The sequence below is a fragment of the Arthrobacter crystallopoietes genome, from assembly GCF_017603825.1.
Lineage (GTDB): Bacteria > Actinomycetota > Actinomycetes > Actinomycetales > Micrococcaceae > Crystallibacter > Crystallibacter crystallopoietes_B.
Genome location: NZ_CP072014.1, coordinates 620,532 through 1,081,904, shown reverse-complemented (window position 1 = coordinate 1,081,904; position 461,373 = coordinate 620,532). Strand labels below are relative to the sequence as shown.

Genomic DNA, 461,373 nt, shown 5'->3' with positions numbered 1-461,373 from the left:
AGGGTAGACCCGCTGATGCGCGTGACGCGGTCCAGGATTTCCCCTTTCGCCGCGTGCACCCGTTCCCAGATCGAGCCGCCGAAGCCGGCCACCAACTGCGGGTCCTGCAGGACCCGGGTCAGCGAAGGAATGCCGATCGGCAGGGCCAACGAGAGCGCCAGATAGCCCTGGTCGTCCCGCCAGCTTGCCCGGATGAGCGCGGGGGAAACGCCAAGGACCTCCCCGGCCACGCCCTGGGCGGTGCTGGTCAGGGCCTGCGTGCTGACGCGGTTGTGGCCGGCGAGCCGGCGCTCTGCTCCGCGGGCCGGGACCGCGGCATCAGCGGCTGTCATGAAGAGGAGCGGCGTCCGGTCAGCGCGTCGCGGACACCGCGCAGATCGAGTTTGCCGTCTGCGGCACGGCCGATCAGGGCGCCGACAGCCAGGAACACGGCCATCAGCAGGAAGCCCCAGAATTCGAATACCAGTGCCGCCCAGGCCAGGGCTGCGCCCACGCCCATGCCGACTACGGTGTTGCTCATTTTTGGCCTGCCTCCAGGTTCTCCGACGGCCCTCACGGTGCCGGCTGCCTGGCGGATTTCTCCGCCGTCGTTTTCGGGTCATTGAGGCCGGGCACGTGAACGTCGTTGATTTCCACATTGACTTCAATGACATCCAGCCCGACGAACTGCTCCACGGCACTGTAGACCGCCGCACGGACCTTCTGCGCGAGTTGCTGCAGCGGCACACCGTACTGGGCCACCAGATTGATGTCCACGGCTACCTGGGTCTGCCCCACCTCCACGCGGACCCCCTGGCCGATGTCGCTGCCGCCCACGGCATCGCGCAGCGCGCTCAGTGCACGGGCGGTGCCCGAGCCCAGTGCGTAGACACCGCTGACGCTGCGTGCCGCCACCGCGGCGACCTTGGCTACTGCAGTATCCGAGATCGTTGTACGGCCGGGTGCCTCCGGACCCACGTTGTGCAAGGCCGGCTCCTGGAGGGCAGGGTTGGGGATGGCGGGCTGGTACGCCGGCGGTTGACCTGCCGGATTCTGATTCTCCACCTGTTCTCCCATCGCCGTGCGTTCTCTTGAAGCAAGCCTAACGCGTATGGCCGACGGCGGGAGCGCCCGATTAAAAGGTGCAGTTGGACTTCAGCCACTCCTGGATGGGCTCTACCGCTTCCCGGAATGATTCGTCGTCAAAATCGGTCAGGTCCTCGTGCTTGGCCAACTCCGCTTCGACGTCGTCCAGCTCGTCGTGCAACTCGGCCGGCGCCTTGTCCCGCAGATCCTCGACCTCTGCCTGCAGTTCGTCCAGCCGCGCCTCATCCACGCCCGCAATAAAGCTCAACGGCGCCAGCATCAAGACGGCGACTTTGGCCGCCACGGCCGTGCAGGCTTCGGTCCTGGTGCCGTAACTTCCCCATTTGCCAGGGTCCTTGGACGGCGCGGAATCATCGGGACCGCTGCTGGAACTGTCCGGGTTGTCCGGGGGCGTTTCGCCGGCCCGCAGGCCGGTTTCCCCGTCGCCGGATGTTCCAGAGCCGAAAGCGGACGACGGCGGCTGTCCGGTTTCCGTTTCAAGCGATGAGTCGGGTTCGCCCACTCCGGGCGACGTTAGTCTGGCCGAGGTCTCGGACGGAGACTGGGGGAAGGCGGTGCAGGCAGTCAGTCCCACTACGGCCGCCGTGAAGATGACCGCGGCCTTCGCCAGGAACAGTCCTGCCCTCCCAAATGAAAATAGCGCCGTACCCACGCAAACAGGGTACCGGGCCACTCTGTGAAGACCATGGGAACGTTTCAGCCGTGCTGTGCGGACAACCCCCGGTGATCCGGGGCCCGAATGCGGCGGGGGCGGGGCGGCGTTAAATGAAAGAACCCCGCGCTTCGGAGAAGGCGGGGATCTAGGTGGTGGCTCCGACCGGCGTCGATCCGGTGACCTTTCGATTTTCAGTCGAACGCTCTACCAACTGAGCTACAGAGCCTGGGAACATCTGACGATGATCACCGTTGACTTTCTAAATCACTCTAGAAAACCAGAGCGACCCTGACGGGACTCGAACCCGCGACCTCCGCCGTGACAGGGCGGCGCGCTAACCAACTGCGCTACAGGGCCTTGCTTTTTTGCCAGCATTCATCTTACCAGTCTTTTGAAGCGGTCTTGACCACCTTCTGCTGACTGGAAATCAGCTTACTGAGTACCCCCAACGGGATTCGAACCCGTGCCGCCGCCGTGAAAGGGCGGTGTCCTAGGCCGCTAGACGATGGGGGCCTTAGGACCACTTCGGATTGTTACCCGCTGTGGACTCATAAAACTATAGAGCCTAGATCCGGATTTTCCAAAACGGGTTTTTGGCACAGGTAGAGTCGTTACGTGCCGATGGAAATGTCCCTGCCGGATTTCGAGGACGCGGTCAACGACGCGATCGATCAGATTCCGGACAAGATCGCCCGCGAGATGAGCAACGTGGGCATCTTTGTCGAGGAGGAATACACCCCGCAGCCGTGGGAGGATCCCGAGACGGAACTGCTCGGCCTCTACGAAGGGACACCCCTGACGGAGCGGGACCAATGGTGGGACGCCGGCTCGCTTCCGGACCGGATCCTCGTGTTCCGCGGACCGATCCTGCGGATGTGCGAGAGCCGCGACGAGGTCATCCACGAGGTCCTGGTCACCGTGATCCACGAGGTGGCCCACCATTTCGGCATTGCGGACGAGCGGCTGCACGAGTTGGGGTGGGGCTGAGCATGGGTCACGGCCACGGACACAGTCACGGCCTGCCCGCTTCCGGCACCGCGACCGCCAAGCACCGCAAGAAGCTCATCTGGGTGGTGGCCATCACCCTTGCCGTGGTGGTCATCCAGGTTATCGGCGCATTTATCTCCGGCTCCCTGGCGCTGCTGGCGGACGCCGGCCACATGCTTTCCGACGCGGCAGGTGTCTCGATTGCCCTGATGGCCGCATGGATTGCCACGCGGCCACCCTCGGACAAGCGCACCTACGGCTACCAGCGCGCCGAAGTCCTGGCGGCCCTGGCCAATGCCGTGGTGCTGATCGTCATTGCGGTCATCATTTTCCTGGAGGCGCTGCGCAGGTTCGGGCAGACGCCGGAGATCCACACCGGCGCGATGCTGCTCACCGCCGTGCTCGGCGCCGTCGCAAATTTTGTCTGCCTGCTGATCCTCCAGGGCGGGCACAAGGAAAGCCTCAACGTCCGCGGCGCCTATCTGGAGGTGCTCGGGGATCTGCTGGGCTCGGTCGCGGTGATTGCCGCCGCCGTCGTTATTGCCTTGACCGGCTTCGTCCAGGCGGACACCTTCGCCTCCATCCTGATCGCCGTGATGATCCTGCCGCGCGCTTGGAGCCTGCTGCGCGACGTCGTCAATGTGCTGCTTGAGGCGACGCCCAAGCACGTGGACGTGGCCAGCATCCGCGAGCACATCATGAGCGCCGACGGCGTGGTGGACGTCCACGACATCCACATCTGGACTATTACGTCCGGCGTCCCGGTGTTTTCGGCACACGTGGTGGTGGCCGACGAGACCCTTCATGCCGAGGGCATCGACCGCGTGCTGGACCGGCTTTCCGGATGCCTGGGCAGCCATTTCGACACCGAACACTGCACGTTCCAGATCGAACCGCTTTCCCACGCCGACCACGAAACCCGCCACCACGACTAAGGTTCCTGGCGGCCCGTCCACAGCGGATCTCCCCGGCAAAGGCACTTCTTGTGCTGCGACACGCCCGACGTAAATGAGGCAAAACTACACGGTTGTTACTAGTGTTTTGATTGGGACTCATGTTGCCAAAGTGACCAGGGATGCATATTCTCAAGGAGTTGTGAATGCAGCCCGGTCTCCCGTTCGGCCTTCTTGAGAGGCCCGAGACCGCCTCGATCCCGTGATCGACCGTTCCCGAACGTGTGCATTCACTGCACACTCGCAGCTAGGGGACCGCAACGCATGGGGATGTCACCAGGACGCTCTGCCTGTTCAAAACGCACGACGCCGGTGCGCACCATTTCGCTGGCGGCTGCCACTGTCGCTTTACTCGCCATGGCCGGCCTGCCTCCGGCCGCCGCAGCACCCACCGGGGAGCTGCCGCAGGTTTCGGTATCCGCAGTGCAGATTCCCGCCAGTCCCGCTCTGTCCGACAAGGACATTGAGGCGGCCAAGGGGGACGCCGATGCGACGAAGGCACTCGTCGAACGGATCGAAGAGCAGCTGCGCGCGGCCAGCGGGGAGCTGGAGAGCGTCCGCTACGAGACGATGCAGTCGCAGAACAACTACAGCACCGCCCTGCTCATCCAACAGGACCGGACCTCCGAACTGGAGGACGCACGCGGCAAGGCGAAGCAGGCCGGTGAATATTTCGAAGCCGTCCAGGATCAGGTGGGCCAGCTGGCGGGAGAGCTGTACCGCAATGGTGGCGTCAACCCGGGTTTGGGCTCCCTGCTGGCCAGCGCCGATGCGGACGAGGTGCTCTACAAGGCCTCGACCCTTGGTGCGCTGTCCGACAACCGGTTCCAAACCCTGACCTCCGCCCAGCAGGCAGCCCAGCTGTGGACAGCCTGGGAACTCCACGTTTCGGAAGCCGAAGAAGCCGCCCAGGACGCGGCTGCCGCGGCCAAGGCCGCGGAGTCCAACGCCAAGGCCGCCAGCACGGCCCACGAACAGCTCGTCAGCAAGCAGGAGGTCCAGCGCCAGGTCCTGCTGGACCATCTGGCCGAACTCCGCGGCACCAGCGTGGCCGAGGAGAACCAGCGGATCGCTGCACTGGAAGAAGCCGAGCAACAACGCCAGTTCGCGGCTCTGGTGGCCGAGTCCGAACGTCAGGCAGCCGCGCAGCCAGCAGCAGCCGGCAACATTCCGGCCTCCGGCAATACCGGAAGCCCGGCGCAGACACCCGCGATGGTCGTTCCGGCCGCGGACGGCATCACGCCCGCTCCGGCGGCACCGGCTCCCGCCGCGCCCAGCACCTCACCGGCGCCTTCCGCACCGGAGGCTCCCCCTGCCCCACCTGCTCCCGCTCCCGCACCTGCACCGGACCGGGCACCGGAACCTGCGCCCGAGCCCGAACGCGCGCCGGAGCCAGCCCCGGCGCCACCACGCGCACCCGCACCGGCACCCGCACCCGCACCCAAGCCTTCGCCGAAACCGGCTCCGCCGAAGCAGGAGCCGGCTCCCGCCCCCGCACCGAATTACTCCATGGCGCAGACCGCGATCAACTACGCGACCGCCAAGGCGTCAAACAAGAAGTCCTTCTACGAATGGGCCGGAAACGGACCGTGGGGGTTCGACTGCTCCGGTCTGACACAGCAGGCCTTCGGCACGGCGGGCAAGTGGATTCCGCGCACGGCCACGGCACAGTACGACCAGGCACCGCACAAGGTTTCGCTGGGCAATCTGCAGCCCGGTGATCTGGTGTTCTGGGGCACCGAAGGAAACTTCTGGCACGTGGCGCTCTACATCGGCGGCGGCCAGGTGGTCCACGCCATGAACCCGAACGACGGCTTGCGCGTCACGCCCATCGGCTACATGTACGGCAAACTGCATGGGTACGGAGCGCGCTGGACCTAAGCAGGGGGAGCTACGAGCAGGGAGGATCACTCCTCCGGCATCGGGCCGAATTTCCTGCGGTCGTCGAGCCGCGGATCATGGGCGTCCGGGACTACCATGACCGGGCCCTTCGCGTGATGCAGGACTCCCTGGCTGGTGGAACCGAGCAGCATACCGGCAAATCCACCGCGTCCGCGTGTACCCATTACCAGCAGTTCGGCCGTCCGCGTGGCTTCGATGAGCAGCTCCACGGGAGAGCCGTCCTGGACCTCGCCGCTGATCTGCAGGCCGGGGAAGTGGCTGCGCAGCCAGGCGACGCCGGCGTCCAGCTGTGACCTGAGGTCCGCGTACAGCGCTTCCCGGTCCAGCGGCGCGGGTACCCAGGCCAGCGAACCGGTGAACGGCGGCAGTGCGCAGATGACACGCAGCGGCCTGCCCCAGCGCGCGGCCTGCTCGGCCGCGACGAGTGTGGCCATGCGCGCCTGCTCCGAGCCGTCGACGCCGACCAGGACAACCTTTTCCACGTCGTCGGGCCTGACCGGTGAGTCCTTGGTCTTGGGCAGTTCGAAATCCACCCCTTCGAGCCGCGGAGCGCAGGCCAGCGGAATGGTCACCGAGGGGCAATGGGCGTGCGCCGGGACGGCGCTGCTGACCGAGCCCAGCAGCCGGCCCATGAAGCCGCCGCGTCCACGCGTACCGACAACTACCAGCTCCGCTTCTTCGGACAGCTCCAGGAGCACCCCGGCGGCGTCCCCGGTTTCCACCGTGGCATGGACTTCGACGCCGTAGCCGTCGACCTTCTCCACGGCCTGCTGAAGTACGGCTTCCGCGCCTTCGCGGATCACCGCGTCATCCAAGGTGGCGTAGCCGGCATCCATGCTCGAAGCGGCGAAGACGGGAACGGTATAAGCGGTGACGACATGCAGCGGGGTCCGGCGTTTTTGTGCCTCCTGGGCTGCCCATACCAGTGCACAGTGGCTCTGGTCCGAACCGTCCACACCAACCACGATTCCGCGGGGCGTTCCGCCGTGGCTGGCATTACCGGGTGTTGCGTTTGTCATTGCTCCCGCCTCCCTCGAATAAGGCAACCGCTCCGTTGCCATCTACTCTCAGCTTACTCCCAGAGAAGCCTCTTCTCAGGGAGGGCAAATTTGGATAGGCTTCGAGAAATCGCTGTCGAGCTCTCACTCGGCCTGTGACCTGTGCCCGATGCGGATCCCGCCGCCGTGGCACTCTCCTACCCGTTCGAGGAGGCTGTACGGTGAGTGCTGTGTGCCCCGCAGACGTACCGATCGAGTCCACCACCACAGTCGTCATTGGTGCCGGCCTGCCTGGCCTCGCCGTGGCCAGTGAACTGAGCAGGCACGGTGTCGCCTCCATTGTCCTGGAGGGCATGGGCACGGCCGGCAAGCGCCGGAGTGTCATGACGGACTCGGTATCGCTGACGGAACGCTCGGAACTGCTGCGACTGCTCCGCGGCTACGCCACCAGCCACCGGCTGGACGTCCGTCCCAGCACGATGGCCAGCAAACTGAGCCGGGACCGGCAGCAGAAGTGGGTCATCCATACGGAGCAGGGCATCCTGCAGGCGGAGTCGGTGGTGCTCACGGACTGCCCGCAGAACCAGGTCCGCCGGTTCCTGCGCGGTCTCGGCCTCAGCCTCGGCAAGGACCTCCGGACATCATTGAAGTCCCTGGGCCTCTACCTGGTGGGTGTGGCCGATCTGCTCACGCCCAGCACCCGGGAGATTGTCCGGCAGGCCAAACTGGTCGGCGACGCCATTGCCGGCGGCCGCATGCTGACCGCCTGAGCTACTCGCCGCCCTTGCCGAGGCGGCGCTTCGCCGTCACGCCGATGACGACGCCAAGCACCACGAGCACTGCGACCATGCCAAGGACGCTCCACGGAACCGTCTGGCCGGCTACTGTGACGCCCGCCGGCCCGCCCGCCGGATTTTCTTGCGTCTCGATCGGCTCGGGCGTTCCCGCACCGGCCTCTGTACCCGCGCCGGCACTGGCACTGGCACCAGCACTGGCACCTTCTGTGCCCTCTGCGCCGGATTCCACAGTGAAGGTGAAGTTGCCTTCAATCGGATGGGCGTCGGATGACACCACCCGCCACACCACGGAGTATTCGCCCGCAGGCGCATCGACCTTGATCGGCTGGCTGACTTCGGTATCCGTGATCTGCACCTCGCCGTCGGCCCAGTTGGTTCCCGTCGAATCCTGAATCTGCACGACGGAACCCAGCGCCACGGGCACGTTGCTGAAGGTCAGTGTCAGCTCCTCGGGCATGGTCTCCACCGTCGCACCGTCTTCCGGGGTGTGCGAGAGAAGCTCGTCGTGGGCTTGCGCCCCGGCGGCGGGAAAGAGTACGAAGGCGGCGGCCACCAGCACAGCCGTGACTAACCTAACGGCTGCGGAGGCACTCAGGAGAAGCTTTTTCACTCCACCAGCCTACGTCGAGGGTTAGGATTCATGGGAAACGCGCCATCCCAACACTTCTGCGGAGGACCTCTCCATGCCCCGACAGGGAAATGTACAGACCAAACAGGGCTTCCTGGCCAAGGTGGACACCTATTTTGAGATCACCAAAAGAGGTTCCAACTACTCGCGTGAAATCCGCGGTGGTCTGGCTACCTTTTTTGCCATGAGCTACATCGTGGTGCTCAATCCGCTGATTCTCAGCGGCGCAGACTCGAACGGCGATGAACTCGGTGGTGCCCGCGTGGCTGCGGTCACCGCGCTGGTGGCCGGCGTGCTGACCATCGTCATGGGCGCCTGGGCGAAGTATCCGTTTGCCCTCGCGACCGGCCTGGGTGTCAATGCGTTCGTTGCCGTTACTGTGGCCAGCAACCCGGGCCTCACCTGGCCGGATGTCATGGGTCTGGTCGTACTCTCCGGTGTCACCATGCTGATCCTGGTGCTGACTGGCTTCAGAACGGCCGTCTTCAGGGCTGTTCCGGCGAGCCTGAAAACTGCCATCGTGGTGGGCATCGGCATGTTCATCGCGCTGATCGGCCTCGTCAACGCCGGCTTCGTCCGGCGCGTCCCCGACGTTGCCGGCACGACCGTACCGGTGGGGCTGGGCTTCGACGGCAAGCTCGTGGGCTGGCCCACACTGGTCTTCATTTTCGGCCTGGTCCTGACCATGGCTCTGGTGGTGCGCAAGGTCAGAGGCGCCATCCTGATCGGTATCGTGGCCGCCACCGTCTTCGCCTTGATCGTGGAGGCCGTTGCCCGTCCCGGTTCCCAGGGCGCCGGGGTGCCCACCGGCTGGTCGCTTGTCACGCCGAGCCTGCCGGACTGGAGCGCCCCGGACCTGAGCCTGATCGGCCAGGTCAACATCTTCGGCGCCTTCAGCGAACTCGGCGTCACGGCCGCCAGCCTCCTGGCCTTCGCCATCCTGCTCAGCATCTTCTTCGACGCAATGGGCACCATGGTGGGCCTGGCCAACGAGGCCGGCCTGACCGACAAGGAAGGCAACATTCCGCACGTGGACCGGGTGCTGCTGGTCGATGCGGCCGGCGCCATCGCCGGCGGTGGAGCCTCGGTCTCCTCCAACCAGATCTACGTTGAATCCGGCGCCGGGATCGGGGAAGGCGCCCGGACCGGACTGGCCAGCATCGTCACCGGCCTGCTCTTCGTTGTCGCCATGTTCTTCACACCGTTGATCTACCTGGTGCCGTTCGAGGCGGTCGCCCCGGCACTCGTCGTCGTGGGTTTCATGATGGTGTCGCAGGTGGGCCGGATCGACTGGTCGGACTGGGGCGTGGCCCTTCCGTCCTTCCTGACCTTCACCCTGATGCCGTTTACCTATTCGATCGCCAACGGTCTGGGTGCCGGGTTCATCGCCTACGTCATCATCCGCGCCGTGCAGGGCCGTTCCAAGGACGTGCATCCGCTCATGTGGGCAGTTGCGGCGGCATTTGTGATCTTCTTCGGGATCGGGCCGATCGAGCAGCTTCTGGGCGTGGCCTGAGGGATTAAAACCGAGATGCCGGGGCTGGGCCTAACTTGGGGGGATTAGGCTTCAGCTCCCGGCATCCGGCACCGGATCAGGTCCGGTTGAGCAGACAGGGTGCTCCAGCCACCATCCATAGTGTCGAAGCCGATTTTGTCCCCGGTCTGCCTCCGAAGAGTTCACCGCAAGCGGCTCCCTCCCGGGCCTATACGGTCTCCCATAGACCGTTCGTTTCCTAATGTAATACAGACCTGCTGACAAGTCACAACATTCGGTGAAACGATCCTAATTCGTTGCCGGGTCTTGCAGAACGGCAAACCCTCTGGAAAACTTAGCCACTTCCTCACGGCCCCAGAGCTGGGCCGGAACTGCGCCGCCCAGCAGGGCCCGCACAAGCTGCGGGTCGTCGCCGAACGGAATGTCGCTGCCTGCGATGATGACGTTGCCATAGCGCCGCCCTTTAAGCATAGGCGGGTCGGCGATGACCAGGGTATGTTCGAAGACGCTGGAGATAGTGGCAGCCTCGGCGCGGGCGCGCAGCAGCTGCGGGCTGTCCCCGCAGTTGACCAGATAGATTCCACCCGGCGCCAGCACCCGGCGGGCGGCCTGGGTGAACTCCAGCGTGACCAGGCCGTCAGGGGTCTGGCTGCCGGCAAAGACGTCCCGGATGATCAGGTCCCGGCTGTTTTCGGACAGCGATTCGGTGACCTCGCGGGCTTCGCCGACGCGGATACGCACCAGCGGTGCCTTGGGGATATCGAACCATTGCCGGACCAGCTCGGCCAGTTTGGCGTCGATTTCGACGACGACCTGGCGCGCGTCCGGGTAGCGCGACGCGAGGTAACGCGCCATCGAGCAGGCCCCGCCGCCTAGGTGCAGTGCGCGCAGGGAACCCGTTGCCGGCCAGTGCGATTCGATCAGCGCCGCCATCCAGCGCATGTACTCGAAGTCGAGCCGCTCGGGCTCGCCGATCACTACATGTGAGGACTGGACCCCGTTAATCTTCAGCAGCCAGGCGTCCGTTCCGTCGGCGTCCCGGACCAGTTCGGCCACGCCGGAGGAAATCTCGTACCGGCCTTCGGCGGGCCCGGCAGCAGCAGCGGCGGGCTCGGGGTTGCGGCCGCGGTTGCGCCGTCCCATCAGCCGTTCCGGTCGGCGAAATCAGGCGCAGTCATACCGTTGATCGTAAGACGTCCGCCGCTCCGGCCGGAAACCCGCCTACTTCACAACCGCGAAAGCGAAGCCGTCCCAACCCTTGGAGCCGATGGTCTGCACGGCCGTGGCATCCAGCCGGTCATCGCTGCCCAGCAGCGCCAGCGCATCACGTGTGCCGCGGATGGCCGCCGCCTCCGCGTTATCCCCGCCCGCGCCTGCCTGGTCCGCATCCAGTACGCTGCCGCCGCGGACCACGTTGTCCACCACGATCAGGCTGCCGGAGCGGGTCAGCTTCAGCGCCCAGTTGACGTAGTTGGCGTTGTTTTCCTTGTCGGCGTCGATGAAGACCAGGTCAAAGGGGCCTGCGCCGTCAGCCTCGAGCTGCGGCAGCGTGTCCAGTGCGGCACCCACCCGTATGCTGACCTTGGCACCGACGCCGGCCCGTTCCAGATTCTCCCGCGCCACCTCGGCATGGCGCGCCTCGTACTCGCAGGTGACCACTTCGCCGTCGTCCGGTAATCCCCGCGCCAGCCACGTGGTGCTGTAGCCGCCCAGAGTGCCGATTTCCAGCACCTTCCGGGCCCCCGTCAACCGGGCCAGCAGCATCAGCAGCTTCCCCTGCGGCGCGGCCACTTCGATGTGCGGCAGTCCGGCGGCCGCGGTAGCGTCACGGGCCGCCGTCAGCGCCTCGTCTTCGCCGACCAGCGTGGCGGTAAGGTACTCCTCTACCTCCACCCAGCGCTCTTCCGGCCCGGCGTTCATGCGCGGTCCTGTTCGGAGATGGCTGCTTCCAGCCGTTCCACCTTGCCGGTCAGTTCCCCGTAGTAGCCGGGCCGGATGTCCGCTTTCAGGACCAGCGAGACCCGCTCGCCAAACTGTCCCACGGCTTCCGTGGCCCGCTTGATGACGTCGAAGACCTCGTCCCACTCACCTTCGATGGTGGTAAACATGGCATCCGTTTTATTGGGCAGGCCCGATTCACGGACGATTTTCACGGCGGCGGCGACGGCCCCGTGGACCGAAGCGTCGTGCGGTGCGGGCCCTGCGGCGGGCGCGCCGGACGGAGAAACTGAGAAGGCTACAAGCATGAGCCCAGTCTCGCACAGCCACCTGCGGTGCAACAGGCTTTGCCGTCGCAGTAGTCCGCGGCGGCCGGCTTTGGCAGGATGGGGTGGACCACACTTCCCCGGGAGGCACCTTTTATGCTGATCCTCGTCATCAACTCCGGCTCCTCGTCGCTGAAGTACCAGGTGCGCGAGGTCCCCTCGGAGACCAACGCGGTCCATGCCGACGGCAGCATCGGGCAGATCGGCGACGGCGAAATCCGCGACCACACCGATGCCCTTGGGGTCATGGCCAAGGAGCTGGACCGGCAGCTCGGCTCCCGCAGGATTGATGTAGTGGGCCACCGGGTAGTGCACGGCGGCGAGGACTATAACCGGCCCGTGCTGATTTCGCCCCAGGTGCTGGAGACCATCGAGCGCCTCAGCCCGCTGGCGCCGCTGCACAACCCGGCGAACGCCGAAGGCATCCGTGCTATCGGCAAGAAATGGCCGGACATTCCGCAGGTAGCCGTCTTCGACACCGCCTTCCACTGCACGCTGCCCGAACACGCCTGGCGCTACGCGCTGCCCGATGAGCTGTACCGCGAACATGGCATCCGGCGCTACGGCTTCCATGGCAGCAGCTTTGAATACGTCACCGGGGAAGCGGCCCGCCTGCTCGGCATCCCGCTCGGTTCCTTCAACGCCGTGATTGCGCATGTGGGCAACGGCGCCTCGGCCACCGCCATCTCCGGCGGCCAAAGCGTGGACACCTCCATGGGGCTGACCCCGCTGGAGGGTCTGGTGATGGGCACCCGGCCGGGCGATCTGGATCCCGGGCTGGTGCTCTTCCTGCAGCAGACCGGCCGGACCCCGGACGAACTGCAGGACCTGTTCAACCACGAATCCGGCCTGAAGGCCCTGGCCGGGGAGAGCGACATGCGCAGGATCGTCGAAGCATCAAACAACGACGACGCCAAGGCGGTCCTGGCGCTGGAGGTAGCGAGCTACCGGCTGGCCAAGTATGTCGGCGCCTACCATGTTGCGTGCGGCGGCGCCCAGGCCCTGGTCTTCACCGCCGGAGTAGGTGAGCATTCCGCCGCGTTCCGCGCCCTCGCCGTCGGGCGTCTCGGCGCACTGGGCATCACCCTGGAGCGCGAGGCCAACGAGGCGGCCGACGATCCGCAGGAGGCGTGCGTGATCAGCGACGCCGGATCCGCCATTCCCGTCCTGGTGGTGCCCACGGACGAAGAAAAGGTCATCGCCGAGGCAGCTGCCGCCGTCGTTAGTCAGCGCAGTTAGCCGCCGCCGGGCTTAATCGGCGCGGCGTACTTCCGGGCTGCGCGGTGCTTCCGGGCTGCGCGCCCCGACTCAACCCTTGAGGTGTGCCCGCTCCTTGGTCGAATTTTCGATATCCGACGCCGTGGCTTCGATCAGTTGGTGCGCCAGGTCCGACAGGGCCCGTGCAGCGGCCAGTTCGTCGCCGATCTTTGGCACGTCGGAGTCGATCGGATTAAGCCGGGCCAACCCGATTCCCCGGTGATCTCCTCCACCGTCCGCCTTCAACTTGGCCTCGGCCCGCGTTTTCCCTTCAAACTCGTCGATGACGATCTCCACCGACCAGCGCTTTTCTTCCATGGTCACCGCCTCCTCTTAACACCCCCACCTTCCGACGCCATGGCAGCTGCGTCAAGGGTCCGTGGGCACAGAGTTTGCCGGTCCTGCCTAGCCCCAACCTGCGAGGCGGAGCAGGGCCGCCGCAGCGGCGCCGGCGATGACGACGACGAGGAACGGCGCGCGCAGCACCAGGGCAACCGCCGCGGCCAGCAGTGCGCCGAACCGCGCATCGAAGGTCAACTGCTGCCCGGAGGAGAAGGCGTTGACCACCGTCAGCGAGGCCAGCAGGCCGATGGTCAGCGTGGCAGCAACGCGGGACATCCGCTCGTTCTTCATCCACTTTGCCGGCACCAGATAGCCCACGAGTTTGGTGGCGTAGCTGACCACGCAGGCGACGAGAATCCAGAACCACAGGCTCATTCGGGCCTCCTCTGGTGAGTGCCGTTCTTGCCCCGGCCGCGGCTGGCCGTGGCGTCTTCGGGCAGCACCATGTGGTGGCAGTCGTGCTCGGAATACGGCTCGTCGTAGGGTTCGATGTCCGGGGCCATGCCGGCGGGAACGCGGTTGTGCGCGAACCAGCCGATAACCCCGGCGACACCCGCGGCGACCAGAATGGGAACGCCGCTCGGCAGGAAGGGGACGGCCAGCAGCGTGGCCAAACCACAGACGACGGCGATGGCGGCTGGCTCCTTGCCCTTGAGCCGGGGCCACAGCAATGCCAGGAACGCCGCCACGGCCGCCCCGTCCAGTCCCCACTGTTTCGGATCGCCCAAGGCGTTGCCCGCGAGCGCGCCGACGGCCGTGAACAGGTTCCACAGGATGAAGATGCCCACCCCGGCGGTCCAGAAGCCGCGGCGCTGCTCGCCCGGGTCGGTCTGCCCGGACGCAGTGGCCGTGGACTCGTCGATGGTGACCTGGGCGGCCAGCAGTTTCCGCCAGTGCCGCGGCGACAGCAGGGCGTTCATCTGCATGCCGTAGATCCCGTTGCGGATGCCGAGCAGCGCCGAAGCGCTCATCGCCGCAATGCCGGTGCCGCCGCCGCTGATGACGCCGATGAAGGCGAACTGGGAGCCGCCGCTGAAGAGCAGAAAACTCAGGGCCATGGTCTGCCAGAAATCCAGGCCTGACGCCACGGACAGGGCACCGAACGAGATCCCGTAGAGCCCGGTGGCGATGGCGATGGAAAGCCCCACCTTCACCGCGGGGGACTGCAAAATCTTCACCCCACCAGACTAGTCCTCCACAGGAGCTACAGAGCCTCCTGCTCGTGGCCGTTGATGGCGTCAGCGGCCCGGATAAGCGCCAGGTGCGAGAAGGCCTGCGGATAGTTGCCCGCCATGCGCTTGTTCACCGGGTCGTACTCTTCGGCCATCAGCCCCAACTCGTTGGCGTAGCCCACCAGCTGGTCCATCAGCTCGCGGGCGTCTTCGATCCGGCCGGACCGGGCGTACTGCTCCACCAGCCAGAAGGAACAGGCCATGAAGGGATGCTCGCCCGGCTCCAGACCATCCATGCCGGCTTCCGTCCGGTACCGCAGGATCAAGCCGGCCTCATCGACCAGCTCCTGCTCGAGGCGCGCCACAGTACCCAGCATCAGGTCGTCGTCGTACTTCACGAATCCCACCTGCGGGAGCACCAGCAGGGAGGCGTCCACCTCGGTGCTGCCGTAGGTCTGGACGAAGGAATTGATCTCCTTGTTGAAGCCGCGCTCCATGATCTCCTCACGCAGGTCATCGCGCAGGCCCTGCCAGTGCTCGGCCTCGCCGTCCAGCCCGTGGTCCCGCACGGCGCGCACCCCGCGGTCGAAGGCAGCCCACATCATCACGCGCGAGTGGGTGAAATACTTCTGCTCGCCACGCATCTCCCAGATGCCGTGGTCCTTGTTGTCAAAATGCTTCTCGATATAGTGCAGCAGCGCCTTCTGCAGGGGCCAGGAGAAGTGGTCTTCCGCGCCGCCCATGTTGCGCAGCTTCTCGAGCACCACCATGACCTCGCCGATCACGTCCGCCTGGTATTGCCCGACAGCGCCATTGCCGATCCGCACCGGCTTGGAATCCGCGTAGCCGGGGAACTGGTCCAGCTCCCGCTCCGCCAGATGGCGCTCACCGGCCAGGCCGTACATGATCTGGAGGTCCTCCGGGTCACCGGCGACGGCGCGCAGCAACCAGTTGCGCCATTCCAGCGCCTCGGTTTCGTAGCCGTGCGTCATCATGGATTCCAGCGTCAGGGCGGCATCCCGGAGCCAGACGTACCGGTAATCCCAGTTGCGTTCCCCGCCGAAATGCTCGGGCAGCGACGTCGTGGGAGCGGCCACGATGCCGCCGGTCGTCTCGTGCGTCAGCGCGCGCAGCACCAGCAGCGAGCGCTTGACCATCTCGTGGTATTCGCCCTGCGGCGGGAACCGCGAGCACCAGTCCCGCCAGTACTTCAAGGTGTCTTCCAGCGCCTTGTCCACGTCGATCATCTCCGGCACCGGGCGATGCGATTGGAACCAGCACAGTTCAAAGTCCACGGTTTCACCGGCTTTGACCTCAAACTGGCCCCGGTGCCGGCGGTCCTTGGCATGCGGCAGGTTGGACCCGTGCAGGACCACAGCATCCGGGCCGGCGATGCCGACAATGGATTCCTCGTCGGTGTCCGCATTCCTGACCCGGTTGACCCACGGCACCACGACACCGTATCCGAACCGGACCACGACTTCCTGGCTGATGATCACGGTCCCGGTGATGCCTTCTACCCGCCGGACAAGGGAAGCACGGCGGTCTCCCACCGGCATGAACTCGGTAATGGTGGCTTCGCCGGTATCCGTCTTCCAGCGGGTTCGGAGCACAAAGCTGGAGTCAAGGTAACTGCGTTCGACGACGATGGGGGCCCCGACGCGTTCCTTCCGTTCGGCTTCCGCCTGTGCGTCTGCGCCTGTTGGTTTGCCTTCCTCAGCATGGACGGATTCGTCGTGCAGGGCATGGGCGCCGCGCGGATCTTTGGCTTGCCCGCGGACCTCGCCACCGCGGCGCGCGGCCTCCGTGGAGCTGCCGCTTTCCGCAGCTGTCTGGTCCCGGCCCTTGCTTTGGCGGGAGACTACCGAAGTGGCAGATCCCCCGGCAGCGTCCTGGCCATCCGTGGCCGCGTCCCGGTCCCGGGCTTTCGCATCCGCGCCGCTGGCAGCGGCGTCGGGGGCGATCTCCTTGCCGGCGCCGCCGGTCCCCTCGACCTGCCCGGCGCCATGGCCTGCCGTTTCCCCTGCGGGTCCGGTCCCAAAGGCAACGCCGGTTTGCTCGCGGCTGCCGTCCGGCGCCAGCAGCCAGCGGCCGTGTTCCGGCGTGCCCAGCAGTGCCCCGAAGGTGGAGTCTGAATCAAAGCGGGGGAAGCACAGCCAGTCCATGCTGCCGTTCCGGGAGACCAGCGCCCCCGTGTGCAGATCCGATATGAGCGCGTAATCCTCAATTGGAGATGCCATTTCTCCACTCAACCACAGGCAGGAGCAGGTGTGCCACGATCTGGTTTAATCTGTGGCGGCTGTTCGCACAGCTTAGGAACCAGCCTCCAGCTGCTCCAGCTGTTGCCGCACCTGCACGGGCCGGTTGGTGGTGATTTCGTGGATCCCCAACTCGTGGCAAAGCCGGACGTCGTCCGGATCATTGACGGTCCAGACCCTAAAGCGCAGGCCCGCCGCGAGCCACCGTTCGATCAGCGGCCGGTGCGACCTGATGTAGTCAATGCCCGGTCCTGCCATCCCCACGGCCCGTTGTTCGATCAGCGCCTCGCCTTCGGATAATGCCCGCCGCAGCAGCGCCACCACGGCACCCACCGTCAGGGAGCCCATGAAGAGGGAACTCTTGATCTCTTCGGCCTCTATGTTGTCCAGCAGCTGGCACAGATGGTCTGTGGGGACATGGTCTTCCAGGTGCTTGATCGCGTCGGGGTGGAAGCTCATGAACGAGATCTTGAGGTTACCCAGCCTCGACGTCTCCGGATCCCACCCCTCCGCCATCAGGTACTTCAACAGTTCGTCCTCGAGGGTCTGTCCGAACGGGCTGGGATGCTTGAGCTCGATCGCCAGGTCGAGTGGACGGCCGGCCGCGCGCATGAGCTCGATCAACGCGTCCAGCGTGAGCAACTGGTCCGCCACGCCGCCGTACTCGGGCGGAATCGTCACGCCGCGCCACGACGAGAAGTCCAGCCGCAGCAGCTCTTCCAGCGTATGGTCGGCAACGTGGCCGGTTCCGGTGGACGTGCGGTCCAGATCAAAGTCGTGGAAGCAGATCAGCTTCAGGTCCGCCGTCAGGTGGATGTCGCACTCAAGCCCATCGGCGCCGTCGGCAATCGCCTGCAGGTAGGCGGCCCGGGTGTTTTCCGCGTACTGTTCGCTGGAACCGCGATGGGCGAAGATCTTGTGCTTCATGGTTTTCACCGTACGTGAATTTGCCGGCCTGAACCCGCTTTCACCACAACGGGCTGGTTAACTTAGCTTGACGGGTTCCAGAACTTTTTTGCCGCGGAGGCCAGATGACCACACAGCTGATGTACGACGACGGCCGCAGCGTTATCGGGGATGCCGAACGCGCCGCCGGGCTAACGAAAATGAAACGCCTGGCCACCGGAATGCTGGTGCTCATGGCGGTGATTTTCATCGTGGCGTTCGCCCTGCAGGAGCAATATCCCTGGCTGCAGTATGTCCGTGCCGCTGCCGAAGGGGGCATGGTGGGCGCACTCGCGGACTGGTTCGCGGTCACGGCGCTGTTCAAGCATCCGATGGGCCTGAAGATCCCGCATACGGCGATCATCCCGCGCAAGAAGGACCAGATCGGCGCCAGCCTGGGCTCCTTCGTGGAGGAGAACTTCCTCTCCGAAGAGGTGGTCAAAGCCAAGATCGCCTCGCTGGGGGTCTCGGCCAAGACCGGCGCCTGGCTGGCCCGGCCCGAAAACGCGGACCGGGTGGCCCGGGAAGGCGCCACGGCCATCCGCGCCGCCATGCTGGTCCTCAACGACGAGGATGTCCAGGACGTCATCGAGTCGATGGCGCGGCGGCATCTGCTGGATCCGGAATGGGGGCCGCCGCTGGGCAAGCTGGCCAAACGGCTGCTCGACGACGGCCACCACCTCAAACTGGTGGAATTGCTCCTGGACCGCGTAGCCGACTGGGTGCTGGACAATCAGGAAACGGTAGCCCGGCTGGTGGCGGACCGCTCCCCCACCTGGGTTCCCTCGTTTGTGGACTCGCTGATGGGCGATAAGGTCCACCTCGAGCTGTACAAGTTCATTGCGGCCGTGCAGGCGGACCCCGAGCACCAGGTCCGGCAGCAGCTGGACGTCTACCTGCAGTCGCTGGCCCAGGATCTGCAGACCGACCCGGACATGATCGCCCGGGTGGAGAACCTCAAGAAGAACGCGCTCGGCGATCCGGAGGTACGGCAGCTGGCGGTGCGGACGTGGGACACCCTCAAGCGCGCCCTGCTGGAAGCCGTCGAGGATCCGCAGAGCGAGCTCAGCCGCAAGTTCACCACGGCCGTCCGCGACTTCGGCAACCGGCTGGCCACGGACAAGGAACTCGCCGCCAAGGTGGACGGCTGGATTGAGGAGGCCGCCGGTTACCTGGTCCGGACCTACCGGTCCCAGATCGCGTCCGTCATCACCGAAACCGTGGAGCGGTGGGACGCCGAGGAAACCTCCCGCAAGATCGAACTGCAGGTCGGCAGGGACCTGCAGTTCATCCGGATCAACGGTACGGTAGTCGGCTCCCTGGCCGGCTTGGTGATCTTCGCCGTCGCGCACGCCATCTTCGGGTAGCTCCGCAACGGGCCCGGTCAGACGTCGTCCGGCTCGGCTCCGCGGTGCTGCCCGGTCTGCGGGTCCGTCTCGGCAGGCAGGTCCGGCCCGGGTGACGCCGCGAGATCCTCGGGTCGAGGCGGCTGGGAGGACTCAGGACCGGCATGCGTTGTGGACAGCGGCCTAGCACCCGCCGCCGTGCCTTCAGCAGCACCGCCGGATGCGCCTGCAGCGCCCGCGCCAAGCTCCTTGCGCCTGCCGGGAATCAGGTTCTTGCGCGGCATCAGGTGCTTGCGCTGGGCCAGCTCCTCCACCAGGGGCATCGGCAGGGTCAGCGGCGGCTCGCCGAAGGCCACACGGGTGGATTCGATCACGCGGCGGCCCATCATGTGGTTGCCGGCGCCGCCGACCACGGCCCCGATACCGAACGGAACAGCGCGGCCGAGCAGGGCCGTGCCCTGCTTGGCCAGGAACTTCTTCAGGAAGCGCCGCCGCATGCTGTCCATGATGGTGCCCATCATGCCCGCAGGCATGCTGGTCCCGATGACGTTGCCCCACGCCTGGCCCGGCTTGTTCCGACCGTTGGTCTGGCCTGCAAGTTCGCGGATCAGGGCGCTGCCTTCCTCGCCCATCAGGATGGCCATGACCATGGTCCGGGACCGTTCCGGGTTGTCGGTGTGGATCCCGTGCAGCTCGGCGATGGACTGTGCATAGAGCGCGGTCGCCTCCAGGAAGCCTACGGTCGCAGCGGCGGAAAGTCCCAGGGCGGCGATGGTGCCCACGCCCGGGATCAATGCGGATCCACCTACGGCCGCACCGCCGCCGGTAATGGCGGAAAGGTAGTACTTCTCCAGCTTCGCGGACAGCTCGGCGGGCGAGGCTTCCGGGTACTTGCTCCGCAGCCGGTTCAGGTTGGCCAGTACCAGCGGGCGCTGGACGTCCAGGGCCTTCATGATTCCGTTCGCGACAGCCGGTTTGGGGTTGCCCTTCTCGTCGAAAGCCGCACCGGCAGCCATCTTGACCGCCGGGTTGAATTTCCTGTTCTTCGCCACGAAGTTCTCCTTGAGGTAGCGGACATGGCCATTCGCCTTAACACTAGATCACCGGCTCCGCAGCACGCCGGGAACCGGCAATTTTCCCCCGCACGGGATCAAGATCAGTATGCTGAGGAAAGTACCGCACCATTCCTCTATCGACGCCCGCGGCCATCGGCAAGCGGGCGACAGGAGCAAGGAGTAGTTGGTTATGAGAATCGGATCTTCGATTGCCCTGATCGCCATCGGCGCCATCCTCGCGTTCGCGGTGGCCGACGTCGTCGACTTTATCGACCTGACGCTGGTCGGCTGGATCTTGATGGGCGTGGGTGTGCTGGGCCTGATCATCTCGGTGGTGATGGCCGGCACCAGCAGGCGGCGCGTGACCGAGAGCCGGCAGCTGCACGACCCGCACACCGGGGAGACCATCCGCCGCGACGACACCCGGGACAACGGCCTCTAGCCCAGGTAGGTCTTCAGGAAAATTCCGACATCGCGGATCTCGTCGTGCCCGATGTTGTGCCCCATCCCGGGATAGGTGCGCGCCGTGAGCCGGGTGTGGGCCTCCAGCCAGTCCGCCGCGTAGTCCACCGCATCCTGGTGGATCACCACATCGGCGGCGTCCCGCCCCCAGAAGAACGGCAGCGTGCCGTCCAGCTCATCCGTCAGGGTCAGCAGTTCGTTCTCCAGCACAAATCCTGAAAGCCCGACGGCGGCACGAAATGCCGTGGGCCGCAGCCGGATCAGCGTGGTCGCCATGGCCATGCCCTGGGAGAAGCCCAGCAGACTGGTACCGCTGAACTTGCCGGACGCGAGCACCGGATCCAGCCAGGCGAAGACCTTGTTGGCCGAGCTGACGACGTCGGCAAAGTCCGAGGCGAGGAACGCATCCAGCAGGAACCAGCCGTAGTTGGCCCCGACGTCGAAGTGGCCGCGCAGCGCCACCCCGGTCACATTCGCCGGCAGCGCCTCGAAGAGCGGCAGCACCCGCTCCTCGGAGGAGCCGTAGCCGTGGATCATGACCAGCAGCTCGGTGCCGGCGCGCTCGTCCTCGGGGCGGGACCATACCGCAGTCGTCATGGTCTACTTCTACCACCCGCCCGCTCAGCGCGGCTTCTTGCTGCCCAGCGCGACCAATGAGAGCACAATCCCCACTCCGCTGATACCGGTGGCGATGAACGACGCCGCCGGATGCCCGCCGGTGAGAACGGCCGCGGCGAGGGACAGCGGCAGCCACAGCACCGCCCAGCCAAGCACGCCGAACAGCGGCGCATAGCGTTCCCCGCGGGCCGTCCAGCGGTAGGCGAAGACGCCGAAGACCAGGGACAGCACACCGCCGCCAAGCATCACAACGGCACCAAACCCGCCCAGCCCCGGATTGCCAGAGGACCCCACCAACAGCGCGGTCAGGGCGTCAACCCCGATTACGACCACGGCCAGGCCTGCCGCCAGGAGCAACACGTTGCCGGCCTGGAGGAGCATCAACCTGCGGACATCTGCCCTCATGGCACCCACTGTATAAGAGCTGCCCCAAGGCTCCCGGAAACTCCCGGAGGCCCGTTTTTCTGTTTTTATGTTGGTTTTCGTTGACAAGCGGAAATAAACACAGATAAAGTCATCAAAACAAAGATCCACGTGATACCAGTCACTCCCCCTCCCGGTTCGACTTCTCGAAGGAGAAAACATGTTTGCCGCCGAACGCCACCGCAAGATCGGTGAGCTCGTGGCCGCCAAAAACCGGGCCACCGTGGGTGAACTGGCGGACCGCTTCGACATCACCAAGGAAACCGTCCGCCGCGATCTTGCCACCCTCGAACAGCAGGGTGTGCTTCGCCGGGTGCACGGCGGCGCCGTCGCGGCCGGCCGGGCCAGCACCAGTGAACAGAGCCTGGGCAGCCGCCAGCTCCAGCGGCACGAGGAGAAGCAGCGGATTGCCCGCAAAGCCCTGGAACTCATTCCCTCCGGCCCGGCCTCGCTGGTGATCGACGCCGGCACCACCACGGAGCAGTTGGCCGACCTGCTGGCCGCCGAGTCCAACGGCCAGCACGAAGACCTGCTGGTCATCACGCACGCGGTCCCCATCGCCTTCCGGATCTCCACCGGCTCGAAGCTCCAGCTGGAAATGATCGGCGGGCGGGTCCGCGGCCTGACCAGCGCGGGCATCGGCGCGCGCACGCTTGAACAGTTCGCCGCCCTGCGCCCGGACATCGCGTTCATCGGAGCAAACGGCATCGACGCCGGCTTCGGCCTGAGCACGCCGGATGCGCTGGAAGCGGCCGTGAAAACGGCAATAGTCCGCTGTGCCCGCCGCGTGGTCGCGCTGGTGGATTCGTCCAAACTCGAGGAGGAAACCTTGGTCCGCTTCGCCGGTCTTGAAGAGATCGACACCCTGATTACCGACGCCGCACCCCCGGCCGCACTGGCCGAAGCGCTCGAGGCCGCGGATGTCGAGGTGGTAGTGGCATGATCATCACCCTCACGGCCAACCCCAGCCTCGACCGCACGGTTGAACTGCCCGGCTCCCTCATCCGCGGCGGCGTGCAGCGCGCGGTGGCCGCCTCCCAGCAGGCGGCCGGCAAGGGCGTCAATGTGTCCCGCGCCCTGGCCGCTTCCGGCGTCGCCAATCTGGCCATTCTCCCCGGCGACCCCGAGGATCCCGTCATCACCGGGCTGCGGCAGGACGGCCTGGCGTACGTGGGGCTGCCCATCGGCCAGGCCCTGCGCAGCAACATCACGCTGACCGAACCGGACGGCACCACCACCAAGATCAACGAACCCGGCCCGCACCTGGACAGCAGCCGGCAGGAAGCACTCGCCGCGGCCGTACTGGCAAAGTGCGACGGCGCCGCCTGGCTGGTGCTCGCCGGTTCCCTGCCGCCGGGCGTGCCCGCCGATTTCTACGCCCGGCTCACCGTCCGCGTCCGCGAAGAGCTCGGCTCGGCCGCACCACGGATCGCCGTGGATTCATCCGGCGAACCGCTGCGCCAGGCCTTCGCCGCCGGTCCGGCCGCCGTACCGGATCTGCTCAAGCCCAACGCGGAGGAGCTGGCCGAACTTGCCGGCGTCCACAGCGAGGCCGCGTTGGAAGCAGACCCGGCACTCACCGCACAGACCGCCGCGCTCCTGCTGGATAAGGGTGCCGAGGCGGTGCTGGCCACGCTGGGTTCCAAGGGCGCCGTCCTCGTCACCCGGGAGGGTTCCTGGTATGCCACGCATCCGCCCGTCAGCGCGCGCAGCACCGTGGGCGCCGGGGATTCCTCCCTGGCCGGCTACCTGCTGGCGCACAGTTCCGGCGCGGCCGCCGCGGATTGCCTCCGCCAGGCCGTGGCACACGGTGCCGCCGCGGCAGCATTGCCCGGCACCACCCTGCCCGCCTTGTCGCAGACGACGCCGGACGCCGTCGTCGTCAGTTCGCTTTCCGTTCCCGCACCCTGACTTCAATCTTTCCCGCAATCCCAACTTCCCGTTCCACGCCCAGAAGGAAGACGCCATGTCCCACCTCATCACCGAAGAACTTGTCACCCTGGATAAGAACCTCGGCACCACCAGCCAGGATGTGATCCGGCAATTGACCGACGTGGTGCTCGCCACCGGCCGCGCCAGCGAATTCGACGGCCTCTACGCGGACGCCGTCGCCCGCGAACAGAAGACCGCCACCGGCGTGCCCGGCGGCATCGCCATCCCGCACTGCCGCTCCTCCGCGGTGCTCGAACCCACGCTCGCGATGGCGCGGCTGGCTCCCGCCGTGGACTTCGGCGCCAAGGATGGCCCGGCCGACCTGGTCTTCTTCATCGCCGCGCCGGAGGGAGCCGACAAGGAGCACCTGAAGCTGCTCTCCAAGCTCGCCCGTTCCCTGATCAAAAAGGACTTCACCGCCAGCCTCCGGGCCGCCGAGTCGCCCGCGGATATCGTGGCGCTGGTCAACGGCGCGCTCTTCCCGGACGAAAGCGCCCCTGCCGCCGCGGGTGCCCCGGCCGGGGCAGGCACTGCTCCTGCCACCGCTCCGGATTCCAGTGCCGGGGCCGCTTCAGGCGCCGGTGCATCCGGTACCGCCGCCGGCACCGCCACCGTGACCGAGCAGCACGGCAGGCACGCCGCTGCTGCCGCAGCCGATCCCAACCGACCCAAGTCCCTGGTTGCCGTAACGGCCTGCCCCACCGGCATCGCCCACACCTACATGGCGGCCGATTCCCTGGTGGCCGCGGGCAAGGAAGCCGGCATCGAGGTGCAGGTCGAGACCCAGGGCTCGGCCGGCGCGACCCCGCTGGATCCTGCCATCATCGACAGGGCCGACGCCGTGATCTTCGCCGTCGACGTCGATGTGCGCGAGAAGGAGCGCTTCGCCGGCAAGCCGGTCATCCAGTCCCCCGTCAAGCGGGCCATCGACGAGCCGGACGTGATGCTGCGCGAAGCGCTTGCCGCCGCGGATGATCCGAACGCCCGGCGCGTCAGCGGCACGGCCGACGTAGCCTCGCACCAGACCGGCCAGGCTGGCGAAAGCATCGGCGCCAAGCTCAAGCGCGCCCTGCTGACCGGCGTCAGCTACATGATCCCGTTTGTCGCCGGCGGCGGCCTGCTGATCGCGCTGGGCTTCCTGCTTGGCGGCTACGCGATCACCGATATCGCGGACACCGTGGTGCTGGAGAACAACTTCGGCAACCTGCCCGACGGCGGGCTGCTCACCTACCTGGGCGCCGTCGCCTTCAAGATCGGCGCGCTGTCAATGGGCTTCCTGGTCCCCGCATTGGCCGGCTACATTGCCTACGCTATCGCGGACCGGCCCGGTATCGCCCCGGGCTTCACCGCCGGTGCGGTTGCCGGTTTCATGGGCGCTGGCTTCCTGGGCGGCCTGGTCGGCGGCCTGCTCGCCGGCTGGATTGCGCACCTTATCGGACAATGGTCCGTTCCGCGCTGGCTGCGCGGCCTGATGCCCGTGGTGATCATCCCGCTGCTGGCCTCCATCGTGGCCTCGGGCCTGATGTTCCTGGTACTCGGCGGACCGATCGCCGGCCTGACCACTGCACTGAACGGCTGGCTCTCCGGCCTCACCGGTGTTTCCGCCGCCGCCCTGGGCATCATCCTGGGCCTGATGATGTGCTTCGACCTCGGCGGACCGGTCAACAAGGTTGCCTACGCCTTCGCCGTCGCCGGCCTCGGTGCAGGCAGCGCCGACAACCAGGCCCCGTGGATGATCATGGCCACCGTGATGGCGGCCGGCATGGTGCCGCCGCTGGCGATGGCCCTGGCCACGGTGCTGGACCGCAAGCGCTTCTCGCTGGCCGAACGTGAAAACGGCAAGGCAGCCTGGCTGCTGGGCGCGGCCTTCATCTCCGAAGGCGCCATTCCGTTCGCCGCGGCCGATCCGCTGCGCGTCATCCCCGCCAGCATGCTCGGCGGAGCGGTGACCGGAGCCCTGACCATGGCAACCGGTGTGACGTCACAGGCGCCGCACGGAGGCATCTTCGTCTTCTTTGCGATGGGCAATGTGGTTATGTTTGTGGTAGCCGTGGTGGTGGGAGCTATCGTCTCGGCCCTGGCCGTCCTGGCCCTGAAACGCTACGCAACGAAGAAGACCGCTTCGGCAGAAACTGTCGCGGCCTAGGCCGCGACAGCCTACGCTGACAGACAAGCCATCGAGTAGTTGAGCAAGGGGTACGCAATGACCAGCATTACCGGAGTAGGCGTCAGCCCGGGCCGCGTGATCGGGCCGGTACTGCAGATGCCGCCGGCCGTGGCCGAGCCGGCACCCGGTGCAGGGCTGCCGGACGGCGCCACCGCCGAAGAAGAGGCCAACCGGCTGCGCGCTGCGGCGAAGACGGTCCAGGCTGCACTGAAAGACCGCGCCGCCGTGGCACGCAAGGAGGCGGCCGAGGTCCTCCAGGCCACCGCCCTGATGGCCGCGGATCCGATGCTGCTCAAGTCCGCAGTCAAGCTGCTGGAGGCCGGCCGCGGCACCGAACGCGCCATCTGGGAAGCCGCGGAACAGGTCGCCGAACAGCTCAAGTCCCTCGGCGGCTACATGGCCGAACGCGCCACCGACGTGCTCGATGTCCGCGCCCGGATCGTGGCCGAGCTGCGTGGCGAACCGGCGCCGGGCATCCCCGCCTCGGACGTCCCGTTCGTGCTGGCGGCCGAGGACCTGGCCCCGGCGGACACCGCGACGCTGGACCCGGCGATGGTGCTGGCGCTGGTCACCTCCGGCGGCGGACCGCAGTCCCACACCGCCATCATCGCCCGCTCGCTGGGGCTGCCAGCCGTCGTCGCCGCCACCGGTGCCACCGAACTGGCACCGGGAACGGAAGTCTTCGTGGACGGCGCCACGGGCATCGTCACCCCGTCCCCCGGCGAGGCGGAGCGCGGCCTCGCCACGGCCTATGCCTCCCGCGAACCGCTGCAGCCCTTTGACGGCACGGGTACGACGGCGGATGGCCACCTGGTCCCGCTGCTCTCCAACGTGGGCGGCGGCGCCGATGCCCTGGCGGCAGCCGCGTTAGGTGCCGAGGGCGTGGGCCTGCTGCGCACCGAATTCTGCTTCCTTAACCGCGATTCCGAACCGACCATCGACGAACAGGTCGCCGCGTACAAGGCCGTCTTCGATGCCTTCCCGGCCAAGAAGGTGGTGGTCCGGACGCTGGATGCCGGCGCCGACAAACCGCTGCCGTTCCTGACCGACAGCACCGAACCCAATCCTGCGCTGGGCGTCCGCGGCTACCGGACGGACCTGGCCACCCCCGGGGTGCTGGAGCGCCAGCTGCAGGCCATTGCCACGGCGGCCGGCCAGAGCGAGGCCGAGGTCTGGGTGATGGCGCCGATGATCGCCACCGCCGAGGAAGCCGGCCGGTTCGCCGGGCTCTGCCACGTCGCCGGGCTCAAGACACCGGGCGTCATGGTGGAGGTTCCCTCCGCCGCGGTGACCGCCGGCTCGGTCCTCAAGCGCGTGGACTTCGCCTCCATCGGCACCAACGACCTGACCCAGTACACGATGGCGGCGGACCGGCAGCTCGGCCCGCTGGCGGCGCTGAACGACCCCTGGCAACCGGCCGTCCTGCACCTGGTCAAGGCCACGGTGGACGGCGCGGCGAGCCTGCAGGAATCGCCCAAGCCGGTGGGAGTCTGCGGCGAGGCGGCCGCGGATCCGGCCCTCGCCGTCGTCCTTGTTGGTCTGGGCATCAACTCGCTGTCCATGAGCGCCCGCTCGCTGGCCGCCGTTGCCGCGGTGCTCAGGTCCGTTCCGCTGGAGCGCGCCCGGCAGCTGGCCGCGCTGGCGCTGGACGCCGATACCGCTGCCGAAGCCCGCGCCGCCGTGCGCGCCGAACTGCCCCTGCTCGAAACTCTCGGACTCTAAGCACGTCCCGTCACAAAGGAGAAACCATGCCCGAACGTATCGCAACCGTAGCCAGCCGCGTTGGCCTGCACGCCCGCCCGGCAGCCATTTTCGCCGAGGCCGCCGGCGACCAGCCGGTGGAAGTGACCATCGCGATGGAAGGCGCCCCCGCCGACGAGGCCATGGACGCCTCCAGCATCCTGTCCCTGATGAGCCTGGGCGCCGAGCACGGCTCCAAGGTAGTGCTGCGGGCCGAGGGCGACGGCGCCGATGCGGCCCTCGAGGCCCTGGTGCAGGTGCTCGAAACGGACCACGACGCCGAATAACATCTGCCGCTGGCAGCGTCGCCGGGGCCGGCATTCCGGCTCCGGCAACGGCGCAGGCTCCGGTCCAATCCTGCGGCTGAATCGGAGCCTGCGCCGTGGGTTGGGGGTTGTCAGTGGTAGGACCCGCTGCTACCAGCGGACCTTCTTTTCTGCCGGCCCGCGCCTGTTGCTCGCATGCGTGGGCTTGTGGCTGTTGCCGATGCTGTGCCAGCCGGGCAGATCCCCCGGGCTCTTGGCACCCTTGGCGTCGGCGAGCCGCTTCTGCTGCTCTTTGCTCAGTTTCTCTGCGGCAGCGGGGGCAAGATGGACGTTGAGTTCGGCCTTGGCCGCGTCAGGGTTGTTGTCGATGGTGGTCATGGTTCCTCCGTTTTTTACGATGTACGCCTGAGAGGGTGCGCCAGAAGCCGGAACAGAGCCCGGCAAAAACGGGTCTTTTCATCAAAAGGTACGGGAAAAGAACTCGGAGGCACAGCCTCAACAAGCAGGATTTTCTTTAGGGCAGCTTTGGAGCCGGCCGGTACAGCGGAGACCGTCTCTACTCGAAAATCAGTGTTCCCATGCGTGCAAGCCTAACAGCGCAGCCGAAGTTCGGGTAGATTCTTCTGCAAGAGATTTGGGGGGCGCCATGACGCAGTTCGATGACCGGTACGACCCGATCTACCAGCGCGGGCACCGGATACCGGCCGAGGGCAGGCCGCAGGACCTTTCCGCGGACCCCGCGGGCCGGACAGCGCGTTACGCCGGCACCCCCGGCAAGGCGGGTAGCGCCGGCGCTGACGTCGGTTTCGCTGCAGCTCCGGCAGCCCCTTCCACTTCCTCCGACCTGACCGGCGCGGCGGGCATCTCCGAAGTCGTTCCGCCCGAGCTGGCCGGACGCGAAGAAGGGCACGATGCTGCTCCGCCCACACGGTCGAAGTTCAATCCGTTCCTGCTGGCCCTCTGGCTGCTTGGAACAGGCGCCACCGCGTTGGGCGTCTGGGCCGCCGTGGGTCCAATGGCGTTCATGAACGATCCGTTCGGCGCCAGCTCGGGCTTCGGCTCGCCGGAGTGGATGTACCTCCTCGGCGTCCTCTCGCCTGGCCTCGTTGCCGGCGGCCTGATGGCTCTCGCCACCGCACTGGCCCTCCACAGCCTGGCCTGGCAGCGCCGCAAAGGTTAGGACACCCGCCTGGCCGCCCGGTTCACGCTGGACCTTTCGGAAGCTTCAGATCCACCCAGACTAACCGGTGGTCGCTGGTCGGAAACGGAAATTCGCCGGTCAAATCAGACCCAGGCTCCCCCGGCTCGGGCCAGAAGACCCCGGCTCCGCTGACGATAAGGTTTCTGGACGGCAGCACGTAGTCGACGCGCAGGTTCCCGGGCGCCGGATGGTCCTGGAAGTCGGCCGTGTCCAGCCGTGGATCACCCAGATGGCTGATGTTGCTGGCTCCCTGGCTTCTGGCTGCCTCCACCGCTCCCCTTGAAGCGGGCTCCGGATCCTGGACCCGAGGATGCTTCAGCAACTGGTCGATGGACCCCGGCCAGGAGCCGCCGTCCCTCGGGTCCGAGTTCTGGTCGCCCAGGATGACGAACCGCTCCCCGGGCTTCAAGCCACCGCGCTGCCCGGCATCGTCGTAAATATAGTCGGCCTGCTTGCCCCCGGAGATGTAGTCCGCCCAGAAGCGTATCTCGTCATTGTTCCGCCGCCCGTTGCGGTCCTCGTCCCCGTCGAAGGACGGCGGCGTCGGATGGCTCGTGAGCACGTGGACCGTCTTGCCGCCCATCCGCACCGGCACATCCCAGTGGGACTTGCTGGAAAGCCGCAGCGCGTCCTGCGCCGCGACGGAGTAGTAGTCCGCGGGCATCAGGCTGCCCGGCATATCCCGCCAGCGGAAGGTCCGGAAGGTGCGGATGCCCGGCGTCTCGATCGGGAATTTGGACAGCACCACCATGCCGTATTGACCCTCGAATTCGCCGAAGCCGAACGCATCATCGGCGGTTCCCAGTTCGCCGTCGTTATTCAGATCCAGTCCCGAGTCAACGCCCGTGTTCGATGCGGCGGTGTAGGCGTAGGGGTAGCTCACGGGATCCTGGCCGTGATGGCTGACCTCCAGATAGTTCTTCCGGAACAGGTCAACGGCAGAATGGTCCTGGTCGTAGTCGAACTCGTTGAGCAGCAGGATGTCCGGGTTGTTCCGCTGGACCACCTCGGCAATGTTCCGCGCCTGCGCATTGCCCTGCGTGGTCAGATCCGCCACCAGTTGGCCTTCGGCCGCGCGGTTGAGGCTGGCGTTGTAGGTGGCGATCCTGACGGTGTCCTGCGGCATGTTCCCAGTATGCGGTTCGCCTGCCCGAAGAACGGCAGGCGAACCTTTGTGTCATGTGTGGGTCTTGTGGCGACCGTGGCGCGGGCTTTCCGGGTTCATCAGCGAGTGCCGGCGGCCGTAGAAAAAGTAGATGATCAGACCGATCACCAGCCAGACGCCGAACCTCACCCACGTCTCCCAGTGCAGTTGCAGCATCAGGAATCCGGAGGAAAGCACACCGAACGCGGGCACCACCGGCATCCACGGCAGCTTGAACGTGCGGTGCACGTCGGGCCGCGTACGGCGCAGCACGATCACGGCCACGCAGACCACCACGAACGCGGCGAGAATGCCGATGTTGGTCAGGTCCGCCACCGCCCGGATGGGGAACACGCCGGCCAGCAGGGCGGACGCGATGCCGGCGATCCAGGTGACCCGCTGCGGTGTGCCGTGCCGGTCCGTTGCCGCAAACCAGGTGGGCAGCAAACCATCGCGGCTCATGGAGAACCACACGCGGGTGACTCCGAGCAGGAACGTCAACATGACGGTCAGGATGGAGATGACCGCGAAGGCCGAGATGATGGTTGCGATCACCGGCAGGCCGACATTCTGGAAGGCGGATGCGAAACCGGCGGTGGGACTGATGTCGGTGTAGTTCTGCATGCCCGTCAGCACCAGTGTCGCCAGCACGTAGAGTGTCATGGCGATCGCCAGCGAGTACAGGATGGCTTTGGGCATGTGCTTCTTGCCGTCCGTGGCTTCTTCCGCGGCCGTGCTCATGGCGTCGTAACCGAAGACCGCGAAGAACACCGTGGCCGCGCCGGCGAACACCGCACCGAAGCCAGAGGGCATGAACGGCGTGTAGTTATCCACGTCGACGAAGAAGAAACCCAGGCCGATGATGAACAGGATCAGCAGGACCTTGAGTCCCACTGCAACCAGTTCGAACCGGCCGAAAGTCTTGGTACCCCGGCTCAGGATCCAGGTGATGAACAGGCAGACCACGATAGCCGGCAGATTGACCACGCCGCCCTCGATAGTGTCCGCTGTGCCCTGCATCCAGATCGGCACGTCCACGCCGATTCCGGACATGAACTCGGCGAAGTAGCCGGAGATGCCGATGGCCACCACCGCCACGATGGCCGTGTATTCCAGCAGCAGGTCCCAGCCGATAAACCAGCCGATGATTTCGCCCAAGGCAACGTAGCCGTAGGTGTAGGCGGAGCCGGCGCGCGGGATCATGCCGGCGAACTCGGCGTAGGACAGGGCCGCGGCGGCGCTGGCGAGGCCGGCGATCAGGAACGCGATCATGACGGCAGGGCCGACCGGGTCGGCGTCGGCGCCGCCGTTGGCCACCAGTCCGGCCAGCGTGAAAATTCCAATACCGATGATGCCGCCGACGCCAATTGCCGTCAGCTGCCACAGTCCCAGGCTCTTGAAGAGTCCGCTGTCGGTGTACTCGTCGTCAACCAGATCGATCGGCTTGCGCCTCAGGACCGACCGGCTGGTGTCTGGGTTGCTCATGGCCTACCTCGGGGTCGCGGGCGGATGATGCCCGGGGCTTCCCCCGTGTGCCCACAGGCAACACTGATGTGAACTGATATTAGTCCTCAGTTGGCCAGCGGACTAGGTTTCCACCCGATCCGATCCATTCAGCTGCCGAAATACCAGGGCCGCCGGCATGAGGCTTCGGCTAGGCAGCCGCCGGCCGGCGGCGCCAGTTCAGCGCGGCCGCACCCCACACGGCCAGGAAGACGGCCACCAGCAGCAGTCCGGCATGCCCCAGATCCACACTGCCCAGCAAGATAGTCAGCGGATCCCGAAGGCCTGCGACTTCAAGCAGGATTCCTGCGATGGTAATGACGGCGACGAACAGGGCAGAGACCGCGGACAGCCCGGTGACCACCATATTGAACCCGATGCGCCGCGCCGGATCCTGCACGGCGGTCCGGTACATCTTCATCATCGCCAGGCCGTTGGCAGTGTCGCAGAGCGTCATCGCCGCGGTGAAACCCAGCGGCAGCGCCATCAGTGCCAGCGGTGAAATGCCCGCGAGCGCCGCGGAGGCGGTCAGCAGCAGGAAGGCTATCGTCGTGGCGGTGTCGAAGCCCAAGCCGAAGAGGAATCCCAGCACGTAGATGTCACGGGGGCGTTTGACCCGGGAGAGCGGCTTGTCCAGCAGACGGGCAACAAGCCCCTGTGGTTGCAGGTCCCGGCCAGTGACCAAGCCACCGGCGCGCACCCGCCGGTACAGCTGCACGGTGCGCCGGAATGCGGTGCCATTGAAGATGCCGATGGCCAGCAGGAATAAGGCTGACACGCCAGCCCCGATGAGGCCCAGCGTGGTGTTGGCCGCGGAGCCTTCCTCCAGTGCAGCTGCCATCACGCTGGCGCCACTGACCACCAGGATGCCCGCCAGCAGCACAACGCTGCTGTGGCCGAAACTGAACGCGAAACCGACGCTGACCGGTGCCCTGCCCTGGGCCGCGAATTTCCGGCTGGAATTATCGATGGCGGCGATATGGTCCCAGTCATAACTGTGCTTGATGCCGGCCAGGTAGGCGGTGAGCAACAAACCCAGGGCCAGAGGGTGAGCATCCGCCAACAGCGAGTAGGCCAGCAGCCCAACCGTCGCCAGGTGCAGCGCTCCCACCGCAGCGAAGGTCGCTCCGATCCGGAGGGCCCGCGGCAGCTTCTCCCGCTCCAGGTAATGCAAACCGGTCAATGCCGTCAATCGGGCGTTCATCGTCTCTCCTTTCCGGCCAGTTCGAGGGCCGGCTTGAGTTGGGGGCGCGGACAGGCGCCTTGTCAGCAGTTTTCAATGTCAGTATTTGCGCAGGTCCAGCCTTCCCTGGCCGAACCAGCGGCCGCGCAGCAGATCGACTGCGGCCAGCAGCAGGATGTTAAGCGCGTCTGTGGAGCCCGAAAGCGCCCGCAGCACCAGGCCCGGTCCGTCCAGCAGGGAGATGCCCAACTGTCCCTCGGGGTCCAGGGGGCCGAGCACCTCGTACAGTTCGTCGACGAGGGCGGCGTTAACCCGTCGGTCCACCACCATCAGGGAGCCAAGGTGCGTGTAATCCTCCAGGAACACCATGCCGGTGACCGGAGAACCGGCCTGGGCGGGGCGGATGACCAGGTTGTCCAGCGCCAGCAGTGCGCCGTCGACATAAATGTCGCTGCGGAGCCGCACCTCGTCGTACCGGAACAAGGTCCCGTCCGGAGACCAGCCGGGTGTGACGATCTCACCCATCACCAGGGAGGCCCGCCCATCGAGCTCCACCACTGTGTGCTGGCGGTAGGACGCGTCCCGGTAGGCGATCAGCTGGTCCGGCAGGTACTCCAGGCTGGCCCCCGGTCCCAACCGGAGGCGGGTCTGCTGGAAGGCATGACTGCCCGGCGTGCGGTACACCTTCGTCGCTGACTGGGTGGTCAGGAGCAGCCGCGCACCGGCTGCGACGTCGACGTCCAGTTCATAGACGTCCCCGCCCAGATAGCCGCCGCCGGGATTGACGACGACGTAACAGACCTGCCCGGACTCATCCAGATAGTGCGGCCGGATGACGCGCAGTGCCCCTTGGTGGAACTGGCTGGTCGCAATTCCCCGACCCCCGCGCAGTCCGATTTCGAGCCGCAGCTCACCGGTGGGCCGGCCGGAGGCAACAGCCAAAGAGCCGGCAGTACGTGGTTCAGCCTGCGCGCTCATTGGATCAGATCGAGCATCAGGACATCGCGCTTCAGCCAGTCGATGACCTGGTCCAGGCCTTCGTCCGTCTTCAGGTTGGTGAAGCAGAAGGGCCGCTCACCGCGGAATTCCTTCGAATCCGCTTCCATCACGGACAGGTCGGCACCCACATGCGGAGCCAAATCGGTCTTGTTGATAATGAACAGGTCGGATTTGATCATGCCCTGCCCGGCCTTGCGCGGAATCTTCTCGCCTTGGGCCACGTCGATGATGTAGATGGAGAAATCCACCAGCTCGGGGCTGAACGTGGCGGAGAGATTGTCGCCCCCGCTCTCGATGAAGACTACCTGCAGATCCGGGTGGCGCTCCTTGAGTTCTTCAACAGCGGCGGAATTCATCGACGTATCCTCGCGGATGGCGGTGTGCGGGCAGCCCCCGGTTTCGATCCCGATGATCCGGTCCAGCGGCAGGATACCGTTGGCCGCGAGGATCTTTGCGTCCTCGATGGTGTAGATGTCGTTAGTGATGGCTGCCATCGATATGTGCGTGCTCAGGTGCCGGGTGAGCCGTTCAACCAGCTGCGTTTTGCCCGCTCCAACGGGGCCGCCGATGCCGATCTTGATGGGTTCCATAATGTACTCCTTACGTTCTGCATCCCGGCCGCCGGTGGTGTTCCTGGCTTCGGGATCGGATGGATGTCAGTTGAGGGGGGTCCGGGTCAGGACATGAACATGCGCGCACGCTGGCGTTCGTGCCGCATCTGCGCGATTTCCAGCCCCGGTGCGGCGGCGCCGAAGTCCTCCGTGTCCAGGTGTGGAATCCGCGCGACCGCGGCCAGGACGTCGTCGTGCGCCCGCCGCAGCACGCGCTGTCCGGCGTTCTGGCCGATCGGGATGGCGCGGATGGCGTTCTGCGTCAATGAGGTCACGGTGGAAAACAGGTAGGTCGCCAGCAACTCCGGCAGCGGTGCGCCGAGGTTGCGTCCGGCCAGCGCGAAGGCCACGGCCGGGTGACCGCTGCACACTCCCCGGCCGACGTCCTCGAGGTATTCGTCCAGCGCCCGACAGCCGAAGGTTTCTGCCGCAATCTGCAGCATCCGTCCGCCCATTTTGATGCCGGCCAGGCGGATCTGCCGGGGCAGCGCCTGTGCCGCGAGCATCCGGTCCAATCGTCGGATTTCTGCCCGCGAGCCGGCCTCCGTCACCAGCCGGATGGCCATTCCGTCGCTGTACGTCAGCTGGATGTGGATGAACTGCCCCAGCCATTGGCCGAAGCTGGCTTCATCATGGACCAATCCCCGGTCCAGATAGCTTTCCAGCCCGAACGAGTGGCTGAAGGCGCCGGTAGGCAGTGCGGAATCCGAGAGCTGGAGCAGCGGCAGCAAGTACGACGGCGGACGCCCGGCTAAGGCTTCCGGCTCCCCGGCCGCTGTGGCCGGCAAGTCGGAGCCGGCGGTCGTGTTGGTCATTCTGCCGCCGCTTCAGTGGGTGTGTTCGGCATGCCGGAAGGGTACCGGCATCACGCGTTCCTGGCGGGAATAGGGAACCTGTGCATGCCGGAGAAAGTCTTCGATGGTGTGGTCGTACTGAACCACCATGACCTCGGCCCGGTAGTCGCTTTCGGTGTCGAAGAACTGGGCCTGCATATGCCGGTTGCCCAGGTTGTGCGCAACCGTTCCCATCTCTTGGATGCTCCGTGGCGCAATGACCAGCACGTCGGTGGGAAGCACGGAGATGACAATGACGTTCCGCTCATCCCGGTGCAGAATGTCCCCGTCACGCAGGTCACCGGGCGTGCTGAGCCGGATGCCGACGTCCCTGCCGTGGTCGGTGGTGACCCGCTGGATGCGTTTTACCAGTTCGGCGCTGGGCAGGATTACCTTTTCTTCATGCAGTCCGGCCAGTTCGGCGGCCGGAAGTTCGTGTCTGTTGCCGATGACGCGGTCAACAATCATGGATGCGTCCTTTCAATTCAAGCTGTTGGGGATCCGTACTTCCTAAAAGAGGAAATAGCGCTGCGCCATCGGCAATACATCCGAGGGCTCGCAGGTCGCTTCCACCCCGTCCACGGTGACCGTGTAGGTTTCGGGGTCCACCTGGATGTCCGGCGTTTCGCCGTTGTGCTTCAGATCCGCCTTGGTCAGCTCCCGGATACCGCTTACCGGCCGGATCACCCGGCGCAAACCGAGCCGCTCCGGAACGCCGTCCTCAATGGCTGCCTTGGACAGGAAGGTGATGGAGGAGGAATGGACCGCGGTGCCAAGGGCCCCGAAGTTCCCGCGCAGCGTCCGCGGCTGCGGCGTGGGGATCGAGCCGTTCGAATCACCCATGATGGACTGGACGATCAGGCCGCCCTTGATCACCATGTCCGGTTTGACGCCGAAGAACGCTGGATCCCATAGCACCAGGTCGGCGAACTTGCCCTCTTCCACGCTGCCGACGGAGTCTGCAATGCCCTGGGCGATGGCCGGATTGATGGTGTACTTGGCGACATAGCGCTTGATCCGGAAGTTGTCCCCGACCTCCGGATCCTGTTCCATCCGTCCGCGCTGGCGTTTCATGGCGTCCGCAACTTGCCAGGTGCGCAGCACCATTTCTCCCACGCGACCCATCGCTTGGGAGTCCGAACTGGTGATGGAGAAGATGCCCATGTCGTGCAGGACGTCTTCGGCGGCGATGGTTTCCTTGCGGATCCGGGAGTCTGCGAACGCCACGTCCTCCGGAATATCCGGGTTCAGATGGTGGCAGACCATCATCATGTCCAGATGCTCGTCCACAGTATTAACCGTGTACGGCAGGGTCGGATTGGTAGAGGCCGGAAGCACGTTCGGCTGTCCGGCCATCCGGATAATGTCCGGCGCGTGACCGCCGCCCGCCCCCTCGGTGTGAAAGGTGTGGATGACGCGGCCGTCGATGGCGCTGATGGTGTCTTCCACAAAGCCGCATTCGTTCAGAGTGTCCGCATGGATGGCGACCTGCACGTCGTACTCGTCCGCCACCTTGAGGGACATATCGATGGACGACGTCGTTGCGCCCCAGTCCTCGTGCACCTTCAATCCGATGGCGCCGGCGCGGATCTGCTCGGCCAGCGGCTCAATGGCGCTGGCGTGCCCCTTGCCCAGCAGGCCGATGTTGATCGGAAGGTTTTCCACCGCCTGCAGCATGCGGGAAATGTGCCAAGGACCGGGGGTCACGGTAGTTGCCTTGGACGCGTCCGAGGGTCCGGCGCCGCCGCCAATCAACGTGGTGACGCCAGAGGCCAGCGCCACCGGAACCTGGTCCGGGCTGACGAAGTGCACGTGGGTGTCGATGCCGCCGGCAGTGAGGATCTTGTGCTCGCCGGCAATTATGTCCGTCGCCGCACCGATGACGATGTCCACGCCATCGGAGATCTGCGGGTTACCGGCCTTGCCGATCTTGAAGATATGCCCGTCGCGCAGGGCGACGTCGGCCTTGTAGATGCCGGTGTAGTCCAGCACTACCACGTTGGTGATGACCGTGTCCGGGATATCCTCGTCGCGTACCAGCCGGCCGTGCTGACCCATACCGTCGCGGATCACCTTGCCGCCGCCGAACACTACCTCTTCGCCGTAGCGGGTGTGGTCCTTTTCGATTTCCAGCAGCAGTTCGGTATCCGCCAATCGAATGGCATCGCCGGTGGTCGGTCCATACATTTCCGCATAATGCTTGCGGGTCATCTTGAAGCTCATCGGGCACCTTCCTCGCCGGCACCGTCGCTGGAGACCTGTTCTGCCTTTTCCACTGACCGGGCCGCTTCCTTCGCCAGCACCTTTTCTTTGGGGTTCACCGATTCGTCCACAGGATCAAGGCCGAAGTCGGTGTGGAACCCCTTGGCCGGCTCGCCGCTGTTGGGCAGGTCGATGTCGTACTCGGCCGCGATCTCGGGATCGGCCGCGGCATCGATGCCGGCCGTGCCGCCGATCGCCTCGGTTTCCAGCATCGGTGCGATCTTGCCCAGCGATCCGTTAACCCGGTCCTGCAGGCCGTAGACCTCGCGGCTGCCGGCCAGCTCAACCAGGTGCACGCTGCGGGCGTCGCCGGGTTCGAACCGAACTGCCGTGCCGGCGGGGATATCGAGCCGGAACCCCCACCCGGCCTCGCGGTCGAATTCCAGGGCGTTATTTACTTCGGCAAAGTGGTAGTGGGATCCGACCTGGATGGGCCGGTCCCCGCGATTGGTAACGTTCACGATCCGGATTTCGGTGCCTTCGTTGCACATGATCTCTTCGGTACGGAGGATGTATTCACCGGGTTTCATCGGCTCCTCCTCTCAGCGGATCGGATTGTGGACGGTGACGAGCTTGGTGCCGTCCGGGAAGGTAGCCTCGACCTGGACGTCCGCGATCATGTCCGCGACACCGTCCATGACGTCTTCCCTGGTCAGGACCGTGGTCCCGTAGCTCATCAGTTCGGCGACGGTTTTCCCGTCGCGGGCTCCCTCGAGAAGCTCGGCGGTAATCAGCGCGACCGACTCGGGATGGTTGAGTTTCAGGCCTCGTGCCTGGCGCCGGCGGGCAAGGTCACCGGCAACGACAATCATGAGTTTTTCGTGCTCACGGGGCGACAAATGCATAGAGAACTCCTAGTTCATCAAAACAAATAGGTGTCCACCCGTTATCTACAACCGGCCAGAGAATAGGCCGGGAGGTCCGTGGATAAGGCAAGAGTAGCAGAGCCGGCACCACTCGATGACCACTGGTGAGGGACCTCACCATATCCGCGCGGGACACAAAAACGACCGGCGGAATCCGTGAGGTTTCCGCCGGTCGTTTGCCGGGTGGGAGCCGGAGCGTGGGCTCCCGCCTCGGTGTACCTAAATCAGGTTGTCCGAGAGGTGGTTCGGGGTGCCGAAGCGGTGGGCGGTGATGCTGACCGCCTGCTCGTGCAGGAAGGGCAGCAGTTCCACCCGCCCGGCCTCGGTGACGGGGTGCGCGTAGACCGCCAGGTCCACCCGTCCCCCGGTTGCCTCGGCGAGCTCCTTGGCGTTCCCGCCGATCAGCCGGATACGCCCGGCAGTGAACCGGCCCGCACGAGCCAGCCACTCGGCGTCGTTCTCCGTTGTGACCTCGATGTTCTGGTCGATCACCACGGCCCGCAGCGCGGCCGGAAGCTCGACGGCGGTGGACACCTTGACCTCGGACCCGGCCAACACGCCGGCGGCCAGCACACGGACCAGCTTGGCCAGCGGTTCACCCTCGGCCAGACGGATGGTCACGGGCAGCGGCAGGTAGCGGAAGACGTTGCGCTCGGCGCTCAGCCCGCTGACGTCCTTGGCGACGCCGAACTCGCTGGCCCAGGCTTCGGCATCGGAGGACAGCGAACGTTCCAGGAACGCCGTTTCCTCGGCGGACACCGCAGTGTGGGAATTACGGGCCGCGTCGAGCAGATGGCGGGCGCCGTCGTGGGAGAGGGCCGCGGCGGCGTGGCTGCGGGCAGGCTCCCATTCGCCCAGGCCGGCCAGGTAGTTGGGGCCGCCTGCCTTGGTTCCGGCACCCACGGAGGACTTCTTCCAGCCGCCGAACGGCTGGCGCTGCACAATCGCACCGGTGATGCCGCGGTTGACGTAGAGGTTGCCGGCCTGAACGTTCTCCAGCCAGTAGTCCAGCTCGGCCGGATCCAGGGAGTGCAGGCCGGAGGTCAGTCCGTACTCGATCTCGTTCTGGATGGCTACGGCTTCCTCGAGCGTTTCGGCGGTCATGACGCCGAGGATCGGGCCGAAGAACTCGGTCAGGTGGTAGTGCGAGCCGCGCTGGACGCCGGTGCGCACGCCCGGGCTCCAGAGCTTGCCGGATTCATCCAGCTTCTCCGGCTTGAGCAGCCAGGTTTCGCCGTCGCCAAGGGAAGTCAGCCCCTGCAGCAGTTTGCCGTTGGCGGGCTCGATCACCGGACCCATCTGGGTGGCCGGATCCACCGGGTAGCCCACCTTGAGCGAGGTGACGGCATCCACCAACTGGTTGCGGAACCGAGGCGACTGCGTCACCGAGCCCACCAGGATCACCAGCGAGGCCGCCGAGCACTTCTGGCCGGCGTGGCCGAAGGCCGACTGCACCACGTCCTTGGCGGCCAGGTCGAAGTCCGCGCTGGGCGTTACGATGATGGCGTTCTTGCCGGAGGTCTCCGCCAGCAGCGGCAGGTCCGGGCGGAAGGAGCGGAACAGCTCGGCGGTCTCGTAGCCGCCGGTGAGGATGACGCGGTCCACGGCCGGATGGGAAATGAGCTGCCGGCCCAGGTCCCGCTCCTCCAACTGCACCAACTGCAGCACGTCGCGGGGGATGCCGGCCTCATCGAAGGCCTCCCAGATCGCTTCGACCATGACCGCGCCGGTGCGGCGGGCCTGCTTGGCCGGCTTGATAACGACGGCGGAGCCCGCGGCGAGCGCCGCCAGCGTGGACCCTGCGGGGATGGCCACCGGGAAGTTCCACGGCGGCGTCACCACGGTCAGCCTGGAGGGGACAAACGTGGCGCCGTCCACCGAGTCCAGCTTGCGCGCCAGCTCGGCGTAGTAGTGCGCGAAGTCGATCGCCTCGGAAACTTCCGGGTCGGACTGGTCCAGCGTCTTGCCGGCTTCGGCGGCCGCAACTTCCATCAGCCGCGCCCGGTTGGCGGCGAGCTTGTCGCCGGCCAGGTGGAGGACTTCGGCGCGCTCGGCTCCGGTCATCTCGCCCCAGGCCTTCGACCGCTCAACGGCGGCCGCGACCACCTTTTCGAGCTGGTCCGGGGTCCGCAGGGTGGCCGCCTCCACGGCGTCGATGCCGAGTGTGGAGCCGGGCACGCGGGCCAGGATGGCGCGGCCCCAGGTGAGGTTGGCCGGCAGGGACGGATCCGTATCCGGGGTGTTGCGGAAGCTGTCCCTGGGAGCCGGGGCTTGCGCCACGTTGCGGTCCTGCTGCCGCTTGGGCAGCGGAACCGCGTTGTCCAGATTGTCCAGCGAGGCGAGGAAGCGCTGCTTCTCGCGTTCGAAGAGCGCCTCGTTCTCGCTCAGTTCGAAGACGGCGGACATGAAGTTTTCCTGGCTCGCGCCCTCTTCGAGGCGGCGGATCAGGTAGGCAATGGCCACGTCGAACTCCTGCGGATGGACCACCGGCGTGTAGAGCAGCAGCGAGCCGACGTCCTTCTTGACCGCTTCCGCCTGGCCCTGGGCCATGCCGAGCAGCATCTCGAACTCGATCTGCCCCTCCACGCCGCGCTGCTTGGCCAGCAGCCAGGCAAAGGCGACATCGAACAGGTTGTGGCCGGCCACGCCGATGCGCACGGCGTCCGCGCGCTCCGGCTGCAGCGAGTAGTTCAGCACCCGCTTGTAGTTGGTGTCCGAGTCCTGCTTGGTGTCGCAGGTGGCCACCGGCCAGTCGTGCAGGGAGGCCTCGACCTGTTCCATGGGCAGGTTGGCGCCCTTGACCACCCGGACCTTGATCGGGGCACCGCCGGCGGCGCGGCGGGCCTGCGCCCACTGGGTCAGGCGCATCATCGCGGACAGCGCATCGGGCAGGTAGGCCTGCAGGACGATGCCGCCGGAGAGGTTCTTGAACTCGGGCTTGTCCAGGATCCGGGTGAAGACCGCGATGGTCATTTCCAGGTCCTTGTACTCCTCCATGTCCAGGTTGATGAACTTGGGCGAAGCAGCCTCCGCGGCCTGCCGGTACAGCGGCGTCAGGCTTTCGACGACGTGCTCGACCGCCTCGTCGAAGGCCCACGGCGAATGCGGGGCCACGGTGGAGGACACCTTGATGGAGACGTAGTCGACGTCGTCGCGCGCCAGCAGTTTGTGCGTGCCCTCCAGCCGGCGGGATGCCTCGTGCTGGCCCAGCACGGCCTCGCCGAGCAGATTAACGTTCAGGCCGACGTCGTGCTTCTTGATCTTCGCGATGGCGGGGCCGAGCTTGGCGTCGGTGGCGTCCACGATCAGGTGGCCCACCATTTCGCGCAGTACCTTGCGGGCAATGGGAATGACCACCTGCGGCATCGCCGGCGCCATGGCACCGCCGAGGCGGACCGCGCTGCGCATGTACCAAGGCAGGAAGGACGGGACCTTGGGCGCCAACGCCGCGAGGTTCCGGGCCGCCACGCTGAGGTCCTCGGGCCGGATGACGCCGTCGACGAAGCCGACCGTGAAGTCCAGGCCGTTGGGGTCCTTAAGGACGCCGGCCAGCTGCTGGGCGGAAGCATCGACCGGGATCTTGGAGGCCTCGGTCAGCCAGTGGCGGACCAGCTTGATGGCATCCTCGGCCAGGTCGTGGACCTGCTCGTCGGCCAGCGTCTGAGGCTGTGCGGCGGGCTCTTTCAGGATATCGGTCATGGCGTTTCGGCTCCTTGTCGAACGGGGCAGTTAGTACCTTCTTCCCCCAGTATGCGTCCGCCTTTCGATTAGATAAAGTGATGTTTTCCGATCATTATCCGTTGGTTATTACGAATGATAGGAGCGCCATGCTGGACGTACGCAGGCTGCGCCTCTTGCGCGAGCTGAAGATCCGCGGCACCCTCGCCGAAGTCGCCGCGGCACTGAACTTCAGCCCGTCTTCCGTCTCCCAGCAGCTCACCCTGCTGGAGAAGGAGGCCGGGGTTGAGTTGTTGCGCAAAACCGGGCGCAAGGTGCAGCTGACGCCGCAGGCGGAAGTCCTCGTGGCCCATACCGCAGAGCTGCTACAGACGCTGGAGCGGGCCGAGACGGATCTGGCTGCGTCGCTGACCACCGTGACCGGCACCGTGCGCGTGGCCGTGTTCCAGTCGGCCGCGCTGGCGCTGATGCCCGATGCCTTGAGCGCCATGAATGCCGCTTATCCTGAGGTGCGGATCGAGATGGTGCAGCGGGAACCGGAAACCGCGCTGTATGAAACCTGGGCCCGGGACTTCGACCTGGTGGTCGCGGAGCAATACCCCGGGCATGCGGCCCCGCATCACCCGGAGCTGGACCGCACCCGCCTCACCACGGACGCCATCCGGCTGGCCGCGCCGCCGCAGGGCAGCAGCCGCCGCCCCGTTTCCTCGGTGGACGATGCCCGGAACCTGCCGTGGGTGATGGAGCCGCGCGGCGCAGCCTCCCGGCACTGGGCGGAACAGGCCTGCCGCACCGCCGGCTTCGAACCGGACGTGCGCTACGAGACCGCGGACCTGCAGGCCCAGATCCGCCTGATCGAATCCGGCAACGCCGTGGCCTTCATGCCCGACCTGGTGTGGACGGGCCGGAGCACCAGTTGCGAGCTGCTGGAGCTTCCCGGCCAGCCGCGGCGAACAGTCTTCACCTCAGTCCGCCACGCCAGCGCGCACCGGCCGGCCATCCTGGCGTTCCGCCGGGTGCTGGAGCAGACTGCTGAACAGGTAGCGGGCACCTAAACTAGTCCGCGCCGCTAGGCTCCAGGTTTTCAAACAGCTGCGGCCCGCCTTTGCCAAGCGGGCCGCAGCTGTAGGTGATGGGTTATGTACTGTCAGCCAGCCGGTGTGAAGTCCGTCGAGCCGACAAACTCCGGACGCGGTGCGCCGGCGGAATACGGTTCTTCACACGCGTTCTCCACGCTGTTGAACACGATGAACACGTTGGAGCGCGAGAAGGGCGTAACGTTTCCGTTCGAAGCGTGCATGCAGTTGCAGTCGAACATGATTGCGCCGCCGGCCTTGCCTTCGAGCACGTCGATGCCGAAGCGGTCGGCGAATTCGGTCAGGATCGCCTTGTCCGGGACGCCGGCACCCTGCATCACCAGGGACTTCTTGTAGTTGTCCTCAGGCGTGTTGCCGTCACAGGAGATGTACTCCTTGTGCGAACCGGGCATGATCATCAGCGGTCCGTTGAAGGAGTAGTTGTCCGTCAGCGAAATCGAGATGCTCACGGCGCGCATCCGCGGCATGCCGTCCTCGGCATGCCAGGTCTCGAAGTCGGAGTGCCACATGAAATCCTTGCCCTCGAAGCCGGGCTTGAAATTCACGCGGGACTGGTGGATGTACACGTCCGAGCCGAGCAGCTGCTTGGCCCGGCCGACCACCCGTGGGTCATTGGCAATCCGCTTGAAGACCTCGCTGGACTTGTGCACCTCGAAGATCGAGCGGACTTCCTGCGACTTGGCCTCCACGATGGTGCGCTCGTCCGCGCGGACCACCGGATCTTCGGAAAGCCGCTTCAGTTCTGCCCGGAAGGTCTCGAGTTCCTCCGGCGTGACGAGCTGCTCGATGGTGAGGTAGCCCTTTTCCTCGTAACCGGCGAGCGTGGCCACATCCATGGGTCCCTCAGCCGCGGTTCCCCAGACAACCTTGTCTTCACGGGCCTGGACGCTGGGCTTTCCTGCCACACGTGTCGGATAAACATCAATGCGTGGTTCTGCTGTTGCAGTCATTCCTATCCTCCTCGTTTCCTTTTTTGCTACCGATAAGGAAAAAGCCCGGCCAGCTTTGGGCTGATCGGACTTTTTACCTGACCGGGGGTCTTAGTGGGCTGGTTCTTCAACCACCAGCGGGTAGACGCCGTTTTCGTCGTGGACTTCGCGTCCGGTGACCGGCGGGTTGAATACGCAGGCCATGCGCAACTCGGTGGTGGCGCGCACGGTGTGCTTCTCGTTGCCGTCCAGCAGGTACATGGTGCCGTCCCTGAGATCGTGGACTTCACCGGTGACTTCGTTGGTCAGCGTGCCTTCACCCTGCACGCAGTAGACGGCCTCGATGTGGTTCGCGTAGTGGAACGTCGACGTCGTACCGGCGTAGATCACGGTGTCGTGGAACGAGAAACCCACGCCCTCCTTGGCCAGCACCATGCGGCGGCTGCGCCAGGTTTCGGACTTCACGTCGCGGTCGGTGTCGTTCAGATCGTTCAGGTTCACAACAAGCATGGATGCTCCTTAAGTCTTGGGGTAATCTTCGGGCAGCGGCGTTGGTTAGAGCGCGCCGACCAGTTCGCGTGCACCGGTGACGGTCTTGGCAGCCTCGATCAGGATCCCGAGACCGCGCTCCAGCTCCTCGGCGGTGATGGTCAGTGCCGGCATGAGCTTGACAACTTCACTCTCGGGGCCGGAGGTTTCCACCAGCAGGCCCTGCTCGTAGGCAGCGGCTGCGATCTTGCCGGCGGTTTCGGTGTCCGGGAAGAACACACCGGCCAACAGGCCGCGGCCGCGGACGCTGGCGCCCTCGACCGTAGCGGCGAGGCGCTCCAGGCCCTCGTGCAGCTGGGCGATGCGGGCAGCAACCTGCTGCTGGAAGGCGTCGTCGCGCCAGTAGGTGTTCAGCGCAGCGGTGCCGGTCACGAAGGCCGGGTTGTGGCCGCGGAACGTGCCATTGTGCTCGCCCGGCTCCCAGACATCGAGCTCCGGACGGAACAAGGTCAGTGCCATCGGCAGGCCGAAACCGGAGATGGACTTGGACAGGCAGATGATGTCCGGGGTGAAGCCCGCGTCCTCGAAGCTGAAGAACGTACCGGTGCGGCCGCATCCGGCCTGGACGTCGTCGACGATCAGCAGGATGTCGTGCTTCTTGCACAGGTCGGACAGGCCCTTGAGCCAGGTCAGGCGCGCGGCGTTGAGGCCGCCTTCGCCCTGGACGGTCTCCACGATGACGGCGGCGGGCTTATCCACGCCGGAACCGCTGTCTTCGAGCACGCGCTCCAGCCACAGGAAGTCCGCGGTCTCGCCGTCGAAGTAATCGTCGTAGGGGATCTTGGAGCTGTTGGTCAGCGGGATGCCTGCGCCCTTGCGCTTCATCGAGTTGCCCGTGACGGACAGCGAACCCAGCGTCATGCCGTGGAACGCGTTCGTGAAGCTGAGGATGTGCTGGCGGCCGGTGACTTTACGGGCCAGCTTCAGGGCAGCCTCGACCGAGTTCGTGCCCGTGGGGCCGGGGAACATGACCTTGTGGTCCATTCCGCGCGGCTTGAGGATGACCTCCTGGAAGGTTTCCAGGAAGCGGCGCTTGGCGGGGGTCTTCATGTCCAGCGAGTGCACCACGGCACCGCTGCGCAGGTAATCCAGCAGCGGCTCAAGCAGCAGCGGGTTGTTGTGGCCGTAGTTCAGCGCGCCGGCGCCGGAGAAGAAGTCAAGGTACTCCTTGCCGTCTTCGGCGTACATGGTGCTGCCCTGCGAGCGTTCGAAAACGGTGGGCCAGCTGCGGCAATATCCACGGACTTCTGATTCAAGCGTTTCAAAAATATCTGTCATGAGAAAGAACTTCCTTCATGTGGTGCGGCCGCTGCGACCTCTCGGGAGGTACGCGAAATGCAGCCGCGGATTAACAAAATCAGAGCTGGAGCAAAACTGCGGAGAAAAAGCAGGACAAGCAGGCAATAAATACCTAGTTCAGCGGGCCAATCCGGAACAGGAATTCCGTGTCATGGCCGTCGGGGTACATGCTCCGGGTAAACAGGGGATCGCGCTCCAGCGGAACATTCCGGCGCTCGGCAAAGCTGGAGAACAGGCGCATGGATGCAGCATTGTCGTCGGTAATCGTCGTTTCAACGAAGTCGGAATCCAGCCGTGCGGCCAGCTCGTCGAGCATGGTGGCGGCGAGTTTCTGACCTCGGAACGCTTGGTTGACCGCAACCTGCCACACCATCAAGGTGCCGGGCTCATCGGGGCGCACGTAGCCGGTAACAAAACCGGCCGGTTCATCATCAATGGTGGCGACGACTGACGTTTCCGCAAAGTCGCGGCACCACAGCAAATAGGAATAGGACGAATTCAAATCGAGGACTTGGGAGTCCTTCGCCATGCGCCACAATGCAGCGCCATCATTCAGGGTTGGTTTACGGAATTTTGCTTCTAGCCTCGGACGTGTCTGGGTTTCTGCGAGTTCTTGAACCATCTATTCGACCGTAACGAGATCTGGATGATAATCAACCCGAGATGCGCGGATTTGACACGTTTTGGGCGCTCAGGGCTCTCCGCGGCCGCTTCGGCGCATTCCGCGTTTGGCCTTGTTTTGCTTGGCAATCGGCGAAATGGCGACGGCCTAGATCGCCGGGATAATTATCGTTACCATTCTGTGACATTTGCGCTGTGACAAAATCGACACATCGGAGTAAAAGGTCGGCGTCCGGGAGTGCGCGCCACCCGAAACGGCCGTTTCAAGCACCCCGGAGGTCCCTGGTTAAACGCCAGTACCCCTGCCCGACATATCGTCTGGCAGGGGTACTGCGGCGGTGGGCCCTGCGGGGATCGAACCCGCGACCCGCGGATTAAAAGTCCGATGCTCTACCAACTGAGCTAAAGGCCCTCCAGTCATCCGGCCGGATACAAGACCCGGACCAAATCGACCGTTACTTACTTTATCGCACCCATGCCCCTACAGATGAATCGCCGGTCCTCGACCGATATGAGCCGTAGGAGTATCGTCATGGCATGGACGGAAACAACGGAATTGACGTACCGCGGCCGCATAAGCCAAAGCCATTTGCTCCGTTGGACTTCGAAGGATTCACCGGCGGGGCGGACCCGGCACGGGTTTCCGAAGCAGCCCACCTGGCGGCGCAGGCACTGGTCCACCATGGCCGGGAATCGGATGACCCCGAGATCACCAAGCGGTTGGTCAAGCTGGCGGACCAGCAGGGCCTCGACGCCATTGCGGAGATGTGGGCCGAGAGTCCCGCACGGTCGCTGCCCGGCGCGCTCTGGCGGCTCTATGCCCTGCGCACCGCCACCCAGCAGAACCCCGAGCGCATGTCCGCGTTCTTCAAGGCCGGCAAGGACGTCGCCGAAGTGTCCAAGGTGGTGGCCGGTGTTGCCGAGCCTCCGGGAGCGGACGAAGTCACTAAGATGGCGGACACCATTCTGTCGGGAGCTTTCGACGGCGATTTCGACGTCGCACTGGACCGCTCGGCTGCATTCTGCCGCGTTGTGGCCCTCGGCCAGACGCACCATGCGGACGCCGCCGAACCCGCCAATGAGAACCATGCGGCAAAACTCACACAGAGCTCCCACCGTCTGATCAAGACGGCGGAGGACCTCGAAGCGGCGGCAGTTGCCTGGCGCCGCGGCGAGCTGGACTAAGCCAACAGACAGTCCCTTAGAGCCCCGCAGCACCGGCCCCGCAAGGCCGTTGAACGCGGGGCATGTTAGCCCTGTCCGGCCTGATTATCCAGCAGATTTAGCGTTTTTTCCCCGTTATTCTGCGGTGGTTGACATCGATGCTCAGGCGTAGAAAACTGAAGGTGGTGTCGAACTGTGGCAGCCCCGGGCTCCAACTTTTAGCCGCTTTGAGCGGCCATCCGCCGAGAGGCGCTCCCAGTTCGGCACCATTATTTTTGTTCACTTTCAGACGATACTCTTAGCGTTGCGGACGCCCTCAGCTCCGCAGTTTTCTTCCCCAGCTAGAGACCTTCGGTGAAACAGTGAAGCTAAGCCTTTTCCCCCAGGAGAACAAGAGCCTGGATCTTCTGACCGAGATGGCGGGTCAGATCCCCCACGGCGTCACCACGCTCTCCGAAATCCTCGGTGCCTCGGCAGATGACTACGACCGGCTGGCCGAAGAGCTGCACCAGCATGATGCCAAGGTTTTCGAGCTTCACTTCGCGCTGATGACACACGTGCGCACCAGCTTCATCACGCCGCTGCCCCGCGAGGACCTTTTCCAGATCTCCCGGTACATCGTGGAGGCCTACGAAAAGCTCGACGGCGCCGCCGAGCTGATCGCGCTGAACCGGGTCAAACGGCTTTCCACCAGGGCGTCGGAGCAGCTGGAGGTCATCGCCCGCATGTCGGAGCTGACCCGGGACGCAATGGGGCGTCTGAGTTCCCTGCTGGATCTGGATGAGTACTACGTGGAAATGCTGCGGCTGGCCAAGCGGGCGGAGCGGACCCACCGGAACTGGACCGCGGAGGCGCAGAAGGAGCTGAAGACTCCGAACTACCTGCGCCACCGGGACGTCGCCAACCAACTCGTGGAAGTCACGAAGGACTTGCGGCGCGTTTCGAACCACGTGGGCCAGATTCTGATCAAGGAATCGTAGGTGGAGCTGTTCCTGTTCGCAGCAGTCGTCGTCTTCGCCGGATCCTTCGCCTTCATCAACGGTTTCCATGACGTCTCCAATGCCGCAGCCACCGCTGTCCGCACCCGCGCACTCACGCCGAGCATCGCCGTCGTTCTCGTGGCTTTTTTCAACTTTGCCGGCGCGATGATCTCCACCGGCCTGGCCCTGCTGGTCAGCGAGGCCTGGATTGGCCTGCCTGAAGGGCCCGAGGGCCTCGGCATCCTCATAGCCGGCCTGCTAAGCGCCTGCGGCTGGGGAATCTACACCTGGTGGCGGCGGATGCCTTCCTCGTCCACACACGCGCTGGTGGGCGGGCTGGTGGGCTCCGGCGCTGCCTCCGCTTTCCTCGGTGGCCACAACATCATCGCCGGGGATAACTTCATCGGCACGCAGATAGTCTTGCCGCTGCTGCTCTCCCCCGTCATCGCCTTCGCCATCTCCTACGTAGTGGTGTTTCCCTTGACCTGGATTTCGCGCTACACGGCGCCGAAACGGGCCAACGAGACCAACCGGATGATCCAATCCATCCTCGCCGGCGCATTTGCCTTGGGGCACGGACTCCAGGACGGACAGCGGACCATGGCCGTGCTGCTGTTGGCGCTGGTCGCTGCGGGGCTGGATACCGGGAGCCGGATGCCGCTGTGGGTCCAGTTGTTCGCGGCGACCCTGCTGGCCGCGGGCAGCCTGTTCGGCGGCTGGCGCCTCTCGCACACTCTGGGCTACCGGTTGGTGAGGATGGACCCGTTGCGCGGGGCCGTGGCACAAGGCGTTAGTTCGGCGATGCTGTTTTTCGGCGGGATGGCCCTGCACATCCCGCTTTCCAGCACGCACACCATGACCTCGTCCATCCTTGGGGCCGGCGCCAACCAGCGCTTCGACGCCGTCCGCTGGCGTGTGGCCAACCGTGTTTTCCTCACCTGGGTCCTGACCGCCGTCGCGACGGCAACCATGGGCGCGGTCCTCTACCTGGCGCTGGATCCGCTGCTGTAGCTTCGGCCAAAGCACGACGGCGGCACCCGGCGGGCGTGTAACCGCCGGGTGCCGCCGTAGGCAGCTGTGCAGACCCGGTTGAACCGGGACACTGCTGGTTAGCCGAAGCGGCCGGAGACGTAGTCTTCGGTGGACTTCTCGCTCGGGTTGTTGAAGATGGTGGGCGTGTCGTTGTATTCGATCAGCTTGCCGGGCTTGCCGGTGCCGGCGATGTTGAAGAACGCCGTCTTGTCCGAGACGCGGGCGGCCTGCTGCATATTGTGGGTCACGATCACCACGGTGTATTCGGTCTTCAGTTCCTCGATCAGGTCCTCGATGGCAAGGGTCGAGATCGGGTCCAGGGCCGAGCACGGCTCGTCCATCAGAATCACCTGCGGGGAGACGGCAATGGCGCGGGCAATGCACAGACGCTGCTGCTGGCCGCCGGAGAGGCCGGAGCCCGGCTTGTCCAGACGGTCCTTGACCTCGTTCCACAGGTTGGCGCCGGTCAGCGACTTCTCCACCAGTGCGTCCGCATCCGACTTGCTGATGCGCTTGTTGTTCAGCTTCACGCCTGCCAGGACGTTGTCCCGGATGGACATGGTGGGGAACGGGTTCGGCCGCTGGAAAACCATGCCGATCTGGCTCCGCACTGTGACCGGGTCGACGCCGGGCCCGTAGAGGTTTTCCCCGTCCAGGAGCACTTCGCCCTCGACCCGGGCGCCCGGAAGCACCTCGTGCATGCGGTTCAGGGTCCGCAGGAAGGTGGATTTGCCGCAGCCGGAGGGCCCAATGAACGCGGTGACGGACTTAGCCTCAATGTTGATGCTCACGCCTTCAACGGCCCGGAAATTACCGTAGTAGACGTTCAGATCATTGACGTCGATACGCTTGGACATAGTGTTCCTTCTCTTGGACGCAGGTGGAGGCTTAGCGGCCGGTCTTGGGGGCGAAGAGGCGGGCAATAACCCGGGCGATCAGGTTCAGCAGCATGACAACCAGGATCAGCAGCAGCGCCGCGGCCCAGGCCCGCTGGGCACTCGGATCGATGTTCGTCGGCGAGGTGGGGTTCATCAGCTGCCGGTAGATAAATGTCGGCAAGGTAGTCATCCAGCCCGCAAACGCATTGAAGTTGATGCTGTTGACGAAACCGGCGGTGACCAGCAGTGGAGCGGTTTCGCCGATGACCCGGGCGATGGCCAGGGTGACACCGGATGCAATACCCGAGATCGCCGTCGGCACCACCACCTTGACGATCGTGCGCCATTTGCGCACGCCGAGGGCGTAGGACGCTTCGCGCAACTCGTTGGGCACGATCTTGAGCATTTCCTCGGTAGAGCGCACCACCACGGGGATCATCAGCACGGACAACGCCACGGCAGCGACAAAGCCGGTACGTGTGGACGGACCGAAGATCAGGCCGAAGAGCGCCGCCGCGAACAGGCCGGCGACGATGGACGGAATGCCAGTCATGACGTCGACGAAGAACGTGATGCCGCGGGAGAGCGAGCCGCCCTTGCTGTACTCAACGAGGTAGACGGCGGTCAGCAGGCCCACCGGCACCGATATGACAGTCGCCCAGAAGGTGATCAGGACCGTGCCGACGATCCCGTGGTAGGCGCCGCCGAGCACCGGGGTGCCGTTCTCGACGGTCTCGTTGTCCACCACACCGGTCATGCCGTTCATGGAGGTGAACAGGAAGTTGGAGGTCATACCGGGAAGGCCCTTTTCCAGGACCGTCCAGATCACGGAGACCAGCGGCACCAGCGCCACGATGAATGCAGCGTAGATCAGGTTGGACGCGAACCGGTCCTTGGCCTTGCGCTCACCCTCAACGGAGAGCGTGACCAGGAACCCGGCGATCACAAAGATGACGGCGGAGAACAGCGCCCAGCCGACCACGTGGAAGCCGATCAGGGAGGAAATTGCAGCGCCGAGGACCAGCGAGCCGGCCAGCACCGCCCAGATGGCCCACTTGGGCAACTGGTTCTTGGTCAGCGTGTTCTTACGCAGCGGCGAAGGCGTACGCGTAGCGGTCTGTGACATTAGTTTGCCCCCGAGAATTCTTTGTGACGGCTAACGATCCAGCGGGCGATCATGTTCACGGCCAGGGTGATGACGAACAGGACCAGGCCGGCGGCAATGAGCTCCGCCAGTCGCAGCCCGAAAGCCTCCGGGAAGTTCAGCGCGATTTCGGCCGCGATGGTCTGGTTACCGCTCTGGATCAGGCTGGCGATCAGGCCGCCGCCGGAGAGCACCATGGCAACGGCCATCGTTTCGCCCAGGGCGCGGCCCAGGCCCAGCATGACGGCACTGATGATGCCGGCGCGGGCGAAGGGGAAGACGGTCATCCGGATCATTTCCCAGCGGGTGGCGCCCATCGCCAACGCGGCTTCCTCGTGCAGCTTGGGCGTTTGCAGGAAGATCTCCCGGCTGAGCGAGGTGATGATCGGCAGCACCATGACCGAGAGCACGATACCGGCGGTCAGCATGGTCTTGCCGGTCTGGCTCGCCGGGCCCGCAAAGATCGGGATCCAGCCGGCGTTCTCCGCCAGCCAGACGTACGGGCCTACCAGGGCCGGCGCCAGCACGGTCATGCCCCACGCGCCGTAAACCACCGAGGGGATGGCGGCGAGCAGGTCGACGACGTAGCCGAGGCTCTGGGACAGCCTCCGCGGGGCGTAGTGCGAGATGAACAGCGCCACGCCAATGGAGACCGGGGTAGCAATCAGCAGCGCGATCGCGGCGGCGATGAGCGTGCCGATCACGATGGGCCAGATGTAGGTCCAGAAGCCGTTACCGCCGGTGATTTCGGCCGGATCGGCGGCGAACGTCGGAAGGGCCTGCCACAGCAGGAATACCGCCACGCAGAAAAGGACGAAGAGAATCAGGCAGCCGGCGAACAATGCAATGCCGGAGAAAACCTTATCTCCGGCACGGCCTCTGCTGCCGCTTTCTGTCAATGTGTTGGACACTTCACAACCCTTCGGGCTCCTGTTTTCTAGCGGTCTGGCTTTTGTCAGTTTTCACTGTTTTGTCCATGGGAGCAACGTCGGCTCCCTGACACGGGGATGCCCCGCTCGTCATTTTTCGACGGCGGGGCTCCCCTGCGTGCGTTGCTACGAAGCCACCGAGATGGATTCGAGAGCGGTTCCGGCCTGCTCGCGCAGGTTCTCGGAGAGCGGTGCGCTGCCCGCGGAGTCGGCAGCAGCCTGCTGGCCTTCTTCACTGATTACGTAGTTGCCGAAAGCCTTGACCAGGTCAACGGTCTCCTGGTCGGAGTAGGTGCTGCAGTAGATGTGGTAGGAAACCAGCACGATCGGGTAGGCCCCGGATTCGGTGGTGTCGCGCTTGAGGTCCAGGGACATATCGACGTCGCTGCGGCCCTCAACAGGCGTGGCAACCTCAACTGCCTTGGCGGCGGCCTCGGGGCTGTAGCCCACGAACTCCTCGCCGACCTGGACCTTGACGGTACCCAAAGCCCCGACGGCGGAAGCGTCGGCGTAGGTGATGGCACCATCGGTGGCGCTGGCGGCGGAGACGACGCCGGAGGTGCCCTGGGCGTTCTCGGCCACAATGTCTGCAGGCCAGGCGTCGGAGGGCTCGTCGGTCCAGACGTCGGGAGCGGCAGCGGAGAGGTACTCCACGAAGTTCTCGGTGGTGCCGGAGTCGTCCGCGCGGTGGACAACGGTGATGGGGGTATCCGGCAGTTCCACGCCCTCGTTCAGGGCGGCGATGGCCTCGTCGTTCCAGTTCTTGATCTCGCCGCGGAAAATCTTGGCGATGGTCTCGGCATCGAGGTTCAGCTCCTCGACACCTTCAAGGTTGAAGGCGACAGCGATCGGGGAAACGTAACCCGGGATGTGGAAGGCGCCCTCGGGGCCGCAGATCTCCTTGGACTTCTCCAGTTCTTCTTCATCCATGTAGGCGTCCGAACCGGCAAACTGCACACCGCCGGCCAGGAAGTTGTCACGGCCGGCACCGGAGCCGTCCGGGGAGTACTGGACGTTCGCTTCGGGGTTCTGCGACTGGAAGCCGGCGATCCATGCCTGCATGGCCGAGTCCTGGGAAGAGGCACCGGCCCCGGACAGGGTGCCGGAAACGCTTTCGGCTGCCGCGGCGCTGCCGGCCGGTTCCTGGCCACCGCCGGTGGCGTTGTCGGAGCCGCAGGCGGTCAGGGCCAGGGCTGCTACGGAAAGTACTGCGGCCGCGCGGCCGAAGCGGAATGCCTTCACTTTGGTTCCCTTTCAGGGTTAGCAAACGAGATGGACGAAATGCGCGGTGATGGCCGGGCGGTTTCGTACTTCTACGAAGCTATTCGTGTCAGGTAACAAGATTGGCGGGTCAAAATGAACGGAAAGTGAACAGATGCGGGCCATTCGCTAACATCGCCGCTGGTGCTGTTGCTTTTGTGATGGACATCGTATTAGGGCACGGGCCCGCGTATGCCCGTCCCGTCGCTCCGGCGACGCACAGCGGCACAGTTCCGAAGGCCGGCGGCTTCCCGCCTAGACTGAACTCATGAGTACCGGCGGCCCTCTCTCGCGAGCCCGTACTTTCCTGCGCAACCGGACCCGCGTGGGTTTCAGCCGGAGCAAAGCGTCCCTTTTTCCGGCTGCGCGGATGACACTTTGTGCCGTCGCCGCCTACGTGATCGCCGAGCAGCTCCTGGGCCACGAGGGTCCGCTGTTCGCCGCAACGGCGTCGCTGGTGGCACTGGGCTTCGCCACCGGTCCGCGTTTCCGCAAGGTCATGGAAGTAGCCATCGGCTGCACCCTGGGCATCGCCGTCGGTGATTTGCTCCTGCATTTCCTCGGCTCCGGAATCTGGCAGGCCGCCGCCGTCCTCTTGATCTCCATCCTGCTGGCGCGTTTCCTCGACAGCGGCTCTATCTTCTCCACGCAAATGGGCCTCCAGTCCGTGCTTGTGGTGCTGTTGCCGGCCCCCGACGGCGGCCCGTTCACGCGCAGTCTGGATGCGGTGGTGGGTGGGGCAATGGCGCTGATCGTGACCATGCTCATCCCCGGGGACCCGCGCTCCGCCCCGAAAACCAACCTGCAGAAGCTGCTCAGCGAGCTGGCGTCGGTGCTGCGCGAATGTTCCAATGCGCTCAGCCGCAGCGACTCCACGCTGGCCTGGCACGCCCTGGTCCGGGCACGCGCCTCGCAGAAGCTGATTGACGATGTCCGCACGTCCTTCTCGGGCGCGCAGGAAGTGGCCCGGATATCCCCCGCGTACCGCCGCCACCGCGAAGAAGTGGGCGATCTGCAGAAGTCGGCGGAGATGATTGACCTGGCGATGCGCAACAGCCGGGTCTTCTCCCGGCGCCTGACCTCTGCCATCAACCATGCGGCGATGACCGACGACGCCATCGAATCCTTCGCCGAGGTGCTGCTGGAAGCCGCCGACGCCGTCGAGGTACTCTCCGCGGGCCTGTCGGACCCGGACGGCGGGGCGCGCGAACGCCGGCTCAGCTCTGCCCGGAACGAACTGGCCGCGGTGGCCACTCGGCTGCATCCGAAGACCCTGGGCATCCAGAAGCTGGAAGGTGAAGGCCTGGTCCTCGTCTTCCGTCCACTCATGGTCGACCTGCTGGAGGCAACCGGCCTGACCCATGACGAAGCGGCAGCGTACCTGCCCAAACTGTGACCGGCCGGGATTGTCACACCGTTCCGTTAGCCTGATTCCATGAGTTCGAAGACCGCACGCGCCAAAGCGCCCGCCTACCGATGTGCCGAATGCGGCTGGAGCACCGTCAAGTGGGTAGGCCGTTGCGGCGAGTGCCAGGCCTGGGGCACCGTGGAGGAGGCCGGGGCAGTCGTCTCAAGAACGACGCCGGCCGCGGCCGTGGCGAAACCGGCGCAGCGCATCGCGGACGTAGACGCCTCGACGGCGGCTTTCCAGGCCACCGGCATCGGCGAACTGGACCGGGTGCTGGGCGGCGGGCTGGTGCCCGGCGCCGTCATTCTGCTGGCGGGTGAGCCGGGCGTGGGCAAGTCCACCCTGCTGCTCGACGTGGCGGCGCGGGTCGCCGGATTGGCCAGGGATGTTCTGTACATCACCGGCGAGGAATCGGCCGCGCAGGTCAAGCTGCGCGCCGAACGCATTTCCGCCGTCGCGGATTCCCTGTATCTGACCGCCGAATCGGATCTGGGCATCGCACTGGGCCAGATCGAAAAGACGGACCCCTCGCTGCTCATCGTGGATTCGGTCCAGACCCTGAGCAGCTCTGCAGTCGAGGGCAGCGCCGGCGGCGTGACCCAGGTCCGCGAAGTCGCTGCCTCGCTGATCAACGCAGCGAAAACCCGGAATATGACCACCATCCTGGTTGGCCATGTCACCAAGGACGGCTCCATTGCCGGGCCCCGCCTGCTGGAGCACCTCGTGGATGTGGTCTGCCAATTCGAGGGAGACCGACACTCCAGGCTGCGGCTGCTTCGTGCCATCAAGAACCGCTACGGCCCCACCGACGAAGTGGGCTGCTTCGACCTGACTGAAGAGGGGATCGAAGGACTGGCTGACCCCAGCGGGCTGTTCATGTCGACGGCGGCGGAGCCGGTTTCCGGTACCTGCATCACGGTGACTATGGAGGGCCGCAGACCGCTCCTGGCCGAGGTGCAGGCACTGCTCGCGGAGACCTCCAATGCGCAGCCGCGCCGGGCTACCAGCGGCCTTGATTCCTCCCGGGTGGCCATGATGATGGCCGTGTTGCAGCGCCGGGCAGCCATGTCGCTGCACAAGGATGACAGCTACGTGGCCACCGTCGGCGGCGTGAAGCTGACGGAACCGGCCACTGATCTGGCCACGGCGCTGGCCATCGCCTCGGCCAAAAGCAACAAGCCGCTGCCCAAGGGCCTGATCGCCTTCGGCGAGGTGGGACTGGCCGGAGAGGTCCGGCCCGTGCCCGGAATCGGACGGCGCATCCAGGAAGCGGAACGGCTGGGCTTCACCCATGCCGTCGTCCCTTCTTCCCACGGCGGGCCCGGGCAGGTGCCCAAGGGATTCCGCGTCAAGGAAGTCGGCACCGTGGCCGAGGCACTGGATCTGCTCTTCGGCGCGGGCACTGCCAGCCCCAGTTAAGCGGGCCGTACCCGCGGACGGCTCCCGCCATAGCAGCCGTCCTGCCTAACCGCGGCGGCGACGCGCGCCGCGTCGGCATATTATGGTGCCTAATGGCTGTTTCACGCGGCGTTTCCGGAACCGGAGGCCGCGGGCTCCCGCCCGACTGCACCGCGACCTACTGATCAAAGGAAACTTCATGGCTAAGAGCCCCGAGGACGCCTTGAAGGCTACCTTGGCACGTGTCGCTCCGGGCACTGCGCTGCGCGACGGTCTGGAACGGATCCTCCGCGGTCGCACGGGCGCCCTGATCGTCCTCGGCTATGACAAGCAGGTGGAGTCAATCAGCAGCGGCGGGTTCGACATTGGCATCGGCTTCTCGCCCACAGGTCTCCGCGAGCTGGCCAAAATGGATGGTGCAATTGTCTGCGACCAGGACGCTGCAAACATCATCAAAGCCGCCGTCCAGCTGGTTCCGGACCCGTCTATTCCCACGCAGGAATCGGGCACCCGGCACCGCACGGCCGAGCGGGTGGCCATCCAGACCGGGCTGCCGGTGATTTCGGTCAGCCAGTCCATGCAGATCATTGCCCTGTATGTTGACGGAATCCGGCATGTGCTTGAAGGTTCGGAGCCGGTGCTGGCCCGCGCCAACCAGGCCCTCGCCACGCTGGAACGCTACCGCGCCCGCCTGGACCAGGTGACCAGCTCGCTTTCGGCCCTGGAGATCGAGGCCATGGTCACGCTGCGGGACGTCGCCGTGACCTTGCAGCGCCAGGAAATGGTCCGGCGGATCTCGGAGGAAATCTCCCAATACGTACTGGAACTCGGCGTCGACGGACGGCTGCTGTCCCTGCAACTCGATGAGCTCACCTCCGGGCTCGGCCCCGACAGCGAAATGATTCTGCGCGACTACGCCGAGGTCAAAGGCGGCATCGAGGTCGAACCTGCCCTGAAATCCCTGCGCACGTTCAGCGCCACGGACCTGATCGATCTGGGGCGGATTGCCAGCGTCCTGGGCTTCCAGCCCGGCGTGGACTCACTCGAAGCGGTTGTCCAGCCGCGCGGCTACCGGCTGCTCTCGGCGGTGAAGTCCGTTCCGCGGGCAGTGGCAGACCGCTTGGTGGACCACTTCGGCGGCCTGCAGAACCTGATGGCGGCGAACATCGATGATCTGATGGCCGTGGACGGAATCGGCGAGCAGCGCGCCCGCGTCATCCGCGAGGGACTTTCCAGAATCGCCGAGACCAGCCTCCTCGACCGCTTTATGTAGGAGCGGGACAGCCCCTTCGCCACCGGCGCAAAGGGATGCTTGGCTCATTGCAGGTCGAACACGATTTTGTCGCTGGTCCATGGCCCCAGTTTTGCCGTCAGGACATAGGTCCCGGGCTGCGGATTGGCGTTGACTGCCTTACAGCCCGGGGCGCTCCGGTTGCGTTCCCAGGTGAACTGTGCCCGTTCGCTTTTGCCCGGCTCGATGGTCCGCATCAGTTCGCTGGTGTCCACGGCGCAGTCCTTGGACGAGAAGATGCGGTCTTCGCCGCTGGTCACCAGGAACTCCATGGCATCCGTGCCCACGTTGACCTCGCAAGCGGAGTCGCCCTTGTTGGCGACTTCGAGGATCAGAGTCGGATTCTCACCGGCCGCGTAGGCCGGAGCATCCGTGGATGCGGTCACTGAAATCTTGGACTCATCGCAGGCTGCACTGGCCATCGGGCTGGGGGAAGCAGCCGGCGAGGAAACCACCGGAACGCTGCCGCCGCCGTCGTCGTTGTCCGCTGCGGGCTGGCTGCCGCCGCCGAAGAGGCTGGCAATCCAGAATCCCGTGGCAACGAGCAGGGCAATGACCATCAAGGCTGCGATCAGTAGCGCCAGCCTGCGTCTGCGGTAGACGGCCGGGCTCGGCTTGCGGCCGGAACGTGCAGTATTCCGGGTCGCCGAGGCACCACTGCCGCGCGATGATCCCCTGCCTGTACCTGCCATACCTTAAGGCTAGAGACAGTTGCGCGGCCGGAGCTGTAACACCACGCCGAGGCAGTAAGGTATTGGTGGTCACAGACAAGGAATGCCATGCCCAACCACACGATCACTCACGCAAAACCGGCTCCGGCGCCAGGTCAGACGCGGTATCTGCATGAACAGATCACGTCCTGGTTCGCCGACAATGCGCGCGAGCTGCCGTGGCGGGAGCCCCAGTGCAGCCCGTGGGGCATCATGGTCAGCGAATTCATGCTTCAACAGACCCCTGTGGTCCGAGTCCTGCCGGTCTGGGAGCAGTGGATGCAGCGGTGGCCCACCCCTGCCGCGCTGGCCGCCGAATCCAGCGGCGAAGCGCTCCGCGCCTGGGGCCGGCTGGGATATCCGCGCCGGGCGCTGCGGCTGCATTCGGCCGCCGCAGCGATCGTGGAGCGGCACGGCGGGCAGGTCCCCGACACCCGGGAAGAACTCCTGCAGCTGCCGGGCGTTGGCACCTATACCGCCGCCGCGATCGCCTCCTTCGCCTTCGAACGGCCGGAAACGGTGGTGGATACCAACATCCGCCGGGTCCATGCCCGCGCCGTCACCGGCAACGCCCTGCCCGCGCCGTCCCTGACGTCGGCGGAAATGAAACTGGCTACAGCGCTAATGCCCGGCCGGGAGACCAAGGCATGGAATGCTGCCGTGATGGAGCTCGGAGCTTTGGTTTGCACCGCGCGCTCCCCCAAGTGCGGCTCCTGCCCGGTGCGGGAGCAGTGTGCTTGGATAGCTGCGGGGCAGCCCGAAGCGCATTATGTGCCCAAGGGACAGGCCTGGGCCGGCACGGACCGACAGGTACGCGGCGCCATGATGGCTGTGCTGCGCGAGGCGGAAACGCCGGTTCTGCGCGAGGTGCTGCTGGGCACGGTGGACCTCGTGGACCACGGCTCGGGACACGTACTCCACCTCACTAAGCTGCGATCGCTCGGCGCCAGCGACGAGCAACTGGCACGTTCTCTGGACGGGCTGCTCGCGGACGGACTCGCCGAAACAGCCGGTGCAGGTGTGCGGTTACCAAATTGAGGCTTGGCTGCAGCAGCTGCCGCTTCTAAGCTCGCAGTATGCGGCTGAACCGCTCGGAGGGAAGCTCCCTAACAACGACGGCGGTAGCCGCCTTGCTGGTCATGGTTACCGGTTGCGGTGCCTCCACCGGCTCCGACGGCCACGCCTGTACGGAAATCGGCGCAGTGTCCGGGGTCGGCCTCACGGTTGAACAGGAGCTTGCCGACGACATTCGCGAGGCGGACATGCAGGTTTGCTGGGACGGCACCTGCGAAAGAATCCCGCTTGACCTGCACCCGGGCCAGCGCACGATCGACCTGGGGTGCGAGTCGGATCAACCCTACGGAGTTTGCTCGGCTACCTCCACACCGGACGGAACGCTGACTGGCTTCGCACAGCTCGACTCGCTGCCTGCGGGCGAGGTTCAGGTCCGCACCTTCACGACACGCCAAGATGGCACGCGCGTCGAAACGGAACGGCTCTCCGTCGCGACGGAAACAGTCTTTCCCAACGGCGAAGAGTGCCCGGGCGAAGCGCAGCAGCTCGCTTTGACCCTTGGCCCAACAGGACTGCGTCCACGGTAGATCTACACGGCAGGAAAAAGGGAGGGACATGCCGCCCCTCCCTTTCCGTCATGTAGGTGATCTCCGGGTTCAGCGCTTCGAATCGCCGTCCAGGCGGTCCTTCACGTCTTCCCCGACATCCTTGATTTTGGCTTCGGCCTGATCCAGCTGGCCTTCGGCCTGCAGGTCCGGATTATCCGTGGCGTCGCCGGCCTTCTCCTTGATCTTACCGCTGGCTTCCTGAGCCTTGTTCTCGATCCTGTCGCCCAAACCCATGGCTACTGCCCTTCTTCCTGCTGGCCGCCGCCGAAGCGCTCCTGGGCACCGTCGACAGCGTCGTTTGCCTGGTCGCCGAAGCCGCCGAGCTTTTCCCCGTGCTGCTCCTGTGCGTTGTCCACTGTGTCGTTGGCGCGGTCCGCGAGGCCGCCGCTCTGCTCGCCGCCGCCCTCATCATTTCCGAAGGCACCCTTGGCTGCGTTGGTGATGTCGTCAATACCCATAGCGTTCTCACTTTCGATCGAGAGACAGTCCGATCGGGAGATCGGCCCGTCCGCTTGCTGGTTATTCCCAACATCTTCACCGTGGCACAGGCAGTAGCGGGCTGTCCACCCCTCGTGGCCGTTAGACCGCCCGGATCATCCGGGTGTTTCCCAAAGTGTTCGGCTTGACCCGGGCCAGGTCCAGGAACTCGGCGACGCCCTCATCGTGAGACCGCAGCAGTTCGGAATACACCTCGGGGTCAACTGCGGACTGGTCGGCCATGACCTCGAAGCCGTGCCGGGTAAAGAAGTCCACTTCGAAGGTCAGGCAGAAGACCCGGTTGACGCCCAGACTGACTGCCTCTGTCAGCAGTGCCTCGAGCAGCGCCCGGCCCACCCCGTGGCCCCGCCATGCCGATGAGGTGGCAAGAGTGCGTACTTCGGCGATGTCTTCCCACATCACGTGGAGCGCCCCGCAACCGATTACTTCGCCGTTGGAAGCCTCCGCGATCTTAAACTCCTGGATGCTCTCAAAATAGGCCACGGCTTCCTTCTCCAGCAGCACACGCTTGTCGGCGAGCGGCTTCACCAGACGGCGGATCTCGGCAACATCGGACGTACGCGCGGGCCGGATCGTGAAGGATGCAGTCATGGTGCAAGTTTAGGGCCCGTTTACGGTCGAATCTGCCGCCGGGGCTTCGGCCGCCACGACACTGCTTGCGGGGGCTGGGTTGTCATTCCAGACGGTAAAGGTCGGCGGCGGTGTCGACGTCGCCGCCGTCGGACTCATCCGAGCAGTCCACGATATCGATCAGATCCGTGTGGTCCAGCAGAAAGCCGCGCGCCCCGCTGTCACCGCTCGCTGTTTCCGCAGCCTGTGCCACGAGCGCCGCATCGAACAGCACCGGATGCCCGCGTTGCAATTCGCCGTCCGTTCCCCGGTAAGCCGCCGCGGTGACACGGCCGGGCTTATGGCTGTCCAGCAGCCTCCTGACGATGGCGGACGTGAGGCCGGGCTGGTCCACCAGTACGGCCAGCATGTGGAATCCCGCTGGCACCGCGGCTGCGCCCAGCCGGAAGGAGCTGCCCATGCCGCCGGACCAGTGGGGATTGTCCAACACACGGCAGCCGGACAAATCGGCCTGCCGCCGGATCTGACCGGCACCTGCTCCGAGGACCACCACAATTTCAGTGCATCCGCCGTTCCGCAGCACGGATACCAGATAGGAGACGAGCGGTTCCTGCCGGTATTCCAGCAGCGCCTTCGGCCCGCGGCCCAGCCGTGTGCCTGCTCCCGCGGCGAGCAGCACGGCGGCGGTCGGCTGGGAACGAGATGTCATGCCCTCACTATAGGCACCCGTCCACACCCCTACAGCCGCACAGTTTGCCGCAGCCGGGGTTGACGCGAACGGCGGGCCCCGGGATATCCAGGACCCGCCGGTACGACGCGTTTGTTGCTAGGAGCCCGTGCGGGCGGACCCTACTGGGAGAGCGCCGGGGTGTCCGGCACTTCCTCGATGGCCTTGGGAGCGCCGGCGCTGGAGAAGACGAACTTTGCGTTTTCGCCCTCGCCTTCGACGTCCACCCGGATGAGTTCGCCGGGCATGATCTCGCCGAAGAGGATCTTCTCGGAGAGCTGGTCCTCGACCTCGCGCTGGATGGTCCGGCGCAGCGGCCGCGCACCCATGGTCGGATCGTAGCCGCGGGTAGCCAGCAGGACCTTGGCCGCCGGCGTCAGCTCGATGGTCATGTTCTTCTCGGCCAGGCGCTTCTTTAGCCGCGTGATGAACAGGTCCACGATCTGGACGATCTCTTCCTGCGTCAGCTGCGGGAAGACCACGGTGTCGTCGACGCGGTTGAGGAACTCCGGACGGAAGTGCTGCTTGAGCTCATCCTGGACCCGGGCCCGCATCCGCTCATAACCGGTCTTGGTATCCGAACCGGACTGGAAGCCGGTCATGACGCCCTTGGAGATGTCACGGGTACCGAGGTTGGTGGTCATGATGATGACGGTGTTCTTGAAGTCCACCACACGTCCCTGGCTGTCGGTCAGACGGCCGTCCTCAAGGATCTGCAGCAGCGAGTTGAACAAATCCGCGTGGGCTTTCTCCACTTCGTCGAAAAGCACCACGGAGAACGGACGGCGGCGGACCTTTTCGGTCAGCTGGCCGCCTTCTTCATAACCGACATAACCGGGAGGGGCGCCGAAGAGCCTGGACACGGTGTGCTTCTCCGAGTATTCGGACATGTCCAGCGTTATCAGGGCGTCCTCTTCGCCGAAGAGGAACTCCGCCAGCGCCTTGGCCAGCTCCGTCTTACCCACACCGGTGGGACCGGCGAAGATGAACGAGCCGCTGGGACGGTTGGGATCCTTCAGGCCCGCGCGAGTACGGCGGATAGCCTGCGAGATCGACTTAATGGCTTCGTCCTGGCCGATGACCCGCTTGTGCAGCTCATCTTCCATGTGCATGAGCCGGCTGGACTCTTCTTCGGTGAGCTTGAAGACCGGGATGCCCGTGGAGTTGGCCAGGACCTCGGCAATCAGATCCTCGTCAACCTCGGCGATCTCGTCCAGGTCGCCGGACTTCCATGCGCGTTCCTTGTCGGCACGCTCGTCCTGGAGCTTGCTTTCCTTATCACGCAGCGAGGCGGCGCCTTCGAAGTCCTGGGCATCGATGGCAGATTCCTTCTGCTTCTTCAGCTGGGCAATGCGCTCATCGATCTCCTTCAGCTCCGGCGGAGCCGTCATACGGCGGATCCGCAGGCGTGCGCCGGCTTCATCGATCAGGTCGATGGCCTTGTCCGGGAGGAAGCGGTCCGAAACGTAGCGGTGCGACAAGTGGGCTGCAGCGTCCAGGGCGCCGTCCGTAATGGACACACGGTGGTGTGCTTCATAGCGGTCGCGCAGGCCCTTCAGAATCTGAATCGAATGCTCAACCGAGGGCTCATTGACCTGGATGGGCTGGAAGCGGCGTTCCAGTGCAGCATCCTTTTCGATGTGCTTGCGGTACTCATCCAGAGTGGTGGCGCCGATGGTCTGCAGTTCGCCGCGGGCCAGCATGGGCTTGAGGATCGAGGCTGCGTCAATCGCGCCTTCGGCGGCACCTGCACCAACGAGAGTGTGGATCTCATCAATGAACAGAATGATGTCCCCGCGGGTGCGGATTTCCTTCAGCACCTTCTTCAGGCGTTCTTCGAAATCACCGCGGTAGCGGGACCCCGCGACGAGCGAACCGAGATCAAGGGTATACAGCTGCTTGTCCTTGATGGTTTCCGGAACGTCGCCGCGGACAATGGCTTGGGCCAAACCTTCGACGACGGCGGTCTTGCCGACACCGGGTTCACCGATCAGGACAGGGTTGTTCTTGGTGCGGCGGGAGAGAACCTGCATGACGCGTTCCATCTCATGCTCGCGCCCGATAACAGGGTCAAGCTTGGACTCGCGGGCAGCCTGGGTCAGGTTGCGGCCGAACTGGTCCAGCACCACGGAACCGGCAGGAGTACCTTCCTGCTGCTGGCCGCTGGCGGAGACGGGCTCCTTGCCCTGGTAGCCGGAGAGCAGCTGGATGACCTGCTGGCGCACGCGGTTCAGGTCCGCGCCGAGCTTGACCAGAACCTGGGTGGCGACACCTTCACCCTCGCGGATGAGGCCGAGCAGGATGTGCTCGGTGCCGATGTAGTTGTGGCCCAACTGCAGAGCTTCACGGAGGGAGAGCTCCAGCACTTTCTTGGCACGCGGGGTGAAGGGAATATGGCCGCTGGGAGCCTGCTGGCCCTGGCCGATAATCTCCTGCACCTGCTCACGCACCCCGTTGAGGGAGACACCGAGGAATTCCAGCGCCTTCGCGGCAACACCTTCACCCTCATGGATCAATCCAAGAAGGATATGTTCGGTACCAATGTAATTGTGGTTGAGCATGCGGGCTTCTTCTTGAGCCAGCACGACAACGCGACGGGCACGGTCGGTAAATCTCTCAAACATCTCGCACACTCCTAGCTACTGCGTACTTTGATGCTACGTGGCCGAAAGACGATTTTGGGGTCTGTTCGCCCTAGGGATAATGACCGGCTGCAACGCAGATCCGGGGCAGGCCGCGCACCGTATGGATAAAGGGCGGACCCGGGGTCCGCCCTTTATGGAAGAGTTATCAAAATCTACTTGCCCCTGCGCTCGTGATGGAGGCGGGCAGTACTGCTAGCCGCCGTGCGCCCGCCGGTAAGCTTCGAGGATTTCGGACTGCACGCGGCCGCGCTCACTAACGGTGTAACCGTTCTCCCGCGCCCAGGCCCGCACGGCCGAAGCGTCCTGGCTGCGGCCTGCAGAAGCCGGCTTGACCTTTCCGGCGCGGGTGGGAACCTTTCTGGCCTTCTCGACATAAGTCTTCAACGCATCTCGCAGCGCGTCAGCATTCTTCGATGAAAGATCAATCTCATAATTGATTGCATCCAGCGCAAAACGCACCGTTTCATCGGCACTGCCACCATCCAGGTCATCAACCAGAATGATTTTCACTTCCTGTGCCACAGGAGCTCCTCTATATTGAAGTTTTAGTAATCCCATTGGCTTCCCCAAAACCAATTTGATTATTGCCTATCAATGAATAGCTGGCAACACGGCATGTTTCAGCTGTGCACTAAAGCGCCCGGCGATTATTCGAATCGATGTCGAAATGGAAGGTGTCGACATTTCAACGAAAGACGCTAATCGGCTTCCCACAGGTATTCGAAGGCCGGCATGCCTAGCCCGTATAACCAGTATTGTTGATGTTCATTTACGATCCGGTACATGGCCAACAAAGCTGAACTCCGAGGCACTATCGGGTCCCCGAATAGGAACAGCCGCGGCACTGGCGACGACGGGGCGGAGGCGCGCGACCGTACAGTCGGTGAATGGACCTCTTACCCGCTGCTAAATGATTAGCCCGGCGGCGAACAATATTTAGCCGCGGCACTGGTGAATATCGATCCTGCCGCTCAAGACTGACGACAACTACGGGAACAAGAATTATGGCCAGGCCTGCGGCGAACCGCAGGCCTGGCCATGTCTGCCAACTAGAGAGAGATGCTAATTACCGTGCCCCTGCTGGCCGGCCTCGTACTCGGCCTGAGCCAGGGCTTCGCGCTCCCTGCGGTCAGCGTTGAACACGGCTTTCATAGCGAAGTAAAAAATCAGGCCGACACCGGTTGATGGAGCCAATACCCACAAATATTCCAACATGATTATCCCAATTCAGGTTTCAAGAGCGGGAAGAGAATGGTCTCCCGGATTCCCGTCTGAGTGAAGAGCATGACCAGCCGGTCAATACCCAGGCCGATGCCGCCCATGGGCGGCGCTCCGTATTCCAGTGCACGGAGGAAGTCTTCGTCCAGCTGCATCGCTTCATGGTCCCCCGAAGCCGCCTTCCGCGACTGCTCGGTGAGCCGTTCACGCTGGACAACAGGGTCGATGAGCTCGGAGAAAGCGGTACCGCGCTCCATGCCGCCGATGATCAGGTCCCAGGCTTCGATGAGCCCGGGCTTGCTCCGGTGCGCACGTGCCAGGGGCTGGGCAGCCGGCGGATAGTCGTACACGAAGGTCGGCTGAAGCAGCGTCGGCTCCACGATTTCACCGAAAAGTTCAATCACCATCTGTTCGGTGTCCCATTGCGGTTCCACCTTGACGCCATGCTTTTCGGCGATAGCCCGCAATGTGCTGCCATGGGTTTCGGGCGTGATCTCCTCGCCTACAGCTTCGGAAAGTCCCGGATACACGCCCAGCCAGCGCCATTCACCGTTAAGGTCGATGGTGCCGGCGTCCGTCTCGATAATGCGGCTGCCCACGGTGTCCGCGGCGTTCAGGATCATTTCCTTCATGCGGTCGGCCATCACAAACTGGTCGGCGTAGGCCTCGTAACTTTCCAGGGTGGTGAATTCCGGGCTATGCGTCGAATCCACACCTTCATTGCGGAAGATGCGCCCGATCTCAAACACCCGGTCGATACCGCCGACCACAGCGCGCTTCAGGAAGAGCTCCGTGGCGATGCGCAGCGTCATGTCCTGGTCGAAGGCGTTCAGGTGCGTCTGGAACGGCCGGGCTGCCGCACCGCCATGGATGAGCTGGAGCATCGGGGTCTCCACCTCTACGTAGTCGCGGTTGTGCAGTGTTTCCCGGATGGAACGGATGATCGCAGCGCGGGTGTAAACCATCTGGCGCGCCTCGTCGCGGACCATCAGGTCCACGTAGCGCTGGCGCACCCGGGTCTCTTCGTTCAGGCCGGCATGCAGCACGGGCAGCGGGCGCAACGCTTTGGAGACCATCGACCAGGAATCGGCCATGACCGAGAGTTCCCCGCGCTTGGAGGAGATGACCTCGCCGCGCACAAACACGTGGTCGCCCAGATCCACCAGGGACTTCCAGCCCGCCAGCGCTTCCTCACCGACGTTGGCCAGGCTCAGCATGGCCTGCAGCCGGGTTCCGTTGCCCTCCTGCAGGGTGGCGAAGCACAGCTTGCCCGTGTTGCGGACAAAGACCACACGGCCGGAGACGCCGGCGGTTTCCCCGGTGGTCTCATCGGCCGCAAGGTGACCGTACTTTTCGCGGACCTCACTGAGAGTATGGGTCCGGTCGACACCCACCGGATAGGGCTCCACACCGCTCTCGAGCAGTTTGGCGCGCTTGTCCATGCGCACGCGCATCTGCTCGGAGACGTCCGAAGGTTCCGGGGAAGGGGTGGGGGTTTTATGTGTGGTCACGGTAGTTAAGATTACCGGTTGTGCTCCGGTGGCTCCTACTCGATCTTGCCCGACGCTCCGGCTAGCCCAGGTCGACGTTGTCGATCAGCCGCACCGGGCCTACTTTGGCGGCAATCAGCACCAGCGCTTCGCCGGTAAACGGGGTGTCCTGGCAGTTGAAAGCCAGCGGCTCCAAGGTAACCGGATCGACGACCTCGAGGTAGTCCAACTCCACCAGCCGTGCAGACTTGACCATGGCCAAGGCACCCTCGATGTCCAGCGGCTCGTGCCGGTCGGCCTGCTCCTTCAGGTAGCGCAGGCCGCGCGACAGAACCAGGGCGGCCTCGCGCTCCTCGGCGGAGAGGAAGCGGTTCCGGCTGGACAGCGCCAGGCCGTCCCCGTCCCGCACGATCGGAACGCCGACGATTTCGACCGGGAAATTCAGGTCCGCCGCCATCCGCCGGACCAGGGCCAGCTGCTGGGCGTCCTTCTTGCCGAAGTAGGCGCGGTAGTCCGCCGGAATGGGCGGCATGCCGTAATGCAGCAGTTTCGCGACCACGGTCAGGGCGCCGTCGAAATGCCCGGGCCGAGAGGCGCCTTCGAGTTTCCCGCCCAACGGACCGGATGCCACCCGGACCATCGGTTCGCCGCCGGGATAGACCTCCTCAACGGCGGGCGCGAAAACGATGTCAACCCCGCAGGAACCCAGCAGGTCCAGGTCCGCGTCCAGCGTGCGCGGGTACCGCTCCAGGTCGGCCGCGTCGCCGAACTGCAGCGGGTTGACGAAGATGGTGGCAATAACGACGTCGTTCGCCTGGCGTGCAGCGGTGGCCAGGGCGGCATGGCCGGCATGCAGGCCGCCCATGGTCGGGACCAGGCCCTGGCTCGTGTGGCCGGCATGGTGCTTGCCGGCCGCCTCGCGCAGCAGCTCCGCGCTGGCGGCATTGAGCTCGGCGTACGTGGTGGCCAGCTGGGGGCGGTTGCTCACTGGGGGTCCTCCGGAGTGGAACGGGTACTGAGAATATCCAGGATTTCGGTGGCCTGGGCGTCTTTGAGCAGGCCGCGTTCGAATGCCCGCTTGGCCGTGGCACGCGCCAGCTCCTCATACGCCTGCCGGATATCGGTGCTGCCGTGCTCGAGTTCGTACCCCAGCAGGGCCTCGCGGTGGACCCGCACGGTGCCGGCGTCGCCGCGGGCCACCGGTCCGGTCAGTGCGCCCTCGCCTGATGCCAGCGCATTTTCCAGCGAAGCCCGCATCAGCGGACCCAACAGCCGCTCCGGCTGCTCCGCACCCGCGGAGCTGAGCAATTGCGCGGCCTGCGCGGCGATGGTGACTAGGTGGTTCGAGGCGTGCGCCAGGGCAGCGTGGTAAAGCGGCCGGTCCTGCTCTTCGATCACAATGGGCTCGGCCCCCATCTCGACCACCAGGGCCTGGGCAATGGGGAGCACCGTGCGCGGAGCGGTCACGCCGAAGGCGCAGTCCGTGAGCCGGGTCAGGTCCAGACTCATACCGGTGAAGGTCATGGCCGGATGGATGGCTAGGCCGATAGCCCCCTTGGCCTGCGCCGGCGCGAGTACATTCACGCCGTGCCGGCCGGACGTATGCGCCACCAGCTGGCCCGGTTGCCAGGCGCCGGTCTCGGCAAGGCCAGCCACCAGTTCCGGCAGTGCATCATCGGGCACTGCCAGCAGCACCAGTTCGGCCCGCTCGACGATCTCGGGGATCTCCAGCACCGGCACACCGGGCAGCAGCATTTCGGCCCGCTCCCGGCTGGCCTCGGACACGGCGGAGACCCCGACGACGGCGTGCTGGGCCGCGCGCAGGGCCGCCCCCAGCACGGCGCCGACCTTGCCGGCGCCGATAACGCCGATCCCTAGCCTGCCCGGTCTAATGCTGTTCATCCTCGGCCTTTCCCTTCTCTGAGCCGGCCTGCTCCGGCACGCTCTCCTGCCGGCGTTCCAGCCAGCGCTCCGGCACACTGTGCCGCCGGGCCGCCGCGGCGCGGGCGGACTGTTCGTTGAACAGCCGGCGGGCCACCTCGATGTCCATCTGGTAGACCACCGGGCTGACCGGCCCCACCGTGGTTTGCAGCTGCAGGTCCGCCACCCGCAGCTTCCGGGCCACCGGTCCCTGGTGCAGGGCCATCGATTGGGTGCGCTCGTGCGGGACCACGGCCAGGCTCCGCACGAACCGGCCGGAACGCGCCAGCAAGGCCGTTTTCGTCACGGCGAAGCCGTTGCGCCGCCAGGTGAGGAAGGACAGCCACCGCACCCGCTCCGGGGAGGTGACGAAGCCGCCGTCGTTGTTCTGCCCCACCAGCCCGGCAGTGAAAACGCCGAACGGGTCTTCGGTGCCGGGGTCCGGGAGCACCAAGGCCAGCATCTGCATGACCTCGTCCCTGGTGCCGACTGGGAGCAGGGTGGTGCGCGCGCCCGAGTTCTCCGCGCTCACGCCGTAGCCGGCCACATTGATCTTGATCCGGTACCAATCCTTGGTCCGCCAGAGCAGCGGCTGGGACACCGCCACGGCCTGCACGCGCCCGGGCGGCACCGTCTGGGCCCGCGTCTCGAGCAGCCCGTAGCGCAGCCGGATGCCATCCGGCGACACGGCCGCGCGGAAGTTGTATGCGGTGCTGAAAACGCTCCAGTAGCCGGCCGCGACGGCGATCATGCCGGGCACCAGCGCCGACAGCAGGACCGGCAGGCCGCCCCAGTCCGCCACGTAGCCGACCGCTGCGGCCACGCCGATCACAACAACGACGACAACCAGCGCCACCGTTGCGCCCGAAAGCACTGTGGCGCCGACGACCCGCTGCGGGGTGAGCTGGACGATGGGGTGTTCCGGGGCTTCGGGCGCCTCGTCCGGATGCTCGGGGTCCAGTTCGGCGCCGGAGGCCCGGGCCAGAATGGTCGCCCGCAGTTGCTGGGCGGAAGCCAACGGCAAGTAGGCCAGCCGCACCGCGGATTCGCCGGCGTCGGCCACCTCGAACTTCAGCTCGGCGAGCCCGAAGATCCGGCCCAGCAGCGGCTGGATGACGTCGATCGCCTGGACCCGGTCCAGCCTGGCTTGGCGGTGCTGGCGGAACAGGATACCGGAGTTGACCCGGACGTGTTCCTCGGTGACCTGATAGCGCGTGAACCACCAGGACAGCACGAAGGCGCCCACCAGCAGCAGCATGACAACCAGCAGTACGACGACGGCCCAGATGCCCCGGCCCTCGGTCAGGAACCACAGGGGCTCGCCGCGGAACATCGCTTCAAACCAGTCGCGCCCGAAGAAGTAGGCGATGGCGGCCAGGGCGAGCCATCCCCGGACAAACGGGGAAACGGGGTGGACGCGGTGCCAGTTTTCCGCTCGGTCCGGAGTCAGCGGCACCTCGCGCGAGGGGGAAACCGGGCCGTTGCCCTCCGGAGTGGTCACAGCCCGGCCAGCCTTGCCTGCCCGCGCGCGGAGAGCTGTTCGCGCAGCCGTGCGGCTTCCTCTGCAGGGAGGCCGGGAATGGAGGCATTGGTCTGCGGGGAGGCGGTGTGCAGTTTGACCGAGGCCAGCTTGAAGGCGCGCTCCAGCGGGCCGACCGCCACGTCGACGTACTGCATGCGGCCGTACGGAACCACCATGAGGCGCTGGAAGAAGATGCCCTGCCGGATCAGCAGGTCCTCGTCCCGCTCCGCGTAGCCGATCGCCCTGACCTGGCGCGGGATGAGCAGGCCGATCCAGAGCTGGAGGACCAGTGCGCCGCCAGCCAACAGCCAGGCGAGCCAGGCAGGGAAGCCGGGCCAGACGCCGGTGAGCAGCAGGATCAGCGGGATGCTGAGGATGGCCAGGCTGAACAACGCGGACACGGACCAGCCGATCAGCCGCACCGTGACGTACTTGGGCGCCACCCGGATCCAGCTGATCTCCGGCGGATCGATCGGCTCGCTACGCATACTCTCCCTCGCCCTCGGCCGAACCGTCTTCGCGTTCGGCCGATTCCGGATCCTCCGGCGGGAGCTTGCAGAACCGTTCCACCATCAGACCAATAATCACCATGACCAGGCCACCGCCCATCATAGCCAGCACCTGCAGCAGGGTGGGCCCGGCCGGCCGGTAGGACAGCAGCACCAGCTGGTCAACCAGAATGCCGGCATGCCAGCCGAGCAGCAGGGCACCGGCGTAGGCGCAGGCCTGGGCGAGCACCAGCGTGCGGGCGGCCAGGATCGGGTCCAGCGGTTTCTCGCGTTTGCCGTTGCGCCAGCTGCGCACCCGCAGGCCAAGTACCAAGGTGAACACCATGATGGCGCCCATGGTGGCCAGCGAGCTCAGGTGCAGCACGGGCACCGGCAAGCCGCCGCGTGCGGTCAGGAGGTTGGTCAGCCAGCCCAGCACACCGGTGACAACGGCGATGGCCGCCAGCCAGCTGTACTTGATGGTCCTCACGACGCCACGCCCATCCGGCTCAGTGCCCTGGTTCGAAGGGCGCCAGGCCGTCCAAGTCCCCTGCGGCTTCGGCCAGTTCGCCGACCGGGACGCCGTTGAGGGTTGCATGCGAGTCCATCCAGGCCCAGGGCTGCAGTACAAAGGCACGCTCATGGGCACGCGGATGCGGGACCGTCAGTGCCTCGTCGTCGAGCTTGAGGTCGCCGTAAGTAATGATGTCCACGTCCAGGGTCCGCGGCCCCCAGCGCACCTCGCGGGTCCGGTGGTGCTTGTTTTCCACGCTCTGGCAGTGTTCCAGCAGCTGATAGGGCTCCAGGTCGGTCTCCACCTCGATCACCATGTTCAGGTAATCCGGCTGGTTCTCGGGACCGCCTACAGACTTGGTCTGTACAACCGGCGACACCGCGCAGAGACGGACATTGGGGGTGTCCACCAGATCCGCGACGGCGTGGGAGAGCGTGTCGCTGCGTTCGCCGAGATTGCTGCCAAGGGCCAAAACCGCGCGTACACTCATGGATTCTCCCGGTAGATAGTGATGGTGACGTCGCCGAACGGCACTTCGATGGGCGCCTGGGGCTTGTGGACCGTCACTTCCACGGCGGCAATGCTGAAGGCGGCCAGAACGTAACCGGCGATCCGCTCCGCAAGCGTCTCGATCAGGTTCACCGGCTCGCCCGTGATGATCTCTTTGACCCCCTCGGCCAGTTCGCCGTAGTGCGCGGTCAGGGTCAGGTCATCGGCGGCGGCTGCGGCACGGATGTCCGTGTGCAGGGCAACGTCGATGGTGAAGGGCTGGCCGTCCCGGCGTTCATGGTCGAACACTCCGTGATAACCGACGGCGGTGATGCCGGAGAGCTTGATGACGTCCATGCGGCCGGACCCGGCGGTGCCCGTCTGCACCGGCGCTACCCGGCCCAGGCTGCGGCGACCTTGACCGCGTCAAGGCTTGCACCGGAATCGTGCACGCGCACGCCCCAGGCACCATTGGCTACGGCCAGGGCGCTGATGGCCAGCGTGGCGTGGTCGCGCTCTGCCGGCGCGGCAGCCTTGCCGGCGGAAGTGAGCAGAGTGCCCAGGAAGCGCTTGCGGGATGCCCCGACAAGGACCTTGTGGCCGAGCTTGGTGAACTCCGGCAGCCCGCGCAGCAGCGCCCAGTTGTGCTCGGCGTTCTTGGAGAAGCCCAGTCCCGGATCGAGGATGATCTGGTCTTCGGCCACGCCGGCGGCCACAAATTTGTCCCGCAGTTCGGCGAGTTCGGCCACAACTTCGGCCACCACGTCGTCGTACTTGGCGGTGGGATCCACGTTGCGCGCGTCGCCGCGGCGGTGCATCAGCACGTAGGGCACCTTGCGTTCGGCGATCAGGGCCGGCATTTCCGGGCTGAAGGTCATACCGGAGACGTCATTGATGATGCCCGCGCCGGCGTCGATCGCCTTCGCGGCGGTAGCCACGTGCATGGTATCTACACTGACCAGGGCACCGGCCTTGGCCAGAGCCTCGATCACGGGCAGGATGCGCGCCTGTTCCTCTTCGGGGGTGATGGACTCGGCACCCGGACGGGTGGACTCACCGCCGACGTCGATGATGTCAGCGCCGCCGTAGAACAGTTTCAGGCCCTGGGCAATGGCCTTGTCCGCGGAGACGAACTTGCCGCCGTCGCTGAAGGAATCCGGAGTGACGTTCAGGATCGCCATCACCACGCCCCGGTCGGTGGGCAAGTCCGAGAACTTCCGGGGTGCGCGCACCTTGCGTATAACTGGCAGCGGGGAAGTTGCGGGTCCGGTTCCGGGCACTGCTGCGAGTGAATCCATAAATGTCTACCGTTTCTGCTTGTTTCGCTTATCGCCCGATGATCAGGCTCATGGCCTCTGCCCTGGTGGCAGTTTCCCTGAGCTGACCGCGGACTGCGGACGTTACCGTCTTGGCGCCCGGCTTGCGGACACCGCGCATGGACATGCACATGTGCTCGCACTCGACGACGACGATGGCACCCTTGGGCTCAAGATGCTCCATGAGGGCATCAACAATCTGCGTGGTGAGCCGTTCCTGGACCTGCGGGCGGCGGGCGTAAACCTCCACCAGCCGGGCCAGTTTGCTCAGCCCCGTCACCTTACCTTCATGGGAAGGAATGTAGCCAATGTGCGCGGTGCCGTGGAACGGAACCAGGTGGTGTTCGCAGGTGGAGTAGAACGGAATGTCCTTGACCAGCACCATTTCTTCATGATCAATATCGAAGGTGGTAGCCAGCAGGTCCGCCGGGTTCTGGTGCAGGCCGGCGAAGACTTCGGCGTAGGACTTGGCCACGCGCCGGGGCGTCTCCACCAGCCCCTCGCGGTCAGGGTCTTCGCCCACCGCAATCAGGATTTCGCGCACTGCGCGCTCGATCCGGGGCAGGTCTATGGAGCTGTCGATTTCCAGCTCGGCGATTACATCGTCGTATTCGGTCACGTCTGAAATCCTAGCCGTTGCCGCCGACGGTCCCGCCCGGGTTGGTTCCGGGAGGGTTTTCGACGGGCAGTTCGGGCAGGGCAGGATCCGGATCAACGATGACGGCTGAGTGGGCCTCCGCTTCGTCCGGGCTCTGCGCCGAGGCAGCCTCGGCCCGTTCCTTGGCGCTCATGACCGGCGGAATCTTGTGGACCGGACGCGACTCCTTGGACAGCCAGACGTCGCGGTATTCGCGCTTGCGGATGTCTTCGAAGATCTCGGCGATCTCGCGCTGGTTCAGCGTCTCGCGCTCCAGCAGGGCCAGGGCCAGCCGGTCGAGCACGTCGCGGTTTTCGGTCAGGACGGCATAGGCTTCGTCGTGCGCTGTGTCGATCAGCCGGCGGACCTCCTCATCGACCACGAAAGCCACGTGGTCGGAGTAGTTGCGTTCGTGCGACATGTCGCGGCCCAGGAACGGTTCGCCGCCGCCCTGGCCCAGCTTCACGGCACCGACGCGTTCGCTCATGCCGTACTGCGTCACCATCTGGCGCGCCGTGCTGGTGGCTTTCTCGATGTCGTTCGAGGCACCGGTGGACGGGTCGTGGAAAACGATTTCTTCGGCCACGCGGCCGCCCATGGCGTAGGCGAGCTGGTCCAGCAGTTCGTTGCGGGTGACCGAGTACTTGTCGTCCTCCGGAACCACCATGGTGTAGCCGAGGGCACGCCCACGCGGCAGAATGGTGACCTTGGTGACCGGCGCCGTGTAGCGCAGGGCCGCCGCCACCAGGGCGTGTCCGCCTTCGTGGTAGGCGGTGATCTTGCGTTCGTGTTCCTTCATCACGCGCGAACGCTTCTGCGGACCGGCCATGACGCGGTCGATCGCCTCGTCCAGGGCGCGGTCGTCGATCAGCTGCGCATTGGAACGGGCAGTCAGCAGCGCGGCTTCGTTGAGCACGTTGGCCAGGTCGGCGCCGGTGAAGCCCGGGGCACGCTTGGCCAGCGCGCGCAGGTCCACGCCGGGAGCCATCGGTTTGCCGGCCGCGTGTACCTGCAGAATGTGGTGGCGGCCTTCCAGATCCGGTGCTTCCACCGCTATCTGGCGGTCGAAACGCCCGGGCCGCAGCAGTGCGGGGTCCAGGACGTCCGGGCGGTTGGTGGCGGCGATCAGGATGACGTTGGTCTTGACGTCGAACCCGTCCATTTCGACCAGGAGCTGGTTCAGCGTCTGCTCACGCTCGTCGTTACCGCCGCCCACGCCGGCGCCGCGGTGGCGGCCGACGGCGTCGATCTCGTCGACGAAGATGATGGCCGGAGCGTTGTTCTTTGCCTGCTCGAACAGGTCGCGGACACGGGAGGCGCCCACGCCGACGAACATTTCGACGAAGTCCGAGCCGGAGATGGAGTAGAAGGGCACGCCGGCCTCACCGGCGACCGCGCGGGCCAGCAGGGTCTTGCCCGTTCCGGGCGGGCCGTAGAGCAGCACGCCCTTCGGGATCTTGGCGCCGAGCGCCTGGAACTTGCCCGGCTCCTGCAGGAACTCCTTGATTTCGTGGAGTTCTTCCACTGCCTCGTCTGCGCCGGCGACATCGGCGAAGGTGACCTGGGGCATGTCCTTGGTGATCAGCTTGGCCTTGGACTTGCCGAACTGCATGACCTTGGAGCCGCCGCCCTGCATGCGCGAGAGCAGGAACCAGAAGATGATGCCGATGATCAGGATCGGCAGGATCAGGCTGATGAAGCCCGTGAACCAGTTGTTTTCCACCGGCTGGTCCGTGAACACGTCCACGTTGGAGGCACTGATGGCATCGACCACATCTTCGGCACGGGCGGTGCTGTAGAAGAAGGTGATGCTTTTGCCTTCGTTGGCGCCGTCCTGGATGAAGTCTTCACGCAGGGTCAGTTCAACGCTCTGGTTGCCGTCATTGATGCGGGCCTGCTCGACCTTGTCATCGGTGAGCAGTTGCAGCCCGACGCTGGTGTCCACACGGGAGGCCTGCGGGCCGGCAAGATTGGGCACCACGATGAGCAGGATTGCCAGGACCAGCACAATCCAGATGATCGGTCCCTTGAAAATGTTCTTCAATTTCATGCGTCTAAGGGCACAATGCCCCGTCCCTCCTGCTGATCAGCCGTGGTGTCACCCATATAGCTATACACCGTCCGCAATAATTCACGCACGGCGGCAAAGATTAGTTCCCTCTCGGCGTACAAGCAAGCCTTTGGCTCAAGCTGGAGACAGGGATCTTGGTTTTACTCGTAGACGTGCGGTGCCAGCGTGCCGATAAAGTCCAGGTTGCGGTACCGTTCGGCGAAGTCCAGGCCGTACCCGACCACGAATTCGTTGGGGATTTCGTAGCCGACGTACTTGACGTCGATTTCCACCTTGGCCGCATCCGGCTTGCGCAGCAGCGTGCAGATCTCCACCGAGGCCGGGCCGCGGGAGAGCAGGTTGGTCTTCAGCCAGGACAAGGTCAGGCCGGAGTCGATGATGTCCTCGACGATCAGGACGTGCTTGCCCATCAGGTCGGTTTCCAGGTCCTTGAGGATCCGCACGACGCCGGAAGACTGCGTGCCCGAGCCGTAGGAAGACACCGCCATCCAGTCCATTTTCACGTGGCTGTGCAGTGCGCGGGCCAGATCCGCCATGACCATGACGGCGCCCTTGAGGACTCCGACGATCAGCAGGTCGCGGCCCTCGTAGTCCTTGTCGATCTCGGCAGCCAGTTCCTGCACGCGCTGCTGGATCTGCTCCTTGGTATACAGAACGTGCTTGAGGTCCGCCTGAACGTCGTTGGAATCCACCAGATACTCCCGTAATTAATGATGTGGCGTCACTGGGCGCGAGCCAGTTGTTCTAAAGACAAGATTGCCATAGCCGCCGCGCTCTTGCGCAACCGGGCCTGTTTGTCCGGCCGGTTCCCGCCGTACCCGGCGGTACACACTGACCATTCCGGCCAGCTGCACCGGACCGGCGGACCCCTGCCTCGCCAACAGCGATTCCGCCGCGATGAGCCGCTCGTAACTTGGGTTCTCGCCGCCCATTTCGGCCGCCGCCAGCGCGATGACCCGGTGTTTCATCGCTGCCGGCAGCACCTCGATGCCACTCCGCTCCAGTTCTATGCCGTCCGGGGTATCTATCCTGAGGCGCAGGTATTCGGTGCGTGCCTGGGCATCCAGGTAATCCGCATCCGCCCGAAGGATCTGCGCCGAGCGCCACAGTGCTTCGGCGACTCCCGGGCCCAGCTGCTGCTCCAGGAACGGCAGGATTTCGGCCCGCACACGGGAGCGCAGGAATTTCGGATCGGCGTTGGTTGGATCGTGCCACGGCTCCAGTCCGGCGAGGGCACACAGCTCTTCGGTCTGCTTGCGTCGCAGTTCCAGGAACGGACGCAGGTAGTTCCCGCGGCGCGGTGCCATGCCGGCCAGCGAACGCGTTCCGGAGCCCCGGCCGAGGCCAAGCAGCACCTGCTCGGCCTGGTCATCAAGGGTGTGGCCCAGCAGCACGGCGGCGGCCCCATGTTCGGCAGCGGCAGTATCCAGGGCGGCGTACCGCGCTACCCTGGCCGCGGCTTCCGGCCCCATGCCGGGCTGCCCGACGCTGACCCGGCGGACTTCCACCGGCGCCAGCCCCAGGCCCGCAAGCTGCGTGCGGGCACGTTCGGCCACCTCGGCGCTGCCGGGCTGGAGGGCATGGTCGACGACGACGGCGCCCACCCGGTAGCGCTGCGTCCCATCCCGCAGGGGACGGGCAAAGTACGTTGCCACCGCGGCCAGGGCAAGCGAGTCCGGCCCACCGCTGCAGGCCACCAGCAGCAATAGCGGTTCGTCGACGCAGGATACTCCCGTGCCGGCGGCGTTTTCCGGCTTATCCAGTAGCTCCAGCGCCGCCTTGACGTGGTTCCGCGCCGTGCCAACCAGCGGGTGCAGCCGCTGCTTGCGCCGCGGCGCACCGACGCTGGACCCCGTGGCCGCTGTGGAGGGTTCGGTCATGGACGGCTGAGATCCATGCGGCTGATCCAGAGGTCAGCGTTGTGGATCTCTTCCTCGGTGGGCAGGTTTTCCGCCCGGAGCCAGACCTGGTTGAAGCCTTCCATGCCCACTTGCTTCACCACGGCGCGGACAAACTTCGCCCCGTCAGTGTACTGGCGTGCCTTGGCGTCCAAACCCATGATCTTGCGGATCCAGTTCTCCAGTGCGCCACGGGTCTTGGCCCGGGCGTTGAAGCGCTGGCGGATGGTCTTCACCGTGGGCACCACGCTGGCGTCCACCTCGTCCATCACCACGTTGGCGTGGCCCTCAAGCAGGCTCATTACCGCAGTGATGTGGGAGAAGATGGCCTTTTCCTCCGGGTCCTGGAACAGGTCCATGATGGTGCCGGTGGCGCCGATGGCCACTTTCCCGCCGCCGGCGCCGGCGCCGTCGTCGTTCTTGTCTTTGCCGGACATCAGGGCCTTGGCCGCCTGCTGCAGCCGTTCGCCGAAGGTGTCGGCCTTGGCCACCAGGCCGGCGGAGAGCTTGCCGATCTGCTCCATCATGTGGTCGCGCAGCCAGGGCGCGGCCGCGAACTGCACGCGGTGCGTCTGCTCGTGCAGGCAGACCCACAGCCGGAAGTCCGCGGGTTCGACGTTGAGTTCCTGCTCGACGGCGATGATGTTCGGCGCCACCAGCATCAGCCGGCCGCCCGCCGGACCGCCGGGCAGCAGCGAGCAGAACGGATCGTACTGGCCCAGCACCTTGCTGGAGAGGAAGGAGAGGATGGCGCCCATCTGGGTTCCGGTGAGCGAGCTGCTCAGGCCCGTGGCCGCACTCTTGACCTGCTCGGGCTTTTTCCGGGCGAGCTCGGTCAGGGCAGGCTGCAGGAGCGCTTCGAAGCTGCGCGCGTTGGCCTTGGACCACTCGGCCCGGTCCACAATCAGCACCTGCGAATCCCGCAGGTCCCTTGCCGCCTCCAACCGGGTAATCCGGTGCACGTGGTCCACGGACACTTCGGAGAGATCGCGCAGATTGGCCACGGCGGCACGGATCTGCGCCTGCGGCATCTTGGGGCCGGCCGGGGTGAGCTTGGCCGCGGTGGTCGCCGCCAGGTCCCAGTTGATCAGCCTCGGCGGGGTTTCCGGAGCGGACGGGGTGTTTCCGGCGCTGCCGGTGCTTACGGTGCTGTCCATGGTGACCATCAGATCACACCTGAGCCCGGCAGGTCACCGGCCGTTCGCCCAGCGGTGAAGGAAATTTTGAACGGCTGGCCCGCGTGCCCGGGTGAGGGTGCGGGTCAGGTGCCGGCCAAGTTCCAGGGGGTCAGCGGCAGCCGCAGCCGGCCAGGACCGTGGCCGCACGGTCGGCCGCCTCGCGGGCCTGCGGCGTGGAATTCTGCAATCCGTTGGCCACGAAGGCAAAGACCAGTGTCCGCCCGTCCGTCGTCACCGCATAGCCGCTGAGCGAGGTGACGGTGTGCAGCGTGCCGGTCTTGGCGCGCACCAGCCCGGCGCCGCCGGCAGTCTTGCCCGCGAAGCGCTCCTGCAGCGTCCCTGTCAGTCCCGCAACGGGCAGCCCGTCGATGGCCGCCCGCAGGTCCTGGTTGGAACCGCTGGTGATCTCCCGGAGCACCGCCGAGAGCTGCTCCGCCGAGACCTTGTTGCCCAGTGCCAGCCCGCTGGCATCGCTGATCAGCAGGCCGGAAGTGGGAATCCCGAGCTTCTCCATGGCCTCCTTGATCGCCTCGGTGCCGCCGCCGAAGGACCCGGGTTTGCCGCTGGCCAGGGCCGTGTTGCGGGCCATGACCTCGGCAACGTAGTTATCGGATTCCTGCAGCATGTAGTTGACGTGCTCCGCCACGGTGGCGGATTCAACGGAGGCCAGCACTATGCCCTCCTTGGGTGCGGCACCGCGGACAACATCTGGCGCCACCTTGACGCCGCGCTCTGACATTTCCTCCGCCAGCGCCGCGCGGAAGGCCCGCGCGGCCGTGAGGGCAGCATCATCGACCAGCTCGCCGCTGCCGTCCGCGTTTTCCCGGCCGCCCGAGAGCGCCAGCGGATAAATCGGCGCGATCTCCCCCGCCTGGATATCGGCCGGATCCCACGCGGCGCTCAGCGTTGGCCCGGCGTAGGCCGTGTCGTCCAGCAGCACCCGCAGTTCTCCGGTGAACTCCACAGTGGCCAGCCGTTCCGCGGCGGCCCGCGCCAGCGTGGCCAGGCCCGCGCGCCCGAGGACGTCCTCCCGCTCCGACTCGCCCGCACCCAGCAGGGCATCTCCCCCGCCGCGCAGTACCAGCGTCCCGGGCACATTGCCCTGGACGACCTCGGTGGAAAACCGTGCCTCCGCGCCGAGGGTCAGCAGGGCCGCCGCCCCGGTCAGCAGCTTCAGGTTGGAGGCCGGGGTGCGTGGCTCGGTCCCCTTGCGCTCATACAGCACGTCGCCGCTGTCCGCATCGGTGACCTGCGCCGCGAAGTCCCCAGCGCCGTCGTACTTCAAAGCTTTATCCAGCGCCCCGCCCAGCACCTTCGGATCCGGCACCGGTGCGTCATCCGGCGAGTCCGTCAGGAGCTCGGCGGCGGCCAGTTTCGTCGGCGGCAGCTGGGCGTCCGGAGTACTCACCACCGGTTTGGCAGCCCCGGGATTCCATTCAAGGGCGGGGGCCAGATGCCAGGCGGCGGGAAAGGCGAGCACGGCGAAGGCCGCGGCCAGCAGCCAGGATGTCAGCAGCCGGAAGCCACGGTTCATCCTGCCCTCCCCCTGTTTGCACCTGCGCGTCTTACGGCCCTGGCGGCGGGACGGAACGCGGTTTGTGAATCGGCCGCTCCGGTTGATGTCGGACCGGGCAGCCAAGACCTATATCGTTAAGCCTAGACCGGCGCCGGGCCCTGCCCTGTCCACCGCGCCAGTGAGACAAAACACCAAGGAGACTTCCATGCAGCACGATGTGACCATCGAGATCCCCAAGGGATCGCGCGTCAAGTACGAGATCGACCACGAGACGCACCGCCTCCGCCTGGACCGCGTTCTCTTCACCTCCATGCAGTACCCCACGCACTACGGCTACTTCGAGGACACCCTGGGTGAAGACGGCGATCCGCTGGACGCACTGGTCATGCTGCAGGATTTCGACCTGCTGCCGGGCGTGCTGGTTGAGTCCCGCCCGATCGCCGTGTTCAACATGACCGACGACGGCGGCGGGGACGCCAAGGTGCTGTGCGTACCCTCCGACAAGCGCTTCGACCACATCCAGGAACTCTCCGACGTCCCGGAGTTCCTGGTCAAGGAGATCGAGCACTTCTTCACCCGCTATAAGGATCTTGAGCCGGGCAAGTGGGTCAAGGCCGAGGGCTGGTCCGACCGCGCAGCCGCCGAGGCCGAACTGGAAGCTTCCATCAAGCGCTTCGCCGCACTCGGCGACGAGTCCGCTCCGGACGAGCCTCAGGGCCGCGACGTCGAGGAAGGCACCGCCAGCAGTTCAGAGGCACAGGGCCGCTAGATTTAACCCTGCTTCGAGGGCGGTCCGGACTGTTTTCAGCCCGGGCCGCCCTTTTTGGCAACCGAAATCAGTTGATTCGGCTTTTTTGTCCGTAATACTTAGGGCATGTACGTGCTCACCATTAATCAGCGCGACTCCCGCGAGGTAGGCGATCTGGTTCCGGAGCTGATCAAATCGCTGCGGCACCTGCCAACCGCCATCGCCTTCCGGCGGTCCGTCGGGGACGAGGCCATCGGCGTGCTGGAAGACCCGAAGACGGCCATCGACGCCGCCATGATCGCCCTGCGGAGCCGGCGCTGGCATGTCGGGATCGGCGTGGGCGAACTGTTGGTACCGCTGCCCGAGGACGTTAACGAAGCCCAGGGATTCGGGCTGGTCTATGCGCGGCGCGCCGTGGAGCGGGCCCAGAAGACGGGTGAACGGGTCCCGCTGGCGGTCTCGGGACCCGACGCCGACATCGCGGCCGAGGCCGAGGCAGTGCTCCGGCTGATCGGCCAGATCGTGTCCACCCGGACCGATGCCGAATGGAAGGTGCTGGACCTGATGACTCCCGGCGCCCGGGGGCAGCAGAAATTCATCGCCGAGGAACTCGGTATCACCACGCAGGCGGTCAGCAAGGCCGTGGTCCGCTCGCACTGGGTCGAGGAATGGGCCTGCCGTCCGGCCGCGGCACGCCTGCTCGACCTCGTTTACGGACCCAAATCGCTGCCCGAGGCGAGCCTTCCATACCGCTGACCTGCGGCTAGGCCTAGACTCCGAGAAGGAGTACACCGATAACCAAGAGGAGCTGACGATGATTCCGGAGATCAATTTCTGGGCCGTGCTGGTGGCAACGCTGTCCACCATGGTAGTCGGATCCATCTGGTACACGCCCAAGGTGTTCGGCAGCTACTGGATGCGCGTGGCCAAGGTGAGCCCCAGTGGTGAAGCCAAGGACGCGGTCAAACCAATCCTGATCACGTTGGTGGTCAGCTTCATCAGCGCCTGGGTGCTCGCGGGCGCGGCGGCCATCGCGCAGGAGTTTTACGGCGGCAGTTTCCTCTGGAACACCGTGCTCACTGCGGTGATTTTGTGGGCCGGTTTCACCGCGGCACGGTTCATCACCCACGACGCCTTCGAGGGCCGGCCCGCCGGGCTGACCGTCCTGAACTGCGCCCACGAACTGGTCACCTACGTGATCATGGCGCTGATCATCGGCCTGTTCGGCATCAGCGCGGCCTAATCAAACAGCCGCTCAACCAACCCAAGCGGACAGCGCCTCAGCGACGGACTGAAACGGTCCAGGAAAGGCTTGGTACCAATCTGATACCAGCGACGGAACAAGCGCCTGAATTTAGGCGAGCAGGCTGCGCAGGATCGGGGCCGCGCCGTCTTCGTCTACTGTTCCGGTCACTTCATGGGCGACGGCGATGACTTCCTCCGGCGCCTGGCCCATGGCAACACCGCGGGCTGCCCAGTCGAGCATTTCGATATCGTTGCGACCGTCCCCCATAGCGACGGTCTGGGCCGGGTCCACCTTGAGCTGGCGCCGCAGGGTTTCCAGCGCGCTGGCCTTGGTGACGCCGTTGGCCGCGATATCCAGCCAGGCGGTCCAACCCACCGAGTAGGTCACGCCGTGCAGGCCCGCATTGTCGATGGCTTCCTTGAATTCTTCGGGCGTGTTCTCGGTACTGAACACCACCACGCGCACCGCCGATGCTTCCAGCATGGTCTCGAAGTCCACGCCGACAGCCTCAACCCCGAAGCTGGCGTCCTGGAAGCGCTCGGTCGAGAGGAATTTGCCCTCATCGTCCTCAAGGGCGAACTTGGCGGTGGGCAGTTTCGTGCGCAGGGCACGCAGTGCCGGACCCGGTTCGAAGGTGACGCGGTCGATGACCTCGTAGCCATTCTCCAAGCCGGTATCGATCCGCAGGGTCACACCGCCGTTGGAGCAGACGGCGAACCCCTTGGTCAGGCCGATGAGTTCGATGATCGGCAGCGTGGCGTTCAGCGAGCGGCCGGTCGAGACCACCACTTCATGGCCCGAATCGACCACCGCCTGCGCGGCCTCGCGAACGGCAGCGCTCATGTGCCCGTCGTGGTTCACGAGTGTGCCGTCCACATCCAGGCAGACCATTTTCCGCACCTGGTTGTGCGTCTGTGTGGAATTCCGGCCCGTATTCTTTTGCTGGTCTTCGATGCCAGCAATCGCATTATCAGCTGTAGTTGTCATTGTTCCAGTGAATCAGAGGCAAGCCCCGGAACGGTAGGGCGGCGCTCACATTGGGAATTAACGGCCGGTGAACACCGCCCGAACTAGCTGAGTACGGGCAGAACCTCGAGGCCGCCCAGGTATGGACGCAGCGCCGCGGGCACGGTAACCGATCCATCGGCATTCTGGTGGTGCTCGAGAATGGCCACAATCCAACGCGTGGTGGCGAGCGTGCCGTTCAGGGTGGCCACGGCACGGGTGCCCTTCTTTTCCTCGCCGGTGACGCGTTCACGCACATTCAGGCGACGGGCTTGGAAGGTTGTGCAGTTGGACGTGGAAGTCAGCTCCCGGTAGGCATTCTGCGTGGGCACCCAGGCTTCGCAGTCGAACTTGCGGGCGGCGCTCATGCCGAGGTCACCGGCGGCGGTGTCGATCACCCGGTAGGGCAGTTCCACCTTGGCGAGCATCTCCTCTTCCCAGGCCAGCAGCCGGGCGTGCTCCTCTGCGGCGTTCTCGACCGTGGTGTAGATGAACATTTCCACCTTGTTGAACTGGTGGACTCGGATAATCCCGCGCGTATCCTTGCCGTGCGAACCCGCTTCACGGCGGTAGCAGGAGGACCAGCCCGCGTAGCGCAGCGGGCCGCCGGCCAGGTCCAGGATTTCGTCGCCGTGGTACCCCGCCAGCGGCACCTCGGAGGTGCCCACCAGGTACAGGTCGTCATCGGCCAAACGGTAGATTTCGTCGTCATGCGCCACGTCGAACCCGGTGCCCTGCATAGTCTCCGGGCGGACCAGCGTGGGGGTAATCATCGGGGTGAAGCCCGCCGCAATGGCTTGGTCCATGGCCATGTTCAGCAGCGCGAGCTCCAGCCGGGCGCCGACGCCCTTGAGGAAGTAGAACCGCGCGCCGGAGACCTTCGCGCCGCGCTCCATGTCGATTGCGCCGAGCAGCTCGCCGATCTCCAGGTGGTCCCTGGGCTCGAACCCGTCCGGGCCGAAATCACGCGGCTTGCCGACGGTCTTGATGACCTCGAAATCGTCCTCGCCGCCGGCGGGAACGCCGTCCTCGATGAGGTTAGGGATGCGCCGCAGCAGCGACTCCTGCTCCGTTTGGGCGGCGTCCGACTCGGCCTGGGCGGCCTTGACCGACGCGGCGAGTTCCTTCACCTCGGCCAGCAGGGCCTGCTTTTCCTCGCCCTTGGCCTGGGCAACCTTCTTGCCAAAGGCGTTCTGCTCGGCGCGCAGCGATTCGTAGCGGGTAATGGCTTCGCGGCGGGCGGAGTCTGCGGAAATGACTGCATCAATCAGGGAATCATCGGCTCCCCGGGCACGCTGCGAGGCTCGGAAAATCTCAGGATTGGCGCGGAGTTCATTTACATCGATCACCTGCTAAGGGTACCGAACAACCGGCTGCCACCTCGATCCCGCGCCCGAGTGGTGCGGCTATTCTAAGAGCATCATGGAGACTCAGTGGATGGTTGGCCTCGTCGTTGTTATCGCCGCGGTGGTTTTTCTCGTGAGCTGGCTCAGTGTGCGCCACCTGCCGGCCCGGCGGGCAGCCGCGGTTCCAGGCGTGCCGGTGGAAGCCCTTGATGCCAGGGCGCAGCGCGTGGCAGTGATCCTCAACCCCGTGAAGAACGACGCCGAATTAGCCCGGGAGAAGATCCGGATGGCTTGCACCGCGGCCGGGTGGCCGGAGCCGATGGTCTTCGAGACAACAATTGAGGACCCGGGACACACGCAGACACGGCGGGCGCTGGAAGCCGGCGCCGACGTTGTCCTGGCTGGCGGCGGCGACGGAACGGTCCGCGTAGTTACCGGCGAGCTGGCCGGGACGAACACACCCTTCGGCCTGGTGCCGCTGGGCACCGGAAACCTGCTGGCCCGCAACCTCGGCATCAACCCCGGACAACTGGACGCGAACATCCTCACGGCCCTGCACGGTTCGGACCGCCGGATCGACACCGCGACCATCACGCTCGAGAATTCGGTGACCGGCAGCAGCATTACGGAGAGCTTCCTGGTGATCGCCGGCATCGGGCTGGACGCCCAGGTCCTCGCGGACACCAAGGACGATCTCAAACGCAAATACGGTTGGCTGGCCTACTCCGAAGCGGGCGTACGGAATCTGCCCGGCAAACGCAAAAAAGTCACCATCAGTATCGACGACGGTCCGGCCCACACCCGCAGTATCCGCAGCATCCTGTTTGCCAACTGCGGCAAACTGCCGGCAGGCATCGACTTCATCCCGTCGGCCACGGTGGACGACGGCGAACTGGACATCGTGGTGATGAGCCCGCGCAACGCCCTAGGCTGGATCCGGATTGCCGCCAAGACGCTGCTGCGGCACAACGCCCGGATCCCGGTCATCGACTATTACCGAGGGCGCAAGGTCACGGTGACGGCCCATGAACCGATGGGCACCCAGCTCGACGGGGATCTCTCGGGCGACGTGACATCACTGACCGTCCAGGTCCGGCCCTCCGCGCTCAGCGTGCGGGTGGATCCGCAGACCCTGGCGGAGGTTGGCGCCGCAGCCGGCAACAACCGCCGGACGGCCTGACCTTAGCTGCGGCACCATTCCACCGGTCCGGACGGTTCTAGGTGTCCTGGCCGCCAAGGTTGTACGGATCGTCGCTCGCGTCCGCCTCGTCCGTATTGTGCAGATCCTCGCCCGGGACATCAATGCCCTCGCGCTCCGCATCCAGCGGCGGCACATCCTCGAGGTTTTCGCTCTCGTCTTCCGGATTCGGAAATTCGCCTTTGGCCTGATGCTTGATCATTTCCTGCTCCTCGGCCAGGCGCAGGTCATTGCCGAGGTCACCCGCATCGCCGGAACGGAACTCACTGTTGGTCTGCTGCAACTGCTGGTCATACTGGCCCCCGTCAGCGCCGGTCTCGCTGTGCAGTTCCTCGTTGCTTTCGGTCATCGTAGGCACCTTCCGTTCAGTATTACTCGGCTCCAACTTCGATCAGCTTACTTAGCAAGTGGTGCCAACGAAAGCTCGCGGGCTTCTCAGGCCGGCTGCAGCAGGCGCTGGACCCATTCATGCGCCTCACGGAATGCTTTGTCTTGATTGTGCCGGGGCACTGCGTAAGCGCGGCCGTCGGCGCGGGGATACGACCCCAGAAAGCGGGTATCCGGACTGATCCGGTGCAGTCCCCGGACGGCGTCGGCCACGCGCTGCTCGGCGAGGTGTCCCTCAACGTCGAAGCTGAAAAAGTAGTCGCCCAAGAACTGGCCGGTAGGCCGCGACTCGATCCGGCTCAAGTTGACTCCGCGGGTGCCGAACTGTTCCAGGATTTCCATCAGTGCGCCCGGACGATCCTCGGGCAGCGGGACCACCAGCGTGGTCTTGTCGGATCCGGTGGGCTCAGGCAGCCCGTTGGGCCGGCTTACCAGGATGAAGCGTGTGACAGCATCGGAAATGTCGCCGACATCTTCTGCCAGCACGTGGAGGCCACGCTGTTCTGCCACCAGCGGCGAGCAGATGGCCGCGTCGTAGGGGCAATTATCGGCGAGCAGTCCCACAGCAGCGGCGGCGGTGGAGGATCCCGGCAGATATGCAGCTTGGGGAATATTGGCTTCGCTCCACCTACGGCACTGGGCCCAGGCATGGGTATGGGTGGAAACAGCCTTGATGTCGGCAAGCGCCAGTCCCGGACGGGCCACTAACACGAAGCGGATGGGAACCAGCTCTTCCCGCAGGATCTGCAGCGGTTCCCCCGTCGCTATGGCATCAAGCGTGGCGCTGACGCCACCTTCTACGGAATTTTCGATGGGCACCATGGCGGCATCCGCCGCACCGGTGCGGATCAGTTCGAGGGCGCCGCTGACATTGGCCGCCGGTATGCGGTGCGCCACGGCGGCCCCCGGGACCTGCAGCAGGGCAGCTTCGGTGAAGGTGCCCTCGGGACCCAGGAAGGTATAGGTACCGCTCATTACTTGACCGTCGGCTCCTGCCCGTTGTCGGAGACCATCGGCTTGCCGGCCTCGAGCCAGGCACCCATGCCGCCGTCGACATTAACCGCCGAGTAGCCGTTGCCCACCAGCCACGCAGCGGCGCGGTAGGAGCGCCCACCCGTCCGGCAGATCACATGGAGGTCCTCGTCGGGATCCAGTTCGTCGAGCCGCTCGGGCAACTGATCCAGCGGAATGTGCAGGGCGCCGTCGATATGGCCCGCCTCCCACTCGTAATCCTCGCGCACGTCCAGTACTTTGGCGTCGGCGCCGATGCTGTCCACATCCACGTTTTCCAAGTCGCTCATCGGGGAAACCTCCGCAGAAATCAGTCGTAAGACGGACTGTTTGCCGTCCTCTCCAGCCTATAGTGGGATCACGCTGTGCACCTTAACAAGACTTCCAGACAGAGGTACTGATGGCCGCTGAGCAGCCCACCATTCTGGCCACTTCGGGTGGCTACAAAGCAGGATCCCGCACCCGGTTGGAGTTCAACCACCTGGTCCACCACGCCGTCGAGCTATCCGGCGCCAGCGGACGGGCACCGAAGATCACGCACTTGGGAACGGCGGGCGGCGACCAACGCTGGTACGCGGCCGAACTCGACGAGGCCGCCCGGGTCGCCGGCTTCGAGCTGTCCCATCTGAACCTGTTCAGCATGCCCAACATCGGCAACATGGAGGAGCACCTGCTGGGCCAGGACGTGGTCTGGGTGAACGGCGGATCAGTGGCCAACCTCCTGGCCGTGTGGCGGGTCCACGGACTGGATACGATCTTCCGCCAGGTCTGGGAAGCGGGCGTGGTGCTGGCAGGTGTGTCCGCCGGTTCCATCTGCTGGTTCCGCGGCGGCACCACGGATTCGTTCGGCCCGGAACTGCGTGCCGTCACCAACGGCCTGGCGCTGCTTCCCTATGACAATGGTGTCCATTACGACTCGGAAGCCGAACGCCGGCCCCTGGTCCACCAGTTGGTCAGCAGCGGCACTCTCGGCGAAACCCACTGCACCGACGACGGCGTGGGGCTGGTTTACCGCGGCACCGAACTTTCGGAGGCGGTCACCGAGGTCAAGGGCAAACTGGCCTACCGGGTCACAGCCAAGGCCGGGGACGGCCCTGAAGCCGTAGCGGCAGAGGAACCGATCGAGCCGCGCTACCTGGGCTGACGCACACACCGCGGGTTCCGGCTGCCGGCCGGATGAGAGGCGGAGAGCGCCTGCCGCGGAACTGACGGGGGAGGTATGGATCTGCAGCTGCTACGCGATGGTTTTGTCTCCGGGCTCGGGACTGCCGTCGCGCTCATTGCCGCCGCCCTGACACTGCTTCTGCTGGCCTGGCTGGCTGCCACCATTGCCCGCCGGGTCCTCGGCGTACCGGTCGGCTGGCCGCGCTCCATGGTGGTGGGCGTGTTCATGATTCTGTCCTTCTCGGCCATGTCCAGATACCTCTACGACGCGGCAGACCTGGGCAGCGTGGACGGCAGCCAACTGAACGTTCCGGCCGCCGTCGTACTGATGTTTTTGGTGCTCGCCGTGGCGTGGGTCTTCGCGATCGGCGTCGCCGTGCTGGTAGGGCTGGAAGTTGCCTTTCCCACTGGTTCGCTGCCGAAACTCACCAGCTTCTTCTCCGGCTGGCGCGCCCGGCGGCAGCGGGCCAAGCGCTACACCGACGTGGTGCGGATTGCCTTCAAGCACGGGCTCGGTTCGCAGCTGCGCGGGCTGACGCGCAACACCCGGAACGCCGACGAGGAAGAAACGGCGCTGCACCTGCGGCTGGCCCTGAACGAGGCGGGCGTGACGTTCGTGAAGCTGGGCCAGATGCTCTCGACCCGCCGCGACGTCCTGTCCGAGCCGTACATCCGGGAGCTGTCCAAACTGCAGACCCACGCCGAGCCCGAACCATGGTCGGCAATCCGGCCCGCCATCGGCAAATACCTCGGCCGGGACCTGGACGAAGTCTTCTCCTGGGTCAATCCGGAACCGCTCGCGTCGGCGTCCGTGGCCCAGGTCCACGAGGGCACGCTGCTCTCCGGGCAGGTAGTGGTCCTGAAGGTGCAACGGCCCTCGGCGCTCCGGCAGGTGCGCCGGGACATCGACATTGTGCTGCGCATGGCCCGCTGGCTGGACCGCACCGCGCCCTGGGCCCGCTCGCTGGGCATTAACAACCTGGCGCAGGGATTCGCGGACTCGCTGCGGGAGGAACTGAACTACCGCGTGGAGCTGGAGAACATGCGCAGCGTGACGGCCGCACTGGCCGAGTCCGGCATCGAGGACGTTCTGGTCCCGCATGCCTATGAGGAGTTCTCAGGCAGCCGCCTGCTGGTGATGGACAAGCTGGACGGCCTGCCCATCTCCCACTCCCATCACCTGCTGGCCGCGATGCAGCCGGTCCAGCGCAATGGTGTCGCCGAAAAACTGCTCAAGGCCACGCTGAGCCAGATCGTGGACACCGGGGTGTTCCACGCAGACCTGCACCCGGGCAACATCTTCCTGCGCGCCGACGGCGGCGTCGGCCTGCTGGATTTCGGTTCCGTTGGGCGGCTGGATCCAGGCACCCGCCAGTCGCTGGGGACACTGTTGTACGCGGTGGAGAAGGACGACGGCGTTTCCGCTACGGACGCCCTGATCGAGCTGCTGGACCGACCGGATGAACTCGACGAACGGGCACTCGAGCGCGGCGTCGGCCAGCTGCTGACCCGCTACCGCACCGGGTTCGGCGCGCATGGCAGCCGCAGCATGTTTTCGGTACTGCTCAATCTCCTGGTGCAGCACGGATTCGCGGTGCCGCCGCAGATCGCCGCGGCCTTCCGCGCGCTGGCCGCCCTCGAGGGGACGCTGGGGCAGATCAGCCCGGATTTCGACGTCGTTGCCGCGGCCCGCGCCGAAGGCAAGCGCATCATGGGCCGGCAGTTCAAACCGGGCAACCTCAAGGACCAGCTGGAAAGCCGGATGCTGCAGCTGCTGCCGCTGCTGGACCGCATGCCGCGCCGCATCAACAAGCTGACCGAGGACCTGGAGCAGGGCCGCTTCTCCATGAATGTGCGGATGCTGGCCGATAACCGCGACCGGCATTTCCTGGACACGCTGGTCCAGCAGGTGGTGGTGGCGCTGCTGGCCAGTGCGGCGACCCTGGGCGCGATTGTGCTCATTGCCAGCGATACCGGTCCAATGCTCACGGAAAACGTCCGGATGCACGCGTTCTTCGGCTACACGCTGCTCTTTGCCGGGTTTGTCCTCTCGCTGCGGGCCGTGGCCCTGGTGTTCCGCCGGCATCCCGAAAGCACCAACCGGGACATCTGAGCCGGTACCCCGCCGTCGTAGCATGGTGGTTCGGGCTACCGAAGGGCATCTGACATTCATGAGCGATCTGCACGAACTCTCGGCACTGCAGCAGCGGGACGCCGTCCGCCGCGGGGAAGTCGGCTCGCGGGAGCTCACCGAGCACTACCTGACCCGGATTGAGGCGCTGAACCCCGAGCTGGGCGCGTTCATCACCGTCACCGCGGAGCAGGCCCTTGCCGCCGCCCGCGAGGCAGACGAGCGCCAGGCCCGCGGCCAGGAGCTGCCCCGGTTGCACGGGCTGCCGCTGGCCTTCAAGGACCTGACCGATGTGGCCGGCGTGCACACCACCCATGGCAGTTCCGCCGTTGACCATGTCCCCGCGCCGGCTAACCACACGCTGGTGGACGTCCTGCAGAGCGCCGGTGCCATCAGCCTGGGCAAGACCCAGGTGCCCGAATTCGGGCTGACCTCCTACAGCGAGAACCGGATTGCCCGGCCCGCGCGCAACCCGCTGGATCCGGCCACCAGCCCCGGCGGCTCCTCGGGCGGAAGTGCGGCGGCCGTTGCGGCGGGAATGCTGCCGTTCGCGCCGGGTTCCGACGGCGGCGGCTCCATCCGGATCCCTGCCGCGGCCACCGGATTGGTCGGGCTGAAACCGGGGCGGGCCCGGGTGCCGGCCGGTTCCTCCGGAGAGGATGCCGGGCGGCTGGTGGTCGCAGGTCCGCTGGCCCGGACCGCCGCGGACGCCGGCCTGCTGCTGGACGCGATGGTGGACGAGCCGCTCGCCCGCGCGGCCTTCGGGACGGAGCCCGGTTTCCTCCGTGCCGCGCTGCGGGCCGAAGGCAGGTTCCGGATCGGTGCCAGCACGCTTTCGCCGTTTGCCGCCAGCTACCCGCTCTGGCTCGAGCCCGAGGCCCAGGCCGCGTTCGACCAGGGCATCCGGCTGCTCGCCGGCCTTGGCCACGATGTGCTGGACGCGGACTTCCGTTACGACAACCGCTATCCGGACGCCTTCACCACCGTGTGGACCTCCTCGCTGGCCCAGCTACGGATGCCGGCCAGCCGCGAACCGCAGCTGATGCCGCTCACCCGGGCCTTCCGCCGTCGTGCTTTGAAAAAATCTCCGGCAGAGCTGGCAGCGGCGCTGGGGATTCTGGCACGGTTCCAGGAAGACACGATGGCGCAGTTCGGGGCCTACGACCTGGTGCTCACGCCGGCACTGGCCATGACGCCGCGCCCGGTCGGCTGGTACACCGCCACCAGCGCCGAGGTGGACTACATGCGCCAATGCCAGTACTCGCCCTACACTTCCATGATCAACGTGTGCGGGCTGCCGGCCATCGCCGTACCCGTGCTGACCACCCCGCGGGGGCATTCGATGGGCGTCCAGCTGGTGGGAAAACCCGGTTCGGAAGCCGTCCTGCTGGCGGTCGCCGCGCAGCTCGAAAACGTGCGCTGACCGGGGCGGATCTCCGCGCGGATGCGGGCATTTCGCAATACCATCGGTTGCAGCAGGCAACCAAGAATATGACAATGCATAAAGTTCGGTGGCAAAATGGAGTAAATGAGCCAAACCTCACAATCGGCTACTCGGCCACAAGCTACCGGCGGTAAGACATTTTTCGGGCACCCCCGAATGCTCGCCAACCTCTTTTCCGTAGAACTGTGGGAGCGCTTCTCCTTCTACGGCATGCAGGGCATCCTCCTCTACTACATGTACTTCTCGGTCGCCGAAGGCGGCCTGGGCATCGACGAAGGCATCGCCACCGGACTGGTGGGCGCCTACGGCGGCGGTGTCTACCTCTCCAGCATCCTCGGCGCGTGGGTCTCGGACCGCCTCCTCGGTTCCGAAAAGGTCCTCTTCTACTCCGGCATCATGATCATGTTCGGCCACATCGCGCTGGCCCTGATCCCCGGCACAGTCGGCCTGGCCATCGGCCTGGTCCTGGTGGCCGTCGGGTCCGGCGGGCTGAAAGCCACCGCCACCTCGCTGGTCGGCTCGCTCTACGGCGAGAAGGACGAGCGCCGCGACGCGGGCTTCTCCATCTTCTACATGGGCGTGAACATCGGCGGGCTGGTAGGCCCGCTGCTGACCGGACTGGCCCACGTCCAGCTCGGCTTCCACTACGGGTTCGGCCTGGCCGCGATCGGTATGGCCATCGGCCTGACGCAGTACGCGCTGACCCGCAAGAACTTGCCCGAGGAATCCCACCACGTGGCCAACCCGTTGCCGCGCAGCCACTTCGGCAAGGTTGCCGGAATCGGCATCGGCGGCCTGGTGGTTGTAGTGCTGGCCGTGGCGCTGGGCCTGGTCACCGCGGAGAACCTCGCCCCGATCATGGCCTGGCTGGCGATTCTTGCCGCCGTGGCCTACTTCGCGGTGATTCTCTCCAGCAAGAAGGTCACGCCGCTGGAGCGCGGCCGCGTCTACGCCTTCATTCCGCTGTTCATCGGCTCCGCCGCGTTCTGGGCACTGTTCCAGCAGCAGTTCACCGTGGTGGCGCTGTACGCGGACAAGCAGCTGGACCGCAACCTCTTCGGCTGGGAGATGCCTGCGAGCTGGGTCCAGTCGATCAACCCGGTGTTCATCATTATCTTCGCTGGCATCTTCGCCACGATCTGGACCAAGCTCGGCCCCAAGCAGCCGGGCTCCCCGCTGAAGTTCGCCATCGGGCTGGCCGTGATGGGACTGGCCTTCCTGGCCTTCATCCCGCTCTCCGGCGCCGGCGCCAACAGCACCCCGCTGCTGGCGATGGCGGGCATCCTGTTCCTGTTCACCATGGCGGAGCTGTTCCTCTCGCCCACCGGCAGCTCCATCTCCACCAAGCTGGCTCCGAAGGCGTTCCAGACCCAGATGGTGGCGCTGTTCCTGCTCTCCATCTCGCTGGGCACCACACTGGCCGGCATCCTCGCCGGCTACTACGATCCGGCGAACGAGGCCCCGTACTTCGGCTTCATCGGCGTCACCGCGATCATCCTGGGCGTCGCCCTGGCCATTGCGGCACCGTCCCTGAAGAAAATCATGGGCGGCGTGCGCTGACCCGGACCTGATCCGCCGGCCTGCGCCGGTTCTGCACCTGCGACCAACTAACGACGGCGCCGCTCGAGGTGGGTTTTCCAACTCACCTTAAGCGGCGCCGTCGCCGTTCACGTTAAGTGCTGCCAGCATCTGAGGCTTTTTGTCGAGGTACTGCGCGAGAGCTTTAACGGTGTCGCGTGCCATGGCGCCGACGCCGATAAGAGTTGCCGAAGCGGGGCCGCACCAGTCTCCGTAGCCGAGGAAGAACAGGTTGCGATGATCCGTTGAGCGGGTGGCCAGGTCTTCGCCTGTTTCAGGGATGCCGTTCCGGGTCGTCAGGTCCAAGGGCTGCAAATGCTGCAGGTCGGGCCGGAATCCCGTGCACCAGATGATGACGTCTGCTTCCAGCTGCCCGCCGTCGTCCCATTGGACACCGCCGGGGATGAACCGGGAGAACATCGGCCGGGAATTGAGCTGCCCGGCGTCGCGTGCTGCCTTGACGGCGGGAACGGCGACAATATCGCCGAAGGAGGCTACCGAACCGGGGCTGGTTTCGCCGTTGGCGACGGCACGGGCGTGGTGGGTCGCGATCTGGAACAGTGCCCGGCCATCGATGTCGTCGGGAAGGTAGTGCGGCGGTTTGCGGGTGACCCAGGTGACGTCCGCGACGGGGGCGAGGTCCGCCACGATCTGCGCGCCGGAGTTGGCGCCCCCGACAACGATGATTCGGAGTCCGGCATAGGTGTCCCGGCCCCGGTAACCGGTTGTGTGCAGCTGCTCCCCGGTAAACAGCCCGCTGCCGGGCAGCTGCGGGATATAGGGGGCGTTCCAGTTCCCGGTGGCGCTGATGACGGCACGGCTGGTCCATTGCCCTTGATCGGTGTCCGTCGCGTATCCGCCGCCGGGCTCGTGCTGCACGGCGGTGACGGTAACAGGCCGGTGCACCGGGAGTCCGTAGCGGGTTTCGTACGTGCGCAGGTAGTCCACGACATGGCGCGCGGACGGGTTGCCCCCGCCTTGCCAGGGCGGCATCTGGTATCCGGGCAGGGAGCTGTAGACTGCCGGGGAAAACAGCTCCAGGCTGTCCCAGTAGTGCTGCCAGGCACCGCCGGGCTGCTCGTTGCAGTCGAGGATCGCGAAGGTCGGGGCCGGGCCGGACCTTCCGGCGGCCGCGTCCCGCCGCAGGCGGTTCAGGTAGAACCCGGCGGCGAGGCCCGCCTGCCCTCCGCCGAGGATGAGGACATCGACATCCCGGGCTGCGCCCGATAACTCTGTCTCCTGCACTGTTGTTCCCCTTGCGTCGGCGGGTGTCGCTGCGATGGAAGCCGGCCGGTTCAGTTGCCGGCTGGGGTGCCGGTGAGCTCGGCGTGAAGCGCCCGTACCCGTCTATGAATGTCGTCGCGAACCAGGCGCATCCGTTCGATTCCCTCGATGCCGCGTACGGAGGGTTCGTCGATGTCCCAGTTCTGGTACCGCGTGCCCTCGGGTGCCGTGACCTTAGCTTCGCTGCCCAACGTAACGACGACGTCTGCACCCTGCAGCGCTTCCTCGGTGACAGCTTTCGGCTTCTCGGCGGTGATGTCGATGCCGAGCTCGGCCAGGGATTCCGCCGAGAGCGCGTTGATGGCGTTGCCGGGTTTGGTTCCCGCAGAATGCACCTCAATGGTTCCGCGGGCAAGATCGCGCATTAGGCCGGCAGCCATCTGGGATTTGCCTCCGTTTTTAACGCAAATGAACAGGACACTGGGCGTGGCGGACATTTAGTTCTCCTGCTCTGCGGAGCGGCCGTGTGCCAGACCGGTCGGAATGCCTAGGAAGGCCGGTGCCGGGGGTGCGCAACAGGAGCCCTCATCCGGGCCCGCGGCCGCGGCCGGCGTGTCGCAGCTGCCGCCGAGGTCAGTGGAGCAGACCCCTGTTTCGGGCAGGACGAGTTCGACGTTGTCGGCTGCGGTCTGGTCGCCGGCGAGGGCTGCTGCGATGGAACGGACCTGTTCGTAGCCGGTGGCCATCAGGAACGTGGGTGCCCGTCCGTAGGATTTCATGCCGGTGATGTAGAAGTCCGGCTCCGGGTGGGACAGGAGCTTCGCGCCATGCGGTTCGACGGTGCCGCAGCTGTGGAATTCGGGGTCGATGAGCGGCCCGAGTTCCCGGGGCGCTTCCACGGCCGGGTCTAGGTCGAGTCGGATTTCGCGCAGCATGTCCAAATTCGGGCGGAAGCCGGTGGCCGGTACCAGCAGGTCCACGTCCAGCTGCGCCTCGCCGTTCGGGGTGGCGCCGAGGACGGCCAGGGAGTCAGCGCTCTTGAAGCCGGTGATCGTGAATGAGGTGTGCAGCTCGATGGAGCCTGCTTCGACCAGGGTGCGGAGGCGGGTGCCCAGAGCACCGCGGGCGGGCAGTCCGTCGAGGTCCCCTCCGCCATAGAGGTTGGTGACGGAGGAGCCGCGGACGGCCCAGCTGATCCGGGTGCCCGGTTCCTGTGCGGCCAGTTCGCCCAGAGCGAGCAGGGTGTTGGCGGCCGAGTGCCCGGCGCCGACGACCAGGATGTGGTTGCCAGCGAACCGGGCGCGGTCGCAGCCGGTGGCGTCGGGCAGCGGTGCGGTAATGAAACCGGCCGCCGTGGCTTCCGCTTCTCCGGGTGCCGGGAGTCCGGCCTGCCCCAGCGGGTTGGGCGTGTTCCACGTGCCGGAGGCGTCGATGACGGCCCGGACGCGGTGATCGGTGATGGCCCCGGTGTTGTTCAGGACGCGGACCAGGAACGGGGTCTCCTCCCGGCGGCGGGAGCGGGTCTTGTCCAGACCTGTCCGGGTGACGGCAATGACCTGTGATCCGGTGTGAAGGGTGCTCTGGATCGCGGGCACCCCGGCCAACGGCGTGAGGTACTGCTCCAGGAGTTCGCTGCCGGTGGGCAGGGCTTCCGGATCCGGTTCCTGCCAGCCGGTGCCGGCGAGCAGGCGGCGGGCGGCGGCGTCGATGTTGTAGCGCCACGGCGAGAAGAGCCGGACGTGTCCCCATGCCTCGACGGCGGCGGCCGGTGCGTCGCCTGCTTCGAAGATGACCGGGGTCAGGCCGCGTTCCAGCAGGTGTGCCGCCGCGGCGAGCCCGACGGGACCGGAGCCGATAACGGCAATGGGAAGTTGCGGGTTCTCACTGCCGGTGCTTTCAGGCATGGGTGCTCTCCTCAACGAGTGCGGTGGCGATACTGTCCGAATCTTCCAGTGCGGCGAGGTAGCGTTCGGCGTCGAGCGCGGCAGCGCAGCCGGTGCCCGCGGCGGTGATGGCCTGCCGGTAGCGGTGGTCCACGGCGTCGCCGCACGCGAAGACGCCCCGCTGGCTGGTCACGGTGGTGGGGGAGTCCACCTTGATATAGCCCTCCGCATCCAGATCGATCTGGCCCTTGACCAGTTCGGTCCGCGGCAGGTGACCGATGGCCACGAAGATCCCGGTGGCGGCCAGTTGGCGCGTCGCCCCGGTAATAGTGTCAGTCAGCGTCAAGCCGGAGACCTTGCCGTTGCCGTGGATGGCGGAAACGGTACTGTTCCATTCGAAGCGGATCTTCTCGTTGTCCCGCGCCCGCTGCGCCATGATCTTCGATGCCCGCAGCGCATCCCTACGGACGACGACGGTGACGGACTTGCCGAAGCGGGTCAGGAAGAGTGCTTCCTCCATGGCCGAATCCCCGCCGCCGACGACGATGATGTCCTGGTTTCGGAAGAAGAATCCGTCGCAGGTGGCGCACCAGGAGACGCCGTGGCCGGAGAACTTCTTTTCCTCCGGCAGCCCGAGTTCCTTGTAGGCGGAGCCGGTGGCCAGGATGACCGCCGGCGCCTGGTAGACGTTCTCGCCGGCGGTGACCACTTCTTTAAGGTGGCCTTCAAGCGAGACGGAGGAGACGTCGTCGTACTCAATGGTCGCGCCGAACTTCTCCGCCTGCTGCTGCAGGCTCTCCATCAGCTCCGGACCCTGGATACCCTCGGGAAAGCCCGGAAAATTCTCCACATCCGTCGTGTTCATCAGCGCGCCGCCCGCGGTGACGGCGCCGGCAATTACGCGCGGTTCCAGCCCGGCCCGCGCGGCGTAGATCGCTGCCGTGTAGCCCGCGGGACCGGAACCGATAATGATGATCTTGTCACTGCTCATATTCGTTCGTCCTTCTGTGCCGGCGCCGCGTGGTGGATCGCGATGTGGTTAGTTGGCGTCCGGATGAGCGGCCGGCAGCAGCTCGGAGATCAGCTTTTCGATCCGACCCTTGATGTCGTCCCGGATCGGGCGGACGGAGTCCACGCCCTTGCCAGCCGGATCCTCCAGCACCCAGTCTTCGTAGCGCTTGCCCGGGAAGTACGGGCACTCGTCGCCGCAGCCCATGGTGACGACAACGTCGGAATCCTTGACGGCCTCGGTGGTGAGGACCTTGGGCAGCTCGGCGGAGATGTCGATGCCCTCTTCGCGCATAGCCTCGACGGCGGCAAGGTTCACCTGGTCCGCAGGCTGGGATCCCGCAGACCGGACCTCGATGGCGCCCTTGGCCAGGTGGGTCAGGTAGGCAGCGGCCATCTGCGAGCGTCCCGCATTATGGACGCAGACGAAGAGGACGGACGGCTTCTTGGCGGTGGAGTCGGCGCTGGTGGTCATTACTTCGTCGTTCCTTCGATGGGTGCGGAGAGTGCGGGGGTGGATGCGGGCCAGTATTTCTTTTGCGCCCAGAGGGCTACGTACACCAGGGCCACCAGGACCGGTACCTCGATCAGCGGACCGACGACGCCGGCCAGCGCCTGCCCGGAGGTGACGCCGTAGGTGCCGATCGCCACCGCAATAGCCAGTTCGAAGTTGTTCCCGGCTGCAGTGAACGCCAGCGTAGTGGTCCGCGCGTAGCCCATGTTCAGGAGTTTGCCGATCACCATGCCGGCCCCGAAGACCACGGAGAAGTAGACCAGCAACGGCAGCGCGATCCGGGCGACGTCCAGCGGATTGGACGTGATTTCGTCTCCCTGCAGGGCGAACAGCAGCACGATCGTGAACAGCAGGCCGTAGAGCGCCCAGGGGCCGAGCCTGGGCAGGAACTTGTTCTCGTACCAGTCGCGGCCCTTGGCTTTTTCCCCGATCGTGCGGGTCAGGAAGCCGGCCAGCAGCGGAATCCCTAAGAAGATCAGGACGCTGACGGTGATGGCCCAGAAAGAGAATTCGGCGCTGGTGGTGGGCAGTCCCAGCCAGGAGGGCAGCAGCTGCAGGTAGAACCAGCCCAGCGCGCCGAACGCGATGACCTGGAAAACCGAGTTGATCGCCACCAGCACGGCCGCGGCTTCACGGTCGCCGCAGGCCAGGTCGTTCCAGATCATCACCATGGCGATGCAGCGGGCGAGCCCCACGATGATCAGGCCGGTCCGGTATTCGGGCAGGTCCGGCAGGAAGATCCAGGCCAGCGCGAACATGAAGGCCGGGGCCGCGAGCCAGTTGATTACCAGCGAGCTGATCATGAGCTTCTTATCCGCCATCACGCGGTGGGTCTCGTCGTAGCGGACCTTGGCCAGCACCGGGTACATCATCACCAGCAGCCCGATAGCGATGGGGAGGGAAACATCCGCCACCTGGACCGCATCCAGCGCGCCCGCCAGGCCCGGGATGAAGCGCCCCAGCAGCAGGCCTGCCGCCATGGCGGCGATGATCCAGACGGGCAGGAAACGGTCAAGAGTTGAAAGCCGGGCGGTAACCTGACCGGTTTCGGGCGTTGCGACGGGGGTGCTCACTTAGCTCCTCGGCATGGGGATCAGTTAAACATCGACGAAAATCGATGTGTATCGATACCGAGTATGGGGGGACATATCGACGAGTGTCAATCTCTGTGCATAATGGATGACATGGCTTCCGTTACTGAGTTTGAGTCACCGCGCATCCAAGAGGACCAGGCATCGTGCTGCACCCCGGCCGGAGCGCCGGTCATGAGTGCCGAGCGGGCCGCCGCGCTGGCGGCGCAGTTCAAGGCAGTGGCGGATCCGAACCGGCTGCGTTTGATCTCGATCATCTCGGCCAGCGAAGGGGCGGAGGCCTGCGTCTGTGACCTCATGGAACCATTGGGACTTGGGCAGCCAACGGTGTCCCACCACCTGAAGGTTTTGGTCGACGCGGGCATCCTGCGCCGGGAGAAGCGCGGTGTCTGGGCCTACTTCTCGCTGGTACCGGGAGCGCTGGACAACCTGGCCGGAGTGCTGGCCGAACCCAAGTAACAACGCCGGTAGCAGGAAGCAGCAGTTAGGGGCGGGCCGCCCGAGGGCCGGAGCGGGACGTCAGAAACCGCTGGTGGCCGCGCCGATGACCCCGAAGAACAGCAGGATCGCCCAGAGTCCGGCCACCAAATAACCCATCACCAGCCCGCCGATGGCCAATCCCCGTCCCGCCGGCTCTTTGGACAGGCTGATGTGGCCCAGCACGATGGCGGCGATCTGGGGCAGGAAAAGGAAACCGAAGGTCACCACGCCGACGATCCCGCAGACCAGGGCGGCGATGCTCAGACCCTTAGGCTGAGGCTGCGGCTGGTAGTACATCTGCTGGTTGTAGCCGGGCCCGCCGTACGGATTGTACTGCGGTGCAGGCTCGGCCCCCGGGCCGGGCTGGAAGGCATAGGGATTCGGGGCGGCTTCAGGCGCAGACGGCGGGACCGGCGGATTGCCCGCGGCGCCCGGTTCCGTGTACCAGCTCGGGTGTTTGGGATCGTTGAACGGCGGCTGCTGCCCGTGGTCCGTACCTGACATGGTGCTGCTCCCCTTGATCCGCTCCGCTCAGAACAGCCTACCTGCGGGCCGCCTGCCGCTACTAGCTTAGAACTTTGTTGGGGATAACAGGGACGCGACCGCCGCCGTCGTAATCTGATGAATTTCCGGTAACCCAAGTCACTAGGGCGGCCCGATGTTTGGCATGCTGGTGCAATGGCAAACCGTGCGGGCACCTTGGCCCAACCCAGCGACCTTGTTGACCTCACCGCGCTGCTCGACGCGTATTTCGACATCAAGCCGGATCCGCGCGATCCGGTCCAGCGCGTGGCGTTCGGCACTTCGGGGCACCGCGGCACCAGCCTCAAAGGTTCCTTCAACGAGGAGCACATCGCCGCCATTACGCAGGCCATCGTGGAGTACCGCGCCGGCCAGGGCATCAGCGGGCCGCTGTTTGTCGGCAAGGACACGCACGCCCTGTCCGATCCGGCGCAGAACACCGCCCTCGAGGTCCTCGCCGGCAACGGCGTGACCGTCTGGGTGGACGCGCGGACCGGGTGGACCCCGACGCCGGCCGTCAGCCATGCCATCCTCAAGCACAACGCGGCGCATCCGGACGCCCAAGGCGACGGCATTGTCATCACCCCGTCCCATAACCCGCCGCAGGACGGCGGATTCAAGTACAACCCGCCGCACGGCGGACCCGCCGACTCGGATGCCACCGGCTGGATCGCGAACCGGGCCAACGAGCTGCTCGAATCCGGCCTGCGCGGTGTGAAGCGCATTCCCATCGGCCAGGCCCAGCTCTCCGGCGCCGTGGGCAGCTACGACTTCATGAGCAACTACGTGGAAGACCTGCCGCAGGTGCTGGACCTTGATGCCATCCGCGAAGCCGGCGTGCGGATCGGGGCGGACCCGATGGGCGGCGCGTCGGTGGACTACTGGGGCGCGATCGCGGACCGGCACAATCTGGAACTCACCGTGGTCAACCCGACGGTGGATCCGCAGTGGGCGTTCATGACGCTCGACTGGGACGAAAAGATCCGGATGGATTGCTCCTCACCGTCCGCCATGGCCTCGCTGATCGCCAAGGTCCGCGACGGCGGTGCCTCCTTTGATATTGCCACCGGCAACGACGCCGATGCGGACCGGCACGGGATTGTCACTCCCGATGCCGGCCTGATGAACCCCAACCATTACCTGGCCGTGGCCATCCAGTACCTCTACACACACCGTCCGCAGTGGCCGGCGGACGCCTCCGTGGGCAAGACCCTGGTCTCCTCCTCGATCATCGACCGGGTCGCTGCGGATCTCGGGCGCAAGCTGGTGGAGGTTCCGGTCGGCTTCAAGTGGTTTGTCCCGGGCCTGCTCTCGGGCGAAGGTGTCTTCGGCGGCGAGGAGTCCGCGGGCGCGTCCTTTGTCCGGTTCAACGGCAAGCCCTGGTCGACGGACAAGGACGGCATCCTGCTGGCACTGCTGGCCTCGGAGATCAAGGCCGTGACGGGCAAGTCGCCGTCCGAAATCTATGGTGAGCTGACCGCGAAGTTCGGGTCGCCGTCGTACGCCCGCATCGACGCTGCCGCGAGCCGGGAACAGAAGGCGGCACTGGGCAAACTCTCCGCCACCGATGTCTCGGCCACGGAGTTGGCGGGCGAAGCGATCACCGCCAAGCTGACCGAGGCGCCCGGCAACGGGGCGCCGATCGGCGGGCTCAAGGTCACCACCGAGAACGCCTGGTTTGCCGCGCGCCCCTCCGGCACCGAAGACGTCTACAAGATCTACGCGGAGTCCTTCAAGGGCGCAGACCACCTGAAGCAGGTCCAGGCCGAGGCCAAGGCGATCGTCGACGGCGTCATCTCCTAGCCCGGGCCTTAGACCGTGGCGGTGGCGAACTCGTAGTCGAGGCGGGGCAGGCGCGGGTGCCAGGCATTCTCGCCCGGCTTGCCGATATTGACCACCATGAAGGTCTTGCGGTTCAGGCCTTCGTGGAATTCTGCGTCGATACCGGCGGCATCGAACGCGCCCATGGGACCGGCGGCCAGGCCGACAGCGCGGACGGCCATGACGAAGTAGGCAGCCTGCATGTGGCCGTTGTTGTTGCCCATCACGGCGCGGAGTTCTTCGTTGCCGTCGAACATGGCCTTGCGCTCGGCCGCGTGCGGGAAGAGCGCGGGGAACTGCTCGTGCCATTCGGTGTCGAAGCTCAGGACGGCCACCATGGGAGCGGCGGCGGTCTTGGCCTGATTGCCTTCCGCCATCTGCTTGACCAGCCGCTCGCGCGCTTCGGCGGAACGGACCCAGGTGATGCGCAGCGGCTGGATGTTCATGGACGTGGGGCCCATTTTCGCCAGCTCGTAGATGGCGCGCAACTGCTCGTCGGTGACCGGTTCGTCGGTGAAGGTGTTGGCCGTGCGTCCCTCGAGGAACAGTGTGTCGGCGGCGGCGGCATCGAGGACCAGTTCGTCCTGCAGGGCGATTCCAGCGGTGCTCTGGGTTGTCATGGGGACCTTTCGGTAGGGATAGGGCGTCCAAAGGTGCCAACGCTTTTTCGGCGCCGAACCGTCCGCCATAGGACATGATCTGCGTCACGATCACTTCCGCGCTGCCGGCCATTGCGTCAGCAAACCCGCTTGAGCAGCTGCGCCGCGGACGCCGGGTAACGCCGCTGGCGGTAAAGTTTGCTCAGAAAATCCCTTATCTGCAGGAGACTCGCCATGGGTACGTTCGGTTCCACCAAACTCGGCCTCGGCTGGACGATGCACGGCGACGGCAAGCGCATCGGACCGGGGTCCGTGGTTTCTCCGCAGGAGCGGTTGAGCTGGCCGCGGACCATCGGCATCGGCGCCCAGCATGTGGTGGCGATGTTCGGCGCGACGTTCCTGGTTCCGCTGCTCACCGGTTTTCCGCCGTCGACTACCCTGCTGTTCTCCGGCGTGGGCACCATCCTGTTCCTGCTCATCACGGCCGGCCGCGTGCCGAGCTACCTCGGCTCAAGCTTCGCCTTCATCGCCCCGATCGGCGCGGCGATGAACCAGCACGGCATGGGCGGTGCCCTGGGCGGTCTCATCATGGCCGGCGCCGTGCTCTTCGTCGTCGGCCTGATTGTGCACAAAGCCGGCACCCACTGGATCCAGGTGGTCATGCCGCCCGTGGTCACTGGTTCGATCGTGGCGCTCATCGGCCTTAACCTGGCCCCAACCGCGAAGCTGAACTTCGAGCAGGGAGCTATCACCGGGCTGGTCACCGTGGCCGCCATCCTGCTGACCACGGTCCTCTTCCGCGGCCTGCTGGGACGGCTGTCCATCCTGATCGGCGTGTTGGCGGGCTATGTCACCGCGATCTTCCGCGGCGAGGTGGACTTCTCCTCCATCAACGATGCCGCCTGGTTCGGCCTGCCGGACTTCCACGCACCCGAATTCCATCTTTCCGTCGTCGGGCTCTTCATCCCCGTTGTGCTGGTGCTGGTTGCCGAAAACATCGGCCACGTGAAGTCGGTGGCCGCGATGACCGGACAGGATCTGGACCCTTACACCGGGCGGGCGCTGATGGCTGACGGTTTGGCCACGGTCCTGGCCGGTTCCGGCGGTGGTTCCGGAACCACTACCTACGCGGAAAACATCGGCGTCATGGCTGCCTCAAAGGTCTACTCCACCGCTGCCTACTGGGTGGCCGGTGTCATCGCGGTGCTGCTGAGCCTGTTCCCCAAGTTCGGCGCGGCCATCGCAACTGTGCCTCCGGGTGTGCTGGGCGGGGCCGGTGTCGTGCTCTACGGCATGATCGGCATTCTGGGCGTGCGCATCTGGGTGCAGAACCGGGTGAACTTCGCCAACCCCATCAACCTTTCGGTTGCCGGGGTTTCGTTGGTGGTCGGCATCGCCAACTTCACCTGGAGCATCGGCGAACTGACGTTCGAGGGCATCGCCCTGGGCACGGGCGCCGCGCTGCTGATCTTCCACGGCATGAGCGCGATCGCCCGGTGGCGCGGCACCGAACCGCTGGACGCGGCCGAGGATTCCGGGGTAAAACCGTCCAAGCTCGGCTGACGATGCGGCCGGCACCCTAGACCGATTCCGGCAAGACGACTAGCGTTGCAGACATCGCGCCTCAGGGTCCGGTCCTGGGGCCATCTTCAAGGAGGAAGCATGGCCAACCACGTCTACAACGTCACCGAGATCGTCGGCACGTCCCCGGACAGCATGGAGAAAGCGGTCGCCAATGCCGTAGCCGAGGCGTCCAAGACGCTGCGCAACATGGACTGGTTCGAGGTGACGGAAACCCGCGGCCATCTTAAGGACGGGGCCGTTGCGGACTGGCAGGTCACCATCAAGCTCGGCTTCCGGCACGAAGGCTGAGGCCATAGGCCGCCCGCCGGCTGCCCCGGGCTTTCCTTAGCCCGGGGCGGGCGGCAGGGTCCGGACAAACCAGGCGGCGGCCTGGCGGGCGACTTCCTCCAGCGTTCCGGGTTCCTCGAAGAGGTGCGTCGCGCCCGGGATGATGGACAGCTGGTGCTCCGCCGGCAGCCGCGCGGCAGCCTGTTCATTAAGGGCAATCACCTGCCGGTCCAGCGATCCGACCAGAAGCAGCGTCGGGGCTCTCACCTCGGACAGCGCTTCAGCCGCCAGATCCGGCCGTCCGCCGCGGGAAACCACTGAATGCACGACGCCGGGGCGCGCCGCTGCCGTGCCGAGTGCAGCCGCAGCGCCGGTGCTGGCACCGAACAGCCCCACGGGCAGGCCTGCCACTGGGGGACGGACGACGACCTCGTCCACCACCGCGGTCAGCCGGTCCGTCAGGAACGGGATGTCGAAGCGCAGGGATGCATCCACCGCATCACGCCGCTCTTCGTCCCCCGTCAGCAGGTCGAAAAGGAGCGTGGCCAGTCCCGCTCGCTGCAGCTCCCTGGCCACCTGGATGTTGCGCCCGCTGCGGCGGCTGCTGCCGCTGCCGTGGGCGAAAACCACCATCCCCCCGGCGCCGGCAGGCAGGTGCAGATCCGCATCCAGCCCCGGTCCCTCGGCTAGTACGACGATCTGTTCGTCCATGGATCAAGCATGCCAAAGCGGCGGCGGCGACACACTGGCCCGCCCCGCAATTTTTTTGGCCCGTGGTACCGGCGGGGAACGCGGAAGCCATTGTGCCCTTTCAGCAGCGGTGGTTGGCTGGAATCATGACCCAGATACCAGAAGAGAACCTCCCCGAGGACGAGCACCTTCGCCAGGACATCAACGCCACGGAACCCGAACGCGGATCCGCTGCCGAGTTCGACGGCGACACCTTCACCTCCGGCCTGACCAACGCCGGGCAGCGGGTTCCGGGGCTGAGTCCGGACGGCGAGTACGAAGCCCGGCAGGATCCCGAGCGTGAGGACGACCCGGGCCAGGACGGCTTCCTCCCGCCGGAACCCGTCCCCGAGGACTAACGGCCCGCGGTTTACGCTCCCTCGAGTGCCTGCTGCGTACCCCAGGTGACGTACTTGGCCGCCTGGGCAAAGGCTTCTTCCGGCGTGCGGGCAAGGTCCAGCAGGCTGACCGCGGCCTCCACGCCGTGCGCGGCAAGCTGCTCCGCCGTCAGGGTGATTTTCCCGGCAACAACGACGGCGGGAATTCCCCTCTCGTGCGCCCGGTCGGCGATGCCCATAGGCGCCTTGCCGTATTCCGACTGCGCGTCCATGGACCCCTCGCCGGTGATCACCAGGTCCGTGCCGTCCAGGGCAGCATCGAGACCGGTCAGTTCGGCCACCAGGTCAAAGCCGCGCTCCAGCCGTGCCTTGGTCAGGCCGAGGAAGCCTGCCGGGAAGCCGCCCGCGGCACCGGCTCCGGGGACGTTGACCTCGGCCCCGGTCTCCTGCCGCAGCAGTTCCGCCCACCGCTGCAGTCCTTCATCCAGGAGCTGCCGGCCCGTGGCGTCAGCACCCTTCTGCTGGCCGAACACATGCGCTGCGCCTTCCGGGCCGTGCAACGGGTTGTCCACATCTGCGGCAATCCGCACAGTCACGGAGCCCAGCCGCGCGTCCAGGCCGGAGGCATCGATCCGGTGTGCCGTAGCCAGGCCGGCCCCGCCGAGCGGAACCTGCGCCCCGCCGTCGTAAATCTTCAGGCCCAGCGCGCACAAGGCACCGGAGCCGCCGTCGGTCATTGCGGAACCGCCGATCCCGAGCACAACTTCCTCCGCGCCCGCGTCGAGGGCCGCGGCGATCAGCTGCCCGCTGCCATAGGAATGCGCCGCCAGCGCGGTCTGGACGGAGGGCTCGGTGAGCAGCAGCCCGGAGGCCCGGGCGGTTTCAATCACCGCGGTTTTGATGCCGCCGCGGTCCAGCATGGCCCAGGAGGCGGTCACCTCTCTGTCCAGCGGTCCGCGGACCCGGCTGGTATGTTCCTGGGCGCCGGCGGCCAGGGCGGCTTCCAGTGTCCCCTCACCGCCGTCCGCCACAGGCAAGGTCCGCACCTCGGCGTCGGGGTAGACGCGCAGCACGCCCTCCGCCATGGCCTGGGCGGCCTCCGCTGCGGACAGCGTGCCCTTGAACTTATCCGGTGCCACCAAAACCTTCATGCCTGCTCCCTCTGCGGCCAGAAACCGCGTTCGTCCATCACCTGTGCCAGTACATCCGCCCGGTCCGTCATGATTCCGTCCACGCCGAGATCCAGCAACCGGTTCATCTCATCACGCTCATTGATCGTCCACACATGCACGTGCAGCCCGGCCGCATGGCAGCGCCGCACGAAGGCCGGGGTTACCACGCGGAACCGCCCGTAGGCCACAGGCACCTGGACGGCATGCATCCGCGCGGCACGGCCCACCGCCCGGGTCAGCCCCACGCGGCCCAAACCCACCAGCGCGCTCAGCGCTACGATGCCACCGGAACTGGCGGCGGGCAAGGTCAGGCCGCGGAAGACACCGAGACGCCGCCGGTCCGAGAAGGATGTGACAAGGATTCGGTCGTGGGCCTTGTACTGCTCGATAAGCCGGGCCAGCAGCGGGCCGCCGGCCCGGTCTTTCACGTCCACATTGATCTTCAGGTCCGGCCACTCGCACAGGAGTTCCTCCATGGTGGGAATGGGCTCAACACCGCCAATCCGGACCTGCCGCAGCTGGGAAAGCGTGTGCTCGGCGATCGGCCCCGAGCCGTCCGTGACCCGGTCCAGGCTCTCGTCGTGGAAGACCATCAGTTCGCCGTCGGCGGTGGTACGCACGTCGGTTTCCACATACCCGTAGCCAAGCTCGATGGCAGTGCGGAAGGCGGCCATCGAGTTCTCATGTCCGGCCGGGGAGAAGCCGCGGTGTGCGAAGGCTACCGGCCAGGGTTCGGCACCGGCTGCAGCACCAAACGGGCTATGCAGATACGGGTAGTCCCTACTCACCTTCCGGCTCCGCCTACAGCTCCGCGAGCCGGGCTTCGAGAATCTGGGCCACGCCGTCGTCAGCGAAAGCCGGGGCCTGGTAGCGCGCGGCTCCTATCGCCTCGGGGTGGCCCGATGCCATGGCGTACCCATGGCCGGCCCACTCGAGCATCTCGATGTCATTGGGCATATCGCCGAAAGCAACCACGTCCTGCGGGTCGATGTTCAGCGACGAGGCATAGCCGGCCAGCGTCACGGCCTTGTTGATGCCAGGCTGCGCCATCTCCAGCAGAGCCACGGTAGGCGCTGAATGGGTCACCGCCACCAGATGGGACACCGCGTCCTGAACTTCGGCCAGGAACGCATCCGGATCCAGGTCCCGGCCCCGGGCCAGGAACTTCACCACCGCATCCCGTTCCGTGAGGGACTGCTCCAGCAGCATCGGCTCGATCCCATCCAGCAGTTCCACGGATCCCTGCTCCACGAAGCCCGGTTCCAGCTGGAATCCGAAGGTGGTTTCGGCCGCGAAGGTAGCGCGCGGATGCAGCCGCAGAATGATCTCGCGCGCCTGGAAGATGTTGGTGTGCGGCAGCGTCTTGGCCGAGATGACCTCGCTGCGCACCAGGTCGTAGACCACCGCGCCGTTGGAACAGATCACGGTGCCTTCGTGGCCGATCTGCTCGCGCAGCGGGTCCAGCCAGCGCGGCGGACGGCCGGTAACAAAGACAATTTCGACGCCGGCAGCAGCCGCGTCCTTGAACGCCCGGACTGTGCGGGCGCTGATTTTCCCGTCCCGGCCAATGATGGTCCCGTCCAGATCACTGGCAATCAAGCGCATACAGCCCAGTCTATGCGTCACCCGGTGTTTCAGCGGGCAAGTTCGTTCCGGGTGGGAGGATTGGCACCGGCGCGCGAAACCGTAACGGCAGCGGCGCTGGCAGCGAAGTACAGGATTTCCCCTAGGGCATCGGCAGACAGGTTCTGCAAATGCTCGCGGCTCCGGGAGCCGGCCAGCCCGCGCTCCACCAGGGCAGCCAGCAGCGCCGCCATGAAGGAGTCGCCAGCGCCGACCGAATCCACCACATCGACTTCAGGCACCGGTGCTTCGGCCGCGCCGTCGCGCACCACGCCCCACGGTCCCCGGGCTCCCTTGGTCACCACGACGATGCCCGGTCCGCGGGACAGCCATTCACGCGCCGATTCCTCCGCCGGGCGGTCCGGGTAGAGCCACCGGAGGTCTTCTTCGGAGGCCTTGACCAGATCGGCCAGCGCTACGAACTTCTCGGCCTGCCGGCGGGCGAAGTCCCGGTCCGTGATCAGGGTGGGCCGACAGTTCGGGTCATAGCTGATCAGTGCTCTCGGATGCGCGCGCTGGACCGTGGCCAGCACGGTGTGCGCGCCGGGCTCAAGCATCGCGGCGATCGATCCGGTGTGCAGCCAGAGTGTTTCCTCGAGCAGCCGGGGCAACGCGTGTTCCAGCGGCGGCAGTTCCCACAGCAGGTCGAAGGTATAGTGCGCGGCGCCGGTCCGGTCCAGGGTCGCCTTGGCAACGCTGGTCGGTCCGCCGTCGGGAGCCAATGGTGTGAGCACCGAATTGGTACGTAGGTGGTGCAAGATCCGGGCCCCGTACTCATCGCGGCCGTATCGCCCGACGAACTGCACCGGCTGGCCCAGCCGCGCGAGCCCCACCGCGACGTTCATGGGGCTGCCGCCCACATGGACACGCTGGGCAGAGGTACCGCTTGAAACAACGTCGACCAGAGCCTCACCGATAACTGTCAGCACAGTGTCAACGTAGCAGAGCGCGCGGGTCCGCGGCAGGGGTAGGGCCGGGCGTTAAGCCAAGGTCTGAAGCCTGGCGCGGATCTGCTCGAAGGCCGCCGAAGCCGGGTCGATGATGTCAAAATGGTCCCCGGGTACCCTGATGAGTTCCGCGCGGCCGCCCGCTGCCCGGGCCGCGGCCACGTAGTTTTCGGACAAGGCCACCGGCACCGCGTCGTCGGAATCGGAGTGGAAGGCGTAGACCGGGACGGGCAGCGGGACCTGCAGGAGGGGATCGGCCCAGCGGAACCGCTGCGGATCATCGTCCGGGCCGCAGCCCAGAAAGTTTTCCACTGCCTGGTCGCTCAGGCCAAGTTCCCATGCCCGCCGCAGGTCCAGCACACCGGCCTGGCTCAGCACCGCGGAAATTCCGACCGCCGGATCCGCTCCGGGCACCCCGGCGGGCAATGCCGCGCGGCCGCCGGCCCAGGCAGCCAGATGTCCGCCGGCCGAATGTCCCAGCGCCACCACGTTCTCCACCGGGAACGCCAGCCGGCCGCCCAGCTCTGCGAGCCGATCGATGCCGGCCGCCACGTCGTCGAACGTTTCTGGCCAGCCGCCGCCGTTGCCGGCGCGGCGGTATTCGAGGTTCCAGCACACGTAGCCGCGCGAGGCCAGGTCGCGGGCCGCCGGCCCGCCCAGGTCCAGACCATAGCGGGAACGCCAATAGCCCCCGTGGATAATAATCACGACAGCGTCATGCATGCGTTGGGCAGGCAGATACAGCTGGCCGTACTGGCTGGGATCCGGTCCGTAGCTGTAGCTGGTGCAGTCCATAGGCAGGACTCTAAGTGGCGGCCGTGGTGCTCACAACTCCATTGTCTCCGTTGCCCGGCTCGGCGTCCTGCCGCTGCGTGGTCCCGCGGAAGCGCATCTTCCACGGCACCGGAACTTTGCGGCCTTGTTCGCCGGCTTCGCCCTTCAGCCGGGCCAGCAGCAGATCCACCGCTAGGTGCTCGGTAGGATCCGGTCCCACCGTGCTCAGGGCCGGGTCCGAGTTCTTCCCCAGCTGCGAATTCTCCACGCCGATAATTTCCAGCTGGTCCGGAATTTCCAGTCCCTTCCAGGTAGCCGCCCCCGAGACGCACAGGGCTTCAAGGTCTGCCGTGGTGAAGAATGCGGTGGGCGGTTCGGGCAGCGAGAGCAGTTCCAGCGCGCTTTGGAAGGCCGTGCGCCAGGACCCGCCCGAGGCACGGACCAGCGAGTCATCGAGCTGCACGCCGTTCTGTTCCAAGGCGGCCCGGAACAGCTCCAGCCGCGTGCCGCGCGGACCCGGAGCCGAGGTTCCCCGGTGGATCACGCCGATCCGTTTATGCCGGCTGCCCAGGTACTCGGCCGCCTCGGCAATCCCGCCGGCGGCGTCCACCGAAAGCACATCGAAGCCCTGCGGCTCAAGGAACTGGGACACCACTACCTGGGCCACCCCGCGTTTGGCGAGGTCCAGAATGGTCCGGGTTTCATCTTCGGTTTCGGTACTGAAACCGAGAATCACGCCGTCGGCTCCACCGGAGAGCATGAAGTTCCGCCAGGCCTCCTGCCCCAGCAGGATCACCACCCGGTAGCCGTGGGCCGGCAGGATCCGGTTGGCTGTCTCCGCCAGGGCGCGGTCCCACGGCGACTCCATGTTCTCGATGACCACGGCAATCGTGTCCGTGCGCCCGCGGCGCATACCGCGTGCCGCGCTATTGGCCACATATCCCAGTTCCTTGGCCGCCTCGAGGACACGCTCTTTGGTGGGTTCGCTGATCCGGGTTGATCCGCCGCTGCGGCCGGACAGCACATATGACACTGTCGCCAGTGATACGCCGGCCTTTTCCGCGACATCGCGGATGGTCGGCTTAAATAGACTCCCCATGGTCCGTCTGCCTTCTCCCCCAACAGAATTTAATCCCCTGGCTAACAGCGTAGCCATTCATGGTTCATTTGACAGGGGTAAGGCTACGGAAACCTTTAACAATTATTGGGCCGGCAGCACCCATTCGGTGATAGCGGCCGGGTCCTCACCGAATTCGCGGGTATGCCGCAGCGACTGCATGCGCAGATCCTGCAGTTGCTGGCGAAGTCCCGTGCGGGAAGCTCCCAGGGAAGGCACGCGGTCGATGACGTCGATGGCCAGTTGGTAGCGGTCGATGCGGTTCATCATGGCCATGTCGAACGGCGTGGTGGTGGTTCCTTCCTCGACGTAGCCGCGGACGTGCAGATTGCCATGGTTGGTGCGCCGGTACGTCAGCCGGTGGAGCAGCCAGGGGTAGCCGTGGTACGCGAAGATGATGGGCTTGTCCGTAGTGAACAGCCGGTCGAAATCCCGGTGCTCCAGACCATGCGGATGTTCCTTGGCATCCTGGAGGCGCATCAGGTCCACCACGTTGACCAGCCGCACCTTCAGCTCCGGTATTTGCTCGCGCAGCAGCGCGGCCGCGGCCACCGCCTCCACGGTGGGCACGTCGCCGGCGCAGCCGAGGACCACATCCGGTTCCTCGCCGGGACGCTCGCTGCCCGCGAAGTCCCAGACCCCGATCCCGCGTTCGCAGTGGTTCCGCGCATCCTCGGGGCCCAGCCACGTCAGCGACGGCTGCTTCCCGCAGACAATGACATTGACGTAGTCACGGGAGCGCAGGCAGTGCTCGGTGACGGCCAGCAGCGTGTTGGCGTCCGGCGGCAGGTAGACCCGCACCACCTCGGGCTTCTTGTTCATCACGTGGTCGATGAAGCCCGGATCCTGGTGCGAAAAGCCGTTATGGTCCTGCTGCCAGACGTGCGAGGACAGCAGGTAGTTCAGCGATGCGACTGGCTGCCGCCAGGGCAGTTCACGATGCACCTGAAGCCACTTGGCATGCTGGTTGAACATGGAATCGACAATGTGCACGAACGCTTCGTAGCAGTTGAACACCCCGTGCCGCCCGGTCAGCAGGTAGCCCTCGAGCCAGCCCTGGCAAAGGTTTTCGCTGAGCACTTCCATCACCCGGCCGGCCCGGGCCAGATGCTCGTCCACCTCGTCGATCCGTTGTTGCCAGACCTTGTCCGTGACCTCGTAGACGTCCTGCAGCCGGTTGGAGGCGGTCTCGTCCGGGCCAAAGATCCGGAAATTCTCCGGGTTCAGCCGCACCACTTCGCGCAGCCACGAACCCAGATTCTTCATCGGGCTCACGCGCTCGGTTCCCGGCTGATCAACGACGACGGCGTGCCCACCGTAGGCGGGCAGCTTCAGGTCCTGCAGAAGCCGGCCACCGTTGGCATAGGCGGTAGCGCTCATCCGCTTGTCGCCCTGCGGTGCGAGGCCGGCGATTTCCGCACGCAGCCGGCCCTCGCCGTCGAAAAGCTCGGCCGGCCGGTAGGACTGCAGCCAGCTCTGCAGCTGGGCCAGGTGGTCGGGGTTGGTCCGGACCTCGGACAGCGGCACCTGGTGCGCCCGCCAGGTCCCCTCCACCGGTTTGCCGTCCACCTCTTCCGGCCCGCTCCAGCCTTTGGGCGACCGCAGCACGATCATCGGCCAGCGCGGAGCGTATTCCGACGCCGCTGCCTGACCCGACCGGAACTGGTTCGACGGCACGGCGGCACCTCCGTGGGCGGTAGCACCGCCGTCGTTAGCTGTTCCGCCGTCGCCGCGGTACTGCTCCTGGATCCGCCGGATCCCGCCCAGGGCCTGCTCAAGGGCGTGCGCGAATTCCTCATGGGCGCGCACCGTGTCCCGCGGATCCTGCACGGTGACGAAGATCGGCTCGTATCCGTAGCCGGTCAGCAGTGCGGCCAGCTGCTCCTGGGGCATCCGGGCCAGCACAGTGGGATTGGCGATCTTGTACCCGTTCAGGTGCAGGATGGGCAGCACCGCGCCGTCCTGCACCGGGTCGAGGAACGAGCTTGAGTGCCAGCTGGTGGCCAGCGTCCCGGTTTCCGCTTCGCCGTCGCCGATGACGCAGGCCGCGATCAGCTGCGGATTATCGAACACGGCGCCGAAGGCGTGGGCCAGGGAGTAGCCGAGCTCCCCGCCTTCATTGATGGAGCCGGGGGTTTCCGGTGCGGCATGGCTGGGGACGCCGCCGGGGTAGGAGAACTGCTTGAACAGTTCCCGCAGGCCGTCCTCGTCCTTCCCCACCTGGGTGTAGATCTCCGAATAGGTCCCCTCCAGCCAGGCGTTGGCCACGTTGGCCGGGCCGCCGTGGCCGGGCCCGGTGACGAAAAGGATGTCCTGGCCCTGTTCGGCGATCACCCGGTTCAGGTGGGCGTAAATAAAGTTGAGCCCCGGCGTCGTGCCCCAGTGCCCGAGCAGGCGCGCCTTCACGTCCTCCGGTTCCAGCGGCCGGCGCAGCAGCGGGTTGTCGCGCAGGTAGATCTGCCCGGCGGAGAGGTAGTTGGCCGCGCGCCACCACAGGTCCACGCCGTCCAGGCTCCGCTGGTCCGCGCCCGGGTTGGTGGTCAGCACTGCATTGTTCTCAGTCATGGAGCTCCTCAGGGCGTTGGTGCCGGGCGGTGTTGTCGCGACGGTGGTGCGGGCGTTGGCTTAGACCTCGACCACGACGTCGGATGGTTTCTTGTCCGGCCGGAAGCCGCGCCAGACGGGATGGCGGAGCTTGCCGGCTTCGGTCCGTTCGCTGAACTGGACCTCGCCCACCAGGGCCGGCCGGACCCAGTGCGCGTCGGAGGCGTCGGCGGCGGGAACGTCATCCAGCGGCGGGGTCTTGCGGGCCATCTTCTTCAGGCGCGCGCCCACGGCCGCCAGGTCCCGCTCGGTCAGGCCGGAACCGACGCGGCCCAGGTACCGCAGGTCCGCGCCGTCCGGAATGGCCACCAGCAGCGAGCCGATTTTGCGTTCCCGGCTGCCCTTGCCGGGCCGCCAGCCCACGATGACCACTTCCTGCGTCAACTGGTTCTTGATCTTGATCCAACTCCTTGAGCGCTGTCCGTCCGCGTATGTACTGTCTACCCGTTTGGCCATGACACCTTCAAGGCCCAGTTCCTTGCTGGTGTCCACGGCGTCCTGCAGCGAGGTGTCCAGGTCAGGCGGCACCTGGACGTGGCTGTCACCGCCGGCATCCACGGCCTGTGCCAGTATCTCGCGGCGCTGGCAGTATTCCAGCGGGAGCAACGATTTGCCGTCGAGCTGCAGCAGGTCGAAGAGCATCAGGTGGACCGGCGTCCGCGCGGCGGCCTGGTCGATCTCGCGCTTCTTGGTCAGCTTCATCCGGGTCTGCAGGAGGCCGAAGTCCGGCCGGCCCGCCTTGTTAAGGGCCACGATCTCCCCGTCCAGCACGGCCGTCTCCGCATGCACCCGGTCAGGCAGGTCCGCCAGTTCGGGGTAGCCGGCAGTCAGATCATTGCCGTTGCGGCTGATCAGCCGAACGCCGCGGTCCTCGATGATGGCGATGGCGCGGATGCCGTCCCACTTCATTTCGAACGCCCACTGGTGTTCATCGGTGATGTCCGCCGCGGAGCCCTGTGTTGCCAGCATGGGCTTGATGAATGCCGGCTCGACCGCTTTCGCCAGGTCATCGCTCTGGCGCTCGTGCGGCGTGCCTTTCCGGTAGGTCCCGGGCTTCTGGTCCTTCATCAGGTGCATCAGCCAGTTGTTCTCGCCCTTTTCCCCGCCGGTGTGGATCAGGGCATAGCGCCGCGGCGCCTCCGGTCCGCCGTCCTTGCTGAGCCCGCCGCCCTCCTTGCCGTGCAGCGTAACGATGACCTCCTTGCCGTCCCGCCACTTCTCCAAGTCATAGGTGCCCGAATCCCAAATGTAGACTTCGCCGGCGCCGTACTCGCCCTTGGCAATGCTGCCTTCGAAGCTGCCGTACTCCAGCGGGTGGTCTTCGGTCTGCACGGCCAGGTGGTTCTTGCCCGGGCCGGTGGGCGGCCCCTTGGGCACGGCCCACGACACCAGGACCCCTTCGCGCTCGAGGCGGAAATCGTAGTGCAGCCGCCGGGCGTGGTGCTCCTGGATCACAAACGTGTTGCCGCCGCGGTCCACCGGCGGAGCCGCGGGAACAGGTTCCGCCGTTTTGGCCGGGTCACGCATGGACCGGTACTTGGTGAGCCGATCGGAACCGTGAGCCACCACGCCACGGTGGGCACCGCCGTCGTTGTTTGAAGCATCTTCCCCGGCTTCCTCCACCGCCTCGGCCAGCGATTCCTCGTCCGCAGTTCCCGAGCCCATGCCTTCGAGCAGGTCCCCCAGCTCGCCGACACGCTCCAGCACTTGCAAGTAGTCCAGGTGCGCCAAATCCGGGGCGTCGAGTTCTTCCCAAGTGCGCGGCGCGGCGACCATCGGGTGGGCGCGACCGCGCAGCGAATAGGGAGTGATGGTGGTCTTGTTCCAATGGTTCTGGCTCCAGTCCAGCAGGACCTTGCCTGTGCGCAGCGTCTTTTTCATGTCGCTGACCACCAGATCCTTGTGATCCGCCTCCAGCACCCGCGCCAGTTCATGCGCGACGGCGGACACCTCCTCCGAGGTCTGCTTCCCGTCCAGCGCGGCGTACAGGTGGATGCCCTTGGAGCCGCTGGTGACCGGCCGCGGATCCAGCCCCATCCCGGTCAGCACCGCCCGGACCAGCCGCGCCACCTCGGCGCATTCGGCCAGTCCGGCGCCCTCCCCCGGGTCCAGGTCCAGTACCAGCCGGTCAGGATTGTTGATCTTGCCCCGCGCGCCGAACTTCCACTGCGGAACGTGGATCTCCAGCGCCGCGATCTGCGCCAGCCAGGTGAGGGTGGCCAGATCGTTGACCATGGGGTACACGTTGGTCCCGCTTTTGTGCTCGATCGCGTGGCTCTTGACCCAGGACGGGGCGTGTTCCTCCAGGTTCTTCTGGAAGAACACCTCCCCCGGTTTGTCCGCCGTGCCCACCCCGTTGACCCAGCGCTTGCGGGTGACCGGCCGCTGCGCGGCATGCGGAATCAGGTAGTCCGCGATGCGCGAGTAATAGTCCAGCACTTCGGCCTTGGTGGTGCCGGTTTCGGGGTAAATCACCTTGTCCAGGCTCGTCAGCTTCAGCCGGTGTCCGTCCACCGTGACCAGCTGGCGCTGGCTGGAGCTTGTCTGGGCCATAGGGTTAGTCTCGCCAATATTGTGGCCGATGGCTAGTAATTGCCAGCATGCTTGGTGTTGTATTGATCCATGAGAGCCATCTGGAAAGGGGCTGTCGCTTTCGGCCTGGTCAACGTCCCGGTCAAGCTTTACAGCGCCACGGAAGACCATGACATCAAGCTGCACCAGGTCCACGAGAAGGACGGCGGGCGGATCCGGTACCAGCGCCGCTGCGAGGTGTGCGGGGAAATCGTCGAGTACAAGGACATCGACAAGGCGTACGACGACGGCGAGCAGACCGTGGTGCTCACGGACGAGGACCTGGACTCGCTGCCGGTGGAGAAGAACCGCGAGATCGACGTGGTGGAGTTTGTCCCCAGCGACCAGATCGACCCGATCATGTTCGACCGCAGCTACTATCTGGAACCGGATTCCAAATCGACCAAGGCCTATGTGCTGCTGCGCCGGACGCTGGAGGACACGGACCGGACGGCGGTGGTGAAGTTCGCGCTGCGGCAGAAGACCCGTCTGGCCGCGCTGCGCGTCCGCGGCGATGTGCTGATGCTGCAGACGCTGCTCTGGGAGGACGAGGTCCGCGAGGCTGCGTTCCCCGCACTTGAAGAGGACGTGCGGGTTTCCGCGAAGGAACGTGAAATGTCCGCGGCGCTGGTGGAATCCTTCTCCAGCGACTTCAAGCCCGAAGACTTCACGGACGAGTACCAGGAGCAGCTGCGCACGCTCATCGAGGCCAAACTCGAGCAGGGCGAAACCCTGGATACCGAGGCGACTTTCGGCGAGGAGGGCGAGGAGGAAGGCGGCAAGGTCCTGGACCTGATGGAGGCCCTGCGCCGCAGCGTCGAGAAGAACCGCGAAGGCAAGAAGCCGGCGGAATCCAAGCCCAAGGCCGCCGCCAAGTCTTCTGCGAAATCTTCGGCGAAGGCGGAGGAGGCCAAGGAAAAACCGGCCGCAAAGTCCGCCTCCAAGACGTCCGCTTCGAAAACCAAGGCGAAAAAGGGCGCCTAGCAAGAAGCTAACGACGTACGTTCCCTACTGGCGGTAACCCTCCACTTCCTCAACAGGGCGGGCCTGGGCCTCATCGGGGTCTTCGCCGGCACGGCGCTTGGCCCGGCGCTGGCGGAGCAGGTCCCAGCACTGGTCCAGCTGTTCTTCCAGCCGTGCGAGCTCCCTTGCCCGCGCTTCTGCCTGCTCGTTGTCCACGGTGCCGCCCTCGCGGAGCTGCTGCTCCTCTTCGATGAGCTCTTCGATCCGGCGGTGGAGTTCCTGGTCCATGTCCGTTACCTCCTGCAGTAGTTGGCGTCGACTCTCAGGCTACTGAGCATTTGCACCTCAGGCCATAGCTCTAACCGGACCTACGCTTCCCCGTCGGCCAGCAGCCGGTCCACTCCTGCCGCATCGAGGATGGGCTGGCGGTATTCCTCGCTAAGCACCTTGCGCACCAGGTGTCCGTAGTCGTCGTTGTTCGAGGCCATGGCATCCGCGGCATAGGCCACCTTGAAGTTGTTGGCAAAGGCATCGGCCGCGGTCTGGGCCACACAGTTGTGGGTGGCAACGCCGGCCAGCACCAGCTGTGTTGCCCCGAAGTTGCGCAGCCGCAGCAGCAGGTCGGTTCCCTGGAAAGCACTGTCCCGCGTCTTGACCATCCGCGGCAGATTCTCATACCGCAGCCCCGGGAGGAACCCGGCCTGTTCACTGCCGGAAAAGATGAAGCCCTGGTCATCCTCGAGCATGCTCAGGGTCCAAGTGGATTTATCCCGCTCGTGTTCGGTGCACACCATCAACACGGGAACCGAAAGCTTTTCCGCCTGTGCGATGAGGCGGTTGCAGGCATCCACCAGTTCCCCCCGCCGTTCTCCCAAGGCGGGATCCTCGAAATAGGCGTTCTGCATGTCGATGATCAGTACAGCGGTATTCATAACGTAGCCCGGCCTCCCGAAACCTCTTTTGCGGTCTGTATTGAAAGTAAGCTTACTGATCTCTTGACGGAAGGCACGCAACAAGGTGGGGTGGAGTTAGCAGCGGAAAGGATCACCATGAAATCCCTTTGGCTAGACACGGCACCGGACATCGCCTCGGATTCCTACGAGCCCGGCACCGAATATGACAGCGTGATTATCGGAGCCGGCATTACCGGCTTGACCACCGCAGTCCTGCTGGCGCGGGCCGGGCACAGGGTGGCCGTACTGGAGGCCCGCAGCACCGGGGCCGTCACGACCGGCAACACCACGGCGAAGGTCTCCCTGTTGCAGGGCCGCCAGCTGTCCACCGTCACTTCCCACCACGGCGCCGGGACGGCGCGTGCCTACGTGGATGCCCAGCGCGAAGGACAGTCCTGGCTCCTGCGCTTCTGCGATGAGCACGGAATCGACTACCAGCGCCGTGATGCCTATACCTATGCCAACACGGGCAATGGCCTTGACGACCTCAAAAAGGAGATGGAGGCCAGTGCCGAAGCCGGTCTCGGGGTGGAGTTCGTGGACACCGCCGCGGAGCTGCCCTTTCCGATTGCCGGTGCCATCCGGCTGCCTGACCAAGCCCAGATCCACCCGCTTCAGGTGCTCGCCGGTCTCGCCGCGGAACTACGTGAACGCGGCGGTCTTTTGGTGGAACGAGTACGCGTGACCAACGTCACCGGCACCCGGGGAACGTCCGGGTCCAAGCAAGCTGCCGGCGGCAGCGCGGGCCGCAAACTGACCGTCCACGCGGAGGCCGGCCAGGTCACCGCGGACCACGTTGTCCTGGCCACGGGCACGCCCATCCTGAACCGAGGCGGCCATTTCGGCCTGCTCAAGCCCCAGCGGTCCTACGCCACCGCCTTCAATGTGCCCGGGCAGATTCCCGAGGGCATGTACCTGTCGATCGATTCCCCTGCCAGATCCCTGCGCACCGCCGAAAACGCCGGCCGGCAGGTCCTGATTGTGGGCGGTAACGGACACAGTGTCGGCAGGCAGCATCACACCAAAGGCCAGCTGGAAGATCTGGTCCGCTGGGCGCAGAACACCTTCCCGGGCGCGGAACTGACGCACAGCTGGTCCGCGCAGGACTATGAACCCGCCGCTGCCGTGCCCTATGTGGGCAAGCTGTCCTTCGCGGAGGACCGCATCTATGTGGCCACGGGCTACAACAAATGGGGCATGACCAATTCGGTGGCGGCCGCGCTGTCACTGACCTCACTGATTCTCGAAGGGGCCAAACCCTGGGCCCGGGAGCTGTACAAGACGCGGGTGGCCCCGCAGGATGCCTTCTCCACGGTACAGACCAACGCATCTGTCGGGGTGGAGCTGGTTAGCGGCTGGCTCAGCGGACTGGTCCGGACCTCGGAAACGGCACCGCCGGAAGGACAGGGCACGGTGGTCCGGGACAACGCCCGGCCGGTGGGCGTGAGCACCGTGGACGGCACCACCCGGCGGGTGAGCGCGGTCTGCACGCATCTGGGCGGAGTCCTGTCCTGGAACGATGCCGAATGCACCTGGGACTGCCCATTGCACGGCTCGCGCTTCAGTGCCGACGGCGTTGTGCTGGAAGGCCCAGCCACGCGGGATCTGGACACGAAGTAAGCAAGAAACCCGCCCGCCCTATCCGACGTCGGAGGGAGCCATCTTTGTGCACGATTCGTTCCCGGTTACCCTAAAGAGGATGGCTCCCCGACTTTTTCCCACCTTGGCCCTGACTTCTGCTGCCCTGCTGGCCTTGACGGCCTGCGGCTCCGACTATCCCCTAGGGCCGGAGCAGGAAGCAGCGGCCCAGCACGGATCCGATCTGACCGGAACCCTTTCGGGCGCTGGTTCGTCCGCCCAGAACGCGGCGATGGATGCTTGGCGCGCGGGCTTTAACCTGCTTCATCCCAAGGCGCAGGTCCAGTATTCCCCGGATGGTTCCGGTGCCGGCCGGACCGCGTTCCTGGCCGGTGCCGTGGAATTTGCCGGATCGGACGCCTACCTCGACGCCGAGGAGATGGAACGTGCCAAGGAAGTTTGCGGCCCCGAAGGCGCATTCAACGTCCCCGCCTACGTCTCCCCCATCGCCGTCGGCTTCAACCTGCCCGGCATCACTGAACTGAACATGGATGCGGCCACGATAGCGGGGATCTTCAAGGGCGAGATCATGCGCTGGAACGATCCGGCCATCGCAGAACAGAACCCCGGCGTGGAACTGCCTGATCTGCGCATCACGCGGGTGAGCCGCGGCGATGATTCCGGGACCACCGAAAACTTTACCGAGTACCTGCATGCCGTGGCTCCGGACGTCTGGACGGCCGAACCCAGCGATGCTTTCCCCTCGGACTTCGTAGCGGAAAACGCCCAAGGTAACACCGGCGTGGTCAGCATGGTTGCCCGCACCGAAGGCGCAGTGACGTACGCAGATGATTCTGCGGTCGGACCGCCACTGGGCAAAGTGAAACTCAAAGTCGGCGGCGATTACGTGCCCGTCAGTTCCGAGGGCGCAGCCATCGCCCTCGACGAGGCCAAGCCGGCAGAGGACCGTCCGGAGTACGACCTCGCACTGGAACTTGACCGGACCACCACGGCCGAAGGCGCCTACCCGCTGCTGCTGGTGTCCTACCACGTCTGGTGCACAACCTACGATGATCCGGAAAAGATCGAACTGATCAAGACCTTCGCCGAGTATGTCCTCAGCCCTGAAGGTCAGGCTGCTGCGGCGGAATCGGCCAAGAGCGCCCCGATCTCGGAGCGGCTCTCGGAGCGGGCCATCGAGTCGGTGGAAAGAATCAGCGCCCGCTAGATTCTGCCTCCGTCGACTCCCCCGTCTCCGGACGGCCGCGGGCCGGCTGGTCCTTGCCTGCGGCAGGATCCTGAACCGGTATATCGTGCTGCTCGGTGTATCCCGGAGGGAACCCGCCGCCGGCGGTGCCGCCATAGTAGTCCCGGCTGCCCAGGCCGTGCTCGGAGGCAGGATGATGGGTTTCCGAGCCGCCGGTCTCCACATACTGCTTGAACCGCCACAGCTCGTTACGCACCTCGCGGTGGTCCGAGCCGAGAGTGGCCCCGGCCTTTTCCAGCACCGACCCGGGATGCCAATCGACCCGCACCACCATCCGTGTGCGGCCCGGATCGAGTTCAAGGAACTCCACCGAGCCCTGATGCGGCACCCCTTCCACGGTTTCCCAGGCCATGCGCTTGCCCGGTAGCTCCTCGGTAATCTTCGTCTCGAACTCCCGCCGGACTCCACCGACCTTGGTGGTCCAGTGGTGGGTCACGTCATCCTCGCGGATGACCCGCACCACGCCGTGCATGAAGATCCCGAACGCCTCGAACCTAGCCCACTCGCGGTAGACTTCGGCAGCCGGGGCCGCAATCTCGACTGTCTGCTCGATCTTGGCCATCTTTCAACCTTCTTCTTCCAGTGGCCCCTTTGAGGTGGCCGCGGCGGGGCGGATCAGCGCCCTGCTGCGTTCCGCCCCGTCTCATCGGTATCCGGATCGGGCTCATTGTCCGGGTCATTCAGCGTTCCGCCGGGGACATCCTGAAGCGGAACCCTGGAGGTTTCGCCCAGTGCAGGATCATCCAGGAGCGGTTTGTCCGACCGCGCGGCGGGGTCTTGGATCGGCAGGTCATCCTTGTTAGTGCCTCCCGGCGGAAACCCGCCGGCCCCGGTGCCGCCGTAGTAGTCCCGGCTGCCCAAGCTATTGTCTTTCGCCCCGGTCCCGCCAGTGGACGCACCCGCTGCCCCAGCGGCCCTAACAGTTTCGGAAGCCCCGTCAGGCCCGGTCGACGCATCACCGGGACGGTCCACATGGCCGCGCCACGCTCCGGTCTCGGAGCCCCGGGTTTCGATGAACTCCTTGAACCGCTTCAGGTCGGATTTCACCTGCATCTTGTCGGCGCCGGCAGCAACTCCGGCCTTTTCGGCGAACGTTTGCGGATCCCATTCCATCTGGACGGTAACCCGCGTGTGCCCCTCGTCGAGCCGGTGGAAATCAACCGCGCCCGCATGGCTGGTGCTGTCCGTACTCTTCCAAGCGATCCTTTGGTCCGGATGCTGCTCGGTGATTTCGGTGTCGAATTCACGCTCGACGCCGGCGACCTTCATCGTCCAGTGGTTTCTGGTGTCGCTGAGCTGCCGGACTGACTGGACTCCATGCATGAACTGCGGGAAGGACTCGAACTGGGTCCACTGGTTACAGGCCACGGACACCGGGACGGCTACATCGATCATTTCATTGACACTTGCCATGATCATCCTCTTCCAGTTGGCAACTGACCTGAAACCGTCGGGCTTGAGAGTGTGGCCGCCTATTTCCAACGGTACATAACATGACCAGTACCGGCAACGAAGCAGTAAGACTACTGGGAGGATGTTCCCGTCCTGCCACAAAAACGAACGCCCGCCCCCGGATTGGGAGCGGGCGTTCGCCTCATGGGGCCGGCACGGCCGGCTGGTGCTATCGGATCAGTTAGCCGGCAGCACAAACGCGGCGTCGACCGTGATGGTGACCTTGTCGCCCACCAGCACGCCGCCGGCTTCGAGGGCGGCGTTCCAGGTGATGCCGAATTCCTTGCGGGAAATCTGCGTGGTGGCGGAGAAGCCGGCGCGGGTGGAGCCGAACGGATCCACGGCCATGCCGCCGAACTCGACGTCGAACGTAACCGGCTTGGTGGTGTCCTTGATGGTCAGCTCGCCGCCCAGCTTGAACTCCTCCGAGCTGCCCTGGACCTGGTTGGCCTTGAAGGTCATGTGCGGGAACTGCTCCACGTCGAAGAAGTCGGCGCTCTTGACGTGGCCGTCGCGGTTGTCATCGTTCGAGTCGAAGGACGCCGTCTTGACCGTGGCCTCCACCGACGATGTAGCCAGGGAATCGCCAACCACCAGCGTGGCGTCGGCCTCGGTGAACTGGCCGCGCACCTTGCTGATGCCCGCGTGGCGGACCACGAAGCCGATCTCGGTGTGGGAAATATCCAAGTTCCAGGTTCCGGGGGTGAGTTCAAGGGCCATGATGGTGCCTCCTAGGCGTAGATGCTGGGATGCCTCCCAGGGATAATCATGCATTTGCATCTAGTATGCCTCTTATTAGTTGATGTGTCAACCAATTAGGGAGACGGCCCGTTTACGGAGAGCTGCTCCGCCTACTTTCCCGTGAATTCCGGCTTCTCCTTGGCCAGGAAAGCTTTGGTTCCGATCCGGGCGTCCTCGGTGGCAAAGGCCGCCCCGAACGCCTTCCGTTCAACCAACAGCCCCTCGGCTGTCGGCAGACCTGCGGCAGCATCCACGGTGCGTTTGGCGTTGGCGACGGCGGCCGGAGACTTTCCGGCGATCTCGCGGCAGGTGGCCGCGGCGGCGTCGAGCATATCGTCCTTGCTGTCGAACACCGCGTTGACCAATCCGATCCGGTAGGCCTCCTCCGCTCCGATGGTCCGCCCGGTGTAGATCAGCTCCTTGGCACGGGCCAGTCCCACCAGGTGAGGCAGGCGCACGGTGGCGCCGAAGCCGGGGATCAGGCCCAGGTTCACTTCGGGTTGGCCGAACTTGGCATTGGTCGTGGCGTAAATGAAGTCGCAGCCCATGGCCAGCTCCAGTCCGCCGCCGAGGGCGAAACCATTCACGCACGCCATCACGGGAATCGCCAGTTCTTCAAGGGAACGTGTCAGTTGTTGCATGCTGGCGCTGTAGTCCCGGGCTTGAGCAGGGGTCATGTCGGCCATCTGCCGGATATCCGCACCTGCCGCGAAGGCCTTCTCGCCCGACCCCGTGATCAGGATGCTGCGCACTTCGGCCCCTTCGGGCGACTGCACATCCGCCACGAACTGCGTCAGGTCGGCCACCACCTGCGTGCTCAGCGCATTGAGCGCCTCGGGCCGGTTGATCACCACGGTGGCCAGCTCGCCGAGGCATTCCAGCTGGATGGTTTCGTACGTCTTCTCCATGGACTTTCCCTTCCGGATCCTTTCGGGCTAAGCCCGGCTCTGCAACAGCGCGACGGCGTCCGCCACCTGCGCTTTTCCGCCAGCGACATACCAGCGGTAACCATTTAATTGCACGACGGCGGTGTCCCCGCCTGCCGCTTCCACGAGGGCTTTGCCCGGGAGCCAGTCCCATTCCGGCAGGCCCTGCTGGAACCAGACGCCGAAGATGCCGGCCGAAGTTGCCGCCAGCTCACAGGACGCCGACCCCCAGGTACGGTACGTTGCCGCTCCCAGCACGGCTGCCATGTACGGCTCCGCCGCGGCAGGATCGCGGAGGTAGGTGTGGTGGAGGTACGCGGACGCGCAGCTCTGGTCCAACGGTGTACTCGTGGCTTCCCCGGTCCGAACGCCGTTGCGGGTGGTCGGCAGGCCGTCCCCGCCGATCCACAGCGCGTCCTCGGCGGGATGGTAGATGGCACCTAGCAGGCCGCCGTCGTCGTTCTTGAGGGCGATGGCCGCACACCAGTAGGTGCCTCCGGTAAAGAAGTTGTAGGTCCCGTCCACCGGGTCAATCACCCAGGTGCGGCCGGAAGTGCCCGTGTGGTTTGAGCCTTCCTCACCGAGGATGCTGTCCTCGGGACGGACACGGCGCAAAGTTTCCACCACCAGCTGCTCGGCCGCGTGATCCGCTGCGGTGACGACGTCGGAAATGCTCGTCTTTTCCTCGAAGGTCACCACGGCGGCGCGCATTCCTGCCGCCAGCGTGCCCGCGGAACGCACCAGCCAGGCGGCCAGCTCGGCGTCGTCAAGGTGTTCGGGGATCTCGGGTGAAGTCATAGCTCCACCCTAATGCGAAGCCAGCCGGCTTCTGCGCCCCGGCTCCAAGGAGTCAGCGGCCGCCCTTGCGCGGGCCCTTGCCCCGCGGCTTGCCGCCCTTCGCCGGGCCGCCTTTTGGCTGGCGGCCCTTGGCGAAGCCGCTCTTGCCGGAGCTGCCCTTTCCGGAGCCAGCCTTGGCCTTGCCCCCCGTTTGGCCTCCCTTTGCCTGGCCGGCCGTGCCGCCGCTTCCGCCGGCGGGCTTGCGTCCGGCTGTGGCGTCCTTTTGTCCGGCCTCCTGTTGGGCCGAGGGCTGCCGGGAGCTGTTGGCGGTGCGGCCGCGGACAATCCCGATGAATTCTTCGATGGTTTCGTTGGTCTTATCGGTAATCCATGCCACCCCGATCTGCGTTTCGGGGGCGCCCGACAGGGGCTTGTAGACCACGTCTTTGCGGTGGTGCAGCCGCGCCACGGACATCGGCAGGATCATCAGTCCGGCTCCGGAGGCCACCACTTCCACGCCGGTCTTGGCTCCGCCCATTTCAACCGGGTCCAGGAGGTTCTGGCCGTCCAGCTCGGCCAGCGGCACGTCGTCGTCGTAAAGCTCTATGTCGTGGTCTTTCGGCGCGACCACCACCGGTACCTCTGTATATAAGGGGATGACGCTCAGGCCCTCACGATCCACCGGCAAGCGCACAAAACTCAGATCCGCCCGGCCGTCCCACAGAACGGCGGTCTGCTCGGTTTCATCACAGGCGGATACGGTAAGCGGGACGTCCGGGACGCGTTCTTCCCAGCGCCGGACCCATTTCCCCGGCGTCACGCCGGGCACGATCGCGATCCTCAAGGCCGACAGCGGCGGTACTTGTGCATCCATGCGGCTCCTTCTGGCCGGCCTGTCCCGACGTTTAGTCTCTTCCGGCGCCGACCGCGCAGGCAGTCCCAGCGAGGGCCCGCACCAAGCTCTTCAACACCTTAGCCCAAGACAGTTACGCTTGAGCCATGACAAGCGCGAAATCCTCCCAGTCCATGAAACCTGCCACGGCAGCGAAGAAGCTGGGCATTTACCTCCCGGCCGCCCCGCAGGAATTCCAGGACAACCCGGTGTCGCGCGAACAGTTCAGCGAACTGCAGTCCAATCCGCCGCAGTGGCTCGAGGAACTGCGCCGCAACGGTCCGCATCCCCGCCCCGAGGTGGCCCGGAAACTCAATGTGTCCATCAGCGGCCTCGCCCGTGGCGGGGTCACCGAACCGCTAACGACGGCGGAAATCACCGAGCTGCTGCAGAACCCGCCGCAGTGGCTGGTCTCCGAACGTGCGTCGTTCGCCGCCGTCCGCGCCGAGGAACTGCGCCTCAGGGACGAGGCCAAGAAGGACGAGGCCAAAAGAGCCAAGTAGCCTGTACCGACCCCCCTCCGTCCGGCTGCCGGCGCCGCCGCGGACGGAGGGTGCGGCGGACAGCTGTCAGTCTTGGTGGAGCTGGATCAGGTTTCCGCAGGTGTCGTCGAAGACAGCCGACATAGAACCGCTGGGATCCGACTCCGGTTCGCCGGTGAACTTCACACCCTTGGCCGCGAGCCGCTCGTATTCCGCCTGCACATTGGGAACGCCGAAAACAATGGCGGCCATGCCGGCGTCGTAAACGCCCTTCATGTAGGCCTCGCCAATAGGATTGTCGCTCGGTTCCAAGAGGAGGCCGGTGCCCTGTCCCTCGTCCGGCGACTTGACGATGAATAACTGGTGCTCCGGCATCGCCATGAGTTCTTCGAAACCCAATATTTCGGTGTAGAACTTGAACGCCTCGGCGGGGTTCTGGACATGGATGCTGCACATTTTGATACGCATGCCGTGAAGACTACCCCGGCCGCAGCGTCACGGGGAAGGCACGGGAGGGCCAATACGGGGCACGGGTTAAACACATCAGCCCCGGTCCGAAGACCGGGGCTGATGTTCTGCGTGCGCGAGGGGGGATTTGAACCCCCACGCCCTTTCGGACACTGGCACCTGAAGCCAGCGCGTCTGCCGTTCCGCCACTCGCGCGCAACTTCCTTGCAGATCGTTTCCTGCAAGAACAGCGAGATCAATACTAGCCTGAAACCTGCCGAAATTCCCAATCGGCGGTTTCACCCGCCGAAAGCGGGGGGTTCCAAGGGGTGCCTCGCTGCCCGCAAGCACAGCATGTGCACCCTTGCATCTGCGGAAACACAAGGCTTCGGGCGAGGACGGCAGCGGAACATGCCTCGAGTTGAACGCGGCCGCTCGCTCTGGAACACTGCCGAAGACGGAAAAAGGGGTAGGAGTGCACAAGGTGACCTTCGCCACTGCGCGGCAACTTTCGGTGGCGGGGAAACGTTAGCGTTAAAGCCTTTTGGACCAGTCGCAAGTAGTATCGAAGTGGATAATCGTCCTACGGGCGTGCCCTCGCGGCATGCGCAGACCGCTATACCTAGGAGAGGAGGCAGCCAGTGGGCTTACTGGATAACGTTGAACGCGGCATCGAAAAGATGGTCCGCGGTGCCTTCTCGGTGGGCGGAAAAGGCCAGGTCCAGCCGGTGGAAATCGCGAGCCGCCTGCGCCGCGAGCTCGACAACCGCTCCATCACCCTGGCCCAGGGACGCACGCTTGCCCCCAATGTGTTCGAGATCCGGCTCAGCGGTTCGGATTATGCGATGGCCCAGCAATGGGGTTCCACCCTGGCAGAAGAACTGTGCGATGTGGTGATCAACCACGTGAACAGCCAGAAGTACACACTGCAAGGTGCGGTACGCGTGTCCTTCAATCATGACGACGAACTCAAGCCCGGGGATTTTGAAATCGACTCGTCAGCGGAAAAGTCCGGAGCTGCGCCGGCCTCCCAGCAGCGCAGGCCGGCCGCACCGGCGGCACCTGCCCGCCAACCCACCAGACTTCAGCCTGTCCTGGAGATCGAAGGCCAGCGCTATTCGCTGAACGCGCCCTCCATCGTTCTCGGCCGGTCATCCGAAGCGGACATCCTCATCGATGACACGGGAGTCTCCCGCAAACACCTTGAAATCCGTACGGAAGGTGGATCCGCCACTGCCGTGGATCTCGGCTCCACCAACGGCAGCTTCGTTAACGGCCAGCGCATCCATGGCCAGGAGGACCTGACTGACGGGACCGTGATTACTATGGGCCGCACCCGCATTACCTTCCGTCTGCTGCCAGCACGGGGCGGCGGCGCCTGATGGACGATCTGGTAGTAACCGCCCTGCGCTTCGGGTTCCTGATCTTGCTCTGGCTCCTCATCATCAGCATCATCTCCGCACTTCGCCGGGACCTGATGATCGGCAAAAAGGACAAGACCGGCGCCCCGACGGCGCGACAGGTGCGCAAGAACCCGGATCTGGCCGAGCAGCACGCCGCACCGCCGCGCGTTCAGGCACGCAAATTGATCGTCGTCGAAGGCCCGTTGGCGGGCAAGACGCTTGACCTCGCCGCCAGCCCGATCCTGCTGGGCAGGGCGCAGGAAGCAACGCTCGTGCTCGAAGACGATTATGCGTCCGGCCGCCATGCCAGGCTGTTCCCGCAGGGCAGCCGCTGGTTCATTGAGGATTTGGGTTCCACCAACGGAACCTACTTGGGGGACACGCAGCTCACGCGCGCCCTGCCGGTTGAGCCCGGTGCACCCATCCGGATCGGTAAGACGGTCATTGAATTGAGGCCATAGCAATGGCATTGATCCTGCGCTATGCGGCGCGGTCGGATGTAGGCAAGTCCCGTTCCAAGAATGACGATTCCGCTTACGCCGGGCACCATCTGGCAGTTGTGGCGGATGGCATGGGCGGACACGCGGGTGGCGATGTCGCTTCCGCTTCCACCGTCCTGGACCTGGTCCATCTGGACCGCAGCGACCACGAAGATCCGGCCAACGTCCTCGCCGACGAAATCCAAACCGCCAACTCCATCCTCTCGGAGCTTGTGCAGACCAGCCCGAAGCTGGCCGGCATGGGCACCACGGTCACGGCGCTGCTGCTCCACGATGACCGGCTCGAGTTCGCGCACATCGGGGACTCCCGTGCCTACCGCCTGAAGAACGGCACCTTTGAACAGGTCAGCATCGACCACACCTTCGTCCAGCGGCTGATCGATGAGGGCCGGCTGCGCCCGGAAGAGGCGGAGGTGCATCCGCACCGCAATGTGCTGATGCGGGTTCTCGGCGATGTGGACGCCAGCCCGGAACTGGATCTGGCTTCGCACCCGGCCGAGGCCGGCGAGAGGTGGCTGCTGTCCTCGGACGGCCTCGACGCCGTCGTCCCGGACCACGTCATCGAAGACGCCGTCCGCTATTCGGATTCGCTCCAGGACACGGTGGACAGACTCGTGGAGCTCACGCTCGAGGGCGGCGCCCCGGACAATGTCACCGTTGTCATGATCGAAGTAGTGGAAGCGACCGAAGAGGATCTGGCCGCCGCAGCCGTCCGGTTGAATACCCAGCCGGAGCCCGACGACGCCCTAATCGATGATGCTGCTGCCGTTCCCGCTGCCACCGCCTCCACCGGCCGCCAAAATAACGACGACGGCACGGCCGCAGCCGCGTCGGTCGCCGATGGCGCGGCGGACGCCGTAGACCTGTCCGGCAATCCGATCGGCGCGGTACGGGCCGACTTGATTCGCCGCGAACTCTCCACCCGGCCGCACGTACTGGTAGGTGCCGCTGCCCTTGCCACGGAGACCGGCCAGATCCCGATTGTCACCCAGCACTCCACCCAACGCCGCGCTGCCGCGCTGCTCACCCACAAGGCTCCATCGGCCGAAAGCCCGGCCGACGATGAACCGGAGGAATCCGTACGGCGCGGCTGGATCGTTCCCGCTTTCCTCGCCGTGATGTCCATACTCCTGGTTGCTGTCCTGTGGTTCGGCTACCTCTGGACCCAGACCCAGTATTTCGTCAGCCAGTATGAAGGCCGGGTCGCGATCTATAATGGGGTCTCGCAGAACATCGGTCCCATCCAGTTGTCCCACCTGGACACCGCCTACAACATTCGGCTGGAGAGTCTGCCCGTGTACCAGCAGCAGCGGCTGAACTCCAGCATTCCGGCACGGGATCTGGAACATGCCGAAGAAATCGTGGAAAGCCTGCGGGTCACCAGCCGCCGGAACTGTCCTGATCCCGCGCCTACGCCGACACCTTCGCCGCGCGGCGAGAGATCGACATCCTCGCCCACTCAGGCCGCGTCCCCGACGGCCTCCCCGTCGCCGGAGGCAGCGGAGTCGACGGCCACGCCTACCGCTTCCGCCGCGGGCGGGACCTCTACGCCCCAGCCGACGCCGACCATTCCCCCCGAATGCCTAGGTGGTCCCGTTGAGTGACATCACGACCGTCCCCAAGCCCCGCCGCAATGTGGAGTTGCTGCTGCTGATCCTTGCCCTCGCCGTCGGCGTCGGCGCGAACTTCCTGGTCGGACTGGACCAGGACCAGGCTCTTGACTCGGATTTCTTCGTACAGGGGTCCACGCTCATCGTCCTAGTCTTCGCAGTGCATATAGTGCTGCGCATCCGGGCAAAATATGCCGACCCGATCATACTTCCCGTCGTAACGGCCATGAATGGCCTGGGCTTGGCCATGATCCACCGGATCGACATCGCGACCGGCGACGAGGCCGCCAACCGCCAGTTGCTGTGGACGGGCATGGCCATCGGTGTCCTCATCGCCCTAATCTGGCTGCTCCGCGACCACCGCGTCCTGCGCCGCTTCACCTACATTTCGCTCATCGTCAGCGCCGTCCTGCTGATGCTTCCGCTCCTGCCCGGCATCGGCATGGAGCTCAACGGCGCGCGGATCTGGATCAACCTCGGGTTCGCCACCTTCCAACCGGGCGAAATCGCGAAGATCACGCTGGCTATATTCTTCGCCGGTTATCTATCCACGAACCGTGATCTGATCCTGCTGGCCGGCAAGAAGCTGGGACCCTTGCAGCTGCCGCGCTGGAAAGACATGGGCCCTATGGTGGTCGCCTGGCTCGTCAGCATCGGCGTCCTGATTTTCCAGCGGGATCTCGGCTCCTCCATCCTTTTCTTCGGCCTCTTCATGGCGATGATCTACATTGCCACCAGCCGGGTCAGCTGGATCCTAATCGGCCTGCTCATGATCGCGTTCGGCGGGTTTGTCGCCTTCAAGCTCTTCCCGCATGTGACCGCCCGGATCGACGGATGGCTCAATGCTTTTGACCCAGAGGTCTACAACCGCATCGGCGGCAGCCACCAGATTGTCCAAGGCCTGTTCGGTCTGGCCAGCGGCGGTTTAACCGGAACCGGACTGGGCCAGGGACGGCCGGACCTCGTCACCTTTGCCAACAGCGACATGATCATCGCCGCGATGGGTGAAGAACTCGGCCTCATTGGTTTGTCCGCCATTGTCATGCTTTATGTGCTGCTGGTCAGCCGCGGCATCCGCGCAGCCCTCGGCACCCGTGATTCCTTCGGCAAGCTGCTCGGCACAGGCCTGTCCTTCACACTGGCGCTGCAGTGCTTTGTCGTCATCGGCGGCGTCACCCGCTTGATCCCGCTGACCGGCCTGACCACACCCTTTATGGCAGCCGGTGGCTCTTCCCTGCTCGCCAACTGGTTGATCATCGCGCTGTTGCTGCTGATTTCCGACGCCGCCCGGCGGCCCGCCATGACCGGTCCGATCAGCAGCGCCCGGCCACCGCAACGGGGCCTGGCACGCATCAAGGCCCTGGGCAGCAAGCCCGCCAAGAACCAGGACCCGCACCGCACCGTGGAGGTGAAGAAGCCATGAACCAGGCCATCAGAAATACGTGGGTAGTCGCGATCGCCATGTTCGCGTTGCTCTTCGGCTCCCTAACCGTGGTGCAGTTCTTTGAGGCCGACGACCTCAATGCCAATGACTGGAACAGCCGCACGCTGTACAAGAACTTCGATAAGAACCGCGGCGCCATTCTGGTCGGCGGAGATCCCATTGTGGAGTCGGTCCCGTCTGATGACGAGTTCGAGTACCAGCGCGTCTACAACGAACCCGAGCTCTATGCGCCCATTACCGGGTTCTATTCGCTGGTCTATAGCGCCACGCAAATGGAAGCAGCGATGAACGAGGAGCTGTCGGGCAACAGCAACGACTTCTTCTATGACCGGATTCTGCAACTGTTCTCGGGGTCCCAGGTCGAAGGAGCTTCGGTGGAACTGACGCTGGATCCGGAGCTTCAGCAGATGGCCTTCGACATGATCCCCGACGGAATGAAGGGTTCCATCGTGGTGATGGAACCGGATACGGGAAATGTCCTCGCCATGGCCTCCAAGCCCAGCTTCGACCCCAACCTATTGGCCGGTCATGGTACCGACGAGGTCACGTCGAACATGGCCGAGCTGGAGGAAGTCGCGGGTCTCTCGCCGTTCACCAATCCGGCCACGCAGAGCCTCCTGGCACCAGGGTCCGTCTTCAAGCTGGTCGACACCGCAGCCGCCCTGGAGTCCGGCGAATACGACGCGGACAGTGAGCTGGACAACCCGGCCGAGCTGCCACTGCCCGGAACCAACGTCTCACTGCCCAACTTCGTCAACGGAGGCTGCGCGGCCCGCACCACCGTTGATTTCTCCTTCGCTCTGGAACAGTCCTGCAACACGCCCTTCGCGCAAATCGCCATGGACCTCGGCGAGGACGCCATTGCCGAACAAGCCCAGAAGTTCGGCTTCGGCGAGGCCTACAAGATTCCGATTCCCGTCACCGCCAGCCAGTTCCCCACCGGCATGAGCGACGATCTGCTGGCGCAGGCCGCGATCGGCCAGTACGACGTCCGCGTGACCCCGCTCCAGGTAGCCATGATGAGCAGCGCAATTGCCAACGACGGCGTCCTCATGAAGCCGAATCTTGTGCGCACAGTCCGCGCTCCCGACCTGCGGGTGCTCGACAGCCCGGAGCCCGAGGAGCTGCAGCGTTCCCTGTCCGCGGAGAACGCGGAGCTCATCCAACAGTGGATGGTCAACGCCGTGGACCGCGGCATTGCCAACGGGGCTGCCATCCCCGGCGTCGAGGTTGCCGGTAAAACCGGAACCGCCGAGCTGATGGCCGGCAGCGAGGGCAATAACTCCTGGTTCACCGGATTCGCTCCCGCCGATGACCCGGAAGCAGTCGTCAGCATCGTCATTGAAGACGTGAATCTGGCTACCGGCTCCCAACTGACTAGTCCGAACGCTCAGAAACTCCTAGAGGCGGTGTTAAATAAGTGAGGCCTACATCGGGTATCACCTTAGGCGGCAGATACCAGCTCACCGAACGTATCGCCATTGGCGGCATGGGTGAAGTCTGGAAGGCACAGGACAAGGTCCTTGGCCGTATCGTCGCCATCAAAATCCTCAAAGAGGAGTACACCGGTGACCCGGGCTTCCTGAACCGCTTCCGCGCCGAGGCACGCCACACAGCACTGTTGAACCACGTGGGCATCGCCAACGTATTCGATTACGGCGAAGAGGAGGGCTCCGCTTATCTGGTCATGGAGCTCGTTCCCGGCCAGCCGCTGTCCACGATCATCGAGCGCGAACGCGTGCTCTCGCCGGACCGTACCCTGTCGCTGATCGCGCAGACGGCGAGGGCCCTCGCCGTCGCGCATGCCCAAGGCCTGGTGCACCGCGACATCAAGCCCGGAAACCTGCTGATCACACCGGACCGCCGGGTCAAAATCACGGACTTCGGCATCGCCCGCCTCGCCGACCAGGTTCCGCTGACGGCTACCGGCCAGGTCATGGGTACGGCACAGTACCTTGCTCCTGAACAGGCCACCGGCCAGACCGCCACCGGCCAGAGCGACATCTATTCGCTGGGCGTGATCGGCTACGAATGCCTCTCCGGCTCGCGCCCGTTCTCCGGTGAGTCCCAGATCGCCATTGCCCTGGCCCAGGTCAATGACACGCCGCCGCCACTGCAGGAAAACCTGCCGCGCCCGATCCGCGCGCTGCTGATGTCCATGCTGGCCAAGGATCCCGCCGACCGACCCGCCACGGCCGAGAAACTTGCCGAGGCAGCCGAAGCCATCCGCGCCGGCAATATCCGCGCGGCCGAGGCCGCTGTTCCCGGCATGCTCCTTTTCGACGGCGGCGATGCGGCCACCAGCGCCGTTACCGCCCCGGTCCCGGCTGCAGGCACGGCTCCCACGCGGGCCGTCGACGCCGGCACCTCCCAGCTTCCTGCCGTCGGTGGTGCTGCGGCGGGCGCTGCTGCCGGCGGTGCAGCAGGTGCTGCCGCGGCTGGTGGCGTAGGCGCCGAGCGCGCCTGGACCGAAACTGATATTGACGACGACGGCGAAGTGCCGCCCAGGGAGGCCCGTAAGCGGCGCAGTCCCTGGACCTGGCCGCTGATCGGATTGATCGCGCTGATCCTCTTCGCAGTCCTCGGCGCCTGGCTGGTCCCCCTGCTCACCGGACCAGATGATGAGGCCACTCCGCCTCCGGCTGCGACGTCGTCGACAACTAGCCGGTCAGCTACCGCCGCCACTACGGAAGCCACCGAGACAACGCCGGCCCAGACCCAAGACGCTCCGACAAACACGCCGGATGAACCCTCGACGCCGGAAACCGTCCAGCTCGTTGCGTCGAGTTTCCAGGGCCGACCCTTCGACGAGGTCCGTGCACAGCTTGAGAACGACGGCTTCGGCGTCGTCGGCGATCCGGTGCAAAGCGATTTCGCGGAGGGCCTCGTGACCGATATCAGCCCGTCCGGCTCGGTGGAACCAGGTGCGACCATCACGGTGAGTTATTCCGAGGGACCCGGCACCGTCGATATCCCCGGCGGACTCTCAGGCCAGCCGGAGCAGCAGGTGCGCGAGTCCCTGCTGCAGCTCGGCCTGAATCCTCAGAACGGAGGCGAGGAGCCGAACGACGCTCCCGCAGGCACCGTCATCAGCGTAGACCCGCCGTCGGGCACTGCCGTCCCGGAAGGCTCCACTGTCACCTACATCGTTTCTTCCGGTCCCGAACAAACCCAGGAGCCGGAAGAAACAGAAACGCTCACGCTGCCGACAACCGCCCCGGACGGGGAGGGATAAGCGTTGTGAACAGTTGCGGATTGGAACATGGAAGGTAAGTACCCAGTGGAAGCGTCCCAGGTCCTGAACGGACGTTACGAGGTAGGTGAGCTCATTGGCCGTGGAGGCATGGCCGATGTGCACCTCGGCCGTGACGTCCGCTTGGGACGCACTGTGGCGATCAAACAGTTGCGTCCTGATCTGGCCCGCGACCCCTCGTTCCAGTCGCGTTTCCGCCGGGAAGCGCAGGCCGTCGCCGGACTTAACCATCCGGCTATCGTGGCGGTGTACGACACGGGCGAGCAGGAGCTCCCCGGTTCGGCCGCCCATGATGTCAAAGCACCCTTCATCGTTATGGAGTACGTCCGCGGCCGCACCCTCAGGGATCTGATCCGGTCCGGCGAACTCACAATCGAAAAGTCGATCGATTATGCTCTGGGTGTGTTGGCAGCTCTGCAATACAGCCACCGCTCCGGGATAGTGCACCGGGATATCAAACCCGCCAACGTCATGGTGACACCGGACGACCATGTGAAGGTCATGGACTTCGGCATCGCGCGTGCCCTCGCGGATTCCGCCGCGACGATGACCCAGACCCAAGCCGTCCTCGGTACCGCGCAGTACCTCTCGCCGGAGCAGGCACGCGGCGAAACGGTCGATGCCCGCAGTGACCTGTATTCTGCGGCCTGCCTGTTGTATGAAATGCTGGCCAGCCGACCTCCGTTCATCGGGGACAGCCCGGTTTCCGTGGCCTACCAGCATGTCAGGGAACTCCCGGAACCGCCCAGCAGCTTCAACCGGGACGTCACTCCCGCCTTGGATTCCGTGTTGGCACGCGCACTGCAGAAAGACAAAACAGACCGTTTCCAGGACGCCGCCTCCTTCAGCGCGGCCCTCCAAGGCGCCCGAGAAGGCATTACGGTCGCTGCCGATGAGGCCCGGACCGAAGCGATGCCCGCGCAGAGCGCTCCGACTGCTGCCTTCACAGCCGCTCCTTTCCCCGTTCCGGTAGGGACACCGGGCAGTAACGGCCCCAGCACACCCGAAGCCGGGGAATCTCCCGACGAGCAGTACGAAACCGATGGACTGGACCAGACAGGCCCCATTAACGCGTCGCCGCACACGGCCGCCATCCCGCTGGCGCTGCAGGTCGGCAACGAATCCGAAGAAGTCGATCCGGGCCGCCGTAACCGACGACGCGCCTGGACAACTGTGCTGGTGATCGCGCTGGTACTCCTGCTGGCAGGCGGCGGTTTTTACCTCTTCAACACCCTGCGCAACGCCCAACCCGACATGGTCCCTGTACCTCAGGTGGCGGGAATGGAACAGACCGAGGCTTCCAACACCATCTATGGTCAAGGACTCGTGCCGCGGATCGAGCCCCAGTTCAGCGATGAAGTGGCCGAGGGCGAAGTCATCAGCACCGATCCGGAGGGCGGCACGGCTGCCCTCCCGGACAGCGAAGTCATCGTTTATGTCTCGCAGGGCAAAGAGTTCGCCACTATTCCCGAGGACTTCAGCGGCCGAACGGAGGGCGAAGTCCGGGACAAACTCCGCCAGCTCGGTCTTGTCCCGGGTGAGAACGTCTCGGCCAACAGCGCCGTAATCCCAAGCGGGAATGTCATTGCTACGGATCCCAAGGCCGGCGAAAAGGTCCGCACCGGTTCCACGGTGGACCTGGTTATTTCAAATGGCCTGGTGACCGTCCCGGCACTCCTCGACAAGACGGAGGAGGAGGCCATCAGCCTGCTCCAGGATGACCCCGCCGTCGCCCTGCCCTACCGGGTGGAGCAGGTGGAAAACGAGGTTGTCGAACCCGGCACCGTGACCGCGCAGAGCCACGAAGCCGGCAGCAACGTCCCGCAGGGCACCCAGATTGTCATTACGGTCGCAGTCGCGCCGGAGCCAGCTCCCGAACCGACGGAGCCAGAGCCGACGGATCCGCCGACGGAATCGAATGACAACAACGGCAACAACGACGACGACCGCGGCCGGGGGAATAACGACAGCGGCCGGGACGACAACGACCACGGCGGCCGCGACGATAGTAACAGTCGCGCTGAGGACGGCTCGGACCTCCCGTTCCTCTAGGAGGCACTCGGGTAGCGGCTACTTGGTGATCAGCGGGCTCAGGGTGGCTGCGCGCTCCGCTGCGCCTTCCATGCCCAGCGACTCCAGCCAGTTGCCCAGCATGAGGTAGCCGCCCTCGGTCAGAACGGACTCGGGGTGGAACTGGACGCCCCACAGCGGGGCTTCGCGGTGCGCCAGGCCCATGATGACCCCGCCCTCGGTTTCGGCGGTGATCTCGAGCTGCGCGGGAATGGTTTCCCGGACCGCAGCCAGCGAATGGTAGCGCGTAGCGGTGAAAGGGCTAGGGACGCCTGCAAAGACATTCTGGCCGCGGTGCAGCACCTGGGACGTCTTGCCGTGCATCAGCTCCGCAGCATGGGTCACCACGCCGCCGTAAGCCTCGGCCAGCGCCTGATGGCCCAGGCAGACGCCGAGCATCGGTTTGCTGTTCTCGCCGCACCAGCGGATCAGCTCCACGCACACACCCGCCTCGGCAGGGTTGCCGGGCCCGGGGGAGACCAGCACACCGTCCCGGGCTCCGGCTAGCTCGATTGCTTCGGGCAGTGTCACGTCGTCGTTCCGGACAACGGTCGTCTCGGCTCCAAGCTGCTGCAGGTAGCCCACTAGGGTGTAGACAAAGCTGTCGTAGTTATCGACAACCAGGATGCGGGGAATGGTGGTCATGATTATTCGATCGTGCCAATCGTGGAATCGGTGAGCGGGTTGAATTGCGAAAGCCAGGGGAAGACAAACTGCAAAAGCAGCAGGACTGCCCCGGCAATCAACAGGATGGATACAATGATCCGCACGCAGAGCGGACCGGGCAAATGACGGAAAATCCAGCCGTACATAATCAGCTCCCGTTTCCTGCCGGAGCGGCGGCATACTCGGCCACGCGCTCGGCGATCTCAGCCGGCGGTCCCTCGGACATGGGCTGCCAGCTCTCCATCACGGCGTAGGCAATGATGCGTTCCGTGGCCCCGAACCGCGGGTTGCACGCAGTCATAGTCAGGTACCGTTCCGTCGGCTCAGCCTCGGGCTTGGTGGGCACCGGCGCAATGACGTCCACGCGGTCCGGCATCACAATATGGTTGTTGCGGAAGGTGTACGTGTAGTAGCCGTCCTTGGTCTGCACATAGATCTTGTCGCCGGGGACCAGGGTGTGGATCAGGTCCAGCACCTGCCCGTGGGTCTGCCGGTGTCCGGCAACCGCGAAGTTTCCTACCTCGCCCGGCATCTGGGTACCCGGGTAATGGCCAAGGCCCAGCGAGTCCAGCACATCAACGCCGACGCCGCTGGTTACCGGCCGGGCATGGTCCTCGCCGAAGCGCGGCACATAGACGACGGCGAACGTCTCGCCGTATTCGGGCTTGTCCAGAACCGGCGGCTCGGCGTCGTCGTTGTCTTCTTCCGCGCTATTCGCTTCCGGACTGGCAGACGGGGCAGCAGCGGCAGGCAGCTCGAATTCCTCGAAGAGCGAGGTGAGGGCCTCTTCCTGCTTCTGGTTGGACTCGATATTGGTCCACCACAATTCCCAGCCGACAAACAGCAGGGCCACCAGACCCAAGATGATCAGCAGCTCGCCGATCACTTGAACGACAATCTGCACCGGGGACCTGCGCCCGCTGGCCTTTCGCCGTCGCCGGCCCGGCACAGCAGAATCCACAGCGTCCGCCACGGCACCTCCAGATTGGTGTTGCGGCCGCGCACTCCCAGTAGGAGCGGCGTGGTCACAACCGCAGAACAGTATTAGTAGACTAAACAGCTAGAACATGCTGATTAAAGGTCTCTCAAGCAGAATACCTTCTATAGTCGGCAGAGAATGTCCGTGACTGATGACAACCGCCGGTTTCCGCTGATGCTCGAGACCGGTGAAGGAGGACCTATGCCAGAGTCGAAGCCCCGCAAAAGAAGCGAACGCAGGCCGCAGACGACGGCGGCGCCCGAGTACAAGCCGAACCCGGTGTGGTTCAAGCCGGTGATGTTCGGCCTGATGATCATCGGCCTGCTGTGGATCATCGTTTTCTACATCACCGAAGCGCAGTGGCCGATCGCCGCGGCCGGCTCCTGGAACATCATGATCGGATTCGGTATCGCCATCGCAGGCTTCCTGATGACCACCAAGTGGCGTTCTTAAAGCCTTTCCAGACCGCGGGTTAAAAGCAGCGGCCGCCGGAGAAAGTTCCGGCGGCCGCTGCTTTTTTAGTTTGTTACGCCTTGCTCGCCTCGGCGACGGCGCTCACCGCAGCAGTGACGGCGGGGGCTACCCGCGGATCCAGCGGGCTGGGGACGATGTAGTCGGCGCTGAGATCGCTGGCAGCAATGTCGGCGATGGCCTGGGCGGCGGCTACCTTCATCTCCGGGGTGATCTTCTTGGCACCGGAGTCCAGGGCACCGCGGAAGATGCCGGGGAAGGCCAACACGTTGTTAATCTGGTTCGGGAAGTCGCTGCGCCCGGTGGCCACTACCTTGGCGTACCGGCTTGCGATCTCGGGGTGCACCTCCGGGTCCGGGTTTGATAGCGCGAAGACAATCGCGTCCTCGGACATCCCGGCGAGCTGCTCTTCCGGAATTGTTCCGGCCGAAACTCCGACGAACACGTCGGCGCCGTTCAGCGCCTCGGCGCTGCCACCGGTGGTTCCGCGCGGATTGGTGCGCTCGGCGTAGGTAGCCTTGATCCCGGTGAGGTCCTGCCGGTCGGAATGGATGATGCCCTTGGAATCGAGAATGGTCACGTCGGAGATGCCGGCCGTCAGAAGGATCTCGGCCACGGCGATGCCGGCCGCGCCGGCTCCCGAAATGACAACCTTCAGGGACGAGAGCTCGCGCTGGACGAACTTGGCCGCGTTGGTGAGGGCTGCCAGAACAACGACGGCCGTGCCGTGCTGGTCATCGTGCATCACCGGCATGTCCAGGGCTTCGATGAGGCGCTCCTCGATCTCGAAGCAGCGGGGTGCGGAAATGTCCTCGAGGTTGACGGCGCCGAAGCTCGAACGCAGCCGGACAACGGTTTCGACGATTTCATCGACATCGGTGGATTCGATGACCAGCGGAATGGAGTCCAGGCCGGCGAACTTCTTGAACAGTGCCGCCTTGCCTTCCATCACCGGCAGGGACGCGCTGGCGCCGATGTTGCCGAGCCCGAGGACGGCAGTGCCGTCGCTGACAACTGCGACGAGACGGGAAGCCCAGGTGTACTTTTGGGCCAGTTCCGGCTCGGCGTGGATGGCACGGCTGACCTGTGCCACACCTGGGGTGTAGGCGATGGAGAGATCGCGCTTGTCATTGAGCGGTGCCGTCAAGCCGATAGCGAGCTTGCCACCCTCATGAGCAGCGAAAATCTCTTCGGTTGTCAGTTCGATCGGCGTCGAGTTCACGGTTTCAGCAGTCACTTGTATGTCCTTTTCTGAGCATCCGGCGGTCCGGAAGAACGCATGGTGGTCGGGCATCACAGCACATGCATACAGGAGGCGGATCCTCTACCGGCGGGCCGTCGGGCTGTGCGCGGCGACGCCGGTGGCGGTATTACACGGCAAATCTTGCTCAACGTCGCCTGGCCTGTCGGCGACCGTCTTAGTTTCGGCTGGTCGAGCCGACACTGGTTTCATTACGTTACCGGATAGCGCACCGCAGCAGCTGGCATGTTTCCCCAAAATTTTTGAATATTTCGCCGTTTGCGGCCCAGCCGCTAGTGTTACGCGCCATCTCGGCTGTCGTCCCTGCCAAGTTCCACTTCCGTTTCTGTCCGTCTCTAGGGGCTCACGGATCATGAAGGAATTCCCCGACCAGGGCGGCAAAGTATTGCGGTTGGTCGAGTGTGGCCATATGCCCGGCATCCGGGATGGTTTCCAGTCTTCCTCCGGATGCCGCAGCGGCAGCCTGCATTTCTCCAGCGCCCACCAGTTCATCGTTCTGGCCGACTAGCCACAGCGTTGGCACGTCCAGATCTCCCATGCGGGGCAGGAAATCAAGACGCATCCTGCATGGCCCGTAGGCGCCGAGCTGCCAGTCGTCGAGGACTCTCTCCCTGTGCCTGTACTTTGCGCTGGCTTCGGCGGTTGCCAGGCGGAGAAAGGTGTCAAAACCAGGGGTGTCGGCGCCCGCCGTGAGAGCGGCGGAAAGCGACCTTCTAACGGCCCCAGGCTTACGGGCAAAATATCCAGCGGCTGTGGTCAGGACAAAGGGTATGTTGATTACCAGCCACGTGCCAAGCTGCGCGCGGCGGCGTGCCCCGATGCCGCCCGGAGCCGCCAGAACCAGGCGGGTGACAGTGCCTGGATTATTTAGTGCGTAGCCGATCGAGACTCCCGCTCCCATCGAGGTCCCCACAATGGCAATCCGCTGCAGCCCCAGGTAGTCAAGCAATTCGGATATGAGCTGCTCACACAGCTTCTGGGTGATCGGTTGCTGCCATGGTCGGCTACCGCCGTGCTTCGGCAGGTCAATCGCATAAACGCGGTGTTCTTTAGCCAGTTCCGGAGCGACAAAGCGCCAGGACAACTCGGCACTGTCCAGCATCGCTCCGTGCAGCAGCAATGCCGGTGGCGCCCCGGGCTCACCGCTGACGTGGAGCTGTATTGGTCCGCCCGCGAGCGTGAGAGCCGTCGAGCCAGCGAATGCACTGCCTGTCACCCGATGAGTCTCGCATGCGGGGGAGGCCTGAGTAATGCGGAACGATTTTCGAAAAGTACCAAAATTTGTAGTTTGCACAAGTTGTGCACGGAGTTATCCACAGGCGTGTATAACTTTGGGGGAAACTTTGCTCTGGTACCTTCCTAGTTGCCGCCGTTGAGCCACTGCGACCTCGCAGCTTCCTCTTAATCACAGAGGTGTAAGTTATCCACCCTGTGCATAACTCCTGTGGATAACCACTGTGAAGATGTGAAAATGGAATCCGCGCTGGGGCGTGCCAGCGGCCAAATGCGGATCGCTTGCGGACGCCCCTAATGGACTTACAGTCAGGCCTGCGCTTCCAGATCCTGTGGTTGACGGCTGCGGACCCTTGGTGAGTCCAGGACAGCGAAAGCGCGGGGAACGAACCATATCGTTCTGCCGACACTTGGTAGTTGTGCGGTTCTAACCGCGTGAGGAGACCGAGCGGCATTCTGACGCGAGCAGACCTCCGAAACATTCGCCAGCGAAAAGTTATCCACAGTTTCCACATGCCGTGGGGATACTCGTTCGATCATACGTTCTACTCTGGGTTTCACACCTCCACACGACTTATCCACAGAGGTTATGCACAACGGGGATAACTTACACACATGTAATTCCACACCTGTGGATACTGCCACGACAGTGATCGCAGAATTTAAGCGATCTTGGGAGACGAAGTTATGCACGGCTGTGGAAAACTCTGTGCACAACTGTGAACAACTTGGCCAGTGCTCCGAAGGTGGATCTGCTCCCTTCCGCCGCGCATTTTGCCGCGGTATTTCCACAGGTCCGGGGCACGATTCTGAAAACCGCAAATGCGGGTTAAAAGCGAAAGGCCGGCACTGCCGCGGTTGCAGCAGTACCGGCCGGAGGTTGTACGGATTATTGGGGCAACGAGACCAGCGACGACCCTATCCACGTGAGGACGACCAGCAATACCGCAATGCCAGCAAGACCGGCCCATTGCAACCGCTGCTGGTTCCCGCCTGGAGGAACGAAGGCAATGGCAGCAGCAGCCAGCGCACCGGTGACCATGCCGCCGATGTGTGCCTGCCAAGAGATGCCAGGGAAGAAGCTGATGGCAATATTAATGCCGATCAGCACCAGGATGCCGCGGACGTCCTGTTTGCGCTGCAATTGGACGATCAACAGGGTTGTGAAAAGACCGAAGACGCCGCCGGAGGCGCCCACGACACCTTGGTTTATTTCGCCGAGCAGGAGCACAGCGACCGATCCGCCCCAGATCGATAGAAGGTACAGCGCCACGAACTTCAGACGTCCCAGTAACGGTTCAAGGTGTTGGCCGAAGATCCAGAGCGCATACATGTTAAACGCGATGTGCAGGAGGAGACCCGTTGAATGCAGGAAGCCGGCTGTGATCATCCGCCACGGTTCGAAGGGCAGTCCCGGGATCTGCGCAGTGTAAAGAGGAGCATAAACAAGGTTCGCCTGAATGACGCCGGGCAACACCCACTGCAGAATATAGATAGCAACGCAAAGCGCGATGATGGTTAGCGTTACCACCGGCTTACCCGTTGTCACCGCTCCTCCATATACCGTGCGCTGGGGCGGGAGGTTACGCGCCTGTTCCTTGACGCAGTCCACACACTGGATGCCTACCGCAGCCGTCCGCTGGCACTCGGGGCAAGTCGGCCGACCGCAACGCTGGCACCGGACATAGGAGATCCGGTCCGGATGGCGCGGACAGACTGGAACTTCGGATTGCGGCTGTTGCGCCGGCATCCCATAGGACATGAGGGGCGTCTCCTGGAGGAAAGCTGGTTAAGAAAAACGTCCCCGCCCGGACTCGGCCGGACGGGGATGATTGGGGTCTTAGAGCTGCTCTACCGTGATGTTGTTGATGACAACGTCTTCCAGCGGCTTGTCCCGCATGTCCGTAGCCACAGCGTTCAGCTTGTCCACAACCGAACGCGAGGCCTCATCGGTCACGTCACCGAAGATGGTGTGCTTGCCTTGCAGCCAAGTGGTGGGCGCCGTCGTGATGAAGAACTGCGAACCGTTCGTTCCGCGGCCACCCTGGGTGCCAGCATTGGCCATTGCCAGCTTGTAGGGCTCCCTGAAGTCCAGATCAGGGTTGATCTCGTCGTCGAACTGGTAGCCCGGGCCGCCTACGCCCTGTCCGAGCGGATCTCCGCCCTGCAGCATGAAGTCCTTGATGATGCGGTGGAAGATGACGCCGTCGTAAAGCGGGGCGTTCGTTTCTTCGCCGGTCGCCGGGTGCTTCCAGGTGATGTCGCCAGTGGCCAGACCGATGAAATTCTTGACCGTCTTCGGGGCATGGTTGCCGAAGAGGTTGACCACGATGTCGCCGTGGTTGGTGTGAATGGTTGCTTTAGCTGTAGGAATAGCAGTCATAGAGCCATTCTTCCACGCGCCCGCAAGGAAATTGCCAGCTTCGCCCGGTTCCGCGTTCAGTGAAAATGCCTGTTATTCAGGGACCGGCATAGCACCTTGTCGCCGGCACGAAGTAGTCTGAGTGTGGACCGTCACCATCTCCGGGAGGTAGTAGTGAAGAAAACCGAACGTATAGATCTAGAGGGCACAGTTGCCAAGGGTGTTGGAAATGCCCGGGACTGGGCCACTCCGCGGGTAGAGACGGCCTTGAACTGGGCTGTGCCGCGTATCGAAAAGGGCATCGGGACCGCTTCACCCAGGATTCAGGAGGGCATTCAACGCGCCGCTCATGACCTGTCGCAGGGCATAGCAACAGTGACTCCGAAAATTCAGGAAGAGCTGGACAAGATTGCCCCGAGGATTTCCCAGATTGTCGACGACGCAACCCCCCGGTTGCAGGGCACTCTGGACAAGGCATCCCCTGCCATCACCCATGCACGGGACAAGGTTGTCGGCGTTTACATACCGACTCTGTCCGAGCGTGTGGGCAGCGCAGGGGAGAACCTCTCGCGCTCCCTCGACAAGTCTGCTCCGGTAAAGGTCGAAGTGTCGAAGAAAGTCATGCGCAAGGCACAGAAGGCGGCTGCGGCATCCGCAAAGGAAGCAGCTAAGGAACTGAAGAAGCAGCAGAAGTCCGGCAAGGGCAAGGGCTGGCTCATTGTAGGCGTTATCGGCGCAGCAGCAGCGGCCGGTGTCGCCGCATGGCGTGCCTCCCGTCCCGTTGAGGATCCTTGGAAGACTCCGGTAACTCCAACTCCTACTCCGGTTCCCAACACTTCGGCCGCTCCGACTGCGTCGACCGCCGAAGCCGCAGACACCGGCAAGCAAGCTGCCGCAGCTGCTTCTGCAACGTCAGCTGGCAAAACAGCCGACGCCACAGGGAGCCTTTCCGGTACGGCAAAGCACGCTGCCCCGGCGGCAACAGCAGACACGGACACAGCAGCCGATGCCTCGGCAGCCAAGACGACCTCCACCGCGGAGGGCGCAGCACGGGTCGCCAATTCAGCGGCGAACAATGCAACTGACAAGCCCGGAACGGCTTCGGATGCAGCGAAGGACAGCAACAAGTAAAGCATCTTCCACAGATGGTCAATGAGGTCCCTGCTTCGGCGGGGACCTCATTTTTTCCTCCGGATCAATCCATACTGATGCTGATAGATTCAGTCCATGCAGACAGCGAAGCCGAGCGTTTCGATTGTAGTTCCCGCCTTCAACGAAGAGTCGGTAATTCGACAGTGTCTTTTCGCGGCCATATCCCAGTCGGAACCTCCTGCCGAAATCATCGTTGTGGACAACAAATCCACCGATCGGACAGTGGAGCTCGTGCGGCAGATGCAGGACGAATATCCGGACGCGCCTCTCGTGCTGCTGTCCCAGGACCAGGCACAAGGCCTTATCCCGACCCGTAACTTCGGCCTGGACCGTGCCACCGGAGAAGTGTTGGGGCGGATCGATGCCGACTCCATCCTGGAACCGGACTGGGTGGAACACCTTCAGAATGCCTTTCTGGATCCTGAAGTCATGGCCGCCACCGGCCCGGTGCTCTACTACGACATGCCGTTGCGCCGCTTCGGCCTCCAGGCCGACGACCGGATGCGCAGGTTTGTGCTGAAGCTGGCGAAAAAGCAGTACCACTTTCTCTTCGGCTCCAACATGGCCATCCGCAGGGGAGCTTGGGAGATCATCCGCAATGACGTCTGCCTCGACGAAGAAGACGAGATGCATGAGGATATCGATATCTCCGTTCACCTTGCCGAGCATGCACTGCGCATCCTTTACCTTCCCGAAATGATCAGCGGGATGTCCGCGCGCCGGCTGGAGGATTCGCCCAAGGACTACCGGTATTACGTGACGCGGTTCGACCGGACGTATAAGAACCACAAGATCAAACGCCGCGTGCTGAGGGTTCCCACGTTGATCTTCATGAGTGTCTACTATCCGGCAAAAATCCTGCGCAGGGTCCATCAGGCCCGAACGAAACAGATCGTCCCGCGCGGCGGAATCTGATCACTCCGGCGGTGGTGCCGAAGGTCGGAGGGAAGAGGCCGAGCCTCGTCTCAAGCGGCCGTGAGCGGATCGGTTCTGGAACAAAACAACGACGGCAAGTCCCGCCATGATGAGGGCCAGGCCGAGGTATGCACCCCAGGGCAGCGCCTCCTGCAGGAACACGGCTGCCAAAATGGCTGCGCCAGGAATCTCCAGCAGGATGATCATGGAGACCACCAGCGGACTCAAGGTTGCGAGCAAGTAATTAAAGACAGTGTGCCCCATCAGCTGCGCAACAGCTGTCACGGCCAGAATGCCAATCCACGCTACCGGCGGGAACGCTACAAGGGACTGCCCGGACACGAGGCACATGAGCAGCAGAACACCCGAACAGGTCCCGTAGCACAGAGTCGTGTAGGTTCCGGTTGAGAGGGTCCTGCGCACTTTGCTGCCGGCGATCGTATAGATGCCAGCCATGGCCCCGCCAATGACCGCAAGTATGTCTCCCGTGATGGCCTCGGCGGAAAGCTTCAGATCGAATCCCGAAATCACGACGACGCCGCCAAGGGCCAGCCCCAGGCCTACCAGTACCTGCGAAGCGGTGCGGATGCCCCGCAACACGTTGAAAACAGCAATCCAGGCCGACTGAAGACATACCAAGGCAGTCGCAGCAGCAACGGAGGTCAACTGCAGTGCCGTGATGAAACAGGCGAAATGGAGGGCCAGCGCAAGCCCGGCAATGGCACACCACTTCACGTCCGACGTCGTTAGCCGGCTGAATTCCTGCCGCCGCGTAAGGCCAGCGGGCACACCCATGACTACGCCGCCGAGGAAATTGCGCCAAAACGCAATAGCCAGCGCAGGTGCGGCCGTGGCAGCCATGATGGGGCCCGAAGCGGCGACACCAAGGACACCCAGCGCAGCGAGGAAGAAAGTCACGTCCTCACCGTAAGGTGTTCAAGCGGCAAAATCCCAGTTGTCCTTCTACAAGGGCGCCCATGCAAAAGATCCCGGTCCTGTTGGACCGGGATCTTTTTATTCGGTGGAGGCAAGGGGACTCGAACCCCTAACCCCCTGCTTGCAAAGCAGGTGCGCTACCAATTGCGCCATGCCCCCGAAAGGAACCTCACCAGTATAACCTAGCGGGCTTCGGAGCTAATCAACCTTGTCGGTCGACTTGCTCCAAGCGGATTTCTCCGCCTCGGATTCCTGCCACTTCTTGTAGACGACCGCACCTGCGAGTGCAGCTGCCAGAACCAGCAACTTCTTCACAGTGTCCTCCATAAGTCGGAACAGTTTTCCGTGGGCGTACCAGGACTTGAACCTGGGACCTCTTCGTTATCAGCGAAGCGCTCTAACCGCCTGAGCTATACGCCCCCTTTGCCCCGTCGGGCCGAGATATGACTTTACAGCACATCCCGACGCAACTCCAAATCGAGGCTCACCGTACCTCCGGGACGTGTTTGCTGAGACAGAAAACCCTCCTCCACCGACGGATATCCGTGGTCGAGGAGGGCTGTCCCGTACTGGTTTCAGTCGTCGGTGAGGGTAACGCCGATCCCGCCGACCAGAGTGGCAGAGATGTTGTAGAGCACAGCCGAGAGCATCGCCAGCGCCGTCAGGAGGACGACATTGACTACCGCGATGATGGTGGCAAACGATGCCACTTGGCCCAGCGAGGCATAGGCCCGCAGGTCGAAGGCTCCGCCTTCGCTGCCGGCGATTTCCGTCAACAAGTCATTGACGCGGTCGAAGATCCCGGTGATGTCCAGCGTGGTCCACAAAACGATGGAGGCAACAACGGTCACGATGCCAAGCGCCACGGAGAGCAGGAATGCCATCTTCAGTACCGACCAGGGGTCCACCTTGCTGACAAGCAGGCGTGCGCGGCGGGCCTTGGCCTTGGGTGCCGGACGGACCAATCCGGGGCGTGCTGCCTGGCCTGCCGGTCGCGTGGCGGCAGGACGGGCGCCGGAATTTCCGCTTGAGCGGGCTCCGGTCGCCGGCTTTTGCCCTGTGCCGCCCGAGGGACGCTGCGATGGCTTCGCCGGCGGGTTGCGAGGAGCCCCTACGCGCGGTGCATTAGCCGGCCGGGTACCCGGCCGGGGCGTATTGGGTGTGCTCACTCGTTACCTCCGTCTTCCGGCGCCTCTGCTGCCTCGTCGGCAACTGATGGCATTTGGTCTGCAATCAACGGTACTTCATCAGCAGGCTGCTGCGCAGATTCCGCTGCTTCTGAAATCTCAGCTGGAACTTCAGCCTCACCGTTCCCGGCATCTTCCTCCGGATCCCCGCCCAGGCCCCGTTCGGAGTTCTTGGCGACGGCGATGATGCGGTCCTTCTTGTCCGGTTTGGCAAAGATAACGCCCATGGTGTCCCGCCCCTTGGCAGGCACGCCGGTGACCGAGGAACGGACTACCTTTCCACTGGCCATGACCACCAGGACCTCGTCCTCTTCCTGGACGACAAACGCGCCAACCAGGTTCCCGCGGTCCTCGGCATACTTGCCGACCTTAATGCCCAGGCCGCCACGTCCCTGTACTCGGTATTCCTCAACGCTCGTCCGCTTGGCGTAGCCGCCCTCGGTGACGATGAAGACGAATGAATTGTCCGTGACGACGTCGGCCGTCAGCAGTTCGTCTTCTTCACGGAACTTCATTCCGGTTACGCCCGACGTCGCGCGGCCCATCGGGCGCAGGGCCTCGTCCGTGGCGGTGAAGCGCAGGGACTGGCCCTTGCGGGACACAAGCATCAGGTCATCGGTCTCGGAAACAAGCTGTGCAGAAACCAGTTCGTCTTCATCGCGCAGGTTGATCGCGATGACACCGGCCGAACGGTTAGTGTCATAGTCCGCAAGCCGGGTTTTCTTGATCAGACCGCGCTTGGTTGCCAGCACCAGGTAGGGGGACTGCTCGTAGTCACGCAGCTCCAGCACCTGGGCAATGTGCTCGTCCGGCTGGAAGGCCAGCAGGTTGGCCACATGCTGCCCCTTGGCGTCCCGGCTGCCTTCGGCGAGTTCGTAGGTCTTCGCCCGGTAGACCCGGCCAAGGTTGGTGAAGAACAACAGCCAGTGGTGCGTCGTGGTGACGAAGAAGTGTTCCACGACGTCGTCGCCGCGCAGCTGCGCACCGCGGATTCCCTTCCCGCCGCGCTGCTGCGAGCGGTAGTTGTCGATCCGGGTCCGCTTGACGTAGCCGCCACGCGTGATGGTGACGACCATTTCCTCTTCAGGAATGAGGTCTTCCATGCTCATGTCGCCGTCGTAACCCATAGCGATCTGCGTCCGGCGGTCATCGCCGTACTTGTCGGTGAGCTCCTGCAGTTCTTCACTGACGATCCCGCGCTGGACTTCCTCGGAAGCGAGGATCCGGTTGAACTCGGTAATCATCCGCTCGAGTTCGGCGTGGCGGTCCTGGATCTTCTGGCGTTCCAGTGCGGCAAGGCGGCGCAGCTGCATATCGAGGATGGCACGGGCCTGGAGCTCGTCGATCTCCAGCAGCTCCATGAGGCCGTCGCGTGCTTCCTCAGTGGTGGCCGAGGCGCGAATGAGCGCGATAACCTCGTCCAGTGCGTCCAGCGCCTTGAGCAGGCCACGCAGAATGTGGGCTTCTTCCTCGGCCTTGCGCAACCGGTAGCGGGTCCGCCGGACGATGACTTCCAACTGATGTGCAACCCAGTGCCGAATGAAGGCGTCCAAGGTCAGGGTGCGCGGGACGCCGTCGACGATCGCCAGCATGTTTGCCGCGAAATTCTCCTGCAGCTGCGTGTGCTTGTACAGGTTGTTCAGCACCACCTTGGCCACGGCATCGCGCTTGAGCACAATCACCAGGCGCTGGCCTGTACGGCCGGAGGTCTCATCGCGCAGGTCTGCGATGCCGCTGATCTTGCCGTCCTTGACCAGGTCGGCGATTTTGATCGCAAGGTTGTCCGGATTGGCTTGGTAGGGAAGTTCCGTCACCACCAGGCAGGTGCGGTTCTGGATTTCTTCCACGTTGACCACGGCGCGCATCGGAATAGACCCGCGGCCGGTCCGGTAGGCATCTTCAATACCCTTGTGGCCAAGGATCTGTGCGCCCGTCGGGAAATCCGGGCCCTTGATGCGCTGCATCAAGGCTTCGAGCAGTTCTTCGCGGGAAGCCGTGGGGTTCTGCAGGTACCACTGCACGCCGTCGGCGACTTCACGCAGGTTGTGCGGCGGGATGTTGGTGGCCATACCGACGGCGATGCCGGACGAGCCGTTAACCAACAGGTTCGGGAAACGTGACGGCAGGATGGTCGGTTCCTGGTTCTTACCGTCGTAGTTGTCCTGGAAATCGACGGTTTCCTCGTCGATATCGCGCACCATTTCCATGGCGAGCGGGGCCATCTTGGTCTCGGTGTAACGCGGGGCTGCAGCACCGTCGTTACCCGGGGATCCGAAGTTTCCCTGTCCCAGTGCGAGTGGATAACGCATGGTCCAGTCCTGGATCAGGCGCACCAGCGCATCGTAGATGGCGGAGTCGCCATGCGGGTGGTACTGGCCCATGACCTCGCCGACCACACGCGCGCACTTGTTGAACGAGCGATCCGGACGGTAGCCGCCGTCGAACATCGCATACAGCACGCGGCGGTGGACAGGTTTGAGCCCGTCCCGGACATCCGGCAGGGCACGCCCGACGATAACCGCCATGGCGTAATCCAGGTACGACCGCTGCATTTCGGTCTGCAGGTCGACCTGCTCGACCCGGTCCGTCAGAATGTCGCCTTCCAGCGGAGTGTCCGCGGCAACACCCTCGGGGAGGTCCGGAGTCTCTTCGTCGCTCATCGTTGCGTTCCTTCTGTCAAAGTCATCGTGTTACCAGGGAAAGGGTTTCGGCCGGGCATCCTGATTAGATGTCCAGGAACCTCACGTCCTTGGCGTTCTGCTGAATGAATGTGCGGCGGGACTCGACATCCTCACCCATCAGCACGGAGAAGATCTGGTCCGCGGCCGCGGCGTCATCCATGGTCACCTGCAGCAGCGTGCGGTTATCCGGATCCATGGTCGTGTCCCACAGTTCCGTATAGTCCATCTCGCCCAGACCCTTGTAGCGCTGGATGCCGTTCTCCTTGGGCAGGCGCTGGTTGCTGGCCAGCCCCTTGCGGATTACCTCGTCGCGTTCACGGTCACTGAAGACGTAGTCGTGCGCGTGGTTCGACCACTTGATTCGGTACAACGGTGGTTGCGCCAGGTAGACGTAACCGTTTTCAATGAGCGGGCGCATGTAGCGGAACAACAAGGTCAGCAGCAAAGTGGTGATGTGCTGGCCGTCGACGTCGGCATCCGCCATCAGTACGATCTTGTGGTACCGGGCCTTCTCGACGTCGAAATCCTCGCCGATGCCGGCGCCGAAAGCGGTGATCATGGCCTGGACTTCGGCGTTGCCCAATGCACGGTCCAGACGCGCCCGTTCCACGTTGAGGATCTTTCCGCGCAGCGGCAGGATGGCCTGGGTTTCGGGGTTGCGGCCGCGCACAGCCGAGCCGCCCGCGGAGTCACCCTCCACAATGTAGATTTCCGACTTCGACGGATCCTTCGACTGGCAGTCCTTCAGCTTGCCGGGCATGCCGCCGGACTCCAGCAGCCCCTTGCGCCGGGTGGACTCGCGCGCCTTGCGGGCGGCCAGGCGGGCCTGCGATGCCTGGATCGATTTGCGGATGACGTCGCGCGCGGGACCGGGGTTGCGCTCCAGCCAGTCGCCGAGTTCATCGGTGACAACGCGCTGGACAAAGCCCTTTGCTTCCGAGTTGCCGAGCTTGGTCTTGGTCTGGCCTTCGAACTGGGGCTCGCCCAGCTTGACGGAAATGACGGCGGTCAGGCCCTCACGGATGTCATCACCGGTAAGGTTGTCATCCTTTTCCTTAATGATGTTCTTTTCCCGGGCATACCGGTTGATCAACGAGGTCATGGCCGCCCGGAAACCCTCTTCGTGGGTGCCGCCCTCATGCGTGTTGATCGTGTTTGCGTACGTGTGGACGCTCTCGGAGTACGAGGTGGTCCACTGCATAGCTACTTCGGCGGACATCTTGCGCTCGGTGTCCTCGGTTTCGAAGGCAATGACCTCCGGGTGGATGACGTCCACCTTCTTCGAAGAGTTCAGGTGCGTGACGTAGTCCAGCAGGCCGTTGTCGTATTTGTAGACAACCTTGCGGTGCTCCGGAGTGGTTTCGATCTCGGTGGCCGGGTGGTCCAGATCCACGTCTTCGCTGTTGGAGACGTTGTCTTCGGGGTGCCGCTCATCCGTCAAAGTGATCTCGAGGCCCTTGTTCAGGAACGCCATCTGCTGGAAGCGGGCACGCAGCGTCTCGAAGTCGAACTCGGTGGATTCGAAAATCGTCGAATCCGGCCAGAAAGTCTGCTGGGTGCCCGTTTCTTCGGTGGCTTCACCCTTGCGCAGGTCTCCTACCGGCTTGCCGCCGTCCGCGAAGGACTGGTGCCAGACGAATCCCTGCCGGCGAACCTCGGTCTCAACACGAGAGGACAGTGCGTTAACCACGGAAATACCGACGCCGTGAAGACCGCCGGAAACCGCGTATCCGCCGCCGCCGAACTTGCCGCCGGCGTGCAGGATGGTCATCACAACCTGGACCGTGGGCCGGCCTTCGGTCGGGTGCATATCCACCGGGATACCGCGCCCGTTATCGATCACGCGAACGCCGCCGTCAGCCAGCAGCGTGACATCGATCTTGTCGCAATAGCCCGCCAGGGCCTCATCGACGGAGTTGTCGACTACCTCATAGACCAAGTGGTGCAGGCCGCGCGGACCGGTGGAGCCGATGTACATACCGGGCCGTTTGCGGACCGCTTCGAGACCTTCCAGAACGGTGATGTCGCTGGCACCGTAGTCTTTGGGTGTTACGCCCTCTGTCTCCTGGGGTTCTGCGCCGGTATTTTCCAGCTCATTCTCCTGCGCCACAGTTGCCGTCGACTCCTCAAGTTCCGTCTCATGTTTGGGCGCCCTCCCAGCAGGGAAAGGCGCCGCCACCTAATTCTAGCGTGTCGCGGCGTCGAATTATGCATGAACAGGCCCTGGACGGGCAAGAAACTGCCTTTTCCCGCATTGAAGGGGCCTCTTATGGGTCGGTGTATAGGCGGCGGCCCTCTGAGTGCTCTACTTGGCTCCTGCGCATTTCGCAAGAGCCCGCTTCGATGCTGTGGAGTTTATCCGTAAGTATCGCGCGGGCCGCGTCCGCTGACGGTCCGATAGCCCTTGCGCCAATTCGGCGCGGACGGAGCGAGGACCTGGATTTTGGTGACCACGCCTGCACCGAGCGCTTCATCGAAGCGTTTGAGCAGCGCGTGGCTCATCAAGCGCAACTGCGTCGCCCACGCGGTGGAATCACAGCGCACTTGGACTGTTGTGTCCTGGAAGCTTTCCGGTCGGCAGTGCGCCGCAATCTCCGCCCCGACAAGCTCGTCCCAGCGGGAAATCACGGATCCGACAGCCACCGGCGAAGACCATCCCCGGTCCTGAACCAAACGGCCGAAGACCGATCCGAGTCCCCTCGGATCCCGGCCGGAATCCTGTTTCGACGTTGCGCTCACAGGATGAGGCGAGGGCGTACGACGGCGTGTGGCTGACCGGGTGCGGATATCGCCACGCCCTGCGGCCGCTTCGCGAACCCGGCTAAGCATCGCTTTGGCAGCATCAATTTCGTCGTGGTGCGTTATCTCCGGCTGGGCGGGGCCGGTGCGGGGTGCCGGCAGACCGGCTTGGTCACCTTGGTTGTCCCCAGGTGCGGAAGGGGGACGTTTTCCAGTTGCCATCACTGATCCACCCCTCCCGGAATGACTGTCAGCTTCTCGCCACTGAGGGCAGCGGGGATATCTTCTACTACTGCTGCCGTGACGATGACTTGCTCTGCGCCTGCCACGATCCCAGCCAGTTTATCCCGTCGCTGGGTATCGAGTTCGGCAAAAACATCGTCAAGGATCAGTACCGGGGCAGCCCCGGGAGTCTGGTCATCTTCGCGGAGCACATAGTAGGAAGCCAGTCGCAAAGACAAAGCAAGCGACCAAGTTTCACCGTGGGATGCGTAGCCCTTGGCCGGCGTCGGGCCGAGCACGAGTTCGAGCTCGTCGCGATGCGGCCCGACCAGGGAAATGCCGCGCTCCACTTCCTTTTTGCGCTGCGCCCGGAATGCCTCCAGGTACTTGGCAGCCAGTTCCGGAACGCTCAAGGAACTCAACGGGAGATCCTGCCCACCGCCGTCGTTCTCTATTTCTCCCTCGTCCGAAAGCTGCAGGTCGATAGTGGAACGGTAAATGGCGGCGGCCTTTTTCGAACCATCCGTCAAAGATGCGTACGCGGCGGCGACATGCGGCTGCAGCAGTTCGACCAGTTCGAGTCGTGCCTTGAGCAGAGCGGCGCCGGCCTGGGCCATGTGCTGATCCCAGACCTCAAGGGTGGACTCGTGCGTCGAGGTGAACCGGCCGCTGGCACGCGCCGATTTCAACAACGCGTTGCGCTGTTTCAAGACGCGCTCATAGTCGCTGCGGGTGGCGGCATGGTGCGGAACGAGGCTCGCCAGGAGTTCATCGACGAACCGACGCCGGTTGGATGGATCGCCTTTAACCAGCGATAAGTCTTCCGGTGCGAAAAGAACTGTCCGAAGGATACCCAAGACATCGCGTGCACGGACGGGGTTCGCGCGGTTGATCCGGACACGGTTGGCCTTGCCGGGGTTAATCTCCAGCTCCAAGGAGGTGGACTGGCCGCCGCGGACAATCCTGGCGCGGACAAGAGCCCGCTCTGCACCGAAGCGGATGAGCGGGCCATCCGTGCTGACACGGTGCGAGGACAGGGACGCGAGATAGCCGATCGCTTCGACAATATTGGTTTTACCGACGCCGTTTGAGCCCACAAATACAGTGGTTCCTGGCGTAAAGGGGATATCCAGCTGGGTATAGGTCCGGAAATCAGTCAGGGATAAATACTCTACAAACACCTAGCAGCGGCTACTTCTGGTTGTCATTGTGCTGTTCTGCGGCGTTTCGGGCGCCGGGGGCGCGGACGGCATGTCCGCCGAATTGGTTGCGCAGGGCCGAGACCATCTTCATGGCCGGGGCGTCGTCCTGCCGGGAAGCGAACCGGGCGAAGAGCGCGGCGGTAATGGCGGGCGCCGGGACGGCGTGGGCGATGGCTTCTTCCACAGTCCAGCGGCCTTCGCCCGAATCTTCGACGTAACCGGCGATCTTGCTCAGGCCGGGGTCTTCTTCGAGCGCCTTGACCATGAGATCCAGCAGCCACGATCGGACGACCGTGCCTTTTTGCCAGGCGCGGAATGTTCCATGGACATCCTTGATGATGTCCTTGGCTTCAAGCAGTTCGTACCCTTCGGCATAGGCCTGCATGAGTCCGTATTCGACGCCGTTGTGCACCATTTTTGCATAGTGGCCGGCACCAACATCGCCGACGTGAACAAAGCTTTCTTCCCGCGGCCCCTCGGGACGTAGCGCATCGAACAACGGCATAGCTGCTTGGACTCGATCCGGATCTCCACCGGCCATTAGTCCATAACCGTTGGCCAGCCCCCACACACCGCCGGAGACGCCGACGTCGACAAAACCAACGTTTTTCTCCGCCAGCAGAGCTTCATGGTTCTGGTCTTCCGTAAACTTGGAGTTTCCGCCGTCGATCACAAGGTCTCCGGCTTCAAGTTTTCCGGCCAGATCGGTGATAACCGAATCCGTGATTTCCCCGGCGGGGACCATCACCCAGATAATCCGCGGGGCCGGAACAGTCGCCACCAGCGCATCGACCGATTCAACGTCCGTCCGCTCGGGATTGCGGTCGTAGCCGGTGACCTTGATGTCCGCGTCACGCAGGCGTTGGCGCATGTTGAAGCCCATTTTCCCAAGTCCAATGAGGCCGATGTGCATAACGATCACTCTTTCCCGGTTGTGATTGAGACTAGTGGCGCGGGTCTGAACTGAGGTTCTTGCTGCTTTCGGCTTATTGGTTCGGCAAACGTACCGGCATCAGCAGGTAGCGGTAGTCTTCCTTGTCTTCGCCTTCTAGGTCATCCTGCGCTGACATAACCGCCGGCTTCGGCGGAGTCGTGAAGGAGAAGCGGACGTATTTGCTGCTGAAGGCATTGAGACCTTCAGACAGGTAGTGCGGATTGAAAGCGACGGTAATTTCATCCCCGGACAAGGCTGCTTCGATGGCTTCGGAGGCCTGGGCGTCTTCGCCTGTGCCGGCATCCAGCGAGAGCTGGCCGTCGGTGAAGGCAAGGCGGACGGGCGTGTTGCGCTCGGCCACCAGGGATACGCGGCGGACTGCCTCAACGAGCACGGAGGTCTCGACCGTTGCGTGGATGGGTGTGTTCTCGGGGAACAATGAACGGATCTTCGGGTAATCGCCGTCGACCAGCAGCGAGGTGGTACGGCGACCGCCGCTCTCGAAGCCGATCAGTTCGCTATTGTCCGATAGCGCAATGCTCAGATCACCGGAACCGCCAAGGGTCTTGGCAACTTCGTTCAACGTCTTTGCCTTGACCAATGCACTTGTAGAGATACCAGGGGTGGTCGGCCGCCAGGCCACCTCACGCAGTGCCAGACGGTACCGGTCGGTGGAAAGCAATGTGATGAGGTCGTCTTCGATCTCCATGCGGACGCCGGTCAGGATCGGCAGGGTGTCGTCCCGGCTCGCAGCGATGATCACCTGGCTAACTGCTTCCGCGAAAGCTTCTCCATCAACAACACCGCTGATATCCGGCAGGGCAGGCAGTTCGGGGTAGTCGCCGACCGGCATGGTTGCCAGGTTGAACCGGCTACTGCGGCAGGTCAGGGTCACCTTCGTGCCATCGGTGGAAACATCAACGGGGGCCGAGGGAAGGCTCCGGGAAATGTCCGCGAGGAGCCGGCCGGAAACCAGGATAGTGCCTTCTTCGCTCACGTCCGCCGGAATCTGGAGACGGGCGGATATCTCGTAATCGAAGCTGGCGATGCTGACCATGCCCGCTTCGGCTTTGATGAGCAGGCCTGACAGCACGGGAACAGGGGGCCTCGGCGACAGCGAGCGGGCTGTCCAGGTAACGGCCTCGGCCAGGACATCCCGATCAACTCTGAACTTCACTGAAGTGTGCCGCCTTTCACAACGTACATGCCGGGGAATGCCAGTGGTCACAGCTGTGCTGCTCTTCCCGGCAGAAAGAACCGGCGGCTGCTGTGGACCAATGACAACAATTCTCTGTGCAAGCTTAGCCGCCAGACAGGCATTCTCACACCGGAGGTTGATTTCGGTGGATCAGAGCATGAGGGATCGGAGAGCTTTGATCGGGAGGGTCAAATGTTATTTGGAAAAGCCTGAATAGATGGGATTCGTAGTGTTAATAACGTCTGTGGATACTGTGGATAACTGCTTCTGGCCGCGGCTGCTGGCGAAATCGTCCTGTTCACAAGATGTGTAGTTCCTCCGTCGGCGCCTGTGAGGTCGTGTGGACAAGAATCCTTGTGATTATTGGGATCCACAGGCGACCCCGTAGTTATCCCTTGATGAAGTGCGGTTCTCCACTTAATGATCCACAGCTTTATCCACACCTGTTAATTTCGGACCGATAGCGAGGTCTGAAAGAGACGCTTCAGAAACAGATCGAGGGTACGAAAGGTACCTGGGGAGTGGTCTTTACGGGTTCAGCTCTCGCGCTGCTGCTGCTTGATGAGGTTGGTTAGCTCGGTGACCTGGTTGTAGATCGCCCGACGCTCAGCCATCAGTTCCCGGATCTTTCGATCCGCATGGATGACCGTTGTATGATCTCGGCCACCCAGTTCCTGACCGATCTTCGGCAGTGACATGTCCGTCAGCTCCCGGCACAAGTACATGGCGATCTGCCGGGCGGTCACGAGCGTGCGGGTCCTCGACTTGCTGCACAACTCCTCGAGACTGAGTTTGAAGTAGGCCGCAGTCTGACCCAGGATCGTGGTCGACGTGATCTCTTGTGCCCCGTCGTCGGTAATCAGGTCCTTGAGGACGATTTCTGCCAGGCCCATGTCCACGGCCTGACGGTTCAAACTCGCGAAGGCAGTGACACGGATCAGAGCGCCTTCGAGTTCGCGGATGTTGGTGGAGATTTTGGATGCGATGTACTCAAGCACCTCATCCGGAACGGAAAGCCCCTCGCTGATGGCCTTCTTGCGCAGGATCGCGATGCGGGTTTCCAACTCCGGAGGCTGGATGTCGGTCAGCAGACCCCACTCGAAACGTGAGCGCATCCGTTCTTCAAACCCGGAAAGCTGCTTTGGCGGAAGATCTGAGGTGATGACCACCTGTTTGTTGTGGTTGTGCAGCGCGTTGAAAGTGTGGAAGAACTCTTCCTGCGTCGCATCCTTGTTGGCCAGGAACTGGATGTCATCGATGAGGAGAATATCCACGTTCCGGTACAACTGCTTGAAGCTTGCACCTTCATCGTCCCGAATGGAGTTGATGAAGTCGTTTGTGAACTCTTCGGAATTTACGTAGCGGACACGGATCCCGTTGTAGAGATGCCGGGCATAATGCCCGATCGCGTGGAGCAGGTGGGTTTTGCCTAGCCCTGAATCACCGTAGATGAAGAGCGGGTTGTAGGCCTTTGCCGGAGCTTCGGCCACGGCCACGGCAGCGGCGTGTGCAAACCGATTCGACGAGCCGATGACAAAGGTGTCGAAAATGTACTTCGGATTGAGCCGGCCGAACTCATGCGAGGTGCTCGGCGGAGTGGGCTGTGCGCGAATTTCGTCGCCCGTGGTGCTGGCCGGTGATGGGGCAACTTCCGGTTCGGGTTCCGGTTCCGCCTGCGTGACCATGTCGGTATCCACAGAGAATGCACAGAGGATCTCGTCCTGGAAGACATCGCGGAGGGCGTCCTGCAACGGCTCCTTGAGCTGCTGCGATTGGAAGACTTCCCTAGTGAGTTCATTGGGAACAGCTACCAACAGCGTGGTTCCAATCAAGCCCTTGGCCTGGGCGAGGACTACGAAACCTCGCTGCCGGGGACTGACTCTGTCGTCCCGTTCCAAGGTGCGAACCACCTTACGCCAGGAGCTTCCGACGTCGTTTATCTGGTCCGTATCCACCGAAAACCCCTCAAATAGCAGTAATGCAAATTCCTCCACTTCCCGTTTTACCGGATCCAGGACCTTCATCCACAGAGTTATACACAGACGTGGATAAAGTGCTCCTGCCAAGAGTAGATGATGATTCTGGTAGAAGATAGCTGGAAAGTGGCCTAGGTAAACTAATGCGGCCGGCGCCAGTGAACGAGGTCCGCCAGAGGTTGTCCACAGGTGTTTATCCACACCAGTGGATATCAACGGCAGAGTGCTGGTTTGACGGAACACCGTTCGAACCCCTACCGTTATGTAGTCCTTCGTGTCTGCTTTGTGCATACCCCCATGCCTTTTGTGAGGTTGCCAGAGCAGATGCCCAATAGAGCGTCCGCCTGTTACTTCCCCTTGTTGCAACGGGCTGAGGCGCATCTGTCGATCGTCTTGGAGTAACCACCGTGAGCAAGCGGACTTTTCAGCCGAATAACCGCCGTCGTGCCAAGAAGCACGGCTTCCGCCTTCGCATGCGTACCCGCGCCGGCCGTGCCATCTTGGCAGCGCGCCGCGGCAAGGGCCGTACCGAACTGTCGGCCTAACCAGCTGCCGTTTGTCGAATCCGGCTGCTTTGTCTTTCAGCAGCCGCGCAACGGGATAGGTAGCTTTCAGTAGCATGCTGCCCAGTAAAAACCGGATGCGCTTTTCGGCAGATTTCTCAACAACTGTACGTTCCGGCGCCCGCTCTGGGCGTCGGAACTTAGTGTTATACGCGGTTCCCACTGCCCTGGACCGGCCGAGCACTTTCGGCTTTATCGTGTCCAAGGCGGTGGGGAACGCTGTGACCCGTAATCTCGTTAAACGGAGACTGCGGGAGATCGCGGTGCACAGTCTCAGGGCTTATCCACAGGGGCTTTCTGTTGTCGTCAGGGCATTACCCGCGGCGGCGAACGCAGATTTCTGCGCTCTGAGCAATGACTACCGCAAGACATTTGCAGCAGCGACGTCAAAGTTCCGCGCGGCATTGCCCGCGGCTGAGCAGAGAGGACCCGCCGAATGAGCACAACAAGCCATTCGCCGGCGCAACCTCCTGCCCCTGCCTCTTCCTCCGCCGCGCGTTTTGTCTGGGCCTTGCCGCAGACTTCGCTGATCGGATTGCTAAAGGCATACCGCAAAGTCGTTTCTCCTGTATACGGGCAAGTGTGCCGGTTTTTCCCCTCTTGTTCGGCCTATGCGCTGGAAGCGGTGACGGTCCATGGAACCGTAAAGGGAACATGGCTTGCGGTGCGTCGGCTTTCGCGTTGCCACCCCTGGAACAGCGGCGGCGTGGATCACGTTCCGTTGTCCCCTTACTATGAGCGTCTGCTTCGGGAGAATCCCGCTGGAACGCCACGGATTATTGTGCTGAATCACCCGGAGATTCCGGCCGACGATGAAGGCCGTCCAAGCGGCCCGAGGAGCTAACGAGTAATGGACTTCCTGAACACCATACTTTTCCCTTTTATGTGGGTGGTCTCATGGATCATGCGGGCGTTCCACGACCTGTTCACCACCTTGGGAATGGATGCGGCGAACGGCTGGACCTGGACACTGTCCATCGTTGCTCTGGTACTCGTCATCCGGGCTGCTCTCATCCCGGTGTTCGTCAAGCAGATCAAGGCTCAGCGCGGAATGCAGGCGCTGCAGCCGGATCTTCGTAAGCTTCAGCAGAAGTACAAGGGCAAGACGGACCAGCTCTCGCGTCAGGCGATGACGCAGGAACAAATGGCCCTGTACAAGAAGCACGGCACCAACCCATTCTCGGCCTGCTTGCCGATGCTGATTCAGATGCCGTTCTTCTTTGCCTTGTTCCAGGTACTTAGCCAGGCGTCCGGGGCTAGCGACGAAGGCCGTGGTATCGGTGCCTTGTCTGCCCAGGACATTCAGCAGTTCGATGCCTCCACCATCTTCGGGGCACCCCTATCGGCCTCTCTTCTTCACGGCGGCGGTGGCGACAATCAGGTTGCCGTGATCGTGCTGTCGATCATCATGATTTTGGCGATGACTGCCTCGCAGTTCATCACGCAGAAGCAGATCATGTCGAAGAACATGTCCGAGGAAGCACTGGCCAGCCCGTTCATGCGCCAGCAGCAGATGATGCTGTACATCCTCCCCCTGGTGTTCGGCATCGGCGGTATCAACTTCCCCATTGGTGTCCTCATCTACTGGACCACTACCAACCTTTGGACAATGGGCCAGCAATTCCTTGTGATCAGGCGGATGCCCACCCCCGGTTCGCCTGCTGCCAAGGCCTTAGCTGAACGTCGTGCACGGAAGGGACTGCCCATGGTCCCCCTTCTGGGTGAGAAGAAGTCCGAGGAACCGGCCGTCGAGGCCCCGGCTGCCACCAAGGTGCAGCGCCCGCAGCCCCAGCGTAAGAACAGGAAGAGAAAATGAGCACCGAGAGCGTCTCCGATACATCTGCCGATCAGTCAGCACTGGAAGCCGAATCGGAAGAGTCGACACAGTCCAATAACGCGAGCCGTTTGGAAGAAGAAGGCGACGTAGCTGCGGACTACTTGGAAGAGCTGCTGGACATCGCCGATATTGATGGCGACATAGACATCGAAGTCCGGAACGGACGCACCTACATTTCGATTGTTTCTGAAGAGGACGACAATGATGCTCTTGAAGCGTTGGTCGGCCGTGATGGCGAAGTTCTGGAGGCACTGCAGGAACTCGCACGGCTGGCCGTTCTGACGTCCACCGAGAACCGATCACGGCTTGTCCTTGATATCACCGGCTACCGGGAAGAACGTAGCGTCGAACTGCACAAGATCGCGCAGGACGCCGTTGCCAAGGCAAAAGAGACCGGCGAAGAGGTCGCTTTGGCACCGATGAGTGCTTATGAGCGGAAAATCGTCCATGACGCGGTGGCTGATCTCGGGCTGGCCAGCGAGTCGGAAGGCGAAGGAGCCAACCGACACATCGTCGTCTCACTGGCTTCCTAATCCTGCCGGCCGCTGGCCTGACCTACTTATCGAGGTATATACGTGGTTGAAATAACGCCGAAAGAGAAGGCAGCGGCATCGTCGGTATTTGGCGACCGAACAGCGCTGGCAGAGCGTTACGTGCAGCATTTGGCGACATCGGGCATGGAACGAGGCTTGCTGGGTCCCCGTGAAGTGCCTCGTCTTTGGAGCCGACACGTGCTGAACTGTGCGGTCGTAGCGGAACTGATTCCCGCCGACGCCTATGTTGCGGATGTAGGCAGCGGTGCTGGCCTGCCCGGACTCACTTTCGCCTTGGCGAGGCCTGACCTGCGGCTCACACTGATAGAACCTCTGGAGCGCAGGGTGACCTGGCTGAACGAAGTTATCGATGACCTAGGCCTAGACAACGTCGAGGTCCTTCGCAGTCGTGCAGAGTTGGCCGTTGGACAGGTTAAAGCGGATGTTGTGACGGCGCGCGCCGTATCGGCCCTGAACAAGCTGGCGCCCCTGACGATTCCGCTCTTGGAAGGCCATGGGCAAGTCCTAGCCATCAAGGGCCGAAGCGCGGCAGAGGAGATCGAGAAGGCGGCCAAGGTGATCCGCAAGCTGGGCGGCACGGACACCTCTGTTGTGACGGTGGGGGAAGACCTCCTGGAGGAACCCACGACCGTTGTCCGTATTGTGGTTGGCCGCTGATTCTTCCGTCGACGAATAACCTACACCCGCGTGGGGTCGTCGTCATTCTGAAGTGTCAGCAGATAGTCTAGAGTCACTAAAGCCGGAGATAAGGGAAGTGAGCGAGTTCTGGTGGGTTTGGGAGACGAGCGCTCTGCGGGACGCAGCTTCACTTCATCACGGGACCGGCTCCGAGGCTGGTTTTCTTCGTTCACTCAACTCATAAAGGTCGATAATTAATGACTAACATCGAGGTTTCACGTGAAACATCGGCTACCGGTGGCACTGAAATGAAGGTCGAGTCGGCAGTTCCCAGCGTCATGGATTCAATCGATGAGAGCACACCGCTGGCACGTGAGCTTGCCAGCGAGAACCGGCGGCGCGAAAGGTTGCAGGGACGCGACCTGCCGAGGCCCAGCGAAACGCGGATTCTTACAGTAAGCAACCAAAAAGGTGGCGTCGGTAAGACAACGACGACGGTTAACATCGCCGCTGCCCTGGCCGCCGCTGGGCTGAACGTTCTGGTGGTGGACATCGATCCGCAGGGTAACGCCTCGACTGCTCTCGGCGTCGAGCATCACGCGGACGTGGACAGCATCTATGATGTCCTCATCAACGATCTGCCGCTGGCTGACGTACTGGCTCCCTGCCCGGACATCAAAAACCTCATCGTTGCACCGGCTACTATTCATTTGGCCGGCGCCGAGATAGAACTCGTTTCACTGGTCGCCAGGGAACAGAGACTTCGGCGCGCCATAGACGTGTACGCGAAGGAACGGGAAGCCGCGGGACAGGAACGGTTGGACTACGTCTTCGTCGACTGCCCGCCGAGTCTGGGGCTGCTCACCGTCAACGCTTTCGTAGCCGCGCAAGAAGTGTTGATTCCTATCCAATGTGAATATTACGCCTTGGAGGGGCTCAGCCAACTCCTCAGCAACATCGAGATGATTCAGAAGCACCTCAACGGCGACCTGGTTGTTTCAACGATTCTCCTGACCATGTACGACGGTCGAACAAACTTGGCTGCGCAGGTTGCCGCGGAGGTACGTCAGCACTTCCCGGATCAGGTTCTGGGCGCTGTTATACCTCGGTCCGTACGTATTTCCGAGGCGCCGAGTTATCAGCAGACAGTCATTACTTATGATGCATCCTCTAGCGGTGCTCTGTCCTATCAGGAGGCAGCAGCAGAAATTGCCGAGCGCGGGCGGCAATCCAAGTAACACCAACTCTCAACGGTAGACTTAGCTCCTAGTCATAAAAATGCGCGTATTTGCGTGCATTCAGGAAGGATCCCTTGATGAGTGAGAAACGCCGCGGTTTGGGTAGGGGCCTGGGTGCGTTGATTCCGAATTCACCCGTAGCCACAGAAGAGAAGAATACCGAGCCCAGTCCGGCAGCTGCCCGCCGTGGTCGTCCAGTCGACGTTTTTTTCCCGGCAGCTTCCCGTCGCGACGAAGACAACGCGCCATTCCTGAATACCCCCGCGGAAAGAGGCGGGGCCTCTTCAGCAGCCCAGGTCGCCGAGGTCCTTCGGGGACCCCGCAAAAACTCCCCGTCTGCACGCAAGCCTATGAAGAAGGCTTTGCCAAAACCGTCTCCGGACACAGATAGTGCGGACGCGGAGACTGAGACGGGCCCGGACTCCACAGCTGATGAGAACAATAAGCCAGTGGTTGCTCCCGTGGAACCTAAGGCAAGGGCGGTAACGGCGGCTGAGTCTTCCGTAACACCAGCAGCAGCTGATGAGCCGGAAGTAACTGAACAGGAGATGGTGGAATCTGGCGAACTGCCGGCTGCCCGGGGAGCCGACGAGGATGTTTCCCGTGAAACTCTGGTAGAGGTGCCAGGGACGACGTTCGCTGAAGTTCCCATCCTGTCTATCCACCCTAACCGGAAGCAGCCGCGGACGGTCTTCGATGAAGAAGACATGGCGGAATTAGTACACTCGGTCCGTGAGATCGGCATCTTGCAGCCCATCGTTGTTCGACCATCGGGTGAGAGTGGCGAGTATAAGTATGAGCTGGTCATGGGCGAGAGGCGCTGGCGTGCCTCTCAAGAAGCCGGAATGGAGACCATTCCGGCAATTATTCGTTCGACAACCGATGACGATCTACTCCGGGATGCGCTCCTGGAAAACCTCCACCGCAGTCAACTGAATCCGCTTGAGGAAGCGGCTGCGTATCAACAATTACTGGAAGATTTCGGGTGTACGCACGACGAGCTGGCTGATCGCATTGGTCGCTCGCGGCCCCAAGTCAGCAACATGATCCGGCTCATGAAGTTGCCACCATTGGTACAGCGTCGTGTCGCAGCGGGTGTCTTATCGGCGGGGCACGCCCGGGCCCTGCTCGGCCTTGCAGATCCCGCGGAAATGGAGAAGCTAGCTCAACGGATTGTAGCTGAAGGATTGTCCGTCCGGGCAACCGAGGAGATTGTCTCACTTAGCGATGGACTTCGTAGGCCGAAGAGGGATGCAAAGCCTCGAGCTGGCGCACGCCATGAGCGATTGGACTACCTTGCCACCTCGCTTTCTGATCGGCTCGATACAAGTGTGAAGATTACCTTGGGCGCAAAGAAGGGGCGGGTCAGTATTGAGTTCGCGAGTGTTGATGATTTGAACAGAATCATGACCGTCCTGAGTCCAAATAACGACGGATAGCCTAGAACGAAGAGATGCATGGGAGGGTAGGTTCCGCAGTGAAGCGGTTCCCGCCCTTTCCGCGTGTGTGACTACTGTTTTCCGGAAGACGGAGAAGGTCGGCCGGCTACTCTCGGGCGGTCTTGCCGGACTTTTGGTTTCACGTGGAACATGGCAACGAACCCTCGACGAAGAAGCCATCTTCACTGCGTCAGCGCTCATCTGGCCTGGCGGCGCGACAGAGGGATACAGCTCCTTGTCGGAGGAGACTGAATCTGCCATGTGAGATACCGACGCTGTGAGGATGACCGAAAGCGCGAAATTCCCCCCGTCGAACTTGCGCCCCCGAAGCAGCAGTGTCATCACGTTTTTGGATGGCGAACCCTCTGTCGGTCCCTATGGAACGGGATATCGCACTAGCTGTCAATCACATGCTCGGCGCCGTCCGCCAACAACGTGCGATGAATCTTGTCGCCCTATCCGGCCATGGCCACGTCGACGGTCTTATTGAAGTAGTGCAGTCCACGGGGACCGGTGGAGCCGATGAACGTACCGGCCGGAAGCGGTACCACTTCGGTGACGTCGCTGGGACCGTAATCCCTTGGGCATATAAGCTTGATTCTGGTGAGCACGCATACGTAGTCAATGAAAGCGCCCGTGGTTGGCGGGTACGACCAACCGTTGCGGTCTTCACCGACGCCGGCAGGGCGAAGTGCTGCATAGCTGGATCCGTATGCTTCGCTTCTATAGAAGTAATTTGATCAAAGCCCAATAAGACCCGGCGTGAGAAGGTACATGGCGAAGTCAAACCGTCTCCACTCCTCTGCATCCTGGCACGGTTCCAACGCAGGGCTACCGTTCCACGTGAAACTGAGTAGGAAGTTCGACTCAACTACAGCACAGCGTCGCCTCGGCTATGATCTCAATGTCATCACGATGATCGCTCACCTGTTAGTCAATATCCTCTCAGCGTGAGTACTCATCCATCTTGGTTATCGGACTAGTAGACGAACACACCATGATGGGTGAATTTTGTTCAGTGTCAGCATCTCGCGTTGTAAACTATTGCGGCACTCCGACTCTACCGACCGCGCCTTGGTGCGCAGCCGTAGCGGGACGGCGCACTTGTCACAGGTCGCTTTTTCAGCAGATGCACCACGTCATAGAATCGGACTCCTAATGTATCTCCTGCGTTTCACGTGAAACTGATGGTTCGTCTATCCAGTAGACATGCGACGAAGTGCGCCTGGGCTGGCAGCGCACTGACGGCCGATAGAAACTGCCCATATGGTTGCCCGTGGACTGTTTCCGCCAGAGCTCTCATGGTCATCGAGGCTACCCACAGACGATCAGCCGTATCGCCGCCGTCTCTTGAATGCCGGTTGGAGATGGATCCTATCCGCTTTCGCCAGGATCCCGGGGCGATAGCCCTAGCTACCTGCCGGTTCATCCGTGTCCAGTATCGTGCCCGCACCGCGACTGCCCGGCTGGAGAAGAAGGCAAGATCCAACAGCCTGCGGGCGACTCCGTCGTCGCGGGCAGTTGCAAAACGCACTTTACCCCCGCAACATACGATGCGCGCCGTCCTTGAGTCGGTGTCAGTCGCGACGGATCCAGGATTCTCCAAGTAGGGAGTACTCACCGGCAGCTAGCTCGTGGTGGCGTCATCCATGGGCTGCTTGCTGGGTCCGGTTCCAGTTGGAATCCGAGGTTGGGCCGTACGTCTTCGCGCGTCAAATGTCGTTACTGCGTCACGGGGATCGGACCAGAGCATTCTCGGAAGAGTTCAACTTAGGCCACGAGGGTCTATTATCGGAACCGCCCGTTATCGGCGCAGTGTTGATTCACGCGAAACGTGCACGGCCGCGCTGTGCCTCTTCCGGTGGGCACCGTCCTCCCGACAAGTGAGACACATGAAGCATCTCGGCAGTATAGCCAAACCCGAAGGTACCTCAATCGCACGGGCTGCGACGACCTAACGCGGAAGACAAAGTTCGGAATCTCCTCAACCCGACCAATTTGCGAAAAGAGCCAGTCAAGTAGTTTGACGTAGCGAAGGCAAGTTCAGCTGATTCGGCCTAAGCCTCGTGGAGCGCAGCGGCCGGAGCATGTGTTCGGCTCGGTAGGGGCTGGGGCACCAGTGAATAGTAGTCCCGACTAAACTTCCTGAGGAAGGCAATGAAGCGGAGTAGCCGACTGCTGCTCAAGACTTTCGACGATGGAATAAATTTTGGCGTACCAGAGGCGTATGCGAGTCATTGGCATCATGGTGCCCCTCTCCTGGTGATTTCCCACCGGCACCAGCACGCGTGTAGGGGAAACGGGAAACGCACTGCTGGTTTCACGTGGAACGCATCGTCTCTGCAAGTTGGACTGGGTAGTTGGTCTCGGGGCACTTCTTTGGCGCTTATTATATGTGTCCTTCTGTCCCAATCTTTGTCCTACCGGTTCATCACATCGCTGCCGGCGAGCAGATAGTGCGATGCTTCAGCGTGTAACTCTCAGTCCCCGTATGGGCAGGTAGTTGAGGCCTGCTTTCCGTGTAGATGGAGGGACCAAGCCACGTTGTGCTTGCGGTCCCTCTCCACGGCGCCGATTCGCAAAATTCCGACCTGACTTCTTGTAGCGCCCAGCAACCAGGCAAGCGTTTGGTCCGAAGCGCTCGACGAATGTTCTCATGCGAAGCATGGTTTCACGTGGTACATGTACGCAATGGCCGGGTGCAAGCGGCGACACACATGTATGACCGTACTGCGCACTCTCCTCATTGCATCACATGGCATGGCGGAGAACGCAGAGATCCAGCAGTCCAGCTGGAGACAGGGACACAGCTGAAAGATCCCAAGCTGGCGCCCCCGGGCATAGGTCAAGGTGATCGGCAGCTGCAGCTCCTCAAACGCACGGCCTAAATCTATGTTCCTTCTCTGGAACCGCCGTCAATTTGCGTTGTGGAGACGGGAGCACAGAAAGGCGACTGTACTCGGCATTGCATGATTCTCTCAACCGGGTCAGTGCCAGTGAACCACTATAGGTGTGGTCCTAGTGCGACAGGCACTTGTCACGCGGAATGCTACCGATTCAAATTTTCTCAACACGCTACATGCCGGCACTATCTTGCAGCGGCGGCTCACCGAAGCAGAGTCGGGTGCAAGTACCTCGTACGGCTGCGTATACGAGTAGCGCAGAGTGATCAGAATCAGCGGGCCACCTGCTTACACAGTTTCACGTGGAACTTTGGCAACAAAGCAGCAGAGACCTCTCGCTATTTACAGCAAAACACGCTGGCCCTTCTACCGGTTCGTTGCAGTGTGGAGATGCACGGGGCATTCCGCTTGAACGCAGCGTGGCGAGTGAATGTGAGTTTCGGGCAGCTGAAAGTGCACCTGGAACGATCAAGACACCTGTAACCGCGGATTTGGCGAACGAACTGAGGGGACGACAGAAGCTACAGTGCGGCCGTCCCAGAAGGATGAGGTAGCACCCGCTAAGCAAACAAGCGGATGGGTCAACGTCTACGACATCGCAGTAGTGGTTGAGGTCGTAATGCCCTATTGGATCGCCTCGATTCCGCACTCTGGCCAACTCCGGAACAGAAGAATCCGGGAATACGACAGGACGCGAACACGTAGCCGAGGTTGGTATTGTTCACCGGTCCAGGTTCGTCTCGCTGAACAACCGAAATTGCCGTAGCCAAGGACACAAACCGGAGCTGCCCGAACCTGCAATCCCGGGAGTTCTGCGGGAACACACCTTCCCGTTAGAGCTTTGCAGCCATATACGGGCATGCAGTGCTGATAGCCGCGCTGTCTGTGACCCAAGTCGGCCAGCAATTTGCGTGAGCCGTCCTCTGACAGGCGAATGGGTGTGGTCGACGACTGACCCGGATGTCGAATGGTATTGAGTCAGCTGTTCCACGTGAAACCACGACAGGTTATAGAAGTCAAATCCGGCAGGCACCGTCCCCTCCATCTCAGGACGACCGCTAGGACAATCGAACCGTCTGGAGCTTGCGTTCGGGGGTTCCTAGCTGCAGGGTCGGTAGCTACTGCAAGGGCTATCGCGAATAGAGACCCCGGCGATCCAGAACGGTCGGCGTCTTGACGGGCGGTTCAAATTGAATCCCGTTCAGGGGCATTTTGCACCTGAGCGAAGCTGCCGCGAGGTGTCCTGCAGGCTGCTAGCTAATCGATCTGGACGGGTGGGCGTATCGGCCACCAATGTTGCTGGGCACCGCCGGCCATCATCGCTCAGTGAGGAGCCTGCACCATATATATGTGGTGTTGAGTGGACAGGGGAAGAACATCCACGGCCGATACGGCTGCGCTAGACCAGTCCGATGGAATTTCCACATGTCAGGCCTCCTGTCGATGATATGAGATTTCAGCGGGTCAGTGCCGTTTCACGTGGAACCTCGAGGAACTGCGGGCATACGCCACTTCCGGTCCTCGCAGTTTGTCGAGATGCGGGGCAGCCGTTGATGACAAGACTTGCTACCAGCAACACAATCTCGGCTTGCGCAGTGTCGGTGTCTTCCTCACCTGGAGCAGCGACGCGCATCTTGGGAGCAAACTCTTCCCACCCGCGGCGAGCCGCGATCACCAACATACTGACAACCATCAGCGTGAGCTACTCGGAAGCCGGTGGATCGACCTCTTTCGGATCTCGTTGTCTGGCATGATCCTGGATAGGCGGGTCCACCGCGTCTCAACGATCGGCCTTGGATGGATCGATATGTGTAGCCGGAGCAGCCAGGAGCCGGGAGCCGCCAGCTGTCGCGGGAAATAGTCGGAGGCAACGGTTATGGCTATGACGAGTCCTACAGGACTCAAATACACTTCCCCTACCCTGAAGCGCCGAGGATTGCGGAACATTCAGTCTGTCGCGGCCTGCTCCTGATTGGGACGCATCAAACGCTCGAATTTCAGACATGCTGCATGCCTTCCCGTGCCCCTAGGGGTGGTGAACTTCGATCGGATGCCCCGATAATGCGAGCACTCATCCTTAGTAGTGGAAGCAGCGCGCGTGTCAGGAGTGTCGCATTTGGTTTGTGCCCCGCCGGTATCCCATCCAAGATGAGCCTTCTCCTCTACTGGCGGTAGTCAGAGACGCGGAGGGCAACCGATAGCGGCAAGCGAGAGCTCAGGTTTGGATCGACGGCATGATGCTGGAAACCCACTCAATGTCCCCGGGGAAAGGCCCATGGCCGCAACTGGCAAGGCAACGATTCACGTGAAACTCTGGTTCAACGCTCAGGGTTGAAACGCCGCACGTCATCGAGTGCCAAGGTACCTGTCGGTTCGTCATCCTCTTCCAGCAAGTAAAGCCGCTGGATAGCTATAACGATGGCATCAGCCAGTACCTGACGGAAGACAGGGTCTGCCAGTCTGCCGGCTTCGTCAGGATTACTGAGATAACCGATATCGAGTTGGATTGACGGGATGCTTGTCAGTCGCAAGATGTCCCAACTGCGTCCGTGGATCCCCAGGTCGGTTGCCGTAGTCCGGGCAAGAACTTCCTTCAGGACTAATTCAGCGGCCCGGTGACCGATTGGAGAACGAATTTCTCCTGTTTCCGGTTTGCCCCAATAAAAGGCAGAGACACCATTGGCCAGTGGTTGATCCAGCGAATCGCAGTTGATTGAGATGCTCAAACTAGGAGACACCTTACGAATCAACTGGACACGGTTGTCCGCAGCCTTCTCGTCCCCAGCAGCCACCACAGTTACTTCTGCCCCGAGGCCGGACAGGATGCTCTCAACGCGGCGCATCACATCGGATGCGACCAGCTTCTCAGTCAAAGGGCGTCCGCTTGCCTTGTCGGTTACGGAAGATTGGAAGGAGGTTCCATGACCGGCGGTCAAACAAACGACGCGGCCCTTGAGCGCTGCGGAAGCCTGGTTCAGCCGTTCATAGTCCCTGAGCGAGAAGGCATGACTCGGACTAATGCTGCGGTTCACGCGTGCCATCGCTCCGATGAGGGGGGCATCCGCGACGCCGGTAGGTTCAAGACCGAGGTTCTGCTGGAGTTCCCGCACGGCGAGATGAGTACGTTCGCCGAACTCGCCGTCTATGTGGCCGTAATAAAACCCGAGATAGGACAACTGGCGTTGGAGCTCCGATACATCATCTCCCCGCGTGTGGTCGATACCGTGTTGCCAGAACATAGGCCTGTCGCCCAGGTTGTACTGTGCTTCGCCCAGCGCCCTTAGTGTTTCTGGACCTGCCACGCCATCCACCATGAGTCCACGGTTCTGCTGGAACGTGCGGACGGCAGCATCAACATGGTCGTCGAAAACCGTCGGATCGTTAACCTGATCCGGTGCCAGATACGCCATGGAAATGCCGGCGCGCAGCAGCCTTTCTCTTAGGGCCACCACGCGCCGGCTAGTATCCGAACGGCGCAGACTCTGGTCTGCAGCGTCGTTATCCATAATTTCTAGCCGAGGAACTCAGCAAATTCCTTCTCGATAACCTGCTTCGGCTTGGCGCCGATTGACGTGGCGGCCACCTTGCCGTCCTTGAAGACATAGACAGCGGGGATGGACGTAATGCCGTACTGAGCGGCGGTCGCAGGGTTGTCATCCACATTCAGCTTGACGACCTCGACCTTGCCGGCGTGTTCCGCTGCAATATCGTCCAGAATGGGCGTCAGCATACGGCAGGGGCCGCACCATTCGGCCCAGAAGTCGACGATGACGGGCTTGTCGGACTTCAGGACGTCAGCGTCGAAGCTGGCATCCGTGACATCTTTAGCGTTGCTCATAATAATTCTCCTTCTGAACAGTTGGGTTAGACGGTGGCCGGCTCGGCTACCGGAATTTCGGCATCCTCAAGGGAAGCGAGGTAGTGCTCGACATCGATGGCTGCAACGCAGCCGGAGCCGGAAGCGGTGATGGCTTGACGGTAGGTCGGGTCAATGACGTCGCCGGCCGCGAAGACGCCTGCGAGAGACGTCCGGGAAGACCGACCGTCAACGGCGATGGTGCCTTCGGACGTCAGGTCCAGTTTGCCCTTGACGAGTTCCACGCGGGGATCATTGCCGATGGCCACGAACACACCGGTCACGGGCAGCACGCTCTCGCTCCCGTCAACAGTGTCTGTCAACCTGAGTGCAGTTACCTTGTCGGTACCATCGATGCCGGTGACTGCAGAGTTCCACTGGAACTTGATCTTCTCGTGGTTCAGCGCCCGGTCCTGCATGATCTTCGAGGCACGAAGGCTGTCCCGGCGATGGACGACCGTGACCGACTTAGCGAACTTGGTCAGGAAGAGCGCTTCCTCCATGGCTGAGTCCCCACCGCCAACGACGGCGATGTCCTGGTCCTTGAAGAAGAAGCCGTCGCAGGTTGCGCACCAGCTGATCCCACGGCCCGCAAGCCGCTTTTCATCTTCCAGGCCCAGCTCGCGGTAGGCGGAGCCGGTGGAGATGATGACGGACTTCGCTGTGAATGTCTCGCCCGTGCCGATAGTGACCTTCTTGATGGGGCCATCGAGTTCCAGTTCGGTGACGTCCTCAAACAGGATTTCCGTGCCGAAGCGCTCGGCCTGCTTTTGGAAGGTGTCCATGAGATCCGGCCCCATGATGCCTTCGGGGAAGCCTGGGTAGTTTTCGACGTCGGTAGTGTTCATGAGTTCACCGCCGGCCTGTACGGAACTGGCGATCAGCAGCGGCTTCAGGTTGGCACGCGCCGTGTAGACAGCTGCCGTGTAACCGGCAGGGCCGGAGCCGACGATGATGACGTCCCGCACGGACGTGGTGGTATCTGTGCTCACTGCTTGTGAACCTCTTCCTGTTTTTACGGTGTCATGCCCGGATAGCGGCCGGTCCTGACCGGGTCTAGCCAACTGTCACAACGAGCGAAGTGCCAAGCTTATTCCGTGCTGGACGCCGCGGGGCACCTGGCACGGCTGGAGGCCATCACGAAACTTCGATCTCCGCCATACGAATACCAAAAGGCGGACCGCCCTGGGGATTGGAAAGCCTGGGCAATTGGGTGAAGTTGATGATGACGTACTCTGCCTTCGGCGCGGCGCCTTCATCTTCCGGAACGGGGATAGTGGCCTTCTGGGCGGTGAAGCTGCCTTGGGCGACCTGCCGGGCACCCTCCAGCGTCGGAGAATCGTTAAGCATCACCGAGAAGTTGCCGCCGCTGCCACTGAGCTGGGTCAGCTCGATGGTGCTGATGCTCGAGGACTCCTCGAGTTCGACAACCAGGGCCATGTTGGAGGCATAACCGCCGAACTGGTCCGACTGGTACTGGAAACTGGTCCAGTACGTCGCAGGGTTGCCGTCTATGGCCTCCGGCAGACTGCCGTCGTTTTCCGCGTCGAGACTGGGCATATCGGGCACTAGCCGTTCCAGGCCGGCAATTGCGGGCTCCACTACGGCATCTTCGGCGGGATCGCTCTCTGCTGCCTTCGTTTCACCCGGATTGGCCGGCGCGGAATTGTTCTCTTCGGTATTCTCGCCTGCAACGGGGCCGCCGCGGAACAGATTCAGCTGGTTGACCGCAATGACGACGGCGATAATCAGCAGGACGGCAAGCAAGCCGCCGATCAGCAGCCGCGAGGTTTTCGGGCTGTTGTTCTCGTCGTCGTCATATTCGTCGTATTCGTAGTCTTCTTCGCGCGACCTCGAATTGCCGCGGGCTCCAGCGGGGAACATCGAAGCAGAGCGGACATACTCGTCTTTCTCTGAACGGGCATTGTGCGCCGGCGGGGCCGGTGCGGCAGGTTCGGCGGCGGGCTGATAGGAGGTTTGCGGCCGGTCCTCGTAGTAATCGTTGACCGACCAAAGGCTGACCTTGGGGGCTTCACCATTTTCGCGGTGTTCCGTTCGCGGCTGGTCCACCGGTGCGGTAACCGGATGGTTGTTGTCGTCGAAGAACTGCGGCGGCGACTGGGGCGGCGGGGGGACGCTGCCTGCACGCGCGGAGCTGTCTGCCTGGGGACGCCCGAAGTGCGTTGTGCGGTCATCGACCGTACCGGTTCCCGAGTGACCAGCTGCAGCGGCGCCGGCTGCCGCGCCTGCGGCTCCGGCCGCCGTACCGGCACCCGGGCGACGGCCGAACAAAGGCTTGGCGCCGCCGTCGTTGTTTGAACGGCCGAGTTTGGGCAGGTCCAGCTTGTTCAGGCGTTCCCGGAGGCTAGTGCGCGGCTCGTCGTCGTACTCTTCCTCGTAGTAGTCATCCTCGTCATAGGGCTCCGGCTCGCGCGAGCGGGCTTGGCCGAAGATCTCCGAGCCGAGGGTGTCCGTAAAGAACGGCTCGACGTAGGGAGCGGCATCCTGCTGGATGACCAGGTCCAGGAGGTCCGCCGCCTCGGCCTGGTTGGTGATGAGGTACGTGTAGCCGTCCGTGATGCCCAGGTCCAGGACCTGCACGCTGCCGGCACGCTCGCCCGTGGCGATCTCGCGGGCGCTCATGGCCGCCTGGCTGGCATTCTCCGGCGCGGCGACGAGGATGCTGACCGGACGGTTGAGGACCTGGTCCACGCCGTTGAGCACCAGGTCCTGTTCGGCGGACGCGAGAATCTGCGCGGTGACCTTGTAGCGGCCGCCGAGCAAGGTCCCCACATCTACTGGTTGCGGCACGTGTTCCTCCAGGCGGAATAGTTGGGCGTTTGGGCGCCCTGGACGTTTGGTTACATGCTACCGGGTGGTACCGGGTGGCTTGCGGTTCTGTTAACCGCGCCCCGGTAGCCTGCTCAGGATTGGTTGCAGGAAATCGTGGAGTTCGGCCACCCGCAGGGCCTTGAGCAGGAGCAGGTACGCCAGCGCCATGACGATGCCGCAGACGGCGATGGTCACGATGGCGCTGAAGATCGAAACCATGGCGAAACCGCCGACCTGGTAACCGCCGAACAGCCACAGCGCGGCTGCGCCGGCGAGACTGGCGCCGAGGGCCGCGTAACCGATCCGGATGTAGCTCTCGGCTACCTGGCCGGCGCCGTAATCGCCCACCCGCCGGACCGTGAAGAAGTGCGCCAGCAGCGCCGACAGGATATGGAAGACGGCGAAAAGCACCGCAAGGCCGAACACGATCTCGGTGGCGGGCATCAGCTGTGCCATGACCAGCGCGATGACCACGCAGGTGCCGGACAGGATGGACTGCATGACCAGCGGCGTCTTCGCGTCCTCTTCGGCGTAGAACACGCGGCCGAGGAAGAAGTAGATGCTCATGAACGGCATCGCGGCCCCGAGGACGGCCAGCAGCTGGCCCATCGCGGCGGCCGAAGCGGGGGCGGTTGGGCCCGAGCCCGCGAACAGTCGTGCCAGCGGTCCGGCCAGCACCACCATCACGGCGGCGCCGAACATGGTGGCAACGCCGATGCTCCGCAGGCCCGAGTTCACGGTCTGCCGGACTTCGTCCAGCTGCCCGTGGGCCTGGGATCGCGAGAGCTGGTTGAACAGCACCGTGGCGATTGAAAGTACGACGACGGAGTGCGGCAGCATCGCGATCAGGGTCGCGGTATTAAGGGCGTACTCGCCGGCAACCCCGGCCCCCGAGCCCTCGACTTCCTGACGCCCGGCCGTGGCGCTGGAGGCGATGGTGCCGTACAGCAGGTACGCGGAGTTGCCCACGACCATGGTGCCCAGCGTCCAGCCGGCCACCTTGCCCGCGCGCCCAAGGCCGATGCCGCGCCAGCCGAACTTCAGCTTCAGTCCGAGCCCCAACCGGCTGAGCGGCCAGAGCAGCACCAGGCCCTGCAGGATGATGCCCAGCGTGGTGCCACCTGCCAGCAGCAGGGTCTGCTGGGAAGTCCAGGCTTCAGGGCTGTCGGTGGCGCGGGAGAAGGACCCGAACAGCACAATGTAGAGAACCAGCACAGTGATGGCGACGACGTTGTTCACCACTGGCGCCCACATGTACCAGCCGAAGCGGCTCTTGGCGTTGAGGACCTGGCCGACCACGGCGTAGAGCCCGTAGAAGAAGATCTGCGGCAGGCACCAGAGCGCGAAGATGGTGCCCAGCTCGAGCATGCCCTGCGTCCAGTCCCGCGTCAGCAGGCGGATGATCGGCCCGGCAAGCGCCGTCACGACCAGCGTGATGGCGGCCAGCACCAGCAGCGTCAGGGACAACAGGCGCGAGATGTAGTCGGCCCCGCCGTCGTCGTTGTTTTTGCTGGCCTTGATAATCTGCGGAACCAGCACCACATTGAACACCCCGCCGGCCAGCAGCAGGTAGATGATGTTCGGGATGGTGTTCGCTTTTTCGAAGATGTCGCCCATGGTGGTGTTGGCACCGATGGCGACGGCGAGCAGCGACGTACGCACGAACCCGAGGACGCGCGAGACCAAGGTCCCGGCGGCCATGACGGCGCTGGCGCGCGCTGTGCTTTGTGTTTCCATGTCAGACATCGCTGTCTATCGTCTCACTTGGCGGGGCAGGATCTGTTCAGCGAACGTCCAGCAACGCGGCCCTCTGGCGTCACGCGGAAACAATCGAAGTGTGATCGGGCAGCCATCGCACCGTCACCGGGCAGCCATCGCAGTGTGATTGGCCGGTCATCGGCGTGTCACCGAGCAGTTACCGCGACGTGCGTATCGCTCAGAGGTACTCGGGCAGCACTTCGCGCGCCAGGTCCACGATCCGGCGCTCATTCGGGAAGGACAGCTTCCGGCCCAAGTCCGCCAGCGGGATCCACGCGACGTCCACGGCCTCGTGGTCCGGATCGTTCTCGATGGTCAGCTCGCCGCCGGTGGCCTTGAGCAGGAAGTGGTGGACTGTTTTGTGCACGCGGTGGCCGCTGACCGTGAACCAGTAGTCGATGCTGCCGAGCGTGGCCAGCACGTCGCCCTGGATGCCGGTTTCTTCCTCGATCTCGCGGATCGCTGCCTCGGCGTTTGTCTCTTCGCCTTCGGGGTGGCCCTTGGGCAGGCACCACTCGAGCCGGCCGCCGCGGTTGAAGCGGGCAATGATGGCAACGCGGAATTCCTTGGTGGAAGTGTCCACCACGACTCCGCCGGCTGAAACTTCCTCCACGGTGGGCAGGGAATGGTGTCCGGGCGCGGCACTGCCCACTGACGCTGTCAGTGGAGTGCGCTTCGGAGCGCTCGGGACCGGATGTGCCATGCAGTCCACTCTAACGATTTTTAATCGAGTGCTGTGCTCGTAGGACATGGCGCGGAGATTGTTAAACATCGCCCGCGTGTTTCTGGCACCCTTAAATCACTATGGTTCACCTTTTTGGCTCGGCAAGTAATCCCGAGACGTCCGCTCTGCCGTTGCCCGAAGTTGTTGTCGAACTGGGTCAGCTTTTCGTTGACGCCGGGCACGAGCTCTCCCTGGTGGGCGGGCCGGTGCGGGATCTTTTTCTGGGCCGCGTGTCGCCGGACCTGGACTTCACCACCGATGCGGATCCGGACGCCACCATCGCCGTCATCCGCAAGTGGTGCGACAACTTCTGGGAAATCGGCCGGGCCTTCGGCACTATCGGCCTGCGCAAGGGCGAGCACACCATCGAGATCACCACGTACCGCGCCGAGGCGTACGATCCTGATTCCCGCAAACCGGTGGTTGCCTTCGGCAAGTCGCTCGAGGACGATCTTTTCCGCCGTGACTTCACCATGAACGCCATGGCGCTGCGCCTGCCGTCGCTGGAACTGGTCGATCCCTACGGCGGCGTCAAGGATCTGCACGCAGGGGTGGTGCGCACGCCCGGTGAGCCCTCGGCGTCGTTCACCGATGATCCGCTGCGCATGATGCGCGCGGCCCGCTTCGCCTCCCAGCTCAACGTCACGGTCGCGGACGAGGTGGCCGCGGCGATGACGGACATGGCTGAGCGGATCGAGATCATTTCGGCAGAACGGGTGCGCGACGAGCTGACCAAGCTGATCAACGGCAAGGACCCGCGGACCGGCATCGATCTGCTCGTGGATACCGGGCTGGCCGACTATGTGCTGCCCGAGGTTTCGGCGCTGAAGCTGGAGATCGACGAGCACCACCGGCACAAGGACGTCTACCAGCACTCGCTGACCGTGTTGTCGCAGGCGTGCGAACTGGAAACCGACGACGACGGCGCGGTGCCGGCCCCGGACTTCGTCCTGCGGTTTGCTGCCCTCATGCACGACGTCGGCAAACCGGCTACGCGCCGGTTCGAACCTTCGGGCGCGGTCAGTTTCCGCCACCACGAAGTAGTCGGCGCCAAGCTGGTGGCCAAGCGGATGAAGAAGCTGCGCTTCGACAACGACACAATCAAGGCCGTGGCGCGCCTGGTGGAACTGCATATGCGCTTCTATGGTTACGGCGAGGCCGGCTGGACCGATTCGGCCGTGCGCCGCTACGTCAACGATGCCGGCCCCCTGCTGGAACGGCTGCACCGGCTGACCCGGTCGGATGTCACCACCCGGAACCGCCGCAAGGCGGAGCGGCTGGCGTTCGCCTACGACGATCTGGAACAGCGCATTGCGAACCTGCAGGAACAGGAACAAATGAATGCCGTCCGCCCGGACCTGGATGGGCAGCAGATCATGGCCTTGCTGGGGATCAGGCCTGGCCCGGTGGTTGGCCGCGCCTATAAGTTCCTGCTGGAGGAGCGGCTGGAGAATGGACCGCAGGAGCGGGAGATTGCGGAACAGAAGTTACGGAGCTGGTGGGCGGAGCAGCCCGAGGCTGCCGGCGACAGTACCAAAACTCCTGATACCACTGATGCTGCTTCCTCTAAGGGTCTGTCATGACCGAAGCTGCTGATGCCCATGACTTCCCTAAACTGTGGCTGGTGCGCCACGGTGAGACCGAATGGTCCAAAAACCATCGGTACACGGGACTGACGGACCTGGAACTGACTGACAATGGCGTACAGCAGGCCGTCGCCGCGGGACGCAAATTGTCAGGCATCATCTTTTCTTCAGTACTGACATCACCTTTGAAGCGGGCCCAAAGGACCGCCGAGCTGGCTGGCTTCCCCGACGCCGAGGTGGTCCCGTATGCCCATGAGTGGGACTACGGCGACTATGAAGGCCAGCGCAGCGTCGACATCCGCAAGAAGGATCCTTCCTACCTGATCTGGACGCACGGAGTGGTGCGCGGGGAGACATTGCAGCAGGTTTCGGACCGGGCCGACCACGTCATAGCCAAAGTACTGGACACTCCTGATGCTGCCCCGTTTTCCGGTAGTGGACCTGCTCCCGCGGCACCTTTGACGCAAAGGAACGTGCTGCTAGTGGCACACGGACATTTCCTACGGGTCCTCGCGGCACGCTGGCTCCAACTGGAGCCGATCGAGGGCCGGCGCTTTGTCCTGGAGACGGCCGCAGTGTGCAATCTTGGTTGGGACAAGAAGACGCCCGCGGTTACCGGCTGGAATATTTAGGCGCGGAACCCAACGTCGGTTTCCGCCAGTAGGTTGCGCCCCGCAGCAGGGCCTCCATCGGGCCGTAGCGGAACTTCCTGACCCACCAGAAGCTGAGCAACAGCTGCGCCAGGAAGATCAGTGCGGCAATGCCGAGCACGCCGAGCGGCGGCACCTGGTTGGTCAGGGTTAGGCCGAAGCCCGTGAACAGCAGAAGCATCAGGACGGACTGGCCGAGGTAGTTGGAGAGGGCCAACTGTCCCGCTGGCGCCAGCGCGTTGCGCAGCGCATGGCCCGGCCGGGTGCGGAACAGCAGGAGCAGCAGACCTACGTAGCCCGCGGTCAGCATAGGTCCGGTCAGGGTTGAGATTCCGAATGCGACCACCTGCAGGCCCATCCCGCCTACGTAATCGACGAGGTACCCCTGCAGCAGTGCCGCAACCAGTCCGATCGGGAGGGCAATGCCGACCAGCATCATCAGAGTACGGCGCGAGAGGCCCCGCTCAATGACCCGGTTCTTGGCACATGACAGGCCGGCGTAGAACGCACCGAGCGCTATCGGGCCCTGCAGGAACAGGGCGTCGATCATCGTCATCGGGTATAGCGAGATGTTGTGGGCCAGGACCGTTACCGGGCTTCCGGCGAGGTCGAACGCCGGTGGCACCGTTTGGAGGTCGGACTCGCCGAGTGTCGGCTCCATCGCTGCCGTCAGCAGCCCCAGCAGCAGAATGACCAGACCCATGGTTCCGACGAGGACGCCGGCTGTAACAGCGGCGGCCCGGGCGGAGATCATGCGGGTGCCCAGCAGGACGAGGCCGACGAGTCCGTACGTCAACAGGATGTCACCGTGGAACAGGAACAGCCCGTGGAAGAGGCCGATGATCACAAGGCCGGCAGCACGGCGCAACGTGCGGGGTACCTCGGACTGTCCGGCGGATGCCGCGGAAGCCCACTGGAGGACAAAGCTGTAACCGAAGAGGAAAGAGAACAGGATGTAAAACTTCGCTTCGAAGAAAACACTGACTGCAAATCTCATCGCCACATCCTGGGCAGACTGGAAATCGGGATTGGAATTGCCCGTCATGACATAAGGATCCGCAAAGAACCAGATATTGACGCAGAGAATGCCCAGCAGTGCGAAGGCTCTCAGGGCATCCAGTTCAATGACACGTGAGGAAGCAAGCCGGGCATCCGGAGCGGCGTCGTGGGGGACTGCATTGTTCATCCTAATTCCTGCTCCATCGGTAAGACATGGCCAGTCCATTAAGCTGACGTCAGTCTATTAATGTGTTCGACGGCGCCGGTCCATCTTGCGACGTATTTTCTTGCCACGGCCCCTCTTGCCACTGGCGCCCTGGCCGACAGCCGCCGTCGTCATCGGTCGGCGTGTCGAAGGAAACACGCCGCGGAAGAAGAAGTTTCTCAAGAAAGTTCCCAAACTCGCTGGTCAAAGCAGAAGCTTCGTGGGTATGTTAAATGAGTCCGATTGATCTTTCTCAATCCGGTTTTACTTCGGGCATTGTCTCTACTGGCGCACTAGATGAAAGGGAGGTGGGTTCCGTGAATATTTTCAAGACGCCCGGCGGCGTATTTACCGCCAAAGTCCGCCCCGCCTCCGCCATTTCTGCGCACTAGATTTCAGTTTCTTGGGCCGGTTTCTGTCTTAAACCGCCTTCCCTAAGAACCACCGCATTTCTACCGCTCCTTCGAGCGGAGGCCTCACGTCAGTCGTTGAGGACCTTCGCCATGAGCATCTTTCGCAGTAAATGTCGCACGGGCAGGGCCCGCTGCTTTCTGCATCCCCAAAACGCTTGGCCGCCAGGACGCGCAGCAGGATCACAAGTCCCTTCGCGCAGTGAGTCCATGTCGAACACCCACCGAAAGAGGAAGCACTCATGAAACCGCTGGATTCAGCTGTTTTACCGGCTCCGGAAAGGTCACTCCGGCCGCCTGAACAAAAGCAGGAATCGGCAGAACCGCAGGCTGTCTTGTCTGCAGACCCACTGTCAATGTCGCGGGCGGGATCACAACCCGACCAACAAAACGCCGTCCGGGGTGAGCTGATCACCGCCGGCAGCCTACGCGCCCTGGACGGAACCAACGCTCCCGACCCCGCCGTCGACGACGAAGTCACCGCCAGCAAGCCCGCCGACGCCGAAAACGTCATGCCCAACTACTTGGCTCAAAAGGAGGTGAACGCAGTGATCCGAAAGCTACGCCAAGGCGCCTCGCTGTGGAGGCGAATACAGAGCGTGCAGATAGACGAGCAGCGGCTGGAACAAGTCCGTGACCAGATGATGAGCAATCAGCAGCTGATCCGTTGAGAAGCCCGTCAGCATCGTTCCGGCGCTGTTATCGGCGCTTTCGCCTTGAACTGGGTGGGCAACATTATCAAGGGCGGCGCGTTCACGACCGTCTGGATGCCGTGGCGGCAGTACCGGGCCGGCCGCATCTGCAGCCGGCCCGGAGGCCTTGGTCAGTGCAGGTCGAAGCGGTCTAGCTCCATGACCCTCACCCAGGCTGCCACGAAATCGTTGACGAACTTCTCTCTGGCGTCGTCGCCCGCGTAGACCTCGGCCAACGCGCGGAGTTGGGAGTTGGAGCCAAAGACCAGGTCGACCGGTGTGGCGGTCCACTTCACCTCGCCGGTGGCAACGTCGCTGATCTCGTAGACGTTCTCCTCGGCCTCCGACGCCTTCCACCGGGTATCTGGAGAGAGGAGGTTGACGAAGAAGTCGTTGGTCAGGACCTGGGGCCTGTCGGTGAGGACGCCGTGGGCAGTGCCGTCCACGTTGGCGCCGAGGGCGCGCATGCCACCGATGAGCGCTGTCATTTCCGGCGCGGAGAGGTCCAGCAGGTACGCCTTGTCGACCAGAAGGGTCTCCGGCTGGAGTTTCTCGCCCGGACGGATGTAGTTGCGGAATCCGTCCGCCCGCGGCTGCAGGTACTGGATCGACTCGACGTCGGTCTGCTCCTGCGAGGCGTCGGTGCGGCCGGGGCGGAAGGGGACCGTGACGTCGAAGCCGGCGTCGCGGGCTGCCTTCTCCACCGCTGCGCAGCCGCCGAGGACGATCAGGTCTGCCAGCGACACTTTCTTGCCGCCGGTCTGAGTGGAATTGAAATGCTGCTGCACGTCCTCGAGCGACTGCAGGGCGCTGGCCAGCTGATCGGGCTGGTTGAGCTCCCAGCTGCGTTGGGGCTCCAGCCGGACGCGGGCTCCGTTGGCGCCACCTCGTTTGTCGGTCTTGCGGAAGGTGGAGGCCGACGCCCAGGCGGTGCTGACAAGCTGCGGGACGGACAGGGCATCCAGGAGCTGGGCCTTGAGCGAGGAGATGTCCTGCTCGCCGATCAGTTCGTGGTCCACCGTGGGGACAGGGTCCTGCCACAGCTGCGGTTCGGGGACCCATGGTCCGAACATGTGCGGGCCCACCGGACCCATGTCGCGGTGGAGCAGCTTGTACCAGGCCTTCGCGAACACCAGCGCGAACTCGTCCGGGTTCTCCAGGAACCGGCGCCCGATCTTTTCGTAGATCGGGTCGAAGCGCAGCGACAGATCCGTGGTGAGCATCGTGGGCCGGTGCTTCTTCTCCGGGTCGTGGGCGTCCGGGATGATCTCCGGGGCGTCCTTGGCCACCCATTGGTTGGCGCCTGCGGGGCTCTTGACCAGCTCCCACTCGTGCTCGAACAGGATCTCCAGGAAGCGGTTACTCCACTGGGTAGGCCGGTCCGTCCAGGTGACCTCAAGCCCGGAGGTAATCGTGTCGCCACCTTTGCCCGTCCCGTAGGTGCTGAGCCAACCCAAGCCCTGGGTTTCGAGGTTTGCGGCCTCGGGCTCGGGGCCCACGTGTGCGTCAGCCTCGGCTGCGCCGTGGGTCTTGCCGAAGGTGTGGCCACCGGCGATGAGCGCGAAGGTCTCCTCATCGTTCATCGCCATGCGCTTGAAGGTCTCGCGGATAAACGTCGCCGCGAGCTTGGGATCAGGGTTGCCCATGGGACCCTCGGGGTTGACGTAGATCAGGCCCATCTCGGTGGAGCCGACTTCCTCCGACATCTGGCCTTCGCCGATGTAGCGTTCATCGCCCAGCCACGTGTCCTCCGGCCCCCAGAAGATCTCCTCGGGTTCCCACACATCCTCGCGGCCGAAGGCGAATCCGAAGGTCTTGAAGCCCATCGATTCGAGGGCGACGTTGCCTGCGAGGACTAGCAGGTCGGCCCAGGAGAGCTTTTGGCCATACTTCTGTTTCACCGGCCATAGCAGCCGCCGGGCTTTGTCGAGGTTGGCGTTGTCGGGCCAGCTGTTCAGCGGCGCGAACCGCTGGCTGCCGTCCCCCGCGCCACCGCGTCCGTCGTGGACGCGGTAGGTGCCGGCAGCGTGCCAGCTCAGCCGGATCATTAGGCCGCCGTAGTGGCCGAAGTCCGCAGGCCACCAGTCCTGGGAAGTGGTCAGGACCTGGATGATGTCCTGCTTGAGCGCCTCGACGTCGAGCTTTTGGAACTCCTCCCGGTAGCTGAACGCGGGGCCGAGCGGATTGCCTGCCTGGTTATGGGCGTGCAGCACGGAGAGGTCGAGCTGGTTCGGCCACCAGTCCGCGACGGTCCGCGGCCGGTGCGCCTTGGGCTGCGGCGAGTCGATCGCCGGGTTCTCACTCTCGCTGCCATGCGAGGTCACGCTGTCAGGGGCGACCGGGCACCCACCCTCAACCTTGCGGTCCAGGCCCTGGGCGCTTCCCGGGGTGGGGATCGGGGGATGGTCCTGGCGATCGGTCATGGTTCTTCCTTCCATATGGCCGAGGCCGCGGTCGGACTCGGGCAACCGGTCTAACCTTCCCATTTGACCATGAAGGACCGTCGCAGGGGAGGGCCCCTCGGCGAATTGCATGAGGACCTACGCTCCGCACTAACAGATTTCCAAAGCCTGTTGCCCTGGGCAGCATTTACTGGTGAACCGGCGTATGAGGTCGTACGTATTTTAGGCTAGAGCGGAAGTTCATGAGCCACATTTGGTCTATATACGCTCTGGCTGTGATGGCCTACCTGCTCCGGGTGATCGAACCCAACAGCGGGTGGGCAGGACGAATCATCGAGCTCATCGACTCGTTCCCCGAGAGTGATTATGTGACGAGGCAATCTATCGGTGTGCCTGAAAACTGATCGACGATGGACCTCTGGAGCCTTTGATATTTGGCGATCTCCGGGCCCCTTGGTGAGTGAGGATATCTGGGTGGTATCGCCCACGTGGTGGCCCGTGCCCGCGTGAGGGGGAGCGTGGCTGAGGCCCCGCGGGAATAAGAATTGCCCGCAACCACGTTCGTTTCCAGTGTGAAGAACATCGGATTTCTGTCTTTCGGCCACTGGACCGACCACCCGGAGTCCGGCACGCGTACCGCGTCGGATGCACTGTTGCAGGCAATCGACCTCGCGGTCGCGGCCGAGGAGCTGGGGGCGGACGGCGCCTACTTCCGCGTCCACCACTTCGCGCAGCAATACGCGTCCCCGTTCCCTTTGCTCGCTGCGATAGGGGCGCGGACCAGCCGTATCGAGATCGGTACCGGCGTGATCGACATGCGCTACGAAAATCCGCTCTACATGGCGGAGGACGCCGGTGCGGCCGACCTGATCTCGCGTGGCCGACTGCAGCTGGGCATTAGCAGGGGTTCACCCGAGCAGGTGATCGATGGGTGGCGCCACTTCGGCTTCGTCCCGGCCGAGGGCGAGTCGGACGCGGACATGGGCCGCAGGCACACCGAGCGTTTGCTCGAGGTGCTTACTGGCGAGGGTTTCGCGGCGCCGAATCCTCGCCCGATGTTCCCGAACCCTCCGGGCCTGCTGCGCGTGGAGCCGTACGCGGAGGGCCTGCGCGATCGCATCTGGTGGGGTTCCGGCTCGAACGCCACGGCCATCTGGGCTGCGAAGCTCGGCATGAACCTGCAGAGCTCCACGCTCAAGGACGACGAGAGCGGTAAACCGTTCCATGTCCAGCAGGTCGAGCAGATCGAGCTCTACCGGCAGGCCTGGAAGGAAGCCGGGCACGAGCGGGAGCCGCGCGTCTCGGTTAGCCGCAGCATCTTCGCACTGACGGACGAGCGCGACTGGCAATACTTCGGCCGCGACCGCCACAGCTCCGACCAGGTGGGCAACATTGACGAGAAAACACGTGCGGTCTTTGGCCGCTCCTACGCGGGTCCCCCGGACGAGCTGGCCGCGAAGCTGGCCGAGGATGAGGCGATCGCCACGGCAGACACACTGCTGCTCACGATCCCGAACCAGCTCGGCGTCGATTACAACGTCCACGTCATCCAGTCGCTCCTGGAGCATGTGGCGCCGCAGCTCGGCTGGCGCTGACCTCTCGTACTGATCCGCGGTTGATTGTGGCTGTGTCGACGCTCTGACCAGACTTTCCAACTAGGCCGGTAACGGCACTGATATCGGCGCTTGAGTGCCGCTGTCGCTGCTCGTAGGCGGGTCTTTTGGTGACGTTAGCAGGGTTGGATAACCCGCAGCGAGACTGTGCCGGAGAAATTCCTGTTCCGCTCCGAAGCGGCCAAGCGGGCGACCTGGTCCAGGGGAGGGGGTACTACGAGTGGGTGAAAGCCCGACGGGAAAGTAAGACCGACCTGATATTAGATGAATCCGCTGCACGCCTCTGCCAGTTAGTGCGGATTGTTGCCGGGCGGTACCTAGGCCGAGCGGTGCAGGAGGGACTCGACTTGGCCTCGCAGCCTGCCGGCGTCCGCGTCGCCGCCAAACCGGGACCGAATGGATTCAGGCTATCTTTCAGTGCTTGGCCGCATTTTGTCGGCCGTCAGGGTGCCCGACGTATGCGCCGCTATCGGCACATCTCGGACAGAAGGCGACTTGGCGCGACGCTGTCGTCCCTGAACGCAACCCCTTGCGCGCTTCACGGGGCGGACTATTCTTAATTCATCGCCCGGGTACGAGCGCTTGGGCTTGGACTGACAAGGATGAGCACCATGACCACTGCCGTGCGTTCCTGCGCTACCACCGCCTGCTCCTTCAACAACAATGATGGCTGCAACGCTGTGGCCATCACGATCGCCGGGGTCGAGTCCCAGGCCTCCTGTGGCACCTTCGTACAGCTGGATGCCCGCCGGCCCCTTACCGCTGACCCAGGCCGTGTGGGTGCGTGCCATCGTCTGGAATGTTCCTACAACACCGACCTAATGTGCACGGCTGAGGGTATCGAGGTCAGTGACACCGCCACCTGCACCACCTACACGGTCGCCTGACCTGCCGCGCCTCCGTCCGGCGGGCCTGAACTGACGCAGCACGCTGCTGCTTGGTCCTTTTCAGGGCCGCGGTGCAAGGGTACGCCGTGTGGGCAGGGAGTCGAGGAGATGGTGCCAGGCGATGACGCCGTCCTGCGCTGATACGGCATGGGGCGGCGACGGCAGCGGCACCTGAACGACCCACGCCTGATCTCCGGTAAAGCGTGCCACCGTCACACAGTGCTGGTCGACATCCACGCTGTGCGCCGGATCGGTGACAAGGCCCGTGGCCCCGGGCAGGTCGAGCCGCTCCGTCCAACCGGGGAGTTCATCATCCAGCACGGCATCGGCGACGTCGGCCAGGGTCTCCGCGGCGGTAGTCAGGACGGCATCATTCAGGGCATCGGTTGACGGGACAGCGGTGGCGGCTTCGGCCACGATGGCTGCCCCGTAGGCAGTGACGCCGGAGCAGTCATGCAACAGGATCCGCTCGGTGGAGACCACGCCCACCCGCACACGGGGTCCGACGTCGTGGACGAGATCCGCCAGTTGCCCCTGCAGGCCCAGCGCGGCAACTTCCGTCGTATTCCGGCACCAGCGCAGCTTGCCCAGGAGATGCAGGGACGCCAGACGCAGGCCGAGGGTATGGTCGGCGGAGTCCTTGACGATGTCCGCGCGCACCTCGATGTCGTCGGCGCCGTGGAACGTCCCCAGCGAATGGAAGAGGTTGGGGATGTCCGCGATCACCAGCTGTCCGGAGCGGGACACGCCATGGACCGCGGATGAGAGCCTCTCGCCGGCCCGGTACGCCGTAAGCTCAATGGCACCCTCGCCCGCAAGCATGCGGCGCGTCAGCGACCGGGTGTAGTCCGCGCGCAGGTTCGCCTGGAATGCGGATGACGGGGGAGTATACGGGTTCGAACTCATAGGGATCCTTCCGGGACGGTCGCCGTCTAGTAAGGCATACCTAAGCCGATTAAGTAAAGAACATGTGCGCTTATTACGGTTCCAAGGCGGTGTTTTGGCAACCCTGCCGGGAATCAGACATCGAAGAAGGAAGCTGCCCGAAACAGTAGCCTCACTGAACGAGCGCATCGGCATCCGCAACCTCTCGACTGCCATATGCGGCGTTATCGGCGTTCGCGGCCATGGTCTGGGTCAGAGGGGATGCAGTCCGTCGCGTTGTAACTCGCTCCGGCCCATCCGCCGATCCCGCCACCTCGAGGCCTCGACCGTTCCCGGGCATTGTAAAAGGGGGGACCTCGTACCCTTCTGGCTTCGGGCCGAGGGCTGCCATCATGGAGCCATGGTTACCCTTGATCCGGTTTCGCAGGCCCAGGCAAACCTTAAAGAGGCCGAAAAGCAGTTCAAGCATGCGAAGGAGCAGTTCCAGCGGCACCAGATTCCCCAAGAGCGGCTCGACGAATTGGGCAGGCTTCGCGACCTTGCCGCAGACGACCTGCGCCGCACCACGAAGGTGTTCGGTTCTCCGATTCCCGATGACGAGAGGTGGAGCGGAAACTTCAGGCCTGCCTGATACAGGGCCGGTTGGATCTGGCCAAACTGCAGGGGGCGGTCAAGAATGGCCCCATGGAGTACTCGGCGAGGGTTGTTTCATCAGTTCTGTTCGTATCCCAACTTGAGCGGTCAGTGAACTTCTACTGTGACGTGTTCGGTTGCGAGCAGGCCATCCGGGAAGAAGGCGCAGCCCTTCTTCTGGCCTCCGGAGGATTTCAGGTGTACTTGATTGAGCGAGGCACAGGGGCCGCACATCACGTGACGGGCATCGGGCCCCATCTGCTGATGTGGGCGACCGACAGCATGGAGGGGCTGGAGTATTTCGAGAAGCTACTGAAAGAAATGAGCGATCACACCTACACACATTCAGCAGGCGGCGTGACTTTCGTTGAAGCGCGAGACCCGGACGGTATCCGAGTTGTCATCGCTCACCCCGATCCCGAACAATTGCCTCGTTCCATCCTGGACCTGCGCCTCTACCTCTGACTTTCCATCCGCCTGCGCCATCCGGTTACACAACCAAAACAACAGCCATGCCTTGCGGGAGGAAGATCAACGGGCTCAGCCTCTTTCCTCACGCGCTGAACATATGCGCCGTAATCGGCGTTCGCGATCGATCACGGTTCGGGACAATCAGGTTAGATGTATCCATTTTGCGCTGTTAGAGCTGCTAAGCCTTGAGCTTTCTCGTTCACTCGTCGACCAACGGACGGCGAGAGCCTAAGCCGGAGTCCGGCCGGTGGAGAGTGACCAACCCGAAGGGTCCTCCGGCCAGCTATTCTTGCCTGCGGATTTGCCTTAGAACCGCTCGGGCTGATCGCCCAGGATGAAGTGTCGTCCGCTGATGCGTTCCGGCTTCACCTCGATGTAGAAGTCCTTCATTGTGGGAATCCAGGTTTTCAAGCCCAAGCTCTCGGCTTCGGCGATTTCCTCTCCGGACTGCAGGACCCGGGCCGTTCCCTTCACGACGACGCTCCATGCCTCTTCACTGGTGATACCGTCCGTTTCGAACACCACGTTCTCGTTGATGGTGATTTCGGCGAGCTTGGTGCCGGGTGCGCTGCGCATGAGCAGGACCGCATCGTGCACCATGTAATTGATTGGGAAAATATCCGTCTCGCCGGCTGCTGTCAGGACGATCCGGCCATGGCTGGTATTTTTCAGCAACTTCCAGGACTGGTCATCGGTGAGTTCAAGGATCGGGTTGTCGTGTTCGAACATCATGGGTTCATTCTTCAAAGGTTTTTGGCAAATAGGAAGGACAGCGGACGGTCCGGCGGCGGCGGCCAAGCAAACGCCTGGTCTTGACCGGATTTGAGGGTGGTGCTTGCGGCGGTTTCTGGCTCCGATTTCGACCTAGCGCTGTAGGGTCCTTGCCGCCGAGCAGTACAGGCCGTTGACGGCACACGCCTGCATTATTTCCTGCCGTCAGGTGGACGTGGTTTGAGCGGCCTGCTGTTCAATCAGGCGGCCGCAGTTCAGTTCGTTGCCGTTCCCACCGTCCTTGGCGCCACGCTTCGGGGTCAGCAAGTAAAGGGGCGGATATCGGAAGTTAATTTTGTCTGCACCTTCAGGCTATGGTCATCGTCACATTCGTTTCGTAGGGTGAAGCCATGGCAGCCGGACCGATCAAACCTGGAACCGATGGCAGCGCCTCCGACGCAATGTTGGCAGTGGGGCGGTTTTTCACGCGCTGGGAACAGAGCGATGACGGACGCGCCGTGTACCGAGAAGGCGGGCGGAAGGGTGATGTTTTCTACCGCGACCGCTGGAGCCACGACAAGGTAGTCCGCTCCACGCACGGGGTGAACTGCACCGGATCGTGCTCCTGGAAGGTGTATGTCAAGGACGGCATCATCACCTGGGAGTCGCAGCAAACGGATTATCCTTCCGTGGGCAATGACCGCCCGGAATACGAGCCCCGGGGCTGTCCCCGCGGCGCGGCTTTCTCCTGGTACACGTACTCGCCCACCCGCGTGCGCTACCCGTATGCCCGCGGCGTGCTGCTCGAGCTGTACCGTGAGGCGAAGTCACGGCTGAAGGACCCGGTCCTCGCGTGGGCCGACGTCGTCGGCGATCCGGTGCGCCGGAAGAAGTACCAGCAGGCCCGCGGCAAGGGCGGCCTGGTCCGGGTGTCGTGGCAGGAATCCATCGAGATGGCTGCCGCCGCGCATGTCCACACCATCAAGACGTACGGGCCGGACCGGGTCGCGGGTTTCTCGCCCATTCCGGCGATGTCCATGGTCAGCCACGCGATAGGTACGCGGTTCATCCAGCTGATCGGCGGGGTGATGACTTCGTTCTACGACTGGTACGCCGATCTGCCCGTGGCCAGCCCGCAGGTCTTCGGTGACCAGACGGACGTGCCCGAATCCGGTGACTGGTGGGATTCGACGTACCTGATGATGTGGGGCTCCAACGTGCCGGTCACCAGGACGCCGGATGCGCATTGGATGGCGGAGGTCCGTTACCGGGGCACCAAGGTGGTTACGGTCAGCCCGGACTATGCGGACAACACCAAGTTCGCGGATGACTGGCTGCCAGCCCAAGCCGGCACGGACGCAGCACTCGCCATGGCGATGGGGCACGTGATACTCAAGGAATTTTTCGTTGAGCGTCACGTGCCTTTTTTCACGGACTACGTCAAGCAGTACACGGACCTGCCGTTCCTGATCACGCTCACGCCCTCGCCGGACGGCTCGTCGCTGGTCCCGGGCAAATTCCTGACCTCGGCCGACCTGCCGGAACTGGCAGGCAGCGAAGACGCCGAATGGAAGACGGTGCTGCTGGACGAGGTCACGGATAAGCCGGTCGTCCCCAACGGATCCATGGGCTTCCGCTACAGCGAGTCCGGCAAAGGCAAATGGAATCTGGAACTCGGCGATGTCAAACCCCGGCTGAGCCTGTACGAGTCCGGCGGCGAGAGCGCCGAGGTCCAGCTGCCGTGTTTTGAAGCGCCGGACGGCTCCGGTTCGGTTCTGCGCCGCGGCGTGCCGGTGCGCAGCATCGGCGGCAAACTGGTCACCACCGTCTTCGATCTGATGCTGGCCCAGTACGGTGTCGGCCGCGACGGCCTGCCGGGCGAATGGGCCGGAGAGTACGACGACGGCGCCACGCCTTACACCCCGGCGTGGCAGGAAGCCATTACTTCCGTCCCGGCCAGGATGTGCATCAAGATCGCACGGGAATTCGCCCGGAACGCGGAGCAGTCCGGCGGCCGGTCGATGATCATCATGGGCGCCGGAATCTGCCAGTGGTTCCACGGGGACGCGACCTACCGGTCCATCCTGTCACTGCTCCTGCTGACCGGTTCGATGGGCCGCAACGGCGGTGGCTGGGCCCATTACGTCGGGCAGGAAAAGACCCGCCCGATTACCGGCTGGGTTTCCTTGGCCAACGCCCTGGACTGGTCCCGCCCGCCGCGGACCATGACCGGAACCTCGTACTGGTACATGCACACCGGGCAGTGGCGCAATGACGGCTACTCGGCGGACTCGCTGAGTTCACCGCTGGCCGAGGGCCACCTCAAGGGCATGCATACTGCGGACACCATCTCGAAGTCCGCGCGGCTGGGCTGGATGCCGTTCTACCCCCAGTTCGACAAGAACCCGCTGGACCTGGCGGCTGAAGCCGAGCAGGCGGTAGAAGACGGCCAGGCCGCCAATGCCGCCGGCTACGTGGCCAACCGGCTGAAAGAGGGAACGCTCAATCCGGCCATTGAAGACGTGGATGCACCGCAGAACTGGCCGCGGACGCTGATGCTGTGGCGCTCAAACCTGATGGGCTCATCGGCGAAGGGCAACGAGTATTTCCTGAAGAACCTGCTGGGCACCCACCACAATGTCATGGGCAACGCCGCCGAGGCCTCGATGACGCGTCCCGACGAAGTCAAATGGCACGAGGAGACTCCCGAGGGCAAACTGGATCTGCTCGTCTCCGCCGACTTCAGGATGACGTCGACCACCCTGCTGTCCGACATCGTGTTCCCCGCTGCCACCTGGTACGAGAAGCATGATCTGTCCTCCACGGACATGCACCCGTTTGTCCATGCCTTCACCCCTGCCATCGATCCACCGTGGGAGGCCAAGTCCGACTTTGAGATGTTCCACCAGTTGGCGGAAGAGTTCTCCCGCCAGGCAAAGACCCACCTCGGAGTGCGCAAGGATCTGGTCAGTGTTCCGTTGCAGCATGACACCGCCGGACAGATCGCCCAGCCCGGAGGAGTGGTCAGGGACTGGCGGGACGGGACCACCCCGGCCGTGCCGGGGAAGACCATGCCCGTCTTCACCGTCGTCGAACGCGATTACACGGCCATCGCGGACAAGCTGGCCGCCGTCGGCCCGCTGGCCGACAAGCTGGGCTTTACCGTCAAGAACATCAACTACAAGCTGGACCATGCCCTGGACTGGCTCGCCAAGAAGAACGGGGTGATGCTGGGTGGTTCGGCCGACGGGCGGCCGGCCATCGAGACCGATGCCAAGCTCGCGGAAGCCATTCTGACCTTCTCCGGAACCACCAACGGCGAGCTGGCAGTCCACGGGTTCCGGGAGCTGGAGAAACAGACGGGCCGCGACCTGGTCGACCTGGCCCTGGGTTCGGAAGAGAAACACATTACCTTTACGGACACGCAATCCGCGCCGGTGCCCGTGATTACCTCGCCGGAGTGGTCCGGCTCCGAAACCGGTGGCCGCCGGTACGCGCCGTTCACCACGAACATCGAACGGCTCAAGCCCTTCCACACGCTCACCGGCAGGATGCACTTCTTCCTGGACCACGACTGGCTGCGGGATCTCGGCGAGGCATTGCCGATCTACCGGCCGCCGCTGGACATGCACCGGCTGTTCGGCGAACCCCGTCTGGGGCAGGACGGATCGGCCGAGATCACCGTCAGGTACCTGACCCCGCACAACAAATGGTCCATCCACTCGGAGTACCAGGACAACCTGTTCATGCTCTCGCTCTCCCGCGGCGGGCCAACCTGCTGGATCAGCAAGGAAGACGCCGCGGCCATCAATGTCATAGACAACGACTGGGTCGAGTGCGTTAATGCCAACGGCGTCTATGTCTGCCGGGCCATCGTCAGCCACCGGATGCCCGCGGGGGTGGTGTTCGTGCACCATGCCCAGGAACGGACCATCGACGTGCCGAAGTCGGAGGCCACGGGACGTCGCGGCGGTATCCACAACTCCAACACGCGGCTGCTGGTCAAGCCCACGCATCTGATCGGGGGGTACGGCCAGCTCGCTTATGCCTTCAACTACCTTGGCCCTACCGGGAACCAGCGGGACATGGTCACGACAATCCGCAAGCGTTCGCAGGAGGTCAGGTACTGATGAAAGTCATGGCTCAAGTGGGCATGGTGATGAACCTCGACAAATGCATCGGTTGCCACACCTGCTCGGTGACGTGCAAGCAGGCGTGGACCAACCGCGCCGGCACCGAGTACGTCTGGTTCAACAACGTCGAGACGCGGCCGGGCCAGGGTTACCCGCGCCGCTACGAGGACCAGGAGAAATGGCGCGGCGGCTGGGAGCTGAACCGGTGGGGACGCCTCAAGCTCAAGGGCGGCGGCCGGCTCAAGAAGCTGTTCGGCATCTTTGCCAGCCCCGTCCAGCCCGAACTGGACGACTACTACGAGCCCTGGACCTACGACTACGAAACGCTCACCGATGCCCCGCTCGGCGACGACTTCCCGGTGGCCAGGCCCAAGTCGCTCATCACCGGCAAGGACATGAAGGTCGAGTGGTCCGCGAACTGGGACGACAACCTGGGCGGCACCTCGCAGCTGGGCCATCTTGATCCCATCGTCGAGAAGATCCGCAAGGAGTCCGAGGAGAAGATCAAGTTCGAGTTCGAGCAGACGTTCATGTTCTATCTGCCCCGGATCTGCGAACACTGCCTCAACCCGTCCTGCATGGCCTCCTGCCCGTCCGGCGCCATCTATAAGCGCGAAGAAGACGGCATCGTCCTGGTGGATCAGGACCGCTGCCGCGGCTGGCGGCAGTGCATCACGGGCTGCCCGTACAAGAAGATGTACTTCAACCACAAGACCGGCAAAGCCGAAAAATGTACCTTCTGCTACCCGCGCATCGAGGTGGGCATCCCGACCGTCTGTTCCGAAACCTGCGTGGGACGGCTGCGCTACATCGGCATCTTCCTCTACGACGCGGACCGGGTAACCGAGGCCGCGTCCATCGAAGATGAAAAGGAGCTCTACCAGGCCCAGCTGGACCTCATGCTGGATCCCAACGACCCCGAAGTCGTCGCCGGAGCCCGCGCCGAGGGCATCCCGGAGGACTGGATGGACGCCGCACGGCGCTCACCGGTCTACAACATGGCCAAGGTCTACAAGGTCGCACTGCCGCTCCACCCGGAGTACCGCACCATGCCAATGGTCTGGTACGTGCCCCCGCTGTCCCCGGTTGTCGATCTGCTCAGCGAGCAGGGCCACGACGCCGAGGACGCCGGGAACCTGTTCGGCGCCATCGAATCGCTGCGCATCCCGGTTGAGTATCTGGCGGAGCTCTTCACCGCCGGGGACACCGAGATTGTCACCGGTGTACTCCGAAAGCTCGCCGCCATGCGTTCCTTCATGCGCGGTATCAGCCTGGGCAACGACCCGGACGATTCAATACCGGAAGCCGTCGGTATGGAGCCCGAGGCCATGTACGAGATGTACCGGCTGATGGCGATTGCCAAATACAACGAACGCTACGTCATCCCCAAGGCCCACGTTGAACAGGCGCACAATCTCGAAGAGATGGGCTGCTCGCTGGATTTCGACGACGGACCGGGCATGTATCCCTCCGATCCCTTCGGCGAAGCCAGCGGCAAGCCCACACCCGTGGCCGTGGAGAACTTCTACGCGCTCAAACAGCGGCAGACCACCGATGGCCAGACGGAACCAGGGGAATTGCGGGGACGGGTCAACCTGCTCAACTGGGACGGCCGCGGTGTCCCGCGCGGGCTATTCCCAAAAACCGAAGACAATCCGCAAATGTCACCCGACTCTCCTGCCCACGGCGGCGGCGCAGCAGGTCCCGGGCCGGACTACGGGGGTCCCAGCTCCCAGGCCGGACCAAGCGGAAACCCGCTGGAGAGCCAACCACCCCGGGAGCCATGATGCAGCGGCAGCGGGTAACCTACCTGGCCGCGTCCTGGTGCCTGGGGTACCCGGACGAGGAACTGCTGGAACGAATGCCCCTGATACGGTCCGCGCTGGCCGAGTTCAACGGGCTTGACCGCTCGTTCGGCGACGTCCTGAACGCCCTGACCGCCAAACCGCTTGCCGAAGTGCAGGCCTGGTACGTTCAGGAATTTGACCTCAGCAAGAGGCACGCCTTGCACCTTTCCTACTGGACCGACGGCGATACGCGCCGCCGCGGCGAGGTCCTGATCGGCTTCAAGCAGGTCTACCGGGACAGCGGAATGCTGGTCAATACACACGGCGAACTGCCCGATTACCTGCCGATGGTCCTGGAATTCGCGGCAATGGTGGACCTGGCAGCCGGGCGGGAACTGCTGACCAGGTACCGGCCCAGTCTCGAGATGCTGCGCCTGGCGCTGGTCGACGACAGCCTCCCGCACGCACAGGTCCTGCAAGCTATCTGCGACACCCTGCCGGGAGCCTCGCCGACCGACCGGCAGCAAGTGATGAAGATGGCCGGTTACGGCCCGCCCACGGAAAGCGTGGGCCTGGAACCGTACGATCCGCGTTTGCTGCCGATGCAGGGAGGACAATGATGGACATTCTGCTCTGGGGCGTGCTGCCCTACGTCATGGTCGCCATCCTCGTCGGCGGCAGTATCTGGCGGTACAAATATGACCAGTTCGGCTGGACCACACGCTCCTCGCAGCTCTACGAATCGAAGCTGCTGCGCATCGGCTCGCCGATCTTCCATTTCGGTATCCTCGCGGTCATCGCCGGGCACTTCTTCGGCCTGGTCATTCCGAAGTCCTGGACCGAAGCAGTCGGCATGAGCCAGGACTTCTACCACTTCAATGCACTCTTTGTCGGCGGCATCGCAGGGATTGGCACCCTGGGCGGCATCATCCTTCTGATCATCCGCCGCCGCACGACGGGGCCGGTCTTCATGGCCACCACCAAGAACGACAAGCTCATGTATGTGGTGCTGGTAGCGGCGATAGTGTTCGGACTCTGGACAACGCTGGCCAGCGTCTTCCTGGGCGGCCACGGCCACAACTACCGCGAAACTGTCTCGCCGTGGTTCCGGTCCCTGTTCATCTTCCAACCGGACATCGCCTCCATGGCAGCCGCTCCGTTCTCCTTCCACCTGCACACCCTGGTGGGGATGCTGCTGTTCTGCATCTGGCCGTTCACCCGGCTGGTGCATGCGTTCACCGCGCCCCTGCACTACCTGTTCCGGCCCTACATCGTCTACCGCAGCCGCGACGTCGGCACGGCCCCCGGGAGCCGGGCGCGGCAGCCGGGCTGGCAGCCGGTAGGCACCCGGGACCGCGAGCGGAAGTAGAAAGGAATTCCGGTGGAAAAAGGCGCCCCGGGCCAGACCCGAAACCTTGTCCTTGCCACGCTCGCCTCGGTCATGGCGTTCTGGGCCTGGACCATCATCGCCCCGCTCAGCGCGAGCTACACCCAGCAAATGGACCTCAGCTCCACCCAGACGTCCATCGTCGTCGCGATGCCCGTCTTCGTCGGCTCGCTCGGCCGGATCGTCATGGGAGCGCTGACGGACCGCTTTGGCGGACGGGTGATGTTCACGGCGGTCCTGCTCGCTACGACCCCGGCAGTTCTGCTGGTCTCGCTGGCCGGTGTCCTGCAGTCCTACCTGCTGCTGGTCATTTTCGCCTTCCTGCTCGGCGTGGCCGGCACCATCTTCGCCGTCGGAATTCCCTTTGTCAGCCCGTGGTTCGAGGCATCACGACGCGGCTTCGCTACGGGTGTATTCGGTGCGGGCATGGGCGGCACGGCGCTGGCCGCATTCCTGACCCCGCGCCTGGTGGGCTGGATCGGCTACTTTCCCACACACCTGCTGGTCGCGGTCCTGCTGGTGGCGGTGGCCGCCGTCGTATGGTTCTTCCTGCGGGAAGCCCCCGGCTGGACACCGAACACTAATCCTGTTGTGCCCAAGCTGCTGGCAGCCGCCAAGCTCAAAGTGACCTGGCAGATGTGCTTCCTTTACGCCGTGGTCTTCGGCGGCTTTGTCTCGTTCAGCAACTACCTGCCGACCTACCTCCGGGACATCTACGAGATGGACCCGACGGGCGCCGGCACGCGCACGGCCGGGTTCGCGCTGGCGGCCGTGCTGGCACGGCCGGTCGGCGGCATCCTGGCCGACAAGATCGGCTCCAAACCCGTCGTGCTGGTGTCCCTGGCAGCGGTGGCGGTACTGGCCTTCGTCGTCAACCTGCGGCCCGACGGCGAAATCCCCGCCGGCCTGACGTTCCTGGGCATGGCCTCTGCCCTCGGGCTGGGCACCGGCGGTGTCTTTGCCTGGGTCGGAACCAGTTCCCCTCCCGAACGGGTAGGCTCCGTGACCGGTATCGTGAGCGCGGCCGGCGGACTGGGCGGCTACTTCCCGCCGCTGGTCATGGGCGCCACCTACAACGCCGAGGACAACAGCTACGCCATCGGACTGCTCCTGCTCGCGGCCACGGCCCTGATAGCGCTGATCTACACCTGGCTCTACCTCAAACGGCAGCCATCCCGGCGAGCCGCGGAGACCGAGGCAATCTAACGGGCGTCCCCAAAGGCTGATGTTGTTGACCGCGCACCTGCGCGGATCGGCCCCTTCGAAGGGCCGGGCCGTCACGGAGGGTCTGGCCGCCCGGCCACCAGCTGGAAGGGTTGGCGACTGTCCGGTATCGGCAGAATAAAACCGCCCGGCCCTAGCTGGCGGAGGCGAGCCAGAGGTCCGGGCCGAAGACCTCATAATGGATTTTGGTGGCGGGGATGCCTGCGTCGATCGCCTGGCTGCGGATGGACTTCATGAACGGCAGCGGGCCGCAGACGTAGACGGAGGCATCGGCCGGAAGCTCGACGTCCTGCAGGGACATGAAGCCCGTGCTGGCGCCTTCGGCCGGTTCTTCGAGCCACAGCTTGAGGTTGGCGCCGTCGAGCTTTTCGATGTCGTTGACCATCTGGTCGCGGAGGGCCCAGGCTTCCAGGTTCTTTTCCGCGTGCAGCACCATGACTTCGCGGCTGGAACCCTGCCGGGCCAGGGAGCGCAGCGCGGATGCGGAGGGGGTGCAGCCGATGCCTGCCGTTGCGAAGACCACCGGAGTGTCGCCCTCGTCCAGGGTGACGTCGCCGTAGGGATTGGACAGCTCGAGGACATCGCCGATCTGGACGTTGCGGTGGAGTACGGGGGAGACTTCGCCGCCGTCGTCGAGCTTGGTGGTGAAGACGCGGCGGTCGGTGGAGTCGACGTCGGCGGAGAGCGAGTACTGGCGGACCTGGTGCAGGCCGTCGGGCAGTTGGACCTTGACGCTGATGAACTGGCCGGGGCGGGCGACGGTGACCGGGGTGTCGTCCGCCGGCTCGAGGACGAATGTCATGGCGCCGGTGCCGGCCGGGTTCTTCTCCACGACCTTCCACGGCATCCACATCTTGTCATTGGCCTGCCGGGCGTAGAGGCCCTTTTCGATCTTGATCAGGGCGTTGGCCATCAGCCAGTAGACCTCGGTCCAGGCTTCGGCGATCTCGGCGGTGATCACATCGGCCAGTTCTTCGGCGATGGCTTCGAAGAGGTACTTGTAGACGATGTCGTACTGGTCTTCGGTGATGCCCAGCGAGGTGTGCTTGTTGGCGATGCGGCTGAGCATGGTTTCGGGGATCAGATCCGGGTTGGCGACCAGGGCGGAGGCGAAGGCCGCGATGGAGCCGGCCAGGGCCTTCTGCTGCTCCCCGTTGCGCTGGTTGGCGCGGCTGAAAAGGCCGTCCAGGAGTTCCGGATGCGCCGCGAACAGGCGGCTGTAAAAGTTCGGCGTAATGCTCCCCAACCGCTCGCCCACCAGGGGGAGGGTGGCTTCAATGATGGGGCGTGATTTCTCCGAGAGCATCGTTACTCCTTGGGTCAGAAGGTGGCTGATGCCTCAAAAGTAGCATTCGATATACTGGTTTAAATCCACATTTCTACACACCGTAGAAAGTTGCCTGGTTTTCCGCGGCCCATTCGGCCGTGGTGTGTTTGATATCACAGTAGGGATCGATCTGGTTTGATAATGCATGCAGGCAGTTCCATCACGGCTGCAGGCCCTGCGGCTTTCGCCGGAAGGGGTTACGCGGGTGGCGAGGGGTCCCCGCCCTCGCCGCAGCAAGCCTCCTCGGAGCCGCGGCCACGTCGATGGCCACGACGACGGCGTGCCTTAACGAAACCGGCCCCACTGAATTCCAGTAGAAGAGCAAAATCCCTATGACAACGAAAGCGGCAGGGCAAACCCTCCGGCCGGCGCGCCGGTCCTCATGGCACCGCAAGGCCAGCCTTCCGGTCACCGTGTGGTTTGTGCTGCTCGTTGTCCTGGCGTTCGCGCATCCATTCGTCCCCGAATCGCGGTGGCTGCTGGTCCACATGTTCACGCTGGGCATGGTGACCAACTCCATCCTGGTCTGGAGCCAGCACTTTACCGAGGCGCTGCTGAAGAACCGCCTGCCGGATACGGCGCGGGCTATGCAGCTGTGGCGCATCCGGACCTTGAACGCCGGGATCGTAGTGACCATTGCCGGCATTCTGTCCGGCATCTGGCTCCTGACATTGATCGGCGCCGTAGTGGTGGGCGGTTCGGTTGCCTGGCATGCCGTGCATCTGATGCTGCAACTGCGCCGCGCGCTGCCATCACGGTTCGCCACCACGGTGAAGTTCTATATAGCAGCCGCGTTGCTGCTGCCGGCCGGGGCCGCTTTCGGGGCGGCACTGGCCTACGGATTGAACGACGCGGCCCATGCCCGCCTCCTGCTGGCACACCAGGTGACCAATCTGCTCGGCTTCGTCGGACTGACGGTGATCGGAACCCTGATCACGCTCTGGCCTACCATTCTGCATACCCGGATGCCCGCCGGGATGGACCTGGCCGGTTGGCGCAGCCTGGTTGCCATGGGCGCCGGACTGGCGGTTTCGGTACTCGGGGCGCTGGCCGGGCTGGCTCCGGCCGCAGCCATCGGTGTCCTGCTTTACCTGGCCGGGGTGGCCTACATCGGCGTGTACTTTATCCGCTGTGCCCTGGCGAAGCGGCCGGACGATTTCCCCGGCTTTTCGGTCGGCGCCGGACTGTTGTGGCTGGGTGGATCGCTGATCGCGCTCTTCGCGATGCTGGTCTCCGGACCGCTGGACCCGCATCGGTTGGAAGAGCTGACCGCGCCGTTCGCCGCCGGGTTCGTGGCCCAGGTGCTGCTGGGCGTGATGGGCTACCTGATGCCTGCCGTGATGGGCGGAGGCCCTGCGGCGGTCAAGGCAGCCGGCGCGCAGATGAGCAAATTCGCGATGCTGCGCATCGCCGTCGTGAATTTTGGTTTGCTGCTCTGCGTGCTGCCGGTGCCCAGCTGGGTGCGGGTCATCGTATCCGTGCTGGTGCTGTTGGCGTTCGCCTCGTTCCTGCCGCTGATGTTCCGGGCCGTGAAAGCCTCTGTTGCGGGGCGGAAGGCGCTGGCGGCCAACGGCGGCAAGCCGCTGCCGCTGCAGGTCGGGGCAGCGCCCCGGCCGAAGAACCACCTTGCCTGGGGCGCCGCCGGGGTGATCCTGGTGCTGCTCGGCGCGGCCGGCGGTGTGGCCCTGGACCCGGCAGCGCTGTCCGGTTCCACCGCTCCAGCCTCCGCAGTTGAACCTACCGGCGAGACCACTACGGTCCGGGTCTCGGCCAACAATATGCGCTTCTCACCCGCATCCGTGGATGTCCCCGAGGGCAACCGGCTGGTCATCGAACTGACCAACGAGGATCCCACCACGGTGCATGACCTGCGGCTGGCCACGGGGCAGGAATCCGGCCGGCTCTACCCGGGCGAATCCGCCACCCTCGACGCGGGCATCATCGGCACGGACACAGAAGGCTGGTGCACCGTGGTGGGCCACCGCAGCCAGGGCATGGTCTTTCAGATCAAGGTGACCGGCTCCGCCGAGGCCGGGAGCGCGGCGGATGCTGGAATCGCGGCGCAGGTTCCGGCCGACGGCCATGCAAACCACATGAACAACGACGACGGCACGGGCGTTGCCGCAGACGTGCTGGATTTCCATGCCCCGCCGGGCCAGGACTTCGAGCCGCGTGCAGCAGAGCTGGCGCCGGCTGCGCCTCGCAGCACGCACCAGCTGACCCTCAACGTCGAGGAACTGGCGCAGGAGGTGGCTCCCGGCATCGTGCAGCAGGCCTGGACCTTCAACGGCCGCGTCATGGGGCCGACGCTGCGGGGCAAGGTCGGCGACAGATTCGAAATCACGCTGGTCAACAACGGAACCATGGGCCACTCGGTGGACTTCCATGCCGGTGCTGTTTCCCCGGACGAGCCCATGCGGACCATTCCGCCGGGCGAATCGCTGGTGTACGAGTTCACGGCAGAGCGTTCCGGCATCTGGCTCTACCACTGCGGCACCATGCCGATGTCTGCGCACATAGCCTCCGGCCTGTTCGGCGCGGTGATCATCGACCCGGCAGACCTGCCGGCGGTAGACAAGGAGTTCCTGCTGGTCCAGTCCGAGGCCTATCTCGGTGAGCAGGCCGGGCCGGTAAACGTGGACAAGATTGCTGCAGACGATCCGGACATCGTGATGTTCAACGGCCACGCCACGCAATACATGCACCACCCACTGAAGGTGAAGGCCGGGGAGCGCCTGCGTATCTGGCTGCTGGCCGCAGGTCCTTCCCGCGGCACCAGCTTCCATGTAGTGGGCGGGCAGTTCGACACCGTGTTCAAGGAAGGCGCCTACCTGCTGGAGCCGGACAACGCCGAACGGGGCGGGGCGCAGGCCCTTGACCTGGCGGCCGCGCAAGGCGGATTCGTCGAGCTCGGGTTCGCGGAGGCCGGCCGATACACGTTCGTCAACCATGCCTTCGTGGACGCCGAACGCGGGGCGACGGGCGTCATTGAAGTAGCCGACTAGCTGGAAGAATAGCGGTGCACTGCTCCAGCTCCCTGTCTCTCTACCGGGAACACCTCCGGCGGACGCTTCTTATCTGGCCCTTCAGATCAACGCCACTATGACATGCCTCGAGTTCTAGCGGTCGTTGTTTGCTGCCGGGCACGTGAGACGTGGCTGCGCGCGTGTTCCACGGCCGGTTCCAGCTCTGCGAACAGGTGTTTGTGGTGGCGCAATGATTCCAGTACGCCCACGTGTGTTGCCAGCTTCAGGTGCCGCTCCTGGATCCCTTTGATGAGGACCGTGATCCCGCGGCGTTCCAGGGCGGTCACGAGCTCGGCGATAACCCTTGCCCCGGTGGCATCGAGGATCTGCAGCTGGGACATCCGGATAATGACCACGTGGACACTGCGGATGGCGCTCACCCGTTCCAGCACGCGCTCGGAAGCCCCGAAGAACAAGGCGCCGTCAAGGCGGAAGAGGGCAATCTGTTCGTCCCCGTCCTGTGCCGGGCCGGGAAGTTCCTCGCGGTGCACGCCGCTGGCCTTGACCAGGGAGCGCAGGGCGAAGAAGGCAGCGACGACGATACCGATTTCCACCGCCTGGATCAGGTCAAAGGACACCGTAATGACGGCGGTGACGAAGAAGGTGACGGTATCGGCGCGGGTGGAGCCGATGACGCTGCGCAGGGTCGCCGGGGAGATCATCCGGAAAGCGGTCACCATCAACACACCGGAAAGTGCTGCCAGCGGGATCTGTCCCACCGGCCCGGTGGCCAGGTAGACGACGCCGAGGAGCACCAGCGCGTGCACGATCGTGGAAGCGCGGGTCTTTGCGCCGGCCCTGATGTTGACGGCGGTCCGGGCGATGGCCCCGGTTGCCGGCATGCCTCCGAAGAAGCCCGATGCCACCGATGCCAAGCCCTGACCCACCAGCTCGCGGTCCGGATCGTAGGGACCGGTATCCGAGATGGACGCGGCCACGCGCGCCGACAGCAGTGACTCGATGGCGGCCAGCGCCGCGATGGTCAGGGCCGGGCCAAGCAGCGCCGTGACGAGACCCGGATCGAAGTAAGGAACGGATGGTGCCGGCAGCGAGCTGGGCAGGTCGCCGATCCTCGTAACGGGGAGCCCGGCCAAACCTGCAACCAACGTGGCAACAATGATGCCGATGATGGACCCGGGCAGCTGCGGATGGATCTTCGGGGCGGCCAGCATGATCGCGGCGACAATCAGGACCAGGACAAGGGGCCAGAAAAGGGTGGAGAAGTCCGTGTTCCGCAGCGATTGGAACGCAGCGACGGCGGCATTGGTGCTGTCACCGGCCGGCACACCGAAGGCGGCGGGGACCTGCTGCAGGAAGATGATGATGGCGATGCCGAGGGTGAAACCCTCAATCACTGGCCACGGAATGTAGCCGACCGCGCGGCCGAGTTTCAGGGCGCCCGCGGCCAGCACGATGACGCCGGCCATAATCGTCACGAGGGCCAGGGACTGCATGCCGTGCAGGGCAATAACCGGTGCGAGCACCACCACCATTGCACCGGTGGGGCCGGAGACCTGGACATTGGAGCCACCAAAAACAGCGGCCACAACCCCGGCCACGATGGCCGTGATCAATCCTGCGGCCGCGCCGGCTCCCGAACTGACGCCGAACGCCAGAGCCAGCGGCAGGGCAACGATGCCCACCGTAATGCCGGCAATCAGATCGTTCTTCCAACTGCGCTTCAGCGGGGCATAGTCCGCCGTGCCCGGCAGCAGTTGGCGGGCCGAACGCAGGAGGCTCACGGCCGGTCCTCCGCACTCACGGACATTGCTGGCGCAATGGAGAGTTCAAGATTCTTCTGCGTGGTGGCCAGCACTTCGGTCAGCAGGCTGCGGGCCACCCTGAGCAGGTCGGCGACCTGCGGGTAGGCCAGCCGGTAAAACACCTGCAGGCCACGGCGCTCGGCCACTACCAGATGATGGCGCCGCAGCACGGACAGGTGCTGCGAGAGGTTCGAGGCTTCCTGACCCGTACCGCCAATGAGGTCGGCCACGGAAACCTGCGGCGACTCCGCCAGGAGTTCGAGCACACGGATCCGCACCGGATGGGCCAGGCCTTTGAAGAGGTTCGCCTTGACCTCGTAAAGCGGGGCGTGGAAATCGGGTTGATCTACCATAGGCAGCTTTCACTAATCAATTAATTTAGGTTTCCATCATATAGCAATTCAGATAGCGGGGGCCGCCTTGGTACAAGAAAGGGTTCTCACGCACCCGACCTGCCCTCACATGACCGACAGGGGTGAGCCGAAGGGAGTGACAGGAGATCAAATTCATAGAACTGCAGGTGGCATGGTCATATGCGCCGCTATCGGCCATTGGGATGCATCGCGCGCAGTGATTTGAAGTTATGGCGGCTTATTGGAAAATTCCAATAAGTGCACATAAACTCCTATACATGGAACCTGCCCTGAACCCTTACAGTCCCGGGTCCGGCCTGCAGCCGGGTTTTCTAGCCGGCCGGCAGGCCGAGATCGACGCTTTCGACTTACTTTTGGTCCGAACCGAGCGGTCCTTCTCCAACCGCGGAATGGTGCTGAGCGGGCTGCGGGGCGTCGGCAAAACAGTGCTGCTTAACCGGCTTCGGGGCCTGGCGCTCCATCATGACTGGCTGACGATCAAGATCGAAGGGCAGCCGGGGGAAGCCGGTGCCGCCGAGGCGCGTAAAACCCTTGCCCGCGAGCTTCAGGTGGCCTCCCGGCGCTACATCGGCCGTGTCGGGCTGGAAAAATTCCGTCAGCTGCTGGGAACAGTCACGTCTTTTACTGCCGGGTTCGGGGTTGAAGGTATTTCGCTCGGGGTGGAGCGGGATCCGGCGCGGGCGGGAACGGGTTTGATCGAAATTGACCTCCGTGACCTGATCGAGGATGTTTCGGCGGCAATGCGAAGCATCCGCAAGGGGTTCATCATCTTTATCGACGAAATGCAGGATCTGGACGAGGACCTGCTCTCTGCTCTCGTCACCTGCCAGCACCATGCCGGGCAGCTGGAGTTGCCCTTCTACATCGTCGGAGCGGGCCTGCCGAATCTGCCCGCCCGTTTGGCTGAGGTCCGCAGCTACGCCGAAAGGCTCTTTGATTTCCGCCTCATCGGGACCTTGGCCGAGGCCGATGCCAGAGAATCTTTCACCGTTCCGGCCAAGCAAGTGGGCGCCGAGTACGGCAGCAAAGCCCTGGACATCCTGGTAGACGTTACGGGCCGTTACCCGTATTTCATCCAGGAATTCGGCAGCGCCATGTGGGAAGTGGCCCAAGCCTCGCCCTTCACCGAAGAGGACGCCCAAGCGGCGGCAACCATCGGTCTGCAGCGGCTGGACTCCGGGTTCTTCCCCTCGCGCTGGGACCGGGCAACCCCGCGGGAACGCGAATACCTGGCGACCATGGCCCTCGACGGAGACCAGGGGTCATCAACCGGAGAGATCGCACAACGCCTGAGTGCCAAGGCCACCAGCCTGGCGCCTACACGGGGCCAGCTGATCGCCAAGGGCCTGATCTACTCCTCCGAGTACGGGAAAGTCGCCTTCACCGTCCCAGGGATGGCGGATTTCATCAAGCGACAGCACCACGAGATCTGATCCCAGATCCTGCCGAAATGGCGAGGACAGCTTCGCCTATGCCGCAGAGGAAGGGCCTCCCACAGACTTTCGAGGTTGTTGTTGCTGCTTCCCTGATTCCATGCCGGCATCAGCACTGAGACATATGCGCCGTTATCGGCGTCGACTTCGGATGCCCTGAGGGAGATACCTACCTTCCAAAACCGCAGTGCGCCCAGTCTGGGGACTATTCGAAGGGACGGTGGTTCCGGATCGCCACGCCGTAGCGATCATCGGTGGTGTGCAATCTAACGGTTGCTGAGGTCGACTCCGCGGCCTTCGCGCAGCGAGAGTACAGTCGCCGTGCCGACGAGCAGCAGGGCAATCGTGTACAGCGCGAAAGCGGTGGGGCCGGCGTCGCCGAACCAGATGCCGAATCCGGCCTGCAGGTAGGCCGCGGTGCCGCCGAACGCCGCCACGCAGAGCGCATATGGGATGGCCACGCCGATGGTGCGGACGGCGGTGGGGAAGAGCTCCGAGTACACCGCTGGCATGATCGAGGCCGATCCGGCGATGAAGATCAGCATGGCAGACATGGCCAGGCCCAGCTGCAAGGCCGAGTCCCGGACGAACCAGGTAGCGGGGAAGAAGAGCAGGGCGCTGCCAATGCCGCTGATGAGCAGGACCGGTTTGCGGCCGATCCGGTCCGAGAGCCGGCCCCAGAGCGGCAGGGCCACGATGAACACCAAGTTGGCCGCCACGCCGGCCCAGAGCGCCTCCGCCGCGTCAATCTTTAGCACGTTGATGGCGTAGGCGGGGGTGGAGACGCCCCAGACGTAGTAGGCGACGGTCAGGCCTACAGTGAGGCCGATGACCTGCAGGGCCTGGCGCCAGTGCCGAGCCAGATCGGTGAACAGGCCGCCGCGGGCCGGGGCGTGGTGGCCGGGGACGACGGCGTCATGGGCGGCCGCCTCGGACTTGAAGAGTTCGGACTCTTCCATGCGGGAGCGCATGATCAGAGCGACCAGCCCGAAGACTGCGCCCAGGAGGAAGGGGATGCGCCAGCCGTAGGCGGCCATGGCTGATTCCGGCATGGCGCTGGAGAGGACTGCGCCCAGCAGGGTGCCGAACAGGATGCCGACCGTGCCCGAGGCGTAGATCAGCGATGCCCAGTAGCCGCGGCGGGAGGACGGTGCCATTTCCGACAGGTAGGTCTGGGCGCTCGGCAGCTCGCCGCCGTGCGCGAGGCCCTGGATGAGCCGTGCAACGAGCAGCATGAGGGACGCGCCTGCGCCGATCGAGTCGTACGTGGGGGTGAGGCCGATCGCGAGGGAGCCCAGCGAGGCCAGACCGACGCAGAGCGTCATCGATGCCTTCCGGCCGACCTTGTCACCGATCCAGCCGAAGATGAAACCGCCGAGCGGTCTGGCCACGAAGCCGACGGCGAAGATCGCGAGGGTCGCGAGGAAGGCGCTGGAGGAGTCTTGCTTGCTGAACAGCTGGGAAGCGATGAAGGAAGCGAAGGTGGCGTAGATGGCCCAGTCGTACCATTCGACGGCGTTTCCGGCGCCGGTGCCGATCAGCGTCTTGATGGTTGTGGACCGGGGCGGACGGGTCTCGGGGGCGGACCCGTCGGACTGCTTGGTGGTGTGGGGGCGGGGGAAGGACATCGAAGTCTCCTGGAGGCAGGGGGGAGGGGGGAGGGAAAATCGTGGTCAGGCGGACGCGAGTCGTTCGAGCGCCAGCCGCGCGTAAAGCGCGCTGCCGTCGGCCAGCACTGCGTCGTCAAAGACGGCGAACGGTGAGTGGTTGTAGGCGGCCTCGGTGGAGTCGGTGCCTTCAGGCACGGCGGAGAGGAACAGGAACGCCCCCGGCACCTCGGCCAGGATGCGGGAGAAGTCCTCCGAGCCGGCCAGCGGATTGGCCAGTTCCCGGTAGCGCTCCGGGCCGAACAGTTCGTTGACGGCGTGCCGCGCGAACGCGGACTCGGCGCCGTCGTTGAGGGTCAGCGGATACTCTTCGATGTAGTCGACCGTGGCCTCCAGTCCGTGGCCTTCGGCGATGGCTCCCAGCAGCCGCGGGATCGAGGCTTTCAGCCGCGCTTTGGCCTGCGCGGAGAAGGAGCGGATGGTCGCTTCGAAGCGGGCCGTGTCGGGGATGACGTTGCGCTTGGTGCCCGCCTGGAGCATGCCGACGGAAATCACGACCGGGTCGAACACGTCGAACTGCCGGGTGACCATGGACTGCAGTGCCATAACCATTTCGGCTGCGACCGTGACGGGGTCCTTGGCAGCGAAGGGCGCAGAGCCATGCCCGCCTGCCCCGTGGACGGTCACGACCAGTCCGTCCGAAGAGCTCATCACGGCGCCCGGTCGGGAGAGGAAGGCCCCGCTATCGCCGAGGGCACTCATCACGTGGAGCGCATAAGCGGCGTTCGGGCGGGCCCCGGCGGCGTCGAGGACGCCTTCGCGGATCATGACACCGGCCCCGTCATAGCCCTCTTCGCCGGGTTGGAACATCAGGACGACATCGCCGGCCAGCTGGTCCCGCCGGGAGGCGAGCAGGTTCGCGGCACCGACGAGCATCGCCGTGTGCAGATCGTGGCCGCACCCGTGCATGGCCCCGGGGATCTCGGAGGCGTACTCGAGGCCCGTCTTCTCCTGTACCGGAAGGGCGTCCATGTCCCCGCGCAGCAGCACTACCGGGCGCTCCGTTCCGCTGGCCCGTGTTCCCGCCGTTCCTCGCAGCACGGCCGTTACGGACGAGGTGTCCGTGCCCGTGGAGATCTCGTAGCCCAGGCCGTCGAGGGCGCTGAGAACCTTCTCCTGAGTGTGCGGAAGATCCAGACCGATCTCCGGCTCGCGGTGCAGGCGGTGGCGCAGGTCGGCGATATCGCCGGCCATGGCCGCGGCGTCTCCGCGCAGGGCGACGGTCAGGTCGGCGGAGGATGCGGGCAAAGCCAAAGCGGCCCCTTTCGCTGGAAAACAGATCCCTTGAGTGTGACCTGCCCCCGCTCCCTTGAGCACAATAAGATGGGAAAATTGCATTATCCTGCTGTCAAACCGAAGGATCCTGCATGGAGCTACCCGCCGAGGATCTCGAACTGATCCACGCCCTCCAGCTCTCTCCCCGCGCCACCTGGGCCGAGCTCGGCTCCGTGCTGGGACGGCATCCCGCGACGCTCGCCGCCCGATGGGAACGGCTGCGGTCCGACGGACAGGCCTGGGTCACGTGCCATATCGGAACCGCCGAAGGCCAGGGGTGCGTCACTTTCGTCGGCATCCAATGCCGTCCCGGGCAGCGGACGAAGGTACTGGAACGCTTATGCGCGGTCCCCGAGATCGGAACCATCGAGGAAGCGGCCCGGGCGTGGGATCTGCGGCTGACCGTCCTGACGCGCAGCTGGGAGCAGGTGGCTAGGGACGTGCTGCCCCTGGTGCGCACCGATCCGGACATTCTGCGCAGCCAGGTGACGCTGGCGACCAGGCTTTACTCTGCGGGGAACAACTGGCGCTTGGATGTCTTGTCCCCCGAGCAGCAGCGGCGCATTGCTGCCTTGCATTCCGGTGTGGTGCGTCCGCCCGGAGCCACGCCTGCGACACTGCCCCAGTTGATGACTGTGCTGGCCCGGAACGGGCGGGCCTCGGCCACCGAGATCGCGGCTGCAACCGGTACTCATCCGACGACGGTGGCCCGGCACCTGCGCCAGGCCCTTGAGACGGGCCTGGTGGCGTTGCGCTGCGAACTCGCCCAGAATTACTCGGGCTATCCCATCGGATGCCAGTGGTATGTGCGCGTTCCGCCCGCGCAGCTGGAGGCCGCGGTCAGCTATCTACAGTCCCACCGCACCCTGCGGCTGTGCGCCGCTACCACGGGAGATGCGAACCTGACATTCTATCTTTGGCTGCGCACCCCAGGCGCCATCGCCGACGTGGAAACAGGGCTCCAGAAGGCGGCGCCAGGAGTGCAGGTCATCGAGTCCGATGTCGGGGTCCGGACTCACAAGCGCACGGGTTGGATGCTGAACGAGAATTCCACCGCAACCGGTGAAATGATTGTTGGCACCACTTCGGGCTAACGAGCGGCTCACAGACAACGGTTCCAGCTTCTGGATAGCGACGAAATGCCGGGGTGGTGGCGCACGGCGAGGCGCCCGTACGCAGGGAAAGGTCTGGGCATGCTGACCGCCATCCTTGAGCCGGCCACCGTCATCTGCGCCGTTATCGGCTTTTGGGCTTCCCGATCCTTACAGAGGTGGCGGGATGGGATTTCCGGTTTCGAACTGCATTGCATCTCGGCAACACGTGCAAGGTCAGGTCCTCTTGCGCATCGGGGGAAGGCCTGTCGTTGACGGGAATGCCCCGTTAGCAGAGCTCTGGGGATCTGGACCGCGAGTGGTTTCGTCGTTTCCCTGCCTCTTTGGGGGCGATTACCGGATGGGTATTCGCCTCCAAGGGGAGGCCGGGGGCAAGGGAAACGGAGGACCCGGGTGGCTCTAGGGGGCGGTGAATGTTGTGGTGGTCGGGGGCAGGGGGAGCCAGCCTTTGAGGTCCTTGACGCACCGTCCGCCTTGGATGATGGCGCCGATATTGGCTGGGTCTGCCATGAGGGTGATGTCTGTTAGCGGGTCGATTTCGGTGATGACCAGGTCGGCGAGCTTGCCGGTCTGCAGGGTCCCCAGGTGGTCTTCCAGCCGCATGAGTTCTGCTGCGTGTTTTGTGCCTGCAACGATGGCGTCCATGGGGGAGAGTCCCAGTTCAACCAGGTGGGCGAGCTCTTTGAGGTTTTCGCCGTGGGGGCAGACGCCGGCGTCTGTGCCCAGGGCGACTTTGACGCCTGCCTTCAGGGCTTTGCCGAGGTGTTCCCGGGCGATGCCGGACCACTGGACCTTTTTTTCGTATAGGTAGGCCGGTACGTTCGCCGGGTCGGGGACGCGGAGTGCGGAGCTGAGGGTCGGGACAAGGAAAGCTTCCTGCTCGAGCATGAGGGCGATGCCGTCGTCATCGATCTCGTATCCGTGTTCGACGCTGTTGACTCCTCCGCGGATTGCTTCGAGGATGCCTGCAGTGCCCTGGGCGTGGGCGGCGACGGGCTGGCCGCTGCGCCGGGCTGTCTCGTCTTTGATGAGCCGGACCTGGTGTTCGGGAACGCCGAGGTCGTGGGGGGTGTCCGAAGGGCTGGACACGCCGCCGGTGGTGCAGATTTTGATGACGTCGGCTTCGGATCGGATGAGGGTGCGTACGGCCCGGCGCATTTCGTCATCGGAGTCGACGGTGATCATGCCTTGGGTGTGTGGCATGGCGTTTGTACCGTTGGGCATGCACATGTCCGAGTGGCCGCCGGTGGGGGAGAGGACTGCGACGGCCAGGTGCAGGCGCGGGCCGAGGATGGTGCCGGCGGCTATGGCCCTGCGGTAGCCGGCGTCGAGGCCGCCGAGGTCCCGGGCGGTCGTGATTCCTGCCATGAGGGTGTCGTGGATGATGCGGGCGGCGGCCAGGACGCGTTCGGAGCCGAACCGTGCGGCGCTCTCTGCGGGGGGTGTTTCCAGCGACAGGGAGAGGTGTACGTGGGTGTCGATGAATCCCGGCAGGAGCGTTTTTCCTTTGAGGTCAACGGTGGTGGCTTCGGGGTGGTCATCGGTGTTCCGCGCCGGGCCGGCGTAGAGGATGCGGTCGCCGTCGATGAGGACTTCTGCGTTATCGACCGGTGCTGCGCCGGTGCCGTCGATGAGTCTGGCTCCGGTGAGCCTGAGGACGGTGCCGGTGGATGAGGGCGTGGCGGGAAGCCGTGCTTGGTGCATGAGAGTACTGCCTTACATCGGGAAGTTGTCGGGTTTGTTCTGGGCCCTTACGGGCGGTGTTGTGTGGGGGCGGGCTATGCCGCGGCGGGGCTGTCCTGCGGATCCCGGTGGGGTCAGCGGACCAGGATGTCCATGCCGGGGCCGGTTCCGGTACCGGTGAAGAAGAAGATGCTGAGCACGAGTACCCAGAGGATCCAGAACACGATGGTGAAGGGGAGCATCCGGGCGATGATCGAGCCGATGCCGGCGTCCGGCTCGTATTTGCGCAGGAAGCCGAGGATGATCACCAGGTACGGATTCAGCGGGGTGAGGGCCTGTGTGGCGGAGTCTCCGACGCGGAAGGCGGCCTGGATGAATCCGGCTTCGTACCCGATCAGGGCGAACATCGGGATGAAGACCGCGGCAATGAGCGTCCACAGGGATGAGCCGGAGGCGATGAGGAGGTTCAGCAGGGAGACGACCACAATGAACGCGATCACTGCACCGAAGCCGGTGAAGTTCACGTCCTTCAGGCCTTGGGCGCCGTTGACCGCGATCCAGGAAGCCAGGCCGCTCCAGGTGAACAGGGCCAGGAACTGTGCCAGCACGAACGCGACCACGATGAAGGAAACGGCGTCCTTGACGGCCTGGCCCATCATGTCGACGACGGATTGGACGCCGGTGATCTTGCGTAACCGGGCCCCGTACACGATTGAGGGAACGATCAGGACGATGAACACCAGGAAGATCACCGAGCTCAGCAGCGGGGATTTCGGCAGGAAACTGCCTTCCTCGTTGCGCAGCGGCGAGCTTTCCGGCAGCGTCAGGGCCAGCACACCGGCCGCCACGATCAGCAGTGCCAGTCCGGCCCAGCGCAGGGCGCTGCGTTCCTGGGCGGTGACGGCTGCGGAGGCTGCCGCGTCGCTGTCGTGCCCGGCTGCCTTGCCGGTGCCGATGCCCATCCGGTTCAGGCGCGGCTCCAGGAGCTTGTCGATGACCAGGCCACCGGCGACCGTCAGGACGACGGAGAGCACCATGTTCAGGGCCAGGTTCGACACGGCGGTCACGGGCAGAACCGTTCCTGCTACAGGAGCGGCCGCCGCATTGGAGATGCCGGCGAGCAGGGCGTCGGTCGAGGTGATGAAGGGGGTGCAGCTGAACGCGGCGATCCCGATCGCGTAGGAGCCCAGTAGCCCGGCCACCGGGTTGCGTCCTGCAGCTTTGAAGACCAGCGCCGCGATGGGTGGAATGACCAGGATCGAGGCATCGGACATGATGTGTGCGCACAGGGCAACGAGCGCGATCACATAAGGAAGCGCCCAGCGGGGCGCGCGGCCCAAGGTGGACTTCACAAGCGTGAGCAGCAGGCCGGTGCGTTCTGCCACGCCGACGGCCAGCAGCAGGGTGACGACCACGCCCAGCGGGGGGAACGAGATGAAGTTGTCCACCGCCGTGGTCATCAGCCAGGCGATGCCTTCACCGGTGAACAGGCCCCTGACGGGAGCCGGTTCCTCGCTGCCGGGCACCTGCGTGCTCACGCCGAACCAGGACACCACCGTGGAGACAACGCCGACTGCCAGCAGCAGGTAAAGGAAGAGGGCGAACGGCTCGGGCAGCTTATTTCCGACGCGTTCTATGGCGTCGATCATCCGGGCTCCGAACCTGCGGCGGGCCTCAGGGGGAGTCTGCACTGCGGTCACGATCTTGCCCCGGCCGGCGCGGGCCCGGAGAGCGTCCTCTGCGAGGGGCACCCGTCCGAGGCCAGGACCATTTTCCTGACCGGCAGGCATGAAGTGTCGGGAGCCATTTTTTCCTCCAATGTGGCCTCGGTCATGTTGATTGAAGAAAACTGTATGTTCCATGAACGTTTATCGCTGTTAATGCAGGAAAGTAGTTTTATGAGCCCTAATACGCAGGATAGTCATTCCTTGACTGAGCGTGACCTCGAGTTGGTCAGCGCGCTGCAGGTGGCGCCGCGTGCCAGCTGGGAGGATCTTTCCAGGGTCCTGGGTGTCCACCCCACCACCCTTGCGCGGCGCTGGGCGCGGTTGGTCGAAGCCGGTCTGGCCCGTGTCTCGATCGCTCCCGGCCCCGAGCTCCTGCGGATGATGGATGTGGCGTTCGTCGAACTCACCTGCCAGAACGACCGTGTCCAGGAGGTGGCGGAGACGCTCATCCCCGACGAACGGCTCATGTCCATCCAGTTCATCGCGGGCTCGGCCCACCTTCTGTTAACCGTCGCAGCGGCTGGGCGCAGCCTCTCCAGCTTCCTGCTCACGACCATCGGCAGCCTGGACGGGGTGCTGCACTATGCCGTCCGGACGGTCACCAGCCAGATCATCGATGCCAGCCTGTGGCATTTCCGGGCACTGCCGGCATCGAAAATCCGCCGTCTGTCCCAACTCCATCAGGAGGCCGGCAAAGCCGGCGAGGGAACCCCTGCGGTCATGGATGCCCCGAACCGTGCGCTGATGCGCGCCCTCGGGATCGACGGCCGCACGAGCCTGCGCGAACTTGCCGCGACCGCCGGAATCTCCGCACTGGCGGCGGCACGTCGGGTCAGCCGACTCATCGGCGGTAAATACGTAAGCGTCCGCTGTGATGTCGCCCGCCGGGGATCAGGTCGCAGCTATAGCGCCATACTGTGGGGCTCCATGCGGCCAGACCGGTTCCCGTCAACGGACATACTTGACCGCGTGCCGGCGCTGCGCGTGATGACCAGCGTCACCGGAACCAACAATATCCACATCGTGGTGTGGCTAAACAACCCGATGGACCTGCTCGACGTCGAACAGCAACTGCTCGATGCCATAGGCGGTCTGACCATCGAGGACCGGCGAATAGTCCTGCGGACCTTCAAATTCAACGGCGCAAAACTCAATGAGGACGGGACAATCGCGCAGATCATTCCCATGGCTTACTAAACGCGGTGCCGCCCCGATGCTTCCAACGGACGCCTCCGGCTTCAGCAACAACAAAGCCTGCGCTGAACGGGACAAACCCGGATCCCCGGGTTCTTCCCGCGAGGGGAACTGCCTGGCCGGAAGGATGCAATGGGCGCGAGCCAAGGCTCCCTAAGCCATATTCGCCGTTACCGGCGTTGGGGGGTCCTGACCGATGGCCAGGAATGCCTGCGCCGGTTACAGCGCGGACGTATTCCCTCAGATGGAACAGTTGTGCAAGGATTCCGTCATGAGAAATGTCGAGACGTCTCCCGTAGAGTCCGTGGATCGTGCTCTCCTGCTGATCCTTCTCATGCGTTCCGCGGGGCCGCTTTCAGTCAAGGCGGCGGCAGAGCATCTTAACGTGGCTCCATCGACGGCGCACCGTTTGCTTTCGGCACTCACGTTCCGGGGGTTTTCCGTACAGGACCGGGAGCGGCGCTACCGCGCGGGTCCGGCCTTGTCCGAGCGTGGGGCGGAGTCGTTCTCGGTGCATTTGCTGCGCGTAAATGCCCGCAGTGCGTTGATGGCGCTGCACGAGGCGGTCGGTGAGACGGTGCAGCTGATGGTGCTGCGCGGTGGCAGCATTGTGTTTATTGACGGGGTTGAATCGACCTCCGCGCTTCGGGTTGGGATGCGTGTCGGTGACCAGATGCCCGCATTTGTCTCGGCGGGAGGTAAGGCGATGCTGGCGCAGTTGAGCAATACGGAGCTTGAGGAGCTTTACCGGGGAGGGCTGCCGGCCTGGCCTACGGGGAGAATCACTTCGCTGGCCATGTTGAAGCGGAACATGACCAGGATTCGACGCGCGGAATTTGCCACGAACTTCGAAGAGACGGAACAAGGGGTGGTCGGGCTGGGAGTGAGCATCAACGACGCGGCCGGCAAGCCTATTGCGGCCCTGACCACGGCTACTCCCAGCATCCGGTTCAGGCGGGAGGATATGCCCGCTTATCTTGAGGCGTTGCGGGCCGCAGCCGCTGCTGTCGAAGACCGGCTTCGGTCGGCCGTGTCCTAAGAAGCTCATCAGACGGCTGCCTTGGAGTCGGCGTCGATGGGGAACATTTGGCCAGAGATGGTGCGGGCGTGCGGGCCGGCGAGGAACAGGATCAGTGCGGCGATGTCGTTGGGGTCGATGAACTTCTTGATGGACTGGTTGGCCATCGCGCTGTCGATTTCCTCTTGGACGGTGCGTCCGGAGACCGCGGCGCGGCCTTCGAAGACGCTCATGAGCCGCGGGCCGTCGACGGCGCCGGGATGGATGGTGTTGGAGGTGATGCCGAACGGGCCCAGTTCCATGGCCAGGGTCTTGGCGAAGCCGACCAGGCCCCATTTGGTGGTGGAGTAGGCGATGCGGTTCGGGTAGCCGAAGCGCCCGGCCAGGGAAGACATGGTGACCACCGAGGCGGCTTCGGATTCCTTCAGGAGGGGGATGGCCTTCTGGGTGACGTTGAACGTTCCCTGCAGGTTGACGCCGATGACGGCGGCGAAGGCGCCCGCGTCGTACTGTTCGACCGGTGCGGTGGGGCCGGCGATCCCGGCGTTGTTGACCAGTACGTCCAGGCCGCCGAGCCGGGCCTGTACGTCGGTGAAGAGGGCCTCGACATCCCCGGGTACGCTGACGTCGCCTACTGTGCCGGTGATGTCCGGGTTTTCGGCGGTGACCGCTTTGACCGCGTCGGCATTGATGTCGGCGATGTGGACGCGTGCGCCGTTGGCCGCGAAGGCCCGGGCGACGGCCAGGCCGATTCCGTTTGCTCCGGCAGTTATCAGAACCCGCTGTGACATGGATTCGCTCCTTCTGGTTCCTGTTCCTGGACCGGTCATCCCGGCGATGTGCTGTGGATCGTTCTTCTTCAAGATGTGGAATGTCCTGCAGGCCGCCGGGCGTTGGCTGATGTTCCGTTAGTTGGTTGTTACGGCATGGCCGGGGCGTCGTCCAGCTGGAGCAGCCTGATGGCGTTGTCTTTCATGATCATGGGGCGGACCTCGGGCTTGATCTCGAGCTTTTCGAAGTCGGCGATCCAGCGGTCCGGCGGCAGGAGCGGAAAATCGGATCCGAAAAGCACCTTCCGCCGCAGCAGGGTGTTCGCGTACTGCACGAGGTTGGCCGGGAAGTACTTGGGCGACCAGCCCGAGAGGTCTATGTAGACGTTGGTATGCCGTGCGGCTACGGCGAGGGCTTCATCCTGCCAGGGGAAGGACGGATGGGCCATGATGATTTTCAGCTCCGGGAAGTCCACCGCCACGTCGTCGAGCACCAAGGGGTTGGAGTACTTCAGCCGGATGCCTCCCGAGCCGGGCATGCCCAATCCTATGCCGCTTTGCCCGGTGTGGAAAAGTGCCGGGACGCCAAGTTCCTGGATGACCTTATACAAGGGGTAGGCGATGGGGTCGTTGGGGTGGAACGCCTGCAGGTTCGGATGGAATTTGAACCCCTTTACCCCGTGTTCTTCAACTAGAACCCGGGCCTCCCGGAGACCTTCCTCCCCGCGCGCCGGGTCGATGCTGGCGAAGGGAATCAGGACGTCGGGGTGTTGTGCGGCCTGGGCGGCGATGTCCCTGTTGGGAATCGGCGGGTGCCCGGTGACCGATTCGTGGTCGACGCTGAAGATGACGGCGGCCATCTTCCGCTCACGGTAGTAGGCGGCTATGGCGTCCACCTTCCACGGTTCGTGGCTGGCGCCGAAGTGTTTCTGTGCTGCTTCCCGGAACTCATCCGGCATATCGGTGTGGCCGTGGTCGTCGGCTTCTATGTGGACGTGCATATCGACGGCGGCCAGGTCGGCCAGGTTCAGCCCTGTGTTCACGGAAGGAAATCCTTTGCTGTTCTCGTGCAGGCGCGGCCGGAGGGGGCGCCGAAGGTTTGGGGAGGAGAAGCGTGGACTGCGCTTATCCGGCAGCTTCAAGTACGCGGTTAACCCGCTGGACGGTGTCGTTGACATCGTCGGGCCGGAGAACTATTCCCAGGTCGATTACTTCACCCGTGACTGCCCCCTGAATGAGGCGTTTGAGCGGAATCTCCAGCCGTTTGCCGGTTGGGTTACGGGGGATGCTGGGTACAAACACCACATAGTCCGGAACGTGGCGGGGCGAGAGTTCCTTGCGCAGTGTGCTCCGGATGAGGGCTTCCAATTCCTGTTCGTCCCTTCCCGGTGCTGCTTCGGCCAGCAGCACCAGCTTGCCCATGCCGCCGCCGTCTTCGAAGTGCAGGACCATGCTGTCCTGGACGTCTTTCAGCCCGTCGAGAACCGCGTAGAACTCGGCGGTGCCCAGCCTGACCCCGCCTCTGTTGAGAGTGGCATCCGAGCGTCCCGTGATGACCCAGCTGTTGCGCTCAGTGTGGATGAGCCAGTCGCCGTGCCGCCAGACGCCCTCGTAAGCTCCGAAGTAGCTGTTCCGGTAGCGCTCGTAGTTTTCGTCCCCCCAGAAGAAGACCGGCATGGAAGGCATGGGCTTGGTGGCCACGAGCTCTCCGGCTGCACCCCTGATCGGCTGTCCCTCGGGATCCCATGACTCCACGGACACTCCGAGGGGACGGCATGACATTTCACCGGCATGGACGGCCGTCAGCGGGCTGGCACCGATAAAGGCGGCGCAGATATCTGTTCCACCTGAGGTCGGTGCGAGCAGCACATTAGGGTTCACCGCCTCATAGACCCAGCCGGCCACATCGGCCGCCAGCGGGGAGCCGGAGCATTGGATTTCTCTGACCCTGCTGAGGTCCCATTTCTTGCCGGGCTCCAGGCCTGCATGGGCGCAGGCGGCCAGGTAGGCTGCTCCGGTGCCCAGGTAGGTGGCCTCCGTCTGGGCGAGGATGGACCACTGGGACCATTCTCCGTCCAGGCCCGGCCAGTTGGGATCTCCGTCTTCGAGCACGATGGCGGCCCCGACCAGGAGGGTGGAAACGCTGAGCGTCCACACCATCCAGCCGGTGGTGGTGAACCAAAACGCGGTATCGGCCTCGTTCATGCCGAAATGCAGGCCCATGGCTTTGAAATGCTCCAGCAGCAGCCCGCCGTGGGAGTGCACAATCGCTTTTGGCTTGCCGGTGGTGCCGGAGGAGAACAGCACTGTCAGCGGATGGTCGAACGGAACCGGCTCGATGACTATGTCTGCCTGGTCGCGGGTAAAGTCCGCATAGAGTTCTGCCCCCGCGGGGGCAGTTGCGTTTTCATCCAGATAGGGCAGCAGGACGGTCTTGGTTGCAGGCAGGAACTCCCTGATCCTGGCCAGGTCGTCCTCCCGGGACAGGTCCCTTTTGCCCCACCGGTAGCCGTCGATAGCGATGAGGAGTGCCGGCTCGAGCTGGCTGATCCGGTCCAGGACGCTCTTGGGGCCCATTTCGGGTGCAATGGAGCACCAGATGGCTCCCATGGCTGTTGTCGCCAGATAGGCGGCCAGCGTCTGCGGGATATTGGGCAGGTATCCGGCCACCCGGTCTCCGCGTTTAATGCCGTTGCGGATCAGGCCCTGCTGGATCCGTGTGATTTCTTCCAGCAACCGGCCGCCGGTCCAGTCGACGCTGCCGTTGGTCTGGCTCCGCGACTTGACCATGACGTCGTTGCTGCGGCGGTTCAGTGCCCGCACGATGTGCTCGGCGTAGTTGATGGTCGCCCCGGGGAACCACTTTGCCCCCGGCATCGTGTCGTCGGCCAGGACCTGCGTGTAAGGAGTGTGGGAGATGATGTCGAAGTGGTTCCAGACCTCTGCCCAGAACTGCTCCAGGTTATCGACCGACCACTGCCACGCCTCTTCATAGTCGGCAAAATTGCGGCCGGTTTTTTGCTCTACGCCCTGGAGGAAACGGCCCATTTGATATGAAGACCATTCGTCTTTGGCGGGTGCGGGCAGCAACAGGGAACCTTGTTTGATGACGGACATGGTGTTTCCTTACATGGTGAAACGGTGGGGGAGACCAGGGAGGGATGCGCGGGATGGCGGAGCGGAGCGACTGGTGCGGGCCGGCTAGGAAGTCTCCGCAACCGGTTGCAGCAGTCCCGGCGTCGGGTTCCGGCGCAGGGAGATCCCCAGGGCCAGGATGCAGACCGCGGATGCGGCCAGCGGAATCGCGAAGAGGAAGAAGATGTTTTCCGGTTGCCAGCCGCCGGCGATCAGGTAGCCCACCAGGATAGGTGCCACGATGGATACCAGGCGCCCGATACCGATCATCCAGCCGATTCCGGTTGCCCGGGCACGCGCGGTGTAGACGCCTGGTGCCACTGCATAGAAACCTGCGATTCCTGCCGTGGTCAGGATTCCGAGGAACAGTGCAACAACAACGGCGACGGAAACCTGGGTGAAGATCAGTCCGAACATGATGTAGGCGGCAGCGGCGCCGGCCAGTGTGGCCATCAGCAGCCGGTTGGAGCGGTACCTGATGGCCAGCGCACTGAAAATAAAGCAGCCGAGGATCCCGCCGAAGTTGGCGATGACGCCCACGGTGACGCCGAGTGAATCGTCACCGGACGCGGCAGCCATGATCTTGGGCGTCCAGGTGTTGGCGAAGTAGTAGGCGGCCACGAGGCAGGCGTAACCGGTCCAGAGCATCAGGGTGCGCAGCTTGACCGGGCTGGTGAGGATCTCGCGGACCGCCCCGCCCTGGGAGTGTTCGGCTTCGGGCAGTAAGGGCAAAGAGCTCAGAGCCGGGCGGCCGATCCTGGCCAGAATCCGGTTGGCTTTTTCCAACGCTCCGGGCGGACGGCGTACCAGCAGGTAATCGAGGGACTCCGGCAGGAACAGCCACGACACGGCGAACATGATGACGCTGAGGACAGCGCCTACCAGGAATGCGGACTGCCAGCCGAAAGCGGGAATGAGCGGGCCGGCGACGAATCCGCCGATGGTCGCTCCGATCGGGTAGCCGGCGGCGTAGATGCCGATGATCGATCCACGGCGCTTGTCCGAGGCATATTCCGAAACCAGGACATTCAGGTTCGCCATCATGCCCCCGACACCGAGGCCGGTCAGAACCCGGTATGTCATCAGCTGGGCAGGGCCTGTGCTGATAACAGAGAGCACCATGCCAACACTGATAATGGCCATGGAGATGATGGTCAGTTTTCGGCGGCCGATCCGGTCGGCCAATGGAGTCAGGAGAATCGATCCTGCGGCCATGCCAAAGAGGCTTGCACTCAGGAGGAAACCCAAGGTCACCGGATCCAGGCCCCATTCACGCGAAAGGTCAGGTGCTGCGTAGGCCATGACGGCAACGTCGAAGCCGTCAATGAGGATCAGTGCCAAGGCGATAGCCACCGCCATAATCTGAAACCGGCCCATCCGCGATGCGCGGATTTCTGTCAGAACATTCATACCTGTTTCCTCACTCACTACGTGCTTGGGATCCCCACCAAGTGACCCTAGTCACCCGGTCCCGTGCAATCCACGGTTTAGACGTAGATTCCGTCATAAGGAATTAGAGCTGGAGGAATTTCGCTAAGAGTAGCGAATCATCGGCCGTAAACTGGGACCCGGTATTCCGTGAGAAGGAATTTGCATCCAAAAGGTGGTGGGTTTGGTGCCGCGGTTATTACAGTCGAGCACACATGTGAATCAGGTCACCATCAAGATCATGAGGTTGTTGTGAAAAAACTGCTTGGAACATTTGCGGCTGGAGCTGCAGCCATGGCCCTGCTGGCCGGATGCGGAGGAGGAAGCATCTCAGGTTCCCCGGAATCATCGCCCGGCAACGGCGACAACCTGCAAAAGGTGACGGTCGGAGCCATCCCGATCGCGCCGTCCGCCGCCCTGCAGCTGGGTATCGACAAGGGACTGTTTGCCAAACACGGTATAGAAATCGAGATGCAGTCCGGCCAGGGCGGGGCTTCCATGCTTCCGGCAGTTTCAACAGGCGCCATGAACGTCGCCATCGGCAACCCCGTCTCAACCATGCTCGCGCAGTCAAAGGGCCTGGACCTGAAGATTATTTCCGGCTACTCCCGTTCCCTCGCCGAAGGAGACGACATCACCGGTGTTGTAGCACTCAAGGATTCCGGCATCGAGACAATCGAAGATCTCGAAGGCAAGACGGTCTCTGTCAATACGGTTGCCGGGCAGGGTGACATTACCATCAAGGAGGCGATGGCCAAGGCCGGAGCCGATCCCGAGTCGGTAAAATTCACTGAAATCGCCTTTCCCGACGCGCCCGCCCAGTTGGAAAAGGGAAATGCCGACGCAGTCTGGCTGGCCCAGCCGTTCCTAAGCCAAACCATTGCAGCCGGCCATCATGTTATTTCCTACAACTACCAGGAGACAATACCGGGCCAGCCCACACTGGTGGCATTCGCGAGCGGGAAATGGGCGGCCGATAATCCCGAGCTCGTAGAAGACTTCAAGGCGGCCCTGGTCGAGGTTTCCGACTATGCCCAAACCCATCAGGACGAGGTCCGGGCACTATTGCCCTCTTTCCTGAAAATGGACCCGGAACTGGCAAGTAACCTGCTCCTCGAGGAACACTCAGCCGAAATCGACAGGGAATCCCTTGAGAAGATCAACCAACTTATGGTCAAGTACGATGTCATCGAAGCGCCGGTAAACCTCAGAGACGTCATTCTGGACTAAGCAGGCATATGCGCCGTTATCGGCTTTGCAGTCCCAATTCGGGGCGCCGGACTTGCCAATGCTTCGGAAAATCGAGCGGTCCGAAAGCATCGTGTTGAGGGGTTGCTGTCACGGAGTTGGACCGGCGAACTGTTCGACGTACCCGGAGTACAACGCTCCGGTCGCTACCCCGGTGTCCCGCCCCCAAGGCTCCGGTGGCGGCCCACAGAATTTCCCTTAGTACGCACGCCTGGACCGCGAGGGCTATCCGTACGCGGTGTGGAACATTTACGACGGCTTATGGCGTGAGATCCGTCGGGAGGACCGCACGACACGCCTCCCGACGACGAGCCGTGGCACTGACCGGAAGGCATGAAGAAAGGTAACGGCGGACAACGCCCGACCCCCCTCCACCTGCTGCTGTCCTACTTAACTTTCGCAGTCGAGGAGGACGTCTTGGATGCGGTGTTCCAGCCGGTCTGGTAGCCGGTGACGCGGACCTTCATCGTGTCGTGCCGGTCGGCCGATGTCAGCTTGTAGGTGCGGTAGACGGCGCCCTTGATGGGTTTTCCTGAGCGGTACCACTGGTACTTGAACTTCGTGCCGGCCGTCCAGGTCCGCGGGTTCGCCGTGAGCCGGTAGCCGACCTTCTTCGTGCCGGAGATCGTCGGGGTTGAGGTCTTCAAGGTGCCCTTGGCGATGGCCGTTGTTGCACGAGAGTGCCGGTAGGACGTGTTGTAGCCCGTCAGGGAGACTGCATAGCGGAGCGTGATTGTCTTACCGGCATCGGCACCCGTGAGGCGGTATGTCCTGCCCGTGGCGCCCTTGATCGCCGTTCCCGACCGGTACCACTGGTATCGGACGACAGCGGACTCGTTGGGGTTCACCATGGACGGGGTTGTCCAGAACCAGTTTCCGTATGAGGCGGTGAGAGTATACCCGGCCTTCTTGGTCCCGGTCGGGGTAAAGATGACACCGTCCGTTCCTAGGGTCCCCTTTGTGACCGTGACAGTTAACGGTGTTGATGTCGTGGTCAGGCCAATGAAACCCGATTTCGTGCCGGTTACGCGCACCGAGTAGGTGTGGAAGCCAAGATCGTTTGACGTCGGGGAGTAGGCTTTGGCGGTCGCTCCACTGACGGCTCGCCCGTCCCGGTACCACTGGTATTTCAGCGAAACGGGCGCGGGCCCCCAGCCGGGAGTTGCAACGGTGAACCCGTACCCGACCTTCGGGGTTCCGGTGATAACCGGGGTGCCCGGGTTGAAGGAGCCGGGGGAGACCTCGACAGCAACCGGGAATGAGGTAGCTGACCCAGGGGCCAGGCCGCTCAGGTAGCCGTTGACAGTCACCGAGTACTCGTGTGTACCCAGGTCGTTCGCACCCAAGGTGTATTGCGTCTGGGTTGCTCCGGGGATGGGCGTGCCGTCGCGGTTCCACTGGTAATTGTGGTCGAAAAATTGAGGCTTCCAGTTGGGCATTTCCGTGGTCAGCTTCTCGCCGGCGGCCATGGACGGGGCTCCGGACACGACGGGGGCTTCTAGCGTCTTGAAAGTGCCCGGTACGACCGTGCCTGTGGCCGCAGACGTGCTGGTGGCCGTCGTGACTCCGGAGGCCGTGGCCGTGACTTTGACCGTCAGTGTTTTACCGAGGTCAGCGTCCCCGAGATAGTGCGACTGCCGTACTGCGCCCGCGATGGGTGATCCGGACCGGTACCACTGGTACGCAAAGGACGCTGCCGAGAGGCCCCAGTTCCCAGGCTGGGCGGTCAATGAGGTGCCGCCAACTGTCTCCCCGGCGATAACGGGTCTAGCGGGTGTGAAGGAGCCGCGGGCGACGAGGTCGGTCTGCGAAGCCGTTTTTGTGGTCGTCTTGTATCCGGCTCTGGACCCCGTCACCCCAACGGTGATCGCGTGGCCGAGGTCTGCCGCTGTGAGCTTATAGGTCGAGCCGGTGGTCCCTGAGACTTTGCTGCCGCTGCGGAACCATTCGTAGGAGTACTGGTAGACCGCAGGCACCCAAGTCCCCGGGTCGGCCGATAAGGTGTTGCCGGTGAGGGCCTTGCCGATGATGACGGGAACGGCGGGCGCCATTTCGAAGAGATGAACCTGCGCCGGTGCCGATATGCGCGTCGTTCTCTTATACCCGGCTTTGCTGGCAGTCACCTGCACGGTTAGCGCCGAACCCCCGTCGCCTTCCTTGACACGATAGGTATTGCCCGATCCAACCCATTGGTTTCCCCGATACCACAAGTAGCTAAGGGCCGCGTCAGGAGCCCATGCGCCCGGGTCTGCAGTCAGCAGTGCACCCAGGACCGGTGTCCCGGATATGGCCGGCACCGGAGCCTCAGTGAATTCTTCCAGCACGGGGGCCGTAGGTGCCACCAGTACCGTGTCCGGCAGGCTGGTGACGCCAGGGGATGGGACCGGTACAGGCGTCGCCGCGTCCACGGAAGCAGCGTCGAGATGCCACTCCGCGGGGAAAGGCCCGGCTTCACGGGTCGTGATTGTGTCTTTGGTCCCCGCGTCTTAAGGACAGCTTCAGACTGATGTGTTCTGTCTCTATCGGGAAAATCGATCGCGACGGTGAAGTGCTCGGCAACGCACTCCTTTGCACCTGCAGTACGTCCGCGGCACGATCAGTGTGAAGTAATGACCTGCCAGGGCAGGAGTGGGCAGAGTATTGTCGACGAGTGCGGGGGTCCAACGGCCAAGCGGGAAGACCGCTCCCGGTGCCTGCCCTTCGTCAGGGCCGTTGTTCAACGCTGCAGGAGTATATGAATGACTGTAAACCGCGACGCTGTACAGCAGTTTGTCGACCAGCTCGCTGAAAAGCTTGGCCGGTCCGTGGCCGTTGATGACCGCCATCGCCACTACGTCACCAGCAGCCGTCATTTCGGGGACCTGGACGGCCTGCGCGTGAACGTACTCGTATCCCGCCACCTGGACGATAAATCGTCGGCGTATCTGTACAGCTTCGTGGATGCGGCGAACCTCAAAGGTCCCATCCGCATTCCCGCAAACGACGACCTCGGAATTACGGTCCGTCGATGCTATCCGGTACAGAAAAACGGCGAATGGGTCGGGTTTCTCTGGCTGATCGGTGAGGCCACGGAAGCCGAAGACAGAATAGTTGCCGCATCTCTTTCCGAATTTGCACACATCCTGAGCCAGGAGCCGGACAGAACGGCACAGCAGGAAGCCGTCGTCTGGGCCACTTTCCTGAAGATCCTTTCCCTGCCCGATCGCAGGCATGAGCTAAGGGATTCTTGGCAGGGCCAACTGATCGACCCGCAAACGACCATCGCGGTCGTCGTGGCCTATGCCCACCAGGAACCGGAGAAAGATCGGGTCTACCAAGCGCAAATCCTCAATGAACTGATAGCCAGGTCGATACATGACCGCAGGATCATCAGGACGACATCAGTGGCACGGGGGCGGATTGCCCTGACCATCGTCAGGGACCAACACCGCCGTTCCCCGGACAAAGCCGGATTCCCGCTCGTCAATTCCTTGGCCAGGCTGGAACACGACCGGCTGTCTGTCGGCCTCAGCAGTTGGGGTCCGGTTACCGAAGCCGAGGAGTTGCTTACGCAAGCGGTGCTTGCCGCCTACGCGGCCTTTGCCGGGAATAAACGCTGCTTGTCATGGCCCGATTGCACTTTTCAGGGGATTCTCCTACGCACGGCTTTAAATGACCCGGCCCAGGTCATACCGGCACCAGTCAGTGAATTGGCTGCAACGGGTTCGGGCGCGGTTTTGCTGAAAACAGTATCGGTCTTCCTAGAGGAAAGCGGCGACATCTCCAGAGCATCACAGCGCCTTAATATCCATCGGACCACTCTTTATTACCGGCTCGCGAGGATTGAAGAACTCACCGGATACGACTTAAAGAACGGCAATGACCGTCTTGCCCTCCAGATCGGCGGGGGGCTTATTTCCTTTCTGGAGACCGAATTGCCTCTCTTCCTACAGTCCGAGGAAAACTAGGCCAAAGGTTCATACACACGCATATGGTCCATGCGCTATCTCCGCCTATACGCTTTTTACAGGTCAACGTGACCTACGTCACACACAGCGTTTAGTGTGCCTTTCATGCCCGATAAAGGAGCTGCAATGATCGAAAGAAGAGGCGAATTTACCTTTCCGTTTAATCTCCATGAAGGTGAAAGCCCGCTCTCTATTCAGAGCTATTTCCTCACCGAATCCGAATTACCTGTAATCGTGCAGGCCTGGGAATTTCCGGTCGGGGGAGGGGAAGGGGTACACAGTCATCCCCGCTCCGGGGAAAACTTGGAAGAACTGTATTTCGTCATGTCCGGCACGGCGAGACTGACGGTCAACGGCGCGAATCAGCTGCTGTACCCGGGTGATGCCGCATTGACCCGCCCTGAAGACGACCGCGGCGTAGAAAATGCCGGAGACAGTCCTCTACGAATGCTGGTGATCTGGGGGCATCCCAGTGATGCGCGGCCCGACTTCCAACAGTTCAATACTGTTCAAGCCGCGCTCAAATGCCGGCAGGGTCAGCCGGCCTGAATTTCTGCAATACCGCGGGGCAATCTACCGCAAAGCCGGACGTAAAAAGGCCCTCGTTCTTTCGTATTGATCGTCCAGCCGGGCGAAGCTGTGAAAGCCTGGCTTCAATGAAAGTTGATTGATGTGACTGCTACCTCTGTTAGGCCTAGTAGAGCTCTTCCGAAAAAAACCATCGTTGCCGGAGCCTTGGGCAACTTTGTCGAATGGTATGACGCGATCGTTTTTGCCTATGCTGCTGTCGCCATAGGCCACATCTTCTACGGGAACGCCAGCGAATCCGTGCAGCTCGTGGCGTCCTTCAGCACCTTCGCTGTCACGTATGCCGTCCGCCCGTTCAGCGGTATCACGCTCGGAATCATAGCCGACAAGATCGGCCGCAAAAACGTCCTGATGTTCACTGTTCTGCTCATGGGCGCTGCGACGACCACGATCGGGCTCCTGCCCGGTTATGACGCCATCGGCATCATGGCGCCGATCCTGCTTATTCTCTGCCGCGTGGCCCAAGGCATTGCAGCAGGCGGGGAACTCATGGGCGCGGTTACCTTTGTCATGGAACATGTTCCCGCCGAGCGCCGAGGGTTGGGAATTTCCCTCATTCAGATGGGAACCGGCATGGCCTATCCTGCCGCGTTCGCGTTCTCTTTCGCCCTCATGAATATCGGCGGCAACGAATGGTTCAATGACAGCGGCTGGCGCTGGCTGTTTCTCTCAAGCGCCCCCCTGGCCCTTGTGGCGCTCTATATAAGGTCGCTGCTGACTGAGACACCGGTCTTTTCCGCGATCAAGGCAGCAGGGGAAGACGCCCGCCGTCCCGGCAGGGAAATCATGCGGGTACACAAGACCAAGATCCTGGCTATGACGCTCCTGGGCTTCGTATTCATGGGTAACTGCATTCTCTTCCTTGCCTACCTGCCGACCTACCTCCGCAGCCGGGCAATCGATCAGGATACGGTTTCAGTCGTCATCGCCGTTACCTTCCTGCTCTTCGCGTTGTGCATCCCCGTGTGGGGGCTGGTGATCGACCGCATAAAGCGTCATTATTCCCGCCTTGGCTCCACACTGGCTTACACCTGTGCCTTGATCCCCTGCTATCTGCTGATCACCTCGGAGAGCATTCCCGCCATCGCACTCGGAATGTCGGTCTTGGCTGTGCTGCTCGCTTCCCTCTACGCAATGTTCCCCCTGGTAGCGGCAGAAGCAATGCCTCCGGCAGTCCGGGCCACGGGAGGGAACATGGCCTACAACATCGGCACAGCACTGATCATGGGTCCCGTCGTTCTGATAGCACTCCAACTCGTTCAGTGGTTCGGGCCAGTGGCTCCCGCCTACTACGGAACCCTTCTCGGGGTGATATCAGTTGCCGCAGCCCTGATCGGGCGACGCCATCTGGAACCCGACGCCTCATTCACACAGGAAGAAGAAACACACCGCAATCGAGAGTCTATGGACGCCCTCTGACTCCGGACACATACTGCCGCCCGGTGGAGGCCGCGTCCTCCACCGGGCGTCCTTGTGGCCTCTGCCTTGATGATCAGGGCAGCCACCCTACCCCGCACGCCCGGAAGGGTGGCGGCGCTTCGCGCGGAAAAAGTAAAAATAGCTCGGCCGTTGAGGACTATCGCCCAGTAGCAATGTCATAGGCGCCGTTATCGACTCTTCTATGGTTGTCAACGTAGCAACGGCAGGGGACTGTTGGCATTGAGTATTCGGTAAATCCGTCGGGCGAGATAGCGTTTGACGCATCGACGGATCTCTTTCTTGGTCCGCCCTTCAGCTTGCCGTTTCTCTACGTATTCGATGGTCTCTGGATCGAACGCCATTCTGGTTAAAGCGACCAAGTGAAGGGCTTTGTTCAGGGTTCTGTCGCCGCCGCGGTTAAGCCTGTGCCGGATGGTGTTCCCCGACGAGGCCGGGATCGGGTTGACTCCGGCCAAGCAGGCGTAGGCAGCCTCGGAACGTACCCGCCCGTGATGGGACCATGCGGTAAGACAAATGGCTGCTGTGACGGGACCGAAGCCGGTTTCCTGCAGCAGCGGCGCAGCTTCGCTGACCTCAACCAGTTCGGTGATCCGGGAGCCGTTTGCTTTGATCTCAGTGTCAAGGTCGCCGATGCGCTTGGCCAGCCTGACTGCTTCGGAACGGGCGACCGACACCGCAAGAGGTTCTTCGCGGGCCCGCCACCGGGAGACCTCAAGTATCTGGGTTCCGGTCAAGGACTTGCGTGCATCCAGACCCAGATCATTGATCCGGAGCAGCGCGGTCAACGCGTTCACGGTCCTGGTCCGGTCGGTGGTCATCGAATGACGCGCACTGACCAGGACCCGTAAGGCAGCGCGGACGCCTTCGTTCAGCCGCGGCCGGCGCAACTGTTGTTCTTCCAAGGGAAGAACGGCAGAAGCGATCCGATGCGCATCCAACGGATCGGACTTGCCAACACCACGACGCGGCATGGCGGCCATGCGCGCGGCTTCTGCGACCTGGTAGCCGGCAGCTGCGACAGCACCGGCCAGCACGGCACCATAGGAAGCCGCGCCCTCGATCACCCACAAGGTGGCCAGGTCGGCGCCGGTACGACGCGCAACCCAAGCAATGGCGCGGTTGATCCCGGCGCCGGTCGTGGTGAACTCCCGGGTTTCGAGCAGCTCACCGCCGGCCGCGGCAATGATGGCGTACACGTGTTTCCTGGCATGGGTGTCGACCCCCACGACAAACGGGTGGGAATACGCAACGATAGTCATAGCGGTTCTGGCACCTTCCTCGTTTTGCGGACATGGTCAGGCCGTTATGGGCCGGTACCAGTCCGGGTAGAGGTCACTTCGGAACAGCACTGTGACGAGCCACGCCCCGGGCGGGGCGGACAATCTTCTGATCAAGTCACCGAGGTGGGCCGGGCAGGTGCCGGCCGCCCACCCAGCGGACGGACAAGTCGATAACAGGACACCCTGACGGGGCCAAGCGTTTAGTGAGTCACGACCGCGGGGCGGAACGGCCTGCACCTACTCTGCCAGCCAATCCCAGACCAGCCACCCCAATCCTCACAGGCGTTTCGGGCTGCATCTGATCTGGTCAGCCTTCTTCGGTGCACGGGTGTCACTGCGGGCTGTCGTCTGGGCTTCAATGCAGAAAGTAAGGGCTGCGGATTGTGAACCCGCATCCTCTATACCGGCGTTTCGGGTCGCACTGTCCGGAAGCCGCAGTTGCTGCTGGCAGAATCGGGCGAGTTGGAGCTGCGCGCTGCCACCCTGTAGCGATTGCAGTATGAGTCGTGGCAAAGATAGGATCCACCGCGCATGACGCGGCCCCTGCCGATCGTGGGGCCGAGAGGGTTTACCAATGGCGAATTGCGGTAGTACTTGGGCAGAAACCAGTCAGCGCACCATTCCCATACATTTCCGCTGATTTCGTAGAGGCCGTAGCCGTTGGGCGGGAAGCTGCGGACAGGGGCGGTGCCGAGGAAACCGTCCTGCTTGAGATTTGTTCTGGGAAATTCGCCCTGCCAGATGTTGCACAGGTGGATGTCTCCACTGCCGAGGAGTTCGTTGCCCCAGGGGTAGCGCCGGCCCTCGAGCCCCCCGCGGGCGGCGTATTCCCATTGGGCTTCGGTAGGCAGCTTCCTGGCTGCCCATGAGCAGTAGGCCTGGGCGTCGTTCCAAGAAATCTGCACTACGGGGTGGTCCGGGAAGTCCTGCCAGTCTGAGCGCCGGCCGTACGGATGCGCCCAGTTGGCTTCCCTGACACTCACCCACCAGGGAGCCCCCGTAACCGTGCCGATAAGGTCCACGGGAGCGGCTTGAACCTGCAGGTGGAACACCGCGGACGTCCCGTATGCTTCCGATTCAGTGCGGTACCCTGTGGCGTCAACAAAGCGAGCAAATTGACTGTTAGTCACGGTGGTGGCGTCGATGGAGAATGAATCGATTGCGACTTGATGGACCGGGGTTTCGCCGTCTTGGGGGTATCCCTCGTCGAAGTGGTCTCCCATGAGGAATGATCCGCCAGGAATCACCACCTCGTCATGAGAAATACCGCAGTCTTGAGGGTGCGGTATGCCGGCAGGATCCATGGAGCGCGAATTCTCACGCTCGGGCATGCCGCAGCAACTCACCGGTCTTCCTTTCCCTGTGTTTGACGACGTCTGAACTTCCAATGATCATGCCAGCGGCAGATTCGACGAAAAATGAAGTGATTCGATCTTCTCCGGTACTGTTGCCGATTCATCCGCTCAGGCTGCTGGTTGTGAGCTGCTTCTGGCCGCAAGCTAGTGGGTCAGCTTTTCAGCCGGTAGGTCTGCCGAAAAGTGTACTGATCGATGAGGTCAGGGCGCCTGCATCATGTTCATGCCGCCGGCGACCCAGATCGGTTGGCCAGTCATGTAAGGCAGGCGCCCCGAGGCGACCGTGGCGATCGCCTGGCCGACTTCCTCCTTCTGGCCCCAACGGGGGATGGGCACGCGGCCGCCAGATATCCACTCGTCCGGCAAGCTGCTGCCCGACGAGGCCGTCATGGCCGTGGCGATCAGGCCTGGGCGGACCTCGTGGACGTGGATGCCGTGCTTGGCGAGACGGACCGCGAACAGCTTAGCCACCATGCTCAGGGCGGACTTCGTAACGTTGTACTGCGCCCGGTCGACGCTCACCAGTTCGGCGGCGATGGAACTGACAATCACGATGCTCCTGTAGACGTCGTCGGCTAATTGCCCCTCGTCAGCGAGCAGGAGGTTGGCAAACGCTTGGGTCAGGAAGAACGTGCCCCGGAGGTTGATGTCGACGGACCGGTCGAAGGCTTCGGGGGAGAGCTCGAGGATGTCGGTCAGCGGGCGGGCGGCGATTCCCGCGTTGTTGACGAGGCAGTCCAGCCGCCCGAAGTCGCCGCGGACAGCCTCGAGGACCAGGCGGTGTCGCGACAGATCGGCGATGTCGAGCTGGTAGTAGCGCACCCGGTCCGCCGGAACGGCGGCAAGGACTTCCGGATCTGCCTCCGCGTGGAGGTCTACGACTGCGATGTCGAACCCTTCCTTGGCGAGTTCGATGGCAGCGCCGAACCCGAGTCCCTGGTGTCCTCCGGTGACGACGGCGACGGGACGGACGGCTGGTGCGGCTGGCGGTTGCTTCATGGCGGGTCCTTTCGAAGGTTGTTCTAGTCGATGAAGCGGGCGATTTCGTCCGCGGTGGCCCGGAGCAAGGTCAGCAACTCCGGCTCCCGTTCGGCGGGCAGCCGGGATTCCAGCCCGGAGATACTGACGGCTGCGATCGGGCGGCCGGTGGAGGAAGGCACGGGCAGGGCGATGCCAGCAAGACCAGGCATGACGACGTCGGTCCCGTAGACGTAGCCATCGGCGTCGATTTGTGCCAGCGCTACGCGCAGCGCCTGCTCGTGTTCGGCCAGGCTTGTAGTGCGCCATGCGTCTGGCTGGTCGTGTTCCAGATGCGCCAGATGCTGCTCCCTGGCATCTCCGTCGAGCTGGGCCAGGAGGATCAGGCCGTTATAGCTTGAGGTCAACGGAATTGTATCGCCGACGTTGACCGACTGCGCGCGGATCGGAAAAGCGCCTTCAGTCCGGACGATGTAGTGCGCGGCCCCGAACTGCCACATCGCCACGTACACGGTGTCCCCGCACGCGTCGGACAACTTTTGTGCCGCCCGCCGTACCGCGGCCAGGTCCCTGACCGGGCTCGGAGCTGCGGCACCGAGATGGAACAATGCCGCGCCAAGGGCGTAGCGCTTGCTCTCGAGCTGCTGGACGTAGCCGACGTCTTGCAACTCCTGCAGGAGCCGGTGGACGGTCGGCCGGGCGATCCCCGTGGCCCGGGATAGGTCGAGAAGCCGTGCCCCGACTGTTCCATGGGAGCCGATTGCAGAGAGCACCTGAGCCACGCGGGCCACGACCTGTTTCTTGTCTGTGTCGCCATTCGTTACTATTAAGTCCATTCTATGAACTCAACCTTCCGGTGTGTGCATGGGCTTCATGGCCGCGTTGTTACTTGCAATTCTGGCCAGCAGTGGGTCACACTGTGTGAGCGAGGACACCGCATCGATGTTCCTAACATACCTGAAATAATAAAAAGAGTCCATTTAATGGACTCAACTTTAAAGGAGAGAAACGATGGGCAGCAGCCACGAGATCCAGGGCCATGCCGCGATCGTTACCGGCGCCGGAGGCGGCATCGGTTCGGCGGTGGCGCACAAGCTCGCAGAGCTGGGGGCTGGTGTCGTCTGTGTGGACTTGAAGCCCGCGGCCGCCAAACAGGTTGTCCAGGACATCGTTGCAGCGGGCGGCAGGGCCGTCGCCATTGACGGCGACGTCACCGACCCCGCGCTGTCCCTCCAAGCCGTCGAGACCGCTCACACCGAATTCGGACGCCTGGACATCGTCGTGAACAACGCCGGTGCGGGCAGCGAGATGGCACCCCTGTGGGAAATCGACCTCGACACCTGGAGGCGGAACCTCGACGTCAACCTCACCAGCCAGTTCATGCTGTGCAAGGCGGCCGTCCCGGGTATGGTCGAGGCCGGTTATGGGCGCATCGTGAATGTCGCTTCGGCGGCCGGTATGGAGGGGCATGCGCTCTCCAGCCCCTACGCGGCGGCAAAGGCGGGCGTCGTCGCGATGACGAAGTCCCTGGGCAAGGAACTGGCCAAGACCGGCGTCATCGTCAACGCCGTCGCCCCCGCTCTGATCGGCTCGGGGATGCTCGAGGAACCCTGGTTCTCCGGCGACGTGAAGGAGCATCTCCTCGGCCGGATTCCCATGGGCCGTGTGGGCGATCCCCGCGAGGTGGCCGAGATGATTGCCTTCCTTGCCTCGCCCGCAGTGAGCTTCTCCACCGGAGCGGTCTTCGACCTCTCCGGCGGCCGCGCCACCTACTAGACCGCGCCACCCACTATCTTCGTTCGATTCCGTATTTCAAGGAGACACCCATGGATTCATTGACCGCGGAGGCCACCGGCCCCGCCGCTACCGGAATGAGCGCCGTCGACCGGCGCCGTTCTCTCGTGGCAACCGGCGTTGGCAACCTGCTTGAATGGTTCGACTGGGCCGTCTACGCGGTGTTCTCCACCTACATCTCCGCGGCGCTCTTCAGCAAGGAAGACCCGGTCTCCGCCCTGCTGGGCACGCTGGCCGTCTTCGCCGTGGGCTTCGTCATGCGGCCCCTGGGCGGCTTCGTCTTCGGCCGGCTGGCCGATAAGAAGGGCCGCAAGTGGGTCCTGCTGGTCACCATGCTGATGATGGCCGCCGGCTCCCTGATGATCGCCTTGATCCCCAGCTACGAAACCATCGGCGGCTTCGCCTCCGTTTTGCTGCTGCTGGCACGGCTCATCCAGGGTTTCGCCCACGGCGGTGAATCTACGGCATCGAACGTGTACCTGCCGGAGATCGCCCCGCCCGCTAGGCGCGCCCTGTACGGGTCCACGGTTGGCGTCGCCATGGGCGGCGGCACTCTGATCGCCACGCTGTTCGGCACGGTACTCGCCGGGCAGATCGAAGCATCGGCCATGGGTGAATGGGGCTGGCGCATTCCGTTCTTCTTCGGGGCGCTGCTGGCGATCGTCGTCCTGTGGCTGCGCCGCAACATGATGGAATCCGAGGTCCACACCGAGCACGTAACCGCGGTTGCCGCCGAGGCTAAGACCGCCACCAGCGATCCGGGCTGGACCCGCGGCCAGATCGCCAAGCGCGCCGTCGAGGTTTTCTTCTACATGGCCGGCACGACACTGCCCTACTACATCTGGTCATCCTACGCGGCCGTCTACGCGATCTCGCAGCACGGCATGGATCCGGGACTTGCGTTTGCCGCGACCCTCGGCGCCACAGTCCTGAACATCTGCCTGGTCCCGGTCATGGGCTTGATTTCCGACCGGATCGGCCGCCGCATCCCGGTGATCTTCTACAACCTGGCCACCGCAGCGCTGACCTTCCCGATGTTCGGCCTGATCAGCTCCGATCCGTGGACCCTGTTCGCCGCCCAGAGCATCATGATGGGGATCAGCGCCTGCATCGGCGGCACCCAGCCGGCGATGATCTCCGAGCAGGTTCCCACCAAGTACCGCATGCTGATCATGGGCACCGCCATGCCACTGGCCGTCGCGCTCTTCGGCGGGACCGCGCCCTACCTCAACACCTGGTTCACCTCCGCCGGCAACGGCTGGTTGTTCAACCTGTACATGATCGCCGTCTGCCTGGGATCCGCCGTCGTCGTCTGGCGCTGGAAGGAAACCAAGGGCATCGACCTGCGCGACGTCCGCTGACCACTCCCGCCCTACCTTTGCGAAAGGAGCCAGCATGCTGGCCACTGACCTCATGATCCCCGCCGTCGCCGACGTCCGCGGAACCACCATCACTTACTACGACTCCCGGGACGAAAAGGACCGTGACGACGTCCTGGTCATGATCCACGGGACCTCCGGCTCCACCAAGGCACACTTCGGGTTCCTCTTCCCGATCCTCGCCGCCAAGCAGCGCGTGGTATCCATCGACTGGACCCAGCCCGCCCCAAACGGCAAGCCGATTGAACTGGACCAGCTCGTCGACCAAGTGGCCGGAGCGATCGAGGAGATCCTGCCCGGCCGGAAGGCGTTCCTGCTCGGCTACTCGCTCGGGGCCGTCGTCACCGCGGCCGTCGCCGCCCGCCGACCCGACCTGGTCGAGCGGCTGGTCCTCGTCGCCGGCTGGATGAAGACGGACCTGCAGCAAATCCTGCGCAATGACGTCTGGCAGGCGCTGCGCGCCTCAGGCGACGGCGCGATCCGTGCCTACTCCACCTTCTGCGCCTTCGGCGGACCGTTCCTGGCATCCAAGACCTTGGCCGACCTGCAGCCGGGGATGGACGCCATGGCGTTCGACGCCTTCGGCGACCAGCAGATGGAGCTCAACCGGCGCATCAACATTGTCGAAGACGTCCACCGGATCAGCGCGCCGACACTGGTGATCGGCTGCACGCACGACCAGATGGTCCCGATCCGCCACCAGAAGGCACTTTTCGGGGCGATCGAGGACGCGCGCTTCGCCGAAATCCCCACCGGGCACGCGGTCGTGTTTGAACGGCCCAGCGAACTCACCCACCACATCCAGCGGTTCCTCGACGAACCAGAAGCATTCACCGCCGGGAGCATCGTCCCCACGCCGCAACCGTAGCAGCGCCCAGCATCCGTAGAGAGGCACCACCATGACTGACCAGACAGTCCAGCACGTCAAGACCCTGATCGTCGGCTCCGGCTTCGCCGGCCTCGGCCTAGCCATCCGGCTCAAGCGCCGCGGCGACCAGAACTTCGCAATCATCGAGCGTGCCCACGACGTCGGAGGTACCTGGCGCGACAACACCTACCCGGGTGCCGCGTGCGATGTGCCCAGCCACCTATACTCGTTCTCCTTCCGGCCCAACCCGGACTGGTCGAGCGTATTCTCGCCCGGCCCGGAGATCCAGCAGTACCTGCGCGACGCCGCCCGCGAGGAGGGGCTGCTGCCGCACGTGCACTTCGGCGCCAACATGCTTGACGCCTCCTGGGACGACGACGCCGCCCGCTGGACCGTCACCACCTCCACCGGAACGTTCACCTCCACCTACCTGGTCACGGGTACCGGCCACCTCGCCGACGAGGCCTTCCCCGCGATCGAGGGCCTCGAGGATTTCCCCGGAGCGAAGTTCCACTCTGCCCGCTGGGACCACTCCGTCCCGCTGGAAGGCAAACGCATCGGCGTGGTCGGCACCGGGGCTTCTGCCATCCAGATCGTCCCCGAACTGGCGAAGATCGCCTCCGAACTGGTGGTCTTCCAACGCACCCCGGCATACATCATCCCGCGCGCCGAACGCGCCTATACCGAAGGGGAAAAGCGGCTGTTCCGCCGTGACCCCTCGGCCATCACCGAACTGCGCTCAGAGCTGTTCTGGGGCGGGGAAAACACCTACGCCCAGCGGCGTGCCGTCCCGCAGTTCCTGGAGGCCGGCAAGAAGATGGCCCTGGACCACCTCGCGGCCCAAGTGCCCGACCCGGAGCTGCGGGCCAAGCTGACGCCGGACTATGAACCGGGCTGCAAGCGTGTGCTGATCTCCAACACGTTCTATCCGGCCCTGCAGGCCAAGGTCACCACCCTGGAGGCCTCCGCGCTGCGGCGTGTCGACGGGTCGACGGTAGTCGCGGCGTCGGGCGCCGAGTACGAGCTCGACGCGCTGGTCTTCGCCACCGGCTTCGAGGCCACCGAACCGCCCTACGCGGCGCTCGTGCACGGCCGGGACGGGATCAACCTCTCCGATCACTGGAAATCGGGCATGCAGGCCTACGACTCCGTCGCCGTCGCCGGGTTCCCCAACCTGTTCAGCATCAACGGTCCGAACACGTCCCTGGGCCACAACTCAATCGTCTACATCATCGAATCCCAGGTGGACTACATCCTCGGCGCCCTGGACTACGCGGCCGAGCACGGGCTTGAGGTCATCGAACCGACTCGCGAGGCCGAGGAAGCCTACGTCGATAAGATCCAGGCCGATGCCCAGGGCACAGTCTGGATCGACGGCGGCTGCAAGAGCTGGTACGTCGACCAGCGCAGCGGCAAACTCACACTGATCTGGCCCGACTTCGGCTTCGCGTTCCGAGACAAGAACGGCACCTTCTCACCGGACGGCTACCGGACCCGAACCGCGCCGCAGCCCGCCGCCGTCTGACGCCCCAGGACCCGGACACCCCCGGACAGGCAGCAGCAATCCCGATTCAACCGAACTTGAAGGAGAACGCAATGAAGATCGATGCTTACGTCGTCGAAGGAAAGAACGAACCATTCCTCCTCGAGGAACTGGAGCTGGACGCCCCGGGCCCGGGCGAGGTGCTGGTCCGTGTCGTCGCGACCGGCGTCTGCCACACCGACTTGAACACGCAGTCCGGCGACATGCCGCTGCCCCTGCCCGGCGTCCTGGGGCACGAGGGCTCCGGCGTCGTCGAAGCCGTCGGCGAGGGCGTCACCGACTTCGTCCCCGGGGACCACGTCATCATGGGTTGGCCGTACTGCGGTGAGTGCCGCAATTGCCGGCGCGGCGAGCCCCGCTACTGCGCCCGAATCGTTGACGCCCTGTGCGGCGGACAACGGCTCTCGGGTCCGAAGGCGGGCGAATCCGCCTACCGCCGCGCGGACGGCACCAGCCTCTCGGGGCACTTCTTCGGACAGTCCTCCTTCGCCAACTACTCGCTGGCCTCGGCCGCCGCGCTGGTCAAGGTGGACAAGGACATCCCGCTGAACCTTCTGGGCCCACTGGCCTGCGGCATCACTACAGGCGCCGGCGCGGTCTTCAACACGGCTCAGCCCGGGCCCGGCGAATCCGTCGTCGTCTTCGGCGCCGGCGCCGTCGGCCTCGCCGCGGTCATGGCCGCGACCAACACCCCGGCCACCACCATCATCGCGGTAGACCTACACGATTCGCGGCTGGAGCTCGCCCGGGAGCTGGGAGCCACTCACACAGTCAACTCCGGCAGCGCCGACCCCGTCGAAGAGATCCTGCGTATCTGCGGCGGCCCGGCCGACTACGTGCTGGACTGCACCGGAGTCATCAAAGTCATCGAGCAGGCCGCCGAGGCCGTGGGCATGCTCGGCACGCTGATCCTCATCGGCGGCGCCCCGGCCGGCGCCAGCTTCACACTGGACCACCTGCGCACACTGTGGGGCCAGCGCATCATCGGCACCTTGGGCGGCTCCAAGACCTCACAGGAGCTGATCCCGGCGCTCATCAGCCTCTACCGCCAGGGCCGCTTCCCCTTCGACAAGCTTGTCAAGTTCTACGACTTTGACCAGCTCGACCAGGCCATCGCCGAGGCCAAAACCGGTGAAACCATCAAAGCCGTCCTGAACATCGCCTAACCCATCCACCACCGGAGGAAATACACATGACCGTCACCACGACCTCGCCGGCATCCGCCGCCCCGGCCTTCGCGGCCGAGATTCCGCACCGGATCTACGTCTCCGGCTGGCAGGAGGGCACTTCGGAGACCACGCTCACCACCACCAACCCCTTCGACGACTCGGTGATCGCGACCATCCGCCAGGCCTCCGTCCACGACGTCGACGACGCCTACGCGGCCGCCGCCGCCGCCCAGCCGGAGTGGGCTGCGAAGACCCCGGCAGAACGCAGTGCCGTGCTCTCCGCGGCCGCAGACTACATCGAGTCGAACCGCGAGCAGATTGCCGTGCTGCTCTCCGCCGAGTCCGGCTCCTCCGCACTGAAAGCAGCGGTGGAGGTCGGTGCGGCCATCGCAGCCACCCGCGAAGCCGCGACGTTCCCGTCACGGGTGCACGGGCGCATCGCCCCGTCCAACTCGCCCGGCAAGGAGAACCGGGTCTACCGCGAGCCGATCGGTGTCGTCGGTGTCATTAGCCCGTGGAACTTCCCGCTGCTGCTCTCCCAGCGCTCGGTGGCGCCAGCGCTGGCGCTCGGCAACGCCGTGGTGCTCAAGCCCGCCTCCGACACCCCGCTGACCGGCGGCCTGCTACTGGCCAAGGTCTTCGAGGAGGCCGGCTTGCCGGCCGGAGTGCTGAACGTCGTCGTCGGTTCGGGGTCGGAGATCGGGGACCACTTCGTGGCCAGCCCGGTCCCGTCCTTCGTGTCCTTCACCGGCTCGACCCCCGTGGGCCAGAACGTCGGCAGGCTCGCCGTCGGCGGGAAGCACATGAAGCGCGTGGCCCTTGAGCTCGGCGGCAACGCCCCGCTGGTGGTCCTTGCCGACGCGGACCTGAACCAGGCCGTGCGGGCCGCCGCGATGGGCAAGTTCCTGCACCAGGGGCAGATCTGCATGGCAGTGAACCGGATTATCGTTGAGGCTCCGGTCTACGACGAGTTTGTCGAGCGCTTCGCCGCACACGTAGCCACCATCCGCTTTGGCGACGTGGCAGATCCGAAGAACGTGGTGGGCCCGATTATCAACGACGCCCAGCTGGCCTCGGTAACCGGGAAGATCGAGCGCGCCCGGGTCGAGGGCGCCCGCGAGGTGCACGCCGGGCCGGTTGAAGGCCGCGTCGTCGCCCCGCACGTGTTCGCCGACGTCACCCCGGAGATGGAACTGTTCCGCGAGGAGATTTTCGGCCCGGTGGTGGGCATCGTCAAGGCCTACGACGAGGCCCACGCCCTGAAGCTGGCGAATGACACCGAGTTCGGGCTTTCCAGCGCGGTGTTCACCACCGACCTCGAGAAGGGCGTGCGCTTCGCGCGCGCCGTCAAGGCCGGCATGACCCACGTTAACGACATCACCGTCAACGACGAGCCGCACGTGATGTTCGGTGGCGAGAAGAACTCCGGGCTCGGCCGCTTCAACGGCGACTGGGCCATAGGGGAGTTCACTACCGATCACTGGATCGGCGTGCAGCAGACCCCGCTGCAGTTCCCCTTCTAGTGCGGATCCGGAGGGGCAGACGCCGGCGCCGCCGCCATCCGTCCCCCGGAATCACCCCCACCGCAAGACAAGCGCCGCTCCCACGCGCCTTGGGTAACTGTTAATGAGTCCATTGAGCGGACTCTACGACTCACCGCCCCGCGCTGGCTCAAGGGAGGTCAGAGAGTCATATTCAGCCCGCTCTTGCACTGCCAAGGTGCCGTGGGTCACAATGGAGCGTGGTTGAGGCCAGGGCTGACCGAAGTAAGCCCCTCTTATAAAAGTCCACTAAACGAACTTTACGGGCCCTTTGAGCGGCCCACCTAATACCTAACCTGGGGAGCATCATGACGAAAACACCGAATACCGGACTAGCGTTCATCGCCATGGCCGGAGCCGCCGTACTCGCACTGTCCGGATGCGGTGCGGGCGACGACCCCGCCGCCGCCGACGCCCCGCCCCAGGCAACCCTCGCCATTGACGAGGAGGCCCGGGCACTCCTGCCCGAGCAGATCCGCGAGGACGGCAAGCTGGTCTTTGGAACGACAGCCAACAACGCGCCCTTCACGATGAAGCCCGCCGAGGAAATCGTCGGCATGGTCCCCGACCTGGGCAAGGAACTTGGTGCCGTGCTCGGCGTCGACGTTGCCTTCGAGCCGATGTCCTTTCCCGGACTCGTCCCCGCCTTGGAAGCCGACCGAATCGACGCCGTCTGGACGTTGATGACCGCGACGGAGGAGCGCGAACAGACCATGGAGATGGTCTCCTTCATGAAGAACTCCACCGGCTTCATGACGCTGGCCGACGCCGAGCCCATCGAGACAGTCGACGACCTGTGCGGGCGTCATCTGGCCACCGTCCGCGGTGGAACCATCCAGGCCCTCCTCGAGAAGGCCGCCGACGATTGCGCGACCGAGGGCAAGGAGCGCCCGCAGACGTCGTACTACGATGACGCGGCGGCAGCCCAAACGCAGCTGCGTTCAGGCAAGATCGACGTCTTCTCCGGGATCACGGTCCCGCTGCGCTACGTGGCCGAGCAGGTCAACGGCGGCAAGACGTTCACGGTCTCCGATGTCGAGCTCTTGGGCGGAGCCCAGGCAGTCGCTCTCGGCAAGGGCGACAAGGAACTGGTCGAGGCCGTTCGCGCAGGCCTGCGGAAGGTCGTCGAGAGTGGCCGCTACGACGAGATCCTCGCCGAGTACGGGGCACAGAACGAGGCGTTCACCCCCGAGCAGATCGTTGCCAACCCCGCCACCAGCGGCGAGCTCGATGCCGTCGTGAAGACCCAGGAGGATGAATAGGCATGACAGTAGCGTCCGCGCCCACCGTGCCAGTCAGAGGCGAAGCACCCGATATGTCCATCAAGGCCGTCCCCGTGCGCCACTACGGGCAGTGGCTGACCGCCGTCGTGGTCACGGTACTCCTAGGCGCCTTCCTCATGGCCATGGCCCAGAACGAGAACCTCGATTATTCGATAGTCGCCGCGAACCTCTTCGCCGGCCCCATCCTCCACGGCCTCGTGGTGACCTTCCAACTGACCGTGGTCGCGATGATCGGCGGCGCCCTCATCGGCGTGCTGCTGGCCGTCTCGAAGCTGTCCAGCAACAGGGTCCTCAGCGCCCTCGCCACTGGATACGTCTGGTTCTTTCGCGGCGTCCCACTCCTGGTCCTGATCCTGATCTTCGGCAACTTCTCGCTGCTCTTCGACACCCTTGGCATCGGCATCCCGTTCACGGACATCATGTTCGTCGAGGTAGAAACCAACGCAGTCATGACGACCTTCGTCGCTGCGGCGGCCGCACTGGCCATCCACGAGGGCGCGTACATGGCGGAAATTGTGCGCGGCGGGATCCTGGGCGTCGACCACGGGCAGAAGGAGGCCGCTGCCGCCCTCGGCATGCGACCCGGTCTCGCGATGTTCCGGATCGTCCTGCCCCAAGCCCTGCGCATGATCATCCCGCCCACCGGCAACCAGCTGATCCTGCTGCTGAAGTCCAGCTCCCTCGTTTCGGTCATCGCCGGCGGTGAACTCATGACTGCGGTCAACGACATCGCAGCGGTGAACTACCGCACCATCGAGATGTTCTTCGTCGCCTCATTTTGGTACCTCGTCATCGTCTCCGTGCTGAGCATCGGCCAGCGGTTCCTCGAGCGCCGCGCTGGTCGGGGCTACAACCGGTGAACGGAAAGGAAAACATGAACTCCACACCCATGGTCGTCGCCCAGGGCGTCCGCAAGAGCTTCGGCCGCCACGAAGTGCTCAAGGGCATCGACCTCGAAGTCAACAACGGGGAGGTCATGTGCTTCCTCGGCCCGTCCGGATCGGGCAAGTCCACGTTCCTACGCTGCGTCAACCGCCTCGAGACGATCGACGCGGGCCGGATCCGGGTCGACGGATCGCTCGTGGGCTTTAAGGAACGCAACGGGCGGCTGTACGACCTGACGGAAAAGGAACTTGCCCGCCAGCGCAGCCAGATCGGAATGGTCTTCCAGCGCTTCAACCTTTTCGCGCACATGACGGCCCTCGAGAACGTCATGGAGGCCCCGCTGCACGTGCGCCGGCAGGCGAAGCGCGAGGTCCGCGACCGGGCACAGGACGCACTGGCGCGGGTCGGGCTGTCCGGGCACGAGCACAAGTACCCGGCCCAGCTCTCGGGCGGACAGCAGCAGCGCGTCGCCATCGCCCGCGCCCTGGCCATGGACCCGAAGGTGATGCTGTTCGACGAGCCAACCTCCGCGCTCGACCCCGAGCTGGTCGGCGAGGTACTCGATGTGATGCGCGGGTTGGCGGACAGCGGCATGACGATGATCGTCGTGACCCATGAGATCGAGTTCGCCAAGGAAGTCGGCGACGAACTGGTATTCATGGACGGCGGCCTGGTCGTCGAGAAGGGCGACCCGCGGCAAGTACTGGAGAACCCCCAACAGGAGCGGACCCGGCGCTTCCTGCGCGCGACGGCCGCCGTCTAGCACGCGTCGGCACACCGCCGGCAACCTTCGCCCCCAGGGGCCAGATCGAGAGGAACCGAGTGAACGAGCACACCGACGGCTACCCGTACCCGGTCCGCGACTATGAGGGCTTCTGCGGCCGAGTGGCGGAGCGGGCCAGTGAATCGGTCCCCGCATGGGGGCAGGCCCCCCAGACGGAGGCGGATGCGCCAAACGTCGTCGTCATGCTCATGGACGACATGGGTTACAGCGACATCTCACCGTTCGGGTCCGAAATCGATACCCCGGCACTTGAGGAACTGGCCGCCGGGGGGTACCGGCTTGGCAACTACCAGACGCCGCCCATGTGCTCCCCGGCCAGAGCCTCGCTGATGACTGGGCTGAACCCGCACCGGGCGGGGTTCGCCTGGGTGCCCCACGTCGACCCCGGGTTCCCGAACGCTGCCATGGAGATCCCCGCGGACGTGCCCACCGTGGCCGAGCACTTCCGCGCCCACGGATACGCAACATTCATGGTCGGCAAGTGGCACCTCACACCCGAAGCGAAGATGCACGACGCCGCGGAGAAGTCCGCATGGCCGGTCCAGCGCGGTTTCGACCGGTACTACGGGTGCATGGACGGGTTCACATCGCTGTTCCACCCGCACCGCCTGGTACGCGACAACGGCCAGGTAGTCATCGACGAGTACCCCCGGGACTACTTCCTCACGGACGACCTGACAGACCAGGCGATGTCCATGGTGTCCGAACTGCGCGCCAGCGACCCCTCCAAGCCCTTCTTCCTCTACTTCGCGCACACCGCGGTACACGGTCCCTTGCAGGCCAAGGCGGAGGACGTGGAGAAGTACCGGGGCCGCTACGAATCGGGCTGGGACCACATCCGAGCCGAGCGCTTCCGCCGCCAAATCCACTTGGGTCTCTTCCCGGAAGACACCGAATGCGCACCTCGGAACACCGAGCCCGGGTTCGACGTCCCCGCCTGGGACGATCTGGCCGACGAGCAGAAGAAGCTCTTCGCTCGCTATATGGAGGTGTATGCGGCCTCGCTCGACAACGTTGACCAGAATCTGCGCCGACTGTTGGACTACCTCAAGGTGCTGGGCGAGTACGAGAACACGATCATCGTCTTCACCTCCGACAACGGGGGCACTTCCGAGGGCGGGGACACGGGCACCCGCAGCTACTTCAGTCGGTTCGGCGCGCCCAAAGCGGGTTTGCCCGAAGGATGGACGGACGACGTACCCCGCGACCCCGCCCTCATCGGCGGCCCGCAGACCTACGCCCAGCACCCCCGCGGCTGGGCATACGCTGCGAACACCCCGTTCCGGCTCTACAAGACATTCCCGCACGCCGGCGGCGTGCGCGTGCCGATGATCGTGTCCTGGCCGGCCGGGCTCCCGCGCCCAGTCGAGGACGACGGGCTCCGGCGCCAATTCGCCCACGCGGTCGACGTCGCGCCGACGCTGATGGAGCTCGCCGGCGTCCGCCCCGTCTCCGAACGGCACGGCCTACCCACCCGCCAAATGGATGGGCGCTCCTTTGTGCGGATGCTCCGCGACGGGGCTGCCCCCGCGGCCAGGGCGTCGCAGTTTACGGAGCTCAACGGGAGGCTTGGGTTCCTCGAGGGGCGGTGGAAGGCCGTGTTCCCCGAGCCCAACGGGGCCGGTTGGGATGCGGGGGAATGGGAGCTCTACGACGTGGAGGCAGACCCCGCCGAGACGCGGAACCTCGCCGCTGCCCACCCGGAGAAAGTCCGCGACCTCGGGGAGAAGTGGCGGGCGGCGGCCTGGTGGAACCAGGTGTTCCCGCTGAACGACGACGGCTCCTTCAACCGGAACCGCCCTGCGACCGAGCTGGGCCTCGAACAACCCGTGACCCTCTACCCAGGGACGCCCACCCTCGAGCGGTACCGCTCGGCAAAGCTCGTCCGGCTGCGCTCCTTCACTGTGGACGTGCGGCTGGAATACCACGGCGGTGACGCGGGCGTGCTAGTGGCCCACGGCGACCAGGGCGGCGGCTACGTCCTGTTCATCGAGGGCGGGCGCCTGAACCTGGCCTACAACGAGTACGGCACCATGCGGCGTGCCAGCTCTCCTATTAGTGCCGGCCGGCACACGGTGCGGCTCAGGTTCGACGTGCTCCCAGAATTCCGGTGGGCAATGGCGCTGGAGGTGGACGGCATTGTCACAGCGGAGTTGCGCGAAGTCTTCCAACTGGTCGGGATGGCGCCGTTCGCCGGAATCTCTGTTGGCCTCGACCGGGGCGGGCCCGTCGACTGGGAAGTGTACGAGCGGCACGGCTGCTTCCGCTACACGGGACGGTTGGAGTCCGTCCGCTACACTCCGGGCCCCAAGGCCGCCTACAGCCAGGAAAAGATCATGGAGATGGACCAACGGATACTGGCGGCCTTCGAGTAAGAGGTTTCGCCGATAGGTCAGGGTTCTTCGCTTTGGCCCGCTATCCCCGGACAGCGGAGAGCAGGTCTCGGTCTTGCGCCCGCTGCCAAGTAACGGTGGTCGGCCCGAGCATGTGAAACCCGACCTGCCCGAGTCGATCAAAGAACGCAACATGCGTTGGCCTCGCCCTGTGGCACGACAGGGCGGGACAAGGCCTGCGGGTCAAGCTACGACGACTCGGCAACAACCCTGTTGGTGATGCGGCCGATGCCCTCGATCTCGACGGTGAGGGTATTGCCGTTGTGTAGGAAAATCTGTGGGGTCGCGGCGGTAACCGACACCGGAGGGCGTGCAGGTGAAGATTACATTGCCGGGTTCGAGGCGGGTGACCTGGCCGTTGAGCGTGGTGATGATGCCCGCGGAGGTAAGGTCGGCCCCCTCCGGCGTCACGAACGGCCAACGGATGCGCTGCACCGACATCGTGTACAGACCTGATACCCCGGCACTGACGGCTTCCGGAGTCTGTTAGTCTGCTTCACTTCCATGGGCCCAACGCCTCTGTCATATGCGCCGTTCGGCGTCTGCTTGGTGCGCAAGGTGAGCTGAGGCAGGTCGCTTTAGTGATTTTAGTGAAGTTTATTAGATCCAGATAAACTGGTCTAAAACGAGTAAACTGCTCTTATGGATCAGGTGCTTAATCCCTATACTCCGAATGCTGGAGCCACCCCAGAGCTGGTTGTCGGGCGTGATGAGCTGCTCAAGGAGTTCGAGACGCTGCTGCGTCGGCTTGCCCGTGGCCGGACCGACCAGTCGATGATTGTTACCGGATTACGGGGCGTCGGGAAGACCGTTTTGCTGGGGGAGTTCCGGCAAATCGCGGATGACTTTAAGTGGAAAGTACTGGAGCTGGAAGCCAGCAAGCACGACGACAACCACTTCCGGCAGACGCTGTACTCCAAACTCAGGGCCTCGCTGTTCCAGGTGTCCCCGCGGGCGCGGTGGGGCGAGCGGGCCAGGAACGCCGCACAGGTCCTGCAATCATTCAGCCTCACGGTTGACCCGACGACCGGTGCCCCCACCCTTTCCCTGGAGGTCGAACCTGCCGAAGGGCTGGCGGACCACGGGGACCTGACACTGGACCTCACGGATGTTCTGGTCGCTATCGGCGAGGCGGCGGCAGACCACGGCACGGGCCTGGTGCTGCTTTTCGACGAGGTCCAGTTCCTTAGCCGCTTCCAGCTGGAAGCCATCATCCAAGCGATCCACAAGACGGTGCAGCGGAAACTTCCCGTGACGTTCGTCGGAGCCGGACTTCCACAGATCGCCGAACTGGCCGGAGACGCCAAATCCTATGCGGAAAGGCTCTTCAAGTTCCCGCGCATCGGTTCCCTCGAGGAGGAAGACGCGGCAAGGGCGCTGGCCGAGCCCGCACTGGCAGAGGGTGCTCGGTTTGAACAGGATGCACTCGAACGGGCTTTCAAGCTGACCGAAGGCTATCCCTACTTCATCCAGGAGCTCGGTTACCAGGTCTGGATGGTGGCCAACGACCAGGTGATCACGCTCGGCGATGTTGAAGATGCCAAGGACGCCTACGAGGCGAAGCTGGACGAATCGTTCTTCCGGGTCCGCCTGGACCGGGCGACGCAACTCCAGATCGCCTATATGCGGGCAATGGCCGAGCTAGGGCCCGAGTCCCAGAAGGCCGCGGATGTCGCGGCCGTGATGGGCCGTGAGTCGACCCAGCTGGCGCCGACCCGCTCAGAGCTTATCGCCATGGGGCTGCTGTATACCCCGTCGCATGGATACGCCGGTTTCACCGTTCCCCACTTCGACCGCTTCATGCTGCGCGCCGTACCTGAACTGGAGGTCCCGAAACTGCAGAAGCGCCGGCCGAAGAAGAAGGGCTGAACCACTACTCCACCAGAGGACAGACTGCACCATGCTGGCAGGTGATGCCGGCCCGCCTTTCCGATGCTGCCATCCAGCGGGGCCCCTTCCGCCCTTCGGCGGGCCCGGTGTCTGATCCAAAGGTCACCGTTGTTCCGGTTCCACAGCGCGGTCCCCGTATAGGCCGCGGCAGTACTATTGGATGTCGCCTTGGGAAGGCGTGGGGGAAGGGGAGCCTGCGTACGGTTGCTGTTGTGGGTGAGGAGGAGAGCGGAATGGACGCCTTGGAAGAGATGGCTGGTCAGACCATGGTGGCGTTTCTTGTTGCCGCGGGGGTGTTCCATGTTGGAGCCTCGCTGGTACTGCTGGCCACCACCAAACGGCTGTCTCCAGGGATCAGGGCAGGGTTGTTGGCCGGCTGTCTGCTCGTTCCGCTGATCGGACCGGTTCTGGCGGTTTTTACTGCTTGGTCGGCGGCCCAACATTCCCAACGTCGAAAAGAAACCCGCGCCGCGGCCCAGGCGCAGCACTGATCCGACACCTCGGAAGCGGGTCAGGTGCCGCAGAACTGCCGGTACGTGGATCTTCCGGACAGTCAGAGATGACCACGCGCGATTAGGTTGCGGCACTAACTAGTCTGTGTGACGATCTAGTCGTGGAGAATTTCAACTGGCCGGTCGAGTGGCTCAGGGGAGTGCTGACCCCCGCGGTGCTGTCCGTCGTGAGCGACGGGCAGACCTACGGGTACCTCATTGCGCAGAGGCTCGCCGATGCAGGGCTGGGCACCGTTAAAGGCGGAACCCTTTACCCGCTCCTGGCCCGGCTGGAACAGGACGGCGACGTTATCTCAACCTGGCGTGAAGGGCAGGGCGGGCCGGGACGGAAGTATTACTCGATCACCCCGGGCGGCCGGCAGCACCTGGCAGCCTTGCGGGCGGACTGGCAGGTGTTCGCAGACCGGTCAACAGCGGTGATCACCGGAAGGAAGGAACACGCATGACTGCGACACCAGGAGAAGAGTACGCCGAGGAACTGAGGGAGATTCTCGAACTCCGGGACGTTCCGGCGGAAGTCGTCAGCCAGATCGTGCGTGAGGTCCAAAGCCACGTCGCCGAATCAGGCGAGGACCCCGTGGCAGCGTTCGGAACCGCAGGCGAATACGCCGATAACTTCGCACCCAGGTCCCGCATCACCCGGTTCTGGCTACTGACCGTCTCATCTGTCTTCCTTGCCTTCGGCGGAACCTATGTCCTGATCAAAGGAGTCTTCGCACTGCTGGGAAGCGGCCACGACCTGTGGACACTGTCGCCCTGGATCAGCGTGGCGCTCGGAGCTGCCGGGATAGCTTCCTTTATCGCACTGATCCTCATCGCCGGCGCACGTTCAAAACGCCGTTCGCACACATGGCGCCTGTAGGCGCCGAAAGTGTCGTATGCGCCGTTATCGGCGTTCGGAGGCGCCGGTGAAGCGGCTGCCAACCTTGGGGTTCTTGGCCCTGGAAGGTATGAGTCTCCCGCGGACGTTTTCCAGAGGCTAGGTTTGCTCCCCGTCTCCGGATCCAACCGCTCGGGAAACAGACGCGCCTTACGCGTCCGGACCCAGTCTATGACCGCCGCAGGTCCCTATCCCGCTGCTGACGGACCATGTCGGTGCCCGGAACTGCCGTTGCCCGCCAGTACCATGTGAAAAACGTTTGATTGATGGGGCAACTAAGTGGCGGGAAGCATCTACGGGGAACTGCTGAAGTTTGCGGAGAACTTGGAACCATGGCAGCGGGATGCCCTTCGGCGGCACACCGAGTCGCCCACCTTGTCGGATGCCGAAATCAACGAACTGACCGATATTGCCTACGCTGCAGCACTTGCAGGGGAAAAGCACTTGGTTGATGACGCCACCGAAGTCACGTTTCCCGATGCTGTCCCGCTGGCGGAGGTGCATGTTCCCAGCACCTCATCAGCAGCCCCCTCCGTCGGCTTGAAAAAGGTCCGGCACATCCAGGGTGTAAACCGGATGAGTCCGGGCGCCGCCATCACCCTCAAACCTACTGGGCTGAATATCGTGTTCGGACTGAACGGGGTAGGTAAGAGCGGATACACCCGCATCCTGAAACGTTCCTGCCATTCCAAATATCCAGAAGCAGTGCAAGGCGATGTTTTCGCCGCCGGCACCATCGCACCCCAGGCGGAGATTGAATACCTGCTGGGGGATGACGACCTCAGCCACGAATGGACGCTGAGCAGCCCCAGCACTGACCTGAACCTGTCCAGGGTCGCCGTATATGACTCCAAGACAGCAACCGCCCATGTCTCCCGGCAGGGAACGGAACTGACAGTCACCCCTGATGGGCTGGAACTGCTGACCAGCCTCATTGCCACCTACGATTTGGTCACTACCGAAGTCCGCAGGCGGGTATCCGTCCTCAAAGCAGAACAGCAGCCCGGCATCGTTGTGGACGCCGCCGATATCGAGGTAAAAAATGTCCTGTCCCTGCTGGGAAAGAACTTTGGCTATGCAGCCGCCGAAGCGCTTGGCAAGCTCACCGATGAGGAAGCCGCCGAACTGACCGCCCTCCCGGCGGAAATCGGCCACCTAAAAACCAACAGCCGGGCAGCACGCCTTGCCAAGGCACAGCATGACGCAAACCAGCGGACTACCCAGGCACGCCGGATCGAAAACCTTGCAGCGAAGGTCTGCAGGGAACAAATCCAGGTACTGCAGGGCATCAGGAAACGGCTGCAGGAAATTGCCAGCGACGAAGCCGCCTCACAAAAGCACGACTTCACCGCAGAGGCAGTGCCCGGGGTACACAGCCCCCACTGGAAGGCAATGTGGGCCGCGGCGAAGGAGTATGCGGAGGCGGAAGCCTACCCGGAACACATCTTCCCCGACGCCGCCGTGCCGTTATGCGTGCTGTGCCACCAACCCCTTACGGCAGAAGTGCATGACCGATTCACGCGCTTTAGCCAGGCGATGGCGGCTGACCTGTCCGCAGAGCACCGGAAACTGACCACCCAGGCGGAGAAAATCGTTGCCGGCATCGACGATGCGGTGTCTCCGGAAAAGATTGACGAAGCCCTCCTGAACCTGCTGGCAGTCGAGGGCGGCGGATTCATCCAGCAATTGCGGCAGGACATGGCCAACGTCAAGGAACTCCGGGATATCCTTGCCGACAGCAGTGCAGCCCCGGAAACGGTTGATACAATCATGACCCCGTTCATGGACGGTGCGTCGGTCAGTGACGGCAGTGGTGTTCCTGTGGATGGCTACACGATTGCTAGCAGCCTCATGGAGGCGGTGCAGGAACTGGACAAGGCAGCTGCCGAATACCTTGCACAGGTAACCACCGTCCAGGAGGAAGGTGCAGACGGGGCGGAACTAGCAGCCTTGGAAGCCCGATACCTGAACCTGAGCGAGCGGTCACGGGTAGGGATGTCGCTGCCCAACCTCAAGGCACTCCATAACCGGCGAATCCATATAAATGCCTTGGGAGCGGTTCAACGGCAGTGCCAAACCCGGGGACTATCCGAAAAATCCAAGGCGGTATGCGCCGAGTACGTGCAAAAGGTCGCTGAGGAGTTCCAGCGCAACCTTTGGAGCCTGGAAGACCCCGACCTTCCCGGTGAATCCCGGCTGCAGGTGGAACTCATCGCAGACAAGGTTGGCAAGGGCATCAGCAACATCGCCTTTACGGTCAAAGGGACAGCCACAACAAAAGCAAAAACGCACGCTGACGGCGTACTGAGCGAGGGGGAACTGCGGGCAGTATCCCTGAGTGCATTCCTAGCGGATGTGGTGAGCAGTGAAGACGGTTCGGCGATCATTTTTGATGACCCGATGAACTCCCTTGACCACGGCTTTCAGGAGCGCGTGGCGAAACGACTGGTGAAGGAAGCCCGGAACCGGCAGGTTATCGTGTTCACCCACAGCACCGCATTCATGGGTGCCTTGTGGTATGAGGGCGTCAAAAAGGACATCAATGCTCAGGCGGAGGACGGGATCACCTCCCCGCAACCTGTTGAAACCCACTTTATTGAAATCGACAAGCATCCTGGCCTCGGGACCGGCATTCAGGTGGCGGAGAGCAAGGAGCCGATCAAGGGTTACCTTGGCACCACCGCCATGGCGGACAAACTCATCGGTCAGGCGAAGCAGCATCACGAGAACGGGGATATGACAGCATACTCCCGGGACTGCATGGAGTTCGGCAACACCATCCGGAAGGCGTGGGAGTACGCCGTCGAGGAAGTCGTCATCAATGGGGTCGTTGCCAGGAATAAGCCAGGCGTTTCAACGATGAACCTTAAGGCCTTGCTGGCACTGGGTCGAGCGGATATTGCGGCAGTTGACAAGGGAATGGAAGTCAGCAACCTGTTCGTCCATTCCACCGGTTCGGGATGGGAGAGAAGCCTGCCGCAACCCAGCCAACTCCGGTCTCGGCTAAGCGACCTTCAGACTTGGGTTAAGGATTTCCGGAAGCGGAAGGAGGCCATACTCTAAGCAGGCACGGACCCAGGCACGGCCCCGGCACGAATGCAGGGGGCTTCGTGCCGGCTGTCGGCCATGGTCGCTATGCCTCAGATTTTGACATCAATCTCATTGATTTATTGTGACGGCAGGATTCTGCAATCTCTGAATTGTTCAATGTGTCCACTCTTCGCTCCGTAAGGGAGCAGCGTTCAGCTCATCGCGTCTGGCTTGCCAGTCGGGCAGGAAATGGTCCATGAGCGCGGTGAATCGTTCGCTGTGGTGCCGTTCGAGCAGGTGGGTCATCTCGTGCACCACAATGTACTCCAAGCACTTAGGGTGCTTCTTCGCCAGTTCCAGGTTGAACCAGATATGTGCGGATTCGCGGTTGCAGCTACCCCATTTGGTCTTCATACGGCGAACCGTCCACTTGGCCACATCACGCCCGATAGCTGGCTCCCACCTGGCGATAAGGGCAGGGATTTCCCGCTTCAGCTCATTGCGGTACCACCGGTCTAAGGCCTCGCGGCGCTCGTCCGCGGTGCTCTCTGCCGGTGCCTGCAGGGTCAGCCGGTTTCCGCTGAGGTTCAGCCGTATCCGACCCGGTTCACCGACAACGCTGAGCCGATAGCGCTGGCCCCAGACGTAGTGCGACTCGCCGGTGAGCATTTCGCGTTCGGACTGGCGGGCGGCATTGCGCAGCTGAGCGCGCTGTTTTTTGATCCAGGGCAGCCGCTGGACGACGGCGAGCCGGATGGCATCCTCGTCCAGCCGGTCGGGTGCGGCGACACGGACGCGGCCTTGGGGCGGATAGACAGCGATGTGCAAGTTCTTGATGTCCTTGTACACGATATCGACGTCGATGCCCGAGACCGTGAGGCTAGCATTAGTGGTACTCATCGCGCGCCTTGACCAGATCGAACAGGTCGTCAAAGCGGTCAAAGTCCTCAGGCAGAACCTTGCGGATTGCTCGCTCGACCATTTTTTCCTTGAGTTTGTTGCCGACCCAGTCATGAGGTTTGCTTGTCCGGATGGCCACGTCGACTTGGATGGGCGTCACTTCGTCGTCCCAACCAAAGTCGAATAAGGCCCGCTGGCCACCAGTCTTGGCCCAACCGGGGTAGACCGTATCGGATTCTTGTGAACCCACCTTTCTGGCGTGCGCGATCAACTGCTCGAGGTACTGCTTGTAGTCGATCGCGCCATGACGTCGCTGCTCAATGATCGCGTCCAGCAGAGCAGACATGTCCTCGTAGTACTTCGGATTCATGGCCTGTTCGTCGACGATGACCTTGCGGATATTGTTAGCGATCGTTTCGGCGACTGCTTCGGGATCCTTCTTGATGCCGGCGGGGAGCTTGTCCACGGCACCCGCGCCTTCCTGAACGATGAGCTGAATCAGGCCCACGTTTTCGAAGTCCGCGATCGTCTCGGACGGATCAGCCTGGATGTATGTGTCGAGCAGAAACCGCATGCCTGCTTCGTACTGCTTGAAGTCGACATCCTCGCCGGCTCCCAGCTTTACCTCATCGCGGACAGCGGCATAGTGCGCGACCTCCTTGCCGATGGAAGCGGCTTCGGCTTCAGTGTAGCCAGCCTCGGTCATGTCGTTGGCGATGGCGCCGTAGGCGCGCGCCAGTGCCGCGACGGACTTGTACAGTTCGACGCGCTTTGGCTCATTGTTTTTGAGCTGTGCGGCGTTGCCCTGCTCTTGAGCGCAGAAGTAGTGCTGGTACTGGAGAGTGCCTTTGGGCGGATCCACGGGCTCGCACAGGGCCCGGATCCGTTCCATGGCTTCCTCAAGGTCTTCGCGTGCCTGTTTGAGGCGGTCCTTGAGCAGGCCATCGATGTCGCTCTTCTCGTAGCCGTCCAGAGCCCCGGAGGTGTAATCGGTGATGGCGGTTTCGAGGGAATTGAAGAGGTCCTGGTAGTCGACGATGTAGCCGTAGTCTTTATCGTCACCGTCGAGCCTGTTGACGCGGCAGATCGCTTGGAACAGGCCGTGGTCGCGCATCTTCTTATCGATGTAGAGGTAAGTGGCAGAGGGCGCATCGAATCCGGTCAGAAGCTTGTCCACCACGATGAGCAGACGCATCTGTCCCGGCTCGTTGATAAATAGTTCCTTGACGTCCTTCTCGAATTGCTCGACCTTGCTCAAAGCTTGGTCTGCCGGCTCGTCGAAGTGGTCGGCGAGCATCTGGCGGTAAATCTCGTATTGTCGCAGCTTCTCGGTCGCGCCGTGGCCGGAGTCTTCCTTGGATATGTCCCCGGCTTGGGGCTGGTAGCTGGTGACGATGGCGCACTTGCCCCTGAGCCCGGCATTGGCGAACATTTCGTAGAACTTACATGCCTGGTAAATGCTGGAGCCGACCAGCATGGCGTTGCCGTAGCCGTCCATGAGTCGGGGTTTGGTCTCCATGTCGAGCAGGATGTCGTTGACGATCTGCTTGGCCCGCGGCTCGGAGCTAACCACTTTCTGCATGGTGCCCCAGCGCTTCTTCAGCTCGGCCTTGGACAGATCGGTCATGCCTTTGGTCTTGGCGTTGAACCACTGATCGATCTTCGCCGAGGAGGTCAGATCCTGGTCGATGCTGCGGGCCTCGTAGCGCAGATCCAGCACCACCCCGTCGGCGACTGCCTCGTCAAACCTGTAGGTGTGGATAAAGCTACCGAAGGTCTCGATGCTCGTGGCCTTGTCAGCCTTCAGCAGGGGAGTACCGGTGAATCCGATGAACATCGCTCCCGGCAGCAACTGCTTCATGGCCCGGTGCATCCTGCCGGACTGAGTGCGGTGGGCCTCATCGACGAAGACGAACAGGTTGCCCTTGGCCGAGAACCCGGGTGGAATCTTGGAGTTGAGTTCGGCGATGAAGTCGCCCTCGGCTTCATCGCGGGACCGATCATCCTCGCCGCCGCGGAATTTGTGAACCAGTGAACAGACCAGCCACGGATCATGGCTGTTGAGGACACCGATTAGATCAGCGCCGGAGGTAGTTCGGTAGATGTCCTCGTTGACGCCGCTGAAGACCTTCTTGATCTGTTCGTCCAGTTCAGTGCGGTCGGTGATCAGCAGGACGCGGGCTTGCTTGTGGTGGCTTGGCGGCGTTAAGCCAGCCGTCGTTCATGATCAGAAAGACGTCGTCATGCATGACGGAGTGCCAGTAGGACATCAGCTGTTCGTAGACGTCGTATTCGTCGAGAAGCGGTGTGTCCTTGAATCTATTCAGCAGGTCGTCGGCGATCTCGACGATAAGTTCCTGCGGCTTGGTTTTCTCGTTGATCGAATCAAGAGCGGAGCGGTGAGCTGCATACCAGTCTGTAACTTGGGCGCGAGCTTTTTCGGAGAATGCCGCGAATTCTGCCGAGTTCAGGATCTTTTGCTGCACTTCGGTAATGTCGACGGTGAGCTCGCTGTAGCCATGGCGGCCGTTTCCTCGGAAAAGTTCCTTGCGGAGGGTGGGGAAGGCGTCCCAACTGGCGCGCAGGGCCTCAATGTCGCGGTCGGGAATTCCGCCGTGTAAGTGGGCATGGAGATCCTGGATATCTTCGGGCTCGGAGGAGTCAATGTACCGCGGGATGTTGAGGTTGTAGTTATTGGCACTGTTGCCGATCTCGTTCAGCGGCACCATGCGGGAATAGCGTTCGATTTCGGTCTGCTTGGTGAATACATCCACGATTTTGTGCATGTCCTGGGACCGGAGACGGTTTTTGTTGCCGTCCTTGATGAAGCTCTTCGAAGCATCGATCATGAAGGCACCGGTGCGAGCTTGGGCGTTTTCCTTATCGAGCACGATGATGCAGGCAGGAATTCCCGTGCCGTAGAAGAGGTTGGTGGGCAGACCGATGATGCCCTTGATATAGCCCCGTTTCAGCAACTGCTTTCGGATAGCTGCTTCGGTCCCGCCGCGGAACAGGACGCCGTGGGGAAGGATGACGGCGGCCTTTCCGGTGCTCTTCATGGATTTGAGGATGTGCAGCAAGAAGGCATAGTCGCCGTTCTTCTCAGGCGGTGTTCCATATTCGAAGCGGCCATACTCGTTCTCGAGCCCGTTACTCCATGACTTGGTGGAGAAGGGGGGATTGGCTACGACGAAGTCAAAGGTTGCCAGCTGGTCGCCCTGGGTGAACTGGGGGCTGGTGATCGTGTCGCCCTTGCGGATATCGGCGATTTCATTGCTGTGCAGGATCATGTTCATCCTGGACAGGGCCCAGGTCGCGTTGTCCTTCTCCTGCCCGTAGAGTGTCAGCCCCTGGGGGGCTTCGTCCGCCACCTTCAGCAGAAGGGATCCCGAGCCGCAGGTGGGGTCGTATGCGGTGGCGGAAAATGGGGTGTTGGGAGTGATGCCGAGCAATTTGGCCATGATGCGGGAGACTTCTGCAGGGGTGTAGAACTGGCCCTTGGATTTGCCGGATTCGGTGGCGAAATGACGCATCAGATATTCATAGGCATCGCCGAGCAGGTCATCGCCTTCGGCTCGGGAGCCGCGGAAGTCCAGGTCCTGGAAGATGGTTACCAGCTTGGAAAGGCGGTCCTGCATCTCCTTGCCCTTTCCCAGCTTTTCTTCATCGTTGAAGTCGGCCAGGTCGATGACCTTCTGCAAGTCGTTGGCTTCGGCGAGTTTGGCGATAATTTTATTGATCTTGTCGCCGATTTCCTTATCACCCTTGAGAGTGATCATGTCGTCAAAGGATCCGCCCTCAGGCGCGTCGATGAGGCTGCTCGGGTCGGTCTTCGCCTTGTCCGAGACGTACTTCATGAACAGCATCGTGAGGATGTAGTCCTTGTATTGGGAGGCGTCCATGCCTCCGCGGAGTTCGTCGCAGCTCTTCCATAGCGAGCTGTACAGGTCCGATTTCTTCAGTGCCACCGGTTGTCCTTGCTTTCTCTATCTATATCCTTTGAATACTTTGTCATGATTCGAGACGAAGGGTCGGTGTCCCATTCAACCGGCGGAGAAAGTGCCGGCGAATGTACTCTTCTGATCCACTTGCCTGAAGTATCCCTTGGCTGCGCACTTTTTCAGCCAGTCCCCCGAGCTGGTTTAGATGCGTCATCGCTGCCCAGTTTTGACTACGTGCTCATCTTCTTGGATGCCCTTGGGACAGCGAATGGGCTGGCTGCATCTGTGGCAGCCGATTAAAAACCGCTGTCAAAAACGGTGGATTGTGGAGGCCGGCTCATAGAGGCCTTCGAGACTCAGAGTTCCGGTCCTAACCAGGAGCAGAACTCGACCACGAAACCGGGACCCTCGCTGCCGCTTTTGCAATGAGTTTTGAAACAGGGCTGCAAACGCGCGTGGCCGCCTGCCTCAGAGGAGGCTCACTGGTCCTTGAGCCAGTCGATGTCACAGACCCGCCCAAGTCTGGCCAGAGCGGCATGGTACTTGTCTGACAGTTCTTGGTTGGCGTTCACTTCGCCCATTGTGCCGTAGACGCCGCTTGACATCTCCGCCGTGAGCTTGATGTCCTCGCTGACAACGGTGGACGCCTTTGCCGCCAGCAGGGCCATCTGTTCTCCGACTTGATCGGCAGCACCTTCGGTGGCGACGTCCTCGTTTTCCAGCGCCAGGACGGCCTTCAGCTCTGAACAGGTTTGTTCAGTGGAGAGCCGTTCAACGGGAGCCTCCGCCGCGTCCGGTGTCTGTGCGCATCCGCTGACTGAAGCTACGGCCAGCAGAACAATCAGCGCGAGTGAATATTTCATTTCTCCCCAACGTTTGATTTAGAGCCACAGTCTATTTGGGCTAGTCAGTTCCAACTGTCAGTTAGCCAGTGGCGGGTTTTTCACACGTAGTGTGGCCCCGACATATCGCAGCAAAGGACCGGCTTATAGGACGGGCAGTCTCGGGCACTATGTCTATTCGGTGGCGAGACGGGCAAGCGCACGCACACCTGCGGCGAACTGGTCGAGTTTCAGTCGAACATGACCGTTCTGCAATGCCTGCTTACTGGCACCCAGTTCGTCCAGTTTCAGGGCCATCAGTTCGTCGGGCACCAAGCGGGGCTTCGTCCGGTTTATCCATGGCCAGCGTTCGACCGCGGCCTGTTCCCGGGATGCAACGTAGTCATCAGGCTTGAGCTCTGCTTCCCTTGTCACCTCGACCACGGCATAGCAATCGCCCGTAGCAGCCGCACAGATGAAAACCAGGTCACCGGGCTTGAAGCCCGGTTTCCCCTTTGCTGGGCTGGCGAACAATGACTGCCGGCACCACCCACCCAATTTGGGTTCGCCATACTCAAGCTTCACCCACAATCCCCGACCGTCGCGTGCATCCGAAAGAAGTCGCTCCGCGAAATGCAGTGCAGAATCAGCATCCAGATCGCCTGACGGCACCTGCTGAGCGCCTGTCAAATCCTTTGCTTTCGCAAGAACTGCGTCGAGGTCCTTTGGGGTGACGTCAGAAGCTGGCCAAGTAGCGATGACTAGCTTCGCTTCAGCGACCTGGTCAGCGCTGAGATCAATGCCAAGCTCGAAATTGGAAGCCGCGGAGCTTCCCAAGCCCGCTCCTGTCAGATTTGCTGAACCGACGAGCCCACGTGTACCGACAAGGTACGCTTTCGCATGCAGCCGCGGCACGTGGCAGACTCGAACGCCGCTCTCCATGAGGTCTTTGATACCCGTTAGAGACAGATAGCCATTCGCGACCGCGCTCGGGTCAAGGCACGTGAGAAGCTGCCAACTGTAACGCGACTCCTTGGCTGCGAATGCCAGCTGCCTACAGACTTCAATCGCCAAATACGGGCTGGCCAGAACCACATTGCCATCAATCGCCGCGACTGCATCTTTTAACCACGCGGCCGCTTTCGTCTGCAACTGGCTGTCAATCCCCATGTGTAGGAGAGTACCTCGTGCACGCGCTAGGCAGTGCTGCACCTCACCGGCAGTAAGCCCGATGAAAGCGTGATCAGTCAGTGACACAGATTGGGACGAGCAGTCGTCAGCCCAAAAAACCGCCTTTCCTAATTAACTACAGTCACTGCTCTTGCGTTTTCGGCGTCTCATAGAAGGATCCATATGCGCGGCATTTGGCTCTTCACGAAGGAGGGCGTACGGGGCTGAATATGCCGTATTCGAGCCAAATGCGCGAGATGTAGTTGGTGAGGAACGAGCTGACTCGCCACGCCGAATGTGAGGCAGGGCTACTGCTCCGCCGACTGCCCTCACTACAGGCGGGGTTGATCTCCTAAGCGGGGATATGTTCCCAGGTGGCGCCGTATGCACGTGTTGACTTCTGCATGTCTTGGTAGAAGTCCCATCCCTGATCTCTACTGGTGAAGACCTCTTCATAGGTCGTCCCGCTCTCCTCCACGGACCTCCATGTGACTCGATATTTTAGGCTCTGGTCTTCATAGCCGCTGGTCGGTTCGTGCCTCATCTTTTTGCTCCTTTTGGCGTGTGGAGCGACGTTAGCATGTTCATTCTTAGCCGTCGAACGAAATGCGGAGCAGAAGCGCGGAACGACTTTCACCGGATGCGCCTGAGAGTTGGGGACTTATAAGTCGGGCTGCTTCGGCCCGTGTCTAGGAATTGCTCGGGTTGACGTGTGGCCCTGTCCGCCTGCCGGGCCGGTGACACGAACGGAGTAGCCCGGCAAGGGCAGGCGCCTGTCCGTCCTGTCAAAAACGGTCCATTTCGATACGTCCGTGATTAAAGGGTTTTACTGCCAAGATGTAGCGATGGGAAATGGAGCAGCCAGAACATGGCTAAGTAAATTGCCGCTGTGGGCAGCGGTTGTCGCAGGCGCGGTACTCATCCTAGGAATCGCTGCTTTGGCACTCTTCGTGCTGACACAGTACGTTTCGGTCAATCAGAAGCAACCAAGCTCCTTTGACCTCATTCGTTTGGCGTTGACCGTGGCTGCTGGCTTTGGCGGACTGGTCGCACTCGTGGTCGCCTACCGACGCCAGAGGGATCTTGAAGACGGACGATTCATCGAGCGCTTCGGTGCTGCTGCCGCCCAGTTGGGAGATACCGACGTGGCAGTCAGAATCGCGGGTGTGTATGCCATGGCCGGAGCAGCTGACAGAACAACCGATAGGGAACAGCGTCAACAGTGCATCGACGTCTTGTGCGGCTATCTCCGGCTTCCACATTTCCCCGAAAGTGCAAACAACCACCAGACGCAGCGGGTTTATAGACAACGTTTCGGTCACGACTCGACCGGTCCGGAGGAAGAAACCACGTTCGAATACCGGCAAAACGATCGCGAGGTCCGTCAAACCATCGTCCGAGTGATCACGTCACATCTACAACCGGAAGCCAGGTCATCTTGGTCGAGCCACGAATTCGACTTCAGCGGGGCATATTTAGAAAATGCTGGCTTTAGACGAGCGATCTTCAACGGCGAAACCACCTCCTTCAAGGGGACGTCCTTCAGGGGGGAAACCACCTCGTTCGACAAAGCAACTTTCAGCGGAAAGAACACGCTATTCACCGGGGCAACCTTCAGCGGAGAGAACACGATATTCACCGGGGCGACCTTCAGCAGCGAAACCACTGGGTTCGGCCGGGCGACCTTCAGCGGCGAAACTATCTCGTTCGAGAAATCAACTTTCAGCGGAAAAAACACGATATTCACTGGGGCGACCTTCAGCAGCGAAACCACCTCGTTCACCGACGCTACCTTCAGCGGAAAAATCACCAAGTTCAACAACGCGAACTTCAGCAGTAGAGACACTCGATTCAGCGGGGTAGTCTTCAGCGGCGAAACCACTCGGTTCCACACGGTAACTTTCAGCGGAGAGTCAACCCACTTCAGAAAAGCTACCTTTCTCGGTGAAGAGGCTTCGTTCAGAGGGGCAACCTTCAGCGGCGACACCCGGTTCGGAGGGACTATCTTCAGCAATGAAACGACCCGGTTCACCGATGCAACCTTCAGCGGCAAGAACGCCTATTTCACTAGAGCGACCTTCAGCAGCGAAACCACCCTGTTCGACAAATCGACCTTCAGCAGCATAGACACCCGGTTCACCACAGCAACCTTCAGCGGAAAGAACACGATATTCACCGGGGCGACTTTCAGTGGCCAAGCCACCTCGTTCAAGGGGGCGACCTTCAGCGGCGAAACCGTTCTGTTCAAGGGTGCAACCTTCAGCAGCGAAATCACCTCGTTCGACTGGGTGAAGTTTGGGGTGGGTGAGATTTCCTTCGAGGCCCCCAGCCAGTGGGAGCCAGCACCCAAATTCGCTTGGGACAAAGAAGGAGCAACTGTGACCAAACCGGCAAATGTAAAGCCTGTTGCTTGGCCGCCCGTTCGCGGATCATAAAGGGTGCCTTGTGGCGAGTAACCAGCCTTCCCATTCGTAATGCGGATGTCGCAGAAAAGGATCGTTTATCAGGATGCGGCGGACCACTAGCCAGCTGACGGGCTCATCTTGAAATCGAAGATTTTGTCGGTCTCATCAACATGTCTTACATCTATTTTCTTGGAAACCACAGATCGGAACCTTTGATGGGATGACTATGACCGCGAGTTGGCCACATTTCCCAGGTAGCCGACCAGTGGATGCAGCTCCGGTGAAACCGACATGGCCAAACAGGTCTGCCAGGTGATGGCGTGTACGGCCACACTGTAGCCATGGAACACCGAACAGTAGGCGTTCGCGCAGCAGGAGGCATCGGGAAAAACTATTTGGTCCTAACGTCCGTCGCACGATTCGAAGAGCGGGACGAGGCGTCTGTGAAGTGCTCGCGTTCCCGGCGGGCGTGGTTGTCCTGCCGATGTCATGGGTTCCGGTACGTAAGCAGTTAGGCCGTCCTCGCGTTGTGTACGTGGACAAGCAGCGCGACCGCGAACTGCCGGGCATCCAATGTCTTCGCCGCCCGCTTGGCGGGTGTCTCCAGAATCTGTTTTAGTTCGGCATCATAGGGAGAGGCGAGCAGGGGCTCTGTGGTGGCGGGCTTTGTGCTTATCTCTGCGGCTTGGAGTTGTTCCCAGTCGACGTCCCCGGCCTCAACAATGCGCTCGGCTACTTCTTCAAGTTTCCGGGCGATGATCTGCTGGCCGGTGCGTTTTCGCAGCAGCCATTGGCCTCCGAACCTCGACAGGATGATGCGTTTGCCGGCGGCTTGTTGCAGCAGGACGGTTACCTCGGTGGTGAGGCCGTTCAGGTTCGCATAGGCGGTTAGGCGGGAGACGACGGTTCCGCCTGGGCACGCTCCGCACATGGGGTTTCCTCCTGATCCGCTAGCATAATGTCGCCGCAGCCCGGACTGCGAGCCGGGCCGGAGTGAAGCCCTAGCCGCGGTTGCAAGCGGCAGGGGCGGTCTCCGGCCCGCGCTAATTTTTAGCGGGGGTTGCGCTTGAGGAAGTCGCGTGCGATGTCTTCCATGAAGGTGAACTGGACGCCGTCGTGGCCCTGAATGTGGTCGAAGAGCCGCTCGAGCATGAGCAGGTTCTGTGGTCGTCCGCTGACGTCCGGGTGGATTGTGATGGGGAAGACGGCGTAGTCCATTTCGCGGTAGACCCAGTCGAACTGGTCTTTCCAAAGCTGTTCGATATCGCGCGGGCTGACGAAGCCGTGGCTGTTCGGGCTGCCCTTGATAAACATCATCGGAGGCAGATCATCCAGGTACCAGTTGGCAGGGATCTCGACGAGTTCTGTTTCCTGGCCGCGGATGAGCGGTTTCATCCATTCCTGCGCTGACTCGGCCTCGTAGTTGATTTTGGTCCAGTTGTCGCCGACGCGCACGTAGTAGGGCGTGAAATCGTTGTGCATCAGGGAGTGGTCATAGAGGAATCCGCGTTCGAGCAGGATCTCATTGGTTACCGGGGAGAATTCCCACCATGGCGCAACGTAACCGACCGGTTTCTTGCCCGTGCGGGAGACGAACAGGTCGATGCAGTGGTCCAAAACCTCCGTTTCCTGCTTGCGGGTCATCGCGATCGGGTTCTCATGACTGTATCCATGGACGCCGACTTCGTGGCCGGCAGCGACGGTGGCCTCAAACTGCTGGGGGAACGTCTCGATGGAATGTCCCGGCCAGAACCACGTGACGGGAATTTGCCGGTCGGTGGCGAGTTTCAGCAGGCGGGGAACACCGACTTCGCCGGCGAACAGGCCGCGGGAAATATCGCCCGGGGAATCCTCACCCCCGTAGGAGCCCAGCCAGCCGCCGACAGCGTCGACGTCGATACCGACCGATACGTAAATCTCCTTGGACACAGTTCCTCCTGTAGGGATGACGGGTTAGCAGTAGCGGGAAAAAACATGGGGAAAGTCGTTTATGGGCGTTCCGTGGGACAGCAGCAGGGCCGCCAGCATGCGGGACTGGAACGGGTTCAGGTCACCGGAGGGGACCGCGCCGGCTGCGACCAGGTCAGTGCCCCCGCCGTTGCCGTAGGTGGGTACCACCGGACCCCAGGGAGTGCGGGTGCTCAGCACGACGGGACAGCCGGCGCGCACGGCGGATCCGATGGCTTCGGCGAAGCCGGGTCCGGCGTTTCCGACCCCGGACCCGGCCAGGACGATGGCATGGGCCCCGGAGGCGACGGCAAAGTCGAACAGGTCCGTTGTTGCCCCGGGATAGACGGTAATGATCTCCACCCGGGTCGTATCAAACGCCGTGGTAGGCAGAGGCAGGGCCGGGCGCCTGACCGGCAGGCCGGTCACGACGAGCTCCTTCCCGACCATATGCGCTACCTCGCAACCGCCGGAAAAGGGGTTTGCCGCCGTGGTATGGGCCTTGCGTGCACCGCGCGCCGACCGGACGGAACCGCTGAAGGAGATCACCACCCCTGATCCACGCAGCTGACGGCACCCGGCCGCCAGCACGGCTTCTTCCAGATTGCGCGGCCCGTCCGGATTCAAGCTGTCGGCGGTATTCTGGGCCCCGGTCATCACCACGGCCTTGGGCGAACCGTGAACCAGTTCGAGCAGGAAGGCGGTCTCCTCCATCGTGTCCGTGCCATGGGTGATGACCACACCGTCAACCTGCTCATCGTCCGAGGCCTTGTGGACGAACTCGGCGATCGTGCGCAGATCACCCAGTCCCAGCCGGTAGCTGCCGGTCGTCAGGATGTCCTGGGAATCGACAGTGTGCTCGCCGGATAATCCCCGGAGCAGATCCTCGGCACTGTCGGAGGCAACAGCACCGGTGCCGCTGCCCTTCCTGGAAGCGATCGTGCCGCCAGTCCCAAAAATCCGAATGTGAGCCAAACGCCTGCAACTCCCTAACGTCCTTGTATGAAAAGTGGCCAACAACTGGACAAACGCAGCCTGCAATCGTTTGCGTAGCCTTCTTGGAAGATAGTATGGCGCACGCATGTGAGGCGCAACACCTTTTTGAAGAAGGCTGATACCGCTGGGAAGAATCACACCGGAAATAATTTCCGCTGTGTTTCCACAAAATAGGCGGTTGTTGCTGGAGATGACGCCGAGAGCCCGCAAGGACTTGGAGCTCAGCCGATTAGTCTATTCCGTGCTGACAGAACCGCGACGATGCATAGGACAAGCATGGATCCCGCCGTCGCCGCCAAAGGCAGTGTCCAGCCTCCACTGAGGTCGTGAAGGGCACCGAAGGCAACGGGACCGGCTGCGGCGATGGCATAACCGATGGATTGGGCCATGCCGGAAAGCGCCGCGGCCTGTGTATGGTGCACCGTGCGCAGGCTGAATAGCGACAAGGCGATAACGATGAGGCTGCCGCAGCCAAGCGCAGCCACGACGCACCAGAGCAAGGACACTTCAGGGGCCACCGCCAGCCCAACATACGCGCCGACCGCGAACACACTGGTGATCAGGGCAAGTGGCCGCTGGTCGGTGAATCGGTGCAGCAGTGCGCCGGCGCCAAGACTGGCCAGCGTCCCCGTGAAGAGGAACACCGAAATATGCATGCCGGAAGCAACCTGTGAAATACCATGGTCCTGTTCAATGCTGGGCAGCCAGGCCATGAGGATGAAGAAAGCCATGGACTGCAGGCCCATGAAGACGGTGACCTGCCAGCCCAACGCCGACTTCCAGGGTGAACGGTAGGTCGGGGCCGGGCCGTCGGCAGCCGGTCCTGCACTGGAGACGTGGCGGCGGATCCGGGGCAAAAGGACGGCCAGGGCAACCAACGCCAAGCCGGCCCAAATCCCCAGGGCCAGTCTCCAGCCCGAGTTTGTGGCGTGCGCGATTGGCACGACGAGTGCAGCGCCCCCAGCCGAGACGGCGCCCTGGGCGGCGGTATAGATTCCCGTCACCTGGCTGACCCGCGTGGGGACGTCCCGTTTGACCAGGGAAGGCAGCAGGACATTCAGGAACGCGATCGCAGCCCCCAGGAGAGCGGTTCCGACCCAAATGGCTCCTTCCACCGGGGCTGACCTGGCAAGAACGCCAGTCATGAGCAGCAACAGTGAGACCCACAGAGCACGGTCCAGACCCAGCCGAAGCGCCAATCCCGGGGCTAGGGGAGAGAAGACAGCAAAGGCGATAAGCGGCAGCCCGGTCAACAGTCCGGCGGTGCTGTTGGACCAGCCCTGGTCGTTGCTGATCTCCACCAGCAAAGGACCGACGCTGACAAAAGCTACACGCAGGTTCACCGCTATGACCATGATGCCCACGAACGCGAGCCCGAAGCGCACAGTACGTTCTGTCTTCACTCCGTCAACAACCGACATTTAGTCCTCATCCTCAAAGCGACGCAAACTCACCGTATAGCCTTGCCGGCCCCTTGGCATTCGGAAAAGCACCAACCACGCCAGTGTTGCATCCGCGCTACGGGATTCGTCCTGTATGACAAGTCTCATGTTTAATTGCCGGGGGCTTGTGCTCGACCCGGTCTGGGCCCGGCTATTCCCCTAACCGTCGGCGACGAGGGCTCCGTGAATCAGTTCCCAGGAGAGTTCCGTCAGCAAATCGACTCCTGCTGTCATATCTTCATCGGTGGTGAATTCACGTTCGCAGTGCGAGACTCCGTCGACTGACGGGATGAAAACCATTACTGACGGCACGATGCGGTTCAGGGCGACCGAATCGTGGCCGGCCATGGTTTGCATGCGGCGAACGCCCAGGCCCAGGTTCGCCGCCAGTTTTTCGGTGAGCTCGACACCGGATTCCGGGTAGTACTGGTTCTCGCGGATATCGAAGTCGCGTACGTTGATCTCTACTTGGTGTTCGTCCGAGAGGTTGCTGAGCTGCTTGAGCAGGGACGACCGTGCGGCTTTTACTATTTCCGGTGAATTGGAGCGAAGGTCAGCTACCAGCTGCACTCTCCTCGGGACAACTATCGGGGAGTTGGGTTCCAGGGTCATCCTGCCAACCGAGGAGACTATGGCCTCGGGCTCAAAATCGTCCACCACGTCGTGCACCATCAGTATGACCTTGGACGCGGTGACGAGCGCGTCGCGTCGATCGGCCATCGCTGTAGCACCGGTGTGTGACTGTTCACCGAGGATTTCGATATCGAGTTTCTGGGTATACCAGGAAGAATCAACTGCCCCGATTTGCAGTCCTTCCCGCTCCAGGATGCGGCCCTGTTCGATGTGGATTTCGGCGTAGCTTGCTGCTTCCGGCGGGGTGTCGCTGCCCAGATAGCCGATGCTGCCGAGGGCTTCTGCGACGGTCGTTCCCTCGAGGTCCCGTACCTGCAGCATTTCCCCGCGGTCCATGATTCCGGCGTAGACGCTGCTTCCCATGATGGAAGGGGCGAACCGGCCGCCTTCTTCGTTGAACCAGTTAACGACGGCCAGGTTGAACATCGGCAGTTCCCCGCAGTTGTCTAGGCGTTTTACCAGCTGTTCTGCTGCGTGCAACGCCGCGAGGACGCCGTAGGCTCCGTCGAAGCGGCCGCCGAGCGGCTGGCTGTCGAGGTGGGAGCCGACGACGACGTATTTGGCGTCCTTGCGCCATGTTATGAGCGCGAATTGATTGCCGATGGCATCTACTCGGGTTTCCCACCCCCGCTCGGTGGCGAACGTACGAAACCAGTCCCTGGTGCGGCGGTCCTCAGGCGTGGCTGCCTGCCGGTCTACTCCATGATTGGGGGTGGCGCCGATGCTGGCGACATGGTGAAAATCTTTGAGGAAATTTTCGGCGTTCACGTTGATTATCTCCTGTGATGGACCGTATCTAGGCGTTAACTTTTAGTTCCGTGGCGGGCACGTAGATCTGCTCGAGCAGTGGGTCAAGACCTGGCGATTTTTTGGCGGGAGGCCGGTCGTAGCTGTTGATTTTGCTGGTCGTGATCCCGTATTTGACGCATGATTCGGCGAGGGGCACAGCGCATGCCACCCCGTCAAGAACAGGAACTCCCAGCTCCTCCTGCAACCGTTTGTCGAGTGGGCCCATGCCGGCGCAGCCCAGGGCGATGGCTTCGGCTCCGTCTTCGCTGATGGCCTTTAACGCCTCAGCAGCGATGAGTGTTGCGGCCCGTTCGTGGTCGGCATCGATGTCCAGTACACCCAGATCCACGCCGCGGACTGAAGCGCATCGCGAGGACAGTCCTGCGGCGTCGATGACGTTTTCGACGTGGCGGACGCCGCGGCGAAGCACGGTCACGACGGAAAATTTCGGGGCGACCAGGCTGGCCATGTGTGCGGAGGCTTCTGCGATGCCGATAACAGGAACGTCGAGGACTTCCCGGAGCGCCTCGAGTGCCGGGTCGTAGTAGCAGGCTATGACCAGGGCGTCATAGGGTTCCGGATGTGTCGTTGCGGCTTCTATGAGCCTGTAGCCGGCGACGATGTCCTCCGCGTGGCTTTCAATGGAGGCAGGAGCCATCTCCGGGGAGATGGTTGAGATTATTGTGTCTGGACCGGCCATGCTCTTGGCCATGCGGTCGATGTTCTGCGTCATGGCGTGGTTCGAGTTGGGGTTGATGACAAGAATTCGCATCGTGGGTATCCTTCGCCTGATGAGGCCGGTTCGGGCGGCAGGTGTCGAGTTGGACCGTCCTCGACACCTGCCCGCTTGACGTAGGGAACTGAGGTTTTTAGTCGAGCGTTTGTACAGCTTCAGCCGAAATGCTTTCGCTGGAGCGGGAGTAGTCCGGACCGGACTTCACAATGTCTTTGCGGGAGATGAAGTAGTACAAACCGGCACCGACCAGGACACCTACCGGCCAGGCCAGGGGCGCCCAGCTTGCGAAAGCCGGAATAACTGACATGACGATCGTGAACAGGCCTGCCACGGCCAGGGCCCCTACAGCTTTGGGGTTGTAGCCCTTCTTGTAGTAGTAAAGCCCTGACGGTTCGGCATTGAAAAGTTCATCGGTTTGGATCCGGCACTTTTTGACCAGGTAGTAATCGGTCATGATCACACCGAAGAGCGGTCCCATCAAAGCGCCCACTCCACCAACGAACTGGTTGACGATGACCGGGTTCGCGAACAGGTTCCACGGGGTTATAACGACGGCCAGCACAGCGACGAGCACGCCGGCGCTGCGGAACGTGAACACCTTGGGCCACACGTTGATGAGGTCGTAAACGGGGGAGACGAAGTTCAAAATGATGTTGATGCCCGCGGTCGCCAGGCCTACGGCGATGATCGCGATGAGAAGCAGCGTGATGCTGTCGATGTCTGCCAGCAGCGCGATGGGGTCGTGGATCGCCTCTCCGTAGACTTTCACGGATGCAAGCGCAATGACGACTGAGATGATGCCGAAGGCGATGGCGTTGATCAGGAGGCCGAGCGCGTTTCCCTTCCTCACGGATGCTTCAGAGGGGGCGTTGCGGGTGAAGTCGGCGAAGTTCAGCGACGGGCCGGCGAAGTATGCCACGATGATGAAGATGGCCGAGGCGAAGCTGATGGTTTGTGCGCCGGCGCTTCCCAGCTGCGCCATGGAGTAAGTGAAGTCGATGCTCCAATCGGCCCGGGAAAGCACCCAGATCGCCAGGGCGAGCATTGCGACCCAGATGGTGGGCCCGGCGAAGTCGGAGAGCCGGCGTACTGCTTCCATACCGCCCAGGAGCACGAGGAGCTGGATGAGTGAGAGCCCCAGGAAGCAAATCCAGCCCAGTGCTGACAGGCCTAGGAAGCTGACTTCCTCGAGGCCGGCCGCTCCTGGCACTATCTTGATGGCCAGGAGCATGACGACTGCCGACGCAAGGTAGGTCTGGATTCCGTACCAGGCGATGGCGACCACGGCCCTGAGCAGTGCCGGGATGTTTGCCCCGTAGACTCCGAAGGAGGCACGGGCGAAAACGGGGAACGGCACCTTGACGCGCTGGCCCGCGACGCCGCTGAGGTTGTTGACGAAGTACAGGATGACGATGCCGATGGAGAAGGCCAGGATAACCTGCCAGCCCATCAGCCCCAGGGCGAAGAGCCCGATGGCTACGGTGTAGCCGCCCAGGCTGTGCCAGGCGGACATCCACCAGTTGAACAGGTTGACGGTTTTCCATGTCCCGGAGGCGGATTCGGGGGACAGTTCTTTGTTATAGAGCGGAGAGGCTTTTTGCTGTGAAACAGACATTTAGCGTTCCTTTAGTGAGCGGTCTCCATTGACCGGTAAATAGTTGTTGAGGTTGCGATACCTGCAGCGCAGTATCTATCGCTTGATGAATTCGCCGCGTCCGCTTGCACCGACATAGTCGCCTTTGACGCTGATCAAGTCGCCGCGCGAGAAGACCTGGTCGATGGAGCAACGGATTTTGAAGCCTTCGAACAGGGTGTAGTCCATGTTCTGCTTTTGGGTGTCGGCGCTGATGAGGGTTGTTCCGTTGGGGTCGACCACGATAATGTCTGCATCGGAGCCCGGCGCTATTGTTCCCTTTTTGGGGTACATGTCGAATTGCTTGGCCGGGTTCTCGGCGGTCACCTCGACGAATTTCTCGATCGTCATTTTTCCTTCCGCGACACCGGTCTCGTACATTACGAGCATCCGGTGCTCCACGCCGGGTCCGCCGTTGGGGATCTGCCGGAAGTCGTCCGCCCCCATCCGCTGCTTTTCCTCAAAGCAGAACGGGCAGTGGTCCGAACTGACGACGCTGAGCGCACCGGTGTTGATGCCTCTCCACAACGCGTCCTGGTGTTCCTGGGTACGCAGCGGTGGCGTGAGGACGGCTTTGGCCGGCTCGAAGCCGGGCTGGTCGTAGATGTCCCGGCTCAGCGACAGGTAGTGCGTGCAGGTTTCGGCGCTGATGGGCCATCCTGTCATCTGCGCGGCTGCTACTTCCTCGACGGCCCCCTGGGTGGAAAGATGCACGAAATACAGCGGTACCTCGGCCATCCGGGAGATCTTGATGGCCCGGCTGACTGCTTCGACTTCCGATGCCGGCGGGCGTGCGATCTCGTGGGTCCCGGGGCCGGTTTTTCCCTGGGCGTAGAGGTCGGCGGCGATCCTGTCGATGACGTCGCCGTTCTCCGCGTGGACGCACAGTTTGGCACCGCTGGAGCCGACTCCCTTCAGGATGTCGAACAGTTCGCCGTCGTTGATCATCAGGCTGCCGCGGTAGGCCATGAAGACTTTGAAACTGGAGATCCCGTCCTGGGTCAGTTCTGCCATATGTGAATCGAAATTCTCATAAAGGTCCGTGACGCACATATGGAAGCCGTAATCGATGACGGATTTGCCCTGGGCTTTTTTGTGGTGCGCGTCGGCGGATTCCAGCAGGTTCTTGCCGGCGAGCTGTTGTCCGAAGTCGACGATGGTCGTGGTTCCGCCGGTGGCGGCTGCAATTGTTCCGCTGACAAAGTCATCGGCGGTGGTGGTCCCCATCAGGGGGGAGTCGATGTGGGTGTGGACGTCGATGCCGCCGGGCATGACGTATTTTCCGTCGCAGTCGACGCGTTCGACAGTGTCCGGTGTCGCGGCGTCCAGCATGCCGACGGCGGCGACTTTGCCGTTTTCGATGAGCACGTCGGCACGGATTTTCCCGGTCGAGGAAACAATGGTGCCGCCAACAAGGAGTTTCGCATCCATTTTTGGTTACCGTCTTTCTTGTTTGATTGGTCTCTTAGTCATTCACGTTGAATGGGACGGGCAGCGGGGCGCCCCGCCCTTTTCTTTCGGCGATGATGCCGTACGCGTCGGGGCGCCGGTGGGCGGCGAAGTCGAAGACGCTTTCCTTATAGGGCCTGCCCATGTCGATGTCTGCTTTCACGACGACGACTTCATCGCCCTCGCCGGCCGCTTTGGCCAGGATTTCGCCGCTGGGCGCGACGACCGCTGATCCACCGATCATGTGGTGCCCGTCCTCGAAGCCCGATTTGCCGGCGGCGGCGACAAATACCGAGTTCTGGTATGCGCCCGCCTGAAGTGAGAGAAGGTGTGTGAACATCTTTGCGTGCGGCTCTTCCTGCCAGCCGGGAACGAAATCGGGGGTGTTGTAGCCTAGGACGACGAGTTCTGCTCCCTGCAGGGAAAGCGAGCGGTAGACCTCGGGCCAGCGTCGGTCGTTGCAGAGGCACATGCCGACCTGGACGCCATGGAAGTCGAAGACACCGAATCCGAGGTCTCCTTCGAGGAAGTATTTCTTTTCGAGATGCTGGTTGGGAAGTCCTTCCCGGTTGTCGGCATGGCCCGGCAGATGCATCTTGCGGTACTTGCCGACGATGTCGCCGTGCTTGTTCACCAGGATCGATGTGTTGTACCGCTTCTGATCACTGGTCAGTTCCGCGTACCCGAGGTAGAAACCCACGCCAAGGTCTTTGGCACGTTCGAAGAGGGGCCGGACATCGTCATTGGGCATGGATTTTTCGAAGTATTCATCGAAGTGCCCTTCTTCGAACCAGGTCCGCGGGAAAAACGTAGTCAGCGTGAGTTCGGGAAAGACCACGAGTTCCGCGCCCTGGGACGCTGCTTCTTCCAGCAGGGCAATCAGGCGTGCGACGACTTCGGGTTTTGATTCCGAACTATCGATACCGCCGACTTGAGCAACCGCGAGCATCAAGTTTTTCGCCAATTTGTTTTCCTTCTTTCCGTTTTTCCTAGATCTGTTTCCCTTTGAAAAGCGCCGGTTCAAGGCCGTGATTCATCGACCAGACGGACGCTTTTTTCGAGTACCGCAATGCCGTTGAGTATGTCTTTTTTGGGCGTGAACTCTTCCGGGCAGTGGCTTCGGCCGTCGATCGATGGGATGAAGATCATGCCCATGGGGGCTATCCCCGTCATATGTACCGAGTCGTGGGTGGCCCCGCTCGGAACCGCGGTCCAGGTCAGTCCCAGACTGGTTGATGCAGCGGCAATGGTTTCCTGGAGCGTGGCATCGGTGTGCGTGATTTCGTTATCGAGAAACCATTCGACGTCCAGCTCGCAGCCGAACTCTGCCGCGCGCATGGACAGCCGCAGCGCGAGGTCTTTCTCGATGGCTCCGAACCAGGCGGAATCTGTTGAGCGTAGTTCCGCCCGAAGTTCCGATCGGCCGGGTACAACGTTCTGCGCCAGCTGCAGGGAGTCGATATGCGTTGTGGTTGCCACTGCATATTCCGGACTTCCACAGGCGAACTCATGAAGCGCCAGAGCGGAAGAAGCAGCGGCAAGCAGCGCGTCTTTTCTGGTCTTCATCCGGGCACCGCCCGCATGGTCGTATTGGCCCATGTAGCGACCTACCAGTCGCTTGATTCCGGCGATGGCCGAGACGACGCCGATATTGCACCCCGTCTGATCCAAGGTTGAACTTTGTTCAATGTGCAGTTCGAGGTAGGCATGCCAGCTGCCCTGCGCCGGATGCTTGCCGCTGACGGCACGTGAGGGGTCCAGGCCGAAGGACTGCATCGCATCGCCCAGGCGCTTGCCTTCCGGGCTCACACGCTCCAGATCCGTCACCGTCAGACTGCCCGCAAGCGCCCTGCTGCCGAGGCAGGTAAGCCCGAACGGGTTAGCCTCTTCGCCGAAGAAGTCAATGACCATCAGCGGCCGGTTCAGGACACTTCCGGATTCCTTGATCCGCTGCGCAACCTCGAGTGCGCCCAGGACGCCAACGATTCCATCGAACCGGCCGCCGCGCTCGACAGTGTCCGTATGTGAGCCGATCACGATGGGCTTGGCGTCACTGTAGCGTCCGGGCAATATCCCGACGATGTTTCCAAAGTCATCGACACGCACATCCTCGAGTCCCGCGAGTATGAATTCCTCGGTCATCCAGGAACGTTCCGCCCGATAAGAAGGGCTAAAGACAGTCCTCGTCCAACCGTCAAATGCGGGATCGACAAAAGCTTCAATACCTGCAAACAGCCGATCGATCCGGCCCGTAGAAATGCCGTCAAGTGTTTCCATAGAGAGTGCCTTTGAGAGAGCGAATACCGGCATCAGGCCCCGGAGCGGAAGTGATCCCCATCACTTTTGATGCCTCTGGGCAACAACTTTAGCGAGGGCAAGAGGACATTGCAATCGATTGCAGAAATTTTTTTGAGATTGCTTAGCGGGCCCCGCGACCTGAAGGATATGCAGTCGTGCTGAGGATCCCGCCTGGAACGGGATGCCCGGCAAGGACATGGCTTGATGGCGGGGAGGCAGAAAGAGCGGCCAAGTCGCGACCGCGAACTAACGGTGTTCCAGCCCAGGCGGGAACAGACGGGGTCACACGGAGCAGGCCAACATCTTCACGGCCATGATGAGAGCAAACGCTTGGAGCAGGACGGCGGAAGCTGTTCGGAAAAGATCAGGCGTTCACCGGAGCGAATGCAAGTGTTGATTCCCTGGCGAGCAGCTGCGGCGTGAGTTTCAAGGAGCGTGGCGTGCGGCCTTCGATGGCCTCGACCAGGGTGTCGAGGCTTCTGGCTCCCACCTCATGCAGAGGGGAAGCAATGGTGGTCAGAGGCACCGGCAGATGCTTGGAAATTTCTATGTCGTTGTAGCCGACCAGGGCGACGTCGCGCCCTATCGTTATCCCTGCCTCCCGGAGCCTGAACATGATGCCGGCGGCAGTCAGGTCGTTGCTGGCAAAGATGGCTGTGGGAAGTTTAGGCCAGTCAAGCAGCGTTTCGGCGGCGCGCTGGCCGGAGGCAATATCGAATCCCGCAGGGACTATCCGTGAATCGTCAATCCTTGTGCCCAATTCCAGCATGCGGCGCCGAAAGCCTTCGACTCTGTCCCTGCCCGTGCTCACTGAACTATCAGGCGAAATGATCGCTATCTCCGTATGTCCCGCTGCCGCCAGATGCTCAGCAGCCAACCGTCCACCCAGCAGATCGTCGACCGCGACTGAAACCTCGTTGTCGTTCTTCCTCAGGCACATCACATACGGTATGTGCCGCTTCCGCAAAGTCGCCGGGAGGAGATCGCCCTCAAAGGTGTCTTGGATGATGATTCCTTCGACACGGCTGCGGATAAGGCTGTTGGCGCGGCTGGGAGAGCGATCATCAAGATTGGCCGACATGCTCAACATGGTCGAGTAGCCTCTGCGCAAGGCCTGCTTGTCGATGCCTTCATAGGTGGTGGCGTGAACCGGATCGGTCAGGCTCGGGACCGTGACGCCGATGAGCCGGCTGCGGCGGGTCCGTAACCGTGAAGCTGTGGCATCCGGCTGAAAATCGAGTTGGTCGGCCAGCTCCCTGATTATCAGGGTGGTCTTGTTGGTCGTATGTTGCCGCGGTTCCTGCAACGCCCGCGAAACCGTCGAGATGTGCACTCCGACCCGCTTGGCAAGGGTTGCCATAGTAACGGGTGAAGTATCCCGCGTATCTTCCATGGGACTCTCCCCGTCATCGGTGATTTCCCGTATCAGTTTACCGCTATCGCTTTGCGCGCGATTAGGGCTAGACGGCGCTTCAGAGTGCTCAATCATGACCAGTCCCTGTTGAATCAAATTTTGTGGGGTATCTTCCCCCTGAGACATGAGGGGTCTAACGAGCATAGAACCGGATGATACTCATGGTGGTACTCGTGAGAACCGCCGCTATGCGTGTCGCTGTGCAGAGAAGAGCGACAGACAGCGGCAAGCCGCCAAGCGAAGACATCGAAAGAACGGCCCGATTCTTACTGCTTGTGCAGCACCATGTTCTTCGAAGAAGAATATGTGTCTCATCTACAACGTGTCCCCTGGAAGAAAATTCTTACGATTTTCGTTCCTCCGTTCCTCGGGACAAATCGTGGTCCTTTTCAGCGCGCCGATACTTCCTCTGCTGAAATCGTGTGGCAATCAAGGGTCGCGGTAAAGGACCGGCTTGTGCGACTGCGGGGACGCTTGGAGTGAGCCGGAGTTTCAATAAGGGGTTTCTTAGGCCGGTGGTAACCGGCGGAACGGAACGGACGCGCGGGGAGTCCTGGTAGGGGATATTGCCGGCGTTGCCCTGAGGGAGGCATCCGTCTCAGTGGGTGCGGGGCGTGGAGCATTCCATAGGGTTCTAGCATCCTGGCGGACGGACGCTTTGCCTTCGGCGAGCAGCTAGCCCATATGGAGATGCTGTCCTCCGTTGCTTACCCCGTGACCGTCGAGCTTGCCGGATGGATGGAGATTACCCGGAACGCTCCAAGGCCTTCGTGACCGACGAACCTTTGGCTTGTCAGCACGACGCAATGGACGGGTTCTTCGTCAAGACGCGTGCCTCACTAGCTCGATGTGCGGAATTTCTAAATTTTTTAAATTTCTAGTGCAAACTCTGCAGCACATGTGTAAGGTAGTCGCATAAGCAATGAAGTGATGAAGGTCACCTTGGGGGAGGCGCCGCGATAGTTCCCGCGGCTCGCAACTAATGGCCTTCCGCTATCGCGGTGCACACCTCGCAGTCTGGGCGGGTGTGCCTAAGTCTTCGACGGCAAGTAGTTCAAGGGCGTGCGACGCCGCTGCAACATGAAAAAGGAGAACCTCATGATTACTGCACCCTCTCGTTTGGAGACTCTGGTGCCTCCTGCGCAACTGCGCGATTCCATCGACGTCGACACCTTCAAGTCCGCGTTCCGCATGCATCCGGCCGGAGTCTCCGTTATTGCGGCAGACGCCGGCAACGGCCCAGCCGCGATGACGATCAGTTCGCTCACCTCGGTCAGCACCGAACCGCCACTGGTGACTTTCTCGCTATCAGCGCTCTCGTGGAGCACCCCGGTCTTCCTGGAAGCGGACACCGTAGTCGTTCACCTGCTTGGTTCCGAGCACCTGCGGCTAGCGCAGCTGGGTGCCACCGGTCGTGTCGACCGGTTTGCGGATAAGTCGGCCTGGACGCGTCTGCCAACGGGGGAGCCCGTCTTTAAAGAGACGTACGCGTGGCTGCGCGGGCACATCGTGAACCGCCTGGAAGCAGGAAACTCGGTAATCTGCGTTGCGCACATCGTGCAGGCCTCGGTTCCTGACGCGGCCGCGGCGGAGACGTCCGTCCCGCTTGTTTACCACGGGCGCACCTGGCATCAGCTGGGTACGCATTCCGCTATCTGATTTGTTTGCGTGCGCTCCGGGCCGCATAGCTGCAGCGCCGTGAGCCCTGCCAGACCCGGTACAGGGGGCCCGGTGATGCGCGGGACACCGGCCGTTGCCACCGGAGTTTAGACCATCTCTACCCGTTCCATCCTCACCACGACCCATGAAGGAAATCATGAGCATAGAAAACGTACAAGCGTTCGCGTCCGTCAACGCCATGCGCAACGTCCAGGAAATCCTCAATCAAGGCACCGAACCACATCTGCTCTCCGGTGCCCAGTACCTGGAGTCACTTCGCGACGGCCGTCGGGTAATTGACAGCCAGGGCAAGGAAATTCCGGACGTCACCGAACATCCGACGACCGGGCCTTCAGCCCACACGTTCGCAAGCGTCATGGATATGCAGTTCGACGAAAAATACCGCAACACCCTGACTTACCTGGACGACGCAGGTGACCGCCGAGCCCGCGGGTGGCACATCCCGCGCAACAAGGAGGACCTTTTCCTCAAGCGGGAGCAGATTGGCGCGACCGGTGAGCGTACTCTCGGCATGTTCGGGCGTCCCCCGGAGTACGGCCCGGCGATGTCGCTCGGCTTCCTTGCGATCATCGACCGGATCGAGAAGGAAAACCCCGTCTTTGCAGAGAACATCCGCCGTTTTGTGGACCAATCCAGCAGGCTGAATCTGCTGAGCACCGACCTCATCGCCGACCCGCAATCCGACCGCCGCGTGCCGCGAAACGAACGTCCCGGCACCCTGCGCGTCGTCGGCGAGACCGACGAGGGCATTATGCTCCGGGGAAGCAAAATCGCAGGGAGTTCCGGCTCCATCTCGCACTTCTTCACACTGTCGACGACCCTCGGCGAAGGCCTGGGTCCGGACGCTGCCATCTGGGCAGCGATCCCGGTCAACCTGCCGGGAGTAACACTCGTGACCCGTGAGCCCGCCCTGCACAAAAAGCAAAACCCCGTTGACAATCCCATCGGGGTGCTCGGCGAGGAGGTCGACCAGATCATCCTCTTCGACGACGCGGTGCTTCCAAAGGACCTCGTGTTCAGCCTGGGCAATACGGAGCTGCTCACGGCATACTTCGACAGCTGCGTGTTCGTGTTCTGGCACATCCTCACCCGCCTCGCCTATCGTGCCGAACTCTTCGCCGGCACCGCCCAGGTGATCGCCGAGACCCTGGGCACCGACAAGATCCCGGGCGTGCGCCGGACGATCGCGGACATCACAACCTACGCCCAGGTCCTCAAAGGCTTCTCGATCTCAGCGATCGCGGAAAGCGAGAACTGGAACGGGGTGGAGGTCCCCAATCCGGGCCTGGTTTCCGCCGGCCGCTACTACTCGATTTCCGAGTACGACAACGTCATCTCGAAGCTGAAAGACCTCTGCGGCCAGGGGCTCATCTCCCGGTGGCCGACCGAGATCTGGGAGCACCCGGAGTTCGGCCCGAAGCTGAAATCGTTCCTTCCCGGGCACGACATCGACGCGTTCGGAAAGAACCAGCTCTTCAACTTCGCCTGGGACCTCACCGCCAGTGCGAACGCCGGCCGCCTCGGTCTGTTCGAGAAGGTCAACGCGACTCCTCCGGCGTTTGTCGCCGAGATCGTGTACCAGCACGTCGGCCGCGATAAGAGCGCACAGTTCGTCCGCGACTTTCTCGCCCGCAGCCGGTAGCAGGGGTGAGCGGGGCCGCGGCCGCTGACCGCGGCCCCGCTCACCCCCCCCAATCCCCGAAACGACCAACCTAAGGAAAAACCATGAGCATTGAAACGACCAATCGAACGTTTCCGAAGCTGGGCACCGATCTGCTGGACCGCTCCCTTGACGTGATTGACCTGACCCGTCCGATTTACGAGGGCATGCCTCAGTGGTTCGGTCATCAGAAGACCTTCATCATGGTCAACCAGACGCACGACCAGTTTATGGAGAAGTGGAAGACGACGTGCGGGTTCGAAGCCCACAACCTGCTCATCAGCGAACACGTCGGCACGCATACGGACGCCATCTTCGAGTACGCGAAGGACGGTCCCAAACTCGACGAGTCGCCGTTGGCCTTCTATTACGGTCCGGCCGTGTGCATCGATGTCGAACCCTTCGTGGAATCGGACGTGGAGCTGCTCTCCCAGGAGAAGCTCGTCCAGGCCGTCGCCGCCAGCGGGCAGGAGATCCGCCGCGGGGACGTTCTGCTGCTGCACTTCGGCTACGGTGACCGCGTCTGGCCGGAACTCGCGTACGCGGAACGGAACCCGGGCCTGTCACATGAGGCGGCCCTGTGGATCGCCGAGCAGGGTGTCGTGAACATTGGCGTGGACCAGATGAGCATCGACAGCAGCGAGGACGCGGAGTTCTCCGCCCACGTCGTCTGCGCCGAGTACGGCATCGTCAATACCGAAAGCCTCACCAACCTCTCGCGAATCAAGAACGAGCGCGTGCTCTACCTCGGTCTGCCCCTTAACATCCGGGGCGGCACAGGCTCTCCGATCCGCGCTGTCGCCATCCGCCAGGCCGGCTAACCGTGTCCGCGGATCCAAGACAGGCAGCATCTGCGGCCGCCGCCGGTGGCGTGGAGGTACGCGGCGTCGAACTCAGAGGCCTGCCACTTAATATCTGCGGTGGGAGCGGCTTTCCCCTCCGCGCCGACGCAATCCTAAATAGAGGGTGATCGAATATGGCTGAACCGATCCGGCCCGAGCCGGGGACCGCTGGCAAGACTGTCAATTTCGAACTTCGGGGCATTGATTACGTGCCGGATGATATGAGGGACTCGACACCCTCTAATCTCTTCCGGGTATTTGTCGGTGCACAACTGACCTTCGGCATCATGATCCTGGGATGGCTGCCGGTTGTCTTTGGGCTCGATTTCTGGAGCGCTGTAACTGCGACAACACTCGGCACGATCGTTGGTGCAGTGATGTTCGGCTTGTTCTCTCTCCTGGGACCCAGAACCGGCACCAACAGCGCTGTCAGCACGGGTTTCTGCTACGGGGTAAAAGGCCGCCTACTGGGTTCCTTTAAGGCTCTCTTTATCGGCGTAGGCTACCTCGCCCTGACCGTGTGGGTCTGCGGAGATATGGTTGCCGCGGGGGTGGCCAGGATGACCGGGAGCGGGACATCGGATGCCTTGCGGGCGATATCGTATCTGGTGATCATGGCAGCGCTTATCATTATCGCGCTGGTTGGTCATGATTTGCTCGTCAAGCTTCAAAAATACGTCATCCCACTAGTGCTGTTGGGTCTTGCAGTGATGGTGGCGACGACGTTCTCCGCCTTCGGGAGCACGCTCGAGACTCAGGCAAGCACTTTGAGTCCTTCCGAATACTGGGTGGCCTGGGTTGCGACATTCGTAATTGCAATGCAGCTGCCGGTCTCTTACATGCCTTTCGCTAACGGGTTTACCCGGTATATCAGCCGAAAGAGATGGAATGACCGGTCCGTTTTCCTCGGCATGTCCCTCGGGGTTAGTCTAGGCGTCCTCATTGCCCTGATCGTCGGCATCTATGTTTCCACTTTGTTCGCGGCTGACCAGATGTCCTTTGGTGACGGTGTGGTTAGTGTCGTTCCTTCGTGGTTCGTGCTTCCACTGGTTCTAATAGCGCTCATCGGCGCCTTTGACCAGGGCGGGTTTGCGCTCTACGGGTCAGGACTCGACGCTTCTTCGGTTATCCCGGCCTTGCGTCGGCTGCCGGCGACAGTTGTTCTAAGTGTCATATCTTTGCTCCTGGTATTTCTGGGATCTTTCGTATGGGACGCCGCCGTTATCGTTTCGGGCTTTGTGACCATCATTGCCGTCTTCGTGCTGCCATGGGCTGCCGTGGGCTTTACTAGTTTCCTGTTCCAGAAGGGCCGGCTATGGCCGCTGGACCTTCAGGTCTTTGAGAAGGGGATTCGCGGCGGAGCGTATTGGTATAACCGGGGATGGAACTGGCGGTCTACGGCAGCGTATGCGGCCGGCGTGCTTGTGGCGCTCCTGTTCGTCAAGAGCGACGTCTACAACGGCGTTTTGGCTGACGCTTTCGGCGGAGCCGACCTGAGCATGTTTGTCAGTACGATCGTCGCGGTCGCGCTGTATACAGTCTTCCGACTCATCTCCCCCGAGCAGCTGGAACTGCCGGCAAAAGGGGAAACCTCTACGGCATCACCTGCCTTGAAAAATCCGGCGTCCGCCTCCGTACCGGAGTGACCGGAGGGTGTTGCCCCGGCCGCGGCGGTCACACTACCGGGGCAACACCCGTAAACCTGCTGCAGTCCTGCTACGACTCCAGGAGGAAGCGTGTTTCTGGCAATCGCGAGATCAACACGAATGAAATTTGAAATGTTTTACTGCACATCATCTATTGACGGAAGGGGCGGTTATGCGGCTAGAGGAGAGTGTTTTGGCTGTTGACGATGAACTTCTGAAAATTTACAAGCAGCTACATGCGAACCCTGAATTATCAATGGCAGAATTTCAAACATCTGCGTTTATCCGACGCGAGTTGGAACAACTGGGTTTTGAGGTTCGCAGCTGTGGGGGAACCGGACTTGTCGGGACCTTGAAAAACGGTGCCGGCCCCTCCGTGGCATTTCGCGCGGACATGGACGGCCTGCCTGTGCGTGAGGAGACCGGGGCATCTCACGCCAGCGCAGTCAAAGCCCGCGATCGTTCAGGTTCCGAAGTACCCGTGATGCACGCCTGCGGACACGATATTCACATGACGGTAGCCCTCGGTCTGGCGCGGCAAATGAAAGCTGACGTAGGCAGGTGGTCCGGCACTCTAATCCTCATATTTCAACCTGGAGAAGAGACCGGTGAGGGAGCACGCGCAATGCTCGACGACGGTCTGTGGGACATCGCGCAATTACCTGACTGCGTCTTTGGGCTGCACGTCTGGCCTCTGGCTGCCGGCTCCGTCGAGCTCGTTGTGGGCGACACCATGGCCATGGGCGATTCACTCCGCGTCACGGTCAAAGGCATCGGCGGACACGGGTCACAGCCGCAAGACTCCGTCGACCCCGTCGTGATCGCCGCCAATATGGTTGTCGCGCTGCAGTCTGCCGTGTCCCGTAATCTTGATCCACTAAGTGCCGGGGTTGTGACCGTTGGCACCTTCCACGCGGGCACCAAGGAAAACATCATCCCCGCTGAGGCCGAATTTACCATCAACATCCGCTCTATTGACCTGGACGCCAGAAAGGTGTTGATGGGGGCGGTCGAGCGAATTATCGGTGGTGTTGCTTCAGCCTTCGCTGCTCCCGAACCGTCGATCAGTGTGATTAACAGCTTCCCGCATCTTTATAGTGACCCTGTCCTCATCTCGGACATCAAGTCGCGTTTCGATGTCGCGCTGGGCGAGACGAATGTGCGATACGGAAAGCCCCGCCTCGCAAGCGAAGACTTCGGACTGCTGGGGGAAGCTATCGGCGCGCCGAGTGCGTACTGGTTTATCGGCGGTCTTCCTGAAGGCGTTATGGGGAATGAGCAGATCCCGAGGAATCATTCCCCGTTCTTTTATCCGGATCCGGTCCCCACGCTCGAGGTGGGCATTCGCACTGCCTACGAAGCCTGCCTCTCGGTGTTGGATACAAATGCGTAGCGTCGCGTATTCCTCGCGACGCGCTAAATGAAAGGAAATACGATAATGAACAAAACCCGCATCATGCCCGCTGACCTCTGGGACTGGCCGGTGCCGACTCCCTTCACCCAGGGCTGGAAAGTAAGCGGCGACTACGAGACCATCTTTGTCGGCGGCCAGATTTCTGTTGACCACAATAACAACGTGATCGGCAAGGGCGATATCGAAGTGCAGACCAGAAACGTCTTCGAGAACATCCAAAAGGTTCTCAAAGAGGCCGGGGCCGAGATGACCGACATTGTGAAGTTCAACACCTTCTACACATTTGAAGGGTCCGGGGAGGACGTGCAGCATTTTTGGGAAAAGATGAATCGCGTGCGTTTGGAATTCCTTAAGGAGCCGGGCCCCGCCGGGACCGCGGTCCGATGCTCAGGATTTATGCTGGACGACATTCTCATTGAGGTGGAGGCAATAGCTGTCATTCCGCGGAGAGACTAAAAGACTTCGATCATTTAGGAGAGTCACCGCATGATCGCCAACCCTATTCAGTGGCCTAACGGTGCGAAGGTAGCCGTGGCGCTAAGCTTCGATATGGACTCGGACAGTACGCTGCTTCTGGACCATCCGGACCGTGCCCACCGCCTGGTGTCACCAAACTCCTGGCTTCGGTACGATGAAGTTGCGATTCCGCGCATCCTTGAAATGTTCAGGCGCCACGGTATCAAGCAGACCTTTTATGTGCCGTCATGGTGCATCGAGCGCTATCCCCACTTGGTCGAGTCAATACTGGATGGCGGACATGAGCTGGCGCATCACGGCTACCTGCACGAGAACCCGAATTCACTTTCTCCCGAGGATCAGGCTTATTGGCTGGAGAGGGGGATCGGCGTCTTCGAGAAGTTTACAGGTTCCCGACCCCGAGGATTCAGGTCACCGATGTATAACTTCTCCGAAGTTACCGCCAAGCTACTCGGAGAAAACGGCTTCCTCTACGATTCATCGTTGATGGGAGACGACGTCCCCTATTTGATAGATGGAGGTGCTGGAAAGCTCGTTGAGCTGCCGACTCACTGGGCACTGGACGATTGGCCCCATTACACGCACATGCCGGATTTCGGCTATACGATGCCGATTAGCTCCCCGGGGCGCGCGATGGAGGTGTTCCTTAGCGAATTTGATGCTGCCTGGGAGTTTGGCGGTATGTGGGTTTCGGTTTGGCATCCGTTTGTAAGCGGGCGCCTGGCTCGTTGCCGGGAAGTGGATAAGATGATCACCTACATGCAAGACAAGGGCGATGTATGGTTCGCCACGCTTGAGGAGATTGCCCGGCACGTGGTTGAGTCCGTTGATCAAGGATCCTATGTTCCCCGCGAAGTCCGCTTGCCATACTACGATGGGGCCGCCATGGGCGTGGGAACGCGCGATTTTGCACCTGGAACCCCTGATAAATGAACCGCTGGATGCCAAGCTTGCATCTTGTCGCTCTTGCCCAGGGATAGGTTAGCTGCCGGCGTCGGCGCGAACGTGCAGGAGCCGCCTTTCGGCGCGTGGGCGCAGGCCTTCTCGGAGGCTGCGCCCACGCTCGGAACCGTGTAACTAACAGACGTCTGCATATCAGCGTCCTCCGCGGGGTCGAGATTGAAAACAAGCTTATGTCCGTGAACGTAGGGGCCCCGTCGTCATACTCGTAAGACGACATGGTGGCCATGCTTATACCGGCGCAGTCAGTTCCGAAATTCCAAAGGCGTGGCCTATGAACAGGAACACCGGGCCATTCCAAAAGCAATACCCATCCTGCCTCCACACGCCTCGAGACCCGGCGGGACCGGGAACGGTGCCGTCGGCAACGGATGCCTCCGCCAAGGGCAACAGCAGCCACCCGGTGCCGCGGCATTCGTTCCGTCGGCACTGCAGGCAGCTGTGCCGAGTTCGGAACTCTTCCCCCAACGAGGTCCGGACCGACAAGTTCCCATCAACACGCCCTGTGCGGCACGGGCATGCTGGCGCCGCCTGCTTCTTCATGTTCGCCGCCTGCAACGGCCGCATGTCAGAGGACGGCGTCGCACCGTTTGTGCGGCTTCCTTCAGTGCTTGTGCGGCTTCTTTCATGTCTGGTGCAGCGAACACTATATGATCGATTGAAACACTCATCTTTCAGGAGAACTTTTCTGGCAGCGGGGCAGGAGGAGAGAACCATCACGACCGGCATCGGCCAGGAGCAGGCCGGGAATGAAGAACAGGCCGCTGAAGCGCCCATTCTCAAGATCGGGCATGTCGCAAGCATCCTCGGGGTGCCGACGGCACGCATCCGCTTGTGGGAACACGAGCGGCTCATTAACCCTTTGCGCACAGACAGTGGCCAGCGGCGATACTCGCCGCGGGATCTCGAGCGCCTTCAGACGATCCGGGACCTTCTCGACACCAAGGCTATGACCCTCACCGGCGTGCGAGAGGCACTCAGCGAAGAGGTCGTACCGCCAAGCTCCATGGAACCGTCTCCGGCTCCCGCCGATCCGGTCGGCGCCCGGGCGAAGGCCTTGCGCCTCCAGCAGGGCATGAGCCTTCGCGACCTTGCCAAATTGAGTGGAATCAGTCCTTCAGCTCTGGGAGCATTCGAGCGCGGACTGAACAAACCGAACACCGGTCGGATCTCGAAAATCGCCCATGCGCTCGGAACAACGGTTCCGGAACTTCTCGGCACCGCGCCACCGGAAAGCGGGACAGTCGTCCGGGCCGCGGAACGTCCATCATTACCGCTAAACGACGAGGGCGTCACCATCGAGTTGCTGTACCGATCTGCGACCGCCCTGCAGCCGCAGTCGATCGTGGTCCAACCCGGATGCGGAATACGTGAAGCGATCACTCACACGGGAGAAGATTTCCTAGTGGTCATGACCGGGGAAATCAATCTCGTTCTCGACACGATCGAGGTGCACCACCTTGGACCGGGGGACTCCGCGACATTCCCGAGCACGCGGCCGCACAGTTTTCACAACCCGGGAACGGTACCTGCCCACCTCATCTGGGTGAACACGCCAGCGACATTCTGATTTAGCAATGTCGGCGTGTACGGTCAGCGCCGGACGAAGGGCATTAACCATGCCGGACGGTGATGGCCCCGACGTCGATGAGGTAACCGTCCGATATGAAACCGGATATGCGGATTCGCTAGGAATTCCATACCGACGCGAGTAATTCATCCGGCCCTCCACGTCTCCTGGTGCTTGGTCCTGTGTGCCCTGGAAACCGCGGTTCTTCATCGCTGATAACCGTGAATATGTCGAAGGTGCCATGGAGATCAGTGCTGAGGCCAAACCGCTGTCGAAGGCCGGCAAACGGAAGTTCGCGTCCTGTCAGAGTGAACTCTAAGACCCGAGTCGCAGAACGTCAGAAATTGGGGAAATGGGAGTCTATCCTGACGGGGTTCCGGCCGCTCACCTGACGTCAGGTTGAGGTGTACTTCAACTGGACGCTTTGGCGGGCTCGCGGCCCCTGCTGGTTTTGAAGAAGTATTCATCCCGTTTTCAGTGTGCGGCCAGCTCCTGCCAGGGATCAGCGGGCGATGCGCTTAGCGGCGGAGAACCGGTCTTGTCCGGTGAATCCGGCCTTGATTCCGCGGACCCGGACTTTGACGGATTGCCCTTTGTCGGCAGCGGCCAGCCGGTAGGTAGTCCTCGTAGCGCCCTTGATCACTTTGCCGTTTCGGTACCACTGGTACTGGAGCTTGGTTCCGGAAGTCCAAGTTCCGGCCTGTGCTGTGAGCGTTCGTCCGGCTTGCGCCGTGCCCGTGATGCGGGGTGTGGGAGCGGCCAGGACACCGTAATTGATCAGGTTGTGGGCGCTGATTTGAGTGGCCGTCGTGTATTTGGGCTGGGTGCCGGTGACACGGACCTGCACGACGTGGTTCCGGTCGGCAGCAGTGGCCGCATAGCTTGAACGGGTCGCCCCCGGTATGGCCCGACCATCCCGGAGCCATTGGTAGCTGAATCTCGTACCGGCGGTCCACCCGGGCGTCCTCGCCCGCAGGGTCACGCCCACCCGCGCAGGCTCGTGGACGAGGGGCTTGGCCGACTGCAGTTTCACCAGCGGGATCTTCACTGCCTTGGCTTTGGCCTCGTTGGTTACGTAGCCGGGGCTGGACGTGCGGACGACCGGCTGGATCGTGGTGCCGGCGTCGGCGACCGCCAGCTGATGAGTGGGCGTCGTCGCCCCGGGAATGGCTTTGCCGTCGCGCAGCCACGTGTAGGTGACCGTCTGGCCGACGGGCCAGGGGTTATGGGCGGTCATCCGGTAGCCGGGTTGGAGCCGCGGCAACAGTTCTGCCACCGTGTTCACCAGTGTGTCGCCGTGGACGTAACCGCTGCGCCGATCGGCGGGCAACGGGGCGGGGCCGACGGTGACAATCGGCGAGGTGCCGTACTGGCGGAGGCCGTTTTCAATGAATTGGAAACGCTGCCCCACATCCGTCGGCTTCGGGTACCAGGACTCGGCTGCGGCTTCACGAGTCGTCGAAAAAGCTCCGTCGGACCTTAGCCGGTACCAGCCGGACCTGGAGGACTGGACGGGTGCGGTCCTTGTGGCCCGGACGGCCTGCTCACTGTAGGGCACTGCCGGGCCGGTGACGGTGACGTCGTTGAACCCTCCGCCGGCGTCCACGGTACGGACGAGCCTCGAGGAACGCTCGTGCACTGTTCCGTCCGGCCAGGACCCAGTGACAACGAGGCGCGCCAGGCTTCCCACCGCCGGGACGTATTCTTTACGGTCGGAGACTACGGTTCCGTCCTCCAGCAACCAACGGTAGCTGAGGACAGCTCCTCGACCCCATGCCGGAAAGCGCACCTCTGCCGGGACACCTGCCGTGAATGCCCAGGGAACCTCCGGAGTCGGAGCCGCATGGGTCGGATGTCCCACCCGCACTTCCCAGTCGACGGGCCGGTGCAGCGACAGGTAGGGGTGGACGTAAGCACGCGAGTAGCGCGGCTGTTGTGAGCCGGAGGGGAACTGCGGGACGGCCTCCATGATCGGGGTCGCACGGACGAGCCGCTGCAGCCCTTCCGGCAGGGCGCCGCCCGCCGTAGGAACAGTTACCGTATATGCCTGGACGAAGCCCTCGGCCGGCCCTGCTTCGATCCCGGCTTCGTCCACGCTGATGGTCGTGGTGATGCCCTGGTCGTTTTCGAACACGAGCTGCATACGCGCCAGCACTGCCTGACGATCCCCTTCGCAGTTGATCTTCACTGGCATCCGCAACTCGTTGCCAGCGGTGGCGGTGGCAGGCAGCGCCAGGGACACAAGGGTGCCGACAGCGGACGAAGATTCAGATCCGCAGGGATACGTCGAGGCGGCAACGGCCGGAGAGGCCACCACCACGCCCGAGAAGGCGACACTTGCGGCAAGGCCGGCAGAGATGGCTGCCCGAAAAACACGGCTCACGAAATTCCCCCAACATGAGTAACGATTCACCACAGTCTAGCCACCCGTTGACGTGCTATCCATGCACCGACAAGCCCTTCAAGAGATACGCACCCAGATCTCCCCTCCTAGTCGGGGTCGCCTCTCCAGCCTTCATCCATTCGTCTGCCGACTTCTTCAAGTACGGCATCGCCAGAATCTCTGACGAAGGAGTCGTCGAGGAGAGCTGCAAGCGGCGAACGAGCGGATTCGCGAACGCGAGGCGGGAAATGGACGACGAAGAGTTTGAAGGAGCCGGGCTCAGGTGGCGCAGGATCCGATCGATGGTACTGCGCCGGCCGCCTTTCTGATCAATACAGTTGGGTGATGATCAGTTGGGTTCGGGCTCGTTCCTCCGCGCCTCGGTTTCTAAACTGGTGGCGTAGACACCGAGGATATTCAGGCCGTCGCTTTCTTCCTCGTCCCGGACCGACTCCCCGTCCTCGCTGCTGTGGCGGGTAGGGGAGCGGTCCGCAAACCGGGCGTGTCGGAGACATGCCACACTAGGAAAATGTCCAAGGAACCGGCTACCAAACCTTCGAGGTTGCAGTCGATGTTTTCGCCACGGTGTTGTAACCGGTCTGGTAACCGGTGACCTTCACCTTGATCGTGTCGTAACGATCCGCGGTGACGAGCTTGTAGGTGCGGCCGGTGGCGCCCTTGATGGCCTTGCCAGAGCGGTACCACTGGTAGGTGAACTTTGTGCTGGCCGTCCAGGTTCGCGGGTTGGCCGCTAGACGGTAGCCGACCTTCTTCGTGCCGGAGATCGTCGGGGTGGACGCCTTTAGAGTGCCCTTGGCAATGACCGTGGTGGCTTTCGAGTGGCCATACGCAGTGTTGTACCGACGGGGAGGCTGGATGCCAGACGCACTTTGATCGTCTTGCCCGAGTCCAGGCCGGCCAGCTTGTACGTCCTCCCTGTTGCGCCATTGATGGCGGTGCTGCCGCGGTACCACTGATACCGGATGGTGGGAGACATATCCGGGTCGGGTACAGACAACGATGACCACGAGACGTTGCTGTATGGGGCAGTAAGGGTGTAACCAGCCTTCTTCGTGCCAGCCGGGGCGGGCATCGGATCGACGATGGAGAAGACGCCCTTGGTGACGGTCACGGAGGAGGGAGCCGTAGTAGTAGTGACAGTCGCGTAGCCGGGCTTTGAAGCGGTGACTCGGACCGTGTAGGTGTGCGTCCCCAAGTCGTTGATCGTTGGATTGTAGGTCCACTTCGTTGCCCCGGTAACGGCCTTGCCGTCCCTGTACCACTGATATTTACGGGTCGTTCCTGACGTCCACGTCGAGGGTGTCCGTGCATACCATGAAGTACCGATACGGCTGGAGGCGACCTCGATACTAAAGCTCGGGGCTTTGATTGTGCCGACGGCGATCGGAGTGGTCGGGGCCGATGTCGCGGAGGCGGTTTCGTAGCCGGTTCCCCTGGCTGTCACTTTGACGCTGATCGTCTTGCCCAGATCGGCAGCGGTCAAGGTGTACTTGCCAGCGGCGGTGTGGAAATACCAGGAGTCCATCCATTGCATGTCAACTACGGCACCGTCGCGCACCCATTCGACCTTGTAGTGATTCTGAACCAGTGCCGGCTTCCAGATACCCGGATCCATCGTCAGCGTTTCTCCGACCTTCGCGGTTCCGCTGATCGTCGGGCTTCCCGGCTCAAAGGTTCTGAGCACGATGGGGTGGGTGGGCGCGGAGTTGCGTGTGACCGGGTGAAAGCCAGGAATCGTGTAGGTTACCTGAACAGACAGGCGCTTACCGGCATCTGCAGTCTGAGGGGTGTAGTGGCGGTAGTTGGAGCTGCGCGGTGTGATTGGGGATCCGTCCCCAAACCACTGGAACTCATAGATCCCACCCGGAACGTAACCCGTTTCGACTTGGAGTAGAGAGCCGCCTTGGGGTACACCGGTGATTGTGGGAGTGGGCGGGGCCCACTCGGACAACGGAACGGACACCGGTGCGGATTCGCGGGTGGTGGTGGCATACCCCGACTTCTTGGCCGTGACCCTTACGGTTAGGTTCCCGCCACCGTAAGACGGGCTTACGGTCAGGCTGGTTCCGCTGCCAATATAGGCTCCGTTCCGGTACCAGGCGTAGGTCAGGACCGGTTCCGGGCTCCAGGTGCCGGGGTCCACGGTGAGAACTGTGCCGGGAGCGCTTGTACCGCTAAGGACTGGCACGGGGGCATCTGTGAACTGCTCGAGGACAGGTGCAGCCAAGGACGTGTCCGGCAGTGTAATGCCAGGCGAAGCGACGGTCACCGGACCGGCTGTTTCGGGCCCAGCTGCATTCCGGTGCCACTCGGTGATGTAGGGACCGTCGAGACGGGTCTGCGTGTCGCTGTACCGGAGCCGGTAGGAGCGGTCGCTGGACAGGGCGAGGCTGTATTGGCCGAGCGTGTTGGTGGTTCCGGTCGTATCGGCAGGCACGCCCGTGGCTCCAGCATCGGCGCCACTGAATGCAGAGACCTGGATGCCCTGAAGTGGCTTGCCCGATCCATCCACAACCCGCCCCTGCAGGAATGCATCGGCTGCCTGTGCGGGAATTGCACCGGCCAGCGGTCCGACAGCAAGGACGGCCGCGACAAGCATTGCGTAGAGAGACTGCCGCGCGCGCGGCAGTGCGAAAGTGATATTCAAGTTTCCCCAACTGAAAGGTTTACCCTTACAGGCCAAAAAAGCTTCGGATCGCTGTCGAGAATTGTAGCGCCGGACTTCTGGGTAGGCCGGCTGCATTCCTCAGATGGCCGCTGTAGCCTCATGCGCGACCAGTCCAGCTCGTGAAGGGCTGAAGCTAGCGGCGTGAGCCAGCATGGATACTTGGATGGACCGACCCGCACCCACCGGAGACTTCCACGATGACACTTATTGGATCTTGGACCTGCCAACACAACGGCTGCCTAAAGCACGGCTACAACGACCTCAGTAACGAGGTCGGCCACACATGTTGCGGCCGCTGTACGAGCGGCGAAGCCTGCAAGAATGACGCCTGGGGGCACGCGCCCTTATTTCCGCATGCCTATGCAGAGGGGCTAGTGACACCAGGCGTGTGTTCGGTGTGTAAGCAGGGTCCGCATTAATCGCAAGCATCTACTGACGACCTCGAATAGTAGAAGAAGTGCCGCACCACCAGATTTTGGATGAGCTCATCAACGGCTGCGTTCGGAGGTCGCACCTGAAGCAGGCTCGTCGTCTTCGTTGAGCAGGACCCTCACCATGTGCAGGATGACCTCGCGCTGACGCACGGTCAGCCGGTTGGCCCGCTCCGGAAGCACAAACGGCTCCAGTTCACCTGGAGGAATGCCGGCCGCTTCCAGCAGCTGGACCATAGGGATCTTCAGGGCGACGGAAAATGCTTCCAGCACCGATTCGGATGGCGTCTGCGGAACGCTGCGCAGGTACTTGGCGATCGACGTGTAGGCGACGGGAACACCGTGCTTGTGCGCTTCCTGGGCGATGCGGCGGCCCGGCCAGTTCACTGTGTTGGCGGCGTGAAGCAATGCGGACAAGTTCCCGGCAGCGGCCATCGTGACCTGGATCGAGAAGACCTACCACCGCCGGCGCCGCCAGCGTGCCCTTGGCAGGCTGACGCCGATCGAGTTTGAGACAATCGAAACCGGCCTTTAAGCCGCCTGAAAACCATCAACCCCGAGAGTCAACGAAACCCGGGGCAGTCCCGATCGATTGCCACTACAAGATGCGCTGCGGGGGCCACAGGAATGCTGCGCGGGGGTTAGGCGAGCTCGAATGTCTCATCTATCTGTCTTATCGACGATGTTCGCAACAACGGCATATGCTGGCTTTGACGAGATCATGGCAGAGCAACAACCTCCACATCTAGGATCGACACATGCGAAAATTGGTGGATCTGAACGCTGGTGAATCTTCTACTGGACTTGTGTTCGATGGGCAAGATACCGCGCAGATTTTCGCGACGTTCTTGATGGACCAGGACTACGGTCCATTGCTCAAAATTTCGTATCCCGGGGTCGCCTCTTCGAGCCTAGATGCTACATATGACCACCTTGAATTGTGGTCCGAGGGCAAGGCCATACCTAATACTCTCGTTTTCTCCAGCGTCGACGGCACCGCAACTTTCCATGAATGTGTCGTCATCCAAAAGCGGCACAACTTCTTTGGAGTCACTGAATTTACCCTTCGGCCGAGGGCGATGCTTTACGGTTCGTATGCCTCTGAAAACAGTGAAGCGCTTCGCCTATCCGCGGTGCATTCGCGAATCCCCGCGTTGAGTGCATGGCTCGAGAAAAGCCCCATCAGTCGCACCATTTGAAAGAACAAAGTATCCGGCTATAACGACACCTCATTCGCATCTATCGAAATTGACCCCGTCACCTTGGACCTAGGTGATCTCCAAGTCGAACTCACCAATTCATGGTCAGCGAGGATGGGCAGCCGAACTTCTGGATTCACTGTTTTTGGTGAGATTAAGACCGTCTCTGAGACGCCAGCCCCCGTTGACAGGCACTTGGCGATCCACCGTCAGCTTAGAGCTCTTCTCATCCTTAGCAGTGGTGAGAAAGCAGCCTTTGAAGATCATTTCGCTCGATTGCGCAGGGAAGATAGCGCCTCGAGGCTGGTCCATTTCTCCACCTTCTCGGAGACAGAACCCGCTTCGTCAGACAATGGATATAGGAATAACCACATATCTTCTGTCGATCATGTGGATCAGGACCAGCTAAGTAGATGGCTAACCAGCCAATCTCATCATTACGACGCCATCCTTCCTGCCGCAGATCTGCTGCGTAGGGAACGATTTTCTTCAGTGGATCGCGTTATTTATATGGGCATTGTCGCCGAGAGCCTTGGCAAGGAACTCGGAGAAGTTGAACGCGTAGAAGAAACCTATAGCCGTAAAAAGGGAAGTCATTCCACCTGGGTGCTCAGGTGCATCGTTCATTCCGAGCTGGATTTGAGTAATTGTCCCTTTGACCCTGTGGTCTTGGCAAAAGCAATCGCCAAGAACTACAACAAGAGCAAGCACTTCCAACCCTCGCTGACCCCGGATCCTTCCGTCACGGGCATACTTGGCCGATTTTTCGCAGTGGTTATCCGTCACCTTTCGATTCGGCTTGCGCTGATTGGCCCTGGCTCAAGCAATCATAAACTCCACATGACCAGTGAATCGGTTCGAAGCATTGAGGGATTGAAGGCTGTCGCAGTAGACGAGAACTGCTGGCCGACGTTTAGGGTGGTCACGGAAGAAGTGCAGGAAGAATCAACCGAGGAGGCGCACGAGGGTTCCTAGCAGCGGGGATATCCGCCGCTCTACTGTCTGCAAGCCGAGTAAGTGGACACGCCGCTGGTGTTCCTCGAGCAACCTCTTGCTATTCCGCCGGGCTCGCTTCCGACGTCCTTAGCTGGTTCAATGCATCCTCATAAAAGGCGAGCCGGGTGGCGGCCCGAGCCATTTCGTGCTGATGTCGCACTAAAGCTATAGCGACAGCAAATCCACCGCCGAGAATGACTGCGGCAAGCGCAAGAGGCACGCCAAACCAGCCTGACCCGTTTGGCCATGCGCTTCCAATCAGCGGCAGCGCACGTGGCACTGCTCGTTGAACGTGCGCGCCGAAGAAGGCCCGTTTACGGACCAGCAGTGGGGCGATATCGCCAACGACTTTGTGGACGCCATGGGCTTCACCGAGACAAGCGGCAAGGCACGCTGCCGGTGGGCCGCGGTCAACCACGGCACCAGTGAGAACGGCAACCACCACATCCATATCGCGGTGTCCCTGGTCCGTGAGGACGGCACCAAGGCCGCCACTCACGGCGATTACAAACGCGCGCAGAAAACCTGCCGCGAACTCGAAATCAAATACGGCATGGAGCAGCTCTCTACGGTGCACGCCACCCGTGGCTACGAGCGCGCCGAGAAAGCCACCGCCATCCGGGAAGACCGGGAGATGCACCGTGCGTCGCTGGCCCATAAGGTGCGTGCCAGCGCCGGCGCTTCCGTGACGGAGGCGGAGTTCGTCCGCCGGGCCCGCGACACCGGCTTGCTGGTCCGCCCGCGGTTCGCGAAGAACACGACGGATGTGATCGTTGGGTACTCGGTTGCCGAGCGGCCGAAACCGGGGGAGCGGCCTATTTGGTTCGGCGGCGGCAGCCTCGCCTCCGACCTGAAGCTCGGTGCCCTGCGTGAAGGATGGCCGGACTCGCCGCAGGCGGCGACGGAGGCTGCGGCGGAGTGGAACGCCGCGGCACGGAACAAGCGCAAGGTGGCCAGGACCGGTCCGGAGAAGGCGGCACCACCGGTACAGGCATGGGTGGACTACACGCGCAACGCGACCGCTTTAGCGGACCGGCTCCGCGCTGTCCCGCGTGATGATCACGCCACCTGGGCTAAAGCCGCCCGGGAAGTTTCCGGTGCCTTCGCGGCATGGTCGTACCGGCTCGAACCGGTCCCCGGGCCGTTGGCGGCCACAGCCGCTGAACTGTCCCGCACAGCCCAGCTGCGGGCACCGCGGCAGCACGGCAAGCCCGTCGCACTGCCGTCCATCGCCGGCACCGCGATGTTGTTCATGGCAGCGTCCAGCAAGGACAAGACGGCAGCGCAGACGGCACTCATGGTGCAGCTGATCAACACCGCCTTCGCCGTGTACGAAATGCACGCCCAATCCGGACGGACCCGGGAAGCCCAGCGCATCCGGTCAGTGGTCGAGAACCAGCTGGCACCCTTCACTGCAACCATGCCCAAACCCGTACCGGTAGCAGCCCGAGAGGAGCCCGCCACAGCGTCAGTCAAGCCCAGGGCCGTGGATATCGCCATGCGCGGCATGGCACCCATCCGCCCGGGATCGGTGGTGCCCACAACACCAACCCCGGCGGCACCGGCGAGAACCTACCAGCCCGGCCGGCTCGGCACCGGGCCGGGCCTCGACCGATAAAAAATCACGTCACTAGTGCAAAGGGGAATACCCATGAGTGAAGCAGACGGCATCGACGACGTTCTGGATAACGGTATGCGGCAATCACTGCTGCTAGCCTCACGTATTGCCGAAACCCTGGCACGCCGCCGGCAGGAAGCCCGGCGGCAGCAGGAACACCTGGACTCCCAGATCGCGCACGAAGCCCAGACGCGGCTCGCGGCAGAGCGCAGCGCAGCGCACGCGGCACTCGCCGCCGTACACAAGGATCAGTGGTGGGACAAGGCGCAGCCGGCCGACATCGCCACTGCCTATGCTGTCGCTGAGGGCTGGAAAGACCACCCGACAGCCTTGGAGGCGTCGGAGAAGATCCGTCAGGAAGTCCTTACCCGGTACGGCATCGACACCCACGACGTCGGCGCGGACACCGCCTACCTCGAATCCGGGATCGAAACCATCGCGACCGAAAAGGCCCGGCAGGAGGAGCTGGCGCGCAGCCAGGAACAGACCCGCAAGGCCGCCGCCGAACACGAAAAAGCCATGCAGCTGCTCGCAGCGGCCCGCGCCGAAGAACTCCGCTCACAGGCCGGGAAACTCGCCCCTGAAATGGAACGCCACCAAGTGCCCGTTGAATACCTGGCCAGCCCGGAGCTGGCACAGGCATTGCAGCGGGCCCACAACGCGAAGACCCCCAAAGCCGCCGCGGCTGCCGACGCCGAAGTGAAGATACGCATGTTCCTCATTGGCAAGGACGGGATCCACGGTCCCGACATCGACCAGCTCCGCAAAGAAACCACCGCGAACGTCAACGGTGCCGACGACTCGCACTTCACGGATCCAGCGTTCGTGAAAGCCGCCAAGGAAATGCACGAAACCAAGCTCCTGGCCGAGGGTGGTTTCAAGGGCTCCCGGTCGGCGTCAATGGAACAGCGATACGAACGGGCCGAGAAGGAACTCTTCGCGCGCCTCGAAGGCATCGGCCGCGAAATCGAAAACCGCGTCACCGGCAACGACAGCAACCGGCTCCAAGACCAGGGACTAAAAGCAGAAACCGCCTCGGCCGCCGGCTACGGCTCAACCGAACACCACAAGAAGTTCGCTGAATCCTTGGAAAACAGCGGGGCGAACGAAACCCAAATCCGTGGCCGTCTCGCCGCCGCCCGGGGCGAGGGTACCCACCCCAGCGCGGCCGTCACCATGGGAAGCGGCGCGGCCAAGGCAAAAAAGACCCGAACCGGGGTATCCATGGGCGCGGAGCGGGCCAAGAGCAGTCCCGCCCGACAAATCGCTACATACGGAAGAGGGAAGTAAGAGTCTATCCCTTGAGCTTTGTCGAGATCCTTTCGTTGTTGTACCAGCGGATGTATTCCTTCAGATGGTACGGCAAGGCGTCGAACTGCGCCCTTACACAACTGCCCCGAAAATTTGAACTAAATTCTCAGTACAACTTTCGGGGCGGCGCGTGATAGGTGAACTATAGGAGTGATTCGGCGGCTGTGAGTGTGGCGCGAAGGATTTGTTCCATTTCATTGAATTCCGATTCCCCGACGATGAGCGGGGGAGAGAGTTGGATGACAGGGTCTCCCCGGTCATCCGCGCGGCAGTACAGGCCATTTTCGAACAGTTGTTTGGAGAGGAAGGTCTTCAGGATTCGTTGGCTTTCTTCGGGCGTGAAAGTCTCTTTGGTTCCTTTGTCTTTGACCAGTTCTATGCCGTAGAAGTATCCGTCTCCCCTGACATCGCCGACGAGCGGCAGGTCCAGCAGCTTTTCCAGGGTGGACCGGAACAGAGCTTCCCGGTCCAGTACGTTTTCGTTGATGTTTTCTCGTTCGAAGATGTCCAGGTTTGCCATGGCAACGGCGGCGGCAACGGGATGGCCGCCAAACGTGTAGCCGTGTTTGAAGAAGGATTTTCCTGAGGCAAATGGTTCAAACAATCGGTCGGAGGCGATCATTGCACCCATGGGCGCGTAGCCGCTGGTTAGTCCTTTGGCGCAGATGATGATGTCGGGCGTGTAGCCGAACTTTTCTGCGCCGAAATATGTGCCGAGTCGACCGAAGGCGCAGATGACTTCATCACTGACGAGCAGGACATCGTATTGGTCACAGATCTGGCGTACTCGCTCAAAATATCCTGGCGGTGGCGGGAAACACCCGCCTGCGTTCTGCACTGGTTCCAGGAAGACTGCGGCAACGGATTCCGGTCCCTCAGCCAGGATCTGCGCTTCGATTTGATCGGCAGCCCATAATCCGAATGCCACAATGTCGTCCGGGTAATGCTCTGCCCGGTAGAAGTTCGTGTTCGGAACACGGTGCGTCGAGGGCACCAGGGGCTCGAAATCATGCTTCAGTTCCGGAATGCCGGTAATGGACAGAGCACCGTGCGTGGTGCCGTGGTAGGCCGTGGTTCTGGACAGAACCTTATGCTTCTGTGGTTTGCCCATCAGGCGGAAGTATTGTTTTGCGAGCTTCCAGGCGGACTCGACGGCTTCGCTTCCGCTGTTTGTGAAGAAGACTTTGTTCAAGTCGCCCGGTGCGAGGTGGGCGAGACGTTCGGCTAGTGCTGCTGCCGGTTTATTCGCATATGACCACAACGGAAAGAATGCCAGTTCGGAGGCTTGCCGTGCCATGACTTCTCCGAGTTCAGTCCGGCCGTGGCCGACTTGGACCACGAACAGGCCGGCGAGGCCGTCCAGGTATTTGCGTCCTGCGTCGTCGTACACGTAGGCGCCGTCGCCGCGCACGATCATGGGCAGCTCCTCATATGACTGGGGCTGGGGCGAGAAGTGCATCCAGAGGTGGTCTCGGGCAGCGGTTTTGAGGCGGGTTTCGGTACTGTACAGAGTTTCGGTCATCGCTATCTCCTAGTGGGGTGTAAGGAAGCTTGTTTCAGAATCTTTCGGCAGCTCATGGCTGGGACGCCGGCATATTGGTGCTGCGGAAGATCGTGTTTTGCCAGTCTTTGTGGGGTGTTTTGTCGCGGCTGAGCATGACGTGTTTGGTGTTGGTGTAGTCCTCGAGCGAGTAGGCGGACATGTCTTTGCCGAAGCCTGAGGCCTTGAAGCCGCCGTGGGGCATTTCGGAGACGATCGGGATGTGGTCGTTGATCCAGACGCAGCCGGCCTGGATTTCGGCGCTGGCGCGCAGGGAGCGGTTGAGGTCGTTGGTCCAGGCGGAGGCGGCTAGCCCGTACGGGGTGTCGTTGGCCAGGGTGATGGCTTCGTCGTCCGTGTCGAAGGGCAGCGCGGTAAGCACGGGGCCGAAGACTTCCTCCTGCACGATCTCGGAGTCCTGCGCCGCGCCGGCCACGAGCGTGGGGCGGTAGTAGGCGCCGGCGGCAAGGTCGCCGCCGGGCGCGTGGCCGCCGGCGAGAATGGTGGCGCCGTTGGCGCGGGCGCGGTCGACGAAACCGGCGACCTTGTCGCGGTGGGCATGGCTGATCAGCGAGCCGAGGTCCGTGGCCTCCTCGGTGGGGTCGCCGACGATGACCTGGTCCATGAGTTCGGCGACGCGGGCGGTGAAGGCGTCGAAGAGCGGGCGCTGGATGTAGGCGCGGGTGGCGGCGGTGCAATCCTGGCCGGCGTTGATGATGGACCCGGCGACTGCGCCGTGGGCGGCGGCTTCGAGATCCGCGTCGTCGAAGACCACGAAGGGTGCTTTGCCGCCGAGTTCCAGATGCGCGCGTTTGGCGGTTTCGCTGGCGAGGGCCATGATTTTGCGTCCGACGGCGGTAGAGCCGGTGAAGGAGGTCATGGCCACGTCGGGGTGCCTGACGAGGTGTTCGCCGGCGACGGTTCCGGTGCCGGTGACGATGTTGATCACGCCGTCCGGGATGCCGGCGGCGGTGGCGGCTTCGGCAAAGATGAGGGAGGTGCCGGGGGTGAGTTCGGAGGGTTTGAGCACGATGGTGTTGCCGGCGGCGATGGCGGGCAGGATTTTCCAGCCGGCCATTTGGAACGGGTAGTTCCAGGGGGCGATGGAGCCGATCACGCCGATGGGTTCGCGGCGGATCATCGACGTGCCGCCGGCGCCGTATTCGCCGGCGGCCAGGCCCTGCAGCTGCCGGGCGGCGCCGGCGAAGAAGGAGACGTTGTCGATGGTGCCCGGGACATCGAATTCCGTGGCCAGGCGGATGGCCTTGCCGGTCTGCGCGGTTTCGACGGCCGCAATTTCGTCTCTCCGGCGGTCCAGCTCTGCGGCGAGGCTCAGCAGTGCGTCGGAGCGCTCGGCCGGCGTGCGCCGCGACCACGTGCCGAAGGCCCGTCTGGCCGCGGCGACCGCGTCGTCGACGTCGTCCGTACTGGCATAGCGGATGATCTCGGCGGGCTCGCCGGTGGCGGGATTGACCCGTTTGGTCTCGTTGCCGCGGCCTTCGCGGTACCGGCCGTCAATAAACTGGTGCTTGCCGGATAGTTCAGTTTGCTGAATCATGTCTGCTCCGAGTCGATATTTGTGCCATCTGCTTTGCTGACTGTCTAGGGAAGCTGATCTTCCTTAGCGGTGTTAGAAGTCCGAGACCTGAAAGTTACATTTGAAGAGGATTGCTTGGATGTCCAAATAGGCACGATGAGCGGATCAAGGGTTGCGCATCGAACTCCAGCCCGGGACATAGGTAGCCCGGGGGTAATGGGTTCGGTGGCGTGTGCCAGCCTGCACCCAGCAACGCCAATTGTCTGCATCGGTACATGACCATGCGTACGTCGCAGTCCGCTGGTCCTGTTCGGCTGTCCAGCACATTCACACTTAGGCGAGACGGTGAGCACGGACTGACCGTCACGAATCGAATCCGAGTCCGAGCGCGTCCAATGTTTTCAGCCACAAGCCCCGTTTACCGGCATTACGATCGGCGCGGGCCAGTTCGTAACGGGTGAGGTTGATGCCTGCGGCTCGTACCGGTTCCGGCGGAAACGGTATGGTCGGGCGCCGGACCATGGACAGCGAGGTGCGTTCAGTGCGTTCACTCGCCAGCAAATCCAGCATGGTGTCCGCTGCGAAGCGGCTGGCGCCCACACCGAGGCCGGTGTGGCCGATGGCGTAGGCGACCTTGTTGCCGTACGCGGTGCCGTAGGCGGCCGAGAACCGGGTGGAAGTATCGATCACGCCGCCCCAGGCATGGCTGAAGTCCACCTCGAGCTGCGGGAACGTCTGGAAGAACTGCTCGGCTAAGAGCCGGAAGGTTCCCGGGCGCCGTTCGAGCTCCGGTGAAATCCGGCTGCCATAGTGGTAGACAGCGTCGTAGCCTCCCCACAGGATCCGCTCGTCCGCAGTTATGCGCGAGTAATGGAACTGGTTGGCTGCATCCGTCAGTCCTTCGCGGCCTGCCCAGCCGATCGAGGCGAACTGCTTTTCGGTCAGGGGCTCGGTGGCCAAGGCGTAGTCGTAGACAGGGACGGTGGCGAGGCGGTTCCGCCGGAGCAGGGAAGGGAAGGCGCTGGTGGTCAGGATGACCCGGTTGGAGGTGATGTGGCCGTAGGGGGTCGAAACTTCCATTCGCCCGTTCGCATCGGAGAGAGAGCCGGCCGGGGAATTCTCGAAGAATGCCACGCCTTGGGCTTCCAGATACTCCTTCATGCCGCACACCAGACGGTAAGGCTCGATCAGCATCGTGCCGGTCGGGTCGTACACGCTCCCGATGAAGGACGGTGAATTGATCCGGGCCCGTGTCTGTTCAGCGGAGAGCAGCTCGAGTGGTCGGCCGAAGCTGCGGGCCGGTTCCACCGTCGCCTTCAGCTCTGCCAGCTCATGTGGTTTGAGGGCTACTTGCAGTTTGCCTGCGGTGCTTAGCCCGCCGTCAATGCCGGCTTCATCGAGCTCGGCCTTGAAACCGCGGAGGTTTTCGAGTCCGATCCGCTCCAGCACGTCGGCCTCTTTAGGCCAGCGGGCCAAGGCGTTGGCCAGGCCGTGAGTAACGCTGTAGGAGACGAATCCGCCATTGCGGCCAGACGCCGCCTGGCCGACTTCGTGCGAGTCCACAACTGTGATCGCCCAGTCCGGATGACGCTTTCTCGCGCGCATGGCTGCCCAGAGCCCGCCGAAGCCAGCGCCGACAATGAGCAGGTCGCAGCTGTGCCGCCCGATCAGCTTGTTGGCAGGTTCGCGCTGGATCCCTTCGAACCAAACCGACGAATATTTCGTATGGGCCAGGGATCTCTGTACTCGGTCAGTGGGCGCGGTTGTGGTGGTCATCCCAGCACCAGCCGGCCGTCACGCAGATCGGCTGCCTTCAGTTCGGCCGGGCGCTCGGCGGCCGGACCGAAGCCGCCGCCACCGGCTGTTTCTACGCGAACCACTGTGCCGGGCTGAAGCGTGGTGGAGGTCTTCGTCGCCACTTCGTGCTCAGTTCCATCCGGAGTGATGAGGGTGATCCGCGTTGCGTGCGCGGCCCCGCCGCCGGCCGCGCCCTCAGGCGAGAAGCTGCCGTTGGTCTGCTCGGCATAGAAGGTGGCGCGTTGCGGGTGTTCCAGGATTTGGTATTCGCGGCGCAGCCCCATTCCGCCGTTGTACTTTCCGGTGCCTTGTGATCCGGGCACAAACTCGTTCTTCAAAATCCGGATCCGGTAGTTCGTCTCCACCACTTCGGCGGGCATCACGCCAACGTTGGACATATAAGTGTCAACGCCGTCCACCCCGTCACCGAACCTGGTTCCTCCGGTGCCGCCGCCAACGACGTCGGCCATCACCGCCGGGCGTCCCGTCACCGGCGAGGTGCTGCCCACGTTCATGCAGAAGAAGCTGACGGTGCTGCTGCCGACCGATTCATCGGGCCACAGATCGGTCAGTGCGCGGATCAGGGTGTCGGCGAAGCGCTGGCAGGTGTTGTGGCGGATAGAGACTGCCGCCGGTGCCTCGGGATTGAGGACGCTGCCCTTGGGCGCAATCACATTCACGGCGCGCAGCAGTCCATCGTTGGCGCCCAAGTCCGGGGCCACTACAGCGCGTACAGCGTAGACGATTCCGGCACGGGCGCTGGCCCAGGGTACGTTCATGGCGCCACGGACCTGGGCGCTGGAGCCGGATAGGTCAATGGTAAGTGTGTCGCCGGTCTTGCTGACCTTGGCATGGATGCGGGTGGGCGGACCATCGAGGCCATCGTCGTCCAGGAACCCTTCGGCTTCGCCGGTGCCGTCCGGAAGGTCCAGCAGGGAATTGCGAACCGCTTTCTCTACAACGTCAAGGGAACGGGACATGACGGTAGAGAGCACGTCCATGCCGTACTGTTCCGCCAGTTCGTTCAGCCGCTGGTAGCCCAGGATGCAGGCGGCGCGTTGTGCCCGCAGGTCGCTGACGGTGCTGAGCGGGTCGCGGATGTTGTCGGTGATGATGGAGATGACATCCGGATTTTCTGTGCCCGCAATGGACAGCCGTACAGGAGGAAGGATCAGCCCCTCAGCGAAGATATCCTCGAGCTCAGGGCCTTCGCTGCCGGGGTTCACACCGCCGACGTCGATATGGTGTGCCGCGGTGCCGCTCCACCCTTCGAGCCGGCCGTCCACAAAAATGGGTGTGACCACATTGACGTCGGGTAGGTGCATTGCGCCAAGGAACGGGTGGTTGCAGATGAACGCGTCGCCGTCGTTGATCTTTCCTTCCCAGCGTTCGATGATGGCCTTCACCACCAGGGACATGGCGCCGAGTTGGGCAGGGATGTAGTCAGCCTGCGCCACCAGGTCCCCGTCCGGAGTGAACAGGGCGCAGGAGAAGTCGTCCATGTCGCGGATGATGGGACTGTAACTGGAGCGCTTGAGGATCACGCCCATCTCCTCCGCGATTGAGTGCAGGGCTGAGGAGATGACTTCAAAGGTCACTGTGTCCACGGTTTGCCGGTTGTCGATGGTTTCCATGGCTATTTCTTGTCCTCCGTGATGATGATGTCGCCGTTGGCGGCTACCAAGCCGGTCTGGCCTTTGAGCATGACTGTGGTCGCGTCCATCTGGGTGATGATCGCCGGACCCGTGATGATGTTGCCGGCCAAGAGCTTGGACCTGTTGAGAACGATGGTCTCCGTTTCACCGCTGCCGGGCAGCCGGACAAACCGGGTGCCGATCATTGCGTTCTCCGGAAGCTCTGCGGTTCCCTGCGCGATAGGGGAGGACGGCACACGTTGGAATTGTCCGGTGGCGGCAATCCGAACCGTGACCATCTCTACCGTTTCCTGCGGGGAGCTGTGGCCGTAAAGCTCGGCATGGGCAGGATGGAACTTCTCGGCGATTTGGGTGAGCTGCTCAAGATCTGTGCCCTCCACGTTGACGGTGAGCTCATAGCCCTGTCCGAGATAGCGGGCGTCAATGGTGGCTTGGACTTCCACGGTATCTGCGGCGGCCCCGTCGGAAATGATCTGGTCGGTCAGGGCCCGCCGCCGTTCCTCCAGCCAGTCCCTGATGGGCGGCAGCGCATCGGGGCTGACGGGCTTGAGTACCGTCTGCGCGTCGTCGACCCGGAGGCCGGCGGCCAGCAGTCCGTCGGCGGAGAAGAGCCCTGGCTGCAGCGGCACAACTACGCTGGCCAGGCCGAGGTGGCGCAGCAGCATGCCCGCGTGCAGCGGGCCGGCACCGCCGAAGGGGAAAAGGGTGAACTCACGCGGATCGAGTCCGCGCTCCACACTGACCTTGCGGACTGCCCGGACCATATGCGCAAGCGCGATGGCCAGGATCGCCTCCGCGGCCTCGGGCACTTCCATGTCCAGCTGGCTGCCGATTTCCTTTACCGCTGTTTCGGCGGCGGTCTTGTCCAGGCGCAGGTCGCCGGCGAGAGCGTCCGTGCCCAGGGTTCCCAGCACTACGTGGGCATCCGTCAGCGTTGCCTCCGTACCGCCGCGTCCGTAGCTGGCGGGACCGGGGACGGCCTTGGCCGACTGGGGGCCAACGCGGAGGCGTTGCGTCCGGTCTACCCAGGCAATGCTTCCGCCGCCGGCACCGATGGTGTGGATGTCCACGGTAGGAGCGACCAGGACGTGGTCCTGCACTTCCTGCGTGCTCGTGTATGGAGCCTTCGAATCACGAACCAAACAGACGTCGACGCTGGTGCCGCCCATATCGAGGCTGATGACATTGTTGAGGCCGTGTTCGTCTGCTGCACGCACTAGTCCGCTCACGCCGCCTGCCGGCCCGGAGAGGATCAGCCGATGCGCTTGCGCGCCGGCCCGTTCGGCGGGAACGCAGCCCCCGTTTGACTGCATGACCTGGAACGGGGCGGCGACGCCGCTGCCTTCCAGGGCGGTGGCAGCGCGCTGCAGATAGGCAGCCACTACGGGGCGCAGGGCGGCATTGATCACGGTGGTCGCGGTCCGCGGGTATTCCCGGAACTCGCGGGCCACCTGGCTGGAGATGGTGATCGGAGTATCCGGGAAACGCGCTTCCATCGCGCTCAGGAGCTGGTGCTCATGGACCGGGTTGAGGTAGCTGAAGAGCAAACTGACCGCGATGGCTTCGGGCTGCACCTCGGCAATGCCGTCGAGGACTGCGGCGACGTCCTCGTCGCGCAGCGGCCGGAGGATGCTCCCGTCGCTGCTGATCCGTTCATCCACCTCGAAGCGGGCATAGCGATCGACGAGTTCACGGGGTCGTTCGGGCGAGAGGCTGTAAACGTCGGGACGGCTGCCCTGCCGGTAGGCCAGAACATCGCGGAAGCCCTTGGTTGTCACCAGCGCGACTGTGGCCAGGTTACCGGTCAAGGTGGCGTTGGTGGCAACGGTGGTGCCGTGGCAAACCAGTGCTACATCCTCGAGCGGCATGCCTTGAGCCGCTAGTTCTGCAACAGCGTTGGTGAGTCCATGCGAGGGATCGGCCGGTGTCGAGGCAACCTTGGCAACCAGTGAACGGCCGTCATCCGAGCGGGCAATGGCATCGGTGAAGGTGCCGCCCGCATCGATGCTCACGGTCCATCGGGGCACGGAAGTAGTAGTCATCGTTACTGCTTTCAGTTCAGGGTTTGAGGCCGGACGACGACGCGGTCGCGGCCGAGGGTAGGGAAGGTGCTGCCGGCTAGTCGTCAGCGAGGTTGAGCTCCGGCGGGCTCTGCCTGAATCCTCGGGTCATCGTGGCCAGGTAAGCCAGACCGGCCAGCATCCAGCCGATGCCGACGACGAAAGCGACCGGGGACAGGCTTGTCCAGAGCCAGACGCACAGGGCCAGGCCCAACAGGGGAGCTACCAGATATCGGAGGAGGTCTATTCCACGGCGCTGGCCGTTTTTGATGTAGTAATGCTTGATGACGGACAGGTTGACCATGCTGAAGGCGGCTAAAGCGCCGAAGCTGATCAGTGATGAAGCGAGCGTAAGATCCATGACCAGCGCAATGAGGCCGATTGCTCCGACAATCACGATGGCGTAGATAGGCGTCCGGTACTTGGGATGCACGTAGCCAAAGACCCGCCGTGGAAGGACGCCGTCCCGACCCATGGAAAAGAGGATGCGGGAGACGGTCGTCTGGGATGCCAGCACTGCCCCGAAGCATCCGGCAATGTAGGCAGCCGTGAAGAACGCCTCAAGGAACGGTCCTCCTGCGGCGCGGGTCACATCCAACGCCGCCGCGTCAACGCTGGAGTAGGCCGTCCAATCCGGGAAAACCAGGTTGGCCAGCAGCGAGATGACGATGAACAGCAGACCGCCGATCAATGTGACCAGAATGATTGCCTTGGGCACGATCCGCCGTGCGTCCACGGTTTCTTCGGCGAGGGCGGAGACAGCGTCAAAGCCGAGGAAGGACAGGCACAGAATCGCGGCACCCGAGAAGATCACGGCGACGCCGGGACCCTGGCCAATGAGCATGTCGACGATGGAGGGCATCGGATTCCCGGAAGCCGCACGCAGCGCCATCACCGCGAAAACGATCAGGAACACGGCCTGCACGGCTAAGAGAATGCTGCTGGTCTTCGAGATCAGTTTGATACCGAGGATGTTGAGCCCGGTGACCACGACCATCGACAGGACAATCCAAACGGCTTGGGGAATCGCGGGGAAGCTTGCTTCCATGTAGATGCCGATCACGAGGTACGTGATCATCGGCATCATCAGGTAGTCCAGCAGCAGTGTCCACCCGCTCATGAAACCGATGTGTCCGCCCAATGTTTTGCGGGTGTAGGTGTAAGCGGAGCCGGCGACCGGAAAGGCGCGTGCCATCTTGGCATAGCTGGCCGCCGTGAACAGCATCGCCACGAGCGTGACGATATAGGAAGAGATGATGTGGCCTTCGGTCAGCTGGTTGACGATGCCGAAGGTAGTAAAGACCGTCAACGGGAGCATGTAGGCCAAACCGAACAGGACTGCAGATGGCAGCCTGAGTACACGGCTTAGGCTTATTTCTTGTGCCGTGCTCGTGGCAGGGATCATGGGTTTCCTTAGGAAAATTGATGGCGATGTTTAGTGGTTAGAAGTCGGGTCTGACTCTGAAGACTCATATGGACTTACGTGATCTATGTCCGGCGTCGGCGGCCTAAACAATGGTTTGACCGCCATCCACCGGAAGAACGACTCCGTTGACGTAGCTGGCGTTCCGGCTAGCCAGGTATAGGCAGGCCTGGGCAACCTCTTCGGCCTCCCCGAGGCGTTGCAGCGGAATGTTTTCTAAGACCTTGCCTAGGCCCTCCACGTTGTTGACGATGGTCGTCATTGGGGTATCGATGACGCCGGGAGCCACCACATTTGTCCGGACACCGCGGGGCCCCCACTCGGCCGCTAACTGACGGCCGAGTGATACAACGGCGCCCTTACTGGCCGCGTAGGCGGCACTGGGCTCCCGCCCATCCCCGAGCGAGTAGGCGATCGAACTCAGAAAGACGATGCTGCCTCTGCCCTGTCTGAGCATCGGCCGTCCCAACACCGAGGCGACCAAGTAGCTTCCGGTGACATTCACGTGTTGGACTTCCTGCCACAAAGCTAAGTCCGCGTCCTCCGAAGCTGATGTTCGGTAGATGCCGGCACAGTGGATTAGCGCTTCCAACCCCTCCGGCCAGCGTTCTTCCACGCGTTCTAGAATCTGTTCGAGTGCAGTCACTTCCGTGATATCACAAGAGACCTGGAGCAACTCATCCCTTTCGGTGAACTCCGGTGTCTTCTTGTCTAGGGCCACGACCCGGTAGCCGCTATTGAGTGCAAGCTGGACGGTGGACGCGCCAATTCCTGAGGCCGCTCCGGTGATCGCTAATACCGGGCCGAGCTCAGACACGGGGTGCTCCCTCGAGGACGTTGGTCAGGAACGGGCGGAAGTCCAACGGCTCTCGCCTTGCTTCGCAGGGGTTTCCCTCGGCCAGATGGAGGGTCCGGTCTTCAAGATCCATCACAACGGACATGACTGTGGACCAACGTTCGGCTTCGGCGAACCGGGGGTCTGGGTGGCAGCAGATGGAGCCAGGAAAATCCACGTGGTCCTTCAAAGCAAGGTCGAGGGAGTCGATGGTGGAGGGTTCCTGACGCCCGGCTACGAGTTCGCGCATACGCTGGAGGCGAATGAAGCTGTCAGCCATCGCGTTGCCAGCAAGGTCGTGGCCGCCGACTATTTCTTCTAGGAAATGATTGGTGTGGAGCAGTGCCCCGCTGCGGGCCATCAACGGCCGGACGGTCCGGGCATCCCCTGGCGCCGTTTCGATATTAAGAATCCCTCCGCCTGGGCCGCCGACGACGAAGTTCCCTGATGAGGCCCGGTAATGGGAGGACAAAGTTTCAACGGCATCGAAAGCTGTCCGACAGTCTGCTAGGGCGCGGATCAGAACATGGAATGGCACACCTTTCTGCCCGTTGTCCAGGGAAGAGACCAAGGTGTTGACAGCTATACCAAGGCCTGCGGAATTCAGTGTGGTTTTGGCCAGCAGCCCCGCTTCAACGATCGTGACGAAATTGGGGTGGTCTTCTCGCTCCACCTCCAACAGCACCACACTTTCGAAGCCGTGCAGCAGCCAGTCCCAATTCTGTCCCACGAGAGTATGGCCGGACGAAGTCCTCGCTGGAGTGAGAGCGAATGAACTGCATTCGCTTCCGTACCGCCGAGCTCTCTCGCCGGCGCGGTCCGTGAATGCTGCCCAGAGGATTTCGGTGCGGCAATTCATGGCAAAGATATCCTCGAAAGGGATTCCTGCCCCGTCGGCAATTCCTTCTATCTCAGTCATCAGCCACGGGAAAGAATCCCGGACGGGCTCCAGATAGCGTTCGGAAAATACCACGGCATCGGACCATCGCAGCCCCGCCTGGGCGAAGGACTGCTCATAGCCAGCCCGAGCCGCCAGCACCTGCCCCTGCGCCTGTGACCCGTATTGATGTCCCCTTTCAAAGGGACCCCCGGAAACTCTAATTCTTGGAAATTTTCCTGCCACCAACGTTGAGGCCCTTTCTGCCGAAATTGTCGTTACAACCGCTAGGGCGGTAATTCTGTTATGACGAGACCAAGGCCCCATTGACATGAATCGTCTGCCCGGAAACATATGCTGCATCTCCCGAGAGCAGCCACAACACGGCTCCTGCCACGTCGCGTCCAGTGCCGTGCCGCTGGAGCGGTACGGTGGAACGCAACTGCTCCAAATGTTCCTCAAACGGGATCCCCTGCCGCTGCGCCTGCATCGCCACCTCCTCTTCATGCATTTCCGTCAAGATGTAGCCCGGCGCAATAGTGTTGGCGGTAATCCCGTGCATGCCTTCCTCGACTGCGATGCACCGAGTCAGGGCAGCTAAGCCAGCCTTGGACATGGAATAGGCTGCCCCATTAGGTGCTGGATGGTCAGCGAATAATGATCCGATGTTGATGATGCGCCCTTGGCCGCTTCTGCGCAGGTGTGGGATGGCCTCACGGCATAGCCGGGCGGCGCCCAACAGGTTCACCTCCAGAACACGGGCTATTTGCTCATTCGTAGTTGTATGAAAGCCGATGCTGGGCCCCCCTACGCCGGCATTGTTCACCACGGCGTCGCAGCGACCGAAGCTGTCCATGGCCAGATCCACCAATTCACGTGCGGATGCGAGGCCGGCCATGTCGGTGACTGCATGGACCAAACTGGTTCCGTTGTGGGCATGCAGGGACTCGGGTAGGGAAGGCGCGATATCGCTCGCGACAACCCGGTAGCCGGCTCCGAGCAAAGAGGAGGCAATAGATTTGCCAAGTCCCTGAGCGGCGCCGGTCACTATGGCAACCCGGCCGGGCATCTCTGCCCCGGTTGTCTCTTCTAAATGCATCTTCATGGGACTCGTCCGCTTACCAGTTGGGCAGTTTCCCGGGCGGTTCGGATCCAGGCACCCGTGGTGGCTAGATGTGCAAGCACGGAATTTAGCATCTCAAGTCGGGAGGGTCGTCCAATGATCATTGGGTGCATGGTGAGCATGACATGACCTCCCAGTGAGGCGATGCCGTCAATCTCGGGAAGCCAGACGTCCAACACTTCTCGCGGGGACCGTATCGTCTTCTCCCATGTATCGTTTGCGAACCAGAAGTGCGGCGCATCGTCCAGGATCCACGACACGGGCAGTTCAACAAGATCATGTGAGGCGTGACGGTAGGGGACGATGTCGTCCAACAGATTGGAGGAGTATTCAAACCCGTGGGATTGCAGTAGGTCGAGCGTCTTGTCGCTGAAGTCCCATGAGGGCGAACGGTAACCTGCAACCTCTGCTCCTAGGTCCTGCAATGCTTTGAGCCCACGCTTGATCTCGATAGTTTCCTCCTCGAGGGACAGCACGGTCGGCGATATATGCGTATAGCCGTGATGGGCGATTTCGTGGCCCGCCGCCAGAATTGATTGGATGGATTCCGGGTGACGCTCGGCATCGCGGCCGCATATGAAAAAAGTGGCGGCGACACCGTGCCGCTCGAGCAGGTCCAGGATCAGGGGCATGGCGACCTTCGGGCCGTAAGCCCCTTGGGACAGGACGCCCGGTCTGCAGGCGTTTTCAGGGTTTTCGCCAACCCATACCTCTTCTGCGTCGAAGTCAAAGCTCACCGTCGCCCCGTAACGATGACCTTGAGGCCAATCGAACATTTCTCTACCTCTGCTTTCTTCTATGCCGCCAATCGACTTCCTGCAGATGACCCATTCTTCTGAAACTCTTGGCAACAGTCATGCGTCATTTGACGTATCTTCACCGTGGCCATGGATAGAGGTTGGGGTAGGGCAACGTGCCACAGCGGAAGAACCAAAATTGTTACATCCCGTACGTCATATGACGCATGTTGCCTATGGCTGTAGCAGTGTGTCCTATTACACAAGGAATTTGCGAACTTACTTGGTTTACGCGTCGGAGATGCGGCCATTGATGTTGGACAGACCGAAACAGGAGAAACAATGAAACTACGCGCCATTCCCTTTGTCGCCGCAGCGGGGCTCGCGGCCTCCCTTGTGCTGTCGGGCTGCGGATCAGCCGGTGCCGAAGGAGCAGATTCTGGCTCCAAGGGAGCGGTAGCCATGAGTTTTGCTGGATTGGACATTCAGATATGGGTGGACGAACTGGCGTACATGAAACCGGCTATCGAAAAGGCAGGATATGAACTACTGAGTGATGATCCGCAGTGGAATATCCAGAACCAGGTGTCGAGTTGGGAGTCATGGATCCAACGAGGAGATGTGAAGGCAATTATGGGTTATCCCGTTCAGTCCGACTCCATGGCTGCCGTCACTGAGCAGGCAAACGCCGCGGGTATTCCGGTGGTCGGCTACGCAACTGAATGGGATGGAATCACGGGCGCATTGGTGATCGACAATTTTCAGGATGGTGTTGCACTTGGCGAAGAAGCGGGCAAATGGATTGTTGATAAATACGGCTCCGCCGAAGTCCCGGTCGGCCTCTTCAGCTATTACGAAACCGATCTTGGCCGGGACCGGACCGAAGGTATTAAGAAGGGCCTGCAGAATGCTGGAGCACACGTTAAGATTGCCGACATGCCGGCCCTGACAGTCGAGGACGGGATGGAGAATACGCGCAGCCAACTCAGCGCGAATCCGGATACGAAGGTGTGGCTTTCCACGGGCGACGGGCAAATGATCGGCGCCTATCGCGCGCTGATGGAACACGGTGTCGATGCCCACGATCCCGATTACTTGCTTGGCGCTTTGGACGCGACGGACGAGTCTCTCGACCTGATCAAGGATCCGGAGGGCATTTGGAGGCTGGGCTACATTCTGCCTGCCAAGGAGCTGGCCGAGAAGAATGTGGAACTGCTGCTGGGTGCGGCTGAAGGAACGCTCAAGGGTAATATCAACATCGCCTCGACCCGCGTAACGCCTGAGAACGCCGACCAGTTCTACACCGAATCGGCTAAGTAGCACCTATGGAAAACCTGTCTGAAGGACGCGGTCCGCTGCCGGCGGTCCTGAAACTAAGCTCTCTGACGGTCGAGTTTGGAGCCACCAGGGCGCTCGATTCGGTCAGTGTTGGCATAGCGCCCGGCGAAATAGTAGGTCTGCTGGGACACAATGGGGCGGGCAAATCTACTTTGTTCAATGTTGTTTCCGGTGTTTTCCCTGCCACCTCTGGCGCTTTCCTGATCGACGGCACAGAGGTCAGCACCCGCTCTACTCCGATGGATATGGCTAGGCGCGGAGTCACGGTTATCCACCAGGAACCGGCCCTCGCCCCAAATTTGAGCATCCTCGACAATCTCTTCCTGGGACAATCCGAGCTATTCCGCAGGGACAGGTCAGGCGCGGCGCGTAGAGCCTTGGCCCGGGTCGGAGCGGACTTGGACTTGGACTTGATCGTGGGCACCCTGTCACTCGGCGAACGCCAATTGGTGGACCTGGCCCGCGGCATGCTTCGCGGTGAAATAAAGATCCTACTGCTTGATGAACCAACGGCCGCACTCGGCCGCGCGGAAACTGTCGCCCTGCACCGACTGATCCGGAATCTGGCAGCCGACGGGGTGGCTGTCATTTATGTGTCCCACCGCCTGCCAGACATCCTCGATGTATGCCAGCGGATTCTGGTCCTTCGGTCCGGCCGGTTGGAAGTCGACGGACCCGCCGGGGACTTCGACGGACAATTGCTCGCCAAGGCACTAGCACCGGATGCAAAGACCGGCACGTTTGTCGTTGCTCGCCCCTCGGAACACGAATCTATCGGGTGTGAGGAGCCTGCCGCCGGTATTTCTTGTCAAGCTGGAGAAGTAGTCGGACTTTTCGGCATGGCAGCCGGTGAGCAGTTTACGCTTCTTGAAAGTATGTTCGGAATGCACGGCAGGTTCGGTTTCAGGCTAGACGGCCGCCGGGTTGCTGTCGCCTCACCCGCCCACGCAATCCGGCATGGAGTCCACCTCGTGCCTGCGGACCGGGAGAACGATGGCTTGGTATCAGGAGCCTCGGCTCTTGACACCGTTTTCTTACCTTGGTACAGGGACGCCGCACATCGGGGATTCTGGATCGGTCCGAAGGCAGGCACGCAGGAATACGCCCGTGCGCGGGCTGTATTGAACATCTTAGGGCCGGACAGTGAGGCGCCCATTGATGAATTCAGCGGTGGAAACCGGCAGAAGCACCTCATTTCTCGGTGGATGTTTCCCCGCCCTCCGCGCGTCCTGCTCCTGGCTCAGCCGACGCAGGGGGTCGACGTGGGGGCCAAGGCCGATATTGCTGGGGCTGTGCGTGCCATGGCTGCAAAAGGGACGTCGGTCTTGGTTGCTTCGGCAGAATCCGATGAGATCACCCTGCTGTGCGACAGGGCCTACGTCATGTACGGAGGCCGAACCGCCCCTGTAGACCGTACCTCCCGTTTCGGGGGCGAATTGCTGTCAACACTTCTCGAACTGTCCGACCGGACGTCTCCTAAGGAAGAAGTCGCATAATGAAACAATCCGTGGGGGAGTTTAAGACTCTCATGGCGCGCAACGGGATCTTTATGGCCCTTGTCCTGCTGATCATCTTTTTTTCGCTGCTAAACCCGAGGTTCCTGAGCATGGGCAATGCCATGAATGTCATGCTACAGATCGCGGAGCTCGGGATCATCGCCCTGCCCTTGGCCATGCTCTTGATTTCAGGAGCTGTAGATCTGTCCGTTGGCTCTATTGCCTCTGCAGCTGCAGTGAATGCGGCCCTGACCATGAGCGCGACCGACTCAATTGTCCTAGGCATAGCCGTCGGTCTCATATTCGGCGCATTTGCCGGAATGCTGAACGGATTCCTCGTAGCTTATTTAGGGCTCAATCCAATTGTGGTGACACTGGGTTTCCTTAGCGTCTGGGGCGGGTATGCGATGCTCATGACCAACGGGCGCACAGTGACTCGGAGCGAGCTGCCGGACGGGTTTAGGGAACTTGGGACGGCGGCCATAGGGCCGGTCCCGATGCGTTTGGTTATGCTTGTCGCTGCCATAGCCTTGGCTTGGTATGTCCTAAACCGGCATCGCATTGGTCGCGAGGTTTACGCGGTGGGCGGCAGCCAGCGTGCGGCTTTCCTGATGGGGATCAGCGTGGCTAGGATTCGTTTCGGCTTGTTCGCGGCCTGCGGTGTGTCGTCTGCTCTTGCCGGCATAATGTTGGCCGCGAAGGTTCAGTCGGCTAGCCCTGCTATCGGGCTCAATCTGGAAATGAGTGCGCTAACCGTAGTCTTGCTGGGTGGCGTAGCGTTCGCAGGCGGTAGCGGTCGCATCGGTGGCGTGATTGCCGGACTGTTGTTTTTTGGCGTGCTGCGTAATGGGTTGGTCTTCCTGCAGGCGTCCCCGTTCCTACAGACCATTATTGTGGGACTGACTTTGGTAGTGGCTGTAGGCCTGGACGAATCCATTCAGAAGATTGTCAAGAAGTCTTGGGAAAATCGAGGCCGTGCTGCTCTGGCCGAACAATCCCGAGATGATGAGGACATCAAGTTCCAGACTGGATCCGCCGTGCGGTCCTGATTCTCTGTGGCGACACAACGAGCAGAACTACCGTGTTTCTATCTGGATACACATCACACGAACTGAGGAGCAGACAATGACGACCGGTTGGATTTGGCACGAGGCTTTCAATTGGCATAACACCGGCAACGGATCGGGGTTTTTTCCGCCCGGAGGATTCATTCAACCTTATGAATCCTTCGATTCCCCGGCAACCAAGGGCCGTTTTGCCGCACTAGTGGAGGTCAGTGGCTTCGATAAACAGATGCGGCGTCTAGAGGCAACCGAGGTCACTGATGCGGAAATCCTCCGAGTCCATACGCCGGGATATCTTCTGCGGCTAAAAGAACTGGATGCCACAGGCGGAGATGCGGGCGAAAACGCAGACTTCGGGCCGCAGGGTCTACGCATTGCCCGACTGGCAGCTGGCGCCGTGGCCAGTGCTGTGCGAGGAGTCCTAGCCGGCGAGGTCAGCAATGCGTATGCACTTGTGCGGCCCGCAGGACACCACGCAGAGCCGGATCGCGGACGGGGGTACTGCATTTTGGCCAACACGTCCATTGCGGCAGAAATCGCCCGGGAAGAATTCGGGATCGAGAGGATCGCAATCGTCGATTGGGATGTACACCATGGCAACGGTACTCAAAAGGTCTTCTGGGAGGACCCTAACGTGCTGACGGTGTCTCTTCACCAGGACCAACTCTACCCGGTGGACTCTGGATTCCGGGAGGAAAACGGCGGTGCAGGCGCTGAGGGAAGTGCCCTAAATATCCCGCTACCAGCCGGTACTGGAGACGGGGGCTATGTTCGGGCAGTGGAGCAGGTTGTTATACCCGCGCTCCAGCGGTTCCAGCCGGAGTTGATCATCGTGGGTAGCGGCATGGACGCGGCCGTCACTGACCCCTTGGGCCGCATGATGGTCACTAGTGAGGGCTTCCGCCGCATGTCGCATCTAGTCATCCAAGCCGCCGCTGAGTTGGCCGACGGCAATGTGGTATTTGCCCACGAAGGCGGCTATTCGGCGCACTACGTCCCGTTCTGTGGCATGGCCGTGCTAGAGGAACTAACCGGTCTGAAATCAGCTGTGGATGATCCCTACCATGACTTTTTCCAGAGCTATCCACAAAGATTAGTCGAACCCTGGCAGGAGGACGCCATCCGGAAGGCAGCGGTCCTTGCGCAGTTCGTCCCGAGTTATGCGGTTTTGCAGGAGGCAAGCCACACGCAGAATGGATAAATGGTCATAAGCGGATGGAACAAGTACATGATGTCCCAGTCGGAGTTCACAGCAGACCACCACGGACACACAACTGTCCTCATGGGCACGGCACCGGCTGCCGAACTCATCCAGCTTGCCCGGGGCTTTCTCCTAGTCAACCGCACGGAAGCACAGTTTATTTTCCGCACTAGTGGACCTTGGCTCGCGGTGCGCATGGAGCGCCACCGCGGCCGGGGAGACCAACAGGACCATGCCCTAGTGAGCACAAGTTACGCAGTACTTCCACTGGGGATCACTAAACGTGAGATCGATGTTTTAACTCTCGTGTCCTTAGGACTGACAAACATCGAAATCGCTGCGCGGCTGGGAACCAGCCCGCGAACAGTGTCCACACAAATTGAGCGGCTACTCCAGAAACTGGACCAGCGCGGTCGAGCAGGATTAGCAGCCTTGGCAGTGGACAGCAATCTGCTTGCACTGCCCGTGCCGGGCGGGGTCGACGGGGTTGTCCCGATCGCAGCCGTGGGACTTGAGAAATTTGCCCGCATGCTCGCCGGCAATCCTGACCGGGTCAGTGCGCTTGCAGCACTGCCGCCTATGCGCCGTCCTATCCTGCTAGGAACGTTGGCTTCATTGTCGGGCAATGCCACGGACGACGGCGAGGAGCACGTTCGCGGTTCCGCTCTTGCAGTCGAGGAAATTAATGCCAACGGTGGCATCGCGGGACGGCCTCTGGAGCATATCGTTGCCGACGCGGATCTATTTAGCCCAACCGATGTGCGAGGGGCCATGCAACGGCTGATCGATGCGAGGGTGGATGCCATCACAACAAACTACATCAGCGCGGAAAACCCGTTCATCCTTGACATGGCGGCCGACTATGGGCACCCATTTCTGCATCTAGACACCTTCGAGCAGCATGTTGAATTGGTGCGAGACCAGCCCGAACGGTACTGGATGATCTACCAGACGTGTCCGTCAGAAAAGTACTATGCAATGGCTTTTCGACGTTTTCTGCAGGAACTGGAAGATAGCCGAAGGTACACGCCTGTCAACCGCAGGGTAGCGATCGTGGAAATGGACTCTCCGAGTACCCGCATCACGGGGAATGGATTCGAAAGCGCTCTGTCCTCGGTGGGCTGGAGCATCTGTTCTAAGGTATCAGCCCCATTTCGGCAGACTGATTGGCGGAGAATTGCGCGGAAGATCTCCGCATCCAACCCTGATGTGGTGTTGGTTGCCCACTTTATTCCGGACGAGATCGCGCTGTTCCACCGGCTGCTGAAGGAACACGATTTCACAGGTCTAGTGCATTACGTTTACGGCGCTTCGATCCCCAGGTTCAAGGAGCTACTGGGCCCCCTAGCTGATGGAGCAGTTTGGAGCTCAGTGACCAGTCGGACTGACTCTGCGTCTGCCACAAAATTTCATCGCGACTACCTTCTGCGGTACGGCATCGAACCCGGACCATCTCAGGCCAGCGCCGCCTACGACCAAGTGCAACTATTGGCTTGGAGCTGGGCACGCAACGGCAGCACCATACCGTCTGGTACCTGCAAGGTTTTGCGTGAAGAAACCTATCGGGGCCTGAACGGAATTTACTATTTCGGCAGCGGCGGACAATCGCCGCTTAGCTACCCCGACGGAACCGCCGATCCAACCTTGGGGCAGGTCCTGATAACCTCGCAGATCCAGAACGGCCGCTCCGTAGTAATCAGCCCGCCCCTCTTTGGAGCCATGAACCGATTACAGGCACCAACGCGTTGACGGTGGCAAGATGCTATCAGAGCTTCGGTTACCGCACCGCGAGGCTGGCCGTCGCGTGTCCTATGAAGGCCTGAGTAGGCCGTTCTGGCATACCTGACGATCTAACCCCTGAGCCCGAAACTCAACGCCGATAAGGTACCTTATGTCAAGTTGTAATCTGCGTATCTCATCATATGAATCAATTCTGCCGGATAGGACACGCTGATACATCTTCCGTCGCACGTGGCATCAACGTCGCCGGATCCGCGCCCTTGCAGCCACGCCGGACTGGTGTCGCTGTCCCTGCTCAGGAAACTGCCGTGCAGCTGTTAGTCGTCCGGCAGCTGGTCCAGCGCGGCCGTGAGCTGGTCTTCGCCGGGCATGAGGGCTTTGTCCTCGGCCGGCAGCTGCTCGTAGGTGTACGCCGAGACCGCCATCGGCGAGGTCGACCGGCCCAGACTGTAGCGGACCGTGTGGTCGTTTTTGCTGCCGCAGATCAGGATCCCAACCGTCTCGTGGTGGAACTCGCGCTTCATCAGGTCATCGACGACGGCGACGTAGAAATTCAGTTTGCCGGCGTACTCGGCCTGGAATCGACCCGTCTTCAGCTCGAATACGTAGTACCGCAGCTGCTCGACGTGGAAGAACAGCAGGTCGATGTAGAAGTCGTCACCGCCGACCTCCAGATGCACTTGCCGTCCGACAAACGCGAATCCCGGTCCAAGCTCACGCAGGTTCTCCACGATCCGGTCGGTCAGCCGCTGCTCCAGATCACGCTCGGCGACTTCACCGGTCAGGCCCAGGAACTCAAAGTTGTACGGGTCTTTCGCTGCCTGCTGCGCCAGCTCCGACCCCGGCGCCGGCAGCACCTCCGTAAAATTCGAGGGCGCGGATCCAGTGCGCTCCATCGCCTGGCCCATAATCATATTCAGCAGCACGTTCCGCGACCACCCGTACTCCACTGCCGCTGCGGCGTACCAGTTTCTGGATTCGGCTGTCTCGAGCTTGTCCAGCAGCACGGTGATGTGGCCCCACGGCAATTGTCCAACAGGCTGTTGGACAATTGGCTCCGGCCAGCCGGCAGCAAAACCCCGCATATAGAAGAGATTGCTTCGGGACAGGCCCTTCATTTCCGGAAACTCGGCTCGGAGGTCTTCGGCGAGGCGGGCGATGATGCCACTCCCCCAGCCCTCGACATCCTGACGCTGCAAAATGTCCCGGCCGATCGACCAGTACAGCCCGATCAACTGCGTATTCACTGTGCGCAACGCCTGCGCCCGCGAATTGCGCACCCTCTCCTTCAGAACCTTCAACAGGTAGGACAATTTCACGGCCGGTCATGACCACTACCCTATCGGCCGGTACATCCTGTCCCCGGAAATACAGCCGAACATAACCGAGCCGGTGGAGCGGTTTCAGGCCGGTGGCTGTCCCTCTTCGGCCCCCACCCACTGTCTGAAATGCCCTTGTGTTAGACCAACTCAACAGCGGCTGCCAGTTCACGGGCGGCCTGGCGAAGCCTTGCCGCGGTCTCGCACCAATTCCAGCGGTTCTTCCAGCAGCAGCCGCAGGCGAGCATCTCGTCAGTGCCGCCTCAGTTCGCGGTTGGCCAGGTACTCTACGGCTACCTGGACGACGTAACGTCCGTTATCGGCACAGAAGCACGATGCTGTGCGCTCAGTCAGCGCCAACGTTCCCGTCGGCTGGAAGATCTGCGGCTTAGTATGGAAGTGCCGAACATGCGGATGTCCGGATGAGAGGTTTCGCCTTGACGGCTCGATGGCGCGCTCGATGCGTCAACGGTTGACAGTGGCGGGGCCTGCAGCACCGTCTGAGCGTGGCAAGCCGACCGGAGTTACTTCATCACACACCGGAGTATCTCGGATGTCCCTCTGCGGCAATTGTGCGGTCACAAAAAGGAGATCGACTGGTACGTTGGCTTCATAGACGCCGCAAGCTGACGGAAGAGGACAAAGATGTCTGCTGCCTCCCCCTTGACCGATCTTGAAATTGCCCGCCGGGCGACGCTGAAGCCCATTATGGACATAGCCCTGGCCGCCGGTATACGGCGCGAGGCCGTGGAGCTGTACGGCAACTACAAAGCCAAGATCGATCCGGCTAAGCTCGCCGAGGACCAGGCGGAGCCGCGCGGACGCGTGGTGCTGGTTAGCGCCATGTCACCCACGCCCGCCGGCGAAGGCAAGTCAACAGTGACCGTCGGCCTGGCGGATGCACTGGCCAAAGCCGGGCACAAGACAATGATCGCGTTGCGCGAGCCGTCCCTGGGCCCGATCCTGGGGATGAAGGGCGGCGCCACCGGCGGCGGATACTCCCAGGTGCTGCCGATGGACGACATCAATCTCCATTTCACCGGCGACTTCCATGCCATCACATCCGCCAACAATGCGCTCATGGCCCTGGTGGACAACCACATTTACCAAGGCAACGTCCTCGGCATCGACCCGCGGCGGATCCCCTTTAAACGCGTCGTCGACATGAATGACCGCACGCTGCGGCAGATCGTCGTCGGGCTTGGCGGCCCCTCCCAGGGTGTGCCGCGCGAGGACGGCTTCGACATCACGGTGGCTTCCGAAGTGATGGCAGTGTTCTGCCTCTCCACCGACCTGAAGGACCTGAAGCGGCGGCTTGCCCACATTACCTTCGGCTACACCTACGATAAGAAACCCGTCACCGCTGGCGACCTCGGTGCCGAAGGCGCCATGGCGATGCTGCTCAAGGACGCCATCAAGCCAAACCTCGTGCAGACCATCGCCGGCACGCCGGCACTGGTCCACGGCGGGCCGTTCGCCAACATTGCGCATGGCTGCAACTCGATCATTGCCACGCAGACCGCACGGCGGCTGGCCGACATTGTGGTCACCGAGGCGGGATTCGGCTCCGACCTCGGTGCCGAAAAATTCATGGACATCAAGGCGCGGGCCGCGGGCTTCGCGCCGTCGGCCATCGTCGTCGTTGCTACTGTCCGCGCGCTCAAGATGCACGGCGGGGTGGCCAAGGAGAACTTGTCGACGCCGGATACCGCGGCCCTGCAGGAGGGGCTGGTGAACCTGGAGCGCCACGTGGACAACGCGGCGAAGTTCGGCGTGACGCCGGTAGTCGCGATCAACAAGTTCACCACGGACTCGCAGGCAGAACTGGACGTCATTCTCCAATGGTGCCGGCGGAAGGGCGTCGAGGCGGCCGTTGCCGACGTCTGGGCCGAAGGCGGCGGCGGAACCGGCGGCGATGAATTGGCAGCCAAGGTAGCCCGTGCCGTTGATACGCCGCAGAACTTCTCGCCGCTCTACGACCTCGACCTCGCCGTCGAAAAAAAGATCGAGACGATCGCCCAGCAGATCTACGGCGCCGACCACGTGGAATTCGCCATTCCGGCCAAGCGCCGGCTCGCGGAGATCGAGGCCAACGGTTGGGGGCATCTGCCGGTCTGCATGGCTAAGACCCAGTACTCCTTCACCGATGATCCGACGCGGCTCGGGGCTCCGTCCGGCTTTACGATCACCGTCCGGGACCTGATTCCCAAAACCGGCGCCGGCTTTATTGTCGCGTTGACGGGAGCGGTGATGACCATGCCCGGTCTGCCCCCGCAGCCAGCCGCGATGCGGATGGACGTGAACGACGACGGCGAAATCACCGGGCTTTTCTAGGATCAGGCGAAGCCGAAGACGGGCGGGAAGACCAGGATGACGACGGCTGCCCAAGCGCCGTAGACGGGCAGGTAGCGGGTCTGCCAGCGCTCAAGCGCGCCGAACGGCCGCCGTCCGCGGAGGAACCCGACGGTGAGCCAGGCCGCCCGAAGCAGGTGCACGAGCAGCAGGAGGTTCAGGCCGAGCGCGGCGATCTTGTTGGGGCTGAAGCCGAACTCCGCAATTCGGGTCAGCATTGCGGTCAGCATCACCGCGTCGACGGCGAGGGCCGCGATGACGAGGATCAGCTGCAGGGCGTCGAACAGGCCCGGCTGTGCGAGCGAGTCGCGGGCGGAAATCGCGTAGAGCAGCAGGCACAGGACCAGCACGAGGATCGCGTCCATGAGGATGAGCAGTTCGCGGTCGACGTCGACAAGCCCGCCGGCGGCCGTGAAGACGGCCAGCAGAGTCAGCAGCATGACGATGGTCAGGGGCGTGAAGACGCGGGTGAGGACGGGCGCGATGTTCTCGACGACGTTCTGCTTGGCTTCGACGAGCCACGCAGCGACGACCAGTGCCCCGGGGACGGGGAACGGCATGATCCAGTCCTCCATCACCGGCTCGAGGTCTATGCCGACAACGCTGAGGGCACCGAAGGTGAGCCCAACCAGGACGGCACCGCCGAGGGCCAGGAGCGTGAAGTAGATCGCGAGCTCACCGGTGAACCGGACGAAATCCATGCGCCGGTTGTCGGAGCGCCACCTGCCGCCGACGTACGCGACCCCGGCGAGCAGCCAGAGGACCACCGGGGCATGCAGGATGGCGAGCACCTCGGTGGAACCGCCGGAGACGAACGGGTAGACATTGAGCACCACCGCCAGCGCGGCGAACGGGATCAGCAGCATCGCGGCTACGGAGGCGGTGAGCCGGCGCTTCCATGCGAAGTAGGCGCCAAGGAACGGGAAGACGAGCAGGCTGAGGTTGCGCGCCAGCACGGCCTCGTCGTACAGCCAGATTGTCCCGATCTTGACCGCCAGACCTGCTCCCACTGCAAGGGCAAGTACGACGGCGAGCTCACGCCACGGGGGAGTGCCTGCGCCGTCGGAATCTTCCGGCACCAGGACCAACTGCTTCCACAGCCGGTCGGAGTGCTCGCGCGCGAACTCGCGGGAGACGGCGTCCAGGTTGCCCAGGCGCTTGATCGCGACGAGGAACGCCTCCTCGTCGTCGAGCCCGGTGGCCTGCCTGTCGGCGATCTGCTCGCGGAGGTGGTCCTCCAGCTCGTCGATGTCGGCGGGGGAGATGGCCCGGCGCCGCTGGACGTACCCGCGCCATCGGCCGATCTGGGCTTCCAGTTCCGCGTGCTGCTCCATCATGCCCACCCTTCGATCACGGCGGGCGGTTGTTGCGCGCTCTGCCAGACCTGCCGCAGCGCGTCCGCCACGACGGTCCACTGTTCCTGCCGGTCGGCGAGGGCATTCCGGCCCGTCGGGGTGATCGCGTAGTGCTTGCGCCGGCGCCCGGCCTCGGACATGCCCCAGGACGACGACACATAGCCGAGCCGCTCGAGTCGGTGCAGCAGCGGGTAGAGCATCCCGTCGGTCCACTGCATGCCGCCGCCGGACAGCTCGCTCACGCGCTTGATGATCGCGTAGCCGTACAGGTCGCCCTCCGACAGAATCCCCAGCACGAGCGGGGTGGCCGAAGCGGCGACCAGGTCCTTGTCGATGCGCACTGCGCCTCCATACCTAGATCTGCAATGCATTAAACATAGCAGTTCTAGGTATAGGCGCGGCCTTCGCCGCGGTGGGTTGGCGGTCGGGTCAGCCGCGCAAGCTCACCGGTTGAGCAGCTTGTGCAGCAGCACGGCGACATGCAGGGACGTGCGCGATTCGGCGTCGTCCAGCCTGACGCCGAGCTGGGTTTCAAGTTTGGCCAGGCGGGCGTAGAGGGTGGGCCTGCTGAGGTAGCCGCTCCGGGCGAGCTGGGCCTTGTTGCCGCCGCTTTCCAGGTACCGTTCCAGCAGGTCGAGCCCGGCGTCGTCGTCGTTCGCCAAGAGTTCGCCCAGTTCCGACTCCACGAAAGTCTGCACGCGCTGGTCCTCGTGCAGCAGCCAGAGCAGGCCGCGGAGCCGGACGTCGCCGGAGCGGTAGAAGCGTTTGGTGCCCTTGCTGAGCGTGCTGGCCGCCTCGGCGACCTGCGCGGCTTCGTCCAGCCCGGCGGCGGCAGCGGCCAGCAGTTCGGGGCGGCCTCGGCCCACGCCGACGGTCCAGCCCAGTTCGCCGGAGGACTCGGCGGCCTCGCCTGTGATCCGCTCCAGCATCGGATCGGCCAGTTGCTTCGCGGGCACCGGCAGCAGCAGCGCGATGGATCCGGCCTGCAGGCTGGCCGCCAGTGCGGTGGTGCGCGAGGTCGCCATCACCCGGTGCAGCAGGTCCAGCAAGGCCCGTTCCCGCCGTTGCGTGCCGATGGGTTCTTCGCCGGGAATCCGGTCCAGCCGGAAGACCACCGGTACGTAGAGCGGCGCCGGCTGCAGGCCCATGGCCGCGCTGCGGGCGAGGGCTTCCGATTCGGCCAGGGAGCCAGGCCGGCGGAGTTCGTGCACCAGGCCGGCGCGCGCCTGGTGGGCGAGTTCCAGCTGGTCGCGCTCCGCCATCCGGTTGATGGACAGCGCCTGGCCGGCACGCTCGAGCACCATGGCGGACTCGGCGTCGTCGTCGTTATTTTCCTGCAGCACGGGAACCACCAGGCGGCCCCACCGGTGCCCCCGGATCCCCACCGGCGTCTGGAGCCAGCGCTCGCCGCCGGAGCGGACGGTCTCCTCCCGGTAGTGCACCAGCCGCGAGCGGGCTTCCCAATCGCGCAGTACCTCCATGGTGGGCAGGCCAGCGGCGTCGAAGGCCAGGACCAGGTGGGAAGCGTCCTCAAGCACCACCGGCGCACCCAGCAGCTCGGCGGTGCGCGCGACAATCTCCTCCGCGCCAGCGCTTTCGAGGCTGAGCTGGGTGAAGACCTCGTGCACGCGGCGGGCCTTTTCCACCTGCTCCAACTGCGTGGCGACCAGCTTGCGGTGCACCACCTCGGTCACCTCAACGAACCGCACCTTCCGGCCCAGCAGGACCACGGGCAGGCCGACATCGCGGGCGGCTTCGCGCAGGGCCTGCGCCGCCTTGTGCCGCGCGGCGGTGATTTCGACGACGACGCCGGCGGCCCCCGCGGCTTCGAGCCCGCGGAGGAAGATTGCCGCCTCGCGGGGGGAATCCCCGAAGGCCAGGCCGGTGGTCAGCACCAGCTCGCCGCCTTCGAGCAGACCGGACAGCTCCTTCAGCTCGGCGACGTGGACCCAGCGGACTGCTTCGCCGAGCCTGTCCGCGCCGGCAAGGGTTTCCGGTTCCCCGGCTTTAACCACGGGCAACTGCAGGACGTCGGCAACCGTTAGCACCATTTACACAGTGTATAGCGCGAAGGGGAACGGATTACACAGTGCTCCTTCCGCGGGAGCGTCCCGCGGGGGCAGTATGAAACCACGATGCCGGCACACGCCCGGGCAAGCCCACACGCACTCAAGGAGTCCCATGAAGACTGTTCAGCACTGGATCAACGGAGCCGAGACCGCGCCGGCCACCGGCTCGCGCCTCGCCGACGTGACCAATCCCGCCACCGGCAAGGTGACCTCAAAGGTGGCCCTGGCCAGTGCCAGCACGGTGAATGATGCGGTTGCTGCGGCGACGGCGGCGTTCCCGCTCTGGCGCGACACGTCCCTGGCCAAGCGGGTGCAGATCCTCTTCAACTTCCGCGAGCTGCTGAACGCCCGCAAGCCCGAACTGGCCGCCATTATCACCGCCGAGCACGGCAAGGTCCTCGACGACGCACTTGGCGAGATCTCCCGCGGCCAGGAGGTGGTGGAGTTCGCCTGCGGCATTCCGCACCTGCTCAAGGGCGGCTACACCGAGAACGCCTCCACCAAGGTGGACGTCCACTCCGTCCGCCAGCCGGTGGGTCCGGCCGCGATCATCTCGCCGTTCAACTTCCCGGCGATGGTGCCGATGTGGTTCTTCCCGGTGGCCATCGCCGCCGGCAACACCGTGGTCCTCAAACCCAGCGAAAAGGATCCGACCGCGGCGAACTGGATGGCCGAACTGTGGAAGGAAGCCGGCCTGCCCGAGGGCGTCTTCAACGTAGTGCACGGTGACAAGGAAGCCGTGGACACCCTGCTGCAGCACCAGGACATCAAGTCCGTGTCCTTTGTCGGTTCCACGCCGATCGCACAGTACGTCTACCAGCAGGGCACCGCCACCGGAAAGCGCGTGCAGGCCCTGGGCGGCGCGAAGAACCACATGCTGGTCCTGCCCGATGCGGACCTGGACCTGGCTGCCGATGCAGCGGTCAACGCCGGTTACGGTGCCGCCGGTGAACGCTGCATGGCGATCTCCGCGATCGTCGCCGTGGAGTCCATCGCGGACGAACTCGTGGCCAAGATCGCCGAACGCACCCGCACCCTGCGGATCGGCGACGGCACGCGCGGCGCCGACATGGGCCCGCTGGTCACCGCCGCGCACCGCGAAAAGGTGGCCGGCTACATCGACGCCGGCGAGGCCGCCGGCGCCACCATGGTCCTCGACGGCCGCACCGTGACCCCGGATGCCGAGGGCGACGGATTCTTCCTCGCCCCCACCCTGTTCGATAACGTCACGCCGGACATGTCCATCTACACCGACGAGATCTTCGGCCCGGTGCTCTCCGTGGTCCGCGTGCCCAGCTACGACGAGGGCCTGGCGCTCATCAACGCCAACCCGTACGGCAACGGCACCGCGATTTTCACGAACGACGGCGGGGCCGCCCGCCGCTTCGAGAACGAGATCGAGGTCGGTATGGTCGGCATCAACGTACCCATCCCCGTGCCGATGGCGTACTACTCCTTCGGCGGCTGGAAGAACTCGCTCTTCGGCGACAGCCACGCCCACGGCGCCGAAGGCGTGCACTTCTTCACCCGCGGCAAGGTGGTCACCTCCCGCTGGCTCGACCCGAGCCACGGCGGTATCAACCTTGGCTTCCCGCAGAACTCTTGACCCGCCGTCGTTGTTAAGGAGCGCAGCATGAGCATCACCACCGATTCCCCGCTCACCGAGGCGGAACTGGCGTCCGCGAAGCGGGCGTATGAACTGGACCGCAAGCACGTCTTCCACTCCTGGTCCGCGCAGGAGCAGCTCAAGCCCATGGTCATCACCCGGGCGGAGGGCTCATACGTCTGGGACGGCGAGGGAAACAAGCTGCTGGACTTCTCCTCGCAGCTGGTCAACACCAACATCGGCCACCAGCACCCCAAGGTGGTCGCGGCCATCCAAGAGCAGGCCGGCAAGCTGTGCACCGTCGCGCCGCAGCACGCCAATGACGCGCGCTCCGAGGCTGCCCGCCTCGTTGCCGAGCTTACGCCGGGGGACCTGAACCGGATCTTCTTCACCAACGGCGGGGCCGACGCGGTGGAGCACGCCATCCGCATGGCGCGGCTGCACACGGGCAAGTACAAGGTGCTCTCCGCGTACCGGTCCTACCACGGCGGTACCGCGCTGGCCGTGAACGTCACCGGCGACCCGCGGCGGATCCCCAACGACTACGGCAACGCCGGCACGGTGCACTTCCACGCCCCATTCCTCTACCGCACCCAGTTCCACTCGGCCACGGAGGCGGAGGAATGCCAGCGCGCGCTGGAGCACTTGGAAACCGCCATCCAGCTGGAGGGCGCGTCCAACATCGCCGCGATCATCCTGGAGTCCATCCCGGGAACCGCCGGGATCATGGTGCCGCCGCCGGGCTACCTGCAGGGCGTGCGCGACCTGGCCACCAAGTACGGCATCATCTACATCGCCGACGAGGTCATGTCCGGTTTCGGGCGCGCCGGGAAGTGGTTTGCCATCGACCACTTCGACGTGGCGCCGGACCTGCTCACCTTCGCCAAGGGCGTGACCTCCGGGTACGTCCCCCTGGGCGGCATAGCCATCTCCGAGGAGATCTACTCCACCTTCGCGCAGCGGCCCTACCCGGGCGGGCTGACCTACTCCGGCCACCCGCTGGCTTCCGCGGCGGCCGTCGCCACGATCAATGCCATGCGCGATGAATCGATGGTGGAGAACGCGGCCTCGCTCGGCGAGAGCGTGGTGGCACCGGCGCTGGCCCGCATGGCGGAACGGCACCCGAGCATCGGCGAGGTCCGGGGCACCGGAATGTTCTGGGCGATCGAACTGGTCAAGAACGCGGCCACGCGTGAGCCGTTGGCCCCGTACGGTGCGTCGAGTCCGGAGATGAACGAGCTGATCGGGGCGTGCAAGTCCCGTGGCCTGCTGCCGTTCGCCAACTTCAACCGGATCCACGTGGTACCGCCGCTGAACATCAACGCCGAGGACCTCCAGGCAGGCCTGGCCATTCTCGACGAGGTGTTCGACCTCGCGGACGCCCACGTGGAGGGCTGAAGCACCTTCCAACAAAACAACGACGTCGGCACCTGGGCGGGTGCCGACGTCGCTGTTTTTGGTGGCGGGCCGGATTTTTGCTGCCCCCGCCGCTGTACTAGGCGACTGCCGCTTCTTCCTCCACCGCTGCCTTTCGGAACAGGCTCCGGAAGGTGAAGAACAGTGCCACCGAAGTCGCCAGGACCAGCAGGGTAGCGAAGGCCAGGGTGGCCGGCTGCTCGGAGAACAGCAGGGGGATCCGCCGGCCCGGGGCAAGGATGGCGAACACGAAGGCGATCACGGTCCCGAGGTAGCTGCCGATCATGTTGCCCCGGTGCGCCTGGATGTTCCCGCGGATGGCGCTGACCAGGCCGAGGGTCACGGTCAGGAGCGTGAACGCGGAGAGGCCGTGCAGCCAGGTGAAGCCGCCGTCGGTCCGGATGCAGAAGCTGCTGATGCACAGGTAGTACATGGCCCCGATCCAGGTGAAACCGACGGCTTTGTGCACTCTGTCCTTGGCGCGGCGGAAGATGTTCATCGGGCCGAGCACCAGAACGTAGCCGGCCGCGATGGCATGGGTGGCAATGAGCCAGTTCCAGGTTTCCATGGTTATAAGATAGTCCTACTATCCGCTCGCGTATACAGGATAGTTGCCGGCCGATCCACTATCCGCAAGGAGCCTCCCGTGCAGCTGAAAGAGTTGAGCCAGGACAGCGGTGTGTCGGTTGCCAGCATCAAGTTCTACCTGCGCGAAGATCTGCTCAAGCCCGGGGAACCTGGCACCGCCAACCGCGCCGAGTATACGCAGGAGCACCTCGACCGGCTGGAACTGATCCGGCTGCTCCGGCAGGTGGTGGGGCTCGGGCTGGACAAGATCAAAACGTTGACCGCCGCCATCGATAATCCCGAAGTGGACGTGCTCAACCTGCTCGGCCTGACGCAGGCGACGGTGCTGGGCCTGCCGGCCGATGCAGTTCCGGACCACCGCTGGACCACGGAGCTGATGTCCGGCGGACGGTGGCTGGACGCGCCCTCTCCCGCGCGGAACTCGCTGAATGAGCTGTTCGGCCAGATGGAGGAGTTCGGCATGGCCCCTGACGCCCCGGTGCTGTCCACCTACGCGGCGGCGGTCGATCGGGTAGCAGCCCTGGATATCGGCCATGTGGAGGAACAGTCCACGCGGAACCAGATGGTCCGGACGGTTGCGGTGGGGACCTTTCTCTACAGCAAGCTGCTGCTGCGGATGCTCGCCCTGGCCCAGACCTCGCGTGCGATGCAGCGGTTTCCGGAGCAGGGGACTGCCGGACCGGCAACGAACTAGGGAACCAGATAGTCGCTGTCGCGCGCGTCGGTGATGAGCATGTGCCCGGGGGCGTGTCCGATGGCCAGGGCCGGCCGGGACTCCATCACCGCTGCCTGTGGAGTGACACCGCATGCCCAGAACACCGGAATGTGGCCCTGCGGAATCTGTACCGGGTCGCCGAAGTCGGGCCTGCCCAGGTCGCCGATGCCCAGCTCCGCGGGATTTCCCACGTGGACGGGTGCTCCGTGTACGGCCGGGTAGCGGGACGTGATGCGCACGGCATCGGCCACCCTTGAAGCGGGGATCGGCCGCATGGAAACCACCAGCGGGCCCGAGATCGACCCGGCCGGATCGCAGCGCACATTGGTCTTGTACATCGGCACGTTCACATTCTGGTCAATGTGCGCGATGGAGATCCCACCTTCGCGCAATGCCGATTCGAAGGTGAATGAGCAGCCCACGATGAAGGTGACGAGGTCATCGCGCCAGTACTCGCTGATGTCCGTCGGCTCGGCAACCTTTTGTCCGTCGAGGTAGACGGTATAGCGCGGCACGTCGGTGCGGATGTCCCCGCCCGCCAGCAGCGGCCCGGTGACCTCACCGGCGTCGAGCACTCCCAGGATTGGACACGGCTTGGGGTTCCGCTGGGCGAAGAGCAGCACGTCGAAGGCGAGCTCGCGCGGCACGATCATCAGGTTCGCCTGGGCGTACCCACGTGACCAGCCGGCGGTCGGAACGGCCAGGCCCGAACGGAACATCGCGCGTGCCTCGGCCGGGCTGAGGGCTCCCCGGTGTGCGGGCGAGGTTGCCCCGGCGTCCAAATTCTCCAGATTCTGTAGGTCCTTCATCTGCCTAGCTCCAGATCGCCGCGAGACCGGCCAGGGAATTCCATCCCAGGAACAGGGTCAGCAGCCAGGCCGCGATGCCCACCGCCAGCAGCCACTTCGGGTACGAATAGCCGTGCAGCAGGTCGCGCCGCCGCCAGGCCACCCAGAGCAGCACCCCGAAGCCGACCGGCAGGATCAGGCCGTTGAATCCGCCGGCAAAGATCAGCAGTTGCTGCGGCGCCTGGCCCAGGAAGAGGTAGACCACGGCGCAGAATGCGATGAAGGCGACGGTGATGAGGCTGCGCTTGCGATCCGAGGTCCCCGTGTGCGTCACGAAGGAAACGGAGGTGTAGGCGGCGCCGACCACGGAGGTCAGGGCGGCGGCCCAGAGCACGATGCCGAACATGCGCATGCCGATTTCGCCGGCGGCTGCACCGAAGGCCTCGGCCGCCATGTTGTTGCTGGTCAGGGTCACCCCGCCGGCGACGACGCCGAGGATGGCCAGGAAGAGCAGTACGCGCATCACGCCGGTGACCAGGATTCCCAGGACCGAGCTGCGCGTAATTTCCTTGACATGCTCCACGCCGGTGGCCCCGGAGTCCAGCATGCGGTGGGCGCCGGCATACGTGATGTAGCCGCCGACGGTTCCGCCGATCAATGTCGTGATGACCAGGAAGTCGACCTTTTCGGGCAGGAATGTATTCTTCAGCGCCTCGCCCAGCGGCGGGGCGGCGACAATAGCCACGTAGATCATCAGGAGGATCATTACTGCGCCGAGCAGCACCACAATCCGGTCCAGGGCGTAGCCCGCCCACTTGGAGAGGAAGATCAGGATAGCGATGCCGGCGGAGATGGCACCGCCGAGCTTGGGATCCAGGCCCATCATGGCGTTGACGCCCAGGCCCGTACCGGCGATGTTGCCGATGTTGAACACCAGGCCGCCGAGGAACACCAGCACGGCCAGGAACCAGCCGACTCCAGGCAGCACCTTGTTGCCGAGTTCATGGGCCCGCAGTCCGGAGATGCCGATAATGCGCCACACATTCAGCTGGACGGCGATGTCCACGAGGATCGAGAGCAGGATGGCGAAGGCGAACGCCGCGCCCAACTGCACCGTGAAGACAGTGGTCTGGGTGATGAAGCCCGGGCCGATGGCGCTGGTGGCCATGAGGAACATGGCGCCCAGCAGCGCGGTGCGCTGGAGATTCGGCCGCACCTTGGCCGGTTTCGTTTTTTCCATTGTCTATCCCATCTGGATTGGTGACCACTGTCACACGAACGATGGGAAAGACATTACAGGTTGTTGAACAATCCGCGCAAGAGATTGTTGAACAAGCTTTTTCTGAATTGTTGAACAATCACCGTTTGTGGTGCATTCTTGATGGGAGAACCAACGAGACGGGTGTCACAGCATGGCTTTTATTGACTTGAACAGCGACGTCGGAGAATCCTTCGGCAACTGGCAGATGGGCGACGACGCCGCCATCTTCCGTTCCGTGTCCAGCGCCAATGTGGCCTGCGGCTTCCACGCCGGCGATCCGAGCACCATCGCCCAAACCTGCCGGGACGCGGTAGCCGCCGGAGTTACCATCGGCGCCCACGTCGGCTACCGCGATCTGGCCGGCTTCGGCCGGCGGTTCCTGGACTGCACTCCGACCGAGTTGGCCGACGACGTGCTCTACCAGCTGGGCGCGCTGCAGGCGCTGGCCCGCGCGGCGGGGGCGGACATCCGCTACGTGAAGCCGCACGGCGCGCTGTACAACACGATCGTCCACCACGAGGGCCACGCCCAGGCCGTGGTCGACGCGGTTCAGGCGTTCGGGACAGACCTGCCGTTGCTGCTGCTGCCGGGCTCGCTGGCGCTGGCCAAGGCCGAGGCCGCCGGGCTCCGCGGAGTAGCCGAAGCCTTCGCAGACCGCGCGTACAACCCGGACGGCACGCTGGTTTCCCGCCGCGAAGCCGGCGCGGTGCTCCACGATCCGGAGGTCGTCGTCGCGAACATGGTCCGGTTGGCACAGTCCGGCGAGATCGTCGCCGTTGACGGCTCCGTGGTCAAAGTCCAGGCCGAGAGCATCTGCGTGCACGGGGACACCCCTGGCTCAGTAGCCATGGCAGCCGCCGTGCGCACCGGCCTGGAGACCGCGGGCGTCGGCGTCCGGAGCTTCGCGTGAGCATCACGGGGCTCCGTTTCGCCGGCACGCGCGCCCTGCTCGTTGAGCTGTCCAGCCTCGACTCAGTGCTGGCCCTGCACGCGCACCTGCTCGGCTCTCCGCTGCCCGGCCAGATCGATGTGCTTGCCGCCGCGAGCACCGTGCTGATCAAATGCGACACCCGCGCCCATGCGCTCAAGGCGCGCGTCGCAGTCGAACGTCTGGAAATCGGTGCCGCGCCCGCAGCATCGGGGGAGATTGTGGAAATCCCGGTAAATTACGACGGCGAGGACCTCGCCGAGGTCGCGCGGCTCACCGGCCTCAGCCCCGAGGGCGTGGTCAATGCGCATACCGGGCAGCTCTGGACCGCGGCCTTCGGCGGCTTCGCCCCGGGCTTTGCCTACCTCGTGGGTGAAGACCACGTGCTCGATGTGCCGCGCCGGGACACCCCGCGCACCGCGGTGCCTGCAGGCGCCGTGGCGCTCGCCAGTGGCTATTCGGCGGTGTACCCGCGCAAGTCTCCCGGCGGCTGGCAGCTGATAGGGCATACCAGCACCGTGATGTGGGATCTGGACCGCGCTGATCCGGCGCTGATCCGCCCGCAGGACCGGGTCCGGTTTGTGCCCGCACGCGAATCCGTCGCTGCGGTGGCCGAAGCAACCGGGCTGCACACCGAAGGCCTGCAGCCCGAGCAGGCAGGGACGCAGCGGGGGCCCGCGGTGCAACAACAGTCCGTGCCGCTGACAGCGGACGAGCCCCAGCAGTCCGGCACTACTGCTTCAGCCCTCGAAATAGTCTCCCCGGGCCTGCGCTCGCTGTTGCAGGATCTGGGCCGGCCGGGTCTGGGCGACCTCGGCGTGAGCGCGTCCGGCGCGGTGGACCAGCCGGCCGCCCGCCAGGCCAACAGGCTGGTCGGCAACGGCAGCGGGGAGGCTGTGATCGAGAACCTGTTCGGCTCCCTGGTGCTGCGCGCCCGCGGCGACCAGGTGCTGGCGGTCACGGGAGCCCGCGTGGAACTGACCATCAGTCCGGCCGGACGCCGGCCGCCCCAGGATGCACCCTTTGCACTGCTCGACGGCGAAACTCTGGCCCTCGGCCCCGCAACCACCGGCCTGCAGGCGTATGTCGCCGTGCGTGGCGGGATCGAGGTGGTGTCGGTGCTCGGCAGCCGCTCCACCGATACGTTGTCCGGCCTCGGACCCGCGCCGCTGGCCGCCGGTTCGGTGCTGCCTGTCGGTAGAACCACCAACCGGCACGTGGTTGGTGCCGCGGAGCCGTCAGCGCTGCGCGTTGCGGCCGGCGAAGTAGCCACGCTTCGCATCACGGCAGGCCCCCGCGATGATTGGTTCGGCCCGGCCGGGCTCGGACGGCTGACCGGCCAGAAGTGGCTGGCCAGCTCCGCCTCGGACCGGATCGGCCTGCGCCTGGAACTCCCCGATGGCGCGAAGGGCGCGGCAACACCCGCACCGCTGGCACGGATCCGCGACGGCGAGCTGAAGAGCGAAGGCGTTGTCGCCGGCTCGTTGCAGGTTCCGCCCTCCGGTCTGCCGGTGCTCTTCCTCGCCGATCATCCGGTGACCGGCGGGTATCCGGTGATTGCCGCCGTCGTACCTGAGGATCTGCCGGTGGCGGCGCAGCTGCCGCCCGGAACCACCATCCGCTTTGTCCTGGTCGACCCGGACACCCTGCAGCCCGCCGGCACGCCCGGCGCCACGACTTCCGAGGAAGGACCCCGTCCATGAAAAAGGTTCTGATTGCCAACCGCGGCGAGATCGCCGTGCGGGTTGCCCGCGCCTGCAGCGACGCCGGGCTGGCGTCCGTGGCGGTGTACTCGGATCCGGATGCGGACGCGCTGCATGTGCGCCGGGCCGACGAGGCGTACGCGCTCGGTGGCCGCACCGGGGCTGAGACCTACCTGAACATCCCCAAGCTCATCGACGTCGCCCGCCGCGCCGGCGCCGATGCCGTGCATCCCGGTTACGGTTTCCTCTCCGAAAACGCCGAGTTCGCCCAGGCCGTCGGCGACGCGGGACTGGCCTGGATCGGCCCCACCCCGGAATCCATTCGCATACTCGGCAACAAGGTCACCGCCCGCGAGATTGCCGTCCGCGCCGGTGCCCCGCTGGTGCCAGGCAGCGACGGGCCGGTGGACAGCGCCGCCGAGGTGCTGGACTTCGCGGAGCAGTACGGCCTGCCGGTGGCCATCAAGGCTGCCTTCGGCGGCGGCGGCCGCGGCCTGAAGATCGCCCGCCGGATGGAGGACATCGAGGACGCCTTCGAGTCCGCCGTTCGCGAGGCCACCGTCGCTTTCGGCCGCGGCGAATGCTTCGTGGAACGCTTCCTGGATAAGCCGCGCCACGTCGAGGCGCAGGTGCTCGCCGACACGCACGGAAATGTTGTGGTGGTGGGCACGCGCGACTGCTCGCTGCAGCGGCGCAACCAGAAACTGGTGGAGGAAGCCCCCGCCCCGTTCCTCACCGATGACCAGCGCCGGCAAATCCACGAGTCGGCCAAGGCCATCTGCCGCGAGGCCGGCTATCACGGTGCCGGCACGGTCGAGTACCTGGTGGGCCAAGACGGGATCGTGTCCTTCCTCGAGGTCAACACCCGCCTGCAGGTGGAGCATCCGGTCACCGAGGAAACCACCGGCGTCGACCTCGTGCGCGAGCAGTTCCGCATCGCCGCGGGGGAGCCGCTGAGCCTCACCGAGGACCCGCAGCCCAACGGCCACGCCTTCGAATTCCGGCTCAACGCCGAGGATCCCGCCCGCGGCTTCCTGCCCGGCCCCGGCACCATCACCGCGTTCGAGCCGCCCACCGGCTCCGGCGTGCGCGTGGACTCGGGCGTGCGTTCCGGCTCGACCATTCCCGGCGACTACGACTCGCTGATGGCCAAGCTGATCGTGCGCGGCGCCGACCGTGCCCAGGCGCTTCGCCGGGCCAAGGTGGCGCTGGATGAAATGGTCATTGCGGGCGTGCCCACGGTGCTGCCCTTCCACCGCGCAGTGGTCCGCGACGGCGACTTCACCCGGGATGACGCGTACGGCGTCTACACCACCTGGATCGAAACCGAGTTCGCAGCCGTGCTGGCGGCCTCACCCGAAATCGCGGCCGCGGAGCAGGGCGGCGAGCGTGAAGAGCTCACCATCGACGTCGACGGCAAGGCCATGCGCATCGGCCTGCCCGCGCAGCTGCTGCACTCGCTGCTGCATGGTGGCGGCTCTACCGCTCAAGTGCAACAGGACAACGACGACGCCGTGGGCGTAGAGGTGCTTGTGGTCCCCATGAGCGGCAATCTGGTCAAATGGCTGGCCGACGACGGCGCCGAACTGGCCGCGGGCGCTCCGGTCGCCGTGGTCGAGGCCATGAAAATGGAAACCACTATCGAGGCGCACCGTGCCGGCACCCTGACGCGGGGCGGCCAGCAGCCGGGGACTCCCATCGTGCAGGGCGAGGAGTTGGGCCGCATTGGCTAGTTCCCGCAAAGCCGCACCCGGTTCATACCCTCGCAAATAGGTCGGTAGATTGGTGGGATGTCGTTGAACGCATCACTGGCGGAAGAGTCCGCACGAGACCGGGCCGCCCATGCCCACACGGGGGCTTGGCTGGCCGGACTGCTGCGCGAGCGGATCGCCGAGGGGCACTTGCTGCCCGGCTCCAAGCTGTCCGAACAGGCGCTCGCCGACTCCTTCGGGGTCTCCCGCAACACACTGCGCGAAGCCTTCACCGTCCTGGCCGGAGAGCAGGTTGTCACCCGCATCCCCAACCGCGGAGTCCTGGTTGCCTCCCCGGGAGCTGAAGGGGTCCGCGAGATCTACCGCGTGCGCCGGATGCTGGAGCCCGCCGCTGTGCTCTGGGGGCCCGAACTCGACATAGTCGCCCTGAAGACGATCATTGCCGATGCCCGGGCAGCGCTGGCCCGGGGATCGGTGCCAGAGATGGCCGATGCCAACCAGCGATTCCACGCGGAACTGGTCCGTGCCACCGGCAGCACGGACCTGCAGGACGTGATGACCCGGGTATTGGCCCGGATGCGCCTGGTCTTCCACTCGATGCGGCACGCGCCCGACTTCCACAGCCATTACGTGGAACTCAATGCGGGGCTGGTGGACCTGCTCGCCGAAGGCCGCCGCGAGGAAGCCGCCGAGGCCCTGCGCGGCTACCTGGATCAGGCGGAGGCAGAACTGCTGGAGCACCTCGAAGCCTGATCATGAAACGGAGAGTACGACGACGTCCAGGGCAGTCCTGTTCTCCTACTGCACCGGCGACTTGTCCGCAGAGAATTCGTCCTGACAGTAGCTGAGTAATGCACGGACCTTCTCGGACGGGACGGTGCCTCGCGGATACGCCGCAACTACCGCGTTGTCCGGTAAGTCGTCTTTGATGCGCCGGTACGCCAGGGGCAGGCCTTCATAGGTTTGGTCTCCGAGGGGGCGCCCCATGAGGACGGAGTAGGCGAGTCCGCGGGCGACGAGGGAGCGAATCGTTTCGACGTTGGTACTGCGCCACTTGATCTGCGGTTCGAAGCCGGCGTTGCGCAACTGGGTTTCGGCCAGATCACGCGCCGGCTGGAGCCCCAGCAGCGCGGCCGGTGAGTCTCCGAGATCGCGTAGGGCTATTTCGTCTTGGTCGGCCAGCGGGTGGTCGGGGCTGAGTAGTAGCTGAAGCCGGACAGGGGCGACTGTTGTCAGCTCCAGCTCTGTATTTACGTGCAGAGAGTACATGAGGCAGACGTCCAGCTCGCCGTCGAGCAGCAGCTGTTGCAGCAGGTCTGATGATCCCTCCACCAGTTCAATGTCTACCGCCGGGTGGTTTGTCGCGAAGAATTCGATGATGCGGGGCAGCAGCCAGGGCGAGAGCGTTCCGAAACAGCCGACCTTCAAGGGCCCGACAAGCTCTCCCTGGATCCGCTGGGCTGCGAACTGAAGCTCTCCGGCGTCCGTCACAATGGAACGCGCCCGCTCCGCTACCCAACGGCCGGCGGACGTCAGAGTTGCGCCTTTGGCTTTTCGCCGCAACATCAGCTGTACGCCGAGACCGGCCTCAAGATCATTCAGAGCCAGCGACAGACCTCCCGGAGAGACGTGGCAACGCCGGGCCGCAGCGCTGACGGAGCCCAGATCCGCTACGGCTAGAAAATACTCCAGCTGACGGAGGGTTATCTGCATTATTAGCTCACCTTAAATTAATTTTGATTTACTTGTGATTTACAAAAATTGTGATCCTTTCCATAGTTAATGTCCAGAACCTGCGACGAACGTTGCCTACTTGCTGGAGGACCCATGACTACTGAGACTGTGCCGACACATGAGTTGAAGCCCCATGTCGTTGCTTTAGGCACTGCTGGTGGCCCCCGCTGGTGGAAGGGGGCCGGGCAGGGCGAACGTTCCGGTATTGCAACCGCGGTGATGGTCGGCGAGGCGGCGTACTTGGTGGACATGGGCCATGGTGTGGGCCGGCAGCTGATGATGGCCGGTATCGAGATCCCACAGATCCGCGGGATGTTCCTGACCCATCTGCATTCGGACCACACCATCGATTTGGCCAGCATGACGGTTTTCGGGTTCCTGCACATCGTGGACCCGGCCCAACGGCCCATCAAGATTCTGGGGCCCGGCAACCGTGGCATGCTTCCGCTTCCCTCGCCTCGTGCCGCCACCGCGCCCGAGCCGCTGTTTCCGGAAAATCCGACCTTGGGCACGCGCGAGATGGTGGAGACGTTGTTTCGGGCATACTCCACGGACGTCAACGACCGGGTCATTGATTCTCTACGCCCCTCACCCCTGAAATATTTTCAGGCCGAGGACATTGTGGTGCCGGACTCCGCAGGCTTCCATCCGAACGCCGACCCGACTCCCGACATGGAACCCTTCGAAATTTACCGCGATGAACTCGTGACGGTGACGGCAACGTTGGTCAGGCATCCACCGATCGCTCCTGCCTATGCCTTCCGCTTCGACACTGCAGGCGGCTCAGTGACCATTTCCGGGGATACCGCACCGTGCGACAATCTGGTCCGATTAGCAGAGGACACGGACCTCTTGATGCACGAGGCTATCGACTTCGGCTGGGTGGAGAAAGCCTATGCCCATGAAGAGCCGGCGATTGCGCAAGCCTCGGTGGATCACCACCATAAGTCGCACACGAGTCCCCGGCAGGCCGGCGAAATAGCCACCCGCGCCGGGGCCCGTGCGCTCGCCCTTCACCATCTTGTACCGGGAACCGCTGATCCGGCGGTCTGGCGCAGGGCCGAAGAAACCTTTGCCGGCCCGGTTTACGTTCCGGACGATCTGGAGATCATCTCCTTTGCCCGGGACGCTGTTCCTTCCCTCGCTACTGCAGAAAAGGTGTGACGATGACGACGACACCCAGTATGGACACCCGCCATCAGGCTCCAGCCAATGAGAGCCTGAATACTAAGCACATGCGGAGGATTCTTGCCTCCAGCTTCATCGGTAGTGCCATCGAATACTATGACTTCCTGCTTTACGCCACAGCCGCGGCCATCGTGTTCGGACAGGTCTTCTTCACCGATCTCGGCCCGGGCATGGCAGCTTTTGCCTCCTTCGGAACACTGGCCGCCGGCTACGTTGCCCGCCCCTTGGGCGGCGCGATCTTCGGCCATTTCGGTGACCGCGTTGGCCGCAAAACCGTGCTCATCGTCTCCATGATGACCATGGGCGTGGCAACGACGTTGATCGGACTCCTGCCTACAACCGCGCAGATCGGCGTCATTGCACCCATCCTGCTCATCACGTTGCGCGTGGTTCAGGGTCTGGCGGTCGGCGGCGAATGGGGCGGCGCCATGCTCATGGCACTGGAACACTCGCCTGACAAGAAGCGCGGCTTCGCAGCGAGTTTCGCCAATATGGGTGCGCCGGCGGGTGCCCTGCTGGCGACTTTGGCCGTCAGTCTCTTCACGCTGCTGCCGGATGGCCAGTTCCTGGCCTGGGGTTGGCGGGTTCCGTTCCTGATCAGCATCGTGTTGGTGACCGTCGGCCTGGTCATCAGGCTGAAGGTCAGCGAGACTCCGCTGTTCCAGCAGTTGGAGGCGAAAGCGGATTCAAAGAAAATTCCGCTGACTGAGGTCCTGACCAAACATCCGAAAAACCTGGTCTTGGGCATCATTGCCGGAACGAGCGTCTACACAATCGCGGGCATGGTCACCGTATGGGCGGTCTCCTACGCCGTCGATGCCGGCGCGGACAAAACAGGTGTCCTCAACGCCAAGGCTTTGGCTGCCTTCGGTATGGTCATCACCACCATGATCGGCGCCCGCCTCAGCGATCGGTTCGGTCGCAAGCCGGTTATGCTCACCGGTGTTATCGCCGCAGCCCTCTGCGCCTTCCCGATTCTTTGGTTGGTGGACAGCGGCACCGTAGTGGGCTTCACCGTCGCTGTGGTGCTGGGCCAAGCCCTGCAGGGCCTGATCTTCGGACCCTTCGGTGCCTTCACCGCCGAACTGTTCCCCACCCGTGTCCGTTACACCGGGGCCTCCCTGTCCTACCAGAGCGCCTCTACTTTCGGCGCCGGTTTCACGCCCGCAATCGCCGCTGGCCTGCTCGTGATCGGGGGCGGCAGCCTCACACTGCTTGGTTCCGTTTGGATCGTCGCCTTCATTGCGGCAGCCGTAGCCATCCTGCTGACCAAGGAAGGCCGCACCCAGGACTTGGCCGGGATGAAATAGGCCCCGTTTCGAAAATCCTGCGCAGCCAGGGGATTCTTAGCTGAGTAGGAGAGGATGAAGGCGCCGGCGGTGGCCACCGTGAACTTGAAGGTCATGGTGGCCAGCGTCGGTTGCACGTCTTCGCCGAGGACCTTGAAGGTGAGCCAGGTCAGGATCAGGTAGTGGCTCAGGAAGGCGCCGAAGGCGGCGCTCGACATTGCCAAGATGAACTGTGCCAGCCGTGGCGCGGGTGCCAGTCTTTGAGCAGGTGGAACACGGACGTGAAGATGCACAGCGCCGCCAGCATTACGCCGAACCCGTTGTAGCTGGACGGCGTGATGGTGTTCAGCATCGGCGTCGAGTAAGTCCACCTCCCGCGTGTTGCCGGCGATTCCGGACGCACCAGGGGGCGGTGGTGTCGGCCTCGAACGAGCGCGACGTCGGCTGAACGGCGGCGCGTGCCTGATTGTCGACGTCGACGAGACGCGCCTGCGCCGCCGCGCTTCCAAGCGCTAGCTGGATGCGGTTGAGACCGACCTCGACGCCGCTATCGCAAAGGTGCTGGCTGCCAAGGCCGACAAGCGCGCACTGTCCGTTGGCTTCGTCGGCAATGCCGCCGAAGTCTTCCCCGAGATCCTGCGCCGGCACAAGGCCGGCGAGCTGGCCGTGGACGTGGTCACGGACCAGACCTCCGCCCACGACCCGTTGAGCTACCTGCCCGAAGGCATCGCTGTCGAGGACTGGCATGCCGAGGCTGAAGCGGATCCGGTGGTCTTCACCAAGAAGGCCTAGGTCTCCATGGCCCGCCATGTGCAGGCGATGGTGGAGTTCCAGGACGCCGGCGCCGAGGTGTTCGACTATGGCAACTCCATCCGCGACGAGGCGCGCCTGGGCGGCTACGACCGCGCGTTCGAGTTCCCCGGCTTCGTCCCCGCCTACATCCGTCCGCTCTTTTGCGAGGGCTTGGGTCCGTTCCGCTGGGTTGCGCTGTCCGGTGATCCGGAGGACATCCGCGTTACGGACGAGGCGATCAAGGAGATCTTCCCCGAGAACGAACATCTGCACCGCTGGATCGACGCCGCGCAGGAGCACGTCGAGTTCGAGGGCCTGCCGGCGCGTATCTGCTGGCTGGGCTACGGCGAGCGCCAGAAGGCCGGGCTGTTGTTCAACCGGCTTGTGGCCGAGGGCAAGGTTTCGGCGCCGATCGTGATCGGCCGTGACCACCTGGATTCCGGTTCCGTGGCCTCTCCGTACCGTGAGACCGAATCCATGGCGGACGGTTCCGACGCGATTGCCGACTGGCCGCTGCTGAACGCGCTGACCGCTGCTTCCTCCGGCGCCACCTGGGTCTCCATCCACCACGGCGGCGGCGTCGGTATCGGCCGCTCCATCCATGTCGGCCAGGTCTCCGTGGCCGACGGCACTGAGCTCGCAGCGGCCAAGCTCACCGCCCTGCTCACCAACGATCCGGGCGTGGGAGTGATCCGTCATGCCGACGCCGGCTACGAGCGTGCCGTCGACGTAGCTGCCGAGCGTGGCGTCCGGATCCCGATGAACGAAGGAAAATAACTATGACAACGGCACAGCTTGCCACCGTGGTCCTGGGCACTTCCGGTGCCGCCGCCGACGCCGTCATTGCCGCGGCCCGTAACGGGGCCCACGTGGAACTCTCGTCTGATGCCCGCGAAGAGGTGGCCCGGGTCGGGCCCATGTGGACGCGCTGGCACAGTCAGATGCTGGCACAGTCAGATACTCCGGTATACGGCATCTCCACGGCATCTCCACGGCACTCGGGAGCGAGAGACGGATCGCCGGTGAAGCCGACCACTTTGCCACGGTAGTCCCGGACCCAGGTTCGTCCTTGGTGGCGCCGTCGTTGACCCGCTATTTCTGCCGACCGAGATCGTGCAAGTGGGCATCCCGCTTGACCTAGGCATATTCTGTTGCGCAAGCTCTTCCACCCGAACAGGCGAGGGACAATGTGTGGAACGGGTGCCCAATTCTGAAGGTGATCACCGCGGCCAGTGCCCGGGTTTCATGACCAGCTTTCTCAAAACCGGGCTGATTTGCGGACACACGCGACTGAGACTTCTCAATCGATCAGCCGGCTGCAACGCCTTCGGTCAGCAGGCGGGACACCATTGCAGCCCCGATGCAATGGGTCGCCCGAGAGCTGATGCGGGTACTTCTTGGCGTGTGCCGCCCTACTAGAGCAAGGTCCTTGACGGTTGGCGTCATTGATAGCTGGGCCTCGCATGCTATGCGAGGGGCTTGATGGACAGTTCGTGAGCGCCCGGCGCCTCCCAAGCTCCTGGGACCGTTCCTCACTTTTAGCGGGATGAAACTTGCCGCCCTTTCGATGAAGGCAGTCCTGACAAGGGCAGTGTTAGGCGGAAGTTGTCGTCAGGGGCGGCTCAGGCTAATGATTTCTCCAGTAGCGCGGCCCGAGGAGTTGAGCAGGTGCCCCAGATGCTTATATACCCGGATCACCATGGACCTATCCACAATCCGGGCGCCGGGCAGTCGCCGCTCGAGCTCCGTTTCCTGTCCCAGCGTGTCCGACCTGCTGCGTGAGCTTAGCGCCACAATGAGGTTGTATTGGCCTGTTGCGACTCCCGCGAACTGTACCTCGTTCATGCTGAGCAGAGCTTTGTTTGCGGTGGTCAAGGTTGAGCTTGGGACCTGCAGGAAGTACCAGGTGACAACCGGCCAGTTCGAGTGCGTCTGGGCAATGTCCACCCTGAGTTCCAGCACCCCCTGCATCCTCATCGTGGCAATGGAGTCGCTCACCCGCTGGGGGCTGATGCCAAGTATTCCGGATAGCTCGGCGTTGGTAGCGCGGGCATTCTTTTCGAGCGCGCTGACGATCGGGGCTACGAGCTGCGGTGGAACGATCTTTGCTGCGGCGGTCCTCGGCGGACGGTACCGCGGAATGCGTTCGGCCTCCTCATGGGTCAAGGCGCGCAACGTCCACTGGTGTCCCAGCTTGAACGGAGAATTGACGATGTAGGTGCGGATCGCCCGGACGCCGGGCAGCTTTCCCAGCCGGACGAGGATGTAGTCGGCCAATTCTTCATCGTCCCGGGTGGACAGCGTAATGACCATGTCCCGGAGTCCACTTGTGAGATCAATAGAATGGATAGCTGGATCCAGGCTTGCCTGTTTGGCAGTGGTGAGTACCTGTCCGGGGTGGCACTGCACCTCCACGAGCGCGATGCTGCGATAATGCCCGGTTGCCATGGCTGTGATCCATGCCGCGCCGTCGGCGGAGATGCGGTCCCAACGCCGGGAAAGTGTCACCGAATCGACGCCGATCACCTTGGCCAAAGACGTCCACGGCAGCCTTGGTTCGATTTGGAGAGCATTAATAATCTTCAAATCCGTCTCGTCAGGATGAGAATTCTTCATCAAGCCCCTCAAATCAAAAGAGTTTCATCATATTGTGCGCGGTCGCCAATCCTTATGTCACTGTAATCTGGATCACCGCCAAGGGGTGGTGTGGTGTGAGGAGCAGAGAATTATGAGTTCGACCAGGGGGCGGGCGTCCACGACGACGGCCGCAAGCATTCGATTGTTCGTACCGGTCCTTGTTGCACTGGAGTTCTTCTCAGGTCTTGTACAGGGCTGGATTGTGCCGCTGCTGGGCGAGATCGGGCGCGTCTTCCAAGTGCCCGGCGGGGCCACCAGTTGGGTCCTTGCCGTGGGCCTGCTGTCATCGGCGGTTTCCGTTCCGCTTATCGCGATGCTGGGGGACCGGTTCGGGCAACAGCGGCTCCTGGTCGTTTCCGTGGCTCTTGCCGCTGCAGGATCATTGCTCGTCGCCTTCGCACCGGCATTTGCGTTCGTTCTGCTCGGCGCCGCAGTCCAAGGCCCTGTGGCTGCGTTTCTGCCACTGGCAATGGCACTGTTGAAAGCGCACCGTCAGAAGTCGGCCAACAAGGACATCGGATTGATGGTAGGTGCGCTTACGTTCGGGGTTGCCGCCGGAAGCGTGTTGGGCGGGGTCGCGATGGACGTGATCGGGTCGCTTCTCTGGGTGCAGTTGATTCCCGCGTTGGGCATCGCGTTGTTCGTGCCGCTTGTGCGAGTGCTCGTGCCCGAAGGCCGGCCCGACGCCAGCAGGATGATCGACTGGAAAGGTGCTGCGCTGCTCGGTGCCGGGCTCGTGGGTGTGATGTATGGCCTGTCCGAAGCGCCTCAGCGCGGCTGGCTGTCTGAGCATGCGCTCATCCCCCTGGTGGTCGGGATTCTCGCGCTCGTGCTGTTCCTACGCGTGGAACGCCGGGCACCATCCCCACTTGTGGACCTTCCGGCGATCCGCTCCTCTCATCTGGGAAACCCAATATTTATTGGCTTCCTGGTAGCGGTCACGATGTTCGGCAACCAGTCTCCGCCCGTGTTGTTCCTAAGCGCAAACCCCGCAGTAACGGGTTACGGTGCCGGACTTTCTACTACAGGTGTGGGCATTGTTCTCGCTGTATCAGCCGGAAGTCTTACTCTTGGTTCCTTCTCATCTTTCCTCCTTGCAAAGGTGCTGGGACGCAGCCGGGCTCTTGTCCTTGCCTGCTTGCTTTCCGCCGCCGCGTTGGTCTGCATGGCGTTTGTGCCTTCCTCGGTTCTGCTGTTTACGCTCTGGCTGGCAATCGGTGGAATAGGTATGGGTGTGGTGTTGGGGGTACTGCCCGGTGTGGTCATCGAGCGGGCGCCGGTTGCGGCGCCAGCCTCAGCGTCGGGGGTCTACAACACCGCCCGCACCATCGGTGGTTCCCTCGCCGGTGCATTTGTCGCATCTACCACCCTGCTGGTCACTTCTGCCGGTACGTCTTCAGGGAACACAGCACCTTCGATGCAGGCCTTTCAGATCATCTGGATGGTCTTTGCCGCACTGAATGTCGCTGGCGCCGTCTGTGCCGTTTTCATCTCACGGCCCCCGGCGGCGGTGCATGCCGAGGCAGAATTTGAGCTCGTCGAGGAGGCGGCTGCGCGGCGGTAGAGAACATCCACGTACCAGACACGAATTGAGGAGAACCACATGAACGCAAACCAGAACATCCGTGCAACCATCATCCGAACAGTAGAGACATGCAGCCACTTATTGATCGAGCTGAGCAAGAGCATCGGTAACCGCCCAGAACTCGCGTTCGAGGAGTTCCATGCCGCAGCCGAGATAGCCGACGTTTTGGAGAACAACGGCTTTGACGTCACACGGAGCGCCTACGGGCTCCCCACTGCCGTCGAAGCGGTATATGGCAACGGTGATTGCACTGTGGCGGTGCTTGCCGAGTACGACGCGCTGCCCGGGATCGGCCATGCCTGCGGCCATAATGTAATTGCCGGAGCTGCGGTGGGCGCGGTTCTGGCCCTCAAACCGGTAGCCGAGGAACTTAATCTGCGCATTAAGCTCCTCGGCACTCCGGCAGAAGAAAAGGGCGGCGGTAAGATCCTTATGCTCGAGCGAGGAGCTTGGGACGACACCGATTTCTCCCTCATGGTGCACGGCGCTACCGGAGCGCAGACGCCCTGTGCATCTTTCCGTACGCAGGCTTATGAGCATCTGGCCGTGACCTTCACCGGTCGCACTGCCCACGCAGCGGCGGCACCCCACGAAGGAGTCAACGCGGGCGATGCAGCGACGTTGGCACAGGTTGCGCTCGGTCTGTTGCGCCAGCAGCTCAAGCCCACTGTGGTGGTCGCCTCGTTCGTCGTCAGCGGGGGTGCGGCTACGAATATCATTCCCGGTAAAACGAACCTGCAGGTCGAAATACGGGCCTTCGACGAAGATGACTGGCTGGACGCCAGCGCCCGTGTCCGGTCCTGTCTGGAAGGCGCTGCCATCGCAACCGGTTGCCAGGTTGTGATTGAGCAGACCGAGATTCCTTACGCCCCGATGCGTCAGCACGACGATATCGCCGCCTACTGGGACAACAACATTGAGCAGCTCGGCTACACCTTGGAAACAACCGGCGGCATGGGCAGCGGATCCACGGACATGGGGAACATCTCCCAGTTCCTACCCGCCATCCACCCGTGTATCACCTTTGCTAACTGCGACGCCGTGCCGCACACCATCGAGTTTGCCCAAGCCGCTGTTTCACAGACCGGAGACACCGCCATGATCGACGGTGCCAAGGCCCTAGCCCTCACGGTGGCCGATGTCGCAAGGAACCAACAGCTCACTGACCATCTCACCGAACTTCGCCACGCCCGCTCGGCCCAAGCCGTTGTAACAACGCACGCCTGATTGTTCTGAAGAGCGGCAGTGCAGGCCGGTTCCATGCCGTACCTGCCCCTTGCCAACGACAATTTCCCCGATGAGGGATAATTCCAAGGAAAGAGCACAGCTATGCCCCTCGACAACTGGGAAGAACTCCATAGATGGAGTGTCCAAATCCTCAGGGACGGACAGGTCATTCGGACAGGCAAAGTGGAGGAAGTCACCAGGATACTCGCCGAGCAGAAGGTTCCACACGCCTGGAAGAGTTTGGCGGTGTGCTCCACGCCTTCCTTCACCACGGGCGAATGCTGAATGAAGCGAGAACGGCGCTGAGCCGGGGCGCCGAATTCTATGTGACGCGAGGCGAAACTGCCCTCATAAGCAGTTAGCACTCCGGCTCCTCTACGAAGTATGGGTGCCATAGCGGAGACGGCGTTCCCCAGCGCGTCGCGGGCGAGGTTTGGATGAGCCTTGCACCCGCCCCCGAAGGCCGTGCACGGTCTGGGCATACCAGACCTCGTGATTATCTGAAGGTGTATTCCTCGAACGCTGACTGACCATTCCTATCGGCGGACCGGATCCGATTCTCACAGGAAAAAATGGTCTGCGAGCTGTAAGGTTCGGCCCGGATCGGCCCGGATCGGCTCGGTGCCGGCAGGTCCTTCAGCCGGTCACGTGAGGAAATCGCTGAGCTGGTGGAAGTCTTCGGGTGGCAGGACCATAGAAGCTAGGAATCGGTTTCCGCCCTGTCCAGCCGTGTCGGAGTCGCTGCGGGGAGGTCTAAATGTCTAGTACCAGGCGCTTGCCGAAGCAGCGCGAGACACAGATCATCATGGTGTCCCCCGCCTGGCGTTCTTCCCCTGACAGTAGACTGTCCCGGTGGTCGATCTCCCCGGAGATCACCGGGGTTTCGCAAGTGCCGCAGATGCCTTCGCGGCATGAATTAAGAACGGGTATGCCACTTTCCAGCAGCGCTTCCAAAACTGAAGTGCCTGGGGGGACCAGGATCTCTGTGCCGTCTGCCGTTTCTACGCTGAACTCCGTGTCCAATGTCTTGCAGTCGGAGTCGGTAGCCGGGCGGGAGACGAACCGCTCGGAATGGTAGCGGTTAGGTCCTGGCCAGTCCCCGGTCAGTTTCTCGAGGGCATTCAGCAGCGGTCCCGGCCCACAGGCGTAGACATGGGTGGACGCGTCCAGCCCATCGAGGAGCGGTTCAAGCGGAAAAAGCCCGGACACATCGTCCGTGTGGATGTGGACACGGTCGTGGTAAACAACAAGTTCCTCCAGGAACGCCATGGACGTACGGCTCCTGCCCAGGTAGATGAGTTTCCAGTCCGCGCCTGCCGCCTCGGCTTGCCGGATCATGGGCAGGATTGGGGTGATACCGATTCCGCCGGCAATAAAGAGATACCGTGGTGCAGCGTCCAGACTGAAGTTGTTCCGGGGACCGCGCACCTGCAATTTGGTACCGGGTCGCAGTTCGTCGTGTATCCAGGCGGATCCGCCGCGTCCCTGCGGCTCCCGCAGTACGCCGAGACGCCAAAAGCTATCCTCTGGCCGGGAACAGAGCGAGTATTGGCGCAGCAGGCCGTTGGGCAGCATGACGTCCACATGGGCGCCAGCCTCCCATGAGGGCAGCGCCTCACCGCGAGGGTGTTCAAGCCGCAGCGCCAGTATGGAATCGGACGCAGGTTCGGTCTCGGTGACTTCTACATCGAAAAATTCGCTGTTCAACGGGGTTTTCAAGTCGTTCTCCTCAGACAAATTAGCAGGCGGATGCCGGTGTTTAAGTCAGCGTGCAAAGGGTGCCGCTGGTTGTATGGACAGCCGCGCCCATGGAATCAACTGCGGCCAGTACTGCCGTTGTTGCGCCGTGTTCGCCCAGAGTGATGCGTACTCCTTCGCGGTCGAATGCTCTGACCGAAACGGACTGGGCCAGGCAGGCGGCCTCCAGTTCCAGGGCGCGGTCGCCGGCGGGGATCCACACGAAGTTCCCTCCGCTTTCCGGCACCTCGATACCCCGGCTGCGCAGCTGTGCACTTAGATAGCGGCGCTCGTCCACGATGCGCGAGATGGTCTGTGCGGTCGCGTCGGGTTCGTTCCAAGCGGCAATAGCGGCTGCTTCAGCCACCCGGCTGAGCGGGAAAGGTGGGGCGGCGCGCCGCAAGTTCGCCGCTATATCCTGGCTGGCTGCCAAATACCCTGCCCGGAGTCCGGCTAAGCCGTATGCCTTGGAAAAGGTCCGCAGGACAGCCAGGTTGGCATATTTCTTCAAGAGGTGTGTGCTGTCGTGTTCGGTTAAGGAGAATTCCCGGTATGCCTCGTCCAGGATCACCAGCACCTGCGCTGGTACCCGGTTAAGGAAGTCCATCAACTCTTCGTGGTCGATGGTTGTTCCTGTTGGATTGTTCGGCGAGCAGACGATCACGGCCCGGGTGGCTGTTGTTATAGCGGCGGCCATTGAGTTCAGATCGTGCCGGGTAGCGCTGGTGAGGGGTACTTCAACGGCTGCAGCGCCGGTGACTCCGACGAGTATCGGGTACGCTTCATAGCTGCGCCAGGCGTAGATGACTTCATCACCGCTGCCAGTGTAGGTGGTGAGCAGCAGTTGGAGCAGGGCAAGCGATCCGGCTCCTGCGACCACCTGGCCGGGCTCAAGTCCTAGTCTCCCGGCCACGGCCGCCACGAGATTGTCACCTGCGAGACTGGGGTAGCGGTTGGCGTCGGCAGCAGCCGCCGCGACCGCATCCTGGACCGCACGCGACGGTGGAACCGGCAGTTCGTTGGATGAGGCAATCCAGCGGACACTCGCCTTACCCGCTGAACGAGAGTATCCAGGCAGCATGGCAATTCCTGGCCGTGGTGACGGGCCGGTTGTACCGCGGTTGGTGCCCCGAGGGGCAGGCGGTTCCAGCGGCGGCAGGGGGCTGGCCGTATTCGTGCTCATGTCGTTTCCTTCCGCTGTCATGCTTGGGGCAGGAGCAATCCGGGGATTTCTCCGGGTGTATGGGGCCGGGGAAGCACGGGCTCTTCATCGAGAAGCTGCATGCCTCGGCGTCGCAGCTCATCGACGCTGGCGACTCCGAGCAGTTGCATGGTGCGGCGGAATTGGCCAACAAGGAGGTCAGCCAAGTACGCGACGCCGGGTTCACCGGCGGCTGCCAGCGCCCACAGATACGGGCGGCCGATCATGGCCAGGTCTGCACCCAGAGCGATCGCGGTGGCAATGTCTGCACCGTGCCGGATACCTGAATCAACGACGATGGCGAAGTCGTCGCCGACGGCCCGGCGAACCGGGTTGATCAGATCGGCGGGGGCAATGGTGCGGTCCAATTGACGGCCGCCGTGGTTGGACAGATGCACTCCGTCAACTCCGAGGTCGCGTGCAAGGACGGCATCGGCCGGACTGATCGGGCCTTTTAACAGCAGGTCCCCGTCCCAGATCGCACGCAGCTCCGCCAGATCGCTCCACGTCACGCCCGGGTCGAACTGTGAGCCGATGTTCTCGATAGTCAAAGCATTGCTTCCGGCGCTGTCGGAGACATTGGCGAATTCCAAGGCGGGAGCGCGGAGCATCCGCATCCAGTATCCGGGCTTGGTCCCGATTTCCAGCAAGCTTGCCGGCGTGAGCCGCGGCGGAATGGTGAATCCGTTGTGGATGTCCCGCAGCCGGTTGCCGGGAACTGCGGTATCCACTGCTATTTCGAGAACCCGATAACCCGCCGCGGCCGCACGGCGGACAAGCTCGTGGGCCCGGGCCCGGTCTTTCCAGACGTAGAGCTGGAACCAGCGTTCCGCTTCGGCAGTCGGCCCGGTTGCCAGCTCCTCCAGTGAGGTGGTAGCCATCGTGGAGAGCACATAGGGCAGACCCGCGGCAGCAGCGGCGCGGGCCACTGCGGGTTCGCCCTCGGTCCTGACCATTCGGGTGTAGCCGGTGGGTGCGAAGCCCAGCGGCGCGGCCGCGCGCCGACCGAGGAACCCGGTGCTGGTATCCGTTGTACTGACATCAGCTAGTGCAACGGGAATGAAGCGGTGGCGTTCGAAGGCCGCGCTATTGTTGGCCAGGCTGAGTTCGCCGTCGGCTCCGCCGTCGATGTACTCCATCACCGGCAGTGGCAGTCTTCGCGCTGCCAGCTGCCGCAGGTCCTCGACGGTGTGGCACCGGGACATCGCCCGTTCAACCGACGAACCTGTGGGGAGCTTAACCGAGACCAGCCTTAGGGCTTGAGTGAGTTTCATGCGGCAGCCGCCGCAGCGCAGCCAGGCGTTAGGACCATCATGGCTCTACACCTTTCCCGGGTTCATGCCAGCACCTTGGACAGGAAGGCCTGGGTTCGGGCCTCCCTGGGGTCTTCGAGCACTTGCCGGGGATCGCCGCTTTCAACGAGGCAGCCATCGGCCATGAAGTGGACAACATCACCGACTTCTTTGGCGAAGCCCATTTCGTGGGTGACGACGATCATGGTCATTCCGGATGCGGCCAGCGAGACCATGACGTCCAGTACTTCCCCGACGAGCTCCGGGTCCAAGGCGGACGTCGGCTCGTCGAAAAGCATCACGGTGGGCTTGAGCGCGAGGGCCCGGGCAATCGCAACCCGCTGCTGCTGCCCGCCGGAGAGCTGGCCCGGATAGTGATTGCGTTTGTCCGCCAGACCGACCCGTTCCAACAGGGCCATGCCTTCTTCGATGGCTGCTGCCCGGCGGCGCCGTTGGACCACGGTAGGGCCTTCAATGACGTTTTCCAAGGCGGTGCGGTGGGGGAAGAGGTTGAACTGCTGGAAGACCATACCCACGGAAGCGCGTTGGCGGGAGGTTTCATGCTCCTTTAGTTCGCGCAGCCGGTTGCCGATCCGGCGGTAGCCGATGGGTTCACCCTGCACCCATAGCTGGCCGCCGTCGATCTTTTCCAAATGGTTGATGCAGCGCAGGAAGGTACTCTTGCCCGAGCCGGAGGGACCGAGTAGGCATGCGACTTCACCCGCCTTCACATCCATGTTGATGCCTTTGAGGACCTCGACGTGGCCAAAGGACTTGCGCACTTGCCTGGCACTGACGATCGGATCGTTCATTTGAGTCTCTCCAGTTCGACGGCGGGGACAGCGGCAGGCAGCGCGGAAACGTGCACGCCAGCCGGGCGGCTTGTAATCCGCCCTTCCCTGGCAGGACGGATGGGGGAGAAGCCTCGTTCGAAGTGCCGCTCGACGAAATATTGGCCTATGGACAACACCGCGGTGACGGCGAGGTACCAGATGGCAGCGACAATCAGCAACGGGATCGTCTCGAATGTCCGCGAGTAGATGATCGAAACCGACGTCAGCAGTTCCCCGTAGCCGATGACGATGACCAGCGACGTGTATTTGAGCATGCCGATCGTTTCATTGCCTGTTGGCGGGATGATCACCCGCATCGCCTGGGGCAGGACCACACGCCGCATGTTTTGTGCCCGCGACATGCCGATGGCTTGGGCAGCCTCCGTCTGGCCCTTCGGAATGGACCTGATTCCGGAGCGGACAATCTCGCCCATGTAGGCGCCCTCATTCAGGCTCAGGCCCAGCAATGCTGCCGTAAACGGGGAGATGATGGCGTTGGTTTCAATTTCGAAAAAGCTTGGTCCGAACGGCAGGCCGAGGGCGATCGTGGGAACGAGCGCAGCCATGAAGAACCAGAAGAGCAGCTGCACCATCAGCGGAGTGCCCCGGAAGAACCAGGAATAGGCCCACGCTGAGTAGGACAGGATGGGGTTGCTGGACATTCTGCAGACGGCTACGAGGATGCCAAGCAGCACACCGATGGCCATGGCTATGCCGGTCAACATCAGTGTCCTGCCTAAGCCTGTCAGGACCTGCGGGGCAAAGAGGTACTGACCAACGACGTTCCACTGGAAGCGCTCGTTCGTGAAGGCCGCATAGACCAAGAGAACGACGGCGACCAGGACCACCCCGGCTGCTACCCACCGTCCGGTGTACCTGGCCGGAAGGATTGGCAGGTCGTCGGCGGGCCCGGCGTCAGTGGGCCGGTTCATTCGGTGACTCCGTTGATCGGGAAATCGTCCACGGTATGGTCGGCCATGTCGTAGTCAGCCAGGATCCGGTCATACGCCCCGTTCGCTTTGATCTCGGCCATGGCCAGTTGCACGGCCTCCGTCAACTGGTCGCTTTCCTTGGGGAAGACGATGCCGAAAGCGAGATCCTGGTAGCGCGGCCCCTGTACTAGCTGGCCCTTGGAACCGGCTGCAATGACGGATCCTGATGTCGAATCGACCAGGAACGCATCGGTCCTTGCGCTCTGCAGCGCGAGGACCGCCTGGTTCTGGCCCGCGAACACCGTTACCTTCAGCGGAGCCTTGCCTGCGGCTTGGCATTTGGCCGACTGCTCGGCGGCGTCGGCATCCTCCGTAGTACCCTTCACAATTCCGACAGCCTTGCCGCATAGGTCGTCCAAGGTCTTGATGGTTTCCGCGTTGGCCGTACCAGTCATGATTCCTCCGCCAGCCGAGAAATAGTCGACGAAGTCAACCTTCTTCTGCCGTTCCACGGTGTCCGACATGGCCGACATCGCCATGTCGTAGCGGCCGGATTCCAATCCGGGAATGATGGCGTCGAAGGCAATGTTGTTGAACTCCAGGGTGACTCCGAACTGCTTCTCCAGTTCGTCAGCGATGTCCCGATCAATGCCGACGATCGTGGTTCCGTCAGTGTCGAAGGATTCGAACGGCGGATACTCCACATTGCTGGCGACATTGATTGTGCCGGCTTCCTGGATGGACTGAGGCAGCTCGGAGAACAAGGGTGCCTTCGCTCCGGCCGCTGCGGCGGCGCTGCTTTCGGATTCTGCGTTGGCGTCGGCTGAACCTGAGCAACCCGCCAATGCTAGGGAAGTTGCCAATCCGAACGCGGCGACGCTAAAAGTACGTTTAAAAACAGCTGATGAGATCATTTATTTTGCTCCTAGCTATGTTTAAAGCCTGACAATGAAGCTATTTTGTGTGTTGGTTAGAAACCTTTTTCAAACGAGCTGGGAAACAGCCTAGAAAGTAAATAGTGATTCCACAAGGGAAAGGATGCTAGTGATTAAAACTTAGTTCTTCGGCGCATGTCGTTCGATTTTCGGGCGCAAAGTAGCGCTAGCGGGGGAGGATGCCTCCGCTACGTCACAGGGTGGAACCACTATTCTTTGATGGTGATGCGGCAGAAGAAGGGCTTATGAAAGGTTCATAAGCCCTCGCGATACGCCTTAATATGAATTGGAGGACCGCGCAATTCCTTTTCCGTAATAATTTCGGAAAACTATTGGAGCGAATTCCGCTCAAAGGTCCCGGCTACGGCAGTATTGGCGGTATCCACGACGGCTCCGCTGTGCACTAGCTCCACAGCCTTTCGAACGCGCGGATACATCACCACGTCACGGCGCAAGTGATCGATCCTCCGCCCATCGGCCGATGCACTTTTGCGGAGGAGGTCGACCGTTGCGGCGCTGGCAGGCCCCGGAGTCCCGGCGGTTTCGGGCAGGCCCAGCCGCAGTTCAATGGCCTGGGCCGCCATTAGCAGCTCGATGCCGACTACCGTCTCGATGTTGGCAACTATCTGCCGGGCATGCCGACCGGCGTTATTAGCCATGGAGACATGGTCCTCCTGGTTGGCGCACGTAGGGATAGAGTCCACACTGTCCGGGTGAGAGAGAGTTTTCGAATCCGAAACCAGCGCCGCAGCCAGATACTGGGGGAGCATGTAGCCGCAGTCCATGCCGACCTGTTCGCTGGCCACGAGCATGTCAGGTAATCCGCGGTTCAGGCTGCCGTCGTCCAGACGGAATAAGCGGCGTTCCGTGATGTTGCCGATCTCGGTGACGACGATCGAAATGAAGTCCGCGGCGAAGGCGACGTACTCGGCGTGGAAGTTTCCGCCGGAGACGGCCTTGAGCTTCCGGGTGTCCGGGAGCGTAGGGAAGATCAACGGATTGTCGGTGGCCGCGTTAATTTCGTTGTTGATAATGCCGGCTGCAAAGTCCAGGGTTTCCTTGATGGGACCAAAGACCTGCGGTATGCAACGTAGGGAATACGCGTCCTGAGGTGGCTGGCGGACCGGGTCTGTGGAAGCATTGCCATCGACCAGCGTGCTGCCCGCCAGAAGTTCGCGCAGCCGGGCCGCCACTGCGATCTGCCCTTTCTGGCCGCGGGCCTCGTGCAGTTCGGCGATGAACGCATCACCGAATCCCATGAGCGACTCGATGGTCATGGCCGCGGTGACCTGCGCTGTCTCCAAGAGGTTCTGCGCATCAAAGAGCGCCAATGCAGCTTGCGCACACGAGAAGGAAGTCCCGTTAAGCAGTGCGAGACCATCTTTCGCACCCAGTGGCAGCCGGTCCAGGCCAGCGCTGGCCATGGCTGCTATTCCACTGACGATCTTGCCGTCGAGGAACGCTTCGCCGGAATCCAGCTCGTCGTCTTCGCCGATGTGGGAACGGGTCATCACGATGGCGATGTGGGCCAGGGGGATCAGGTCGCCTGAGGCTCCGAGGGATCCGTATTCGGGGATGGCCGGATAGACGCCGTGGTTGAGCATGTCGACCAGCAGCGTGACAATGTTGCCGCGGACACCCGAGTATCCCTGTGTCAGGCTGACGACGCGGATGAACATGGTTGCGCGCACAACTTCTTCGTCGACATACCGGCCGACACCGGAGGCGTTGGAAAGGACGAGCCGGCGTGACAGTTCGGCCGCATCCGAGGGGTCGGCGAAGGCCTGGCGGCCGGCCAGCGACCCGAAGCCGGTGTTGATGCTGTAGATAGGCGGCGTATCAGTGTCCGCCTGCATTCCGTCGACCACTCCGTCCAGCCACTGCTGGCTCGGCTTCATGCGTTCAAGGACGGCAGGGTCGAGTGCGACCGGACGACGGTGCCGGGCTACCTGGATCAAGTCCTCCACCGAGGACGGATCCATGCCGATGAGGACGGTCTGGGTCTCAGCCAGCGTACCTGTGTTCATTCAGTATCTCCCTACTTGATTGGAAACTCGTGGCGGATTCCAGCGACGAAGTGAGGCACCGTGCCGCCTCCTCCATAACGTTGAAGGCCGAACTTATCCAGGACTTGGAACCGCACCGGGTCTCCGGTCCTGCAATATTCAATGAGCAGACTATTTCGCCGCGGCTGAACACGGGCACGGCAAGGGATAGCGACCCAACGTCCAGCTCACCCCGCGAAACCAGTCGGCCGGCTGAACGCACGTGAGGCAGGCTGGCCTGGATCTGTTGAGCCGTGAGGGTGTTCTCTGTAAAGCGGGGCAGGTCGCGCTCGAGGACCTGCCGGACGACGTCGGGCGGAGCCCAGGCAAGCAGGATGCGCTGGCCGGCACCGGCATGCAAAGGGAGCAGTTCGTTCACGGCAAAGCTGTATTTCAGGGACTTGTCCGGTTCCGCGCGTCGAAGGCACATACCTTGGGTCCCGACCCGAATCACCATGACGGCGGTTTCTCCCACCTCGTCAACAATGCTCTTCAGGACTGCGGTGCCGATATCCGCCAGAAGCGATTGTGAATGGTTGCGGCCGCTCATTTCCAGCAGGGCACGGCCCGGCCGGTAGCGTCCGTCGTCTTCTTGAACGAAATCATGCTCCTTAAGGGTCTTGAAATATCTGTATGTCGTGCTTTGCGGGATGCCGAGACGGGTCGCAACGGCATCAACTGTCGCGTCCCCACAGGTTGCAATTTCAGCAAGAATCTTCAGACCACGTTCAAACGATGACACCTTCATCCTCCTGACTTATCTCGTGTGAGCCATGCAACACTACGATGCTCCATCAGATCTCGAATCACGACAATTCGCATTCTTGCACTGCGAGAATGGAATTTAGCCGTGTGAGTCCGCGCCGTTACGTTGTTTGGAGTCCAGCTCCCCATCGACATGTGAGGCACTCATGGCACTCGATTTGTCCACGGCAACCGCCCCCGTCTTCACGGAAGATCCTTATTCTGACGACAATTTGAGAGACCCGTACCCGCTTTTCACCCGGATGCGCGACGCAGGCCCGGCCGTCTGGCTCGAGCGATACGGAGTTCCTGCCTTTACACGTTTTGATGTATGTAAGGAAATCCTCGAGGACTACTCCACATTCATATCCAGCGCCGGCGCCGGTCCCAAGAATCTGCATCACGAGAAATCCTGGCGTGCCCAGGGCATCATGGAGTCCGACCCGCCAATCCACACCACCATGCGCCAAGCCATGGGAAGTGTCATCTCACCGCGCGGCATGCGCTCACTTCGAGGCCAGTTCCAGCAATTCGCAGACGAACTTGTCGACCGCATACTCGACCTGCGGCACTTCGATGCTGCGAAAGACTTCGCTGAAGTATTCCCGCTGCGGGTGTTCGGCGACGCCGTAGGCATTCCCCGCGAGGGCCGTGCAGAAAATCTCCTGGCCTTGGGTGCAATGAACTTCAGCACGTTCGGCCCCCACGATGACCGGGCGAAGGAATACTTCCGCATGGGCCAGGGCACCAACGAATGGGCGATGGCGAATTGCGCACGCGAAAAACTGGCAGAGGGTAGTCTGGGCCAGCAAATCTGGGACTGCGCGGACAGAGGGGAGATCAGCTCCGATCAGGCCGCCCTCCTGGTACGGGCCATGTTGTCTGCAGGCCTGGACACCACCATCTTCTCGATAGGTAACGTCATGCAGCTACTCTCCGTACACCCCGGCGAATGGTCAAAGGTGCATGCGAACCCCAGACTGACTAAGTTCGCCATAGACGAAGCCTTCCGGCTGGAATCGCCGTTCCAGTCCTTCTACCGCACCACCAGCAGGGACATTGATTTCCACGGGATCCGAATCCCAGCAGACGAAAAACTCGCGGTGTTTGTCGGCGCAGCCAACCGAGACCCGCGGCGATGGGGCGGCGATGCGGACAAGTATGACATCGAACGCCCAGCCGGTGGCCATCTGGGGTTCGGCATGGGAATCCATCAATGCGTCGGACAACCGATGTCCAGGCTGGAAATGGATGTGCTGCTGACCACGCTCGCCACGCGGGTCAAGGCCATCGAACCTGCCGGCGACGCGGTGCCCTACCTGCACAACACCCTCCGCGGCTGGGAGTCCATTCCCGTGAGAGTTGTTCCAGCCTAACGAGGCTTGCGCCGGGCCTAGTGGGTACCGCCTTGCCGTCGGGGATAAACCCGGATGGGGGTCGGACCCAGCCTGGGCGGACCCAGTACCCGGCCCCTGATCTCGACTTGACATAACTAAACGACGCGCCGAAATGGGTCTAACAGCCAGATATATCCCGCTGCTCTTTGCCGTAGCCACACAGTCAACAGGACGGTGGGACGTTGTCGGAGTTTCGGCCTGGGCAGCAACTCGTCTATTACAGTTCCATTCGAACCACCCACGCAGCTGCATCCAACCCGCAAGCGGGCGGGTGGACGCTAGGAGATTTCTACCTGAACCCCCTTCTGACTAAACATTTTATTTCGCCGAAACATAGATTATGTCTTCCCGATTGCCGGAGTCCGGCGAATAGCATCCGATGCGAATTCGACCGGTTCTCGACCCGGAATCTTTGAGTTGCCTGCACGGCTGCGCGCAAAACGCACCTGAGCGGGTTGGGGATCCGGGCGACCCCTGTCCGGCTACGGGTCAAGGGTGCCATGAGCACGCGGCTCGGCAGCGTCAGGTTGTTAAGGACCAGAGGATCGAACAGGTCCGCCAAAGTGTTCTCCCCAATTACGGTTGCGGCCGGGGAAGCATGATTTTCAGGAGAACCGTTTATCGCACGATCCTCCTGCCTTAGAGGTCGCGAAAGGCCTTCGCTCATTACGGTCAGTTTCGGCTACACACGGAGGTATGGGGCGGGTCAACTGTTCAGAAAACTTTCCGCAGCCAGGGGATTCTCAGGGCGGTGTAGGAGAGGATGAAGGCGCCGGCGGTGGCCACCGTGAATTTGAAGGTCATGGTGGCCAGCGTCGGTTGCACGTCTTCGCCGAGGACCTTGAACGTGAGCCAGGTCAGGATCAGGTAGTGGCACAGGAAGACGCCGAAGGCCGCGCTCGACAGTGCCAGGATGAACTGTGCCAGCCGTGGTCCTGGGTGCCAGTCCTTGAGCAGGTGGAACACGGACGTGAAGATGCATAGCGCCGCCAGTGTCACGCCGAGGCCGATGTAGCTGGACGGCGTGATGATGTTCAGCACCGGCGTCGAGTCCTGGTTGATCCAGTGCCAGATGTTGAAGATCGAAAGTACGACGGCGACGCCTCCTAGCAGGGCCGCGGTGCGTTTGCTGATCCTCACCTGGGCGAGGACCCAGCCGGCCATGAAGTAACCCAGGTACGGGAACCACTGGGTCAGCATGTTCCAGGGGTACTGCCACCCGAGCTCGGCTTGGATGCTGGCGGCCTGGGCCATGAAGAGAAGCATAATCACAGCCAGCACCATCGCCGTCGTTATTCCGGCAGTCCGCAGGCTGAAGCTGTGCAAGTATCGCGCCAGGGGAGGGGCCGCGAGGTACAGGCCGAGGATGAGCCAGAGGAAATACAGGTGCGGGTAGACCGAGGTGTTGAAGACATCGGCGAGGGTTTCGGCCGGGTTCAGTTCGCGTTCGAGGATTATCGAGCGGCCCACGAAAATGTAGACCAGGTGCCAGAAGATCAGCGCGGGTACGAGCCGGAGCGCGCGCTTGCGGTAGAAGTCGCCGGCGCCAGCCGCGTGGGCGCGCGGGGCCAGAGTGAGCGTGCCGGAGATGATCACGAAGACCGGGACCACCCAGATGAACGCGATGTCGATGACGGCCGCCGGAATCCAATCCGGCCGGTTGCGGGCGCTGTCGTCACCGGCCAGTTCGCCGAAGGAATGGATAGCGACCACGCCCACAATGCTGACGATGCGGAGCAGGTCCAGTGCGTAGTTGCGCGCCCTGGTAGGCATCGCTGCCGGGGCCGGTTCGGTGGATTCCGGTTGGCCGGCAGGCTGGACAGGTTCGGCCATAGGCCCAATCTACCAAGACCGGTTCGAGGGCTGAGCAGTAAGATGCAGCATGGAGATTCCAGAGCCTTTTGTAGAACCTACCCAGCGCCGGATCCGGGTGCGGCTGGGCAATGAACTGGTGGCCGACAGCACCCGCGCGCAGTTGCTGGTGCATTACGGGCCAGGCAGCCTGCCTACCTACTACGTGCCTCGGGAAGACGTTGTCCCCGGTGCGCTGACCGATGAAGTGCCGGGCTCCGGTTCCGGGGCCGGCAGCCGGTGGACCGTCCAGTCCGGGAGGAAGCGGGCCGAAAGTGCCGCCTGGTCCCACAAGAAACCGACCGGAAACTTGGCCGCGCTCGCAGGCCACGTGACTTTTTCCTGGCGACAGCTGGACTGGTATGAGGAGGACGAACAGGTTTTCGTGCACGCCCGCGATCCCTATAAGCGCGTGGACACGCTGCACAGTTCAAGGCGCGTGCAGGTGTTCATCGGTGGCGAAGAGATTGCGAACAGTATCCGGCCGCTCCTGCTCTTCGAGACGCATCTGCCGATCCGCTACTACCTGCCGTTCGAAGATGTGCGCACCGGGATGCTGGAGCCGAGCACCAAAACCACCACCTGCCCCTACAAAGGCCGCGCACGGTACTGGTCGGTCCGTGCGGGCGGCCAGCTTGAGCCGGACATCGTGTGGAGCTACGCCGAACCGATTCCTGAGAATCCGAAGATCCGCGGCCTGCTCAGTTTCTACAACGAGCGCGTGGACTTGGTGGTCGACGGCGAACGGCTCGAGAGGCCCGTTACGCCGTTTTCCTGACCCTCGCGGCAGGCAAGCAGGGCACAGAGGCAGGCGGGGAGGCAGATAGGCAAGTGCAGGAAACGTCGAAGGCCCGGACCGCGCGGTGGCGGGTCCGGACCTTCAAAGTGCCCTGGGGATGCTGGGGTTCCCCTGGCTGCCAGGTGCGAGTGTTTTAGCGTTCGACGTCGCCGCGGATGAAGGCTTCGACCTTGTCGCGGGCGATGTCGTCGTTGTACTGCTCGGGCGGGGACTTCATGAAGTAGCTCGACGCCGACAGGATCGGGCCGCCGACCCCGCGGTCCAGGGCGATCTTCGCCGCGCGCACGGCGTCGATGATCACGCCGGCGGAGTTCGGGGAGTCCCAGACCTCGAGCTTGTACTCCAGCGACACCGGGGCGTCGCCGAAGTTGCGTCCCTCGAGCCGGACGAAGGCCCACTTGCGGTCATCGAGCCAGGCCACGTAGTCGGACGGGCCGATGTGCACATCGTCGGCGTGCAGCTCCGCCTCGACGTTGGAGGTCACGGCCTGGGTCTTGGAGATCTTCTTCGACTCCAGCCGGTCCCGCTCGAGCATGTTCTTGAAGTCCATGTTCCCGCCGACGTTCAGCTGGTACGTGCGGTCCAGGGTCACGCCGCGGTCCTCGAACAGCTTCGCCATGACCCGGTGCGTGATGGTCGCGCCGATCTGGCTCTTGATGTCATCGCCGACAATCGGGACACCGGCGGCGGTGAACTTATCCGCCCATTCCTTGGTCCCCGCGATGAACACCGGCAGGGCGTTGACGAACGCCACGCCGGCGTCGATCGCGCACTGGGCGTAGAACTTCGCCGCGGCCTCGGAACCGACCGGCAGGTAGCAGACCAGCACATCGACCTTCGCCGCGCGCAGCTCCGCCACGATGTCGACGGCCTCGTCGTCGGATTCGACGATGGTTTCGCGGTAGTACTTGCCCAGGCCGTCCAGGGTGTGGCCGCGCTGGACCGTCACGCCCGTGGCCGGGACATCGGCGATCTTGATCGTGTTGTTCTCGCTCGCGCCGATGGCGTCGGCCAAGTCCAGCCCGACCTTCTTGCTGTCCACATCGAACGCGGCAACGAACTCGACGTCGTTCACGTGGTACTTGCCGAACTGCACATGCATCAGGCCGGGAATGGTCGAATCCGGATCCGCGTCCCGGTAGTACTGCACGCCCTGCACCAGCGAGGCCGCACAGTTACCAACGCCAACGATCGCTACCCTGATGGGGTTCTCTGCCACGGTTCTCCTTCAAAAATACAAGTCTGTTAGCCGCCACGCCGGGGGCGGGCAACTTGCCTATTCTACTTTGTCACTCAACCATCGGCCGCGACGTAACATTCCTGTGACGGACAGCGAGTTATAGGGCGGTGGGTAATTCGTCCGATTCGGGACCAGCTGGAGCGGGCCAGCCGCCCCAGGATCAGTTACTCGCTCCGGTTTTGTCATGCGGCATGCCCACGGCCTTGGACTCCGGCGAACCGCGCTGGCGCAGATAGACCGCGAGGATCACCATAGACCATACCGCCAGGAACTCGGACTGCCAGTTCTGCAGGGTGCGGTTCCAGAATTCGGGCGAGCCCAAATACTCGCTCCACGTGCCCGGATCCTGAAGGTTTGCCAGCTGGCTCTCGGCGAAGGCGCTGAAGCCGGCAACGGACTGGACCAGCCAGGACCCAACGAAAATAGCACCCATTACCAGGCCCAGCGAGTTGGAGAACACCGCGGTCCGCCAGCCGCCGGCCTTCGCCCACTTGGGGGAATTTGGCTTGGCGAACTGGCCCACGAGTTGTTCCTTGTCGGACTGTCTGCCGCGCTTGTCGATCTCCTTCGATTCGGGTGAGCCCTTCTGCACCAGCCAGACCGCCAGCAGGATGAGCAGCGTGAACTGCAGATACTCGGACTGCCAGTTCTCCGCGACGTCAACCACAAAACTGGAGGACGTGACGTATTGCAGGAGGCCGATCTCGTCCAGCTGCGATGCCACCTGCTGCTCGTTGTAGTAGGCGAGCCCGGAGAACGCCTGCCCAACCAGCGAAAACAGGAAGAGCAGACCGAAGCCTATGCTCAGTCCGTTAGTGATAAAGGGGTTGTGCTTCATCGGGCCATCACACCGATCACGAACATGTACAGCAGGCCGGCGGCGATGACACCGAGGCAGATCCAGAAGGCCCAGCGCATATCAGCTGCCCTTCACTTCGCAGTCGTACGGACTTTCACCCTGCGGTGTGCAGCCGGCCGCCGTGACCTTCCAAGTGTCGCCGGAACGGGTCAGGAAAACCGTGTCCTGGTCCATCAGTACCTGGGCGTTGCTGCCGTAGGCCTTGCTGTCGGTGACCTGTGAGGCGCCGGGGATCACCAGTTCCAGCAGCTTGTCCGAGCAGGCACCGGGGGCGCCGTCTTCCAACTCCTCCACGGCAGACGGGGCGAGGAGATTGCAGGCCGTTTCGCCATCGCCGGCGGCAACCGCCGAATGGAACTCCTGCGCCGTCTTCGCCGCATCGTCGGTACCCGGGTTCAGGCTGGAGCAGCCGGTCAAAGCCACTGCCCCAAGAACGACGGCGGTGCCCACCGTGGCTGCGCGGGTGCAGGATCTGCGCCGGACCATCTCCTAAGCCTCCTTGCGGTTTCTGTGCTCACCGTATCAACACTTAGGACTTACGGGGCGAAGCGGTCTGCCCCTCCGAACGGTCCAGATCTTCGGGGGACCGCTTCTGCCAGGGCCAGCGCCCCGTGATCTCCAGTTCGAGGGAGAAACTGAGGAAGGTCCGGATCAGGACGATAATGGCGAGGACGCCGACGGATTGGAAGGTGGGAGTGACGGCTACGGTTCGGATGATGTCTGCCGCCACCAGCAGTTCGAGGCCCAGCAGGATCGAGCGTCCCAAACGGCGCCGGTAGGTTTCATAGACCGTGTTTCGCTGGCCGCGGAGCCAGTCGGCCGCTGCCAAACCCGTGGAAACCGCCGCACCCAGCACGATGGCCACCACGCCCGCGGCGTCCACCGCCTTGCCTGCGGTCTCCATTATCTGCTGGAATTCCATCCTTACTCCTTCCGCTCAGGTAACCAGTTCGCGCAGGGACCGTTCAGCGGCACGGTAGGTGTTGGCGTCGATCGTTTCTCCGTTCATGAACCTGTCGATGATGCGCGGATCCACGTAGGACTTGCGCGCGATGGTGGCGGTGTTGCCCAGGTGCTCGGCGACGTCGCGCATGGCAGCGGCCACAGCTTTCTTCCGGGCGGTGGGGCTGCTGTGTTCCGGCGGGTGGGCTGCCAGCGCAATGGCAGCAGCCACGGTGCCCTGCCAGGTCCGGAAGTCCTTGGCGGTGAAGTCCTCCCCGCATTGTTCGCGGATGAAGTCGTTCAGGCCCGCGCTGCTAATGGGCGTGAATTCGCCGTCGTCGTCGAAGTAGCCCAAGACCTGCTCGTCCGGTCCGCGGTTTTTGAGCAGGGGTCTGAGTGCCTCGGCCAGGTCCGGATCCTCGATGTTGCCAGTCCACTGCTGTCCGCTCTTGGCGGGAAAATCCAGTTCGATAACTGAGCCGCGGACCCGCAAATGCCGGATCTGGATAGTGGTGACGCCGAAGGAACCGTTGGTCTGCGCATACTCCTCGTTGCCGATCCGCAGCCCCGCATCCTCGATCAGGCGGAAGGCGGCAGCGTAGGCGCGCTGTTCCGAGGGTCCTTCCGAGCGCAGGATTCTGGTAATGGCGGGGCGCGCCTTGGGCAGGGCGTCGCCGAAGTCCAGGGCGCGGTCGAACTTCTCGCGGTCCTTCAGTTCGCGCCAGCGGGGATGGTAGATGTATTGCCGCCGGCCGGCGTCGTCAATTCCTGTTGCCTGGATGTGGCCGTTGGGGACCGGGCTGATCCAGACATTGCGCCAAGCGGGCGGGATGGCGAGCTGGTTGATCCGCTCCACCGTTTCCGCGTCCGTGATCTTGCTGCCGTCCGCGGCCCGGTAGCTGTAGCCTTTGCCGTAACGGCGGCGGGTGATCCCCGGGCCGTTGCAGTTGATGCGCCGCAGCCGGGGCTTGCGGGCAGGTTTCTCCTGCTGAAGCGTCACTGCGGCTCCTTTCTGGTCGGCACTACGTGCGGCATAAAACCGCTTCTCCACCATATTATTCAGCTTGCTTACTATTTTTAGTAGGGTGGGCAAAAGAGCCCTGAAACGGCAGGGCTGCAACTTCAACGAATTGGAGTACCAGCATGGCTGAGAAGAGCACGCCCGAAAGCACTACGGCCGCCAACGACGTGCCCATTCCCGGAGTTCCCGCGGTGGAGCCGCCGGCAGTGGAAGAACGGACCGAGCCGCAGAGTCCGTTGCCGCCGAAGCCTGACCAAGACGCGCCGGAAACGGTGTCCCCGACCGGAACGCCGACGGGAGCGCAGAAGGCCGCCAACAGCCAGAGCGGCGCCTATCTGACCACAGCCCAGGGTGCCCGGCTGTACGATACGGACCATTCCCTGAAGGCCGGACCGCGCGGACCCAGCCTGCTGCAGGACCACCACCTGCGCGAAAAGATCATGCACTTTGACCACGAGCGGATTCCGGAGCGGGTGGTCCACGCCCGTGGTGCCGGGGCGCATGGCGTCTTCGTAGCCAACGGCGCGGCCGCCGGGGTGACCAAGGCCGGCTTCCTGGCCGCCGGCGTCGAGACGCCGGTCTTCACCCGGTTCTCCACGGTGGTCGGCTCCCGTGGTTCAGCGGACGCGGTGCGCGATACCCGCGGGTTCGCCACCAAGTTCTACACGGATGAGGGCACCTTTGACCTGGTGGGCAACAATATCCCGGTCTTCTTCATTCAGGACGGCATCAAGTTTCCGGACATCGTCCACGCGGCCAAGCCGCATCCGGACCGCGAGATCCCGCAGGCGCAAAGCGCGCACGACACATTCTGGGATTTCGTCTCGCTGCACACCGAAGCCCAAGCCCACGTCATGTGGCAGATGTCTGACCGGGGCATCCCGCGTTCCTTCCGGACCATGGAGGGCTTCGGGGTCCACACCTTCCGGCTGCAGAACGCGGCGGGCGAGACCACCCTGGTGAAGTTCCACTGGAAGCCGAAGCAGGGCATCCATTCGCTGGTGTGGGAAGAAGCGCAAATGATCAACGGTGCGGATCCGGACTTCCACCGGCGCGACCTCGCTGATGCCATTGAGGCCGGCGCCTTCCCGGAGTGGGAGCTGGGCATCCAGACCTTCCCGGACACTCCGGACGAGATGTTCGAGGGCATCGATCTGCTGGATCCAACCAAAATTGTGCCCGAGGAGCTGGCCCCGGTGCAGACCATCGGCACACTGACCCTGAACGCCAACCCCACCAACTTCTTCGCCGAAACCGAGCAGGTTGCCTTCCACCCGGGCCACCTGGTTCCAGGCATCGACGTCACTAATGACCCGCTGCTGCAGGCGAGGTTGTTCTCCTACCTGGACACCCAGCTCAGCCGGCTCGGCGGGCCGAACTTCGCTCAGATCCCGATCAACCGCCCGCATGCTCCGGTGAATGACATGTTCCGCGACGGCATGCACCAGACCGCGGTGCACGGCGGGGTGGCCCCCTACCGGCCGAATTCGCTCGACGGCGGCTGCCCGTTCCTGGCCGGCGAGGACATGAGCGCCTACATCGAGGTGCCGCAGGAACTGCCGGCGTCGATGAAACTCCGCGGATCTCCGGCGTCGTTCGAGGACCACTTCAGCCAGGCCCGGCTGTTCTTCAGGTCCCTGACCCCGGTGGAGCAGGACCATGTCATCCAGGGCTACACCTTCGAACTGGGCAAATGCTACGAGGAGAACGTCCGGATCCGCCAGTTGCAGGCACTGGCAAATATCGACGGCGAACTCTGCGCCAAGGTGGCCGAGGGCCTGGGACTGCCGGCGCCCGCGTCTACCAGCATGCCGGAAGACGATGTGCAGCCGAGCCCCGCGCTGTCCCAGCTGGGCAAGTCCTGGCCGCTAGCCGGACGGGTAGTGGGCATTATTGCCGACGACAACAGCGACCAGGAAGCATTGGCAACGGCCCGCAAGGCTATTCAAGCCGCCGGCATGGTCCCGCTGATCATCGCGCCCAAGGGCGGCAAGCTGTCCGGGGGACTGACCGTGCAGCGGACCTACCTGACGACACGTTCGGTGGAGTTCGACGCCATCCTCGTGGCTGGTTCAGCGGCGCCCGGGGCGGATGCGGCCGCCGGACGGGATGCGAAGGCGGGCGATCCGACGGGCCATCCCGAGGTGGATCCACGGGTCAGCATGATGCTGGCCGAGGCATACCGCCATGCTAAGGCGATCGGCGGCTGGGACCACGTTGCCCACGCCCTTGCCGCAGCCGGCATACCCGAGGACGCACCCGGCGTCGTTATTGGGGATGGTCCCGCGGTGCTGGAAGGCATTGCCGAACTGCTCGCGAAGCACCGGGTCTGGGAGCGCTTCCCGGTCTCCGCTTAACTCCGCAACTCCCGCCGGGCGGCTTCGGCTGTGCCGGCGGGTGGGTGCCGGTCTCAGGCGGGCTGTTGGCCCGAGCTCCGGGCAGTGTTTCCCATAGTCTGTTCCGACTGGACGTTGCGCAGTTTGCGGATCAGTTTGAGCGCCGGCATCGGGAGCGCGGTACGGATCCGCAGCCGCCAGCGGCGTTTTTTGGCGGCGGCGAGCCGGTCCGCGTCCACGGTCAGTTTCCCCGCGCGGGCACGGCCGGCGAAGGTCGCCAGCAGGTCCGCCAACGGAACGGTCTGGCGGTGGAAGTAGTTGTCCCGCAGCCAGGTGGCCTCCGGATGGAAGAAGTGCCCGGCCTTCAGATCAGCCAGCGTGCCCAGCAGCCCGGAGCCGACGAACACCCGGTTCAGCATGTCTTCATTGACGCCGAAATCGGACAGGATCAGCACCGGCAGTCCGGCGTCGATCGCTTCCAGGGCGGCCGTGGAACTGACGGTGACCATGGCGGTGCCGGGCACCAGCTGTTCGGCCATGGAGCCGGTGCAGAATTCCAGTTCGTGGCCGGCCACGGCACGGGAGGCGACCAGTTCGCCCCACAGCGTATCGAACGGGTACTGCTCCAGATGCGTTTGCGGTTCGCCGGCCCAGGCCCGCAGCTTCACCCGGACGCGGTAGCCGCTGCGGCGCGACAGTGCCGCAAGCGCCTGCAGGATGGCGACGCGCTCGTCCTTCAGGACGGGGACTTTTGCTTGCGGAGCGAAGACCACCTGGGTCAGGGGTACTTCCACCGGTTCCGGCCGCGCGGGCGATTTTAGGAAGGGGAGCCGGGATACCAGGACGCGCTGTTCGAGGCCGAGCTGATCGGCCAGGTCACTGAACGCGCGGCATTCGGCATGGCTGTGGGTGATGAACGCGTCGCCCAGCGAGCGGAACCGCAGCGCCTTTTCGGTGGCGGGGAACGCCACGCCGGGCAGGCCCGACACCAGGGCCGGCCGCGGGGTGAGCCGGCTGGCGTGCAGGTAAACCTCTTCGGCCACGGGACCGGTGGTTGCAGCAAGTACGACGTCGGCATCCGCCAAGGCGGCGCGCAAGCCTGAGGCGGGAATCACCGGCGTCGTAATTCCGGCGCAGAAGGTGCCGGCCACTGCCGCGGTGGTTTGCTCCCGCGTCGGCGCGATGGGGGAGCGGACCAGCAGGACCTCGCGGTCCCATTCCGGGCCGAGGGCATCGAGCGTGGCGCAGGCGAATTTCAGGTAGGAATCGCTGTCTGCCACGGCCACGATTTTGTGCCGGACCCGTCGCGGCTGCCCGGGCACGGCGCCAGCCGCGGTGTAGGCCATGCCGCCGGGCTCGATGCCGCTCATGCCGCACCCAAACCGTCTTCGAGGGAGCTGCTCAGGTGCCGGCGCAGTTCCTGCGTGGTGCCCGGCATCCACCAGTCGACCGGCACCGGTTGGCCCTTGAGCGGGACCGCATGAGGAGCCAGAATGAGCCGCAGCGACGCGAGCACCGTGGACGGCAGGGCGCGCACGGTCTGGTTGGAGCGCAGTCCGCGCAGGCGCATTTCCACCGGGATGGTGTGCTCGTTCACGGTGATCAGCGGGTGTTCTGCGAGGGCGGCCAGCACCTCGGGAGTTTCCCGGCGGTGCGGGAAGTAGCCCACGGGGCCGTCTTCGGTCAGGGACCGGACCCAGTCCACGTAGGGCTCGGCGCGGATCAGCCCGTCCGCCGGCATCGCGGAGCCGACCACCACCGTGGGTTCGTAGATGGTCTCGGTGACCGGCTGGGTGCCGAGCCACTCAAATTTGTGCCGCTCCAGGTGGCCGCCCAGAGCCCGGAACTTCGTTTCCAGTGCCGCGGGGACGGGCAGCGCGGTGAATACCAGGAGCCTGCCCTGGCTGGCGAGCCGGCGCAGCGCCCACCAGCTGGCCAGGCCCAGAGCCTTCCGTGAGGCACGGGCGGTAGCCCGCGGCCGGATCAACGGAGTGGGCCGGTCCCGGACCAGGGTGGCCAGCAGTTTCAGGGTGGCCAGTCCGTCGTCGAGAATGACAACCTCTTTGCCGCCGGCGCCGCGGAGCAGTTCGGTCTGGACCTTGCCCGAGTAGGCGTCGCCGATCACCCAGCGGTCCAGCCCTGGCTGCCGCAGCGGCGGGATGGTCGAGGTCGGCGCGGCGAAGTGCACGCCGGCCGGAACCTGTTCCATCAGTGAGGCCAGGGTGGCGTTCATGCCGATGGCGTCACCGCGTGGATGGATGGTCGTTTCGCGGCCCAGCAGCCCGGCGCCGTGGGCTTCGACGGCGCTGAGCAGCTGTAGCGGGGACTCCGCCCAGACCGCTGCCCGGCCAAAGCGCGGCCGGGCCACTTGTTGCAAGGGAAGCATGGCCTGCGTCATTTGCCCAGTACGGTCAGGACACGCTTGGCGGCCCGCCGTCCCACGCGGCGGACCCGGCCCAGCGGCAGCAGGACCTGGCGTCCGGGCAGGGCGCCGGGCAGGCCCAGCTTGGTGAGCCGGCGGCGTTTGAAGTAACGCATGTCGGACGTGTGCTGGGCCTGGTGCAGGAAGGAAACCGCGCTGTCGCGGGCGACTTCCAGGGTCTCGGCCTGCATGCAGTAGGACACGGCTTCCACCAGCTGCTGCAGCGGCGCGGTGTTCTCGCCCGGCACCTGCTCGGCCGGGGCGGTGTAGCCCTGCTCGAGGAGCGCATCGATGATGGTCACCGGGATGCGGTTGCTGTTCTGGTATGGCGTGAGCCGTTCCAGCAGGATCTCGGTTCCCACGGCTGCGGCGTCGATGTTAAAGAGGTACTTGGCCGTCATCAGCGCGGTGGAAAAGCAGCTGACCACGAGCTCGGGCCGCAGCCGCTGCATGACCACTTCCGCCGGGCTGGTGGAGGTCATGACCTTCAGGTCCAGGCCGAGTTCGACGGCGGCGGCCTGGATGGAGGTCACCGCGCCCGGGCCTGCGCTCGGGTGGGGTTTGAAAATGCAGTGCCGGATGCCGCGGTCCGTTGCCTTCTGCAGCATGTCGCGGTGCAGCTCGATTTCCTCTTCGGTGAAGAGGATGCCGAGCTCGGAGAGGTACTGGCCCAGGATCAGGGCAGTGCCGCCGGCAGCGGGTTCGCCGTCGTCCGCGTTGGCTTCCGGGGTTCCTGCCAGTGCGGCCGGTCCCTCGGTTTCCTCGGGCAGTGCTTCGGCGAGTTCTGCCATGCCGCGGCGCAAGGCGGCGGCGTCGATCGGAACCAGCTGCGGGTTGTGCTCGCGCAGCAGCTGGGGGATCAGGCCGGGCACCAGATCCACGTACAGCAGCGAGTCCAGCCGCTGGGCCAGGTCCCGCGGCAGCGGATTCCGGGTGGGGCCGTAGCTCATCAGGCCGTCGGAGTGGACGGAAATCGTGGCGCTGGCAAAAATCCGGCACAGCGCGACGGCGGGATTGACCTGGATGGACTCCACATACAGGTGCAGCGGGCCGTCGCCGAGCTCCCACTTCCCGCGGAGCAGGCGCTCCCAGATATCGAGTTCCTCGCCGCGCGGGTTGAACTGGCCGGGCCGTCGCGGCCAGAGCAGCTCGCTCAGATCCACCGTCCGGTCGAAGCGGGCAGCCGCTTCGGTAAAGCCCGCGGACTCGTGGAACGGAACGGAAACTTCCGGTATCAGGGCGCTGTTGGTCAGGACGAGGATACGTTCGGCGCCGCGCTCCGGGAGGCGGCCGCTATCGATGGCCGCTGCCAGCGAAATGCACTGGTACAGCGTTGAGACGACAAAAAGCTCTTTCATGCGGCGCTCCGAAGTGCAGGTTTGATCAGCTGGCGGCGCTTGTGGTCGAGCAGCGCCAAGCTCTCCTCGGACACATGTTCCGGCAGCGTGTCCAGCGTAGCCCGGATGCCGGTGTGCAGCTCGCCCAGATAGTGCTTGTCCATCTGTTCGGCGCGTTTGAGCTGGTGGCAGGCGATGGCCAGGAACTGGCGGGCCGCCTTGGGCCAGAAGCGCTCCGGCTCCGGGTCTTCGGCGACGAGGCGGAAGACCTCCTGGAAGCACGGCAGGAAGTCCAGCTGGCGGCGGTCGAAGACCTGGGTCAGCGAACTGGACACGCCGCGGCGGTAGAAGGCGCCCAGCTGGGTGCTCACGGCATAGGACTCGGCCTTCAGATGCAGCCGCCAGACCCAAGGGCGGTCTTCGGCGGTTTGCCGGCCGTCGAGGAAGTGGAGCAGGCCCGCGTCCTTGAGTCCGCCGTCGAAAATCCCGAAGGGCGGGAAGGGGTAGTCCACCATCGTGGAGAGGTTGTACGGGGCAATATCGTCGCGCGGGTTCAGCCGGACCCCACGGCGGGCCTGCGGAGCCTTGTGGATGGTGCGGATCCCGTTGGTGTGGCGGATGTGGTCGACCCGGAGGAAGTCCACGCCCAGCTGCTCGATCTCCGTGGTGATCCTGGGCAGGTGGCCGGGGGCGTACCAGTCATCCGGATCCAGGAAGGTGATGTAGCGGCCGGTTGCCTCGTCCAGGCCATGGTTCCGGGCGGTGGCCACGCCGTGGGCGGTCTCGTTCCGGAGGATCTTCAGGCCGGGGAGCTGGCTGGTGAAGGCCGCTGCCAACTCCCCGGTCCCGTCGGTGGAACCATCGTCGATCACGATGATCTCCATTACCGAGGGGTCATCGAACTGGCGCATCAGGCTGGTCATCGAATCGCGGATGAAAGGGGCCTGATCTTTCGCAGGAACGATGACACTCAGTAATGGCTTGTTCATAGGTACTTATGCATCCACTCGGCGCAGGCGGGACAGCGGGGCCAGCTCGCCCGGGAAGACCTGCTTGACGCCGTCGCCCATGGCATCTTCGAGGATTCGGATGTCGCGGACCAGGGCTTCGAGGCCCTTCGGCTCCAGCGAGGATGCCTGGTCCGAGCCCCACATGGTGCGGTCGAGGGTGATGTGGCGCTCTACGGTCACCGCGCCGAGGGCAACGGCGGCCAGGGAGATCTGCAGGCCGCGCTCGTGGCCCGAGTAGCCCACGGGCACCTGGTAGCGCTCCTGCAGCGTGGTGATCATGCGCAGGTTGGCCTCTTCGGGGGGCAGCGGGTAGGTGGAGGTGGCGTGCATCAGGATCAGGTTATCGGTCCCGAGGGTTTCCACGGCCTTGTCGATCTGCTCGATGGTGGACATGCCAGTGGAGAGGATGATCGGCTTGCCGGTTTCGCGCAGGGCGGTGAGCAGCTCGATGTCGGTAACGGAAGCGGAAGCAACCTTGTGGGTCAGCGCGCCGGCCTCTTCCATGAAGGCCACGGAGGGAACGTCCCACGGCGAAGCGAAGCAGTGCAGGCCCTTGTCGGCGGCGTGCTGGATCAGCTTCTGGTAGATGGGCATGTCGAACTCGACGCGGTAGCGGTAGTCCAGGTAAGTCATTTCGCCCCACGGGGTGGAACGCATCTTGTCGCGCATGTCGGCCGGGGTGGAGATTTCCGGGGTGCGCTTCTGGAACTTCACGGCGTTGGCACCGGCGGCGGCAGCGACGTCGATCAGCTGCTTGGCGATCTCGATGTCGCCGTTGTGGTTGATGCCGATTTCGCCGATTACGTAGACGGGCTGGCCTGCGCCGACCTGAACGTCACCGATAGCGACGGGTGCCGGAGCGCCGGTGGGGAGAGTGGTTTCGGTAGTCATCAGGAGGCTCTTTCTGTCATTTCTGCAATTGCGTTCCGGCTGCCGGTCGCGGCGGCCGTGTGGGCGGCGAGGACGAGTTCGCAAATTTCGCGGACCGCCCCTTCACCCCCGTTGTGCGACAGCACGATGCGCGCTGCCGCCTTGACCTCTGACCGGGCGTCCGCCACGGCCACGGGCCAACCGACCTTGCCCATGGCGGGCAGGTCGTTGACGTCGTTGCCGACAAAGGCAACGCGTTCGGGATCAAGTCCGCGCACAGCCATCCATTCGGAGACTGCTTCGGCTTTGTCCCTGACGTCCTGGACGACGTCGATGCCGAGCTTGTTGGCCCGGGCGGTCACCACCTGGTTTGTCTCGGTGGAGAGGATCAGTTGGGGCACTCCGGCCCTGCGCAGGCGGGCAATGCCCATGCCGTCGCCGCGGCTGACGCGGACGAACTCTTCGCCTTCGGAGTTGACGAAGGCGTGGTCGTCGGTGTGGACGCCGTCGAAATCCATCACCAGGGCATCGACGTCAACGGCGGTGGCCTCGGCGGGGGCAGCCATCGCCTGGACGAGCGCCAGATCTTCGAGCGAGTCGACCTCGATGGCATGCTCGGCGGGCACCACCTGCAGGTCCAGCCGGCCGAAGAAACGGTGCCGGCGCTCGGTGAAGCCCTCGGTGAGCATGGCGTAGAACGCGCCGGTCTCCCGGTACTGGGGCTCGCGGTCCTGCCGGCGGGGACGGAAGTCCGCGCTGTGGCCCACGGCGGTGACGGCGCCGTCGTCGTTTTTGGTCCAGAGGAAGTTGTGGTTCTCGGCAACCGAAAACGCCACGTCCGCCTCGCCGTCGAGAACCTTGCGGACCGCTTCATTGAGGTCGGCGGGATCGATGAAGGGGGAGGTGCACTGCAGCAGTACGGTGACGACCGGGCGGGTGCCGAACTCCTGGTCGAGGGCGTCCAAGGCGTGCAGGACGGCGGATTCGCTGGTGGCGGTGTCGCCGGAGAGATCGGCCGGACGTTCAACAACGCGGGCGCCGAAACGCTCGGCCTCGAACCGGATGTCGGCGGAGTCCGTGCTGACGACGACGTCGGTGACCAGCGGTGTGCTGCGGGCGGCTTCCACGGCGCGGGCCACGAGGGAACGGCCGGAAACTGGCTTCAGGTTCTTGAACGGAATCCCTTTTGAACCGCCGCGGGCAGGGATCACAACCAGAACTTCTTGGGGATCGGTGGTGCTCATTGAAGCCACCGTAGGGAGCCGGGGTAGCCGGACGGGGTGCCTAAGGTTAAGGGGAGGTTATCGATAGCCAACGTTTTGTTAACCAGAACCGGCCAGTACTGTTGGTGCCATGCCCCGGTTCCGCCCAGCGAGACGCAGATTGCCGCTGCGCATCGTGGTGCCCAGCCGCAACGATCCGCTGCTGCGCCGGTTCACCGAGCTGATCGGCGGCCCGCTGGGACACCGGACCGCCCCCGGGATTGTGGAGCCGGGCTTCTTCAAGGCGGAACGCGTGTTGATTGTGCTCACCACGCTGGCGGCGCTGCTCTCCGTGCTGGTCAAAACGCCCTGCCGCGTGGCCGGCTGGGTACTGCCGGACTACTTCTACATGGGCTGTTACTCGGACTGGCCCGTCCTGTTCGAAACCCGCGGGCTTGCGGAGGGCATGTTCCCGTTCCTGACCCCGGGCGGTGTCTTCGAGTACCCGGTGCTGATGGGATTGCTGGCGGGAGTGACGGCGCTGCTGGTTCCCGGCTCCGGGGTGTCGGCGGAACGCTCGCTGGCCTACTTCGATGTGAATGCGACGCTGGTCGCCGTGGTCTGGATCATCACCGTGATTGCGACCGCGAGGATGAGCCACCGCAGGCCGTGGGATGCCGCGATGGTGGCGCTGGCGCCCGGGATCGTGGTGGCCGGGACCATTAACTGGGATCTCTGGGCGGCCATGCTGGCGGCGCTCGCCATGCTGTCCTTCGCCCGCGGACGCCTGGTGCTGGCCGGCGTGTTCATCGGGCTGGGCACCGCCATGAAGATCTACCCGCTGCTGATCCTGGGCGCCGTGCTGCTGCTGGCCATCCGGACCGGGAAGTACCGCCCGCTGGTGGTCACTACCGCCGCCGCGGCGGGAACCTGGCTGGCCGTCAACCTGCCTTTCATGCTGGCGGACTTTGCCGGCTGGGCCTTCTTCCTGGGGTTCAGCCGCGACCGCGAGGCCGGCTACTCCTCGATCTGGTACGCCTACAACACCACGGTGCAGGGGCAAGGGCTGCCGCAGCTGGGGCCGGAGTTCATCAACAGGGCGTCCCTGGTGCTGTTCCTGCTTGCCTGTATCGGGATCGCGCTGCTGGTGTTGTCCGCCCCGCGGCGCCCGCGGCTGGCGTCCATCGTGTTCCTGATCGTGGCGGCCCTGGTGCTCACCAACAAGGTGTACTCCCCGCAATTCGTGGTGTGGCTGATTCCGCTGGCGGCGCTCGCCTACCCGCGCTGGCGGGACTTTCTCGTCTGGCAGTTCGTCGAACTTCTTCACTGGTGGGCCGTCTGGATGTACCTGGGGCAGTTCACCAGCGGCGGGGCGCCGGAGCACAATATCGACGGCGCCTACTATGTGCTGGCCGTCCTTGCGCATATAGCAGCGACGGCATACATCGCGTACAAGGTTGTCCGGTCCATCCTGCACCCCGAGCACGATCCGGTCCGCCGGCTGGAGACCGACGATCCGCAGGGCGGCCCCTTCGACCGTTCCGGCGACGTGCTGGTGCTGGACGGCTACGCTGTTCACAGATGGCGTTCACGGATCGGCAGCCGGTAGTCCGGCAGGAAGGCGGAGCGTACATGTCACTTCCCGATGCGGCCGTGGTGGGAGCCGGGCCGAACGGACTGGCGGCGGCGGTCATCCTCGCGCGGGCCGGGCTGAAGGTCACCGTCTTCGAGGGCGGTGCCACACCCGGCGGCGGTGCCCGCACGACCGAACTGATGGAACCCGGGCACTGGCATGATGTTTGCTCCGCGGTACACCCGATGGCGGTGGCGGCGCCGTTCTTCCGGGACTTCGGGCTGGCAGAGCGGGTCGAGCTCATTACCCCGGACATCTCCTATTCGCACGTCATCGACGGCGCGAAGGCCGCGTTTGCCTACCGGGACCTGGACCGCACCGCCCACGCACTGGGCGTCGATGGCCAGGCTTTCCGCTCGCTGATGGAGCCTCTGGTCACGCATTCCCGCAACGTGCTGGATCTGACCATGAACCAGCTGCTGCGGCTTCCCCGCCATCCGGTTTCGGCGCTGCGGTACGGGTTGCGTTCGCTGGAGCAGGGGAGTCCCGCCTGGAATATGCGCTTCAAGGAATACCTTGCGCCTGCACTGTTGTCCGGCGTCATGGCCCATACGCCCGGCGGCCTGCAGCGGCCGGTGGCTGCCGGAGCCGGCCTGATGCTCGGCTCGCTGGCGCACGCCGTGGGGTACCCGCTGCCCGTGGGTGGTTCGCAGGCCATCGTCGACGAACTGGTCCGCGACTTGAAGAACCACGGCGGCAAGCTGGTCACCGGCCACCGGGTGAATTCCCTCGCGGAGCTGACCGATGCCCGGACCGTGCTACTGGACACCTCGCCGCAGGAGCTGGTCCGGCTGGCCGGCGGACGGCTGCCGCGCGGCTATGCCAAGTCCTTGATCTCCTACCGGTACGGCCCAGGCGCCGGCAAGGTGGACTTTATTCTGTCCGATCCCGTTCCGTGGGCCAACGCCAAACTGGCCCGCGCCGGAACGATCCATCTCGGCGGAACCCGGGAACAGGTTGCGGCATCGGAGAAGGACATTGCCCGCGGACGGCACTCCGAAAAGCCCTTTGTCCTGGTCTCCCAGCCAAGCGTTTTCGATGCCACGCGGGCACCCGCCGGACGGCACGTCCTGTGGACCTACTGCCACGTGCCGCAAGGCTCCACCCGCGATATGACGGACGTGATCACCGCGCAGCTCGAGGCGGCCGCGCCCGGGTTTTCCGAAGTCGTTGTTGCCTCGCACAGTATGTCCGCTGCGGAATATGAGCAGTACAACCCGAACTATGTCGGCGGGGATTTCGGCACCGGCGCGGTGGACATCACGCAACTGCTGGCCCGGCCCGTGCTCGGCACCAAACCGTGGAAGACGCCGCTCGACGGGGTGTATCTGTGTTCGGCCGCAACGCCGCCTGGACCCGGCGTACATGGCATGGCCGGCTACCACGCCGCCCGGCTGGCGTTGAAGGAAGACTTCGGGCTCCCGATGCCCGCGCTGGGACCGTAGCTGCGACTGGGTAGGTCTTGGAGCTGCGCTGCCCGCCAGGATCCCTCAGATTCGGGATGGTTGGTCCTGCTGGCCCTGACCCTTTGTTCCCGGCAGCTCTTCTCCCGCCTGCCAAATCCGGTGCGGCCGCAGGTTCCGGTCGAGCAGAATCAGATCTGCCGCCGACCTTACGCCAAGGCTTCCTGCGCCATCGCCGTCAAGACCGGTGGCCCGGGCGGGCACCGAGGTGGCTGCGGCGACGGCCTCCGGCAGCGGGATTCCTGCCGCGACGGCACGCCGGAGCGCTGCATCCATGGTGAGCGTGCTGCCGGCGATGGGGCCTCCGTGGGGCAACCTGGCAACGCCGTCGTTCACTTCAACCGGAAGCGAACCAAGATGGTAGGTGCCGTCCCCGCAGCCCGCCGCCGCCATGGCGTCGGTGATCAGGGCAACCCGGCCCGGGGCGGCGTGAAACGCCATCCGGAGCATCGAATCATGGGCATGGTGCCCGTCGGGGATCACTTCAAGCGTGACGTGGGGCGAATCGAACGCCGCGGCCACGGGGCCGGGTGCGCGGTGGTGCAAGCCGTTCATGGCGTTGAAGGCATGGGTGAGGATGCTGGCGCCGGCGTCGAAAGCAGCGCGGGCCGTGTCATAGTCCGCGTCCGTATGCCCCACGGCGACCGCCACCTTGTGGTCGACCAGTCTCCGGATGACAGCAAAACAGGGGTCCAGCTCCGGGGCGATGGTCACCTGCCGCAGTAGGCCGCCGCCGGCCTCCACGAGCCGGTCCACGGCTTCAACCGTGGGCGGCGCGAGGAAGCTTGGATTGTGGGCGCCGCAGTGGCTGGCGGCAAGGAACGGTCCCTCGAGGTGGAAGCCCTTCAGCGTCCCGTCACCCGGAGCGTCCGCGACCAGCCGGCGCAGCGTGGCCTCCAGGCGGTCGAGCGGATTGGTGACCAGCGAACCGAGGAGACTGGTGGTCCCGTACGCCAGGTGCGTGAGCGGGCCGCGGGAGGTGTCGCCGTCGTCAAATGACCCACCGCCGCCGCCATGGCAGTGCATATCTACGAACCCCGGCACCAGATAGGCGCCTGCGGCGTCGACCTCCCGAATCCCCGCAACCTCCTGACCGGCACCGGTTGCGGACCAGCTGCCGGTGCCGGCAGCGGAAATTCGGCCGCCCTCGAGGAGCACCCAGGCGCCGGCGACGATCTCCCCGCCGGTGATGCGGCGGGCGGAATGGACGACGGTGCTCATGGGCCTCCCTGTTCTTGCGGATCGGCACATCGGAAAGGAGTGACTCACATTGACAGTAGAGCGTCAGGTGTCAAACGGCGACTTGCTCCAGTGCGGTGAGCCGGCCGTCGCGCATGGTGGCGACGGCGTCGGTCAGCGGGATGTACTCCGTATCGTGGGTGACCATCACCGTGGCCACCTTGAAATCCCGGGTAACGCGGACCAGCAGCCGGACAATCGCCTCGGAGCGTTCGTGGTCCAGCGCCGCCGTCGGCTCGTCCACCAGCAACAGCTTCGGTTCACCCATCAGGGCGCGGGCAATGTTGACCCGCTGGCGCTGCCCGCCGGAGAGCTGATGCGGCCGCCGTCCTGCAGAATCGGCGAGGCCCACCACGTCCAGCAGCTCGAGAGCCCGGGCCTTCGACTTCTTCGGCGATCCGCCGCGCAGGTGCTCCGCGATCTGCAACTGCTCGACGGCGGTCAGCGATGCCAGCAGGTTGGGCTGCTGGAAGATAATGCCGATGGTTTCACGCCTCAGGACGGCCGTTTCCCGCGCGGAGAGGGCCGTGGTGTCGACGCCGTCGAGGAGGACGACTCCCGACGTCGGCCGGATCAGTGTGGCGGCGACGGCGAGCAAGGATGACTTGCCGGAGCCGGACGGCCCGGCCAACGAGGTGATGGTGCCGGCCCGGGCGGACAGGTCGACGCTGTCCAGGGCGGTGACCGTGGCGTCACCGTCCGGGTACTCGAGGGTGGTGTTGACGAGGTTCAGTACTGCAGTCATGGGGTCGTCCTTAGCTGGAGGGTGGAGGGAGGTGCCGGGGAGGCCGCGGGGTTCAGTTGCCGCCGAGGGCGGTCAGCGGATCCACCTTGGTCACGCGGCGGACCGCGACGACGGCGCCGGCCATGCCCAGGAGCACGATGCCGGCGATCGGCAGCACGGTGCTGGCCGCGGTGAGCAGGAAAGGTGCGGCCTGGGCAGCGACGTAGCCGCCCAGAACACCCACGCTCCCACCGACGGCGGCACCGGCAACCAGGACGATCGCGGCCTGGGTCAGCGCGTCACGCAGCAGGTAGCCGTCCGAGCCGCCCATCGCCTTGAGCACCGCAATGTCGCGCGTCCGCTGGATGGTCCAGACGGTCAGGAAAGCGACAATCACCAGCGCCGAGATTCCGTAGAGGAAGCCCTGCATCATCAGCAGTGAGCCGTTCTCGCTCTTGTAGGAACCCAGTGCCTGGAAGGAGCCCGCGACCGAAGTGGTCACGGTGCCGGCGGATTCGTTTCCCGTGGCCGCGGCGGGTCCGGCAGGATCCCCGTCCGCCAGTTGCACTGCAACGGCGGTGGCGATCGGGCCGTCGGCGGCCCCGCCGTCGTTAATATGGGCTACCTTCTGCCACTGCGCCAGCGAGGTCCAGACCACCGGCGTGTGGGAGTACCACTGGTCGTCGACGACGGCGGAGACCAGCAGCTGCCGACCGCCCACTTCCGCCGGATCACCGGCGGCAACGCCCAAGTCGTCCGCAATGGTTTGGCTGAGGACCACCGTCCCGTCCGCCACGGGGGCGGGGGCCAGCCGGCCGCCGGGCTCGACGCCGAAAACCGCCACGTTGGTGGTGCGGCCGGCGGAGAAGCGGGTCTGGGCGATGCCGAAGGCCTCGGCATGCTCCACTCCGTCCGCCTGCTGCCAGGCGTCAAGCTCGTCGCGCGAGATCTGCGACTCTGTGTAGGAAGCCTTCGCCTCGTTTCCTGCCGGCGCGCCGAATGCCACGGTGTTGGCCGCCGGAGCCAGCCCGGCGATGGCGGAGATGGACTGGTTGCCCAGGCCTGCCGTGAGGCCGGAGAGCATGACCAGCAGCAGGGTAATGAGGGCCACTACGGTTCCCATCAGGGCGAACCGGCCCTTCGCGAACCGGATGTCCCGCAGTGCCAAAAACACGATGTTTCCTTCTTTCGGTGGAGTACTGGGCCGCCGTTCGGCAGCTGTATCCAGCCTTTCGCGGAAGCCGCGCGGGCACATCGCGGAAGCGGTTGATCCCCGGCGGGCGGAAGGTTGATTCCCCAGTCAGTCGAATGGTTGATGTCCGCTGCCCGAGTGGTGGCTACGCTGGGAGCATGTCTGTCCCGACCGAGCCCGCGCCCGGACCCGTCCAGCCGTCGGCCGGTGCCTTGGTGCTGCGCGTGCTGCGGATCGGGCTGCACACCGGCTTCGCGGGTCTGCTCGCCTTCGCCGTGGTGCTGACACTGATCAACGCCCCGCACGCACCGCTGAGCTGGCTGGCCCTGCTGCTGGGACTCCTGCTGGCCGGGGTCTACCTCGCCGGAACGATCGTCGAGAAGCGGCACAGCACCACCGGGACCGGCCCGGATCCGCGCCGCTACGGGGCGGCCTGGCTGGCGCTGGTGACCGTCCTCTGGGTGGCGCTCGCGGCGGTCAGCGGCAACTTTGTCTGGCTGGCGTTCCCGCTCTTCTTTCTGCACCTGCACGTGCTCAAAACCGCGCACGCCGTGTTCGCCGTCGCCATGCTGACCGGCGTCGTGATCCTGTCCCAGTGGTGGCACAACGGCTGGTTGGAGCCGGCGATGCTGATCGGTCCGATGGTGGGGGCCGTGTTCGCCGTGTTCATGGCCATGGCCTACCGGGCCCTGTATCTCGATGGCGAGAACCAGCGCCGTGCGCTCGCCGAGCTGCGCCGGACCCGCGCCGAGCTGGCCCAATCCCAGCACGACGCCGGGGTGCTCGCCGAACGCGCCCGGCTCGCCCGCGAAATCCACGACACCCTCGCCCAAGGCCTGTCCAGCATTGTGCTCGTTTCGCGCGGTGCCGCTAATGCGCTGGATGCCGGCGACACCACGACGGCGGCCGAGCGCATCCGGCTGGCCCAGTCCACGGCCTCGGAAAACCTGGCCGAGGCGCGCAGCTTCATCCGCGGTTTGTCCTCCCCGCAACTGGAACCGCGCGAGGACGGCGCCAGCGCCCTGGCCGACAGCCTGGTCCGGCTGTGTTCGGCCACCGAGCGGCAGGCCGCGGCGCGCGGGGACCAGCTGCGCTGCCGTTTTAACCTCGACGGCGACAGCGTCCGGCTGCCCGCGCCGTATGAGGTCACGCTGCTCCGGGCGGCGCAAGCGAGCCTGGCGAACGTGCTGGCGCACGCGAAGGCGCGCACCGCCGTCGTCACTTTGGGGTTTCTGGACGAGGACGTGACACTGGATATTTACGACGACGGCGTGGGGTTTGATCCTTCAAAGTACGACGGCGGCGGTGGCTTTGGGCTGTTGACGCTGCGCGAACGGGTTGCCGCGCTGAACGGCCGGCTCGACCTGGAATCCGCGCCCGGTGAGGGAACGGTGGTGGCCATCCGGCTGCCGCTGCGGACCGGCCCGGGGGAGGAGCGGGGGTGAGCGGGATCAGGATTCTGCTGGTCGATGACCATCCCGTGGTGCGCGCCGGCCTGCGCGCCATGCTCTCTGACTTCGAAGGCATGACCGTGGCGGCCGAGGCCTCGGACGGGGCTGCCGCGCTGGAGGAGCTCGACCGCTTGGCCACCCTCGGTGAGCCCGTCGATGTGGTGCTGATGGACCTGCAGATGGGCGCCGGCGTGGACGGGGTGACCGCGACGACGCGCATCAAGGCCAACGGCGACGCCGGAAAGGCCGCCCCGCCGGTCCTCATCCTGACCACGTACGATACCGACGCGGACATCCTCGCCGCCGTGGAGGCCGGAGCCGCCGGCTACATGCTCAAGGACGCCCCGCCGGAGCAGATCCGCGAAGCCGTCCTCGCCGCCGCGGCCGGCCGGACGGCGCTGGCCCCCGAAGTCGCGGCCCGCCTGATGGGCCGGATCCGCAACCCCGAGCCCGCGCTCAGCGCCCGCGAGGTCCAGCTGGTGGAACTTCTGGCCACCGGCATGCCGAACAAGGAGATTGCCCGCAAGCTCTTCATCTCCGAGGCCACCGTCAAGACCCATCTGGTGCATATTTACGCCAAGCTCGGCGTGGAGAACCGCACCGCCGCCATTGCCGAGGCCATCAAACGCCGTATTGTCCGTTCGGGCTGACTCGCGCGGCGCCGGAACGAGGATGACGGTTAGGACGCCCGCGCGTCCTGCGAATCATCCTCCTGCACGCCGGCTTCGGCCACCGAGCCGAGCCGGCACCAGGGGCCGCAAGGTTCGGCAGACGGGCCGGTTACCAGCATTCGGAAGGCCCCGTCCAGGTAAGCCCTCCCGTCCCGGGCCCGCCCGATCACGACGCCGCGGCGAAGACGCATACGTTGTCCCGGTTCCAGTTTCCTCAGTTGCGGCCAGAGCAGGGCTTCTGAGGTCGAAAGGAATAACATGACGGCCCTCCTGTCACCGAGTTGGACCATTATGAACCCTCCCGGCCGTTTTTGGACCCGGCAGGCGCAAAATCTTGTCGACCCGTTATCGTTCGGGCCCGGCCGCTTCCTGCAGGGCTTCCGTGCGAAAGCGATATATTGTGCGGAGGAGCGGGCATCACCCGCAAATACAATGGACGACGGCGGTGTGCAGCTGCCCGCAGGAGGTATGGATGCGACTGGGTACAGTACGGCGGAACGGGACAACGCAGGCGTTCCGGCAGGAGAACGGTGCAACCACCTTCCTTCCGGCCAAGGATGTCGGCGAGCTCCTGCTGCGCGAAGACTGGCGCACCCTTGCCGGCGAAGCAGGGCAGGAACCGGCTGCGGGTGACCTGGACACGCCCATCCTGCGCCCCGGCAAGATCCTCTGCGCCGGGCTGAACTACTACGCACACGCCGAAGAAGTCGGGCAGGACGTGCCGAAGCACCCCACGATCTTCACCAAAATGCACAACGCGCTGGTCGGTCCCAGCGATGACGTGCAGATGCCCGAAGCCAGCCGCAAGATCGACTGGGAGGCCGAGCTGACCATCGTGATCGGCAAGACGATCCGCAAAGTGGACGAGGCCGCAGCCAAGGACGCCATCCTGGGCTACACCGTAATGAACGATGTCTCGGTGCGCGACTGGCAGGGCCGGACGTCCGAGTGGTTCCAGGGCAAGAACTGGGACCGGATGACGCCGGTGGGCCCCGTCGTCGTCACGGCGGACGAAATCGACCCGGAGGACGGCCTGGCCGTGGAGTGCGAGCTGGACGGCGTCATGAAACAGTCCGGCACGACGTCGGATCTGATCTTCTCCTGCGCCAAGCTGGTCTCCTACATCAGCGAGTTCATGACCTTGGAACCGGGCGACATCATCGCCACCGGCACCCCGGCCGGCGTCGGCCTGGCCCGCAAGCCCCGTGAGTGGATTCCGGTCGGCGCCGAACTCGTGACCCGGATCGAGGGAATCGGCGAGCTGCGCAACAAATGCGTCGCGGAGCCGGCGGCGGGTTAATCCGGCGTCCGTATTGTCACTTTCGGTCCGCCCCGTCGTAAATGTCCTGGTGCGGCCGTAGGATCGAAAGATGGGGCAGACACGGTTATTCGGTCGGGACCGCGAACTTGCTCAGTGGCGGACCCTCGCGGACACTGTCGCGTCCGGACGCAACACGGAGCTGACGGTCAGCGGACCGGCGGGGATCGGCAAGACCTCGCTGCTGGACGAAATCTGCCGCGATGCCCAAGCCCGTGACTGGAAGATCCTGCGGGCCCGCGGGGATGCCCGGCGGCAGCTGCCCGGTGCCATGCTGTGGCAGTGGTTTGCCCCGCTTGCCCAGCGGCTGCCCGCGGACGCGCCGCCTTTTGACGGCCAGGGCGCGCTGCTGCACAAGTTCCTGACCACCACCGGCGTTCCGGCCCAGAGCGGCGCCCTGAGCTATTCGGCCTCGTGGGTGCTGCGCTCGCGGAGCCAGGACCGGCCCGTCATCGCCGTCGTCGATGATGCCCAGTGGCTCGACGAACTCTCCCTCGGTGCCCTTCTTGACATCGGCAGCCTGCTGATCGACGTTCCAGTGCTCCTGCTGCGAGGCGTCCGGACCGGACCCGGCGCCGAACATCCCGAAGGCATCGACACAAGCGCATTGCTGGAAGGGGAAAGGATTTCGGACCACGATCCTCACGTTCCCACCAGTGTCCCCCTGCATTGGCAGCTGGAGCCGCTGAGCCAGAAGGCCATTGAGAACTGGATTCTGGAGCGGCAGGAAAGCCACGCGCAGGTCAACGCGGCACGCGTCCAGGCCGCCAGCGGCGGAGTGCCGTTCTTCATCCATGAACTACTGGAGCGGGACCATCCGCTGGCCCAGCCCGCCGAAGCCTCGCTCAATGAGGCCGCCGTGCTGCGCGGCCGGCTGCACCGGCTCGGGGCGCTGGACCGAAACGTGCTCGGCGCCGTCGTCGTTCTCGGCGTGGACGCCAGCATTGCGCGGCTGAAGGCCATGCTGGACCTGCGGACCGCGGAATTGAACGAGTCGTTGGCCAGGCTGGAGGAAGAGCGGTTTCTGGCCTCGGTGAAGCCGCGGCCTGCCATCCAGCATGCACTCGTGGCGGAAGCCTTGCTGGCGGATCTGGGCGAGGAAGAGGTTTCATCCCTGCACCGTAGCGCGGCCGGCGTCCTGATGGCCGAAGGCGCACAGCCTGCCCTGATCGCCAACTATCTGCTGGAGACGTTGCCGGACGGTGACGAGGACGGCGCCCGGATCCTGCTGGCCGCTGCGGCGCAGGCAAGACGCCAGGGTGCCTACGCTCTCGCCGCCCAGCTGGCCGACCGGGCCCTGCAGGAGTCCACCCTGCCGGACCGCCTGCGGCAGGAGCTCCTGATCGAGGCCACCTACGCGCATCAGGGCGCAGGCGATTCGCAAACCGCAGCGCGGCTCGCCGAGGACGCGTTGGAACTGACCGAAGGAACGGTCCGCCGGGTGGAGCTGCTGGTCGGCCACGCGGAAGTGCTCTACGACATGAACGAGGTGGAACGAGCCTCGGAGTGCTTCGGCAAGGCGCTGAAGGAACTGGAAAACGACCCGGGTGACCATGGCGATTTACGACGGCGGGTGATTGCGCTGGCGTCGGGTGCTGGCTTCCAGCAACTGCAGATCGCCTCGCAGTATTCGACGGAGCTCGCCGGAATCCTCAACCAGGATCCGTCCCAGGACGGACCGGGGGACCGGTTGCTGCTGGCGCAAGAGGCTCTGCGCCTGACCATCAGCGGCACGGACGCTGCGCACAGCGGGAAGCTGGCGGTCCGGGGCTACGCCGGCGGGCTCATCCTGTCCGAAAACGGGGCAGAGTCCAGCATCATAAACTTCTTGACCGGCGCCCTCAACGGAGCCGAACGGGACGCGGAAGCCCTGGAGCTGCTGGACGCAGCCATTGCCGAAGCGCGGGCCAAATCGTCACTGATGGCGCACGCCACCCTGGCCTACTGCCGTGGGTCCATCCACCTGAACCGCGGCCGGCTGCGGTTGGCGCAGGTGGACTTGGAAGCCAGTATGCGCGCGGCGGACGCCGGCTGGCGCACCTACATTGAAGTGGCCGCGTTCGTGCTCGCCAGTGTTTACATCGCGCGCGATGACCTGGAGGCAGCGGATGCCCTGCTGGCCAAGGTCCCGCTGGAAGAAAAACGGGTTCCGCTGGTCCAAGCGATGGCGCTGCAGCTGCACGGGACCGTGCTGGCGGCGCACGGCGACCACAAGTCCGCGCTGGAACACTTTACGGCCGCAATGGACCTGGCCGTGGGGCTTGGACCCACCTTGAGTGCCTGGACCCGGAGTGCGGTGGAAAGCGCGGTCCGGCTGGGCCAGAGGGAGTACGCCGCGGCGGTGGCCGAAGAGGCACTGGAGAAGGTCCGTGCCTTCGGTGCGCCCCGGCTGACCGGCATGACGCTGCGGGTAGCGGCGCTCGCGCAGCCACCGGAAACCGCCGTGCTGATGCTCCGCGAGGCCATCGGCCTGCTGGAAGCGAACGAGGGGCGCTACGACCAGGCACTCGCGTTGGCGGATCTGGCCGAGATCTGCCTTGCGGGGGAGGACGCGGAAATGTTGTCAGCGCACCGGCAGGAGGCTTTGGCGGCAGGCCGCAAGGCCTTGGTGCTGGGCAACCGCATCGGCGCGGCCTCGGTGGCGCGGCGCATGACCGAACTGCTGGCCGCCCATGATGCGCGGCTGCCGCTGATCGCGGAGAACAAGGCGGACCGCCTGACGGCCGCGGAGACCCGCGTCTGCTCGCTGGCTGCCAAGGGCATGACCAACCGCCAGATCGCCGCGGAACTGTTCATCACCATCAAGGCCGTGGAGTGGCATCTGTCCCGGTCCTTCTCGAAGCTGGGCATCTCCTCGCGCAAGGCGCTCGCCGGCCTCGTCGACACCCGCGAATAAGCGCGGACTGGGCACTCGTTCAGCCTGCGGAGCAGCGGCTTCAGCCAGCGGCGCCGTCGTGATTCGTGTCCTGCCCCTGAGCGAGCCAGGCCATGGCTTCGGACCGGGAATTGAAGAACCGCGTGGGGCACGGCGGGGTGTGCACGCCGAGGAAAAAGTTCGCGATCACCCGGTCCACGGCGGATCTGCCCAGCAGCGCTATCCGGTTGGCGGCGCAGGGAATCGAGAAGACCGCACGGGCACCTCGGCTCACGGACTGCGTGGTCGCCATGTCAACCAGCATCGGATGCTCGTTGGTGCCGGAGAGGTTGTTGACCTCCCGCATCGCAGCGTGGGCGTCCTCGGCTTCGATCCGCACCCCTTCGGTCCACCGCAGGTTCAGGATCCCGTCTTGGGTGAGCTCCAGGGTGGCCTTGTCGCCTTCGATGGCTCTCGGTTCCATGGCTCCTCCTGGGATGGGTGACGCTCGCTGGGCCGGAGCGAAGCTGCTCTCTTAAATGTAACGATAAACTGCCGCGCAGGGTACGGGCATGCCCGCACCCACCGGCAGCCACGGCGCTTCCGGCCTCCGCGGCGGGACCGTGCCGAACCACAGCCACCCTAGCTTTTCCTAACTGGGGTGGTTATCGCTGGTCAAACGCTCCATGGCTGAGCACAATTGATTGTGTTGGAAGCGGAACGGGAAACCGGCCCGGATCCGGCAGCAGCTTAGTCCGTTGGGGGCGGCTGGGGAGACCCGGCTGCGGTGCATAGCACTGGATATTCGCGGCTGCAGATACGAAATGGCTCGAAGTGAGTTGGCTCTTGGGGAGGCCTGACTTTGAGCCATTTCGTCTGTCCGGCGCCGTTTCCGCCGCGTGACGCGCGCCACTTCGGCCGAACCTGTGCAATGTCTAAGTCGCCCGCCGGAAGTGACACACTGTAACGGTGGCCCATCTTGACGTGACCAATATTGACTTCTTCCTCTCCGACGGACGCCAGCTGCTCAACGGCGTCGGCTTCAAGGTCGGCGACGGCGCCAAAACCGCTCTCATCGGGCCGAACGGCACCGGCAAGACCACCCTGCTGCGCATCATCGCCGGTGACCTGACCCCGGACGAGGGCGGCGTCAGCCGTTCCGGCAATATGGGCATCATGCGCCAGTTCGTCGGCCAGGTCCGGGACGACACCACGGTGCGGGACCTGCTGGTGGGCGCCGCGCCCCCTGCCCTCGCGGCCGCCGCCAAGGCAGTGGATTCGGCCGAACTGGCCATGATGGAGCACGACGACGAGCCCACCCAGATGCGCTACGCCCAAGCGATCGCGGACTGGGGCGACGCCGGCGGTTACGAGCTGGAAACTGTGTGGGACGAAGTCACCATGGCCGCGCTCGGGATTCCCTTTGACCGCGCCCAGCACCGCGCGGCGTCGACCCTCTCCGGCGGCGAGCAGAAGCGCCTGGTCCTCGAGGCACTGTTCTCCGGCCCGGATGAGCTGCTGCTGCTCGACGAGCCGGACAACTACCTGGATGTGCCGGGCAAGCGCTGGCTGGAAGGCAAACTGAACGAATCCAAAAAGTCCGTGCTCTTCGTCAGCCACGACCGGGAGCTGCTGGCCAACGCCGCCAACCGGATCGTCACGCTGGAACCGGGTGCGCTCGGCGCCACCGCCTGGGTGCACGGCGGCGGATTCGAAAGCTACCTGCAGGCGCGCGCGGACCGCAATGCCCGCTTCGAGGAGCTGCGCAAGCGCTGGGACGAGGAGCACGTGAAGCTCAAGGAACTCGTCAACATGTACAAGAACAAGGCTGCCTTCCGCTCCGACATGGCCAACCGCTACCACGCGGCTCAGACCCGGCTGGCGAAGTTCCTCGAGGCCGGTCCGCCGGAGGCGGTGCCGATCGAGCAGAACGTGCACATGCGGCTCAAGGGCGGCCGCACGGCCAAGCGCGCCATCGTCGCCAGCAAGCTGGAGCTGACCGGCCTGATGAAGCCGTTCAGCACCGAGATCTGGTTCGGCGACCGCGTCGGCGTGCTCGGCTCCAACGGCTCGGGCAAGTCGCACTTCCTGCGACTGCTGGCCAGCGGCGGTACTGATCCGGAGAAGGAGCACCTGCCGGTCTCCGAGGTCGAGATTGCCGAGGTTCCGCACACCGGTACCGTCAAGCTCGGCGCCCGGATCCGGCCGGGTTTCTTCGCGCAGACCCATGTCCGCCCCGACCTGCTCGGCCGCACCCTGGTGGACATCCTGCACCGCGGCGACGAACACCGCTCCGGCCTGGGCCGGGAAGCAGCGGCCGCCGTGCTGGACCGCTACGGGCTGGCGCAGCAGGCGGAGCAAAAGTATGACTCGCTCTCCGGCGGCCAGCAGGCCCGGCTGCAGATCCTGCTGCTGGAACTCTCCGGCGCCACCCTGCTGCTGCTCGACGAGCCCACGGACAACCTGGACCTGCACTCGGCCGAGGCGCTCGAGCGCGCCATCGATGCGTTCGAGGGCACGGTCCTCGCGGTCACCCACGACCGCTGGTTCGCCCGCAGTTTCGACCGCTTCCTGGTTTTCGGTTCCGACGGCAAGGTCTACGAGAGCGACGCGCCGGTCTGGGACGAAGAACGCGTGGTCCGCCAGCGATGAGGCAGCCCGGTTCCGTTGCCGGCGCCAAGTACGCCACGTTCATCATCTTTGGGCTGAACGGACTGGTCTTCGCCAGCTGGGCCGCCCGGATTCCCGCCGCCGCCTCCGCCCTGCAGATTTCCGCCGGGCAGATCGGGGCCCTGCTGCTGGCACTCGGGCTGGGCTCGGTGGTCTCGCTGCCCCTTGCCGGTCCGATTTCGGCGCGCATCGGCACGGCCAACACCGTTCGCGCGGGCGGCACCGTGGCGGCAGTCGCCGCCGTCGGACTGGCCATGGCGCTTTTCGCGGGCTCCGTCCCCGGGGCCGCGGCGGCCTTGTTTGTCTACGGTGTCGGCGTCGCGTGGTGGGATGTGGCGCAGAACATCGAGGGGGCCGACGTCGAGCGCCGCCTGCTGCGCACCATCATGCCGCAGTTCCACGCCGCCTTCAGCCTGGGCGCCTTCGTCGGCGCGATGATCGGGGCGGCGCTCTCCGTCCTCCAGATCCAGCTCGCGGTGCATCTGCTGTTCATGGCCGTGCTGGTGGCCGTCGCCGTCCTCACCGTGCCCAGATACTTCCTGCCGCACGCGCCGGAACAACCTAACGACGACGACGGCGCACCGCGCCGCGGCAAGTTCGCCGCCTGGCGGGAACCGCGCACCGTACTGATCGGTGTGCTGGTGCTGGGTGCGGCATTGACGGAGGGCGCCGCCAACGACTGGATCGCCCAGGCCACCGTGGTCGGGCTGGGCGCGTCCGAGGCCATCGGCGCGGTGCTGTTCGGGATCTTCGTGGCCTCGATGACACTGCTGCGGCTGGTCGGCGGACGGTTCATCGACCGCTGGGGCCGCGTCCTGGTGCTGCGGGTGAGCATGACGACGGCGCTGGTGGGCCTGCTGGTGTTCGTCCTCGCCCCCGGGGTGCCGCTTGCCGTCTTCGGCGCGGTCCTCTGGGGCGCGGGTGCCGCGCTGGGCTTCCCGATGGGGATGTCCGCGGCGGCCGATGACCGGGCCTTCGCCGCCGAGCGCGTTTCGGTGGTCTCCACCCTGGGCTATGTCGCGTTCCTGGCCGGCCCGCCGTTCCTCGGCTTCCTGGGTGAGCATGTGGGCATCCGGAACGCCCTGCTCGCGGTGGCCGTGCTCATGGTCGCCTCGCTGCTGACCGCCCCCGCCGCGCGCGAACAGGAGCCCGTCCGGCGTTAAGGCGAAAACGGTCCAGACCGTTGGCCGGCCTCCCGCGGACGGCCCTGTAATCCTCAAGGACTACGCGGGCCGCGGCCAAGATCATCCTGCAGTGCGGTTACGCCGACGTCCCCGCCCCGTAGCGTAGTTGGTGCGGGAATCTTCTTACGCCCGCAACCCCAAACTTTAAGGACGGCAGACATGATCGAGGCACACGGCCTGGTCAAGGTGTACGGCAAGAAACCTGCTGTGCAGGGCATCTCCTTCACCGTGCAGCCGGGCAAAGTCACCGGCTTCCTTGGCCCGAACGGCGCGGGCAAGTCCACCACCATGCGCATGATCATGGGTCTGGACCGGCCCAGCAACGGCAACGTCAAAGTGAATGGCAAGCACTACGCCGCGCACAAGGCGCCGCTGCGCGAAGTCGGCGCGCTCCTGGACGCCAAGGCGGTCCACAGCTCCCGCAGCGCCTACAACCACCTGCGTGCCATGGCCGCCACGCACGGGATCCCGACGAAGCGTGTGCAGGAGGTCATCGAACTGACCGGCCTCGGCGCCGTGGCAAAGAAGCGGGTGGGCGGCTTCTCGCTCGGCATGGGCCAGCGGCTGGGCATCGCCGCCGCGCTGCTGGGGGACCCGCAGACCATCATTCTGGACGAGCCCGTCAACGGGCTTGATCCCGAAGGCGTGCTCTGGGTCCGCAACCTGGTGCGCTCCCTCGCTGCCGAAGGGCGCACCGTGTTCCTCTCCTCGCACTTGATAAGCGAAATGGCGCAGACCGCGGACCACCTGCTGGTGATCGGCCGCGGCAAGATCATTGCCGATGCCAGCATGCAGGACTTCCTCAACAGCCAGAACCAGGTGCGCTCGCGCGTCCGTACGGACAACCCGGAGGCCCTGATCCGTGCGCTCGCCGCTCCCGGCGTCAGTGTGGACACCCGCGACACGGCGCTGCTGGAAATCACCGGCGTGGACCCCCGCGACATCGCCCGGACCGCCTTGGAACAGCAGGTGCTGGTTTACGAACTGACCCCGCTGCAGGCCTCGCTGGAAGAGGTCTACATGGACCTGACCAAGGACGAAGTGGAATACCACTCGCAGAACATCGACACCCAGACCCCACAGCAAGCGCAGCCAGGGCAGACAGGATTGCCGGAACAACCGGCACCGCCGGCCGAGCTGGCCCCCGCGGGCACCGGCCGGGAAGGAAAGTAAGGCCATGAGCACTGCAACCATGAACAAGCCGGCCCACGCCACCGGCAGCGGCGTAAACTTCGTCCGGTCCCTGCACTCGGAGTGGATCAAGTTCACCACGCTGCGCTCCACTTGGATCCTGCTGGCCACCACGATTCTCGTGATGATCGGCATCGGCTTGCTCGGCGCCTGGGGCATGGGCTCCGGCATGGAGTCCATCCGCGAAAGCGGGCAGGACCCGGCGGCCATGGGGATGGACGAGTCCATGCTCTACATGATGGCCACCGGCGGCATCGACTTCGGCCAGCTGATCATCGGCGCCCTGGGCGTGCTGCTGATCGCCTCCGAATACTCCACCGGCATGATCCGCTCCACCATGACCGCCGTACCGGGCCGCCTTTCCCCGCTGGCAGCCAAGGCCGTCGTCGTTGCTGCGGTAGCCGCCGTCGTCGGTATTGTCTCCAGCTTCGCCACGTATTTCCTCAGCCAGCCCATCCTGGCCAGCTACGGACTGGATTACGGGCTGGACGTGGAGAACTTCGTGCAGTCGTTGCTGCTCTCCGGTGTCTACCTGGCGCTGGTCGCCCTGATGGGTCTGGCCCTGGGGTCGCTGCTGCGCAACAGCGCCGGCGGGATCGTCACGCTGGTGGCCCTGCTGCTGGTGCTGCCCATTGTGGCGAGCATCCTCCAGTTCGACTGGATCCAGGACGGCGTGGTGCCCTACCTGCCCTCCAACGCCGGCCGCCAGCTACTCGCGCTGGAAATTGCCGACGGCGACCTGACCCAGCTGCAGGGCGGGCTGGTGATGGCAGCCTGGACCGCGGTCCTGCTCGCCGCGGCCGCGGTGACCACCAAGAGCCGGGACGTCTAGGCCCGGGGATAAGCTCACCAGCATGAGCACACAGACTTCAGCGAGGGAGGCGGCGGAGCGAACGGCCGCCGTCTCCTTCGCTGAGATATCTTCCAAACGGCGGGGGCCTTTCCGTCGCTACTTCCATGCCCACCCAGTGGCGATGGACTGGCTGCTGGTCGTGGCCAACTTCCTGTTCGGCCTGGGCAACGCGATCTACAGCATCGGCATCGGCGAATGGCTGCCGCTGATCCTGCTGCTGGGCGCCTCCACGGCGCTGGTGTTCCGCCGGCATTTCCCCTGGCTGGTGCTGGCGGCCGTGGTCGTCGGGGACGTGCTGACCGTGCTGTTCACCAGTACCGGCAGCAGCTCCATCGGCATGTGGCTGGCCGTCTACACCGTCGCCACCACCGTCCGGGCACTGCACGCGCTGGTGGCGGCCGTCCTCGCCGGGGCCCCGCTGCTGGTTGCCATGGGCTTCAGCATGCCCGCCGAAATCGCCGAAAGCATCGCCTCCGGAGAGCTGCCGCCCTACATCGGGCTGATCTCCGGCGTCGTCATCATGTTGTTCAATGTCATTGCCGCCGGCATCGGGATCACTATCAGGCGCGACCGGCAGCACGAAGAGGAGCTGCGCCGCTGGGCCGCCGACAATGCCCTGCTGGCCTCAGCCAACGAACGCACCCGCATCGCACGCGAAATGCACGACGTGGTGGCCCACTCGTTGTCGGTGATGATCGCGCTCTCCGATGGCGCCGCCGTCGTCGTTAAAAGGGATCCGGCGCGGGCCGCGGACGTGCTCGACCAGCTCTCCGTGACCGGCCGCACCGCGCTCGCCGACATGCGCCGGGTGCTGGGCGTGCTGCGCGACGACGCCCAGGCAGCCGCACCCTTGGAGCCGGCCGGGAGCGAGCTGATGGAGCTGATCGAGGGCTTCCGCGCCGCCGGTCTGCCGCTGCGCGTGGTGACCAGCGGGCCGGTGCTGCCGGAGGACCGGAACTTCAAGCTGACCGTGTACCGGATTGTGCAGGAGTCACTGACCAACGTGCTGCGGTATGCCCGCGGACTGAGCGAGGTCAAGGTCGACATCACCCGCGCGGGCTCGGTGGTCAACATCCGGGTAACCGACGACGGGCATGCCCCGGCGCCGGTGAAGTCCTTGGGCGCAGGGCAGGGCATTACCGGCATGCGGGAACGCGCCGCGATTTACCACGGCACGGTGGACTGCGGCCCGCGTCCCAATGGTGGTTGGATGGTTGAAGCAACGTTGTACTGGCCGGGGGAGGAGCCTGCACATGGCTGAGGAATGCGCGGAACCAACTGAAGCAACGAAGCCGGCGGCACAGCGCGGTCCCATCCGGGTCCTGCTGGTCGATGACCAGCCGCTGCTGCGCATGGGATTCCGCCTGATCCTCGAAGGCGAGGACGACGTCGAGATCGCGGGCGAGGCGTCCAACGGCGCACAAGCGCTGGAACTGGTCCGGAAGCTGGAGCCGGACGTGGTGCTGATGGATGTGCGCATGCCCGTGCTGGACGGTATCGAGGCCACCCGGCAGATCACCGCGGCCGGACTGTGTGCCCGGATCATTATCCTCACCACGTTCGATCTAGACGAATATGCCTTTGCCGGGCTGCAGGCCGGGGCGAGTGCGTTCCTGCTCAAGGACGTGGCGCCGGACGAGCTGGTCCACGCCGTGCGGCTAGTGGCCAGCGGGGACGCCGTGGTGGCTCCGCGGGTAACGCAGCGCCTGCTGGAAACCTACGTCCGGGCACTCCCGCAGGATGCCAGCCCCGCCCTGGCGCCGCAGCGCGATCCGCTGCTCGATGACCTCACGCCGCGGGAGCGCGAAGTGCTCTCCGCGATCGCCGAGGGGCTGTCCAACGCCGAGATCGCGCATAAGTTCTTCCTCTCCGAGGCCACGGTGAAGACGCATGTCCGCCGGATCCTTAGCAAGCTGCACCTGCGTGACCGGGTGCAGGCCGTGGTCTATGCGTACGAGACAGGCCTGGTGGTCCCGAGCCAGGGACTGGATTACTGACCTTCGCCGGTGTTCCCCGACTTTTCCCATCCACTTCGCGCCGGTCCCGGGATAAGGTGGCCTTCTACTGGAAGAGGTGTTGGGGGACATGAATCTGGAAGAGCTGGATGAGCGGGTCCACGAGGAAGACGGTGAATCCGCCGCGGGCAAGACCCGTTCGGTCGGCCGCAACCTTGCCGCCGCCCTGGGTTTCACGTTTGTGGCCCTCGCCGTCGTGGCGGTGCTCGCCGTGGTGGTGATGAACCACCTGGCCTTCCTGAACTCGGCCACCGAACAGTCCAAGATCAGCGCCACCGCCTATCTGGACGGCCAGCTCCTGAGCAGTTACGAGATCAAGCACGCGGCCCGGATCGAGAAGCTGGACCAGCTGTCCGTCGTAGAGGTCACCACGGACTTCGACACCGGCTACGGAGACGCCGGCACCGCCGTCGTCACGGTCGGTTGCGAGAAATGGTGGGTCCAGCGCTGCGAAGTGGTCGACGTTTCGGGCCTGCCCGGCCGCTGACCGACCGGCTGTGGAGGACTAGACAGCCGCGCCGAAGCCGGGCCTGGAACGGCGCCAATCCGCGGATTAACTCCCCGGCCCACCTGTCCGGTAAGCTTGATGAGTCTGTGCTGGCGTTGCCACCGGCTTTTTTCTGTGAGAATAACCAAAACACCTAAAAAGAGTCTGCGGTGGTTCTGCGGCCGGACAACGCAATAGAACCTCCTGTTACGGAAATACCGTGACCGTCTAGCCCAAAGGAGGTGGGTTCACAATGCGTGCTTATGAACTGATGGTAATCATCGACCCCGAGGTCGAAGAGCGTACCGTAGAGCCTCAGCTCGACAAGTTCCTCAACGTCATCCGCACCGACGGTGGCACCGTCGACAAGGTCGACATCTGGGGACGCCGCCGTCTTGCCTACGACATCAAGAAGAAGTCCGAAGGCATCTACGCAGTGGTTAACTTCACCGCTACCCCCGCAACCGCAGCTGAGCTTGACCGTCAGCTTGGTCTGAACGAGACCATCCTGCGCACCAAGATCATCCGCCCGGAGGAGCAGAAGATCTCCGCTGAGTAATTTCAGCTTTGATCTTCGGAGCCCCACCGGCTCCACTCTTCAGAACGCAGAACCGCGGACATCAACAATCCGCGGATCAGGACATCAGGAGGCAGTATGGCAGGCGAAACCGTAATCACCGTCGTTGGTAATCTCACCAACGATCCGGAACTCCGGTTCACTCCGTCAGGCTCGGCAGTAGCAAACTTCACCGTTGCTTCCACGCCGCGGACCTTTGACCGCCAGTCCAACGAATGGAAGGACGGGGAAACCCTGTTCCTCCGCGCGTCGGTATGGCGTGAGGCTGCAGAGAACGTCGCCGAGACCCTGACCAAGGGCACCCGCGTGCTCGTTCAGGGGCGACTGAAGTCGCGTTCCTATGAGACCAAAGAAGGCGAAAAGCGCACCGTGATGGAGCTTGAGGTCGACGAAATCGGCCCCTCGCTGCGTTATGCATCCGCAAAGGTCACCCGCACCCAGCGCTCCGGCGGTGGCCAGGGCGGCTTCGGCGGCGGCAACAGCGGTGGCTTCGGCGGAAACCAGAACCAGGGCTGGGGAGCACCGCAATCCGCTCCGCAGTCCGCACCTCAGGATGACCCCTGGGGCGCGCCGGCAGGCGGCGGCAACGCCGGCGGCTGGGGCAACGGTCCTGACTCCAACGAACCGCCCTTCTAAACAAAACACCCCATCCCGCAGAAACGTTCTGCGGGCTCCACTAGATAAAGGAGCTCCACGATGGCTAAGGCTGAACTCCGTAAGCCCAAACCAAAGTCCAACCCCTTGAAGGCCGCTGACGTCACCGTCATCGACTACAAGGACGTAGCATTGCTGCGCAAGTTCATCTCCGACCGCGGAAAGATCCGCGCCCGCCGCGTTACTGGTGTAACCGTGCAGGAGCAGCGCAAGATCGCACTGGCAATCAAGAACGCCCGCGAAGTTGCTCTGCTGCCTTACTCCGGCGCTGGCCGCGGCTAAGCGAAGCGAAGAGGAGAGTACAAACATGGCAAAGCTCATTTTGACCCACGAAGTAACCGGTCTCGGTACCGCAGGTGACGTCGTCGAGGTAAAGAACGGTTACGCCCGTAACTACCTTCTGCCCCGCGGCTTCGCTCTGGCCTGGTCCAAGGGCGGCGAGAAGCAGGTTGAGTCCATCAAGGCTGCCCGCGCAGCCCGCGAGCACGCTTCCCTGGAAGATGCTCAGGCTCAGGCCCAGTCCCTGTCCGCCAAGCCGGTCAAGCTGACCGTCAAGGCCGGCGAGTCCGGACGCCTGTTCGGTACCGTCAAGCCCGCAGACGTTGCAGCAGCCGTTGAGGCTGCAGGTCTGGGCGCCATCGACAAGCGCAAGGTTGAACTGCCTGAGCACATCAAGTCGGTTGGCAAGTACCAGGCCAACGTCCGTCTGCACGAGGACGTAGCCGCTGTCATCGACCTCCAGGTCGTTGCAGGCTAATAGCCCGATGATTGGTTGAGCCGCGTGCGGTGATACCGGACATTTTGCTGAAGGACCTCTGCCCCTCTCGGGTGGAGGTCCTTTGTCATGTCTGGGCGTACCGGCTCATGGTCCCGTCGCTGGACGCTTACCGTACGTTCACACCCAGGCAACCAGTGCGTCAGACCGCCCGTTCACAGTAGGGCCATGCCTGAAATTTCCCGCCGTTCCCTTGTCCTTGGTGCCTTCGCCGCAGCCGGCACCGTCGCCGCAGCCGGAACCGTCGCCGACGCCGGTGCCGCGCCGGCGTCGGCCGTTTCCCGTCCTTCGGCCGGTGGCGTTCCGCTGGTCCGCAAGCGGCTGACGCTGCCCAGCGGTATTGCCACCGGCGATGTCACCAGCAGGTCCGCGGTCCTTTGGTCCCGCGCCTCCGGCCCCGGCCGGCTGATCGCCGCTCTGCGCACAACCGACGATGACGGCCGCGTCCTGCGTGGCAAGGGTGCCTTCGAGCGCGTGCTGCGCAGCGGCTGGGCCACCGAGGAGTCGGACTTCACCGCGAAGATCGACGCGCGCAACCTGCCCTCCGGCAGCCGGTTCCAGTTGTCGCTGCGCTTCGAGGATGAACGCGGTGTGCCGGGCGAGGTTGTCCATGGTTCCTTCACGACGCCGGACGGGCCGGGTGCGTTGGGCCGGGGCCCCCAGCCCCAACGAGGCCAGAGCTTCGTTTGGACCGGAGACACAGCCGGCCATACAGATAATCACCGGCATCAACGAAGAGATCGGCGGCATGCTCGGCTACCGGGCCATGCACGAGACCCGCCCTGACTTGTTTATCCACTGCGGCGATACGATTTACGCCGACGGGCCCATCTCAACGGAAGTCGTGGAGCCGGACGGCCGGATCTGGAAGAACCTGGTCACCGAAGAGGTCTCCAAGGTCGCCGAAACCCTGAACGAATATCGTGGCCGCCACCGCTACAACATGATGGACTCAAATCTTCGCGCCATGTACGCGGAGGTGCCTGTAATCGCCCAGTGGGATGACCACGAGACGCACAACAACTGGTGGCACGGCGAGGTCATCGACGACCCGCGTTACACCGTCCGCGACATCGATACGCTTGCCGTCCGCGGCCGCCAGGCCTGGCAGGAGTACATGCCGATTACCGACAGCCGCGCCACGAGGAAGGGCACCACAGGCTTCGAGCCGGCGCGGATCTACCGAAAGATCGAACGCGGGCCGCAACTGGACGTTTTCGCGCTGGACATGCGCACCTACAAGGGCGAAAACACCGCCGGGCTGGAGCAAAAGGCCACCAGCATCCTCGGCGAGGAGCAGCTGCAGTGGCTGATCCACGAGGTGAAAAAGTCCAAGGCTACGTGGAAGGTCATCTCGGCCGACCTGCCGCTGGGCATCATCGTTCCGGACGGCAAGGCACAGGAGAGCATTGCCAACAACAACGACGGCGCCCCGCTCGGCCGCGAACTGGAACTGGCCAGGCTGCTTAAAGCCTTCAAGGACAACCGCATCAAGAACGTCGTATGGGTGACCGCCGATGTCCACTACTGCGCGGCGCACCGCTACGCGCCGGAACGGGCAGCGTTCAAGGATTTCGACCCGTTCTGGGAGTTTGTCGCGGGACCCATCAACGCTGGCAGTTTCGGGCCGAACGAGATGGACATGACCTTCGGGCCGGAGGTGGTGTTTTCGCAGGCCGGCTACACCAACCAGTCGCCGCGGTCCGGAGAGGCCCAGTTCTTCGGCCACGTGGAGCTCGACGGCGACGACGCCTTCACGGTGAGCCTGCGCAATGCCCGGGGCACCGTCTTGTGGAGCAAGACCCTCCACCCGGAACGCTGAGCGGTCCGAAGTCGATCTGCGCAGGGCCATCGGTCCGCCGCACCGAGTAGGCTACGGACGTGAGTACCCACGCGTTTTCCCAGATTGATGTTTTTACCACTGGTCCCGGAACCGGCAATCCGCTGGCGGTGGTCGCCGGCGCGGAGGACCTCTCCGCCGAGCAAATGCAGCGCTTCGCGAACTGGACCAATCTCTCCGAAACCACTTTCCTGCTGCCGCCGACGCAGCCCGGGGCAGACTACCGGGTGCGGATCTTCACGCCAAGCGAAGAGCTGCCCTTCGCCGGGCACCCGACTCTGGGCAGCGCCGCCGTCTGGCTGCAGGACGGCGGTAGTCCACGCAGCGATGAAGGCCTCGTCCAGGAATGCGAAGCCGGTCTGATCAACCTCAAGAACGACGGCGGCAGGCTGGCTTTCGCTGCTCCGCCAAGGGTGCGTACGGGTGAGCTGCCGGAGGAAAATGTTGACCGGATCTGTGCCGCGCTGGGGCTGGAGCGCTCCGCCGTCGTTCGTCATCAGTGGGCGGACAACGGCCCCCGCTGGCAGGCACTCCAGCTCACCGATGCCCGCACAGTGCTCGAGGTGGAGCCGGACTATGCCGCTCTCTCGCCCTTCGGCGTCGGGCTTATCGGGGCCTATCCGGCGGGCAGCGAGGTCGGTTTCGAGGTACGCGGGCTGATGGGCTTCGAAGCGGTTCCTGCCGAAGACCCGGCAACGGGGAGCCTGAACGCCGCCTTGGGACAGTGGCTCATCGGCGAGGGCGCCGCTCCGGCCAACTACACCGTTCGGCAGGGGTCGAGGCTGGGCCGGGATGCGCGGCTGTACATCCGGGCCGAAGAGGGCGACGTTTGGGTCGGTGGCGACGTCCAGACCGTCATCCGCGGCACGGTGGAGCTGTAAGGGCCAGACGCGCTGCACCGGGCCGGATTAGCCCTGCCGCGGTCCTGCACCGGACAATAGACGGGTGGCTACTGCGCAAACTTCCCGGAACCGTTCCCGCACCGCGCTCTGGGCGCTCGTCTCGTCGGGACTCGCCGCGCTCCTGCTGGTCCTGGTCCTGATCTACGCCGCCGCGACCGGCGGAGCCGGACTGATCCTGGCTCCGCTCGTGGCATTGCCTGTGCTCATGTTCGCGCTGGGCGGCGTGGCCTTGGCGGTTTCCGCACTCGCCCGGCGAACCCATGCCCGCCGGCTGGCCGCAATCGGCCTGATCCTCGGGATTGTCTGCGCCGTGCCGCCGGTGTGGCTGTGGGTATGGCTGCTCGCCGGTTAGCCCCTGTGCCGCCGCTTAGGCCTCGCGCCGCTCCTTATCCAGTGCCTGCGCCATTAGCCTCTGACTGCGCTCCGGCTAGTACCGGCTCTGCAGCGACTCGTGGACCGCAGTCGTCATGTGTTTGTAGCCGAGGCTGATCAGCGCCCTGAGGACCGCGAGGTCCACGTCTGCCAACTTGTTGACATAGAGGCAGGCCGCCCCGGTCTTGTGCTTGCCCAGCCCCTCCAGCAGCGGCGCTGACCCGGGCGCATAGGTCAGTCCGTAGAGCGCCAGGGTGCCCTTGCGCGGGGAGAAACCGACGGCGGCAGCATCACCTTCGCGACCGCTGGCGTATTGGTAGTGGTAACTGCCGAAGCCAATGATGGACGGCCCCCACATGACTGGCGGCTGGCCCGTCAGATCCTCGAAGAGGTCCAGCAACACCTGTGCGTCCGCCCGCCGGACGGGATGCTCCACAGCATTCACAAAGTCGTCGGCGGATTCAGTGGTGGGCGCAGTCTTGTTTTCAGCCATGGGGGCAGTCTGTCAGATGGGTGACTTCCGCGAGAAGGGCTCAGGGGCCTTCCGGGGCTCCGGCCGGGGGCTCGTCGTGGATGAGTTCCACAAAACCGGATGCTTCCTGCTGGGACGCGTCCGAGTGTTCCATCAGCAGTTGGACCGCGGCTTCCTTGTCGCCGTCGAGCGCCCTCGCCCTGATCCTGGCAAAGACCTCGTCATTGAGCCGGGTACTCGCGATTTCCCTGATCTCATCGCCCTTGGAGACGATGGCCCGGTAACGGTAGCCCGTGGCCGGAGTGACGCTTGCGCGGGCAGCCGAGGCGTCGGCAGCGGCGCTTGACTCCGGAGTGGCGAGCGGTTCAGGAGGAGTATCCGGTTTTGAAGCGGTGCTCCTCTCGGTAGGGCCGACCGACTCCGGCTGGGCGGTGTCGGGACCATCCTTCGGCTTGGGCCCTGGCGGGGGAGTGTAGGGCTGGGGGTGTGCGGACATATTTGCGACGGCGGCAGCGGCTTCGCGCAGTCCGGCTCCGGTCGCAGCCCGGTAGTCCTTGATCGCCCGCAGCGCATCACCCCTTGCGATAGCGGAGTAGACAGCCGTGTGCTGCTGCTGGTTCAGCCGGCTGCTGGCCTGCTCGGAATGCTCCTTGGAGGTAGCAGGCGCCGCAGTCAGGTTGGGCCGGCGGCCGGTTGCGCCGCCGTCGTTGGTGGGTGCGGCTCTGCGTTTGGCCGTTTTCAACAGGAGCAGGCCGAGCACAACGACGACAACCAGAATCAGCAGAGGGATCAGGAAAAGCTCCATGTGATCAATCCTACGGGCACAACCAGAGGGGCAGCAGCCTTCCGCCCGAGACTGCCGCCAACTAAAAGTGGGGCGGGATTTTCCGTTTTCAGGCCGGATGGGTAACGACGCACGTCAGTGGCGCAGGGTGGGCACACCGTTGCGGTCCGCGCGTGGAAAACGTTGTGGATAACGACGTGAATAAGCAGCTTGTAGGGCTATGTGAGGCATCTGTCAACACGAGCGGTGTGGATGAATGGTCCACAGAAAATCTTTTAATCCACAGAGGGGAATAAAAGTTTCCGCAGGTCAGAGCCATGTTACTCGCAAGTTAACTTTGTTATCCACAGTTGTACACACAGGCTGTGCACAAGACACGCCGCCTAATCCACAATTAATCCACAGAGCCGGTGGATAACTCGCTTGGTTCTGTGTGGATAGAGGGCTAACGTTGCGGAGTATCCCTCAACAGACCGCGATCCGGTCTCTAGTTTTTCGTGCCCTCAACCGGGAGCAGCGGAAAGCGTCGGAGGCGGCTGATATACCCGTTTCAACGGGCGAGGCGGGATGCGATTGCCCGGTTTGTCGTTTTAGTAGAGAAAGCAGGCAGCGGTGACTTTAGTACATGCCGACTCCGCCCAGGCTGGCCGGGAACCGGATTTCGCACGTACCCCGCCTCAGGATCTGGTAGCCGAACAGTCAGTACTCGGCGGCATGATGCTGTCCAAGGACGCCATCGCCGACTGCGTCGAGGTGCTGCGCGGCGTCGACTTCTACCGACCCTCGCATGAAGCGATCTATGAGGCCATCATCGACCTCTATGGCCGCGGCGAACCTGCGGACGCCGTCACCGTCTCCGACCTGCTGACCAAGCGCGGCGAAATCTCGCGCATCGGCGGACCCGCATACCTGCACACCCTCATCCAGTCCGTCCCCACTGCTGCCAACGCCGGCTTCTACGCGGAGATCGTGCGTGAACGTGCTGTGCTCCGCCGGCTGGTGGATGCCGGAACCAAGATTGTCCAGCTCGGATACTCGCAGGATGGCGAAGTCGACGATATCGTCAACCAGGCGCAGGCCGAGATCTACACAGTGGCCGAGCGCCGCACGGCTGAAGACTATGTCGCGCTGAAGGACATTATTGAAGGCACGGTCGACGAGATCGAGTCCGCCGGCCATCGCGGCGAAGGCATGACGGGTGTTCCCACCGGCTTCTACGAACTCGACGAACTGACCCAGGGCCTGCACGGCGGACAGATGATCGTTATCGCGGCCAGGCCGGCTGTGGGCAAATCGACGTTCGCATTGGATTTTGCCCGGTCCGCAGCCATCAAAAACAACATGACGACGGTCTTCTTCTCCCTGGAAATGGGTCGGAACGAGATCGCCATGCGTCTGCTCTCCGCCGAGGCAACCATCGGCCTGCAGGACCTGCGCAAGGGAACCATCAAGGACGAGCAGTGGGGCAAGATCGCCACCACTATGGGCCGCATGAACGATGCTCCGCTGTTCATCGACGACAGCCCCAACATGTCGCTGATGGAAATCCGGGCCAAGTGCCGTCGTCTTAAGCAGCGCCATGACCTCAAACTGGTGGTCCTGGACTATCTGCAGCTGATGTCCTCCGGCAAGCGCGTGGAATCGCGCCAGCAGGAAGTTTCCGAGTTCTCGCGTGCGCTCAAGCTGCTGGCTAAGGAACTCGAGGTTCCCGTGATTGCGCTCTCGCAGTTGAACCGTGGTTCCGAACAGCGTACGGACAAGAAGCCCATGGTCTCCGACCTTCGTGAATCGGGCTCGATCGAGCAGGATGCGGATATGGTCATCCTCCTGCACCGCGAGGACATCTATGACAAAGAGTCACCTCGCGCAGGTGAAGCCGACGTGATTGTGGCCAAGCACCGTAACGGCCCGACGAAGACCATCGTGGTCGGCTTCCAAGGCCACTATTCACGCTTCTCGAACATGGCCGTCGAGCACGGCTAAGTAGTACCAAGCGCCTCCACCACAGCGGGCGCATGCCGATGGGTGGGTTGCAGTGGGTTGCAGTGTGTCGTGGCTAGACTTGAAGGCAAGCGGAGAACCCGCAGACAAGTAGCTGGAGGAGATATGTTCAGGCCCGGGGCGCCCATCGAGGAAATCGAACAGGACGTCGAAGAGATTATTACCGAGCTGGTCCACCAGCTGGGCAGACTGGCCGAACGGGATCCCGTCCCAGCAGGTGCAGAAGAACGGGCCTACATCCGGGCTTTCGCAGACGCCAGGTCAAACGCAGACCGGAACCAGGCAGCACTGCTCGCCACCGCCGTGGCCCGGCCGAATCTGGCCGAGGCGCTGATCTACTTGAACCGCAGGCTGGACAGCCGCGACCTCGACCCGCGGGACCCCGCGGGCATCATCGGTATCATCGTCCGCCTCGCCATGGACGGCCTGTGGGTCAGTGACATCCTGGATGAAACCCGCTTCACCGCCGCAGAGCGCCGCAAGCTGACGGGCATCCTGGAAGGCATGACCTACCTCACGGACAACCGGTTGGAAACACTTCTTGCCGAAACGGCACCAGAGCGGAAGGCGCAGGGCGTCTAGTGGCCAGAAGGCTGCTGCTCGTCGCGGACACCCATGTTCCCAAGCGCGCGCGGCAGCTGCCCGCCGAGGTCTGGGACGCCGTTGAGCAGGCCGACGTGGTCTTCCACGCTGGCGATTGGGTGGTCCCGGAGCTGCTGGACGAATTTGAACAGCGGAGCAGACAGCTGGTGGCAGTCTTTGGGAACAACGACGGCGAAGAGCTGCGGACGCGGCTGCCGGAAGTCGCCAGAGTAGCAATCGAGGGCGTCCGCTTCGCCATGATCCACGAGACCGGAGCCGCCGTCGGGCGCGAAAAGCGTGCCGATGCGAACTTCCCCGAGACAGATGTGCTGGTCTTCGGACACAGCCACATTCCGTGGGACACGACGTCGCCCGGCGGTCTGCGGCTGCTCAATCCAGGCTCGCCGACAGACCGGCGGCGCCAGCCGGTCTGCACCTACATGACAGTCCTGGTGGACGCGGGCCAAGTGCTCGACGTCGACCTGGTCACCGTCCGCAATCGATTACCGGGACCCGAGTGATGGCCACTACAGTGGCCGGCAGGTGTGTGGCGTCCGATTTCCACGACGAAGGCAGGTTTTTCATGACGAAGATTGGTTTCATCGGCTTGGGCATTATGGGCGGCCCGATGGCGGCAAATTTGGTCAAGGCAGGGTTCGATGTGGCCGGGTACAACCGCTCACAGGCCAAGGTGGAGCGCTTCGTCGAAGCCGGTGGCACCGGTGCTGCCACCGTGGCTGAAGCCGTTCGGGACCGCGACGTCATCATTACCTGCCTGCCGGATTCGCCCGACGTCGAGGCGATGGCCCTGGGCGACGACGGCGTTTTTGCCCACGCCCGCGAAGGTGCCCTTTTCATTGACATGAGCACCATCCAGCCGGCCACGGCACGCAAGCTCGCCGAGGCAGGACAGTCGGCGGGCTTCGGCGTGCTCGACGCGCCGATCAGCGGGGGCGAACGCGGCGCCATCGAAGCCACGCTGTCCATCATGGTCGGTGGGGAAGCCTCCGACGTGGAAACGGCCCGGCCCGTCTTCGAGGCCATGGGCAAGACGATCGTCCATGTCGGTCCGGCCGGGGCAGGGCAGACGGTCAAGGCCGCCAATCAACTGATCTGTGCTGTCAACATCCAAGCCGTGGCCGAGGCCATCGTTTTCCTGGAGGCCAACTCGGTGGATCCGACTATCGCCATCAACGCCCTCTCCGGCGGTCTCGCCGGCAGCGCGGTGCTGGAGCGGCGCGCACCCAGCATGGTGGAACGGAATTTTCAGCCCGGCTTCCGCGCGGAGCTGCACAACAAGGACTTGCGCATTCTCACCGCGGCCGCACGGGACGCGGGAGTCACTATCCCCTTGGGCACGGCGGCGGCTCAGCTCATGGCGGCGCTGGTGGCACAGGGCGACGGAAAACTGGACAACACTGCGCTGCTGAAGCTGGTCGAACAACTCTCCGGCCGGTAGCCGCGGACGGACCTTACGCGAACCAGGTGTCGGGCGGGCCGAGGAACAGCAGGAAACTGAAGACCGCGGCCACAGCAATGAGTGCGACGACGATGGCCGTGATGGGCTTGCGCAGCACCCACGCCTGGAGCTTCTCAAGCAAGCCGCGCGGCTCCTCGCCGCCAACGGCCAGGCGCCAGCCACCGTTGAGCAGGCCCCTCTTGTCCAGCGACTTTTCCATCGGGATGGTGGCATAGGGAATGACGGCGGAAACCAGTGCGAGGAGGCCGGTTTTGGCCGGCCACTTCTGGTTGACCCACATGAAGCACGTGACCGCCGCGTAGCAAAGGAACACGAACCCGTGGATGCCCCCGCCGATGCGGACGCCTACCTCAGTGGTTTCGGTGACGTACTTGAGGAACAGGCCGATCAGCAGCAGCGTCCACGTCACCGCCTCGGCGAAGGCGACAGAGCGGAACAGGGCGCGCGGAGACATAAGGGTCCTCTACTGGGGAAAATGGATCCCTTCCAAAATACCGCCCCGACGCGTGCCGGCGCACCTTGGTGCAGAACCGACGCACCCTCGCCGAGGGGACGCACCCTGGAGGGCTACCGGGTTTCCATGGACAGGGCAGTGCCGAATCCGATTATGACAGTGCCCGTGATTCGGTCCGTCGTCTTCGCCACCTTCAGTGTCCGCAGCCATTTCCGGGCGACATGCGTGCCGAAGATTATGCCGGTGAACCACAGCAGGCCCAGCAGGTTGTGTACCGCGGCCAAGGCTATGGCCATCAGGAGCGGAGCGGCTTCGTCCGGAATGAACTGCGGAATCATCGCGATGTAGAAAACCCCGACCTTGGGATTCAGTAGATTCGTACCGGTTAGGCTCTTAACTGTTGGAGATGGCCTTGTTGACCTCGGCCGGAGTCTCGTAGTCCTTCTCCGGCAGGCCGCGCAGTGCCTCGAGGACGCTATTGTCGGCGCCCGAGTTCTCCGCGTGCTTGACCAGGTCGGCGGCCGAGGCGGGATAGTCGACGCCGCCAAGGGCCTTCTGGATGTCGATGGGGCTGGGGTTGTCTGTCATGCGGTTTCCTCCTGAAGGGGAAGGTGGACGGTTACCAATCCAACGTACGTTCCCCGCCGGTGCAGGGGAATAGTCCGGCGCATAGTACCTTCGAATCTTGTGAATGCACTTGATTTGGTCCAGGCGGCGGTCCTCGGGTTGGGGACAGGGCTGGCGCTGATTATCGCCATTGGGGCGCAGAACGCGTTTGTGCTGCGGCAGGGCATCCGCGGTGAGCATGTTGCCGTCGTCGTTGCCATCTGCGCCCTGTCGGACGCGGTGCTCATCGCCGCAGGCATCCTGGGCATCGGAGCGCTGATCGAGGCCGCGCCGGTGGTGGTCGACGTCATCCGCTATGCCGGCGCCGCGTTCCTGATCGGTTACGGCCTGATCGCGGCGAAGCGCGCCATCCGGCCCGGATCGCTCACAGCCGGCGAGCAGCAGGGCCCGCTCAGCACCAAGGCCGCCGTGGCCACGGTGCTGGCCCTGACCTGGCTGAACCCGCACGTGTACCTGGACACGGTGCTGCTGCTGGGCTCGGTGGCCAACAGCCAGGCGCCGGATGCGCGCTGGTGGTTCGGCGGCGGCGCGATGCTGGGCAGCATTCTCTGGTTCAGTGCGCTCGGTTTCGGCGCCCGGCTGCTCCGGCCGTTCTTCGCGAAACCGTCCTCGTGGCGGATCTTGGACGGAGCGATCGCGGTGGTTATGTTCGCGCTCGGGATCCGGATGGCGATCGGCGCCTAGAAAACCGCCGGCAGGTCTTCGCAAGGTGCCGCGTCGCTGCCAAGCTGGAGGCATGGCGCAGCTGGATGGGACGCAGCATGGCACGACCCAGAGGGACCTTTCCGGGCTCGAACTGGTGGAAATAACGACGGCGACCTGGCCAGTTTTCGAGGAACTCTTCGGCCCCGATGGGGTGCAGGGCGGGTGCTGGTGTTCCTGGTTCCGGCTGTCCTCGCGCGACTATTCATCTTCCAGCAGCGCGGAACGGCGGGATTTCATGCGTGCGCGCGTGGAGACCGGCGAGCCGTTCGGCCTGGTTGCAAGGCTCGACGGCGAACCGCTGGGCTGGGTATCCGTGGCACCGCGGCAGTACCATACCAGGCTGGAACGTTCCTCGGTCGCCCGGCTGGCGGAGAACGAGGACCCGGCAAGCTTGTGGACGGTGGCCTGCTTCTATATCAAGCGCGAGGCGCGTGGAGTCGGCCTGTCCCACCGGCTGCTGGACGCCGCCGTCGAACATGCGGCAAGCCGCGGAGCCAGAGCGGTCGAGGGGTACCCGGTGGATACTGCCGGCGGCAAGACACCGCAGCAGGAGCTGTACTACGGCACCTTGGACGTGTTTCTAGCAGCCGGGTTCGAGCTGGTGGAACGCCGCGGCAAGCGGCGTGCCCTGGTGCGGAAGGCGCTCGCCGGCTGAAGCCCCGCCGGAAGCTAATCCTCGCCGCCGGTCTCGACGCCCGGCAGGAACTCTTCGGGCAGCTCCGGGACCAGGACGATCACCAGGTCCTGGATCTTCCAGTCCAGATCCACGCAGTCCTCGCGCAGCTGCTCCAAGTCTTCCGCCGTCGGCGTGCTGCCTTCGCGTGGAACAACAAAGGACTCCACATGGAAAACATGGCCTTCGTCGCGAATCCGGCTTTTGGCCTCGCCCACCCAGCCGGTGTTGCCCAGGAAGTCGTCGATTCGACCGAGCAGCGGGTGCGGGCCGGCGTTGTCGTAAGTCCGGGCCCGGGCGTCCATGAGGTCGCTGACTGCACCGCGCAGGTTCTTGACGCCGTCGTTAGCTATGCTGGCCGAAATGACGAGGGCGGCCACGGAGTCTGCCCACCACCAGCCGATGCCGATCCCCGCCACACCTACGGCGGCGGCGACGGCGGTCATCCAGTCGGCCTTGTTCATGTCGGCGTCAGCATAGAGCACCTTGTCGTGCAACTTCTCGGCCAGCTTCATCTTGGCGTGGCCGATAAAGACCGGCGGCGCCGCGATCAGCAGCATGACGCCGATCATGAGCCAACCCAGCCAGATGGTCCGGCCGAACAGTTCCACGCCGCCGATCGTCGGGTGCTCCGCGGTGACCAGTCCCAGCGCCGAGTCCACCAGCAGATAGGTGCCCATGACCAGCAGCGCGACGGCGGCCACCAAATGGGCTATCCCAATGGCGCGGTGGTAGCCGTAGGGATGCTGCACGGTGGGCGGCTTGCGGATGACGCGGGCGGCCACGAGGAACGCGATGGGCGGCAGGAAGGAGAGCATGTCCTCGATCCAGGCCGCCTTCATGGCCTGCGAGTTGCCGAGCACCAGATACACCAGCGCTACCGTGAAGGCCAGGAACGCGATGGTGATCCACTCGAGTTTTTTGGCCTTGCGCAGGGTCTCGCGCTGCTCCTCCGGGAGCCGCGTATTGCCGAAGTGCACGGCCTGCACGTTGTGCCCGGCGCTCATGACTGCAGCTCCTGGGCCAGCAGGTACTTATCCAAGGCGAGCAGGAAAGCGTTTTCGCCCAGCGGCGTCAGCATGACGTGTTTGACCGTCTTGCCGCGTTCGTCTTTAGTCTCCATGTACGGCCGGGTCATGCCCGCGTGCTTGGTCCAGGGCGTGTCATCCGCGAAGCCACCGATGACCAGATCCAGCTCGCCGTGTTCAAGGTCGTCCACGAGTTCGTGCTCCGTGCCCCCGATCCATTCAATGGTGGCCTCGCGGGTAGCGGCGAAACCACGTACCAGATCCGGCTCTATCCCGGCCGGTTCGGCGCCCGGCTGCAGTTGGACCCAGTTGCCTTCCTCGCCCGCTGCGGCGGTGACTCCTACCTGGATCGTCCCGCCGGTAATTTCCTGCAGCGTCCCGTCCGGATCGGCCGGCATGGATACCCCGCAGCCGGCCAGCAGGGGAGCGGCGGCGAGTATCACCGCCCATCGGATCCTTGGCATCGGCAAGGCAATCACCTCCAGGTTCGTGGCGTTCTGCTACTGCTTCGGACTCTAGCAAGCCAAAGTCCGCGCGGGGATCAAACAGCTAATGCCGTGCGTATTTGGCGTCCCGGTAGCAGACCACTGTCACGGTGATGGACAGGGCAATGGAGATGATGCCGAGCGGATTGCACAGCGCGATGGACATGCCCAATGCGGATTCGCCGGCCAAGGCCGTCAACACCGAACCGCCGTTCTCACCGAAGTCTGGCACGGTGAAACCGAATCCGAAGGCCACCAGATACGTGGTCAGCAGCAGTGCGGATGTCTTCAGGGGCGCGCCGAAAGGCCGTGTTTTGACGGCGTTCGCCACGGTCTTGACCCCCGAGAACAGCAGCAGGAGCAGCAGCACCGGCCCGAGCGTGAACGCCAGGATCGACAGCATCGGCCCGGAGATCCCGAACAGCACCCGCCCGGCGACCACCCACACGGGAACCAGGATGGCCATCGGGATGCAGATCACCGCCATCAGGGCCTGGAAGGGATTAGGGCGGCGTACGACGGCGGGGCGGGACAACGCTTCTGAACTCACCCTATTGACTATATGGTGAGCCGGCGGTCGTTAGCCTGGACATGTTCGGTGAAACGAAGTGGGACAGGACTAGTTTTTTGGCCCTCAGGTTCGGCGACATCTCGTACAACTTGCCCAATCCCACGACATCGTCCATGTTCCTCAGGATAGGCCGCGGTACGGACTGTCAGATATATGCTTTCTCCATGAACGAGGAGAGCGGGCAGGGCCAAGCGGTATCCCTGCGGGTGACGATCGAGGTGAACATTATCGACCCCGACGCCCTCCGGGATAGTGCGATCTCTCGTGCCTCCGACACCCAGGAAGTCGAGTATGCGATCAGCGACCCGATGAACGCGCTCATCATCGCCTCGGATCCGATCCAGGCGGCGGACGTCCTCGCCGGCGTGGAGGGGGTGGAGCCGCGTGCATTCCGGGTCTCCGCGGAGACGGGCAATCCCGCCGACGATGACGACATCCATGCTGCCGACACGGCGATCGTGATCGACGGCGAGTTTGCCGACCGCCGGCCTGCCGACGTTCCCGATGCTCCAGTCACCGAACAGGATTTCATCGATCTCTCCGCCCAGGTGGAGGGGCTGAGCCCCGACATGCTCGGCTACGACGACGAACTTGAGGACGAGGGGGAGCGCCGTCGTTCGCTCCGGCAGGCCAAACTGGTCGCCGGACTGCTGTGGCACGCCTCCGTTGTCATGATGGACGAGCTGTTCTCGGACATTGAGTTGCTGCGCAGCCGGGGAACGCCGACGGCGGCGGACATGGACGAAACGTTCGTCATTTCGGGCCTGCCGCCGCGCTTCGCACACCGCTACACGGCCCTGTTCGCCCAGCGGTTCCTCACGGTCGCCGTCGACCTTACTACCAGGATTGCCGGCCGCTGGCAGCCGCCGTCGTGCGTTGCCCAGGAGCTTGCGCTGCGCTGCCTGCTCAACGAGGCGCAGTTGCTGGCCGAGGAAGCCGGGCTGGAGCTGGACGAAGACTGGCGGGCAACCGTGGAAGAGTTCCTGCTCGAGGACACGGATGCGGAACTGCTGTATAGCGAGGCGCTGGATGGTTTCGAGGACTACCTCGACAGCATCGGGACCGGCGTGGCTTCGATGAAGTTCGAGAACTGGTTCGAGCCGTTCAACAATGCCCGCCATGTGCCGCCGTACGCCCTGAGCGACTAGCCGTTGGCAAGATCATTCGTCGACCCGCTCTACGTCGTCGGCTCTTGTGGGCACATGAGGTATCGCGTCCGTTGATGGTGGCACAGGGGGCGTGATGACTGAGGCATAGGCACGCTCGTTGGAGTATTGCAGGAACGACAGGTGCGCCTCATAACGGTCGAGGACATCGTTGATGACCTGTTGTTGGGTCAGCCCCATGAGGTCGTAGCCCTCCGTGCCTGTCTGGGTGAACACCTCAAGCCTGAAGTACACGTCGCTTTCCCTGGCCATGCTGCGGCCGCCGAAGGTGGGCACGGGGGCCTCGACCGCCGCCACCTGATAGTGGAAATTGCGGTGGTCTTCCATGTTGACCACGAGGGTGTTCTCCTCGATGCCAGTTTCCCCATTGGGGGCGGTGGTGAGCATGGCATCGTAGCCCAGCTCGTTGAATTCCCTGGCCACGTCTTCCAGCGCCGGGTGCACAGTGCGCTCGACGAACTGCGCCACGGACTTCTTCGAGGGGTAGGAGCGCAGACGCGCAAGGCGTTGGCGCCAGGTCTTCTCCGGGGTCTGACCGCCGTGGGCGGCAACCGAGCGCCGGCGCATTACCTGGCCTTCACGTTCGGCCTGCTCCATCCTGAGCACTTTCGAGAAGGACGCCATGACCAGGTAAGCAATGATGGTCACCGGAAGGGCGAAAATGAGCGTCGCGTACTCCATCGTGGTCACGCCCCCGGCTACAAGCATGGCCACCGTGAGGATTGCGGTGACCAAAGCCCAAAAAATGCGTAACCACTTCGCGCCATCCACTGCGGGATCGGGAATCGAGGAGGAGAAGTTGGACATCACCATGGCACCTGAATTGGCACTGGTGAGGTAGAACAGCAGCCCGGATAGCGTGGCCAGTCCGATCAGGAAGGGAGCTCCCGGGAACATCTCGAGCAGTGCGTACCAGCCGTGCTCGGGACTGTCCATCGCCAGCTGTGCAAACTCCGTGTTCCCGTTGAGGACCTCGCGGAGGGCACTGTTGCCGAAGATCGAGACGATGAAAAAATCGCAGAGCACCGGTGCTGTGATGGCGGCGATGACGAACTCCCGCAACGTCCTTCCGCGTGAGATCCGCGCCAGAAAGAGCCCCACAAATGGCCCCCAGGCCATCCAGAATGCCCAGAAGAACAGGGTCCAGCCGCCCATCCATTGTGCTCCGCCGTCCTCATAGGCAAAGGTCTGCACCGTGCGCTCGGGCAGCGTGAAGACGAAGCGTCCGATGTTCTCAACCATCGCGTTGAGCAGAAAAGAGGTGTGGCCCGTGACCAGAATGTAGAGCATCATTGCCCCCGCAGCCCAAAGGTTGAGCTCGGAGATCAGCCGGATGCCTTTGTCCACGCCGGAGGTGCACGCGGCGATGGTCATAACCACGGCGACGAGCACGAGGGCGATCTGCAGCGCCAGCCCTTCCTGCAGGCCGAACAGCCAGGCGAAACCGACGTTGAGCAGAACGACGCCGATGCCCATCGAGGTTGCCACGCCGAATACGGTTCCGACCAAGGCAAAGATGTCGATGACATCGCCGGTAGCCCCGCGAACCCGTTTGCCCAGCAGCGGGTAGAGGGCCGCCCTGATGGAGAGCGGCATCCCCCAGCGGTAGGCGAAGTAACCCATGGCCATGCCGAGGAGTGCATACATGGACCAGCCCGCTATGCCGTAGTGGAACATGGTCCAGACAACTGCGTCCTGCGCGGCTTCGGCAGATTCCGGTGTGGCGGATGGGGGAGCGACATACTGCGAGATCGGCCCGGTGACCGAGTAAAAAAGCATGTCGATTCCGACGCCCGCAGCGAAGAGCATCGCGACCCATGTGAAGAGGTTGTATTTGGGTCGGGAGTGGTCAGGTCCGAGCCGGACGCTGCCCTCCTTGGAGAGTGCCACCCACAGGACGAACAAGACAACCAAGGTGATGGTGAGGACGTAGAACCAGCCCAGGTTCACGGCAATCCAGGTGACGACGGAAAGCATGGTGTCCGATGCATGCGCGGGCGTGACCATCGCCCAGATGGAGAAAGCAATGACGATCACGGCAGCGATGATCAAAACACGCCAGTTGATCCGCGGGCCACGGTGTTCGGCGAGCTCGGTGGGTCCCTTGCTCAGCAGCTCACTGCTGGAAATTGGCGGACGGCTTTCCTCGGCGTCATTCGGCCTGCGCCTCTCGCTCACTCCAAATTTGCTGCGCTCCACCATCGGCTGGGGAGCCTCGTTGCCGGCCTTTTGGGAGTCGTATGGGTCAGCCATCAGTTCTCCTTCACTTCGTGACCGTGGTCGGAGGTGGCCGCGGGCGGGCGGGCAGTAGGCGCAGCTAGTTCAGGTATTCGGCCGAGACGAGGATGGGCAGGTGGTCCGACTCCCCGCGGGGGAGAGTTTCGACACTCTCGATATTCAGCCCGAGCGAGGTGGCGAAATCGAAGTGGCCTTGGAAGACCTTGTAGCGCGTGTAGGTCCGGCGGTTGCTGAGCGTGAGCTCGTAGCCGGTTTCCTTGAGGTGTGAGATGAGGTTCTTGGTGAAGAAGGGGTAGTTGAAGTCGCCCACCATCAGCGTCATGCCTTCGCCGCCCATGGTGAGCAGTTCTGCGTGGCCGGCCTTGATCTGGTGGCGCCGGAGCGAATTCGTCGCGGTCAGCGGAGCGGCATGGAAGGAGCCGACCACGAGTTCATGCTGCGTCTCGTTGTCAACCAGCTTCACTCCGAGCAGCCGCTCGTGGGCGGGTGAGAGGACATAGTCATGCAGGGACTTCTTCAGCGCGAAAGTATTGGTGTCCAGGGCGGTGAAGCGGTCCTTGTGGTAGTACATCGCCAGGCCCAGCCGGTTGCCCTTGGTGGAGTCGGCCAAATGCAGCGGCCCCAGCGTGGGCGGCAGGTCCGTGGTGTCGCATTCCTGGAGGCAGAGGACATTGACGTCGAAGTCCTGGGTCAGTTTCAGCAGTTCACGGCTGGCACGGTGCTTTCGGAGGTTGTAGCTGATGACTCTGAGCACGGGAGCACCCCTTCCATAGGCCGTTCGAGGAAATCTGCCCTAATAGTACCCACAGCATCACGGCGGAACGGCGCAGATGAAGGATTTCACCCTCAGCCAAGAGGCTCGCGTTGGTGGGGACCTGGCTGCGCGGCGGCGTCACCGGTTTCCAGCGATGGCTCGGACGGGCCCTGGTCAAGCCGGAACGGCGGATACTCGTCGCGCATCAGCGCCGTGTAGGTGAGGACGCGGTAAATCCACCGGTTGATCCCGATGATCAGGTCAAACAGCGAGCGGCGGTACCTGCCGGTGAAGAGCAGGATGATTCCGGCGATCAGGACTAGCAGGCCCAGCAGGGAGGGGCCTGCTGCGCCGGCGTAATTGCCGTCCCAGTTCCCGCCCGCACCCCACCAGATCGCCGCATTCGAGAACGCGGACACGATCAGCAGGTGCGGAATAGCCAGCAGCCACCACTTGACCAGCACGAGGCCGTTGGTCAGGTGTTCGGGATAGGCGACGTCGAAGTCCGCCGGGTAGCTGGCCGGAGCCAGGGTGAACGGAGGGTAGCGGTCGGTGCCCAGCGCGGAGTAGGCGTAGAAGGCCACGCGCCAGTTCCAGCGCGCCACGCCCACATTGAAGTGGAACAGAGGCCGCGGATAGCGGCCGGTGAAAAGGATGGCGAAACCGGCGGCGATGGTGGTGACCACAAACGCGAACCACAGGAAAAAGAGCAGGAAATAGTGCGGAATGGCCAGCAGCCACTTCACCAGCCACAGCCAGCGCGAGAGGCCCGGGTCCAGTGCGCCGAACAGCGCGGCGGGATAAACCGGCCGTCCAGTCGCCGGAGAAGCTGAGTGCGACGGCGTGTGGTCACCTGCCGCGCGCCGGTCCACCGGGTTGTCGCCGGACAACGCAGAGGGCCGCGACGCCAAGGCCCGCCCGATTCCCGCTGCGCCGAGGATCAGCAGGGGCAAGCCGATGATCAGCAGCACGAGTCCTGTGATGAGCAGGCCCATCGTGAGCGGGCCCAGGAAGCCCGGCCTGACGCCGGCCTGCACGTCCACCGAGACGGGCTGGCTGGCATCCGCGTTCATGACCACCACGCTCCAGCTGCCGGACTGCAGGTCCCAGCTGATCCGCTGCTCGCCCGGACCGGATGCGGAGACCGCCCAAAAGTCCTGCTCGGCGGGAGGCTGCGGCGCGGAGGTCCCCGGCAGCTCCCGGTAGTCCGCGTCGAAGGGGCGGAACTCGACGTCCGCGAGCTGGGAGTGGGGCACGCCGGCCAGATAATTATCGACGGCATCCACCGAGGCAATTCCGATGAAGACGTCCTGTCCGGGCTGGGCGGCCCGCGCCTCGAGCCGGAAGCCGAACGCGTCGCCCAGATGCACGCCGGGCGGCAGCTCCTCGTCGATGACCACGTCCAACGGCTGGCTGGTCAGGGCGTAGGAGTCGGCATCCAGCCGGACCGGCTGGGAGGTGAGGTAGCCGTCGTCGTCCTGGGCAGCTTGGACCAGTCCTGTGAAAGCCGCCGTTGAAACCAGCGCCAGGCCGGCCAAGGACAGCAGGATCCCGAGGACCAGTAACACCACGTGACCGGGCTTCATGGCGGCCACCTCCTTCTAAATACTGTGGCCGATGCGTCGTTTCCGGTGCCCCGTTCGGAAAACTCTTTGCGAGCAGTGTGGCCCTGTACTGCCGTGGGCACAAGGGCTGTCAGGACCTGTTATCGCTGGCCGCCCCGGTCAGGGCCCCCGACTCGCCGCTGACCTTTCGATAGTGTCTGATGATGGATGGCGGCACCTTAATGAATTTCGCGTTGGTCCAGTTCATTGACCTCACGGAGGGGGCGCTATGAAACGCTGGCGGGACATCTGCTGACGGTGCTCTTCATGGAGAGGCTGCTGGCCGGACGCGTCCGCGGAATCATGCTCCCGCGCGGGCTTTCCACCAGAGCCACGCCTGCCCTGTCTGATCGTCCGGCACGATGCCTTGGCATGCGAATCCGGCTTTCGTGAGGACAGCCCCGGAATCGTTGGCGCGTGGAAGCGTGCGGGCTTCGACCACCGCCACTTCCACGGTGTTGAAGGCGCGCTCGACGAGCTGACGGACAGCAGCGGTGGCATATCCCTGCCCGCGGAAGCCGGGAGCGATCTCGTAGCCGATTTCGACTGTCCCGTCCTTGGGCGGGCCCTTGTAGCCGCCGGATCCAATCAGGGAGCCCAGCTCAGGATCCAGAAAGTAGTACATCCGCCACTCGGCCCGGTCGGGCTGTTTTAGGAGTACTTCGAGCGTGAACTCAATTACCCAAGGGTATTCGGGCCACCCGGCCGGAATGCTGACTCCCAACCCGGCAGCCAGGGAGTCAGGTCCCCCGCGCAGGAAGGCTCGCAGATCTTCCGGAGTGGCTGCTCTCAGCAGCATCTGCTTCGCTCACCGCCCTTTCAGCAGCAGTCCATCTATGCATTTCTGCCTTAGCGTAGCCGGGCAGGTTTGGGCCGCACCACGGGGCTGCCGGCTTGGGCTGAATACGTCGCATCGGGGCATTTGAAGTGCCCCGGAACCAACGACAGCGACAGCGGCCGATGCCGAAACAGCTTCAATTTGGAGCAGCTGGCCGAGGTTAACTTTGGATGATATGTCCACTGGTGAGGTAGTAAAAGGTTGCTTTCGCGTGGTGAAACGATAAAGTCGCTTTCCGGGGGCGCCGCAGTTAGCAGCGCCCTTTGGCCTGTCCGCAGGCCTTGTCAGTGATTCGCACTCTCCCCAACACGAATCGAGCATCAAATATGAAGAAGATAGTCTCAGCAGTGGCCCTGTCCGCTGCGCTTACCCTGTCAGCCGGCACCGCGGCCTACGCCTCCGATGCCCAGTACCCCGCCCCGGAACTATCCGTTGTCGTATCGGCCGGCAGCGTCCAGGCCGGCGAGGAATTCACCGTTTCCGGTGCAGGTCTCGAGGCCAACGAAGAGGCCACCATCACCGTGGCCCAGAACCAGTCCACCAAAAACTTCCGCGGATTCACGAAGACCACCTCGGCCAATGCCTCGGGCGAGTTCTCGGACGAGATTTCGATCGACAAGCCGGGCCGCCACTGGATCTCCGTGGAGGGCGATGAAAGCGGCGAAGTCGGCACGGCTTCGGTTGTCGTCACCGGACCGCCGGCCAATGGGCAGACCGGACCCAAGGAGGACAAAGAGCCCAAGGAACTGAAGGCAGACCGTTCCGCGGCCACCACGTCGGTTTCCCCGGCAGCATGGGGCGCAGCAGGACTTGGCCTGCTGGTCACGGCGGGGGCAGCAGGCGCCTTTATGGTCAAGCGCCGCCAGAGCTAAGGCTTGAGCTAGCAGCCAGGGCCTCACGGCAGCCGGGTGGCAGTGTCCAAGTGGCGCTGCTGCCCGGCTGCCGGTCTTTTATCAGAGCAGGAACGCCGGGTCGATCAGGTCCAGACGCGGATCCAGCGGATAATTGCCGTCTTTATGCCGCCACTGAGCAGGCACGCCGATGGCTACGGAGTTGGCGGGGATATCCGTTACGACGACGGCGTTGGCGCCGATCGCTGAATCGTCGCCAATGCTCACGGGGCCCAGAATCCGGCAACCGGAGCCCAGCATCACGCGGTTGCCGACGGTCGGATGCCGCTTGGTCTTATCCAACGCCCGGCCTCCCAGGGTGACACCTTGGTACATCATTACGTCGTCGCCGATCACGGAGGTTTCGCCAATGACAATCTTGGTGCCGTGGTCGATGAACACGCGGCGGCCCAAGGTGGCCGCGGGATGGATTTCGATCCCGGTGAGGAACCGGGCGAACTGGGACAGCAGCCGCGCACCGGTGCGCAGGTGCGGCCGGTTCCACATGGCGTGGGCAATGCGATGGGCCCAGACGGCGTGCACCCCGGAGTAGGCGAAGCCGACTTCCAGATCCGAGTTCGCGGCCGGGTCCTGGGCGCGCGCGGCCTTGAGGTCCTCGCGCAGCAGTGCCAGCAGGCTATTCCTGGCCACGGTCAATCAACTCCTTGTAGCGGTTATGGTTCCCTTCGCGGCAACCCGGGCCCGAGCCAGTGTATTCCCGGCGCACCTGCAGTTTTCCGCAGTAAGTGTTCGGGGTGTTTGCCGGGCTCTACGCCACCGGGCCGCAAAATTTTTTTCAGAGAGGGTTCCGGGCCGCCTCGACGAGCAGAATTCGTTCGTATTTTTGTTGTCCCGGGCGCACTGCCGCCGTCGATAATTTCGGGGCGGGGCCGACATCGAGCGTTGGGGTATTTGCGCAGGTGAGACGGTACATCAAGCGTTTTTAGCTACATTGGAAACCGGGCGAAAGTACCCTCGCCGTGACCCGGTCGGAACAGCCCTCCTGCTAACCCCGGCGCAGCGAGTAAAACAGCGAGTTGGCAGACGCACGACACGCGGCGCGACACGCGGAACGATTCATCACGATTTTGCATCGTTGATAACAGTCCGGTAACGTGGCGGCTTGTGCGGGGATGACCCCCGTTCGGGGGAGCCGGATCCCAACCGGCAGACTTACTGAAAACCGAATATGCTCGGCGCTGCCCAACACCGAATGCCGTCAACATGGCAGACGTCGAAAATGACCTCGATCCAAACGAGTGGTTGACGGCGGCGCAGTGAAGTCCGGGGACGGATGGAGCGAAGGTGGCCCTGCGGAGCATCGTGAACTCAAATAAGAACAAGAACTTCAGCCGTGCCCTGCGCGGAGGCCTTGCGGCAGTAGCCCTCACCGGTGCCGGTGTAGCCATGGTCGGAACCCCGGCCAACGCTGCCGACACCGCCACATGGGACGCCCTGGCCGAATGCGAAAGCGGCGGCGACTGGAGCATCAACACCGGCAACGGCTTCTCGGGTGGACTGCAGTTCACCCCCAGCACTTGGGCAGCATTCGGCGGCAGCGGAAGCCCGCAGAATGCAAGCAAGGCTGAGCAGATTGCTGTAGCCGAGAAGGTCCAGGCAACCCAGGGCTGGGGCGCATGGCCCGCATGCTCGGCCAAGCTGGGCCTGAACGGCGGCGGCGGAGCACCGGCTCCCGCACCTGCCGAGGCACCGGTCCAGGAAGCACCTGCCGAATACGCCGCGGCACAGGCCCCGGTTGAGGCTCCGGTCCAGGAAGCCCCCGTCGAGCAGGCACCTGTCCAGCAGGCCCCGGTTGCCCAGGCACCGGCCGCGCAGGCTCCGGTCCAGGCCCAGGTTGCCGTCAGCGGCGAGACCTACGCCGTGCAGGCTGGCGATACCCTCAACACCATTGCCACCGAGCTTGGCATCGAGGGTGGCTGGCAGGCACTGCACGCAGCCAACGCTGACACCGTCAGCAACCCGAACCTGATCTTCGTTGACCAGGTTCTGCAGCTGCCGGCCAACTAAGGCCCAGCTGACCTAATTCAACTGCGTTTTGCCGCGCAGTTACCCAAGAAAGCCCCGCGTTTCCCCCCAACTGCGCGGGGCTTTCTGCTGCCCGTGGGGCCGAAGTGGCGTCGGTCTCACTGGCAGCCCTTTTGGAACAGGCCCGCCCGTTCACAGGTTCGATCTAGAGGAATGATCAATCGGACGAAAGTGTGCGGAACATAATGGTGGCCAATGACGGGTATGGGGTCTACGAAATCATGGTGGCGTTTGCCCATATAGCGTTTGTCGCGCTCTTGCTGGGCAGCGCCTTGACCAACATCTTCCGTTTCCCGTGGTTTATTTATGCCGACGAGCCCCGTGCCGCCGTCCAGCGTGGAGTGGGCATCGCCGAACTGCTGCTTGCCGCCGTCGTCTGCCTCCCCTATTTCTGGGGCCAAGGATCCTCAGTGGCGGCGCTGATTGCGCTGGCTTACGGCCTGGCGGTGGGAGTGCTGGCGCTGTGGCGCTGGAAGAAGGGGCATGCGTTCCGACTCTCGTCGCTGCTGGCCCCTGCGCTCTTGGCCTTCGCGTTCGGGGTGCTCAAGGCCGGAGAGCTCACTGTGCTAACCACGGGCGGGCAGGCGTAGCCGCGCCAGTCTCGGCATCCGCGTGGAAGGTTAAGGGAAGCCCGCGGGCGGTGCCCGGCTTTCCTGTGGAATCGTTGACAATATCAATAAAAGGCTGTTCCAATGGTTTGAGACGTGATCCCGCTACGAAGGAGTTGCAGTGAATCTCGGCATAGGTTCGTGGCCCGCCCGCCGCGCGAAGGTCCGCCCGGACGATGTCTGCGTCGTCTTCGAAGGCCGGGAGCGGACTTATCGTGAGTTTGATCAGCGCGTTACCCGGCTGGCCAATGCCCTCGCCGGTGCCGGAGTATCCAAGGGGGACCGGGTGGCCTACGCGGGCTTTAACCATCCTGCATTGCTGGAAACGTTCTTCGCGGCCGGTCTTATCGGTGCCGTTTGCGTGCTGATCAACCCGCGGCTCCGGAAACCGGAAGTTGACTACATCCTGCGTGACTGCGGAGCTATGGTTGTGGTCTTCGGCGAGGACCAGCGGGGCAATGCCGAGGAACTCGCCGCCGAGCTCGACATCCAGCAGTGGCTCAGCGTCGACGGCGGCGGGCCGGGAGCCCTGTTCGAGGACTTCCTGGCCGCCGGGAGCCAAGAACCCGTCCAGGACGACGTCGATCTTGAGGCCCTCGCCCTGATCATGTACACCTCCGGAACCACCGGCCGCCCCAAGGGGGCGATGCTGACGCACAACAATCTGTTCTACCAGTACGTCAATGCGCTGATCGGCCAGGACCTCCGGCAGGACGAGGTCCACCTTGCCGCCGCACCGCTGTTCCATATCGCCGGGCTGAACATGATGACCCTGCCTACATTCACGCTGGGCGGGCGCATCATCATCCACCGGACTTTCAAAGCCGCGGCCGTGCTGGCCGAGATGGAACAGTCCCGGGTAACCTCGGCCTTCCTGGTGCCGGCCATGCTCGATGCCCTGAGCAGCGATCCGGCCTTCCCGGAGGCGGATCTCTCCACGGTGCGGGGATTCATGGTGGGTGGCTCGCCGCTGCCGGAGCGGACCATCCGGACCTGGCAGGACAAGAAGGTTGCCATCATGCAGGGCTTCGGGATGACCGAAACCGGCCCCGGCGTCTGCATGCTCGAACCCCGTGACGGCTTGGCTAAGGCCGGCTCGGCGGGGAGAGCCCACTTCTTTACCGAAAACCAGGTGGTGGACCTCGATGGCAAGCCGGTCCCGCCCGGGGTCCCCGGCGAGGTCATAGTCCAGGGTCCCAACGTCATGGCCGGCTACTGGAACAAGCCCGAGGAGACCGCCAAGGCCCTCGACGGCGGCTGGTACCACTCCGGCGACATCGCCGTGGTCGACGAGGACGGCTACATGTTCATTAAGGACCGGATCAAGGACATGTACATCTCCGGCGGCGAGAACGTCTACCCGGCCGAGGTGGAGAACGCCCTGCTCAGCGTTTCCGGGGTGCAGGAGGCAGCCGTGATCGGTGTGCCGGACGATAAGTGGGGCGAAACGGGGCGGGCCTTCGTTGTCCTCGCGCCCGATACGCACGTGACCAGCGAAGCGATGCGCGAAGAGCTCAAGCAGCGCCTGGCCACCTACAAGGTGCCCCGTGACATCGTGCTCGTCGACGAGCTGCCCCGCAACGCCACCGGGAAGATCCAGAAGCACGCGCTTCGCGCCAATGCCTGATCCGGCTAGAGCCAGCGGGGCGCCGTCGGGCTTTGCTGTTTGCTGGAGGTGATGCCTTTGGTGGAGCGGCCGGCGGCGAAGGCCGTGATGTCGGCAAGGGTGCCGCTGATGACGTCAGGATTGTCGGAGCCGAGGTCACCGAATTCCGTCACGGTTGAGGCATCGGTAACTTTGAGGAGCAGGTCTTTGTCGTCGCCGCGGCTTTTCCAGGCTCCGGTGATCTCTTGAAGCAAACGGTTGAGGACGTGGGCAGGGATCTGGACGAAGGCAGCACCATTGTTCAGGTCAACGGCGTGTATCCAGATTTCGCGGGTACGCATCCATACGGTTTCCGAGGCGGGGACGGTTCGGCCCTGCGCGGTTTTGACATGGTGTTCCCAGGCGTCCGGCGGGGTGTCGCGCCATGCCGCGTCGAGCTGCGCGGCGGAGTCCGTATAGAGGTTCCGCAGTTCCTTGGGAGACAGGGCGGCGCCGTGCTCGATTTCAGCGTTGCGCGCGTCCCAGGAGGAATACATAGGTGTTTCGTTGCCGGTGTTGGCCCACTTCATCAGGCGGGCGATCGCGCGGGCGTTGTAGCCGACGTGTGCGATGACATGGGCGCGGGTCCATTCCGGCAGCAACGAGGGCGCTTGGAGTGCGTCGTCGGGCAGTTCGTTGAGCTTGCGGCCGAAGAACTGGGTCCCGCGGCGCACGGTCAGCAGTGCTTCCTGCAGGGCGGGGTCGGTGGCCAAGTCATGACTCGCTGCCATTGGTACTCCTTGCCGAGAGACGTTTAGATCCCACGGTACCCGCGGCTCGAGCTGTATCCGCCTATCGACCGCAAATTCCTTTCGTCTGATGCTCCCCGGACATGCCCGCTACCCGGCGAACGCCAATGCCAGGTCGGCTTCGAGCGACTGGCGCGTCTTGAACACTTCGTGGACGAGGCCGGCGTCGAACTGTTTGCGGAAGCGCGTTGTCGGAATGGCCACGCTTATTGCGCCGACTACTACTCCGGCGGCATCGTGGATGGCTGCGCCGAGGGCGCTGACGCCTTCCTCTGTTCCTTCGAAGTTGGCGGCGAAGCCGTTGGCCCGGATGGCGTCAAGTTCCTGCAGGAAGCCCGGGTAGTCGGCCGCAGGGATGGCGGCGCCGCTGATGTCCGCATTGTTCGTGCGGAACAACTGTTCCAGCACTTCCCGGTCCAGTTCAGCCAGGATGGCTTTGCCTCCCGAGGCTGAATTCGCGGGAAGTACCGTTCCCTGCCGGTCGCCGATGCGCAGGATGTTCGAGCCTTCAACGGTGCTGAGGAAACGTACCTGCGTGCCGACGCGGATCATCAGGTTGACGGTTTCGTTCAGCCGGGCTGCCAGCAGTTCCAAATGAGGCTGGGCGATGCTGCGCAGCTGCGTCGTCCAACCGATGCCGGCGGGCCCCACCCCGAGCGAGGGCCCGGGCAGGTACCGCTTCGACTCGTCCTGGATGGCAAAACCGCGGTAGACGAGCATGGCCAGCAGCCGGTGCGCGGTGGACGGCGCGACATTAAGCTCGGTGGCCGCATCCTTGAGCCGCACGCTCCCCAGGTCGCGCAGCAACTGGAGCAGCTGGAGGGCATTATCGACGGCGTCGATGGAGTAGGTCGGCTTCTTCCGCTGCGCCTTCGAATTCTGCATACCAGAATTCTATTGTTGTTAGGGCACCTCGCCGTGGGGGTAGTCGTCATCTTCGTCCGGATTGATGGACAGGGCCTGCTCCTGCACGTCGGCATCATTGGCTTCCCAAGATGCCGGGCGTTCCAGCGGAGTGGCGTCGCTATCCGAGTCATCCTGCAGGGGCTCGTTCTGCCACTGCACGTCGGCTGCGTCCGCTTCCTTCGGGTCGGGCAAACCGCCATTGTCGGTAGTCATCTTGAACCTCCTGGTTGAGTTGCGTACGGCTTGGTCGCCGGTGGCCGGGACGGGCTGTGCCCGTTCTAGCCGCCGGCGACGGACTGGATGATCAGTAACTCCTGCCCGGGCCCGATGCGGGTGGCGGGGCCGTCCAACCCGCGGATGTCTTCCCCGTCCACATAAAGGTTCACATACCGGCGGACCGCGCCCATTTCGTTGCGCACCCGCCGGTCGAACACGGGATATTCCGCGGCGAGCCGGTCCAGCACCTGGGCCACGGTTGCCCCGTTCTCCACCGGCACACGCAGTTCGCGCCGGTCGCCGGTCACCTTGGCCAGGAGACTAGGGACGACGACGGTGACCGCCAGGGTGGTCTCATTCATCGGCTACCGGCCGCCGTCGTTGGTTGTGGCGGCACGGACACAAAGCACGTCCGGCAGGTGAGAGGCGACTTCGACGAAGACCTCGCCTTCATCGGCGCTCGCATAGACAGAGCCGCCGCGGGTACCGAAGTAGACGCCGGCCGGATCCGCGCCGTCCACGGCGGCTGCATCGCGCAGCACCACGTTGAACTCGTTGTCCGGCAAACCGGTGTGCAGCCGGGTCCAGGAGTTACCGCCGTCGCTGGTGCGGTGGACGGCGAGCTGGCCGTCCGGCGGAATGCGTTCGCCGTCGGCCTTGATCGGAATAACCCAGGCGGTGCCGGACTTCCGCGGGTGCGTGAGCATGGCAAAACCGAAGTCCGTGGGCAGGCCGTCCGCGATGGAAACCCAGGTGTCAGCGTTGTCGTCCGAACGGTAGACGCCGTGGTGGTTCTGCGCGAACAGCGTGGTGGGTACCTCGGGATCCCGCGCGATTTTGTGCACGCACTGACCGACTTCGGGATTGGGGTCCGGCATGAAGTAGGCGCTGATGCCGTGGTTGCGCGCGGTCCAGCTCGTCCCGCCGTCCGTGGTCCGGTAGACGCCGCCGGTGCTCATCGCGACATGGACAGTGTTTTCGTCCGCTGGGCTGGGCAGGACGGAGTGTGCAGCGGCCCCGCCGAAGCCGGCGCCCCACTGGTCCTTGTCCGGGTGCGCCCAAAGGCTGCGGTTGAGCTCGAAGTGCTCCCCGCCGTCGGTGGATTTCCAGACCGAGATCGGTTCGCAGCCGGCCCAGACGACGCCGGGGCGGTTCTCCGCGTCCGGATAAAGCTGCCAGATCCGCTCCAACGCGGCGCCGTCCTCTTCGGCGAAGCGGATGGCGCCGTTTTCGGGTTCGGTCCAGGTTCCGCCCAGATCGTCCGAGTGGAAGACCGTGGGTCCCCAGTGCTCGGAGCGGGCGCCGACGAGCAGCCGGGTGCGGCCGCCGCGCTGGTCGATCCCGATGCTCGGTATCTCATTCATTAAAAAGTGCGGTGCGGACAGCGACCAGTTGACCCGGTCTGTGCTGGTTGCCAGCCACAGGCCTTTCTTCGTACCGATCGCGAGAACTGTTGTACCGGCGGTAGCCATGGACACTATTCGACCACCGTAGCCGTAACGCCGCAATGGTTTTGCGGCGAACGGTTGCGTGGCAGGGCAGAATAGGGGCGGGCATTCGAGGGAACCAGGGGAAATGAGCGAACCAGCAGCAGAGAAGCACAGCTCGCGGCTGTGGTTGTGGGTCCTGATCGGCGCGGCCGTGCTGACGCAGACGGCGCTGAACCTGGCCCGGCCGGTGATCTCCTATAAACTCCTGGCGCTCGGCGGGGATGCCGCCGTGATCGGTGTGGTTACCGCCGTCTACGCCATCCTGCCCGTGGTCGCCGCGCTCTGGCTGGGCCGCGTGAGCGACCGGGTGCAGTCATTGCGCGGCATGGTGGTGCTCGGGGCAGTCCTGCTTTCCGTGGCGGCGTTGCTGCTGGCGGCGGCAGGAGACTTCCTCTGGATCGGCGTGGCCAGCGCGCTGCTGGGCATGGGCCATCTGGTCTTTACCATCGCCGGTCAATCGGCCATTGCGCGGTATGCCCCGCTGAGCCAGCTGGACAGCGGCTTCGGCTGGTTCACCGCCGCCTTCTCCCTGGGCCAGCTGATCGGGCCGCTGCTGGCGGGCCTGCTGTTGGGCGGCGGGCTGGAAACTACCGGCGATGCCCGGATGGCCTCTGTGAACACCGCCCTGCTGCTGGCTGCCGGCATCGCGCTGGCAGGCGCCCCGGCCATGCTGGTGAAATCGCGCACCGGCGGCCGTGGGGGACAGCAGTCAGGGGCGAAGGCGCTGCCGAGGGAAGGCGCCCTGGCCATTCTGCGCACCCCCGGCGTCGCCTGGAACATGGCCGCTTCGCTGGCCCTGCTCTCCGCCATCGACATTCTGGTGGCCTTCCTGCCGCTGGTGGCGGAGGAACATGGCGTGGCCCCGGTCTGGGTGGGCATCCTGCTGGCCGTGCGCGCCGGAGCCTCCATCATTTCCCGCGTCATCCTGGCCCAACTCATCCAGAGGTGGACCCGCTACCAGTTGCTGATCGCCAGCCTGGTAGGCTCCGGCGCGGCCATCGCCGTCGCACCGTTCTTCCTCGACGCACTCTGGGTAGCGGGAATCGCCCTGTTCGTCGGCGGCTTCCTGCTGGGCCTGGGCCAGCCGCTGACCATGAGCCTGATTACCCAGGCCGTTTCCCCGCAGTCCCGCGGCGCGGCCCTGGCCATCAGGCTGCTCGGCAACCGCATCGGCCAGGTGGTCATCCCGCTGGCCGGCGGCCTGGTCGCCGCCCCACTGGGGCCCGCGGCTGCCATCTGGCTGGTCTGCTGCCTGCTGGGGCTGGCGGCCGTCGCCAAATCAACGAGCAAGAGCTGACGCGCCTACGCCTGCTGCCGCGCGGCTAACTGTTCTCCGGCGTCGGCAATGTCACCCACCCGGTGGACGCGCAGGGAGTTGGTAGAACCGGCCTGGCCCGGGGGAGAACCGGCGGCGATCACTACCAGTTCATCGATTTCCGCCAGGTTCTGCTCATAGAGGACCCGATCCACCTGGGCCGTCATGTGGTCGGTGTGCTCGGCGAAGTCGACCAGCCGCGGCTGGATGCCCCACATCAGCGCCATCACGTTCAGGGTCGACTGCACCGGCGTGAAGGCAAACAGGGGCTTGTTCGGACGGAGCCGGGACAGCCGGCGGGCCGAATCTCCGGACTGCGTGAAAACGCAGATGCACCTGGCGTCGAGCTGGTCCGCAATCTCCACCGCCGCACGGGTTATGGCACCGCCGCGGGTTTTCGGTTTGCTGCCCAGCGGCGGGACGCGCTCCAGCCCGTGCTGCTCGGTGGACTCGATGATACGTGCCATGGTCTGCACGGTCTCCACCGGATACTTCCCCACGCTGGTCTCGCCGGAGAGCATGACCGCATCCGCGCCGTCGAGCACTGCGTTTGCGCAGTCCGACGCCTCGGCCCGGGTGGGCCGGGGATTGTCGATCATGGATTCCAGCACCTGCGTCGCCACAATGACGGGTTTCGCCGATCGCCGCGCCAGTTCAATGGCGTTCTTCTGCACAACGGGCACGTCTTCGAGCGGCAGCTCCACACCCAGGTCCCCGCGGGCCACCATGATGGCGTCGAAGGCCGCGACGATTTCGGCCAGCGCATCCACGGCCTGCGGCTTCTCGATTTTCGCGATGACGGGGGTACGGCGTCCCTCTTCGCCCATGATCTCGTGCACGCGCTGGATATCCGCGGCATTGCGCACAAAGGACAGGGCGACCATGTCGACGCCGATGCGCAGCGCCCAGCGCAGGTCGGCCTCGTCCTTGTCACTCAGGGCCGGGACGTTGACCGCGACCCCCGGGAGGTTGATGCCCTTGTTGTTGGAGACGGCGCCGGGCACCGTGACCTCCGTGACTACACGGGTGTCATCCACCGCGACGGCGCGCAGGGCAACCTTCCCGTCGTCGATCAGCAGCGTATCGCCCGCGGTGACGTCCTGCGGCAGGCCCTTGTGCGTCGTCGAACAGAGCTCAGGGGTGCCGGCGAAGTCCTCGGTGGTGATGGTGAAGGTGTCCCCTACGCGCAGTTCGTGCGGCCCGGCGGCGAACCTGCCCAGCCGGATCTTCGGCCCCTGCAGGTCGGCGAAGATGGCGATCGGCTGGTCCAGCTCGGCAGCGGCCTTGCGGATATTGTTGTACGTCTCCTCGTGCACCGCGTGCTCGCCGTGGCTCATGTTCAAACGTGCGACGTCGACTCCCGCCCTCAGGAGTTGCACAGTACTTTCGTAGGTGGCAACGGAAGGGCCGAACGTGGCAATGATCTTTGCCTGTCTCATAGTGTCTCCTCTAGCCCCGGCCGATGTACGGCATTCCGGAAGCGGTAATGGTGAGCTGGTTGATGTTCGCCTGGGCCGGCAACGTGGCCATGAGGACCACCGCGCGGGCGGCCTCATCGACGTCGAACGTCGGCTCGACACGTCTGCTGCCGTCCGGCTGCAGGGCGCCGTCGCTGATGCCGACGCCGTGCAGGAGGCCGGTCGAGGTGTTGCCGATATCTATCTGGCCGCAGCTGACGCCGTACGGCCTGCCGTCGAGTTCGATGGACTTAGTTAACCCGGTCAAGGCGTGCTTGGTCGCCGCGTACGCCACCGAGCGCGGCCGCGGCGTGTGCGCGGAAATGGAGCCATTGTTGATGATCCTGCCACCTTGCGGCTGCTGGACCTTCATCTGCCGGAATGCCGCCGCAGCACACAGCATGGCACCGGTGAGGTTCACCGCCACCGTGTCATTCCAGTCGGCCAGGCTGATCTCGTCGATGCCGGCCGCCGGGCCGAAGGTGCCGGCATTGTTGAAGAGCAGGTCGAGCCGGCCCCAGCGTTCACGCACGGCGTTGAAGAGTCGGTCGACGTCTGCCGGATCCGTGATGTCCGTCGGAACCACCAGTGCCGCCGGGTTGTCCTCGGCGGTCTCCGCGAGCAGTTCAGGGCGCCGTCCGGCCAGCGCAAGTGAGAAGCCGGCCGCGAGCAGCTGACGGGCCACCGCGCGGCCAATGCCGGATCCAGCGCCGGTAACGACGGCGGTGAGCACCTGGGGTGCCGAAGCTTGGGATGTCATCTGCTCTCCTTACAGGGCGTGTTCGTCATAACGTTGACAGGGAACGCACCAACATCGTTCACTGTATCTTACATAACGGAATAAACATTCCGTCTTGTGGAAATAAAAAATGAGACGGCAGGAGAACTCTGTCCTCAATGGAGAGGTAGCACATGACTGTTATTGATGAGACGCCGGCTATCCTGAGCGCGCTCGCCGACCAGTTGCCGGACCGTGATCCGGAAGAGACCGCGGAGTGGTCCGAATCGCTGGACCAGCTGATCAGCACGCAAGGTACCGCCCGGGCCCAGTTCATCATGCGCTCGCTCCTGCAGCGGGCAGGAGCGCAGAGCGTCGGCGTGCCGATGGTGACCACCACGGATTACGTCAACACCATCCCGGCAGACCAGGAGCCGCACTACCCTGGCAATGAGGAAATCGAGCGCAAGTACCGCGCCTGGATGCGCTGGAATGCCGCCGTCATGGTCCACCGGGCTCAGCGTCCCGAGGTAGGCGTCGGCGGGCATATCTCCACCTACGCCGGAGCGGCCACCCTCTATGAGGTCGGCTTCAACCACTTTTTCCGCGGCAAGGATCACCCGGGCGGCGGCGACCAGGTCTTCTTCCAGGGGCATGCCTCTCCCGGCATGTATGCCCGCGCCTTCATGGAAGGCCGGCTCACCGAGGAGGATCTGGACGGTTTCCGGCAGGAAAAGTCGAAGGCCGGTCATGCGCTCTCCTCATATCCGCACCCGCGGCTGATGCCCCACTTCTGGGAATTCCCCACCGTGTCCATGGGCATCGGGCCGATGAACGCCATCTACCAGGCGCAGTCCAACCGCTACCTGCAGAACCGCGGTATCAAGGACACCTCGGACCAGCATGTCTGGGCCTTCCTTGGCGACGGCGAAATGGACGAGCCGGAAAGCCGCGGCCTGCTCCAGTTGGCCGCCAACGAAAAGCTGGACAACCTCACGTTTGTGGTCAACTGCAACCTGCAGCGGCTGGACGGGCCGGTGCGTGGCAACGGCAAGATCATGCAGGAGCTCGAGGCCTTCTTCCGCGGTGCCGGCTGGAACGTGGTCAAAGTGGTCTGGGGCCGCGAATGGGACAACCTGCTGGCCAAGGACACCAACGGCGCGCTCGTGGACATCATGAACGAAACCCCCGACGGCGACTACCAGACCTACAAGGCGGAATCGGGCGGCTTCGTCCGCGACCAGTTCTTCGGCAAGACCCCGGAGACCAAGGCCATGGTCGCGGACCTGAGCGATGCCGAGATCTGGAACCTCAAGCGCGGCGGCCACGATTACCACAAGGTTTACGCGGCCTATAAGGCGGCAACCGAGTTCAAGGGCAAGCCTACGGTAGTCCTGGTCAAGACTGTCAAGGGCTACGGGCTCGGTCCGCACTTCGAAGGCCGGAACGCAACCCACCAGATGAAGAAGCTAACCCTGCAGGATCTGAAGGACTTCCGCGATTACCTGCGGATCCCCATCAGCGACGAGCAGCTCGAGGCTGACCCGTACCGGCCGCCGTACTACCACCCGGGCGCGGATGCGCCGGAGATCCAGTACCTGATGGACCGGCGTGCTGCCCTCGGCGGTTCCGTCCCGGAGCGCCGCAGCAAGCACGCGGAGATCAAGCTCCCGGAGGCGAAGGCGTACGAGGTTGCCAAGCGCGGGTCCGGCAAGCAGCAGGCGGCCACCACCATGGCGTTCGTCCGGCTGCTGAAGGACCTGATGCGGGACAAGGAATTCGGCAACCGCGTGGTTCCGGTGGTCCCAGATGAGTCGCGGACTTTCGGTATGGACGCGTTCTTCCCGACGGCGAAGATCTACAACCCCGGCGGCCAGAACTACCTCTCCGTGGACCGCGATCTGGTCCTGGCCTACAAGGAGTCTCCGGCCGGGCAGCTGATCCACCCGGGCATCAACGAGGCCGGCGCAGTCGCGGCCTTCACCGCCGCCGGCACTGCCTATGCCACGCACGGCGAACCGCTCGTACCGATCTACGTGTTCTATTCGATGTTCGGCTTCCAGCGCACGGGCGATTCCTTCTGGGCTGCCGCCGACCAGATGACCCGCGGCTTCATCATCGGCGCCACGGCCGGCCGGACTACGCTGACGGGGGAGGGGTTGCAGCACGCCGACGGCCATTCGCCGGTACTCGCGGCGACCAATCCCGCCGTCGTTACCTATGATCCGGCCTTCGGCTACGAGATCGGCCACATCATGAGGGCCGGGCTGGAGCGCATGTACGGCGGTAACCACCCGGATCCGAACGTCATGTACTACCTCACCGTGTACAACGAGCCGATCGTCCAGCCGGCCGAGCCGGAAGGTCTGGATATTGACGGCGTCCTGGGCGGCATCTACAAGCTGAAGGCCGCGGAAGCCCAGGGGCCGAAGACCCAGTTGCTGGCATCCGGCGTCGCAGTTCCGTGGGCCCTGGAGGCACAGAGCATCCTGGCTGAGGACTGGGGTATCAGCGCCGACGTTTGGTCCGTGACCAGTTGGAATGAACTGCGCCGAGATGGCCTGGCTGCGGAACGGGAGATGTTCCTGAACCCCGGCTCCGAAGCGCGCAAACCGTTCGTCGCGCAACAGCTCGAGGGCGCCGAAGGGCCGGTCGTTGCGGTTTCCGACTACATGTCGCAGGTGCCCGACCAGATCCGCCAGTATGTGCCGAACGAATTCGCCACACTTGGCGCTGACGGCTTCGGGTTCTCGGATACGCGGGCCGCGGCACGCCGTTTCTTCAGCATCGACGCCCACTCCGTGGTGGTCCGCGCCCTGCAGTTGCTCGCTGCGCAGGGCAAGGTGCCCGCAGACGCCCCGGCCGAAGCCTTCCGCCGGTACCGGCTGGACGACGTCAACGCGGGAACCTCGGGCAGCGCCGGAGGCGACGCCTAAGCCCGTGAAGGGCAGTTAAAGGAGTGAGGGCGGATCCCGTAGGATCCGCCCTCACTCCTTTAACTGAGCCAGCCTTGGCTGTAGGTGACGCTAGCCGCGCGTGGCGCGAGCCAACCGGCTCGGCAGGCTCCGCAGCGTATTGAGCAGACCGCCCTGTCCGTGCCGGGCCCGCGTCGGCGGAATGTAGAAATCCGGGTCCGACCCGCCGGCCTCGTAGATGTGGGCCGTGGTTGACTGTCCGGTCTGGGTTTCGGGGCTGGGTGCATTCATGCTGGTTCTCCAATTCTTAGCTTTCCTAGCTTCTATTCCGAATAGCGGAAAAATAATATTGTTATATGAAAATGCTAAGGGGAGGTTGATGGGTGGTCAAGAGGTTAGGCGCAGAATTTTGGGGGCGAAAGTCCTAGGCAGACGTCTTGGCGTCGGCAACCGTCACTGCCACCGCGTCCAAAAACGCTTCGGTAGTCACTCCGGAGGCTCCCGGTTCTGATAAGGATGCCAGATCGGCCGTCAGAATCCCGCGGTCAACGGTTTTCACCACGGCCTCCTCGAGTCCGGAAGCGAATCCGGCGAGGGCGACGTTGCCATCCAGCATGGCGCGGTGTGCCAGCGCCCTTGTCCAGGCGTAGATGGTCGCGATCGGGTTCGTTGACGTGGTTTCTCCTGCTAGGCGGCGCCGGTGATGGCGGGCGATTGTCCCGTGCGCGGCTTCCGTGAGCTGGGTGCGGCCCTCTGGTGTGGTCAGCACTGAGGTCATCAGGCCCGGCGATCCGAATCCCTGCGCCACAATGTCGGACTGCACGTCGCCGTCGTAATTCTTGCAGGCCCAGAGATAGCCGCCCTCCCATCTCAGCGCGGAGGCCACCATGTCGTCGATGAGTCGGTGTTCGTAGCCGATGCCGGCCGCTTCGAACGCAGTGCGGAATTCGCCGTCGTAAACCTGCCCGAAGACGTCCTTGAACTGGCCGTCGTAGGCCTTCAGTACGGTGTTCTTGGTGGACAAGTAGACCGGGTAGCCGCGCTTGAGCCCGTACGAGAAGCAAGCCCGGGCAAAATCGCGGATCGAATCGGTGTAGTTGTACATCCCCATGGCGACGCCGCCGCCGCTCGGAAAGGACGTCACTTCGTGGCTGATGGCGGGGGATCCGTCGTCGGGGGTGTAGGTCAAGGTCAAACGCCCTGCACCTGGAGCGGCAAAGTTCACTGCCTTGTACTGGTCCGCATGGGCGTGGCGGCCGATCACGATCGGCTTACGCCAGCCCGGGACAAGCCGCGGTACGGAGCCGATCATGATGGGTTCGCGGAAGAGCACGCCGTTGAGAGCGTTCCGCAACGTCCCGTTGGGCGAGGGCCAGAGCCGCGTGAGGCCGTATTCCACGGCCCGCCCCGCATCCGGGGTGATAGTAGCGCACTTGACGCCCACCAGGTGCTCGGCGACGGCTGCAGCCGCGTCATGGGTCACGGCGTCACCGGTACGTTCGCGGTTGGGCAGTGAGAGGTCGAAGCGCAAAATGGGAGCGTCTACGTGCGGCAGGATCAGCCGTTCCTTGACCAGCGTCCACATCCGGTGGGCCATCTCGTCGCCGTCGAGTTCTACAACGGTTCCCTCAGTCTGGATCTTTTCCATGTCCTGCTTAGTCCTTCCTCGGCCCTTGGCGGGCGGCTTCAATGGTGCGGCGGAGCAGGGAGGGGATGACCCCGCCGGCCCTCAGCAGCTGAACATCCAGATCCGTTTCCACTGCGGCGCGTGCGGTGAACTCCTGGCTTTGCCCGTCTGCGCGGTGGAGGATGGCCGCAATGTCGGCACGCACGGCCAGATCAGTCTCCGTGGCTTTGATTTCGAGCCGGTCACCCGGGCGCAGCTGTCCGAGCCCTGCGCGGATTCCCTCCTGAGCGATCAGCGGGAGGATGCCCATGCCGATGAGGTTGGAGCGGTGGATGCGTTCGAAGCTGCCAGCGATGACGGCGCGCACTCCCAATAGTCGCTGCACTTTAGCGGCCCAGTCGCGGGAGGAGCCCGTGCCGAACCTGTCGCCGGCGACGATAACTACGGCGTCTCCGTCACGGCGGTAACAGTCGGCGGCCTCCCACAGCGGCATGACCTCGCCGCTGGGCGCGTGCACGGTGTGGGCCACCGGCAGCCCGCCCGGGATGCCTTCCCCCAGCCGGTTGCCGACGGTCTTGTTATGGAACCCGCCGCGGAGCATAACTTCCCAGTTGCCCCGCCGGGAGGCGAATACGTTGAGGTCGGCACGGTCTTCACCGCGCTCAACCAGGAAATCGGCAACGAGACTGTCGGCGGGAATGCCGCTGGCCGGGGAGATGTGGTCGGTGGTGATGTCATCGCCGAGCACCAGCAGCGGGTGCGCGGTGTAGTGGCCTAGCTGGGTGCCCTCGGAGGTGGAAGCGAAGGGCGGCCGCCGCAGGATCGTTGACGCGGGATCCCACGGGAAGCAAGCAGCATCCGGGGCTTCGAGCCGTGACCACAGGGGATTGCGCTCCGCCACAGAGAAGTCGCGGGCGAAGTCCTCGGGGTCCTGCCCTACAGCCCACGCTGCGTCGATTTCCTGCTGCGACGGCAGCAAGTCGGCGAGCATGACACCATCAGTGCCCGCGGCATCGTCGGCGGGCAGGAACTGGTGGGTGGACAGATCCACGTCCGCGCGGCCGGCCAGTGCGTACGCGATGACCAGCGGCGGGGACATGATAAAGCCCAGATCCAGGTCCGGATGCACCCGGCCCGGGAAGTTGCGGTTGCCGGAAAGTATGGCCACTGGGCGCACGCTGCCGGCGTCGAGGTTTTCCTTGACCGGCACCGAGAGCGGGCCGGCATTCCCGATGCAGGTGGTGCACCCGAACCCTACAATGTCGAAACCGATGGCGCCTAGGTCTTCGAGGAGCCCGGAGCGCTTCAGATAGCTGGCAGCGGCAGGGGAGCCCGGAGCCAGGGAGGTTTTTACCCAGTCCGGGACGCTGAGGCCAAGACTATTCGCCTGGCGGGCCACGAGTCCCGCGGCAATGAGAAGCTTCGGATCCGTGGTGTTGGTGCAGCTGGTGATGGCTGCAAGGGCCACGGGGAATGCGGGCATGTCCTGCGCAGGGGAAGAGATGGCAGCGTCTTCCCCGCGCAGTATCCCGGGAATCTCGCCAAGGGTGCGCAGGTCCTGCGGGCGGCGGGGGCCCGCCGCACGCAATTCGATGGAAGCCAGATCAACGTGCAGGCTTTGCGAGTATTCCGGCTCCGCCGCCGGATTGAACCAGAATCCAGCGGCCCGGGCATAGGCTTCGACGAGGCTTTGTTGGAACTCGTCGCGGCCGGTGTCCCTGAGGTAGTCGAGCACGTGGCTGTCTATGGGGAAGTAGCCAGTGGTGGCGCCGTATTCCGGGGCCATGTTGGAGACCACGGCGCGCTGGCCCACCGTCAAATTTGAAACTCCGGGACCATAAAACTCAACGAACTCGCCGGAGACTCCCAGGGCGCGCAGCTGCTGCGTCACGGTCAGGGCCACGTCGGTAGCCGTCGCACCGGGAGGGAGGGCGCCGGTCAGTTTCACCCCGACTACGTCCGGAATGCGCAGCGTCGTTGGCATGCCGAACATGACGGTCTGCGCTTCGAGTCCGCCCACGCCCCAGCCCAGCACGCCCAGCCCATTGACCATCGGGGTGTGGCTGTCAGTACCGATCATCATGTCCGGCACAGCGAGGGGGAGCGTGCTGTCCTGCTCGATCAGGGAGACAACTGTGGCAAGTTGTTCGAGGTTGATCGTATGCATGATCCCGGTTCCGGGTGGATTGATGTGTACGGTTTCCATGCTCTGGGCCGCCCACTTCAGGAAGCGATAGCGTTCCTGGTTGCGCCGGTACTCGTGCGCCAGGTTCCGGGGCGCCGCATCCCCGCGGGCGTATTCCTCAACGGCCAGGGAGTGGTCCACGGAGACGTCGACGCGAAGCAGCGGGTTCAGGACGGAGGGATCCACACCCTCCTCCGCCAAGGAGTCACGCATGCCGGCAATGTCGACCAGCGCCGGGGTGCTGGTTGTATCGTGCATCAGTACCCGGTGCGGCCGGAACTCGAGCTCTTCTTCGGACGTCCGGCGGACTAGCCAGTCACGCAGGTTCTGGATGGTGCGGAAGCTCTCCTCCGCCGAAGACATACGGAGGGTGTTCTCCGCCAGGAGGCGCAGCACCACGGGGAGCCGGTCGAAGTCCTCGCCCAGCGCGGCGCGGACGTCCGTTGCCAGAAAAGTGCTGCTACCCACCTCGAAGGTAAGGGTGCCGCTAAGTACGTCTGAGCCCGTAGTCATGTGTCCTCCAAGGGTGAAGCATTTTATAATCTATAAAAGTAGCACCTGCTGGGAGACTGGACACTATATTCTGGAATTCACACAGTCGAAAGAAGGATCAGGCATGGCCGTGCGGCAGGCGTTGACCAAGAATGCGTACGCCTACGAGGAAGTCCGTCAGCGGATCATGGTCGGGACCTTGGAGCCAGGCCAACCGTTGGCGCAGTCACAACTGGCCGCGGAGCTGGGAGTGAGCCTGACGCCAATGCGGGAAGCCCTGCGACGTCTGGATGCAGAAGGTCTCGTGTACATCGACGCCCACAAGAACGCCCGGGTAGCGACGTTGTCCGCTACCGAGGCGAAGTATCTTTTCGAAGTGCGCGAGCGTATGGACCCCATGGCCGCAGCCCTCGCGGCGGAGCGGCGCACGGACAGTGACATCGTCCGGCTAAAGGAGGCCGCTGCGCGGTTGAAACCATTGGCCGATGAATCGGACCTCGACGCACTGACCGCCCACCGCGAATTTCACCGCGCAATTTACACAGCCTCACACAATGAACTCCTGATCAACTTGCTTGAAGGGCTGTGGGACAAGGCCGACCGCTACCGCCAGGTGGGCCTCAAAACGAGAAAAGACAGCGCGGCTGACCGCCGGCGTGTTGACCGGGAGCACGCAAGCATCATGAAAGCGATCATTGCTGGCAATGCGGCCGAAGCCGAACGCCAGATGCTTCAGCATGTACAAGGCAGTCTGGGTCGGCGCGCCATCGACGAGCTGGCACAAGAACAGCGCTAGGTTCATCCGACGAGACACGCCTGACGGCTTGCCGACAGGTGTGGCTGGGGCGTAGCTGGAGGGCTTTGGAAAGTTTCGCTGCCTTCGAAAGCTAATGGACATTATAAAACGTAATCTATAGTGTGTGAGTGGCGCCGGTCACTTGGAGCGGCAGACAGCCCTCGCATGCGCCACCCCATGCCTCATGTTGGAAGGACCTATGGCAGTGAACCCCAACCCCAAACCCTCAAACCGCTCCGCCCGGTTCAAGCGGGTGTCGCTCGCTGTATTCGCCGTTTTTGGCGCCATTGCGGTGGCATTCGCCTCGATCAACGCATCATCCAGCGGGGCCGGAGACAATGCCCGCAGCCGCTTGACGCTGATAGCTCCAGCCGGTGCCGGGGGCGGCTGGGACGGGGCGGCACGCGAAGCCCAACAGGCGATGCGGGCACAGGGCATCGTGAATAACGCGCAGGTAGTGAACATCCCGGGCGCCGGCGGGACTATCGGCCTGACCAAGTTTGCCGGAATGTCCGGGGAGAACACCACGATGATGATCATGGGCATCACCATGCTCGGCGCGATCAACATCAACGGATCCGATGTCTCGCTCGACGACGTCACCCCGATTGCCAGACTCACCGACGACTACGACGTACTGGTCGTCCCCGCGGATTCCCCGTACAACTCAGTAGAGGATCTCGTGGCTGACTGGAAAAAGGACCCTTCGGGTTTCGCCTTCGGCGGCGGGTCACTGGGCAGCGTCGACCAGATGATCATTACCCAGCTCGCGCAGGCCGGCGGGATCACGCCGACCGACGTGAACTACATTGCCTACTCTGGCGGCGGGGAGCTCGCAACTTCGCTGTTGTCGGGAACTATCAAGGCATCGGTCAGCGGTTACGTCGACTTCGCCGACCAGATCGAGGCCGGCAAGCTCAAGGCGCTCGCCGTTTCGGCTCCGGAGCGGCCCGAGGGTATTGATCTGCCGACGCTCAAGGAGCTTGGTTACGACATTGAGCTGACCAACTGGCGCGGGATCGTCGCTGCCCCTGGAATCACCGGAGAGCAAAAGAAAGAACTGCAGGCTATCGTCACGGAAATCGTGGCCACACCGGAATGGCACGATGCCATCGAGAGAAACCAGTGGACCGACACCTTTCTGACTGGCGAGGAATTCGAAGAATTCCTCGCCGCGGAGACCGCAGCCGTGAACAAGATCTGGGACGAACTCGGCTACTAGCCAGACGCTCCCCGCCCAACACCAACACCTTGGAGACACCATGACAATCCTGGTTGGATACAAACGAACCCCGGAGGGCCAAGCTGCCCTCGGCCACGGTCTCGAAGCCGCATCGTCGACCGGCGCGCCGCTGGCCATATTCCCACTCGCTGACAGGGATGAGGCCGCCGACCTGCGAGAAGACGCTGCCCTCAACGCCGCGATCGAAGCAGGGGCAACGCTGCTGCAAAGCACTCGCGGCGGTGGCCATCCGGCAGAGGAGCTGCTGGATACTGCGGCAGAGCACGACGTCGCCCTGATCGTCATTGGGGTACGCAACCGTTCCCGCGTCAGCAAGCTGCTGCTTGGCTCCGACGCGCAGAGCATTATCCTCGGGGCAACCGCTCCTGTCCTGACCGTGAAGGTGGCCTCCGATGACCGTTGATGCCCAGAGCGCGGCCACTACGGGCCAGACCGACGGCGGAACTGGCGGTACAGGCGGAAAACCCGAAGATGGATTCTGGGTGGGTCGCAGCGGCCTGATGGTCGCCGGGATTCTCGTGGTGATCGGTCTCTACCTCACCCACGGAATCGTCACTATGGACGTTCCCGAAGGTGCCAAGATACCGGGCCCAAAGTTCTTTCCGGTCCTGATCACCATCGCCACCTTTGTCCTGGCCGGACTGCTGGTCGTCCAAGGCCTACGCTATCCAGAACCCGTGCCGCAGGACGCTGCGAACTACCGCATGCACAGTGATTGGAAGTCTCTGGGCATAGTGTTCGGAGCCTTCCTGGCGTTCGCCTTGCTGCTGGTCCCCGTCGGGTGGCTGCTCTCTGCGGCTCTGCTGTTCTGGTGCGTTTCGCATGCCCTCGGCAGCAAGCGCCCGCTCTTCGATATCGGACTGGCCTTGGTCTTTTCCTCCTGTATCCAGCTGGCCTTCGGCGCCGGCCTGGGTCTGACCCTGCCCGGCGGAATTCTGGAAGGAATCTACGGTTAATGGAATCCCTGAATCTTCTCCTGGACGGCTTTGCGCAGGCGCTGACCCCGATGAACCTGCTGTGGGTATTCGTCGGCGCCTTCCTGGGCACCGCCGTCGGCGTCCTGCCCGGCCTCGGTTCATCCATGGCGGTGGCATTGCTCCTGCCGGTGACCTTCAGCCTTGACCCGGTGGGCGCGTTCATCATGTTTGCCGGGGTGTATTTCGGCGGCCTCTTCGGTGACTCCACCATGGGCATCCTTATGAACACGCCCGGTGGTTCTACCGCGATCGCCACAACTTTCGAGGGCCACCGGATGGCGAAGACGGGGCGTGCGCCCCAAGCCTTGGCGACGTCGGCTATCGGTGCCTTTATCGGCGGTCTGATCGCCACTACCCTGGTGGTGTTCTTCGCCCCGAAGCTCGCCGAGATCGCCGTACTCTTCGGGCCTGCCGAGTACTTCGCGCTGGCAATTTTCGCCTTCATCGCAACCGCATCCGTTGTTTCTGACTCGGTTGTCAAGGGCCTGTCTGCTCTGGCCATCGGCCTGATGCTGGCCGTGGTCGGCATTGACGGCATCTCCGGGGCCTCCCGCTTCACTGCCGATGTGCCCCAGCTTTTCGACGGCGTCAGCATCATCGTTATCACCGTTGGCCTCCTTGCCCTGGGCGAGGTATTCCATGTGGCGGCCCGCATCCACCGCGATCCCAAGCTCTCCGCGGTCACGGTCTCCGGCCGGCCCTACCTGTCCAAGCGAGAATTCCGCGAAGCACTGCCGGCGTGGCTGCGCGGTACGGCATACGGCGTCCCGTTCGGCGTCATCCCAGTGGGTGGCGCGGAGGTGCCGACCTTCATGGCTTACGGCACCGAGCGCAGGCTGGACCGCAAGCGCAAGACGCCGCAGTTCGGCAAGGGCGCCATCCGGGGCGTTGCGGCCCCTGAAGCCGCCGGAAATGCTACCTCCGGAACGGCCATGGGCGCTCTGCTCGCGCTGGGCCTGCCGACGTCCGCGACCGCCGCAATCATGCTCGCGGCTTTCCAGCAGTACGGCCTGCAGCCTGGGCCGATGCTCTTCGAGCGCAACTCCGAACTCGTCTGGGCCTTGCTGGCCAGCCTGTTCGTTGGGCTCGTCATGCTCCTGGTGTTGAACCTTCCGTTCGCCCCGCTCTGGGCCAAGCTGCTGCTGATCCCCAAGCCCTACCTCTACGCCGGTATCACCGTATTCTGCGGCCTCGGCGTCTATGCCACCAGTGCCGCCGTGTCCGATTTGCTGATCGTTCTCCTCATCGGGGCACTGGGGTTCGTGCTGCGCCGCTACGGATTCCCGTTGGCTCCCATCATGATCGGGGTGGTTCTCGGGCCCCTGGCGGAAACCAGCCTGCGCAATGCGATGATGTCCAGCGGCGGCGAGGTATCGGTGCTGGTGGAGGGTCCGGTTACCTGGGCTCTGTACGGTGTCCTCGGACTGGTGCTGCTCTACACGGTGTGGAAGCGCCTGAATACCCGAGTCAGGCAGGACGTCTGACGCGCAGGAATCAGGGATAAGCCGGATATGAGCGCGATTCGGACGTAGAGCTCATTCCACCATGGTGGCGGAAGCCTCGAGGCAACTCGGGCTTCCGCCACCATTTGCCGTTTCGACGGTCCAGGGGAGCGTGAGCAGTTCCTGATCACCGGGAGCCAGAAAAATAAAACTCCGGTACCCTTGACACGTACCCTGTGACACCGCTTACACTATTTATGAAATAAAGATTCCACCATACAGAAACATCGAATCAAGTCGATTTTATCGATGGTCAAGGGTGTTCAGCGCTGAGGTGGATTAGATCTCCAGAAAGCTGACACCCGCAATGAATCTCGCCTCTTTTAATTCCGCCTCGGATAGCGCAGCCCTCGACGTGCTGCGCCCCTGTGTCGACATAACCCGCTGGGCCACCGAGATAATCCGTGCCCGTCCTTTCACCAGCCGCGAAGAGCTCCTGTCGTTCGCCGAGCAGGCGGCCCACCCATGGACGGAAGAAGAGATCGACGGCGCCCTGGCGCACCATCCGCGCATTGGCGAAAAAGCCGCCGGCAGCAGCACTGAGGCGGATATGTCCCGTAAGGAACAATCCGGCGTCGCACAGTCCGCCGAGGTCCAGGACCGGCTGCGTTCAGGCAACCAGGCGTACGAGGAAAAGTTCGACAGGGTCTTTTTGATCCGGGCCGCCGGCCGTAGCGCCGAGGAAATTCTTAGCCAGCTTGAAAAGCGGCTGCGCAATTCGCCCGACGAGGAAATCGCCGTCGTCGCTGGCCAGTTGCGCGAAATCGCCATCCTCCGACTTGAAGGAGTCATCGAAGCATGAGCGTCAGCCATGTCACTACCCACATTCTCGACACCGGGACCGGGAGGCCTGCCTCCGGTGTCAAGGCCACACTGGAAGCCCAAACGGCAACCGGCTGGCAAGAAATCGCCACGGAACATACGGACAATGACGGCCGTATCAAGAATCTTGGCCCCGAGGCGATCGAAGCAGGGATCTACCGGATCACGTTTGAAACCGGCCCCTACTTTGGGCAGAAGGGTACGGAAACCTTCTTCCCGTTCGTGGAGCTGACCTTCGAAGTGAAGGACACAGCGGAGCACTACCACGTACCACTTCTCATCAGCCCGTTTGCATACTCAACATACCGAGGGAGCTAATCATGACCGCCACCGTGGAATCCGCCACCGGCACCCGCATCGTCCTGGGCCAGAACCAGTACGGCAAGGCCGAAGTCCGACTGGTCAAAATCACCCGGGACACCGACCGCCACCAGATCCAGGACCTCAACGTCACCTCGCAGCTGCGCGGCGACTTCGAAGCGGCACACACCGCCGGCGACAACGCCCACGTGGTCGCTACCGATACCCAGAAGAACACGGTGTACGCACTCGCCCGCGACGGCGTTGCTACCACGGAGGAGTTCCTGCTCCGTCTTGGCAAGCACTTCACGGAGAGCTTCGACTGGGTCACCGGCGGACGCTGGTCCGCCGAGCAGTACTTCTGGGACCGCATCAACGACCACGACCACGCCTTCTCCCGGAACAAGAGCGAGGTCCGCACAGCGGTGCTCGAGATTTCCGGCAACAAGAAGACCATTGTGGCAGGCATTGAGGACCTGACCGTCCTGAAGTCCACCGGTTCGGAATTCCACGGTTTCCCGCGGGACAAGTACACCACGCTGCAGGAAACCAATGACCGGATCCTTGCCACCGATGTGACCGCGCGCTGGCGCTACAACACCCTCGACGTCGATTTCGACGCCGTCTACGCCAGCGTCCGCGCTCTGCTGCTCAAGGGGTTTGCGGAGACACACTCTCTGGCACTGCAGCAGAGCATGTACGAAATGGGCCGTCTCGTCCTCGAGGCGCACCCGGAGATCGACGAGATCAAGATGTCGCTGCCGAACAAGCACCACTTCCTGGTGGACCTGAGCCCGTTCGGCCAGGACAACCCCAACGAAGTGTTCTACGCCGCCGACCGGCCGTACGGACTGATCGAAGCCACCATCCAGCGTGAGGGTACACCCGCCACGCACGAAGTCTGGGCCAATATTCCCGGATTCTGCTAGTCCACATGTCAGAGGCCGGGACGCACGCGCGCGTCCCGGCCTCTGCAGCCGACAAGGAGGTCAGCTGTGAATGCAGCAAAAACTACACGTAAGACTATAACCGGACAGCGGCCCGAGGACGAAAGGCTGCCGATCGGCAAGTCCTTTGCTTACGGTTTCCAGCACGTTTTGACGATGTACGGCGGCATCATTGCGGTGCCCCTGATTGTGGGCACTGCGGCCGGCATGAGCCAGGATGAAATCGCCCTGCTCATCGCCTCCTGCCTCTTCGTTGGCGGTGCGGCAACCATCCTGCAGAGCTACGGGGTCAAGTTCTTCGGATCGCAGCTGCCGCTGGTGCAAGGTGTTTCCTTTGCCGGCGTTGCGACCATGACGGCTATTCTGAGCGGCGGCGGCGGCATCGAGATGGTGTTCGGCTCCGTGCTGGTCGCGTCCGTGATCGGTCTGGCCATCGCGCCGTTCTTCGCCAAGGTCATCAAGTTCTTCCCGCCGGTAGTCACCGGCGTCATCATCACCACCATCGGTCTTACGCTCATGCCGGTTGCGGCCAACTGGGCCATGGGCGGCAACTCCCAGGCGGACGACTATGGCAGCCTGGCCAACATCGCGCTCGCTGCCGGCACGCTTGCGGCGGTGCTGTTGCTGAGCAAGCTCGGCAACGCGGCAATCTCCCGCCTGTCCATCCTGCTGGCCATTGTCGCAGGCACCGTCGTCGCGGCACTCCTGGGCATCGCCGACTTCTCCAATGTGGGCAACGGCGCCATCTTCGCCTTCCCGCAGCCGTTCGCCTTCGGCTGGCCGGTGTTCGACGTCGCAGCCATCATCTCGATGACCATCGTCATCCTCGTCACGATGACGGAAACGACGGCGGACATCCTGGCGGTCGGCGAAATCGCCAAGACCAAGGTCAACTCGCGGCGCATTGCGGACGGGCTGCGGGCGGACATGCTCTCCAGCGCCCTGGCGCCGGTATTCAACTCCTTCACGCAGACTGCTTTTGCCCAGAATGTCGGGCTGGTGGCCATCACCGGCGTCAAGAGCCGCTTCGTAGTGACCGCCGGCGGCGTCATCATGCTGGTCCTGGGACTGCTGCCGATCCTCGGCCGCGTTGTCGCAGCCGTGCCGACACCCGTCCTTGGCGGTGCGGGCATTGTCCTCTTCGGCACGGTGGCAGCCAGCGGCATCCGCACGCTGTCCAAGGTCGACTACAAAGACAACATGAACATGATCATCGTGGCCGTGTCGCTGGCCTTCGGCATGATCCCCGTGGTGTCCCCGACCTTCTACGATGAGTTCCCCACCTGGTTCGGCATCATCTTCCACTCCGGCATCAGCTCCGCCGCCATCATGGCTGTGCTGCTGAACCTGCTCTTCAACCACCTGAAGGCCGGAAACTCCGATCAGCAGTCCTCGCTGGTGGCCAGCCCGCCGCGCATGGTCCGGGAGGACGAGCTGCAGGCGCTGCAGGACGGCGACTACTACCAGGGCGGCAAACTGATGGCCGCGGATGGCACCGAGATCCCGGTAGTCACCGCCCAGCAGTACCAGATCGTCAAGGAAAAGCTGGATAAGGGCGAGATCAGCTGCCCCGAGGACATCCGCAGGATTTGCGACGGCGACGCCGCCGAGGACCCTGAGGACGCCGGGGAGTCTGACGGCCCCTCCACCGGTGTGCACGCAGCCGGCAAGGAACACTAGAAAACGTGCCTTGGGCCGGTCCCGCTCCGCATCCCGCGGACCGGGACCGGCCCCAAGCGATCTCCTGGATCAGCAGACAGGACAACACTGAGCTGGCGGCATCGCCGTCGTTATTTGCCTACGCTCGGCGCCCATACCTGTACCTGACAAGGAGCATCATGACTGTACGTATCTGGGTGAAGAACCCGCTGGCCATTTTCACTGCCAACAACGACGACGCCGCTGGCGGTTTGGTGGTCGAAGGCGGCGAAATCGTCGAACTCGTGGCGGCGGGCCAGAGGCCCCGCGAACCCTGGACAGCGGTGTTCGATGCCCGGGACCACGTGGTGCTGCCGGGCCTGGTCAACACCCACCACCATTTCTACCAAACGCTCACCCGGGCCTGGGCGCCGGTGGTCAACGTGCCGCTGTTCCCGTGGCTGATCAACCTGTATCCGGTCTGGGCCCGCCTGACTCCCCGCTACCTGGAGCTCGCCACCAAAGCGGCTCTGGCCGAACTGCTGCTCTCCGGCTGCACCACGGCGGCGGACCACCACTACCTCTTTCCCGCCGGCCTGGAGGACTCCATCGACGTCCAGGTGCAGGTGGTGCGCGAGCTGGGGATGCGCGCCATGCTCACCCGCGGTTCCATGACCCTCGGCGAGGACGACGGCGGCCTGCCGCCCCAGCGCACGGTCCAGGCTCCCGAGGTGATCCTCGCCGACAGCGAAAGGCTGATCGGGCGCTACCACGAACGCGGGCCCGGTGCGCAGATCCAGATCGCTCTTGCCCCTTGTTCACCGTTCTCCGTCACTCCGGAGATCATGAAAGACAGTGCCGCCCTCGCCGTTCAGCATGACGTCCGGCTGCATACGCATCTGGCGGAAACCATCGACGAAGAGGACTTCTGCCTCGAACGGTTCGGCCTGCGGCCACTCGACTATCTCGAAAGCGTGGACTGGCTGGCACCGCGCACCTGGCTGGGTCATGGGATCCACTTCAGCGATGCCGAGGTGACGCAGCTCGGGACCGCAGGGATCGGCGTAGCGCATTGCCCCAGTTCCAACATGCGGCTGGCTTCCGGCATCTGCCGTGCCATTGAACTGGAGGACGCCGGCGTGAACATGGGGCTGGGCGTGGACGGATCGGCGTCGAACGACGGCTCCAACATGATTCTCGAGGCCAAGCAGGCGCTGTATCTGCAGCGGCTCCGCTACGGCGCCGAGCTCGCGACGCCAGAGCGCGCACTCGGCTGGGCCACCAAGGGCTCCGCCCGTGCACTGGGGCGTGCCGATATTGGCGAGATCGCCGTGGGAAAGCAGGCCGATCTGGCGTTTTTCAAGCTGGACGAGCTGCGGTTTTCGGGCAGCCACGACCCGCTCTCCGCGTTGCTGCTCTGCGGCGCAGACCGGGCTGACCGCGTTATGGTCGGCGGCCAATGGCGTGTAGTGGACGGGCAGATCGAGGGGCTGGATCTCCAGGAACTGATCACAGACCACTCCGAAGCCGCCCGGCAACTGGTCGCCGGCTGAAGCTCATAGCCGCGAGGACGAGTTCACAAATGTCGCCGCGGGCCGCCTCGGGTTCCGAACGAAGTTGACTGTCACGGGACTTCTTAGGCGCGCGCCGCTGGAAATTTACAAGTTTGGGCAGCAAGAATGGCAGGTATGGAATCTTCCCGTGTGACTTCACGCCGTTCGCTCCTAACCGTCAGTGCCGCCGCAGGAACGGCTGGTGTCCTCGCCGGTTGCTCGCCCTTCCAGAATCTTGTGGGAGACACCAGCGGCGAACCGGCGGCGGTCGGCGCCGAGGGCACGCCGGTGCGGGCGGGCAAGCTCAGCGAGGTCCCCGTCGGCGGCTCTGTAAACCTGGACGTTGAGGGTACGCCGATCCTAATTCACCGCCCGGATGAAGAAACGGTCCTTGCCTACAGTTCCGAATGCACGCACCAAGGCTGCAAGGTGGCGGCCACGGAAAGCGAGATCGCTTGTCCATGCCACAACTCGACGTTCGCATTGGCGGACGGGGCAGTGACGGGAGGGCCCGCTCCCGCGCCGCTGCCTCGTTTTGCTGCCGCGATCGACGGCGAGTGGATCACCGTCGTTGTCTAAAGCGAAGCCTTGATCGAGGCTGAAGCTGGGGTGCCCCCGTCGCTTAGCCAATCAGTGAGACGCCGAGGCTAGCCAAGACGCCGAAGGCGACGCCCCACAGGATGATCGAGACGATCTGCCACAAAATAACGGCGTTCTTCGACGCTCCGAATGAGACCATCGCGGCCGAGGTGATCTGGCTTGGCAGAATGGTCTGGCCCAGCAGGCTCACGCCTGCGACGCCGTACTTGTCGAATTGGGCGCGCAGCTTCTGCCGGCGGGCAGAGGGCTCCTTGGACGCCTTGCCGCTGACTACCTTCGAACGCAGGCTATGGGCGCTGAGCACGAAGAGCAGCATGGAGATCACGTTGCCGACGATGGCGGCTACGATCGCGACCACCGGATTGATGCCGGCGAGCACGCCGATAACGGACCCGAAATAGGACTCGATAAAGGGAATCGCAGCCGCGAGAATCACTCCCACCCACTGCAGCACGGCCGGAAGTGAAGCGGTGAAGTCTTGCAGCGCGTCGATCATGGACCATGTCTCTCACTGTGGTGCTAACGGGGGACTGTGCCTACGTGCAGCCCAGGTAGCCGGCGCGCAGTACGGAATGCCAGCCTAGTCAAGACGGCCGGATGAGGGATGCTTCGAGAGGATGATATTCCAGCGCACCTGAAGCGGATGGTCGTAGCGCGTCATTGTGCCCTAGTGGCCGTCCGTCCCACTTGAGCTGTTTCCGGTAGAGCCTCATAACCTAAAAGACGCCGCCCCTTCTGCAGGACTGCATGTATCTGTTGGAATGAGGGACAAGGCCAGACGCGGGTGTCTTCCCGTGGCAGCCCGTCTCGTCGATCGTTCGCATGACCAACCTGGATATCCATCCCGAGGAAATCGTCTGCGGGGGCGCCGAGCCCATTGTTGCCGAACTGCTGGCCCCGCGCGATGTGCCTCTGGGCGGGCCGCGGGCGGTGAAGTGCGCCGGAACCTGCCGCAACGACGGAGCAGCCTCATCGGCGCCTGGTGCTACCTGGAGCACTACGGCCCCGAACTTGTCTCCGCAAGCGGGGGGATGCGCGCGGGCCGGCACCCCTGCCGGCCCCGGCCCTGCCCACCGTCCGGATGCGCCCGTGCGGCTGACCCTTCGCCCTAGGGAGAGACTGTGAACCACCAACCTGCCATCACCGTACGGAACAATCCCGACCGCCGCCGCTACGAACTCCTCGAGGGGATACCGTCATTGGCGCGGCCCATTGGGTTGCATTCGAGGAACCAGGCGTGCCGCAGCGGATTTTCTACCACACCGTCGTCGTCGACGCCCGCTCCGGCCAAGGCCTGGCCGCGAAACTAGCGCGCCATGCTCTGGACGAAACCATCGGGCAGGGGCTGCAGATCGTTCCGGTCTGCCCCTACATCAAGGCGTTCATCCGTAAACATCCCGAGTACCGGCCGCACACCGTGCGGATCCGTCCTGACCACCTGGAAGCTATACCGCGTTGATTAAGGGCTACCGAACCGCGTACAACTCCGACGGAGTAGCGGCGACGCGCGCCCTCTGCACCGCATAGTCCGCAACGGATCTTTAATGAACTTCCCAGTCTTTGAGCTGGTTCGTGAGAACTTCGAATTCTTCCACTTCCAAGACCTCCATGTGTTGTTCCGTGCTGGTCTCGGAGCGGATTTTGTTCGCCTGCTGCTGGCTTCCGCCAAGATCTTCCTCTGTATCCCACAGCGATATGGACAGGGATTTGTTGTCCCGCCCCTTCAGGTAATAGAGGCCCAGACATCCGGGCAATTCAAGCACCCGCTTGATTGTCTCCTCAGTGGGCGCACCTGTAGCGTCGGCGCTTGTCCTGTACGTGCTGACTCGAGCAAACATAGTTCCTCCATAGATGATCCGGCTGGGAACCGGGAACGGCTGCCAGATCAGGCATGTGGCACCGGTCTTCGCTCTGCACCCGGGAAACATGTCAGTCAGCACCGGGCTGCGTGGCGATTGGCTCCTATCACTAGTAAGGACCCGGAAACGCGCGGGCACAAGGCCAAGTGCGTCCGGCATGTCCTTCCGGGACGGAGCGACTGCGCCCCATACAGAGCAATGCATCCAAGGAAGGTTGATACGGGCCAATCGGAGGGCTGGCGCCAGTGGGGAGACGGGCGTAGCGTCGATAACGTCGAGGAAGACGGCGACAGGCAGCCGGACGGGTGGGTCCGTGCATTGCCTTGCTGATGCCTATCGGTGGAGGAGCCGGGATGGCCGGATGGAATGCCGACACAGCTGCAGGTCCGCTGGGCTCCGGGGCAGTTACGTTGGTGGAGGGATCATCTTTTTGTATTTCCTCTGCGAACGGCGATATTCACCCGGAATACCCGCAAGGGGTTTTCCACGAGGACACCCGCATCCTGTCCCGCTGGAATCTCACTGTCAACGGTCAGCCGCTGGAGCCGCTGGCGGCGACGACCAAGGAGCCCTACCGGGCGCTGTTTGCCGGCCGCGTTCCTCGTCCGGATGGGTACGCCGACAGTCCTCTGATTGTTGAGCGCCTACGCGAAGTGGGAGCCGGAATCCTGGAGCAGATCACCATCCGGAACTATTCCCCGGCCGCCGTCGAATGCGTAGTCGCCCTCAAAATAGAAGCGGATTTCGCGGATCTTTTCGAGGTGAAGGAAGCACGAAACCAGCGGCGTTGGGAAGAAATACGCGCGCCCGAGGGTGATTCACTGACTATCCGAGCCACCTGGCAGGACATCAGCAAAGGTGTCCTCGTCAGCGCTTCCGGCGCGGAGGTGGGGCCGGAAGTGCTGACGTACCGCGCCGTTGTCCCACCCCACGGGGAATGGAGCACCGCGTTGACCGTTGTGCCTACCGAGGATGGCGCCGATCCCATTGCGCCGATTATTAGACCGGCCGCGGGCGAACTGTCTCCGCGCGACGCGCGCCGGCAGGAGTGGGTGGCCAGGATTCCGGTGCTGCAGATGGGCAACCGGTCCATCGAGCGGACTCTACGCCGAAGCTACGACGACCTGGGTGCCCTCCGGATCGAGGATCCCGGCCACCCGGACCGGATTGTGGTGGCCGCGGGGGCGCCCTGGTTCATGGCCCTGTTCGGGCGCGACTCGCTGTGGGCTTCCCTCATGGCCCTGCCGGTAGACCCATCCCTGGCCATGGGCACCATCCAGACCCTGGCCGACCGCCAAGGCACCGTGGTGGACCCGCTAAGTGAGGAGGAGCCCGGCAAGATCCTGCACGAGGTCAGGCTAGACGTCTCCAGCGGGCTCGCCTTGGGCGGTAAGTCGGCCTACTACGGCAGCGTCGACGCCACACCGCTGTTCGTGGCACTGCTCGGAGAGGTCAGTCGCTGGGGCTTTGCCGCCGAGACCATCGCTGCCCTGCTGCCACACGTGGACCGCGCGTTGGAGTGGATCCGGAACTACGGGGATAAGGACGGTGACGGGTTTGTCGAGTATCAGCGGTTGAACGACCGGGGCTTGGTCAATCAGGGCTGGAAGGATTCTTGGGACGGCATCAACTTCGCCGACGGCACCCTTGCGGAACCGCCGATCGCGTTGTGCGAGGTGCAGGCCTACGTCTACAGCGCATATTTGGGCCGCGCCTGGATGGCCTACGACGTCGGCAATGCGGCCTTGGCAGCTGAGTTCCGGGACCGTGCAGCGCGGCTGAAGCAGCAGTTCAACGAACAGTTCTGGTTGCCCGAGCGCGGTTATTACGCCATCGCGCTGGACAAGGACAAGCGGCCGGTGGACGCCTGCGCTTCCAACATGGGGCAATGCCTGTTGTTTGGCCTCATCGACGAGGACAAAGCCCAGCTGATGGCCGAACGGCTGATGTCTCCGGAGATGTTCAGCGGCTGGGGCGTGCGGACTCTGGCCACGGACATGGGTGCCTACAACCCGGCCAGTTACCACAACGGGTCGGTCTGGCCGCACGACAATGCGATCATTGCCGCAGGATTGATGCGCTACGGCTTCGTGGAGCAGGCACAGCGGATTTCCACGGCCCTGCTCGAGGCCGCCGAGTACACCGAGGGGCGGCTGCCCGAACTGTTCTGTGGCTTCAGCCGTGAGCACTTTGAGGAACCAGTGCCCTACCCGACGGCGTGCTCTCCGCAGGCTTGGGCAGCGACCACCCCCATCCAGCTCGTGAAAAGCCTGATGGGCTACTATCCGGACGTTGCCCTCGGCGGTCTTTGGATGGATCCCGCGCTTCCGGCGTCCTACGGTGATCTGCACATAACCAATGCGCCAATGGCCGGTGGACGGATCACAATCGACATTTCAGGCTCCGACGCAACCGTCCATGGGCTGCCCCAAGGCATGGAGTTCCGCCACGGGACACGTCCATGGGCGGTCGACCTCGTGGCCCAAGCCAAACCGCGCCGAAAAGTCTAGAAGCGCGATCGTGCCGCGGCCGAGGTGACTGCAGCCTCCCCAGTCTCTGAAACGCAAGTAACGGCATTGACCCTCCACGACAATGCTGATCATGGGACAGGGGCGGTGAACCTTTGTCGGTATGACGTGGGGGTGGTGTTGTAGGTGGCTGTAAAGTTCTGCCGGAAGCCGACGGCGCTGCCGAAACCACAGGTGCGGGCAATGCGCGCGATTGGCCAGGTGGTGGTTTCGAGCAACCGCCTGGCTTCGTCGAGGCGGCGCGAGAGGATCCAGCGGGCCGGCGTGGTGCCAGTGGCTTCGGTGAACCTGCGGGTGAAGTTGCGCCGGCTCATGCCCGCATGGGCGGCGAGCTCGTCGACGGAAAGCTGCCGGTCGAGGTGGGTGAGCGCCCAGCCGAGGGTGCTTCCGAGGTCGCCGACGCCGCCGGGGTCGGGGATTGGTCGGTCGACGTACTGGGCCTGGTCGCCCTCGCGGTGGGGTGCAACGACAAGGTGCCGGGCGACCTTCGCGGCCGCGGCGGAGCCCAAGTGCTTGCGGACGATGTAGAGGCAGGCATCGATCGCCGATGCGGTGCCTGCGGAGGTGAGCACGTCGCCGTGGTCGAGGTAGAGGTCGGAGTCGTTGACCGTGACGGCGGGACGACGTCGGGCCAGATCAGGTGCGGAGGCCCAGTGTGTGACGGCGCTGCGGCCGTCCAGGAGCCCGCTGTCGGCAACGGGAAACGCGCCGAGACAGAGGCCGGCCACGCGGATCCCGTCCGCGTGGGCGGTCCTGATCAGTTCGGTCAGAAAATTATTCGACGGGGGCAAGTCGACAGGCCAGGACGGGAACACGAGCAGATCGGCGCCGGCGACAGCCTCCGGGCCGGCGACGTCCTGAATCGAGAGCCCTTCGGCGGTCTGGATTCCGTTCCCGTCCTCAGTCCATACGATTGGTTCCCAACCGGTCGCCAGGTTCTGGCGCCCCACTTCGCCGAACACCATCAGCAGGGATGCGAGATGGAACATCGTGATCCCGTTAAAGGCGTAAACCGCGATCTTCATTTTGGCTCAAATCCATCCATGGTCGTCTTTTGTGCCACTCACGATACCCCGCGTCGAGCGGGCAGACTAATTGGGGCAAGTAGCCCCGACCACCAAGGAGAACAAAATGACCGCACCCCGCCGAGCCCTAATCATTGTGGACGTGCAGCAGGAATACTTCGACGGAATCCTTCAGATCCAGTACCCGCCGCGTGAGGAATCGCTGGCCAATATTCTCCGCGCAATTGACGCCGCTGAGCAGCAGGACCTTCCCATCGTCGTCGTCCAGCACCAGTTCCCCGAAGGTGCACCGGTCTTCGCAGTCGGCTCCGAGAGTTGGTCGCTGCACCCCGAGATCGAGAAGCGAGTCACCCCGTCATGGAAGCGGGTGACCAAGGACAAGGCCAGCGTCTTCGCCGGCACGGACGTCGCCCAGTGGCTCGCTGACCGGCAGGTCGATACGATCACCATCGTCGGCTACATGACCAACAACTGCGACATCGGGACCGCGGCTGCGGCCGAGGATCTCGGCCTCGCCGCCGAGATCCTCTCCGACGCCAGCGGCTCGCCCCACCTAGCCAACGAGGCGGGCAAGGTGCCGGCCGAACAGCTGCACCAGACCCTGCTCGTGCTGCTCCAGTCGAACTTCGCTGCCGTGGCCGGCACCGACGCGTGGGTCACCGCGGTCGAGTCCGGCCAGGCTTTGTCCAAAAGCGACCTCGGTACGTCCGCAGTCCAAGGCCGCGACGCGTTCCAGGGCAGCGCATCCCTGATGAACCCTTAGCCCGTTCCATAGCGCAGGCTTCCGGGCGCACCGCTCCGGAAGCCTGCGCTATCGCGACGGTTCGAGTACCAAGGCAGAGCCGCCTCCGCGCCTTGCTGGCTCGGCGGCAGCGACCATGCTTCCATCGGACATGAACTCGATTGCGGTCGCCGCGCCGATCTCTGCCGCGGAGGTGAAAGCGTCGCCCGCGGGCGTGAGCTTATGGCCGTATTCTTCCAACTGGCTACCGTAGTCGTCGATGAACTCCGGCTCGGCCGTGACGCTGGTGGTGTTTCTTTGGGACGCACGCGGCGCCGCGATCGCCTCCGGGGTAGTCATCTCCAGATCCACCCGGTTCAGGATGGTCTGTACGACGGTCGTGATGATCGTCGAGCCGCCCGGTGAGCCGAGCGCGAGGAACGGCTCGCCGTCCTCGAGGATGATGGTCGGTGACATCGAGGAGCGGGGGCGCTTTCCGGGTTCGATCCGGTTCGGGTCTTCCGGGTCGTACACGGTGGAGAAGTCGGTCAGCTCGTTGTTGAGCAGGAATCCGCGGTCAGGCACCACGATGCCGGATCCGCCCGTCTGCTCAATCGTGAGCGTGTACTCAACGACGTTGCCCCACTTGTCTGCCACCGTCAGGTTGGTGGTCGAGATGTTCTCGGTGTCCTTCTCCTCGGCCGGCGCCGCGGCGGTAGCCGGGCACACGCCGTCGTACTCTGATACGTCTCCGGGATCAACGGGTTTCCCAGCCGCCTCGTCCGGGTCGATCTGGCAGGCTCTCTCCTTGCCAAACAGCGGGTCCGTGAGGGCGCCAGTGGGGACGTCGACAAAAGCCGGGTCGCCCACGTACTTGCCGCGGTCGGCGAAGGCCAGCGCGCTTGCCTCGAGGTAGTGGTGCAGCGCGTCGGGCACGGCCATCTCGGTCAGGTTGAACGTGTCCAGGATGGTCAGAGTCTCACCGACGGTGGTGCCCCCGCTGCTCGACGGTGCCATGCCGTAGACATCGAAGCCGCGGTATTCCGCGTGCGCCGGCTCCTGGTCCACGGCGCGGTAGTCGGCGAGGTCCTCCGCAGTCATGAAGCCCACCGGGACTGGCAGAGTTGTGTCCTTCGTCTTCGGCGGATCCTGTACTGTGTCGGCAATTTCCTCTGCCAGCGGGCCTTCGTAGAAGGCCTCCGTCCCGTGCTTCGCGAGCAGCCGGTACGTCTTGGCCAGGTCATGGTTCTTGAAGACACTGCCGACGGCAGGTGCGTCGCCGTCCGGAAGGAAGAGGTCACTGGTCGACGTGAACGCCTCGAAGCGGTGCTCATTGTCGAGGGTCTGCTGGCGGAAGGTTTCGTCCACCACGAAGCCGCGGTTCGCAACCTTGATGGCAGGCTTGAGCGCTTCGCCGAGGCTCAAGGTTCCCCACCGGTCCAGCGCGCGCTCCCAAGTCGCCGGTGTGCCGGGCACGCCTACGGAGACGCCGCTGGTGACCAGCTCGGGCGTGAAGCGGTACGGCTCGCCGGTTCCCGGGTCGATGAACGCATCGTGCGGCATGGCCGCGGGGGCGGTCTCGCGGCCGTCGATGGTGTCGATCTCACCGGTGTCCGCGTCGTAGAACAGGAAGTAGCCACCACCGCCGATCCCGGCGCTGTACGGTTCAGTCACGCCCAGGGTCGCCGCGGCGGCTACCGCGGCGTCGGCGGCGTTGCCGCCTTCGCGGAGGACTCTCAGCGCTGCCGCTGATGCCTCCGGGTCCACGGTACTTACGGCACCGCCGTACCCTTGGGCGGTCGGGCTCTTGTCGGTCTCGCGTGGGTCGGCGAAGGCCGGGCTGGCTACGGCGCCGCTGCCCACGCTCATCACCAGGGCGGCCGTGAAGGCAGCGAACCGACGTCTCATCTGTGTCATGGTCACTCCGCAGTGAGGGGCTGAGGGTTGGGGATGGTGCCACGCTACTCTCAGGGCTCCGGCCACTCAATACTGCAGCGCGTCCCGAGGGAGAAACCCCCGGAATTAAGTGCTGGGCGTGGGGAGCCATCCACCGGCATCGGTCCGGCAACCCACAAGATGGATCAGCCGATGACCACCTGCGCGTCAATAAGGACCGGGCCGCTGGCCTTCAGTGCTTTTTGGTACGCCTCCTCGAACTCTTCGCGGGTGCTAGTCCGCTGTGCGGGTACACCGTAGCCCTCGGCGATGGATACAAAGTCGATGCCGCCGAGTTCCAAGCCCGGTATGTCCGGCGTGCCCATCCGCTGGGCGAAGCCGGCGAGGGCCCCATAGCTGGAGTTGTTGACGATGACGAACACGGTCCGCGTCTGCCGCTGGGCCGCGGTGTAGAGCGCGGTGATGCCGTAATTGGCGGAGCCGTCGCCCACGGTCGCCACGATCGTCTTCTCCGGGTCCCCGAGGGACAGTCCGACCGCCACCGGGAGGCCGAATCCCAGGCCGCCCGAGGCCGGGAAGTTATACATACCCGGCCGGTCGATGGCGATCCTCTCAAGGTAGTCCAGATCCAGGGTGGTGGTCTCGTTGACATAGGCGACGGTGTCGTTCACGTAGGCATTGAGCACCTCGAGGATTTCGGTGCCTGTCATACCGTCCGGGGAGGTCCTGGCCGGGGGCAGTTCGCGAGAGCCGGGCTCACCGCGTCGCTTGCCACGGTCCTGCACGCCCTCGGCGAGGGCCTTCACGACGCCGGCCACATCGGCAATCACCGACCTGCCGAAGGGTGCCCGGGTCGCCTCGCGCGGGTCGTGGGTGACATGCACAACGCGGGTACCCGCTTCGAGATAGTTGCTCGGCTCCCAGCGGTGGTAGCGGAAAACGGCAGCGCCGAGGACGAGGACGACGTCATGTCCGGCCAAGCGGTCACGCACTGATTTGATGCCCGGGATGATGACACCCTCGAAGTTCGGGTGGGTGGTCGGGAAGGGACCCCGCGAGGGCGAGGGCGCGACGTACACGGATGCATCCGACTTCTCCGCCAGGGACACCACAGCATCAAAAACCGTGTGATCGTCAACGGCTGCGGCGTCCACTTGGGGGCCCACGACGAGCGCCAGCCTTTTTGCGCCGTCCACGGTGGCGATGAGCTCCTGTGCCATGTCGTCGGTGAGGCCGCCGGCGACGACCACCGAACGCTCGGTGAGCAGGGCGTCGTCGTCAAGGGCAGGCTCCGCCCAGTCATCGAGCGGGACGGAGACATAGACCGGCCCGCATGGCTGGGTAGAGGTTTCGAAGACGGCTTGAGCGAGGGTCCGCGGCACGTCTGCGGCGGCCAGCGGCTCATGCGAGTACTTGACTAGCGGCGTCGGCAGGACCGAAGCGTCCACACTGGCCAGCATCGCCTCTTGGCCGACGGTGCGCCGGACCTGCTGTCCGGCGAGGATGACCATCGGAATGTGCCCGTAGCTGGCGTTGGTCAAGGCGCCCATGGCGTTGCCCGACCCGGAGGCAGCATGCAGGTTCACCAGGGCAGGCCTGCCGGTGGCTCGGGCGTAGCCCTCCGCCATGCCGACGACGACCTGCTCGTGCAGTCCGAGAATGAAGTCGAATCTCTCATCGAGGCCGGCGAGGAAGGGAATCTCGTTGGACCCGGGGTTGCCGAAGATGGTGGTCACCCCCAGCGCGCGGAACATGTCCAGACTCGTCTCCAGAACCGTCTTCTTCGTGGTAGCCACTCGTCAGCCTTCCTCAGATTTTCGTTACTTCGATGGTAATGGCGGCACCGGGCCGGACGCCGCCGGCGGCGCCGCACCGAGTGCGCGCCGAAGGTGCCGACATAGACTTTGCTCCTGAACCTCCAGCGCACTTATGTTGACACGAAAGCCCTCTTCTCTGAGTGGAGCCTTTTCGTCGCTGACGTCAATCTGTTTGGCGGCGGAGGACATGTTTCCGGTTCTTGATACGGGCGCAACGCGGACGAAACAGGTCCGGGCGAGCATTGAGGCATGAGACACGGTGCCTTAACCCCCTTCCACGCCGAACTGTCCTGCGACTCTTGCGGCCAACTTCCCGAACCGCCCCGAAGCCGGCTGACGTTGGCCAACGTGGCCGCCATGCTGCCTATCGAACTACTGGTGCATGCCCTGGTCGTCCAGACTGACTTGTCTTATCCCGTGAAGGTATTGATACTCACCGTTACCGCTACGGTCCTGGTCATTTGGGTCGCCGAGCCATCGGCGACACGCTTGTTGCGCCGATGGCTGCACGGACCCGCTCTGCACCGGAGGAAGAACCTGCACCGCGCGCACTCGTTATGGCGTGTCCGGACAATCTTGGCCGACCGACCCGGAGCGCTTGAGCGGATTACCCACGCCTTGTCCTGTCTAGACGTCAACATCCTCAGCATTCACGTTCACCCGGTGCGCGACGGGGTGCTCGATGAGTTTGTCCTGGCCAGCCCGGGCGGGCTGACCGAGCAGGACCTGCTCGACGCCCTTGTCGCAGGCGGCGGAAACAGCCCGCGTGTTGTGCGTACTACTCCCATCGCACTGGTTGACGGTCAGACGCGGGCCTTGAGCCTCGCGGCGCGCATTGCAGGCAATCCCTCGGAACTGCCGTTGGCAGTGGCCGAACTGCTCTCCGCCGAAATCGTCTCCGAGCCTGGGCAGCACCCAGTCCAGGGACACGCCGCGGACGGCACGCTGCTCAAAATCCCCACAGCCTGGCATCAACCGATCATCTTCGTACGTCCCGGGAACCCTTTCACCCCCGCCGAATCCGCTCGAGCCCATCGGCTGGCAGAACTGGCCGAGATCGTAGAACTCAGCCAGGCCAAGGCCTCATAACGGAGGTCTGGATTCCAGTTTGGTTGAGGGCAACGGGCACTTCGTGGCGATGCAAACCGGAGGATTCCTATCCGCGGCCAACCGCCGCCTGTATGTTGCGGCGAACCCGTCGCTAGCGGTTCATCTGGCCGGCCTCGGCGAGGTAAGTGGCCACGGAAATGGCAACAGCTTCCGCGGCCAGTAGGGAAACCAACACGACCAGTTGGACCAGTCCCGCGTCCAAAGGCGAGGCGCCGCCGAGTACCAGTCCGACGAAGGCCCCGGGCAAGGTCACCGTGCCTACCGTCCGGGTCTGATCCAACGCCGGTATCAGCGCTTCCGCTGCCACTGGCCGCGCCACGAGGGACCTCGCATTACGCAGGGTCAGGCCCAAGGCCATGCCCGCTTCGACTTCTCCGTGCCGTAGCGCAAGTTCCTGTTTCAACCGCCTGCCAGCCAAGTTCATCGCAGTCATCGATCCTCCGATGAGCTGTCCCACAACCGCCGCCAGGGCCAGGGGATGGAGCGGCAGCACCCCGGTTACCACCATGAGGCCGGCCACGGGGAGTGTGCCGGCACTGATTGGCAGGGCAGCGATCCAGAACGGGCTGCCTCCGATCCGTTTCGCCGCAGTCCAGGACGCCACGCCCAGCATCAGCAGCAGGAAAGCCATCGCTAACCAACCAGATCGTCCTAGCTGGGCAATAAGGACGGCGACGACGGTGAGCTGGACCAAGGCGCGGATACCCGCGAGCAGAATGTATTTGACCGGCAGCCCCAGCACAGCACGTCCAATAGCTGCGGCGGCGACCAGAAGGACTGCCAGCAGTAGCCAGACTGCTGGTCCGGTATTGAGCAAGGTGGAATTTTCCGGCACCCGCACATCTTCCCACCAGTGACGAAGGTTCCCTCGGACACGACCGGTCCGAAGATCTCTGTTCCAGCGATCGCGACGGCGGCGGGCACATCGGTCACTACGGTGGGTTCGATGAAGCAGCCCGGGCCCTCGATGGCCTTGCCCCCGACGGCGACTGTCAGGCCGTCCTTGCGGATGTCCTCCAGTGCGGCCAGGACCCTTTCGTAGTGGGCTGTGGAAATCATCCCTTGGCTGCGGCTGCAAGGTCGGCGTCGTCGAAGACGACGACAGGAGCGTTGCCGCTTCCGGTGATGCTTTCCTATTACTTTCAATCTTGGCATTTGACGCATTTGGTCGGGTCGACGTTCCAGCGAGACGCCTGAAACAGGGGAACGGGCTGCGAAGCAGGAAAATCGTTCCATGTCGATTGTTGACTGGATCACAATTTCTGCCATATCGTTCGGTGAGCAATTGATATATCACCACTCCGCAGGAAGTAGATATGGCACAAACATCTCCCACGCAAGCGCATCTGGCCACAGGCGAGAAGACAACGCTCCCGCGCGTACTCACGTACGCGGGTGCAATTGTCGCGTTCCTCATTGGCTCCGGATTCGCTACCGGCCAGGAAATCCTCCAGTACTTCGCCTCTTACGGCTACTGGGGTATCTTCGGCACCGGCATCCTGGTCCTGGCCCTGATGACGTATGTGGCGATCGAGTTCTTTACCGTCGGCCAGGCAAAGAAGTTCGAGCGGCCGTCGCTGATTTTCCACTACTACTGCGGCAAGCATCTGGGAACGTTCTTCGATTTCTTCTCGATCCTCTTCGTGTTCCTAAGCTTTACCGTGATGGTTGCCGGCGCCGGCGCCGTTTTTGAAGAGCACTACGGCATGTCGAAATACATCGGCGGCATCGGGCTGGCCATCGCGGTTGGCATCAGTGTGTGGTTCGGACTGAAGAGCCTGGTCGATGTCATCGGCAAGATCGGCCCCCTGATCGTCGTGATCGCCATCGCACTCGGCATCGTGGGAATTGTCCAAAACCCTGCCGGGATCGCCGACGGCAACGCACTACTGCCGGGGCTGGAACTGACCCAAGCTTCGACGAACTGGTTCATGTCCGGGCTGTCGTATGTCGGCTTCTGCATGCTGTGGCTGGCCGCCTTCCTCACCGCGCTGGGCAAAACGGCGCGCAGCCGCAGGGAAGCGGCCACCGGGGGGCTGGTCGGGGCGATCGCCTTCTCGGTTGCCTGCATTATCGTCGGCCTGGGCCTGCTCGCCAACATCACGCGGGTCGGCGGCACCGAGATCCCGATGCTCGTTCTGGCCAGCGACGTGGGCCCGCTGCTCGCCTCCGGAATCTCAGTGATGATCCTCGCCGGAATCTACACGACGGCGGTCCCGTTGCTGTGGACCGTCTCGTCACGCTTCTTCGCCGACAAGACGCCCCGATTCAAATACCTGACCATAGCTCTCGCCGCAGCCGGAACGGTGATAGGCCTGATCCTGCCGTTCTCCCAGATGGTCAATCTCGTTTATGTGATCAACGGCTACGTCGGCATCCTGCTGCTGGTTCTGATGTTGGTCAAGACCGGTACTCGGCTGGTCAAGCGCCAACCGCTGTGATCAACGGCTACGTCGGCATCCTGCTGCTGGTTCTGATGTTGGTCAAGACCGGTACTCGGCTGGTCAAGCGCCAACCGCTGTGACAGCGGCATCGCACGAGGTCATTGCCTGGTGATGATCGGACCTACCGTGCCAGCATCAGATCCGTGCCCACCGCAGGAACGCGGCCTGCGTCCTTCAGCGCCAGGTAGATCCGGTCCCGCGCCAAGGGCAGCGAGGTGAAGCGGATGCCGGTGGCCGCCCGGACGGCGTTGGCCAGGGCGGGCGCTACCGGGTTGAACGGGCTTTCGCTCATGGACTTGGCGCCGAGCGGGCCCAGCTCGTCGGAGGTGCGGGCGAAGTACACCTCGCTGCGCGGCACGTCCGCGAAGGTGGGGATATGGTACTGGCGCAGGATATCGGTGGTGACCGCCCCGCCGTCGTCAATCCGGACCTCTTCGTAGAGCGCGGCGCCGAGCGCCTGCGCGATTCCGCCTTCGATCTGCCCGCGGCACTGTCGGGGATTGACGACGACGCCGGCGTCCGCGGCCTGCACGCTCTGCAGGATGGCCAGCTCGCCGGTAGCGGAGTTCACTGCCACGCGGAAACCCTGCACGTTGAACGCGACCGAGCGCGGTGTGCCGCCCCAACGGCCCTCGGCCTGCAGGGTGACGGAACGTTCCCCGGCGATCTCGGCCAGCTGCGCGAAGGTCAGCAGCTGTCCGGCGCAGTCCACCCCGCCCGTGACGGGCACACAGTCCTCGGCCGGTACGCCGCTCAGCTCGGCGGCGAAGGAACCCAGCATCCTGGCGAGATCCTGTGCCGCGGCCAACGTCGCCTTGCCCGCCACCACCGTGCCGGTGGAGCCGAAGGCGCCCGAATCGTGCTCCGTCAGCAGCGTGTCCGACTGGCGCACGCGCACGGCAGCGGGCGAGGTGCCGAGGGCCTGCGCGGCGAGCTGGGCGTGTACCGTGGTGGTGCCGTTGCCGAATTCCGCGGTGCCCACGTCCAGCCGGTAGCCGTCCGCGGTCAGGACGATGATGCTGTGCGCGTAGTGTCCGCGCGGGGGCACCGTGTCGATCATTGACAACGCAGTGCCCTCGCCAACCAGCCACTCCGGCCCCAGGTCTTCGCCGCCGGCGCCGCGCTCGCGGCCGCGGTCCAGCGCGCCGCGCACCAGGTCCACGCACTGGTCCAGCCCGTAGCTGCCGTAGAGCACGTCCGCTTCGGGTTCGCTGTGCAGCGAGAGCATGTCGTCGCCGTGGCGGATCATGTTGCGCCGCTTGAATTCCAGCGGGTCCACACCCAGCTGGACGGCGAGCTCGTCGAGCGCGGATTCCACCGCGAAGATCATCTGGCTCAGCCCGTAGCCGCGGAACGCGCCGGAGGGCAGGGTGTTGGTGTAGACGCTGCGGGCGTCCACCTTCTTCGCCGCACAGCGGTAGACGGCGATCGACTCGCCGCAGCCGTGGAACATCACGCCGGGCGCGTGGTTGCCGTAGGCCCCGGTGTTGACGGTGGCGTCCAGCGCCAGCGCGGTGAGCGTGCCGTCCCGCCGGGCGCCGGCCCGGACGCGGATGGTGAACGGATGCCGCGTAGTGGTGGCGGTGAACTGCTCGGTCCGGGTCAACTCCAGCTGCACCGGCCGGCGCAGCTTCAGCGCCGCCAGGGCCACGATGTCCTCGGTGAGGACCTCCTGCTTGCCGCCGAAACCGCCGCCCACCCTGCCGGCCACCACCCGGACCTTCTCCTGCGGCAGCGCGAACACCCGGGCGAGGGTGCGCTTCACCAGGAACGGGACCTGCGTGGAGGACCGCACGGCCAGGCTGCCGTCAGCCTCGGTCCAGGCGATGGCGCTGTGCGTCTCCAGCGCCACATGCTGCACGCGCTGGGTCAGGTACGTTTCTTCATGCACGACGTCGGCGCTGCCCAGTGCCGCGGCAACGTCGCCAATCTCGGTGTGTACCTCGGCGACGATGTTCCGCTCCGGGACGGCAATGCGGGAATCCGCCAGCTTGTCTGCGTGCAGCAGCGGCGCACCGGGTGCCATCGCGGACTCGGGCTCGAAAACCGCAGGCAGAACCTCGTAATCGACCTCCAGGGCACGCACGCCGGCTTCCGCCGCGGCGACAGTTTCGGCCACGACCGCGGCCACCCGCTGGCCCTTGAAGCGGACGACGTCGTCGAGCACCCGGGTATCGTCCGGATCATCCGTGTACAGCTCGTGCTGCGCGGTGGAGAACAGTTGGGCCGGCGCATCCTTATGTGTGAAGACGGCGACGACCCCGGGAACCGCCAGCGCCGCGCGGGTATCGATCGCCCGGATGCGGGCATGCGAATGCGGCGTACGGGCCAGTTTCAGGTGCAGCAGGCCACCGAACTCGTCGGCGGGAACGTCCAGGGTGTAGCGGGCGGTGCCGGTGACAACGAGGGGAGCTGCCGGGGCGGGGGTGTCCGCGCCGACCGCTGCCGGTGCAGGTGCGGCCGACGTGCGGGCGGGTGCGGAAGCGGTGCCGGTCTGTGCGGCCGAGGTACCCGCGGGCGGGGAAGCCGCTGGGGCGTCCAAGGCGCAGCTTTCCGACGGCGGATGGGAGCAACCGCCGCCGTCGTTGCCCAGCACGGCGTCTTCGATGGCGCGGTAGCCGGTGCAGCGGCAGAGGTTGCCCTTCAGATTTCGCGGCAGGTTCTGCTTCTGTTCGTCGCTGAACGTTGCCGCGGTCATGACCATGCCGGCGGTGCAGAAGCCGCACTGGAAGCCCTGCGCCTTGACGAACTGCTCCTGCATCGGATGCAGGTCTGCCCCGGCCACGTCAGGCAGCCCTTCGATGGTGGTGATCGAGCGGCCCTCCGCACGCACCGCCGGGTAGATGCAGCTGTGCACCGGGACGCCGTCGACGTGCACGGTGCAGGCGCCGCAATCGCCGCCGTCGCACCCCTTTTTCACGCCCTGCAGGCCTTCTTCGCGCAGGAAGGTACGCAGGCATTGGCCCGGCCGCGGGCTGTTGGCGTGCGTTTCCCCATTGATGTCCATTGCCATGTCAGGCGATCCTTCCCATGAGCAGCTCGGCACGGATCTCTTCGGCCAGCCGGTAGGTCATGTCCCGGCGCCATTGCGGCAGGCCGTGGATGTCGTCGTGGTAAAGCTCCGGGGAGATGGCCGCATTCAGCGCGGCTTCGAGTTCCTCCGGATCCGGGTGGCTGGCGGCGTCGAAGCGCAGTTGCACCGGCCGTTTGGTGGACGCGGTGACGGTCAGCACCAGGGTTTCGTCGGGATCCAGCCGGCCGATCAGCAGGACGCCGGAGCGGCCCAGATTGCTCAGCGAGAGCCGGCGGAAGGCGGTTCTCGCGGACAGTGCGCTCGCCGGCAGCTGGATGCTGCGCAGCAGTTCGCCGGGTAGCAGCGCGTTGGACGCATCGCCCGTGACGAGTTCGGCGACCGGCAGTTGGCGGTGGGTGCCGTGCGGACCGAGGATGGTGGCGGTCCCGTCCAGTCCTGCGCACAGCGAGGTCATCGGTCCGGCCGGCAGCGACGTGCAAATGTTGCCGCCTACCGTGGACATGTTCCAGATCTTGAAGGACGCCACGAAGGAATCGCAGCAGGGCCGCACGAGTTCCAGCGCCGGCCAGTTGTCCACCAGCCTGGCCGCGCCGTCGGTTTCGATTGTGCCGGCCTGAACCGGCGTGTCCGGAAGTTCGTAGAGGGTGGCGATGAGGCAGGTGGCAGCCAGTTCGATTCCGTTGTTGTTGACAGTGATCGGCTCCCAGCCGGCCGAACCGAGATCCAGCAGGCGGCGCAACGTGGAGCTGCCGTAGGAAAACAGCACCGTTCCGCCGGCGAGCCAGGCATCTCCTTCACGCCAGTCACCGGGATCCGTGGTGGGGACCACGGCCTCGATTGTGTTCATGTCCATGGAGGGACTCCTAGATACGTAACGTTAGGG

Annotated in this window: 407 protein-coding genes, 7 tRNA genes and 6 pseudogenes (2 of these 420 running past the window's edge); 179 read left to right on the top strand and 241 right to left on the bottom strand. The window is 63.7% G+C overall.

Going from position 1 to position 461,373, the window contains the following annotated elements; genetic code table 11:
* The 7 genes from J5251_RS05060 to J5251_RS05030 form a co-directional block, all read right to left on the bottom strand.
* Positions 1 to 332: the 5' portion of a hypothetical protein gene (locus tag J5251_RS05060; RefSeq protein ID WP_139003914.1), read on the bottom strand. 61 nt of this gene lie to the left of the window's left edge; 332 of the gene's 393 nt are visible here — the first part of the coding sequence; its start codon is at positions 330 to 332; its stop codon lies beyond the left edge, outside the window.
* The gene (locus tag J5251_RS05055; protein ID WP_139003913.1) at positions 329 to 520 is read right to left on the bottom strand and encodes a DUF2273 domain-containing protein; all 192 of its coding nucleotides are present in this window, start codon (positions 518 to 520) and stop codon (positions 329 to 331) included. Before J5251_RS05055 ends, J5251_RS05060 begins: the two co-directional genes overlap by 4 nt.
* Positions 521 to 552: 32 nt before the next feature.
* The gene (locus J5251_RS05050) at positions 553 to 1,044 is read right to left on the bottom strand and encodes an Asp23/Gls24 family envelope stress response protein (protein WP_139003912.1); all 492 of its coding nucleotides are present in this window, start codon (positions 1,042 to 1,044) and stop codon (positions 553 to 555) included.
* A gap of 70 nt (positions 1,045 to 1,114) precedes the next feature.
* Positions 1,115 to 1,738 (bottom strand): hypothetical protein, encoded by a 624-nt coding sequence (locus J5251_RS05045; RefSeq protein WP_139003911.1) that lies wholly within the window; start codon positions 1,736 to 1,738, stop codon positions 1,115 to 1,117.
* Between the two features lie 153 nt (positions 1,739 to 1,891).
* Positions 1,892 to 1,967 (bottom strand) — tRNA-Phe (locus J5251_RS05040).
* 57 nt (positions 1,968 to 2,024) lie between these two features.
* A tRNA-Asp gene (locus J5251_RS05035) sits at positions 2,025 to 2,098 on the bottom strand.
* An 83-nt stretch (positions 2,099 to 2,181) separates the two neighbouring features.
* A tRNA-Glu gene (locus tag J5251_RS05030) sits at positions 2,182 to 2,254 on the bottom strand.
* Between the two features lie 108 nt (positions 2,255 to 2,362).
* Between J5251_RS05030 and J5251_RS05025 the strand changes: the two genes are divergently transcribed.
* The 3 genes from J5251_RS05025 to J5251_RS05015 all read left to right on the top strand — a co-directional run bounded on the left by J5251_RS05025 (position 2,363) and on the right by J5251_RS05015 (position 5,562).
* Positions 2,363 to 2,728 (top strand): metallopeptidase family protein, encoded by a 366-nt coding sequence (locus J5251_RS05025; protein ID WP_240792958.1) that lies wholly within the window; start codon positions 2,363 to 2,365, stop codon positions 2,726 to 2,728.
* 2 nt (positions 2,729 to 2,730) lie between these two features.
* Positions 2,731 to 3,663 (top strand): cation diffusion facilitator family transporter, encoded by a 933-nt coding sequence (locus J5251_RS05020; protein ID WP_139003910.1) that lies wholly within the window; start codon positions 2,731 to 2,733, stop codon positions 3,661 to 3,663.
* A gap of 282 nt (positions 3,664 to 3,945) precedes the next feature.
* Complete coding sequence (locus J5251_RS05015) at positions 3,946 to 5,562, top strand: NlpC/P60 family protein (protein WP_208575382.1); 1,617 nt, start codon at positions 3,946 to 3,948, stop codon at positions 5,560 to 5,562.
* Between the two features lie 26 nt (positions 5,563 to 5,588).
* On the opposite strand, the gene J5251_RS05010 is transcribed toward J5251_RS05015, so the two are convergent.
* Positions 5,589 to 6,602: a universal stress protein gene (locus J5251_RS05010; protein ID WP_139003908.1), complete on the bottom strand. Its 1,014-nt coding sequence runs from the start codon at positions 6,600 to 6,602 to the stop codon at positions 5,589 to 5,591.
* Between the two features lie 200 nt (positions 6,603 to 6,802).
* Here J5251_RS05010 and J5251_RS05005 point away from each other — a divergent pair, with 200 nt between their 5' ends.
* Positions 6,803 to 7,351 carry an FAD-dependent monooxygenase gene (locus J5251_RS05005; protein WP_240792917.1) on the top strand — a complete coding sequence of 183 codons (549 nt, stop codon included), beginning with the start codon at positions 6,803 to 6,805 and terminating at the stop codon, positions 7,349 to 7,351.
* A 1-nt stretch (position 7,352) separates the two neighbouring features.
* Here the strand turns inward: J5251_RS05005 and J5251_RS05000 are convergent, their stop codons facing one another.
* Positions 7,353 to 7,988 (bottom strand): copper resistance CopC family protein, encoded by a 636-nt coding sequence (locus J5251_RS05000; RefSeq protein WP_244250794.1) that lies wholly within the window; start codon positions 7,986 to 7,988, stop codon positions 7,353 to 7,355.
* Between the two features lie 73 nt (positions 7,989 to 8,061).
* On the opposite strand from J5251_RS05000, the gene J5251_RS04995 reads away from it, so the two are divergent.
* The gene (locus J5251_RS04995) at positions 8,062 to 9,522 is read left to right on the top strand and encodes an NCS2 family permease (protein WP_139003906.1); all 1,461 of its coding nucleotides are present in this window, start codon (positions 8,062 to 8,064) and stop codon (positions 9,520 to 9,522) included.
* Positions 9,523 to 9,789: 267 nt separating this feature from the next.
* On the opposite strand, the gene J5251_RS04990 is transcribed toward J5251_RS04995, so the two are convergent.
* From J5251_RS04990 to J5251_RS04980, 3 genes are all read right to left on the bottom strand, one after another.
* Positions 9,790 to 10,644, bottom strand: coding sequence for a spermidine synthase (locus tag J5251_RS04990; RefSeq protein WP_208575381.1), 855 nt, complete (start codon positions 10,642 to 10,644; stop codon positions 9,790 to 9,792).
* A gap of 78 nt (positions 10,645 to 10,722) precedes the next feature.
* Positions 10,723 to 11,421, bottom strand: a complete 699-nt coding sequence (locus J5251_RS04985; protein ID WP_208575380.1) for an O-methyltransferase — start codon at positions 11,419 to 11,421, stop codon at positions 10,723 to 10,725.
* On the bottom strand, positions 11,418 to 11,747 hold the full coding sequence (locus J5251_RS04980; RefSeq protein ID WP_139003903.1) for a thiamine-binding protein: 330 nt from the start codon (positions 11,745 to 11,747) through the stop codon (positions 11,418 to 11,420). Before J5251_RS04980 ends, J5251_RS04985 begins: the two co-directional genes overlap by 4 nt.
* Before the next feature lie 114 nt (positions 11,748 to 11,861).
* Here J5251_RS04980 and J5251_RS04975 point away from each other — a divergent pair, with 114 nt between their 5' ends.
* Complete coding sequence (locus J5251_RS04975) at positions 11,862 to 13,004, top strand: acetate/propionate family kinase (RefSeq protein WP_208575379.1); 1,143 nt, start codon at positions 11,862 to 11,864, stop codon at positions 13,002 to 13,004.
* 69 nt (positions 13,005 to 13,073) lie between these two features.
* Here J5251_RS04975 and J5251_RS04970 read toward each other — a convergent pair whose 3' ends face one another.
* The 5 genes from J5251_RS04970 to J5251_RS04950 form a co-directional block, all read right to left on the bottom strand.
* Positions 13,074 to 13,340 carry a DUF1876 domain-containing protein gene (locus J5251_RS04970; protein ID WP_139003901.1) on the bottom strand — a complete coding sequence of 89 codons (267 nt, stop codon included), beginning with the start codon at positions 13,338 to 13,340 and terminating at the stop codon, positions 13,074 to 13,076.
* An 87-nt stretch (positions 13,341 to 13,427) separates the two neighbouring features.
* Positions 13,428 to 13,739: an AzlD domain-containing protein gene (locus J5251_RS04965; RefSeq protein ID WP_139003900.1), complete on the bottom strand. Its 312-nt coding sequence runs from the start codon at positions 13,737 to 13,739 to the stop codon at positions 13,428 to 13,430.
* The gene (locus tag J5251_RS04960; RefSeq protein WP_139003899.1) at positions 13,736 to 14,542 is read right to left on the bottom strand and encodes an AzlC family ABC transporter permease; all 807 of its coding nucleotides are present in this window, start codon (positions 14,540 to 14,542) and stop codon (positions 13,736 to 13,738) included. The genes J5251_RS04965 and J5251_RS04960 overlap by 4 nt, the downstream gene beginning before the upstream one ends.
* A 26-nt stretch (positions 14,543 to 14,568) precedes the next feature.
* Positions 14,569 to 16,794 carry a glycoside hydrolase family 15 protein gene (locus J5251_RS04955; protein WP_279633621.1) on the bottom strand — a complete coding sequence of 742 codons (2,226 nt, stop codon included), beginning with the start codon at positions 16,792 to 16,794 and terminating at the stop codon, positions 14,569 to 14,571.
* 54 nt (positions 16,795 to 16,848) lie between these two features.
* A complete protein-coding gene (locus J5251_RS04950) occupies positions 16,849 to 17,721 on the bottom strand; it encodes a glycerophosphodiester phosphodiesterase (RefSeq protein WP_139003898.1) in 873 nt (290 codons plus the stop codon).
* Between the two features lie 104 nt (positions 17,722 to 17,825).
* Here J5251_RS04950 and J5251_RS04945 point away from each other — a divergent pair, with 104 nt between their 5' ends.
* A complete protein-coding gene (locus tag J5251_RS04945; protein ID WP_208575378.1) occupies positions 17,826 to 19,106 on the top strand; it encodes a DUF445 domain-containing protein in 1,281 nt (426 codons plus the stop codon).
* 17 nt (positions 19,107 to 19,123) lie between these two features.
* Here the strand turns inward: J5251_RS04945 and J5251_RS04940 are convergent, their stop codons facing one another.
* A complete protein-coding gene (locus J5251_RS04940) occupies positions 19,124 to 20,137 on the bottom strand; it encodes a hypothetical protein (protein WP_244250791.1) in 1,014 nt (337 codons plus the stop codon).
* Between the two features lie 193 nt (positions 20,138 to 20,330).
* On the opposite strand from J5251_RS04940, the gene J5251_RS04935 reads away from it, so the two are divergent.
* The gene (locus tag J5251_RS04935) at positions 20,331 to 20,582 is read left to right on the top strand and encodes a DUF6458 family protein (RefSeq protein ID WP_208575377.1); all 252 of its coding nucleotides are present in this window, start codon (positions 20,331 to 20,333) and stop codon (positions 20,580 to 20,582) included.
* Here the strand turns inward: J5251_RS04935 and J5251_RS04930 are convergent.
* Together J5251_RS04930 and J5251_RS04925 are read right to left on the bottom strand one after the other, a co-directional pair.
* A complete protein-coding gene (locus tag J5251_RS04930) occupies positions 20,579 to 21,199 on the bottom strand; it encodes an alpha/beta hydrolase (RefSeq protein ID WP_208575376.1) in 621 nt (206 codons plus the stop codon). The genes J5251_RS04935 and J5251_RS04930 overlap by 4 nt on opposite strands.
* Before the next feature lie 24 nt (positions 21,200 to 21,223).
* On the bottom strand, positions 21,224 to 21,625 hold the full coding sequence (locus J5251_RS04925) for a hypothetical protein (protein WP_139003894.1): 402 nt from the start codon (positions 21,623 to 21,625) through the stop codon (positions 21,224 to 21,226).
* A gap of 178 nt (positions 21,626 to 21,803) precedes the next feature.
* Between J5251_RS04925 and J5251_RS04920 the strand changes: the two genes are divergently transcribed.
* The 5 genes from J5251_RS04920 to J5251_RS04900 are packed head-to-tail and all read left to right on the top strand — an operon-like array spanning position 21,804 to position 27,769.
* On the top strand, positions 21,804 to 22,586 hold the full coding sequence (locus J5251_RS04920; protein WP_139003893.1) for a DeoR/GlpR family DNA-binding transcription regulator: 783 nt from the start codon (positions 21,804 to 21,806) through the stop codon (positions 22,584 to 22,586).
* The gene (locus J5251_RS04915; protein ID WP_208575375.1) at positions 22,583 to 23,554 is read left to right on the top strand and encodes a 1-phosphofructokinase family hexose kinase; all 972 of its coding nucleotides are present in this window, start codon (positions 22,583 to 22,585) and stop codon (positions 23,552 to 23,554) included. Before J5251_RS04920 ends, J5251_RS04915 begins: the two co-directional genes overlap by 4 nt.
* 55 nt (positions 23,555 to 23,609) lie before the next feature.
* On the top strand, positions 23,610 to 25,721 hold the full coding sequence (locus J5251_RS04910; RefSeq protein ID WP_208575374.1) for a PTS fructose transporter subunit IIABC: 2,112 nt from the start codon (positions 23,610 to 23,612) through the stop codon (positions 25,719 to 25,721).
* A gap of 57 nt (positions 25,722 to 25,778) precedes the next feature.
* Positions 25,779 to 27,464 carry a phosphoenolpyruvate--protein phosphotransferase gene (ptsP, locus tag J5251_RS04905; RefSeq protein ID WP_208575373.1) on the top strand — a complete coding sequence of 562 codons (1,686 nt, stop codon included), beginning with the start codon at positions 25,779 to 25,781 and terminating at the stop codon, positions 27,462 to 27,464.
* Between the two features lie 26 nt (positions 27,465 to 27,490).
* Positions 27,491 to 27,769 (top strand): HPr family phosphocarrier protein, encoded by a 279-nt coding sequence (locus J5251_RS04900; RefSeq protein ID WP_139003889.1) that lies wholly within the window; start codon positions 27,491 to 27,493, stop codon positions 27,767 to 27,769.
* Positions 27,770 to 27,898: 129 nt separating this feature from the next.
* On the opposite strand, the gene J5251_RS04895 is transcribed toward J5251_RS04900, so the two are convergent.
* Positions 27,899 to 28,126, bottom strand: coding sequence for a hypothetical protein (locus J5251_RS04895; protein WP_139003888.1), 228 nt, complete (start codon positions 28,124 to 28,126; stop codon positions 27,899 to 27,901).
* A gap of 268 nt (positions 28,127 to 28,394) precedes the next feature.
* Here J5251_RS04895 and J5251_RS04890 point away from each other — a divergent pair, with 268 nt between their 5' ends.
* Positions 28,395 to 28,928 carry a hypothetical protein gene (locus J5251_RS04890; protein WP_208575372.1) on the top strand — a complete coding sequence of 178 codons (534 nt, stop codon included), beginning with the start codon at positions 28,395 to 28,397 and terminating at the stop codon, positions 28,926 to 28,928.
* A 22-nt stretch (positions 28,929 to 28,950) separates the two neighbouring features.
* On the opposite strand, the gene J5251_RS04885 is transcribed toward J5251_RS04890, so the two are convergent.
* The 11 genes and pseudogenes from J5251_RS04885 to J5251_RS04835 form a co-directional block, all read right to left on the bottom strand.
* A complete protein-coding gene (locus tag J5251_RS04885; RefSeq protein ID WP_208575371.1) occupies positions 28,951 to 30,075 on the bottom strand; it encodes an endonuclease/exonuclease/phosphatase family protein in 1,125 nt (374 codons plus the stop codon).
* A 51-nt stretch (positions 30,076 to 30,126) separates the two neighbouring features.
* Complete coding sequence (locus J5251_RS04880; RefSeq protein ID WP_139003885.1) at positions 30,127 to 31,578, bottom strand: amino acid permease; 1,452 nt, start codon at positions 31,576 to 31,578, stop codon at positions 30,127 to 30,129.
* Positions 31,579 to 31,747: 169 nt separating this feature from the next.
* On the bottom strand, positions 31,748 to 32,788 hold the full coding sequence (locus J5251_RS04875; protein WP_432264418.1) for a HoxN/HupN/NixA family nickel/cobalt transporter: 1,041 nt from the start codon (positions 32,786 to 32,788) through the stop codon (positions 31,748 to 31,750).
* 90 nt (positions 32,789 to 32,878) lie between these two features.
* Entirely contained in the window at positions 32,879 to 33,757 is an 879-nt protein-coding gene (locus J5251_RS04870) for an urease accessory protein UreD (RefSeq protein WP_208575369.1), read from the bottom strand.
* Positions 33,754 to 34,371 (bottom strand): urease accessory protein UreG, encoded by a 618-nt coding sequence (gene ureG / locus J5251_RS04865; RefSeq protein WP_208576049.1) that lies wholly within the window; start codon positions 34,369 to 34,371, stop codon positions 33,754 to 33,756. Before ureG ends, J5251_RS04870 begins: the two co-directional genes overlap by 4 nt.
* Before the next feature lie 83 nt (positions 34,372 to 34,454).
* A complete protein-coding gene (locus J5251_RS04860; protein ID WP_208575368.1) occupies positions 34,455 to 35,204 on the bottom strand; it encodes an urease accessory protein UreF in 750 nt (249 codons plus the stop codon).
* Between the two features lie 12 nt (positions 35,205 to 35,216).
* Complete coding sequence (ureE, locus tag J5251_RS04855) at positions 35,217 to 35,690, bottom strand: urease accessory protein UreE (RefSeq protein WP_139003880.1); 474 nt, start codon at positions 35,688 to 35,690, stop codon at positions 35,217 to 35,219.
* 42 nt (positions 35,691 to 35,732) lie between these two features.
* Entirely contained in the window at positions 35,733 to 37,445 is a 1,713-nt protein-coding gene (gene ureC / locus J5251_RS04850) for an urease subunit alpha (RefSeq protein ID WP_208575367.1), read from the bottom strand.
* A gap of 140 nt (positions 37,446 to 37,585) precedes the next feature.
* Positions 37,586 to 38,014, bottom strand: a pseudogene (locus J5251_RS04845) (urease subunit beta); the annotation flags it as partial.
* Between the two features lie 12 nt (positions 38,015 to 38,026).
* Positions 38,027 to 38,329, bottom strand: coding sequence for an urease subunit gamma (locus tag J5251_RS04840; protein ID WP_139003877.1), 303 nt, complete (start codon positions 38,327 to 38,329; stop codon positions 38,027 to 38,029).
* Positions 38,330 to 38,569: 240 nt separating this feature from the next.
* The gene (locus J5251_RS04835) at positions 38,570 to 42,049 is read right to left on the bottom strand and encodes a bifunctional proline dehydrogenase/L-glutamate gamma-semialdehyde dehydrogenase (RefSeq protein WP_208575366.1); all 3,480 of its coding nucleotides are present in this window, start codon (positions 42,047 to 42,049) and stop codon (positions 38,570 to 38,572) included.
* A 128-nt stretch (positions 42,050 to 42,177) separates the two neighbouring features.
* Here J5251_RS04835 and J5251_RS04830 point away from each other — a divergent pair, with 128 nt between their 5' ends.
* On the top strand, positions 42,178 to 43,083 hold the full coding sequence (locus J5251_RS04830; protein ID WP_139003875.1) for a LysR substrate-binding domain-containing protein: 906 nt from the start codon (positions 42,178 to 42,180) through the stop codon (positions 43,081 to 43,083).
* Positions 43,084 to 43,175: 92 nt separating this feature from the next.
* Here the strand turns inward: J5251_RS04830 and thpD are convergent, their stop codons facing one another.
* The 5 genes from thpD to J5251_RS04805 form a co-directional block, all read right to left on the bottom strand.
* Entirely contained in the window at positions 43,176 to 44,075 is a 900-nt protein-coding gene (gene thpD, locus J5251_RS04825) for an ectoine hydroxylase (protein ID WP_208575365.1), read from the bottom strand.
* A gap of 90 nt (positions 44,076 to 44,165) precedes the next feature.
* Positions 44,166 to 44,564 carry an ectoine synthase gene (locus tag J5251_RS04820; protein WP_074700189.1) on the bottom strand — a complete coding sequence of 133 codons (399 nt, stop codon included), beginning with the start codon at positions 44,562 to 44,564 and terminating at the stop codon, positions 44,166 to 44,168.
* Between the two features lie 45 nt (positions 44,565 to 44,609).
* Positions 44,610 to 45,881: a diaminobutyrate--2-oxoglutarate transaminase gene (gene ectB / locus J5251_RS04815; protein ID WP_139003873.1), complete on the bottom strand. Its 1,272-nt coding sequence runs from the start codon at positions 45,879 to 45,881 to the stop codon at positions 44,610 to 44,612.
* Between the two features lie 133 nt (positions 45,882 to 46,014).
* Complete coding sequence (gene ectA / locus J5251_RS04810; protein WP_139003872.1) at positions 46,015 to 46,524, bottom strand: diaminobutyrate acetyltransferase; 510 nt, start codon at positions 46,522 to 46,524, stop codon at positions 46,015 to 46,017.
* A 338-nt stretch (positions 46,525 to 46,862) separates the two neighbouring features.
* A tRNA-Lys gene (locus tag J5251_RS04805) sits at positions 46,863 to 46,935 on the bottom strand.
* A 125-nt stretch (positions 46,936 to 47,060) separates the two neighbouring features.
* Between J5251_RS04805 and J5251_RS04800 the strand changes: the two genes are divergently transcribed.
* Positions 47,061 to 47,708, top strand: coding sequence for a hypothetical protein (locus J5251_RS04800; RefSeq protein ID WP_139003871.1), 648 nt, complete (start codon positions 47,061 to 47,063; stop codon positions 47,706 to 47,708).
* Between the two features lie 97 nt (positions 47,709 to 47,805).
* Here the strand turns inward: J5251_RS04800 and J5251_RS04795 are convergent, their stop codons facing one another.
* Complete coding sequence (locus J5251_RS04795; protein WP_171059264.1) at positions 47,806 to 47,970, bottom strand: hypothetical protein; 165 nt, start codon at positions 47,968 to 47,970, stop codon at positions 47,806 to 47,808.
* Positions 47,971 to 48,049: 79 nt separating this feature from the next.
* On the opposite strand from J5251_RS04795, the gene J5251_RS04790 reads away from it, so the two are divergent.
* A complete protein-coding gene (locus tag J5251_RS04790) occupies positions 48,050 to 48,667 on the top strand; it encodes a DUF47 domain-containing protein (RefSeq protein ID WP_074700193.1) in 618 nt (205 codons plus the stop codon).
* The gene (locus J5251_RS04785) at positions 48,668 to 49,678 is read left to right on the top strand and encodes an inorganic phosphate transporter (protein WP_139003870.1); all 1,011 of its coding nucleotides are present in this window, start codon (positions 48,668 to 48,670) and stop codon (positions 49,676 to 49,678) included.
* A 98-nt stretch (positions 49,679 to 49,776) separates the two neighbouring features.
* Here the strand turns inward: J5251_RS04785 and pstB are convergent, their stop codons facing one another.
* From pstB to pstS, 4 genes are all read right to left on the bottom strand, one after another.
* On the bottom strand, positions 49,777 to 50,556 hold the full coding sequence (gene pstB, locus J5251_RS04780; RefSeq protein ID WP_139003869.1) for a phosphate ABC transporter ATP-binding protein PstB: 780 nt from the start codon (positions 50,554 to 50,556) through the stop codon (positions 49,777 to 49,779).
* Between the two features lie 31 nt (positions 50,557 to 50,587).
* Complete coding sequence (gene pstA / locus J5251_RS04775) at positions 50,588 to 51,703, bottom strand: phosphate ABC transporter permease PstA (protein WP_208575364.1); 1,116 nt, start codon at positions 51,701 to 51,703, stop codon at positions 50,588 to 50,590.
* Positions 51,703 to 52,632 (bottom strand): phosphate ABC transporter permease subunit PstC, encoded by a 930-nt coding sequence (gene pstC / locus J5251_RS04770; RefSeq protein ID WP_139003867.1) that lies wholly within the window; start codon positions 52,630 to 52,632, stop codon positions 51,703 to 51,705. The genes pstA and pstC overlap by 1 nt, the downstream gene beginning before the upstream one ends.
* Positions 52,633 to 52,776: 144 nt before the next feature.
* On the bottom strand, positions 52,777 to 53,892 hold the full coding sequence (gene pstS / locus J5251_RS04765) for a phosphate ABC transporter substrate-binding protein PstS (protein WP_139003866.1): 1,116 nt from the start codon (positions 53,890 to 53,892) through the stop codon (positions 52,777 to 52,779).
* 286 nt (positions 53,893 to 54,178) lie between these two features.
* Between pstS and J5251_RS04760 the strand changes: the two genes are divergently transcribed.
* The 3 genes from J5251_RS04760 to disA all read left to right on the top strand — a co-directional run bounded on the left by J5251_RS04760 (position 54,179) and on the right by disA (position 57,989).
* Positions 54,179 to 55,306 (top strand): FUSC family protein, encoded by a 1,128-nt coding sequence (locus J5251_RS04760; RefSeq protein ID WP_139003865.1) that lies wholly within the window; start codon positions 54,179 to 54,181, stop codon positions 55,304 to 55,306.
* A gap of 39 nt (positions 55,307 to 55,345) precedes the next feature.
* On the top strand, positions 55,346 to 56,737 hold the full coding sequence (radA, locus tag J5251_RS04755) for a DNA repair protein RadA (protein WP_139003864.1): 1,392 nt from the start codon (positions 55,346 to 55,348) through the stop codon (positions 56,735 to 56,737).
* 178 nt (positions 56,738 to 56,915) lie between these two features.
* Positions 56,916 to 57,989 (top strand): DNA integrity scanning diadenylate cyclase DisA, encoded by a 1,074-nt coding sequence (gene disA / locus J5251_RS04750; RefSeq protein WP_139003863.1) that lies wholly within the window; start codon positions 56,916 to 56,918, stop codon positions 57,987 to 57,989.
* A 44-nt stretch (positions 57,990 to 58,033) separates the two neighbouring features.
* Here the strand turns inward: disA and J5251_RS04745 are convergent, their stop codons facing one another.
* Positions 58,034 to 58,699 (bottom strand): hypothetical protein, encoded by a 666-nt coding sequence (locus tag J5251_RS04745; protein ID WP_208575363.1) that lies wholly within the window; start codon positions 58,697 to 58,699, stop codon positions 58,034 to 58,036.
* An 87-nt stretch (positions 58,700 to 58,786) separates the two neighbouring features.
* On the opposite strand from J5251_RS04745, the gene J5251_RS04740 reads away from it, so the two are divergent.
* The gene (locus J5251_RS04740; protein ID WP_208575362.1) at positions 58,787 to 59,755 is read left to right on the top strand and encodes an A/G-specific adenine glycosylase; all 969 of its coding nucleotides are present in this window, start codon (positions 58,787 to 58,789) and stop codon (positions 59,753 to 59,755) included.
* A gap of 38 nt (positions 59,756 to 59,793) precedes the next feature.
* Positions 59,794 to 60,318, top strand: a complete 525-nt coding sequence (locus tag J5251_RS04735; RefSeq protein WP_139003860.1) for a hypothetical protein — start codon at positions 59,794 to 59,796, stop codon at positions 60,316 to 60,318.
* A 69-nt stretch (positions 60,319 to 60,387) separates the two neighbouring features.
* Here the strand turns inward: J5251_RS04735 and J5251_RS04730 are convergent, their stop codons facing one another.
* The 22 genes from J5251_RS04730 to dacB form a co-directional block, all read right to left on the bottom strand.
* On the bottom strand, positions 60,388 to 60,573 hold the full coding sequence (locus J5251_RS04730; RefSeq protein WP_208575361.1) for a CsbD family protein: 186 nt from the start codon (positions 60,571 to 60,573) through the stop codon (positions 60,388 to 60,390).
* 2 nt (positions 60,574 to 60,575) lie between these two features.
* Positions 60,576 to 60,797, bottom strand: coding sequence for a hypothetical protein (locus J5251_RS04725; protein WP_139003858.1), 222 nt, complete (start codon positions 60,795 to 60,797; stop codon positions 60,576 to 60,578).
* 121 nt (positions 60,798 to 60,918) lie between these two features.
* Positions 60,919 to 61,428, bottom strand: a complete 510-nt coding sequence (locus J5251_RS04720) for an amino-acid N-acetyltransferase (RefSeq protein WP_139003857.1) — start codon at positions 61,426 to 61,428, stop codon at positions 60,919 to 60,921.
* Positions 61,429 to 61,510: 82 nt separating this feature from the next.
* Positions 61,511 to 62,116 carry a nicotine blue oxidoreductase gene (gene nboR, locus J5251_RS04715; RefSeq protein ID WP_208575360.1) on the bottom strand — a complete coding sequence of 202 codons (606 nt, stop codon included), beginning with the start codon at positions 62,114 to 62,116 and terminating at the stop codon, positions 61,511 to 61,513.
* Between the two features lie 140 nt (positions 62,117 to 62,256).
* Positions 62,257 to 64,758, bottom strand: coding sequence for an ATP-dependent Clp protease ATP-binding subunit (locus J5251_RS04710; protein ID WP_139003855.1), 2,502 nt, complete (start codon positions 64,756 to 64,758; stop codon positions 62,257 to 62,259).
* A gap of 213 nt (positions 64,759 to 64,971) precedes the next feature.
* Positions 64,972 to 65,301: a histone-like nucleoid-structuring protein Lsr2 gene (locus tag J5251_RS04705; protein ID WP_139003854.1), complete on the bottom strand. Its 330-nt coding sequence runs from the start codon at positions 65,299 to 65,301 to the stop codon at positions 64,972 to 64,974.
* A gap of 540 nt (positions 65,302 to 65,841) precedes the next feature.
* Positions 65,842 to 65,973 carry a hypothetical protein gene (locus J5251_RS20460; protein ID WP_279633631.1) on the bottom strand — a complete coding sequence of 44 codons (132 nt, stop codon included), beginning with the start codon at positions 65,971 to 65,973 and terminating at the stop codon, positions 65,842 to 65,844.
* 23 nt (positions 65,974 to 65,996) lie between these two features.
* A complete protein-coding gene (lysS, locus tag J5251_RS04700; protein ID WP_244250925.1) occupies positions 65,997 to 67,451 on the bottom strand; it encodes a lysine--tRNA ligase in 1,455 nt (484 codons plus the stop codon).
* A 118-nt stretch (positions 67,452 to 67,569) separates the two neighbouring features.
* Positions 67,570 to 68,475, bottom strand: a complete 906-nt coding sequence (gene panC / locus J5251_RS04695; protein ID WP_208575358.1) for a pantoate--beta-alanine ligase — start codon at positions 68,473 to 68,475, stop codon at positions 67,570 to 67,572.
* Entirely contained in the window at positions 68,472 to 69,389 is a 918-nt protein-coding gene (locus tag J5251_RS04690) for a Rossmann-like and DUF2520 domain-containing protein (protein ID WP_139003851.1), read from the bottom strand. The genes panC and J5251_RS04690 overlap by 4 nt, the downstream gene beginning before the upstream one ends.
* Entirely contained in the window at positions 69,376 to 70,908 is a 1,533-nt protein-coding gene (locus J5251_RS04685; protein ID WP_208575357.1) for a PH domain-containing protein, read from the bottom strand. The genes J5251_RS04690 and J5251_RS04685 overlap by 14 nt, the downstream gene beginning before the upstream one ends.
* A complete protein-coding gene (locus J5251_RS04680; protein ID WP_208575356.1) occupies positions 70,905 to 71,417 on the bottom strand; it encodes a PH domain-containing protein in 513 nt (170 codons plus the stop codon). The genes J5251_RS04685 and J5251_RS04680 overlap by 4 nt, the downstream gene beginning before the upstream one ends.
* Positions 71,410 to 71,907 carry a DUF3180 domain-containing protein gene (locus tag J5251_RS04675; RefSeq protein WP_139003849.1) on the bottom strand — a complete coding sequence of 166 codons (498 nt, stop codon included), beginning with the start codon at positions 71,905 to 71,907 and terminating at the stop codon, positions 71,410 to 71,412. The genes J5251_RS04680 and J5251_RS04675 overlap by 8 nt, the downstream gene beginning before the upstream one ends.
* A 19-nt stretch (positions 71,908 to 71,926) precedes the next feature.
* On the bottom strand, positions 71,927 to 72,421 hold the full coding sequence (folK, locus tag J5251_RS04670) for a 2-amino-4-hydroxy-6-hydroxymethyldihydropteridine diphosphokinase (protein WP_208575355.1): 495 nt from the start codon (positions 72,419 to 72,421) through the stop codon (positions 71,927 to 71,929).
* Complete coding sequence (gene folB / locus J5251_RS04665) at positions 72,418 to 72,777, bottom strand: dihydroneopterin aldolase (RefSeq protein ID WP_208576048.1); 360 nt, start codon at positions 72,775 to 72,777, stop codon at positions 72,418 to 72,420. The genes folK and folB overlap by 4 nt, the downstream gene beginning before the upstream one ends.
* A gap of 35 nt (positions 72,778 to 72,812) precedes the next feature.
* Positions 72,813 to 73,718 carry a dihydropteroate synthase gene (gene folP, locus J5251_RS04660; protein ID WP_139003847.1) on the bottom strand — a complete coding sequence of 302 codons (906 nt, stop codon included), beginning with the start codon at positions 73,716 to 73,718 and terminating at the stop codon, positions 72,813 to 72,815.
* A gap of 28 nt (positions 73,719 to 73,746) precedes the next feature.
* Complete coding sequence (gene folE / locus J5251_RS04655; RefSeq protein ID WP_171059261.1) at positions 73,747 to 74,355, bottom strand: GTP cyclohydrolase I FolE; 609 nt, start codon at positions 74,353 to 74,355, stop codon at positions 73,747 to 73,749.
* A gap of 10 nt (positions 74,356 to 74,365) precedes the next feature.
* Complete coding sequence (ftsH, locus tag J5251_RS04650; protein WP_208575354.1) at positions 74,366 to 76,423, bottom strand: ATP-dependent zinc metalloprotease FtsH; 2,058 nt, start codon at positions 76,421 to 76,423, stop codon at positions 74,366 to 74,368.
* Between the two features lie 161 nt (positions 76,424 to 76,584).
* Positions 76,585 to 77,136, bottom strand: coding sequence for a hypoxanthine phosphoribosyltransferase (hpt, locus tag J5251_RS04645; RefSeq protein WP_074700218.1), 552 nt, complete (start codon positions 77,134 to 77,136; stop codon positions 76,585 to 76,587).
* Positions 77,137 to 77,151: 15 nt separating this feature from the next.
* The gene (tilS, locus tag J5251_RS04640; protein ID WP_208575353.1) at positions 77,152 to 78,324 is read right to left on the bottom strand and encodes a tRNA lysidine(34) synthetase TilS; all 1,173 of its coding nucleotides are present in this window, start codon (positions 78,322 to 78,324) and stop codon (positions 77,152 to 77,154) included.
* A complete protein-coding gene (locus tag J5251_RS04635; protein WP_208576047.1) occupies positions 78,321 to 79,499 on the bottom strand; it encodes a zinc-dependent metalloprotease in 1,179 nt (392 codons plus the stop codon). The genes tilS and J5251_RS04635 overlap by 4 nt, the downstream gene beginning before the upstream one ends.
* Positions 79,500 to 79,629: 130 nt before the next feature.
* A complete protein-coding gene (dacB, locus tag J5251_RS04630; RefSeq protein ID WP_208575352.1) occupies positions 79,630 to 81,054 on the bottom strand; it encodes a D-alanyl-D-alanine carboxypeptidase/D-alanyl-D-alanine endopeptidase in 1,425 nt (474 codons plus the stop codon).
* Between the two features lie 187 nt (positions 81,055 to 81,241).
* Here dacB and J5251_RS04625 point away from each other — a divergent pair, with 187 nt between their 5' ends.
* The 3 genes from J5251_RS04625 (at position 81,242) to J5251_RS04615 (ending at position 83,027) form a co-directional block, all read left to right on the top strand.
* Positions 81,242 to 81,805 (top strand): inorganic diphosphatase, encoded by a 564-nt coding sequence (locus J5251_RS04625; protein WP_139003842.1) that lies wholly within the window; start codon positions 81,242 to 81,244, stop codon positions 81,803 to 81,805.
* 105 nt (positions 81,806 to 81,910) lie between these two features.
* Positions 81,911 to 82,540, top strand: a complete 630-nt coding sequence (locus J5251_RS04620) for a hypothetical protein (RefSeq protein ID WP_139003841.1) — start codon at positions 81,911 to 81,913, stop codon at positions 82,538 to 82,540.
* A 58-nt stretch (positions 82,541 to 82,598) separates the two neighbouring features.
* Positions 82,599 to 83,027: a DUF1761 domain-containing protein gene (locus J5251_RS04615; protein ID WP_208575351.1), complete on the top strand. Its 429-nt coding sequence runs from the start codon at positions 82,599 to 82,601 to the stop codon at positions 83,025 to 83,027.
* 111 nt (positions 83,028 to 83,138) lie between these two features.
* Here the strand turns inward: J5251_RS04615 and J5251_RS04610 are convergent, their stop codons facing one another.
* Both J5251_RS04610 and serS read right to left on the bottom strand, forming a co-directional pair.
* Positions 83,139 to 84,017, bottom strand: coding sequence for an HAD family hydrolase (locus J5251_RS04610; RefSeq protein WP_139003839.1), 879 nt, complete (start codon positions 84,015 to 84,017; stop codon positions 83,139 to 83,141).
* A gap of 83 nt (positions 84,018 to 84,100) precedes the next feature.
* Positions 84,101 to 85,384 carry a serine--tRNA ligase gene (serS, locus tag J5251_RS04605; protein ID WP_208575350.1) on the bottom strand — a complete coding sequence of 428 codons (1,284 nt, stop codon included), beginning with the start codon at positions 85,382 to 85,384 and terminating at the stop codon, positions 84,101 to 84,103.
* A 73-nt stretch (positions 85,385 to 85,457) separates the two neighbouring features.
* On the opposite strand from serS, the gene J5251_RS04600 reads away from it, so the two are divergent.
* Positions 85,458 to 86,561 (top strand): diacylglycerol/lipid kinase family protein, encoded by a 1,104-nt coding sequence (locus J5251_RS04600; protein ID WP_139003837.1) that lies wholly within the window; start codon positions 85,458 to 85,460, stop codon positions 86,559 to 86,561.
* A gap of 37 nt (positions 86,562 to 86,598) precedes the next feature.
* Here J5251_RS04600 and J5251_RS04595 read toward each other — a convergent pair whose 3' ends face one another.
* From J5251_RS04595 to J5251_RS04585, 3 genes are all read right to left on the bottom strand, one after another.
* Positions 86,599 to 86,928, bottom strand: a complete 330-nt coding sequence (locus tag J5251_RS04595; RefSeq protein ID WP_208575349.1) for a hypothetical protein — start codon at positions 86,926 to 86,928, stop codon at positions 86,599 to 86,601.
* Between the two features lie 86 nt (positions 86,929 to 87,014).
* On the bottom strand, positions 87,015 to 87,941 hold the full coding sequence (gene pheA / locus J5251_RS04590) for a prephenate dehydratase (protein ID WP_208575348.1): 927 nt from the start codon (positions 87,939 to 87,941) through the stop codon (positions 87,015 to 87,017).
* On the bottom strand, positions 87,941 to 88,267 hold the full coding sequence (locus J5251_RS04585; RefSeq protein ID WP_139003834.1) for a rhodanese-like domain-containing protein: 327 nt from the start codon (positions 88,265 to 88,267) through the stop codon (positions 87,941 to 87,943). Before J5251_RS04585 ends, pheA begins: the two co-directional genes overlap by 1 nt.
* Before the next feature lie 110 nt (positions 88,268 to 88,377).
* Between J5251_RS04585 and J5251_RS04580 the strand changes: the two genes are divergently transcribed.
* The 4 genes from J5251_RS04580 (at position 88,378) to J5251_RS04565 (ending at position 94,276) form a co-directional block, all read left to right on the top strand.
* Positions 88,378 to 89,121, top strand: a complete 744-nt coding sequence (locus J5251_RS04580; RefSeq protein ID WP_208575347.1) for a peptidase E — start codon at positions 88,378 to 88,380, stop codon at positions 89,119 to 89,121.
* Positions 89,122 to 89,196: 75 nt separating this feature from the next.
* Positions 89,197 to 91,254, top strand: coding sequence for an ABC1 kinase family protein (locus J5251_RS04575; RefSeq protein ID WP_208575346.1), 2,058 nt, complete (start codon positions 89,197 to 89,199; stop codon positions 91,252 to 91,254).
* A gap of 58 nt (positions 91,255 to 91,312) precedes the next feature.
* Positions 91,313 to 92,695 (top strand): amidase, encoded by a 1,383-nt coding sequence (locus tag J5251_RS04570; RefSeq protein WP_208575345.1) that lies wholly within the window; start codon positions 91,313 to 91,315, stop codon positions 92,693 to 92,695.
* A 105-nt stretch (positions 92,696 to 92,800) separates the two neighbouring features.
* Positions 92,801 to 94,276 (top strand): peptide MFS transporter, encoded by a 1,476-nt coding sequence (locus J5251_RS04565; protein ID WP_208575344.1) that lies wholly within the window; start codon positions 92,801 to 92,803, stop codon positions 94,274 to 94,276.
* An 87-nt stretch (positions 94,277 to 94,363) separates the two neighbouring features.
* Here the strand turns inward: J5251_RS04565 and J5251_RS04560 are convergent, their stop codons facing one another.
* From J5251_RS04560 to arsB, 6 genes are read right to left on the bottom strand one after another with little or no spacing between them, the layout of a single operon-like run.
* Complete coding sequence (locus tag J5251_RS04560) at positions 94,364 to 95,539, bottom strand: ArsO family NAD(P)H-dependent flavin-containing monooxygenase (protein ID WP_208575343.1); 1,176 nt, start codon at positions 95,537 to 95,539, stop codon at positions 94,364 to 94,366.
* 50 nt (positions 95,540 to 95,589) lie between these two features.
* Positions 95,590 to 96,015 carry a low molecular weight phosphatase family protein gene (locus tag J5251_RS04555; protein ID WP_208575342.1) on the bottom strand — a complete coding sequence of 142 codons (426 nt, stop codon included), beginning with the start codon at positions 96,013 to 96,015 and terminating at the stop codon, positions 95,590 to 95,592.
* Positions 96,016 to 97,422, bottom strand: coding sequence for an FAD-dependent oxidoreductase (locus tag J5251_RS04550; protein WP_208575341.1), 1,407 nt, complete (start codon positions 97,420 to 97,422; stop codon positions 96,016 to 96,018).
* Complete coding sequence (gene trxB, locus J5251_RS04545; RefSeq protein WP_208575340.1) at positions 97,415 to 98,392, bottom strand: thioredoxin-disulfide reductase; 978 nt, start codon at positions 98,390 to 98,392, stop codon at positions 97,415 to 97,417. Before trxB (J5251_RS04545) ends, J5251_RS04550 begins: the two co-directional genes overlap by 8 nt.
* A gap of 48 nt (positions 98,393 to 98,440) precedes the next feature.
* Positions 98,441 to 98,884, bottom strand: a complete 444-nt coding sequence (locus J5251_RS04540; RefSeq protein ID WP_208575339.1) for an arsenate reductase ArsC — start codon at positions 98,882 to 98,884, stop codon at positions 98,441 to 98,443.
* Positions 98,884 to 99,996 carry an ACR3 family arsenite efflux transporter gene (gene arsB, locus J5251_RS04535; protein ID WP_208575338.1) on the bottom strand — a complete coding sequence of 371 codons (1,113 nt, stop codon included), beginning with the start codon at positions 99,994 to 99,996 and terminating at the stop codon, positions 98,884 to 98,886. The genes J5251_RS04540 and arsB overlap by 1 nt, the downstream gene beginning before the upstream one ends.
* A 111-nt stretch (positions 99,997 to 100,107) precedes the next feature.
* On the opposite strand from arsB, the gene J5251_RS04530 reads away from it, so the two are divergent.
* Positions 100,108 to 100,473 carry an ArsR/SmtB family transcription factor gene (locus tag J5251_RS04530; protein ID WP_139006420.1) on the top strand — a complete coding sequence of 122 codons (366 nt, stop codon included), beginning with the start codon at positions 100,108 to 100,110 and terminating at the stop codon, positions 100,471 to 100,473.
* A 60-nt stretch (positions 100,474 to 100,533) separates the two neighbouring features.
* On the opposite strand, the gene J5251_RS04525 is transcribed toward J5251_RS04530, so the two are convergent.
* Positions 100,534 to 100,998 carry a DUF4190 domain-containing protein gene (locus J5251_RS04525; protein WP_208575337.1) on the bottom strand — a complete coding sequence of 155 codons (465 nt, stop codon included), beginning with the start codon at positions 100,996 to 100,998 and terminating at the stop codon, positions 100,534 to 100,536.
* A gap of 174 nt (positions 100,999 to 101,172) precedes the next feature.
* On the opposite strand from J5251_RS04525, the gene pgm reads away from it, so the two are divergent.
* Positions 101,173 to 102,819: a phosphoglucomutase (alpha-D-glucose-1,6-bisphosphate-dependent) gene (pgm, locus tag J5251_RS04520; protein WP_208575336.1), complete on the top strand. Its 1,647-nt coding sequence runs from the start codon at positions 101,173 to 101,175 to the stop codon at positions 102,817 to 102,819.
* A gap of 8 nt (positions 102,820 to 102,827) precedes the next feature.
* On the opposite strand, the gene J5251_RS04515 is transcribed toward pgm, so the two are convergent.
* Entirely contained in the window at positions 102,828 to 103,457 is a 630-nt protein-coding gene (locus tag J5251_RS04515; RefSeq protein ID WP_208575335.1) for a malonic semialdehyde reductase, read from the bottom strand.
* A gap of 213 nt (positions 103,458 to 103,670) precedes the next feature.
* On the opposite strand from J5251_RS04515, the gene J5251_RS04510 reads away from it, so the two are divergent.
* On the top strand, positions 103,671 to 104,999 hold the full coding sequence (locus J5251_RS04510) for a uracil-xanthine permease family protein (protein ID WP_208575334.1): 1,329 nt from the start codon (positions 103,671 to 103,673) through the stop codon (positions 104,997 to 104,999).
* Between the two features lie 99 nt (positions 105,000 to 105,098).
* Positions 105,099 to 105,308, top strand: a complete 210-nt coding sequence (locus J5251_RS04505; RefSeq protein WP_139006415.1) for a dodecin — start codon at positions 105,099 to 105,101, stop codon at positions 105,306 to 105,308.
* Between the two features lie 36 nt (positions 105,309 to 105,344).
* On the opposite strand, the gene J5251_RS04500 is transcribed toward J5251_RS04505, so the two are convergent.
* Positions 105,345 to 105,998, bottom strand: a complete 654-nt coding sequence (locus tag J5251_RS04500; protein ID WP_139006414.1) for a dienelactone hydrolase family protein — start codon at positions 105,996 to 105,998, stop codon at positions 105,345 to 105,347.
* Between the two features lie 125 nt (positions 105,999 to 106,123).
* Here J5251_RS04500 and J5251_RS04495 point away from each other — a divergent pair, with 125 nt between their 5' ends.
* Positions 106,124 to 106,375 (top strand): hypothetical protein, encoded by a 252-nt coding sequence (locus J5251_RS04495; protein WP_208575333.1) that lies wholly within the window; start codon positions 106,124 to 106,126, stop codon positions 106,373 to 106,375.
* Between the two features lie 11 nt (positions 106,376 to 106,386).
* Here J5251_RS04495 and J5251_RS04490 read toward each other — a convergent pair whose 3' ends face one another.
* The 8 genes from J5251_RS04490 to J5251_RS04455 form a co-directional block, all read right to left on the bottom strand.
* Positions 106,387 to 107,505, bottom strand: coding sequence for a glycerate kinase (locus tag J5251_RS04490; RefSeq protein ID WP_208575332.1), 1,119 nt, complete (start codon positions 107,503 to 107,505; stop codon positions 106,387 to 106,389).
* Positions 107,502 to 108,314, bottom strand: a complete 813-nt coding sequence (locus tag J5251_RS04485) for a glycerophosphodiester phosphodiesterase (protein ID WP_208575331.1) — start codon at positions 108,312 to 108,314, stop codon at positions 107,502 to 107,504. The genes J5251_RS04490 and J5251_RS04485 overlap by 4 nt, the downstream gene beginning before the upstream one ends.
* 13 nt (positions 108,315 to 108,327) lie before the next feature.
* Positions 108,328 to 109,131 (bottom strand): HAD family hydrolase, encoded by an 804-nt coding sequence (locus tag J5251_RS04480; RefSeq protein WP_139006410.1) that lies wholly within the window; start codon positions 109,129 to 109,131, stop codon positions 108,328 to 108,330.
* A 29-nt stretch (positions 109,132 to 109,160) separates the two neighbouring features.
* Positions 109,161 to 110,078, bottom strand: a complete 918-nt coding sequence (locus J5251_RS04475) for a carbohydrate kinase family protein (RefSeq protein ID WP_208575330.1) — start codon at positions 110,076 to 110,078, stop codon at positions 109,161 to 109,163.
* Positions 110,079 to 110,129: 51 nt separating this feature from the next.
* Entirely contained in the window at positions 110,130 to 110,891 is a 762-nt protein-coding gene (locus tag J5251_RS04470; protein WP_208575329.1) for an alpha/beta hydrolase family protein, read from the bottom strand.
* A gap of 10 nt (positions 110,892 to 110,901) precedes the next feature.
* On the bottom strand, positions 110,902 to 111,969 hold the full coding sequence (locus J5251_RS04465; RefSeq protein ID WP_139006407.1) for a LacI family DNA-binding transcriptional regulator: 1,068 nt from the start codon (positions 111,967 to 111,969) through the stop codon (positions 110,902 to 110,904).
* Between the two features lie 102 nt (positions 111,970 to 112,071).
* Complete coding sequence (locus tag J5251_RS04460; RefSeq protein WP_208575328.1) at positions 112,072 to 114,552, bottom strand: phosphoketolase family protein; 2,481 nt, start codon at positions 114,550 to 114,552, stop codon at positions 112,072 to 112,074.
* Between the two features lie 60 nt (positions 114,553 to 114,612).
* Complete coding sequence (locus tag J5251_RS04455; protein ID WP_208575327.1) at positions 114,613 to 117,144, bottom strand: ATP-dependent DNA ligase; 2,532 nt, start codon at positions 117,142 to 117,144, stop codon at positions 114,613 to 114,615.
* A gap of 69 nt (positions 117,145 to 117,213) precedes the next feature.
* Here J5251_RS04455 and J5251_RS04450 point away from each other — a divergent pair, with 69 nt between their 5' ends.
* The gene (locus J5251_RS04450; protein WP_208575326.1) at positions 117,214 to 118,146 is read left to right on the top strand and encodes a Ku protein; all 933 of its coding nucleotides are present in this window, start codon (positions 117,214 to 117,216) and stop codon (positions 118,144 to 118,146) included.
* Positions 118,147 to 118,170: 24 nt separating this feature from the next.
* Here J5251_RS04450 and J5251_RS04445 read toward each other — a convergent pair whose 3' ends face one another.
* Positions 118,171 to 118,413 (bottom strand): DUF2630 family protein, encoded by a 243-nt coding sequence (locus tag J5251_RS04445; RefSeq protein ID WP_139006403.1) that lies wholly within the window; start codon positions 118,411 to 118,413, stop codon positions 118,171 to 118,173.
* 80 nt (positions 118,414 to 118,493) lie between these two features.
* Positions 118,494 to 119,057 carry a cysteine hydrolase family protein gene (locus tag J5251_RS04440; RefSeq protein WP_208575325.1) on the bottom strand — a complete coding sequence of 188 codons (564 nt, stop codon included), beginning with the start codon at positions 119,055 to 119,057 and terminating at the stop codon, positions 118,494 to 118,496.
* Positions 119,058 to 119,174: 117 nt separating this feature from the next.
* Between J5251_RS04440 and J5251_RS04435 the strand changes: the two genes are divergently transcribed.
* Positions 119,175 to 120,698: an FAD-dependent oxidoreductase gene (locus J5251_RS04435; RefSeq protein ID WP_208575324.1), complete on the top strand. Its 1,524-nt coding sequence runs from the start codon at positions 119,175 to 119,177 to the stop codon at positions 120,696 to 120,698.
* A 79-nt stretch (positions 120,699 to 120,777) separates the two neighbouring features.
* Positions 120,778 to 121,884, top strand: a complete 1,107-nt coding sequence (locus J5251_RS04430) for a phosphate ABC transporter substrate-binding protein PstS (protein WP_208575323.1) — start codon at positions 120,778 to 120,780, stop codon at positions 121,882 to 121,884.
* Here the strand turns inward: J5251_RS04430 and J5251_RS04425 are convergent.
* From J5251_RS04425 to J5251_RS04400, 6 genes are all read right to left on the bottom strand, one after another.
* Complete coding sequence (locus tag J5251_RS04425) at positions 121,871 to 122,485, bottom strand: SRPBCC family protein (protein WP_139006399.1); 615 nt, start codon at positions 122,483 to 122,485, stop codon at positions 121,871 to 121,873. The genes J5251_RS04430 and J5251_RS04425 overlap by 14 nt on opposite strands.
* A 53-nt stretch (positions 122,486 to 122,538) precedes the next feature.
* Positions 122,539 to 123,336, bottom strand: coding sequence for an SRPBCC family protein (locus J5251_RS20555; protein WP_208575322.1), 798 nt, complete (start codon positions 123,334 to 123,336; stop codon positions 122,539 to 122,541).
* Between the two features lie 216 nt (positions 123,337 to 123,552).
* Entirely contained in the window at positions 123,553 to 124,095 is a 543-nt protein-coding gene (locus J5251_RS04415) for a YceI family protein (protein ID WP_208575321.1), read from the bottom strand.
* A 131-nt stretch (positions 124,096 to 124,226) separates the two neighbouring features.
* Positions 124,227 to 125,024, bottom strand: a complete 798-nt coding sequence (locus J5251_RS04410) for an enoyl-CoA hydratase/isomerase family protein (RefSeq protein ID WP_139006398.1) — start codon at positions 125,022 to 125,024, stop codon at positions 124,227 to 124,229.
* 27 nt (positions 125,025 to 125,051) lie between these two features.
* Positions 125,052 to 125,840, bottom strand: a complete 789-nt coding sequence (locus J5251_RS04405; RefSeq protein ID WP_139006397.1) for an inositol monophosphatase family protein — start codon at positions 125,838 to 125,840, stop codon at positions 125,052 to 125,054.
* 52 nt (positions 125,841 to 125,892) lie between these two features.
* On the bottom strand, positions 125,893 to 126,693 hold the full coding sequence (locus tag J5251_RS04400; protein ID WP_208575320.1) for a LysR family substrate-binding domain-containing protein: 801 nt from the start codon (positions 126,691 to 126,693) through the stop codon (positions 125,893 to 125,895).
* Between the two features lie 125 nt (positions 126,694 to 126,818).
* Between J5251_RS04400 and J5251_RS04395 the strand changes: the two genes are divergently transcribed.
* Positions 126,819 to 127,214 (top strand): DUF5997 family protein, encoded by a 396-nt coding sequence (locus tag J5251_RS04395; protein ID WP_208575319.1) that lies wholly within the window; start codon positions 126,819 to 126,821, stop codon positions 127,212 to 127,214.
* A gap of 66 nt (positions 127,215 to 127,280) precedes the next feature.
* On the opposite strand, the gene J5251_RS04390 is transcribed toward J5251_RS04395, so the two are convergent.
* Together J5251_RS04390 and J5251_RS04385 are read right to left on the bottom strand one after the other, a co-directional pair.
* Positions 127,281 to 127,661 (bottom strand): VOC family protein, encoded by a 381-nt coding sequence (locus tag J5251_RS04390; RefSeq protein ID WP_208575318.1) that lies wholly within the window; start codon positions 127,659 to 127,661, stop codon positions 127,281 to 127,283.
* Between the two features lie 112 nt (positions 127,662 to 127,773).
* Positions 127,774 to 127,856: transfer RNA gene (locus tag J5251_RS04385), tRNA-Leu, on the bottom strand.
* Between the two features lie 425 nt (positions 127,857 to 128,281).
* Between J5251_RS04385 and J5251_RS04380 the strand changes: the two genes are divergently transcribed.
* The 7 genes from J5251_RS04380 to pknB are packed head-to-tail and all read left to right on the top strand — an operon-like array spanning position 128,282 to position 137,902.
* Positions 128,282 to 129,022: an FhaA domain-containing protein gene (locus J5251_RS04380; RefSeq protein ID WP_208575317.1), complete on the top strand. Its 741-nt coding sequence runs from the start codon at positions 128,282 to 128,284 to the stop codon at positions 129,020 to 129,022.
* Positions 129,022 to 129,504 (top strand): FHA domain-containing protein FhaB/FipA, encoded by a 483-nt coding sequence (locus tag J5251_RS04375; protein WP_139006392.1) that lies wholly within the window; start codon positions 129,022 to 129,024, stop codon positions 129,502 to 129,504. The genes J5251_RS04380 and J5251_RS04375 overlap by 1 nt, the downstream gene beginning before the upstream one ends.
* 2 nt (positions 129,505 to 129,506) lie before the next feature.
* Positions 129,507 to 131,147 carry a PP2C family protein-serine/threonine phosphatase gene (locus tag J5251_RS04370; protein ID WP_208575316.1) on the top strand — a complete coding sequence of 547 codons (1,641 nt, stop codon included), beginning with the start codon at positions 129,507 to 129,509 and terminating at the stop codon, positions 131,145 to 131,147.
* Entirely contained in the window at positions 131,140 to 132,576 is a 1,437-nt protein-coding gene (locus tag J5251_RS04365) for an FtsW/RodA/SpoVE family cell cycle protein (RefSeq protein WP_208575315.1), read from the top strand. The genes J5251_RS04370 and J5251_RS04365 overlap by 8 nt, the downstream gene beginning before the upstream one ends.
* Entirely contained in the window at positions 132,573 to 134,021 is a 1,449-nt protein-coding gene (locus J5251_RS04360) for a peptidoglycan D,D-transpeptidase FtsI family protein (RefSeq protein WP_139006389.1), read from the top strand. Before J5251_RS04365 ends, J5251_RS04360 begins: the two co-directional genes overlap by 4 nt.
* On the top strand, positions 134,018 to 135,832 hold the full coding sequence (locus J5251_RS04355) for a protein kinase domain-containing protein (protein ID WP_208575314.1): 1,815 nt from the start codon (positions 134,018 to 134,020) through the stop codon (positions 135,830 to 135,832). The genes J5251_RS04360 and J5251_RS04355 overlap by 4 nt, the downstream gene beginning before the upstream one ends.
* A gap of 27 nt (positions 135,833 to 135,859) precedes the next feature.
* Positions 135,860 to 137,902, top strand: a complete 2,043-nt coding sequence (gene pknB / locus J5251_RS04350) for a Stk1 family PASTA domain-containing Ser/Thr kinase (protein WP_208575313.1) — start codon at positions 135,860 to 135,862, stop codon at positions 137,900 to 137,902.
* 18 nt (positions 137,903 to 137,920) lie between these two features.
* Here pknB and J5251_RS04345 read toward each other — a convergent pair whose 3' ends face one another.
* The 3 genes from J5251_RS04345 to J5251_RS04335 are packed head-to-tail and all read right to left on the bottom strand — an operon-like array spanning position 137,921 to position 139,490.
* A complete protein-coding gene (locus J5251_RS04345; protein WP_139006386.1) occupies positions 137,921 to 138,565 on the bottom strand; it encodes an aminodeoxychorismate/anthranilate synthase component II in 645 nt (214 codons plus the stop codon).
* A 2-nt stretch (positions 138,566 to 138,567) separates the two neighbouring features.
* Entirely contained in the window at positions 138,568 to 138,732 is a 165-nt protein-coding gene (locus tag J5251_RS04340; RefSeq protein ID WP_208575312.1) for a hypothetical protein, read from the bottom strand.
* Positions 138,733 to 138,734: 2 nt separating this feature from the next.
* A complete protein-coding gene (locus J5251_RS04335) occupies positions 138,735 to 139,490 on the bottom strand; it encodes a class E sortase (protein ID WP_244250790.1) in 756 nt (251 codons plus the stop codon).
* A gap of 276 nt (positions 139,491 to 139,766) precedes the next feature.
* On the opposite strand from J5251_RS04335, the gene J5251_RS04330 reads away from it, so the two are divergent.
* A complete protein-coding gene (locus tag J5251_RS04330) occupies positions 139,767 to 140,018 on the top strand; it encodes a cell division protein CrgA (protein WP_074703149.1) in 252 nt (83 codons plus the stop codon).
* A 73-nt stretch (positions 140,019 to 140,091) separates the two neighbouring features.
* On the opposite strand, the gene J5251_RS04325 is transcribed toward J5251_RS04330, so the two are convergent.
* The 4 genes from J5251_RS04325 to J5251_RS04310 form a co-directional block, all read right to left on the bottom strand.
* Positions 140,092 to 141,273 (bottom strand): NAD(P)-dependent malic enzyme, encoded by a 1,182-nt coding sequence (locus tag J5251_RS04325; protein ID WP_244250789.1) that lies wholly within the window; start codon positions 141,271 to 141,273, stop codon positions 140,092 to 140,094.
* A 367-nt stretch (positions 141,274 to 141,640) separates the two neighbouring features.
* A complete protein-coding gene (locus J5251_RS04320; RefSeq protein ID WP_279633608.1) occupies positions 141,641 to 142,513 on the bottom strand; it encodes an alpha/beta fold hydrolase in 873 nt (290 codons plus the stop codon).
* A 906-nt stretch (positions 142,514 to 143,419) separates the two neighbouring features.
* Positions 143,420 to 144,079 carry a rhomboid family intramembrane serine protease gene (locus tag J5251_RS04315; RefSeq protein ID WP_346764137.1) on the bottom strand — a complete coding sequence of 220 codons (660 nt, stop codon included), beginning with the start codon at positions 144,077 to 144,079 and terminating at the stop codon, positions 143,420 to 143,422.
* A 291-nt stretch (positions 144,080 to 144,370) separates the two neighbouring features.
* Positions 144,371 to 144,913: a peptidylprolyl isomerase gene (locus J5251_RS04310; RefSeq protein ID WP_139006382.1), complete on the bottom strand. Its 543-nt coding sequence runs from the start codon at positions 144,911 to 144,913 to the stop codon at positions 144,371 to 144,373.
* Between the two features lie 153 nt (positions 144,914 to 145,066).
* Between J5251_RS04310 and J5251_RS04305 the strand changes: the two genes are divergently transcribed.
* Both J5251_RS04305 and J5251_RS04300 read left to right on the top strand, forming a co-directional pair.
* On the top strand, positions 145,067 to 146,023 hold the full coding sequence (locus J5251_RS04305) for a hypothetical protein (protein WP_208575308.1): 957 nt from the start codon (positions 145,067 to 145,069) through the stop codon (positions 146,021 to 146,023).
* Between the two features lie 96 nt (positions 146,024 to 146,119).
* Positions 146,120 to 146,959: a glycosyltransferase gene (locus tag J5251_RS04300; RefSeq protein ID WP_208575307.1), complete on the top strand. Its 840-nt coding sequence runs from the start codon at positions 146,120 to 146,122 to the stop codon at positions 146,957 to 146,959.
* Here J5251_RS04300 and J5251_RS04295 read toward each other — a convergent pair whose 3' ends face one another.
* The 12 genes from J5251_RS04295 to dnaA form a co-directional block, all read right to left on the bottom strand.
* Entirely contained in the window at positions 146,960 to 147,877 is a 918-nt protein-coding gene (locus tag J5251_RS04295) for a DMT family transporter (protein WP_208575306.1), read from the bottom strand.
* Between the two features lie 104 nt (positions 147,878 to 147,981).
* Positions 147,982 to 148,054: transfer RNA gene (locus J5251_RS04290), tRNA-Ala, on the bottom strand.
* Positions 148,055 to 148,093: 39 nt separating this feature from the next.
* Positions 148,094 to 148,210 (bottom strand): DLW-39 family protein, encoded by a 117-nt coding sequence (locus J5251_RS20265; RefSeq protein WP_240793188.1) that lies wholly within the window; start codon positions 148,208 to 148,210, stop codon positions 148,094 to 148,096.
* Positions 148,211 to 148,241: 31 nt separating this feature from the next.
* A tRNA-Ile gene (locus tag J5251_RS04285) sits at positions 148,242 to 148,315 on the bottom strand.
* Positions 148,316 to 148,470: 155 nt separating this feature from the next.
* A complete protein-coding gene (locus tag J5251_RS04280) occupies positions 148,471 to 149,064 on the bottom strand; it encodes a DUF3566 domain-containing protein (RefSeq protein ID WP_139006378.1) in 594 nt (197 codons plus the stop codon).
* Positions 149,061 to 151,742 (bottom strand): DNA gyrase subunit A, encoded by a 2,682-nt coding sequence (gene gyrA / locus J5251_RS04275; RefSeq protein WP_208575305.1) that lies wholly within the window; start codon positions 151,740 to 151,742, stop codon positions 149,061 to 149,063. Before gyrA ends, J5251_RS04280 begins: the two co-directional genes overlap by 4 nt.
* Before the next feature lie 64 nt (positions 151,743 to 151,806).
* Entirely contained in the window at positions 151,807 to 153,855 is a 2,049-nt protein-coding gene (gene gyrB, locus J5251_RS04270; RefSeq protein ID WP_279633620.1) for a DNA topoisomerase (ATP-hydrolyzing) subunit B, read from the bottom strand.
* A 263-nt stretch (positions 153,856 to 154,118) separates the two neighbouring features.
* Positions 154,119 to 154,664: a DUF721 domain-containing protein gene (locus J5251_RS04265; RefSeq protein WP_432264417.1), complete on the bottom strand. Its 546-nt coding sequence runs from the start codon at positions 154,662 to 154,664 to the stop codon at positions 154,119 to 154,121.
* A gap of 59 nt (positions 154,665 to 154,723) precedes the next feature.
* Positions 154,724 to 155,905 carry a DNA replication/repair protein RecF gene (gene recF / locus J5251_RS04260; protein WP_208575302.1) on the bottom strand — a complete coding sequence of 394 codons (1,182 nt, stop codon included), beginning with the start codon at positions 155,903 to 155,905 and terminating at the stop codon, positions 154,724 to 154,726.
* Positions 155,906 to 155,915: 10 nt separating this feature from the next.
* A complete protein-coding gene (gene gnd, locus J5251_RS04255; protein ID WP_348272965.1) occupies positions 155,916 to 156,848 on the bottom strand; it encodes a phosphogluconate dehydrogenase (NAD(+)-dependent, decarboxylating) in 933 nt (310 codons plus the stop codon).
* Between the two features lie 64 nt (positions 156,849 to 156,912).
* Complete coding sequence (gene dnaN / locus J5251_RS04250) at positions 156,913 to 158,037, bottom strand: DNA polymerase III subunit beta (RefSeq protein WP_208575300.1); 1,125 nt, start codon at positions 158,035 to 158,037, stop codon at positions 156,913 to 156,915.
* 557 nt (positions 158,038 to 158,594) lie between these two features.
* A complete protein-coding gene (dnaA, locus tag J5251_RS04245; protein ID WP_139006426.1) occupies positions 158,595 to 160,013 on the bottom strand; it encodes a chromosomal replication initiator protein DnaA in 1,419 nt (472 codons plus the stop codon).
* Between the two features lie 428 nt (positions 160,014 to 160,441).
* On the opposite strand from dnaA, the gene rpmH reads away from it, so the two are divergent.
* The 8 genes from rpmH (at position 160,442) to J5251_RS04205 (ending at position 166,283) form a co-directional block, all read left to right on the top strand.
* Entirely contained in the window at positions 160,442 to 160,579 is a 138-nt protein-coding gene (gene rpmH, locus J5251_RS04240) for a 50S ribosomal protein L34 (protein ID WP_003800212.1), read from the top strand.
* Positions 160,580 to 160,653: 74 nt separating this feature from the next.
* Complete coding sequence (rnpA, locus tag J5251_RS04235; protein ID WP_139006371.1) at positions 160,654 to 161,037, top strand: ribonuclease P protein component; 384 nt, start codon at positions 160,654 to 160,656, stop codon at positions 161,035 to 161,037.
* Positions 161,034 to 161,441, top strand: a complete 408-nt coding sequence (yidD, locus tag J5251_RS04230; protein WP_208575299.1) for a membrane protein insertion efficiency factor YidD — start codon at positions 161,034 to 161,036, stop codon at positions 161,439 to 161,441. The genes rnpA and yidD overlap by 4 nt, the downstream gene beginning before the upstream one ends.
* Positions 161,442 to 161,447: 6 nt before the next feature.
* Positions 161,448 to 162,413: a membrane protein insertase YidC gene (gene yidC / locus J5251_RS04225; protein ID WP_139006369.1), complete on the top strand. Its 966-nt coding sequence runs from the start codon at positions 161,448 to 161,450 to the stop codon at positions 162,411 to 162,413.
* Entirely contained in the window at positions 162,410 to 162,967 is a 558-nt protein-coding gene (locus J5251_RS04220; protein WP_139006368.1) for a protein jag, read from the top strand. Before yidC ends, J5251_RS04220 begins: the two co-directional genes overlap by 4 nt.
* Positions 162,968 to 163,009: 42 nt before the next feature.
* Positions 163,010 to 163,645, top strand: a complete 636-nt coding sequence (gene rsmG, locus J5251_RS04215) for a 16S rRNA (guanine(527)-N(7))-methyltransferase RsmG (protein ID WP_169992109.1) — start codon at positions 163,010 to 163,012, stop codon at positions 163,643 to 163,645.
* A 218-nt stretch (positions 163,646 to 163,863) separates the two neighbouring features.
* The gene (locus J5251_RS04210; RefSeq protein WP_240793187.1) at positions 163,864 to 164,844 is read left to right on the top strand and encodes a ParA family protein; all 981 of its coding nucleotides are present in this window, start codon (positions 163,864 to 163,866) and stop codon (positions 164,842 to 164,844) included.
* A 77-nt stretch (positions 164,845 to 164,921) separates the two neighbouring features.
* Complete coding sequence (locus J5251_RS04205) at positions 164,922 to 166,283, top strand: ParB/RepB/Spo0J family partition protein (protein WP_208575298.1); 1,362 nt, start codon at positions 164,922 to 164,924, stop codon at positions 166,281 to 166,283.
* Positions 166,284 to 171,504: 5,221 nt separating this feature from the next.
* Here J5251_RS04205 and J5251_RS04200 read toward each other — a convergent pair.
* The 6 genes from J5251_RS04200 to J5251_RS04175 form a co-directional block, all read right to left on the bottom strand.
* Complete coding sequence (locus tag J5251_RS04200; protein WP_208575297.1) at positions 171,505 to 172,692, bottom strand: N-acetylmuramoyl-L-alanine amidase; 1,188 nt, start codon at positions 172,690 to 172,692, stop codon at positions 171,505 to 171,507.
* Between the two features lie 5 nt (positions 172,693 to 172,697).
* Complete coding sequence (gene trxA / locus J5251_RS04195) at positions 172,698 to 173,024, bottom strand: thioredoxin (protein WP_074700288.1); 327 nt, start codon at positions 173,022 to 173,024, stop codon at positions 172,698 to 172,700.
* Between the two features lie 26 nt (positions 173,025 to 173,050).
* Positions 173,051 to 174,034 (bottom strand): thioredoxin-disulfide reductase, encoded by a 984-nt coding sequence (gene trxB / locus J5251_RS04190; protein WP_208575296.1) that lies wholly within the window; start codon positions 174,032 to 174,034, stop codon positions 173,051 to 173,053.
* Between the two features lie 145 nt (positions 174,035 to 174,179).
* Complete coding sequence (locus J5251_RS04185; RefSeq protein ID WP_208575295.1) at positions 174,180 to 175,853, bottom strand: ABC transporter substrate-binding protein; 1,674 nt, start codon at positions 175,851 to 175,853, stop codon at positions 174,180 to 174,182.
* A gap of 90 nt (positions 175,854 to 175,943) precedes the next feature.
* Entirely contained in the window at positions 175,944 to 177,611 is a 1,668-nt protein-coding gene (gene murJ / locus J5251_RS04180; RefSeq protein ID WP_208575294.1) for a murein biosynthesis integral membrane protein MurJ, read from the bottom strand.
* A gap of 199 nt (positions 177,612 to 177,810) precedes the next feature.
* The gene (locus J5251_RS04175; protein WP_139006361.1) at positions 177,811 to 178,335 is read right to left on the bottom strand and encodes an NUDIX hydrolase; all 525 of its coding nucleotides are present in this window, start codon (positions 178,333 to 178,335) and stop codon (positions 177,811 to 177,813) included.
* 101 nt (positions 178,336 to 178,436) lie between these two features.
* Here J5251_RS04175 and J5251_RS04170 point away from each other — a divergent pair, with 101 nt between their 5' ends.
* A complete protein-coding gene (locus J5251_RS04170; protein ID WP_208575293.1) occupies positions 178,437 to 179,939 on the top strand; it encodes a CCA tRNA nucleotidyltransferase in 1,503 nt (500 codons plus the stop codon).
* Entirely contained in the window at positions 179,936 to 180,574 is a 639-nt protein-coding gene (locus J5251_RS04165; RefSeq protein ID WP_208575292.1) for a histidine phosphatase family protein, read from the top strand. The genes J5251_RS04170 and J5251_RS04165 overlap by 4 nt, the downstream gene beginning before the upstream one ends.
* On the opposite strand, the gene J5251_RS04160 is transcribed toward J5251_RS04165, so the two are convergent.
* Positions 180,555 to 181,778 carry a DUF418 domain-containing protein gene (locus J5251_RS04160; protein WP_208575291.1) on the bottom strand — a complete coding sequence of 408 codons (1,224 nt, stop codon included), beginning with the start codon at positions 181,776 to 181,778 and terminating at the stop codon, positions 180,555 to 180,557. The genes J5251_RS04165 and J5251_RS04160 overlap by 20 nt on opposite strands.
* Positions 181,779 to 182,448: 670 nt before the next feature.
* Between J5251_RS04160 and J5251_RS04155 the strand changes: the two genes are divergently transcribed.
* Entirely contained in the window at positions 182,449 to 182,877 is a 429-nt protein-coding gene (locus tag J5251_RS04155; RefSeq protein WP_208575290.1) for a hypothetical protein, read from the top strand.
* Between the two features lie 152 nt (positions 182,878 to 183,029).
* On the opposite strand, the gene katG is transcribed toward J5251_RS04155, so the two are convergent.
* Positions 183,030 to 185,321, bottom strand: a complete 2,292-nt coding sequence (katG, locus tag J5251_RS04150; RefSeq protein WP_208575289.1) for a catalase/peroxidase HPI — start codon at positions 185,319 to 185,321, stop codon at positions 183,030 to 183,032.
* 551 nt (positions 185,322 to 185,872) lie between these two features.
* Between katG and J5251_RS04145 the strand changes: the two genes are divergently transcribed.
* Together J5251_RS04145 and J5251_RS04140 are read left to right on the top strand one after the other, a co-directional pair.
* Complete coding sequence (locus J5251_RS04145; protein ID WP_208575288.1) at positions 185,873 to 186,895, top strand: LLM class flavin-dependent oxidoreductase; 1,023 nt, start codon at positions 185,873 to 185,875, stop codon at positions 186,893 to 186,895.
* Positions 186,896 to 187,524: 629 nt separating this feature from the next.
* Positions 187,525 to 187,800, top strand: a complete 276-nt coding sequence (locus J5251_RS04140; protein ID WP_139006355.1) for a DUF1540 domain-containing protein — start codon at positions 187,525 to 187,527, stop codon at positions 187,798 to 187,800.
* A gap of 60 nt (positions 187,801 to 187,860) precedes the next feature.
* Here the strand turns inward: J5251_RS04140 and J5251_RS04135 are convergent, their stop codons facing one another.
* Positions 187,861 to 188,706 (bottom strand): hypothetical protein, encoded by an 846-nt coding sequence (locus J5251_RS04135; protein ID WP_139006354.1) that lies wholly within the window; start codon positions 188,704 to 188,706, stop codon positions 187,861 to 187,863.
* A 379-nt stretch (positions 188,707 to 189,085) separates the two neighbouring features.
* On the opposite strand from J5251_RS04135, the gene J5251_RS04130 reads away from it, so the two are divergent.
* Positions 189,086 to 189,316 (top strand): hypothetical protein, encoded by a 231-nt coding sequence (locus J5251_RS04130; RefSeq protein WP_074700313.1) that lies wholly within the window; start codon positions 189,086 to 189,088, stop codon positions 189,314 to 189,316.
* A gap of 53 nt (positions 189,317 to 189,369) precedes the next feature.
* Positions 189,370 to 189,783: a VOC family protein gene (locus J5251_RS04125; protein ID WP_074700314.1), complete on the top strand. Its 414-nt coding sequence runs from the start codon at positions 189,370 to 189,372 to the stop codon at positions 189,781 to 189,783.
* 312 nt (positions 189,784 to 190,095) lie between these two features.
* Here J5251_RS04125 and J5251_RS04120 read toward each other — a convergent pair whose 3' ends face one another.
* Positions 190,096 to 190,521: a pyridoxamine 5'-phosphate oxidase family protein gene (locus tag J5251_RS04120; RefSeq protein WP_074700315.1), complete on the bottom strand. Its 426-nt coding sequence runs from the start codon at positions 190,519 to 190,521 to the stop codon at positions 190,096 to 190,098.
* Positions 190,522 to 190,910: 389 nt separating this feature from the next.
* On the opposite strand from J5251_RS04120, the gene J5251_RS04115 reads away from it, so the two are divergent.
* Genes J5251_RS04115 through J5251_RS04095 form a run of 5 tightly spaced genes read left to right on the top strand, consistent with a single transcriptional unit; the run spans position 190,911 to position 199,013 of the window.
* Positions 190,911 to 194,630 (top strand): nitrate reductase subunit alpha, encoded by a 3,720-nt coding sequence (locus tag J5251_RS04115; protein ID WP_139006353.1) that lies wholly within the window; start codon positions 190,911 to 190,913, stop codon positions 194,628 to 194,630.
* The gene (narH, locus tag J5251_RS04110; protein ID WP_139006352.1) at positions 194,630 to 196,420 is read left to right on the top strand and encodes a nitrate reductase subunit beta; all 1,791 of its coding nucleotides are present in this window, start codon (positions 194,630 to 194,632) and stop codon (positions 196,418 to 196,420) included. Before J5251_RS04115 ends, narH begins: the two co-directional genes overlap by 1 nt.
* Complete coding sequence (narJ, locus tag J5251_RS04105; protein WP_208575287.1) at positions 196,417 to 197,040, top strand: nitrate reductase molybdenum cofactor assembly chaperone; 624 nt, start codon at positions 196,417 to 196,419, stop codon at positions 197,038 to 197,040. The genes narH and narJ overlap by 4 nt, the downstream gene beginning before the upstream one ends.
* Positions 197,037 to 197,789: a respiratory nitrate reductase subunit gamma gene (gene narI, locus J5251_RS04100; RefSeq protein WP_083339684.1), complete on the top strand. Its 753-nt coding sequence runs from the start codon at positions 197,037 to 197,039 to the stop codon at positions 197,787 to 197,789. Before narJ ends, narI begins: the two co-directional genes overlap by 4 nt.
* A 12-nt stretch (positions 197,790 to 197,801) precedes the next feature.
* Positions 197,802 to 199,013 (top strand): MFS transporter, encoded by a 1,212-nt coding sequence (locus tag J5251_RS04095; RefSeq protein WP_074700319.1) that lies wholly within the window; start codon positions 197,802 to 197,804, stop codon positions 199,011 to 199,013.
* 151 nt (positions 199,014 to 199,164) lie between these two features.
* Here J5251_RS04095 and J5251_RS04090 read toward each other — a convergent pair whose 3' ends face one another.
* Entirely contained in the window at positions 199,165 to 200,337 is a 1,173-nt protein-coding gene (locus tag J5251_RS04090) for a globin domain-containing protein (protein WP_208575286.1), read from the bottom strand.
* 353 nt (positions 200,338 to 200,690) lie between these two features.
* Between J5251_RS04090 and J5251_RS04085 the strand changes: the two genes are divergently transcribed.
* Complete coding sequence (locus J5251_RS04085) at positions 200,691 to 203,363, top strand: multicopper oxidase domain-containing protein (RefSeq protein ID WP_074700321.1); 2,673 nt, start codon at positions 200,691 to 200,693, stop codon at positions 203,361 to 203,363.
* A gap of 95 nt (positions 203,364 to 203,458) precedes the next feature.
* Here the strand turns inward: J5251_RS04085 and J5251_RS04080 are convergent, their stop codons facing one another.
* A complete protein-coding gene (locus J5251_RS04080; RefSeq protein ID WP_074700322.1) occupies positions 203,459 to 205,126 on the bottom strand; it encodes a SulP family inorganic anion transporter in 1,668 nt (555 codons plus the stop codon).
* On the bottom strand, positions 205,123 to 205,500 hold the full coding sequence (locus J5251_RS04075; RefSeq protein ID WP_074700323.1) for an ArsR/SmtB family transcription factor: 378 nt from the start codon (positions 205,498 to 205,500) through the stop codon (positions 205,123 to 205,125). The genes J5251_RS04080 and J5251_RS04075 overlap by 4 nt, the downstream gene beginning before the upstream one ends.
* 278 nt (positions 205,501 to 205,778) lie before the next feature.
* Between J5251_RS04075 and J5251_RS04070 the strand changes: the two genes are divergently transcribed.
* Positions 205,779 to 206,954: an ATP-binding protein gene (locus J5251_RS04070; RefSeq protein ID WP_074700324.1), complete on the top strand. Its 1,176-nt coding sequence runs from the start codon at positions 205,779 to 205,781 to the stop codon at positions 206,952 to 206,954.
* A 266-nt stretch (positions 206,955 to 207,220) separates the two neighbouring features.
* Here J5251_RS04070 and J5251_RS04065 read toward each other — a convergent pair whose 3' ends face one another.
* Positions 207,221 to 208,582, bottom strand: coding sequence for an MFS transporter (locus J5251_RS04065; RefSeq protein ID WP_208575285.1), 1,362 nt, complete (start codon positions 208,580 to 208,582; stop codon positions 207,221 to 207,223).
* A gap of 45 nt (positions 208,583 to 208,627) precedes the next feature.
* The gene (locus J5251_RS04060) at positions 208,628 to 209,815 is read right to left on the bottom strand and encodes a M20 metallopeptidase family protein (protein WP_208576045.1); all 1,188 of its coding nucleotides are present in this window, start codon (positions 209,813 to 209,815) and stop codon (positions 208,628 to 208,630) included.
* Positions 209,816 to 209,988: 173 nt separating this feature from the next.
* Between J5251_RS04060 and J5251_RS04055 the strand changes: the two genes are divergently transcribed.
* Positions 209,989 to 210,990, top strand: a complete 1,002-nt coding sequence (locus J5251_RS04055; protein WP_139007327.1) for an Lrp/AsnC family transcriptional regulator — start codon at positions 209,989 to 209,991, stop codon at positions 210,988 to 210,990.
* 417 nt (positions 210,991 to 211,407) lie between these two features.
* Here the strand turns inward: J5251_RS04055 and J5251_RS04050 are convergent, their stop codons facing one another.
* Together J5251_RS04050 and J5251_RS04045 are read right to left on the bottom strand one after the other, a co-directional pair.
* Complete coding sequence (locus J5251_RS04050; RefSeq protein ID WP_208575284.1) at positions 211,408 to 212,712, bottom strand: metal-dependent hydrolase family protein; 1,305 nt, start codon at positions 212,710 to 212,712, stop codon at positions 211,408 to 211,410.
* Positions 212,713 to 212,825: 113 nt separating this feature from the next.
* Complete coding sequence (locus J5251_RS04045; protein ID WP_348272964.1) at positions 212,826 to 214,442, bottom strand: AbgT family transporter; 1,617 nt, start codon at positions 214,440 to 214,442, stop codon at positions 212,826 to 212,828.
* A gap of 177 nt (positions 214,443 to 214,619) precedes the next feature.
* On the opposite strand from J5251_RS04045, the gene J5251_RS04040 reads away from it, so the two are divergent.
* Both J5251_RS04040 and J5251_RS04035 read left to right on the top strand, forming a co-directional pair.
* Complete coding sequence (locus tag J5251_RS04040) at positions 214,620 to 215,615, top strand: Lrp/AsnC family transcriptional regulator (protein WP_208575282.1); 996 nt, start codon at positions 214,620 to 214,622, stop codon at positions 215,613 to 215,615.
* Between the two features lie 268 nt (positions 215,616 to 215,883).
* Positions 215,884 to 216,651, top strand: coding sequence for an IclR family transcriptional regulator (locus tag J5251_RS04035; protein ID WP_208575281.1), 768 nt, complete (start codon positions 215,884 to 215,886; stop codon positions 216,649 to 216,651).
* Between the two features lie 8 nt (positions 216,652 to 216,659).
* Here J5251_RS04035 and J5251_RS04030 read toward each other — a convergent pair whose 3' ends face one another.
* The 4 genes from J5251_RS04030 to J5251_RS04015 form a co-directional block, all read right to left on the bottom strand.
* On the bottom strand, positions 216,660 to 217,421 hold the full coding sequence (locus J5251_RS04030) for an SDR family oxidoreductase (protein WP_208575280.1): 762 nt from the start codon (positions 217,419 to 217,421) through the stop codon (positions 216,660 to 216,662).
* Between the two features lie 128 nt (positions 217,422 to 217,549).
* Positions 217,550 to 218,443, bottom strand: coding sequence for an amidohydrolase family protein (locus J5251_RS04025; protein ID WP_432264412.1), 894 nt, complete (start codon positions 218,441 to 218,443; stop codon positions 217,550 to 217,552).
* Between the two features lie 82 nt (positions 218,444 to 218,525).
* Complete coding sequence (locus J5251_RS04020) at positions 218,526 to 220,517, bottom strand: acetoacetate--CoA ligase (protein ID WP_208575279.1); 1,992 nt, start codon at positions 220,515 to 220,517, stop codon at positions 218,526 to 218,528.
* A gap of 84 nt (positions 220,518 to 220,601) precedes the next feature.
* Positions 220,602 to 221,945, bottom strand: coding sequence for an MFS transporter (locus tag J5251_RS04015; protein WP_208575278.1), 1,344 nt, complete (start codon positions 221,943 to 221,945; stop codon positions 220,602 to 220,604).
* Between the two features lie 180 nt (positions 221,946 to 222,125).
* Between J5251_RS04015 and J5251_RS04010 the strand changes: the two genes are divergently transcribed.
* Positions 222,126 to 223,193, top strand: a complete 1,068-nt coding sequence (locus tag J5251_RS04010) for an ABC transporter substrate-binding protein (RefSeq protein WP_244250788.1) — start codon at positions 222,126 to 222,128, stop codon at positions 223,191 to 223,193.
* Between the two features lie 404 nt (positions 223,194 to 223,597).
* On the opposite strand, the gene J5251_RS04005 is transcribed toward J5251_RS04010, so the two are convergent.
* Entirely contained in the window at positions 223,598 to 225,619 is a 2,022-nt protein-coding gene (locus J5251_RS04005) for a hypothetical protein (protein ID WP_208575277.1), read from the bottom strand.
* Positions 225,620 to 225,949: 330 nt separating this feature from the next.
* Here J5251_RS04005 and J5251_RS04000 point away from each other — a divergent pair, with 330 nt between their 5' ends.
* From J5251_RS04000 to J5251_RS03990, 3 genes are all read left to right on the top strand, one after another.
* Complete coding sequence (locus tag J5251_RS04000; RefSeq protein WP_208575276.1) at positions 225,950 to 227,158, top strand: PucR family transcriptional regulator; 1,209 nt, start codon at positions 225,950 to 225,952, stop codon at positions 227,156 to 227,158.
* Between the two features lie 126 nt (positions 227,159 to 227,284).
* Complete coding sequence (locus J5251_RS03995) at positions 227,285 to 227,707, top strand: cupin domain-containing protein (RefSeq protein WP_208575275.1); 423 nt, start codon at positions 227,285 to 227,287, stop codon at positions 227,705 to 227,707.
* Between the two features lie 186 nt (positions 227,708 to 227,893).
* Positions 227,894 to 229,165: an MFS transporter gene (locus tag J5251_RS03990; RefSeq protein WP_208575274.1), complete on the top strand. Its 1,272-nt coding sequence runs from the start codon at positions 227,894 to 227,896 to the stop codon at positions 229,163 to 229,165.
* Positions 229,166 to 229,374: 209 nt separating this feature from the next.
* Here the strand turns inward: J5251_RS03990 and J5251_RS03985 are convergent, their stop codons facing one another.
* The 4 genes from J5251_RS03985 to J5251_RS03970 form a co-directional block, all read right to left on the bottom strand.
* Entirely contained in the window at positions 229,375 to 230,445 is a 1,071-nt protein-coding gene (locus J5251_RS03985) for an IS110 family transposase (protein WP_208575273.1), read from the bottom strand.
* Between the two features lie 419 nt (positions 230,446 to 230,864).
* Positions 230,865 to 231,770: a formylglycine-generating enzyme family protein gene (locus J5251_RS03980; protein WP_244250918.1), complete on the bottom strand. Its 906-nt coding sequence runs from the start codon at positions 231,768 to 231,770 to the stop codon at positions 230,865 to 230,867.
* 252 nt (positions 231,771 to 232,022) lie between these two features.
* The gene (locus J5251_RS03975; protein ID WP_208575272.1) at positions 232,023 to 232,820 is read right to left on the bottom strand and encodes a 3-ketoacyl-ACP reductase; all 798 of its coding nucleotides are present in this window, start codon (positions 232,818 to 232,820) and stop codon (positions 232,023 to 232,025) included.
* 23 nt (positions 232,821 to 232,843) lie between these two features.
* Positions 232,844 to 233,590, bottom strand: a complete 747-nt coding sequence (locus J5251_RS03970; protein ID WP_208575271.1) for an IclR family transcriptional regulator — start codon at positions 233,588 to 233,590, stop codon at positions 232,844 to 232,846.
* A 220-nt stretch (positions 233,591 to 233,810) separates the two neighbouring features.
* Here J5251_RS03970 and J5251_RS03965 point away from each other — a divergent pair, with 220 nt between their 5' ends.
* The 15 genes from J5251_RS03965 (at position 233,811) to J5251_RS03895 (ending at position 252,783) form a co-directional block, all read left to right on the top strand.
* Positions 233,811 to 234,575, top strand: coding sequence for an SDR family NAD(P)-dependent oxidoreductase (locus J5251_RS03965; protein WP_208575270.1), 765 nt, complete (start codon positions 233,811 to 233,813; stop codon positions 234,573 to 234,575).
* Positions 234,576 to 234,625: 50 nt separating this feature from the next.
* The gene (locus tag J5251_RS03960) at positions 234,626 to 235,954 is read left to right on the top strand and encodes an MFS transporter (RefSeq protein ID WP_208575269.1); all 1,329 of its coding nucleotides are present in this window, start codon (positions 234,626 to 234,628) and stop codon (positions 235,952 to 235,954) included.
* A gap of 34 nt (positions 235,955 to 235,988) precedes the next feature.
* Positions 235,989 to 236,840, top strand: coding sequence for an alpha/beta fold hydrolase (locus J5251_RS03955; RefSeq protein ID WP_208575268.1), 852 nt, complete (start codon positions 235,989 to 235,991; stop codon positions 236,838 to 236,840).
* 31 nt (positions 236,841 to 236,871) lie between these two features.
* Positions 236,872 to 238,365: a flavin-containing monooxygenase gene (locus tag J5251_RS03950; protein ID WP_208575267.1), complete on the top strand. Its 1,494-nt coding sequence runs from the start codon at positions 236,872 to 236,874 to the stop codon at positions 238,363 to 238,365.
* Positions 238,366 to 238,436: 71 nt separating this feature from the next.
* Positions 238,437 to 239,549 carry an NAD(P)-dependent alcohol dehydrogenase gene (locus tag J5251_RS03945; protein WP_208575266.1) on the top strand — a complete coding sequence of 371 codons (1,113 nt, stop codon included), beginning with the start codon at positions 238,437 to 238,439 and terminating at the stop codon, positions 239,547 to 239,549.
* A gap of 26 nt (positions 239,550 to 239,575) precedes the next feature.
* Positions 239,576 to 241,075: an aldehyde dehydrogenase family protein gene (locus J5251_RS03940; protein ID WP_208575265.1), complete on the top strand. Its 1,500-nt coding sequence runs from the start codon at positions 239,576 to 239,578 to the stop codon at positions 241,073 to 241,075.
* Positions 241,076 to 241,401: 326 nt separating this feature from the next.
* Complete coding sequence (locus tag J5251_RS03935) at positions 241,402 to 242,355, top strand: ABC transporter substrate-binding protein (RefSeq protein ID WP_208575264.1); 954 nt, start codon at positions 241,402 to 241,404, stop codon at positions 242,353 to 242,355.
* A gap of 2 nt (positions 242,356 to 242,357) precedes the next feature.
* Positions 242,358 to 243,236, top strand: coding sequence for an amino acid ABC transporter permease (locus J5251_RS03930; RefSeq protein ID WP_205676867.1), 879 nt, complete (start codon positions 242,358 to 242,360; stop codon positions 243,234 to 243,236).
* Between the two features lie 14 nt (positions 243,237 to 243,250).
* A complete protein-coding gene (locus J5251_RS03925; RefSeq protein ID WP_139007042.1) occupies positions 243,251 to 244,024 on the top strand; it encodes an amino acid ABC transporter ATP-binding protein in 774 nt (257 codons plus the stop codon).
* 59 nt (positions 244,025 to 244,083) lie between these two features.
* On the top strand, positions 244,084 to 246,420 hold the full coding sequence (locus tag J5251_RS03920; protein ID WP_208575263.1) for an arylsulfatase: 2,337 nt from the start codon (positions 244,084 to 244,086) through the stop codon (positions 246,418 to 246,420).
* Between the two features lie 660 nt (positions 246,421 to 247,080).
* Complete coding sequence (locus tag J5251_RS03915; protein WP_208575262.1) at positions 247,081 to 248,307, top strand: ATP-binding protein; 1,227 nt, start codon at positions 247,081 to 247,083, stop codon at positions 248,305 to 248,307.
* A gap of 254 nt (positions 248,308 to 248,561) precedes the next feature.
* The gene (locus J5251_RS03910; RefSeq protein WP_139007055.1) at positions 248,562 to 248,819 is read left to right on the top strand and encodes a hypothetical protein; all 258 of its coding nucleotides are present in this window, start codon (positions 248,562 to 248,564) and stop codon (positions 248,817 to 248,819) included.
* 122 nt (positions 248,820 to 248,941) lie between these two features.
* Entirely contained in the window at positions 248,942 to 249,286 is a 345-nt protein-coding gene (locus J5251_RS03905) for a PadR family transcriptional regulator (protein ID WP_208575261.1), read from the top strand.
* Positions 249,283 to 249,702 carry a hypothetical protein gene (locus J5251_RS03900; RefSeq protein ID WP_208575260.1) on the top strand — a complete coding sequence of 140 codons (420 nt, stop codon included), beginning with the start codon at positions 249,283 to 249,285 and terminating at the stop codon, positions 249,700 to 249,702. Before J5251_RS03905 ends, J5251_RS03900 begins: the two co-directional genes overlap by 4 nt.
* Before the next feature lie 297 nt (positions 249,703 to 249,999).
* Positions 250,000 to 252,783 carry an AAA family ATPase gene (locus tag J5251_RS03895; RefSeq protein ID WP_208575259.1) on the top strand — a complete coding sequence of 928 codons (2,784 nt, stop codon included), beginning with the start codon at positions 250,000 to 250,002 and terminating at the stop codon, positions 252,781 to 252,783.
* A 141-nt stretch (positions 252,784 to 252,924) separates the two neighbouring features.
* Here J5251_RS03895 and J5251_RS03890 read toward each other — a convergent pair whose 3' ends face one another.
* The 5 genes from J5251_RS03890 to J5251_RS03870 form a co-directional block, all read right to left on the bottom strand.
* On the bottom strand, positions 252,925 to 253,650 hold the full coding sequence (locus tag J5251_RS03890) for a M48 family metallopeptidase (RefSeq protein ID WP_208575258.1): 726 nt from the start codon (positions 253,648 to 253,650) through the stop codon (positions 252,925 to 252,927).
* Positions 253,637 to 255,787, bottom strand: coding sequence for a type I restriction endonuclease subunit R (locus J5251_RS03885; RefSeq protein WP_244250917.1), 2,151 nt, complete (start codon positions 255,785 to 255,787; stop codon positions 253,637 to 253,639). Before J5251_RS03885 ends, J5251_RS03890 begins: the two co-directional genes overlap by 14 nt.
* 13 nt (positions 255,788 to 255,800) lie before the next feature.
* The gene (locus J5251_RS03880) at positions 255,801 to 257,618 is read right to left on the bottom strand and encodes a type I restriction-modification system subunit M (RefSeq protein ID WP_208575257.1); all 1,818 of its coding nucleotides are present in this window, start codon (positions 257,616 to 257,618) and stop codon (positions 255,801 to 255,803) included.
* 452 nt (positions 257,619 to 258,070) lie between these two features.
* Entirely contained in the window at positions 258,071 to 258,454 is a 384-nt protein-coding gene (locus J5251_RS03875; RefSeq protein ID WP_208575256.1) for a hypothetical protein, read from the bottom strand.
* Between the two features lie 153 nt (positions 258,455 to 258,607).
* Positions 258,608 to 259,582, bottom strand: coding sequence for a hypothetical protein (locus J5251_RS03870; RefSeq protein ID WP_208575255.1), 975 nt, complete (start codon positions 259,580 to 259,582; stop codon positions 258,608 to 258,610).
* Between the two features lie 845 nt (positions 259,583 to 260,427).
* On the opposite strand from J5251_RS03870, the gene J5251_RS03865 reads away from it, so the two are divergent.
* Positions 260,428 to 262,017 carry a pentapeptide repeat-containing protein gene (locus J5251_RS03865; protein ID WP_208575254.1) on the top strand — a complete coding sequence of 530 codons (1,590 nt, stop codon included), beginning with the start codon at positions 260,428 to 260,430 and terminating at the stop codon, positions 262,015 to 262,017.
* Between the two features lie 481 nt (positions 262,018 to 262,498).
* Here J5251_RS03865 and J5251_RS03860 read toward each other — a convergent pair whose 3' ends face one another.
* From J5251_RS03860 to J5251_RS03810, 11 genes are all read right to left on the bottom strand, one after another.
* Complete coding sequence (locus J5251_RS03860) at positions 262,499 to 262,918, bottom strand: hypothetical protein (RefSeq protein ID WP_208575253.1); 420 nt, start codon at positions 262,916 to 262,918, stop codon at positions 262,499 to 262,501.
* A gap of 119 nt (positions 262,919 to 263,037) precedes the next feature.
* Entirely contained in the window at positions 263,038 to 263,916 is an 879-nt protein-coding gene (locus tag J5251_RS03855) for a polysaccharide deacetylase family protein (protein ID WP_208575252.1), read from the bottom strand.
* A 24-nt stretch (positions 263,917 to 263,940) separates the two neighbouring features.
* Positions 263,941 to 264,909 (bottom strand): asparaginase, encoded by a 969-nt coding sequence (locus J5251_RS03850; protein ID WP_208575251.1) that lies wholly within the window; start codon positions 264,907 to 264,909, stop codon positions 263,941 to 263,943.
* Between the two features lie 242 nt (positions 264,910 to 265,151).
* Positions 265,152 to 266,351 carry an MFS transporter gene (locus tag J5251_RS03845; RefSeq protein ID WP_208575250.1) on the bottom strand — a complete coding sequence of 400 codons (1,200 nt, stop codon included), beginning with the start codon at positions 266,349 to 266,351 and terminating at the stop codon, positions 265,152 to 265,154.
* 180 nt (positions 266,352 to 266,531) lie between these two features.
* Positions 266,532 to 267,773, bottom strand: coding sequence for a M20 family metallo-hydrolase (locus tag J5251_RS03840; RefSeq protein ID WP_208575249.1), 1,242 nt, complete (start codon positions 267,771 to 267,773; stop codon positions 266,532 to 266,534).
* A 28-nt stretch (positions 267,774 to 267,801) separates the two neighbouring features.
* Positions 267,802 to 268,566 carry an aspartate/glutamate racemase family protein gene (locus J5251_RS03835; RefSeq protein WP_208575248.1) on the bottom strand — a complete coding sequence of 255 codons (765 nt, stop codon included), beginning with the start codon at positions 268,564 to 268,566 and terminating at the stop codon, positions 267,802 to 267,804.
* A 97-nt stretch (positions 268,567 to 268,663) separates the two neighbouring features.
* Positions 268,664 to 270,145, bottom strand: coding sequence for an NCS1 family nucleobase:cation symporter-1 (locus tag J5251_RS03830; RefSeq protein WP_208575247.1), 1,482 nt, complete (start codon positions 270,143 to 270,145; stop codon positions 268,664 to 268,666).
* A 75-nt stretch (positions 270,146 to 270,220) separates the two neighbouring features.
* Complete coding sequence (gene hydA / locus J5251_RS03825; protein ID WP_208575246.1) at positions 270,221 to 271,594, bottom strand: dihydropyrimidinase; 1,374 nt, start codon at positions 271,592 to 271,594, stop codon at positions 270,221 to 270,223.
* Between the two features lie 34 nt (positions 271,595 to 271,628).
* Positions 271,629 to 272,576 carry an N-carbamoyl-D-amino-acid hydrolase gene (locus J5251_RS03820; RefSeq protein ID WP_208575245.1) on the bottom strand — a complete coding sequence of 316 codons (948 nt, stop codon included), beginning with the start codon at positions 272,574 to 272,576 and terminating at the stop codon, positions 271,629 to 271,631.
* Between the two features lie 56 nt (positions 272,577 to 272,632).
* Complete coding sequence (locus J5251_RS03815; protein WP_208575244.1) at positions 272,633 to 273,889, bottom strand: M20 family metallo-hydrolase; 1,257 nt, start codon at positions 273,887 to 273,889, stop codon at positions 272,633 to 272,635.
* A gap of 385 nt (positions 273,890 to 274,274) precedes the next feature.
* Positions 274,275 to 275,399, bottom strand: a complete 1,125-nt coding sequence (locus J5251_RS03810; protein ID WP_208575243.1) for a substrate-binding domain-containing protein — start codon at positions 275,397 to 275,399, stop codon at positions 274,275 to 274,277.
* A 1,023-nt stretch (positions 275,400 to 276,422) separates the two neighbouring features.
* Between J5251_RS03810 and J5251_RS03805 the strand changes: the two genes are divergently transcribed.
* The 8 genes from J5251_RS03805 (at position 276,423) to J5251_RS03770 (ending at position 285,573) form a co-directional block, all read left to right on the top strand.
* On the top strand, positions 276,423 to 276,983 hold the full coding sequence (locus tag J5251_RS03805) for a flavin reductase family protein (protein WP_074700032.1): 561 nt from the start codon (positions 276,423 to 276,425) through the stop codon (positions 276,981 to 276,983).
* A gap of 145 nt (positions 276,984 to 277,128) precedes the next feature.
* The gene (locus tag J5251_RS03800; RefSeq protein ID WP_208575242.1) at positions 277,129 to 278,646 is read left to right on the top strand and encodes a 4-hydroxyphenylacetate 3-hydroxylase N-terminal domain-containing protein; all 1,518 of its coding nucleotides are present in this window, start codon (positions 277,129 to 277,131) and stop codon (positions 278,644 to 278,646) included.
* Positions 278,647 to 278,729: 83 nt separating this feature from the next.
* A complete protein-coding gene (locus J5251_RS03795; RefSeq protein ID WP_208575241.1) occupies positions 278,730 to 279,485 on the top strand; it encodes a cyclase family protein in 756 nt (251 codons plus the stop codon).
* A 155-nt stretch (positions 279,486 to 279,640) separates the two neighbouring features.
* Entirely contained in the window at positions 279,641 to 281,152 is a 1,512-nt protein-coding gene (locus J5251_RS03790) for a purine-cytosine permease family protein (RefSeq protein WP_208575240.1), read from the top strand.
* 193 nt (positions 281,153 to 281,345) lie between these two features.
* The gene (locus J5251_RS03785) at positions 281,346 to 282,545 is read left to right on the top strand and encodes an amidohydrolase (RefSeq protein ID WP_244250787.1); all 1,200 of its coding nucleotides are present in this window, start codon (positions 281,346 to 281,348) and stop codon (positions 282,543 to 282,545) included.
* A 45-nt stretch (positions 282,546 to 282,590) separates the two neighbouring features.
* A complete protein-coding gene (locus J5251_RS03780; protein ID WP_158300447.1) occupies positions 282,591 to 283,022 on the top strand; it encodes a RidA family protein in 432 nt (143 codons plus the stop codon).
* A gap of 30 nt (positions 283,023 to 283,052) precedes the next feature.
* A complete protein-coding gene (locus J5251_RS03775) occupies positions 283,053 to 283,976 on the top strand; it encodes a polysaccharide deacetylase family protein (RefSeq protein ID WP_208575238.1) in 924 nt (307 codons plus the stop codon).
* A 301-nt stretch (positions 283,977 to 284,277) separates the two neighbouring features.
* The gene (locus J5251_RS03770) at positions 284,278 to 285,573 is read left to right on the top strand and encodes a MerR family transcriptional regulator (RefSeq protein ID WP_208575237.1); all 1,296 of its coding nucleotides are present in this window, start codon (positions 284,278 to 284,280) and stop codon (positions 285,571 to 285,573) included.
* Positions 285,574 to 286,075: 502 nt separating this feature from the next.
* Here J5251_RS03770 and J5251_RS03765 read toward each other — a convergent pair.
* The 4 genes from J5251_RS03765 to J5251_RS03750 form a co-directional block, all read right to left on the bottom strand.
* The gene (locus J5251_RS03765) at positions 286,076 to 287,956 is read right to left on the bottom strand and encodes a hypothetical protein (RefSeq protein ID WP_208575236.1); all 1,881 of its coding nucleotides are present in this window, start codon (positions 287,954 to 287,956) and stop codon (positions 286,076 to 286,078) included.
* A gap of 349 nt (positions 287,957 to 288,305) precedes the next feature.
* A complete protein-coding gene (locus J5251_RS03760) occupies positions 288,306 to 288,476 on the bottom strand; it encodes a hypothetical protein (protein WP_208575235.1) in 171 nt (56 codons plus the stop codon).
* 282 nt (positions 288,477 to 288,758) lie between these two features.
* Entirely contained in the window at positions 288,759 to 290,624 is a 1,866-nt protein-coding gene (locus J5251_RS03755; protein ID WP_208575234.1) for a hypothetical protein, read from the bottom strand.
* 509 nt (positions 290,625 to 291,133) lie between these two features.
* Positions 291,134 to 291,493, bottom strand: coding sequence for a hypothetical protein (locus tag J5251_RS03750; RefSeq protein ID WP_208575233.1), 360 nt, complete (start codon positions 291,491 to 291,493; stop codon positions 291,134 to 291,136).
* Between the two features lie 341 nt (positions 291,494 to 291,834).
* On the opposite strand from J5251_RS03750, the gene J5251_RS03745 reads away from it, so the two are divergent.
* The 4 genes and pseudogenes from J5251_RS03745 (at position 291,835) to J5251_RS03730 (ending at position 296,179) form a co-directional block, all read left to right on the top strand.
* The gene (locus tag J5251_RS03745; RefSeq protein WP_208575232.1) at positions 291,835 to 292,275 is read left to right on the top strand and encodes a hypothetical protein; all 441 of its coding nucleotides are present in this window, start codon (positions 291,835 to 291,837) and stop codon (positions 292,273 to 292,275) included.
* A 114-nt stretch (positions 292,276 to 292,389) separates the two neighbouring features.
* Complete coding sequence (locus tag J5251_RS03740; RefSeq protein ID WP_208575231.1) at positions 292,390 to 293,250, top strand: hypothetical protein; 861 nt, start codon at positions 292,390 to 292,392, stop codon at positions 293,248 to 293,250.
* Positions 293,251 to 293,545: 295 nt separating this feature from the next.
* Positions 293,546 to 294,889: pseudogene (locus tag J5251_RS03735) on the top strand (relaxase/mobilization nuclease domain-containing protein); the annotation flags it as partial.
* Between the two features lie 33 nt (positions 294,890 to 294,922).
* Positions 294,923 to 296,179 carry a hypothetical protein gene (locus tag J5251_RS03730; RefSeq protein ID WP_208575230.1) on the top strand — a complete coding sequence of 419 codons (1,257 nt, stop codon included), beginning with the start codon at positions 294,923 to 294,925 and terminating at the stop codon, positions 296,177 to 296,179.
* 4 nt (positions 296,180 to 296,183) lie between these two features.
* Here the strand turns inward: J5251_RS03730 and J5251_RS20635 are convergent, their stop codons facing one another.
* The 11 genes from J5251_RS20635 to J5251_RS03675 form a co-directional block, all read right to left on the bottom strand.
* The gene (locus J5251_RS20635) at positions 296,184 to 296,255 is read right to left on the bottom strand and encodes an IS3 family transposase (RefSeq protein ID WP_208576040.1); all 72 of its coding nucleotides are present in this window, start codon (positions 296,253 to 296,255) and stop codon (positions 296,184 to 296,186) included.
* Positions 296,256 to 296,342: 87 nt separating this feature from the next.
* A complete protein-coding gene (locus J5251_RS03720; RefSeq protein ID WP_208575229.1) occupies positions 296,343 to 297,722 on the bottom strand; it encodes an aspartate aminotransferase family protein in 1,380 nt (459 codons plus the stop codon).
* Positions 297,723 to 297,774: 52 nt separating this feature from the next.
* Entirely contained in the window at positions 297,775 to 299,298 is a 1,524-nt protein-coding gene (locus J5251_RS03715; protein WP_208575228.1) for a gamma-aminobutyraldehyde dehydrogenase, read from the bottom strand.
* A gap of 342 nt (positions 299,299 to 299,640) precedes the next feature.
* Positions 299,641 to 301,053: an NAD(P)/FAD-dependent oxidoreductase gene (locus tag J5251_RS03710; RefSeq protein WP_208575227.1), complete on the bottom strand. Its 1,413-nt coding sequence runs from the start codon at positions 301,051 to 301,053 to the stop codon at positions 299,641 to 299,643.
* The gene (locus J5251_RS03705) at positions 301,050 to 302,708 is read right to left on the bottom strand and encodes a hydantoinase B/oxoprolinase family protein (protein WP_208575226.1); all 1,659 of its coding nucleotides are present in this window, start codon (positions 302,706 to 302,708) and stop codon (positions 301,050 to 301,052) included. The genes J5251_RS03710 and J5251_RS03705 overlap by 4 nt, the downstream gene beginning before the upstream one ends.
* Positions 302,709 to 302,710: 2 nt before the next feature.
* A complete protein-coding gene (locus J5251_RS03700) occupies positions 302,711 to 304,771 on the bottom strand; it encodes a hydantoinase/oxoprolinase family protein (RefSeq protein ID WP_208575225.1) in 2,061 nt (686 codons plus the stop codon).
* Between the two features lie 76 nt (positions 304,772 to 304,847).
* Entirely contained in the window at positions 304,848 to 306,194 is a 1,347-nt protein-coding gene (locus tag J5251_RS03695; protein ID WP_208575224.1) for an APC family permease, read from the bottom strand.
* Positions 306,195 to 306,297: 103 nt separating this feature from the next.
* Entirely contained in the window at positions 306,298 to 307,029 is a 732-nt protein-coding gene (locus tag J5251_RS03690; RefSeq protein WP_208575223.1) for an SDR family NAD(P)-dependent oxidoreductase, read from the bottom strand.
* Positions 307,022 to 308,251 (bottom strand): C45 family autoproteolytic acyltransferase/hydolase, encoded by a 1,230-nt coding sequence (locus tag J5251_RS20260; RefSeq protein ID WP_244250915.1) that lies wholly within the window; start codon positions 308,249 to 308,251, stop codon positions 307,022 to 307,024. The genes J5251_RS03690 and J5251_RS20260 overlap by 8 nt, the downstream gene beginning before the upstream one ends.
* A complete protein-coding gene (locus J5251_RS03680; protein WP_208575221.1) occupies positions 308,229 to 308,972 on the bottom strand; it encodes an SDR family NAD(P)-dependent oxidoreductase in 744 nt (247 codons plus the stop codon). The genes J5251_RS20260 and J5251_RS03680 overlap by 23 nt, the downstream gene beginning before the upstream one ends.
* 53 nt (positions 308,973 to 309,025) lie before the next feature.
* Complete coding sequence (locus J5251_RS03675) at positions 309,026 to 309,784, bottom strand: polysaccharide deacetylase family protein (RefSeq protein ID WP_208575220.1); 759 nt, start codon at positions 309,782 to 309,784, stop codon at positions 309,026 to 309,028.
* Between the two features lie 342 nt (positions 309,785 to 310,126).
* On the opposite strand from J5251_RS03675, the gene J5251_RS03670 reads away from it, so the two are divergent.
* The 5 genes from J5251_RS03670 to J5251_RS03650 all read left to right on the top strand — a co-directional run bounded on the left by J5251_RS03670 (position 310,127) and on the right by J5251_RS03650 (position 316,632).
* Positions 310,127 to 311,104 carry a sugar ABC transporter substrate-binding protein gene (locus J5251_RS03670; protein WP_208575219.1) on the top strand — a complete coding sequence of 326 codons (978 nt, stop codon included), beginning with the start codon at positions 310,127 to 310,129 and terminating at the stop codon, positions 311,102 to 311,104.
* A gap of 5 nt (positions 311,105 to 311,109) precedes the next feature.
* Positions 311,110 to 312,618 carry an ATP-binding cassette domain-containing protein gene (locus tag J5251_RS03665; protein ID WP_208575218.1) on the top strand — a complete coding sequence of 503 codons (1,509 nt, stop codon included), beginning with the start codon at positions 311,110 to 311,112 and terminating at the stop codon, positions 312,616 to 312,618.
* Positions 312,618 to 313,667 carry an ABC transporter permease gene (locus tag J5251_RS03660; protein WP_244250785.1) on the top strand — a complete coding sequence of 350 codons (1,050 nt, stop codon included), beginning with the start codon at positions 312,618 to 312,620 and terminating at the stop codon, positions 313,665 to 313,667. The genes J5251_RS03665 and J5251_RS03660 overlap by 1 nt, the downstream gene beginning before the upstream one ends.
* A gap of 76 nt (positions 313,668 to 313,743) precedes the next feature.
* On the top strand, positions 313,744 to 314,883 hold the full coding sequence (locus tag J5251_RS03655) for a class II histone deacetylase (RefSeq protein WP_208575217.1): 1,140 nt from the start codon (positions 313,744 to 313,746) through the stop codon (positions 314,881 to 314,883).
* Positions 314,884 to 316,632 (top strand): ABC transporter substrate-binding protein, encoded by a 1,749-nt coding sequence (locus tag J5251_RS03650; RefSeq protein ID WP_208575216.1) that lies wholly within the window; start codon positions 314,884 to 314,886, stop codon positions 316,630 to 316,632.
* Positions 316,633 to 316,940: 308 nt separating this feature from the next.
* On the opposite strand, the gene J5251_RS03645 is transcribed toward J5251_RS03650, so the two are convergent.
* Positions 316,941 to 317,903: a PDDEXK nuclease domain-containing protein gene (locus tag J5251_RS03645; protein ID WP_240793196.1), complete on the bottom strand. Its 963-nt coding sequence runs from the start codon at positions 317,901 to 317,903 to the stop codon at positions 316,941 to 316,943.
* Positions 317,904 to 318,587: 684 nt separating this feature from the next.
* On the opposite strand from J5251_RS03645, the gene J5251_RS03640 reads away from it, so the two are divergent.
* Positions 318,588 to 320,276, top strand: a complete 1,689-nt coding sequence (locus J5251_RS03640) for a formate--tetrahydrofolate ligase (protein ID WP_208575215.1) — start codon at positions 318,588 to 318,590, stop codon at positions 320,274 to 320,276.
* A 2-nt stretch (positions 320,277 to 320,278) separates the two neighbouring features.
* Here the strand turns inward: J5251_RS03640 and J5251_RS03635 are convergent, their stop codons facing one another.
* The 3 genes from J5251_RS03635 to J5251_RS03625 all read right to left on the bottom strand — a co-directional run bounded on the left by J5251_RS03635 (position 320,279) and on the right by J5251_RS03625 (position 323,700).
* Positions 320,279 to 321,631, bottom strand: coding sequence for a permease prefix domain 1-containing protein (locus tag J5251_RS03635; protein WP_348272963.1), 1,353 nt, complete (start codon positions 321,629 to 321,631; stop codon positions 320,279 to 320,281).
* A complete protein-coding gene (locus J5251_RS03630; protein ID WP_208575213.1) occupies positions 321,628 to 321,990 on the bottom strand; it encodes a PadR family transcriptional regulator in 363 nt (120 codons plus the stop codon). Before J5251_RS03630 ends, J5251_RS03635 begins: the two co-directional genes overlap by 4 nt.
* Before the next feature lie 102 nt (positions 321,991 to 322,092).
* On the bottom strand, positions 322,093 to 323,700 hold the full coding sequence (locus tag J5251_RS03625) for a PucR family transcriptional regulator (protein WP_208575212.1): 1,608 nt from the start codon (positions 323,698 to 323,700) through the stop codon (positions 322,093 to 322,095).
* 130 nt (positions 323,701 to 323,830) lie between these two features.
* Between J5251_RS03625 and J5251_RS03620 the strand changes: the two genes are divergently transcribed.
* Positions 323,831 to 325,324: a CoA-acylating methylmalonate-semialdehyde dehydrogenase gene (locus J5251_RS03620; protein WP_208575211.1), complete on the top strand. Its 1,494-nt coding sequence runs from the start codon at positions 323,831 to 323,833 to the stop codon at positions 325,322 to 325,324.
* Positions 325,325 to 325,351: 27 nt separating this feature from the next.
* Positions 325,352 to 326,722, top strand: a complete 1,371-nt coding sequence (locus J5251_RS03615) for an aspartate aminotransferase family protein (RefSeq protein WP_208575210.1) — start codon at positions 325,352 to 325,354, stop codon at positions 326,720 to 326,722.
* Positions 326,723 to 326,819: 97 nt separating this feature from the next.
* Here the strand turns inward: J5251_RS03615 and J5251_RS03610 are convergent, their stop codons facing one another.
* Positions 326,820 to 327,308, bottom strand: a complete 489-nt coding sequence (locus J5251_RS03610) for a DUF2306 domain-containing protein (protein WP_208575209.1) — start codon at positions 327,306 to 327,308, stop codon at positions 326,820 to 326,822.
* A gap of 78 nt (positions 327,309 to 327,386) precedes the next feature.
* On the opposite strand from J5251_RS03610, the gene J5251_RS03605 reads away from it, so the two are divergent.
* Complete coding sequence (locus J5251_RS03605; protein ID WP_208575208.1) at positions 327,387 to 328,022, top strand: MerR family transcriptional regulator; 636 nt, start codon at positions 327,387 to 327,389, stop codon at positions 328,020 to 328,022.
* Here J5251_RS03605 and J5251_RS03600 read toward each other — a convergent pair.
* Together J5251_RS03600 and J5251_RS03595 are read right to left on the bottom strand one after the other, a co-directional pair.
* Positions 328,019 to 328,852, bottom strand: coding sequence for a putative hydro-lyase (locus tag J5251_RS03600; RefSeq protein ID WP_208575207.1), 834 nt, complete (start codon positions 328,850 to 328,852; stop codon positions 328,019 to 328,021). The two genes, J5251_RS03605 and J5251_RS03600, sit on opposite strands and share 4 nt — an antisense overlap.
* A gap of 4 nt (positions 328,853 to 328,856) precedes the next feature.
* Positions 328,857 to 330,071 (bottom strand): NRAMP family divalent metal transporter, encoded by a 1,215-nt coding sequence (locus tag J5251_RS03595; RefSeq protein ID WP_208575206.1) that lies wholly within the window; start codon positions 330,069 to 330,071, stop codon positions 328,857 to 328,859.
* Positions 330,072 to 330,243: 172 nt separating this feature from the next.
* Here J5251_RS03595 and J5251_RS03590 point away from each other — a divergent pair, with 172 nt between their 5' ends.
* Genes J5251_RS03590 through J5251_RS03575 form a run of 4 tightly spaced genes read left to right on the top strand, consistent with a single transcriptional unit; the run spans position 330,244 to position 335,188 of the window.
* Positions 330,244 to 331,002: a LamB/YcsF family protein gene (locus tag J5251_RS03590; protein ID WP_208575205.1), complete on the top strand. Its 759-nt coding sequence runs from the start codon at positions 330,244 to 330,246 to the stop codon at positions 331,000 to 331,002.
* Positions 330,999 to 332,723, top strand: coding sequence for a carboxyltransferase domain-containing protein (locus tag J5251_RS03585; RefSeq protein ID WP_208575204.1), 1,725 nt, complete (start codon positions 330,999 to 331,001; stop codon positions 332,721 to 332,723). Before J5251_RS03590 ends, J5251_RS03585 begins: the two co-directional genes overlap by 4 nt.
* Entirely contained in the window at positions 332,720 to 334,456 is a 1,737-nt protein-coding gene (locus J5251_RS03580) for an acetyl/propionyl/methylcrotonyl-CoA carboxylase subunit alpha (protein ID WP_208575203.1), read from the top strand. Before J5251_RS03585 ends, J5251_RS03580 begins: the two co-directional genes overlap by 4 nt.
* 57 nt (positions 334,457 to 334,513) lie before the next feature.
* Entirely contained in the window at positions 334,514 to 335,188 is a 675-nt protein-coding gene (locus J5251_RS03575) for a GntR family transcriptional regulator (protein ID WP_208575202.1), read from the top strand.
* Between the two features lie 45 nt (positions 335,189 to 335,233).
* On the opposite strand, the gene J5251_RS03570 is transcribed toward J5251_RS03575, so the two are convergent.
* Positions 335,234 to 336,148 (bottom strand): LysR family transcriptional regulator, encoded by a 915-nt coding sequence (locus J5251_RS03570; protein WP_139006467.1) that lies wholly within the window; start codon positions 336,146 to 336,148, stop codon positions 335,234 to 335,236.
* Between the two features lie 114 nt (positions 336,149 to 336,262).
* Here J5251_RS03570 and J5251_RS03565 point away from each other — a divergent pair, with 114 nt between their 5' ends.
* Positions 336,263 to 337,333 carry an MBL fold metallo-hydrolase gene (locus J5251_RS03565; RefSeq protein WP_208575201.1) on the top strand — a complete coding sequence of 357 codons (1,071 nt, stop codon included), beginning with the start codon at positions 336,263 to 336,265 and terminating at the stop codon, positions 337,331 to 337,333.
* A 71-nt stretch (positions 337,334 to 337,404) separates the two neighbouring features.
* Positions 337,405 to 338,667, top strand: coding sequence for an MFS transporter (locus J5251_RS03560; RefSeq protein ID WP_348272962.1), 1,263 nt, complete (start codon positions 337,405 to 337,407; stop codon positions 338,665 to 338,667).
* Positions 338,668 to 338,833: 166 nt separating this feature from the next.
* Here the strand turns inward: J5251_RS03560 and J5251_RS03555 are convergent, their stop codons facing one another.
* Positions 338,834 to 338,998 (bottom strand): hypothetical protein, encoded by a 165-nt coding sequence (locus tag J5251_RS03555; protein WP_208575199.1) that lies wholly within the window; start codon positions 338,996 to 338,998, stop codon positions 338,834 to 338,836.
* An 89-nt stretch (positions 338,999 to 339,087) separates the two neighbouring features.
* On the opposite strand from J5251_RS03555, the pseudogene hutU reads away from it, so the two are divergent.
* Positions 339,088 to 340,215, top strand: a pseudogene (gene hutU, locus J5251_RS03550) (urocanate hydratase); the annotation flags it as partial.
* A gap of 2 nt (positions 340,216 to 340,217) precedes the next feature.
* Positions 340,218 to 340,487 (top strand): hypothetical protein, encoded by a 270-nt coding sequence (locus J5251_RS03545; protein ID WP_208575198.1) that lies wholly within the window; start codon positions 340,218 to 340,220, stop codon positions 340,485 to 340,487.
* 562 nt (positions 340,488 to 341,049) lie between these two features.
* Here the strand turns inward: J5251_RS03545 and J5251_RS03540 are convergent.
* Complete coding sequence (locus tag J5251_RS03540) at positions 341,050 to 342,054, bottom strand: Lrp/AsnC family transcriptional regulator (RefSeq protein ID WP_208575197.1); 1,005 nt, start codon at positions 342,052 to 342,054, stop codon at positions 341,050 to 341,052.
* 112 nt (positions 342,055 to 342,166) lie between these two features.
* On the opposite strand from J5251_RS03540, the gene J5251_RS03535 reads away from it, so the two are divergent.
* Together J5251_RS03535 and J5251_RS03530 are read left to right on the top strand one after the other, a co-directional pair.
* Positions 342,167 to 343,639 (top strand): MFS transporter, encoded by a 1,473-nt coding sequence (locus tag J5251_RS03535; protein ID WP_244250912.1) that lies wholly within the window; start codon positions 342,167 to 342,169, stop codon positions 343,637 to 343,639.
* Between the two features lie 39 nt (positions 343,640 to 343,678).
* Entirely contained in the window at positions 343,679 to 344,887 is a 1,209-nt protein-coding gene (locus J5251_RS03530) for a M20 family metallopeptidase (protein ID WP_208575195.1), read from the top strand.
* 753 nt (positions 344,888 to 345,640) lie between these two features.
* Here J5251_RS03530 and J5251_RS03525 read toward each other — a convergent pair.
* From J5251_RS03525 to J5251_RS03490, 8 genes are all read right to left on the bottom strand, one after another.
* Entirely contained in the window at positions 345,641 to 346,606 is a 966-nt protein-coding gene (locus J5251_RS03525) for a PDR/VanB family oxidoreductase (protein ID WP_244250783.1), read from the bottom strand.
* A 40-nt stretch (positions 346,607 to 346,646) separates the two neighbouring features.
* Positions 346,647 to 347,807 (bottom strand): histidinol-phosphate transaminase, encoded by a 1,161-nt coding sequence (locus J5251_RS03520; protein ID WP_208575194.1) that lies wholly within the window; start codon positions 347,805 to 347,807, stop codon positions 346,647 to 346,649.
* 17 nt (positions 347,808 to 347,824) lie between these two features.
* Positions 347,825 to 349,099, bottom strand: a complete 1,275-nt coding sequence (locus J5251_RS03515) for an alpha-hydroxy acid oxidase (protein WP_208575193.1) — start codon at positions 349,097 to 349,099, stop codon at positions 347,825 to 347,827.
* Positions 349,100 to 349,161: 62 nt separating this feature from the next.
* Positions 349,162 to 349,929 (bottom strand): amino acid ABC transporter ATP-binding protein, encoded by a 768-nt coding sequence (locus tag J5251_RS03510; RefSeq protein ID WP_244250782.1) that lies wholly within the window; start codon positions 349,927 to 349,929, stop codon positions 349,162 to 349,164.
* Positions 349,926 to 350,882, bottom strand: a complete 957-nt coding sequence (locus J5251_RS03505; protein ID WP_208575192.1) for an amino acid ABC transporter permease — start codon at positions 350,880 to 350,882, stop codon at positions 349,926 to 349,928. The genes J5251_RS03510 and J5251_RS03505 overlap by 4 nt, the downstream gene beginning before the upstream one ends.
* Positions 350,879 to 351,796, bottom strand: coding sequence for an ABC transporter substrate-binding protein (locus tag J5251_RS03500; RefSeq protein ID WP_208575191.1), 918 nt, complete (start codon positions 351,794 to 351,796; stop codon positions 350,879 to 350,881). The genes J5251_RS03505 and J5251_RS03500 overlap by 4 nt, the downstream gene beginning before the upstream one ends.
* A gap of 350 nt (positions 351,797 to 352,146) precedes the next feature.
* Positions 352,147 to 353,844 (bottom strand): HAL/PAL/TAL family ammonia-lyase, encoded by a 1,698-nt coding sequence (locus J5251_RS03495; protein ID WP_208575190.1) that lies wholly within the window; start codon positions 353,842 to 353,844, stop codon positions 352,147 to 352,149.
* On the bottom strand, positions 353,822 to 354,604 hold the full coding sequence (locus tag J5251_RS03490; protein WP_208575189.1) for an IclR family transcriptional regulator: 783 nt from the start codon (positions 354,602 to 354,604) through the stop codon (positions 353,822 to 353,824). Before J5251_RS03490 ends, J5251_RS03495 begins: the two co-directional genes overlap by 23 nt.
* A gap of 169 nt (positions 354,605 to 354,773) precedes the next feature.
* Here J5251_RS03490 and J5251_RS03485 point away from each other — a divergent pair, with 169 nt between their 5' ends.
* Positions 354,774 to 355,982 carry a cytochrome P450 gene (locus tag J5251_RS03485; protein ID WP_208575188.1) on the top strand — a complete coding sequence of 403 codons (1,209 nt, stop codon included), beginning with the start codon at positions 354,774 to 354,776 and terminating at the stop codon, positions 355,980 to 355,982.
* A 735-nt stretch (positions 355,983 to 356,717) separates the two neighbouring features.
* On the opposite strand, the gene J5251_RS03480 is transcribed toward J5251_RS03485, so the two are convergent.
* On the bottom strand, positions 356,718 to 357,836 hold the full coding sequence (locus J5251_RS03480) for an acyltransferase (protein WP_208575187.1): 1,119 nt from the start codon (positions 357,834 to 357,836) through the stop codon (positions 356,718 to 356,720).
* Between the two features lie 49 nt (positions 357,837 to 357,885).
* Between J5251_RS03480 and J5251_RS03475 the strand changes: the two genes are divergently transcribed.
* Positions 357,886 to 358,632: a DUF427 domain-containing protein gene (locus tag J5251_RS03475; RefSeq protein WP_208575186.1), complete on the top strand. Its 747-nt coding sequence runs from the start codon at positions 357,886 to 357,888 to the stop codon at positions 358,630 to 358,632.
* A gap of 154 nt (positions 358,633 to 358,786) precedes the next feature.
* Here the strand turns inward: J5251_RS03475 and J5251_RS03470 are convergent, their stop codons facing one another.
* The 5 genes from J5251_RS03470 to J5251_RS03450 form a co-directional block, all read right to left on the bottom strand.
* Positions 358,787 to 359,872, bottom strand: coding sequence for an inositol-3-phosphate synthase (locus J5251_RS03470; RefSeq protein ID WP_208574837.1), 1,086 nt, complete (start codon positions 359,870 to 359,872; stop codon positions 358,787 to 358,789).
* Between the two features lie 181 nt (positions 359,873 to 360,053).
* Positions 360,054 to 360,731, bottom strand: coding sequence for a DUF6766 family protein (locus J5251_RS03465; protein ID WP_208575185.1), 678 nt, complete (start codon positions 360,729 to 360,731; stop codon positions 360,054 to 360,056).
* A gap of 81 nt (positions 360,732 to 360,812) precedes the next feature.
* A complete protein-coding gene (locus J5251_RS03460) occupies positions 360,813 to 361,238 on the bottom strand; it encodes a hypothetical protein (RefSeq protein WP_208575184.1) in 426 nt (141 codons plus the stop codon).
* 43 nt (positions 361,239 to 361,281) lie between these two features.
* Positions 361,282 to 361,674 carry a DUF1622 domain-containing protein gene (locus J5251_RS03455; protein WP_139005624.1) on the bottom strand — a complete coding sequence of 131 codons (393 nt, stop codon included), beginning with the start codon at positions 361,672 to 361,674 and terminating at the stop codon, positions 361,282 to 361,284.
* A gap of 15 nt (positions 361,675 to 361,689) precedes the next feature.
* Entirely contained in the window at positions 361,690 to 362,694 is a 1,005-nt protein-coding gene (locus J5251_RS03450; RefSeq protein ID WP_240793107.1) for a DNA topoisomerase IB, read from the bottom strand.
* Between the two features lie 143 nt (positions 362,695 to 362,837).
* Between J5251_RS03450 and J5251_RS03445 the strand changes: the two genes are divergently transcribed.
* Positions 362,838 to 365,072, top strand: a complete 2,235-nt coding sequence (locus tag J5251_RS03445) for a catalase (protein WP_208575183.1) — start codon at positions 362,838 to 362,840, stop codon at positions 365,070 to 365,072.
* A 53-nt stretch (positions 365,073 to 365,125) separates the two neighbouring features.
* Here the strand turns inward: J5251_RS03445 and J5251_RS03440 are convergent, their stop codons facing one another.
* From J5251_RS03440 to J5251_RS03415, 6 genes are read right to left on the bottom strand one after another with little or no spacing between them, the layout of a single operon-like run.
* A complete protein-coding gene (locus J5251_RS03440; protein ID WP_208575182.1) occupies positions 365,126 to 366,421 on the bottom strand; it encodes a DUF6716 putative glycosyltransferase in 1,296 nt (431 codons plus the stop codon).
* Complete coding sequence (locus tag J5251_RS03435; RefSeq protein WP_240793106.1) at positions 366,418 to 367,437, bottom strand: hypothetical protein; 1,020 nt, start codon at positions 367,435 to 367,437, stop codon at positions 366,418 to 366,420. The genes J5251_RS03440 and J5251_RS03435 overlap by 4 nt, the downstream gene beginning before the upstream one ends.
* Before the next feature lie 8 nt (positions 367,438 to 367,445).
* Positions 367,446 to 368,831, bottom strand: a complete 1,386-nt coding sequence (locus J5251_RS03430; protein ID WP_208575181.1) for a polysialyltransferase family glycosyltransferase — start codon at positions 368,829 to 368,831, stop codon at positions 367,446 to 367,448.
* Entirely contained in the window at positions 368,828 to 369,799 is a 972-nt protein-coding gene (locus J5251_RS03425; protein WP_208575180.1) for a glycosyltransferase family 2 protein, read from the bottom strand. The genes J5251_RS03430 and J5251_RS03425 overlap by 4 nt, the downstream gene beginning before the upstream one ends.
* 6 nt (positions 369,800 to 369,805) lie before the next feature.
* Positions 369,806 to 370,711 carry an N-acetylneuraminate synthase family protein gene (locus tag J5251_RS03420; protein WP_139005618.1) on the bottom strand — a complete coding sequence of 302 codons (906 nt, stop codon included), beginning with the start codon at positions 370,709 to 370,711 and terminating at the stop codon, positions 369,806 to 369,808.
* On the bottom strand, positions 370,711 to 371,934 hold the full coding sequence (locus J5251_RS03415; RefSeq protein WP_208575179.1) for an acylneuraminate cytidylyltransferase: 1,224 nt from the start codon (positions 371,932 to 371,934) through the stop codon (positions 370,711 to 370,713). Before J5251_RS03415 ends, J5251_RS03420 begins: the two co-directional genes overlap by 1 nt.
* Positions 371,935 to 372,043: 109 nt before the next feature.
* Between J5251_RS03415 and J5251_RS03410 the strand changes: the two genes are divergently transcribed.
* Both J5251_RS03410 and J5251_RS03405 read left to right on the top strand, forming a co-directional pair.
* Complete coding sequence (locus J5251_RS03410) at positions 372,044 to 373,501, top strand: glycosyltransferase family 87 protein (RefSeq protein WP_208575178.1); 1,458 nt, start codon at positions 372,044 to 372,046, stop codon at positions 373,499 to 373,501.
* Positions 373,474 to 374,970: a phytoene desaturase family protein gene (locus tag J5251_RS03405; protein ID WP_244250780.1), complete on the top strand. Its 1,497-nt coding sequence runs from the start codon at positions 373,474 to 373,476 to the stop codon at positions 374,968 to 374,970. The genes J5251_RS03410 and J5251_RS03405 overlap by 28 nt, the downstream gene beginning before the upstream one ends.
* Positions 374,971 to 375,015: 45 nt before the next feature.
* On the opposite strand, the gene nagA is transcribed toward J5251_RS03405, so the two are convergent.
* The 3 genes from nagA to J5251_RS03390 all read right to left on the bottom strand — a co-directional run bounded on the left by nagA (position 375,016) and on the right by J5251_RS03390 (position 378,125).
* Positions 375,016 to 376,209 (bottom strand): N-acetylglucosamine-6-phosphate deacetylase, encoded by a 1,194-nt coding sequence (gene nagA / locus J5251_RS03400; protein ID WP_208575177.1) that lies wholly within the window; start codon positions 376,207 to 376,209, stop codon positions 375,016 to 375,018.
* A gap of 70 nt (positions 376,210 to 376,279) precedes the next feature.
* On the bottom strand, positions 376,280 to 376,972 hold the full coding sequence (locus J5251_RS03395) for an ABC transporter ATP-binding protein (RefSeq protein ID WP_208575176.1): 693 nt from the start codon (positions 376,970 to 376,972) through the stop codon (positions 376,280 to 376,282).
* Between the two features lie 52 nt (positions 376,973 to 377,024).
* Positions 377,025 to 378,125: an ABC transporter permease gene (locus J5251_RS03390; RefSeq protein ID WP_208575175.1), complete on the bottom strand. Its 1,101-nt coding sequence runs from the start codon at positions 378,123 to 378,125 to the stop codon at positions 377,025 to 377,027.
* Positions 378,126 to 378,301: 176 nt separating this feature from the next.
* Between J5251_RS03390 and J5251_RS03385 the strand changes: the two genes are divergently transcribed.
* Positions 378,302 to 379,588, top strand: a complete 1,287-nt coding sequence (locus tag J5251_RS03385) for a sensor histidine kinase (RefSeq protein WP_208575174.1) — start codon at positions 378,302 to 378,304, stop codon at positions 379,586 to 379,588.
* Positions 379,585 to 380,244: a response regulator gene (locus tag J5251_RS03380; RefSeq protein WP_208575173.1), complete on the top strand. Its 660-nt coding sequence runs from the start codon at positions 379,585 to 379,587 to the stop codon at positions 380,242 to 380,244. The genes J5251_RS03385 and J5251_RS03380 overlap by 4 nt, the downstream gene beginning before the upstream one ends.
* 29 nt (positions 380,245 to 380,273) lie before the next feature.
* On the opposite strand, the gene J5251_RS03375 is transcribed toward J5251_RS03380, so the two are convergent.
* Positions 380,274 to 380,525 carry a hypothetical protein gene (locus J5251_RS03375; RefSeq protein ID WP_139005610.1) on the bottom strand — a complete coding sequence of 84 codons (252 nt, stop codon included), beginning with the start codon at positions 380,523 to 380,525 and terminating at the stop codon, positions 380,274 to 380,276.
* Positions 380,526 to 380,737: 212 nt separating this feature from the next.
* Between J5251_RS03375 and J5251_RS03370 the strand changes: the two genes are divergently transcribed.
* Positions 380,738 to 381,565, top strand: a complete 828-nt coding sequence (locus tag J5251_RS03370; RefSeq protein WP_208575172.1) for a fumarylacetoacetate hydrolase family protein — start codon at positions 380,738 to 380,740, stop codon at positions 381,563 to 381,565.
* Between the two features lie 70 nt (positions 381,566 to 381,635).
* A complete protein-coding gene (locus J5251_RS03365; protein WP_208575171.1) occupies positions 381,636 to 384,479 on the top strand; it encodes a helix-turn-helix transcriptional regulator in 2,844 nt (947 codons plus the stop codon).
* Positions 384,480 to 384,519: 40 nt separating this feature from the next.
* Here the strand turns inward: J5251_RS03365 and J5251_RS03360 are convergent, their stop codons facing one another.
* Entirely contained in the window at positions 384,520 to 384,921 is a 402-nt protein-coding gene (locus tag J5251_RS03360; RefSeq protein ID WP_208575170.1) for an STAS/SEC14 domain-containing protein, read from the bottom strand.
* A 485-nt stretch (positions 384,922 to 385,406) separates the two neighbouring features.
* On the opposite strand from J5251_RS03360, the gene J5251_RS03355 reads away from it, so the two are divergent.
* The 14 genes and pseudogenes from J5251_RS03355 to J5251_RS03290 all read left to right on the top strand — a co-directional run bounded on the left by J5251_RS03355 (position 385,407) and on the right by J5251_RS03290 (position 397,937).
* Entirely contained in the window at positions 385,407 to 387,089 is a 1,683-nt protein-coding gene (locus tag J5251_RS03355) for an ABC-F family ATP-binding cassette domain-containing protein (protein WP_208575169.1), read from the top strand.
* On the top strand, positions 387,086 to 388,270 hold the full coding sequence (locus tag J5251_RS03350; RefSeq protein WP_208575168.1) for an MFS transporter: 1,185 nt from the start codon (positions 387,086 to 387,088) through the stop codon (positions 388,268 to 388,270). Before J5251_RS03355 ends, J5251_RS03350 begins: the two co-directional genes overlap by 4 nt.
* Before the next feature lie 180 nt (positions 388,271 to 388,450).
* Positions 388,451 to 389,464, top strand: coding sequence for an ABC transporter ATP-binding protein (locus J5251_RS03345; RefSeq protein WP_208575167.1), 1,014 nt, complete (start codon positions 388,451 to 388,453; stop codon positions 389,462 to 389,464).
* 4 nt (positions 389,465 to 389,468) lie between these two features.
* Positions 389,469 to 390,314 carry an ABC transporter permease subunit gene (locus tag J5251_RS03340; protein ID WP_139005603.1) on the top strand — a complete coding sequence of 282 codons (846 nt, stop codon included), beginning with the start codon at positions 389,469 to 389,471 and terminating at the stop codon, positions 390,312 to 390,314.
* A gap of 22 nt (positions 390,315 to 390,336) precedes the next feature.
* Positions 390,337 to 391,596, top strand: coding sequence for a sensor histidine kinase (locus J5251_RS03335; RefSeq protein ID WP_139005602.1), 1,260 nt, complete (start codon positions 390,337 to 390,339; stop codon positions 391,594 to 391,596).
* The gene (locus J5251_RS03330; protein WP_208575166.1) at positions 391,589 to 392,332 is read left to right on the top strand and encodes a response regulator; all 744 of its coding nucleotides are present in this window, start codon (positions 391,589 to 391,591) and stop codon (positions 392,330 to 392,332) included. Before J5251_RS03335 ends, J5251_RS03330 begins: the two co-directional genes overlap by 8 nt.
* Before the next feature lie 88 nt (positions 392,333 to 392,420).
* The gene (locus J5251_RS03325; protein WP_208575165.1) at positions 392,421 to 392,837 is read left to right on the top strand and encodes a hypothetical protein; all 417 of its coding nucleotides are present in this window, start codon (positions 392,421 to 392,423) and stop codon (positions 392,835 to 392,837) included.
* Positions 392,838 to 393,090: 253 nt separating this feature from the next.
* On the top strand, positions 393,091 to 393,396 hold the full coding sequence (gene rpsF / locus J5251_RS03320) for a 30S ribosomal protein S6 (protein WP_074700461.1): 306 nt from the start codon (positions 393,091 to 393,093) through the stop codon (positions 393,394 to 393,396).
* A 96-nt stretch (positions 393,397 to 393,492) separates the two neighbouring features.
* A complete protein-coding gene (locus J5251_RS03315; protein WP_074700462.1) occupies positions 393,493 to 394,050 on the top strand; it encodes a single-stranded DNA-binding protein in 558 nt (185 codons plus the stop codon).
* Positions 394,051 to 394,110: 60 nt separating this feature from the next.
* On the top strand, positions 394,111 to 394,350 hold the full coding sequence (rpsR, locus tag J5251_RS03310; protein ID WP_026543915.1) for a 30S ribosomal protein S18: 240 nt from the start codon (positions 394,111 to 394,113) through the stop codon (positions 394,348 to 394,350).
* A gap of 25 nt (positions 394,351 to 394,375) precedes the next feature.
* Positions 394,376 to 394,825 (top strand): 50S ribosomal protein L9, encoded by a 450-nt coding sequence (gene rplI / locus J5251_RS03305; RefSeq protein ID WP_074700463.1) that lies wholly within the window; start codon positions 394,376 to 394,378, stop codon positions 394,823 to 394,825.
* A gap of 186 nt (positions 394,826 to 395,011) precedes the next feature.
* Positions 395,012 to 396,665 (top strand): annotated as a pseudogene (locus J5251_RS03300) (alkaline phosphatase D family protein).
* Positions 396,666 to 396,724: 59 nt separating this feature from the next.
* On the top strand, positions 396,725 to 397,564 hold the full coding sequence (locus tag J5251_RS03295; RefSeq protein WP_208575164.1) for a PhzF family phenazine biosynthesis protein: 840 nt from the start codon (positions 396,725 to 396,727) through the stop codon (positions 397,562 to 397,564).
* A 64-nt stretch (positions 397,565 to 397,628) separates the two neighbouring features.
* A complete protein-coding gene (locus tag J5251_RS03290; RefSeq protein ID WP_208575163.1) occupies positions 397,629 to 397,937 on the top strand; it encodes a hypothetical protein in 309 nt (102 codons plus the stop codon).
* A gap of 75 nt (positions 397,938 to 398,012) precedes the next feature.
* Here the strand turns inward: J5251_RS03290 and J5251_RS03285 are convergent, their stop codons facing one another.
* Positions 398,013 to 398,450 (bottom strand): DUF1801 domain-containing protein, encoded by a 438-nt coding sequence (locus tag J5251_RS03285; RefSeq protein WP_208575162.1) that lies wholly within the window; start codon positions 398,448 to 398,450, stop codon positions 398,013 to 398,015.
* A gap of 40 nt (positions 398,451 to 398,490) precedes the next feature.
* On the bottom strand, positions 398,491 to 399,234 hold the full coding sequence (locus tag J5251_RS03280; RefSeq protein WP_208575161.1) for a hypothetical protein: 744 nt from the start codon (positions 399,232 to 399,234) through the stop codon (positions 398,491 to 398,493).
* Positions 399,235 to 399,825: 591 nt separating this feature from the next.
* Between J5251_RS03280 and dnaB the strand changes: the two genes are divergently transcribed.
* The 4 genes from dnaB (at position 399,826) to J5251_RS03260 (ending at position 403,255) form a co-directional block, all read left to right on the top strand.
* A complete protein-coding gene (gene dnaB / locus J5251_RS03275; protein ID WP_139005594.1) occupies positions 399,826 to 401,196 on the top strand; it encodes a replicative DNA helicase in 1,371 nt (456 codons plus the stop codon).
* A 123-nt stretch (positions 401,197 to 401,319) separates the two neighbouring features.
* A complete protein-coding gene (locus J5251_RS03270) occupies positions 401,320 to 401,796 on the top strand; it encodes a TetR family transcriptional regulator (RefSeq protein WP_139005593.1) in 477 nt (158 codons plus the stop codon).
* The gene (locus J5251_RS03265; RefSeq protein WP_208575160.1) at positions 401,796 to 402,317 is read left to right on the top strand and encodes a metallophosphoesterase family protein; all 522 of its coding nucleotides are present in this window, start codon (positions 401,796 to 401,798) and stop codon (positions 402,315 to 402,317) included. The genes J5251_RS03270 and J5251_RS03265 overlap by 1 nt, the downstream gene beginning before the upstream one ends.
* A gap of 62 nt (positions 402,318 to 402,379) precedes the next feature.
* The gene (locus J5251_RS03260; RefSeq protein ID WP_208575159.1) at positions 402,380 to 403,255 is read left to right on the top strand and encodes a 2-hydroxy-3-oxopropionate reductase; all 876 of its coding nucleotides are present in this window, start codon (positions 402,380 to 402,382) and stop codon (positions 403,253 to 403,255) included.
* Positions 403,256 to 403,268: 13 nt separating this feature from the next.
* Here J5251_RS03260 and J5251_RS03255 read toward each other — a convergent pair whose 3' ends face one another.
* The 3 genes from J5251_RS03255 to J5251_RS03245 form a co-directional block, all read right to left on the bottom strand.
* Positions 403,269 to 403,730: a DUF3817 domain-containing protein gene (locus J5251_RS03255; RefSeq protein ID WP_139005590.1), complete on the bottom strand. Its 462-nt coding sequence runs from the start codon at positions 403,728 to 403,730 to the stop codon at positions 403,269 to 403,271.
* A 113-nt stretch (positions 403,731 to 403,843) separates the two neighbouring features.
* Positions 403,844 to 404,101, bottom strand: a complete 258-nt coding sequence (locus tag J5251_RS03250) for a LysE family translocator (RefSeq protein WP_279633619.1) — start codon at positions 404,099 to 404,101, stop codon at positions 403,844 to 403,846.
* Positions 404,102 to 404,123: 22 nt separating this feature from the next.
* The gene (locus J5251_RS03245; RefSeq protein ID WP_208575157.1) at positions 404,124 to 404,318 is read right to left on the bottom strand and encodes a DUF2795 domain-containing protein; all 195 of its coding nucleotides are present in this window, start codon (positions 404,316 to 404,318) and stop codon (positions 404,124 to 404,126) included.
* Between the two features lie 99 nt (positions 404,319 to 404,417).
* Between J5251_RS03245 and J5251_RS03240 the strand changes: the two genes are divergently transcribed.
* Both J5251_RS03240 and J5251_RS03235 read left to right on the top strand, forming a co-directional pair.
* Positions 404,418 to 405,041, top strand: coding sequence for a LysE/ArgO family amino acid transporter (locus J5251_RS03240; RefSeq protein ID WP_139005587.1), 624 nt, complete (start codon positions 404,418 to 404,420; stop codon positions 405,039 to 405,041).
* A 52-nt stretch (positions 405,042 to 405,093) separates the two neighbouring features.
* Positions 405,094 to 405,717, top strand: a complete 624-nt coding sequence (locus J5251_RS03235; RefSeq protein WP_208575156.1) for a GNAT family N-acetyltransferase — start codon at positions 405,094 to 405,096, stop codon at positions 405,715 to 405,717.
* A 14-nt stretch (positions 405,718 to 405,731) separates the two neighbouring features.
* On the opposite strand, the gene J5251_RS03230 is transcribed toward J5251_RS03235, so the two are convergent.
* The 3 genes from J5251_RS03230 to J5251_RS03220 all read right to left on the bottom strand — a co-directional run bounded on the left by J5251_RS03230 (position 405,732) and on the right by J5251_RS03220 (position 407,798).
* On the bottom strand, positions 405,732 to 406,742 hold the full coding sequence (locus J5251_RS03230) for a cation transporter (RefSeq protein ID WP_139005585.1): 1,011 nt from the start codon (positions 406,740 to 406,742) through the stop codon (positions 405,732 to 405,734).
* Positions 406,739 to 407,227, bottom strand: coding sequence for an ABC transporter substrate-binding protein (locus J5251_RS03225; RefSeq protein WP_208575155.1), 489 nt, complete (start codon positions 407,225 to 407,227; stop codon positions 406,739 to 406,741). The genes J5251_RS03230 and J5251_RS03225 overlap by 4 nt, the downstream gene beginning before the upstream one ends.
* Positions 407,228 to 407,312: 85 nt before the next feature.
* The gene (locus tag J5251_RS03220) at positions 407,313 to 407,798 is read right to left on the bottom strand and encodes a hypothetical protein (RefSeq protein WP_139005583.1); all 486 of its coding nucleotides are present in this window, start codon (positions 407,796 to 407,798) and stop codon (positions 407,313 to 407,315) included.
* Positions 407,799 to 407,983: 185 nt separating this feature from the next.
* Here J5251_RS03220 and J5251_RS03215 point away from each other — a divergent pair, with 185 nt between their 5' ends.
* Positions 407,984 to 408,967, top strand: coding sequence for a hypothetical protein (locus J5251_RS03215; protein ID WP_139005582.1), 984 nt, complete (start codon positions 407,984 to 407,986; stop codon positions 408,965 to 408,967).
* Between the two features lie 12 nt (positions 408,968 to 408,979).
* Here the strand turns inward: J5251_RS03215 and betT are convergent, their stop codons facing one another.
* From betT to J5251_RS03195, 4 genes are all read right to left on the bottom strand, one after another.
* A complete protein-coding gene (gene betT / locus J5251_RS03210; protein WP_139005581.1) occupies positions 408,980 to 411,238 on the bottom strand; it encodes a choline BCCT transporter BetT in 2,259 nt (752 codons plus the stop codon).
* A 64-nt stretch (positions 411,239 to 411,302) separates the two neighbouring features.
* A complete protein-coding gene (locus J5251_RS03205; protein ID WP_074700496.1) occupies positions 411,303 to 411,977 on the bottom strand; it encodes an endonuclease/exonuclease/phosphatase family protein in 675 nt (224 codons plus the stop codon).
* Positions 411,978 to 412,069: 92 nt separating this feature from the next.
* Positions 412,070 to 413,563, bottom strand: coding sequence for a DUF4389 domain-containing protein (locus J5251_RS03200; protein WP_208575154.1), 1,494 nt, complete (start codon positions 413,561 to 413,563; stop codon positions 412,070 to 412,072).
* Positions 413,564 to 413,882: 319 nt separating this feature from the next.
* Positions 413,883 to 414,380: a GNAT family N-acetyltransferase gene (locus J5251_RS03195; RefSeq protein ID WP_208575153.1), complete on the bottom strand. Its 498-nt coding sequence runs from the start codon at positions 414,378 to 414,380 to the stop codon at positions 413,883 to 413,885.
* 365 nt (positions 414,381 to 414,745) lie between these two features.
* On the opposite strand from J5251_RS03195, the gene J5251_RS03190 reads away from it, so the two are divergent.
* Positions 414,746 to 415,291: a hypothetical protein gene (locus J5251_RS03190; protein WP_139005577.1), complete on the top strand. Its 546-nt coding sequence runs from the start codon at positions 414,746 to 414,748 to the stop codon at positions 415,289 to 415,291.
* 81 nt (positions 415,292 to 415,372) lie between these two features.
* Here J5251_RS03190 and epsC read toward each other — a convergent pair whose 3' ends face one another.
* Positions 415,373 to 415,960 carry a serine O-acetyltransferase EpsC gene (gene epsC, locus J5251_RS03185; RefSeq protein WP_171059381.1) on the bottom strand — a complete coding sequence of 196 codons (588 nt, stop codon included), beginning with the start codon at positions 415,958 to 415,960 and terminating at the stop codon, positions 415,373 to 415,375.
* 672 nt (positions 415,961 to 416,632) lie between these two features.
* Here epsC and J5251_RS03180 point away from each other — a divergent pair.
* The 3 genes from J5251_RS03180 (at position 416,633) to J5251_RS03170 (ending at position 419,590) form a co-directional block, all read left to right on the top strand.
* Positions 416,633 to 417,337 carry a transglycosylase family protein gene (locus tag J5251_RS03180; protein ID WP_431188567.1) on the top strand — a complete coding sequence of 235 codons (705 nt, stop codon included), beginning with the start codon at positions 416,633 to 416,635 and terminating at the stop codon, positions 417,335 to 417,337.
* 191 nt (positions 417,338 to 417,528) lie between these two features.
* Entirely contained in the window at positions 417,529 to 417,945 is a 417-nt protein-coding gene (locus J5251_RS03175; RefSeq protein ID WP_244250779.1) for a hypothetical protein, read from the top strand.
* Between the two features lie 139 nt (positions 417,946 to 418,084).
* Complete coding sequence (locus tag J5251_RS03170; protein ID WP_208575152.1) at positions 418,085 to 419,590, top strand: acyl-CoA synthetase; 1,506 nt, start codon at positions 418,085 to 418,087, stop codon at positions 419,588 to 419,590.
* Positions 419,591 to 419,595: 5 nt separating this feature from the next.
* Here J5251_RS03170 and J5251_RS03165 read toward each other — a convergent pair whose 3' ends face one another.
* The 5 genes from J5251_RS03165 to J5251_RS03145 form a co-directional block, all read right to left on the bottom strand.
* Entirely contained in the window at positions 419,596 to 420,339 is a 744-nt protein-coding gene (locus J5251_RS03165) for a maleylpyruvate isomerase family mycothiol-dependent enzyme (protein ID WP_208575151.1), read from the bottom strand.
* Between the two features lie 108 nt (positions 420,340 to 420,447).
* Positions 420,448 to 421,242 carry an IclR family transcriptional regulator gene (locus tag J5251_RS03160; protein ID WP_139005574.1) on the bottom strand — a complete coding sequence of 265 codons (795 nt, stop codon included), beginning with the start codon at positions 421,240 to 421,242 and terminating at the stop codon, positions 420,448 to 420,450.
* Positions 421,243 to 421,260: 18 nt separating this feature from the next.
* Positions 421,261 to 421,476, bottom strand: a complete 216-nt coding sequence (locus J5251_RS03155; protein WP_208575150.1) for a hypothetical protein — start codon at positions 421,474 to 421,476, stop codon at positions 421,261 to 421,263.
* 65 nt (positions 421,477 to 421,541) lie between these two features.
* Positions 421,542 to 421,841 carry a MoaD/ThiS family protein gene (locus J5251_RS03150; protein ID WP_208575149.1) on the bottom strand — a complete coding sequence of 100 codons (300 nt, stop codon included), beginning with the start codon at positions 421,839 to 421,841 and terminating at the stop codon, positions 421,542 to 421,544.
* A 3-nt stretch (positions 421,842 to 421,844) separates the two neighbouring features.
* Positions 421,845 to 422,960 (bottom strand): WD40/YVTN/BNR-like repeat-containing protein, encoded by a 1,116-nt coding sequence (locus J5251_RS03145; RefSeq protein WP_208576034.1) that lies wholly within the window; start codon positions 422,958 to 422,960, stop codon positions 421,845 to 421,847.
* Positions 422,961 to 423,054: 94 nt separating this feature from the next.
* Here J5251_RS03145 and J5251_RS03140 point away from each other — a divergent pair, with 94 nt between their 5' ends.
* Positions 423,055 to 424,266, top strand: coding sequence for an MFS transporter (locus J5251_RS03140; protein ID WP_208575148.1), 1,212 nt, complete (start codon positions 423,055 to 423,057; stop codon positions 424,264 to 424,266).
* A gap of 5 nt (positions 424,267 to 424,271) precedes the next feature.
* Here J5251_RS03140 and pyk read toward each other — a convergent pair whose 3' ends face one another.
* Together pyk and J5251_RS03130 are read right to left on the bottom strand one after the other, a co-directional pair.
* Positions 424,272 to 425,723 carry a pyruvate kinase gene (gene pyk, locus J5251_RS03135; protein ID WP_208575147.1) on the bottom strand — a complete coding sequence of 484 codons (1,452 nt, stop codon included), beginning with the start codon at positions 425,721 to 425,723 and terminating at the stop codon, positions 424,272 to 424,274.
* Positions 425,724 to 425,733: 10 nt separating this feature from the next.
* The gene (locus J5251_RS03130; RefSeq protein ID WP_208575146.1) at positions 425,734 to 426,501 is read right to left on the bottom strand and encodes an SDR family oxidoreductase; all 768 of its coding nucleotides are present in this window, start codon (positions 426,499 to 426,501) and stop codon (positions 425,734 to 425,736) included.
* A gap of 152 nt (positions 426,502 to 426,653) precedes the next feature.
* Between J5251_RS03130 and aceE the strand changes: the two genes are divergently transcribed.
* Positions 426,654 to 429,395: a pyruvate dehydrogenase (acetyl-transferring), homodimeric type gene (aceE, locus tag J5251_RS03125; RefSeq protein WP_208575145.1), complete on the top strand. Its 2,742-nt coding sequence runs from the start codon at positions 426,654 to 426,656 to the stop codon at positions 429,393 to 429,395.
* 90 nt (positions 429,396 to 429,485) lie between these two features.
* On the opposite strand, the gene J5251_RS03120 is transcribed toward aceE, so the two are convergent.
* The 3 genes from J5251_RS03120 to acnA form a co-directional block, all read right to left on the bottom strand.
* Entirely contained in the window at positions 429,486 to 429,665 is a 180-nt protein-coding gene (locus J5251_RS03120; RefSeq protein ID WP_208575144.1) for a hypothetical protein, read from the bottom strand.
* 133 nt (positions 429,666 to 429,798) lie between these two features.
* Positions 429,799 to 431,022 carry an NADP-dependent isocitrate dehydrogenase gene (locus tag J5251_RS03115; protein ID WP_208575143.1) on the bottom strand — a complete coding sequence of 408 codons (1,224 nt, stop codon included), beginning with the start codon at positions 431,020 to 431,022 and terminating at the stop codon, positions 429,799 to 429,801.
* A 7-nt stretch (positions 431,023 to 431,029) separates the two neighbouring features.
* Positions 431,030 to 433,699 carry an aconitate hydratase AcnA gene (gene acnA / locus J5251_RS03110; protein WP_208575142.1) on the bottom strand — a complete coding sequence of 890 codons (2,670 nt, stop codon included), beginning with the start codon at positions 433,697 to 433,699 and terminating at the stop codon, positions 431,030 to 431,032.
* 103 nt (positions 433,700 to 433,802) lie between these two features.
* On the opposite strand from acnA, the gene J5251_RS03105 reads away from it, so the two are divergent.
* The 11 genes from J5251_RS03105 to J5251_RS03055 all read left to right on the top strand — a co-directional run bounded on the left by J5251_RS03105 (position 433,803) and on the right by J5251_RS03055 (position 444,035).
* Positions 433,803 to 434,474 (top strand): GntR family transcriptional regulator, encoded by a 672-nt coding sequence (locus J5251_RS03105; protein ID WP_208575141.1) that lies wholly within the window; start codon positions 433,803 to 433,805, stop codon positions 434,472 to 434,474.
* 199 nt (positions 434,475 to 434,673) lie between these two features.
* Complete coding sequence (locus J5251_RS03100; RefSeq protein ID WP_208575140.1) at positions 434,674 to 435,696, top strand: tripartite tricarboxylate transporter substrate binding protein; 1,023 nt, start codon at positions 434,674 to 434,676, stop codon at positions 435,694 to 435,696.
* A 40-nt stretch (positions 435,697 to 435,736) separates the two neighbouring features.
* A complete protein-coding gene (locus tag J5251_RS03095; RefSeq protein WP_208575139.1) occupies positions 435,737 to 436,120 on the top strand; it encodes a universal stress protein in 384 nt (127 codons plus the stop codon).
* Complete coding sequence (locus J5251_RS03090; RefSeq protein ID WP_208575138.1) at positions 436,110 to 436,673, top strand: tripartite tricarboxylate transporter TctB family protein; 564 nt, start codon at positions 436,110 to 436,112, stop codon at positions 436,671 to 436,673. The genes J5251_RS03095 and J5251_RS03090 overlap by 11 nt, the downstream gene beginning before the upstream one ends.
* Positions 436,673 to 438,178 carry a tripartite tricarboxylate transporter permease gene (locus J5251_RS03085; RefSeq protein ID WP_208575137.1) on the top strand — a complete coding sequence of 502 codons (1,506 nt, stop codon included), beginning with the start codon at positions 436,673 to 436,675 and terminating at the stop codon, positions 438,176 to 438,178. Before J5251_RS03090 ends, J5251_RS03085 begins: the two co-directional genes overlap by 1 nt.
* Before the next feature lie 325 nt (positions 438,179 to 438,503).
* Positions 438,504 to 438,998, top strand: a complete 495-nt coding sequence (gene uraD / locus J5251_RS03080) for a 2-oxo-4-hydroxy-4-carboxy-5-ureidoimidazoline decarboxylase (RefSeq protein WP_208575136.1) — start codon at positions 438,504 to 438,506, stop codon at positions 438,996 to 438,998.
* Positions 438,995 to 439,336, top strand: a complete 342-nt coding sequence (uraH, locus tag J5251_RS03075; protein WP_139005557.1) for a hydroxyisourate hydrolase — start codon at positions 438,995 to 438,997, stop codon at positions 439,334 to 439,336. The genes uraD and uraH overlap by 4 nt, the downstream gene beginning before the upstream one ends.
* A 2-nt stretch (positions 439,337 to 439,338) precedes the next feature.
* Positions 439,339 to 440,247 carry a factor-independent urate hydroxylase gene (pucL, locus tag J5251_RS03070; RefSeq protein ID WP_139005556.1) on the top strand — a complete coding sequence of 303 codons (909 nt, stop codon included), beginning with the start codon at positions 439,339 to 439,341 and terminating at the stop codon, positions 440,245 to 440,247.
* Positions 440,248 to 440,313: 66 nt separating this feature from the next.
* Positions 440,314 to 441,945, top strand: coding sequence for a nucleobase:cation symporter-2 family protein (locus J5251_RS03065; RefSeq protein ID WP_244250778.1), 1,632 nt, complete (start codon positions 440,314 to 440,316; stop codon positions 441,943 to 441,945).
* 158 nt (positions 441,946 to 442,103) lie between these two features.
* Entirely contained in the window at positions 442,104 to 443,456 is a 1,353-nt protein-coding gene (locus tag J5251_RS03060; protein WP_208575135.1) for an 8-oxoguanine deaminase, read from the top strand.
* A 135-nt stretch (positions 443,457 to 443,591) separates the two neighbouring features.
* On the top strand, positions 443,592 to 444,035 hold the full coding sequence (locus J5251_RS03055; RefSeq protein WP_171059379.1) for a Rieske (2Fe-2S) protein: 444 nt from the start codon (positions 443,592 to 443,594) through the stop codon (positions 444,033 to 444,035).
* A gap of 43 nt (positions 444,036 to 444,078) precedes the next feature.
* On the opposite strand, the gene J5251_RS03050 is transcribed toward J5251_RS03055, so the two are convergent.
* Complete coding sequence (locus J5251_RS03050; protein WP_139005554.1) at positions 444,079 to 444,552, bottom strand: hypothetical protein; 474 nt, start codon at positions 444,550 to 444,552, stop codon at positions 444,079 to 444,081.
* Between the two features lie 326 nt (positions 444,553 to 444,878).
* Here J5251_RS03050 and J5251_RS03045 point away from each other — a divergent pair.
* Positions 444,879 to 445,108: pseudogene (locus J5251_RS03045) on the top strand (pirin family protein); the annotation flags it as partial.
* A gap of 185 nt (positions 445,109 to 445,293) precedes the next feature.
* Positions 445,294 to 445,515: a GNAT family N-acetyltransferase gene (locus J5251_RS03040; protein ID WP_244250777.1), complete on the top strand. Its 222-nt coding sequence runs from the start codon at positions 445,294 to 445,296 to the stop codon at positions 445,513 to 445,515.
* 82 nt (positions 445,516 to 445,597) lie between these two features.
* Here J5251_RS03040 and J5251_RS03035 read toward each other — a convergent pair whose 3' ends face one another.
* Positions 445,598 to 445,894, bottom strand: a complete 297-nt coding sequence (locus J5251_RS03035) for a hypothetical protein (protein ID WP_208575133.1) — start codon at positions 445,892 to 445,894, stop codon at positions 445,598 to 445,600.
* A 374-nt stretch (positions 445,895 to 446,268) separates the two neighbouring features.
* On the opposite strand from J5251_RS03035, the gene J5251_RS03030 reads away from it, so the two are divergent.
* Positions 446,269 to 448,425 (top strand): amylo-alpha-1,6-glucosidase, encoded by a 2,157-nt coding sequence (locus J5251_RS03030; RefSeq protein WP_208575132.1) that lies wholly within the window; start codon positions 446,269 to 446,271, stop codon positions 448,423 to 448,425.
* Between the two features lie 89 nt (positions 448,426 to 448,514).
* Here the strand turns inward: J5251_RS03030 and J5251_RS03025 are convergent, their stop codons facing one another.
* On the bottom strand, positions 448,515 to 449,468 hold the full coding sequence (locus J5251_RS03025; protein WP_208575131.1) for a GlxA family transcriptional regulator: 954 nt from the start codon (positions 449,466 to 449,468) through the stop codon (positions 448,515 to 448,517).
* A gap of 106 nt (positions 449,469 to 449,574) precedes the next feature.
* On the opposite strand from J5251_RS03025, the gene J5251_RS03020 reads away from it, so the two are divergent.
* Entirely contained in the window at positions 449,575 to 450,231 is a 657-nt protein-coding gene (locus tag J5251_RS03020; protein ID WP_208575130.1) for an isochorismatase family protein, read from the top strand.
* Positions 450,232 to 450,279: 48 nt separating this feature from the next.
* Here the strand turns inward: J5251_RS03020 and ggt are convergent, their stop codons facing one another.
* Positions 450,280 to 452,106 carry a gamma-glutamyltransferase gene (ggt, locus tag J5251_RS03015; protein ID WP_208575129.1) on the bottom strand — a complete coding sequence of 609 codons (1,827 nt, stop codon included), beginning with the start codon at positions 452,104 to 452,106 and terminating at the stop codon, positions 450,280 to 450,282.
* A gap of 164 nt (positions 452,107 to 452,270) precedes the next feature.
* Positions 452,271 to 453,881, bottom strand: a complete 1,611-nt coding sequence (gene mdlC, locus J5251_RS03010) for a benzoylformate decarboxylase (RefSeq protein ID WP_208575128.1) — start codon at positions 453,879 to 453,881, stop codon at positions 452,271 to 452,273.
* Between the two features lie 270 nt (positions 453,882 to 454,151).
* Here mdlC and J5251_RS03005 point away from each other — a divergent pair, with 270 nt between their 5' ends.
* Positions 454,152 to 454,991, top strand: coding sequence for an ACT domain-containing protein (locus J5251_RS03005; protein WP_208575127.1), 840 nt, complete (start codon positions 454,152 to 454,154; stop codon positions 454,989 to 454,991).
* A 112-nt stretch (positions 454,992 to 455,103) separates the two neighbouring features.
* Here the strand turns inward: J5251_RS03005 and J5251_RS03000 are convergent, their stop codons facing one another.
* The gene (locus tag J5251_RS03000) at positions 455,104 to 455,847 is read right to left on the bottom strand and encodes an ABC transporter permease (RefSeq protein WP_244250776.1); all 744 of its coding nucleotides are present in this window, start codon (positions 455,845 to 455,847) and stop codon (positions 455,104 to 455,106) included.
* 95 nt (positions 455,848 to 455,942) lie between these two features.
* A pseudogene (locus J5251_RS20255) lies at positions 455,943 to 456,071 on the bottom strand (aldehyde dehydrogenase family protein); the annotation flags it as partial.
* A 257-nt stretch (positions 456,072 to 456,328) separates the two neighbouring features.
* Here J5251_RS20255 and J5251_RS02990 point away from each other — a divergent pair.
* Positions 456,329 to 457,453 (top strand): YkvI family membrane protein, encoded by a 1,125-nt coding sequence (locus tag J5251_RS02990; RefSeq protein ID WP_208575125.1) that lies wholly within the window; start codon positions 456,329 to 456,331, stop codon positions 457,451 to 457,453.
* Between the two features lie 124 nt (positions 457,454 to 457,577).
* On the opposite strand, the gene J5251_RS02985 is transcribed toward J5251_RS02990, so the two are convergent.
* The 3 genes in view from J5251_RS02985 to J5251_RS02975 are tightly spaced (at most 24 nt apart) and all read right to left on the bottom strand, a layout consistent with a single transcriptional unit that may run on beyond the window.
* Complete coding sequence (locus tag J5251_RS02985) at positions 457,578 to 460,469, bottom strand: molybdopterin-dependent oxidoreductase (RefSeq protein ID WP_208575124.1); 2,892 nt, start codon at positions 460,467 to 460,469, stop codon at positions 457,578 to 457,580.
* A gap of 1 nt (position 460,470) precedes the next feature.
* Positions 460,471 to 461,343 (bottom strand): FAD binding domain-containing protein, encoded by an 873-nt coding sequence (locus J5251_RS02980; protein WP_208575123.1) that lies wholly within the window; start codon positions 461,341 to 461,343, stop codon positions 460,471 to 460,473.
* Between the two features lie 24 nt (positions 461,344 to 461,367).
* On the bottom strand, positions 461,368 to 461,373 hold the final stretch of the coding sequence (locus J5251_RS02975) for an XdhC family protein (protein ID WP_208575122.1). 1,272 nt of this gene lie beyond the right edge of the window; 6 of the gene's 1,278 nt are visible here — the last part of the coding sequence; its start codon lies off the right edge, out of view; the stop codon is at positions 461,368 to 461,370.

Bases quoted from the DNA above. Each gene is read 5' to 3' on its own strand.
- J5251_RS05055 (WP_139003913.1), bottom strand. From the start codon at position 520: ATGAGCAACACCGTAGTCGGCATGGGCGTGGGCGCAGCCCTGGCCTGG.
- J5251_RS05025 (WP_240792958.1), top strand. From the start codon at position 2,363: ATGGAAATGTCCCTGCCGGATTTCGAGGACGCGGTCAACGACGCGATC.
- J5251_RS05020 (WP_139003910.1), top strand. From the start codon at position 2,731: ATGGGTCACGGCCACGGACACAGTCACGGCCTGCCCGCTTCCGGCACC.
- J5251_RS05015 (WP_208575382.1), top strand. From the start codon at position 3,946: ATGGGGATGTCACCAGGACGCTCTGCCTGTTCAAAACGCACGACGCCG.
- J5251_RS05010 (WP_139003908.1), bottom strand. From the start codon at position 6,602: ATGACAAACGCAACACCCGGTAATGCCAGCCACGGCGGAACGCCCCGC.
- J5251_RS04995 (WP_139003906.1), top strand. From the start codon at position 8,062: ATGCCCCGACAGGGAAATGTACAGACCAAACAGGGCTTCCTGGCCAAG.
- J5251_RS04990 (WP_208575381.1), bottom strand. From the start codon at position 10,644: ATGGGACGGCGCAACCGCGGCCGCAACCCCGAGCCCGCCGCTGCTGCT.
- J5251_RS04985 (WP_208575380.1), bottom strand. From the start codon at position 11,421: ATGAACGCCGGGCCGGAAGAGCGCTGGGTGGAGGTAGAGGAGTACCTT.
- J5251_RS04980 (WP_139003903.1), bottom strand. From the start codon at position 11,747: ATGCTTGTAGCCTTCTCAGTTTCTCCGTCCGGCGCGCCCGCCGCAGGG.
- J5251_RS04975 (WP_208575379.1), top strand. From the start codon at position 11,862: ATGCTGATCCTCGTCATCAACTCCGGCTCCTCGTCGCTGAAGTACCAG.
- J5251_RS04970 (WP_139003901.1), bottom strand. From the start codon at position 13,340: ATGGAAGAAAAGCGCTGGTCGGTGGAGATCGTCATCGACGAGTTTGAA.
- J5251_RS04965 (WP_139003900.1), bottom strand. From the start codon at position 13,739: ATGAGCCTGTGGTTCTGGATTCTCGTCGCCTGCGTGGTCAGCTACGCC.
- J5251_RS04950 (WP_139003898.1), bottom strand. From the start codon at position 17,721: ATGAAGCACAAGATCTTCGCCCATCGCGGTTCCAGCGAACAGTACGCG.
- J5251_RS04945 (WP_208575378.1), top strand. From the start codon at position 17,826: ATGACCACACAGCTGATGTACGACGACGGCCGCAGCGTTATCGGGGAT.
- J5251_RS04935 (WP_208575377.1), top strand. From the start codon at position 20,331: ATGAGAATCGGATCTTCGATTGCCCTGATCGCCATCGGCGCCATCCTC.
- J5251_RS04930 (WP_208575376.1), bottom strand. From the start codon at position 21,199: ATGACGACTGCGGTATGGTCCCGCCCCGAGGACGAGCGCGCCGGCACC.
- J5251_RS04925 (WP_139003894.1), bottom strand. From the start codon at position 21,625: ATGAGGGCAGATGTCCGCAGGTTGATGCTCCTCCAGGCCGGCAACGTG.
- J5251_RS04920 (WP_139003893.1), top strand. From the start codon at position 21,804: ATGTTTGCCGCCGAACGCCACCGCAAGATCGGTGAGCTCGTGGCCGCC.
- J5251_RS04915 (WP_208575375.1), top strand. From the start codon at position 22,583: ATGATCATCACCCTCACGGCCAACCCCAGCCTCGACCGCACGGTTGAA.
- J5251_RS04910 (WP_208575374.1), top strand. From the start codon at position 23,610: ATGTCCCACCTCATCACCGAAGAACTTGTCACCCTGGATAAGAACCTC.
- ptsP (WP_208575373.1), top strand. From the start codon at position 25,779: ATGACCAGCATTACCGGAGTAGGCGTCAGCCCGGGCCGCGTGATCGGG.
- J5251_RS04900 (WP_139003889.1), top strand. From the start codon at position 27,491: ATGCCCGAACGTATCGCAACCGTAGCCAGCCGCGTTGGCCTGCACGCC.
- J5251_RS04895 (WP_139003888.1), bottom strand. From the start codon at position 28,126: ATGACCACCATCGACAACAACCCTGACGCGGCCAAGGCCGAACTCAAC.
- J5251_RS04890 (WP_208575372.1), top strand. From the start codon at position 28,395: ATGACGCAGTTCGATGACCGGTACGACCCGATCTACCAGCGCGGGCAC.
- J5251_RS04885 (WP_208575371.1), bottom strand. From the start codon at position 30,075: ATGCCGCAGGACACCGTCAGGATCGCCACCTACAACGCCAGCCTCAAC.
- J5251_RS04880 (WP_139003885.1), bottom strand. From the start codon at position 31,578: ATGAGCAACCCAGACACCAGCCGGTCGGTCCTGAGGCGCAAGCCGATC.
- J5251_RS04870 (WP_208575369.1), bottom strand. From the start codon at position 33,757: ATGAGCGCGCAGGCTGAACCACGTACTGCCGGCTCTTTGGCTGTTGCC.
- J5251_RS04860 (WP_208575368.1), bottom strand. From the start codon at position 35,204: ATGACCAACACGACCGCCGGCTCCGACTTGCCGGCCACAGCGGCCGGG.
- ureE (WP_139003880.1), bottom strand. From the start codon at position 35,690: ATGATTGTTGACCGCGTCATCGGCAACAGACACGAACTTCCGGCCGCC.
- ureC (WP_208575367.1), bottom strand. From the start codon at position 37,445: ATGAGCTTCAAGATGACCCGCAAGCATTATGCGGAAATGTATGGACCG.
- J5251_RS04840 (WP_139003877.1), bottom strand. From the start codon at position 38,329: ATGCATTTGTCGCCCCGTGAGCACGAAAAACTCATGATTGTCGTTGCC.
- J5251_RS04835 (WP_208575366.1), bottom strand. From the start codon at position 42,049: ATGACCGATATCCTGAAAGAGCCCGCCGCACAGCCTCAGACGCTGGCC.
- J5251_RS04830 (WP_139003875.1), top strand. From the start codon at position 42,178: ATGCTGGACGTACGCAGGCTGCGCCTCTTGCGCGAGCTGAAGATCCGC.
- thpD (WP_208575365.1), bottom strand. From the start codon at position 44,075: ATGACTGCAACAGCAGAACCACGCATTGATGTTTATCCGACACGTGTG.
- J5251_RS04820 (WP_074700189.1), bottom strand. From the start codon at position 44,564: ATGCTTGTTGTGAACCTGAACGATCTGAACGACACCGACCGCGACGTG.
- ectB (WP_139003873.1), bottom strand. From the start codon at position 45,881: ATGACAGATATTTTTGAAACGCTTGAATCAGAAGTCCGTGGATATTGC.
- ectA (WP_139003872.1), bottom strand. From the start codon at position 46,524: ATGGTTCAAGAACTCGCAGAAACCCAGACACGTCCGAGGCTAGAAGCA.
- J5251_RS04800 (WP_139003871.1), top strand. From the start codon at position 47,061: ATGGACGGAAACAACGGAATTGACGTACCGCGGCCGCATAAGCCAAAG.
- pstB (WP_139003869.1), bottom strand. From the start codon at position 50,556: ATGTCCAAGCGTATCGACGTCAATGATCTGAACGTCTACTACGGTAAT.
- pstA (WP_208575364.1), bottom strand. From the start codon at position 51,703: ATGTCACAGACCGCTACGCGTACGCCTTCGCCGCTGCGTAAGAACACG.
- J5251_RS04760 (WP_139003865.1), top strand. From the start codon at position 54,179: ATGAGTACCGGCGGCCCTCTCTCGCGAGCCCGTACTTTCCTGCGCAAC.
- radA (WP_139003864.1), top strand. From the start codon at position 55,346: ATGAGTTCGAAGACCGCACGCGCCAAAGCGCCCGCCTACCGATGTGCC.
- disA (WP_139003863.1), top strand. From the start codon at position 56,916: ATGGCTAAGAGCCCCGAGGACGCCTTGAAGGCTACCTTGGCACGTGTC.
- J5251_RS04745 (WP_208575363.1), bottom strand. From the start codon at position 58,699: ATGGCAGGTACAGGCAGGGGATCATCGCGCGGCAGTGGTGCCTCGGCG.
- J5251_RS04740 (WP_208575362.1), top strand. From the start codon at position 58,787: ATGCCCAACCACACGATCACTCACGCAAAACCGGCTCCGGCGCCAGGT.
- J5251_RS04735 (WP_139003860.1), top strand. From the start codon at position 59,794: ATGCGGCTGAACCGCTCGGAGGGAAGCTCCCTAACAACGACGGCGGTA.
- J5251_RS04730 (WP_208575361.1), bottom strand. From the start codon at position 60,573: ATGGGTTTGGGCGACAGGATCGAGAACAAGGCTCAGGAAGCCAGCGGT.
- J5251_RS04725 (WP_139003858.1), bottom strand. From the start codon at position 60,797: ATGGGTATTGACGACATCACCAACGCAGCCAAGGGTGCCTTCGGAAAT.
- J5251_RS04720 (WP_139003857.1), bottom strand. From the start codon at position 61,428: ATGACTGCATCCTTCACGATCCGGCCCGCGCGTACGTCCGATGTTGCC.
- nboR (WP_208575360.1), bottom strand. From the start codon at position 62,116: ATGACATCTCGTTCCCAGCCGACCGCCGCCGTGCTGCTCGCCGCGGGA.
- J5251_RS04710 (WP_139003855.1), bottom strand. From the start codon at position 64,758: ATGTTTGAGAGATTTACCGACCGTGCCCGTCGCGTTGTCGTGCTGGCT.
- lysS (WP_244250925.1), bottom strand. From the start codon at position 67,451: ATGCGCGTGCGCATGGACAAGCGCGCCAAACTGCTCGAGAGCGGTGTG.
- J5251_RS04690 (WP_139003851.1), bottom strand. From the start codon at position 69,389: ATGAACAGCATTAGACCGGGCAGGCTAGGGATCGGCGTTATCGGCGCC.
- J5251_RS04680 (WP_208575356.1), bottom strand. From the start codon at position 71,417: ATGCGTAGCGAGCCGATCGATCCGCCGGAGATCAGCTGGATCCGGGTG.
- folK (WP_208575355.1), bottom strand. From the start codon at position 72,421: ATGAGTGTACGCGCGGTTTTGGCCCTTGGCAGCAATCTCGGCGAACGC.
- folB (WP_208576048.1), bottom strand. From the start codon at position 72,777: ATGGACGTCATCAAGCTCTCCGGCATCACCGCCGTCGGTTATCACGGA.
- folP (WP_139003847.1), bottom strand. From the start codon at position 73,718: ATGGATTCACTCGCAGCAGTGCCCGGAACCGGACCCGCAACTTCCCCG.
- ftsH (WP_208575354.1), bottom strand. From the start codon at position 76,423: ATGAAATTGAAGAACATTTTCAAGGGACCGATCATCTGGATTGTGCTG.
- tilS (WP_208575353.1), bottom strand. From the start codon at position 78,324: ATGACCGAACCCTCCACAGCGGCCACGGGGTCCAGCGTCGGTGCGCCG.
- J5251_RS04635 (WP_208576047.1), bottom strand. From the start codon at position 79,499: ATGGACAGCACCGTAAGCACCGGCAGCGCCGGAAACACCCCGTCCGCT.
- dacB (WP_208575352.1), bottom strand. From the start codon at position 81,054: ATGAACCGTGGCTTCCGGCTGCTGACATCCTGGCTGCTGGCCGCGGCC.
- J5251_RS04625 (WP_139003842.1), top strand. From the start codon at position 81,242: ATGCAGCACGATGTGACCATCGAGATCCCCAAGGGATCGCGCGTCAAG.
- J5251_RS04620 (WP_139003841.1), top strand. From the start codon at position 81,911: ATGTACGTGCTCACCATTAATCAGCGCGACTCCCGCGAGGTAGGCGAT.
- J5251_RS04615 (WP_208575351.1), top strand. From the start codon at position 82,599: ATGATTCCGGAGATCAATTTCTGGGCCGTGCTGGTGGCAACGCTGTCC.
- J5251_RS04610 (WP_139003839.1), bottom strand. From the start codon at position 84,017: ATGACAACTACAGCTGATAATGCGATTGCTGGCATCGAAGACCAGCAA.
- J5251_RS04600 (WP_139003837.1), top strand. From the start codon at position 85,458: ATGGAGACTCAGTGGATGGTTGGCCTCGTCGTTGTTATCGCCGCGGTG.
- J5251_RS04595 (WP_208575349.1), bottom strand. From the start codon at position 86,928: ATGACCGAAAGCAACGAGGAACTGCACAGCGAGACCGGCGCTGACGGG.
- pheA (WP_208575348.1), bottom strand. From the start codon at position 87,941: ATGAGCGGTACCTATACCTTCCTGGGTCCCGAGGGCACCTTCACCGAA.
- J5251_RS04585 (WP_139003834.1), bottom strand. From the start codon at position 88,267: ATGAGCGACTTGGAAAACGTGGATGTGGACAGCATCGGCGCCGACGCC.
- J5251_RS04580 (WP_208575347.1), top strand. From the start codon at position 88,378: ATGGCCGCTGAGCAGCCCACCATTCTGGCCACTTCGGGTGGCTACAAA.
- J5251_RS04575 (WP_208575346.1), top strand. From the start codon at position 89,197: ATGGATCTGCAGCTGCTACGCGATGGTTTTGTCTCCGGGCTCGGGACT.
- J5251_RS04570 (WP_208575345.1), top strand. From the start codon at position 91,313: ATGAGCGATCTGCACGAACTCTCGGCACTGCAGCAGCGGGACGCCGTC.
- J5251_RS04565 (WP_208575344.1), top strand. From the start codon at position 92,801: ATGAGCCAAACCTCACAATCGGCTACTCGGCCACAAGCTACCGGCGGT.
- J5251_RS04555 (WP_208575342.1), bottom strand. From the start codon at position 96,015: ATGTCCGCCACGCCCAGTGTCCTGTTCATTTGCGTTAAAAACGGAGGC.
- J5251_RS04550 (WP_208575341.1), bottom strand. From the start codon at position 97,422: ATGCCTGAAAGCACCGGCAGTGAGAACCCGCAACTTCCCATTGCCGTT.
- trxB (WP_208575340.1), bottom strand. From the start codon at position 98,392: ATGAGCAGTGACAAGATCATCATTATCGGTTCCGGTCCCGCGGGCTAC.
- J5251_RS04540 (WP_208575339.1), bottom strand. From the start codon at position 98,884: ATGACCACCAGCGCCGACTCCACCGCCAAGAAGCCGTCCGTCCTCTTC.
- J5251_RS04530 (WP_139006420.1), top strand. From the start codon at position 100,108: ATGGCTTCCGTTACTGAGTTTGAGTCACCGCGCATCCAAGAGGACCAG.
- J5251_RS04525 (WP_208575337.1), bottom strand. From the start codon at position 100,998: ATGTCAGGTACGGACCACGGGCAGCAGCCGCCGTTCAACGATCCCAAA.
- pgm (WP_208575336.1), top strand. From the start codon at position 101,173: ATGGCAAACCGTGCGGGCACCTTGGCCCAACCCAGCGACCTTGTTGAC.
- J5251_RS04515 (WP_208575335.1), bottom strand. From the start codon at position 103,457: ATGACAACCCAGAGCACCGCTGGAATCGCCCTGCAGGACGAACTGGTC.
- J5251_RS04510 (WP_208575334.1), top strand. From the start codon at position 103,671: ATGGGTACGTTCGGTTCCACCAAACTCGGCCTCGGCTGGACGATGCAC.
- J5251_RS04505 (WP_139006415.1), top strand. From the start codon at position 105,099: ATGGCCAACCACGTCTACAACGTCACCGAGATCGTCGGCACGTCCCCG.
- J5251_RS04500 (WP_139006414.1), bottom strand. From the start codon at position 105,998: ATGGACGAACAGATCGTCGTACTAGCCGAGGGACCGGGGCTGGATGCG.
- J5251_RS04495 (WP_208575333.1), top strand. From the start codon at position 106,124: ATGACCCAGATACCAGAAGAGAACCTCCCCGAGGACGAGCACCTTCGC.
- J5251_RS04490 (WP_208575332.1), bottom strand. From the start codon at position 107,505: ATGAAGGTTTTGGTGGCACCGGATAAGTTCAAGGGCACGCTGTCCGCA.
- J5251_RS04480 (WP_139006410.1), bottom strand. From the start codon at position 109,131: ATGCGCTTGATTGCCAGTGATCTGGACGGGACCATCATTGGCCGGGAC.
- J5251_RS04470 (WP_208575329.1), bottom strand. From the start codon at position 110,891: ATGGACTGCACCAGCTACAGCTACGGACCGGATCCCAGCCAGTACGGC.
- J5251_RS04465 (WP_139006407.1), bottom strand. From the start codon at position 111,969: ATGGGGAGTCTATTTAAGCCGACCATCCGCGATGTCGCGGAAAAGGCC.
- J5251_RS04460 (WP_208575328.1), bottom strand. From the start codon at position 114,552: ATGACTGAGAACAATGCAGTGCTGACCACCAACCCGGGCGCGGACCAG.
- J5251_RS04455 (WP_208575327.1), bottom strand. From the start codon at position 117,144: ATGGCCCAGACAAGCTCCAGCCAGCGCCAGCTGGTCACGGTGGACGGA.
- J5251_RS04450 (WP_208575326.1), top strand. From the start codon at position 117,214: ATGAGAGCCATCTGGAAAGGGGCTGTCGCTTTCGGCCTGGTCAACGTC.
- J5251_RS04445 (WP_139006403.1), bottom strand. From the start codon at position 118,413: ATGGACCAGGAACTCCACCGCCGGATCGAAGAGCTCATCGAAGAGGAG.
- J5251_RS04440 (WP_208575325.1), bottom strand. From the start codon at position 119,057: ATGAATACCGCTGTACTGATCATCGACATGCAGAACGCCTATTTCGAG.
- J5251_RS04435 (WP_208575324.1), top strand. From the start codon at position 119,175: ATGAAATCCCTTTGGCTAGACACGGCACCGGACATCGCCTCGGATTCC.
- J5251_RS04430 (WP_208575323.1), top strand. From the start codon at position 120,778: ATGGCTCCCCGACTTTTTCCCACCTTGGCCCTGACTTCTGCTGCCCTG.
- J5251_RS04425 (WP_139006399.1), bottom strand. From the start codon at position 122,485: ATGGCCAAGATCGAGCAGACAGTCGAGATTGCGGCCCCGGCTGCCGAA.
- J5251_RS20555 (WP_208575322.1), bottom strand. From the start codon at position 123,336: ATGGCAAGTGTCAATGAAATGATCGATGTAGCCGTCCCGGTGTCCGTG.
- J5251_RS04415 (WP_208575321.1), bottom strand. From the start codon at position 124,095: ATGGCCCTTGAACTCACCCCCGGAACCTGGAACTTGGATATTTCCCAC.
- J5251_RS04410 (WP_139006398.1), bottom strand. From the start codon at position 125,024: ATGGAGAAGACGTACGAAACCATCCAGCTGGAATGCCTCGGCGAGCTG.
- J5251_RS04405 (WP_139006397.1), bottom strand. From the start codon at position 125,840: ATGACTTCACCCGAGATCCCCGAACACCTTGACGACGCCGAGCTGGCC.
- J5251_RS04400 (WP_208575320.1), bottom strand. From the start codon at position 126,693: ATGGATGCACAAGTACCGCCGCTGTCGGCCTTGAGGATCGCGATCGTG.
- J5251_RS04395 (WP_208575319.1), top strand. From the start codon at position 126,819: ATGACAAGCGCGAAATCCTCCCAGTCCATGAAACCTGCCACGGCAGCG.
- J5251_RS04390 (WP_208575318.1), bottom strand. From the start codon at position 127,661: ATGCGTATCAAAATGTGCAGCATCCATGTCCAGAACCCCGCCGAGGCG.
- J5251_RS04375 (WP_139006392.1), top strand. From the start codon at position 129,022: ATGGACGATCTGGTAGTAACCGCCCTGCGCTTCGGGTTCCTGATCTTG.
- J5251_RS04370 (WP_208575316.1), top strand. From the start codon at position 129,507: ATGGCATTGATCCTGCGCTATGCGGCGCGGTCGGATGTAGGCAAGTCC.
- J5251_RS04360 (WP_139006389.1), top strand. From the start codon at position 132,573: ATGAACCAGGCCATCAGAAATACGTGGGTAGTCGCGATCGCCATGTTC.
- pknB (WP_208575313.1), top strand. From the start codon at position 135,860: ATGGAAGGTAAGTACCCAGTGGAAGCGTCCCAGGTCCTGAACGGACGT.
- J5251_RS04345 (WP_139006386.1), bottom strand. From the start codon at position 138,565: ATGACCACCATTCCCCGCATCCTGGTTGTCGATAACTACGACAGCTTT.
- J5251_RS04340 (WP_208575312.1), bottom strand. From the start codon at position 138,732: ATGTACGGCTGGATTTTCCGTCATTTGCCCGGTCCGCTCTGCGTGCGG.
- J5251_RS04330 (WP_074703149.1), top strand. From the start codon at position 139,767: ATGCCAGAGTCGAAGCCCCGCAAAAGAAGCGAACGCAGGCCGCAGACG.
- J5251_RS04310 (WP_139006382.1), bottom strand. From the start codon at position 144,913: ATGACTGCTATTCCTACAGCTAAAGCAACCATTCACACCAACCACGGC.
- J5251_RS04300 (WP_208575307.1), top strand. From the start codon at position 146,120: ATGCAGACAGCGAAGCCGAGCGTTTCGATTGTAGTTCCCGCCTTCAAC.
- gyrA (WP_208575305.1), bottom strand. From the start codon at position 151,742: ATGAGCGACGAAGAGACTCCGGACCTCCCCGAGGGTGTTGCCGCGGAC.
- rnpA (WP_139006371.1), top strand. From the start codon at position 160,654: ATGCTGCCCAGTAAAAACCGGATGCGCTTTTCGGCAGATTTCTCAACA.
- yidD (WP_208575299.1), top strand. From the start codon at position 161,034: ATGAGCACAACAAGCCATTCGCCGGCGCAACCTCCTGCCCCTGCCTCT.
- yidC (WP_139006369.1), top strand. From the start codon at position 161,448: ATGGACTTCCTGAACACCATACTTTTCCCTTTTATGTGGGTGGTCTCA.
- J5251_RS04220 (WP_139006368.1), top strand. From the start codon at position 162,410: ATGAGCACCGAGAGCGTCTCCGATACATCTGCCGATCAGTCAGCACTG.
- J5251_RS04210 (WP_240793187.1), top strand. From the start codon at position 163,864: ATGACTAACATCGAGGTTTCACGTGAAACATCGGCTACCGGTGGCACT.
- J5251_RS04205 (WP_208575298.1), top strand. From the start codon at position 164,922: ATGAGTGAGAAACGCCGCGGTTTGGGTAGGGGCCTGGGTGCGTTGATT.
- J5251_RS04200 (WP_208575297.1), bottom strand. From the start codon at position 172,692: ATGGATAACGACGCTGCAGACCAGAGTCTGCGCCGTTCGGATACTAGC.
- trxA (WP_074700288.1), bottom strand. From the start codon at position 173,024: ATGAGCAACGCTAAAGATGTCACGGATGCCAGCTTCGACGCTGACGTC.
- murJ (WP_208575294.1), bottom strand. From the start codon at position 177,611: ATGGAAACACAAAGCACAGCGCGCGCCAGCGCCGTCATGGCCGCCGGG.
- J5251_RS04175 (WP_139006361.1), bottom strand. From the start codon at position 178,335: ATGGCACATCCGGTCCCGAGCGCTCCGAAGCGCACTCCACTGACAGCG.
- J5251_RS04170 (WP_208575293.1), top strand. From the start codon at position 178,437: ATGGTTCACCTTTTTGGCTCGGCAAGTAATCCCGAGACGTCCGCTCTG.
- J5251_RS04165 (WP_208575292.1), top strand. From the start codon at position 179,936: ATGACCGAAGCTGCTGATGCCCATGACTTCCCTAAACTGTGGCTGGTG.
- J5251_RS04160 (WP_208575291.1), bottom strand. From the start codon at position 181,778: ATGAACAATGCAGTCCCCCACGACGCCGCTCCGGATGCCCGGCTTGCT.
- J5251_RS04155 (WP_208575290.1), top strand. From the start codon at position 182,449: ATGAAACCGCTGGATTCAGCTGTTTTACCGGCTCCGGAAAGGTCACTC.
- katG (WP_208575289.1), bottom strand. From the start codon at position 185,321: ATGACCGATCGCCAGGACCATCCCCCGATCCCCACCCCGGGAAGCGCC.
- J5251_RS04140 (WP_139006355.1), top strand. From the start codon at position 187,525: ATGACCACTGCCGTGCGTTCCTGCGCTACCACCGCCTGCTCCTTCAAC.
- J5251_RS04135 (WP_139006354.1), bottom strand. From the start codon at position 188,706: ATGAGTTCGAACCCGTATACTCCCCCGTCATCCGCATTCCAGGCGAAC.
- J5251_RS04130 (WP_074700313.1), top strand. From the start codon at position 189,086: ATGGTTACCCTTGATCCGGTTTCGCAGGCCCAGGCAAACCTTAAAGAG.
- J5251_RS04125 (WP_074700314.1), top strand. From the start codon at position 189,370: ATGGAGTACTCGGCGAGGGTTGTTTCATCAGTTCTGTTCGTATCCCAA.
- J5251_RS04120 (WP_074700315.1), bottom strand. From the start codon at position 190,521: ATGATGTTCGAACACGACAACCCGATCCTTGAACTCACCGATGACCAG.
- J5251_RS04115 (WP_139006353.1), top strand. From the start codon at position 190,911: ATGGCAGCCGGACCGATCAAACCTGGAACCGATGGCAGCGCCTCCGAC.
- narH (WP_139006352.1), top strand. From the start codon at position 194,630: ATGAAAGTCATGGCTCAAGTGGGCATGGTGATGAACCTCGACAAATGC.
- narJ (WP_208575287.1), top strand. From the start codon at position 196,417: ATGATGCAGCGGCAGCGGGTAACCTACCTGGCCGCGTCCTGGTGCCTG.
- narI (WP_083339684.1), top strand. From the start codon at position 197,037: ATGATGGACATTCTGCTCTGGGGCGTGCTGCCCTACGTCATGGTCGCC.
- J5251_RS04090 (WP_208575286.1), bottom strand. From the start codon at position 200,337: ATGCTCTCGGAGAAATCACGCCCCATCATTGAAGCCACCCTCCCCCTG.
- J5251_RS04085 (WP_074700321.1), top strand. From the start codon at position 200,691: ATGACAACGAAAGCGGCAGGGCAAACCCTCCGGCCGGCGCGCCGGTCC.
- J5251_RS04075 (WP_074700323.1), bottom strand. From the start codon at position 205,500: ATGGTAGATCAACCCGATTTCCACGCCCCGCTTTACGAGGTCAAGGCG.
- J5251_RS04070 (WP_074700324.1), top strand. From the start codon at position 205,779: ATGGAACCTGCCCTGAACCCTTACAGTCCCGGGTCCGGCCTGCAGCCG.
- J5251_RS04065 (WP_208575285.1), bottom strand. From the start codon at position 208,582: ATGTCCTTCCCCCGCCCCCACACCACCAAGCAGTCCGACGGGTCCGCC.
- J5251_RS04060 (WP_208576045.1), bottom strand. From the start codon at position 209,815: ATGGCCGGCGATATCGCCGACCTGCGCCACCGCCTGCACCGCGAGCCG.
- J5251_RS04055 (WP_139007327.1), top strand. From the start codon at position 209,989: ATGGAGCTACCCGCCGAGGATCTCGAACTGATCCACGCCCTCCAGCTC.
- J5251_RS04050 (WP_208575284.1), bottom strand. From the start codon at position 212,712: ATGCACCAAGCACGGCTTCCCGCCACGCCCTCATCCACCGGCACCGTC.
- J5251_RS04035 (WP_208575281.1), top strand. From the start codon at position 215,884: ATGAGAAATGTCGAGACGTCTCCCGTAGAGTCCGTGGATCGTGCTCTC.
- J5251_RS04030 (WP_208575280.1), bottom strand. From the start codon at position 217,421: ATGTCACAGCGGGTTCTGATAACTGCCGGAGCAAACGGAATCGGCCTG.
- J5251_RS04020 (WP_208575279.1), bottom strand. From the start codon at position 220,517: ATGTCCGTCATCAAACAAGGTTCCCTGTTGCTGCCCGCACCCGCCAAA.
- J5251_RS04015 (WP_208575278.1), bottom strand. From the start codon at position 221,945: ATGAATGTTCTGACAGAAATCCGCGCATCGCGGATGGGCCGGTTTCAG.
- J5251_RS04000 (WP_208575276.1), top strand. From the start codon at position 225,950: ATGACTGTAAACCGCGACGCTGTACAGCAGTTTGTCGACCAGCTCGCT.
- J5251_RS03995 (WP_208575275.1), top strand. From the start codon at position 227,285: ATGATCGAAAGAAGAGGCGAATTTACCTTTCCGTTTAATCTCCATGAA.
- J5251_RS03985 (WP_208575273.1), bottom strand. From the start codon at position 230,445: ATGACTATCGTTGCGTATTCCCACCCGTTTGTCGTGGGGGTCGACACC.
- J5251_RS03980 (WP_244250918.1), bottom strand. From the start codon at position 231,770: ATGGATCCTGCCGGCATACCGCACCCTCAAGACTGCGGTATTTCTCAT.
- J5251_RS03975 (WP_208575272.1), bottom strand. From the start codon at position 232,820: ATGAAGCAACCGCCAGCCGCACCAGCCGTCCGTCCCGTCGCCGTCGTC.
- J5251_RS03965 (WP_208575270.1), top strand. From the start codon at position 233,811: ATGGGCAGCAGCCACGAGATCCAGGGCCATGCCGCGATCGTTACCGGC.
- J5251_RS03960 (WP_208575269.1), top strand. From the start codon at position 234,626: ATGGATTCATTGACCGCGGAGGCCACCGGCCCCGCCGCTACCGGAATG.
- J5251_RS03955 (WP_208575268.1), top strand. From the start codon at position 235,989: ATGCTGGCCACTGACCTCATGATCCCCGCCGTCGCCGACGTCCGCGGA.
- J5251_RS03950 (WP_208575267.1), top strand. From the start codon at position 236,872: ATGACTGACCAGACAGTCCAGCACGTCAAGACCCTGATCGTCGGCTCC.
- J5251_RS03945 (WP_208575266.1), top strand. From the start codon at position 238,437: ATGAAGATCGATGCTTACGTCGTCGAAGGAAAGAACGAACCATTCCTC.
- J5251_RS03940 (WP_208575265.1), top strand. From the start codon at position 239,576: ATGACCGTCACCACGACCTCGCCGGCATCCGCCGCCCCGGCCTTCGCG.
- J5251_RS03935 (WP_208575264.1), top strand. From the start codon at position 241,402: ATGACGAAAACACCGAATACCGGACTAGCGTTCATCGCCATGGCCGGA.
- J5251_RS03930 (WP_205676867.1), top strand. From the start codon at position 242,358: ATGACAGTAGCGTCCGCGCCCACCGTGCCAGTCAGAGGCGAAGCACCC.
- J5251_RS03925 (WP_139007042.1), top strand. From the start codon at position 243,251: ATGAACTCCACACCCATGGTCGTCGCCCAGGGCGTCCGCAAGAGCTTC.
- J5251_RS03915 (WP_208575262.1), top strand. From the start codon at position 247,081: ATGGATCAGGTGCTTAATCCCTATACTCCGAATGCTGGAGCCACCCCA.
- J5251_RS03910 (WP_139007055.1), top strand. From the start codon at position 248,562: ATGGACGCCTTGGAAGAGATGGCTGGTCAGACCATGGTGGCGTTTCTT.
- J5251_RS03900 (WP_208575260.1), top strand. From the start codon at position 249,283: ATGACTGCGACACCAGGAGAAGAGTACGCCGAGGAACTGAGGGAGATT.
- J5251_RS03890 (WP_208575258.1), bottom strand. From the start codon at position 253,650: ATGAGTACCACTAATGCTAGCCTCACGGTCTCGGGCATCGACGTCGAT.
- J5251_RS03875 (WP_208575256.1), bottom strand. From the start codon at position 258,454: ATGAAATATTCACTCGCGCTGATTGTTCTGCTGGCCGTAGCTTCAGTC.
- J5251_RS03870 (WP_208575255.1), bottom strand. From the start codon at position 259,582: ATGGGGATTGACAGCCAGTTGCAGACGAAAGCGGCCGCGTGGTTAAAA.
- J5251_RS03865 (WP_208575254.1), top strand. From the start codon at position 260,428: ATGGGAAATGGAGCAGCCAGAACATGGCTAAGTAAATTGCCGCTGTGG.
- J5251_RS03860 (WP_208575253.1), bottom strand. From the start codon at position 262,918: ATGTGCGGAGCGTGCCCAGGCGGAACCGTCGTCTCCCGCCTAACCGCC.
- J5251_RS03845 (WP_208575250.1), bottom strand. From the start codon at position 266,351: ATGTCGGTTGTTGACGGAGTGAAGACAGAACGTACTGTGCGCTTCGGG.
- J5251_RS03835 (WP_208575248.1), bottom strand. From the start codon at position 268,566: ATGCGAATTCTTGTCATCAACCCCAACTCGAACCACGCCATGACGCAG.
- J5251_RS03830 (WP_208575247.1), bottom strand. From the start codon at position 270,145: ATGTCTGTTTCACAGCAAAAAGCCTCTCCGCTCTATAACAAAGAACTG.
- hydA (WP_208575246.1), bottom strand. From the start codon at position 271,594: ATGGATGCGAAACTCCTTGTTGGCGGCACCATTGTTTCCTCGACCGGG.
- J5251_RS03815 (WP_208575244.1), bottom strand. From the start codon at position 273,889: ATGGAAACACTTGACGGCATTTCTACGGGCCGGATCGATCGGCTGTTT.
- J5251_RS03810 (WP_208575243.1), bottom strand. From the start codon at position 275,399: ATGATTGAGCACTCTGAAGCGCCGTCTAGCCCTAATCGCGCGCAAAGC.
- J5251_RS03805 (WP_074700032.1), top strand. From the start codon at position 276,423: ATGATTACTGCACCCTCTCGTTTGGAGACTCTGGTGCCTCCTGCGCAA.
- J5251_RS03800 (WP_208575242.1), top strand. From the start codon at position 277,129: ATGAAGGAAATCATGAGCATAGAAAACGTACAAGCGTTCGCGTCCGTC.
- J5251_RS03795 (WP_208575241.1), top strand. From the start codon at position 278,730: ATGAGCATTGAAACGACCAATCGAACGTTTCCGAAGCTGGGCACCGAT.
- J5251_RS03790 (WP_208575240.1), top strand. From the start codon at position 279,641: ATGGCTGAACCGATCCGGCCCGAGCCGGGGACCGCTGGCAAGACTGTC.
- J5251_RS03780 (WP_158300447.1), top strand. From the start codon at position 282,591: ATGAACAAAACCCGCATCATGCCCGCTGACCTCTGGGACTGGCCGGTG.
- J5251_RS03775 (WP_208575238.1), top strand. From the start codon at position 283,053: ATGATCGCCAACCCTATTCAGTGGCCTAACGGTGCGAAGGTAGCCGTG.
- J5251_RS03770 (WP_208575237.1), top strand. From the start codon at position 284,278: ATGAACAGGAACACCGGGCCATTCCAAAAGCAATACCCATCCTGCCTC.
- J5251_RS03745 (WP_208575232.1), top strand. From the start codon at position 291,835: ATGCGAAAATTGGTGGATCTGAACGCTGGTGAATCTTCTACTGGACTT.
- J5251_RS03740 (WP_208575231.1), top strand. From the start codon at position 292,390: ATGGGCAGCCGAACTTCTGGATTCACTGTTTTTGGTGAGATTAAGACC.
- J5251_RS03730 (WP_208575230.1), top strand. From the start codon at position 294,923: ATGAGTGAAGCAGACGGCATCGACGACGTTCTGGATAACGGTATGCGG.
- J5251_RS03720 (WP_208575229.1), bottom strand. From the start codon at position 297,722: ATGACCGAAACTCTGTACAGTACCGAAACCCGCCTCAAAACCGCTGCC.
- J5251_RS03715 (WP_208575228.1), bottom strand. From the start codon at position 299,298: ATGATTCAGCAAACTGAACTATCCGGCAAGCACCAGTTTATTGACGGC.
- J5251_RS03710 (WP_208575227.1), bottom strand. From the start codon at position 301,053: ATGACCACCACAACCGCGCCCACTGACCGAGTACAGAGATCCCTGGCC.
- J5251_RS03705 (WP_208575226.1), bottom strand. From the start codon at position 302,708: ATGGAAACCATCGACAACCGGCAAACCGTGGACACAGTGACCTTTGAA.
- J5251_RS03700 (WP_208575225.1), bottom strand. From the start codon at position 304,771: ATGACTACTACTTCCGTGCCCCGATGGACCGTGAGCATCGATGCGGGC.
- J5251_RS03695 (WP_208575224.1), bottom strand. From the start codon at position 306,194: ATGATCCCTGCCACGAGCACGGCACAAGAAATAAGCCTAAGCCGTGTA.
- J5251_RS20260 (WP_244250915.1), bottom strand. From the start codon at position 308,251: ATGGGGCCTTGGTCTCGTCATAACAGAATTACCGCCCTAGCGGTTGTA.
- J5251_RS03670 (WP_208575219.1), top strand. From the start codon at position 310,127: ATGAAACTACGCGCCATTCCCTTTGTCGCCGCAGCGGGGCTCGCGGCC.
- J5251_RS03665 (WP_208575218.1), top strand. From the start codon at position 311,110: ATGGAAAACCTGTCTGAAGGACGCGGTCCGCTGCCGGCGGTCCTGAAA.
- J5251_RS03660 (WP_244250785.1), top strand. From the start codon at position 312,618: ATGAAACAATCCGTGGGGGAGTTTAAGACTCTCATGGCGCGCAACGGG.
- J5251_RS03655 (WP_208575217.1), top strand. From the start codon at position 313,744: ATGACGACCGGTTGGATTTGGCACGAGGCTTTCAATTGGCATAACACC.
- J5251_RS03650 (WP_208575216.1), top strand. From the start codon at position 314,884: ATGGTCATAAGCGGATGGAACAAGTACATGATGTCCCAGTCGGAGTTC.
- J5251_RS03640 (WP_208575215.1), top strand. From the start codon at position 318,588: ATGTCTGCTGCCTCCCCCTTGACCGATCTTGAAATTGCCCGCCGGGCG.
- J5251_RS03635 (WP_348272963.1), bottom strand. From the start codon at position 321,631: ATGATGGAGCAGCACGCGGAACTGGAAGCCCAGATCGGCCGATGGCGC.
- J5251_RS03625 (WP_208575212.1), bottom strand. From the start codon at position 323,700: ATGGTGCTAACGGTTGCCGACGTCCTGCAGTTGCCCGTGGTTAAAGCC.
- J5251_RS03620 (WP_208575211.1), top strand. From the start codon at position 323,831: ATGAAGACTGTTCAGCACTGGATCAACGGAGCCGAGACCGCGCCGGCC.
- J5251_RS03615 (WP_208575210.1), top strand. From the start codon at position 325,352: ATGAGCATCACCACCGATTCCCCGCTCACCGAGGCGGAACTGGCGTCC.
- J5251_RS03610 (WP_208575209.1), bottom strand. From the start codon at position 327,308: ATGGAAACCTGGAACTGGCTCATTGCCACCCATGCCATCGCGGCCGGC.
- J5251_RS03600 (WP_208575207.1), bottom strand. From the start codon at position 328,852: ATGAAGGACCTACAGAATCTGGAGAATTTGGACGCCGGGGCAACCTCG.
- J5251_RS03595 (WP_208575206.1), bottom strand. From the start codon at position 330,071: ATGGAAAAAACGAAACCGGCCAAGGTGCGGCCGAATCTCCAGCGCACC.
- J5251_RS03590 (WP_208575205.1), top strand. From the start codon at position 330,244: ATGGCTTTTATTGACTTGAACAGCGACGTCGGAGAATCCTTCGGCAAC.
- J5251_RS03580 (WP_208575203.1), top strand. From the start codon at position 332,720: ATGAAAAAGGTTCTGATTGCCAACCGCGGCGAGATCGCCGTGCGGGTT.
- J5251_RS03575 (WP_208575202.1), top strand. From the start codon at position 334,514: ATGTCGTTGAACGCATCACTGGCGGAAGAGTCCGCACGAGACCGGGCC.
- J5251_RS03570 (WP_139006467.1), bottom strand. From the start codon at position 336,148: ATGCAGATAACCCTCCGTCAGCTGGAGTATTTTCTAGCCGTAGCGGAT.
- J5251_RS03565 (WP_208575201.1), top strand. From the start codon at position 336,263: ATGACTACTGAGACTGTGCCGACACATGAGTTGAAGCCCCATGTCGTT.
- J5251_RS03560 (WP_348272962.1), top strand. From the start codon at position 337,405: ATGCGGAGGATTCTTGCCTCCAGCTTCATCGGTAGTGCCATCGAATAC.
- J5251_RS03555 (WP_208575199.1), bottom strand. From the start codon at position 338,998: ATGCTGAACACCATCACGCCGTCCAGCTACAACGGGTTCGGCGTAATG.
- J5251_RS03545 (WP_208575198.1), top strand. From the start codon at position 340,218: ATGACAACGGCACAGCTTGCCACCGTGGTCCTGGGCACTTCCGGTGCC.
- J5251_RS03540 (WP_208575197.1), bottom strand. From the start codon at position 342,054: ATGAAGAATTCTCATCCTGACGAGACGGATTTGAAGATTATTAATGCT.
- J5251_RS03535 (WP_244250912.1), top strand. From the start codon at position 342,167: ATGAGTTCGACCAGGGGGCGGGCGTCCACGACGACGGCCGCAAGCATT.
- J5251_RS03530 (WP_208575195.1), top strand. From the start codon at position 343,679: ATGAACGCAAACCAGAACATCCGTGCAACCATCATCCGAACAGTAGAG.
- J5251_RS03520 (WP_208575194.1), bottom strand. From the start codon at position 347,807: ATGAGCACGAATACGGCCAGCCCCCTGCCGCCGCTGGAACCGCCTGCC.
- J5251_RS03515 (WP_208575193.1), bottom strand. From the start codon at position 349,099: ATGAAACTCACTCAAGCCCTAAGGCTGGTCTCGGTTAAGCTCCCCACA.
- J5251_RS03510 (WP_244250782.1), bottom strand. From the start codon at position 349,929: ATGAACGATCCGATCGTCAGTGCCAGGCAAGTGCGCAAGTCCTTTGGC.
- J5251_RS03505 (WP_208575192.1), bottom strand. From the start codon at position 350,882: ATGAACCGGCCCACTGACGCCGGGCCCGCCGACGACCTGCCAATCCTT.
- J5251_RS03500 (WP_208575191.1), bottom strand. From the start codon at position 351,796: ATGATCTCATCAGCTGTTTTTAAACGTACTTTTAGCGTCGCCGCGTTC.
- J5251_RS03495 (WP_208575190.1), bottom strand. From the start codon at position 353,844: ATGAACACAGGTACGCTGGCTGAGACCCAGACCGTCCTCATCGGCATG.
- J5251_RS03485 (WP_208575188.1), top strand. From the start codon at position 354,774: ATGGCACTCGATTTGTCCACGGCAACCGCCCCCGTCTTCACGGAAGAT.
- J5251_RS03480 (WP_208575187.1), bottom strand. From the start codon at position 357,836: ATGGCCGAACCTGTCCAGCCTGCCGGCCAACCGGAATCCACCGAACCG.
- J5251_RS03475 (WP_208575186.1), top strand. From the start codon at position 357,886: ATGGAGATTCCAGAGCCTTTTGTAGAACCTACCCAGCGCCGGATCCGG.
- J5251_RS03465 (WP_208575185.1), bottom strand. From the start codon at position 360,731: ATGAAGCACAACCCCTTTATCACTAACGGACTGAGCATAGGCTTCGGT.
- J5251_RS03460 (WP_208575184.1), bottom strand. From the start codon at position 361,238: ATGGTCCGGCGCAGATCCTGCACCCGCGCAGCCACGGTGGGCACCGCC.
- J5251_RS03455 (WP_139005624.1), bottom strand. From the start codon at position 361,674: ATGGAATTCCAGCAGATAATGGAGACCGCAGGCAAGGCGGTGGACGCC.
- J5251_RS03445 (WP_208575183.1), top strand. From the start codon at position 362,838: ATGGCTGAGAAGAGCACGCCCGAAAGCACTACGGCCGCCAACGACGTG.
- J5251_RS03440 (WP_208575182.1), bottom strand. From the start codon at position 366,421: ATGAGCGGCATCGAGCCCGGCGGCATGGCCTACACCGCGGCTGGCGCC.
- J5251_RS03435 (WP_240793106.1), bottom strand. From the start codon at position 367,437: ATGCTTCCCTTGCAACAAGTGGCCCGGCCGCGCTTTGGCCGGGCAGCG.
- J5251_RS03430 (WP_208575181.1), bottom strand. From the start codon at position 368,831: ATGAAAGAGCTTTTTGTCGTCTCAACGCTGTACCAGTGCATTTCGCTG.
- J5251_RS03425 (WP_208575180.1), bottom strand. From the start codon at position 369,799: ATGAACAAGCCATTACTGAGTGTCATCGTTCCTGCGAAAGATCAGGCC.
- J5251_RS03420 (WP_139005618.1), bottom strand. From the start codon at position 370,711: ATGACTACCGAAACCACTCTCCCCACCGGCGCTCCGGCACCCGTCGCT.
- J5251_RS03415 (WP_208575179.1), bottom strand. From the start codon at position 371,934: ATGAGCACCACCGATCCCCAAGAAGTTCTGGTTGTGATCCCTGCCCGC.
- J5251_RS03410 (WP_208575178.1), top strand. From the start codon at position 372,044: ATGCCCCGGTTCCGCCCAGCGAGACGCAGATTGCCGCTGCGCATCGTG.
- J5251_RS03405 (WP_244250780.1), top strand. From the start codon at position 373,474: ATGGCGTTCACGGATCGGCAGCCGGTAGTCCGGCAGGAAGGCGGAGCG.
- nagA (WP_208575177.1), bottom strand. From the start codon at position 376,209: ATGAGCACCGTCGTCCATTCCGCCCGCCGCATCACCGGCGGGGAGATC.
- J5251_RS03395 (WP_208575176.1), bottom strand. From the start codon at position 376,972: ATGACTGCAGTACTGAACCTCGTCAACACCACCCTCGAGTACCCGGAC.
- J5251_RS03385 (WP_208575174.1), top strand. From the start codon at position 378,302: ATGTCTGTCCCGACCGAGCCCGCGCCCGGACCCGTCCAGCCGTCGGCC.
- J5251_RS03375 (WP_139005610.1), bottom strand. From the start codon at position 380,525: ATGTTATTCCTTTCGACCTCAGAAGCCCTGCTCTGGCCGCAACTGAGG.
- J5251_RS03370 (WP_208575172.1), top strand. From the start codon at position 380,738: ATGCGACTGGGTACAGTACGGCGGAACGGGACAACGCAGGCGTTCCGG.
- J5251_RS03365 (WP_208575171.1), top strand. From the start codon at position 381,636: ATGGGGCAGACACGGTTATTCGGTCGGGACCGCGAACTTGCTCAGTGG.
- J5251_RS03360 (WP_208575170.1), bottom strand. From the start codon at position 384,921: ATGGAACCGAGAGCCATCGAAGGCGACAAGGCCACCCTGGAGCTCACC.
- J5251_RS03350 (WP_208575168.1), top strand. From the start codon at position 387,086: ATGAGGCAGCCCGGTTCCGTTGCCGGCGCCAAGTACGCCACGTTCATC.
- J5251_RS03345 (WP_208575167.1), top strand. From the start codon at position 388,451: ATGATCGAGGCACACGGCCTGGTCAAGGTGTACGGCAAGAAACCTGCT.
- J5251_RS03340 (WP_139005603.1), top strand. From the start codon at position 389,469: ATGAGCACTGCAACCATGAACAAGCCGGCCCACGCCACCGGCAGCGGC.
- J5251_RS03335 (WP_139005602.1), top strand. From the start codon at position 390,337: ATGAGCACACAGACTTCAGCGAGGGAGGCGGCGGAGCGAACGGCCGCC.
- J5251_RS03330 (WP_208575166.1), top strand. From the start codon at position 391,589: ATGGCTGAGGAATGCGCGGAACCAACTGAAGCAACGAAGCCGGCGGCA.
- J5251_RS03325 (WP_208575165.1), top strand. From the start codon at position 392,421: ATGAATCTGGAAGAGCTGGATGAGCGGGTCCACGAGGAAGACGGTGAA.
- rpsF (WP_074700461.1), top strand. From the start codon at position 393,091: ATGCGTGCTTATGAACTGATGGTAATCATCGACCCCGAGGTCGAAGAG.
- J5251_RS03315 (WP_074700462.1), top strand. From the start codon at position 393,493: ATGGCAGGCGAAACCGTAATCACCGTCGTTGGTAATCTCACCAACGAT.
- rpsR (WP_026543915.1), top strand. From the start codon at position 394,111: ATGGCTAAGGCTGAACTCCGTAAGCCCAAACCAAAGTCCAACCCCTTG.
- rplI (WP_074700463.1), top strand. From the start codon at position 394,376: ATGGCAAAGCTCATTTTGACCCACGAAGTAACCGGTCTCGGTACCGCA.
- J5251_RS03285 (WP_208575162.1), bottom strand. From the start codon at position 398,450: ATGGCTGAAAACAAGACTGCGCCCACCACTGAATCCGCCGACGACTTT.
- J5251_RS03280 (WP_208575161.1), bottom strand. From the start codon at position 399,234: ATGGAGCTTTTCCTGATCCCTCTGCTGATTCTGGTTGTCGTCGTTGTG.
- J5251_RS03270 (WP_139005593.1), top strand. From the start codon at position 401,320: ATGTTCAGGCCCGGGGCGCCCATCGAGGAAATCGAACAGGACGTCGAA.
- J5251_RS03260 (WP_208575159.1), top strand. From the start codon at position 402,380: ATGACGAAGATTGGTTTCATCGGCTTGGGCATTATGGGCGGCCCGATG.
- J5251_RS03255 (WP_139005590.1), bottom strand. From the start codon at position 403,730: ATGTCTCCGCGCGCCCTGTTCCGCTCTGTCGCCTTCGCCGAGGCGGTG.
- J5251_RS03245 (WP_208575157.1), bottom strand. From the start codon at position 404,318: ATGACAGACAACCCCAGCCCCATCGACATCCAGAAGGCCCTTGGCGGC.
- J5251_RS03235 (WP_208575156.1), top strand. From the start codon at position 405,094: ATGGCGCAGCTGGATGGGACGCAGCATGGCACGACCCAGAGGGACCTT.
- J5251_RS03230 (WP_139005585.1), bottom strand. From the start codon at position 406,742: ATGAGCGCCGGGCACAACGTGCAGGCCGTGCACTTCGGCAATACGCGG.
- J5251_RS03225 (WP_208575155.1), bottom strand. From the start codon at position 407,227: ATGCCAAGGATCCGATGGGCGGTGATACTCGCCGCCGCTCCCCTGCTG.
- J5251_RS03215 (WP_139005582.1), top strand. From the start codon at position 407,984: ATGAACGAGGAGAGCGGGCAGGGCCAAGCGGTATCCCTGCGGGTGACG.
- betT (WP_139005581.1), bottom strand. From the start codon at position 411,238: ATGGCTGACCCATACGACTCCCAAAAGGCCGGCAACGAGGCTCCCCAG.
- J5251_RS03200 (WP_208575154.1), bottom strand. From the start codon at position 413,563: ATGAAGCCCGGTCACGTGGTGTTACTGGTCCTCGGGATCCTGCTGTCC.
- J5251_RS03195 (WP_208575153.1), bottom strand. From the start codon at position 414,380: ATGCTGCTGAGAGCAGCCACTCCGGAAGATCTGCGAGCCTTCCTGCGC.
- J5251_RS03190 (WP_139005577.1), top strand. From the start codon at position 414,746: ATGAAGAAGATAGTCTCAGCAGTGGCCCTGTCCGCTGCGCTTACCCTG.
- J5251_RS03165 (WP_208575151.1), bottom strand. From the start codon at position 420,339: ATGGCAGCGAGTCATGACTTGGCCACCGACCCCGCCCTGCAGGAAGCA.
- J5251_RS03160 (WP_139005574.1), bottom strand. From the start codon at position 421,242: ATGCAGAATTCGAAGGCGCAGCGGAAGAAGCCGACCTACTCCATCGAC.
- J5251_RS03155 (WP_208575150.1), bottom strand. From the start codon at position 421,476: ATGACTACCGACAATGGCGGTTTGCCCGACCCGAAGGAAGCGGACGCA.
- J5251_RS03150 (WP_208575149.1), bottom strand. From the start codon at position 421,841: ATGAATGAGACCACCCTGGCGGTCACCGTCGTCGTCCCTAGTCTCCTG.
- J5251_RS03140 (WP_208575148.1), top strand. From the start codon at position 423,055: ATGAGCGAACCAGCAGCAGAGAAGCACAGCTCGCGGCTGTGGTTGTGG.
- pyk (WP_208575147.1), bottom strand. From the start codon at position 425,723: ATGAGACAGGCAAAGATCATTGCCACGTTCGGCCCTTCCGTTGCCACC.
- J5251_RS03130 (WP_208575146.1), bottom strand. From the start codon at position 426,501: ATGACATCCCAAGCTTCGGCACCCCAGGTGCTCACCGCCGTCGTTACC.
- aceE (WP_208575145.1), top strand. From the start codon at position 426,654: ATGACTGTTATTGATGAGACGCCGGCTATCCTGAGCGCGCTCGCCGAC.
- J5251_RS03120 (WP_208575144.1), bottom strand. From the start codon at position 429,665: ATGAATGCACCCAGCCCCGAAACCCAGACCGGACAGTCAACCACGGCC.
- J5251_RS03115 (WP_208575143.1), bottom strand. From the start codon at position 431,022: ATGGAAAAGATCCAGACTGAGGGAACCGTTGTAGAACTCGACGGCGAC.
- acnA (WP_208575142.1), bottom strand. From the start codon at position 433,699: ATGACTACGGGCTCAGACGTACTTAGCGGCACCCTTACCTTCGAGGTG.
- J5251_RS03105 (WP_208575141.1), top strand. From the start codon at position 433,803: ATGGCCGTGCGGCAGGCGTTGACCAAGAATGCGTACGCCTACGAGGAA.
- J5251_RS03100 (WP_208575140.1), top strand. From the start codon at position 434,674: ATGGCAGTGAACCCCAACCCCAAACCCTCAAACCGCTCCGCCCGGTTC.
- J5251_RS03095 (WP_208575139.1), top strand. From the start codon at position 435,737: ATGACAATCCTGGTTGGATACAAACGAACCCCGGAGGGCCAAGCTGCC.
- J5251_RS03090 (WP_208575138.1), top strand. From the start codon at position 436,110: ATGACCGTTGATGCCCAGAGCGCGGCCACTACGGGCCAGACCGACGGC.
- J5251_RS03085 (WP_208575137.1), top strand. From the start codon at position 436,673: ATGGAATCCCTGAATCTTCTCCTGGACGGCTTTGCGCAGGCGCTGACC.
- uraD (WP_208575136.1), top strand. From the start codon at position 438,504: ATGAATCTCGCCTCTTTTAATTCCGCCTCGGATAGCGCAGCCCTCGAC.
- uraH (WP_139005557.1), top strand. From the start codon at position 438,995: ATGAGCGTCAGCCATGTCACTACCCACATTCTCGACACCGGGACCGGG.
- pucL (WP_139005556.1), top strand. From the start codon at position 439,339: ATGACCGCCACCGTGGAATCCGCCACCGGCACCCGCATCGTCCTGGGC.
- J5251_RS03060 (WP_208575135.1), top strand. From the start codon at position 442,104: ATGACTGTACGTATCTGGGTGAAGAACCCGCTGGCCATTTTCACTGCC.
- J5251_RS03055 (WP_171059379.1), top strand. From the start codon at position 443,592: ATGGAATCTTCCCGTGTGACTTCACGCCGTTCGCTCCTAACCGTCAGT.
- J5251_RS03050 (WP_139005554.1), bottom strand. From the start codon at position 444,552: ATGATCGACGCGCTGCAAGACTTCACCGCTTCACTTCCGGCCGTGCTG.
- J5251_RS03035 (WP_208575133.1), bottom strand. From the start codon at position 445,894: ATGTTTGCTCGAGTCAGCACGTACAGGACAAGCGCCGACGCTACAGGT.
- J5251_RS03030 (WP_208575132.1), top strand. From the start codon at position 446,269: ATGGCCGGATGGAATGCCGACACAGCTGCAGGTCCGCTGGGCTCCGGG.
- J5251_RS03025 (WP_208575131.1), bottom strand. From the start codon at position 449,468: ATGAAGATCGCGGTTTACGCCTTTAACGGGATCACGATGTTCCATCTC.
- J5251_RS03020 (WP_208575130.1), top strand. From the start codon at position 449,575: ATGACCGCACCCCGCCGAGCCCTAATCATTGTGGACGTGCAGCAGGAA.
- ggt (WP_208575129.1), bottom strand. From the start codon at position 452,106: ATGACACAGATGAGACGTCGGTTCGCTGCCTTCACGGCCGCCCTGGTG.
- J5251_RS03005 (WP_208575127.1), top strand. From the start codon at position 454,152: ATGAGACACGGTGCCTTAACCCCCTTCCACGCCGAACTGTCCTGCGAC.
- J5251_RS02990 (WP_208575125.1), top strand. From the start codon at position 456,329: ATGGCACAAACATCTCCCACGCAAGCGCATCTGGCCACAGGCGAGAAG.
- J5251_RS02985 (WP_208575124.1), bottom strand. From the start codon at position 460,469: ATGGCAATGGACATCAATGGGGAAACGCACGCCAACAGCCCGCGGCCG.
- J5251_RS02980 (WP_208575123.1), bottom strand. From the start codon at position 461,343: ATGGACATGAACACAATCGAGGCCGTGGTCCCCACCACGGATCCCGGT.